At 60.5% G+C, this 461373-nt stretch carries 418 protein-coding genes, 4 tRNA genes and 3 pseudogenes (1 of these 425 only partly in view); 174 read left to right on the forward strand and 251 right to left on the reverse strand.

Annotation, left to right across the window (positions count from 1 at the left end; genetic code table 11):
* A pseudogene (locus OIM99_RS00005) lies at positions 1 to 291 on the reverse strand (histidine kinase); the annotation flags it as partial.
* 201 nt (positions 292 to 492) lie between these two features.
* Here OIM99_RS00005 and OIM99_RS00010 point away from each other — a divergent pair.
* The 3 genes from OIM99_RS00010 to OIM99_RS00020 all read left to right on the forward strand — a co-directional run bounded on the left by OIM99_RS00010 (position 493) and on the right by OIM99_RS00020 (position 6508).
* A complete protein-coding gene (locus tag OIM99_RS00010; RefSeq protein WP_311848232.1) occupies positions 493 to 1815 on the forward strand; it encodes a carbohydrate porin in 1323 nt (440 codons plus the stop codon).
* Positions 1816 to 2090: 275 nt separating this feature from the next.
* A complete protein-coding gene (locus OIM99_RS00015; protein ID WP_311848233.1) occupies positions 2091 to 3284 on the forward strand; it encodes an efflux RND transporter periplasmic adaptor subunit in 1194 nt (397 codons plus the stop codon).
* A gap of 38 nt (positions 3285 to 3322) precedes the next feature.
* Positions 3323 to 6508, forward strand: coding sequence for a CusA/CzcA family heavy metal efflux RND transporter (locus tag OIM99_RS00020; RefSeq protein ID WP_311848234.1), 3186 nt, complete (start codon positions 3323 to 3325; stop codon positions 6506 to 6508).
* A 21-nt stretch (positions 6509 to 6529) separates the two neighbouring features.
* Here the strand turns inward: OIM99_RS00020 and OIM99_RS00025 are convergent, their stop codons facing one another.
* From OIM99_RS00025 to OIM99_RS00040, 4 genes are read right to left on the reverse strand one after another with little or no spacing between them, the layout of a single operon-like run.
* Positions 6530 to 7195, reverse strand: coding sequence for a TetR/AcrR family transcriptional regulator (locus OIM99_RS00025; protein ID WP_311848235.1), 666 nt, complete (start codon positions 7193 to 7195; stop codon positions 6530 to 6532).
* Between the two features lie 24 nt (positions 7196 to 7219).
* Positions 7220 to 8671, reverse strand: a complete 1452-nt coding sequence (locus OIM99_RS00030; protein WP_311848236.1) for an efflux transporter outer membrane subunit — start codon at positions 8669 to 8671, stop codon at positions 7220 to 7222.
* A 1-nt stretch (position 8672) separates the two neighbouring features.
* Positions 8673 to 11825, reverse strand: coding sequence for an efflux RND transporter permease subunit (locus OIM99_RS00035; RefSeq protein WP_311848237.1), 3153 nt, complete (start codon positions 11823 to 11825; stop codon positions 8673 to 8675).
* Positions 11826 to 11849: 24 nt separating this feature from the next.
* On the reverse strand, positions 11850 to 13049 hold the full coding sequence (locus OIM99_RS00040) for an efflux RND transporter periplasmic adaptor subunit (protein WP_311848238.1): 1200 nt from the start codon (positions 13047 to 13049) through the stop codon (positions 11850 to 11852).
* A 302-nt stretch (positions 13050 to 13351) separates the two neighbouring features.
* On the opposite strand from OIM99_RS00040, the gene OIM99_RS00045 reads away from it, so the two are divergent.
* From OIM99_RS00045 to lpxK, 5 genes are all read left to right on the forward strand, one after another.
* The gene (locus OIM99_RS00045) at positions 13352 to 14197 is read left to right on the forward strand and encodes a 3'(2'),5'-bisphosphate nucleotidase CysQ (protein ID WP_311848239.1); all 846 of its coding nucleotides are present in this window, start codon (positions 13352 to 13354) and stop codon (positions 14195 to 14197) included.
* A 106-nt stretch (positions 14198 to 14303) separates the two neighbouring features.
* Positions 14304 to 14546: a DUF4170 domain-containing protein gene (locus tag OIM99_RS00050; RefSeq protein WP_311848240.1), complete on the forward strand. Its 243-nt coding sequence runs from the start codon at positions 14304 to 14306 to the stop codon at positions 14544 to 14546.
* 30 nt (positions 14547 to 14576) lie between these two features.
* Positions 14577 to 15338 (forward strand): lysophospholipid acyltransferase family protein, encoded by a 762-nt coding sequence (locus OIM99_RS00055; protein ID WP_311848241.1) that lies wholly within the window; start codon positions 14577 to 14579, stop codon positions 15336 to 15338.
* Positions 15335 to 16627: a 3-deoxy-D-manno-octulosonic acid transferase gene (locus OIM99_RS00060; RefSeq protein ID WP_311848242.1), complete on the forward strand. Its 1293-nt coding sequence runs from the start codon at positions 15335 to 15337 to the stop codon at positions 16625 to 16627. The genes OIM99_RS00055 and OIM99_RS00060 overlap by 4 nt, the downstream gene beginning before the upstream one ends.
* A 103-nt stretch (positions 16628 to 16730) precedes the next feature.
* Positions 16731 to 17729, forward strand: a complete 999-nt coding sequence (lpxK, locus tag OIM99_RS00065) for a tetraacyldisaccharide 4'-kinase (RefSeq protein WP_311848243.1) — start codon at positions 16731 to 16733, stop codon at positions 17727 to 17729.
* A gap of 11 nt (positions 17730 to 17740) precedes the next feature.
* Here lpxK and OIM99_RS00070 read toward each other — a convergent pair whose 3' ends face one another.
* Together OIM99_RS00070 and OIM99_RS00075 are read right to left on the reverse strand one after the other, a co-directional pair.
* The gene (locus tag OIM99_RS00070) at positions 17741 to 17962 is read right to left on the reverse strand and encodes a DUF2093 domain-containing protein (protein ID WP_311848244.1); all 222 of its coding nucleotides are present in this window, start codon (positions 17960 to 17962) and stop codon (positions 17741 to 17743) included.
* Positions 17963 to 18039: 77 nt separating this feature from the next.
* Positions 18040 to 19134 carry a glycosyltransferase family 2 protein gene (locus OIM99_RS00075; RefSeq protein WP_311848245.1) on the reverse strand — a complete coding sequence of 365 codons (1095 nt, stop codon included), beginning with the start codon at positions 19132 to 19134 and terminating at the stop codon, positions 18040 to 18042.
* Between the two features lie 122 nt (positions 19135 to 19256).
* Here OIM99_RS00075 and OIM99_RS00080 point away from each other — a divergent pair, with 122 nt between their 5' ends.
* On the forward strand, positions 19257 to 20807 hold the full coding sequence (locus OIM99_RS00080) for a glycosyltransferase family 39 protein (RefSeq protein WP_311848246.1): 1551 nt from the start codon (positions 19257 to 19259) through the stop codon (positions 20805 to 20807).
* Between the two features lie 203 nt (positions 20808 to 21010).
* Here OIM99_RS00080 and OIM99_RS00085 read toward each other — a convergent pair whose 3' ends face one another.
* From OIM99_RS00085 to OIM99_RS00115, 7 genes are all read right to left on the reverse strand, one after another.
* Entirely contained in the window at positions 21011 to 22417 is a 1407-nt protein-coding gene (locus tag OIM99_RS00085) for a bifunctional serine/threonine-protein kinase/universal stress protein (protein WP_311848247.1), read from the reverse strand.
* A gap of 15 nt (positions 22418 to 22432) precedes the next feature.
* On the reverse strand, positions 22433 to 23176 hold the full coding sequence (locus tag OIM99_RS00090; protein ID WP_311848248.1) for a metallophosphoesterase family protein: 744 nt from the start codon (positions 23174 to 23176) through the stop codon (positions 22433 to 22435).
* A gap of 158 nt (positions 23177 to 23334) precedes the next feature.
* Positions 23335 to 23823: an ATP F0F1 synthase subunit B gene (locus OIM99_RS00095; RefSeq protein WP_311848249.1), complete on the reverse strand. Its 489-nt coding sequence runs from the start codon at positions 23821 to 23823 to the stop codon at positions 23335 to 23337.
* Between the two features lie 10 nt (positions 23824 to 23833).
* Positions 23834 to 24376 carry a F0F1 ATP synthase subunit B gene (locus OIM99_RS00100; RefSeq protein ID WP_311848250.1) on the reverse strand — a complete coding sequence of 181 codons (543 nt, stop codon included), beginning with the start codon at positions 24374 to 24376 and terminating at the stop codon, positions 23834 to 23836.
* A 78-nt stretch (positions 24377 to 24454) separates the two neighbouring features.
* Complete coding sequence (locus OIM99_RS00105; protein WP_311848251.1) at positions 24455 to 24682, reverse strand: F0F1 ATP synthase subunit C; 228 nt, start codon at positions 24680 to 24682, stop codon at positions 24455 to 24457.
* 51 nt (positions 24683 to 24733) lie between these two features.
* Positions 24734 to 25495 (reverse strand): F0F1 ATP synthase subunit A, encoded by a 762-nt coding sequence (locus tag OIM99_RS00110; protein WP_311848252.1) that lies wholly within the window; start codon positions 25493 to 25495, stop codon positions 24734 to 24736.
* A 33-nt stretch (positions 25496 to 25528) separates the two neighbouring features.
* A complete protein-coding gene (locus OIM99_RS00115) occupies positions 25529 to 25900 on the reverse strand; it encodes an AtpZ/AtpI family protein (RefSeq protein ID WP_311848253.1) in 372 nt (123 codons plus the stop codon).
* 286 nt (positions 25901 to 26186) lie between these two features.
* Here OIM99_RS00115 and OIM99_RS00120 point away from each other — a divergent pair, with 286 nt between their 5' ends.
* The 4 genes from OIM99_RS00120 to OIM99_RS00135 all read left to right on the forward strand — a co-directional run bounded on the left by OIM99_RS00120 (position 26187) and on the right by OIM99_RS00135 (position 29685).
* A complete protein-coding gene (locus OIM99_RS00120) occupies positions 26187 to 26651 on the forward strand; it encodes a MarR family transcriptional regulator (protein ID WP_311848254.1) in 465 nt (154 codons plus the stop codon).
* A gap of 76 nt (positions 26652 to 26727) precedes the next feature.
* Positions 26728 to 28065, forward strand: coding sequence for an MFS transporter (locus OIM99_RS00125; RefSeq protein ID WP_311848255.1), 1338 nt, complete (start codon positions 26728 to 26730; stop codon positions 28063 to 28065).
* Positions 28062 to 29159, forward strand: coding sequence for an LLM class flavin-dependent oxidoreductase (locus OIM99_RS00130; protein WP_311848256.1), 1098 nt, complete (start codon positions 28062 to 28064; stop codon positions 29157 to 29159). The genes OIM99_RS00125 and OIM99_RS00130 overlap by 4 nt, the downstream gene beginning before the upstream one ends.
* Positions 29160 to 29181: 22 nt before the next feature.
* A complete protein-coding gene (locus OIM99_RS00135) occupies positions 29182 to 29685 on the forward strand; it encodes a hypothetical protein (RefSeq protein ID WP_311848257.1) in 504 nt (167 codons plus the stop codon).
* A 78-nt stretch (positions 29686 to 29763) separates the two neighbouring features.
* Here OIM99_RS00135 and smc read toward each other — a convergent pair whose 3' ends face one another.
* The 3 genes from smc to OIM99_RS00150 all read right to left on the reverse strand — a co-directional run bounded on the left by smc (position 29764) and on the right by OIM99_RS00150 (position 34740).
* Positions 29764 to 33222: a chromosome segregation protein SMC gene (gene smc, locus OIM99_RS00140; protein WP_311848258.1), complete on the reverse strand. Its 3459-nt coding sequence runs from the start codon at positions 33220 to 33222 to the stop codon at positions 29764 to 29766.
* 241 nt (positions 33223 to 33463) lie between these two features.
* Complete coding sequence (locus tag OIM99_RS00145; protein WP_311848259.1) at positions 33464 to 34123, reverse strand: DsbA family protein; 660 nt, start codon at positions 34121 to 34123, stop codon at positions 33464 to 33466.
* A 101-nt stretch (positions 34124 to 34224) separates the two neighbouring features.
* Positions 34225 to 34740, reverse strand: a complete 516-nt coding sequence (locus OIM99_RS00150; protein WP_311848260.1) for a DciA family protein — start codon at positions 34738 to 34740, stop codon at positions 34225 to 34227.
* 159 nt (positions 34741 to 34899) lie between these two features.
* Between OIM99_RS00150 and OIM99_RS00155 the strand changes: the two genes are divergently transcribed.
* Genes OIM99_RS00155 through OIM99_RS00170 form a run of 4 tightly spaced genes read left to right on the forward strand, consistent with a single transcriptional unit; the run spans position 34900 to position 37529 of the window.
* Positions 34900 to 35844: a metallophosphoesterase gene (locus OIM99_RS00155; protein WP_311848261.1), complete on the forward strand. Its 945-nt coding sequence runs from the start codon at positions 34900 to 34902 to the stop codon at positions 35842 to 35844.
* Between the two features lie 25 nt (positions 35845 to 35869).
* The gene (locus OIM99_RS00160; protein ID WP_311848262.1) at positions 35870 to 36199 is read left to right on the forward strand and encodes a cupredoxin family copper-binding protein; all 330 of its coding nucleotides are present in this window, start codon (positions 35870 to 35872) and stop codon (positions 36197 to 36199) included.
* Positions 36196 to 36756 carry a sigma-70 family RNA polymerase sigma factor gene (locus OIM99_RS00165; RefSeq protein ID WP_311848263.1) on the forward strand — a complete coding sequence of 187 codons (561 nt, stop codon included), beginning with the start codon at positions 36196 to 36198 and terminating at the stop codon, positions 36754 to 36756. The genes OIM99_RS00160 and OIM99_RS00165 overlap by 4 nt, the downstream gene beginning before the upstream one ends.
* Complete coding sequence (locus OIM99_RS00170; protein WP_311848264.1) at positions 36753 to 37529, forward strand: twin-arginine translocation signal domain-containing protein; 777 nt, start codon at positions 36753 to 36755, stop codon at positions 37527 to 37529. Before OIM99_RS00165 ends, OIM99_RS00170 begins: the two co-directional genes overlap by 4 nt.
* Before the next feature lie 98 nt (positions 37530 to 37627).
* On the opposite strand, the gene OIM99_RS00175 is transcribed toward OIM99_RS00170, so the two are convergent.
* A complete protein-coding gene (locus OIM99_RS00175) occupies positions 37628 to 38083 on the reverse strand; it encodes a VOC family protein (RefSeq protein ID WP_311848265.1) in 456 nt (151 codons plus the stop codon).
* A gap of 31 nt (positions 38084 to 38114) precedes the next feature.
* Complete coding sequence (locus OIM99_RS00180; protein ID WP_311848266.1) at positions 38115 to 38822, reverse strand: isochorismatase family cysteine hydrolase; 708 nt, start codon at positions 38820 to 38822, stop codon at positions 38115 to 38117.
* Positions 38823 to 38895: 73 nt separating this feature from the next.
* Here OIM99_RS00180 and mutY point away from each other — a divergent pair, with 73 nt between their 5' ends.
* Positions 38896 to 39972, forward strand: coding sequence for an A/G-specific adenine glycosylase (gene mutY / locus OIM99_RS00185; RefSeq protein WP_311848267.1), 1077 nt, complete (start codon positions 38896 to 38898; stop codon positions 39970 to 39972).
* Between the two features lies 1 nt (position 39973).
* Here mutY and OIM99_RS00190 read toward each other — a convergent pair whose 3' ends face one another.
* The 3 genes from OIM99_RS00190 to OIM99_RS00200 form a co-directional block, all read right to left on the reverse strand.
* The gene (locus OIM99_RS00190; RefSeq protein WP_311848268.1) at positions 39974 to 41008 is read right to left on the reverse strand and encodes a tripartite tricarboxylate transporter substrate-binding protein; all 1035 of its coding nucleotides are present in this window, start codon (positions 41006 to 41008) and stop codon (positions 39974 to 39976) included.
* Positions 41009 to 41043: 35 nt separating this feature from the next.
* On the reverse strand, positions 41044 to 42915 hold the full coding sequence (locus OIM99_RS00195) for a thiamine pyrophosphate-binding protein (RefSeq protein ID WP_311848269.1): 1872 nt from the start codon (positions 42913 to 42915) through the stop codon (positions 41044 to 41046).
* Positions 42916 to 43081: 166 nt separating this feature from the next.
* On the reverse strand, positions 43082 to 43651 hold the full coding sequence (locus OIM99_RS00200; protein ID WP_311848270.1) for a glutathione peroxidase: 570 nt from the start codon (positions 43649 to 43651) through the stop codon (positions 43082 to 43084).
* Positions 43652 to 43775: 124 nt separating this feature from the next.
* On the opposite strand from OIM99_RS00200, the gene OIM99_RS00205 reads away from it, so the two are divergent.
* From OIM99_RS00205 to OIM99_RS00230, 6 genes are all read left to right on the forward strand, one after another.
* Positions 43776 to 44807, forward strand: a complete 1032-nt coding sequence (locus OIM99_RS00205; protein ID WP_311848271.1) for a hypothetical protein — start codon at positions 43776 to 43778, stop codon at positions 44805 to 44807.
* Positions 44808 to 45101: 294 nt separating this feature from the next.
* Positions 45102 to 46835, forward strand: a complete 1734-nt coding sequence (gene rpsA, locus OIM99_RS00210; RefSeq protein WP_311848272.1) for a 30S ribosomal protein S1 — start codon at positions 45102 to 45104, stop codon at positions 46833 to 46835.
* 202 nt (positions 46836 to 47037) lie between these two features.
* Positions 47038 to 48009 carry a signal peptide peptidase SppA gene (sppA, locus tag OIM99_RS00215; protein ID WP_311848273.1) on the forward strand — a complete coding sequence of 324 codons (972 nt, stop codon included), beginning with the start codon at positions 47038 to 47040 and terminating at the stop codon, positions 48007 to 48009.
* A gap of 64 nt (positions 48010 to 48073) precedes the next feature.
* Positions 48074 to 48361 (forward strand): integration host factor subunit beta, encoded by a 288-nt coding sequence (locus OIM99_RS00220; RefSeq protein ID WP_311848274.1) that lies wholly within the window; start codon positions 48074 to 48076, stop codon positions 48359 to 48361.
* Positions 48362 to 48387: 26 nt separating this feature from the next.
* Positions 48388 to 48723, forward strand: coding sequence for a LapA family protein (locus OIM99_RS00225; RefSeq protein WP_311848275.1), 336 nt, complete (start codon positions 48388 to 48390; stop codon positions 48721 to 48723).
* An 84-nt stretch (positions 48724 to 48807) separates the two neighbouring features.
* A complete protein-coding gene (locus OIM99_RS00230; RefSeq protein WP_311848276.1) occupies positions 48808 to 49644 on the forward strand; it encodes a methyltransferase in 837 nt (278 codons plus the stop codon).
* A gap of 10 nt (positions 49645 to 49654) precedes the next feature.
* Here OIM99_RS00230 and rnk read toward each other — a convergent pair whose 3' ends face one another.
* Together rnk and OIM99_RS00240 are read right to left on the reverse strand one after the other, a co-directional pair.
* The gene (gene rnk, locus OIM99_RS00235) at positions 49655 to 50056 is read right to left on the reverse strand and encodes a nucleoside diphosphate kinase regulator (RefSeq protein WP_311848277.1); all 402 of its coding nucleotides are present in this window, start codon (positions 50054 to 50056) and stop codon (positions 49655 to 49657) included.
* A gap of 325 nt (positions 50057 to 50381) precedes the next feature.
* Positions 50382 to 53930: a NahK/ErcS family hybrid sensor histidine kinase/response regulator gene (locus OIM99_RS00240; RefSeq protein WP_311848278.1), complete on the reverse strand. Its 3549-nt coding sequence runs from the start codon at positions 53928 to 53930 to the stop codon at positions 50382 to 50384.
* A 238-nt stretch (positions 53931 to 54168) separates the two neighbouring features.
* Between OIM99_RS00240 and mscL the strand changes: the two genes are divergently transcribed.
* On the forward strand, positions 54169 to 54582 hold the full coding sequence (gene mscL / locus OIM99_RS00245) for a large conductance mechanosensitive channel protein MscL (protein WP_311850320.1): 414 nt from the start codon (positions 54169 to 54171) through the stop codon (positions 54580 to 54582).
* Positions 54583 to 54654: 72 nt separating this feature from the next.
* On the opposite strand, the gene hemA is transcribed toward mscL, so the two are convergent.
* From hemA to OIM99_RS00280, 7 genes are all read right to left on the reverse strand, one after another.
* Entirely contained in the window at positions 54655 to 55929 is a 1275-nt protein-coding gene (hemA, locus tag OIM99_RS00250; protein ID WP_311848279.1) for a 5-aminolevulinate synthase, read from the reverse strand.
* 230 nt (positions 55930 to 56159) lie between these two features.
* Positions 56160 to 57698, reverse strand: coding sequence for an ABC transporter substrate-binding protein (locus OIM99_RS00255; protein WP_311848280.1), 1539 nt, complete (start codon positions 57696 to 57698; stop codon positions 56160 to 56162).
* A 128-nt stretch (positions 57699 to 57826) separates the two neighbouring features.
* Positions 57827 to 58147, reverse strand: a complete 321-nt coding sequence (locus OIM99_RS00260) for an HPr family phosphocarrier protein (protein ID WP_311848281.1) — start codon at positions 58145 to 58147, stop codon at positions 57827 to 57829.
* Entirely contained in the window at positions 58144 to 58545 is a 402-nt protein-coding gene (locus OIM99_RS00265; protein WP_311850321.1) for a PTS sugar transporter subunit IIA, read from the reverse strand. Before OIM99_RS00265 ends, OIM99_RS00260 begins: the two co-directional genes overlap by 4 nt.
* Positions 58546 to 58665: 120 nt before the next feature.
* Positions 58666 to 59145, reverse strand: a complete 480-nt coding sequence (locus tag OIM99_RS00270; RefSeq protein WP_311848282.1) for an aldolase — start codon at positions 59143 to 59145, stop codon at positions 58666 to 58668.
* The gene (locus OIM99_RS00275; protein WP_311848283.1) at positions 59142 to 60941 is read right to left on the reverse strand and encodes a sensor histidine kinase; all 1800 of its coding nucleotides are present in this window, start codon (positions 60939 to 60941) and stop codon (positions 59142 to 59144) included. The genes OIM99_RS00270 and OIM99_RS00275 overlap by 4 nt, the downstream gene beginning before the upstream one ends.
* An 89-nt stretch (positions 60942 to 61030) precedes the next feature.
* Complete coding sequence (locus tag OIM99_RS00280) at positions 61031 to 61729, reverse strand: response regulator transcription factor (RefSeq protein ID WP_090703980.1); 699 nt, start codon at positions 61727 to 61729, stop codon at positions 61031 to 61033.
* Between the two features lie 527 nt (positions 61730 to 62256).
* On the opposite strand from OIM99_RS00280, the gene OIM99_RS00285 reads away from it, so the two are divergent.
* From OIM99_RS00285 to OIM99_RS00295, 3 genes are all read left to right on the forward strand, one after another.
* On the forward strand, positions 62257 to 63045 hold the full coding sequence (locus OIM99_RS00285; RefSeq protein WP_311848284.1) for a DUF2470 domain-containing protein: 789 nt from the start codon (positions 62257 to 62259) through the stop codon (positions 63043 to 63045).
* A gap of 206 nt (positions 63046 to 63251) precedes the next feature.
* Positions 63252 to 64865, forward strand: coding sequence for a phosphoenolpyruvate carboxykinase (locus tag OIM99_RS00290; RefSeq protein ID WP_311848285.1), 1614 nt, complete (start codon positions 63252 to 63254; stop codon positions 64863 to 64865).
* Positions 64866 to 65003: 138 nt separating this feature from the next.
* The gene (locus OIM99_RS00295; protein ID WP_311848286.1) at positions 65004 to 66692 is read left to right on the forward strand and encodes a restriction endonuclease; all 1689 of its coding nucleotides are present in this window, start codon (positions 65004 to 65006) and stop codon (positions 66690 to 66692) included.
* 79 nt (positions 66693 to 66771) lie between these two features.
* Here the strand turns inward: OIM99_RS00295 and OIM99_RS00300 are convergent, their stop codons facing one another.
* Positions 66772 to 67995 (reverse strand): acyl-CoA dehydrogenase, encoded by a 1224-nt coding sequence (locus tag OIM99_RS00300; RefSeq protein WP_311848287.1) that lies wholly within the window; start codon positions 67993 to 67995, stop codon positions 66772 to 66774.
* A gap of 391 nt (positions 67996 to 68386) precedes the next feature.
* Here OIM99_RS00300 and OIM99_RS00305 point away from each other — a divergent pair, with 391 nt between their 5' ends.
* Positions 68387 to 69025: a hypothetical protein gene (locus OIM99_RS00305; protein ID WP_311848288.1), complete on the forward strand. Its 639-nt coding sequence runs from the start codon at positions 68387 to 68389 to the stop codon at positions 69023 to 69025.
* A gap of 38 nt (positions 69026 to 69063) precedes the next feature.
* Positions 69064 to 70149, forward strand: coding sequence for a heat-inducible transcriptional repressor HrcA (gene hrcA / locus OIM99_RS00310; RefSeq protein ID WP_311848289.1), 1086 nt, complete (start codon positions 69064 to 69066; stop codon positions 70147 to 70149).
* Position 70150: 1 nt separating this feature from the next.
* On the opposite strand, the gene pgi is transcribed toward hrcA, so the two are convergent.
* Positions 70151 to 71794 carry a glucose-6-phosphate isomerase gene (pgi, locus tag OIM99_RS00315; RefSeq protein ID WP_311848290.1) on the reverse strand — a complete coding sequence of 548 codons (1644 nt, stop codon included), beginning with the start codon at positions 71792 to 71794 and terminating at the stop codon, positions 70151 to 70153.
* Between the two features lie 180 nt (positions 71795 to 71974).
* Between pgi and OIM99_RS00320 the strand changes: the two genes are divergently transcribed.
* On the forward strand, positions 71975 to 73786 hold the full coding sequence (locus OIM99_RS00320) for an ATP-binding cassette domain-containing protein (protein WP_311848291.1): 1812 nt from the start codon (positions 71975 to 71977) through the stop codon (positions 73784 to 73786).
* A gap of 101 nt (positions 73787 to 73887) precedes the next feature.
* Here OIM99_RS00320 and OIM99_RS00325 read toward each other — a convergent pair whose 3' ends face one another.
* Positions 73888 to 74973 (reverse strand): alpha/beta hydrolase, encoded by a 1086-nt coding sequence (locus tag OIM99_RS00325; RefSeq protein ID WP_311848292.1) that lies wholly within the window; start codon positions 74971 to 74973, stop codon positions 73888 to 73890.
* Between the two features lie 136 nt (positions 74974 to 75109).
* Here OIM99_RS00325 and OIM99_RS00330 point away from each other — a divergent pair, with 136 nt between their 5' ends.
* A complete protein-coding gene (locus OIM99_RS00330; protein WP_311848293.1) occupies positions 75110 to 76942 on the forward strand; it encodes an ABC transporter ATP-binding protein in 1833 nt (610 codons plus the stop codon).
* A gap of 22 nt (positions 76943 to 76964) precedes the next feature.
* Here OIM99_RS00330 and OIM99_RS00335 read toward each other — a convergent pair whose 3' ends face one another.
* The 3 genes from OIM99_RS00335 to OIM99_RS00345 form a co-directional block, all read right to left on the reverse strand.
* Positions 76965 to 78209, reverse strand: coding sequence for a hypothetical protein (locus OIM99_RS00335; RefSeq protein ID WP_311848294.1), 1245 nt, complete (start codon positions 78207 to 78209; stop codon positions 76965 to 76967).
* 148 nt (positions 78210 to 78357) lie between these two features.
* On the reverse strand, positions 78358 to 78780 hold the full coding sequence (gene arfB / locus OIM99_RS00340; RefSeq protein WP_311848295.1) for an alternative ribosome rescue aminoacyl-tRNA hydrolase ArfB: 423 nt from the start codon (positions 78778 to 78780) through the stop codon (positions 78358 to 78360).
* 22 nt (positions 78781 to 78802) lie between these two features.
* Positions 78803 to 79120 (reverse strand): non-heme iron oxygenase ferredoxin subunit, encoded by a 318-nt coding sequence (locus OIM99_RS00345; RefSeq protein WP_311848296.1) that lies wholly within the window; start codon positions 79118 to 79120, stop codon positions 78803 to 78805.
* 223 nt (positions 79121 to 79343) lie between these two features.
* On the opposite strand from OIM99_RS00345, the gene OIM99_RS00350 reads away from it, so the two are divergent.
* The 4 genes from OIM99_RS00350 to OIM99_RS00365 all read left to right on the forward strand — a co-directional run bounded on the left by OIM99_RS00350 (position 79344) and on the right by OIM99_RS00365 (position 83455).
* Positions 79344 to 80426: a HoxN/HupN/NixA family nickel/cobalt transporter gene (locus OIM99_RS00350; RefSeq protein WP_311848297.1), complete on the forward strand. Its 1083-nt coding sequence runs from the start codon at positions 79344 to 79346 to the stop codon at positions 80424 to 80426.
* Positions 80427 to 80592: 166 nt separating this feature from the next.
* The gene (locus OIM99_RS00355) at positions 80593 to 81465 is read left to right on the forward strand and encodes an SDR family NAD(P)-dependent oxidoreductase (protein ID WP_311848298.1); all 873 of its coding nucleotides are present in this window, start codon (positions 80593 to 80595) and stop codon (positions 81463 to 81465) included.
* Between the two features lie 31 nt (positions 81466 to 81496).
* Positions 81497 to 82621, forward strand: coding sequence for an LLM class flavin-dependent oxidoreductase (locus OIM99_RS00360; protein WP_311848299.1), 1125 nt, complete (start codon positions 81497 to 81499; stop codon positions 82619 to 82621).
* 45 nt (positions 82622 to 82666) lie between these two features.
* On the forward strand, positions 82667 to 83455 hold the full coding sequence (locus tag OIM99_RS00365) for an alpha/beta fold hydrolase (RefSeq protein WP_311848300.1): 789 nt from the start codon (positions 82667 to 82669) through the stop codon (positions 83453 to 83455).
* A gap of 15 nt (positions 83456 to 83470) precedes the next feature.
* Here OIM99_RS00365 and OIM99_RS00370 read toward each other — a convergent pair whose 3' ends face one another.
* Positions 83471 to 84340, reverse strand: coding sequence for a fumarylacetoacetate hydrolase family protein (locus OIM99_RS00370; RefSeq protein ID WP_311848301.1), 870 nt, complete (start codon positions 84338 to 84340; stop codon positions 83471 to 83473).
* A 404-nt stretch (positions 84341 to 84744) separates the two neighbouring features.
* Between OIM99_RS00370 and lepA the strand changes: the two genes are divergently transcribed.
* The gene (gene lepA / locus OIM99_RS00375; protein WP_311848302.1) at positions 84745 to 86550 is read left to right on the forward strand and encodes a translation elongation factor 4; all 1806 of its coding nucleotides are present in this window, start codon (positions 84745 to 84747) and stop codon (positions 86548 to 86550) included.
* Between the two features lie 61 nt (positions 86551 to 86611).
* Positions 86612 to 87019 (forward strand): cupin domain-containing protein, encoded by a 408-nt coding sequence (locus OIM99_RS00380; RefSeq protein ID WP_311848303.1) that lies wholly within the window; start codon positions 86612 to 86614, stop codon positions 87017 to 87019.
* Here the strand turns inward: OIM99_RS00380 and OIM99_RS00385 are convergent.
* The gene (locus tag OIM99_RS00385; protein WP_311848304.1) at positions 87016 to 87867 is read right to left on the reverse strand and encodes an NAD(P)-dependent oxidoreductase; all 852 of its coding nucleotides are present in this window, start codon (positions 87865 to 87867) and stop codon (positions 87016 to 87018) included. The genes OIM99_RS00380 and OIM99_RS00385 overlap by 4 nt on opposite strands.
* A gap of 201 nt (positions 87868 to 88068) precedes the next feature.
* Between OIM99_RS00385 and OIM99_RS00390 the strand changes: the two genes are divergently transcribed.
* The 8 genes from OIM99_RS00390 (at position 88069) to OIM99_RS00425 (ending at position 95503) form a co-directional block, all read left to right on the forward strand.
* Positions 88069 to 88890: an SDR family NAD(P)-dependent oxidoreductase gene (locus tag OIM99_RS00390; protein ID WP_311848305.1), complete on the forward strand. Its 822-nt coding sequence runs from the start codon at positions 88069 to 88071 to the stop codon at positions 88888 to 88890.
* A gap of 19 nt (positions 88891 to 88909) precedes the next feature.
* On the forward strand, positions 88910 to 90097 hold the full coding sequence (locus tag OIM99_RS00395; protein WP_311848306.1) for a mandelate racemase/muconate lactonizing enzyme family protein: 1188 nt from the start codon (positions 88910 to 88912) through the stop codon (positions 90095 to 90097).
* 75 nt (positions 90098 to 90172) lie between these two features.
* Positions 90173 to 91273 carry an amidohydrolase family protein gene (locus tag OIM99_RS00400; RefSeq protein ID WP_311848307.1) on the forward strand — a complete coding sequence of 367 codons (1101 nt, stop codon included), beginning with the start codon at positions 90173 to 90175 and terminating at the stop codon, positions 91271 to 91273.
* A 27-nt stretch (positions 91274 to 91300) separates the two neighbouring features.
* Positions 91301 to 92362, forward strand: a complete 1062-nt coding sequence (locus OIM99_RS00405) for an amidohydrolase family protein (RefSeq protein ID WP_409371455.1) — start codon at positions 91301 to 91303, stop codon at positions 92360 to 92362.
* A 2-nt stretch (positions 92363 to 92364) separates the two neighbouring features.
* Positions 92365 to 92784, forward strand: a complete 420-nt coding sequence (locus tag OIM99_RS00410) for a Rieske (2Fe-2S) protein (protein WP_311848309.1) — start codon at positions 92365 to 92367, stop codon at positions 92782 to 92784.
* Positions 92785 to 93024: 240 nt separating this feature from the next.
* Positions 93025 to 93987, forward strand: a complete 963-nt coding sequence (locus tag OIM99_RS00415; RefSeq protein WP_311848310.1) for a tripartite tricarboxylate transporter substrate-binding protein — start codon at positions 93025 to 93027, stop codon at positions 93985 to 93987.
* A gap of 46 nt (positions 93988 to 94033) precedes the next feature.
* Positions 94034 to 94315, forward strand: coding sequence for a YciI family protein (locus tag OIM99_RS00420; protein WP_311848311.1), 282 nt, complete (start codon positions 94034 to 94036; stop codon positions 94313 to 94315).
* Positions 94316 to 94531: 216 nt separating this feature from the next.
* Positions 94532 to 95503: an AraC family transcriptional regulator gene (locus OIM99_RS00425; protein WP_311848312.1), complete on the forward strand. Its 972-nt coding sequence runs from the start codon at positions 94532 to 94534 to the stop codon at positions 95501 to 95503.
* A 66-nt stretch (positions 95504 to 95569) separates the two neighbouring features.
* Here the strand turns inward: OIM99_RS00425 and OIM99_RS00430 are convergent, their stop codons facing one another.
* On the reverse strand, positions 95570 to 95956 hold the full coding sequence (locus OIM99_RS00430) for a RidA family protein (protein ID WP_311848313.1): 387 nt from the start codon (positions 95954 to 95956) through the stop codon (positions 95570 to 95572).
* Between the two features lie 47 nt (positions 95957 to 96003).
* Complete coding sequence (locus tag OIM99_RS00435; protein WP_311848314.1) at positions 96004 to 97233, reverse strand: flavin-dependent oxidoreductase; 1230 nt, start codon at positions 97231 to 97233, stop codon at positions 96004 to 96006.
* Positions 97234 to 97527: 294 nt separating this feature from the next.
* Here OIM99_RS00435 and OIM99_RS00440 point away from each other — a divergent pair, with 294 nt between their 5' ends.
* Positions 97528 to 97986: a cupin domain-containing protein gene (locus OIM99_RS00440; protein WP_311850323.1), complete on the forward strand. Its 459-nt coding sequence runs from the start codon at positions 97528 to 97530 to the stop codon at positions 97984 to 97986.
* A gap of 56 nt (positions 97987 to 98042) precedes the next feature.
* On the opposite strand, the gene OIM99_RS00445 is transcribed toward OIM99_RS00440, so the two are convergent.
* Positions 98043 to 99158, reverse strand: coding sequence for a DNA recombination protein RmuC (locus OIM99_RS00445; RefSeq protein ID WP_311848315.1), 1116 nt, complete (start codon positions 99156 to 99158; stop codon positions 98043 to 98045).
* Between the two features lie 254 nt (positions 99159 to 99412).
* Here OIM99_RS00445 and OIM99_RS00450 point away from each other — a divergent pair, with 254 nt between their 5' ends.
* From OIM99_RS00450 to truA, 4 genes are all read left to right on the forward strand, one after another.
* Complete coding sequence (locus OIM99_RS00450; RefSeq protein ID WP_311848316.1) at positions 99413 to 99853, forward strand: hypothetical protein; 441 nt, start codon at positions 99413 to 99415, stop codon at positions 99851 to 99853.
* A 94-nt stretch (positions 99854 to 99947) separates the two neighbouring features.
* Positions 99948 to 100499: a peptide deformylase gene (gene def, locus OIM99_RS00455; protein ID WP_311848317.1), complete on the forward strand. Its 552-nt coding sequence runs from the start codon at positions 99948 to 99950 to the stop codon at positions 100497 to 100499.
* Positions 100500 to 100536: 37 nt separating this feature from the next.
* The gene (gene fmt / locus OIM99_RS00460; protein WP_311848318.1) at positions 100537 to 101466 is read left to right on the forward strand and encodes a methionyl-tRNA formyltransferase; all 930 of its coding nucleotides are present in this window, start codon (positions 100537 to 100539) and stop codon (positions 101464 to 101466) included.
* Positions 101466 to 102203 carry a tRNA pseudouridine(38-40) synthase TruA gene (gene truA, locus OIM99_RS00465; protein WP_311848319.1) on the forward strand — a complete coding sequence of 246 codons (738 nt, stop codon included), beginning with the start codon at positions 101466 to 101468 and terminating at the stop codon, positions 102201 to 102203. The genes fmt and truA overlap by 1 nt, the downstream gene beginning before the upstream one ends.
* Here truA and dapE read toward each other — a convergent pair whose 3' ends face one another.
* From dapE to rpmH, 10 genes are all read right to left on the reverse strand, one after another.
* Positions 102204 to 103355, reverse strand: coding sequence for a succinyl-diaminopimelate desuccinylase (dapE, locus tag OIM99_RS00470; protein WP_311848320.1), 1152 nt, complete (start codon positions 103353 to 103355; stop codon positions 102204 to 102206).
* Positions 103352 to 103816, reverse strand: coding sequence for a DUF805 domain-containing protein (locus tag OIM99_RS00475; RefSeq protein ID WP_311848321.1), 465 nt, complete (start codon positions 103814 to 103816; stop codon positions 103352 to 103354). Before OIM99_RS00475 ends, dapE begins: the two co-directional genes overlap by 4 nt.
* Positions 103813 to 104292, reverse strand: a complete 480-nt coding sequence (locus OIM99_RS00480; protein WP_311848322.1) for a hypothetical protein — start codon at positions 104290 to 104292, stop codon at positions 103813 to 103815. Before OIM99_RS00480 ends, OIM99_RS00475 begins: the two co-directional genes overlap by 4 nt.
* On the reverse strand, positions 104292 to 105149 hold the full coding sequence (gene dapD, locus OIM99_RS00485) for a 2,3,4,5-tetrahydropyridine-2,6-dicarboxylate N-succinyltransferase (protein ID WP_311848323.1): 858 nt from the start codon (positions 105147 to 105149) through the stop codon (positions 104292 to 104294). The genes OIM99_RS00480 and dapD overlap by 1 nt, the downstream gene beginning before the upstream one ends.
* 59 nt (positions 105150 to 105208) lie before the next feature.
* Positions 105209 to 105946, reverse strand: coding sequence for a pyrimidine 5'-nucleotidase (locus OIM99_RS00490; protein ID WP_311848324.1), 738 nt, complete (start codon positions 105944 to 105946; stop codon positions 105209 to 105211).
* Positions 105946 to 106836, reverse strand: coding sequence for an acetylglutamate kinase (argB, locus tag OIM99_RS00495; RefSeq protein ID WP_311848325.1), 891 nt, complete (start codon positions 106834 to 106836; stop codon positions 105946 to 105948). Before argB ends, OIM99_RS00490 begins: the two co-directional genes overlap by 1 nt.
* A gap of 72 nt (positions 106837 to 106908) precedes the next feature.
* The gene (yihA, locus tag OIM99_RS00500; RefSeq protein WP_311848326.1) at positions 106909 to 107574 is read right to left on the reverse strand and encodes a ribosome biogenesis GTP-binding protein YihA/YsxC; all 666 of its coding nucleotides are present in this window, start codon (positions 107572 to 107574) and stop codon (positions 106909 to 106911) included.
* Positions 107575 to 107600: 26 nt separating this feature from the next.
* Positions 107601 to 109439 (reverse strand): membrane protein insertase YidC, encoded by a 1839-nt coding sequence (yidC, locus tag OIM99_RS00505; protein ID WP_311848327.1) that lies wholly within the window; start codon positions 109437 to 109439, stop codon positions 107601 to 107603.
* Between the two features lie 94 nt (positions 109440 to 109533).
* Entirely contained in the window at positions 109534 to 109959 is a 426-nt protein-coding gene (rnpA, locus tag OIM99_RS00510; protein WP_311848328.1) for a ribonuclease P protein component, read from the reverse strand.
* Positions 109960 to 110002: 43 nt separating this feature from the next.
* On the reverse strand, positions 110003 to 110137 hold the full coding sequence (gene rpmH, locus OIM99_RS00515; protein WP_311848329.1) for a 50S ribosomal protein L34: 135 nt from the start codon (positions 110135 to 110137) through the stop codon (positions 110003 to 110005).
* A 266-nt stretch (positions 110138 to 110403) separates the two neighbouring features.
* Between rpmH and OIM99_RS00520 the strand changes: the two genes are divergently transcribed.
* The 6 genes from OIM99_RS00520 to OIM99_RS00545 all read left to right on the forward strand — a co-directional run bounded on the left by OIM99_RS00520 (position 110404) and on the right by OIM99_RS00545 (position 118525).
* Complete coding sequence (locus OIM99_RS00520) at positions 110404 to 111207, forward strand: VTT domain-containing protein (RefSeq protein WP_311848330.1); 804 nt, start codon at positions 110404 to 110406, stop codon at positions 111205 to 111207.
* On the forward strand, positions 111204 to 112625 hold the full coding sequence (locus tag OIM99_RS00525) for an FAD-dependent oxidoreductase (protein ID WP_311848331.1): 1422 nt from the start codon (positions 111204 to 111206) through the stop codon (positions 112623 to 112625). The genes OIM99_RS00520 and OIM99_RS00525 overlap by 4 nt, the downstream gene beginning before the upstream one ends.
* Before the next feature lie 47 nt (positions 112626 to 112672).
* Positions 112673 to 114148: a HAMP domain-containing sensor histidine kinase gene (locus OIM99_RS00530; RefSeq protein ID WP_311848332.1), complete on the forward strand. Its 1476-nt coding sequence runs from the start codon at positions 112673 to 112675 to the stop codon at positions 114146 to 114148.
* 98 nt (positions 114149 to 114246) lie between these two features.
* A complete protein-coding gene (locus OIM99_RS00535; RefSeq protein ID WP_311848333.1) occupies positions 114247 to 116364 on the forward strand; it encodes an acetate--CoA ligase family protein in 2118 nt (705 codons plus the stop codon).
* Positions 116365 to 116558: 194 nt separating this feature from the next.
* Complete coding sequence (locus OIM99_RS00540) at positions 116559 to 117539, forward strand: tripartite tricarboxylate transporter substrate binding protein (protein WP_311848334.1); 981 nt, start codon at positions 116559 to 116561, stop codon at positions 117537 to 117539.
* Positions 117540 to 117553: 14 nt separating this feature from the next.
* The gene (locus OIM99_RS00545; RefSeq protein WP_311848335.1) at positions 117554 to 118525 is read left to right on the forward strand and encodes a zinc-binding dehydrogenase; all 972 of its coding nucleotides are present in this window, start codon (positions 117554 to 117556) and stop codon (positions 118523 to 118525) included.
* A gap of 39 nt (positions 118526 to 118564) precedes the next feature.
* Here the strand turns inward: OIM99_RS00545 and OIM99_RS00550 are convergent, their stop codons facing one another.
* The 4 genes from OIM99_RS00550 to OIM99_RS00565 form a co-directional block, all read right to left on the reverse strand.
* Positions 118565 to 119707 (reverse strand): slipin family protein, encoded by a 1143-nt coding sequence (locus OIM99_RS00550; protein WP_311848336.1) that lies wholly within the window; start codon positions 119705 to 119707, stop codon positions 118565 to 118567.
* A gap of 375 nt (positions 119708 to 120082) precedes the next feature.
* Positions 120083 to 120154, reverse strand: a tRNA-Gln gene (locus OIM99_RS00555).
* Between the two features lie 359 nt (positions 120155 to 120513).
* The gene (locus tag OIM99_RS00560; protein WP_311848337.1) at positions 120514 to 122025 is read right to left on the reverse strand and encodes a malonyl-CoA synthase; all 1512 of its coding nucleotides are present in this window, start codon (positions 122023 to 122025) and stop codon (positions 120514 to 120516) included.
* A gap of 29 nt (positions 122026 to 122054) precedes the next feature.
* Entirely contained in the window at positions 122055 to 123422 is a 1368-nt protein-coding gene (locus OIM99_RS00565) for a malonyl-CoA decarboxylase (protein ID WP_311848338.1), read from the reverse strand.
* Between the two features lie 221 nt (positions 123423 to 123643).
* Here OIM99_RS00565 and OIM99_RS00570 point away from each other — a divergent pair, with 221 nt between their 5' ends.
* On the forward strand, positions 123644 to 124318 hold the full coding sequence (locus OIM99_RS00570) for a sulfate transporter family protein (protein ID WP_311848339.1): 675 nt from the start codon (positions 123644 to 123646) through the stop codon (positions 124316 to 124318).
* Here the strand turns inward: OIM99_RS00570 and OIM99_RS00575 are convergent.
* Positions 124308 to 125315, reverse strand: coding sequence for a complex I NDUFA9 subunit family protein (locus tag OIM99_RS00575; RefSeq protein ID WP_311848340.1), 1008 nt, complete (start codon positions 125313 to 125315; stop codon positions 124308 to 124310). The genes OIM99_RS00570 and OIM99_RS00575 overlap by 11 nt on opposite strands.
* Before the next feature lie 209 nt (positions 125316 to 125524).
* Between OIM99_RS00575 and OIM99_RS00580 the strand changes: the two genes are divergently transcribed.
* The 3 genes from OIM99_RS00580 to OIM99_RS00590 all read left to right on the forward strand — a co-directional run bounded on the left by OIM99_RS00580 (position 125525) and on the right by OIM99_RS00590 (position 129101).
* Positions 125525 to 126397: a dienelactone hydrolase family protein gene (locus OIM99_RS00580; protein WP_311848341.1), complete on the forward strand. Its 873-nt coding sequence runs from the start codon at positions 125525 to 125527 to the stop codon at positions 126395 to 126397.
* A 95-nt stretch (positions 126398 to 126492) separates the two neighbouring features.
* Complete coding sequence (locus tag OIM99_RS00585) at positions 126493 to 127185, forward strand: glutathione S-transferase family protein (protein WP_311848342.1); 693 nt, start codon at positions 126493 to 126495, stop codon at positions 127183 to 127185.
* A gap of 242 nt (positions 127186 to 127427) precedes the next feature.
* The gene (locus OIM99_RS00590) at positions 127428 to 129101 is read left to right on the forward strand and encodes a formate--tetrahydrofolate ligase (protein WP_311848343.1); all 1674 of its coding nucleotides are present in this window, start codon (positions 127428 to 127430) and stop codon (positions 129099 to 129101) included.
* Here OIM99_RS00590 and OIM99_RS00595 read toward each other — a convergent pair whose 3' ends face one another.
* The 6 genes from OIM99_RS00595 to OIM99_RS00620 form a co-directional block, all read right to left on the reverse strand.
* Positions 129102 to 129629, reverse strand: coding sequence for a DedA family protein (locus OIM99_RS00595; RefSeq protein WP_311848344.1), 528 nt, complete (start codon positions 129627 to 129629; stop codon positions 129102 to 129104).
* Positions 129630 to 129660: 31 nt separating this feature from the next.
* Positions 129661 to 130758 carry an AAA family ATPase gene (locus tag OIM99_RS00600; protein WP_311848345.1) on the reverse strand — a complete coding sequence of 366 codons (1098 nt, stop codon included), beginning with the start codon at positions 130756 to 130758 and terminating at the stop codon, positions 129661 to 129663.
* Between the two features lie 85 nt (positions 130759 to 130843).
* The gene (locus OIM99_RS00605; protein WP_311848346.1) at positions 130844 to 131239 is read right to left on the reverse strand and encodes a hypothetical protein; all 396 of its coding nucleotides are present in this window, start codon (positions 131237 to 131239) and stop codon (positions 130844 to 130846) included.
* Positions 131240 to 131397: 158 nt separating this feature from the next.
* Positions 131398 to 131474 (reverse strand) — tRNA-His (locus OIM99_RS00610).
* Between the two features lie 263 nt (positions 131475 to 131737).
* Positions 131738 to 132313: a phasin gene (locus OIM99_RS00615; protein ID WP_311848347.1), complete on the reverse strand. Its 576-nt coding sequence runs from the start codon at positions 132311 to 132313 to the stop codon at positions 131738 to 131740.
* Between the two features lie 104 nt (positions 132314 to 132417).
* Positions 132418 to 132777, reverse strand: a complete 360-nt coding sequence (locus tag OIM99_RS00620; protein WP_311848348.1) for a phasin family protein — start codon at positions 132775 to 132777, stop codon at positions 132418 to 132420.
* A gap of 299 nt (positions 132778 to 133076) precedes the next feature.
* Here OIM99_RS00620 and OIM99_RS00625 point away from each other — a divergent pair, with 299 nt between their 5' ends.
* On the forward strand, positions 133077 to 136478 hold the full coding sequence (locus OIM99_RS00625) for an ATP-binding protein (protein WP_311848349.1): 3402 nt from the start codon (positions 133077 to 133079) through the stop codon (positions 136476 to 136478).
* On the opposite strand, the gene OIM99_RS00630 is transcribed toward OIM99_RS00625, so the two are convergent.
* Complete coding sequence (locus OIM99_RS00630) at positions 136444 to 137742, reverse strand: L,D-transpeptidase family protein (protein ID WP_311848350.1); 1299 nt, start codon at positions 137740 to 137742, stop codon at positions 136444 to 136446. The two genes, OIM99_RS00625 and OIM99_RS00630, sit on opposite strands and share 35 nt — an antisense overlap.
* 301 nt (positions 137743 to 138043) lie before the next feature.
* Here OIM99_RS00630 and OIM99_RS00635 point away from each other — a divergent pair, with 301 nt between their 5' ends.
* Both OIM99_RS00635 and purD read left to right on the forward strand, forming a co-directional pair.
* Positions 138044 to 139285 carry an MFS transporter gene (locus tag OIM99_RS00635; RefSeq protein WP_311848351.1) on the forward strand — a complete coding sequence of 414 codons (1242 nt, stop codon included), beginning with the start codon at positions 138044 to 138046 and terminating at the stop codon, positions 139283 to 139285.
* Positions 139286 to 139359: 74 nt separating this feature from the next.
* Positions 139360 to 140631 (forward strand): phosphoribosylamine--glycine ligase, encoded by a 1272-nt coding sequence (gene purD, locus OIM99_RS00640; RefSeq protein ID WP_311848352.1) that lies wholly within the window; start codon positions 139360 to 139362, stop codon positions 140629 to 140631.
* Between the two features lie 4 nt (positions 140632 to 140635).
* Here the strand turns inward: purD and OIM99_RS00645 are convergent, their stop codons facing one another.
* The 3 genes from OIM99_RS00645 to OIM99_RS00655 all read right to left on the reverse strand — a co-directional run bounded on the left by OIM99_RS00645 (position 140636) and on the right by OIM99_RS00655 (position 142567).
* Positions 140636 to 141301, reverse strand: coding sequence for a TadE/TadG family type IV pilus assembly protein (locus tag OIM99_RS00645; RefSeq protein ID WP_311848353.1), 666 nt, complete (start codon positions 141299 to 141301; stop codon positions 140636 to 140638).
* 7 nt (positions 141302 to 141308) lie between these two features.
* The gene (locus tag OIM99_RS00650; RefSeq protein WP_311848354.1) at positions 141309 to 141950 is read right to left on the reverse strand and encodes a pilus assembly protein; all 642 of its coding nucleotides are present in this window, start codon (positions 141948 to 141950) and stop codon (positions 141309 to 141311) included.
* A gap of 128 nt (positions 141951 to 142078) precedes the next feature.
* Positions 142079 to 142567: a pilus assembly protein N-terminal domain-containing protein gene (locus OIM99_RS00655; protein WP_311848355.1), complete on the reverse strand. Its 489-nt coding sequence runs from the start codon at positions 142565 to 142567 to the stop codon at positions 142079 to 142081.
* 330 nt (positions 142568 to 142897) lie between these two features.
* On the opposite strand from OIM99_RS00655, the gene OIM99_RS00660 reads away from it, so the two are divergent.
* From OIM99_RS00660 to OIM99_RS00695, 8 genes are all read left to right on the forward strand, one after another.
* Positions 142898 to 143404, forward strand: coding sequence for a prepilin peptidase (locus OIM99_RS00660; protein WP_311848356.1), 507 nt, complete (start codon positions 142898 to 142900; stop codon positions 143402 to 143404).
* Positions 143405 to 143520: 116 nt separating this feature from the next.
* Positions 143521 to 144306 carry a Flp pilus assembly protein CpaB gene (gene cpaB / locus OIM99_RS00665; protein ID WP_311848357.1) on the forward strand — a complete coding sequence of 262 codons (786 nt, stop codon included), beginning with the start codon at positions 143521 to 143523 and terminating at the stop codon, positions 144304 to 144306.
* A gap of 41 nt (positions 144307 to 144347) precedes the next feature.
* Positions 144348 to 145817, forward strand: a complete 1470-nt coding sequence (locus OIM99_RS00670; protein ID WP_311848358.1) for a type II and III secretion system protein family protein — start codon at positions 144348 to 144350, stop codon at positions 145815 to 145817.
* 35 nt (positions 145818 to 145852) lie between these two features.
* Positions 145853 to 146593, forward strand: coding sequence for a CpaD family pilus assembly protein (locus OIM99_RS00675; RefSeq protein WP_311848359.1), 741 nt, complete (start codon positions 145853 to 145855; stop codon positions 146591 to 146593).
* Entirely contained in the window at positions 146593 to 147861 is a 1269-nt protein-coding gene (locus OIM99_RS00680; protein WP_311848360.1) for a CpaE family protein, read from the forward strand. The genes OIM99_RS00675 and OIM99_RS00680 overlap by 1 nt, the downstream gene beginning before the upstream one ends.
* 41 nt (positions 147862 to 147902) lie before the next feature.
* Positions 147903 to 149348 (forward strand): CpaF family protein, encoded by a 1446-nt coding sequence (locus OIM99_RS00685; protein WP_311848361.1) that lies wholly within the window; start codon positions 147903 to 147905, stop codon positions 149346 to 149348.
* Entirely contained in the window at positions 149348 to 150328 is a 981-nt protein-coding gene (locus OIM99_RS00690) for a type II secretion system F family protein (RefSeq protein WP_311848362.1), read from the forward strand. Before OIM99_RS00685 ends, OIM99_RS00690 begins: the two co-directional genes overlap by 1 nt.
* Before the next feature lie 11 nt (positions 150329 to 150339).
* Positions 150340 to 151314, forward strand: a complete 975-nt coding sequence (locus OIM99_RS00695) for a type II secretion system F family protein (RefSeq protein WP_311848363.1) — start codon at positions 150340 to 150342, stop codon at positions 151312 to 151314.
* Positions 151315 to 151380: 66 nt separating this feature from the next.
* Here OIM99_RS00695 and OIM99_RS00700 read toward each other — a convergent pair whose 3' ends face one another.
* Positions 151381 to 152310 carry a tetratricopeptide repeat protein gene (locus tag OIM99_RS00700; RefSeq protein WP_311848365.1) on the reverse strand — a complete coding sequence of 310 codons (930 nt, stop codon included), beginning with the start codon at positions 152308 to 152310 and terminating at the stop codon, positions 151381 to 151383.
* A 110-nt stretch (positions 152311 to 152420) separates the two neighbouring features.
* Between OIM99_RS00700 and OIM99_RS00705 the strand changes: the two genes are divergently transcribed.
* The 3 genes from OIM99_RS00705 (at position 152421) to OIM99_RS00715 (ending at position 155160) form a co-directional block, all read left to right on the forward strand.
* Positions 152421 to 153830, forward strand: coding sequence for a leucyl aminopeptidase family protein (locus tag OIM99_RS00705; RefSeq protein WP_311848366.1), 1410 nt, complete (start codon positions 152421 to 152423; stop codon positions 153828 to 153830).
* Positions 153831 to 153922: 92 nt separating this feature from the next.
* Positions 153923 to 154282 (forward strand): MarR family transcriptional regulator, encoded by a 360-nt coding sequence (locus OIM99_RS00710; RefSeq protein ID WP_311848367.1) that lies wholly within the window; start codon positions 153923 to 153925, stop codon positions 154280 to 154282.
* Complete coding sequence (locus OIM99_RS00715; RefSeq protein ID WP_311848368.1) at positions 154279 to 155160, forward strand: NlpC/P60 family protein; 882 nt, start codon at positions 154279 to 154281, stop codon at positions 155158 to 155160. The genes OIM99_RS00710 and OIM99_RS00715 overlap by 4 nt, the downstream gene beginning before the upstream one ends.
* On the opposite strand, the gene OIM99_RS00720 is transcribed toward OIM99_RS00715, so the two are convergent.
* A complete protein-coding gene (locus OIM99_RS00720) occupies positions 155147 to 155896 on the reverse strand; it encodes a purine-nucleoside phosphorylase (RefSeq protein WP_311848369.1) in 750 nt (249 codons plus the stop codon). The genes OIM99_RS00715 and OIM99_RS00720 overlap by 14 nt on opposite strands.
* Positions 155897 to 156167: 271 nt before the next feature.
* On the opposite strand from OIM99_RS00720, the gene OIM99_RS00725 reads away from it, so the two are divergent.
* Together OIM99_RS00725 and ggt are read left to right on the forward strand one after the other, a co-directional pair.
* Positions 156168 to 157022, forward strand: a complete 855-nt coding sequence (locus OIM99_RS00725; RefSeq protein WP_311848370.1) for a DUF1194 domain-containing protein — start codon at positions 156168 to 156170, stop codon at positions 157020 to 157022.
* A 4-nt stretch (positions 157023 to 157026) separates the two neighbouring features.
* The gene (gene ggt / locus OIM99_RS00730; protein WP_311848371.1) at positions 157027 to 158802 is read left to right on the forward strand and encodes a gamma-glutamyltransferase; all 1776 of its coding nucleotides are present in this window, start codon (positions 157027 to 157029) and stop codon (positions 158800 to 158802) included.
* Positions 158803 to 158842: 40 nt separating this feature from the next.
* Here the strand turns inward: ggt and OIM99_RS00735 are convergent, their stop codons facing one another.
* Complete coding sequence (locus OIM99_RS00735; protein WP_311848372.1) at positions 158843 to 159877, reverse strand: aldo/keto reductase; 1035 nt, start codon at positions 159875 to 159877, stop codon at positions 158843 to 158845.
* 241 nt (positions 159878 to 160118) lie between these two features.
* Here OIM99_RS00735 and OIM99_RS00740 point away from each other — a divergent pair, with 241 nt between their 5' ends.
* From OIM99_RS00740 to OIM99_RS00750, 3 genes are read left to right on the forward strand one after another with little or no spacing between them, the layout of a single operon-like run.
* Positions 160119 to 161156 (forward strand): aromatic ring-hydroxylating dioxygenase subunit alpha, encoded by a 1038-nt coding sequence (locus OIM99_RS00740; protein WP_311848373.1) that lies wholly within the window; start codon positions 160119 to 160121, stop codon positions 161154 to 161156.
* 1 nt (position 161157) lies between these two features.
* Entirely contained in the window at positions 161158 to 161721 is a 564-nt protein-coding gene (locus tag OIM99_RS00745; protein ID WP_311848374.1) for a MarR family winged helix-turn-helix transcriptional regulator, read from the forward strand.
* Between the two features lie 43 nt (positions 161722 to 161764).
* On the forward strand, positions 161765 to 162937 hold the full coding sequence (locus tag OIM99_RS00750; protein ID WP_311848375.1) for an ABC transporter substrate-binding protein: 1173 nt from the start codon (positions 161765 to 161767) through the stop codon (positions 162935 to 162937).
* A gap of 51 nt (positions 162938 to 162988) precedes the next feature.
* Here OIM99_RS00750 and OIM99_RS00755 read toward each other — a convergent pair whose 3' ends face one another.
* The 6 genes from OIM99_RS00755 to OIM99_RS00780 form a co-directional block, all read right to left on the reverse strand.
* Positions 162989 to 164206 (reverse strand): phosphopentomutase, encoded by a 1218-nt coding sequence (locus tag OIM99_RS00755; RefSeq protein ID WP_311848376.1) that lies wholly within the window; start codon positions 164204 to 164206, stop codon positions 162989 to 162991.
* Between the two features lie 22 nt (positions 164207 to 164228).
* Positions 164229 to 165857, reverse strand: coding sequence for an ABC transporter ATP-binding protein (locus OIM99_RS00760; RefSeq protein ID WP_311848377.1), 1629 nt, complete (start codon positions 165855 to 165857; stop codon positions 164229 to 164231).
* Between the two features lie 10 nt (positions 165858 to 165867).
* Positions 165868 to 167052, reverse strand: coding sequence for an ABC transporter permease (locus OIM99_RS00765; RefSeq protein WP_311848378.1), 1185 nt, complete (start codon positions 167050 to 167052; stop codon positions 165868 to 165870).
* Between the two features lies 1 nt (position 167053).
* On the reverse strand, positions 167054 to 168142 hold the full coding sequence (locus tag OIM99_RS00770; RefSeq protein ID WP_311848379.1) for a microcin C ABC transporter permease YejB: 1089 nt from the start codon (positions 168140 to 168142) through the stop codon (positions 167054 to 167056).
* A gap of 41 nt (positions 168143 to 168183) precedes the next feature.
* A complete protein-coding gene (locus tag OIM99_RS00775) occupies positions 168184 to 170058 on the reverse strand; it encodes an extracellular solute-binding protein (RefSeq protein WP_311848380.1) in 1875 nt (624 codons plus the stop codon).
* A 179-nt stretch (positions 170059 to 170237) separates the two neighbouring features.
* Positions 170238 to 170801: a cytochrome c family protein gene (locus OIM99_RS00780; protein WP_311848381.1), complete on the reverse strand. Its 564-nt coding sequence runs from the start codon at positions 170799 to 170801 to the stop codon at positions 170238 to 170240.
* 174 nt (positions 170802 to 170975) lie between these two features.
* Between OIM99_RS00780 and OIM99_RS00785 the strand changes: the two genes are divergently transcribed.
* Positions 170976 to 171704: a 3-deoxy-manno-octulosonate cytidylyltransferase gene (locus OIM99_RS00785; protein ID WP_311848382.1), complete on the forward strand. Its 729-nt coding sequence runs from the start codon at positions 170976 to 170978 to the stop codon at positions 171702 to 171704.
* Here the strand turns inward: OIM99_RS00785 and maiA are convergent, their stop codons facing one another.
* Entirely contained in the window at positions 171705 to 172337 is a 633-nt protein-coding gene (maiA, locus tag OIM99_RS00790; RefSeq protein WP_311848383.1) for a maleylacetoacetate isomerase, read from the reverse strand. It abuts the gene before it with no gap.
* 130 nt (positions 172338 to 172467) lie between these two features.
* On the opposite strand from maiA, the gene OIM99_RS00795 reads away from it, so the two are divergent.
* Entirely contained in the window at positions 172468 to 173028 is a 561-nt protein-coding gene (locus OIM99_RS00795; RefSeq protein WP_311848384.1) for a methylated-DNA--[protein]-cysteine S-methyltransferase, read from the forward strand.
* Positions 173029 to 173034: 6 nt separating this feature from the next.
* Here OIM99_RS00795 and OIM99_RS00800 read toward each other — a convergent pair whose 3' ends face one another.
* From OIM99_RS00800 to OIM99_RS00820, 5 genes are all read right to left on the reverse strand, one after another.
* On the reverse strand, positions 173035 to 173370 hold the full coding sequence (locus tag OIM99_RS00800) for a YnfA family protein (RefSeq protein ID WP_311848385.1): 336 nt from the start codon (positions 173368 to 173370) through the stop codon (positions 173035 to 173037).
* Positions 173371 to 173376: 6 nt separating this feature from the next.
* Positions 173377 to 175059: an electron transfer flavoprotein-ubiquinone oxidoreductase gene (locus OIM99_RS00805; RefSeq protein WP_311848386.1), complete on the reverse strand. Its 1683-nt coding sequence runs from the start codon at positions 175057 to 175059 to the stop codon at positions 173377 to 173379.
* 209 nt (positions 175060 to 175268) lie between these two features.
* Complete coding sequence (gene ppdK, locus OIM99_RS00810; RefSeq protein WP_311848387.1) at positions 175269 to 177947, reverse strand: pyruvate, phosphate dikinase; 2679 nt, start codon at positions 177945 to 177947, stop codon at positions 175269 to 175271.
* 172 nt (positions 177948 to 178119) lie between these two features.
* Positions 178120 to 178731, reverse strand: coding sequence for a DUF308 domain-containing protein (locus tag OIM99_RS00815; RefSeq protein WP_311848388.1), 612 nt, complete (start codon positions 178729 to 178731; stop codon positions 178120 to 178122).
* A 177-nt stretch (positions 178732 to 178908) separates the two neighbouring features.
* Entirely contained in the window at positions 178909 to 179868 is a 960-nt protein-coding gene (locus OIM99_RS00820; protein ID WP_311848389.1) for a DUF535 family protein, read from the reverse strand.
* Positions 179869 to 180320: 452 nt separating this feature from the next.
* Between OIM99_RS00820 and dxs the strand changes: the two genes are divergently transcribed.
* The 3 genes from dxs to OIM99_RS00835 all read left to right on the forward strand — a co-directional run bounded on the left by dxs (position 180321) and on the right by OIM99_RS00835 (position 184042).
* On the forward strand, positions 180321 to 182243 hold the full coding sequence (gene dxs, locus OIM99_RS00825; RefSeq protein ID WP_311848390.1) for a 1-deoxy-D-xylulose-5-phosphate synthase: 1923 nt from the start codon (positions 180321 to 180323) through the stop codon (positions 182241 to 182243).
* Positions 182240 to 183166, forward strand: a complete 927-nt coding sequence (locus OIM99_RS00830) for a DMT family transporter (protein WP_311848391.1) — start codon at positions 182240 to 182242, stop codon at positions 183164 to 183166. The genes dxs and OIM99_RS00830 overlap by 4 nt, the downstream gene beginning before the upstream one ends.
* 114 nt (positions 183167 to 183280) lie before the next feature.
* Positions 183281 to 184042, forward strand: a complete 762-nt coding sequence (locus OIM99_RS00835) for an SDR family NAD(P)-dependent oxidoreductase (RefSeq protein ID WP_311848392.1) — start codon at positions 183281 to 183283, stop codon at positions 184040 to 184042.
* Between the two features lie 27 nt (positions 184043 to 184069).
* On the opposite strand, the gene OIM99_RS00840 is transcribed toward OIM99_RS00835, so the two are convergent.
* The 3 genes from OIM99_RS00840 to OIM99_RS00850 all read right to left on the reverse strand — a co-directional run bounded on the left by OIM99_RS00840 (position 184070) and on the right by OIM99_RS00850 (position 185478).
* The gene (locus tag OIM99_RS00840; RefSeq protein ID WP_311848393.1) at positions 184070 to 184501 is read right to left on the reverse strand and encodes a GNAT family N-acetyltransferase; all 432 of its coding nucleotides are present in this window, start codon (positions 184499 to 184501) and stop codon (positions 184070 to 184072) included.
* 160 nt (positions 184502 to 184661) lie between these two features.
* On the reverse strand, positions 184662 to 184952 hold the full coding sequence (locus OIM99_RS00845) for a DUF1330 domain-containing protein (RefSeq protein ID WP_409371456.1): 291 nt from the start codon (positions 184950 to 184952) through the stop codon (positions 184662 to 184664).
* A gap of 235 nt (positions 184953 to 185187) precedes the next feature.
* Positions 185188 to 185478 carry a DUF1330 domain-containing protein gene (locus OIM99_RS00850; RefSeq protein ID WP_311848396.1) on the reverse strand — a complete coding sequence of 97 codons (291 nt, stop codon included), beginning with the start codon at positions 185476 to 185478 and terminating at the stop codon, positions 185188 to 185190.
* A 260-nt stretch (positions 185479 to 185738) separates the two neighbouring features.
* On the opposite strand from OIM99_RS00850, the gene OIM99_RS00855 reads away from it, so the two are divergent.
* From OIM99_RS00855 to OIM99_RS00875, 5 genes are all read left to right on the forward strand, one after another.
* Complete coding sequence (locus OIM99_RS00855; protein WP_311848397.1) at positions 185739 to 186503, forward strand: ABC transporter ATP-binding protein; 765 nt, start codon at positions 185739 to 185741, stop codon at positions 186501 to 186503.
* A gap of 4 nt (positions 186504 to 186507) precedes the next feature.
* Positions 186508 to 187242 carry an ABC transporter permease subunit gene (locus OIM99_RS00860; RefSeq protein ID WP_311848398.1) on the forward strand — a complete coding sequence of 245 codons (735 nt, stop codon included), beginning with the start codon at positions 186508 to 186510 and terminating at the stop codon, positions 187240 to 187242.
* Between the two features lie 4 nt (positions 187243 to 187246).
* On the forward strand, positions 187247 to 189109 hold the full coding sequence (locus tag OIM99_RS00865) for a GldG family protein (RefSeq protein WP_311848399.1): 1863 nt from the start codon (positions 187247 to 187249) through the stop codon (positions 189107 to 189109).
* A gap of 10 nt (positions 189110 to 189119) precedes the next feature.
* Entirely contained in the window at positions 189120 to 190187 is a 1068-nt protein-coding gene (locus OIM99_RS00870) for a DUF4340 domain-containing protein (RefSeq protein WP_311848400.1), read from the forward strand.
* A gap of 146 nt (positions 190188 to 190333) precedes the next feature.
* Positions 190334 to 191398, forward strand: a complete 1065-nt coding sequence (locus OIM99_RS00875; protein WP_311848401.1) for an NAD(P)-dependent oxidoreductase — start codon at positions 190334 to 190336, stop codon at positions 191396 to 191398.
* Positions 191399 to 191456: 58 nt separating this feature from the next.
* Here OIM99_RS00875 and OIM99_RS00880 read toward each other — a convergent pair whose 3' ends face one another.
* A complete protein-coding gene (locus OIM99_RS00880; RefSeq protein ID WP_311848402.1) occupies positions 191457 to 192431 on the reverse strand; it encodes a tripartite tricarboxylate transporter substrate binding protein in 975 nt (324 codons plus the stop codon).
* Positions 192432 to 192590: 159 nt separating this feature from the next.
* Here OIM99_RS00880 and OIM99_RS00885 point away from each other — a divergent pair, with 159 nt between their 5' ends.
* Together OIM99_RS00885 and OIM99_RS00890 are read left to right on the forward strand one after the other, a co-directional pair.
* A complete protein-coding gene (locus OIM99_RS00885) occupies positions 192591 to 194222 on the forward strand; it encodes a choline dehydrogenase (RefSeq protein WP_311848403.1) in 1632 nt (543 codons plus the stop codon).
* Positions 194223 to 194336: 114 nt separating this feature from the next.
* The gene (locus OIM99_RS00890) at positions 194337 to 197081 is read left to right on the forward strand and encodes a tetratricopeptide repeat protein (protein ID WP_311848404.1); all 2745 of its coding nucleotides are present in this window, start codon (positions 194337 to 194339) and stop codon (positions 197079 to 197081) included.
* Positions 197082 to 197092: 11 nt separating this feature from the next.
* On the opposite strand, the gene OIM99_RS00895 is transcribed toward OIM99_RS00890, so the two are convergent.
* Positions 197093 to 198241, reverse strand: coding sequence for a PQQ-dependent sugar dehydrogenase (locus OIM99_RS00895; RefSeq protein WP_311848405.1), 1149 nt, complete (start codon positions 198239 to 198241; stop codon positions 197093 to 197095).
* Between the two features lie 95 nt (positions 198242 to 198336).
* Positions 198337 to 199164, reverse strand: a complete 828-nt coding sequence (locus OIM99_RS00900; protein ID WP_311848406.1) for an IclR family transcriptional regulator — start codon at positions 199162 to 199164, stop codon at positions 198337 to 198339.
* Positions 199165 to 199362: 198 nt separating this feature from the next.
* Between OIM99_RS00900 and OIM99_RS00905 the strand changes: the two genes are divergently transcribed.
* The 3 genes from OIM99_RS00905 to OIM99_RS00915 are packed head-to-tail and all read left to right on the forward strand — an operon-like array spanning position 199363 to position 202167.
* Positions 199363 to 200334: a tripartite tricarboxylate transporter substrate binding protein gene (locus tag OIM99_RS00905; RefSeq protein WP_311848407.1), complete on the forward strand. Its 972-nt coding sequence runs from the start codon at positions 199363 to 199365 to the stop codon at positions 200332 to 200334.
* 28 nt (positions 200335 to 200362) lie between these two features.
* Positions 200363 to 201691, forward strand: a complete 1329-nt coding sequence (locus OIM99_RS00910) for an aromatic ring-hydroxylating dioxygenase subunit alpha (RefSeq protein ID WP_311848408.1) — start codon at positions 200363 to 200365, stop codon at positions 201689 to 201691.
* Positions 201688 to 202167 carry an aromatic-ring-hydroxylating dioxygenase subunit beta gene (locus OIM99_RS00915; RefSeq protein ID WP_311848409.1) on the forward strand — a complete coding sequence of 160 codons (480 nt, stop codon included), beginning with the start codon at positions 201688 to 201690 and terminating at the stop codon, positions 202165 to 202167. The genes OIM99_RS00910 and OIM99_RS00915 overlap by 4 nt, the downstream gene beginning before the upstream one ends.
* A 1-nt stretch (position 202168) precedes the next feature.
* Here the strand turns inward: OIM99_RS00915 and OIM99_RS00920 are convergent, their stop codons facing one another.
* Positions 202169 to 203266, reverse strand: a complete 1098-nt coding sequence (locus OIM99_RS00920; protein WP_311848410.1) for an aldo/keto reductase — start codon at positions 203264 to 203266, stop codon at positions 202169 to 202171.
* 117 nt (positions 203267 to 203383) lie between these two features.
* On the opposite strand from OIM99_RS00920, the gene OIM99_RS00925 reads away from it, so the two are divergent.
* Positions 203384 to 204301 (forward strand): LysR family transcriptional regulator, encoded by a 918-nt coding sequence (locus OIM99_RS00925; RefSeq protein ID WP_311848411.1) that lies wholly within the window; start codon positions 203384 to 203386, stop codon positions 204299 to 204301.
* Between the two features lie 3 nt (positions 204302 to 204304).
* Here the strand turns inward: OIM99_RS00925 and OIM99_RS00930 are convergent, their stop codons facing one another.
* On the reverse strand, positions 204305 to 205045 hold the full coding sequence (locus OIM99_RS00930) for a class I SAM-dependent methyltransferase (RefSeq protein WP_311850324.1): 741 nt from the start codon (positions 205043 to 205045) through the stop codon (positions 204305 to 204307).
* A gap of 11 nt (positions 205046 to 205056) precedes the next feature.
* Entirely contained in the window at positions 205057 to 205362 is a 306-nt protein-coding gene (locus tag OIM99_RS00935; protein ID WP_311848412.1) for a hypothetical protein, read from the reverse strand.
* Positions 205363 to 205488: 126 nt separating this feature from the next.
* Between OIM99_RS00935 and OIM99_RS00940 the strand changes: the two genes are divergently transcribed.
* Together OIM99_RS00940 and OIM99_RS00945 are read left to right on the forward strand one after the other, a co-directional pair.
* Positions 205489 to 206463, forward strand: coding sequence for a tripartite tricarboxylate transporter substrate binding protein (locus tag OIM99_RS00940; protein WP_311848413.1), 975 nt, complete (start codon positions 205489 to 205491; stop codon positions 206461 to 206463).
* 76 nt (positions 206464 to 206539) lie between these two features.
* Positions 206540 to 207244 carry a glutathione binding-like protein gene (locus tag OIM99_RS00945; RefSeq protein ID WP_311848414.1) on the forward strand — a complete coding sequence of 235 codons (705 nt, stop codon included), beginning with the start codon at positions 206540 to 206542 and terminating at the stop codon, positions 207242 to 207244.
* A 66-nt stretch (positions 207245 to 207310) separates the two neighbouring features.
* Here the strand turns inward: OIM99_RS00945 and OIM99_RS00950 are convergent, their stop codons facing one another.
* From OIM99_RS00950 to OIM99_RS00965, 4 genes are all read right to left on the reverse strand, one after another.
* Entirely contained in the window at positions 207311 to 209491 is a 2181-nt protein-coding gene (locus OIM99_RS00950) for a molybdopterin cofactor-binding domain-containing protein (RefSeq protein WP_311848415.1), read from the reverse strand.
* 4 nt (positions 209492 to 209495) lie between these two features.
* Positions 209496 to 209954, reverse strand: a complete 459-nt coding sequence (locus tag OIM99_RS00955; protein ID WP_311848416.1) for a 2Fe-2S iron-sulfur cluster-binding protein — start codon at positions 209952 to 209954, stop codon at positions 209496 to 209498.
* Positions 209955 to 210333: 379 nt separating this feature from the next.
* Positions 210334 to 211500: an LLM class flavin-dependent oxidoreductase gene (locus OIM99_RS00960; RefSeq protein ID WP_311848417.1), complete on the reverse strand. Its 1167-nt coding sequence runs from the start codon at positions 211498 to 211500 to the stop codon at positions 210334 to 210336.
* A complete protein-coding gene (locus OIM99_RS00965) occupies positions 211500 to 212279 on the reverse strand; it encodes an alpha/beta hydrolase (protein WP_311848418.1) in 780 nt (259 codons plus the stop codon). Before OIM99_RS00965 ends, OIM99_RS00960 begins: the two co-directional genes overlap by 1 nt.
* Positions 212280 to 212626: 347 nt before the next feature.
* On the opposite strand from OIM99_RS00965, the gene OIM99_RS00970 reads away from it, so the two are divergent.
* Positions 212627 to 213100, forward strand: a complete 474-nt coding sequence (locus OIM99_RS00970; protein ID WP_311848419.1) for a MarR family transcriptional regulator — start codon at positions 212627 to 212629, stop codon at positions 213098 to 213100.
* A 111-nt stretch (positions 213101 to 213211) separates the two neighbouring features.
* Positions 213212 to 214267 (forward strand): ABC transporter substrate-binding protein, encoded by a 1056-nt coding sequence (locus tag OIM99_RS00975; RefSeq protein WP_311848420.1) that lies wholly within the window; start codon positions 213212 to 213214, stop codon positions 214265 to 214267.
* Here OIM99_RS00975 and OIM99_RS00980 read toward each other — a convergent pair whose 3' ends face one another.
* From OIM99_RS00980 to OIM99_RS00995, 4 genes are read right to left on the reverse strand one after another with little or no spacing between them, the layout of a single operon-like run.
* The gene (locus OIM99_RS00980; RefSeq protein ID WP_311848421.1) at positions 214268 to 215053 is read right to left on the reverse strand and encodes a fumarylacetoacetate hydrolase family protein; all 786 of its coding nucleotides are present in this window, start codon (positions 215051 to 215053) and stop codon (positions 214268 to 214270) included.
* A 42-nt stretch (positions 215054 to 215095) separates the two neighbouring features.
* On the reverse strand, positions 215096 to 216079 hold the full coding sequence (locus OIM99_RS00985; protein ID WP_311848422.1) for a tripartite tricarboxylate transporter substrate binding protein: 984 nt from the start codon (positions 216077 to 216079) through the stop codon (positions 215096 to 215098).
* On the reverse strand, positions 216080 to 217066 hold the full coding sequence (locus OIM99_RS00990; RefSeq protein WP_311848423.1) for a tripartite tricarboxylate transporter substrate binding protein: 987 nt from the start codon (positions 217064 to 217066) through the stop codon (positions 216080 to 216082).
* Between the two features lie 11 nt (positions 217067 to 217077).
* The gene (locus OIM99_RS00995; RefSeq protein ID WP_311848424.1) at positions 217078 to 218280 is read right to left on the reverse strand and encodes a cupin domain-containing protein; all 1203 of its coding nucleotides are present in this window, start codon (positions 218278 to 218280) and stop codon (positions 217078 to 217080) included.
* Positions 218281 to 218452: 172 nt separating this feature from the next.
* On the opposite strand from OIM99_RS00995, the gene OIM99_RS01000 reads away from it, so the two are divergent.
* The 3 genes from OIM99_RS01000 to OIM99_RS01010 are packed head-to-tail and all read left to right on the forward strand — an operon-like array spanning position 218453 to position 221164.
* Positions 218453 to 219718 (forward strand): aromatic ring-hydroxylating dioxygenase subunit alpha, encoded by a 1266-nt coding sequence (locus OIM99_RS01000; protein WP_311848425.1) that lies wholly within the window; start codon positions 218453 to 218455, stop codon positions 219716 to 219718.
* 7 nt (positions 219719 to 219725) lie between these two features.
* A complete protein-coding gene (locus tag OIM99_RS01005) occupies positions 219726 to 220202 on the forward strand; it encodes an aromatic-ring-hydroxylating dioxygenase subunit beta (RefSeq protein ID WP_311848426.1) in 477 nt (158 codons plus the stop codon).
* Positions 220199 to 221164, forward strand: a complete 966-nt coding sequence (locus OIM99_RS01010) for a 4-hydroxythreonine-4-phosphate dehydrogenase PdxA (protein ID WP_311848427.1) — start codon at positions 220199 to 220201, stop codon at positions 221162 to 221164. Before OIM99_RS01005 ends, OIM99_RS01010 begins: the two co-directional genes overlap by 4 nt.
* Before the next feature lie 4 nt (positions 221165 to 221168).
* Here OIM99_RS01010 and OIM99_RS01015 read toward each other — a convergent pair whose 3' ends face one another.
* The 13 genes from OIM99_RS01015 to OIM99_RS01075 all read right to left on the reverse strand — a co-directional run bounded on the left by OIM99_RS01015 (position 221169) and on the right by OIM99_RS01075 (position 235515).
* Positions 221169 to 221954, reverse strand: coding sequence for an enoyl-CoA hydratase (locus OIM99_RS01015; protein WP_311848428.1), 786 nt, complete (start codon positions 221952 to 221954; stop codon positions 221169 to 221171).
* A 2-nt stretch (positions 221955 to 221956) separates the two neighbouring features.
* Positions 221957 to 222853 carry a 3-hydroxyisobutyrate dehydrogenase gene (gene mmsB / locus OIM99_RS01020; protein WP_311848429.1) on the reverse strand — a complete coding sequence of 299 codons (897 nt, stop codon included), beginning with the start codon at positions 222851 to 222853 and terminating at the stop codon, positions 221957 to 221959.
* Between the two features lie 16 nt (positions 222854 to 222869).
* A complete protein-coding gene (locus tag OIM99_RS01025; protein WP_311848430.1) occupies positions 222870 to 223916 on the reverse strand; it encodes an enoyl-CoA hydratase/isomerase family protein in 1047 nt (348 codons plus the stop codon).
* Positions 223913 to 225094: an acyl-CoA dehydrogenase family protein gene (locus OIM99_RS01030; protein ID WP_311848431.1), complete on the reverse strand. Its 1182-nt coding sequence runs from the start codon at positions 225092 to 225094 to the stop codon at positions 223913 to 223915. The genes OIM99_RS01025 and OIM99_RS01030 overlap by 4 nt, the downstream gene beginning before the upstream one ends.
* A gap of 16 nt (positions 225095 to 225110) precedes the next feature.
* Complete coding sequence (locus OIM99_RS01035) at positions 225111 to 226349, reverse strand: AMP-binding protein (protein ID WP_311848432.1); 1239 nt, start codon at positions 226347 to 226349, stop codon at positions 225111 to 225113.
* Between the two features lie 78 nt (positions 226350 to 226427).
* Positions 226428 to 227249, reverse strand: a complete 822-nt coding sequence (locus OIM99_RS01040) for an ABC transporter ATP-binding protein (RefSeq protein ID WP_311848433.1) — start codon at positions 227247 to 227249, stop codon at positions 226428 to 226430.
* A gap of 58 nt (positions 227250 to 227307) precedes the next feature.
* Complete coding sequence (locus OIM99_RS01045; protein WP_311848434.1) at positions 227308 to 228639, reverse strand: ABC transporter substrate-binding protein; 1332 nt, start codon at positions 228637 to 228639, stop codon at positions 227308 to 227310.
* A gap of 42 nt (positions 228640 to 228681) precedes the next feature.
* Positions 228682 to 229761: a branched-chain amino acid ABC transporter permease gene (locus OIM99_RS01050; RefSeq protein ID WP_311848435.1), complete on the reverse strand. Its 1080-nt coding sequence runs from the start codon at positions 229759 to 229761 to the stop codon at positions 228682 to 228684.
* Positions 229762 to 229769: 8 nt separating this feature from the next.
* Positions 229770 to 230726, reverse strand: coding sequence for a branched-chain amino acid ABC transporter permease (locus tag OIM99_RS01055; RefSeq protein WP_311848436.1), 957 nt, complete (start codon positions 230724 to 230726; stop codon positions 229770 to 229772).
* The gene (locus tag OIM99_RS01060) at positions 230726 to 231544 is read right to left on the reverse strand and encodes an ABC transporter ATP-binding protein (protein WP_311848437.1); all 819 of its coding nucleotides are present in this window, start codon (positions 231542 to 231544) and stop codon (positions 230726 to 230728) included. The genes OIM99_RS01055 and OIM99_RS01060 overlap by 1 nt, the downstream gene beginning before the upstream one ends.
* Positions 231541 to 233523: an AMP-binding protein gene (locus OIM99_RS01065; RefSeq protein WP_311848438.1), complete on the reverse strand. Its 1983-nt coding sequence runs from the start codon at positions 233521 to 233523 to the stop codon at positions 231541 to 231543. The genes OIM99_RS01060 and OIM99_RS01065 overlap by 4 nt, the downstream gene beginning before the upstream one ends.
* A 186-nt stretch (positions 233524 to 233709) precedes the next feature.
* Positions 233710 to 234663, reverse strand: a complete 954-nt coding sequence (locus tag OIM99_RS01070; RefSeq protein WP_311848439.1) for an NAD(P)-dependent oxidoreductase — start codon at positions 234661 to 234663, stop codon at positions 233710 to 233712.
* A 72-nt stretch (positions 234664 to 234735) separates the two neighbouring features.
* Positions 234736 to 235515 (reverse strand): helix-turn-helix domain-containing protein, encoded by a 780-nt coding sequence (locus OIM99_RS01075; protein WP_311848441.1) that lies wholly within the window; start codon positions 235513 to 235515, stop codon positions 234736 to 234738.
* A gap of 175 nt (positions 235516 to 235690) precedes the next feature.
* Between OIM99_RS01075 and OIM99_RS01080 the strand changes: the two genes are divergently transcribed.
* Together OIM99_RS01080 and OIM99_RS01085 are read left to right on the forward strand one after the other, a co-directional pair.
* Positions 235691 to 236461 (forward strand): alpha/beta hydrolase, encoded by a 771-nt coding sequence (locus OIM99_RS01080; protein ID WP_311848442.1) that lies wholly within the window; start codon positions 235691 to 235693, stop codon positions 236459 to 236461.
* 44 nt (positions 236462 to 236505) lie between these two features.
* Positions 236506 to 237792: an LLM class flavin-dependent oxidoreductase gene (locus OIM99_RS01085; RefSeq protein WP_311848443.1), complete on the forward strand. Its 1287-nt coding sequence runs from the start codon at positions 236506 to 236508 to the stop codon at positions 237790 to 237792.
* Positions 237793 to 237971: 179 nt separating this feature from the next.
* On the opposite strand, the gene OIM99_RS01090 is transcribed toward OIM99_RS01085, so the two are convergent.
* Positions 237972 to 238997 (reverse strand): amidohydrolase family protein, encoded by a 1026-nt coding sequence (locus tag OIM99_RS01090; protein ID WP_311848445.1) that lies wholly within the window; start codon positions 238995 to 238997, stop codon positions 237972 to 237974.
* Between the two features lie 426 nt (positions 238998 to 239423).
* Here OIM99_RS01090 and OIM99_RS01095 point away from each other — a divergent pair, with 426 nt between their 5' ends.
* Together OIM99_RS01095 and OIM99_RS01100 are read left to right on the forward strand one after the other, a co-directional pair.
* Positions 239424 to 239954 (forward strand): SRPBCC family protein, encoded by a 531-nt coding sequence (locus tag OIM99_RS01095; protein ID WP_311848447.1) that lies wholly within the window; start codon positions 239424 to 239426, stop codon positions 239952 to 239954.
* 640 nt (positions 239955 to 240594) lie between these two features.
* Positions 240595 to 241017 (forward strand): TadE/TadG family type IV pilus assembly protein, encoded by a 423-nt coding sequence (locus OIM99_RS01100; protein ID WP_311848448.1) that lies wholly within the window; start codon positions 240595 to 240597, stop codon positions 241015 to 241017.
* Positions 241018 to 241031: 14 nt separating this feature from the next.
* On the opposite strand, the gene OIM99_RS01105 is transcribed toward OIM99_RS01100, so the two are convergent.
* On the reverse strand, positions 241032 to 241736 hold the full coding sequence (locus OIM99_RS01105) for an FCD domain-containing protein (RefSeq protein ID WP_311848450.1): 705 nt from the start codon (positions 241734 to 241736) through the stop codon (positions 241032 to 241034).
* 150 nt (positions 241737 to 241886) lie between these two features.
* On the opposite strand from OIM99_RS01105, the gene OIM99_RS01110 reads away from it, so the two are divergent.
* From OIM99_RS01110 to OIM99_RS01150, 9 genes are all read left to right on the forward strand, one after another.
* Positions 241887 to 242747: a fumarylacetoacetate hydrolase family protein gene (locus tag OIM99_RS01110; protein WP_311848451.1), complete on the forward strand. Its 861-nt coding sequence runs from the start codon at positions 241887 to 241889 to the stop codon at positions 242745 to 242747.
* Positions 242748 to 242889: 142 nt separating this feature from the next.
* Complete coding sequence (locus tag OIM99_RS01115) at positions 242890 to 243843, forward strand: VOC family protein (protein ID WP_311848453.1); 954 nt, start codon at positions 242890 to 242892, stop codon at positions 243841 to 243843.
* Between the two features lie 27 nt (positions 243844 to 243870).
* Entirely contained in the window at positions 243871 to 244872 is a 1002-nt protein-coding gene (locus OIM99_RS01120; protein WP_311848455.1) for a TRAP transporter substrate-binding protein, read from the forward strand.
* Positions 244873 to 245231: 359 nt separating this feature from the next.
* The gene (egtB, locus tag OIM99_RS01125) at positions 245232 to 246512 is read left to right on the forward strand and encodes an ergothioneine biosynthesis protein EgtB (protein WP_311848457.1); all 1281 of its coding nucleotides are present in this window, start codon (positions 245232 to 245234) and stop codon (positions 246510 to 246512) included.
* The gene (egtD, locus tag OIM99_RS01130) at positions 246512 to 247486 is read left to right on the forward strand and encodes an L-histidine N(alpha)-methyltransferase (protein WP_311848458.1); all 975 of its coding nucleotides are present in this window, start codon (positions 246512 to 246514) and stop codon (positions 247484 to 247486) included. The genes egtB and egtD overlap by 1 nt, the downstream gene beginning before the upstream one ends.
* A 39-nt stretch (positions 247487 to 247525) precedes the next feature.
* Positions 247526 to 248332, forward strand: a complete 807-nt coding sequence (locus OIM99_RS01135; protein WP_311848459.1) for an ATP-binding cassette domain-containing protein — start codon at positions 247526 to 247528, stop codon at positions 248330 to 248332.
* Positions 248329 to 249882, forward strand: a complete 1554-nt coding sequence (locus tag OIM99_RS01140) for an ABC transporter permease/substrate-binding protein (protein ID WP_311848461.1) — start codon at positions 248329 to 248331, stop codon at positions 249880 to 249882. Before OIM99_RS01135 ends, OIM99_RS01140 begins: the two co-directional genes overlap by 4 nt.
* 23 nt (positions 249883 to 249905) lie before the next feature.
* A complete protein-coding gene (locus OIM99_RS01145) occupies positions 249906 to 250265 on the forward strand; it encodes a DUF427 domain-containing protein (RefSeq protein ID WP_409371457.1) in 360 nt (119 codons plus the stop codon).
* Positions 250266 to 250693: 428 nt separating this feature from the next.
* Complete coding sequence (locus tag OIM99_RS01150; RefSeq protein ID WP_311848464.1) at positions 250694 to 251635, forward strand: phosphatase PAP2 family protein; 942 nt, start codon at positions 250694 to 250696, stop codon at positions 251633 to 251635.
* 37 nt (positions 251636 to 251672) lie between these two features.
* Here the strand turns inward: OIM99_RS01150 and OIM99_RS01155 are convergent, their stop codons facing one another.
* The 5 genes from OIM99_RS01155 to OIM99_RS01175 are packed head-to-tail and all read right to left on the reverse strand — an operon-like array spanning position 251673 to position 256334.
* A complete protein-coding gene (locus OIM99_RS01155; protein ID WP_311848465.1) occupies positions 251673 to 252485 on the reverse strand; it encodes an ABC transporter permease in 813 nt (270 codons plus the stop codon).
* Positions 252478 to 253299 carry an ABC transporter ATP-binding protein gene (locus OIM99_RS01160; protein ID WP_311848467.1) on the reverse strand — a complete coding sequence of 274 codons (822 nt, stop codon included), beginning with the start codon at positions 253297 to 253299 and terminating at the stop codon, positions 252478 to 252480. The genes OIM99_RS01155 and OIM99_RS01160 overlap by 8 nt, the downstream gene beginning before the upstream one ends.
* A 38-nt stretch (positions 253300 to 253337) precedes the next feature.
* Positions 253338 to 254162: a TauD/TfdA family dioxygenase gene (locus OIM99_RS01165; protein WP_311848469.1), complete on the reverse strand. Its 825-nt coding sequence runs from the start codon at positions 254160 to 254162 to the stop codon at positions 253338 to 253340.
* A 13-nt stretch (positions 254163 to 254175) separates the two neighbouring features.
* A complete protein-coding gene (locus OIM99_RS01170) occupies positions 254176 to 255165 on the reverse strand; it encodes an ABC transporter substrate-binding protein (RefSeq protein WP_311848471.1) in 990 nt (329 codons plus the stop codon).
* On the reverse strand, positions 255162 to 256334 hold the full coding sequence (locus OIM99_RS01175; protein ID WP_311848473.1) for a 5-methyltetrahydropteroyltriglutamate--homocysteine S-methyltransferase: 1173 nt from the start codon (positions 256332 to 256334) through the stop codon (positions 255162 to 255164). Before OIM99_RS01175 ends, OIM99_RS01170 begins: the two co-directional genes overlap by 4 nt.
* A gap of 87 nt (positions 256335 to 256421) precedes the next feature.
* Between OIM99_RS01175 and OIM99_RS01180 the strand changes: the two genes are divergently transcribed.
* Positions 256422 to 257339, forward strand: a complete 918-nt coding sequence (locus tag OIM99_RS01180; protein WP_311848475.1) for a LysR family transcriptional regulator — start codon at positions 256422 to 256424, stop codon at positions 257337 to 257339.
* A gap of 3 nt (positions 257340 to 257342) precedes the next feature.
* Here the strand turns inward: OIM99_RS01180 and OIM99_RS01185 are convergent, their stop codons facing one another.
* From OIM99_RS01185 to OIM99_RS01215, 7 genes are all read right to left on the reverse strand, one after another.
* A complete protein-coding gene (locus OIM99_RS01185) occupies positions 257343 to 257954 on the reverse strand; it encodes a response regulator (RefSeq protein ID WP_311850325.1) in 612 nt (203 codons plus the stop codon).
* Complete coding sequence (locus OIM99_RS01190) at positions 257947 to 259020, reverse strand: ATP-binding protein (RefSeq protein WP_311848477.1); 1074 nt, start codon at positions 259018 to 259020, stop codon at positions 257947 to 257949. Before OIM99_RS01190 ends, OIM99_RS01185 begins: the two co-directional genes overlap by 8 nt.
* 28 nt (positions 259021 to 259048) lie before the next feature.
* The gene (locus OIM99_RS01195; RefSeq protein WP_311848478.1) at positions 259049 to 259777 is read right to left on the reverse strand and encodes an MgtC/SapB family protein; all 729 of its coding nucleotides are present in this window, start codon (positions 259775 to 259777) and stop codon (positions 259049 to 259051) included.
* A 2-nt stretch (positions 259778 to 259779) separates the two neighbouring features.
* Positions 259780 to 260103 carry a hypothetical protein gene (locus OIM99_RS01200; RefSeq protein ID WP_311848479.1) on the reverse strand — a complete coding sequence of 108 codons (324 nt, stop codon included), beginning with the start codon at positions 260101 to 260103 and terminating at the stop codon, positions 259780 to 259782.
* Positions 260104 to 260150: 47 nt separating this feature from the next.
* Positions 260151 to 261473, reverse strand: a complete 1323-nt coding sequence (locus OIM99_RS01205; RefSeq protein WP_311848480.1) for a nitrate/sulfonate/bicarbonate ABC transporter ATP-binding protein — start codon at positions 261471 to 261473, stop codon at positions 260151 to 260153.
* 22 nt (positions 261474 to 261495) lie between these two features.
* Positions 261496 to 263256, reverse strand: coding sequence for an ABC transporter permease subunit (locus OIM99_RS01210; RefSeq protein WP_311848482.1), 1761 nt, complete (start codon positions 263254 to 263256; stop codon positions 261496 to 261498).
* Between the two features lie 80 nt (positions 263257 to 263336).
* A complete protein-coding gene (locus OIM99_RS01215) occupies positions 263337 to 263540 on the reverse strand; it encodes a hypothetical protein (protein WP_311848483.1) in 204 nt (67 codons plus the stop codon).
* Positions 263541 to 263877: 337 nt separating this feature from the next.
* Between OIM99_RS01215 and OIM99_RS01220 the strand changes: the two genes are divergently transcribed.
* Positions 263878 to 264669 carry an APH(3')-II family aminoglycoside O-phosphotransferase gene (locus OIM99_RS01220; RefSeq protein ID WP_311848484.1) on the forward strand — a complete coding sequence of 264 codons (792 nt, stop codon included), beginning with the start codon at positions 263878 to 263880 and terminating at the stop codon, positions 264667 to 264669.
* Between the two features lie 136 nt (positions 264670 to 264805).
* On the forward strand, positions 264806 to 267604 hold the full coding sequence (locus tag OIM99_RS01225; protein ID WP_311848486.1) for an ATP-dependent Clp protease ATP-binding subunit: 2799 nt from the start codon (positions 264806 to 264808) through the stop codon (positions 267602 to 267604).
* Between the two features lie 180 nt (positions 267605 to 267784).
* Here the strand turns inward: OIM99_RS01225 and OIM99_RS01230 are convergent, their stop codons facing one another.
* The 29 genes from OIM99_RS01230 to boxC all read right to left on the reverse strand — a co-directional run bounded on the left by OIM99_RS01230 (position 267785) and on the right by boxC (position 300934).
* A complete protein-coding gene (locus tag OIM99_RS01230) occupies positions 267785 to 268261 on the reverse strand; it encodes a cupin domain-containing protein (RefSeq protein ID WP_311848488.1) in 477 nt (158 codons plus the stop codon).
* Positions 268262 to 268383: 122 nt separating this feature from the next.
* Positions 268384 to 269163, reverse strand: coding sequence for an SDR family oxidoreductase (locus OIM99_RS01235; RefSeq protein ID WP_311848490.1), 780 nt, complete (start codon positions 269161 to 269163; stop codon positions 268384 to 268386).
* Positions 269164 to 269165: 2 nt separating this feature from the next.
* Positions 269166 to 270641, reverse strand: coding sequence for an aldehyde dehydrogenase family protein (locus OIM99_RS01240; protein WP_311848491.1), 1476 nt, complete (start codon positions 270639 to 270641; stop codon positions 269166 to 269168).
* A gap of 10 nt (positions 270642 to 270651) precedes the next feature.
* Positions 270652 to 272094 carry an aldehyde dehydrogenase family protein gene (locus OIM99_RS01245; protein ID WP_311848492.1) on the reverse strand — a complete coding sequence of 481 codons (1443 nt, stop codon included), beginning with the start codon at positions 272092 to 272094 and terminating at the stop codon, positions 270652 to 270654.
* A 99-nt stretch (positions 272095 to 272193) separates the two neighbouring features.
* On the reverse strand, positions 272194 to 273159 hold the full coding sequence (locus tag OIM99_RS01250; RefSeq protein ID WP_311848493.1) for an aldo/keto reductase: 966 nt from the start codon (positions 273157 to 273159) through the stop codon (positions 272194 to 272196).
* A 284-nt stretch (positions 273160 to 273443) separates the two neighbouring features.
* Positions 273444 to 275306: a feruloyl-CoA synthase gene (locus tag OIM99_RS01255; RefSeq protein WP_311848494.1), complete on the reverse strand. Its 1863-nt coding sequence runs from the start codon at positions 275304 to 275306 to the stop codon at positions 273444 to 273446.
* 467 nt (positions 275307 to 275773) lie between these two features.
* Positions 275774 to 276529: a GntR family transcriptional regulator gene (locus OIM99_RS01260; protein ID WP_311848495.1), complete on the reverse strand. Its 756-nt coding sequence runs from the start codon at positions 276527 to 276529 to the stop codon at positions 275774 to 275776.
* A gap of 118 nt (positions 276530 to 276647) precedes the next feature.
* Positions 276648 to 277256 carry a carboxymuconolactone decarboxylase family protein gene (locus tag OIM99_RS01265; protein WP_311848496.1) on the reverse strand — a complete coding sequence of 203 codons (609 nt, stop codon included), beginning with the start codon at positions 277254 to 277256 and terminating at the stop codon, positions 276648 to 276650.
* Entirely contained in the window at positions 277253 to 278461 is a 1209-nt protein-coding gene (locus OIM99_RS01270) for a CaiB/BaiF CoA-transferase family protein (protein ID WP_311848497.1), read from the reverse strand. The genes OIM99_RS01265 and OIM99_RS01270 overlap by 4 nt, the downstream gene beginning before the upstream one ends.
* Positions 278462 to 278463: 2 nt before the next feature.
* The gene (locus OIM99_RS01275) at positions 278464 to 279126 is read right to left on the reverse strand and encodes a glutathione S-transferase family protein (protein ID WP_311848498.1); all 663 of its coding nucleotides are present in this window, start codon (positions 279124 to 279126) and stop codon (positions 278464 to 278466) included.
* A 107-nt stretch (positions 279127 to 279233) separates the two neighbouring features.
* Complete coding sequence (locus OIM99_RS01280) at positions 279234 to 280007, reverse strand: alpha/beta fold hydrolase (protein ID WP_311848499.1); 774 nt, start codon at positions 280005 to 280007, stop codon at positions 279234 to 279236.
* Positions 280007 to 280768, reverse strand: coding sequence for an enoyl-CoA hydratase-related protein (locus OIM99_RS01285; RefSeq protein ID WP_311848500.1), 762 nt, complete (start codon positions 280766 to 280768; stop codon positions 280007 to 280009). The genes OIM99_RS01280 and OIM99_RS01285 overlap by 1 nt, the downstream gene beginning before the upstream one ends.
* Positions 280768 to 282834, reverse strand: coding sequence for an FAD-dependent oxidoreductase (locus OIM99_RS01290; protein WP_311848501.1), 2067 nt, complete (start codon positions 282832 to 282834; stop codon positions 280768 to 280770). Before OIM99_RS01290 ends, OIM99_RS01285 begins: the two co-directional genes overlap by 1 nt.
* Positions 282835 to 282887: 53 nt before the next feature.
* Positions 282888 to 283592: an ABC transporter ATP-binding protein gene (locus tag OIM99_RS01295; RefSeq protein WP_311848502.1), complete on the reverse strand. Its 705-nt coding sequence runs from the start codon at positions 283590 to 283592 to the stop codon at positions 282888 to 282890.
* Positions 283592 to 284344, reverse strand: coding sequence for an ABC transporter ATP-binding protein (locus OIM99_RS01300; protein WP_311848503.1), 753 nt, complete (start codon positions 284342 to 284344; stop codon positions 283592 to 283594). The genes OIM99_RS01295 and OIM99_RS01300 overlap by 1 nt, the downstream gene beginning before the upstream one ends.
* Complete coding sequence (locus tag OIM99_RS01305) at positions 284341 to 285612, reverse strand: branched-chain amino acid ABC transporter permease (protein ID WP_311848504.1); 1272 nt, start codon at positions 285610 to 285612, stop codon at positions 284341 to 284343. Before OIM99_RS01305 ends, OIM99_RS01300 begins: the two co-directional genes overlap by 4 nt.
* A gap of 3 nt (positions 285613 to 285615) precedes the next feature.
* Positions 285616 to 286557, reverse strand: coding sequence for a branched-chain amino acid ABC transporter permease (locus OIM99_RS01310; RefSeq protein ID WP_311848505.1), 942 nt, complete (start codon positions 286555 to 286557; stop codon positions 285616 to 285618).
* 65 nt (positions 286558 to 286622) lie between these two features.
* Positions 286623 to 287876: an ABC transporter substrate-binding protein gene (locus OIM99_RS01315; protein ID WP_311848506.1), complete on the reverse strand. Its 1254-nt coding sequence runs from the start codon at positions 287874 to 287876 to the stop codon at positions 286623 to 286625.
* 254 nt (positions 287877 to 288130) lie between these two features.
* A complete protein-coding gene (gene paaZ / locus OIM99_RS01320) occupies positions 288131 to 289702 on the reverse strand; it encodes a phenylacetic acid degradation bifunctional protein PaaZ (protein WP_409371495.1) in 1572 nt (523 codons plus the stop codon).
* Positions 289702 to 291285, reverse strand: a complete 1584-nt coding sequence (locus OIM99_RS01325; RefSeq protein WP_311848508.1) for a benzoate-CoA ligase family protein — start codon at positions 291283 to 291285, stop codon at positions 289702 to 289704. The genes paaZ and OIM99_RS01325 overlap by 1 nt, the downstream gene beginning before the upstream one ends.
* A gap of 28 nt (positions 291286 to 291313) precedes the next feature.
* Positions 291314 to 292030, reverse strand: coding sequence for an ABC transporter ATP-binding protein (locus tag OIM99_RS01330; RefSeq protein WP_311848509.1), 717 nt, complete (start codon positions 292028 to 292030; stop codon positions 291314 to 291316).
* Positions 292020 to 292778: an ABC transporter ATP-binding protein gene (locus OIM99_RS01335; RefSeq protein ID WP_311848510.1), complete on the reverse strand. Its 759-nt coding sequence runs from the start codon at positions 292776 to 292778 to the stop codon at positions 292020 to 292022. The genes OIM99_RS01330 and OIM99_RS01335 overlap by 11 nt, the downstream gene beginning before the upstream one ends.
* Positions 292771 to 293829 carry a branched-chain amino acid ABC transporter permease gene (locus tag OIM99_RS01340; RefSeq protein WP_311848511.1) on the reverse strand — a complete coding sequence of 353 codons (1059 nt, stop codon included), beginning with the start codon at positions 293827 to 293829 and terminating at the stop codon, positions 292771 to 292773. Before OIM99_RS01340 ends, OIM99_RS01335 begins: the two co-directional genes overlap by 8 nt.
* Positions 293826 to 294728, reverse strand: coding sequence for a branched-chain amino acid ABC transporter permease (locus OIM99_RS01345; protein ID WP_311848512.1), 903 nt, complete (start codon positions 294726 to 294728; stop codon positions 293826 to 293828). Before OIM99_RS01345 ends, OIM99_RS01340 begins: the two co-directional genes overlap by 4 nt.
* 62 nt (positions 294729 to 294790) lie before the next feature.
* Positions 294791 to 295975, reverse strand: a complete 1185-nt coding sequence (locus tag OIM99_RS01350; protein ID WP_311848513.1) for an ABC transporter substrate-binding protein — start codon at positions 295973 to 295975, stop codon at positions 294791 to 294793.
* A gap of 37 nt (positions 295976 to 296012) precedes the next feature.
* Positions 296013 to 296477, reverse strand: coding sequence for an acyl-CoA thioesterase (locus tag OIM99_RS01355; protein ID WP_311848514.1), 465 nt, complete (start codon positions 296475 to 296477; stop codon positions 296013 to 296015).
* Positions 296461 to 297669, reverse strand: a complete 1209-nt coding sequence (boxA, locus tag OIM99_RS01360; protein ID WP_311848515.1) for a benzoyl-CoA 2,3-epoxidase subunit BoxA — start codon at positions 297667 to 297669, stop codon at positions 296461 to 296463. Before boxA ends, OIM99_RS01355 begins: the two co-directional genes overlap by 17 nt.
* A gap of 61 nt (positions 297670 to 297730) precedes the next feature.
* Complete coding sequence (gene boxB, locus OIM99_RS01365; RefSeq protein ID WP_311848516.1) at positions 297731 to 299200, reverse strand: benzoyl-CoA 2,3-epoxidase subunit BoxB; 1470 nt, start codon at positions 299198 to 299200, stop codon at positions 297731 to 297733.
* 33 nt (positions 299201 to 299233) lie between these two features.
* Positions 299234 to 300934: a 2,3-epoxybenzoyl-CoA dihydrolase gene (gene boxC / locus OIM99_RS01370; protein WP_311848517.1), complete on the reverse strand. Its 1701-nt coding sequence runs from the start codon at positions 300932 to 300934 to the stop codon at positions 299234 to 299236.
* 157 nt (positions 300935 to 301091) lie between these two features.
* On the opposite strand from boxC, the gene OIM99_RS01375 reads away from it, so the two are divergent.
* Positions 301092 to 301997 carry a shikimate kinase gene (locus OIM99_RS01375; protein ID WP_311848518.1) on the forward strand — a complete coding sequence of 302 codons (906 nt, stop codon included), beginning with the start codon at positions 301092 to 301094 and terminating at the stop codon, positions 301995 to 301997.
* Position 301998: 1 nt separating this feature from the next.
* Here OIM99_RS01375 and OIM99_RS01380 read toward each other — a convergent pair whose 3' ends face one another.
* Positions 301999 to 302805, reverse strand: a complete 807-nt coding sequence (locus OIM99_RS01380) for an enoyl-CoA hydratase-related protein (RefSeq protein ID WP_311848519.1) — start codon at positions 302803 to 302805, stop codon at positions 301999 to 302001.
* A 108-nt stretch (positions 302806 to 302913) separates the two neighbouring features.
* Between OIM99_RS01380 and OIM99_RS01385 the strand changes: the two genes are divergently transcribed.
* Both OIM99_RS01385 and OIM99_RS01390 read left to right on the forward strand, forming a co-directional pair.
* A complete protein-coding gene (locus tag OIM99_RS01385) occupies positions 302914 to 303396 on the forward strand; it encodes a DUF4863 family protein (RefSeq protein ID WP_311848520.1) in 483 nt (160 codons plus the stop codon).
* Positions 303393 to 304199, forward strand: a complete 807-nt coding sequence (locus OIM99_RS01390; protein ID WP_311848521.1) for an alpha/beta hydrolase — start codon at positions 303393 to 303395, stop codon at positions 304197 to 304199. Before OIM99_RS01385 ends, OIM99_RS01390 begins: the two co-directional genes overlap by 4 nt.
* Before the next feature lie 6 nt (positions 304200 to 304205).
* Here OIM99_RS01390 and OIM99_RS01395 read toward each other — a convergent pair whose 3' ends face one another.
* A complete protein-coding gene (locus OIM99_RS01395) occupies positions 304206 to 305150 on the reverse strand; it encodes a LysR family transcriptional regulator (RefSeq protein ID WP_311848522.1) in 945 nt (314 codons plus the stop codon).
* 113 nt (positions 305151 to 305263) lie between these two features.
* Here OIM99_RS01395 and OIM99_RS01400 point away from each other — a divergent pair, with 113 nt between their 5' ends.
* Together OIM99_RS01400 and OIM99_RS01405 are read left to right on the forward strand one after the other, a co-directional pair.
* Positions 305264 to 306688, forward strand: a complete 1425-nt coding sequence (locus OIM99_RS01400; protein WP_311848523.1) for a M20 family metallopeptidase — start codon at positions 305264 to 305266, stop codon at positions 306686 to 306688.
* A 90-nt stretch (positions 306689 to 306778) separates the two neighbouring features.
* Positions 306779 to 307756: a tripartite tricarboxylate transporter substrate binding protein gene (locus tag OIM99_RS01405; RefSeq protein WP_311848524.1), complete on the forward strand. Its 978-nt coding sequence runs from the start codon at positions 306779 to 306781 to the stop codon at positions 307754 to 307756.
* 55 nt (positions 307757 to 307811) lie between these two features.
* On the opposite strand, the gene OIM99_RS01410 is transcribed toward OIM99_RS01405, so the two are convergent.
* Both OIM99_RS01410 and OIM99_RS01415 read right to left on the reverse strand, forming a co-directional pair.
* Positions 307812 to 308585, reverse strand: coding sequence for an ABC transporter permease (locus OIM99_RS01410; protein WP_311848525.1), 774 nt, complete (start codon positions 308583 to 308585; stop codon positions 307812 to 307814).
* 20 nt (positions 308586 to 308605) lie between these two features.
* The gene (locus OIM99_RS01415) at positions 308606 to 309373 is read right to left on the reverse strand and encodes an ABC transporter ATP-binding protein (protein ID WP_311848526.1); all 768 of its coding nucleotides are present in this window, start codon (positions 309371 to 309373) and stop codon (positions 308606 to 308608) included.
* 188 nt (positions 309374 to 309561) lie between these two features.
* Between OIM99_RS01415 and OIM99_RS01420 the strand changes: the two genes are divergently transcribed.
* On the forward strand, positions 309562 to 310575 hold the full coding sequence (locus OIM99_RS01420; RefSeq protein ID WP_311848527.1) for an ABC transporter substrate-binding protein: 1014 nt from the start codon (positions 309562 to 309564) through the stop codon (positions 310573 to 310575).
* Between the two features lie 62 nt (positions 310576 to 310637).
* Here OIM99_RS01420 and OIM99_RS01425 read toward each other — a convergent pair whose 3' ends face one another.
* The 13 genes from OIM99_RS01425 to OIM99_RS01485 form a co-directional block, all read right to left on the reverse strand.
* Complete coding sequence (locus tag OIM99_RS01425; RefSeq protein WP_311848528.1) at positions 310638 to 310967, reverse strand: hypothetical protein; 330 nt, start codon at positions 310965 to 310967, stop codon at positions 310638 to 310640.
* Between the two features lie 2 nt (positions 310968 to 310969).
* The gene (locus tag OIM99_RS01430) at positions 310970 to 311953 is read right to left on the reverse strand and encodes an amidohydrolase family protein (RefSeq protein ID WP_311848529.1); all 984 of its coding nucleotides are present in this window, start codon (positions 311951 to 311953) and stop codon (positions 310970 to 310972) included.
* Complete coding sequence (locus tag OIM99_RS01435; RefSeq protein ID WP_311848530.1) at positions 311950 to 313506, reverse strand: FAD-dependent monooxygenase; 1557 nt, start codon at positions 313504 to 313506, stop codon at positions 311950 to 311952. The genes OIM99_RS01430 and OIM99_RS01435 overlap by 4 nt, the downstream gene beginning before the upstream one ends.
* Before the next feature lie 13 nt (positions 313507 to 313519).
* Positions 313520 to 314260, reverse strand: coding sequence for an SDR family NAD(P)-dependent oxidoreductase (locus tag OIM99_RS01440; protein WP_311848531.1), 741 nt, complete (start codon positions 314258 to 314260; stop codon positions 313520 to 313522).
* On the reverse strand, positions 314257 to 315165 hold the full coding sequence (locus OIM99_RS01445) for a fumarylacetoacetate hydrolase family protein (RefSeq protein WP_311848532.1): 909 nt from the start codon (positions 315163 to 315165) through the stop codon (positions 314257 to 314259). The genes OIM99_RS01440 and OIM99_RS01445 overlap by 4 nt, the downstream gene beginning before the upstream one ends.
* Positions 315166 to 315171: 6 nt before the next feature.
* On the reverse strand, positions 315172 to 315570 hold the full coding sequence (locus tag OIM99_RS01450; protein ID WP_311848533.1) for a RidA family protein: 399 nt from the start codon (positions 315568 to 315570) through the stop codon (positions 315172 to 315174).
* Between the two features lie 11 nt (positions 315571 to 315581).
* Positions 315582 to 316649 (reverse strand): Ldh family oxidoreductase, encoded by a 1068-nt coding sequence (locus tag OIM99_RS01455; RefSeq protein WP_311848534.1) that lies wholly within the window; start codon positions 316647 to 316649, stop codon positions 315582 to 315584.
* Positions 316649 to 317062, reverse strand: a complete 414-nt coding sequence (locus OIM99_RS01460; RefSeq protein ID WP_311848535.1) for a cupin domain-containing protein — start codon at positions 317060 to 317062, stop codon at positions 316649 to 316651. Before OIM99_RS01460 ends, OIM99_RS01455 begins: the two co-directional genes overlap by 1 nt.
* Before the next feature lie 185 nt (positions 317063 to 317247).
* A complete protein-coding gene (locus OIM99_RS01465) occupies positions 317248 to 318033 on the reverse strand; it encodes a GntR family transcriptional regulator (protein ID WP_311848536.1) in 786 nt (261 codons plus the stop codon).
* A gap of 147 nt (positions 318034 to 318180) precedes the next feature.
* Entirely contained in the window at positions 318181 to 319149 is a 969-nt protein-coding gene (locus tag OIM99_RS01470) for a tripartite tricarboxylate transporter substrate binding protein (RefSeq protein WP_311848537.1), read from the reverse strand.
* Positions 319150 to 319241: 92 nt separating this feature from the next.
* Positions 319242 to 320231: a tripartite tricarboxylate transporter substrate binding protein gene (locus OIM99_RS01475; protein ID WP_311848538.1), complete on the reverse strand. Its 990-nt coding sequence runs from the start codon at positions 320229 to 320231 to the stop codon at positions 319242 to 319244.
* Positions 320232 to 320473: 242 nt separating this feature from the next.
* A complete protein-coding gene (wrbA, locus tag OIM99_RS01480; RefSeq protein ID WP_311848539.1) occupies positions 320474 to 321073 on the reverse strand; it encodes an NAD(P)H:quinone oxidoreductase in 600 nt (199 codons plus the stop codon).
* An 87-nt stretch (positions 321074 to 321160) separates the two neighbouring features.
* Positions 321161 to 321856: a pirin family protein gene (locus tag OIM99_RS01485; protein ID WP_311848540.1), complete on the reverse strand. Its 696-nt coding sequence runs from the start codon at positions 321854 to 321856 to the stop codon at positions 321161 to 321163.
* A 112-nt stretch (positions 321857 to 321968) separates the two neighbouring features.
* Between OIM99_RS01485 and OIM99_RS01490 the strand changes: the two genes are divergently transcribed.
* Complete coding sequence (locus tag OIM99_RS01490) at positions 321969 to 322919, forward strand: LysR family transcriptional regulator (protein WP_311848541.1); 951 nt, start codon at positions 321969 to 321971, stop codon at positions 322917 to 322919.
* Positions 322920 to 322922: 3 nt separating this feature from the next.
* Here OIM99_RS01490 and OIM99_RS01495 read toward each other — a convergent pair whose 3' ends face one another.
* From OIM99_RS01495 to OIM99_RS01505, 3 genes are all read right to left on the reverse strand, one after another.
* Entirely contained in the window at positions 322923 to 323675 is a 753-nt protein-coding gene (locus tag OIM99_RS01495; protein ID WP_311848542.1) for a class II aldolase/adducin family protein, read from the reverse strand.
* Between the two features lie 80 nt (positions 323676 to 323755).
* On the reverse strand, positions 323756 to 324637 hold the full coding sequence (locus OIM99_RS01500) for a hypothetical protein (RefSeq protein WP_311848543.1): 882 nt from the start codon (positions 324635 to 324637) through the stop codon (positions 323756 to 323758).
* A 234-nt stretch (positions 324638 to 324871) separates the two neighbouring features.
* On the reverse strand, positions 324872 to 325135 hold the full coding sequence (locus tag OIM99_RS01505) for an amidohydrolase family protein (protein ID WP_311848544.1): 264 nt from the start codon (positions 325133 to 325135) through the stop codon (positions 324872 to 324874).
* A 14-nt stretch (positions 325136 to 325149) separates the two neighbouring features.
* Here OIM99_RS01505 and OIM99_RS01510 point away from each other — a divergent pair.
* Positions 325150 to 325308 (forward strand): annotated as a pseudogene (locus tag OIM99_RS01510) (glutathione S-transferase family protein); the annotation flags it as partial.
* A 48-nt stretch (positions 325309 to 325356) separates the two neighbouring features.
* On the opposite strand, the gene OIM99_RS01515 reads toward OIM99_RS01510, so the two are convergent.
* Both OIM99_RS01515 and OIM99_RS01520 read right to left on the reverse strand, forming a co-directional pair.
* Positions 325357 to 325893, reverse strand: coding sequence for a hypothetical protein (locus OIM99_RS01515; protein WP_311848545.1), 537 nt, complete (start codon positions 325891 to 325893; stop codon positions 325357 to 325359).
* A gap of 450 nt (positions 325894 to 326343) precedes the next feature.
* Positions 326344 to 326420, reverse strand: a tRNA-Arg gene (locus OIM99_RS01520).
* A 623-nt stretch (positions 326421 to 327043) separates the two neighbouring features.
* On the opposite strand from OIM99_RS01520, the gene OIM99_RS01525 reads away from it, so the two are divergent.
* Complete coding sequence (locus tag OIM99_RS01525; RefSeq protein WP_311848546.1) at positions 327044 to 327910, forward strand: crotonase/enoyl-CoA hydratase family protein; 867 nt, start codon at positions 327044 to 327046, stop codon at positions 327908 to 327910.
* A gap of 16 nt (positions 327911 to 327926) precedes the next feature.
* Here OIM99_RS01525 and OIM99_RS01530 read toward each other — a convergent pair whose 3' ends face one another.
* Both OIM99_RS01530 and OIM99_RS01535 read right to left on the reverse strand, forming a co-directional pair.
* Positions 327927 to 330359, reverse strand: a complete 2433-nt coding sequence (locus OIM99_RS01530) for an ATP-binding protein (RefSeq protein ID WP_311848547.1) — start codon at positions 330357 to 330359, stop codon at positions 327927 to 327929.
* Between the two features lie 115 nt (positions 330360 to 330474).
* On the reverse strand, positions 330475 to 332622 hold the full coding sequence (locus OIM99_RS01535) for an EAL domain-containing protein (protein WP_311848548.1): 2148 nt from the start codon (positions 332620 to 332622) through the stop codon (positions 330475 to 330477).
* A gap of 292 nt (positions 332623 to 332914) precedes the next feature.
* On the opposite strand from OIM99_RS01535, the gene OIM99_RS01540 reads away from it, so the two are divergent.
* Positions 332915 to 334735 carry a glycosyltransferase gene (locus OIM99_RS01540; RefSeq protein ID WP_311848549.1) on the forward strand — a complete coding sequence of 607 codons (1821 nt, stop codon included), beginning with the start codon at positions 332915 to 332917 and terminating at the stop codon, positions 334733 to 334735.
* A gap of 11 nt (positions 334736 to 334746) precedes the next feature.
* The gene (locus OIM99_RS01545; RefSeq protein ID WP_311848550.1) at positions 334747 to 335637 is read left to right on the forward strand and encodes a class I SAM-dependent methyltransferase; all 891 of its coding nucleotides are present in this window, start codon (positions 334747 to 334749) and stop codon (positions 335635 to 335637) included.
* Between the two features lie 283 nt (positions 335638 to 335920).
* Here the strand turns inward: OIM99_RS01545 and OIM99_RS01550 are convergent, their stop codons facing one another.
* The 4 genes from OIM99_RS01550 to OIM99_RS01565 all read right to left on the reverse strand — a co-directional run bounded on the left by OIM99_RS01550 (position 335921) and on the right by OIM99_RS01565 (position 341079).
* On the reverse strand, positions 335921 to 336766 hold the full coding sequence (locus OIM99_RS01550) for an outer membrane beta-barrel protein (RefSeq protein WP_311848551.1): 846 nt from the start codon (positions 336764 to 336766) through the stop codon (positions 335921 to 335923).
* 304 nt (positions 336767 to 337070) lie between these two features.
* Positions 337071 to 339059 carry a glycosyltransferase family 2 protein gene (locus OIM99_RS01555; protein ID WP_311848552.1) on the reverse strand — a complete coding sequence of 663 codons (1989 nt, stop codon included), beginning with the start codon at positions 339057 to 339059 and terminating at the stop codon, positions 337071 to 337073.
* Positions 339060 to 339189: 130 nt separating this feature from the next.
* On the reverse strand, positions 339190 to 340260 hold the full coding sequence (locus OIM99_RS01560) for an alginate lyase family protein (protein ID WP_311848553.1): 1071 nt from the start codon (positions 340258 to 340260) through the stop codon (positions 339190 to 339192).
* 84 nt (positions 340261 to 340344) lie between these two features.
* On the reverse strand, positions 340345 to 341079 hold the full coding sequence (locus tag OIM99_RS01565; RefSeq protein ID WP_311848554.1) for a hypothetical protein: 735 nt from the start codon (positions 341077 to 341079) through the stop codon (positions 340345 to 340347).
* A gap of 262 nt (positions 341080 to 341341) precedes the next feature.
* On the opposite strand from OIM99_RS01565, the gene OIM99_RS01570 reads away from it, so the two are divergent.
* On the forward strand, positions 341342 to 341950 hold the full coding sequence (locus OIM99_RS01570) for a class I SAM-dependent methyltransferase (RefSeq protein WP_311848555.1): 609 nt from the start codon (positions 341342 to 341344) through the stop codon (positions 341948 to 341950).
* Here the strand turns inward: OIM99_RS01570 and OIM99_RS01575 are convergent, their stop codons facing one another.
* Complete coding sequence (locus OIM99_RS01575) at positions 341951 to 342598, reverse strand: class I SAM-dependent methyltransferase (RefSeq protein ID WP_311848556.1); 648 nt, start codon at positions 342596 to 342598, stop codon at positions 341951 to 341953.
* Between the two features lie 113 nt (positions 342599 to 342711).
* Here OIM99_RS01575 and OIM99_RS01580 point away from each other — a divergent pair, with 113 nt between their 5' ends.
* Both OIM99_RS01580 and OIM99_RS01585 read left to right on the forward strand, forming a co-directional pair.
* Positions 342712 to 343860 (forward strand): glycosyltransferase family 4 protein, encoded by a 1149-nt coding sequence (locus tag OIM99_RS01580; protein ID WP_311848557.1) that lies wholly within the window; start codon positions 342712 to 342714, stop codon positions 343858 to 343860.
* 2 nt (positions 343861 to 343862) lie between these two features.
* Complete coding sequence (locus tag OIM99_RS01585) at positions 343863 to 344549, forward strand: FkbM family methyltransferase (RefSeq protein ID WP_311848558.1); 687 nt, start codon at positions 343863 to 343865, stop codon at positions 344547 to 344549.
* Positions 344550 to 344552: 3 nt separating this feature from the next.
* Here OIM99_RS01585 and OIM99_RS01590 read toward each other — a convergent pair whose 3' ends face one another.
* The 3 genes from OIM99_RS01590 to OIM99_RS01600 all read right to left on the reverse strand — a co-directional run bounded on the left by OIM99_RS01590 (position 344553) and on the right by OIM99_RS01600 (position 351657).
* Positions 344553 to 345545: a glycosyltransferase family 2 protein gene (locus tag OIM99_RS01590; protein WP_311848559.1), complete on the reverse strand. Its 993-nt coding sequence runs from the start codon at positions 345543 to 345545 to the stop codon at positions 344553 to 344555.
* A complete protein-coding gene (locus OIM99_RS01595) occupies positions 345532 to 347019 on the reverse strand; it encodes a glycosyltransferase (RefSeq protein ID WP_311848560.1) in 1488 nt (495 codons plus the stop codon). Before OIM99_RS01595 ends, OIM99_RS01590 begins: the two co-directional genes overlap by 14 nt.
* A 72-nt stretch (positions 347020 to 347091) precedes the next feature.
* Positions 347092 to 351657, reverse strand: a complete 4566-nt coding sequence (locus OIM99_RS01600) for an FkbM family methyltransferase (RefSeq protein ID WP_311848561.1) — start codon at positions 351655 to 351657, stop codon at positions 347092 to 347094.
* 426 nt (positions 351658 to 352083) lie between these two features.
* Between OIM99_RS01600 and OIM99_RS01605 the strand changes: the two genes are divergently transcribed.
* From OIM99_RS01605 to OIM99_RS01615, 3 genes are all read left to right on the forward strand, one after another.
* Positions 352084 to 353343 carry a hypothetical protein gene (locus tag OIM99_RS01605; protein ID WP_311848562.1) on the forward strand — a complete coding sequence of 420 codons (1260 nt, stop codon included), beginning with the start codon at positions 352084 to 352086 and terminating at the stop codon, positions 353341 to 353343.
* A gap of 14 nt (positions 353344 to 353357) precedes the next feature.
* A complete protein-coding gene (locus OIM99_RS01610) occupies positions 353358 to 354113 on the forward strand; it encodes a glycosyltransferase family A protein (protein WP_311848563.1) in 756 nt (251 codons plus the stop codon).
* 158 nt (positions 354114 to 354271) lie between these two features.
* A complete protein-coding gene (locus OIM99_RS01615) occupies positions 354272 to 355285 on the forward strand; it encodes a class I SAM-dependent methyltransferase (RefSeq protein ID WP_311848564.1) in 1014 nt (337 codons plus the stop codon).
* 6 nt (positions 355286 to 355291) lie between these two features.
* On the opposite strand, the gene OIM99_RS01620 is transcribed toward OIM99_RS01615, so the two are convergent.
* The 6 genes from OIM99_RS01620 to OIM99_RS01645 all read right to left on the reverse strand — a co-directional run bounded on the left by OIM99_RS01620 (position 355292) and on the right by OIM99_RS01645 (position 361438).
* Positions 355292 to 356302, reverse strand: a complete 1011-nt coding sequence (locus OIM99_RS01620) for a glycosyltransferase family 2 protein (protein WP_311848565.1) — start codon at positions 356300 to 356302, stop codon at positions 355292 to 355294.
* A 65-nt stretch (positions 356303 to 356367) separates the two neighbouring features.
* Positions 356368 to 357144 carry an ABC transporter permease gene (locus OIM99_RS01625; protein WP_311848566.1) on the reverse strand — a complete coding sequence of 259 codons (777 nt, stop codon included), beginning with the start codon at positions 357142 to 357144 and terminating at the stop codon, positions 356368 to 356370.
* A gap of 3 nt (positions 357145 to 357147) precedes the next feature.
* The gene (locus OIM99_RS01630; RefSeq protein ID WP_311848567.1) at positions 357148 to 358455 is read right to left on the reverse strand and encodes a capsule biosynthesis protein; all 1308 of its coding nucleotides are present in this window, start codon (positions 358453 to 358455) and stop codon (positions 357148 to 357150) included.
* A complete protein-coding gene (locus OIM99_RS01635; protein WP_311848568.1) occupies positions 358445 to 359509 on the reverse strand; it encodes a hypothetical protein in 1065 nt (354 codons plus the stop codon). The genes OIM99_RS01630 and OIM99_RS01635 overlap by 11 nt, the downstream gene beginning before the upstream one ends.
* A 6-nt stretch (positions 359510 to 359515) precedes the next feature.
* Complete coding sequence (locus OIM99_RS01640) at positions 359516 to 360775, reverse strand: lipopolysaccharide biosynthesis protein (protein ID WP_311848569.1); 1260 nt, start codon at positions 360773 to 360775, stop codon at positions 359516 to 359518.
* A gap of 9 nt (positions 360776 to 360784) precedes the next feature.
* Positions 360785 to 361438 carry an ABC transporter ATP-binding protein gene (locus OIM99_RS01645; RefSeq protein WP_311848570.1) on the reverse strand — a complete coding sequence of 218 codons (654 nt, stop codon included), beginning with the start codon at positions 361436 to 361438 and terminating at the stop codon, positions 360785 to 360787.
* Positions 361439 to 361809: 371 nt separating this feature from the next.
* Here OIM99_RS01645 and rfbC point away from each other — a divergent pair, with 371 nt between their 5' ends.
* The 5 genes from rfbC to OIM99_RS01670 all read left to right on the forward strand — a co-directional run bounded on the left by rfbC (position 361810) and on the right by OIM99_RS01670 (position 366600).
* Entirely contained in the window at positions 361810 to 362388 is a 579-nt protein-coding gene (rfbC, locus tag OIM99_RS01650; RefSeq protein ID WP_311848571.1) for a dTDP-4-dehydrorhamnose 3,5-epimerase, read from the forward strand.
* Positions 362388 to 363440: a dTDP-glucose 4,6-dehydratase gene (rfbB, locus tag OIM99_RS01655; protein ID WP_311848572.1), complete on the forward strand. Its 1053-nt coding sequence runs from the start codon at positions 362388 to 362390 to the stop codon at positions 363438 to 363440. Before rfbC ends, rfbB begins: the two co-directional genes overlap by 1 nt.
* Positions 363437 to 364318, forward strand: a complete 882-nt coding sequence (gene rfbD / locus OIM99_RS01660) for a dTDP-4-dehydrorhamnose reductase (RefSeq protein ID WP_311848573.1) — start codon at positions 363437 to 363439, stop codon at positions 364316 to 364318. The genes rfbB and rfbD overlap by 4 nt, the downstream gene beginning before the upstream one ends.
* A gap of 7 nt (positions 364319 to 364325) precedes the next feature.
* On the forward strand, positions 364326 to 365195 hold the full coding sequence (gene rfbA / locus OIM99_RS01665) for a glucose-1-phosphate thymidylyltransferase RfbA (protein ID WP_311848574.1): 870 nt from the start codon (positions 364326 to 364328) through the stop codon (positions 365193 to 365195).
* A gap of 94 nt (positions 365196 to 365289) precedes the next feature.
* A complete protein-coding gene (locus OIM99_RS01670) occupies positions 365290 to 366600 on the forward strand; it encodes a UDP-glucose/GDP-mannose dehydrogenase family protein (RefSeq protein ID WP_311848575.1) in 1311 nt (436 codons plus the stop codon).
* 91 nt (positions 366601 to 366691) lie between these two features.
* Here OIM99_RS01670 and OIM99_RS01675 read toward each other — a convergent pair whose 3' ends face one another.
* Together OIM99_RS01675 and OIM99_RS01680 are read right to left on the reverse strand one after the other, a co-directional pair.
* Positions 366692 to 366874 (reverse strand): hypothetical protein, encoded by a 183-nt coding sequence (locus OIM99_RS01675; RefSeq protein ID WP_311848576.1) that lies wholly within the window; start codon positions 366872 to 366874, stop codon positions 366692 to 366694.
* Between the two features lie 357 nt (positions 366875 to 367231).
* Positions 367232 to 367453 (reverse strand): helix-turn-helix transcriptional regulator, encoded by a 222-nt coding sequence (locus OIM99_RS01680; RefSeq protein WP_311848577.1) that lies wholly within the window; start codon positions 367451 to 367453, stop codon positions 367232 to 367234.
* 112 nt (positions 367454 to 367565) lie between these two features.
* Here OIM99_RS01680 and OIM99_RS01685 point away from each other — a divergent pair, with 112 nt between their 5' ends.
* Complete coding sequence (locus OIM99_RS01685) at positions 367566 to 368555, forward strand: phosphatase PAP2 family protein (RefSeq protein ID WP_311848578.1); 990 nt, start codon at positions 367566 to 367568, stop codon at positions 368553 to 368555.
* Between the two features lie 249 nt (positions 368556 to 368804).
* Here OIM99_RS01685 and OIM99_RS01690 read toward each other — a convergent pair whose 3' ends face one another.
* Positions 368805 to 369722, reverse strand: coding sequence for an RAD52 family DNA repair protein (locus OIM99_RS01690; RefSeq protein WP_311848579.1), 918 nt, complete (start codon positions 369720 to 369722; stop codon positions 368805 to 368807).
* Positions 369722 to 370171, reverse strand: coding sequence for a siphovirus Gp157 family protein (locus tag OIM99_RS01695; RefSeq protein ID WP_311848580.1), 450 nt, complete (start codon positions 370169 to 370171; stop codon positions 369722 to 369724). Before OIM99_RS01695 ends, OIM99_RS01690 begins: the two co-directional genes overlap by 1 nt.
* 142 nt (positions 370172 to 370313) lie before the next feature.
* Between OIM99_RS01695 and OIM99_RS01700 the strand changes: the two genes are divergently transcribed.
* On the forward strand, positions 370314 to 370547 hold the full coding sequence (locus tag OIM99_RS01700) for a helix-turn-helix transcriptional regulator (protein ID WP_311848581.1): 234 nt from the start codon (positions 370314 to 370316) through the stop codon (positions 370545 to 370547).
* An 8-nt stretch (positions 370548 to 370555) separates the two neighbouring features.
* Here the strand turns inward: OIM99_RS01700 and OIM99_RS01705 are convergent, their stop codons facing one another.
* From OIM99_RS01705 to wecB, 5 genes are all read right to left on the reverse strand, one after another.
* Complete coding sequence (locus OIM99_RS01705) at positions 370556 to 371956, reverse strand: DNA modification methylase (RefSeq protein ID WP_311848582.1); 1401 nt, start codon at positions 371954 to 371956, stop codon at positions 370556 to 370558.
* A 1-nt stretch (position 371957) separates the two neighbouring features.
* A complete protein-coding gene (locus OIM99_RS01710) occupies positions 371958 to 372926 on the reverse strand; it encodes a hypothetical protein (RefSeq protein ID WP_311848583.1) in 969 nt (322 codons plus the stop codon).
* Positions 372927 to 372994: 68 nt separating this feature from the next.
* Positions 372995 to 373324, reverse strand: a complete 330-nt coding sequence (locus OIM99_RS01715; RefSeq protein ID WP_311848584.1) for a DUF5681 domain-containing protein — start codon at positions 373322 to 373324, stop codon at positions 372995 to 372997.
* A gap of 187 nt (positions 373325 to 373511) precedes the next feature.
* A complete protein-coding gene (locus OIM99_RS01720) occupies positions 373512 to 374252 on the reverse strand; it encodes a hypothetical protein (protein WP_311848585.1) in 741 nt (246 codons plus the stop codon).
* 296 nt (positions 374253 to 374548) lie between these two features.
* Positions 374549 to 375670, reverse strand: coding sequence for a non-hydrolyzing UDP-N-acetylglucosamine 2-epimerase (gene wecB / locus OIM99_RS01725; protein ID WP_311848586.1), 1122 nt, complete (start codon positions 375668 to 375670; stop codon positions 374549 to 374551).
* A 248-nt stretch (positions 375671 to 375918) separates the two neighbouring features.
* Here wecB and OIM99_RS01730 point away from each other — a divergent pair, with 248 nt between their 5' ends.
* The 3 genes from OIM99_RS01730 (at position 375919) to OIM99_RS01740 (ending at position 379108) form a co-directional block, all read left to right on the forward strand.
* Positions 375919 to 376752 carry an ABC transporter ATP-binding protein gene (locus OIM99_RS01730; RefSeq protein WP_311848587.1) on the forward strand — a complete coding sequence of 278 codons (834 nt, stop codon included), beginning with the start codon at positions 375919 to 375921 and terminating at the stop codon, positions 376750 to 376752.
* Positions 376749 to 377573 (forward strand): ABC transporter permease, encoded by an 825-nt coding sequence (locus OIM99_RS01735; protein ID WP_311848588.1) that lies wholly within the window; start codon positions 376749 to 376751, stop codon positions 377571 to 377573. Before OIM99_RS01730 ends, OIM99_RS01735 begins: the two co-directional genes overlap by 4 nt.
* A gap of 116 nt (positions 377574 to 377689) precedes the next feature.
* A complete protein-coding gene (locus OIM99_RS01740) occupies positions 377690 to 379108 on the forward strand; it encodes an amidohydrolase family protein (RefSeq protein WP_311848589.1) in 1419 nt (472 codons plus the stop codon).
* A 206-nt stretch (positions 379109 to 379314) separates the two neighbouring features.
* On the opposite strand, the gene pip is transcribed toward OIM99_RS01740, so the two are convergent.
* The 3 genes from pip to OIM99_RS01755 all read right to left on the reverse strand — a co-directional run bounded on the left by pip (position 379315) and on the right by OIM99_RS01755 (position 383151).
* A complete protein-coding gene (pip, locus tag OIM99_RS01745) occupies positions 379315 to 380283 on the reverse strand; it encodes a prolyl aminopeptidase (protein WP_311848590.1) in 969 nt (322 codons plus the stop codon).
* 85 nt (positions 380284 to 380368) lie between these two features.
* Positions 380369 to 381898, reverse strand: coding sequence for an ethanolamine ammonia-lyase reactivating factor EutA (locus OIM99_RS01750; protein ID WP_311848591.1), 1530 nt, complete (start codon positions 381896 to 381898; stop codon positions 380369 to 380371).
* 14 nt (positions 381899 to 381912) lie between these two features.
* Positions 381913 to 383151, reverse strand: a complete 1239-nt coding sequence (locus tag OIM99_RS01755) for a cupin domain-containing protein (RefSeq protein ID WP_311848592.1) — start codon at positions 383149 to 383151, stop codon at positions 381913 to 381915.
* Between the two features lie 200 nt (positions 383152 to 383351).
* Between OIM99_RS01755 and OIM99_RS01760 the strand changes: the two genes are divergently transcribed.
* The 3 genes from OIM99_RS01760 (at position 383352) to OIM99_RS01770 (ending at position 387475) form a co-directional block, all read left to right on the forward strand.
* Positions 383352 to 385136, forward strand: a complete 1785-nt coding sequence (locus tag OIM99_RS01760; protein WP_311848593.1) for an ethanolamine ammonia-lyase reactivating factor EutA — start codon at positions 383352 to 383354, stop codon at positions 385134 to 385136.
* Positions 385137 to 385202: 66 nt separating this feature from the next.
* Positions 385203 to 386327 (forward strand): ABC transporter ATP-binding protein, encoded by a 1125-nt coding sequence (locus OIM99_RS01765; RefSeq protein ID WP_311848594.1) that lies wholly within the window; start codon positions 385203 to 385205, stop codon positions 386325 to 386327.
* A gap of 29 nt (positions 386328 to 386356) precedes the next feature.
* Positions 386357 to 387475 carry a cupin domain-containing protein gene (locus tag OIM99_RS01770; RefSeq protein ID WP_311848595.1) on the forward strand — a complete coding sequence of 373 codons (1119 nt, stop codon included), beginning with the start codon at positions 386357 to 386359 and terminating at the stop codon, positions 387473 to 387475.
* A gap of 37 nt (positions 387476 to 387512) precedes the next feature.
* Here the strand turns inward: OIM99_RS01770 and OIM99_RS01775 are convergent, their stop codons facing one another.
* The 5 genes from OIM99_RS01775 to OIM99_RS01795 form a co-directional block, all read right to left on the reverse strand.
* Positions 387513 to 388499, reverse strand: coding sequence for an ABC transporter substrate-binding protein (locus OIM99_RS01775; RefSeq protein ID WP_311848596.1), 987 nt, complete (start codon positions 388497 to 388499; stop codon positions 387513 to 387515).
* A 68-nt stretch (positions 388500 to 388567) separates the two neighbouring features.
* Positions 388568 to 389572, reverse strand: a complete 1005-nt coding sequence (locus OIM99_RS01780) for an FAD-binding oxidoreductase (protein ID WP_311848597.1) — start codon at positions 389570 to 389572, stop codon at positions 388568 to 388570.
* 21 nt (positions 389573 to 389593) lie between these two features.
* On the reverse strand, positions 389594 to 390427 hold the full coding sequence (locus OIM99_RS01785) for an IclR family transcriptional regulator (protein ID WP_311848598.1): 834 nt from the start codon (positions 390425 to 390427) through the stop codon (positions 389594 to 389596).
* A complete protein-coding gene (locus OIM99_RS01790) occupies positions 390420 to 391514 on the reverse strand; it encodes a GTP-binding protein (protein WP_311848599.1) in 1095 nt (364 codons plus the stop codon). Before OIM99_RS01790 ends, OIM99_RS01785 begins: the two co-directional genes overlap by 8 nt.
* 21 nt (positions 391515 to 391535) lie before the next feature.
* Positions 391536 to 391841 carry a non-heme iron oxygenase ferredoxin subunit gene (locus tag OIM99_RS01795; RefSeq protein WP_311848600.1) on the reverse strand — a complete coding sequence of 102 codons (306 nt, stop codon included), beginning with the start codon at positions 391839 to 391841 and terminating at the stop codon, positions 391536 to 391538.
* A gap of 214 nt (positions 391842 to 392055) precedes the next feature.
* Here OIM99_RS01795 and OIM99_RS01800 point away from each other — a divergent pair, with 214 nt between their 5' ends.
* The 3 genes from OIM99_RS01800 (at position 392056) to OIM99_RS01810 (ending at position 395106) form a co-directional block, all read left to right on the forward strand.
* On the forward strand, positions 392056 to 393342 hold the full coding sequence (locus OIM99_RS01800) for an aromatic ring-hydroxylating dioxygenase subunit alpha (RefSeq protein ID WP_311848601.1): 1287 nt from the start codon (positions 392056 to 392058) through the stop codon (positions 393340 to 393342).
* Between the two features lie 31 nt (positions 393343 to 393373).
* Positions 393374 to 393889, forward strand: a complete 516-nt coding sequence (locus OIM99_RS01805) for a hypothetical protein (RefSeq protein WP_311848602.1) — start codon at positions 393374 to 393376, stop codon at positions 393887 to 393889.
* 215 nt (positions 393890 to 394104) lie between these two features.
* A complete protein-coding gene (locus tag OIM99_RS01810) occupies positions 394105 to 395106 on the forward strand; it encodes a tripartite tricarboxylate transporter substrate-binding protein (protein WP_311848603.1) in 1002 nt (333 codons plus the stop codon).
* 183 nt (positions 395107 to 395289) lie between these two features.
* Here the strand turns inward: OIM99_RS01810 and hisS are convergent, their stop codons facing one another.
* Positions 395290 to 396807, reverse strand: coding sequence for a histidine--tRNA ligase (gene hisS / locus OIM99_RS01815; protein WP_311848604.1), 1518 nt, complete (start codon positions 396805 to 396807; stop codon positions 395290 to 395292).
* Between the two features lie 220 nt (positions 396808 to 397027).
* On the opposite strand from hisS, the gene OIM99_RS01820 reads away from it, so the two are divergent.
* From OIM99_RS01820 to OIM99_RS01830, 3 genes are all read left to right on the forward strand, one after another.
* Positions 397028 to 398812, forward strand: coding sequence for a tetratricopeptide repeat protein (locus OIM99_RS01820; protein ID WP_311848605.1), 1785 nt, complete (start codon positions 397028 to 397030; stop codon positions 398810 to 398812).
* Between the two features lie 37 nt (positions 398813 to 398849).
* Complete coding sequence (locus tag OIM99_RS01825) at positions 398850 to 399719, forward strand: 4-(cytidine 5'-diphospho)-2-C-methyl-D-erythritol kinase (protein WP_311848606.1); 870 nt, start codon at positions 398850 to 398852, stop codon at positions 399717 to 399719.
* 80 nt (positions 399720 to 399799) lie between these two features.
* Positions 399800 to 401956 carry a glycoside hydrolase family 3 N-terminal domain-containing protein gene (locus OIM99_RS01830; RefSeq protein WP_311848607.1) on the forward strand — a complete coding sequence of 719 codons (2157 nt, stop codon included), beginning with the start codon at positions 399800 to 399802 and terminating at the stop codon, positions 401954 to 401956.
* A 174-nt stretch (positions 401957 to 402130) separates the two neighbouring features.
* Here OIM99_RS01830 and OIM99_RS01835 read toward each other — a convergent pair whose 3' ends face one another.
* The gene (locus OIM99_RS01835; protein ID WP_311848608.1) at positions 402131 to 403138 is read right to left on the reverse strand and encodes a polyprenyl synthetase family protein; all 1008 of its coding nucleotides are present in this window, start codon (positions 403136 to 403138) and stop codon (positions 402131 to 402133) included.
* Positions 403139 to 403323: 185 nt separating this feature from the next.
* Here OIM99_RS01835 and OIM99_RS01840 point away from each other — a divergent pair, with 185 nt between their 5' ends.
* Positions 403324 to 403548, forward strand: coding sequence for a DUF2007 domain-containing protein (locus OIM99_RS01840; RefSeq protein ID WP_311850326.1), 225 nt, complete (start codon positions 403324 to 403326; stop codon positions 403546 to 403548).
* Positions 403541 to 404293, forward strand: coding sequence for a methyltransferase (locus tag OIM99_RS01845; RefSeq protein ID WP_311848609.1), 753 nt, complete (start codon positions 403541 to 403543; stop codon positions 404291 to 404293). Before OIM99_RS01840 ends, OIM99_RS01845 begins: the two co-directional genes overlap by 8 nt.
* A gap of 160 nt (positions 404294 to 404453) precedes the next feature.
* Here OIM99_RS01845 and OIM99_RS01850 read toward each other — a convergent pair whose 3' ends face one another.
* On the reverse strand, positions 404454 to 404816 hold the full coding sequence (locus OIM99_RS01850; protein ID WP_409371458.1) for a hypothetical protein: 363 nt from the start codon (positions 404814 to 404816) through the stop codon (positions 404454 to 404456).
* A gap of 242 nt (positions 404817 to 405058) precedes the next feature.
* Here OIM99_RS01850 and OIM99_RS01855 point away from each other — a divergent pair, with 242 nt between their 5' ends.
* Together OIM99_RS01855 and glyS are read left to right on the forward strand one after the other, a co-directional pair.
* Positions 405059 to 405970: a glycine--tRNA ligase subunit alpha gene (locus OIM99_RS01855; RefSeq protein ID WP_311848610.1), complete on the forward strand. Its 912-nt coding sequence runs from the start codon at positions 405059 to 405061 to the stop codon at positions 405968 to 405970.
* Between the two features lie 635 nt (positions 405971 to 406605).
* Entirely contained in the window at positions 406606 to 408789 is a 2184-nt protein-coding gene (glyS, locus tag OIM99_RS01860) for a glycine--tRNA ligase subunit beta (RefSeq protein WP_311848611.1), read from the forward strand.
* 307 nt (positions 408790 to 409096) lie between these two features.
* Here the strand turns inward: glyS and OIM99_RS01865 are convergent, their stop codons facing one another.
* Positions 409097 to 409918 (reverse strand): carbon-nitrogen hydrolase family protein, encoded by an 822-nt coding sequence (locus tag OIM99_RS01865; RefSeq protein ID WP_311848612.1) that lies wholly within the window; start codon positions 409916 to 409918, stop codon positions 409097 to 409099.
* A gap of 20 nt (positions 409919 to 409938) precedes the next feature.
* Positions 409939 to 411144 carry a 3-oxoadipyl-CoA thiolase gene (gene pcaF, locus OIM99_RS01870; protein WP_311848613.1) on the reverse strand — a complete coding sequence of 402 codons (1206 nt, stop codon included), beginning with the start codon at positions 411142 to 411144 and terminating at the stop codon, positions 409939 to 409941.
* Positions 411145 to 411422: 278 nt separating this feature from the next.
* On the opposite strand from pcaF, the gene mntR reads away from it, so the two are divergent.
* Together mntR and OIM99_RS01880 are read left to right on the forward strand one after the other, a co-directional pair.
* Complete coding sequence (gene mntR, locus OIM99_RS01875) at positions 411423 to 411887, forward strand: manganese-binding transcriptional regulator MntR (RefSeq protein ID WP_409371496.1); 465 nt, start codon at positions 411423 to 411425, stop codon at positions 411885 to 411887.
* Positions 411888 to 412001: 114 nt separating this feature from the next.
* On the forward strand, positions 412002 to 412832 hold the full coding sequence (locus OIM99_RS01880; RefSeq protein WP_311848615.1) for a universal stress protein: 831 nt from the start codon (positions 412002 to 412004) through the stop codon (positions 412830 to 412832).
* 69 nt (positions 412833 to 412901) lie between these two features.
* On the opposite strand, the gene OIM99_RS01885 is transcribed toward OIM99_RS01880, so the two are convergent.
* Positions 412902 to 414407 carry an MFS transporter gene (locus OIM99_RS01885; RefSeq protein WP_311848616.1) on the reverse strand — a complete coding sequence of 502 codons (1506 nt, stop codon included), beginning with the start codon at positions 414405 to 414407 and terminating at the stop codon, positions 412902 to 412904.
* A 185-nt stretch (positions 414408 to 414592) separates the two neighbouring features.
* On the opposite strand from OIM99_RS01885, the gene modB reads away from it, so the two are divergent.
* Together modB and modC are read left to right on the forward strand one after the other, a co-directional pair.
* Positions 414593 to 415285, forward strand: a complete 693-nt coding sequence (modB, locus tag OIM99_RS01890; RefSeq protein ID WP_311848617.1) for a molybdate ABC transporter permease subunit — start codon at positions 414593 to 414595, stop codon at positions 415283 to 415285.
* Positions 415282 to 415971, forward strand: a complete 690-nt coding sequence (gene modC, locus OIM99_RS01895; protein WP_311848618.1) for a molybdenum ABC transporter ATP-binding protein — start codon at positions 415282 to 415284, stop codon at positions 415969 to 415971. Before modB ends, modC begins: the two co-directional genes overlap by 4 nt.
* Here modC and OIM99_RS01900 read toward each other — a convergent pair.
* Both OIM99_RS01900 and tsaA read right to left on the reverse strand, forming a co-directional pair.
* Complete coding sequence (locus tag OIM99_RS01900; RefSeq protein ID WP_311848619.1) at positions 415951 to 416310, reverse strand: winged helix-turn-helix domain-containing protein; 360 nt, start codon at positions 416308 to 416310, stop codon at positions 415951 to 415953. The genes modC and OIM99_RS01900 overlap by 21 nt on opposite strands.
* Positions 416307 to 416804: a tRNA (N6-threonylcarbamoyladenosine(37)-N6)-methyltransferase TrmO gene (gene tsaA, locus OIM99_RS01905; RefSeq protein WP_311848620.1), complete on the reverse strand. Its 498-nt coding sequence runs from the start codon at positions 416802 to 416804 to the stop codon at positions 416307 to 416309. The genes OIM99_RS01900 and tsaA overlap by 4 nt, the downstream gene beginning before the upstream one ends.
* 160 nt (positions 416805 to 416964) lie before the next feature.
* Here tsaA and OIM99_RS01910 point away from each other — a divergent pair.
* Positions 416965 to 417041: transfer RNA gene (locus tag OIM99_RS01910), tRNA-Arg, on the forward strand.
* A gap of 124 nt (positions 417042 to 417165) precedes the next feature.
* On the opposite strand, the pseudogene OIM99_RS01915 reads toward OIM99_RS01910, so the two are convergent.
* From OIM99_RS01915 to OIM99_RS01975, 13 genes and pseudogenes are all read right to left on the reverse strand, one after another.
* Positions 417166 to 417831 (reverse strand): annotated as a pseudogene (locus tag OIM99_RS01915) (molybdenum storage protein subunit alpha); the annotation flags it as partial.
* A 241-nt stretch (positions 417832 to 418072) separates the two neighbouring features.
* Entirely contained in the window at positions 418073 to 419530 is a 1458-nt protein-coding gene (locus tag OIM99_RS01920) for a porin (protein WP_311848621.1), read from the reverse strand.
* A 318-nt stretch (positions 419531 to 419848) separates the two neighbouring features.
* On the reverse strand, positions 419849 to 420427 hold the full coding sequence (locus OIM99_RS01925) for a nitroreductase (RefSeq protein ID WP_311848622.1): 579 nt from the start codon (positions 420425 to 420427) through the stop codon (positions 419849 to 419851).
* On the reverse strand, positions 420427 to 420831 hold the full coding sequence (locus OIM99_RS01930) for a RidA family protein (RefSeq protein WP_311848623.1): 405 nt from the start codon (positions 420829 to 420831) through the stop codon (positions 420427 to 420429). Before OIM99_RS01930 ends, OIM99_RS01925 begins: the two co-directional genes overlap by 1 nt.
* 19 nt (positions 420832 to 420850) lie before the next feature.
* Positions 420851 to 421261, reverse strand: coding sequence for a heme-binding protein (locus tag OIM99_RS01935; RefSeq protein ID WP_311848624.1), 411 nt, complete (start codon positions 421259 to 421261; stop codon positions 420851 to 420853).
* A 15-nt stretch (positions 421262 to 421276) separates the two neighbouring features.
* Complete coding sequence (locus OIM99_RS01940) at positions 421277 to 422458, reverse strand: amidohydrolase family protein (protein ID WP_311848625.1); 1182 nt, start codon at positions 422456 to 422458, stop codon at positions 421277 to 421279.
* Between the two features lie 225 nt (positions 422459 to 422683).
* On the reverse strand, positions 422684 to 423751 hold the full coding sequence (locus OIM99_RS01945; RefSeq protein ID WP_311848626.1) for a nitrilase-related carbon-nitrogen hydrolase: 1068 nt from the start codon (positions 423749 to 423751) through the stop codon (positions 422684 to 422686).
* Between the two features lie 16 nt (positions 423752 to 423767).
* Positions 423768 to 425348, reverse strand: a complete 1581-nt coding sequence (locus tag OIM99_RS01950; RefSeq protein ID WP_311848627.1) for a gamma-glutamyltransferase — start codon at positions 425346 to 425348, stop codon at positions 423768 to 423770.
* Between the two features lie 27 nt (positions 425349 to 425375).
* Positions 425376 to 426260 (reverse strand): ABC transporter ATP-binding protein, encoded by an 885-nt coding sequence (locus tag OIM99_RS01955; RefSeq protein ID WP_311848628.1) that lies wholly within the window; start codon positions 426258 to 426260, stop codon positions 425376 to 425378.
* Positions 426257 to 427321 carry an ABC transporter substrate-binding protein gene (locus OIM99_RS01960; protein ID WP_311848629.1) on the reverse strand — a complete coding sequence of 355 codons (1065 nt, stop codon included), beginning with the start codon at positions 427319 to 427321 and terminating at the stop codon, positions 426257 to 426259. The genes OIM99_RS01955 and OIM99_RS01960 overlap by 4 nt, the downstream gene beginning before the upstream one ends.
* A complete protein-coding gene (locus OIM99_RS01965) occupies positions 427318 to 428151 on the reverse strand; it encodes a hypothetical protein (RefSeq protein ID WP_311848630.1) in 834 nt (277 codons plus the stop codon). Before OIM99_RS01965 ends, OIM99_RS01960 begins: the two co-directional genes overlap by 4 nt.
* A 38-nt stretch (positions 428152 to 428189) precedes the next feature.
* A complete protein-coding gene (locus tag OIM99_RS01970) occupies positions 428190 to 429005 on the reverse strand; it encodes an ABC transporter permease (protein ID WP_311848631.1) in 816 nt (271 codons plus the stop codon).
* A 10-nt stretch (positions 429006 to 429015) separates the two neighbouring features.
* The gene (locus OIM99_RS01975) at positions 429016 to 429330 is read right to left on the reverse strand and encodes a hypothetical protein (RefSeq protein ID WP_311848632.1); all 315 of its coding nucleotides are present in this window, start codon (positions 429328 to 429330) and stop codon (positions 429016 to 429018) included.
* A 198-nt stretch (positions 429331 to 429528) separates the two neighbouring features.
* Between OIM99_RS01975 and OIM99_RS01980 the strand changes: the two genes are divergently transcribed.
* The gene (locus OIM99_RS01980) at positions 429529 to 430446 is read left to right on the forward strand and encodes a LysR family transcriptional regulator (RefSeq protein WP_311848633.1); all 918 of its coding nucleotides are present in this window, start codon (positions 429529 to 429531) and stop codon (positions 430444 to 430446) included.
* A gap of 55 nt (positions 430447 to 430501) precedes the next feature.
* Here the strand turns inward: OIM99_RS01980 and OIM99_RS01985 are convergent, their stop codons facing one another.
* From OIM99_RS01985 to OIM99_RS02030, 10 genes are all read right to left on the reverse strand, one after another.
* Complete coding sequence (locus tag OIM99_RS01985; RefSeq protein ID WP_311848634.1) at positions 430502 to 431863, reverse strand: UbiD family decarboxylase; 1362 nt, start codon at positions 431861 to 431863, stop codon at positions 430502 to 430504.
* Positions 431864 to 431879: 16 nt separating this feature from the next.
* Positions 431880 to 433532, reverse strand: coding sequence for a urocanate hydratase (locus OIM99_RS01990; RefSeq protein ID WP_311848635.1), 1653 nt, complete (start codon positions 433530 to 433532; stop codon positions 431880 to 431882).
* A 10-nt stretch (positions 433533 to 433542) separates the two neighbouring features.
* Positions 433543 to 434631, reverse strand: coding sequence for a DUF917 family protein (locus OIM99_RS01995; protein WP_311848636.1), 1089 nt, complete (start codon positions 434629 to 434631; stop codon positions 433543 to 433545).
* 49 nt (positions 434632 to 434680) lie between these two features.
* Positions 434681 to 435940 carry a Zn-dependent hydrolase gene (locus OIM99_RS02000; RefSeq protein WP_311848637.1) on the reverse strand — a complete coding sequence of 420 codons (1260 nt, stop codon included), beginning with the start codon at positions 435938 to 435940 and terminating at the stop codon, positions 434681 to 434683.
* The gene (locus OIM99_RS02005; RefSeq protein ID WP_311848638.1) at positions 435940 to 437319 is read right to left on the reverse strand and encodes a dihydroorotase family protein; all 1380 of its coding nucleotides are present in this window, start codon (positions 437317 to 437319) and stop codon (positions 435940 to 435942) included. Before OIM99_RS02005 ends, OIM99_RS02000 begins: the two co-directional genes overlap by 1 nt.
* An 8-nt stretch (positions 437320 to 437327) precedes the next feature.
* Positions 437328 to 438038 carry an ABC transporter ATP-binding protein gene (locus tag OIM99_RS02010; RefSeq protein WP_311848639.1) on the reverse strand — a complete coding sequence of 237 codons (711 nt, stop codon included), beginning with the start codon at positions 438036 to 438038 and terminating at the stop codon, positions 437328 to 437330.
* On the reverse strand, positions 438025 to 438786 hold the full coding sequence (locus OIM99_RS02015) for an ABC transporter ATP-binding protein (protein WP_311848640.1): 762 nt from the start codon (positions 438784 to 438786) through the stop codon (positions 438025 to 438027). The genes OIM99_RS02010 and OIM99_RS02015 overlap by 14 nt, the downstream gene beginning before the upstream one ends.
* Positions 438783 to 439631: a branched-chain amino acid ABC transporter permease gene (locus OIM99_RS02020; RefSeq protein ID WP_311848641.1), complete on the reverse strand. Its 849-nt coding sequence runs from the start codon at positions 439629 to 439631 to the stop codon at positions 438783 to 438785. Before OIM99_RS02020 ends, OIM99_RS02015 begins: the two co-directional genes overlap by 4 nt.
* Entirely contained in the window at positions 439628 to 440494 is an 867-nt protein-coding gene (locus OIM99_RS02025; RefSeq protein ID WP_311848642.1) for a branched-chain amino acid ABC transporter permease, read from the reverse strand. Before OIM99_RS02025 ends, OIM99_RS02020 begins: the two co-directional genes overlap by 4 nt.
* Positions 440495 to 440562: 68 nt before the next feature.
* Positions 440563 to 441735: an ABC transporter substrate-binding protein gene (locus OIM99_RS02030; RefSeq protein WP_311848643.1), complete on the reverse strand. Its 1173-nt coding sequence runs from the start codon at positions 441733 to 441735 to the stop codon at positions 440563 to 440565.
* Positions 441736 to 441917: 182 nt separating this feature from the next.
* On the opposite strand from OIM99_RS02030, the gene OIM99_RS02035 reads away from it, so the two are divergent.
* The 3 genes from OIM99_RS02035 (at position 441918) to OIM99_RS02045 (ending at position 445430) form a co-directional block, all read left to right on the forward strand.
* Positions 441918 to 443732, forward strand: coding sequence for a LysR family transcriptional regulator (locus OIM99_RS02035; protein ID WP_311848644.1), 1815 nt, complete (start codon positions 441918 to 441920; stop codon positions 443730 to 443732).
* A 151-nt stretch (positions 443733 to 443883) separates the two neighbouring features.
* On the forward strand, positions 443884 to 444306 hold the full coding sequence (locus tag OIM99_RS02040; RefSeq protein ID WP_311848645.1) for a nuclear transport factor 2 family protein: 423 nt from the start codon (positions 443884 to 443886) through the stop codon (positions 444304 to 444306).
* Complete coding sequence (locus OIM99_RS02045) at positions 444303 to 445430, forward strand: cobalamin-independent methionine synthase II family protein (protein WP_311848646.1); 1128 nt, start codon at positions 444303 to 444305, stop codon at positions 445428 to 445430. Before OIM99_RS02040 ends, OIM99_RS02045 begins: the two co-directional genes overlap by 4 nt.
* Before the next feature lie 10 nt (positions 445431 to 445440).
* Here OIM99_RS02045 and OIM99_RS02050 read toward each other — a convergent pair whose 3' ends face one another.
* From OIM99_RS02050 to OIM99_RS02070, 5 genes are read right to left on the reverse strand one after another with little or no spacing between them, the layout of a single operon-like run.
* On the reverse strand, positions 445441 to 446610 hold the full coding sequence (locus OIM99_RS02050) for a M20 aminoacylase family protein (RefSeq protein WP_311848647.1): 1170 nt from the start codon (positions 446608 to 446610) through the stop codon (positions 445441 to 445443).
* An 8-nt stretch (positions 446611 to 446618) separates the two neighbouring features.
* Entirely contained in the window at positions 446619 to 447068 is a 450-nt protein-coding gene (locus OIM99_RS02055; RefSeq protein WP_311848648.1) for a PaaI family thioesterase, read from the reverse strand.
* Between the two features lie 16 nt (positions 447069 to 447084).
* On the reverse strand, positions 447085 to 448092 hold the full coding sequence (locus OIM99_RS02060; RefSeq protein WP_311848649.1) for a zinc-binding dehydrogenase: 1008 nt from the start codon (positions 448090 to 448092) through the stop codon (positions 447085 to 447087).
* Between the two features lie 39 nt (positions 448093 to 448131).
* On the reverse strand, positions 448132 to 449949 hold the full coding sequence (locus OIM99_RS02065) for an AMP-binding protein (RefSeq protein WP_311848650.1): 1818 nt from the start codon (positions 449947 to 449949) through the stop codon (positions 448132 to 448134).
* Entirely contained in the window at positions 449946 to 450113 is a 168-nt protein-coding gene (locus tag OIM99_RS02070; protein WP_311848651.1) for a hypothetical protein, read from the reverse strand. Before OIM99_RS02070 ends, OIM99_RS02065 begins: the two co-directional genes overlap by 4 nt.
* 53 nt (positions 450114 to 450166) lie before the next feature.
* Here OIM99_RS02070 and OIM99_RS02075 point away from each other — a divergent pair, with 53 nt between their 5' ends.
* The 6 genes from OIM99_RS02075 to OIM99_RS02100 are packed head-to-tail and all read left to right on the forward strand — an operon-like array spanning position 450167 to position 455300.
* Complete coding sequence (locus tag OIM99_RS02075; RefSeq protein WP_311848652.1) at positions 450167 to 451132, forward strand: ABC transporter substrate-binding protein; 966 nt, start codon at positions 450167 to 450169, stop codon at positions 451130 to 451132.
* Between the two features lie 7 nt (positions 451133 to 451139).
* Positions 451140 to 451919 (forward strand): ATP-binding cassette domain-containing protein, encoded by a 780-nt coding sequence (locus OIM99_RS02080; protein ID WP_311848653.1) that lies wholly within the window; start codon positions 451140 to 451142, stop codon positions 451917 to 451919.
* The gene (locus OIM99_RS02085; RefSeq protein ID WP_311848654.1) at positions 451916 to 452809 is read left to right on the forward strand and encodes an ABC transporter permease subunit; all 894 of its coding nucleotides are present in this window, start codon (positions 451916 to 451918) and stop codon (positions 452807 to 452809) included. The genes OIM99_RS02080 and OIM99_RS02085 overlap by 4 nt, the downstream gene beginning before the upstream one ends.
* A gap of 5 nt (positions 452810 to 452814) precedes the next feature.
* Complete coding sequence (locus OIM99_RS02090) at positions 452815 to 453564, forward strand: amino acid racemase (protein WP_311848655.1); 750 nt, start codon at positions 452815 to 452817, stop codon at positions 453562 to 453564.
* Positions 453548 to 454408: a VOC family protein gene (locus tag OIM99_RS02095; RefSeq protein WP_311848656.1), complete on the forward strand. Its 861-nt coding sequence runs from the start codon at positions 453548 to 453550 to the stop codon at positions 454406 to 454408. The genes OIM99_RS02090 and OIM99_RS02095 overlap by 17 nt, the downstream gene beginning before the upstream one ends.
* A gap of 1 nt (position 454409) precedes the next feature.
* Positions 454410 to 455300, forward strand: coding sequence for an IclR family transcriptional regulator (locus OIM99_RS02100; protein ID WP_311848657.1), 891 nt, complete (start codon positions 454410 to 454412; stop codon positions 455298 to 455300).
* A 40-nt stretch (positions 455301 to 455340) separates the two neighbouring features.
* Here OIM99_RS02100 and OIM99_RS02105 read toward each other — a convergent pair whose 3' ends face one another.
* From OIM99_RS02105 to OIM99_RS02125, 5 genes are all read right to left on the reverse strand, one after another.
* On the reverse strand, positions 455341 to 455895 hold the full coding sequence (locus OIM99_RS02105) for an N-acetyltransferase family protein (protein ID WP_311848658.1): 555 nt from the start codon (positions 455893 to 455895) through the stop codon (positions 455341 to 455343).
* A gap of 38 nt (positions 455896 to 455933) precedes the next feature.
* Positions 455934 to 458291, reverse strand: coding sequence for an Orn/Lys/Arg decarboxylase N-terminal domain-containing protein (locus tag OIM99_RS02110; RefSeq protein ID WP_311848659.1), 2358 nt, complete (start codon positions 458289 to 458291; stop codon positions 455934 to 455936).
* A gap of 164 nt (positions 458292 to 458455) precedes the next feature.
* Positions 458456 to 459235, reverse strand: a complete 780-nt coding sequence (locus OIM99_RS02115; RefSeq protein ID WP_311848660.1) for an ATP-binding cassette domain-containing protein — start codon at positions 459233 to 459235, stop codon at positions 458456 to 458458.
* A 47-nt stretch (positions 459236 to 459282) separates the two neighbouring features.
* The gene (locus tag OIM99_RS02120; RefSeq protein WP_311848661.1) at positions 459283 to 460137 is read right to left on the reverse strand and encodes a TonB family protein; all 855 of its coding nucleotides are present in this window, start codon (positions 460135 to 460137) and stop codon (positions 459283 to 459285) included.
* Positions 460134 to 461373 carry the 3' portion of a cyclic peptide export ABC transporter gene (locus tag OIM99_RS02125; RefSeq protein ID WP_311848662.1) on the reverse strand. 449 nt of this gene lie beyond the right edge of the window, so the window shows 1240 of its 1689 coding nt (coding positions 450-1689); its start codon lies off the right edge, out of view; its stop codon occupies positions 460134 to 460136. The genes OIM99_RS02120 and OIM99_RS02125 overlap by 4 nt, the downstream gene beginning before the upstream one ends.

Consider the following 461373-nt stretch of genomic DNA (forward strand, 5'->3'; position numbering starts at 1 on the left):
TTCCAGATCGGGATTGTTGGCGATGCCGGCCTCGATGAGGCTGTTGAGCTGAGGCGAGCCGAAATGGCGCCACCACTGCGCCGAGACATCGGCACCCCAGACCACACCCGCGGCCGCGCCGGCGCGACCGTCACGGGCCGGGCGTTCATCGGGCAGATAGCGGCTGACATCCGGCGACGGCGGCGTCACGAAGTCCGGTCCCACCGTGCAGGCCGCCAATAGGCCCGACGTGGTCAGTGCCGTCACGACCAGCATGGAGCGGCGCAGACGGTTGTCTCTCCCAAAACGCATGAACATCCCGACGCTTTGTTGCAATTGCTTGTGAATCTGCCACCAACCCGGGGTCAACTTGCCCGCCGGGGAGGCGGAGTCAAGTAACTGATGCGTCAAGAGGAACTACCGGCGCGCAATTGCCGCAATCGTTACGCGATTGACACACGAAGGCCTTATCCCAGCGACCTGACGTGCATCTGACTAAGTAAAGAGTTCACCGTGACTTGCCTCAGGATTCGTGCGCTGCTGAAGGTCTGCCTCACAGCCGGCGCATTTCTCTCCGCCGCCGCGGCTCACGCGGAAGATTGGCGCAAGAGTCTCGAGGACAAGGGCATTACCCTCGGGCTGAGCGAACAGGCCGAAATCTGGACCAACTTTGCCGGCGGCGTGCGGCGCGGCGTCAGGTTCAACGGACTGCTGACCGGCTCCGTCGAACTCGACCTCGCGAAATTGGCAAACATTCCGAACACCCGTTTCTACGCCAGCATGTTTCAAATTCACGGGCGGCAGCCGTCGCTCGACATGGTCGGCACCTTGCAGCCGGTCAGCAATATCGAGGCGACCGGTGCTACGCGTCTCTATGCGGCCTGGTTCGAGACCTTGCTGTTCAACGAGCGTCTGTCACTACGCATTGGCCAACAGGGCGCCAATGAAGAGTTCATGACCTCCAAATACAGCGGCTTCTTCCTCAATTCGAGTTTCGGTTATCCGGCGCTGGCAGCACTCAATCTGCCATCGGGCGGTGCTAACTATCCGCTCTCGACGCCGATGGCGCGCGCCAATCTGAAAGTGACGGACAACATTTCGCTGGTCGGCGCCGTTTTCAACGGCGATCCGGCCGGCCGCGGCGACGGCGACCCGCAGCGCCGCAACCGCACCGGCACATCCTTCCGCGTGCGCGACAACCCGCTCTACTTCCTCGAACTGTGGATCGACCGCAATCAAGGGCTGGCGGATACGGGGTTGCCCGGCACGCTCAAGCTCGGCGTCTGGCATCACACTGGCATTTTCACTGGCCAGCGTTTCGATGCGCAAGGCGGACTATTGGCCGTGACGGGCGGCACGCCGCATATCCATCACGGCAATACAGCCTTCTACGCGCTCTTCGATCAGATGATCTGGAAACGACCGGGCACGTCGGATCAGGGACTGGGCATCTATGCCCTGATCATGCGCGCGCCCAGCGACCGCAACCTGTCGGATCTCTATGCCGAATGGGGCGCTAGCATCAAAGGCCCGTTTGAAAGCCGGCCCGACGACCAATTCGGTCTGGGCTTCAGCTTCTTGAAAACCGGCAAGGGCCTGCGCGCGTTCTATAATGACGGTTTCGTCGCCGGGATGGGACAGATCCCGATCAAGCCTTATGAACTATCCGTGGAGTTGTCTTACCGCTATGTCTATTCGGATATGCTGACCGTCCAACCGTCCTTGCAATACACGGTCAATCCAGGGGCCGGCCTGCCGCTGCCGGCGACGTACAATCAACAACGTAATCTGCGTGACGCCTGGACCTTCGGTCTACGAACGACCCTGACATTTTGATCGGCTTTGTCAGATTAACGTAAGTGCCCAGTCAGCCGGGAGTCAGCGCTTCGTCAGCTATATGTAAGCTCAGTGTAAGCTGCGGCTTCTAAAAGACTGATAGCGCCCCCGGAATGAGACGGTCCTTTATCTGTTGATACCCGTTGGCGGACCGCCATACGGCCGCCGCCCGCAGAAAAGCTGCGGTGTGGCTGGAGGGGAATTCAGTTATGAACGGTTCAGGAAACCCTGTGGACGGCTCATCGACGGCCCGACGCCCCTTGCCTAGGGGCATCGTGGCGGCAGTGGCCGTCGTGGGCATCATTGGGGTCGCGGGATGGTATTGGCGTCCGCTCGCCAATTCAGCGCCTCCGGTCGGTGCCGCCCGGCCGCCGGCGGTCAAATCTGGCCTGCAACTGTCCGCGGAACAATTGGCCACGATCACCATCGAAACGGTCGGCGAGGCGCATTTCGCCGCCGAGACCGTCACCGAAGGCAAGATCAGCACCGATGAAGAGCGGGTCACGCCGGTCTTTTCGCAATTCGCCGGACGGGTGACTAAAATTTTCGCCCGACCGGGCCAACAGGTGAAGCAGGGCGAACCGCTCTTCACTCTGGAAGCCGTCGACGTCATCCAGAGCGAAAACGATTTGATGAGCGCTGTGAGCACGCTCAACAAGTCGCGCTCATCCCTGCGCCTGGCGCAGACGGCGGAGAAACGCCTGCGCGATCTCGTCGCCGCCAATGCGGTGGCGCAACGCGAGTTCCAACAAGCGCAGAATGACCTCAACTCCGCGCAGAATGATGTGCGAGCCGCCGAAATCGCGCTGGAAGCGGTGCGCAATCGCCTGCGCATCATGGGCAAGAGCGATGCCGAAATCACCAATTTCGAGCAGACCGGCAAGATCAGCACCGAAACCGTCGTCACCTCCCCGCTCGACGGCATCATCATTCAGCGCAAGATTGGCCCCGGCCAATTCCTTTCTACATCGTCGTCCGATCCAGCTTTCGTCCTGGGCGATCTGTCGAAGGTGTGGCTCATCGCCAGCGTGCGCGAATCCGATGTGGCGCAAGTCTTCGTCGGTCAGAAGCTGGAATTCCGCGTCGTCGCTTATCCCGATCGCGTGTTCCGCGGCGAGATCGCCTTGATCGGCTCGTCCATCGACCCGACGAGCCGACGCATTCCCGTGCGCGCCAATATCGACAACGCCGCCGGCCTGCTGCGCCCGGAAATGTTCACCAGCGTACGGCTGATCGGACACAACGAAGGCGCCTCGCCCAGCGTGCCGCGCGAAGCGCTCATCTATGAGGGCGACAAGACCCGCGTCTGGGTGGTCGGCCAGAACGACAAACTCGAACTGCGGCAAATCCAGCCGGGGCTGATCGCGGGCAAACGCATCCAGGTCGTCGATGGCCTCAAACCCGGCGAGCGGATCGTAACACGCGGCGCCCTTTTCATCGACAGAGCCGCAACACTGGCTGGGAGCTAGACCTTCGTATGCGCGATTCGCGGACGGCTTGAACGAATATGAACAACGTCGTTTCCTTCGCGCTGCGCCAGCGCACCATCATCCTCTTGATGTTCATCACGATGATGATTGGTGGCTTGCTGGCCTTTCGGCAGCTCAACATCGAAGCCTATCCCGATCCGACACCGCCATCGGTGGAAGTCGTGACGCAGGTCGCGGGCCTTTCCGCCGAGGAAGTCGAGCGCTACATCACCATCCCAATCGAGGTGGCGACGTCCGGTCTGCCCAATCTCAAGACCGTGCGCAGCATTTCGCTCTACGGCCTGTCGTCGGTGAAGCTGCAATTCACTTTCGACTTCACCTATCGCGAAGCCGAACAGCAGGTGCTCAATCGCCTGGCGCAATTGCAGTCGCTGCCCAATGGCGCCCAGCCCGGCATTTCGCCGGTGAGCCCGATCGGCGAAATCTATCGCTATCGCCTCGTCGGTCCGCCCGGCTACAGCGTGATGGATCTCAAGACCCTGAACGATTGGGTGTTGAAGCGCCGTTTCCGCGCCGTGCCCGGCGTCATCGACGTGACGAGCTGGGGCGGCAAGACCAAGACCTATGAGATCAAGGTCGACCTGGATCGCCTGGTCGCCTACGGCCTTACCCTGCCGCAGGTGGTGCAGAGCCTCAACAATTCCAACCTCAACGTCGGCGGCAACACGGTCAATATCGGCAGCCAGTCGGCTGTGGTGCGCGGCGTCGGCCTGATCCGCAGCGCCGGCGATATCGAATCGACCATGCTGACGCAGGTCAACGGCTCGCCGGTGCTGGTGCGTGACGTCGCCACCGTCGAGATCGGCCACCAGCCGCGCCTCGGCATCGCCGGCCTTCTCGACGATGACGACGTGGTGCAAGGCATCGTGCTGATGCGGCGCGGCGAACGTAGTATGCCCGTGCTCAATGCGGTCCATGACGAAGTGCAGCGGATCGAGCGGGAGAATGTCCTGCCGCCCGGCGTACACATCGAACGCATCTATGACCGGGAAGAACTGATCAATACGACCACCCATACGGTGCTGCACAATATGGTGGTCGGCATTCTGCTGATCGTGTTGATCCAGTGGCTCTTCCTCGGCGACCTGCGCAGCGCGCTCATCATCGCCACGACAATTCCCTTCGCGCTTTTCTTCGCCATAGGATTGATGGTGGCGCGTGGAGAATCGGCCAATCTGCTCTCTGTCGGCGCCATCGATTTCGGATTGATCGTCGATGCCACGGTCATCATGGTGGAGGCGATCTACCGACGTCTCGCCCATGGCGGCGAGGAAGGCGACGACCCTGCCGATACGATGGCCTATACGGGGCTCACCGGCCGCTTGAAGGAAATTGCCGCCGCCGCAGCCGGCGTCAACCGCTCGATCTTCTTTGCGGCCTGTATCATCGTTGCCGCCTTCATTCCGCTGTTCACCATGAGCGGCGTCGAGGGCCATATCTTCGGACCGATGGCCAAGACTTATGCTTACGCGTTGGCCGGCGGCCTGCTCGCCACCTTCACGGTGACGCCGGCGCTCAGCGCCCTCATCCTGCCCCGGCAGGTGAAGGAGACGGAAACGCCGCTCGTCCGCTTCCTGAGCCGCGTCTACGAACCGATCCTCGCGCGCATTCTGCTTTGGCGTGGCGCTGTCATCGCGGCGGCGCTCGTCATCGTCGCCACCACCTTCATCGTCGTGCGCATGCTGGGCCTGGAATTCCTGCCCAAGCTCGAAGAAGGCAACATGTGGATCCGCGCCACGTTGCCGGCGACGATCTCGCTTGAGGAAGGCAATCAATACGTCAACAAAATGCGCCAGACGATCTCCGAACTGCCGGAGTTCCAGACCGTGCTGTCGCAACACGGCCGTCCCGACGACGGCACCGACGCCACCGGCTTCTTCAATGCGGAATTTTTCGCGCCGCTGCGGCCGGTTTCGCAATGGCGGCCAGGTGTCACCAAGGACTCCTTGACCGACGAAGTGCTGGCCAAACTGCAAGCCAAATTCCCCGGCGTCGAATTCAACTTCTCGCAATATCTGCAAGACAATGTCGCGGAAGCGGTGTCGGGCGTGAAGGGTGAGAATTCGATCAAGATCTACGGCAGCGATCTCAACACGCTGGCCGACCTCGCCCAGAAGATCAAAGCCACGCTGAGCAAGGTGCAGGGCGTCGAGGATCTCGCGGTCTTCGTCTCGCTCGGCCAGCCGACCGTGCAGATCGAAGTCGATCGCGCCAAGGCGGCACGCTATGGACTGGCACCGGGCGACATCAACACCACGGTGCAGATCGCCGTGGGTGGCCAATCGGCCGGCGATCTCTTCGAATCCGGCGGCGACCGGCATTTCCCGATCGTCGTGCGTCTGGCACCGCAGTTCCGCCAAAGCATCGAGGCGATCAACAATCTGCGCATCGGCGTCAGCACGCCGTCGGGCTCGGTCACGCAGATTCCGCTGAGCGAAGTGGCGAAAGTGTCGCTGATGTCGGGCGCCGCCTATATCTATCGCGAACAGCAGACCCGCTACCTGCCGGTGAAATTCAGCGTCCGCGACCGCGACCTCGGCAGCACCATCCTCGAAGCGCAGCAGCGCATCGCCAAGGAAGTGGTGTTGCCGCCAGGCTATCGGCTCGAATGGGTGGGCGAGTTCGGCAATCTGCAAGACGCGATCGCGCGTCTCGCGGTCGTCGTGCCGTTGAGCCTGCTGCTGATGGCCGCCCTGCTCTATTTCAACTTCGGTTCGCTGACCGACACGCTGCTGGCGCTCACCGTCATTCCCCTGGCGCTGGTCGGCGGTGTCGCGGCCCTGGCGGTCACCGGAACGGCGTTCAGCGTTTCGGCGGCGATTGGTTTCATCGCGCTGTTCGGCATCGCGGTGATGGATGGCATTCTCGTCATCACCCATTTCAACCATCTCATCGCGCAGGGCCACGAACGGTTCACGGCGATCCGCGAGACCTGCCACACGCAGATGCGTCCCGTCGTGATGACGTGCGTCGTCGCCGGCGTCGGCCTGCTCCCCGCCGCCTGGTCGACCGGCGTCGGCTCGCAAGTGCAAAAGCCGCTGGCGCTCGTCGTCGTCGGCGGCATGGCCTTGGCGCCGTTGCTGATCCTCTTCATCCTGCCGGTGCTGATCTACACCTTCTCGCAGCGTGGCCGCGCCCGCAGGACCGGCAGCGAACCGGCGAGCCCGCACAGCCCGTTGAGCGCGCCGACGCCTGGGGAGTAATTTAGGAGAGGCGCGGCGCCGTCAGGCCGCCGCGCCCTTGAGGAAGATCGCCACGGCGCGGGCAATGCGCTGGCGGATCTCGTCCGCCGACAGATGTTCTTCGCGCCCCAGCAGCAGCTTCTTGAAATGAATGGTGCCGACCGTCATGCCAAACAGCATGTCGGCCGCCTGATCCGGGTCAGCCACGGCGATGCGTCCGCCGGCGATCTGGCGGGCCATCCAGCGCGATAGAATGCCACGGCCCCGCTTCTCGGCTTCGTTGAAGAGATTTTGCGAGCGTTCCGGATCACGCATGTGTTCGGCGAAGACCACCCGCTGGAGCGCGATCTGCTTGGGCGCCATGATGTGCTGCGTCAGCTTGGTGAGGTAGTCGATCAGCTCTTCGTCAGGTGCATCGGTATCGTCGAGGCTGGTCGGCAGACCGGCGCGGCGCAGATCGAGCAGTTCGTCGAACAGCGCCTGCTTGTTGCCGAAGAGTTCGTAGACGGTGCGCTTCGACATGCCGGCACGCCGCGCGATATCGTCCATATTGGCGGCGGCGAAGCCCACTTCGAGAAAGATGCTCTCGGCGGCCTCGATGATCATCTCGCGGCGCTCGTCGCTGGGCACGCTCACCGGGCGGCCGCGTTTGCGACGCTCCGTCTCTCTCGCCGTTTCACTCGCTTCCGTCGTCGGCCGATGCTCCATGGCGAGCTGTTGTTTCCCCCTCGTTCATAGACCGGCTACCTTGCTCCCTGTAGAGCCCGGCATCCAGCCGCCACCGAGCACTTTATACAAAGTGGCGGCATTGGTCATGCGCGACAGACGCAGAGTAATGAGATTTTGCTGGGCGGCGTAAAGCGACTGCTGCGATTGCAGAACCGACAGATAATTGTCGATGCCTTCGCGAAACCGCGTCATGGAAAGATCGTAGCTGCGCTGATAGGCGTCAACCAAAGCGGTTTGCGAAGACACCCTTGGCCCGATGGTGCCACGCGTGGCCAGCGCGTCCACAACCTCTCGGAAGGCCGATTGGACGGCCTTCTCGTATTGCGCGACATATATTTCGCGATCGGTCTCCGCGCCGCGCAGATTGGCGAGGTTCATGCCGCCATCAAAAATCGGCAGATTGACGTTGGGTGAAAACACCCAGGCACCACTGCCGGCTTTGAACAAACGGCTCAACGCCTGGCTGGTTCCCGTATTGGCGGTCAGGGTGATGCTGGGGAAGAAGGCCGCGCGGGCGGCGCCGATATTGGCGTTGGCGCCTTTCAGCTTATGTTCCGCCTCCAGAATATCCGGCCGGCGTAGCAGCACGTCCGACGGCAGGCCGACGGGAACCGGACGCGGCGCGGCGATGGCCGACAGCGAGCTTGGCATGAGTTCCGGCGGCACCGAAGCGCCCAAATAGAGCGCCAGTGCATTGACGTCCTGCGCCACCTGGGCGGTGTAGGTGGAAACATCCCCCCGCGCGCTCTCGACGCTGGTCTGGGCTTGCGCCACGGCCAGATCGGTGGACGTGCCGGCGTTCAGGCTGCGTCGCGTCAGATCGAGCGAGGTCTGCTGGCTTTTCAAGGTGTTCTCGGCCAGGCGCAGGCGATCCTTGTCGGCGGCCAAAGTCGCATAGGCATTGGCGACATCGGAGACCAGCGTCAGATAGGTGGTGCGCTGCGCCTCGTCGGAAGCGAGGTAGTTTTCGAGCTGCTGCTGCGACAGGCTCTGCAGGCGGCCGAAGAAATCGATCTCGAACGAACTCGTGCCGACGCCGAAACTGCCGGAGCGCGAGATCACGTTCTGCGTTCCGCCGCTGGTGCCCGGCTGGCGCTGGGCAGTCATCGAGCCGGAGAGATCGACGTGCGGCAGCAATTGCGCATTCTGCGCCTGATAGGTGGCGCGCGCCTTGGCGATATTGAGGGCGGAGACGCGCAGATCGCGATTGTTGTCGATCGCGAGGGCGATGAGTTTCTTCAGTTTCGCGTCGGTGAAAAACTCCGCCCAGCCGATGTCGGATGCGGTGGTCGCGGACGCAACCTTGGCGTTGGCGAAGGCAGGTCCTTGCGGCCAGGCCGAGGGTGCGGCCATGGCGGGCTGCACATAGTCGGGCGCCAAGGTCTGGCAGCCGCCAAGCGACACAGCCGTGAGCAGCGCGGCGAGCGAAGCCGCGGTGGTGGATTTGGTCAACATGTCAGTGGGCCTCTGAAGGAGCCGAATTGGGAGTTGCGGAAGACGCATCGCGGCGGGGTTTCATCTTGAAGACCCGGCGCACGAGCACGAAGAACAGCGGCACGAAGAAAATGCCGAGCACGGTGGCCGAGATCATGCCGCCCATGACGCCGATGCCGATGGCATTCTGCGCGCCCGAGCCCGCGCCATTGCTGATCGCCAGCGGCAAGACGCCGAGAATGAAGGCAAGCGACGTCATCAGGATCGGCCGCAGGCGCTGCCGGGCGGCGATCAAGGTCGCTTCCATCAGCTCGATCCCCTGCTCCTGCAATTCCTTGGCGAATTCGACGATGAGAATCGCGTTTTTCGCGGCAAGGCCGATCGTGGTGAGCAGGCCGACCTGGAAATAGACGTCGTTGGAAAGCTTGGCCCAGCCCGCCGCTGCGAGCGCACCGATAATGCCCAGCGGCACCACCAGCATGACCGAGAACGGGATCGACCAGCTCTCATAGAGCGCCGCCAGACAGAGAAAGATGACCAGCATGGAGAGCGCGTAGAGCGCCGGCGCCTGCGAGCCTGATTGGCGTTCCTGATAGGAAAGACCGCTCCACTCATAGCCGATGCCCGGCGGCAGTTTGGCGGCGATCTCCGCCACTGCATTCATCGCTTCACCCGAGGACAAACCAGGGCGCGGCTGGCCGAGAATCTGCACCGACGGCAGGCCGTTATAGCGCTCAAGACGCGGCGAGCCGTAGGTCCAATGGGCCTGGGAGAAGGAGGAGAACGGCACCATCTCGCCGCTGGCATTGCGGACATACCAACGATAGAGGTCTTCCGGCTGCATGCGCGTCTCGGCATCGGCCTGCATATAGACCTTCTTGACGCGGCCGCGGTCGATGAAATCGTCGACATAGGATGAACCCCAAGCCGTCGACAGGGTGCTGTTGATGTCGGCGAGCGTCAGGCCGAGTGCGCCGGCGCGGCCGCGATCGACATCGATCTGGAATTGCGGCGCATCTTCCTGGCCGTTGGGACGAACGGCGATGAGGCGCGGGTCCTGCGCCGCCATGCCGAGGAACTGATTGCGCGCGGCCATCAGCTTGTCATGACCAAGACCGCCGCGATCCTGCAATTGCACTTCAAAGCCCGTGGCATTGCCGAGTTCGACGACGGCCGGTGGCGCGAAGGCGAAGACCATGGCGTCGCGGATGCGCGAGAAGGCACCCATCGCCCGCCCGGCAATGGCCTTCACCTTGAGCGCTTCGCTCTTGCGTTCGTTCCAATCCTTCAGTTTGACGAAGGCGAGGCCCATGTTCTGGCCGGAGCCGGCGAAGCTGAAACCGGCGACGGTCAAAACGGACTCGACCGCATCCTTCTCATTCTTGAGGTAGTGGTTCTCGACTTCCTTCAGAATGTTGAGCGTACGTTCCTGGGTGGCGCCTGTCGGTGCCACGACCTGCGTGAACAGAACGCCCTGATCTTCATCCGGCAGAAAACCGCCCGGCAGGCGCAGGAACAGAACCGCCATGCCGCCAACGAGCAGCAGATAGATGGCGCCGAAGCGCAGCCCGCGCTTGAGAATGCCCTGGACGGAAGATTCATAGCCATGGCTGGCGCGATCGAAATTGCGATTGAACCAGCCAAAGAAACCCCGGCGTGGCGCATGGCCGTGCGCGGCAGGTTTCAACAGAGTGGCGCACAGCGCGGGCGTGAGCACCACCGCCACCAGCACCGACAGCACCATGGCGGAGACGATGGTGATCGAGAATTGCCGATAGATGATGCCGGTGGAACCACCGAAGAAGGCCATCGGCACGAACACCGCCGACAGCACCATGGCGATGCCGATCAAGGCGCCGGTGATCTGGTCCATCGATTTGCGCGTTGCTTCGACCGGCCCGAGCTTTTCCTCGCTCATCACCCGTTCGACGTTCTCGACCACGACGATGGCATCGTCGACCAGTAGGCCGATCGCCAGCACCATGGCGAACATGGTCAAGGTGTTGATGGAATAGCCGAAGGCGGCCAGCACGCCGAATGTGCCGAGCAGAACCACGGGGACCGCGATGGTTGGAATGAGCGTGGCGCGGAAATTCTGCAGGAAGACATACATCACCACGAAGACGAGAACGATGGCTTCGAGCAGCGTCTTGATCACCTCTTCGATGGAAATACGAACGAAGGGCGTGGTGTCATAGGGATAAACGGTCTTCAAGCCGCGCGGATAAAACTGTTCCAACTCGGCGATGCGGGCGCGCACCGCATCGGCGGTGTTCAAAGCATTGGCGCCGGTGGCCAATTTGACGGCGAAAGCCGCCGAAGGTTGCCCGTTGTAGCGGGAGACGGCGGTGTAGCTTTCGCCGCCGAGTTCGACGCGGGCGACATCGCGCAGATGGACCATCGAGCCGTCGCTATTGGTGCGCAGGATGACGTTCTCGAATTCCGCCGGCGTCTTCAGGCGGCTTTGCGCGAGCACCGTGGCGTTGAGCTGCTGGCCATCGACGGCGGGCGTGCCGCCGAGCTGGCCGGCCGAGATCTGAGCGTTCTGCGCGGTGATGGCTGCCGACACGTCAGCCGGCGTCATCGCATAGTTGTTGAGTTTGCTCGGATCGAGCCAGATGCGCATGGCATATTGGGCACCGAAGAGCTGGGTATCGCCGACACCGGCGACGCGGCTCAACGGGTCCTGAATGTTCGAGGCCACATAGTCGGCGATGTCATAGGCATCCATGCTGCCGTCTTGCGAAACGAAACCGAGGATCACCAAAAAGTTCGCCGAGGATTTCGCGACGCGAATGCCTTGCTGCTGCACGACCTGTGGCAGCAGCGGCGTCGCCAGTTGCAGCTTGTTCTGCACCTGCACCTGGGCGATGTCGGGATTGGTGCCGTTGGCGAAGGTGAGCGTGAGCGTCAGGCTGCCGGTCGAATCGCTCGTCGAGGACATGTAGAGCAGATTGTCGATGCCCTGCATCTTCTGCTCGATGACCTGCGTCACCGTATCCTGCAACGTCTGCGCCGAGGCACCCGGATAGACCGCGGTGATCGCAACTGCGGGCGGTGCAATCGCCGGATATTGTGCGATCGGCAGGCTGCGGATGGCGAGCGCGCCAGCCACCATGATGATGATCGCTATGACCCATGCGAAAATGGGCCTGTCGATGAAGAAACGAGCCATGATTGATCTCGATGAAGGGCGCGATTATCGGGCGACGACAGGAGTGTCGGATGCGGAGGCTTGCTTGCCTGCCCCTTCAAGCGCGACCGTTTGCACGGTGGCGCCAGGGCGAATGCGCTGCACGCCGTCGAGGATCAGGCGGTCGCCGGCTTCGAGCCCCTTCGATATCCACCAATTGTTGCCGATGGCGCGATGGATGCCGACGGGACGCACCTCAACCTTGTTGTCGCTGTTGACGACGAAGACCGTGGCATTGCCCTGCTGATCACGGCTCACGCCTTGCTGCGGCACGAGAATGCCTTTCTCGTCGATGCCTTCCTCGACCACGGCGCGCACATACATGCCGGGCAGAAGCTGTTCATGGGGATTGGGGAACACGGCCCGCAAGGTGACGGCGCCGGTGGTGGTCGAGACCGTCACGTCGGAAAATTCCAACCGGCCTTCGAGCGGATAGACCGTGCCATCGGGCAAGAGCAGTTTCACCTTGGTGCCGGCGGTGCCGGGATTCTGTAACGTTCCATCGGCGAATTGACGCTTGAGCCGCAGCAGTTCGGTGCTCGATTGCGTCACGTCGACATAGATCGGATCGAGCTGCTGCACGGTGGCCAGGCTGTTGGTCTGGCTCGCCGTCACCAGGGCGCCGGCAGTGACGGACGATTTGCCGATGCGGCCGGAGATCGGTGACGTCAGCTTGGTATAGGTCAGATTGATCTGCGCGCTTTCGAGCGCCGCCTTGGCCGAGGCGACGTCGGCGATATTTTGCTTCAAGGTCGCGGCGGCGTCGTCGGCATCCTGCTGGCTGACGGCCTTCTGCTTGGCGAGATCGCCGTAGCGTTTCGCCTTGAGCTGCGAGCTCATCACATTGGCTTCCGCTTTTTCCAGCGCCGCCTTGGCGCTGTCATAGGAGGCCTGATAGATCGCCGGGTCGATCTGGTAGAGCAGGTCGCCGGTCTTGACCTCGGCTCCTTCCTTGAAGACGCGGCTCTTGATGAGCCCGCCAACCTGCGGCCGCACCTCGGCGATCAGGTAAGCATTCGTGCGACCCGGCAGTTCGTTGGAGATGGCGATCCGCTCCCGCTTGACCGTCATGACGCCAACTTGCGGCGCGCCGCCCGGCTGCGGCCCGGCCCCACCCGCATTTTTGTCGTTGCAGCCGGCCAGCACCGTCGCCGCAGCCAAGACCAAGCCAATGCCGGAATTTCGGATCATTCGTTGAGAACGCATTCTGGGAACCTGTCGATAGCGGGCAGCGGTGCCGATCGGGCGACGCACCAAGGGAAGCCGAATTACCAAACTATTGAGTTTTGTAAATGTCAAGAATCTTGCTGCGATGCACAAGATTTCGTGAACGGCGGCACTTTGCGCGGTTTTTCACCCGGGTCGTTGGCGAAACAGGCCTGACAAGGTGAAGGTGAAGTTATGGTCGCAATGACCGCCCGACAGGAGTTGCACCGAATGCTGGGCATGTCTTAAGGGAACGGGACAGTGGCTGCCGCGCCCGAGCCAGCAGCCGATCAGGAGCCCCGTTGGCCGATTTTTCCCAAGCCCATCGCCTGCTTGCCCACCCCCTCCTTGCCGCGATGAGCGACATCGCGCGCGATGCGGGGGCGATCGCCATGACCTATTTCGCCGCAGGTTCCGAAACCTCGGCGCGCGTCGATTACAAGAACGGCGGTTCGCCGGTGAGCGAGGCCGATTTCGCCGTCGACAGGCTGTTGCGCGAACGGTTGCGCGCTCTGGTGCCGGACGCCGCCTGGCTGTCGGAAGAAACCGCCGACAATGCCGACCGCCTGAACAACAGCAAGCTTTTCATCGTCGATCCGATCGACGGCACGCGCGCCTTCATCCGGGGCGACGAGCGCTGGTCGATTTCCATCGCTCTGGTGGAAAACCAGCGGCCCGTGCTGGCCATCCTGCATCTGCCGGCCATCGGCGACACCTTCGCCGCGGCCAAGGGCCAAGGCGCATTCCGCTGCCGCGCCGGCGCCAGCGCCCGGCTCACGACCTCGGGCCGCGAGACCCTGATCGGCAGCACCGTCGGCGGCCCCCTCGGCTTCCTCGATGCTTTGGCCAAAAATCATATCGACCTGGTGCGCGAACCGCGCGTGCCCTCCCTCGCCTATCGCATGGCGCGGGTGGCGAGCGGGGATGTCGATGCCGGCATGGCCTCGGCCGATTCCTGGGATTGGGACGTCGCCGCCGCCGATCTCATCGTCAGCGAGGCCGGCGGGCTTTTCACGAGCCTCGACGGGCAGGTGCCGCTTTACAATCGCGAGCGGCCCCGGCATGGCATTCTCGCCGCCGGTCCCCCGGTGTTGCAGCGCCAACTTCTCGAAGCCATGCGTGCCGCCCTACCGCAAAAACCAAGTTAGCCAGTCATATCGTTGCCGCCAGGGCAGCATAGTCCTTGGCAGCATAGTTTTTGCACGCCAAACAATCGCCGATTTGCTATCCACCTTCCAATCAGAGATGGGACCCATGACCGACAAACCTTCCAGCGCCCGCGAATCCCAGCAATTGCTGCATCTCGTCTTCGGCGGCGAGCTTGAAAGCCTCAACAGCACCAATTTCAAGGACGTCAACGCGCTCGATATCGTCGGCATCTATCCGAACTATGCCAGCGCCGAGAAGGCTTGGCGCGCCAAGGCGCAGCAGACCGTCGATAATGCGCATATGCGCTATTACATCGTGCATATGCACCGCTTCCTCGATCCGTCCTGATCCAGAACGCCCAAAAGCAACGGGCCGATCATGTCGCTGATTAAAAAGCTCGGTCGCTCAGGCCCGGTACAGAGCGCCGCCGCATGGCTCGCGGCGCGCTATCTGCGGCTGGTGTACGCGACGACCCGCTACCAGATCGATCCGCCCGATCTCGTGCAGCGCGCCCTCGCCGACCAGCCGGTGATCGGCACGATCTGGCACGGCCAGCACATGATGGCGCATTTCGCCTGGCCACCGGGCCTGCGCGTGGCCGCCCTCATCTCGCGCAATGCCGATGCGGAGATCAACGCCAAGCTGCTCGAACATCTCGGCGTCATTCCCATTCGTGGTTCCGGTGGCAAGGGTGCCGAAAAAGTGCGCAAGCGCGGCGGGGCGCTGGCGCTGCGCGAAATGCTGCGCCTGCTCGAAGAGAATGTCTCGCTGGTGCTGACGGCCGACGTGCCAAAAGTGTCGCGCATCACCGGCAAGGGCGTGGTGACGCTGGCACGCCTGTCCGGCCGGCCGATCTATCCCTTCGCCGTGGTCAACCGGCGCAAAATCGATTTCTCGTCCTGGGACCGGGCGAGCCTTGGCCTGCCCTTCACCCGAGGCGCCATCGTCGTGGCGCCGGCGATCTGGGTTCCCCCCGATGCCTCAGAAGAGGACATGGAGCGCATCCGCCAGCAGGTGGAAGCCGAACTCGACCGCGTTCACACCCAGGCTTATGCCATGGTGGGCGGACGCGATCCCGGTGCAAAATCCCTCGCCAACGTCACGTCTTCGCCGCAACCGGCAGGCAGAGAACCGCGATGAGTTTTGCGTCCCTCTCCCTGCTTGGCCTCTATCGCGGCGCGACGACCGCCCTGCTGCCCCTGGCCCCCGCCCTGCTCGCCTGGCGCCAGCGCCAAGGCAAGGAGGAGGCCGGACGCGTCGGCGAGCGCAGCGGTATCGCGCGGATGGCGCGGCCGCCGGGACGGCTCGCCTGGCTGCATGGCGCCAGCGTCGGCGAAGCGATCGCTTTGCTGCCACTGGTCGCCAAACTGCGCCAGCAAGGCCTGCAGGTGCTGGTGACGACAGGCACGGTCACCTCTGCCCGCATTCTCGACGAACGGCTGCCGGCTGGCGCCATTCATCAATATATCCCGCTCGACGTCTGCCGTTTCGTCCGCCGCTTTCTCGATCATTGGCGGCCCGATCTCGTTCTCTTCGCGGAATCGGAATTGTGGCCCAATGCGCTGGGCGAAGCGCATGCCCGGCGCATCCCCGTCATCCTGGTCAATGCGCGTCTGTCGCAGCGCTCGTTTGAACGCTGGAAGCGATTGCCGCATACGGCGATGCAGCTCTTGTCGCACATTGATCTGTGCTTGGCGCAATCGAATGCCGATGCGGCGCGGTTTTCCGATCTCGGCGCGCCGCGCGTGCTCGTCGGCGGCAATCTCAAATATGACGTCGCCGCTTTGCCCGCCGATCCCGCCGAAGTGGCGCGGATGCAGGCGATGATCGGCTCGCGGCCGCTGTGGCTCGCCGCTTCGACCCATGAGGGCGAAGAGCGGATCGCGCTCGCCGTGCACCACGAACTCAGCCAGCGCATGCATGATCTCGTCACCATTATCGCGCCGCGCCATGCGGAGCGTGGCGGACAGATCGCCAATCTGGCCTTGCAGGAAGGTCTGACGCCCTATCAACGCTCGCGTGGCGACGACATTCCGCCAGGCGCACAAGTCTATGTCGCCGACACGATGGGCGAACTCGGCCTGCTCTACCGGCTCGCCAGCATCGTCTTCGTCGGCAAGTCGCTCGCCGCGACCGGCGGACAGAATCCGATCGAGCCCGCGAAGCTCGGCGGCGCAATCCTGCACGGTCCCCATGTCGGCAATTTCGTCGAGGTCTATGACGAACTCGATCGCTCCGGCGGCGCGCTGGAAGTGGGCGATCGCGACACGCTGGCCCGCACGCTCCTGGCGCTGATGGCCGACGGCCAGCGCCTGCGCACCATGGTGCGGCGTGCCGGCGAGACGGTGGCCCAGCTCGGCGGTGCGTCGGACCGAATCATGGTGGCGCTCGAGCCCTATCTTCTGCAATTGCGGGTCGGCCGGCGCTAAGGCATGATTTGCAGATGGCGACTCGGCTGCGGACTGTTTCCCACCCCGATTTGACGACCGACCCAGTTCCGCATCGGATCTCGCAGAGTCGGATAGCGGACTGATGCGTGCCCCGGAATTCTGGTGGCTGGAGCGCCCCAGTGCGCTGGCCCGTGCTCTTTCCCCTCTCGGCCAAGCCTTCGGCGCCATCACCCGGCGGCGCATGCAGCGGCCTGGCACGCGCCTCAGCGTGCCGGTGATTTGCATCGGCAATTTCGTGGCCGGCGGTGCCGGCAAGACGCCGACCGCCATCGCCGTTGCCCGGCAGCTCGACGAGCGCGGCGAAGCGCCCTTTTTCCTGTCGCGCGGCTATGGCGCGACGGCGCGGCCGCAAGGCGGCCCGATTCGCGTCGATCCGGCCAAGCACAGCGCCCGCGAAGTCGGCGACGAACCGCTGCTGCTCGCCCGCCATGCCCCCACCATCGTCGCGGCCGACCGCGTGGCGGCGGCACGCACCGCGATCAAGGCAGGCGCCAGCGTGCTGGTGATGGACGATGGTTTGCAGAATCCGGCTTTGCATAAGGACCTGTCGATCGCCGTCGTCGACAGCGATATGGGCATCGGCAATGGCCTGTGCATTCCGGCTGGACCGCTGCGCGCGCCCCTCGCCGATCAGTTCATCGGCGTCGATGCCCTGGTGACGATCGGAGACGGCGCCCGGGCCAAGGAACCGAGCCTGATGGCGCGTGAACGGGCTCTGCCTGTGATTGAGGCTGTGCTGGAGCCTGATGCTGCCGGCCGCGCGCGGTTGGCGCGCCAAAAGGTCGTGGCTTTCGCCGGCATCGGCCGGCCGGAGAAATTTTTCCGCACCTTGCGGGAGCTTGGCGCCAACGTGGCGCAGGCGCTGCCGTTTCCCGATCACCACCCTTACGGCAGCGCCGACATTTCGATGCTGAAATCCGCCGCGCGTCAGGCCGGGGCCATGCTGGTGACGACGGAAAAGGATTTTGTGCGCTTGCAGCATCTCAAGGATCTGCCGCCCATCGATACGTTGGCGGTGACCTTGGAAACCCGGCAGCGCGAGGCTTTCGAGCCGCTGCTCGACGATCTGCTTAAAGCTTGACTTTGAGCTGCTTAAAGCTTGACCTTGAGACCCATGCGCTCAAGCTTGGCCTGAGGCGTGGCATAGGCTTCTTGAAGATCGACGTCCCAGTAGCGCAGTTCTTCGATGGGAATCGGTTCGCCCGTCACTTTGCAGCGCACGAACGTGCCGGGGCGCAGCACGCGAAAATCACCGTCGAGATAGCGGACTTCCGCTTCGACACCGGGCTGCGGGAAACGTTCCATTCGGTTCATCGGCATGGCTTCGGTTTGACTGCGTCTACACTACATAATCGCTTGGCCGGGAAACACCAAGCAACCCCAGATGGAGATCACTTCTTGCGCCAGACGATGCTTGAGCTCAGCGCGTAATTCCAGATCGCTCCCACCGCCGCACCGGCAATGCCGGCCAGCCACCAGGTCGGCTCTCGCATGAACAGCCAATTGGCCATGCCGACATTGGCCACCGCGCCAACACCGCACACCACGTAGAACAGCAACAGGCCGGAGATGAAGGCGCCGCCGCGCAGCCGGCTGTCGCGATAGGTGATCAGATTGTTGATGTAAAAATTCCACGTCATGGCGATCAAGGTCGCCAGTGATTGCGCCACCGCGAACGACAGGCCCATGGTGATCAATGCCAACCGCAGCACGATCAGATGCACGATCACGCCGCTGGCGCCAACCGTGGCGAAGAACACGAAACGCACCGGCAGCAGACCGCGTGACAATTTGTTGAGCAGCAGACCAGCGAAATCGAGCACCACACGCGAATCCAATTTTGACTCGCCGGCGTGACGAGGACGGAAATCGAAGCCGATTTCTTCCGTGCGCAGGCTGTCGCCGGCGGTGATGAGAATGTCGGCGAGAATCTTGAAGCCCGACTGTTCAAGCTCCGGCGCCAGCCGATCGAAGGCGTCGCGGCGCATCATGAAGAAGCCGCTCAATACGTCGTTGACGCCGCGCGGAAAGAAGCGCGCCACGATGGCCGCGACAATGCGGCTTGAAGCTTCACGCTTGGCCGACAGGCCGCCGCCAGCGCTGCCATCGCTCGAAAGGCGCGAACCGACGATCAGATCGAGATTACCCGCTTCCAATCGCTCCAGCATGCGCGGCAGAACAGTTTCGTCATGCTGCAGATCCGCATCCATCACGGCTACGTAAGGCGCCGATGACGACAGCATGCCCTCGATACAGGCCCCCGAAAGACCGCGCCGATGCACCCGGCGCAGGCAGCGCACGCGCGGATCGCTCTGGGCCAACTGCTTGACGAGTTCCGCCGTGGCATCGGGACTGTTGTCGTCGACGAACACCATCTCCCAGCCGCCGGCCGGGCCGAAAGCTGCGTCAACCCGACGCACGAGTTCGGCGATGTTGCCGCGCTCATTGAACGTCGGCACGACGATGGTCAGGCGGGGGGAGGACATGGGGGATCGATTAGCGGTTGCGTCCCGGCGGGGCAACCGGCAAATCGCCCGGCTTTTGCGCCGTTGACTTCGCCGCGTGCAGCGTGTGGGGATCAGCGCGCGATTTATTCCAAGGACGCCCCGTGTCGGACTCCCAGCCCCTCAACCGCCAAACGACTGATTTTGCCCGGCTCGTTCTGGTTGTCCTCGCCGTTGCGGCGGTCTTCCGGCTGATCCTGGCCGCCAATCTGGGGCTCGGCATCGACGAGACCTATACGGTGGTCACTGCCCGCCATCTGGAGTGGAGCTATTTCGACCACCCGCCGCTGGCCTGGTGGATTGCCGGCCTGACGGAGCGGCTGGCGGGCACCGAGTGGGCGCCGGTGGTGCGGCTGCCCTTCATCCTGCTCGGCTGCCTCACGGGCTGGATGCTGTTCCTGCTCACGCGCCTGCTGTTTGATGCTCGAGCCGGCTTTCTGGCCGTCCTGGCCTATGTCTGCGCGCCGGTGACCGGCGTCACCGCCGGCACGTTCGTCGTGCCGGATGCACCGCTGATGCTGGCCATGGTGGCAGGCGCCTACGCGCTGGCGCGGGCGCTGTTTGGGCCCACCGGCGAAGCCGGCCGCTGGTGGATCGCGGCGGGCATCTGCGGCGGCCTGGCGCTGCTGTCGAAATATCACGGCATTTTCCTGTTTGCCGGCGCCGGCCTGTTCCTTTTGACCAGTGCCAGCCAACGGCGTTGGTTTCTATCGCCCTGGCCCTATCTCGGCTTTTTGATCGCCGTGGCGATCTTCCTCCCGGTCCTCGTCTGGAACGCGGAACATGGCTGGGTGTCCTTCCTGTTCCAGGGCGGGCGCGGCGGCGAAGCTCGCTTGCGGCCGCTTGCGCCGCTCACCGTGCTGGGCGGCCAGGCCTTGTTCCTCCTGCCGTGGATCTGGTTCGGTCTGGTGGCGACCGGCATCGGTGCGCTGCGACGCGGGCCGGCCGATGGTCGTTCCTGGCTGCTGCTGTGTTTGGGCGTCGGCCCCATTCTCGTCTTCACCCTCGTGGCCGCCTGGTCTTCGACGCGCGTGTTTCCGCATTGGGCGGCGTCTGGCTATCTGATGCTGTTCCCGCTGCTCGGCGCGGCGGTGTCGGCACGCTGGGACAAAGCGGGTTCGCATATGCGGGGATGGGCGAAGGCAACCGCCATCGTCACAGGCGCGGCGATCATTCTGGCGTCCGTCTTCGCGCGCATCGGCTGGCCGCCGGTGGCCATCGCCGCTTTGGAGAAGATGCGCGATCCACTGATCGAAACGACCGACTGGCATGACCTGTCGGCGGCGCTGGCGCAGCGTGGCCTGCTCGGCAAGCCCAACACATTCGTCACCGGCCTGCGCTGGCTGCATGCGGCGAAGATCGACTACGGCCTGCGCGGCCAGATGCCGGTGCTTTGTCTGTGCGACGATCCGCGCGGCTATGGCATGCTGGCGCCGGCCGAACCGTTTGTCGGCCAGGATGCGGTGATCGTGCGGCCGTTGCCCGATATTCAGAGCGTCGAGTCACTGATCGGCAAAAACTTCGAGCGGATCGAACCGCTCGGTACCGTCGACATCACACGCGCCGGCAAACCTTCGTTGCAGGCCGAACTTTATCTCGGTCATCGGTTGAAGCCAGGCTGGCAGCCGCCGTGGAAGCAAACTGGCCAGCGTTGACGCCGCGCAGATGTGAGGACAATGAAGCGTCGCCGAAGCCTTCGTGTCATACCCGACATGCGCAGCATGATCGGGTATCCAGGGGCAAACGGTAGAGCCTTCAGCGCGCCTTCAGCGTCGATGCTCAAGCAGCTTTCGTCACACGACCCTGGATTCCCGCTCGACCGCTTCGCGGTCGTCGGGAATGACACCAAGGCTTCGCTCTAACTCGATGTCGCAGTCGGTTCCGGTGCGCGTACCACCGTCACCGTGCAATGGGCGCGGGCAACCACTTCCGATGATACGGAGCCAAGATAACGACGCAGATTGGAACGGCCACGGGCGCAGATGAGAATCTGATCGGCGTGGCTGGTGCGGGCGAAGTCCAACAAAGACTCGGCGATGTCCATCGCTTCCAGCACGTGGAATGACAGCTTGCCCTGATCAAGACCGAGCGGGCGCGCCCATTCCTTCAATTCGACCAAGCGTTGCACGTGTTTGTTGCGCCCTTCGGAATCGAAGGCTTCGTGCATGAAGACCGCTGACAGTTTCATCACGTTGATGCAGGCGAGCCGCGCATCGGCCACCGATCCCACCACCCGTTGCGTCTCGGTGAACAGCGCTTCGGCGAGATATTCGAAGCCTTCGGAAAGATCGACGCAGACGACGATGATCGGGTCCGATGTCGCCGAATAGGGCTGCGGTTCGGCCGGCGGCAGAGCGCGGGCCTTGAGCCAGGCGCGCAACTGCAGAAACAGGTTCGAGCGCTTCAGCCGTTCGGCGCGCTCGGTCAGTTTCACCGCATCGGGATGTTGCAGATTGAAGGCGAGGCGCGCCGCCGTCTGATAGCGCTTGGCCGGATTGGGTTCGACGCAGCGCAGGATGATTTCCTGCAACCACGGCGGAATGTCGGGCCTGATCTTGCGTGGAGGCACGGGATCGCGCCACAGCCGCGTGCGCAAAGCTTGGCGCGACTGCGGCAGACCGAACGGCCGTTCGCCGGTCGCTAGATGATAGAGCAATACGCCAAGCGAGAAGATGTCGGAGCGCGGATCGCCGCGGTTCTGCCGCACCTGCTCGGGCGAAATATAAGGCGCCGTGCCCATCGGCAGGCGGAACTCCGCCTCCAGCAGATCCGGCATTTCGAGATGGCGCGACAGGCCGAAATCGATGAAGACCGCTTCGCCAGTCTTCCGTATCATGATGTTCGACGGCTTGATGTCGTGATGGATGACCTTCTGCCGGTGCAGATCGACGAGCGCGGTCGCCACCTTCTCACCGATGGCCGCGACCTGTTCCGGCGGGATCGGCGATTTTTCGAACAGCGGATAGAGCGTCTCGCCGTCGATATATTCCATCGCGATATAGGGGCGCCGTGCGTAGTCACCGACCGCATAAACTTTCGGGACGTGGATGCCCGACAGGCGCGGCAGGATCATCATCTCCATCTCGAAACCGACGATCACCGTGGCGTCGTCGGCATCGACGATCTTCGGCACTTTGAAGATGACGCGGCCTTCGATGTCGGGATGGCTGGCGCGATAGATGATCGCCATGCCGCCGACATGGATCTTTTCCTCGATCGTGAAGCCGTCGATGACCTCGCCGATGCGGACGTTGATCTGGCTCATCGTTCAACCCGCGGCTTATTTACCAATGAACAAGCGCGCGGCCAGAATTCTCGGCAGTTCGGCGGCATGGATCTTTCGGGCTGCCTCCTCGACGTCGTAGGGCACGCGCCAATATGTCAGTTCATTCTTGGTCGTGTCGAGAATGCTATAGGCGGCCGAGGGATTTTTATCGCGCGGCTGGCCGACGGAGCCTTGCACCGCCAGCCATTGGCGCTGACCGACCAGGGGGATGGGCGCGCCCGGTTTTGGCGCGAAGAACTTCGCCGGCTTAGTCGGCGTCATGTGATAGAGCTGCGGAATGTGGATGTGACCGCAAAAGGTGATCCGCTGACGGGTGGCCTGCAGGCTGCGCTCGGCGCTTTCCTCATCGCCGACATAGAGCCAGCGGGTGGGCGCCGATGCGTCGGAGTGGACGTAGAGGCGATCCTCGTCCTCGACCTTCATCAGCAGGCTTTCGAGAAAGGAGCGCCGGGCTTGATCGAGCTGGTTATAGGTCCATTCGATGGCGGCCTTGGCATAGTCGTTCATGCCATCGGTGAGGCCCTTGGCGGCGGCATAGTCGTGATTGCCCATCAGGGCGACGGCGCCATCGGCGCAGAGATCAGCCACGCGCTCGACGATATAGGCGGGGTCGGCGCCATAGCCGACGAGGTCCCCAAGGAAGACGAATTGATCGATGTTCTGGCGCACCGCATGGGCAAAGCAGGCATCGAAGGCCTCGCGATTGCCATGGATATCGGAAAAGAAAGCGATACGCATTACGGCCTTGCCCTCGACAACCTTCACTCCCGCCGGCGGCGGTTTTGGTCAAGCGCCGACCTGTAACTGAGCGCACATACCTTGACCGCGGCCAATTGCAAAGAAAAAACCCCGGAGCGTTCCCCGGGGTTTCATCAGAAGCTTGTGTTTGGGTGGGTTCAGTGAACCAGACGGCTCTTCAGCTCGCCGATGCCCTTGGTGATGAGATCGGCCGCGGCCTGGCCCTTGGTTTCGGCCTTCAAAACCGTCTCAGCGGCCTTGGCGGCGACGTCGGCGACGATGGCACGCACGTCATTGGCGGCCTGGGCTTCGGCCATGGCGATCTTCGCCTCGGCCTGTTTGGTGCGCCGGGCGACGAAGTCCTGCATGCGCTCGGCGGTTTCCTTGGCCATGGCTTCGGCTTCGGTCTTGGCCTGCGCCACGATTGCTTGCGCCTCGGCCTCGGCTTCGACCGCCTTCTTCTTGAAAGAGGCGAGCACGGCTTCCGCTTCCTCCCGCAGGCGACGGGCCTGATCGAGTTCGTCGGCGATCATTTTGCTGCGGCCGTCGAGGGCGCTCAGGATCGTGCGGTGCACGCCGAGATAGCCGAGTAGCAGCACGAAGAGAACGAAACCAACGGCGACGAAAAATTCGGCATCGAAATGCATGGACGAACTCCTAGCCGATCTTCTCGGCGGCGACCGCGCGGGCGATAGCCGCCGCGTCGGCACCCTTGCCGGTGATGTGCTTGATGATCTCGCCGGCCGTGTCGGTGGCGATGCCCGCAACCGAGCCCATGGCCTGCGCCTTGGTGGACGCGATCTGCGCTTCGGCCGCCGCGAGCTTGTCGTTCAGGCCGGCTTCGAGCGTCTTGCGATCGCTCTCGATCTGAGCGTTCAGCTTGTCGCGCATCTGCTGCACGGTGGTCTGTGCATTGCCCTTGGCGTCGGAGAGCGCTTTCTCATAGGCGACAGCGGCGTCATCGGCCTGCTTCTGCATGTCGGAAGCGGACTTGAGGTCGCCGGCAATACGGTCTTCGCGGGTCTTGAGGATTTCCGCGACGCGCGGCAGCGCCACCCGCGACATCAGCCAATAGAGCAGACCGAAAGTGATCGCGAGCCAGATGAGTTGCGAGGCGAACCATGTCGGATCGAACGGCGGAAATACGCCTTTGGCGGCACCGGCCGCTGGCGTGGCTGCATAGGCGCTGGAGATGAGCATGCTGCTATCCCGAAAACTTTGTTGAGCGAAACGAGTGAAAATGCCGCGCACGCCCCTGCGCGCGCGGCATCAAATTTATTAGACCACGAACAGCAGGATAATCGCGACGAGGAACGCGAAAATGCCGAGACCTTCCGCGAGCGCGGCGCCGATGAAGGCGCGGCCGAACTGACCGTCGGCAGCCGACGGGTTGCGCAGAGCGCCGGAGAGGAAATTACCAAAAATGGTGCCGACGCCGACGGCGGCGACGCCCATGCCAATCGCCGCGAGACCTGCGCCGATCCATTTTGCTGCTACGGGATCCATATCGAACTCCTGTTCGTGTGTAAGGGCGACTATCTGTTGTTCAAATATTTATCAGTGGCCCGGGTGAATTGCGTCGTTCAGATAGACGCAAGTGAGGATGGCGAAAACATACGCCTGAAGGACAGCGACCAAGAGCTCGAACGCCGTCAGGCCAACGATGGCGAGAAGCGGCAGCGGCGCCAGAATGGAAGCGGCACCTGCACCCAGCAGCATGGTCACGAAGCCGGCAAACACCTTCAGGGTGATGTGACCGGCGAGCATGTTGGCGAAAAGACGAACCGACAGCGAGATCGGCCGCGAAACGAAGGAGATCACTTCGATCATGACGATGACCGGCAACAGCACCATCGGAACGCCGGACGGAACGAACAGACGCAAGAAATGCGTGCCGTGCTTGTAGAAGCCGTAGATGAGGACCGTAAGGATGACGAGCGCGGCGAGCGCGAAGGTCACGATGATCTGGCTGGTCACCGTATAGGTGTAGGGGATGAGGCCGAGCACGTTCGAGAAGACGACGAACATGAACAGCGAGAAGACCAGCGGGAAGAACTTCATGCCGTGATCGCCGGTGGTGGAGCGCACCGTCGAGGCGACGAATTCATAGGCCATTTCGGCGGCGGCTTGCAGGCGGCCCGGCACTAGGGCCCTGCCGCTCGTGCCCCAGATCATCAGGAGCGAGATGCAGGCCAGGATGATGACCATGAACAAAGAGGAATTGGTGAAGGAGGCATCGATGTTGCCGAGGCCGATCTTCACGATCGGCTGAATCTCGAACTGATGGATCGGATCGATCGCGTTTGCTTCAGCCGCCACTTCGTCACCCTTCTCATCCGCGCAAGACGCGCATCAGGCCTTGTCTTTCGGTTTTGCCGGTCCCATCGGACGCGCGGCAATGCGATAGACGTTATAGAAACCCGCCGCTGTCCCTAGCCCCAGAAAGAGGATGAGAAACAACGGCGTCGTAGAAAGCCACACATCGAGCTGCCAGCCGATCAGAAAACCGACCACAACCCCCGCCACAAACTCAGACAGGACGCGAAAGCCTAAACTCAGCGCCCGCCCGGTTTCAGCCCCCGGGATATCCGTATTCGCCCCGGCCTTGCGCTCGCGCGCATCGAGATTCTGTTCCTTCAACGCCCCCGACAAACGGTCGAGACGCGCCCGAAGTTCAAGATCCTCGCGGCTCCGACGATCCTCGTCACTTTCGTGCCCGGACATCTGCGGTCTCATGCGGCGCGGCCTGCGCTCGCGCAAGTGCGACGCCAGAAAAAATGAAGGAATCCCTTGCGAGCCGGGCGCAACATATTGACGCGGGTATGGACTGTCAATGCGTCAACGCCTCCGCTGGAAAACAAAAAATCCAAATATTTTCATATACTTGAAACCCACAAAAAGAGCTTTTCCCCGGCCCTCGTTTCTGTTCGGATGAAAAGACGCGACCGATAGCTTAAGGCAGCCAAACGAACGCGTTGCCCAGCCCAGGCGCGTGAGGGGATGAAACAGCTTGGAATCGAAGACGATGCGACCGCTCTATGACTTGCCCGGCCATCTGGTTCGGCGGCTGGTTCAGCTCACGCAAGGAATTTACGAGAGCGAGGCCAAATCCTTTGGCGTCACCCATGCACAATTCGCCATCCTGCAAACCGTGCATCTGGCGCCGGGGCTCGAACAGCGGGAAATCGCGGAGGCGGCCGGCTACGATTCGGTGACCGCCAGCCATATGATCCGCAAGCTCGAGGCCATGAACCTGCTGCGCCGCGACAAAGGCAGCCGTTCGCGACGCGGAAACTCGCTGCACCTCACGACGGCCGGTGCCGAGAAGCTCAAGGAGATGGAACCGGCCATCGCCCGCGTCCAGGAACGCTTGGTGGAACGTCTGTCGCCGGAGAAGCGCACGCTGTTTTTGCAGCTCCTGTCGGAAATAACCGGGGTCGAAAACGCCTATCGGAACGTCGACCTACAAAAATAAGCATACTAATTATTGACAGGTCGGTGCGGAGCCGGCACAGTCCGCCTCCATAACGACCAAGTCCGGGGAGGACAGGATGGACCTTGAAGCAGGGCGCATCGCCGCACGCCCAACTGCGCCCGCTTCATCGTTTCGTCTTTGGTACATGGCGGGGATCCTCTGCCTGACCAATGCGGTCTCTTTCGTCGATCGCCAGTCGCTGCCGTTGCTGATCAACCAGATCAAAGGCGATTTTCAGATCAACGACACGCAGGTGAGCCTGCTCGTCGGCTTCGCTTTCATTCTTACCTATGCGGGCCTGTCGATTCCCGCCGGCATACTGGTCGACCGGTTCAGCCGCCGCGCCGTGCTGTCAGCCGGCATCGGCTTCTGGTCGGCCTCCACGATGTTCTGCGCCTTCGCCACGAATTACTGGATGATGTTCGTCGGCCGCCTCGGCATCGGCGCGGGCGAATCCGTGGTCGGGCCCGGTGCGGCCTCGATCATTCGCGATGCCTTCGCGCCCGATCAACGCGGCCGCGCCGTCGCCATCTGGGCGATGGGCGCCAATATCGGCGCCGCCGCCGCTCTCTTGCTTGGCGGCCTCATCCTGCGTGCCGTCGGCGACGCGCCCTCCACGACCGTGCCGCTGTTTGGCACCGTGCGCTCCTGGCAGGTGGTGCTGTTCGGATGCGCGTTGATCACTCTGCCTGTCGCGCTGCTGGTGCTGACGTTCCGCGAGCCAGCACGCACCGGCACACGGGCGCCCGAGCACAGTGGCATGAAGTCGGCGCTCGCTTTCATGGCGCGGCGCTGGAAGGTCTTCGCTCTGGTCTTCCTGGTCAACGGGCTCACCATCATCATGACCGTGCCGCATGGCATATGGGCGCCGGCCATGTTCGAGCGCGTTTGGAAACTGTCGCGACCGGAGATCGCTTTCACGCTGGGTATCATGACCTTGGTGTTCGGGGCGTCGAGCCAATTCATCGCCGGCACCGTGCTCGATCGGTTGGAGCGTGCCGGTATTGCCAATCCTGTGCCGCTCTTTGGTATCATCGTCTGCGTGCTGGCCTTTCTGCCTGGCGTTTACATGCCGCTTGCGCCTAATGTGACGGTCGCCTGGGTGCTGCAAGCGCTCTACATGCTGATCGCCACGTCGCTCTTCACGATCGGCACAGCCTTCGTCACGCGCCTCGCCCCGCCGGAAATGGCCGGCAAGATCACTTCGCTGCATTTCCTTTGGATGGGCCTGATCGGCACGCTCGTCGGCACGACGCTTTATGCGGTGGTGGCCGACACGGTTTACGGCCACGCCGGGCCGCTCGCCATTGCCTATTCCCTCTCGACCGTCGTCGGCATTCTCACCGTCTTGTCGATCATCGTCTACGCCCTTCTCATGCTCATCACACGTCAAGAAAGCACGAAAAGCCCATGAAAGCTGCCCTCTTCTCCACCTGCAAATATAACGGGCCGGCGCTCGACAAAGGCTGGCCCGTATCCGGCGCCGTCTATTCGCGCCAAGCCGCGCAAGATTCGATGCAGCAAAGCCTCGACCAGTTTCAGTTGGCCGATGAACTCGGCTTCGACTGGGTGACGGTGGCCGAGCATCACTATGCGCCGTTCTCGCTGACGCCCAATCCAATGGTGATGGCCGGCGCGCTGACGCAAGTCATCAAGCGCGCCAAGATCGCGTTGCTCGGCGCCGACATTCCGATCCTCAATCCGGTGCGCGTGGCGGAAGAATTCGCCATGCTCGATACGATGACGGGCGGCCGCGTCGTCGCCGGCATGCTGCGCGGCACGCCGAACGAATATGTCACCTACAATATCAATCCGGCGGAATCGCGCGCGCGCTTCGAAGAAGCGCTGCATCTGATCAAGATGGCCTGGACGCAGACCGAACCGTTCGGCTGGCAAGGCCGCTATTACGAATACCGCACCGTTTCGATCTGGCCGCGTTGCGTGCAGGAGCCGCATCCGAAAATCTATATGTCCGGATCGAGCCCGGAAGCCGGCGAATTCGCCGCCAAGAACAAAGTCGGCCTCGGCTTCGCCGTCACCACCGTGCCGCTGGCTGCAAAGGCCGCCGCACATTACCGCACTCAGGCTGATCGCTTCGGCTGGGAGCCGGAACCGGAGGATGTGATCTATCGCGTCGCCGTGCATGTCGGCGAAAACGACGATCAGGCCCTGGAAGATTTCGTCGAAGCGACGAAGACCGGCGCACGCACGGGCCTCACCATGGCCAATCGGGGCCTCGAAAGCGCCATCGCCGAAACCGGCTACTATGGCCGCGATGCCGACATGCAACGCCAACGCCTGATGCCGCGCAGCCTGCAGGAGCGTATCGATCAAGGCCAGATCCTGCTCGGCGGCCCCGACACCGTGTTGAAGCAGATCGAGAACATCAAGCGCGAACTCGGCGCCGGCGTCATCGATTTCACCGTCGCGCATCAGATGGGCGACAAGACCGTCCGCAGCATCGAACTGCTCGGCGAAAAAGTGCTGCCGCGCATCCGGCATTGGTGAGAAATTGGGCAAGGAACTGACGATGAACACCACCGTGAACGCGACTTCATCCACCGCGCCGCTGCTCTGCTTCGGCTTTGCCGACGCCGATGCTTCCCCCGCCTTGAAACTGATCGCCGCCGGACGCGCCGTCGTTTCGGGCGCCGATCAGGCGGCGACTTCGGCGATCATCGCCAAGGGTGCGGCCTGCGGCGAGGCCCTGTCCTTCGCCGCGCAATATGCCGGTATCGTCGAATCGCTCATCCTGATCGCGCCCGATGAAGCCACGGCGAAACGCGCCGGAGAAATCGGCGCCGAATGCCAGGCACAGGTTCTGGCCCTGGCGGGCACGCTCGACGCGAAGAGTGGCGCGGCCGCCACCGCGATCAAGCAGGCCCTGCCCTCCTGCCATCTCGTCTATGTTTTCGACACGAGCAAAGACATGGATATCGAACGGCCGGAAGCGCTGGCGAAAGTGGCGCGGGATTTTCTCGCCCGCCGCGACAAATTCCTGGTCAGCAATGCGGACGGCCGTATCACACCGTAGACGCCGCAAGATAGACAACGAAAAAAGCCGTCGCCCAAAAGCGACGGCTTTATTTTTATCTGTGTCGGACGGCGTTGATTATTCCGCCGCCACCATCACTTCGGCCTGCGCCAGGTCGACGCTGACGAGCTGCGACACGCCGCGCTCGGCCATCGTCACACCGAACAGCCGATCCATGCGGGCCATGGTGATCGGGTTGTGGGTGATGGTGATGAAGCGCGTGTCGGTCTTGCCGCGCATTTCGGCGAGCAGGTTGCAGAAGCGTTCGACGTTGGAATCGTCGAGCGGCGCATCCACTTCGTCGAGCACGCAGATCGGCGACGGGTTGGTCAAGAACACCGCGAAGATCAGCGACATCGCCGTCAGCGCCTGCTCACCGCCCGACAGCAGGGTCATGGTCGAGGGCTTCTTGCCCGGCGGACGGGCCATGATTTCGAGGCCAGCTTCCAGTGGATCGTCGGATTCGATCAACTGCAATTCGGCTGAACCACCGCCGAACAGGCTAGTGAACAGCTCCTTGAAGTGATTGTTGACCACATCGAAGGCGGCGACCAGACGCTCACGGCCTTCCTTGTTCAAGCTCTGGATGGCGGTGCGCAGTTTGCGGATCGCTTCCGTCAGATCGTCGCGCTCGGTGGTCAGCGCATCGCGACGGCCTTCGATGTCGCCCAATTCGTCGTCGGCGCGCAGATTGACGGCGCCGAGACGTTCGCGATCCTGCTTGAGCTCTTCGAGCCTGCGCTCAACATCGGCCCCCTCGGGCAGTTCATCGTCGGGTTCGACGCCGGCCAGAGCCGCCACCGCGTGGGGTTCGCATTCGAGGTCGGTGGCGATGCTGTGGATGATGTCCTGGTTGCGCTGGCGCAGAGCTTCGACGCGCGCTTCCGAACGCGCCCGTTCTTCACGCACCGCCGACATGGCATCGAGCGTCATGCGCGCGACGCGATCGCTTTCGGCGAGGCGCGTCTCGGCTTCCGTCCGCTTGTCGGAGGCGAGCTTGCGGGCCTCTTCCGCCTTGTCGACTTCGCCGATCAGGGCGCGACGGCGTTCGAGGAACAATTCCGGCGCTTCCGCCAAACGCTCCAGCTCCTCGCGCGCTTCGGCGATACGCTCTTCGTAATCGGCGATCTGGCCGGTGGCGCGGCCGCGCCGCTCGTCCCAGGATTGGCGCTCATTGTTGATCGCCATCAGGCGCTGCTGGCGCACCTGAGCTTCGCGGCCAAGCGACTGCACGGCGGCGCGGGCTTCCGACGTCTCGGCGCGGGCGTGGGCGGCCGAAGCGCGGGCACGATCGAGCTTGCCGGTAAGCTGCGCGGTCGGTGCCAGGGTTTCGAGCGCGTTCTGCGCTTCGCCATGTTTGGCGCGGGCTTCGTCGCGGTTCTGGGTCAGCCGGTTGGAGGCTTCTTCCAGCGCCGATACGCGGGCGCCCGACTGGGCGCGCTTGCGTTCGGCCGCATTCAAAGCCTCGCGCGCTTCGCCAAGCAACCGCTGGGCGTTACGGGCGTCATTGCGGGTCTGCGTCTCGGCCATGGCCGCGACACGCACCCGTTCGACCATCTGCTCGGCCTGCACCTTCAACGCGTCGGCGACGCGGCGGGCTTCCTCGGCCTCACGGGTGAGATCGCCCAGGCGATTGCGCTCGGCCAGACGTCGGGCGGCCGGTGTCGGCGCTTCGGCGGCGGCAACGAAACCGTCCCAACGCCACAGGTCGCCTTCCTTCGAAACCAGGCGCTGGCCGGGCTTCAACAGCTTCTGCAGATGCGCGCCTTCGGTGCGCACGACGACGCCGATCTGATTGAGGCGGCGGGCCAGCTGCTGCGGCGCGGTGACCAGTTTCGCCAGCGGCTCGACACCCGGCGGCAGCGGCGCGTCTTCGGCATGATCGCCAAGCAGCGACCAATGGGCGGGCGCCGAGGCATTGACGGAGGCGTCGAGATCGTCGCCGAGCGCGGCGCCAAGCGCGGCCTCATAGCCCTTCTCGACATTGATTTCATCGACCACCGGCGGCCACAGATCGCTCTCGGCGGTGGCCAGCAGTTTCGACAGGGTGCGCACTTCGGTCTCGAGCCGGTGCGCCTTGCGATCGGCATCGGCGAGCGGCGTGCGCGCTTCGCTTTCAGCGGCGCGCGCTTCACCATGCGCGCCTTCAGCTTCGAGCGCGGCCTCTTCAGCGGCCGACAGGGCTTCCTGCGCGGCTTCGAGCGCTTCCGCCAGCGCGGCGAATTCATCCTCGGCGACGCCAGCGGCGCGCAGATTTTCGAGTTCGGCGGCGACCTGCGTCAGTTCGTTCTCGAAGCGCTGCAAGCGCTGCGTCTCGTCGTTCAAAGCCTGCTGCAAGGCATTGCGGCGGGCGTTGATGTCGGACAGCGCCGCCTGGGCTTCGGCCAGCGTCGCTTCCGTCTCGGCCAGACGGCCTTCGGCGTCGGCGAGCTTTTCCTTCGCCTCGTATTCGAGATCACCGGCGGCTTCCGTCGCCTGATCGAGATCGGCGACTTCCGCATCGAGACGATTCAGCACGCTGGCGGCATCGTCGATCAATGCCTTCTCGCGCGCCATGTCCTTTTCGAGCTGGGCCTGACGGCGCTCGAGTTCGACGACGCGCTGCTTGGCGCGCTCTTCCTCGCCCTCGAGCTGTTCGCGTGCCAGGATGAGGCGCTGCAAAGCCGCGCCGGCCTTGGCTTCCTCGTCACGCAGCGGCGGCAGTTCGTAAGCGGCGATGGCCTGCAAGCGCGCCGATTCCGCCTGCTGACGGGTGCGCTCTTCGACTTCGCGGGTATCGGTGTCGAGCTTGCTTTCGGCTTCAGCCATCTGCCGGGTGACGTCGCGATAGGCGATGTGCAGGAGCAGCGCCTCGGCCTTGCGGATTTCAGCGGCCAGCCCCTTGTAACGGGTCGCCTGACGCGCCTGGCGCTTGAGGCTGTCGACCTGCGAGTCGAGCTGCTTCATCACGTCTTCAAGGCGATTGAGATTGTCCTCGGCGCCCTTCAGGCGCAGTTCCGCCTCGTGGCGGCGGGAATGCAGACCGGCGACACCGGCGGCATCTTCGAGAATGCGGCGGCGCTGCTGCGGCTTGGCGGAAATGATTTCGCCGATCATGCCCTGGCGCACCATGGCGGGCGAACGGGCACCGGTGGCGGCATCGGCGAACAGCAGTTGCACGTCGCGGGCGCGCACTTCCTTGCCGTTGAAGCGGTAGGTCGAACCGGCTTCGCGCTCGATACGGCGCGAGATTTCAAGGAGATCGGCGTCGTTGAAGGCGGCGGGCGCCGAGCGGTCGGCGTTGTCGAGCACCAGCATGACTTCGGCCGCATTGCGCGACGGTCGGTTGCCGGAGCCCGAGAAAATGACGTCGTCCATGCCCGAGGCGCGCATGGATTTGTAGGAGTTTTCACCCATCACCCAGCGCAGGGCTTCGACAAGGTTGGACTTGCCGCAACCGTTCGGTCCGACCACGCCGGTCAGACCTGGCTCGATGATGAAATCCGTCGGCTCACAAAAGCTCTTGAAGCCTGTGAGCCGCAGCCGATTGAACTTCATACGCCTCGTTCCTTACGCAAATCCGGGTCTTCCTCCCGGTTCGGCCACCCTCCGCGAGGGCGGCATCACCAGGGTCGGATCACCCCCTGCCTGTCCGTTGAACGATTCGGCCGCAGGGCGCATCCCTGCCTCTAAGCCGTCATAAAGGCTCGTAACAGGCAAGACGCAGCCTCTGATTCTGGCCAATTTTCCTGTGAGAAAAGGCCGTTTGGAGGCTGCGGTGCAGGAACTTATGCGATTCTCAGCTCTTCAGGGAGGGCAGAATGAGCTTTTCCATCTCCTCCAGGGAGACCGCGCCGACTAGGCGAGTGCCGTTGATGAAGAAGGTCGGCGTCGAATTGACGGAGAATTTCTCCGCGCCCTGATCGCGCACCTTGCCGATATTGTCATAGAGCGCTTGGTCCTTCAGGCAGCTCTCGAACGTCTCCTGCGACATGCCGGTCTGGCGCATCAAGGTCATCAGGCCCTGCAACGGCTTGTCCGACATCGCCCAGTTCTTCTGCTGCGCCAGCAGCAGACCGACGACCGCATCGCGCTTATCGTCGCCCGAGCAGCGCGCCAGCATGAAACCCGCCTGGGCCAGCGGATCGAACGGGAATTCGCGCATGGTGAAACGCACCTTGCCCGTGTCGATATATTTGGTTTTCAACTCTTTATATGTCGTCTCATGGAAATGCGCGCAATGCGAGCAGGTCGCCGACGCATATTCGATAATGGTGACCGGGGCCTTTTCGTCGCCTTGCCAGATGTCGGGCAGCGCGCCGGGCTTCATCAGCTCAGCCGACGGCACATTTTGCGCGAAGGCCGCCGAGGGGAGCAGGCTCGCGGCGAGGAGCGCGGCCGAACCAACAGCGGCGCCCTCAAGAACCTGACGGCGGGTTTTGCGAAGTGTGACAGACATGAACTGAACCATTCCTGTGAGAAAGGAGGAGCCGAGATGGGCTAAGTGCCGAATGTGGCAAGCTGGCGACGGGCCAGCAAGGCAAACTTATAGACTTTTTCTCACGTTTTCGCGCGTTGCGGTTGAAAAACCCGGGCGCCAAGCCGATTCAGCGCCCCGCGCAGATCATCGTCATCAATGCCTTGCGTTACCGCGGCCGCCCGCTGCTGTTCCACTGGCCCAGGCGGGAGGACCTTGCGACGCCCGGCGCCTTCCCGCCGGACAGGCCCCTGTTTCAGCACCACCCGGCCGACGCAGCGCCAACCGAGGCGGGCATTGACCCGTTCGACCAGAAGCGGGCCGACGTGCTGGAATTCGAGGGCGAAAGCCCCCTCCACCCGCAGAATCAGGCTGGCCGGCTCAGGCGGAGCATCGGGCGAGCGCCCAGGCGGGCGGACCGGCCATTGCAGCCGCAGCGGCTCGCTCACCGCCGCCAGGCGCGCGCCAGCGATCTCAGGCCAATGCAACAAGATGTCCGCCTCGCCAAACCCCTGTTTGGCGACGACCGGATTGATCGCCTGCGGCACGAACTCGCCGAGCGATCGGGGAAAATTGCGTTTGCGAGGGGCGGAAACCATGGCCCTATCCTAACATGCCGGCCACGCAAAGTCGTGGGCCGAGCCACCGTCCCATCGCCGTCATTCCCGCTGTTCATCAAAAAATTCGAGAGAGCGCGGGAATAAACTTACCCTCCCGCGAGTCTCCTTCACGTCGCCCCTGATGTGAAGGAGATCACCATGGCGCAGGATAACAGTTCCATCGATCGGCGCCGCACGCTCGAATGCATGGTGTGGGCGGGCAGCGGCGTGTTGTGGACCCTGGTCGGCGGCGTGCCGCAGACCTCCGCCGTGCTGGGAATGGAAACCGCCCAGGCGCAGGCGGCGACCGGCTTCAGCTTCCTGCAAATCTCCGACAGCCATATCGGTTTCAAACAGGCGGCCAATCCCAATCCGCTCGCGACCTTACAGGAGGCCATCGGCAAGGTCGGCGGCATGGCGACGAAACCCGCCTTCATGATCCACACCGGCGACATTTCCCATCTGTCGAAACCGGAAGAATTCGACGACGCCGAAAAGATCATCGCTGGCGCACGGCTCGATGTTCATTACGTGCCCGGCGAGCACGATATCGTCGATGAAGGACGCGGCGCAGACTATATGAACCGCTTCGGCCGAAGGCAGAAAGCGCAAGGCAGCGGCTGGTATGCCTTCGATCACGACGGCGTGCATTTCGTCGGCCTCGTCAATGTCGCCGATCTCAAGGCGGGCGGCATGGGCTCGCTTGGCGCGGCCCAGATCGCCTGGCTGACGGAGGATTTGAAGGACAGAAGCGCTTCCACGCCGCTGGTGATCTTCGCGCATATTCCACTGTGGACCGTCTATGCGGATTGGGGTTGGGGCACCGATGACGCGGCGCAGGTTCTCGCCCTCGTCAAACGCTTCGGTTCGGTGACCGTGCTCAACGGCCATATTCACCAGATCATGCAGAAGGTCGAAGGCGCGGTGACGTTCCATACCGCGCGCTCCACCGCCTTTCCGCAACCCGCACCCGGAACGGCGCCCTCGCCCGGCCCGATGAAAGTGGCGGATGAGCGGCTGGGCAGCGTGCTCGGCACCACGGCGATCACGGTCAAACGCGGCAGCGAGCCGCTCGCCATCATCGACAGCGCGCTGAAAGCCTGATCGATCCGGATATTGGAGACATCTCATGACCATCGATTTGGATCGCCGCCGCTTGTGCGCGGCCGCCGTTCTTTTGCCCTTGCTGACGCAACGCGTTCGGGCCGATGAGGCCACCGTGAAGATCGAAAACTTTTCCTTCACGCCGGACACGCTCAACGTCAAAGCCGGCACCGTGGTGATCTGGAGCAATGACGACGACATTCCCCATTCGGTGGTGACCACCGATGGCAAGGTGCATTCCCGCGCCCTCGACACCACGGACACGTTCCGTTTCACCTTCGCAACGCCTGGCACCTACGATTACTTTTGCGGGTTGCATCCCCATATGAAGGGGAGGATCATCGTGACACCGTGAGAGGTTCGCATGCCTCCTGTGCGCGCTTGACCGACGAGACCCGCAGCCGCTTGTTCCGCGAGGTGGTGATGCCCCATCTCGACGATGCCTTCGTGTTCGCGCGTTGGTTGACCGGCAATCCGACGGATGCCGAGGATGTGGTGCAAGACGCTTGTCTGCGCGCCTTGAACGGCATCGAGCACTATAGCGGCGGCAATGCACGCGCCTGGCTATTCTCGATCGTGCGCAACACGACATTCACTTGGCTGGCGCGCAATCGCCCAAAAACTTTGGTGCTCACCGATGATCTGGAAAGCGCCGCGCGTGACGCATCCACAGTGATGGAAACCCTGACACCGGAGGCCCAGATGATCGCCCAAGCCGATGCAGCGCTTCTCCAGGCCTCCATTGACGCCCTGCCCGCGCCCTTTCGAGAGGCGCTGGTCATGCGCGAATTCAACGGCCTCAGCTATCGCGAAATCGCCAGCATCGTCGACATTCCCGTCGGCACGGTGATGTCGCGTTTGGCCCGCGCCCGCGCTCTGTTGATCGAGCGGATCGGGAAGGAGATGTCATGAACGACAGGCCTCTTGATCCGCACCTGACGTTGCAGGCCGCTCTCGACGGCGAGCTCGATGCGGCCAGCCAAGCCGCCTTCGAACACCAGCTTGCGGGGGACCCCGCGCTCGCCGCGACCTATGAACGTCACCTCGCGCTGCGCCGCGCACTGCAAACGCGGATGCCCCGCACATCGGCGCCGCCCGCGCTGCGTGCCCGATTGCAGGCGGCCACAGGCGCAGCGATCGCGACACCCGCGCGGGCGCAGCGACGCGATTTTATGAAGATGGCGGCGGCCTTGGCCATCGGCATTGGCCTCGGTGGCAGCGCTACTTATCTCATCCTTCAGCGCCGCGCGCCGGGCGTCGATGAAGCCCTCATCGCCAACCATCGGCGTGCCCTTCTCGCCGGAACGCCCGTCGACGTCGCCTCGAACGACCGGCACAACGTCCGCCCCTGGTTCGATACGCGGATCGCCATTTCGCCACCGACGCCGGACCTTGCGACCCAAGGCTTCCCTCTTCTCGGTGCCCGCATCGACGTGGTGAATAGCGCCCCGGCGCCCGTCCTGGTCTATCGCGTCGGCGCCCATGTGGTGAGCGTGACCGCCCTTCCCGGCGACGTTACTTCACGCCAGGCGGATGATGATGCCGGCTTTCACGTTCTGCCCTGGCGCCATGCGGCCTTTACGTTCTTGATGGTCACCGACGCCGAGCGACAAGAACTCACCCGCTTCGCCGACGCTTTCAAGGCCGCACTTGCCAATGATGCGGCCGCCCCGCCCGCCCCCTAAGGTCTTTCACCGTTTCCCTGAAACGGTGAAAGACTTCGGACTCTTGTTTTGATGCGTTTTCTTCACCCGAACCGGTGCCCACTTCGCTTGAAAACGCTCTAGTCGGACCTGCCGGCGCGGCGATACATATCGTCGACGGTGAGGTTTTCAATGCGGCTGGCGATGATCCAGCGATGACCGAAAGGATCCTGTAATCGGGCAACCCGATCGCCATAGAATTCGTTGGCCACCGGCCGCAGCAGCGTCATGCCGGCGGCCACCGCGCGCTCGGCCACCTGATCGACATCGGGCACGTAAATGTGCAGCGAAACGGGCGAGCCGCCGAGCGTTTTCGGGCTGACCACGCCGTATTCGGGAAATTCGTCGGAGACCGAGAAACGGGCCTTGCCGATCAGAAGTTCGGCATGGCCGAGACGGCCGTCCGGCTCGTCGAAGCGCATGGTCACATCAGCGCCAAATGCCTGCTTGTAAACTTCGACGGCCTGCGCGCCTCTATCGACGCACAGACCGGGCACGCCCCCCGCATAGTCCTCGGGCACCGGATTGACCGCCATTGCCGCCTCCCATGCGTTGTCGCACCGCCTCTTATTCGGCGGCGGTGCGGATGTTGCTGCGTTGTTTCAACAGATCGACCAACATGGCCGTATCCATCACGTCGCCAAAGGTCAGATAGATCGATCGCAAAGTGGCATTGTGTTCGTCATCGTTGTCGGCGGCATTGCCGTCGGACACCATGACGACCTTGTAGTTCATCATCATCGCGTCGCGCGCACTCGACTCGCAGCAGACATTCGTCACCGTTCCGGTGATCAACACCGTATCGACGCCCTGTTCGCGCAAAATCGCATCGAGATCGGACGAATTGTGGATGAAGGCGCTGAAACGATGCTTCTCGACATAAAGATCTTCGGGCTTGGCGTCCATTTCCGGCCACAGCGCATAGCCTTCCGAGCCGCGCTCGAGAGCCGAAAAGCGCATCAGGGCGCGCTCGTGCGTCACCATCTTGTGCGCATTGGACCAGGTGATCTTGTCGCCGGCCGTGCAGGCGGTCTGAATCCACACGACGATACCGCCGGTTTCGCGCACGGCTTGCGCCAGCTTGTTGATGGCGGGAACGATTTTCGGCGCCATCTGGCAGGGCGCATGGGCCACCGGCAGCGGCATGAAGGCGTTCTGCATGTCGATGACGATGAGTGCCGTCTTCGACGGGATCAGATCGTCGTGAATATGTTCCTTCCCCCGCCGCTTGATCACACGGTCGATCACGGATTGTGGGATGTCGATCTTGTGCATGATTTTTCTTTCTCCGCTGGATTGCGCGTATGGTCGACTAGCCACTGTGCCTGGAAATGCTCTAAACAATGGCATGGTTCCTCCAGCAAGCCCATCGAAAAAAGGCAGCGCCAGCATCGCGGCTGATCTGCTCACTTGGTATGACGTGCATCGTCGGCGCTTGCCTTGGCGCGCACTGCCCGGCCAAAAGCCTGATCCCTATGCGGTCTGGCTGTCGGAAATCATGCTGCAACAGACCACCGTGACGGCAGTTAAGCCCTATTACGAGCGCTTTTTAGGCCTTTGGCCTACGGTCAAGGCACTCGCGGCCGCACCCATCGAAGAGGTGATGAAAGCCTGGGCAGGCCTGGGCTATTACAGTCGCGCGCGCAATCTGCACGCCTGCGCGATCGCCGTGGCCGAACGGCATGCGGGCGTCTTTCCCGACAGCGAAGAAGCGCTGCGCGCCCTGCCCGGTATCGGCCCTTATACGGCAGCCGCCATTGCCGCGATCGCCTTCGGCCAACGCGCTGTTGTCGTCGACGGCAATGTCGAACGCGTGGTGACGCGGCTCTTCACCATCGACACGCCGATGCCTTCAGCCAAACCGCTCATTCGCGCCAGAGCCGACACGATCACGCCCGATGCGCGGGCCGGCGACTTTGCGCAGGCGATGATGGATCTTGGCGCGACGATCTGTACGCCGAAGACGCCGGCCTGCGTGCTCTGTCCATTAGCTATTCACTGCATCGCCCGTGCCGAGGGGACGCAACAGCGCTTTCCCGTGAAAGCGCCGAAGGTGGAACGGCCGCATCGTACCGGCGCGATTTTTTATGTGCGGCGGGCTGACGGCAAAGTGCTGGTGCGCCGCCGTCCACCGAAAGGTCTGCTCGGCGGCATGCTGGAATTTCCCGGCAGCGAATGGCGTACCGACTTCGCACAGAGTGAGGCGCTGGCCCATGCGCCGATCGAGACAAAATGGCGCCGCAAGATCGGCAGCGCCGACCATGTGTTCACTCATTTCTCCCTGGCGCTGACGGTTTACACCGGCGAAGTGCCGCGCCAGACGGCAGCGCCGGACGGCGCGCAATGGATGGACGAAGGCGAACTCGCCGGCGAAGCGCTCCCGAGCGTCATGCACAAGGTGATGCAGCACGCGCTCGGTATGTAAGCTAATAATATTTATCCGCGATGACGTACTTCACTTCCTTCTGGCGCTCGGGCGTGAGGCCGACAAGACTGCGGCGCATCAATTCGGAGATTTCCTCGGGCTCGCCGAAAAACGCCGGCTGCTGCTGTTTCTCGAATTCCTTCAGCGCTTCCGGATCGGTCAGAACTTCCTTCGTGACCTTGCGCAGAAACGCGAGCTTTTCCTGATCCATGCCCGGCGGCACGATCAGGATGCGGCCGATCTTGCGAATGTCTTCGCGGAAATCGAGCCACCATTGCGCCTCCTGATCGAGCTTGGCGGCTTCGTAGATGGTCGGCACATCGGGCATCAGCCGCGAGCGCTCACGCGCGGTCACCAAGACGCCGCGCAATTGCCCGCCTTGGGCATAACGGGCAGACGAATCCTCCACCAGCACCGTGCCGTCGACTTCGCCCCGCACGGCGGCGAGCGCAAAATCGGCCGATGACTTGTAGCCGATCGTGATCTTGCATTGCAGCTTCAACGCATGGCACATCACCGCCGACGTGTCGGAAGCCGCATCCGTTTTGCCATTGGCGCCGATCTCCAAAGGTTTCGACTGCTTCAACAGATCGTCGACGGTGTAATAGCTGGACTTGGGATAGACGATCAGCACACGCGGCGCCGTGTTCACCCGCGCCAGCAGCCCGTATTTCATCAGATCGAAGCGCAAGGCCACGTCGTCGATGAGCTTGCCGAGAACGGCGCCTTCGCCCGGCGCCAGCATGATCGTCAGCCCGTCGGGCGGCTGGATCCACACGTGGTTCATCGCGATCATCATGCCGGCACCAGGTCGTGAATCGACGAGGACTTTTGCCCCAAGCTTCTGCTCGAGATAGGGCGCCAGCATGCGCGAATAGAGATCGTAGCCGGACCCCGCCGCACCGCCGTTGACCAGACGAACCGTCTTGCCCTTGTAAAATTCCAGCATCGCATCGGCCTTGGCTGGGATCGACACCCAGACACAGAGCGCGCACGCCATCACGATCCTGCGCGAAATTCCGCGAGCAACTTTCATCTCCCCTCCCACTGTTTGATGAATTCGCTTGGCTCCTAATCCTTGCGTCCGCTCGTGTGGCCGCGATTACCCTCGCCCGGCGCGCCGACGTCGACACGCGCGTCAATGACGTAGAGGCCGCCCGCGTTCACGATCGCCTCGCCACGTTTAAGCGCTTCGCGGAAGGCGGCAGCCGATTCCACTGGCCCTTCACCCTGAAGCCCCTGTGCCTTGGCCAAGCCGACGAGATCGATGGCCGGATGCACCATCTCCTGGCCGACGAATTTGTTCTCGACTGGACGGTCACGGACCACCGCCATCCGTTCCTGATGCGCCACGTCGTTGTAGTAGACGCGGTTGTTGGCGATCACCACGAGCAGCGGAATGCCCATATGCGCCGCCGTCCAGAAGGCGTTGCAGCCCATGGCGAAGTCGCCATCGCCCATGACGGCCATGGGAAAACGTCCGGAATTCTTGATCGCCAACGCCGTGCCGATCGCATTGGAAGGACCAGCGCCGACACCCCCGCCACCATCGATCCCCATGTAATCGAGCGGATGACGGAAGTTGACCGTATCCGCCGGCCATCCCAGCGAATAGCCGGCCATCGTCACCTCGCGGGTATCGCAGAATTCGCGCACCACCAGCGCCAGGTCGCGCAGGCTCATCATGCCCTCAGTGCGCGGCGCCGACAGCGGCTTGGCCTGCCGCACCGGCCATTTCGGTTCGGTCTTGGCGCTGTTTCCGCGCAGTCTGCGCACCGCCTCGGTGAGCGGCCGGATCATCTGATCCGGTGTCGACAGGATTTTCAGGTCCACCGGCGGCAGGCCGAAGTGATCCATGCTCCAGCCGTTGTGCAGATAGTCGTCGACACTGCAATGGATGACCTTCGCTTCCACCGGCGCGTCCTTGCCGAGGGTGAGAACGAAATAACCGCGCAGGTCGATCCAGTCGAGCGACAGGATGACGTCAGCCTCTTTGACGTAGCGTGCGCTCTCGGGCGAGGGCCGGTGCCGCGGCTCCATGACGTGCAACGGATGTTCGGTCGGAAAGGCCGCTGACGTCTTCATGTCGGTGAGCACGACGCCGCCGATGGCCTCGGCAAGATCGATGCGGGCCTGCCAATCGTCGAGGGTGCGCGACACGCGCCCCATCAGGATGAGGGGGCGCTTGGCTTCGGCGAGCAGTTTAGCGGCGCGTTCGATCGCCTCAGCCGAAGGTGCGGGCGGCTCGCCGGGCGCGAAGCGTTCGAGATCGGGAAATTGCATCTCCTTCTCGAGCTTCGATTCCTGAAGGCCAACGTCGAGGCAGACATAGGTCGGGCCATACGGCGGCGTCGCGGCGATTTGCCAGGCGCGCGTCAGCGATTCCACGCTGGCAACAGCCGAGCGCGGCTCGTCGTCCCATTTCGTATAGTGCCGGATCAGCGCGCCCTGATCCTTCGCCGTATGAATCCAATCGATCCACGGCCGCCGCTCGTCGGCGTCGCCCGGTCCCGTCGCGCCGAGAATGACGATCGGATTGCGCGCGCACCAGGCGTTGAAGATCGCCATGGTCGCGTGCATCAGGCCGACATTGGAGTGGACCGCGACCGCCATCGGCTTCTCGGTGACCTTGGCATAGCCCTGAGCGATGCCGACCGCATGTTCCTCATGCAGGCACACGAGCATTTGCGGATCGCGATTGCCGAGATAGTTGACGAGACTGTCGTGCAAACCGCGATAGGAAGCGCCCGGCGTCAATGCAATATAACGCAGGTCGAGACGCCGCAGCATCTCGGCCATCGCATCCGAGGCCCAGCCCATCTGCGCATTTGAAGGGCGCACCAATGTGTCTTTATCGTCGAAGCGCGCCGTCGCAAGGGCAACGCCGCTCTTATGCGATCCCGCCTTGGCGACGTCCTTCAGTGCCGGTCCCTTCTGGGCCATGCGTTAACCTCCCATCATTTTTGCTTTGCAGTTATCTGCTCCGGAATTAGCTACATCAGCCTCTCCCAGCGGCGCAAGCGGTGTGCGCATGTGTTATTGTTCAGGCCGCCTGCCATGTGCGCTCAACTCAATCATGTTCTCAGTCAGAACGCCGCTCGGAGCGCGCCTAATTCGAGGCGGGCTCCGCCAGCTCGCGTTCGATGGCGGCGATGATCTGCGGATCATCGGGCGCGACGTTGCTGGCAAAGGCCGCCACGATATGTCCGTCGCGGCCGATAAGGAATTTGTGGAAATTCCAGGCTGGCGTTTCCTTCGGCCGTTCGCTCGCCGCCCATCTGTAGAAGCGATGCGCCGATGGCCCTTTGACGACGGACTTTTCCGTCATCGGGAACTGCACCTTGAAGCTTTCCACCGTGGCGGTGATCTCCGGCGCGCCACCTGGTTCCTGCCCGCCGAAGTCATTGGACGGCACGCCGATCACCGTGAGGCCGCGATCGCGATAGCGTTCGTAGAGCGCCTCCAGCGCCGTGTATTGGTTGGTGTAGCCACAGAAGCTCGCCGTATTCACCACCAGCACTGGTTTGCCCGCATAGTCTACGAGCCGCACTTCGCCGCCGTTGAGACCGGCAAAGGAAAAGGCATAGGCGGTCATGCGGCTGAACTCCTGCGCCAGCGCCTGTGCCGGCAGTAGGCCGAGAGCGAGCAGACCGAGTAGTCCTCTGCGATCGACGGTCATGGCGAACCTCCTATCCAGCAAGCTTAGCCGATTTGGCCGCGTCTGTGCAGAGCTGGGGTTATGGGCTTGGCGCGCGCCGCCCGGCGTGCACAATCGCGGCACTATAACAAAACAGGAGGAAACCATGGGCTCGAGGGGGCGCACGTGTGCCATTGCCGCTGTTACGATCGGTTGGGGCCTCGCCGCCCTGCCCGCCGCGGCGCAAAGCGACGGCTATTTCAAAGGCAAGACCTTCACCATCAATGTCGGCGGCACGGCGGGCGGTGGCATCGATCTGGGCGCGCGGATGGTCTCGCGCTACATCGCGCAATATCTGCCGGGGCATCCGAGCGTACTGGTCCAGCTCGTGCCGGGCGCCGGCGGCGTACGGCTGGTCGAGCAATTGTTCTCGGTCGCCCCCCGAGATGGCACGACGATCGGCGCTTTCGCCACCGGGCCGTTGATCGAGCCGCTGATCTCCACCCGCAAGGTCGCCTATAAAATGAGCGACTTCACCGCCGTCGGCGCGCTGGAACACGACGTCAATTTCTGCGCCACCTTCCACACGTCGCAGACGAAAACGCTGGAGGACGCCAAGAAGCGCGAGACGACCATGGCCGGCACAGGTGCGGCCTCTTCGACCGACATCTATCCGCTGGCGCTGAATGCCACGCTCGGCACGAAATTCCGGGTCATCACCGGTTATGTCGGCACCCAGGAAACCATCATGGCGATCGAACGCGGCGAAACCGACGGGCGCTGCGGCTGGGGCTATTCGAGCCTGAAATCCTCCAAACCGGACTGGCTGCGCGAGAAAAAGATCAATTTCCTGGTGCAACTGTCCCTGCAAAAGCACCCCGACGCCCAGGATGTGCCGCTGGCGCTCGATCTGATGCGCACCGACGAGGATCGCCAGATGATGCGCATCCTGGTGACGCCGCAAGAGGTCACCCGGCCCTATCTCGCCCCGCCGGGCCTACCACCGGAGCGGGCACGGGAGGTGCGGGCCGCCTTCTGGTCTGTCATGCAGGACAAGGATTACCAGGCCGAATACACCAAGATCATGGGCGAGGCGCCGACCCCGACCAAGGGCGAGGACATGCAGAAGCTGCTGGAGAGCATCTATGCCACCCCGGAACCGGTGGTCGACAGGCTGCGGACGATTTTGAAGCCTTGAGGGCCATTTTGGCCCGAAATCAGGTCATTTTTGCCGCAGGCTTCCTTGCGAAAGCCTGGGCGAACTGTTAGATAAGCCACGTTTTCGAGGTTGGGCTCTTTTGAGGCTTGGCCCCGGAAACGGAACCGCTCTTTTGCGCTGGCACCTCGCCGGCCCGCCTGACAGGCGGAGGTTCACCCGGAAACGGGCGATCTCCGGCGCAAGACAGCAAACCGCAACACAAACCCAAGCCGGCGAATTCGGTCCGCTCATCCGCCAAAATCAAGACGCGATCCGGACCTCCCAGGAGAAACAATGGCAAATACGTCGTCTAGCTTTGCGCCGTCGCGCGAAGATTTCGCCGCCATGCTCGACTCGAGCTTTGGCGAGAGCGATGCCCTTGAAGGTTCGGTCATCAAGGGAATCGTGGTCGCCCTCGAAAAGGATGTGGCGGTCATCGATATCGGCCTCAAGACTGAAGGCCGTGTGGCTATCAAGGAATTCACCGGCCCCGGCCGCGACCAGGAACTGAAGGTCGGCGACGAGGTCGAAGTCTATCTCGAGCGTATCGAAAACGCGCTCGGCGAAGCGGTCATCTCGCGCGACAAGGCGCGCCGCGAAGAGAGCTGGGTCAAGCTCGAAAAGGCTTTCGAGGCCAAGGAAAAGGTCGAAGGCATCATCTTCAACCAGGTCAAGGGCGGCTTCACCGTCGACCTCGACGGCGCCGTGGCCTTCCTGCCGCGCTCGCAGGTGGACATCCGTCCGATCCGCGACGTCTCGCCCCTCATGGGCCAGCCGCAGCCGTTCGAAATCCTCAAGATGGATCGTCGCCGCGGCAACATCGTCGTGTCGCGCCGCACGGTCCTCGAAGAGAGCCGCGCCGAACAGCGCCACGAAATCGTCGGCAAGCTCGAGGAAGGCCAGATCATCGAAGGCACCGTCAAGAACATCACCGATTACGGTGCGTTCGTTGACCTCGGTGGCATCGACGGTCTGCTGCATGTCACCGACATTGCCTGGCGCCGCGTCAACCATCCGAGCGAAGTGCTCAACATCGGCCAGACGGTTCGCGTACGTATCGTGAAGATCAATCACGAAACGCACCGCATCTCGCTGGGCATGAAGCAGCTCCTCGACGATCCGTGGCAGGGCATCGAAGCGAAATACCCGCTCAACGCCCGCTTCCACGGCCGCGTCACCAACATCACCGACTACGGTGCGTTCGTCGAACTGGAGCCGGGCATCGAAGGCCTCATCCACGTCTCCGAAATGTCGTGGACGAAGAAGAACGTGCATCCAGGCAAGATCGTCGCGTCGAGCCAGGAAGTCGATGTGCAGGTGCTCGAAGTCGATCCGGTCAAGCGCCGTATCTCGCTCGGCCTCAAGCAGACCCTGCAGAACCCGTGGGAAGCCTTCGCTGAGAAGTTCCCGAAGGGCTCGATCGTCGAAGGCGAAGTCAAGAACAAGACCGAGTTCGGTCTGTTCGTCGGCCTCGAAGGCGATGTGGACGGCATGGTCCACCTCTCCGACCTCGACTGGAAGCGCCCGGGCGAGCAGGTCATCGAAGAGTACAAGAAGGGCGATGTGGTCAAAGCCCAGGTGCTCGACGTCGACATCGAGAAGGAACGCATCTCGCTCGGCATCAAGCAGCTCGGCACCGACCCGTTCGTCGCCGCCACCAGCGCCTCGGAAGAGGGTGGTGAACTGCGCAAGAACGCCGTCGTCACCTGTGAAGTGCTGGAAGTGAAGGAAGGCGGTCTGGAAGTGCAGATCGTCGGTACTGATCTGCAGACCTTCATCAAGCGCAACGAACTCGCCCGCGATCGCGGCGATCAGCGTCCGGACCGCTTCACGGTCGGCCAGAAGTTCGATGCCCGCGTGACCGTGTTCGACCGCAAGGCGCGCAAGGTGACCGTCTCGATCAAGGCCCTGGAAATGGCCGAAGAGAAGGAAGCCATCGCCCAGTTCGGTTCGGCCGACTCGGGTGCGACGCTTGGCGACATCTTGGGCACCGCGCTCAAGGCTCGCGAGAACGCGCAGAAGAAATAATCGGGTTATCCCGGTAATCGAGGCCCGCGCGGAAACATCCGCGCGGGCCTTTTATTTGGTCTGAACCCGCCAGGATCTCCTGTGCGGGCTTTTTGTTTGTCCGGCTTCGTCCTACGATTTGCCGTATTTTACCGCCAGTCGAGGAGCATCTTAGGGGCTCCATTGAGACGCCTCATCTGGCGCGCGCCGCACGGAGAGTTGCATGGCTACCGAATATCCCGCCGACTATCTGATCGACCGCAGCCGGCTGCGCCGCAAGCTGTCCTTCTGGCGCATCGCCACCGTCGCCCTGTTCCTGGTCGCCGCCGCTGTCGGCGCCTACCGCTGGAGCAACGGCCTGCCGACCACCGGCAGCAGCCATATCGCGCGGCTGACCCTGGGCGGCGTGCTGACCGGCAATCAAGACACACTGAAGCTCATCGACGACATCGGCAAATCCAACGCCGCCGGCGTCATCGTCTCGATCGAAAGCCCCGGCGGCACGACGACCGGCGCCGAACGCATCTATGACGAGCTGCGCCGTCTGTCGCAGAAGAAGCCGACCGTCGCCGTCGTCGGCACGATGGCCGCCTCGGGCGGCTATATCGCCGCTTTAGGCACAGACCGTATTTTTGCGCGGGGAACTTCCCTGGTGGGCTCGATCGGCGTGCTCTTCCAATTCCCGAACGTCGCCAAAGTGCTCGACACGGTCGGCGTCAAAATGGAGACGATCAAATCCTCGCCGCTCAAGGCCTCGCCCGACGGGTTTGAACCGACGAGCCCGGAAGCGCGCGCCGCCATCGCCTCCATCGTCAGTGATTCGTACGATTGGTTCAAAGGACTGGTGAAAGATCGCCGCCATCTGAGCGATCAGGAACTCACGACCGTGGCCGATGGGCGCGTGTTCACCGCGCGTCAGGGCCTGCCGCTGAAACTGGTCGACGAGATCGGCGGCGAGCGTGAAGCGATCGCCTGGATGGAGCGTGAACGCCATGTCGCCAAGGACTTGCCGGTGCGTGACTGGCGCCGCTCCTCGGCCACGAACTATCTCGGCCTGTTCGGATCGGCCGCCGATATGGCCGAAGCGCTCGGCTTTGGCGGCATCGCTCAGGCCATGCGTTCGGTCGGCAATACGGCCGAAGTGCGTATGCTTGACGGTTTGGTGGCCGTCTGGCATTCTTCGGACCTGTATTGACGATTGAAATGATTGCAATTATTGCCAATTTGCAAGCTCAAGCTAGACCGAGGGAAAGGCGCCCATGATCAAGTCCGAACTGGTCCAACGAATTGCCGATAAGAACCCGCATCTCTATCACCGGGACGTGGAGAATATCGTCAATGCGATCCTCGGCGAGATCACCAATGCGCTGTCGCGCGGTGATCGTGTCGAACTGCGTGGCTTCGGAGCCTTCTCGGTGAAGCGTCGCGACGCCCGCGTCGGCCGCAATCCGCGCACTGGTGAACACGTGTCCGTCGAACAGAAGTCGGTGCCCTTCTTCAAGACGGGCAAGGAAATGCGCGAGCGTCTCAACACTGACGGACACTAGAGCTTGCTGCGCACGGAGTACGGGTCATGAAGCGCGCGCTGCGATGGCTCGTTTTTCTTCCTGTTGCCGCCATCGCCGTCGTCTTCGCGGTGGCCAATCGGCACAGTGTCCCCTTCGTCCTTGATCCAACCGGTCTGCTCGGCGACTGGGCTATGCAGATCCAAGCACCCTTGTTCCTGATCGTCTTCGTCTCGGTCATGATCGGCGTGGTGCTTGGCGGCTGCGCCACATGGTTTGGCCAGGGCAAGCATCGCCGCGCGGCCAAGAAAGCGCGCAGTGACGCGCGCCATGCACGGGACGAAGCGGCACAGGTGCGGGCACAGTTCGCTGCTTTGCCGCTGATGTCGCCGCCCAAACACTGACGTCACCTGCCTCCAGCTTTGCAATTTTTCCGCGCACGGGCTTCACTGAGCTCAACACACGCCGCGATCAAGCTGGAGGATGCCATGCAAGCCCAGACACTCCGTAAGAAATCAAACGGCTGGCTGGCTGGCCTCGTCGTTTGCCTGCTGGCCTTGCTCGCCTCGCCCGCGGCCATGGCGCAATCCACCGACCGTTTGGCTGAACTCATCGCCGGGCCGCAGCGCAGCCCCGCCAATACGGCGCGCGACCCATATCGCAAGCCCTATGAAGTGCTGAAGTTCTTCGGGCTGCGGCCAGACAGTATCGTGGTGGAAGTCTTGCCCGGCAGCGCCGGCTATTGGACCGAGATCATCGCGCCTTACGTGCGCGACAAGGGCCTCTACGTCACGGCCGGTCGCGACGAGAGCGCGCCGCCCGGCTATCAGCAAGATCATGCCCGCATGCTGAAGAAATATGCCGACGATCCCGCGACGTTCGGCAAAGTGCAGGTGACGAAGTTCTTTTCCGATCGCTACGACATCGCGCCGCCTCAGAGCGCCGATCTCGTCCTCACCTTCCGCAATCTGCACAACTGGCTCGACCGCAACGAGATCGATGGCGCGTTGAAGGCTTTCCATAAGGCTTTGAAGCCCGGCGGCATCCTTGGCGTTGCCGACCATCGCGGCCGCACCGACCTGTCGCAGGAGGCGCAGATGCGCACCGGCTATGTGCGCCAGGATTTCGCCATCGCCTTGATCGAGAAGGCGGGCTTCAAACTGATCGGCACATCGGAAGTAAAGGCCAATCCGAAGGACACCAAGGACTATCCGGAAGGTGTCTGGTCGCTCCCACCCACCTATCGCGAAGGCGACAAGAATCGCGACAAATATGCCGCCATCGGCGAAAGCGACCGCTTCGTGTTGATGTTCGTCAAACAGTAGCCGGACGACGTCAAACCGGCTTCGGCTCGCGCACGTCGATGACCGTCAGCCGTTTGAGATCGCCGGCGCGCGTTTCCCAGGTGATCGAGTGTCCCGCGCGCATGCCGATCAAGGCGGCACCAATCGGCGTGAGCACCGAGATCTTGCCCTGCGAAATATCGGCCTCGCCGGGATAGACCAATGTCACCGTCTGTACCTTGTCGGTCGTGTCGTCCCGAAACTCCACTTCGCATCCCATGAAAACCGTGTGCTCGGGATGACGCCCTTTGGCGAGAACATGGGCGCGATCCAGCTCGCTGGTGAGAACCGCGGCAGCATCCTGCACCGTACCATTCGCCGTGCGGGCTAAAATCGACAGGCGTTCATGGTCCTGCGCCGTCAACACGATACGGGGTTTACGTTCACTCGTCATAATGATGTCCTCTTCGCATAAAGCGACGCGTCAGCGCGCTGCGGGCCGTTCAGCGGCCAGCGGCGGCAAAGAATGAAAATGTTGGAAACGCGTCGTGTCAGAGGCCCAGAAGGCTGAAATTCATGAAGTCGATTTCAGCAGCTTGGCGCGTGTCAAACCCCGAGCTCGGAGCGACGACGCACACCCGAACCCGAGGCTAGAAACCTGCGATGAGATTGCCGGAGCGCAGAAGACCTGCGCGAAGAGCTGCGAACTTCAACATGATGTCTGAAGACTTGGATATTCACGGCGGAAAGTCAAATGCGACATTTCGCCGATCCGCCCCCTATTCCGCCGCCTGCTGGAGAACGCGCCATTGGCTGAGAAGGGCCCGCAACGCCGCCGGGCGCACGGGCTTGTTGAGCAGACGCACGTTTTGCTCGGTGCAGAGATCGCGCACCTCCGGCGAGCGATCGGCGGTGATCAAGACTGCAGGCACATATTTGCCGAGGCGCTTGCGGACCGCCGCGACGCAGGCCAGGCCATCGCCTTCATCGAGGTGATAATCGGCCAGCACCACATCCGGCGCCTCGCCGTATGCCAAAGCCTGCATGGCTTCCTTGGCATCGGCGGCCGTCATCACCGTGCAGCCCCAGCCCGACAGCAGGATTTGCAGACCGTCGAGAATGCGCGGCTCGTTGTCGATCGCCAGCACTTTCATGCCATGTAGAGGCAGATGCGGGCTTGGCGCTTGCGATGACGGCTCGGCGCGATGCAGAACCGGCGCACCCACGGCAACGGGCACCGGCACACGAAACACCGATCCTATGCCCGGCCGCGAGGCCAAGGAGATGGGATGATCGAGAACGCGGCTGATGCGCTCAACGATGGAAAGCCCGAGGCCCAAGCCGCGCGCCGTGCGGGCGGCGGCATCCAACCGCTCGAATTCGCGGAAAATATCGCCCTGCTTGCTTTCAGGGATGCCGATGCCCGTGTCCCAAACCTCGATCCGCAATTCGCCGCCGCGCCGGCGGCAGCCGACGATCACCCTGCCCTTCGGCGTATATTTGATCGCATTGGAGATCAGGTTTTGCAGCAGGCGGCGCAACAAGCGGCGATCGGAGAGAACGCTGAGCGCGCACGGCATGAAGGTCAGCTTCAAACCTTTTTCCGCCGCCAGCGGTGCGAATTCGACACGCAGTTGCGACAGCAGCTCCTCGATCGAAAAGACCGACCGTTCCGCTTTCATCGCGCCCGCATCGAGGCGTGAAATGTCGAGCAGCGCCGTCAGAATTTCCTCGACCGCCTCCAGCGACAGATCGAGATTGGAGGCCAAAGCCGCCGCGCCATTCTCGCCCGCCACTTCGACACCGCGTGTGCGCTCCAGCAGCGAAGTCGCATAGAGACGCGCCGCATTCAGCGGCTGCAAAATATCGTGGCTGGCGGCGGCGAGAAAGCGTGTCTTCGACAGATTGGCTTCGTCGGCCAGGAGTTTCGCGCGTTCCAACTCACGGTTCAACCGCACCAGTTCTTCCGTCCGCTGGCGGACGCGCTGTTCGAGCGTTTCATTGGTGCGCTCCAACGCCTCTTCCGCCGCCACCGCCTGGGTGACATCGGTGTAGGTCGTGACAATGCCGCCGTCGGGCATTCGGGCGGAACGGACCTCGATCGTGTCGCCGGAATGATACAAACGCAGGCGCACGGGATCGGCTTCGTTGACGAGCAGTTCGATGCGCGTGGCGACATGGCTATCGATGGGGCCTTCGCCATAAATGCCGCGCTCGGCATTGAAACGGACGACTTCTTCCAGACCCATTCCGGTGCGCATCCGTTCAGGCGGGATGTCGAAGATGTCGCGGAATTCACGATTCCAGCAGATCAGCCTGAGATCGCGGTCGAACACCGTAATGCCCTGGCGCGCGAAATCGAGCGCATGCTGCAACAGATCGCGATTGTATTGCAGCGTGGCGGACGCTTCGTCGATCAGTTTGAGCGCGGCATCACGCGACAGATTGCGCCGGCGCAACAGCAATGACAAAACGAGACGCGACGAGGATGCACCGATTGCCGACGCCAGCAGATGTTCCGCATAGCGCAAGAGATGGATGTCGGCTTCCTGCGTCGGCGTGAGGGTCGCGCCGCGCCCCACCATGAACTCTTCGAACGAGCGGCGGGTCTGCGGGCCACCGAGATAGCGGGCGACCGCGTCTTCCAACTCGCTGACCGTGACATTGGCGCCCCAGAGCCGCAAGGTTTGCGACATCGGCGCGGCCGGCGAAGCACCGACAAAGATATTGGCCTGCAATCGTTCGATCGTCGTCGTATGCCGCGACAGGGAAAAGAAGACGAAGGCCACGATATTGGCGGCCAAACTCCACACCACGCCATGTACGAGCTGCGGTAGTTCGACGCCAAAGAGCGCCGTCGGCTTCAGCGGCACGAGGCCGAGCGGGCCGTTGGCGACGATGCTGGCAAGCCACGAGGTTTCGGTGGCGAGCGATGGCAGAAGCAGCGTGTAGGCCCAGATGAAAATGCCGGTCAGCAGGCCCGCGAGCGCGCCACGCGCCGTCGCCCGCGTCCAAAACAGACCACCGAAAAAGGCCGGTGCTATCTGGCTGATCGCAGCGAAGGAGAGCAGACCGATCGATGCCAATGCCGATGGCGCCGAATAGATGAAATAGATATAGGCCAGCAGCGTGATGACGACGATGGCGCTGCGCCTTATCACCAGAATGAGCGACACCGGATCGCCCGCCTCGATGCGTTCGCGCGTCGAGCGACCGCGCAACAGGAGCGGCATCACCAGATCGTTGGAGATCATGATCGACAGGGCGATGGAGGCGACGATCACCATCGCGGTGGCGGCCGACAGGCCCCCCACCATGGTGATGACGGCGATGGTGCTGGCGCCAGAATGCAGCGGCAAAGCCAGAACCGTCATGTCGCGGTCGATCGAACCGTCGGCAAAGATCAATCGGCCGGCGATGGCGAGCGGAATGACGAAAAGATTGATCAGAACGAGATAGAGCGGAAAAAGCCAGGCCGCTGTCTTAACGTCTTTCTCGTCGCGGTTCTCGACCACGGTGACATGAAACTGGCGCGGCAGCAGAATGATCACGCAGGCCGACAGCAAAGTGGTGATGATCCACACCGGCGCATCGGGCTGTTTGCCGAGATCGGTTTTGATGGCGACATTCTCCGCCGCCCTCATGCTGAGATCGGCCAGACCGTCGAACATCCACCAGGTCACATAAATGCCGACCAGAAGGAAGGCGATCAGCTTGACCAGGGATTCCATGGCGATGGCGAGCACCAGACCGTCCTGGTGCTCGGTCGCATCGATGTTGCGCGTGCCGAAGGCCATGGCGAAACAGGCGAGCAAGAGCGCGACGATCAAAGCCAGCGGACCGGCGGTTGCGCCCGACGCCATTACATGTCCGGCATCGAGCGAGTCGAGCACCATGACGACGGAGCTGGAGATGGCTTTCAATTGCAGGGCGATATAAGGCACCGCGCCGATGACGCAGATGATCGTCACCACCCGGGCCACCTGATCGGACTTGCCGTAGCGGGAGGCGACGAAGTCGGCGACCGAGGTGATGTTCTGGGCCTTGGCCAGACGGACGATGCGCAGCACCAGGGGCGACAGCAGGCCGATGACGATGAACGGGCCGATGTAGATGGGCAGGAATTCCAGCCCGCTTTGCGACGCCAGACCGACGGAGCCGAAGAAGGTCCAGGAGGTGCAATAGACCGCTAATGTCAGCGCATAAATGATTGGACGGGCGCGAGAGGAAATGAAATGGCGCCCGGAGGTGTCGCCATAGTGAGCCACGGCAAAGAGGCCGCAAAGATAAAGCAGCCCCGTCAGAATGGCTGCGCCGCCCGCGCTCATGGTTCCCTTTGTGCTCCCACCCCAAGCCCAGCCGGAAATCTAGAGCAAATCGGGTTTGGTTAGAAACGTGATTTTGCCGAGAACCTCTTACAGGGACGGCTTTTCTCGGCGTTTGAGCCCAAGTTTAACACAGGCAGCGGCGGCGCATGGGTTTGCGAGGGTGACGACCGGTGGTAGCCTGCAACCTTCGCTGCCGGGACAGGCTGCGAATCCGTATGGGCAGAGACGGGGATTTCAGATGTTTGAGGAATTCAAAAAATTCATTATGCGCGGCAATGTCATCGACTTGGCGGTCGGTGTCATCATTGGCGCGGCTTTCAGCAAAATCGTCGACTCGCTGGTCGCCGACATTTTCATGCCGATTATCGCCGTGCTGACGGGCGGCGGGGTCGATTTTTCGAACCTGTTCGTCCCCTTGTCCAAGGCCGTGACGGCCACGGCCCTCGAGGAAGCGCGCAAACAGGGGCCGGTCCTCGCCGTCGGCAATTTCATCACCATCGGCATCAACTTCATCCTGCTCGCCTTCGTAATCTTCCTCTTCATCAAGCTGGTGAACAAACTGAAGGGCCCGGAGCCGGAAGCCGCGCCCGCGGGCCCGCCCCGCTCGGAAGTTCTGCTTGAAGAAATCCGCGATGCGCTGACCAAGAAATAAGCAAAATAAAAGGGCTCCCTCGGGAGCCCTTTTTCATTCCGCTTTCAGCCTCTGATCACTCGCAACTGCCGATCACTCGGCCGCCACGACATTGCCGAAGCCGGTGGCCGAAACGTTGTGCGGCACCTTGCGCGGCAGGCCGAGGCGCTGCCAGACGTCGCGCAGGGCTTCGACCAGGTGTTCGATATGCGCTTCCGTGTGCAGCGGCGTTGGCGTGATGCGCAGACGCTCGGTGCCGCGCGCCACAGTCGGGTAGTTGATCGGCTGGATATAGATGTTGTGGCGCTCCAGCAGCATGTCGCTCGCCGTCTTGCACAGTTCGGCGTCGCCGACGAACAGCGGCACGATGTGCGACGTGTTCTCCATCAGCGGCAGATTGGCAGCGCGCAGCGCCGCTTTGGTGAGACCGACCTGGCGCTGCTGGCGATGACGCTCGTCGCTGGACGCCTTCAGATGACGCACGGCGGCATGGGCGCCCGCAGCCACCGCCGGCGGCAGCGCGGTGGTGAAGATGAAGGACGGCGCATAGCTGCGCACGGCGTCGATGATGATGCTGTCGGAAGCGATATAACCGCCAAGCGTGCCAAAGCCCTTGGCCAGCGTGCCCTCGATCACGTCGATCTGGTTCATCACGCCTTCGCGCTCGCAGATGCCGCCGCCGTGGTCGCCGTACATGCCGACCGCATGGACTTCGTCCACATAGGTCATGGCGCCATATTTCTTCGCCAGTTCGGCAATGCGGCCGACCGGGGCGATGTCGCCATCCATCGAGTAGAGGCTCTCGAAGATGATCAGCTTGGGCCGATCGGGACCTGCTTCGTCAAGAAGCTCTTCCAGATGCACGAGATCGTTGTGGCGGAAAATCTGCTTCTCGCAGCCCGAACGCTTGATGCCCTCAATCATCGAATTGTGGTTCAGCGCGTCGGAAATGATCAGGCAGTTCGGCAGCAGCGGCGCGATGGTGCCGATGGCAGCCAGATTGGAAATCCAACCGGAGGTGAAGGCGAGCGCCGCCTGCTTGCCGTGCAGGCCAGCGAGCTCCGCTTCAAGCCGCACCAGCGGATGATTGTTGCCGGAAATGTTGCGGGTGCCGCCGGCGCCAGCGCCATGTTGCAACACCGCTTCGGTGGTGGCGGCGACCACGACCGGGTGTTGGCCCATGCCGAGATAGTCGTTGGAGCACCAGATGACGATATCGCGGGCGGTACCGCTCAGATCGCCAACATTGGGATACCAGGTTGCGTGGGGAAAACGGCTCGCGTCACGCTCCAAATCGGCAAAAACGCGATAGCGGGCCTCGTCTCTCAATCTGCCGATCGCGGCCCCGAAAAAACGCCTGTAATCCATTTCAGAACAGTCCTCGCCCGTCCACGACTTGCGGCGTCCGGCCCGGTCTCGGTCGCACCAACCGAGGCCTGCAGTTTAGAACGTCTATTATTTGATCACATATATGTTTTGCCGTCGAGGCGCGAGGGACAGATGGTCTCACCTCGCGCCGTTTTGACCAGAATCGGTCCCTTTTTCCCGTGCCAAAGTGGCGCAAGCTCAACCGTTTACCGGCGGTCTCCGTCTTAAGTCTATTTCCAGCGCATCAGCGACAGTTCGCTGCCGAAGACGTTGAGGGAGCCGGTGGCAATCTCCAGATCCTGGCTGTGGACAAAGACATCCGGCTTGGTCGAAATCGGCAGGACATAGGCTTGGGTGTTGGCCCGGTCGAAAATCTGGGCATAGAGGCTGCGGCGGGTCGTTTCATCCAGGGTCGACAACGCCGCTTTGGCCCATTTGACGATCTCCGGATCGCGCCAATAGTCCCGGTCGCCATTGTTGAAATAGAAATCGGCGGTGCCCGAAACGTCCGGAAAGCCGCCGTTGGTCCACTGGCCGACGAGGATTTGCTGTTTGCCGTCGCGCTGGCGCTGGCGATAGGCGCCGAAGGTCAGCCGGGCGACCGTGGCGCGCACGCCGATGCGCCGCAGCTCGCCGGCAATGGCTTCGCCCAAATCATGCGAGCCCGGCGTGGCGTTGATCTCGACCTCGAAACCATTGGGATAGCCGGCGCCAGCGAGCAGCTTTTTCGCCGCCTCAAGATCGTAAGCGTAGGGCTTGTTGGTGAAGCCGCAGCCGCGCTGGATGGGAAAGCAGAAAGAGTCGACCGGCTTCACCGCCTCGCCGCCCGGCACGACGCTGGCGGCAATCCGGGCGCGATCGAGCGCCTGGATCAGCGCTTTGCGGACCTCGAACTTCTGCAAAGCGGCATTGCCCGCGCGCCCCACCGCATCCATCGCCATGTAATGGAAGGTGATCGCTTGATTGGCGGTGACGGCGAAGGCTGGATTGCTGGCCAGCATCTCCGCCTGATCGCGGGTGGTGATGCGAATGAGATCGACGCCACCGGTCATCAATTGCGCGATCTGAGTTTGCGCATCGGGGATCGGCATCAACTGCACACGCTCGATCGTCGGCTTTGGCGTGCAGGCGCCACCCTGCGGATAGTCGGGATTGCGCACCAACATGATGCCGCGGGTGGAATCGATATATTCGACGCGATAGCCGCCAGTGCCGATCGGCGACTTGCGACCGAAATCACCACTCTCGCCAAAGCCGCTGTGCCTGTCCGACGGCAGCATGGGCGCGCCGGAGGAGAGCCGCAGCATGGCCAAGGGGCTGGGGAATTTCTCGATGATGCGAATGGTGAAGCGGTCGATTTTCTCGGCCTTTTCCAGCCAGTCGAAATTGCTGCCGAAACGGATGTTGTTGCGCGGATCGACGAGCCAGTTGAGCGTGTAGACGGCGTCATCGGCGTCGAAAGGCGAGCCGTCATGAAACTTCACGTCTTCACGCAGTTTCATTTCGATGGTGCGGTCGTCGATCTGTTTCCACGATGACGCCAGCATCGGCTTCAATTCGCCATTGGTCCGATCGAAGCAGATCAGCGTGTCGAACACCGCCACCGAGGTGAGACCCGTTTCGGGCTTGGGATCGTCGTGAAGCAGCGCCGAACTGATCGGATCGGTGAAAGCGATACGCAGCGTGCCCTTCGCCTTTTGGGCCAACGCCGGCGACACCGACATGAGCGCTGCAAGACCGGCGGCTCCCAGCCAAAGCCGTGTCGACATGAGTATTTCCTCCAGAATGGGTCCTGCTCGTGCAGGCCCCTTATTGATTGGCGCGCAGACTAATCATGCGCGTGGCCAAGTCAAACCGGGAAGAAGTCAAACTGGGGAACTGATTTATAGGTGCGAGCTTATTCGTCTTCGCCGAAGCGATTGGCCACCAGTTCGGACAAAGCATCGATGGCTTCGCGAGCTTCATGGCCCTGGGCGGCGACGGTGATCGTGGTGCCTATACCCGCACCCAGCGTCAGAATGCCCATGATCGATGTGCCGCCGACCGTCTCGCCGCAGCGATAGACCGAGACGGTCGCATCGAACTGCTCGACACATTGGACGAACTTGGCCGTGGCGCGGGCGTGCAGGCCCTTGCGATTGATGATGGGCATTTCCCGAACGATGCAGCCGGGGAAATCTGGGGTCGGCGGACAATCTTCCAGGATGTCGTCTGTCATTTCCCGTTCAATATCCGGCTGGCGACGGAGATATATTTGCGTCCTGCATCCTGCGCCTGAATCACCGCATCCTCAAGCCGGGCATCGTCACGAACGGACGCGAGCTTGATCAGCATCGGCAGGTTGATGCCCGCCACGACGTCGACCTTGGCGCCGTCCATGATCGAAATCGCCAGATTGGAGGGCGTGCCACCGAACATATCGGTCAGAACCACGACACCGTCACCGGTGTTCACGCCTTCGACGGCGGACACGATGTCCTTGCGCCGACGCTCCATGTCGTCGTCGGGACCAATGGTAATCGTTTCGAGCTGCTTTTGCGGACCGACCACGTGCTCAAGTGCAGCACGGAACTCCGTCGCAAGGTGACCATGCGTCACCAGGACCATTCCGATCATTGGGACTGACCGTCCATAAAAATTCCCGCCAATCCTGGCACAAACCAGCCAGACCTGAGGGCCGGCCGGCGGAAAGCGGGCAATAATGTGCATTGCAGCGATTTTATCAAGTGGCAAATTCTAGCCATTCTTGTTCGCCCCCCTGACATTTTGCCGCTGGACGAAGGATATCACTTGCGAGGCCGTTTCGGGCCCAAAACTGTGGCTTAACAGGGCCAAACGGGGCACCCGCACCCCACAGATGTCGGTAACCAGTTCTGTCTCCGATGGAATCCGGGCCGGTTTTGCTGTGCACAAATCAACCACGGCCGTTACCACGGCGGCCGGTTCCGCGGCCACGGCGTGAAGCCCTTCGCCGCGCTGCTCGACCAATCCGGCGATCGCCGGATGACCGCGCACGACCAATCGCCCGCCGGCCGCAGCCAGAGCGACCCGATCATCGCCAACGAGACGCACGAAAAGACCGGCCAGCGCGCCCTGATCCAACAGCATATGGGCGAGAGTCGATTTGCCTGAGCCGGACTCGCCACGGATCACCACGGCGCGCTCGCCGACGATCACCGCGGTGGCATGATGATAGGCCGGCGCCGCGCCGCTCATTTGCCGACCGGCACCCAGACGACGAACCGGGCGCCGCGCACCTCGCCGTCGCTGGAGGCGGTGCGATTGAGCGCGCGGATATGGCCGCCATGCGCTTCAACGATCTGACGCGAGATCGACAGGCCGAGACCGGAGTTCTGACCGAAGCCCTGGTTCGGACGGTCGGTATAGAAGCGCTCGAAAATGCGTTCGAACGCATGGGCGGGAATGCCAGGTCCGTCATCATCGACGATGATTTCGACACCGTCTTCCAGCGCCTTGGCGCGACCCATGTCGCGGACGCGACGCAAGGCGATGCGCACGTTGCCGCCGGGCGGCGAGAAGGAACGCGCATTGTCGATGAGATTGGTGACCACCTGCCCCAGGCGCGAGTCATGGCCGAGGATGTGATAGGCATTCGCCTCGTCGCTTGGCGCCACGTCGATAGTGAACTTCACTTTGTCGGCACGATTGACTTCGTTGGCGACGCTAACGACCGCACGCACGAGCTGGACAAGATCGACATCCGCCATGTCGGCGCGTGCCAGTTCGGCATCCAGACGCGAGGCATCGGAAATATCGCTGATCAGCCGGTCGAGCCGCCGCACGTCGTGCTTGATGACGTCGAGCAGGCGCGCACGCGATTCATCGGTCTTGGCGATCGGCAAGGTCTCGACGGCGCTGCGCAGCGAGGTCAATGGATTCTTCAATTCATGCGCCACGTCGGCGGCAAAGCTCTCGATCGCATCGAGGCGGGCGTAGAGCGCCGTGGTCATATCGCGCAGCGAACCCGACAAATGGCCGATTTCGTCGGCGCGTTCGGTGAAGTCGGGAATTTCCTGTCGAGATTTGATGCCGCGCCGGACGCGCTGAGCCGCTTCGGCCAGCCGCCGCATGGGCTCGGCAATCTGTCGCGCGAGAAACAACGACAGCACCAGCATGACGGCGAAGAAGACGATGAACAGACGGATCATCGTCCAGCGTTCCGCCGTGATCACCTTGTCGATGTCACCGCCTTGGGTGGAGAGCAGCAGAGCGCCGCGCACCACGCGGAAACGCTGCACGGGAATAGCCACCGAGACGATGGTCTCGCCCGCCGAATTGACGCGCACGATCGAACGGCTCGACCCACGCAACGCCGATTGCACCTCGGGATAGGCGCGACCGTTGTTGAGGCCGATGTCTTCATAGAGCGGCAGGCTCGGCTCGCCGAACCATCCCAGCACCGTCGCCCAGGCGCGTTTGAGGAAACTGACCGTCGCCTCTTCCTTGCCGCCATCGGGCAGATCGAAGCGCAGGATCGTCGAGCGATCGGTCATCGAACGGGAGTCGAGCAGCAGATAGCCGTCGCGGTCGTAGATGCGGGCGCGGGTGCGGGTTGGCCCGACGAGACGGCGCAACACCGGACCGACGCTGTCGGGATTGATGGAGAATTCCAGCGCGTCGCTGTCCTCGCCCGGGCCCGTGCTCTGGCCGGGCGCCAATTGCAGCAGCTTTTCCGGGTCGACGGTGATGCTGTCGGTCTCGACCGTGGCCGAAGCCGAGATCGCCGCGGCGATGATCTCGCCCTGGGTCTTCAGGGTTTCGATGCGGGCATCGATCAAGCCTTCGCGGAATTGATTGAGATAGAGAAAGCCGATCAGCAGGGCGACGAGGCCGCCCAGATTGAGGGCGACGATACGGCGGGTAAGCGACGAGGCGAAAGGCGCAGCCAAGGTCCGGCGCAGCAGCCGGGTACGCCCCGCCAGGCTGCGTCGGCGCGGGGCCGGCTCAGAGGCCGTTGCCGGAATCTGGCCATCCTGTGCTTCGACGCTCATCGCATCTTGTCCGGCAGTCCTTGTCCGCAGCGCGCTGACAGGATCAGATCAAATCAGATCGATCCTGAACCAGCGATCTGACTGCGTCCTTACGCTTCCTTGAAGCGGTAGCCAACGCCGTAAAGCGTTTCGATCATCTCAAAGTTGTCGTCCACAACCTTGAACTTCTTGCGCAGGCGCTTGATGTGGCTGTCGATCGTCCGGTCGTCCACATAGACCTGATCGTCATAGGCCGCGTCCATCAGGGCATTGCGGCTCTTCACCACACCCGGGCGCTGAGCCAGCGCCTGCAGGATGAGGAATTCGGTCACCGTCAGCGTCACCTGCTCGTTGTTCCAGGTGCAGGTGTGGCGTTCCGGATCCATCTTGAGCTGGCCGCGCTCGAGAATACGGGCTTCGGTCTCCTTGGCGGTCGCGGCTTCCTTCGGATTGAAGCGGCGCAGGATCGCCTTGACGCGCTCGACCAGCAGGCGCTGGGAAAACGGCTTACGGATGAAATCGTCGGCGCCCATCTTCAGGCCAAACAGCTCGTCGATCTCCTCGTCCTTCGAGGTGAGGAAGATTACCGGCAGATCGGACTTCTGGCGCAGGCGGCGCAGCAGCTCCATCCCGTCCATGCGTGGCATCTTGATATCGAAGATGGCCAGATCAGGCGGGTTGGTGCGCAGGCCGTCGAGCGCGCTGGCGCCGTCGTTGTAGGTCTGGACCCGGTAGCCTTCGCCTTCCAGGGCGATGGACACGGAGGTCAGAATGTTGCGATCGTCGTCTACAAGCGCGATGGTCGGCATAGAATCCTCTGGTGGTGGCGCCGTACCAACGGCGAAAGGCCGTACGGCAGTGCATCTTCTTGACGCGGCGGCAAACTCCGCACGATTGCGGGCAGAATTGTGACGTTACCTTCAGTGCTGCCCGCAGTAGGGGGCAGACGGCCCGCGCGGAAACTCATCGCCACAATATAGGCCATTATTGGCAAAAATCACCCATCCAACTGGCATTACAGCGGGAAAGCCTGTGCAGACAGGCGACAATCGCGCGGTTTGCCGCTAATTTTCCGCCAAAATGAGCGGTTTTCGGACCATTTCCCGAGGGTGGATAAGCGAACGCCGATGACATTAATGATTCGTCATGCGGCCGTCGCGGCGGTCTTGCCCGGCCGGATCGCCGCCGTTTCGGCGCAATCGCCAGCAGCGGATTCTCTCGAAAAGCCCGTGCACGCGTCCGCGGACCTTATGCCGCGCTTACAAGAGACAGACGGTTTCGTAGGCACCGACACAGCAGCGGAAACGTTTTTGAAAGCCAACGGAGGACCGAAGCCTTGACGCCTGTCGATCCACTTACCGATCCACTTGCCAATCCGGTCGCCGAACCGCGCCCGAACGTGCCGGAAGTCTACGATGCCATCGCCGTGTCGAAGGGGCTTCTGCGCAGCATCCGTGCCGGCGCCCTGGCGACGCTGGGTCAGGACGGCGCTCCGTTCTCGACGCTCGTCAATGTCGCGACCGATCATGACGGTACGCCGATCCTGCTGCTCTCGGGGCTGGCGCTTCACACGCGCAATCTCGCCGCCGACGCGCGCGCCTCGCTTCTCCTCGCCGAGACCGGCAAGGGCGATCCGCTCGCCTACCCGCGCCTCACCGTCAGCGGCCAGGTGCGCAAATGTGCGGACAGCGAGCGCGACCGATTGAAGCAGCGCTTCCTGAGCCGTCATCCGAAGTCGGCGCTCTATGCCGATTTCGGCGATTTCGGTTTCTACCGGCTCGACATGGTTAAGATCCATCTCAACGGCGGTTTCGCACGGGCCGCCGATTTCGACGGCGCGGCCCTGCGCACGCCGCTCGACGGCGCCGAATCGATGATCGCTGCCGAGGCCTCGGCCATCGCGCATATGAACAGCGATCACGCCGAGGCGGTGCGACTCTACGCCACAAAGCTTTGCCGTGCCGCCGATGGCCCCTGGCGGATCACCGGCATCGATCCCGAAGGCGTCGATCTTGCTTGGGGCGAAAGCACAGAACGAGTGACGTTTCAAAGCCCTGTCCTGACCGCGGACGCCCTTCACCATACCTTGGTTGCGCTCGCCGTTGCGGCGCGGAGCCAGAATTGATGCGCCGCACAATGGGTTATTGCGTGCGTCTTCTGCCAAAAATCGTTAATCCCAACGTCATATGAGGTCACGCTGAACCTTGCTCAGGGAGGCTGGGGCGACTAAAGGTGCGGCCCTCAATTTTCGGCAGAGCCCGCGATACGGGCATCGGAAACGCCGGCACGGCAAGTGCCGGGTGAATTTGTCGGATCAGTTCGGAGACAGCAATGAAACAGGTGGGCGCGTTCAACACCTCCTACGGGGTTGATAAATTTGGCCTCAAAAATCTCGGCACGGTTTTCTACAATCTGCACGCGCCGATGCTGTACGAAGAGTCGATCCGCCGCGATGAAGCGGTGATCATGCCGGGTGGGCCGATCAATGCCGAAACCGGCATTCACACGGGCCGCTCGCCGAAAGACAAACACACGGTCCGCGATGCCCTCACCGAGAACAAGGTATGGTGGGGCAACAATAATTCGATCACGCCCGATCAGTTCGACGTTCTCCTCAAAGATTTCCTCAAACATGCCGAAGGCAAGGACCTGTTCGTCCAGGACCTCTACGGCGGCGCCGATCCCTCCTTCCGGGTCAAATCGCGCGTCATCACCGAATTCGCCTGGCACTCGCTGTTCATCCGCAATCTGCTGATCCGCCCCGACAAGACCGAACTCGCCGCTTACGTCCCTGATCTGACGATCATCGACCTGCCGACCTTCAAAGCTGATCCGAAGCGTCACGGCTGCAAGAGCGAAACCGTCATCGCCCTCGACTTCACCCGCAAGATCGTCCTCATCGGCGGCACCAACTATGCCGGCGAGATGAAGAAGTCGGTTTTCACCTGGCTGAACTGGACCCTACCCGCTCAGAACGTCATGCCGATGCACGCCTCCGCCAATGTCGGCGACGATGGCGACGTAGCGATCTTCTTTGGCCTGTCGGGCACCGGCAAGACCACCCTGTCGCAGGACCCGGACCGCATCCTCATCGGCGACGACGAGCACGGCTGGGGCAAGGACGGCGTCTTCAACTTCGAAGGTGGCTGCTACGCCAAGGCGATCCGCCTGTCGCGCGAGGCCGAGCCTGAAATCTACGCCACGACCGAGCGTTTCGGCACGGTGCTGGAAAACGTCGTCTTCGACCCGCTGACCCGCGAGCCCGATTTCGACAGCGAAGCCAAGACCGAAAACACCCGCGTCGCCTATCCGCTCGACTTCATCTCGAATGCGTCGCGCACCGGCCGCGCCGGTCAGCCCAAGAACATCATCATGCTGACCTGCGACGCCTTCGGCGTGCTGCCGCCGATCGCCAAGCTCGATCCGGCCCAGGCCATGTATCACTTCCTCTCGGGCTACACCGCGAAAGTGGCCGGCACCGAAAAGGGCGTGACCGGTCCGGAAGCGACCTTCTCCACCTGCTTCGGCCATCCGTTCTTGCCGCTGCACCCCTCCGTCTACGGCAACATGCTGCGTGACCTGATCGCCAAGCACTCGGTCGACTGCTGGTTGGTCAACACCGGCTGGACCGGCGGCAAGGAAGGCGTCGGCCGTCGCATGCCGATCCGCGTCACCCGCCGTCTGCTGACCGCCGCCCTCGACGGTTCGCTGAGCAAGGCGACCTTCCGCACCGATCCCTATTTCGGCCTCGCCGTGCCGACTTCGGTGCCTGGCGTCGAGCCGCATATCCTCGAGCCGGTGAAGACCTGGTCGAACAAGGCCGAGTTCGCCTCGACCGCGAAGCACCTTGTCGAAATGTTCCGCAAGAACTTCGTCACCTTCGAAAGCCACGTCGACGCCAAGGTGCGCGAAGCCGCGCCCTTCTCGCGCATCGCCGCCGAATAAGCGACGCGATCCATTCAAAGCAGAAGGCCCGGAGCATCGCTCCGGGCCTTTTCGTATTACGTCCCCATCCAAGAGAAGGATTTTGCTTGCAGGTCCCCTGGCATTTCGGGTGAATTAGCTGGCGGGGGCAAATGACCGATGGACATTGAAATCAAGAGCAAAAACCTTTCTCAAATAGAGATTGGCAAGCTACTGGCGAAGTACAGTGTCAAAGGCGACCGGATCATCCGGTACCATATCGATTTTTGGCACAAAGAATTGGGGCTTCATAAGGAACTCGGGGCGCCAGAACTCTATCTCCTGCAAGATAAAGTCGACGCTCTCATGTTGGCTTGGGACAAGAGGCTCGCAGAGCACCAGCGAAACTTAACCATGGAAAGCGGCCGGGAACTTGCCGAGCGCTTGACAGCGCAAGCCAGAGCGAAAATGGACGCTCTCGCAAACATTCTAAGCACAGCTTTAGAGCGGCGCGGCCAGTTTGATTGGAATTCTCTGAAAGATTTTTCAAAGTTCGAAGCGGTCGAGGCAGCTCTGCTTGCAAGGAAACCAAGGCCCCCGGCAAAAGCTCCACAATACATAGAGCCAGAGATTTCAATCTGGGCAGCCCTTTTTGGGCAGCGAAGGAAAAAGCAACAACAAGCCCAGCATTTTTTTATGCAACAGCTTGGCGAATGGGAACAAGTTGACGCCGACTATAAGATAAAAGCCGACACTTGGCAGAAGGAGATTGACGACAAGCGCTCCCTATTTGAAGCGGAGAAAGCCACCAAGAATGCGCGTGCCGAGGAATTCATGGCTGGTGTTCAAAGCGGCGACTCTCAAGCGGTCATCGAACATATCACCCTTGTCTTAGAGCGGTCCGATTACAGCGAGATTTTCTATCCGTCATTTATCGTCGACTACAAGGCGGAAGATAAACTGGCGATGATCAAATATGAACTCCCTGCCCCAGACGGCATGCCAAAGTTAAAATCGGCGCGGTTCATAAATGCCTCTCAAGAAATCAAAGAGACGTATTTTTCCGAACGCGATCAAAAGGCGACCTTTGATTCAGCATGCTATCAAATCTGCCTTCGAACGATCCACGAAGTTTTCAACGCCGATGAGTTTGGCAACGTCGAGAACATTCTTTTCAATGGATTTGTTACGTCGATTGACCGCTCTACTGGCCACTATGTCACGTCGTGCATAATGTCCATCCTGGCCAATCGTCCCGACTTTGCAGCGATCAATCTGAGAATGGTTGACCCAAAAATCTGCTTCAAAAATCTAAAAGGGGTTTCTGCATCAACCCTGTCCGTGCTCGCTCCAATTCCCCCCATCATGGAAATGGACAGAGAAGACAGTCGCTTTATCGATGCACGGAACATAGTTGATCAATTGAACGAGGGAACGAACCTTGCCGCCATGGATTGGCAAGATTTCGAGCATTTGGTTCGCGAACTATTCGAAAAGGAATTCGCCGCTCGAGGCGGCGAGGTGAAAGTCACTCAATCAAGCGGCGATGGCGGTGTCGATGCAGTTGCATTCGACCCAGACCCGATTACCGGCGGAAAGATAGTCATCCAAGCGAAACGTTATACTCGCACAGTTGGTGTTTCCGCCGTTCGAGATTTATTTGGCACCATGCAGCATGAAAGTGCTTCAAAGGGGATACTGGTTACGACGACCGACTATGGTCCCGATGCTCACAAATTTGCATCCGGCAAACCGATCACGCTTTTAACGGGACAAAACCTCCTGCACCTGCTGGAAAAGCACGGCACAAAGGCAAAAATTGATCTTCAGGCAGCACGGGACGAGATGCATTTTCAGAACCGGCGGTGACGTAGTCGCTGAAGACAGCTAACGCAGCCTCAACTCCAGTCGCAATAAATGCGACTGGAGCTTTCCACACCAGAGATGCTCAGAAAAACGCCTGCAAACCCGTCTGCGCGCGGCCAAGGATCAGCGCGTGCACGTCATGCGCGCCTTCATAGGTGTTGACCGTCTCCAGATTCTGGAGATGGCGCATGACGTGGAATTCGCCATGGATGCCGTTACCGCCGTGCATGTCGCGCGCGACGCGGGCGATGTCCAAAGCCTTGCCGGCGTTGTTGCGCTTGATGATCGAGATGGCTTCCGGCGCAGCACGGCCTTCGTCGAAGAGACGACCGACGCGCAGGCAGGCCTGCAGGCCGAGCGCGATTTCCGTCTGCATGTCGGCGAGCTTCTTCTGCACGAGCTGGGTGGCGGCGAGCGGACGGCCGAACTGCTTGCGGTCGAGCGTGTATTGGCGCGCGCGCAGCCAGCAATCTTCCGCAGCGCCCATGGCGCCCCAGGCAATGCCGTAACGGGCGCGGTTGAGGCAGCCGAACGGACCGCTCAGGCCGGAGACATTCGGCAGCAGGTTTTCTTCCGGAATGACGACGCCGTCCATGACGACTTCACCGGTGACCGAGGTGCGTAGCGACAGCTTGCCGTCGATCTTCGGGGCTGAGAGGCCCTTGGTGCCCTTCTCGATCAGGAAGCCCTTGATCTGGCCCTTATGCGCGTCCGACTTCGCCCAGACGACGAACAGATCGGCGACCGGCGCGTTGGAAATCCACATCTTCGTGCCGGTGAGGCGATAGCCGTCGGAGACCTTTTCGGCGCGCGTCTTCATGCCGCCCGGATCAGAACCGGCGTCGGGCTCGGTCAGGCCGAAACAGCCGATCATTTTGCCGCTGGCGAGCTTGGGCAGGTATTTCTGCTTCTGCTGCGCATCGCCATAGGCATAGATCGGGTGCATGACGAGCGAGGACTGGACGCTCAAGGTCGAACGGTAGCCGGAGTCGACCCGCTCGATTTCGCGCGCCACGAGACCGTAGGAGACGTAGTTGGCGCCAGCCGCGCCATATTCTTCCGGGATCGTCACGCCGAGCAGGCCGAGTTCGCCCATTTCGGGGATCAGGTCGTGGTCGATCTTCTCTTTCGCATAGGCTTCCACCACGCGCGGCAGCAGTTTTTCCTGGGCATAGGCGCGGGCCGTGTCGCGGATCATCCGCTCCTCTTCCTGCAATTGGTCTTCGAGCAGGAACGGATCTTCCCAGGCGAACGCGGCACGATGGGTGTGCGAGGTCGCGGCGGCGGCGGATGCGGTTGAGGACACGACAGTCTCCAGTTCAGTTTCCCATACAGTCCCTGTATGGCCGTTTGGGCGGATAAGTGCGTTGGGCGGCGCACCATGTATTATATTACATGGTCTGGCAATATGCCGGGCGGGCCCGTTTGATCAATTCATCCCTATGCTGCGTTTCTTTTGCCACTCTCGCACGGCCTTTGCCAATGCAACGCCGGGAGGCAGAAAGATGCAATATATTACATGATCAGGTAGTCATTCCGATGGGTTAGCGCCTTGGGCCCGGCTTCCCACGGTCAGACCCCAGGATCTTTTCGATCATAATCTTCACAGCCCCTTCACGTCACCCTGAAAGCTTGTGATGTGCATGCGAGGGCCATCGGGCATAGGCTCCTGAAAACAGAGTTTTGGGAGGCAGGCCATGACCACGAGCACCGCAACCTTCTCAAACCCGCCGCTTCCCGGCGCCGCCACGCTGGGGCGGCTTTTTACCGGCGGCCTGGCCGGTCTCATCGTCTGGGAAATCTGGGCCAAGGTGCTCACCCCGCCGGTCGCTGGTTTTCCGCTCGAGCCCCCCGCCCTCGTCGCCACGCTCATTGCCCGCTGGACCGGCATAGAAGTGTCGTCCACCACGGCCACCGCGCTCCATTATGCGGTCGGCATCATCGGCTATCCGATCGCCTATTGGGTGATCTCGCGCGGGTTTCGCGCCTGGGCCGCCACCTTCGATATCTTCGTCTGGGTGCTCTTCACCCTGGCGGTGGCCTGGCTCGCCGCTTCCAGCAAGGCAACCTTGTTCATCGGGCTGTTCTGGCTGCTGGTGACGGTTCTGTCGGCCACCCGCCTGTTCAATCCCCATGCCCTGAGCGCCAACGCATTGAGCTGGGGCTCGTTCACCTGGTTCAATGCGCTGGGCATCATGGCGCCGCTCGCCGGCCAGCCCTTCCTGCTTTTGACCGATTATCCGGCACTCTCCTTCATGAGCTGGGCCGGCCACGTGATCTACGGAGCGATCGCCGTTTACGTCTTCGAACGATTGCAGAGCCGCGCACGCGGCTGACACTTGAACCCAGAGCCCCGCTTGGTCATTTTAGGGCTATGGCATCTTTTGACCGCCCGTCCGCCGACAACGCCTCGCTCGCGAAGCTGAATGCCCGTTCGCGCGAGATTTTCCGGCATATCGTCGACAGCTACCTGGAAACCGGCGACCCGGTGGGATCGCGTCATCTATCGCGTATCCTGCCGATCACCCTGTCGCCGGCCTCCGTCCGCAACGTCATGCAGGACCTGGAGGACGCGGGCCTCGTCTATTCGCCGCACACCAGCGCCGGCCGGCTGCCGACCGAACTCGGTCTGCGCTTCTTCGTCGACGCCATGCTCGAAGTCGGCGATCTCTCGAACGAGGATCGCAGCAGTATCGAGGCGCAGGTGCGGGCGGCCTCCACCGGCCAGACGCTTGAGGGCGTGCTGACGGAGGCCTCCTCGCTGCTCTCCGGCCTGTCGCGCGGCGCCGCCGTCGTGCTGACGTCCAAGGACAATGCGCGGCTGCGCCAGATCGAATTCGTCCGCCTCGATCCGGACCGGGCGCTGGCGGTGCTCGTCGCCGAGGACGGATCGGTGGAAAACCGCATCCTGCCGATCCCACGCGACCTGCCGAACTCTGCTCTTGTCGAAGCCGGCAATTATCTCAATGCGCGCCTGCGCGGGCGCACGCTCGCCGACCTGCGGGCGGAAATCGACGCATCGCGGCAGGCAGCGGAAGCCGAGCTCGATCAACTCACCGCGCGCCTGATCGACGCGGGCCTTGCGAGCTGGACCGGCCCCGGCGGCACGAACCAGCAATTGATCGTGCGCGGCCAGGCCAATCTGCTCGAAGATCTGAAAGCGGTGGAAGACCTGGAGCGCATCCGTCTTCTGTTCTCCGATCTCGAGACCAAGAAGGACGTGATCGACCTTCTGGCGCGGGCCGAAACCGGCGAAGGCGTGCGCATTTTCATCGGCTCGGAGAACAAGCTGTTCTCGCTCTCGGGCTCCTCGATGATCGCCGCCCCCTTCCGCGACGGATCGCAGAAGATCGTCGGCGTGGTCGGCGTCATCGGCCCGACGCGGCTCAATTATGCGCGCATCGTGCCGATGGTCGATTACACCGCGAAAGTCGTGTCGCGGATGATGGAACGGCGCTGATCTATCCCTTGGCCAGCGCGCGGCGATAACCGATCAAGCCCTCCGTCGAAGCATCGAGGCCATCAGTCGATTTCGACGGATCGGCGACGATGGGCGCTAGGCGATTGCACAATTCCTTGCCGAGCTCGACGCCCCATTGGTCGAAGGCGTTGATGTCCCACACCACCGATTGCACGAAGATCTTGTGCTCGTAGAGCGCGATCAGACGGCCCAAAGTGCGCGGATCAAGACGCTTGTACATGATGGTCGTGGTCGGACGATTGCCGGCGAAGACCTTGTGCGGTGCCAGTTTCGCGATATGAGCCGCATCGAGCCCCTGTTTCTGCAAAATGGCTTCGACCTCGGCACGCGAGCGCCCGCGCATCATCGCCTCGCTCTGCGCCAGACAATTGGCGACCAGCAGATCGTGATGATGCGCATCGGCATCGATGGGTTCGGCCGCGACCATGAAATCGACGGGAATGATGTCGGTGCCCTGATGCAGCATCTGGAAGAAGGCATGCTGGCCATTGGTGCCGGGCTCGCCCCAGATGACTGGCGCCGTCGGATGCGCCACCGGCGCCCCGGAGCGCGTCACCGACTTGCCGTTCGATTCCATATCGAGCTGTTGCAGATAAGCGGAAAAACGCCCCAGGCGCTGATCGTAGGGAATGACCGCCTGCGAGCCATAGCCCCACAGATCGCGATACCAGATGCCGATGAGCGCCATCAGCACGGGAATGTTGCGCTCCAGCGGCGTCTCGACGAAATGCGTATCGACGTCATGGGCGCCACGCAGGAAAGCTTCAAAGTGATCGCGGCCGATGGCGATGGCCAGCGACAGGCCGATGGCCGCCCAGATCGAATAGCGGCCGCCGACCCAATCCCAGAAACCGAACACGCGCTCCGGCTTGATGCCGAATTTGGCGACGAGATCGAGCTTTGTGGACACGGCGGCGAAGTGATCGCCGACGGCGGCTTCACCGAGCGACTGCGCGATGACGGCACGCGCCGAAGCGGCATTGGTCATCGTCTCCTGGGTGGTGAAGGTTTTTGAAGAGACGATGAAGAGCGTGCGCGCGGGATCGAGCGTCTTCAACGTATCGGCAAGATCGGCGCCGTCGACGTTGGAAACGAAATGCGTGCGCGGGCCTTGGCCGCGAAAGGGCGACAAAGCGCGCGCCGCCATAGCGGGACCAAGATCGGAACCGCCAATGCCGATGTTCACCACATCGGTGAACGGTTTCCCGTTGGCGGCACGGATCGCGCCGCTGCGGATCTGTTCGGCGAAATTGAGAAGTTTCTCGCGTTCGGCGACCACGTCGCCCATGACATCGCGGCCATCGATCATCACCGGTCGGCCCGAGACGTTGCGCAGCGCCATATGCATGGCGGCACGGTCCTCGGTGAGATTGACATGCTCACCGGCAAAGAGCGCCTTGCGACGTCCCTCCACATCGGCGGCGCGCGCCAGAGCGAACAGCTTTTCCATGGTCTCGCCCGAGACCCGGTGCTTGGAATAATCGAACAGCAGGTCGTCGAGCCGCGCGTGGAAATTCTGGAAGCGCCCCGCGTCCTTGAACAGGTCGGCGATATGGACGTTCTCCATCCCACTTTTATGCGCCTTGAGGGCGGCGAAAGCGGCGGCGGTTGACTGCTCGGCCATAAACTCTTCTCCAGACACGCTTCTGCGGCGAATCGCGGCAGAGTAGAGACTACCGCCGCAACAATTGATGAACGAGGAACCGGCCAGAGGGCGCCAGGGTTCCCAAAGATAATGGAAGGGTTTCATCCCAGGCGAAAGCGCGCTACGGACTGCGCGGAATTCAATCCAGCAGATGAAATTATGGCCGCGCCCCCGCTTCTCCTCCTGCAAGACATCCGCCTGACGATCAGCGGCAAACCGCTGATCGAGGGGGCCGAACTGTCGGTGGCGCCGGGCGAGCGGCTGGCCCTGGTGGGGCGTAACGGCTCGGGCAAATCGACTTTGCTCCGCATCGCCGCCGGCGAATTGGAGCCCGATGGCGGCAACAGGTTCTTCCAGCCGGACGCCACGGTGCGCTATTTGCCGCAGGAGCCGGACCTGTCGGCCTTCGACACGGTGCTGGCCTATGCGGAAGCGGGCCTTGGCCCGGCCGACGATCCCTACCGCGCCCGCTATCTTCTCAACGAGCTGGGCCTGACGGGTGACGAAAACCCGGCACATCTCTCCGGCGGCGAAGCCCGCCGCGCCGCCCTGGCGCGGGTGATCGCCGCCGAACCAGACATTCTGCTGCTCGACGAGCCGACCAACCATCTCGACCTTCCGGCGATCGAATGGCTGGAAAAGACCCTGCGCACCTCCCGCTCCGCGCTCGTGCTCATCAGCCATGATCGCCGCTTTCTCGAAACCCTGACGCGCGCCACCGTCTGGCTCGATCGCGGGCGCACGCGCCGGCTCGAAAAAGGGTTCGGCGCTTTCGAAGCCTGGCGCGACGAAATGCTCGAACAGGAAGAGCTCGAACTGCACAAACTCGACCGACGCATCGAGAACGAAGAACATTGGGTGCGCCACGGCGTATCGGCGCGGCGCAAGCGCAACGTACGCCGCATGGGCCGCCTGCAAGATCTGCGGCAGGAACGGCGCGACGCCCGCAAGGTCGTCGGCACGGTGAAGATGGAAGTCACCCAGGCGCAGCTTTCCGGCAAGCTCGTCATCGAGGCTGAGCGCATCGGCAAGAGTTTTGGCGAACGCGCCATCGTGCGCGACTTTTCCACGCGCATCATGCGCGGCGACCGGCTCGGCGTCGTCGGTGCCAATGGTGCGGGCAAGACGACGCTGATCAAAATGCTGATCGGCGAACTGCCTCCCGACGAAGGCAAAGTGACACTCGGCGCTAATCTCGAAATCGCCACGCTCGACCAGCGCCGCGTCATGCTGCAACCGGACTGGACGGTGAAGGATGCGTTGACGGGCGGTGGCGGCGATTGGGTCGACGTCAACGGCCAGCGCAAGCATTTCGCCGGCTATATGAAGGACTTTCTGTTCCAGCCGGAACAGGCGCGCACGCCCGTGACGCGTCTGTCCGGCGGCGAACGCGGCCGCCTGATGCTGGCACGCGCCTTGTCGCTGCCCTCAAACCTGCTGGTGTTAGACGAACCGACCAACGATCTCGATCTCGAAACACTCGACCTGCTGGAAGAGCTGGTTGCCGATTATCCCGGCACGGTCATCGTCGTCAGCCACGATCGCGATTTTCTCGATCGTGTCGCCACGTCGGTGGTGGTGAGCGAAGGCGACGGCCGTTGGCTCGAATATGCGGGCGGCTATTCCGACATGATCGCGCAACGCGGCTATGGCGTTGGCGGCGAAGCGCCGGTGGCGAAGGAAGCCAAGCCGAAAGCCGAAGTTGCGGCAGCCGCTGCGCCATCGGCTTCGAAGAAGCGCCTTTCCTTCAAGCAAAAACATGCGCTGGACACTTTGCCCAAACGCATGGACGAAAACCGTGCTTTGCAAGCGAAGCTGCAAAAGGAACTCGACGATCCCTCGCTCTATGCGCGCGATCCGAAACGCTTCGACCAGGCGTCACAGGCCTTCGCCAAAGCGGGCGAAGAACTGGCGGCGATGGAAGACGAATGGTTGGAGCTGGAAATGCTGCGCGAGGAGATCGAGGGCTAGAGCAAATCACGTTTCGATAGAAACGTGATTTTGCCTAGATTCTCTTATATTTGGACGCGTCTTCATGGCGCTCGACTAAGTCGAGCTGTGAAACGCTATTGTCAGCTTTTTTCCAGCCACTCCGCCACCACGCCGGCAATCTCATCGGAATTCTTCTCGATCATGAACATGTGGCCGTTGCCCTTGATGCCACGGTCGGCAAGGTAAATGTGATCGAGCTTCACGCCGGCCTGGCGCAGAAAGATCGTCGTGCAGTGATCGTAAGGCGCGTGATAGGACGCCTCCGCCGTCAGCATGAGGATTTTCACTTTCGCCAGATGAGGCAATTGCCGCGCCGGTTCCTGCTGGCTCCAGCAGCGCACGCAATCGGGCCGTGACGGCGCGGCCTCCTGCACATAGTCCAATCGCTCGTCGTCGCCCAACGGCGGCTCCCAGGTGAGTTGCACGTCGCCAAGCCCGGAAATCTTGTAACGCCCTTCATCGGCGAACCAATGGGGCGCACCGAGATTGGCGACGTCGCGCAGCGGCGGGCCGTTCGGCTCGAGCGCCACCAACGCGGCGACGAGATCAGGCCGGCGGTCGGCAACCACCCAGCCGAAGGCGCCGGACTGGGAATGCACCATGAGGACGGCCGGGCCGATGCGCTCGAACAGAGCGATCAGCGCGGCGCTGTTGAGACGCTGCTGCTCGGCATAGTCGGCAAGCGAGGGCGTCTGCGTGGCGATGAAGGCGTCATAATGCGTCTCGCCCGCCGCCGCCTCGCCCGGCCACTGGCTGTGCAGACGCGCCTGCGGCCAATGTTCGAATCGACTGGGTGCGGCAAAACGCCGGTCGGCGAATTCCCTGTCGAGAGGCGCCAACGGCCCCTGCACATCGGGGTGCCAGGGCGAACGTCCCCGCGCCACCTGATCGACCACGTAAACCGCATGGCCCCGGCGCAGGAAATACTGCGCCCAGCCCTCGCGGCCATCGGGCGTGCCGGTCCAATTGGTGCCGTTCTGCTGGCCACCATGCACCATCACAATCGGATGAGGCGCCTTAAGCTCTTGAGGAATCTGGTATTCGACATACATCTGGCCGACGAAAGGGGCGCCGGCAGAGCCATCACGATAGGCGCCGCCGGCATAAAAATAGCCTTGTTTGGCGATCACAAGCGGCTCTCTGTCCACCGTTTTCGGCCCTGCCATGGTTTCCTCCAATATGATTTGTGCGACATCCTACCCGGCCTGTTCCCGACGGGAAGCACTTGCCAAAACACTTGCTCCCTCAACCCCCAGCCGGTAACCCACGCCCATGTCTTCGACCGGCCCGACGAAATCCGCCGTGGATCCCTGGCTCCATTCCGACACCACGAGCATGCTGACGCGGCTGTTCCGCGATCACGGACGCCAGCATATCGGCTCCTATCTGCTAGCGGCGGTCCTGCTGTCGGTCGGCGCCGGTGCCACCGCGCTCTCCGCCTATCTGTTGAAGCCGGTGCTGAATGGCATCGTCGATGGCGAGAAATTCCATGAGCTGCGGCTGCTCGCCTGGGCGGTGTTCGGCCTGTTCGCCGCGCGCGGCCTCGCCACCTATCTCTCGCTCATCGTTCTGTCACGCACCGGCAATCGCATCATCGCCGAAGTGCAGGCGCGCCTGTTCAACCACCTGCTGTTGCAAGACATGCGCTTCTTCCATGACCGGCATTCGTCGGATTTCATGACGCGCATCGCACAGGCGCCGAATTCCGTGCGCGACACGCTGCAAGCGCTGATCACCGCTTTTGGCCGCGAGCTTCTGACTTTGATCGGCCTGATCTGCGTGATGTTCGTGCAGGATCCGATGCTGGCCGCGTTGTCGCTTTTGACCTTGCCGGCCGCGGCGTTGCTGCTCGGGCGGATGATCGGCAAGGTGCGCAAATTCGCCCGCCGCTCCTTCATGGGCAATTCGCAAATTCTCGAGACGATGCAGGAGACCGTGCAAGGCAGCCGCATCGTCAAATCGTTCAATCTCGAAGACACGATGCGCGGCCGCATGGCAAAATCGATCCGCGAGGTCGAGCGCTCGATGAACCGCGTCGCCGCCGGCATGGCCGCATCGAGCCCGATCGCCGATGCGCTGGCGGGCTTTGCCATCGGCGCGGTGATTTTCTACGGCAGTTGGAAAGTGACCGTGCAAGGCGCCGATGCCGGCTCCTTCTTTTCCTTCGTCGCCGCTCTTCTGATGGCCTATGAGCCGGCGAAACGGCTGGCGCGCCTGAAGCTCGAAATTCAGAACGGCCTGGTCGGTGCCAAGCTCGTTTATGAAGTGCTCGACCGGCCGGCGAACGAAGCGCCGCAACCGGGCCTGCCGAAACTGCAGGTCGGTGCCGGACGCATCGAAAGCGAGGACGTGCGCTTCAGCTATCGCGAAGACGAGGACGTGCTGAGCGGCCTCACTTTGACCGTCGAACCCAATGCCACCACGGCACTGGTTGGTCCGTCCGGCGGCGGCAAGTCGACGATCATTGCCTTGCTGCAACGGTTCTACACGCCGAATTCAGGCCGCATCCTCATCGACGGCCAGGACATCGACAAGGTCGATCTCGCGTCGCTGCGCGCGCAGATCGCTTTCGTCTCGCAGGATGTCTTCCTGTTCCGCGGCACGATCCACGAGAATATCGCGCTGGGCCGCATCGGCGCGACCGAAGACGAGATCATCGCGGCCGCCAGGAAAGCCCATGCGCATGATTTCATCATGGGCTTCAGCAGCGGCTATCAAACCAATGTCGGCGAGCATGGCGCGCAATTGTCGGGCGGCCAAAAGCAACGCATCGCCATCGCGCGGGCCATTCTCAAGAACGCGCCGATCATCCTGCTCGACGAGCCGACGGCGGCACTCGACTCCGAGTCGGAACGCGAAGTGCAAAAGGCGCTGGAGGAAATGCGCATAGGCCGCACCACCTTGGTGGTGGCGCATCGCCTGCAAACGATCATCAATGCCGACCGCATCTATGTGATCGAAAAGGGCCAGGCGGTGGAGTCGGGCACCCACAGCCAGCTCATCAACGCCAATGGCACCTATCGCGCCTTCTTCGCCTCGCAGTTCGGTGAAGGTGTCGAAAGCTTCAAGGCGTTTTCCAGCGAAGCGGGTGCCGTCTCGCGTGACGACGCCACGTCCAAACAACGATCCAGATAAAACTGTCTGTCTAATCGAAGGCTTAAACGCGCGGCCGCCCCGGTGCGTCCGGCATCACGCGCGCCGCCGGCCGCGCCAAACGCGGATGGGCATTGATCACGCAGGTGAAGCTGATCGTCGAAATGCAGATCAGGGTGATCCACCAGATCTGCATGGTCGCCAGGCCTGAGAAGGCGACGACCAGAATGCAGACGATGCCCGCCAGCATGAAGGACGCGGCCGGCACCGGCAAACGGCCGGCAGCCAAGAGGCCGAGCGAGACGAACAGCGCCGTGGCGACCGCGCCGACGATGCCGAGGTCGTACCAGACTTCGAACAGCAGGCTGCGCGGCGTGAACACCGGCAGATAGCCCGACGCCAGGCCACGCACCGTCATGTCGAAGCCATGACCGGTTAGCACCCGCCAGCCTTCCATGCGGATCAGCTCCGCCCACAGGAAATAGGGCTGCGCCCAGATGGCAACGGCCGGCGGCAGGCGGCCGGCCAGGAAATGCTGGGCGAACAGCGCCAAAGCCGGCGCCAATAGGATCAGGCCGGCGCAGATGACGACGAGAATTTTCGAGACGCGGCGCGGATTGGACGAGCCGATCGAGAAAACCAGCGCCGACACCACCATGGCGGTTAGGGCCGCCGGCACCCATACGACCGTGGCCGCGCCCGCGGTGGCCACAGCGAGCGCACCGGCCGAGGCCCAGCGCTCACGCACCGCCAGGGCGCCCAGCGCCGGCCAGACCAGGACGACCAGGCCGAGCGCCGCCCGCTCGATGGACGTGCCTTCCGGATCGGGCAGTTCCCGCAGCTCCGGCGGCAGCGCGATGGCGACGGCGATGGTCGCCAGCGCGGCGATACCAACGCCGATCGGCATCAGATTGAGGTTGGAGGTGCGGGTGCGGCCCGGCAGCATGAAAATGGCCGCCACGGCGAGCGCCACCGTCGCCGCCGTCTTGCCATAGCGTTCGAGCGCCAGGGCTTGGAACGGCGTCCAGAGCAGCGAAAGGGCGGCCCAGGCCAGCAGCAGCACCAGCGCCTGGACCACGGGGGAGAACATCACCTGCCGGGACGGCAGGAGGGCATGGCGGCCGGGCGCCAGCAGCGCGCCGAGCAGAATCATCGCGACGCCGACCGGCACCAGCGTGAACAGCAGACGACGCGAATAGATGGCCCCCGTCGGCACGACGATGAGAATGATCGCCAACCCAAGCCTCAGCATCAATTGCGCGGCTTCGGCGGCAAAATCGGCCTGCTGGGGGCGGGCTGTGGCGGGCATGACGTCGACTGTCGGACCGTGTTCGGAATAAACTGCAGTTTCGCGACGCCGAAACGTCACATGGATGACTTTACACAGCTTGGTGGCCGGGCACTGTGCGATTGCGGCAACAGTCGTGGCAAAAGCGCAACGTGATCCGTGACTTCTGTCAATCGTCCTTAACTGGCGTGCGGCGCAGCGATTTTCGCCGCGAATCCAGTTTTTTGCCGTCAAGCCGGCGGCGCTTGGACGCCAAAGTAGGACGGGTCGGCCGCCGCGGGATGGGCGCGATGGAGGCTTCCCTGATCAGAGCGCATAGCCGCTCCAACGCATCGGCACGATTGAGTTCCTGGGTGCGGAACCGATCGGCACTGAGCACCAGCACGCCATCACGGGTGATCCGGCGCCCGCCGAGGGTCACAAGGCGTTCCCTAACGTCGTCGCTCAGGCTTGGCGACTGGGCGACATTGAAGCGCAATTGGACGGCGCTCGCCACCTTGTTGACGTTCTGCCCACCCGGGCCGGAGGCACGGACGAAATTCAGCTCGATCTCGCTGTCTTCGAGAACGATGGAGCGGGTGACGCGGATCATGCCAGGCCCACTCCTCTGCTGATCAGGCCAAAACGGCGAACACCTCATCGCCGACGATCTTCACTTCATAGGTCTTCAGCGCGACGCTGCAAGGGGCCTGCCGGGGTTCGCCGGTGGGAATGTGGAACGTACCGAAATGCATGGCGCATTCGATCTCATCATCGACGATCTCGCCCTCCGAAAGGCTGGAGAGGCCATGGGTGCAGCGATCCGAGGTCGCGTAAAACTGCCCATTGAGGTTGTAGACGCAGATATCGCCGTCTTCGCCGGCCACCTGCTTCTTTTCGCCCGGCGCCAATTCATCCTGCCGGCACAGCAACACCAAATTCGGTTCAGACACTGTTTCCTCCGGTTATTGTGGGTTCCGCCCCGCTTAATGAGCGCCGCTGCCGCTGGCAAGCCTGCCTAGCCTCTGGCCTCGATGCTTCTTGCTTGCATGGTTCCTGCATGAACTTTCATGCAGATTGACGGGGCCAAATGTCCTCCCTATAGCCCTGTTACGCAGTTTTTGGCCGTTCCTCATAACATCGGGCGGCCCGGTCCTGGGATGGAGACCACGGAAGATGACGTTGGCGACGAGCCCGACCAAAGGGATAGCCAGCCGGCTGGCAAGCGAGCCCAAGCACGGGCTGCGCCAGCGCCTCATTCTTCTCTACAGCGTACTCCTGACCGCCAATGTCGCCGCCTGGCTCTGGGCCTTCGCGGTTTTCCGCGATCAGCCTGTCATGCTCGGCACGGCCTTCCTGGCCTATGTGCTGGGCCTGCGCCACGCAGTGGACCCCGACCACATCGCCGCCATCGACAATGTCACCCGCAAACTGCTGCAAGAGGGCGGGCGGCCGGCCACCGTCGGCTTCTGGTTCGCGCTCGGCCATTCGACCGTCGTCATCCTCGCCTGTCTCGTCATCGCCTTCCTGGCATCGGGCGCCAACGGGCTGATGGACGAATTCCGCGACATCGGCTCGCTGATCGGCACCACGGTCTCGTCGCTGTTCCTGCTCGTCATCGGCATCGCCAATCTTGCCATTTTCATCGGCGTGTGGCGGACCTTCCGCAATGCCAAGCGGACGGGTCGATACCGCGAAGAGGATCTCGACGCCATCGTTGGCCGGCACGGTTTCCTGTCGCGTCTGCTGCGGCCGCTGTTCTCGCGCATTTCCAAAAGCTGGCACATGTACCCGCTCGGCTTTCTGTTTGGCCTGGGCTTCGATACGGCGACCGAAATAGGCCTGTTCTCCTTGGCCGCGGCCAATGCCGCCAATGGCGTATCGCTCTCGACGGTGATGGTGTTTCCGGTGCTGTTCGCGGTGGGCATGGCGCTGGCCGATGCCACCGATGGCGCGCTGATGCTCGGCGCCTATGAATGGGCTTACGTCAATCCGATCCGCAAACTGTTCTACAATCTGGTGATCACCGGCCTCTCAGTCTTCATCGCTCTGGTGATCGGCCTGGTGCAGGGCGTCGGACTGATCGCCGAAAAGCTGGAATTGAGCGGCGCCTTCTGGAGCGATCTGGCGGCCCTGCGCGATCACTTCGACATTCTGGGCTTCATCATCGTCGGCCTCTTCATCGCCATCTGGGCGATTTCAGCGCTCGTCTACAAGCTCGGCGGCTACGACTCGATCGAGCTTGAAAAGGAAGCCTGAGCGGCTGCAATTTCGAACATCTTTCAGATCAGAGTGGGCGCCTGCCCCGTTCATCTGCGATGTCCTCATGCGCGCTATGGTCCAGCGGCATGGACAAGCGCCGCCCGATTGACCATAAGTCCGTCAATATCAGCCAGACTGAAAAAGGCTGGCGGCGGGAGGACGTATGCAGAATTTCCAGGGCAAGACGGCTTTCATCACGGGTGCGGGATCAGGCATCGGCCTTGGCATGGCGCGCGCCTTTGCCCGCAACGGCATGAACATCGTTTTGTGCGACATCCGCCGTGATGCGCTCGACGATGCCTTGGCGCAAGTAAACAAGCTTGGGGCGCAAGCCATCGCCATCGAAGTCGATACCTCCGTGCGTGCCTCCGTCGATGCCGCCACGCAACAAGCCATCGACGCGTTCGGCAAGGTGCATATCCTGTGCAACAACGCCGGCATTTCCATGCATGGCGTGCCAATCGAAAAACTCCCCGTTCGCGACTGGGAATGGGTGATGGGCGTCAACATCAATGGCGTCATCCACGGCTTCCAGAATTTCATCCCGCACATGCGCGACCATGGCGAGGAGTGCCATATCGTCAACACCGCCTCGATCGGCGGCTTCCGCATCCAGCCGGGCTGGGACACAGGCCCCTATTCGATGACGAAATATGCGGTCGTGGCTTTGTCGGAGGCGCTGGAGCAGGATCTCGACGGCAGCAATATCGGCGTCTCCGTGCTTTGCCCCGCCGCGGTCAAGACCGGCATCTTTCTCTCCGGCCGCGCCCGCCCCGACCGCATGGGCGGCTCATTCAAGCGGCAGGAGAGCGAACAGTTCTCGCATCTCCTCAACGAAGGTTTCGAGCCCGACGTGGTTGGCCGGCGCGTGTTGCGCGCCATCCGCAAGGGCGAATTCTTCATCTTCACCCATCTGTGGCCGCGCGAACTGATCCAAGCGCGCCACGATCGGGTGCTACGGGCTTTCGACGATACGCAAGCGTGGATGGACGAAGAAGGCATCGTCAACGAAGAACAAGCCCCGAAACAGAGCTGAAACCCGCACTCTTTCAACAACGGACCCGACGATGCATTTCTCCTTCTTTCATCTCATGCCCTGGACCGAACTCGACGAAGCGCCGACACAATGGCCGGCACGCAATGCGCCGTTCCGTCCGGAGCGGGGCACTGAGCTCTACGACACCTATCTCGGCACCATGGCGCATGCGGAAGCCTGCGGCTTCGACTGGGTCGGCGCCAACGAGCATCATTTCTCGCCCTACAGCCTGATGGCGAACTGCAATCTCGTCGGCGCGGCGATGACCCAGCGCACCAAGTCGATCAAGCTCGCCATGCTGGGCAATCTCCTGCCTTTGCTCAATCCGGTCCGCGTCGCCGAAGAGTATGCGATGCTCGACGTGATGAGCGGCGGCCGTCTGGTGGCTGGCTTCGTGCGCGGCATTCCGCATGAATATATCGCCTACAATGTCGCGCCCGATGAATCACGCGGCCGCATGCGCGAAGCGCTCAACATCATTCTGCGCGCCTGGACGGAACCCGAGCCTTTCGGTTGGGAGGGCGAGTTCTATCAGTATCGCGCCATTTCCATCTGGCCTAAGCCACGGCAGACGCCACATCCCCGCATTCTGATGTCGGCGAGCAATCTCGAATCGGCGCAATTCGTCGGCGAGTTCCCTTCCATGGTGGGCCTCACGCTGGTCAGCGATCTCGATGTCGCCCGTTCCATCATCGACGGCTTTCTTGAAAGCGCCCGCGCCCATGGCCGCACACCTAGCCCAGAAGATATTCTCGTCGGCCAGCAGACCTGCATCGCCGAAACGGACGAAGAAGCCGAAGAGATCATGGCGAAAGCGCTCGCCTATTTCCATGGCGTGCTGATGCGCCCGCAGCAGGATGCGCAGCGCATCGTCATTCAGAAAACCCGCTTCTTCGGCCAGGAAGGCGCCGGCGACTATTTCATGAAGCGTCTGCAGACCTTGAAAGGCCGCACCATCAAGGAGCAGATTGAGGCGGGTTCGATTCTCTGCGGCAGCCCGCAAACCGTCGTGAAACAGATCAAACGCCTGCGGCAGCATCTCGGCGCCGCGCACATCAATATGAACATGAAGCTCGGCAACATGCCCGACACGGCCGTCATCAAGGGCATGGAACTCTTCCGTGACAAAGTTTTGCCGGAAGTCCGTGCACTCTGAACCCATGATTTTGACAGTAAACAGAATTTGGAACAGGATTTCGAAGTGACCGATATTTCCTTCACCGAACGCGATGTCGCCCTTTCGAGCGGCTCGCTGCACGTGCGCACCGCCGGCAAAGGCCGTCCGCTCGTTCATTTGCACAGCGCGGCCGGGCCGCGCGTATCAGGCGTGATCGAAGCGCTTGCCGATCATCATCTGGTTCATGCGCCCACCCTGCCGGGCTTTGACGGCACGGCGAAACATGATTCGGTGACGACGATCGCCGACCTCGCCAATCTCGTCGCCGAGTTCATCGAAAAAGAATGCGATGGCGAAGCCGATATTGTCGGCGAAGGCCTCGGCGGTTGGGTCGGGCTGTGGGTCGCGGTGCGCCACCCTGGCCTCATCGGCCAATTGGTGCTCGAAGCTCCGGCCGGACTACGCCGCACCGATCTGATCGCTCTCCCGGCCAATATCGACGAGCGATTGAAGCTCCTTCATGCCGTCACCGCCAATATTCCAGCGGAGACGCGCGCACCGCAGATGCTGCAGGACAATCGCAAGGTGCTGCAGGATTATATCCAGGGCGTCGATTTCGACGAGGCCTTGGTGCAGCGGCTCGGCGAGATCAAATCCCGCGCGCTCATTCTGATGGGCGCCCTCGACAAGATTATCCCGCGCGAAACCGGCCATATCCTCAAGGCTGGGCTGCCGCAGTCACATCTGACTTATATCTGGGGCGCAGCACATGCGATCGAATTCGATCAGCCGCAGCGCACCAGCGCGATCGTTCTCGACTTCCTCGATCGCGGCGAAAGCTTTTTGGTTCGTCAGGCGGCACCCGCCGCCTGACACCAACAAAGCGAGTTACTTAACAGCGACGTTCATCTCGCCGATCTTCTCGATCCAGCAATGCATGACGTTGCCAGACTTGACCTCGCTCACGCCTTCGGGCGTGCCGGTCATGATGATGTCGCCGGGATAGAGCGAGTAGATGGCCGAGGCTCGGACGATCAGATCGCGGACGTCGACGACCAGGTCCTTGGTATTGGCGCGCTGGCGCACTTCGCCATCCACCTCGATGCCAAACTCCAGCGCATCGGGATCGGGAATTTCATCTGATGTCACGAGCCAGGGGCCGAGCACCGAATAGGTGTCTGCGGACTTACGCCAACTGCGGTCTTCCGTGCCGCGCACCACCATGTCGAGGCCAATGGCATAGCCAGCAACATGATCGAGCGCCTTGTCGCGCGAAATGTTCTTGCCGCCCTTGCCGATGATCAAGGTCAGTTCGATCTCGTGGTCGTTGCGCCGATCAGGCCAATGCAATTCGACCTTTTGGCCAGCACCGATGAGGCCGGTTTGCGACTTGAGGAAGAGGCCCATTTTATCGATTGGCGTGGCAAAGCCTTCAAAGGTCGGCATGTGGACGCCGTGATGGATCGCCGGGTCGTGCGCTTCCTTCGCATGCAGCAGATAGTTGACTGGCGCGGCAATGACACGCGGCGGATTGGCCACGGGCGCGTCAAGCTTGATGGATTTCAGCGGGATCGACTTCGCCGTCTTCGCCGCTTCGCGCATGGCGGGCAGCAGCTTGTCGAGATTGGCGATGAACTGATCGCCGATCGGAACCGGCCAGCGCAGCGGCGGCAAAGCCTCCAGCACGCTCGTCACGTCACGAACGGTGTCGCCCTCGACGACACCCAGGCGGCCATTGTCAAAACGGCAGATTTTCATGGTTTCGCTCTTTCCCGAATAGGCGCGTCACGGCCTGCAAGACCCGGCGCCGATGTGCTGCCGGTAGCGAATCGGTTCGACTTTTGCAAGGCAGGCACACACGAGAACGGCCTGCGGCACAGACGTCGGTGCAAAATGGGGAGGGTATTTTCATCTGCCGTGTATACACGATGCCGCGATCGGGAAATGATCGCCGTGGGTCACGCGCGGCATCCATACCCTGCCTGTCCAAATCGCGATTGTCGCAGCGGCGGAAAAAATTTCGCCCTTATGCGCGATTCAGCCCAAAAAATCGGCTCTTAAAGTAAAGGTCAAGTCTCGATTCGCACGGAATTCGCGCTCCCGCGCCAACTGCACGCCGCAGCCTCTTTCCCGGCTGGTTAACGGGTGGTATCCCCCGCCCCATGACCACCCATAGAATCGAAAATATCCGCAACTTCTCGATTGTCGCGCACATCGACCATGGCAAATCGACCCTCGCCGACCGGCTGATTCAGACCACCGGGACGATGGCCGAGCGCGACATGGTCGAACAGGTGCTCGATTCCATGGATATCGAGCGCGAACGCGGCATCACCATCAAGGCGCAGACCGTGCGGCTCGAATATCGGGCCAAGGACGGCAAGGATTACGTCCTCAATCTGATGGACACGCCGGGCCACGTCGACTTCGCCTACGAAGTGTCACGTTCGCTCGCCGCCTGCGAGGGATCTCTGCTAGTGGTCGACGCCTCCCAGGGCGTCGAGGCGCAGACGCTTGCCAATGTCTATCACGCGCTTGATGCCGGCCATGAAATCGTGCCGGTGCTCAACAAGGTCGATCTGCCGGCGGCGGAACCCGATCGGATCAAGGAGCAGATCGAGGATGTCATCGGCCTCGATGCGTCCGACGCGGTGCCTATTTCAGCCAAGACCGGCCTCAACATCGATCTGGTGCTGGAAGCCATTGTCACCCGCCTGCCGCCGCCCAAAGGCGACGACAAGGCGCCGCTGAAAGCTTTGCTCGTCGACAGCTGGTATGACCCCTATCTCGGCGTCGTCGTGCTGGTTCGCATCATCGATGGCGTGATGAAGCGCCATCAGAAGATCAAGATGATGGGCACCGACGCCCATTACGAAGTCGAGAAGATCGGCGTCTTCAGGCCGAAGATGCAGGACGTGGCCCAGCTCGGCCCGGGTGAGATCGGCTTCATCACGGCGCAGATCAAACAGGTCGCCGACACGCGTGTCGGCGACACGATCACCGAAGAACGGCGCGAGACGGCGGAAGCCCTGCCCGGCTTCAAGCCGGCGCAACCGGTGGTGTTCTGCGGTCTGTTCCCGGTCGATGCGGCCGACTTCGAAGATCTGCGTGCCGCCATGGGCCGCCTGCGGCTCAACGACGCCAGCTTCTCCTTCGAAATGGAATCCTCCGCCGCGCTCGGCTTCGGCTTTCGCTGCGGCTTCCTGGGCCTCTTGCATCTGGAGATCATCCAGGAGCGGCTGCACCGCGAGTTCAATCTCGATCTGATCGCGACGGCGCCAAGCGTCATCTACAAGATCCATATGAACGACGGTGAAGTGATCGAACTGCACAACCCCGTCGACATGCCCGACGTGGTGAAGATCGACACCATCCATGAGCCGTGGATCAAGGCGACGATCCTGACGCCCGATGATTATCTCGGCTCCGTGCTGAAACTGTGCCAGGAGCGGCGCGGCGTGCAGGTCGACCTGTCTTATGTCGGCAAGCGCGCCATGGTCGTCTATGAGCTGCCGCTCAACGAAGTGGTGTTCGACTTCTACGATCGGCTGAAATCGATCTCGAAGGGCTATGCCAGCTTCGACTACCAGATCACCGACTATCGCGAGGGCGACCTCGTGAAAATGTCGATCCTGGTCAATGCCGAACCGGTCGATGCGCTCTCGATGCTGGTGCACCGCAGCCGCGCCGAAATGCGCGGACGCGTGATGGTGGAGAAGCTGAAGGAGCTGATCCCGCCGCACATGTTCCAGATTCCGATCCAGGCGGCCATCGGCGGCAAGATCATCGCCCGCGAAACCGTGCGCGCGCTGCGCAAGGACGTGACGGCGAAGTGTTACGGCGGCGACGTCACCCGCAAGCGCAAGCTGCTCGAAAAGCAGAAAGAGGGCAAGAAGCGCATGCGCCAGTTCGGCAAAGTGGAGATTCCGCAGGAAGCCTTCATCGCCGCCTTGAAGATGGATAGCTGATCGGCCTGTCATCCTTGGCGATGATCGTGTTAGCGTGTCCCTAACAGAAGGACACCACCCCATGATCATCCGCCCGCTCGGTTCCATCCCCTCCGTCCGCGCCCCGGCTTCCTATTTCACCGGCACGGTGTGGCAGGATCCGATCATCGAGGCACCGGAGCCGGCGGCGCAGCGGGCCGTGCGCGTCGGCTTCGAGCCAGGCGCGCGCACCGCCTGGCACACCCATCCGCTTGGCCAGACCTTGTTCATCACCTCAGGCTTCGGCCTGGTGCAGGTGTGGGGCGGCGTGGTGCGCGAAGTGCGCGCCGGCGATGTCATCTATTTCGCGCCGGAAGAGAAACATTGGCACGGCGCTTCGCCCACGATCCGCATGGAACATATCGCCATGCAGGAAGCCAAGAACGGCAAGCATGTCGACTGGCTCGAACATGTCACCGACGAGCAATATGCGGTGAAGCCCAGCGTTTAGTTACCGTTGGCGCTTTTCTTCTCCTCGAACGGGAAATGCTCCTCGCGTTCGATCTTGATGCCCTTGATCACTTCCTTGGCCGTGCCGGTGAGCGGCAGGCTGACGCGCAGCCGATCGGCCTCGGCCAAGGCAATCATCATGTCGCGTTCGGCCGAGGGCATGCCGTAGCGCTGCGCCTGCGTCTCCAGCGCCCAATTCGAGGCGCTGCTGTCGAGCAGCATCTCGCGCATGATCACACCATCGACGCCATACTGGTCGCCCAGTTTGAAGCCTTCGTGATTGGCGGAGACGCAGCTCCACAGGATGAGATTGTTGACCATCTTGCCGACCTGACCGGCGCCGACGTCACCCAGGCGGTAGATCGAACTGGCGAAGGTGGAGAAGGCTTTCCGGCAGGCGTCGAAGACGGCTTTTTCGCCGCCGCCGGTGATCAGCAGTTTGCCGGCCTCGGCCGGACGCTCACCACGGCAGATGGGGATATCGATGGGGATCAATCCGCTGTCGCGCAACCGCACGGCGAAGTGGATCATGCTCACGGGAGACGTGGTCGTGGCGATACCGACGATCGTTTCGGGTTTCGCCCGCGCGACTACGCCATCGGGTCCGAACAGAACCCTTTCGACATCGCTCTCTTCCGCGACCAGAACGATGACGAGATCGGCCTCGACGACAGCCTGTCCGGGTGTGGGCGCGATGGCGATCCCTTTGCAGGCTGCCGACTTGCAGGCCTTGGGATCCACATCGAAGCCAGAGACGACGAATCCGCCATTGAGCAAGTGGCGTGAAATTGGATTGCCCATCTTGCCCAGGCCGATCACCGCGACATTTTTGATGTTGCGTGGCGCCATGCGTATCGTTTCCACCCATTTGGCCAGTGCCCAATGCGCTGGCTTTCTTTGTTGGGCAATACTGTCGCCACGCCGCCGTGACCTTGTCAATGGATGGCAGCCCCGACAAATGGTTGATGCTGAGGCCAAACCGGCGATTGGCGGGCGCTTGCTTTACGGCGAGGCCGCCGCCATCCTGCCGCCGAATTCATGGGAGGCGAGATGGCCAGAGTTGAAAATCTCTTTGCGGTAGAGGGCAAATCCATCGTTGTGACGGGCGCGGCCAGCGGTATTGGGCTGGCGATCGCCGAAGCCATGGCGACGAACGGCGCCAAGGTGACGATGGCCGACCGCGACGAGGCGGCGGTGAACCGGGAAGCCATGCGCCTGCGCGATGCCGGATATGCGACGAGCGCCATGACCGCCGACATCACCCAAGACGCCGATGTTCGCCGCCTGTTCGACAGCGTGATCGCCCGCGAAGGGCGGCTCGACGTGGTTTTCGCCAATGCCGGCATCAGCGGTGGTCCGGGTTTCCTACGCACCGACAATTCGCGCAATCCCGACACGGCTTTCGAGGCGATCGCCGATGAGCTGTGGGACCGGGTGATCGATACCAATGTTCACGGCGTCATCCGCACCCTGCGGGCGGCCATCCCGCAGATGAAGAAACAGGGCGGCGGCAAGATCGTCGTGACGAGTTCCATCTCCTCGATGAAGATCGAGCAATATGTCGGCTCGAGCTACGTGGTGTCGAAAGCGGCCGTCGGGCAGATCGTGCGCCAGGTCGCAATCGAACTGGCAGGCTATAACATCAACGTCAACGCGATAGCGCCAGGCCCGGCCATCACCAATATCGGCGGCGGCCGGTTGAAAGACGCGGCGGCGCGTGCGCCGTTCGAAAAGGTCAATCCGATGCATCGGGTGGCGACGCCGGAGGACATGCAGGGCGCCGCGCTGTTCCTCGCCTCGCGCGCCTCCGATTACATTACCGGCATTCATATCGTCATCGACGGCGGCCTGCTGCTGGGACAAGCTGATTAAAACAACATCGGGGGGAAACGTGAAGATCGTCAAACTGGAGCAGTTCCACGCCGACATGGGATGGCGGCCGGCTTCCTTTCTCAAGATCACCACCGACGAAGGCCTCGTCGGCTGGGCCGAATATGCGGAGAATTTCGGAGCCGGCGGCGTCAGCGATCTGCTGCGACGCTTCGAGCCGATCATCCAGGGTCTTGATCCAAGAGAAGTGGGCAAGATCACCGCTTCGCTGCAGGCGATCACGCGACTGGCGGCCGGTGGCCTGAACAATCAGGCCATCGCCGCCATCGAGAATGCCTGTCTCGACATCAAGGCGAAGGCGCTTGGCGTGCCTGTCTATGCGCTGTTCGGCGGACCGTTCCGCACGCGCCTGCCGGTCTATTGGTCTCATTGCGGCAGTTTTCGCGTCCGCTTCGCGGACCTCTTCGAAAAATGGGGCAAGCCACGGGTCGAAACCCTGGACGATCTCAAGACGCTTGGGCAAGAAGCGGTGGCGCGCGGCTTCAGCGCCATCAAGACCAATCCGCTGTTTGTCGAAAACGGCCGCCTGAAAATGTTCGAAGGCGGCTTCCGTCTCTATCCGAAACTGCTGGAACGCAACATCGACGGCGCTTTCATCGGTGCGATCACTGACATGCTCGCGGCCTTCCGCGAAGGCCTTGGCCCACAAACCGGACTGATGCTCGACATCAATTTCAGCCAGCGTACGGAGGGTTTCCTGCGCATCGCGCGCGCACTCGAACCGTTCGATCTCACCTGGTTCGAGATCGACATGCACGATCCGCAGGCGCTGGCGCATGTGCGCCGTTCGAGCCGGGTGCCCATCGCCTCGCTGGAATCGATCCATGGCTTAAGGGGATATCGACCCTATTTCGAAGAAGGCGCGGCGGATGTCGCCGTGGTCGACGTGCCATGGAATGGCTTGTGGGAATCCGTGCGCATCGCCACTTTGGCCGATGCCTATGAAGTGAACTGCGCGCCGCATAATTTTTATGGCACGCTCGCCAGCATCATGAGCGCGCATTTCTGCGCCGCCATCCCGAATTTCCGCATCATGGAACTTGAAGTGGACGACGTGCCGTGGCGGGATGAATTCGTCACCGTACCGCCCACGCTGGAAAAGGGCGAGTTCGTCCTGCCCACCGGGCCCGGCTGGGGCACGGAGGTGAACGAGGAGGCGCTGCGCGCCCGGCCCTGGCCGAAACGTTAGCGGGATGCAATTCGAGCGCGAACGCGCTAAAAGTATAAAAAAGCAGGTGCCGCGTCGCGCCCGGAGGAATGCGCCATGAATGTGAATGCGCCGAAAGCGCAGTTCAGGCCCAACAACAAGCTTGCACTGGTCGATTGCGACATCCATCCGCGCCTGCGCAAGCCGGAGGACCTGAAGCCCTATCTGTCGTCGCGCTGGTGGGACACGTGGCAGACCTATGGCCTGCGCAAGCGGCACGGTTTCGTCAAAGGCCACCCCTATCCAAAATCGCAACCGGGCGATGGCGCACGGCGCGATGCCTGGCCCACCAATGGCGATCCGGCCGGCAGCTCGCTGCCGCTGATGCAGGAGCAGCATCTCGATTATCACGGCGTCGACATCGGCATCATGAACCCGCTCTGGCCCGGGTCCGGCGACCAGAATCTCGATCTGTCCGCCGCGCTGGCCTCAGCGCACAACGATTGGCAGCTCGATCTGTGGCATGCCAAGGAGCCGCGCCTGCGCCCCTCCATCGTCGTGCCCTACGAACATATCGAGGCCTCGGTGGCGGAGATTCATAAGCGCGCAGCCAACAAGGCTTTCTGCCAGGTATTCCTCTTGAGCCGCACCAACGAGGCTCTGGGGCGCCGCAAATACTGGCCGATCTATGAAGCGGCCGTCGAACATAATCTGCCGATTGGCATTCACGTGTTCGGCTATTCCGGCATTCCGATTTCCAACTCTGGCTGGCCATCCTTCTATATCGAGGAAATGGCCGAGCATGGCACCGCCTGTTCGGCACTGATTTCCTCGATGATCATGGAAGGGCTGTTCGAGCGTTTCCCGACGTTGAAAGTGGTGATGATCGAAGCCGGTTTCGGCTGGGTGCCATCGCTTGGCTGGCGGCTCGACAAGCATTGGCAGAAGATGAGAGGCGAGGTCCCGCATCTGAAGCGGCCGCCGTCCGAATATCTGAAGCAGAACGTCTATGTGACGACGCAACCGATCGAAGAACCCGAGAAGCCGGAATATCTCGTCGATCTGATCGATTGGATCGGCTGGGACCGGGTGATGTTCGCCAGCGACTACGCCCATTGGGACTTCGACGATCCGGTTTTCGCCGTACCGCCGAACTGGAGCGAAGAACGCCGCCGCAAGCTGCGCTCGGAAAACGCCATGAGCGTGTTTCGCCTCTGACTTATTGCCCTTCCGGAGCCCATTCAGGTGAACCTGTCCGATATCCGCGCCATTGATTGCGACGTGCATCCCACCGTGCCGAGCATGCAGACACTGCTGCCTTATCTCAACGACCATTGGCGCGAAACGGTGATCGAACGCGAGATCACCACGCTCGATACGATCAGCTATCCACCCCTGGCGCCCCTCACGGCACGGGCCGACTTTCGCGATGAAAGGGGACGCGCCGGGCTCGATGCCGGTGAGGTCGGCCAGCAGGCGCTCGACAAATGGCAGGCGGATATCGCCATTCTGAACTGCCTTTATGGCGTGCAGCTCGTCTTCAACGAGGACATGGCGCAGGCGTTCGCGCGCGCGGTGAACGACTGGGTGGTGAAGGAATGGCTCGATCGCGATCCGCGCCTGCGTGCCTCCATCGTCGTGCCGCTGCAGAATGTCGAACATGCGGTCGATGAGATCGAGCGCTGCGCCGCCGACAAACGTTTCGTGCAAATCCTCGTGCTGTGCATGGGCGAGACGCCGCTGGGCCGCCGGCAATTCTGGCCGATCTATGCGGCGGCCGAGCGCCACAACCTGCCGCTCGGCATCCATGCCGGCAGCGCCTATCGCTATCCGGTGACGTCGCTCGGCTGGCCGACCTATTACGTCGAGGATTATGCGGCGCAGTCGCTCGGCTTTCAGTCGCAGCTCGCCAGCCTTGTCTGTGAAGGCGTCTTCGTCAAATTTCCGAAACTGAAAGCCGTGCTGATCGAATCCGGCGTCACCTGGCTGCCGGGTTTCGTCTGGCGATTGTCGAAATTCTGGCGCGGCGTGCGCGCCGAAATTCCGTGGATCGACCGCTCGCCCAATGAGATCGTGCGCGATCACTTCCGCCTGACGATCCAACCGCTCGATACACCCGACAACCCCGACATCGTGGCACGCGCGATCGAACATTTTCAGTCCGACGACATGCTGCTCTATTCGTCCGACTATCCGCATTGGCAATTCGACGGCGATGAGATCATGCCGCCTGGCATTCCCGCTAGCCTGCATCGGCGCATTCTCGTCGACAATCCGCTGGCCACCTACCCGCGGTTGGGGCTCTGACCATGGCCAAACATATCGTCGCCGCCGTGAAGGACCTGCCGCCGGGCAGCCGCAAACTGGTCGAGGTCAACAATCGCCAGATCGCCGTGTTCAACGTCAACGGCGAATTCCATGCGCTCGGCAATCGCTGCCCGCATGAGGGTGGCCATCTCATCGACGGCAAGCTTGTCGGTCTGGTGCAGTCGAAAATGCCCGGCGAATATTGCTATTCGCGCAAGGATGAACTGGTGAAATGCCCGTGGCATGGCTGGGAATTCGATCTACGCACGGGCCGCGCGCAATGCGACCCCAGCCGCGTGCGCGTCCGCCACTATGAAACGGCGGTCGTGCAAGGCGGCGAGATCGACCTCGATGCTCCACCGAAAGCGGCCGAGGTCTTCTCGGTGCGCGTCGAAGACGATTATGTCGTCGTGGAAGTCTGAGAGACGGCAGGCGTGAGGCGGCTTCATTGCCGCTGGCCCCGGAACAGGGCCAGCGTGGGACCTCGCGTTCAACTTCAACTTGGCAAATAAGAGATCAGACCGGCACGCCCCGGATTTAAGACGCCATATGTTTCGCCGCATCAAACGGATGCGGGGCGCGCTCAGCGGATTGCCGGCCGGCGGATCGCATCTACACTTCAATCCCAACTGAACCGCAGCTTCTGGGCGAAGGACGGATTGATGCGAAGTGTATTGTTGGCAGCCACTCTGCTCGCTGTAGTTTCAACGCCTTCTTTCGCGCAACCGTATCCAGCCAAGCCGGTACGCATCATCGTGGGATATGCGCCTGGCGGTGGAAACGACGTCATTGCCCGTCTCATCGCCAAGAAATTCCAGGAAGAAACCGGACAGCCGTTCGTGGTTGAGAATAAGGTCGGCGCGGATACGATTGTCGCAACCAGTTATGTCGCGAAATCGGAAGCCGATGGCCACACTCTTCTCGTCACCGGCATGGGCGGTTTTACCATCACGCCGACCATATACGGCGATCGTGTCACATATGATCCCCTGAAGGATTTCATCGCGGTTGGCACGGTGGCGAGATTTGCTTATGTGCTCGCCGTTAATACGTCGATCAAGGCAAAAACCACGGCGGATTTGATCGCCTATGCCAAAGCCAATCCCGATAAAATCAACTACGGGGACGCCGCACCCCCCACCCGTTTGGCAACGGAAATTTTTGCGAAGCAATCAGGCATCGTAGTTCATCGGGTACCCTACAAAGGAAGCGCCGCCAGTGCGCAGGCTCTTCTGGCGAATGACGTCCAGATGGTCATATCGGACGCAACCGCCTTGATCGCGCATCAAGGCGGTGGAGCGATCGATATTCTGGCCGTCACGAGCCGCGATCGATTGAAAATGATGCCCAATATTCCCGCCCTGGCCGAAACCCCATCGCTTGCCAATTTCGACTTTGACGCCTGGGTCGGCTTGTTCGCGCCGGCGGGAACAAACCCCGCCATCGTCACGCGATTGAACGAGATGATCAAGAAGATCGTTGGCCAGAGCGACGCCCGGGATCTCCTCACCAAGATTGGAGCCGAAGCGCTGACCGACACACCCGAACAGGCCTTCGAGCGCGTTAAACGTGACACCACGCAGAATTCGCTCGCCGCCAAAGCGCTCAATCTGTCGGCAAATTAGCAGGAACGATATTCCGTTGACTTATCATTGATAGGGAGAAGACGCCGTGTACGTGGTTGAGTTTCATAATCTGAAACCGAATGAAGAGGTCGACGAGAACCTCGATGAACACCGTGCATTCTTGGCCAAGCATGCCGCAGCGGGCGTGATCATCGCAGCCGGTCCCAAAATCCCCCGCACCGGTGGCATGATGATCATAGACAACATTTCGCGCGCACAGTTGGATGAGCTTCTCAGCCAAGACCCCTTTCTCAAAAGAGGCTCCGCGCGTTGTGAGGTGATCGAGTTCAAATCGAACTTTCGATGCCCTGGTCTTGATCATTCCTGATCATCCAAGCCAAGCGATGCTCCCTCCGGCCGAAACTGTTTTGGTCAAGCTAGAGAGGTCGTGCGGCGGCCCGCGTCTAAACAATTCGGTTGTAACCGTTCGGCTTCATCATATTCTCAGCATTGGCGAAGGCAGTTACATCCGTATATGGCCTGCTTTTTGCTAAGCCTTTGTTCGGGTCGTTGCCACCGGAGATGACTTGGAGAGGAAGCTGACGTGACAGCCGTGCCGCTAGCCCGACATCTTTTGTTCGCTTCGCAAGAGCTGGAGGAGACGCGGGAGCGCGTTGCGCGGATCTTCTGTGACCACAAACTCAGTTACGCTGGGCGAGGTCGCAAACTTTCCGCACGTCAGAATTTAGCCAAGTTGGGGCGTTTGGCGCTCAGTTATATCACCTATGGCGAACGTATTGATATCGATGCCGGCGAGCCGGGATCGTGCTTTCTCATTCATCGCGTTCAAACCGGGCGCTCCCGCATTCAGGTTGGAAGCCGATCCCTCGAAAATAACCGCGATATGGGATCCATCAGCTCCCCCTCTCGAACGCTACGGATGCAGTGGAGTGAGAATTGCGCGCATCTGGTGCTGAAAGTGGATCGCGCCATGCTCGAGCGGCACCTGACCGAGCTCTTGGGCGAAAGCATCACGCAGCCAATCGAGTTTCAGCCGGAAGTCGCGATGGAGAGCGGCTATGGCGCGAGCTATTGCCGCTTTCTCGATTTTATGGCGACGGAGCTTGATCGAGACGATTCCTTAGTCACCTCGCGCTTGGGCATCGGCCATATCGAGCAAATGCTCATGACGACACTCCTGACCCAGCAGCCCAACAACTACAGCGCCGCACTCTCCACACCGGAAAGCCCGGCGGCGCCGCGCCATGTTATTCGGGCGGAAGACTATATTCGGGCCCATGCCGACCAGGCCATTACCATTGGCGACTTGGCCGAAGCGGCAGGCGTGAAAGCGCGAACCTTGTTCGAAGGATTTCAACGCTTCCGGGGAACGACTCCTTTCGCCATGCTGAAAGCCGTTCGCCTCGAGAAAATACACGCCGAACTGAAAGCAGCGAGCCCCGGGACGAATGTCACGGACATTGCTGGCAAATGGGGTGTCGTTCACCTGGGAAGGTTTGCCCGGTCCTATCGCAACCGCTTCGGCGAACTGCCTTCTGAAACATTGCGAAACTAAGATCGTCTGATTTGAATTCGGGAGCCGACTCTAACCGGCTCCCATTCTTGCCCAGCTGTGCGACGCTCATTGATTTCCGATATAAGCGACCGCTTCGATTTCGACCAAGGCATCCCGCGGCAGGCGAGCCACCTCAACCGTTGATCGGGCGGGCGCACCATCTTTGAACGACGTCGCATAGACCTCGTTCATTCTGGCAAAGTCCTCCATATTTTTCAGGAACACCGTTGTCTTGACGACGGATGACAACGAGCCCCCACTCGCCCGCAGAATGGCTGCAAGGTTATCAAGGGATTGTTGGGTTTGCGCTTCCACACCATCGGGGAAAGCACCCGTCCCCGGATTGATGGGCAGTTGGCCCGATACGAAAACAAACCCGGCTACGCGTTTGGCTTGGACATACGGACCAATCGCCGGAGGCGCGTCAGCGGTCTCGATAACATCATTCTGCATCGCTTTTCCTACGTGTTCGCATTTGAGATAAGGAGAAAAGAACGGCTCTATGATTGAGGAACGGCAAAACCTGCCTTCGCCGCATAGCCTCGGACGATCGCTTGCCGCGCCTCGAAATCGAGAACGGTGTCGATATCGGAAAATCCCTGCGGAGCTAGTTCCTCCACGACATCGATCACCCCTTCGGGACCGCCACGGCGGTTCGAGGCGACGATATCGGCGGTCAACTGCAAGCGCTGCCGTTCATAGTCGGCCAGGGCCTGGCACGGATGCTCTGCCTGGACGAGACAGTCAGCGAGCGCGCGTGCATCCAGGATCGCCTGCGATGCGCCATTGGAGCCGACAGGATACATCGGATGCGCCGCATCACCGAGCAAAGTGACACGCCCACTCGACCAATAGGGGAGCGGATCGCGATCGCAGCATGGATATTCCCAGAACTCCAGCGTGGCCGCGATCAAAGCGGCGAAGTCGACCTGCGGGATATCAAAGCCCGCCACATAGGGTGCCAACTCATCACGCCGCCCGATGCGCGACCAATCTTCGCGTCGCGGCGGCGGTTTGGACCCATCGCCAACGCGCGCCAAGATCGCCCAATTGGTGAGCTGTTGTCCGCCTTCACCCGGCGCGATCGGATAGATGACCGCCTTCGCCCTCAACCCACCCGCGATAATCATCGACCGGCCGGTCAGAAACGCCGGCCAATCGGTGGCGCCGCGCCAAAGCATCAATCCGTTCCATTGCGGCGGACCTTCAGCCGGGAAAAAAGTTTGGCGCACCTTGGAATGAATGCCGTCGGCGCCGATCAGGATATCGCCACGGGCGCTGGCCACATGAGCCCCCGAGCGATCGAAGAAGTAAGCCCGGACGCCGCCTTCATCCTGATGGAAGGCACCCAGGCGGCAACCGGTCTGCACCGCGTCCGCCCCAAGCCGGTCGATCACAGCATGATGGATAACGCTCTGCAATCGACCGCGATGAATGGAGAATTGCGGCACGTCGTGACCGGCGCTCAGACCGCGCTTCTCGTACCAGACCTGCTGACCGTGCTGGGTGAGATAAAATAATTCCTCGGTCCTGATCGCGACGGCATCCAATTGTTCAAGCAATCCCAAGCCCGCCAATTCCTTGATGGCGTGCGGCAAGGTGTTGATACCGACCCCGAGCTCCTGGATTTTTTCGGACTGCTCGTAGACCTCACAAGCGATGCCGCGTGCATGCAGCATCAACGCCGTGGACAGACCTCCTATTCCGCCGCCAACGATGATGGCTTTCACGAGCTTCTCCTCTCTCAAATCTTATTCACACCGCGCCCGGCCGCGATGCCTCGCGCGATCCCTGCTCGATCAACGCAGCTCGACAATTCCATTGAAATCCACTTCAGGGCCGATCTCTATCCACCTAACGCGGATAGAATCCTGATGCCGCACGAAAATGGGCATTCGCGAAAGAAGGGACTGGGCAGCCGTTTTCGGGTTGATAAAGGAGATTCCGACGGCGATGTTTTGCTGATCCATCGGCATCCTCGGCTTCACATCAATAAGGTCTTCAACGCCTCGCAGCAGGGAGATATGATTGTGACGTTTCCAATCGAAACCGCGGATATCACGCGCGCCAATGAAGGTCTCCAAAACATCAACTGGCATATTCTCGGCCAGACTTATGTTCCAAAGTCCTACACGCAGGATTCCTTCTCCTGGCATGCGACGTTTCCCGACGGCACTTTCGTGCCACCGCACATTCATCCCGATCAAGACGAGTATCTTTATATTCTCGAAGGACGGCTTGATTTCATGCTGGACGGTCGCGATGAATCCGCCACGCCAGGCGACACCGTTCGCCTGCCCAGAGGCAAACCGCACGGCATTTTCAACAAGTCAGGGCAGACCGTTAAAACGCTCTTTTGGGTTTCGCCCGCGCAGCGGCTCTATGATCTGTTCTGGGCTCTTCACAACATGAAGGAGCAAAAGCCAGAAGAGGTTATTGCCTTGTCAGCTCAGTACAATATTCATTTTCTACCGCCACCGTGAGCCACGATGGTGATCAAGGCCGTCTCGATATCACCGCATGAAGGACACAGCGGAACCTATTCGGCCGCATTGCGCAGCGATGGTGCAGCCGAGGGCGTGGACTGGGGCGCGGACTGGGGATCCAGTTCGAGCTGATCGATGCGGGAACCGCGGCGCACCAGTTTCTCGGTCGAGGTGGTGATCTGCGCCACGTCTTCCTGGGCTTGACGGAAATGGGCGTCGAGCTTGGCAACACGGTCGCCAAGGCGGCGCAGATCGTCGAGCAGGCTGCGCACTTCGCGCTGGATGAGATGGGTCTGTTCCTGCATGCGCCGGTCGCGCACCAGGCTCTGCATCACCTGGATCGCCATCATCAGCAGCGACGGCGAGACGATGATGACGCGGGCGCGGTGAGCGCGCTGGATCACATCGTCAAAGTGGCTGTTCAGATCGGCATAGATCGATTCCGAGGGCACAAACAGCAACGCAAGATCCTGCGTCTCGCCGGACAGCAGGTATTTGTCGGCGATATCCTTGATGTGCTTGGCTAGATCGGTGCGGACACGACGGCCGGCATGTTCCCGCTCCATATCGTTGGTCGCGTCCTTCAGCGCCGTGAAGGCTTCCAGCGGAAACTTGGCGTCAACGGCCATGGCGCGCTCGTCGCCCGGCAGGCGGATGAGGCAGTCCGGCCGGCTGCCATTGGAAAGCGTCGCCTGAAACTCATAGGCCGAGGCGTGCAGACCGTCGCGGACGATGGCCTCCATGCGGCCCTGGCCGAAGGCGCCGCGCGACTGCTTGTTGGCGAGAATGTCTTTCAGGCTGACCACTTCCTGGGTCATGCCGGTCAGCTTCTCCTGGGCCTTGTCGATGACGGCGAGGCGTTCGGACAGTTTGGTCAATTGATCGGCGGTGAAGCGGCCGCTCGACTCGAGCCCCTGCCCGACCCGATGGCCGACAGCATCCAACCGATCGGTCAGCAGCCGCGCCAGTTCCCCCTGGCGGCTGGTCAGCGCATCGCCCATGCCGCGCAAGCGGCCGGAGAGCTCGGCATTGATCTGGCTTAGCGCCGCCATCTTGTCATCGATCTCACGCTGACGCTCGGCCGCGAGCTCGGCTTCTAGCCGGCGGGCGCCGCCGGCGCGGATCAGGCCAATGGCCATGATGAAGAGAACGAGGGCACAAAAAGCCACGCCGCCTGCGGCAATTTCGAGCAGGCCGATCGGGTATCCGAACAATAGAAAAAGCGGGTGCGTCATCCTATATGCATACCGCGATTCGTCCCCGGTTCCGAACAGAATAAGAACAACAGGGCGATTGGCCCTCGAAACCCGGCATTCTTGCCTTTTGAATTGGAATAGTGTGCGTTGCACAAAAACATCTTGCTGCGCTGCACATTCCCTGTATACTGAGTCGTATAGATATGAACCAGAATGAGGCTGCCCCCATGAAGCGCGCCCCTGCGAAGAAGAAAATCGTCGATCCGAAGACGCTCCCGCCGATCCGGATCAAGAAGTGCCTGCCGACCATCGAAGAGGCCATCCTGGCTGCCCAGGGCCTCACCGACGACCTCGACCATCAGGCCGAAATCGCTGCCGGCTTCATGGACGTTTCCGTCGACGATGTGCGCCCCCTCGTGGCCAAGGCTGCGGCTGAGGCCGCCTCGAAGGAGACCCGCGTGGTCGCCAGCCGCAATGGCGCCGAGCGTGCCGTGGTCGTCGAACGCGCCCGTACCCGCACCGTCATCCCGACCGGCACCGCCCGCCCGGCCATCAAGCTTGAGCCGCGCAGCCGCCCCACGGGCGCCGTGGTCGTCGAGCGGACCCGCCCGCGCATCCAGCTCGCCCCGCGCGTGCGCACTTTCGATCTGACCCGCCAGCCGGCCTGAGAATTTCACAGCCGCTGACGCCTTAAAATTGACCTCGCCCGCCGGGATGCATATCTCAGGCGGGCGTTTTCATATTCAAATGGTGCCTGTTTCCATGTCGCTGAAGCCCATCATCATTCTGCCCGATACGCGGTTGCGCGCGGTTTCCGCCCCCGTGACGGCTGTGGACGATGGCGTGCGCACCCTGCTCGACGACATGCTGGAGACCATGTACGACGCGCCCGGCATCGGCCTGGCCGCCATTCAGATCGCCGTGCCGAAGCGCGTCATCGTGGTCGACGTGGCCAAACGCGAGGAAGAAGGCGAGGAAAACCCGGAGAAGAAGAACCCGATCTTCCTGATCAATCCGGAGATCGTGCTCGCCTCCGAAGAGACCTCGATCTACGAGGAAGGCTGCCTGTCGATCCCAGAATTCTATGCCGAGGTGGAACGGCCGGCGCGGGTGCGGGTGCGTTATCTCGACCGCATGGGCATCGCCCAAGAGCTTGACGCCGACGGCCTGCTCGCCACCTGCCTGCAGCACGAGATCGACCATCTCAACGGCGTGCTGTTCATCGACCATATCTCGCGGCTGAAGCGCGACCGGGTGGTGAAGAAATTCGCCAAGGATGCCAAGCGCCGCGTCGACGAGACCGGCACCGAATAAACTCCTATCCGGCTTGCCGGCATTTCAGGTTGAGCGCATGCGTGTCGTCTTCATGGGAACGCCCGATTTCTCGGTGCCGGTTCTCACCGAAATCATCGGCCAGGGCCATGAAGTCGTCGCCTGCTATACGCGCGCGCCGAAGCCCGCCGGCCGGCGCGGTTTGGAGCTGACACGTTCGCCGGTTCATGAGACGGCCGATCGCTTCGGCATTCCGGTGCTGACGCCGAAGTCTCTGCGCAGCGAGGCCGAGACACAAGCCTTTGCCGCCTTCGATGCCGATGTCGCCGTCGTCGTCGCTTACGGGCTCATCCTGCCGGCGCCGATCTTGGAAACGCCTGTCGAAGGCTGCCTCAACCTGCATGCGTCGCTCCTGCCGCGCTGGCGCGGCGCCGCACCGATCCAGCGTTCCATCATGGCCGGCGATCACGAGACCGGCGTCATGGTGATGCGCATGGACGAAGGGCTCGACACCGGCCCCGTCGCCATGGCGGAGCGCGTCGCCATCGGCGAGAACACCACGGCCGGCGAATTGCACGATGCGCTGATGGGCGTCGGCGCCGATCTGATGGTGCGCGCGCTCGCGGCTCTGTCGCGCGGTTCGTTGCAGTTTCATCCGCAGGCCGACGATGGCGCCGTCTATGCCAATAAGATAGAAAAGGCCGAGTGCCGGATCGATTGGGCGAAACCCACACAGGCCGTTCACAATCATATCCGCGGTCTCTCACCCTTCCCCGGCGCTTTCTTCGAAGCCGATTTCGGCAAGGGACCGGAACGGGTGAAAGTGCTGCGCAGCATTTTGGCGACCGGAAAAGGCGAGGCCGGCACGGTTGTTGGCGATGACCTGACGATCGCTTGCGGCGATGGCGCCGTGCGTCTGATCGAAGTGCAGCGCGCCGGCAAATCGCCGATGAGCGCCAAGGACTTTTTGCGCGGCGCGGCTTTGCCATCCGGCACGCGGCTCACCTGATGCCGCGCTACAAGCTCACCATCGAATATGACGGCACGCCTTTCGCGGGCTGGCAGCGGCAGGCCAATGCGCCTTCGGTGCAGCAGGCGCTGGAAGAAGCGGTCTTCGCCATGAGCAGCGAAACCATCGTCGTGCATGGCGCCGGGCGGACCGATGCGGGGGTTCATGCCATCGCACAAGTGGCGCATATTGATCTGTCGCGCGAATGGCGGACCGACAAGATCCGCGATGCGATGAATGCGCATCTGAAGCCGCAGCCGGTCGCCGTGCTGAAAGCGGAAGCCGTGGATGACACGTTCGAAGCGCGCTTTTCCGCCACGTCCCGGCACTATGTCTATCGCATCTTGAATCGCCGCGCGCCGCCGACGGTGATGCGCGATGGCGTGTGGCACGTGATGCGGCGCGTGGATGCCGAGGCCATGCACGACGCGGCGCAGGTACTGATCGGCAAACACGATTTTAGCACGTTCCGCGCCGCCGAATGCCAGGCCAATTCACCGCTGCGCACGCTCGACAAACTCGACGTCGTGCGCAACGGCGATATGATCGAAATCTTCGCCTCGGCGCGTTCGTTCCTGCATCACCAGGTGCGCTCGATCACCGGCTCGCTCGAACATGTCGGCTCGGGCAAATGGACCAAGCAGGATTTGAAGGACGCGCTAGAGGCGAAGGATCGTGCCCGCTGCGGCATGGTTGCGCCGCCGAACGGGCTCTATCTGCTGCGCGTCGATTATTGATCAGGCGAAATAGCTCGCCAGCACGCGCGCATAGATCGCCTGCAGCTTCTCGACATCGGCGACCGACGTGCGCTCATCGATGGCATGCATGGTCTGGCCAACGAGGCCGAATTCGACCACCTGCGCATAATTGCAGATGAAACGCGCATCGGACGTGCCGCCGGTGGTCGACAGGACCGGCCGCCGGCCGGTCTCTTCCTCGATCGCCTTCGACACCGCTTCGACGAACGGTCCAGGCTGGGTGACGAAAGCCAGCGCATTCGTCGGCTTGAAATCGAGCGTGACGCGCGCGCCTTGCGCCGCGCCTTCGACACGGCGGCGGACTTCGGCGGCCAGGGTGTCGGGCTGCCAGAGATCGTTGAAGCGGATGTTGAAGGCGGCGCGCGCTTCATCGGGGATTACATTGACCGCCGGATTGCCGGTGTCGATCGAAGTGATTTCCAAATTGGAGGCATCGAAATGCGGCGTGCCCTTGTCGAGCGGCTCGGCCCGCAGTGCCGCGCCGATGCGCAGAATGTGATGCACGGGATTGTCGGCCAGATGCGGATAGCCGACATGGCCCTGGCGTCCATGCACCACCAAAGTACCGGAGAGCGACCCGCGCCGGCCGATCTTGATCATGTCACCCAACGCATCGGGATTGGTTGGCTCGCCCAGGATACAGTGGTCGAACCGCTCGCCGCGCTCATGCGCCCATTGCAGCAGTTTTACCGTGCCGTTGACGGCGGGGCCTTCCTCGTCGCCGGTGATGAGAAAGGCGATCGATCCCTTCGGCACGCCGTGGGTTGCGATATGATTGAGCGTTGCGGCGATCGAGGCGGCGATGCCACCCTTCATGTCGACCGCGCCCCTGCCCCAGATCATGCCGTCGGCCACTTCGGCGGAGAACGGATCAAAGCGCCACTTGGCGGCATCGCCCGTCGGCACCACATCGGTGTGCCCGGCAAACACCAAGGACGGCGTGCCGCTGCCGATGCGGGCATAGAGATTGTCGGTGTCGGGATAGCCCGGCTCACTGAAGACGACGCGATGCGTTTCGAAGCCCGCCCCCTTCAAAGCGCGTTCGATGAGGCCCAACGCGCCCGCGTCCTCCGGCGTCACCGACGGACAGCGGATCAGATCGCGCAATAAAGTGACGGCGGAAACGGTCATGAACTGGTCACCAAGGGATCAGGGCCGAAGCGGTTCGGCCCGCGCGTGCCACGCCGCAAACCAAGTTCGATCACGAGCGCGAAGAGGAGAATGATCAGCGGGATCATGAGAACCCATCCGAGCGGCGTGAAACCGCTGTCGGTTTCGATAGGCGACACCACATTGACGCATTCAGCGACGATGTCGAGCACAATGAAGACGAAGGCGGCGGTGCCGGGGTGGTCGCGATCATAAAGCCGCTTCAGCATGATCGCATAGGTTGGATAGGCGAACACTACGGTGACGACGAGTTCGAGCACGCGATAATACAACGGCGCTGGATCGGTGGCCGGATCCCAGCGGAAAAACCCGGCGGGCACCAGGATCAACAGGGTGGCGGCCAACACCGCCAGCGAAGCAAGCCAAAACGGCAGTCGAGGCAGGCGACCTTCAAGAGTGAAGAAGATCGCCTTCCAGTTCACGGCGCCTCGCTCGCTCGAACACCGAGCAGATAGACCTGCCAAAGAATAACGCCAAGCGCCAACAGATCGATGACGACCAGCAGCGCGTAGGGAAACACTTCGGCGACGCGCGGCTGCAGCCAATGCGCCGCGAGAGCCAGGAAGATCGCCAGCGGCGCCGCGCCCGCCAACCCCGGCAGCACGCCGCCATCGCGCAGGCGCTTCGCCGACAGATTGACGTAGCACACCGCGATCAGCAGCACCGCAAAGGCATACACCATGAGATAGGTGTAGCTGACCAAGGTCATCGTATCGAGGAGCTTGCGCTCATCGAGCGTGCGATGGGCATAGGGCGACAGAGCCAGCCAGCCCAAAGCCAGAACGATGACGATGCTGACGAGCAGGATCGTGCCGAGCCACCACACCTGCCGGCCGATCCGCCCCTCGTCGGTGCGAAACAGGAATCTGAATCCTTGCGCCGACAGAACGGAAGCCATCAATCCCTCAGCAGTTCGTTGATGCCGGTCTTCGAGCGCGTCTGCGCATCGACCGTCTTGACGATCACGGCGCAGTAGAGCGACGGACCGGGCTCGTTGCCAATCATCGTCTTGCTGGGCAGCGAGCCCGGCACGACGACGGAATACGGCGGCACGTAACCGATGTGAATCTTGCCGGTCTGGCGATCGACGATCTTGGTCGACGAGCTGATGAACACGCCCATGGCGAGCACCGAGCCCTCGCCGACCACCACGCCCTCGACCACTTCGGAGCGGGCGCCGATGAAGCAATTGTCCTCGATGATGGTCGGGCCGGCCTGCAACGGCTCAAGCACGCCACCGATGCCGACGCCACCTGACAGATGGACGTTCTTGCCGATCTGGGCGCAGGAGCCGACCGTGGCCCAGGTGTCGACCATGGTGCCGCTATCGACATAAGCGCCGAGATTGACGAAGGACGGCATCAGCACCACGCCCGGCGCGATATAAGCGGAGCGGCGGACGACGCAGTTCGGCACCGAGCGGAAACCGGCGGCCGCATGTTCCTTGGCCGTCCAGCCGTCGAACTTGGAAGGCACCTTATCCCACCAGGACGAGCCGCCAGGGCCGCCGGAAATGGTCGTCATGTCGTTGAGGCGGAAGGACAGCAGCACCGCCTTTTTCAGCCACTGATTGACCTTCCAGCTCTGCGGGCCGCTCTCACCGGCGATTTTCTCGGCGACGCGGGCCTTGCCGCCGTCGAGCAGGGCCAGGGCTTCGTTGACGGCGTCACGCACCTCGCCCTTGGTGCTCGCATTGACCGACGCGGCGTCGGCGAAGGCGGCATCGATGATCTTTTCAAGCTGGGCGTGCGACATGACGGCTCCCGGTACGATAAGAGATTTGGCCGGAGGTTTCGACGCTCCCCCCAGCGATGTCAAGACCGGTCCGGCAGGCCCGTGGACAGCGCCGGCGCCCCGACGATATCGGTCAGGAAGCCGCTGAGATCATGGGTGAGAAAATCCACATGGACCGGCCGCTCCCGCTCGACCTCCCAGCCGTCGCGGAAATCGTGCGCGCCGGGCTTGGGCACCACCAGAACCGTCGTCATCTGCCGCTCCTTGGGCACGACGAGATTGCGGGCGATGTCCTCGAACATGGCGGTGCGCTCCGGCGCGATGCCGTGGCGGTCGAAAAAGCGGTCATAGGCGCGTGGATCGGGCTTGGGCACCAGATCGGCGGCGACGATGTCGAAGACGTCGTCGAAATAGTCGCCAATGCCGAGCCGCTCGCAGGTGCGCAGCGCATGGTCGCGCGAGCCATTGGTGAAAATGAGCTTGCGGCCAGGCAGCGCCGCAATGCCGGCGGCGAGCGCCACGTCGGGCTCGACCGAAGTCCGGTCGATATCATGGACGAAGCGCAGGAACTCGGCCGGGTCGATGCCGTACTCGTCGATCAGCCCGCGCAAGGTGGTGCCGTGCTGGCGGTAATAGAATTTCTGTAACGCGCGCGTCGACATGCCATCGAGGCCGAGCATGTCGGCCATAAAGGCCGTCATGCGATCGTCGATGCGCGGCCACAGATCGCAGTGCGGCGGATAGAGCGTGTTGTCGAGGTCGAACACCCATGTATCGACATGGGTGAAACGCTCGGACAGGCCTTCCGCCGCCGCCATCAGCGCTTGATCAGCGTGCCGGCGCCGTGATCGGTCAACAGTTCGACCAGCACCGCATGCGGCGTCTTGCCGTCGAGAATGACGACGCCTTCGACGCCCATTTCAATGGCGTAAATGCAGGTTTCCACCTTGGGGATCATGCCGCCGGTGATCGTACCGTCAGCAATGAGATCGTGGATCTGCGCCACCGTCAGCTCCTTGATGAGCTGCTTGTTCTTGTCGAGCACACCGGGCACGTCGGTCAGGAACAGAAGACGCTTGGCCTTCAACGCACCGGCGATGGCACCAGCGAAGGTGTCGGCGTTGACGTTATAGGTCTCGCCATCCGCCCCCTGCGCCACGGGTGCCAGCACGGGAATCAATTCGCGTCCCAGCACCTGGTCGAGAACGGTGGTGTCGACCTTCTTCGGTTCGCCGACGAACCCGAGATCGACGATCTTCTCGATATTGGAATCGGGATCGACCACCGTGCGCGTCATTTTCTCGGCGAGGACCATATTGCCGTCCTTGCCGCACAGGCCAATGGCGCGACCGCCCTCGCTGTTGATGAAGCCGACGATCTGCTTGTTGATCGAGCCGGCGAGCACCATTTCGACGATCTCGACGGTGGCCTTGTCGGTGATGCGCAAGCCGGCGGCGAACTCCGACTTGATGCCCAGCTTCGACAGCATGGCGCCGATCTGCGGGCCGCCGCCGTGCACGACCACGGGGTTCACACCCGACTGCTCGAGCAACACCATGTCGCGGGCGAATTCGCGCGCCACCTTCTCGTCGCCCATGGCATGGCCGCCGTATTTCACAACGACGATCGCCTCGTCATAGCGCAGCATGTGCGGCAGCGCCTGCATCAGGATTTCGGCTTGTTCTTGCGGGCTGGCTTTATCGGTCATCGATGGTCGTTCCGGCTCTGTCTTAAGCGGAGTTCTAGAGCAAATTACGCTTCAATAGAAACGCAATTTTGCTCACGCGCCGCGTTCGGCGAGCAGGCGGGCAATGCCGGCGCGCAGATCGGGAATTCCATCGCCGGTTTGCGACGAGGTGAAGACAACCTCCGGATGGGCGGCGGGATGGCGCGCAAGGGCCTGGCGCGTCGCCTCGATCCGGCTTTCGATCTCGGACTTCTTCACTTCGTCGCGCTTGGTCAGCACGATCTGGTAGGAAACCGCCGACGTGTCGAGCAGTTTCAGCATCGCGTCGTCGGTGTCTTTCAACCCATGGCGGCCGTCGACCAGGACGAAGACACGGATCAGGGGGGCGCGACCCCGCAGATAGCCGTGCATCAGTTTGGTCCAGCCGTCGATCTTTTGCTTCGACACCGCGGCATAGCCATATCCGGGCATATCGACGAGGCGCAGGGTCTCGGAACCCGGCTCGCCGCCCAAAGCGAAGAAATTGAGCTGCTGCGTGCGACCGGGCGTGTTCGACGTGCGCGCCAGGGTCTTGCGGTTGGTCAATGCGTTGAGCAGCGAGGACTTGCCGACGTTGGAACGGCCAGCGAAAGCGATCTCCGGTGCCCCCATCGGCGGCAGATCGTCGATCGCCGCCGACGCGAAGAAGAAGTCGCACGGGCCAGCAAACAGCTTGCGGCCCTTTTCTACGAATTCCTCGTCGCGTTCACTCTCGGTCATTGCTTCTCTGACGTCGCGGCAGCGCGTCAGCTCGCCTTCTTACCAAAGATGCCGAGCAGGTTATCCCAAAGCTCGATCTTCACGCCCTGCTTCTTCATGATGAAATACTGCTGGGCAACGGACAGCGCGTTGTTCCAGGTCCAGTAGATCACCAGACCGGCCGGGAACGAACCGAGCATGAAGGTGAAGATCACCGGCATCCAGGCGAACATCTGCTTCTGGATCGGATCGGTCGGTTCCGGATTCATCTTCATCTGGACGAACATGCTGACGCCCATGATGAGCGGCCAGATGCCGATCCACAGGAAGTGGCCGATGCCGGGAAGCTGCGTCGGGTCGAAGGGAATCAAGCCGAACAGATTGAACAGATTGGTCGGATCGGGCGCCGACAGGTCCTTGATCCAGCCGAAGAACGGCGCGTGCCGCATTTCGATGGTGATGAAGATGACCTTATAGAGCGCGAAGAACACCGGGATCTGGATGATGACCGGCAAACAGCCGGCGACCGGATTGATCTTCTCGCGCTTGTAAAGCTCCATCAGCTCCTGCTGCTGCTTCTGCTTGTCGTTGGCGAAGCGCTCCTGCAGCTCCTTCATCTGCGGCTGTACCGCCTTCATCTTCGCCATCGACTCGTAGGAGCGGTTGGCGAGCGGGAAGAACAGCAGCTTGATGAGAACCGTGGTGATGAGAATGGCGACGCCGAAGTTGCCGACGTAGCGGTAGATGAAGTCGATCAGCCAGAACAGCGGCTTGGTGATAAAATAGAACCAGCCCCAGTCGATCATCAGATCGAAGTTCTTGATGCCGAGGCTCGCCTGATAGCCGTCGATGACCTGGGTTTCCTTGGCGCCGGCGAAGAAGCGATGATCGGCTTCGGCGCTGGCGCCGGGTGCGACGACCTTTTCGGCGCCCAGATAATCGGACTGATAGATCTTGGTGGTGGTGCCGGTCGAGGAGAAACGGCCTTCGATGGCCAGGTTCTGATCGGGAATGACAGCGGCCGCCCAATATTTGTCGGTCATGCCGAGCCAGCCGCCGGTGCCCTTCAAGAGCTTGGTGGCCTTCGGTTCCTTCTCAATCGAATCGTAGGTGTATTCCTGAACGCGGGAATCGCCGACGACGCCGACAAAGCCCTCGTGCAGCACCGCATAGCCATCGGTCTTGGGCTTACCGACGCGGGTCAGCAGGCCATAGGGATAGACCGTCACCGGCGCGGCCGATTTGTTCTCCACCGAATCCTTGATGGTGAACATGAAATTGTCGTCGACGCTGAGCACGCGGCGGAACACCAGGCCTTGGCCGTTGTCATAGGTCAGCGTCAGAGGCTTGGAGGACGTCAGCACATCGCTGTCGGCGGTCCACAGAGTGTCGGGCTTGGGCAGCGCGACATTGCTGTTGGCAGCCGCGACGAAGCCGGTCTCGGCATAATAGGGATGAGCGGAACCCGACGGCGAGAGCAGTTCGATGGTCGGGCTCTTCGGGTCCGTCGTCTCGTGATACTTCTTCAGATGGATGTCATCGATGCGCGCACCGCGCAGCGCGATCGAGCCCGACAGGCTCGGCGTGTCGATCTTGACGCGCGGCGAAGCAGCGAGCGCGGCATTGCGATCAAGCGTGACGGCGACAGCGGGAGCCTGCGGCGCATTCGGCGCGGTGCTGGCGCCCGGCACGGGCGCTGCGCCCTGCTGTTGCTGCGGCGCGGGCTGAGCGCTCGGCGGCTGCGCGGCGCCGCTGTTGTTCTGCACCTGCGTATTGGTCTGGCGCGTCGCGTCCAGCTGTGGCTTGGCGTAGAAATAGTTCCAGCCGAGGATAACCACGAGCGACAGGGCCATGGCCAACAGGAGGTTTTTCTGGTCTTCGCGCATTCTTCGCCTGCTGATCCTTCACCAAGCTGCTTCTTGGCCGGCCTGTGTTCGCATTCCAACGGGTTTGCGAACGGGGGTTTGCGATCGGGTTGAGCTAGTCCGGTTTTTTATCCGGCGTTTTGCGCCGCGACTTACCGCCAACCGCGGATATGGCTGTCTGCATGTCGCGGATCAATTCCGGGAAAGGCAGATACAGCGCCTCGCGGCGCGCAACCAGCACATAATCATGTCCTGGCTTTGACGGAATGTCGCTGCTGGTCACAAGGGCCGCCCGCAAACGCCGGCGGATACGGTTACGCTCGACGGCGGTGCCGACCTTGCGGGTGATCGTCAATCCGAAGCGAGCGGTGGTTTCGGTGTCGTCGCGCGGCGCGCATTGCACCGTAAAGCCGGACACATGGTAGCGGCGCCCTTTGGCAACCCGCTGAAATTCCGGCCGCTTACGCAAACGCCCGATCGGAGAACCGGCCGGGCGCGATCCGTCGTGGTTTCCCGCGCCGTCGGTGAGGGAAACGCTCATGGTGACTACCTTTGATTGCCTTGCGAGGCGAGAAGCGTCCGGATCAGGCCGAAAGCTTCTTGCGGCCCTGCGCGCGGCGAGCGGCAAGAACCTTGCGTCCACCCACGGTCGCCATACGGGCGCGGAAGCCGTGACGGCGCTTGCGCACGATCTTGCTGGGTTGATAGGTCCGTTTCACCGTCGAACTCCAAATTCTGCGGGGGCTGCCATGGCCTTGACCATAGCCCCTCAAAGGTTGTGAATGCCGCTGCCGGCGGCCGGCATGCCGACGCACGCCTGCACGCGAAGTCGGCGCGGCCGAAATCGAGTGCGGCCTTATAGGTGGAAGCCTCTGGCCGAGTCAATCAGTATTGACTGATCCGTAAGCCCACAAGGCGCTCTTTCAGGCGGCAAATTTGTCCCCCGACCAGTGATTTGCCGCTCCTGATCCGCTATCGGAAAACGATGGCGAGGGATCAGGACACGACATTCAACCCGACGGGCGGCCCTGGCCGCCGGTTGCGGCGTTTTCTGCCGCTGCTTCTGCCCATTGTCGCCGTCGGCTTGCTGTTTGCCACGGGATTCAGCCGGTTTTTGTCCCTCGACATGCTGGTGGAGCATCGTGACATGCTAGCCGACTTCGTCGGGCGCCATTATTTCGCATCTATCATTCTGTTTTTTCTAGTTTTTGTCGCAACAGCCGCGGTTGGCATTCCCGGCGGCCCAATTCTCACCATGAGCGGCGGCTTCCTGTTCGGCGGGTTGATCGGCGCGGCTATCTCGGCCTGCGCCGTCACTTTAGGCGGAACGATATTCTTCCTCTTCGCCCGCTCTTCCTTTGGATATGGCTACGCCCACCGCCCCTGGCCGCTGGTACGCAGGCTGCGCGATGGCTTCCACGAAAACGCCGTATCTTACCTGTTGTTTCTGCGACTCACGCCCGCCTTTCCCTTTTTCGTCGTCAACTTGGCCATGGCTCTGACGAACCTCAGACCATTCACCTTCATGTGGGTCACCTTTCTGGGGGTGCTGCCCGCGACCTTGACCTATGGCCTCGCCGGGGACGGCATCGATGCGGTGCTGGCGCAGCAGAAGCAGGCCTTCGCCGCCTGCCTTGCCGCCGGTCAGACCGATTGTCGCATGCACGTGGAACTGCACCAGCTCGTGACCCCGCAGATGGTGACCGCCCTCATCTGTCTCGGCCTTTTGGCGCTCGCCCCGGTTGTCCTGCGGCGGTTGCGGCCTTTCCGTGAGATCGCCGGCCCATGAGCGAAACTCTGACGCCCGACATCTGCATCATCGGGGCTGGCGCCGGCGGGCTCGCGCTCGCCATGGGCGCCGCCGCCTTCGGCGTGCCTACCGTCGTCATCGAAAAGAGCGAGATGGGCGGCACACACCTCCATCACGGCAGCGTCGCCACGCGCAGCCTGGCGGAAGTGGCGCAAGCCGCGCATGACATGCGCAACGCCGGTCAACTCGGGTTGGCCGCAAGCGAACCGCGCGTCGATTATGGTGCCGTGCGGGCGCATATCCAGACAGCGATCACCGCCATCGCCCCTTCGCTAAGCGAAGCGCGGCTGCAGGCGATGAACCTGCGCGTGCTGCGCGGCAATGCCCATTTCGTCTCCGCGAAAAGCATTCAGATCGGCGATGTAAAAGTGGAAGCGCGACGCTTCGTGATCGCCACCGGCGCCGCGCCCGCACTGCCGCCGATTCCCGGCCTCGAATATGTTCGCGCCCTCACCAGCGAAACGATTTTCGAGCTGATGGAACTGCCGACGCATCTGCTCGTCATCGGTGCTTCAGTGCATGGACTTGAACTGGCACAGGCCTATCAGCGCCTGGGCAGCCGCGTCACGGTGATCGCGGACAGCGCATTGCTGCCCGAGATCGACGATGAATTGCGGCAGCCGTTGTTCGATACGCTCGCGCGCGAAGGCGTCGTTCTGCAAGCGCCTGTCGAAGCCATCCGCATCGATCCCGATAGCGCTGGTCTGCGCGCCTCTTACCGGCATCAAGGACGGGACGAAACCTGCGTCGCAAGCCATGTGCTGATCGCCGGACATCGCGCGCCAAACGTTCACGGCATTGGTCTGGAACAGGCCGGCATCGCCTTCGACCACGACGGCATCAAGGTGAAACGCAACTTCCGCAGCAGCAATTGGCGCGTCCATGCAATCGGCGATGTCATCGGCGCCGGATCGGCTCAGGCCGCGCAAGTGCAAGCCAGCCTGTTGTTGCGTCACCTTCTGTTCCGCCAGCCGGTTGCCTTCACGCCGGCCAGCGCGGCACGCGTCATCCAGACCGATCCTGCCATCGCCACCGCCGGCCTGAGCGAAACGGAAGCCCGCGCGAAGGATGCGGCCCTGCGCATCTATCGCCTTCCCCTGAGCGAGGCCGATGCCGCCCATACCGGCCTGCCCGCGCATGGCCTGGTCAAGGCCATGGTTGGCCGCGACGGCACGGTGCTTGGCGCCTCGATCGTCGGGCCCCAGGCCCAGGAACTGATCGCACCGTGGCAACTCGCCGCCATGAAAAGGCTGCGGATCGAGGATATGGCGGCGATGCCGATTCCCGCCATGAGTCTGGCGGACGCCTCGCGGCGGACAGCACTGCAACATTTTTCGGCAAAGTTTCGCAGTCCCTCGGTTCAGAGCCTGATTGGACTATTGCGCAAGCTCGGATAGAGGCGGCGCGGAATACAAACCGCCGCGGATGCGATAAAAGGGGTGGTATGGACGCCAAAGTCGGACCTGGCGCTGCGACAGAAACCCTGCCGCTGGAGGCTCCCCTCGCCCGGGAGCGCCGGCGCACCGTGCGGGTTGGTCTGATTTCGCGCGTCCTTCTGGGCACTTTGGCCTTCATCCTGCTGGTGCAGGTCGTGGTGTTCGTGCCGTGGATGGCGACCTTCCGCAATTATCGGCTGCGCGATCAATTGAGCGCCGCTTACATCGCCGCTCTCGTGCTCGACGCCGCGCCCGATGAAATGGTGCCGGAGCCGCTGAAGAACGATCTGCTCACCAGCGTCGGCGCCCAATCCATCGCGCTGAAATTGCCGTCGTCACGCCGGCTGCTGGCTTCCACCGATATGCCGCCTAGCGTCGACGAACGCTATGATCTGCGCACGGCCACGCCGATCGAATCGATGATGTCGGCGTTGCGTACTCTGTTCGGCCATCAGGGGCGCACGATCAGCGTTGTCGGCGACGCGCCGATGGGCGCCGAGTATATCGACATCACCATCGACGAAACGGCGCTGCGCAATGCCATGTGGACGCGTTCGATCAACGTGCTCCTGGTGTCGCTGACCTTGTCGGTTCTGCTCGCGGCGCTCGCCGTCGCGACCTTGCATATCTTCGTGCTGCGACCGGTGCGCCGGCTCACCGACAATCTGAAGCGCTTCGGCGAAGACCCGGAAGATCCCACGCGCATCATCGAACCCTCGGGCCGCCTGCATGAGATCGGCGATGCGGAAACGGCGCTGGCCAGCATGCAGACGACGCTCGTCGACGAATTGCGGCAGAAGAAACATCTGGCGGCACTCGGCCTCGCCGTCGCCAAGATCAATCACGACTTGCGCAACATGCTGTCGACGGCGCAGCTCCTGTCGGACAGACTGGCGACGTCCTCCGATCCGCTTGTGCGTTCCATCGGCCCGAAACTGATCGCCACGCTCGACCGCGCCATCAGCTATTGCCAATCGACCCTGACCTATGGCCGCGCCGTGGAAAGCGCGCCGCAGTTTGGCCAGCTCGGCCTGCGCGCTCTGGTCGACGAGGCTTTCGAAACTGTCGCACCACACAGTCATCAGCGTGTCGCGCTTGAGAATAGTGTCGACGGCAATGCCAAAATCGTCGCCGACGGCGAACAGATGTTGCGCGTTCTCCTCAACATGTGCCGCAATTCGATCGAAGCGCTGGAAGCGGCGGGCGCCTTTAACGGCGAGGACCCCCGCGTCACCGTCACCTCGCGGCGCGAGGACAATAAAATCATCATTGAAATCACCGACAATGGTCCTGGCGTACCAGCCCGGGCACGGGCAGCAATGTTCGAGGCCTTTCGCGGCTCGGCGCGTTCGGGCGGCACGGGCCTCGGCCTCGCCATCGCCGCCGAGATCGTTCATGCGCATGGCGGCGATATCATTTTGCTGCCGCAAGACGACGGCCCCGGCGCGACATTCCGCATCATGCTGCCGCCACGCGGCATTTGACGACGGCTCTTGATCAGCATTCCTGAGATTGTCTAGGGTGCATGGACGGAGGAAGACCGTGCCCATCCGCGCGGTCGCACATAACAAGAGCCGTTTCCATGAGCGCCGAAACCACTTCGCAGCATGCCATCCAACGACTGTTGCGACCGCGATCGATCGCCATCGTCGGCGCTTCGCCGACGCCAGGTGCGCTCGGCAACAGCGTTTTGGGCAACCTCGATCGCTTCGGCTATCAAGGCGCTATTCATCTCATCAATCCGAACCGGACCGAAATCAACGGGCGGCCTTGTCTGAAATCGACACGCGATCTGCCCGAAGGCGTCGATTGCGCCGTGCTCGCGGTGCCGCAAGCCGCCGCGATGGATGCGGTGCAAGGCTGTATCGAACGCGGCGTCGGCGGCGTGGTGATTTTCGGTGCCGGCTTCGCCGAGCTCAATGCCGAAGGCCGGCAGGCGCAGGAACATCTGGCGCGGATCGCGCGCGACGCCGGCATGGCGATCGAAGGCCCCAATTGCCTGGGCTATATCAACTATGTCGATGGCGTGCCGATGACCTTCGCGCCGACCGACAATGTGCCGCTGGCAGGCCGCCGAGCGGTCGGCATCGTCTCGCAATCGGGCGCGATGGCGACGGTGCTGCGCACGGCGCTGCACGCACATGACATCGCCGTATCGCTCTTCGTCTCGACCGGCAACGAAGCGTTGAACGGGCTTGAGGATTTTCTCGATCTGATGATCGAGGACGAGACGACCCATGTGCTGGCCCTCGTTGCCGAACAATTCCGCGACCCACCTCGTTTCCGGGCGCTGATGCGCCGGGCGCGCGAGCTGCACAAGCCGGTCGTGCTGCTGCATCCCGGCCGCAGCGCAGCGGCACGTGAATCGGCGCAGACCCACACCGGTGCCATGAGCGGCGATTGGGATGTGATGCGCGCCTTGACCGAACGTGAAGGCGTCGCCGTGGTCGAAACACTGGAACAGCTCATCGACGTCGCCGAACTGTTCATCCGTTTTCCCGAGCCCATCATCGGCGGTCCGGCTATCATTACCGACTCCGGCGCCTATAAAGGCATGTCGCTCGACTATTGCCAGCAGATCGGCCTCGATCTGCCGCAACCCTCGCCAGCAGCGCACGCTATTCTCGACGGACTGGCGCCAGGTCTCATTCACGGCACCAATCCGCTCGACCTCACCGCCCAGGCGCTGGTCGATCCCCTGCTCTATCGCAAGGCGCTGGATCCGCTGCTCGTCGACGATGCGTTCGGCAGCGTCATTTACGCCAGTATCGTCTCTTCGGGCGCGATGGCGCCGCGCAAATTCAAGCCCGTGGTCGATGCCGCCAAGGAAGCACGGTTCGAAAAGCCAGTCATGATCGCCATGCTGGGCGACGACGGCGACATGCCGCGTGAAACGCTGAGCGAACTGCGCGCCTTGAACATCCCGTTCTTCCGTTCGCCCGAGCGCTGCCTGCGCGCGCTAGCCTTTCTGCAACGCTACTATCGACGCAAACAGGCGCCGATCGCTCCCGTGGCGCGCAAACCCTACAAGCACAAGCTGCTCGCCGGCATCATTCCTGAACATGTCGCCAAGAAGATTCTCGAAGCCGAAGGCATTCCGGTGCCCCCGGCGGAATTCGTGACGACGATCGAGGATGCCCAAGCCGCCGCGCGGCGCATGGGCTATCCCGTGGCGCTCAAAGCCCAGGCGAGCGAACTGGCGCACAAGAGCGATGTCGGCGGCGTCATCCTGGGGTTGAACAGCGACAAGGACCTCGCCGACGGCTGGTCGCGGCTTTATTCCAACGTCGCGCTGGGCAAACCCGATCTGGTGCTCGATGGCGTGCTCGTCGAGAAAATGGCGCCACGTGGCGTCGAGCTGATTTTCGGCGCCCGCAACGACAAGGACTGGGGGCCAGTGCTGGTGGTCGGCCTCGGCGGCGTGTTCACCGAAGCGCTGCATGACGTGGTGACTTTGGCGCCTGACCTTGGCGCGGAGGCAATCGCAACGGAGTTACGCCGCCTCAAAGGAGCGGCGTTGCTCGGCGCCTTTCGCGGATCGCCGGCGCGCGATGTCGATGCGGCGGCGGCGATCGCGGCGAAGCTCGGCGCCTTCATCATGGCCCATCCGGAAGTGGCGGAAGTCGACGTCAATCCGGTGATCGTCCACGGCGAAGGAGAAGGCGCATTGGCCCTCGATGCCCTCATCGTGGTGCGCTAGAGCAAATTGCGTTTCGACAGAAACGCAATTTTGCCTAGGATCTTTGTTTTGACGCGTCTTTGTGGCGTTTGACTAAGTCAAACTGCAAAACGCTATAGCGCTGGAAACGCGCTGTGTAGACGAATGACAGGTTTACTGCCTATCATCCGGCCAAGACGGCGCACAGCCGTCAACAAGACCGGAGGGAGGAAACTATGGGCCGTCTGCGCGCAATGCTGCAACTTGGGCTGGTGGGCTTGACGCTGACAGGCTTGGTGCTTGCGGCGACACCCGTCTTCGCCGCTTATCCCGAACGACCCATCCGCATCATTCTCGGCTTTCCCGCCGGCAGCGGCGCCGACATCATGTGCCGCTGGTTCAGCCAGAAGCTTTCGGAAGTGTCCGGCGCCACCGTCGTCATCGAGAACAAGCCGGGGGCGGCCGGCAATATCGCTTCGGAAGCCATCGCCACGGCCAAACCGGACGGCTATTCCATTCTCTTCGGCGGCGCGGCCGGGCTGGCCGCGAGCCCCGCCATCTATAAAAACCTGCGCTTCGACACGCTCAAGGATATCGAGCCAGTGACGGCAGTCGCCGAACTCGTCTTCGCGCTCAGCGTCCATCCGCAATTGCCGGTCAAAAGTGTCGCCGACCTCACCGCCTATCTGCGTAACAAAGGGCCGAAGGCGACCTATGGCTGGGCGGTGACGTCAGCCATCGCCTCGACGGTGCTTTATCTCAAGGAAGCCAATCTCGACGTCACGCAAGTCACCTATAAGGCGACAGGCCAGGCAATTTCCGACGTGGCGGCGCAGCAGGTCGACTTCGCCTTCGGCGATGTGATGTATGTCTTGGGCCAGCAGCACGCAGGCAAGGTCAGGATTCTCGCTACAACAGGAACGCGCCGTCCGTCGGCCGCGCCCGATATTCCGACCATGCAGGAATCTGGCTACCAAAGCGTGGTCGTCGCCCCATGGTGGGCCGTCTTCGTGCCAACAGGCGTGCCGCGCGAAATCAACGACCAACTGGCGGCATGGTTCGACAAGATCACCGCCATGCCTGAAACCAAAGAATTCCTGAAATCGCAGGGCGGCGATCCTCTGATCGGCGATCGCGAATATGTGCGCAAGCGCCTCGTCAGCGACATGGACTATTGGCGCAACATCACCAAACTCGCCAATCTCACCCCGCAATAATCGGAAAGGTTTGCATGAAAGCCGCTCTCAACGTGAAGGGCCTGAATGGCGCTTCACTCGCCATCCATGACGTGCCCGAACCCAAAGCCGGCGACAACGATCTGCTGATCGCCGTGAAAGCCATCGGCCTCAACCGCGCCGATCTCAGCCGGCCGGTTGGCAATCCCGACGTACCGCAAGCCAATATCGCCGGCATGGAAGTCGCAGGCGAAGTGATCGGCATCGGCGCGGCGGTGAAAGGTTTCGCGCTTGGCGATCGCGTGATGTCGATGACGACGAAGGCCTATGCCGAACTGGCCGTGGCCGACTGGCGCATCGCCTTTCGCGTGCCGGCGCATCTGAGTTTTACCGAGGCCGCCGCAATCCCTGTGTTTCTGTCCACCGGCCATGACGCTTTGGTCAGCAATGGCGAATTGAAGCGCGGCGACAATGTTCTCATCACCGGCGTCACTGCCGGTGTCGGCACCGCCATGATCCAGATTGCGCGGGCGCTCGGTGCCAGCGTGGTCGCAGGCACTTCGCGCGACGCCGACAAATTGGCACGCCTGAAGGCCGTCGGTCTCGATCTCGGCATCCTTGCCGGTCGCGACAATCTCGCCGAGGCCTGCATGGGCGCGACGGGCAAGAAAGGCATTGATGTGGCGGCCGACAATGTCGGTGCCGGCATGTTGGGCGACTTGATGGACGCCGCCGCCATCAAGGGACGCATCGTCAGCATCGGCCGCCTGGGTGGCAAGATCGATCAGATCGATCTCGACAAGATCGCGCTCAAGCGGCTGAAGCTCATCGGCGTCACCTTCCGCACGCGCTCGGCAGAGGAAAAAATCGAGATTTCGCGGCGCGCCTGGGCCGACCTTGGCCCCGCCATCGAAAGCGGCGCGATGAAGCCGATCGTCGACAGGACCTTTCCGCTCGATGAAGCGCTGGCGGCGCAGGACTACATGCGCGCCAACAGCCACATCGGCAAGATCGTTTTGACGATTTAGAAAAAAGCGCCGCCCGGTGCCGGGCGGCGCTCTATTTTGTCAGTCGCGCAGCTTGACGAGATCGTTCATCAACCCGCCCGTCCCGTTGTGGATGGTCAGACGCTCCACCTTGCCAGCAATGGCTTCAAGAGCCTCGAGCTCCTTCAGCCGCAGCATGACCGGGTTTTCGGCCATGACCTTCGCCGTGTTGAGCAGCGAACGGGTCGCGTTCGTCTCCTCGCGGCGGCGAATGACATTGGCTTCGGCCTGCTTTTCCGCCGTCACGACCTGGTTGAGAATCTCGCGCATCTCACCCGGCAGGATCACGTCCTTGAGTTCGATGTTCGCGATCTCGATCCCGATCGCCGCCATGTTCTCGCGAACCTTGCCGGCAGCCTCTTCGTTGATCGTCACCTTGCTCTCAAGGATCTGATCGAGCGTCAGGTTGCCAAGCGTACGACGGAAGACGACCTGCAGTGCGCGGTAGAGCGCGTCGGTGAAGTCCTTCACCTCATTCACCGCCTTGACCGGGTCAGCGACACGGTATTCGGCCGCGATGTTGATGCGGATCGTCACACGGTCACGCGTCAGGAGTTCCTGTCCCGTGACATCAAGCGCCTGCCACTTCTGGTCGACCACCTTCACCTGCACGGTCTTGCCGACGTTCCAGAAGCCATGCATGCCGGCATTGAGCGGGCCAACCTGCTTCCCGTCGATGAAGAGCAGACCAACCTGCCCATCATTGACGAAATGCATGGCGACCGCCTCTGCCTTCCGGACCTGAACGAGACGACGCATCAGTGCGAGATCAACCGCGAGGTTGTCCGACACATCGACCCGCGTTTCCGTCCACGGTCCTGCATCCTTCCAGACAATGAGCTTCTCGTTCGGCTTCATCACCGAGAAGATAGCCCCGTCACGCTCGACCACCGCGACTTCGGCCGCCGCCGTTCGGAAGACCGTCAGATGCTGGTTTGCGACATCCGAGAGTTTTTCGAAAAGGGCGTGCTCATAGACCGAAACGAACGTAGGGTTGGTCAAGTCATATCGCACGAACTCCAGGCTTTTCTGGCGGTTCGGGAGGCGATGAATGCCGGGACCATAAATGCCGAGCAGCTCGCCCTTATGCAGAGCGGTGATCCGTTCGTTTTCTTTCACCAGGACACGCTTGCGTCCCAGGATCATATCAAGAAGCTTTGCCATTTTCGTTACTCCATCGGTGCGCTAAGTCATCGACCGAATGTTCCTTTCGTTGTTTACGTTCATGCGTTCCGGCAGTGATCCGGGAGCCGGTGGCAGAGAACGTTCGCGGACCCACGGGAGCGGACGTTGCAGCATGCAAGCGGGCATTCGGAGCGAGCTCCTCCTGCCGACCAGCATGCGGCTTGATCGTCACCGCGTTTCAAGCTTGCGCCTCAGGCTTCAGAACAGCCGGAGACCCTTCGGCCTCAGTCCGCTCTTCGGCATGCCGGCTCCCGAACCGTCAAGATCGAACACCGTGAAAGGGTGCCTGGGAGAAGGATTCGAACCTTCGACTTCAGATCCGTAGTCTGATGCTCTACCCACTGAGCTATCCAATGGTGCAAATCATGGGACTCGAACCCATGCCTCCGGCTCAACGCCGGCGCTCTACCCCTGAGCTAGATCCGCATTCCGACCTTCGACGCAGCGTCCGCATACAGAACGGTAGAACCGACTGCACGGGAGGAGGTTTTGAACTCCATCCGTTGACATCCACATCGAGTTGACGACCGGGAGGGCGCGTTTAATCGCCTTCATGCGCAATCACAAGCGCAAATCTTTATCCAGCGCGAAACTGCAAGGCGATGTTGCGCAATAGCAACAGATGACTTCATCCGCCGACTGCTTGGCAGCCGACGAGTGAGAGTGCTGATATGTATGGATTGGGCATTTCTGCGTTGCTTGAAGCACGGCGAATGGCCTGCTCAAATTTGCAACGCCTTGAGAGAAAGGACAGCGGTGCAGGCCTTCGCTGTCCTTTCACCCAACTATTTATAGAGATCGTTGTAGGTCTGGCGCAGCGCCGCCTTCTGCACCTTGCCCATGGTGTTGCGCGGCAATTCGTCGACGAAAAGCACGCGCTTGGGCAGTTTGAACTTCGCCAGGCGCTGCTCCAGCGCGGAGATGATCTCTTTCTCGTCGAGCTCGGCGCCCTTTTGCGGCACAACGACCGCGGTGACGCCCTCGCCGAAATCGGCATGGGGCAAACCGACGACGGCGCTTTCGACGACACCCGGCATGCCGTCGATCTCGGTCTCGACTTCGATCGGATAGACGTTGAAACCGCCGGTGATGACGAGATCCTTGCCGCGACCGACGATGTGGACATAGCCCTTATCGTCGATCTTGCCGAGATCGCCGGTGATGAAGAAGCCGTCCTCGCGGAATTCCGCCTTGGTCTTCTCGGGCATCTGCCAATAGCCCTTGAACACATTGGGGCCCTTGACCTCGATCATGCCGATCTCGCCGCGCGGCAATGGCTTGCCAGTGTCGGGATCGGTGACGCGGGCGCTGACGCCCGGCAGCGGGAAGCCGACCGTGCCGGCGACACGATCGCCGGCATACGGGTTCGACGTGTTCATATTGGTCTCGGTCATGCCGTAACGTTCGAGAATGGCGTGGCCGGTGCGGTCGCGCCATTCGCGATGGGTTTCGGCCAACAGCGGTGCCGAGCCCGAGACGAACAGGCGCATGTGTTTCGTCGCCTCCTTCGTAAGGCCGGCATGCTGCAACAAGCGAACGTAGAAGGTCGGCACGCCCATCATCGAGGTGGCGCGCGGCATCAGCTTCATGATCAGCTCGGCATCGAGCTTGGGCAGGAAGAACATCGAACCGCCGGCGAGGAGTAGCGTGTTCATCGCCACGAACAGGCCGTGGGTGTGATAGATCGGCAATGCATGGATGAGCACGTCATCCTTGCTGAAGCGCCAATAATCGACCAGCGTCAGCGCGTTCGAAGCCAGATTGTCGTGGCTGAGCATGGCGCCCTTGGAGCGGCCCGTCGTGCCCGACGTGTAGAGAATGGCGGCCAGATCATCCTTGCCGCGTTCGACATCGGCGAAGGTCGCCGCCTGCTGGCGCGCCAAATCGAGCAGCGAACCGTCTTCCTTGACGCCTAAGGTCTCGATACGCGCGCCGGCCTTTTCGGCGACGGCCGCCAGCTTGTCGCGGCTCGCGGGATCACAGACGAAGACGCGCGGCTTGGCGTCGCCCAGAAAATAGTCGATCTCGGCTGGCGTATAGGCGGTATTGAGCGGCAGGAAGACGGCGCCCGCCCGCAGGCAGGCGAGATAGAGCAAAATGGCTTCCGGCGATTTCTCGACCTGCACGGCAACGCGGTCGCCCGCCACCACGCCAAGTTTGGCGAGCGCCTGGGCGAAGCGCGCGGACCCCGCGGCGAGATCGCCATAGGTCAGTTTGCGGCCTTCCGGCGTTTCGAGAAAAACCTTGTCAGCCGATGGCGCGCGGCGCGCGATCAGATCGTAAAGATAGGACGCCATATGTCTTCCCGGTTCGTTTCCGCTGGCTTTCAGCCTTTTGCAGAGGTGACGTTCGCCAGCCAGCGCCGGGACGATGAGGATTTCAGTAATTTCCGCACCGCCGAGGAAGCCGCGATTTCACCCTGATTGGCATAAGCCTCATGATTTTTCTCGATATCGTCGAGATCATAGAGGTAATTCACCATCAGGCCGGCGGATTCAAGCATTCCTTTGGTCGAGCGGTCGCCCAACCAGTTGATCCGCTCGAGCCGGGCGCCATTGCCCAGGTGAAACCGGGCGACCGGATCGAGGGGACGGTTGTTGGCCGCCTTTTCCTCCAGGAAATACTGCGCCGCAAGCTGCTCAAGCACGGCCTTGGCCCTGGTATTGAAGGGGCCATGCTGCGGCCAGTCGAGATCGTGCAGGGTGTCGACGATGAGCCGATCATCCTCCGACAAATGCTCCTTCCCCTTGCTCGTCAGCCAGCTCATGAAGCCCGGCACCGGCGACAGGGTGACGAAATTCTCGATCTTCGCCAGTTCGCGGCGCAATTCCTCGACCACCTGTTTGATGAGGAAATTGCCGAAGGAAATGCCGGCCAGGCCCTGCTGGCAGTTGGAGATCGAATAAAAGACCGCCGTGCGCGCCTTTTTCAGAGGCACGATATCGCGCTTCTCCGCCAGCAGCGGCTGCACCGCGCCGGGAATGTCGGCCGTCAGCGCGACTTCGACGAAAATCAGCGGTTCATCGATCATCGCCGGATGGAAGAAGGCGTAGCAGCGCCGATCGATCGGATCGATGCGGCGGCGCAGGTCGTTCCAATCATGGATCGCATGCACGGCTTCGTAGCGGATGATCTTGTCCAGCACATTAGCCGGCGTCGATGACCAGTCGATCCGCCGCAGCACCAGGAAGCCGCGATTGAACCAGGAGCCGAGCAGGTGAACGAGATCCTTGTCGATCACCTTCATCTCGGGATTGCGGCGCAACGCCAGGAGATGTTCGCGCATGACGACCAACGCGGCGGTGCCGCCCGGCGCACGGTTGAGCCGGCGCAGCAGCTCCTGCCGGCGCGGTTCGGAGGCATAGTGCAAATCCGTCGCCGCTGCATCGCTTTGCTCTTTTTCCCATTTTTCGACGGCGGGCGTCAGCCGCGCCGGATCAGGACCAAAATCACGGGCGAGATGCAGGAAGAAGGTTTCGCGACCGGCATCGTCGAGCCGCGCGTAGCGATCGAGCACTTCGCGCGCCAGCGCCGTGCCGGACGCTTCGCCGCGACCGGACAGAAGCTGCTCGCACAGACCGACCAGATCGAGAGCCTGCGCCTGCGGATCGATGGGAGCACTTTCCAGCCGCAACAAGGTGCGGCCGCGGTCGGCAATCGTGGTCATGAGGTCGGAGAAAAACGCGTTGCTCATCATTCATCCCGATCGTCGGACAGCTCAATATCCTGCCCGGTGTCTTGCCAGCATAGCCGGCCTCTCCGCCAAACAATATGGGCGCAAAGTCGGATTTATGGCGATCGCCGCACATGGTTGTGAAACCGTCATCACGGCTTCATTCCACCGACCTCGACCTTGCGTCCCACCGGCCGGCGCCCCATTTTGAGGCGCCGGAGATTTGCCCCAGGGATTTGCCCATGTTCGAAGCCGCCGCATTGGCGCTACCGCAGATTTTTTCGCCGCCCTATCGCCGGGTGTTGGCCAAGGTGCTGGCCCTGACCCTGGTTCTGCTGGCGCTGGTCTGGTACGGGCTCGACCATCTCATCGTCGGCTATATCGCCGTGCCCTGGCCGTGGGTGGCGACCGTGCTTTCGGTGCTCACCGGCATCGGCCTGTTCGTCGGCATGGCGTTTCTGGTGGCGCCGGTCTCGTCGCTGGTCGCCGGCTTCTTTCTCGACGAATTGGCCGAACGGGCGGAACGGGAGAGCGATCCCAAGGGACCGCCCGGCATTGCCCTGCCCGCCGGCCAGTCGATCTGGCTGGCGTCGAAATTTGCTCTCGTCTCGCTGGTGGTCAACCTGTGCGCGCTGTTGCTGCTGCTCGTGCCGGGCGTCAATGTGATCGCGTTTTTTGTCGCCAATTCCTATCTGGCGGGGCGGGAATATTTCGAGCTGGCGGCGCTGCGCTATCACCCGCTGGAAGAGGTGCGCGCGCTGCGCAGCCGCCACGCGGTCTACCTCTTCATCTGCGGCTTCCCGATCGCCATGTTCCTGGCGGTGCCGATCGTCAACCTGCTGACGCCGCTGTTCGGCACGGCCTATATGGTGCGCGTGCACAAACGGCTGATGCGCAGCTACGAAATCAAGCCGTGATCTTGCTTTCGAACTGGCCGGTGCGGCGGAAGCGATAGAGATAGCTCGGCACGATGGTCTCGATCGTGTCAGGCGCGATGCCCATCGCCTCGATCGTCGTACCCGCTGATTTGGCCGCTTCGGAGACAACATTGTCGGTTTTGAGCAGTTTCACCTGATCGCGCGTCAGCAGCAGCGTCTTGGGATAAAGACCGAGGCTGAGCGAATTGACGAGTTCGATGCCGAAAGCCTTGAGATTGGCGAGCGCGAAAGGCACGGGCACGAGCAGACGCTTGCGACCGATCGTCGTGCAGACCGTCTGCATGAGTTCGCGATAGGTCTTCACTTCCGGGCCGCCGAGTTCCCAGGTGCGCCCATCCGGCACTTCACTGTCGAGCAGACGGGCGAAAGCCTGCGCCACGTCGCCGACATAAACCGGCTGAAACTTGGTGTCGCCACCGCCGATGAGCGGCAGCACCGGCGACATGCGCGCCAGGGCGGCGAAGCGATTGAAGAAATCATCCTCCGGCCCAAAAATCACCGACGGGCGCAGGATCGACGCATTGGGAACCAGTTCGCGCACATGGGCTTCGCCCTGCGCTTTCGAACGGGCGTAGGCTGATTCCGAGTCCGCATCGGCGCCCAGCGCCGACATATGGACGAATTGCTTGATGCCGGCGTTCTTCACGGCCTGCGCCACGACACCCGCGCCGAAAGCATTGACCGAATCGAACTGCTGACGGCCGCTCTGGTGCATGATGCCCACCAGATTGACCGCCGCCTCGGCGCCATGGAGCGCTGCTGTCACGGAAGCCGGATAACGAAGATTGGCCTGAACGGCGTTGATCTGACCGACGCGGCCGAGCGGCTGCAGATGGAAGGCGAGATCCGGCCGCCGGCAGGCAACCCGCACGCGCCAGCCGCGCTCGGCCAGCGCACGCACGACATGGCGCCCAACGAAGCCCGAACCGCCAAAAACGGTGACCAGCCGGGTCGTCCTATCGAGGGGATTTGTCATGTCATTTCCGTCCTGTGCAGCCCGCGCAGGGGCGTCGGCGGGATGATTAGTCGAGCACGCCGCCGCTGTACAGATCGGCCAGCCGTCCTAGCGTCATCCGCTCACAAAATTGTGTTGTTCCTGCAACGAAAGCCGCCGATATGTCATTGGAATACTGGCCCATTCACATAATCTGGCCGGGTTGATTTTGCCGCAGCAGGGAGACCCCCATGGACGACGCCCATAAGCTTTCGCTCACCGCGCCGACACCGCTCGATGTTCACCGGCGCGGCTTTGTCTTCATGACGAGCTGTGTCGCCGGCTTCACCCTGGCGACGGGCCCGCTCAATGCCCAGACGATCACCACCCTGGCCGACGGCCTGACCGCAGGCGAAGTGAAAGTGCCGTCCGGCGGTGTCGAAATCCCGGCCTATCGCGCCTTTCCGGCCTCCGGCGGCCCCTTCCCGACCGTTCTGGTGATCCAGGAAATCTTCGGCGTCCACGAACATATCAAGGACGTCTGCCGGCGCCTCGCCAAGGCGGGCTATTACGCCATCGCGCCCGAGCTTTATGCCCGTCAGGGCAATCCGGCGACCTATACGGAAGTGCCGAAGCTCATCGCCGAAATCGTCTCGAAAGTGCCGGATGCCCAGGTGAAGGGCGATCTCGACGCCTGCGTCACCTTCGCCAAGGCCAGCGGCAGCGCCAACACCGACCGCTTGGCGGTGATCGGCTTCTGCTGGGGCGGCCGCCAGACCTGGCTCTATGCCAAGAACAATCCGAGCGTGAAGGCAGCGGCGGCTTTCTACGGCCCGCTGACCAATCCGAAAAACGACCTGCAACCGCAGCAGGTGCTGGATTTCGCCGGCGACCTCAAAGTGCCCGTCATTGGCGCCTATGGCGGCAAGGACCCTGGCATTCCGCTCGAACAGGTCGAAACCGTGCAGGAAGAATTGAAGAAAGCCGGCAGCAAGTCGGTCATCTACGTCTATCCCGACGCGCCGCACGGCTTCCATGCCGATTATCGCCCCAGCTATCGCAAGGCCGATGCCGAACTGGCGTTCAAACGGGCGCTCGACTTCTTCAAGGCGAACGGCGCCTGACCTGCCGTCCACATTTTGAATAGCTGACCTCCCACGATCCGGACTGTTCCTTGGTCCGGATCGTTTGCTATGAAACGTGCAACTTGGAGGGATGAATGGCACGCGAATTATTCGATCTGGCCGCCGGGGACGATACCGTTCGCTTCTCGCCCTATTGCTGGCGCATCCGCATGGCGCTCGCGCATAAGGGGCTCGATGTGAACATGGTGCCGGTGCGCTTCACTGAAAAAGACAAGATCGCCTTTTCCGGCCAGAAGCTGGTGCCGGTGCTGCGCGACGGCGATACGGTGGTGCACGATAGCTGGGATATCGCGCTTTATCTCGACCGCGCCTATCCGGACCGTCCGCGCCTGATCGATATTCCGGGAATGGGCGTGACCAATTTTGTGCGCTCCTGGGCGCAGACGAGTCTGACCATTCCGGTGTTCAAGATCATTATCCTCGATCTGTTCAACGGCCTTGCGGAAAAGGACAAGGATTATTTCCGTACCTCGCGCGAACAGCGCTTCGGCATGCCGCTGGAAAAATTCGCCGTCCCGGTGGAAGAAGGCCGCGCGGCGCTGAAACCCGTGCTGACGCCGGCACGGGACGTTCTGAAACAACAGCCGTTCTTCTGCGGCTCGCAGCCGGCTTTCGCCGATTACATCGTCTTCGGCGTGTTCATGTGGGCGCGCAGCGCCTCCCCCATCGAACTGCTCGACAGCGACGATCCGACCTACGCCTGGCGTGAGCGCATGCTCGATCTGCACGGCGGCCTCGCCCGTCAGGCACCGCGCAACAAAGGCTAAAAAAAACCCTTCGGCCGGGGAGACCGAAGGGTCTTAGGTTTCGGAGGTCTGTCGACGAGCCGGACACTCTCGGCGGGATCAGGGGGGCCAATCCCATTCGCCGACCCTCATGTTCTAACCAGCGCCTGCCCACCGCGATGTGCGCCAACGCACATCGTGGACAATGGGCAAGACGGTGGGCGTTCCGCATTGACGGTGGCGGCGATTTCGTTTTCGTTGCTGATCGTGATGGGAGCTGAGCGATGAAGCCTGACATCGAGATCGCGCGCGATGCCCGGCTTGCGCCCATCGCCGACATCGCGGCCAAACTGGGTATCGACGAAGCCGATCTTCATCCTTACGGCAAATATATCGCCAAGATCGATCTCGATTATCTCGGCAAGACGGAAACGCGGCCGCTCGGCAAACTCGTGCTCGTCACCGCGATTTCGCCGACGCCGGCCGGCGAAGGCAAGACGACCACCACCGTCGGCCTCGGCGACGGCTTGTCGCGCCTCGGCAAGAAGGCCGCCATCTGTCTGCGCGAGCCCTCGCTCGGCCCTTGCTTCGGCATGAAGGGCGGCGCCGCCGGCGGCGGCTTCGCGCAAGTGGTGCCTATGGAAAGCATCAATCTGCATTTCACTGGCGATTTCCACGCCATCGGCGCCGCGCATAACCTGCTCGCGGCGCTGCTCGACAATCACATCTATTGGGGCAACGGCCTGGGCATCGACCAGCGTCGCGTCGTGCTGCGCCGGGTGATGGACATGAACGACCGCGCCTTGCGGCAGATCGTGTCGTCGCTCGGCGGCGTCGCCAACGGATTTCCGCGCGAGGACGGTTTCGACATCACCGTCGCCTCGGAAGTGATGGCGATCTTCTGCCTCGCCAAGAATATTCACGATCTGGAAGCGCGGCTGGCGCGGATGATCGTTGCCTATACGCGCGAGCGCACGCCGATCACCTCCTCCGCGCTCAAGGCCGCAGGCGCGATGGCCGTGCTGCTCAAGGATGCCTTGGCGCCCAATCTGGTGCAGTCGCTCGAGGGCACGCCGGCCTTCGTGCATGGCGGCCCTTTCGCCAATATCGCCCATGGCTGCAATTCGGTGATGGCGACGACGACGGCGCTGCGCCATGCCGACTATGTGGTGACGGAAGCTGGATTTGGCGCCGATCTCGGCGCGGAGAAATTTTTCGACATCAAATGCCGCTCGGCCGGATTGAAACCGGCCGCCGCCGTCGTCGTTGCCACGGTGCGGGCGCTGAAAATGCACGGCGGCGTGGCGCGCGCCGATCTCGCCCATGAGAATATCGGCGCCATCGATCGTGGCTTTGCCAATCTCGCCCGCCACATCACCAATCTCAGAGCCTTCGGCGTGCCGCCCGTCGTCTCGATCAATCGCTTCGCCACCGACACCGACGCCGAACTGCAATTCCTCGTCGCCGCATGCCGGGAGCGATTGGCTGTGGATGCGGAGATCGCCACCCATTTCGCCGATGGTTCGCGCGGCAGCGAGGCGGTAGCACGCGCGGTGGTGGCCCTGTGCGACAGCGGCGCCGCCGATTTCCATCCGCTCTATCCCGACAATATGCCGCTCGTCGAAAAGATCCGCACCATCGCGCGCAAGATCTATGGTGCCGCCGACATCGTGATCGATGCCAAAGTGGCGGACGATTTGAAAGCCTATGAAATGATGGGCTTCGGCAGCCTGCCCGTCTGCATCGCCAAGACGCAATATTCCTTCTCGACCGATCCCACTCTGCGCGGCGCGCCGAGCAGCCATATGGTGCCGGTGCGCGAAGTGCGCCTCTCAGCCGGTGCCGGTTTCGTCGTGGCGATCTGCGGCGACATCATGACCATGCCCGGCCTGCCGCGCGAACCGGCGGCCGAGCATATCAACCTCGACGCGCACGGGCTGGTGCAAGGTCTCTTCTGATCATTTGCCGAAATACTTGCCCAGCCATTCCATGCCGACCATGCCGGGCGTGAGGGTCAGCGTCGCCCAGACGACCGCCGACGACCAGTTGGCGAGTTGGAATTGCAGGCGCGGCATCCGCACGGCACCGGCGATCAAAGGCACGATGGCGCGCAAGGGCCCGAAAAAGCGGCCGATGAAGACACCCGCAACGCCCCATTTCTCGAACAGCTCGTGTGTGCGCTTCACCAGATCGGGATGGCGCGACAAGGGCCAGAGTTTGACGATGCGATCGTGAAAGTGAAAACCGAGCCAATAGGACAGCCAGTCGCCGAGAGCCGCACCGATGGCGGCGGCAAACCAGATCGGCCAGAACGATAAACCGGCCAGGCCGACAAGGCCGCCAATGCCCCACAGCAGCACCGTCGCCGGCGCGATCAACGAAACGAAGGCCAGGGATTCGGCGAAGGCCAGGGCAAAGACGATCGGCGCCGCCCATTGCTGATTGTGCCGCACGAAGTCGAGAACCGCCTGCACCCATTCCGGCATTCACTGTTCCTTCTTGAAAGGGACGAGACGTTTACACTACGACGGTCAGACGTTGCGCAGCACGGGTGATGGCGGTGTAGAGCCAGCGGCTGCGATGTTCACGAAAGGCGTAGGACTCGTCAAACAGCACCACATCGTCCCATTGCGAGCCCTGCGCCTTGTGAACGGTGAGCGCATAGCCGAAATCGAATTCGTCGCTGCCCTTGCGAATGGCGAAGGGCACTTCATCTTCGTTCAGGAAGAATTCCGGCGCGACGCCAATGCGCTGCGGCTTGCGCACGCTATCGTCTTCCGGCGTCACGGTCATGCGCAGCTTCTTGCGGCTGATGCCAGCCGATGTTTTCACCCGCCAGATACCGCCGTTGAGCAGGCCCTTGGTGCGATCGTTACGCAAACAGACAAGCTTGTCGCCGGGTTCGGGCATAGTGCTGGTGTGGCCAAACAGCTCGCGGATGCGCTTGTTGTAAAGCCGGCGCGTGCGGTTGAGGCCGACGAGCACCTGATCGGCCTTGGTGACAGCCATGGCATCGATGGCATCGCGGCGGATGACGCGCGTATCGCCATAGTCACCCGGCGACAGACGCTCGCCTTCGCGCACCTGCATGGACAGGCGGATGATCGGATTGTCGGCGGCCTGGCGATGCACCTCGGTAAGCATGATGTCAGGCTCAGCCTCGGTGAAATAGCCGCCGCCCTTCACCGGCGGCAACTGCGCCGGATCGCCCAGCACCAGAACCGGACGGTTGAACGACAGGAGATCGCGGCCAAGCTCTTCGTCGACCATCGAACATTCGTCGACGATGATCAGTTTGGCTTCGGCGGCGTCGCTGTCTTCGTTGATAACGAAGGACGGTTCCTCGCTGTCGACGTCCTTCGGCCGGTAGATTAGCGAGTGAATGGTGCGCGCATCGGTGCAGCCGCGGGCCCGCATGACGAGCGCCGCCTTGCCGGTGAAAGCGGCGAAGACCACGTTGCCATCGACGCCTTCGGCGAGATGCCGGGCCAATGTCGTCTTGCCGGTGCCTGCGAAGCCGAACAGGCGAAAGACCTGGCGGCCATCACGGCCCTGGAGCCAGCGTCCGACATCCTTCAAGGCCTGGTCCTGTTGCGGCGACCAGCGACTGCTCACGTGACAAATCCCTTCACGAATCCTCGCCCGCTCAATGCGGCGCACGGGTATAGCAGGGCGAGCGGCGGGAAGGGAAAATCAAGAATCAGGCGGCGACGAGGCGCGCATGGGCGAGGCCGGAGGCGGCATCGACCAGGGTAAGGCTGTAATCGCAGGCGACCGTGGGCGAGCGGTTGAAGCGCGCCATCACCACCTGCATCAGCTCGACCAGGACCAGCCGGTCGGCATCGTCGAGATCGCTTTCAGCGCAGCCGGCCAGTCGGGCGAGATTGACAAGCTCACGGCGCAGACTTGCCGCCTCGTCGGCGTGACCGTCGAGCAGAAATTTCCACATGCGATAGTGATATTGCGCCAACGGGCGCGCCACGTCCGGATGCGCCCGGAGCAGCGTGAAATAGTGCTCGTTGATCCGATCGATAATAATGGGGGCGCCCCACTCGAGGAGGTCGCGGCTGGCATGACCGACTTCGGCCGACTGCATGGATGATGTCCCCGAATCGCTGCTGATTTTACGCGCGAATCACTGGACAAGAATCATCTCACACCGCGACACAACGGCAAGGTCAAAACCGCCTGCGGAGTCAATGTGACAGCAATTTTTTCGAAAGCTGGACTTCAGGGCCGGCGGGGGCATTTGAATGGTACCACCACCCCGGCTCGAACGGGGGACCTCCGGATCCACAATCCGGCGCTCTAACCAACTGAGCTATGGTGGCCCTGAAGCAGATCACCTTTCGATAGAAACGTGATTTTGCTTGGATTCCCTTACTTTGACGCGTCTTCATGGCGCTCGGCTCAGCCGAACTGTGAAACGCTCTAAAGCGCGCGGAACCTAGACTCGGCCCGCCGGGATTGCAAGCCACAGAAAGCGGGCAAAGTGTCCCCGCGCACAAGTGATCCTGCCTGTCTCTGGGGCTTCACAAGCAAACGGGCCACCCAAGGCGGCCCGTTGCAACCTTAACGACCAAAATCGCTGCCCTCAGGCGGCGAGATCGGGCTTGGAACCGAAGGTCCGCACGGCGGCGGCATTGAGCGGTGCGGCGGTGTCCGTCGCGACCTTTTGCACCAGGCCGGACATTTCCTTGGCTTGCGCGCTCAGGGTCTCGAACTGCGAGCGAGCGAACTGCGTCTGCAGCACCACCACTTCCGACAGGCTCTTCGCTTCGGTGAGCGACTTGGCCAGATCGAAGAAGGAATTGGCATTGAGACGCCACAGGTCGATCGCCTTGTTGCTGATCGCGGTCTGTCCATCGGAAGCCACCTTGAAGGCGCTCTCGAGGGTTTCCGTCGTTTCTTCGGCGGAGCTGCGCAGGCGCTCGTAAGCAAGCTTCGAACGCTCGACGCTGCTTTCGGCGGCGAGGCGCAACATCTCCTGCAGATTGGCGACGGGAGCCGCCGCCGCATGCAGGATGTCGGACGCTGCTTCGGGCGGCGTCTCAGGCTTGGACGACTTGGTAGCGGACGATGGGACAGCGACCGTTTCTGGTGCGGGCTTCGCTGCCACAGGCTTAACTTCCACTTTGGCTTCAGGCTTAGGTTCAGGCTTGGCTTCCATGGACTTTACCTCCACAGGCTTTGCCCCCACAGGCTTGGACGCAACGGAAGCGGGTTTAGCGGGCTTGCGCGAAACGGCCATGACAACGTCCCCTTCGTTCGAGGTTATTTCTTCAGCCCAGTGGCCTTTTGGAACGTCTCGCCCAATTCGCGGGTCTGCTCTTGCAGAGCTGCCATTTGGTTCTTCAAATACTCGCCTTGCAGCGTCAGCACTTCCTTCGGATCCTTGGCCTTCAGGAGTTGCTCGGCCAGATCGAAAGCCGCCGACACATTCTTCTCGGCGTAGCCGAGCGCCTTGTCGGTCACGTCCTTGACGCTGGCGGTCGCATTGGCTGCTGCATCGTCAGCCGAACCGTGGGTCTTATGCACGGCGCCCATGAAACCTTCGAATGCTTTGCGGGCCTGCGCAACGCTGCGCTCCGCGAAGTCTTTCATCTCGGTGGGAATTTCATACGGATTTGCCACTTTGAACCTCCGAAAAATGTGCGCAGTCGCGGAGATCGTCTCACAAAGCGATCTTACACGCGTGCCCCTGCGAAATTTGGGCTAACACAAATTTTGCTGCATCGCAACATATTCCCGTCACATATTTTGCAATGCAAAAATCAAAATTAAGCTTGTTTTGAATCTCCGGTGGGCGACGCACCCCTTTGCATGGACCCCCCTGATGCCCCAAGTTAATGCTCACTTAACTGCGCTTCTGGGGCAAAGGTTCAGAATGGAACATGCTCGGGAAGCCGGCGACGGAAGGATTTTGACCGCGCATGCCGCTCATACCCGAGCAAAATCCGATTGATGCGGAAACCTTGGCTCATGTTCTGGCCGAGCCGCCGCTGGCTGGCCTGCAAGCCGGCAACGCCCCCTATTTCATCGTCGCCGGGTCGCGAATCATCCATGCGAGCGATACCGCGCTGGCACTTTTCCGGGCCGCCGATCTCGCCGGGCTCGAAAAGCGCCTGTTCGCCGGCCAGGAGCCAGGCAGCCGCCGGCTCGCCGATCTTTCCCGTAGCCTCGTTCCAGGCACGGCGACGCGGCTGGAACGCCTGCGCTTCTTCTTCGGTCGCGCCACACATACCGTGACCTTCGCCTGCCGGCGGCTGGCCGGTGCGACGCCATTTTTCGTCGCCGGCGCTCTCGATGCGCCAGCGGCCCTGCTGACCCCGATGCCGATCAAGAGCGACGGCACCAAGGTTGAAGCCACAGCCCCCGCCGAGCCGGCCGCACCAACGCCCGTCACCGTCGAGCTGCCGAAGCAGGTGGCGATCGAAGAACCGACTGCTACGAGCGCGGCGGACACCTCACCGGAGCAGCCGGAAATCGAGACGGCGACCGCCGAAGAAGCCGCTCCTGTCGAACCCGTCGCAGCCACAACTCCAGTAGCGCCTGCGACCCGTCCGCCATCGACCAGCCCGGTGCGTTTCCTCTGGCAGACCGATGGCGAGCGCCGCTTCGTCAAGCTCACCGGCGCGCTGTGCGAAACCATGGGTTGCCAGACGGCGGATCTCATCGGCCAGGATTTCATCGCCGTGGCGGAGCGCTTTGGCGTCGACCGGATGGACGATCTCCGCACCGCCTTTGCCCGTCACGAGACTTGGAGCGGCCTGCGTGTGCTGTGGCCGATCAACGGCACGCAAGAGGCGGCCCCCGTCACGCTGGGCGGCCTGCCGACGTTCGACGAAGACCATGCCTTCAGCGGCTTCAGCGGATTCGGCGTCATCAATCTCGACAAGATCGTCGCGCGCCCAACACCTGTTGAGCCCATACAGCCGATCGTCAAGACGGAAGCCGAGCGCCAAGAGGCAAAGACCGAAGAGACAGAGAGCAGCGAAAGCCAGGGCACAGAAACCCAGGGCACAGAAACACAAGTCTCGGAAGACCGGGGCGTCGCTGCCTCATCAAGCGACGATGATGAGCATGACGCGCTCGACGATGCGCGTGAAAAAATGTTCGCGCCGCCGCTGCCGGAACCGGATTATCAGAATTACGCGCCGAACGTCGTGCCGTTGCGCGACTGGCGAGATCGCCAAGCGGCGAACACGGACGCAACCAACGGCGCATCGGAACCACCGGCTGAAGCATCGCCCGTGGAAACGACTGGTGGCGAGACACCCGCGCCGCCTGCCTCCGATGCGCCGCTGGTTGCGGCCGAGACACCGCCGAGCGACGCTCCGGAAGCGCAGAATTCTGCAGAAGACGAGCCTGCACAAGACAAGCCGGAACCCGACAACGACAACCTGATTGCCTTGTCGGCCAGCGAACGCCAGGCCTTTCGCGACATCGCGCGCAGCATCGTCGCTGACATCGAGCGCGGCGAAAAGCCAAGGCCTGTCTCACTGTCAGCGGCATCGGACAACGAGACACCGCAGGATCACGCCGACGGGAAGCGCCCGAGTGAGGCTGCCCCCGCGACTTCGCACGACGTTCCGGTGCCGATCGCACCGACCGCGAGCGAACCTGAGACGATCCAACACGAGACTGTCGCGCAGCAGATCGTCGCGCACGACAATTCCGCATCGCCCCATGACGATGTCCCGGCCACGCCCGTGCAGGCTTCCGCCGAACAGATGCGCGAGATCGCCGCTGCGCTGGGCGTCGCCGGACCGGTCGCCGTCCCGGCTGCCGAGGCAGCGAAGCCGCTCGAAGACACGATGCCGGCCAATGCGGCGGCGATCCTCGATCGGCTCAACATGGGCATTCTGGTGATGCACGGCGGCGTGCCGGCCTTCATCAATCGTCATCTCCTCGACACGCTCGGCTTCGCCGACATCGACGCCTTCCACGATTGGGGCGGCCCCGAACGGATGATCCACGGGCAAGCGCTGAACGAGCAAGGCAGCGACGGCACGCCGTTGCAAGTCGAGACCCGTTCGGGCGAGTTGGTGAAACTCGACGGCCGCATGCAGAAGACCGAATGGAACGGCCAGCCGGCAACGCTGATGACCTTCCGCCCGGTCGAGACACCGGAGCCTGTCGAGAGCAAGCCCGCTGAGGTCAAGCCCGTTGTCGCTGGCGAGCAGATCGCCAAACTGGAAAGCGACGCGCGGGCGCAGGACGCGGAAATCCGCGAACTGCATGCCATTCTCGATACGGCAACCGACGGTGTCGCCATTCTCGACGGCTCCGGTGCCATCCTCTCGATCAACCGCTCGGCGGAAGCGCTCTTCGGCTACGAGCGCGGCGAGATCACCGGCCAGTCGCTCACCACTTTATTCGTCAAGGACAGCCAGAAGGCGGCGCTCGATTATCTCGAAGGCCTCAAGAGCCATGGCGTGCGCAGCGTGCTCAACGACGGTCGCGAAGTCATCGGCCGTGCGCGCATGGGCGGCCAGATTCCGATCTTCATGACCATCGGACGTATCGGCTCCGAGACAGCGGAAAAATTCTGCGCCGTCATGCGCGACATGAGCGATTGGAAGAACGCCGAACGCGAGTTGAAGGACGCCCGCCGCGAGGCCGAACAGGCCAGCGCGCTGAAATCGGACTTCCTGGCCAAGATCAGCCATGAAATCCGCACGCCGCTCAACGCCATTCTCGGCTTCGCCGAAGTGATCATCGACGAGCGCTTCGGCCCGGTCGGCAACGATCGCTACAAGGAATATCTGCGCGACATCCACGCGTCCGGCACGCATGTGATGAGCCTGGTCAACGATCTGCTCGACCTGTCGAAAATCGAGGCCGGTAAGCTGGACCTCAATTTCGGCGCCGTGGACGCCAACAAGATCGTCAACGAATGCGTGTCGATCATGCAGCCGCAATCGGTGCGGGAGCGGGTGATCATGCGGCTGGCCTTGGCGCCGCATCTGCCCAATATCGTCGCCGATGAACGCTCGTTGCGTCAGATCGTGCTCAACATTCTGTCGAATGCGGTGAAGTTCAATCAGCCGGGCGGCCAAGTGATCGTCTCGACGGCGCTCACCGACAGCGGTCAGGCGGTGGTGCGCGTGCGCGACACCGGCATCGGCATGAGCGAGAAGGACCTGGAAGTGGCGCTGGAACCGTTCCGCCAGATCCAGACCGCGCGGCAAACGAGCGGCACGGGCCTCGGCCTGCCGCTCACCAAGGCGCTCGTCGAAGCCAATCGCGCCGCCTTCTCGATCAAGAGCAAGCCGGGCGAAGGCACGCTGGTGGAAGTTACCTTCCCGTCGACGCGGGTGCTGGCGGAATAAGCTCGTTGGCCGAGGCGTAAGTCATCTTGTCGAGGCCATAGACGTCGTCGCGGAAATGCACGATGCCGTCGGCGCTGGCCCAGCCGGTCATGTAGATCCACACGACCGGCACCGGCTGCGGCGGGCGCAGATCGACACGCTCGCCGGACTTCTGGTTTTCGAGCAACATATCCTTGGTGACGCGGCTGTTGCTGCCATCGAGAATCCAGGCTGCCAGATCATACACGCCTTCGACCCGCACGCAGCCGTGCGAGAGAAAGCGATAGTCGCGCGCGAAGGAATGTTTCGTCGGCGTGTCATGCATATAGACCGCATGGGCATTGGGCATGTTGATGCGGATCGCGCCCAAAGCGTTGTGCGCGCCTGAATCCTGGCGCAGGGTGAACCCTGCCGCGCGCTCGGTGTTCCAGTCGATCGTCGCCGGATCGATTTCCTGGCCGGCGCTGTCGAGAATCCTGATCTTGGCGCGCGACAGATAGCCCGGATCCTTGCGCATCTTCGGAATGATTTCCTTCTTGATGATCGAGGTCGGTACGGTCCAGGTGGGATTGAGATTGACGGCGACAACGCGTGTCGTCACTTCCGGCGACGGGTTCTTCACGTCACCGACAACCGCCACATAGCGGCGCACCACGCGATCATCCTCGACCGCCTCAACCGAGGCGGAAGGAATGTTGACGACGATATATTTCGGTCCGAAGGCGAAAGTAGAGGCCGCGATCCGCTCGGCACTCGAGGCGAGCTGGCGATGGCGCGTGGCGGCAGGCACGTTCAAGGCCTTCAAAGTGGCGCCACCGACGATGCCGCTTTGGCGCAGACCGAGCCGGGCCTGATAGGATTTGACGGCTGCCGTGAGCGCGTCGTCCCATTGTTCGCCGCTCTCCTGCCCCGCCGGCAGATCGCCTTCGATGGCAAGGCGCTGGCGCAAGAGCGTCACGGCCCGGCCGTTCGCGCCCGGCGCAACCGCCGTGACATTGGGCCAACCACCATTTTCGGCGATGACGCGATAGCGTTCGGCGGCCTTAGCCGTGGTGTAGAAGGTCTCGGGCTGGAGCGAGGGGCGTGGATCGCGCGACAAGGCGGTTTCACGCGGCGGCGCCGGTTTGGGCTTCGGCTTCGCCGCCACGGGCGCGGGTGCGGCGGACGAGGCGCCGGCCTGGGGCGCGGCACGCGGATCGACCAGAGGCGCCGGCCCCAGGGTCGTCGCCAACGGCGGATTGGTGGAAAAACCCGACGACGGGCCGGCTGACGGCGCCGATGTCACAGGCGCCGGCGCAGCGGGCGCCTGTGACGTCTGGGCCTGTGGCGTGTCAGCCAGGCAGACAAACGCGAAGCCCGCGAAAAGGGTCTGACGCCATGGAGAAGCAAAGAGAATCATGTCGGTTCACGCAGATACGCAGTGCAATGACTGTCCCCCAACATGGTGACCAGGGTCCTAACAGTCTGTGGCAAGAGCATGCCAGCAATGAGACACCGCGATCAGCCTGGTGTCAGCTTGACCGGATCAAACAAAAGGAAGAGTTTGCGGCAAAATTGTCGCAGCAAAAATACGGAGGAAGCGCTTCATGTCAGCGGTTGTCAGCCCCTCGGAAGCTCCCGCCGCGCGCTCGATGAGCGAAGTTTGGGTCATCACCATCGGGCACGCTTTAACTCATTGGTATCCGGCCACTTTTTACGTTCTTTTGCCGCTCATCGGCAATGAAATGGGGCTCAGCTACGGCCAGATCGGCATGATCCTGACGGCGCAATATCTGGCCGGCGCCATTTCCAATCTACCCGGCGGCATGTTCGTCGATTCGGTCGGCCGCAAGGGCCTCTTGATGGCGACCTCGCTGTTCTGGATCGGCGTGCCCTATCTGATCATGGGTTTTTCGAATGCCTATTGGGTGATGGTGACGTGTTCGGCGCTGATCGGCATCGGCAACAATCTTTGGCACCCCACCGCCATTCCCTGGCTCGGCCAGCGCTATCCCGAACGTAAGGGTCTCGTCATGGCCTGGCACGGCATGGGCGGCAATGTCGGCGATGCCCTGGCGCCGATCGCCGCCGGCGCGCTCGTCACCTATCTCACCTTCTCCTGGCGGCACGTGATGATCGTCAACATCCTGCCCGGCGTGGTGATGGCCATCATGATCCTCTGGTATCTGGGCAAAACAACTGCCGCCCCGAAGAAAGACCCGGTCGCGCCACAGCTTTCGGCCAAGGAAGTGCTGAAAGCCCTGCCCTCGCTGTTCCGCAATCGCACCTTGGTGTTCCTGTCCACCAGCTCGGCTTTCCGCTCGATGACGCAGAACGGCATCATGACCTTTCTGCCGCTCTATCTGGCCAAGGAAATGGGCTATTCGCCCTGGCTTGTGGGCCTGAGCATGTTCTCGCTGCAGGCCGCCGGTTTCATCGCCGCGCCGATCGCCGGCCATATGTCGGACAAGGTCGGCCGCCGCAATGTCATCATGAGTTCAATGATCATGACCGGCGCGGTCCTGGCCTTCATGGTCTTCGCTGGCCGTTCGCCGATGTTCGTCGGCTTCATCGCCCTGCTCGGCTTCTTCCTCTTCGCCATCCGCCCGGTGCTGCAGGCCTGGTTACTCGATGCCACGCCGAAGAATCTCGGCGGCAGTGCCATCGGCGCCATGTTCGGCATTCAGGCCCTGGGATCGGCGGTCGGCCCGCTGATTTGTGGCGCCATCGCCGATTCCTACGGCCTGCTGTCGACTTTCTGGTTCCTGGCCGTGACCATCATCCTGGCCAATCTGCTGGTCTTCGTCATGCCGACGACGCCGCAGGAGGCAGCGACGCAAAAGGCTTAAATTCCGGCCGGCAACAATTTCCCTCCGGGCGCGTGACGCGTTAAACAGGCGCCAAACGTGACCCGGAGTATTCCTTGAATATCCTTCTGATCGGCTCGGGCGGCCGCGAGCACGCCCTCGCCCTCGCCCTTTCAAAGTCGCCCCTGCTCAGCCAGCTTTTCGTGGCCCCGGGTAATCCTGGCACGGAAGCCATCGCCCGCAACGTGGCAATCGATGTGACCGACCACGGCGCGGTGATCGACTTCTGCAAGCTGATGCACATCGACTTCGTCGTCGTCGGGCCCGAGGCACCTCTCGTCGCCGGTCTCGTCGATGAGCTGGCGAAAGCCGGCATCCTGGCTTTCGGTCCGACGAAAGCCGCCGCGCAATTGGAAGGCTCGAAGGGCTTCACCAAGGATCTGTGCCGCGACTTCAACATTCCCACTGCCGCCTATGAGCGCTTCACCGATGCGGCGGCCGCCAAAGCCTATATCCAGGCCCGAGGCGCCCCGATCGTGGTGAAAGCCGACGGTCTGGCCGCCGGCAAAGGCGTCATCGTCGCCACCACGCTTGATGAAGCCATCGCTGCCATCGACATGATTTTCGGCGGCGCTTTTGGCGCGGCCGGCGCGGAAGTCGTCGTGGAAGAGTTTTTGGACGGCGAGGAAGCGTCGTTCTTTGCCTTGTGCGATGGCGAGCGCGCGCTCGCTTTCGGATCGGCCCAAGATCACAAGCGCGTGGGCGACCGCGATACCGGGCCGAACACCGGCGGCATGGGCGCCTATTCGCCTGCGCCGATCATGACCGACGCCATGAACGCTGAAGTGATGGACGCCTTCATCAAGCCGACGCTCGCCGGCATGAAAGCGCGTGGTGCGCCCTATCGCGGCGTGCTGTTTGCCGGCCTGATGATTGGCAAGAACGGGCCGAAGCTCATCGAGTTCAACGCGCGTTTCGGCGACCCTGAGACCCAGGTCATCCTGCCACGGCTCGACGAGGATCTGCTGCCGCTACTGCTGGAATGCGCGAAAGGAACGTTACGCGACAAGCCTGTGGCCCTGTCGCCGCGCGCGGCGCTCACCGTCGTCTTTGCGGCGCAAGGCTATCCGGACGCGCCGCAACGCGGCAGTGAAATCCGCAACGTCGAGAAAGCCGCCAGCCTTCCCGATGTCACGGTCTATCACGCGGGCACGAAGCGTGAAGGCGACAAACTGCTGGCCAATGGCGGGCGCGTGCTGAATGTGACGGCCCTCGGCCAGGATGTCGCCGAAGCCCAGCGCAAAGCCTATGCGGCGATCGCCGAGATCGACTGGCCGCAAGGCTTCCACCGCAACGACATTGGCTGGCGCGCGATCGCCGGGAAGTAATAATTCAATATGCGGCGCAGACCGTGCCGCCGGTCACAGCGGTCGGCATGGCGATGAGCGTCTGATTGCGCGGACGCATATAAGTCGTCTGCCGCATGTTGATCGCGGCATCCGTGGTGCTCCATTGCAGCACCGCTGTGCCGAACGGCGGCTGGTAGGCATAAGAAACATCGGCGACGATGATCGAACCGGCGCCATACATACCATTGGGCATGTTGTTGCTCGCCGGCGCGGCCGTATTGGCCACCGGGGTGAGAACGGCACATTGCCGTGCCGTGCCGCCATTGCGCGTAATCGTCCAGCGTGGCTTGGCGTCATAGCCATTGGTCCTCGCGCTGTTGGCGACGAATTCGACACTGGTTATCGTCATCTTCAAAGTGGTGGTGGGAAACGGCGACATGATCGCCGTCGCCGCATTGAAAACGTTCGTGGTCTCGGTGTCGGTCATGTTGGAGCCAGCGGCCAACTGGGCGACAAGGTCGGACAGCGCGCGCGCCACCAAAGTCGATTTGCGACTGGCCATAAGGCCCTGTGTCAATTCGGCCGTGCCAAGGTAAAGCAGCAGCATGAACGGCAGGATGAGGGCGAATTCGACCGCTGCGACACCCCGCTTGTCGCGATGCAAGCGCCGCAGAAAACCGCCAGAGAGCGTGCGAGAGCGGAGGGTCATGCGGCGCTCAGCACGAAGGCGCTGTGGAAGCGCCGAACGGTTCGTTCCGAAAAACCTGAGTGGCGAGCAACATATGTTTCCAACCGCCGCCATAGTTGGTCTGGCCGGTTCGATTGACGCCGGTCGGCGAGATGCCATCGGCCGTGGTCAGAAAGTTCAGAAAGACCGGCATAGGGTAGACGACGCGCAAAACGACGACGCAATTGGCGCCGCCGGTCTGGAAGACCGTATTGCCCGTATAGAAGCTGCCACTCAGGTTCACCCCGGCGAAGCCCGACTGGTTACGCGCGTCGATAATCAGCTTGGTGCAATCTATGAAGCTGGGCAGGCTCCTCAGGGTGCACATCACCTGCGTGCGAAAGGCATCGGAACTCGACAGCGTCGTTCCATTGATTGGCATGCCCGATACGCGTTGCCCCGTCATGATCACGCGCGCCGCTTCCGCCGTCGCCGCCTCGAGACCTTGCTGGGTGAAGAACGTCAGCGCCGATTCGAAGATCACGAGCAGGAGCGAAAAGAAGGGAACGGCGATAAAGGCGAATTCGACCGCGGTGACACCGTCAGTGTCCTTTCGGAATCGCTTCAGAATCCTTCTCAATCGCCGGCTGAGAAGCCTGTGACTGATCCGTGCGGCTGTCTGGCGAAGCATGAAGAACTCCGGCGTGCGAAAACATTCAGCACGTAATTCAAATGTCCTGGGAAATGTTCATAATCGCAGCCGCTTTCCCAAACCCTTCATGTGCACGGGAAAGCCGGCGGTGGACTTTAACGTTTTGTTTACTTCTTGCCGCCCGGCGATGCGGTGGAGAGACGTTGCTGTGCTTGGCCCGAGGCTTCGGCCATGAACTTCGAATCATCGCCAAGGGTGACCGTAGGATTGCAGATCGGCGAACAATTGTAAGTTTCCCGTTGCAGACCGCGCTGCACCACGAGGCCGCCGCCCCCAGCCGGATTGATCACCACCACCGTCGACTCGCCGACCGACTTTCCGTCCACATCAAGCGCGATCAGATTGGTCCTGCCGAAGCTTTTACCAGTCAAAATCATTTGGTTATTGCGCTTCAACATCGACACGTCGGCGATGGCAGGATTGCCAAGAATGATCGTCGATGTATTGGGCGGCAGCAGCAGGACTTTCGCCTCATCAAGGACGACCGTGATCTGCTCGGCGGCTTTGGCCGGGGCAGCCGCGCAAACGGCAAGAACCGCGGCGATCGTCAGGCATCTCAGTCCCGACGGCAGGACGGCTCTTATCGAAACAGGCATTGTCCGCTCTCGTGGAAGGGGAATATTTCCAAGACATTACAAATGAAAATGGTGAAGGAACGATAAAGACCTGGAGCAAATCACGTTTCGGTAGAAACGTGATTTTGCTTAGATTCTCTTATTTTGGACGCGTCTTCATGGCGCTCGACTAGATCGAGCTGTGAAACGCCATGGGAGCTTGGTGCGACCTCGGATCGCTCTCATTGAGAGAATTGCCCGCTGATTTCCCTCGCCCCGGGCTTGGATCACATGTGTGCCGCCATCACCGGCAGGTTAAGCTCTCGTCAATCCTGTCGATTTACCTTGCCGCTTTAACCGACGGGTTCCTCCATGATCGATATTGCCGCACTGCTCATATTTCCCCTGGCGATGACCTATGCGGCTTTCTCCGATCTGTTCACGATGACCATCTCGAACTGGATCTCGCTGCTGCTGGTGGTCGCTTATCTCATTCTCGCCTTTGCGCTTGGCCTCTCCTGGCAGGACATGGCCTGGGCCTTCGCCTGCGGCGCACTGGTTCTCATCATCACTTTCGGCATGTTCTGTGCCGGCTGGATGGGTGGCGGCGACGCAAAACTCGCGGCCGCATCGGCGATCTGGCTTGGATGGGCGCATATTATGAACTACGGCCTCGTCGCCTCCGTGTTCGGCGCCGTGCTGACGCTGGCCATCATCGCGATCCGTCGCTGGCCACTGCCGGCTTTCCTCACCCGCTACGATTGGGTCCTGCGCCTGCACGACCAGCGGGAAGGCATCCCTTACGGCATCGCACTCGCCCTGGCTGGCCTGTACATCTATCCGCAATCGCAGATCTGGCTCGCGACGAGCAATATGTAACCGTTCGGGACAGCCGATCAGTACATATGGATACAACCAGTTAACCTTAATTTGACGTTTCCTTGTTTGTATTCAGTCGGTCCCGGACTCGGTGGGGCCGTACGGATCAGACAATCATGAACGTTGCTCGTCTCGCAGTTCTCGGCGTCGCGCTCGCGGCCGGTGGCGTGGCCGCCATGTTGATGGGCGGGCAAAAGAGCGTGCCCACCATCATCCAGGCACCGCCGCCTCCGCCGCAGATCGAAACCGACGAGGTCCTTGTCAGCAGCAAGGAAATGCCGATGGGCACGGTTATCGCCGAAGGTGATCTCACCTGGGCGGTGTGGCCGAAGTCGTCCATCAGCGAAGGCGCTATCCGCAAGTCGGCCGATCCGAACAGCATCACCGACCTGAAAGGTGCCGTCGCCCGATCCAGTTTCCTGCAAGGCGAGCCGATCCGTCGCGAGAAGGTCGTCAAAGCTGCGAATGCCGGTTTTCTGTCCGCCATTCTCTCGACCGGCCAACGCGCCGTCGCAATCAACATCGACGCGACGGGTGCCACTTCCGCCGGTGGCTTCATCCTGCCCAATGATCGGGTCGATATCGTGCGTATTGTCCGCGATGAACAGGGCGGCGATGCCTATACCAGCGAAACGATCTTGAAGAACATGCGCGTTCTGGCCATTGGCCAGAACATCCAGGAGAAGAACGGCGAAAAGGTCGTCGTCGGCTCCAACGCAACCTTGGAAGTTTCGCAAGCCCAGGCGGAAAAGCTCATCCTGGCCCAGCGGGTCGGGCAGCTCTCGCTGGTGCTGCGCTCGATGTTTGACGCCAGCAAAACCGAAGACGAATCCGACAATCGGGACGACGGCGGCCTGACGATCGTCCGCTTCGGCATCCCCAGCACTGTGAGCAAAAAATGAAGCCGATTGTCTCTGAAGCCGTGGGCATGCGGAGTAGGTTCATGACATTCGGTCTTTCCAAGCACGGGTCACGCGCGGCCCTTCTCGGCGCGGCGCTGCTCGGCACTTGTGGGCTATTGCCGCAGGGCACGATGGCCCAGACCATTCAATCGCAAGCCATCGAGAACGAAGGTGTGGTGGCGCGCCGCCTCAATCTTGGTGTCGGCAAATCGATCATTCTCGACCTGCCGCGGGATGCGTCGGAAATCTTCGTCGCCAACCCGAAAGTGGCCAATGCGATCGTTCGCTCGGCGCGCAAACTCTATATCATCGCCGCGGAAGGCGGCCAGACGTCGATCTTCGCCATGGACGCGCAAGGCCGGCAAATCGCGGTCATCGAAATTTCGGTGGGGCGCGATGTCGGCGAGCTGCAGCGCATTCTGCGCACCGCCATCCCCACGGCCAATATCACCGCACGCACGGTCGATGAGACCATCATTCTGACCGGCGAAGTCGATTCCGCCGGTGACGCGCAGAAGGCCATGGATATCGCCAACGGCTTTCTGGGCAGCGGTCAGGCGGTGGCGAATGCCGCCACTGCGGCATCCGGTGTCGGCGGTGGCGGCAAGCTCATCAACTCTCTGGCAATCCGCGGGCGCGACCAAGTGATGCTGAAAGTCAGCGTCGCCGAAATCCAGCGCCAGGTGATGAAGCAATTGGGCGTCAGCACGGCAACAGCCAACGGAAGCTGGGGCAATTTTTCGATGACCAATCCCTTCGGCCTGCAAAGCTTCAACCAAAACGGAGTGACGCTCGGCAAATTGGCCACCAGCAATGCGATTGGGGCGCAGTTGCAAGCCTATGAACGCTACGGCGTCGCCCGCGTGCTTGCCGAACCCACGGTGACGGCCATCTCTGGCGAAACGGCGAAATTCACGGCCGGCGGCGAAATACCCGTTCCGCAGAGCCAGACTTGTACGCCCACCACCACGGGCACGACGCTGTGTACGACCGGCATCTCCTTCAAAAATTACGGCGTAACGCTCAACTTCACGCCGGTCGTGCTGGCGGAGGGACGCATTCTGCTGCGTGTCGCCACGGAAGTGACCGAAGTCGATCCGACCCAATCCTATGCCTTTAACGGCATCAGCGTTCCGGGCTTCCGCACGCGCAAGAATGAAACCAGCGTCGAACTGCCCTCCGGCGGTTCGATCGCTTCGGCGGGTCTGCTGCAATCCACCAGCATGCAGATCATCAACGGCCTGCCTGGGCTCATGAACCTGCCGGTGCTTGGCAGCCTGTTTCGCTCGCGCGACTACCAGCGGCGCGAGACCGAGCTGATGATCATCGTCACGCCCTATATCGCCAAGGTCAGCAATCCGAACGATCTGAAGCGGCCAGACGAAGGCTATGCCGACGCGAGCGATCCGCAAAGCTGGTTCCTGGGCCGCGTCAATCGGCTGTATTCGACCACGTCCAACCCGCAGGCCATCAAAGGTTTCAGAGGCAGTTTCGGCTTCATCGCGGACTGAGTGCTCACCGCTTTTCTTGTATGGGACAGAGATTCATGTTGCCTACCTTCCCTCCGGGCCAGCTTGTATCGCGATCCGTCGCCGGCTGTCTCCTCGTTGCCACCATGGCGGCATCCCTGGCGGGATGCGCCACACCCGATCGACTTGCGACGGCGACCGCCTATCCCGAAGATTTCCGCGCCCGCTATCCGATCGTGCTGACGGAATCGCCGACCGCGCTCGACATTTTTCCGTCGGCGCGTGGGCTCGATAAAAGCAACGTGCAACGTATCCGCTCCTTCGCCGCCGATTACCTCGTCAACGGCCAAGGCCCGATCGTCATTCAAATGCCGAACAACGGGGGCGGCGGCTATTCTATCGGACGCTCGGCCGTCGATCAGATCCGCCAGCAACTGCACGCCTCCGGCGTCAAGGGATATGTGCAGGTCGGCACCTATCTCCCCAACGATCCCGTGCAAGCTTCCCCCATTCGCCTGAGCTACGTCGGCCTCAATGCCCGCACCGCACGACCCTGCGGCGAGTGGCCCCGTGATCTGGCTTCGGGTAGCAGCATGGAAGGCTGGGAAAACAAGGCCTACTGGAACTTCGGTTGCGCAACGCAGTCCAATTTTGCCAAGCAGGTGGCTGATCCGCGCGATCTCGCAGCACCGCGCGGCGAAACGCCGGGTGACGTTTCCATGCGGACACGCGCCATCGGCAGGGTGCGAATGGGCGACGATCCTTCCGTCAAATGGCAGGTGCGCAACAGTTCCATCGGTTCGGCAGGAGGCAATTAATGGACGCCGACGGTACGCTCGACGCTTTCGGCGATCAGACGGAGGCCACGCAGGGGCAGATCGCCCCTGTGCCACGCGTCTCGATCCAGGCGTTTTGCGAAATGCCCGACACCGCCGATACGATCACCGCGTCGATGAACGATCGACGCATGTTGAAGGCGCATGTGAAGATCCACATGGGCGGGGCGGCCGCCGCCATCGAAGCCTATCGCACCGCGCCGACCCCCAACGTCATCGTCATCGAATGCAATCAGCCGCGCCATGTGCTGCTGTCGCATCTCGATGAGCTCGCCGACTATTGCGATGCCGGAACGCGCGTCGTCGTCATCGGCCGTTCCAACGATATCAGTCTCTATCGCGAACTGATGGGACGCGGGGTCAGCGAATATATCGTCTCGCCTTTCGAGGTGCTGTCGTTCGTTCGCATCATTTCCGATCTTTATTCGTCGGTGGGCGCCACGCCCGTTGGCCGGCTTCTGGCTGTTACGGGCGTCAAAGGCGGTGTCGGCGCCTCCAGCATCGCCCATAACGTGGCCTGGGCCATTTCGCGCGAATTCGATTCATCGACGGTTCTCGTCGACATGGATCTGGGCTTCGGAACGGCCGGCCTCGATTTCAATCAGGATCCGCCACAAGGCATTGCCGAAATCGTCTTCGCGCCGGAGCGCCTGGACGCCAATTTCGTCGATCGCTTGCTGTCGAAATGCACCGAAAACCTCAGCCTGCTGGCGGCGCCCGCGACCCTGGAGCGCAACTACGATCTTCAGGAGCATGCCTTCGACGGCCTGATCGACATATTGCGTTCGACGATTCCCAATATCGTCCTCGACGTCCCGCACATCTGGACGGCCTGGAGCCGGCGCATTCTGGTTTCCGCCGACGAAATCCTCGTCGTCGCCTCGCCCGATCTCGCCAGCCTGCGCAATACGAAAAGCCTGCTCGATACTTTGCGGGCCGCCCGTCCGAACGATACGCCCCCTAAACTGGTGATGAATTTCGTCGGCGTGCCGAAACGGCCGGAAATTTCCGTGGCCGACTTCGCCAAGGCCATCGACCTCGAGCCACTGAGCAGCATTGCGTTCGATCCGAAATTGTTCGGGACCGCCGCCAATAACGGCCAGATGATCGCCGAGATCGATTCCTCCCATAATGTGACCGGCACAATCGAGGAAATCGCACGGATTCTGACCGGAAGGGCAGAAATGAAGCTGACGAAGAAACGATTCTCTAACCCGCTCAGTGCCCTTCTGGCACGCAAGCGGTCCTAACGGCGGCCTCTCCGCCCGCGTTGAAGAGCAAGGCGTAAACGATGTTCGGCAAGCGATCATCCACTGGAACGGCAGCGCCGGTGCGCGCGATCCCCGAGGCCAAGCCCGCGGCGGCAGCGCCGCGCCCCTCGCGCACGCCCATGCCCGCCGCCATGCCGAGCGTCGAAACCGCGCCGGTGCAGACCGAGGTTCGCCGGTCGGAGGAGTATTATCTTACCAAAAGCATGATCTTCGGCGCACTGATCGAAGCCATCGATCTGTCGCAGCTTTCCAAACTCGATGCCGAGAGCGCGCGCGAAGAAATTCGCGACATCGTCAACGAGATCATCTCCATCAAGAACATCGTCATGTCGATTTCCGAGCAGGAAGATCTGCTCGACGACATTTGTAACGACGTTCTTGGCTATGGCCCCCTTGAGCCGCTGCTCGGCCGCGACGACATCGCCGACATCATGGTGAACGGAGCCACCAGCACCTATATCGAAGTGGGCGGCAAGATTCAGCTCACCAGCATTCGCTTCCGCGACAATGCGCAATTAATGAATATCTGCCAGCGTATCGTCAGCCAGGTGGGCCGGCGTGTCGATGAAGCCTCGCCCATCTGCGACGCTCGTCTGCCTGACGGCTCCCGCGTCAACGTCATCGCTCCGCCTCTGGCCCTGGACGGCCCGGCCCTGACGATCCGCAAATTCCGCAAGGACAAACTCACCCTCGACCAGCTCACGCGCTACGGCTCGATCTCGCCGGAAGGCGCCGAAATCCTCAAGATCATCGGCCGCGTCCGCTGCAACGTGCTGATCTCCGGCGGTACGGGCTCCGGCAAGACGACGCTTCTCAACTGCCTGACCAATTACATCGATGCCGACGAGCGCGTGGTCACCTGCGAGGACGCGGCGGAACTGCAACTGCAGCAGCCCCATGTGGTGCGGCTGGAAACCCGCCCGCCCAATCTCGAAGGCAATGGCGCCGTTCATATGCGCGATCTGGTGCGCAACTGTCTGCGTATGCGCCCTGAACGCATCATCGTCGGCGAAGTCCGCGGACCCGAAGCCTTCGACCTGTTGCAGGCGATGAACACCGGTCACGATGGCTCGATGGGCACGTTGCACGCTAACTCTCCGCGCGAAGCGCTCGGACGTCTCGAATCGATGATCACCATGGGCGGCTTTTCCCTGCCGGCGCGGACGATCCGCGACATGATCGTGTCTTCGGTCGACGTGATCATCCAGGCAGCCCGCCTGCGCGACGGTTCACGCCGCATCACCCACATCACCGAAGTGCTCGGCATGGAAGGCGAAGTGATCATCACCCAGGACCTCTTTGTCTACGACATCGTCGGCGAGGATGCCGCCGGACGTCTCCTGGGACGGCATCGCTCGACCGGCATCGGCCGACCGCGCTTCTGGGATCGCGCCCGCTATTTCGGCGAAGAACAACGCCTCGCCGCCGCCCTCGACGCATCCGATACCGGCGAGGCCACCGCGTGATGGATCAGACAACGCTCATAGTTCCGGGCCTGGTGCTGTTGGCCGCCGGCTGTGTCTTCTACGCACTGGTCTATCCCTATCTGTCCGGCAGCATCAAAGCCGAGCGGCGCCAGCGCAGTTTGACGACCAAGGGTCGTGGTGGCCAAGCGAGTAACGAGCGCAACACGGATATCGCGGCTCGGCGGCAAAAAATCGCCGAAAGCCTTAAGGAACTGGAAGAAAAGTCCACCCGCAAAAAGGCGGCACTGGAAGACCGCATCGCCCAGGCCGGCTTGGATTGGTCAAAAAGCAAATTCTACATGATCTCGGCCATCATTGGCATCATCTTTGGCGCCGGGTCGTTCCTTCTGACGGGCAATCCCTTCTATGGCCTCGCCTGCCTGATCATCGGCGGGCTCGGCTTGCCAAACTGGTTTATCAACTACAAGCGCAAGCGGCGCATCAACAAATTCATCGACGAATTTCCCAATGCCATCGATGTCATCATTCGCGGCGTCAAGGCAGGCTTGCCGCTTGCCGATTGTCTGCGCGTGATCGCATCGGAAGCCGCCGAGCCGGTGCGCGGCGAATTCCGCTATATTGTCGAAACGCAAAGCGTCGGCATGCCCCTCGGTGAAGCGATTGAGAAACTTGCCGTGCGCGTGCCTGTGCCCGAAGCCAATTTCTTCGCGCTTGTGATCGGCATTCAGCAAAAGTCAGGCGGTAATCTTTCTGAAGCGCTCGGAAATCTGTCCCGCGTCTTGCGCGATCGGAAAAAGATGAAAGCGAAGATCAAGGCCGTTTCCGCCGAAGCCAAGGCGTCCGCCAGCATTATCGCCTCTTTGCCCTTCGCCGTCGGCGGCCTCGTTTATGCGACCGCGCCTGGTTACATCTCTCTGCTGTGGACCAATCCCACTGGGCGCATCGTCATGGGTGTTTGTGCGCTTTGGATGCTCGTCGGCGTGCTGTCGATGCGCAAAATGATCAACTTCGATATGTAGGTGCGGCGAGGATGATCGGCACCATCGTGGAGAGACTCAATGATCCGCAGGTCTTGTTGACCTTGGTGATCGCGGTCGCCTGCGCCGCTGCCGTCATCACGATCGGCTTGCCGCTACTTGAAACCGATACGCTCAATCGCCGCATGAAAGCCGTCGGTACCGAACGCGAGCGCATTCGCGCGCGCGAGCGCGAGCGCATGAAGAACAGCCAAAAGGTCACTCTTCGGCAGCAGCCGAAGGCCTACATGAAGCAGATTGTCGACCAGTTCAATCTGTCGAAATGGCTGGGCACCGACAGCGCCAAAGAGCAGATGGCCATGGCAGGCTTTCGCGGCCCGCAAGCGGAAACCGCCTTCCTGTTCTTCCGTCTCGTCGCGCCGCTCCTGACCTTCTTTCTCACGCTGATCTACGTGTTCTTGATCATCAATTGGGAAGCGCCGCCGATCATCAAGCTCGGCGCAGCCCTTGCCATGGCCTATATCGGCATCAAGGGACCCGAACTTTACATCAGGAACACGATTCAGAAGCGCCAGCAGTCGATGCGCCGCGCGTTCCCCGACGCGCTCGATTTGCTGCTGATCTGCGTCGAATCAGGATCGTCGATCGAACAAGCCTTTCGGCGCGTATCGCAGGAAATCGGTGTGCAGAGCGTGCCGCTGGCCGAGGAATTCACTCTGGCGACCGCGGAACTTTCCTATCTGCAAGACAGGCGTGTCGCTTTTGACAATCTCGGCAAGCGCACCGGCCTTGAATCGATCCAGCAGATCGTCACCGTGCTCATTCAATCGGAAAAGTATGGCACGCCGCTCGGACAAGCCCTGCGGGTCGTCTCACAGGAAAGCCGTGAGAGCCGCATGACGGAAGCGGAAAAGAAAGCCGCCGCCCTGCCGCCGAAACTGACCGTGCCGATGATCCTGTTCTTTCTGCCGGTTCTGTTCGCCGTCATCATGACGCCGGCGATCATTCAGATCATGGCGATCCAATAAGCCGAACCTGAAGCAAATCACGTTTCGGTATAGCCCGAGATGATCGCGCTTGCGGCTTCGCCGCCGTCAACGCGACGGCAGGTCGAGCGCTGAAAGCTGCGGATCGGGGCTGACAGGGGAACGCTGCGGCTGGCGCGAACGCACCGTGGGCTTGCCCTGGGGCTTGCGATCATAGTTTTGAATATCGCGCCAGGTATTGGACTGGGCGATCATCTGGCGGATCTGCGCAATATTGGTCGCAGCTTCCTGCGGTGACAGCACCTGCCGCTCGACCTCTTCGGCTTCGGTGAACTTGCCCTGCAGGGCCAGGATGAGCGCGAGATTCTGGCGCACGCGGCCGTCGGCGCGCGGGTTGGCCGACGCCCGCCGCAGCGTATCCTCGGCCAACGGGAGCTGGCGGGTAAGCGCATAGGACAAGCCGAGATTGGACATGACCGAGGGCTCTTCCGGCGCGATCTGCAAGGCAGCCCGATAATAGTTCTGCGCGGCCTGATGCTCGCCGAGCTTATCGGCGACAGAGCCCTGCGCCGAATAGATCGACCAGTTCGGCCGCTCCGGCGTATGCGCCTTTTCGAGGATGCTGGCGGCTTCCTGCAGACGCCCGACATCGGACAGGGATTTGCCGTAGGCGCCCAGGACATCCAGGTCGTTGGGCATGGCGGCGGCCGCCCGCTGCAGAACGGCGGTGGCTTGTTCCGCCTGGCCCGTGGCACGAAGCGCGCGGGCATAGCGCAGCGCCGTGCCCTTGTCGTTGGGCGCAGCATCGTAACGGCGCCCGAGATCTTCCGCATAACGGCGCATGGCCATGGGATCGTTGGGTGTCGGTTCGCTGCTGCGGGTGATCGATCCGGTGACGTCTGATATTTTCTGGCAACCGGCCAACAGGGTTCCGGCCGCCAGCACCGTCGCGATCGTCAGGACATGGGCCGAGACTTGGGCGCTGACGGTCTGTTTCAAGGCGCGGATCATAACCGCGGTTTGGACGGGAACATTCATACCAAACTCGCCATCTGGGGTTGCTTCGGGCCGTCAAAGAGGCATCAATAAAGCGTTAACCCTAATGAGGTGTTAACGTCCCAGACCTCTCCACCGCATGGGAATCAAGAATGCCCACTCTGTTTGCTGCCGCCTCGCCGAAATCGATTCCCGTCTGGTTCGTGACGACCGAGACCTGGAAAGGCCTGCAAGGAGATTTGCCCAAGGAGGCGGTCGCCTTTGCCGCCGCCAGCGGTTTCTCGCCGACGCCAGGCCGTCATCTGGTCTGCCCCGGCCCCTCGGGTGCGATCGGCTGCGTGCTGTTTGGCGTCGAAGCCTTCGACAAGCCGGGCCGCGACGGACTGGCGCCCGGTCGCCTGGCGAGCCTGCTGCCGCCCGGCGACTATCATTTTGCCAATGCGCCCGGAGCCACGGCGCAGAGCAGCGAACAGGCAGCCTTGTCCTGGGGTCTTTCGTCCTATCGTTTCGGCCGCTACGGTAAAAACGGCCAGCCCTTCGCGCGGCTGGTGCCGCCGGCCCAGTCGGACGCCTCAGGCCTTGCCCGCACGGTAGCGGCGATCCACGCAGCCCGCGATCTGATCAATACGCCGACCAACGACATGGGGCCGAGCGCGCTCGAGGCGGCGGCACGGCAGGTTGCTACCCGCCACAAGGCGAAAGTGCGGGTCATCAAGGGTGACGCCTTGCTACGGCAGAATTTTCCGCTGATCCATGCGGTCGGTCGCGCCTCCGATGATCCACCGCGTCTGGTCGACATCACTTGGGGACCGGCCCGCGCGCCGAAAATCACGCTCGTCGGCAAAGGCGTTTGCTTCGATACCGGCGGCCTCGACATCAAACCGTCGAGCGCCATGCTCTTGATGAAGAAGGACATGGCGGGCGCGGCCACGGCGCTGGCGCTCGGGGAGATGATCATGGGCGCCAAGCTCGACGTGCGCCTGCGTGTGCTGCTGCCGATCGTCGAGAATTCCATCTCCGGCAATGCCTTCCGCCCGGGTGACGTCTACAAGAGCCGCAAGGGACTGACGGTCGAGATCGGCAATACGGATGCCGAAGGGCGTTTGATCCTGTGCGATGCACTGGCGCTCGCCTGCGAGGAAAAACCGCAAGTGCTGTTCGACTTCGCCACGTTGACGGGCGCCGCCCGAGTGGCGCTCGGCCCCGATCTGCCGCCGTTCTACTGCAATGATGACGCGCTGGCCGACGCGATCACCACGACGGCTTTCGCGGAACAAGATCCGGTGTGGCGTCTGCCGCTGTGGGACGCTTACGATACGATGCTCGACAGCAAGATCGCCTCGCTCAACAATGTGTCGAGCGGCCCATTCGCCGGTTCCATCACCGCCGCGCTTTATCTGCGCCGCTTCATCGAAACCGGCATCTCCTGGGCGCATTTCGATATTTATGGCTGGACACCTTCGACCAAGCCTGGCCGGCCGGAAGGTGGCGAGCCGCAGACGGCACGTATGCTGTTCGCCTTGCTCAAGGCACGCTACGGCAATCCGCGCCGAAAAAACTGACCGGCGCAGCACCCCTCACCCAGGGACTGCTTCGGTCTTGACTTGCTTTCGCTCCGGTCTGATATGATCCGGAGCCGAAACGGTTATTGGTGATGTCATCTGCCTTGAAAGCTTCTCAATCGTTGCAGCTTCTGCACGACGTTTCGCTCGGCTTCGCGCTCGAATGCCGGCCGGACGGCGCGCCTGACTTCACGTTGCGTCAATTGACCGTGCTGCTGACCGTCTATCTCGAGCCGCCGCCGCATACGGTGCGCGGCCTCGCCGCCAAGCTCGATGTGACCAAACCGGTAATCACGCGCGCACTCGACAGTCTCGGCAAGATCGGGCTTGTCAGTCGCCGCCGTGATCCGGCCGATGGGCGCAACGTCATCGTACAGCGCACCGTCAAGGGTGCGCTTTATGTGGAATCGATCGGCGATCTCGTCATCCGCAAAATGCAGGCTCTGCGATGAGTGACGCGCGTTGGACCTTGCCCGCGGGATTCGATCGACGCACGACGCCGGCGCGCGCCGATCTTGCGGCACAGAGCCTGCGTGATCGCATCAGCAGCGCCCGTTATACGCAGGGACGGCCGATGCGTGTCGGTGTCGAAGCCGAAGCATTACGGGCATCGCCTTCATCCGAGACAGCCTTGGACACGCAAGCGCTCTTCGGCGAAGAGGTCACGGTCTACGACGAAAGCCAGGGCTGGGCCTGGGTGCAACTCAAAGCCGACCACTATGTCGGCTATCTGCCAGCCACGGCTCTGCTCTCTCCCGTTCAAGCCACCCACCGGGTCAGCGTGCCGCGCACGCTGGTTTATCCCATGGCCGACATCAAACGGCCGATCGTGATGGCATTGCCCATGCAGGCCCGCATCGCCGTTGCGCGTGGGACGGAGAAGTTCGTCGAGGTGGCAGGCTTGGGCTATATCTGGCGCGATCATGTCGCGACGCTGACCGACACGGAAACGGATTTCATCGCCGTCGCCCGCCGCTTTCTACAGGCGCCCTATCTGTGGGGCGGCAAAACATCTGACGGCATCGATTGCTCAGGTCTTGTGCAGGTTTCCCTGCAGGCCTGCGGCTTTTCCTGCCCGCGCGACAGCGACATGATTGCCCGCGATCTCGGCACGGCGGCCACGACCCAGGCAGACGGTGCCGATTGCCAGCGCGGCGATGTCATCTGCTGGAAAGGGCATGTCGGCTTCGTCAGCGATCAAGGGCACCTGTTGCACGCCAATGGTCATCACATGCAAGTGATCGAAGAGCCCTTGGGCGGCGCCGTCGCCCGCATCCGCGCCAGCGGCGGCGGCGAAATCACCGCCGTGCGGCGGCTCAAGCTTCCTTGACGCGCAGGAAGGCCCGCCACAGACGGCGCATGGAAATCACGCCTTGCAAACAGCCGGCGCGAAAACTGGCATGGGTGGGGTTGCCGTTCTGAAACCCGGCGCTGAAGCCGGCCACGGCGCCAAGCGCCAGAACGCGCAGGCCGATGCGACGCGCCACGATCAATTCGGGAATGAACGAATGGCCGATCACGTCCGCGCCGAGGCTGCGGGCGACGCGGGCTTCCGCCGGCGTGGCGAATACGGGGCCTGGAAACCACATTTGCACCGCATCCTGAAACGTCACGCCCGCGCTCACGGTGGCGCGCCGTAGGCGCCGCTGCAGGCGCCCGTCATAGGCCTCGGCCAGCGACATATAGCCTCCGGCGCTGGCAGCGCCGATCAGCGGATTGAGCCCGCTGAGATTGATGTGATCGACGATATTGACGAGATGCCCGGTCAGGAAATCCGCCTTCACCGACGTCACGCCATTGGCCATGATCAGGACCGTGCAGCCAAGCAAGGTGAGGGTTTCGAAGGGAAAGGCCATGGCGTTGAGATCGCCCGTATCGGCATAGGTGCCATAACCGGACAAGCAGGCAATGCGCGCGCCTTCCAGCGTGCCGATCGTCAACGTGCCGTCGTTGCTGGCATCATCCGCGGCAGCAGGAAAGCCGGGCAAATCGCGGAAATGGAGCGTCACGGCATCCTGAATGCCTTCGAGCAGGCCTTCCATGCCACGGTCGAGCAATATTGCCATCGTCAGCGGCTCCGACCCGCCGATGTCCCTAATCCGATCGGCTGCCGCCTCTAGCTTGCCGTCCACGCCCCGCCCCCAAAGTGCAAATAGTCGGAAAATGGTGCTCGCAGGCTCGGATGCCCGCCGCGAAGCGACTCGTGGCAATCGACTTGGGAGCACCATCCGAATACAGCGAAATACCACAATCGCCAATTAGGAATGCAAATAGGAATGATTGTTGCCTTGCCCCAGGCGGCAGACCTGTCAAACTGTGGCAACTGGAGGCGATCGCATGACGACGCGAGTGAGTCGGGGCTTTGCCCGGATAGCAGCCACCAAACTGTCAGCGCTGGTTCTTGCCGGCACTGTCTTCCTCGGGCTGCCGGCCCAGGCGAAAGACGGCGCCACCGCCGTCGATGTCGAACTCGTCCTTGCTGTCGATGTTTCCTATTCGATGGATCCGGAGGAACAGCGCATCCAGCGTGACGGCTATGTGCAGGCACTGACCTCGCCGCAATTCCTCAACGCTCTGAAGTCGGGCACCCACCAGCGCATCGCGGTCATCTATGTGCAATGGGCCTCGGCCCTCGACCAGGACGTGCTCGTGCCGTGGACGATGATCGACAGCGCAGGGGCGGCGCAGGCCTTCGCCGACAAGCTGACGGAAGCGCCCTATCGGCGGGCGCAACGCACCTCGATTTCCGGTGCCATCGATTTCGCCGCCCAGCAATTCGCCAACAACGGTTATAACGGCGAGCGGCAGGTGATCGACGTCTCGGGCGATGGCACCAACAACAACGGCCGGCCGGTGACCCAGGCGCGGGACGACGCCCTCCAGCAGGGCATCGTGATCAACGGTCTACCGTTATTGATCCGCCCGTCCAACTATGGCTATTTCAACGATATCGCCAATCTTGATGAATATTATGAGGATTGCGTGATCGGCGGCCCCGGCGCCTTTTCCATTCCGATCAAGGACCGGGCCAATTTCATCGAAGCGACGCGCACCAAGCTGGTAATGGAAATCGCCTCAATCCTGCCCCAACCGCTGTTCAAGAACGGCGCCATCATTGCGGCGCAGGCCCGCGAACCGCGCGTCAATTGCCTGGTCGGCGAATCCATGTGGCGTAACCGTTGGGGCAATTGAAGGCATGAAAAGAACGACGGGTTGGGTGTTTGTCGCGGCGCTCCTGATCGCGACGACGCAAGCGCCAGCGCAAGTCAGAACCCTCGATCCGAAGCCTGCTGATCCGGCGGCCGCCCCTGCGCCACCGCCGATCATCGCCAATGATGCCCGCATTCTGCCGGCTCTCTCCACCCATGGCATGGTGGCGAGCCAGGAGGTGAAAGCCTCGCGCATCGGCGTCGAGGTAATGCGGCGTGGCGGCAATGCGGTCGATGCGGCCGTGGCTGTCGGCTTTGCATTGGCCGTGACCTTGCCCCGCGCCGGCAATCTCGGCGGCGGTGGTTTCATGATGGTCTATCTCGCCAAAGAGAAGAAGACGATCGCCATCGACTATCGCGAGACCGCGCCGGCGGACACGCCAACCGACGTGTTTCTCGACAAGAGCGGCGAATTCGTGCCGGAGCGATCGCAATCCTCCGGGCTCGGTGTCGGTGTTCCCGGCACCGTTGCCGGCCTGGCGCTGGCGCATCGCAAATATGGCTCCGGCAAGCTGACGCTGGCGCAACTGATCGCGCCGGCCATCGCGCTGGCGCGCCAGGGCCTCGTCGTCGACGACGATCTGGCGGATTCCCTGCCGCAGGCCGTTCGCCGGCTCAACCGCTATCCGTCGAGCCGCGCCATCTTCCTGCATCCCAACGGCACGGCGCTTGGCCGTGGCGATCGGCTGGTGCAGAGCGACCTGGCGCGCACGCTGGAGCGCATCGCGCGGCGCGGCGAAGCCGGCTTCTATCAGGGCGAGACGGCACGGAAGTTGGTCGCCAGCGTTCAGGGCCATGGCGGGCGCATGACGCTCGACGATCTGAAATCCTATCGCGTCGTCGAACGCGAACCGGTGCGCGGCACCTATCGCGGCCGCGAGATCGTCTCGATGCCGCCGCCCTCCTCAGGCGGTGTGCATCTGATCGAACTTCTGAACATTCTCGAAGGCTGGCCGATCGGCGACTACGGTCACAACTCGGCGCAAACGCTGCATCTCATGGCCGAAGCCATGAAGCATGTGTACGCCGACCGCACACAATTCATGGGCGATCCCGATTTCGTCAAAATGCCGGTGAAGGGCCTCGTGTCCAAGGCCTATGCCAAGAAGATACGCGACCAGATCTCGCCTGATAAGGCGAAGCCCTCGATCGAGATCAAGGCCGCCGACCCGCTCCCTTATGAGAGCGATCAGACCACCCATTATTCCGTCGTCGACAAGGACGGCAATGCGGTTTCCAACACCTATACGCTCAACTTCTCCTACGGCCTCGGGCTCGTCGCTGAAGGCACAGGCGTACTGCTGAACAACGAACTCGACGATTTTGCCGCCAAGGCCGGCGCGATGAATGCGTATGGGCTGCTCGGCGGTGCCGCGAATGCGCCGGCGCCCAACAAACGGCCACTGTCATCAATGACGCCGACCTTCGTGTTCAAGGATGGTCAGTTGGAAATCGTCACCGGCTCGCCCGGAGGCTCGCGCATCATCACCATCGTCTTGCAGATCATCATGAACCTCATCGACCATCGCATGAATGCGGCGGAAGCGACGGAAGCCGTGCGCGTACATCATCAATGGCAGCCGGACGAACTGCGCGTCGAACGCGGCCTCTCCATCGATACGATCAAACTGCTCGAAGCCAAGGGACACAATGTGCGCATCGGTTCGGTCTTCGGCTCGGCCCAGACGATCTACCGGGCCGACGGGGTGTTGATGGGCGCCAGCGATACGCGCCAGCGCGGCGCGGGCGCGGTTGGATATTAAGAGCAAATCGCGGTTCGTTAGAAACGCGATTTTGCTCCGTCTACGTCATCGGCGGATTAAGGCGCGCAAAGCCCTCCTGCCGGCGATAGGGAAAATGCGGATAGGGCGCGGTGACAGCACTGGCCTTATCCAGCTTCTGCACCTGTTCGGCGGTGAGGTTCCAACCGACGGCGCCGAGGTTTTGCCGCAACTGCGGCTCATTGCGGGCGCCGATGATGACCGAAGAGACGGTCGGACGTTGCAGCAGCCAGTTCAACGCGATCTGCGGCACGGTCTTGCCCGTCTCCCGAGCGATCTCGTCCAAGGCATCGACGACGCGAAACAGATAGTCGTCGGCGATGGGCGGCCCGAAATCGGCTGTGTCGTGCAAACGGCTGCCTTCCGGTAGCGGCGTGCCGCGCCTGATCTTGCCGGTGAGCCGGCCCCAGCCGAGCGGGCTCCAGACCAAGGCGCCAAGCCCTTGATCGGCCCCGAGCGGCATCAGATCCCATTCGTAATCGCGCCCGACGAGCGAGTAATAAACCTGGTGGGCGACATAGCGCGGCCAGCCATAGCGATCGGCTATTGCGAGCGATTTCATCACCTGCCAGCCGGAGAAATTGGACACGCCGACGTAACGCAATTTGCCTGAGCGCACCAAGGCATCGAGCGTGGAGAGCACTTCTTCCACCGGCGTCCCCGCGTCGAAGGCATGCAATTGCAGAAGATCGATATAGTCGGTGCCGAGCCGGCGCAGCGCATCATCGACAGCGCGGATCAGGCGGTAGCGCGAGGAGCCCGCCTCATTGGCACCCTCGCCCATCGGCAGGCTGGTCTTGGTGGACAGCAGAACCGCATCGCGGCGGCCCTTGATTGCCGCGCCGAGAATCTCCTCGGAGGCGCCGTTGGAATAGACATCGGCCGTATCGAAGAGATTGACGCCGGCCTCCAGGCAGATGTCGATCAGGCGGCGGGCTTCCGCCGCATCGGTCGTACCCCAGGCGCTGAAGAGCGGTCCCGTCCCTCCGAACGTGCCTGCCCCAAAACTCAGGACCGGGACTTTCAATCCCGACCGACCCAACGCCCGATAGTCCATGACAACCCCTTAAATCGCGAATGACGATGCGATTGCGAGATATGCCCTCAACGGGCAACGGCCAGTCGACGGTCGGGAATAGCATTTGTGACGTGAAGTCATAGCTCCGAGCCCTGCCTCTCCCCCACGCCTGGACGCCCAGAAAGCTTACGCTTGACCATTAGTTGCTATAGCAACCTTTTCTGTTGCTATAGCAACTAATTTGAATTACAAATTTGCCAAGCACTGAGGGAGAGCGCCGATGTTTCTGCGCAATGTTTGGTATGTCGCCGGCTTTTCGAACGATCTGCAGCCCGGCCAGCATATCGGCCGCAAGTTTCTGAACGAATCCATCGTCCTGTTTCGCGGCGCATCCGGAAAGGTCGGCGCCCTTGAGGATCGCTGCTGCCATCGCGCCATGCCGTTGAGCGAAGGCCATGTCGACAACGACATCCTGCGCTGCTGCTATCACGGCCTCGAATTCGATGCCTCCGGCGCCTGCACCAAAGTGCCGGGCCAGGATCGCGTGCCTTCAGGCGCCATCATCCGCTCCTATCCGCTCGTCGAGCGCGATGCGGTGATGTGGATCTGGATGGGCGACCCGGCAAAGGCCGATGAAGCGAAAATTCCCGCACATCCCTATCACGTCGACCCGAAATGGGGCTGGAAGAGCGCGCATTTCGACGTGAACGGCAATTGGGAGCTGCTGGTCGAGAATCTGATGGATCTCTCGCATCTTGGCTATGTCCATGCGCGCACCATCGGCGGCAATGCCAACATGCATTTCCGCACTAAGACGGAAGCCAAGCGGATCGATAACAAGGTCACCGTGACGCGTCACATGCCGAACTCCGTTGCGCCGCCAACCTATGTCGATGCGGCCGGCTTCAAGGGCCCGATCGATCGCTGGCAGGAAATCGAATTCGAGCCGATGGTCATTCGCATTCACACGGGTGCCTGCGACGCCGGGACCGGCGCTTACGAAGGCAAACGCGAGCATGGTTTCTCGATGATGGGCTTCCACGGCATTACGCCGGAAACGGACACCACAACCCATTATTTCTGGTCGATCGCCACCAATGTCGGCCTTGATCGTGGCGTGCCGGAGGTCGTGTTTGAACAGACCGCCTTCACCTTCAAGGAAGACCAGGTCGTTCTGGAAGCCCAGCAGAAGCGCATCAACGAGACGCCGAACGGCAAGTTCGTCAATATCGCTTCGGACGCCGGCAGCAATCTAACCAAGCGCCTGCTCAAATCGCTGCACGAAGAAGAAACTTCGGATACGGTCGCGGCCGCCTGAGATGGCCAAGGCCGCGACCGCAAAGGACGATCAGCACGAGGCTTTCCCTCTCGGGGAGGCGCGTGAAATGGGAACGACTGCGCTCGACCTCAATATCTACGTTCCGCATCACCTCACGGTGATCGCGAACCGATGGTCGCGCGGCTCCTCCAGAATCTATCTGAAGCGGTTCGGCATCGGCGTGAACGAATGGCGGATCATTTCCATGGTCGCGGTCGAGCCTGGTGTATCGGCGCAGCGGGCGGGCTTTCTCACCTCCGTCGACAAGGGCATCGTCAGCCGCGCCGTCAAGGAGATGGAATCGCAAGGCTTGATCAGCGCGACACAGGATAAGGACGACGCCCGCAAGACATCGCTGACGCTGACCAAGAAGGGCTATGCCCTGCACGATCGCGTGGTCTCTGTCGCGCTCGAACGACAGAAGCGTCTGCTGGATGGGCTTTCCCAGGAGGAGGTATTGCTGCTCGCGCGTCTTCTCGGGCGCATCCGCGAGAATCTACCCGCCGTCAATGCGCGCGAGCTCGAACGCGACGAGCAAGCCCCGAAGGGAAAGCGGGGCAAATAACACAATCCGTTTTCGTAGCAGTCCATAGTAGAGGAGAGGGTATATGGGTTCGAAGACAAGACGCACCGTGGTGGGTGCGGGCATCGGCATGGCTCTGTTCAGCTTCGTGCCGGCGCAAGCGCAAGAGCCGTTCAAGATCGGCGTCATTCTACCGATGAGCGGCCCGTTTGCCTCCACCGGCCGCCAGATCGATGCAGCGATCAAGCTCTATATCGCCCAGAAGGGCAGCACGGTCGCCGGCCGCAAGATCGAAGTGATCCTCAAGGACGACGCGGGCTCGGCCGATGGCGCCAAGCGCATCGCCCAGGAGATGATCGTCAACGACAAAGTGAGTGCGCTCGTCGGCATGGGCCTGACGCCGATCGCTTTCGCCGTGGCGCCGATCGCCAGCAAGGCGCAGGTGCCGCTGGTCGTGATGGCCGCGGCCACGTCGGCGATCATCAAGTCCTCGCCGCTGGTTCTGCGCACCAGCTATACGACGCCGCAAGTGACCACGCCGATCGCCGCCTGGGCAGCGAAGGAAGGCGTCAAGCGACCGATGACCATCGTCACCGACTATGGTCCGGGCGTCGATGCGGAGAACGCCTTCAAGGCGAGTTTTGAGCAAAGCGGCGGCAAGGTGCTCTCGGCGCTGCGCGTCCCGCTGATGAACCCCGACTTTTCGCCGTTCCTGCAACGGGTGGCGGATGAAGGCGCCGACGCCGTCTATGCCTTCATGCCGTCGGGCGCTGGCGCCGTGTTCATGAAGCAGTTCTCAGAGCGCGGTCTCGACAAGAAAGGCATCCGGATGATCGTCGAAGGTGGCGTCACCGACGACGATATCTTGAACCAGATGGGCGATGCAGCGCTCGGCGCGATCAGCGGTTATCACTATTCGGCCGCGCATGACTCAGGCATCAACAAGACGTTCGTCGAAGCCTTCAAGAAGGCCAATCCGGGCATGCGGCCAAACTTCATGGCCGTCGGCGGTTGGGATGGCATGGACGTGCTCTACCGCGCACTCGCCAAGACCGAAGGCAAAGGTGCCGGCGCGCAATTGGTCGAAGCCGCCAAGGGCCTTTCGTTTGAGAGCCCGCGCGGCCCGATCTCGATTGACCCGCAAACCCGCGAGATCGTGCAGAACGTCTATATGCGCAAGGTCGAACGCCAGGCCGACGGTGAACTCTACAATGTGGAATTCACCACCATCCCGAACGCGAAGGATCCGTCGAACTAAGCTTCCCGTGAGGCAGCATTCGTCAGGAGGGCCCTCATCGGCCCTCCTTTTTTATAGCCAGGAGATGCCGCTGGCGGTCGGCGTCAAACCGAGATGCCGGGCAACGCTCGCGCCGATGTCGGCAAAGGTTTCGCGGCGGCCGATCGGGCGCGGTGCGATATCCGGGCCGAAGGCCAGGATCGGCACGTGCTCGCGCGTATGGTCTGTGCCCGGCCAAGTCGGATCATTGCCGTGATCGGCCGTGACGATGCAGAGATCGCCGGGACGCAGGCGCCCGCTGATCTCGCCGAGCCGGCGGTCGAAAATCTCAAGCCCGTGCGCATAGCCGGCGACATTGCGGCGATGGCCGAAATCCGTGTCGAGATCGACGTAATTGGCGAAGACCAGCCCGCCGTCGGGCAAAGTGTTGATTGTCGTCAGCGTCGCATCGAGAAGCGCCTGGTCGTCAGCGCCCTTGATCATCTCGCCGCTGTTGCGATGGGCGAAGATGTCGCCGATCTTGCCGATGGAGACGATCCCGCGCTCGGCCTCTGCCGCACGATCGAGAATATTGCCATGCGGCGGTTGAATGGAATAATCGCGCCGATAAGGCGTGCGATGGAAGTGGCCAGGCGTACCGACGAAGGGGCGCGCGATGACGCGGGCAATGTGCAGCGGATCGACCAGTTCGCGCACCAGTACGCAGAGATCGTAAAGCCGCTCACGCCCAAACGTTTCTTCATGCGCTGCGATCTGCAACACGGAATCGACCGACGTGTAGAGGATCGGCTTGCCGCTGCGCTGATGCTCCTCGCCTAATTCGTCGATGATGGCGATGCCCGAGGCATGGGTGTCGCCGAGAATGCCGGGCAGCTTGCCGCGCTTGACGATGTCGGCGACGAGCTCAGGCGGAAAGGCCGGATCGGTCGGCGGGAAATAGCCGAAGGCGAAGGCGGCCGGCGCGCCGGCGATCTCCCAATGGCCCGAGGGCGTATCCTTGCCCTTGGAGGTTTCGACGCCATAGCCCCAGGCACCTTCCGGGCGCAGAGCCACATCGAGCCCCGGCGGACACTGGCCGGTCGACGCTTGCGCGATATGGCCGAGACCCAGCGCATTCATCATCGGCAGGCGCAAAGGCCCTTGCCGCAATCCCTTCAAGTCCGCGCGACCTTCGGCGCAGGCGCGCGCGATATGCCCCAGCGTATCGGCGCCAGCGTCGCCGAACGCCGCCGCATCGGCCGCGCCACCGCAACCGAAGGAATCGAGCACGAGAATGAAGGCACGGGCCATAAGAGCCTCGGAAACACGGGCCTCAAGACGACGCGGCGGCGCCTGTCGTGTGAAGAAAAGCGGCAGCGAAGAGCGTGCGCGTATAGTCGCTCTGCGGCGCAGCGAACACATCCGCCGCCGGCCCCTGCTCCACTACCTTGCCATGGCGCATGACGATGATGTCGGAAGCCAGCGCCCGCACCACCTTCAAGTCATGGCTGATGAACATATAGGCGAGCTTGCGGCGCGATTGCAGCTCGCGCAGCAGTTCAACGATCTGCGCCTGCACGGACATGTCAAGCGCGGAAGTCGGCTCGTCGAGCACGACGAATTGCGGTTCCAGTGCCATGGCGCGGGCAATGGCAATGCGCTGGCGCTGACCGCCGGAGAATTCATGCGGATAGCGGTCCATGGTCACAGGATCGAGGCCTGTATCGGCAAGCGCCCGGGCAACGATGGCACGCCGCTGAGCCGCTTTCATCTGCGGATGCTGGATGGTCAGGCCCTCGGCGACGATATCGCCAACAGACATGCGCGGCGACAGCGAGCCATAGGGATCTTGGAAGACCACCTGCATGTTCCGCCGCAACGGCCGCATTTCGGCATTGCCCAGACCATCGATGCGCTGCCCCAAGAAAACGATCGGGCCTTCTGAGCGGATGAGACGCAGCAGGGCGAGCCCCAGCGTCGTCTTGCCGGAGCCGGATTCGCCGACGACGCCGAGCGTCTGGCCCTCGCGCACTTCCAGCGAAATGCCATCCACCGCCTTAACATGGCCGACAGTACGGCGCAGGAAACCCTGCTTGATCGGAAACCACACCTTGATGTCATCGCCCTTGACCACCACCGGCGCATCGGTCGAGCGCGCTGGCGGCGCGCCTTTCGGCTCGGCGGCCAGTAGCATCTTGGTATAGGCGTGCTGCGGCCGCTCGAAAACATCAGTGACGGAACCGCTCTCGACCACCTTGCCCTTCTGCATGACACAGACATCGTCGGCAATCCGGCGAACGATGCCGAGATCATGGGTGATAAACAGCATCGCCATGCCGTGGCGGGTTTGCAGCTCCTTTAGCAATTTGAGTATCTGCGCCTGCACGGTGACATCGAGCGCCGTCGTCGGCTCGTCGGCGATGAGCAGGGACGGACGGTTGGCCAACGCCATGGCGATCATCACGCGCTGACGCTGGCCGCCGGACAATTGGTGCGGATAGGCGCCGAGCCGCGAAGCCGGCTCGGGAATGCCGACCTCGGTCAAGAGTTCGACGATGCGGGCGCGGATTTTCTCCTTGCCGCGCGCGCCGTGCATTTGCAGGATCTCGCTGATCTGCATCTCGATCGTATGCAGTGGATTGAGCGAGGTCATCGGCTCCTGAAACACCATGGTGATTTCAGCACCACGGATTTTCCGGAGCTGGTCTTCGTCGGCTTTCAAGAGATCCTTGCCACGGAATAGAATCTCGCCGCCGGGAAAGGTCGCCGACGTGGCGCCAAGCAGGCGCACGATCGACATGGCGGTGACCGATTTGCCGGAACCGGATTCACCGACAATGGCGAGCGTCTTGCCTTCGGCCAAGGTGAACGACACGCCGTCGACGGCATGCATCACATTGCCGCCCTGGTGAAAGTCGACGCGGAGGCCGCGGACGTCAAGCAAGGGTGCTGGAGCGTTCATCGCGCGGGCCTCATGCGAAAGTCTTTCTCGGATCGAAGGCATCACGCACCGCTTCGCCGATGAAGATCAACAGCGACAGCATCAGCGCGATCACGGCAAAGCCGGTGAGGCCGAGCCAGGGCGCCTGCAAATGCGACTTGCCCTGCAACAGCACTTCACCCAGCGACGGCGAACCGGGCGGCAGGCCGAAGCCGAGGAAGTCAAGAGAGGTAAGCGTAGTGATGGACGAGTTGAGCACGAACGGCAGGAAGGTCAGCGTCGCCACCATGGCATTGGGCAGAACGTGCCGATACATGATCTTGACGTTGGACAGCCCCAGCGCCCGCGCCGCATTGACATACTCGAAATTGCGGGCGCGCAGGAATTCCGCGCGCACGACGTGGACGAGCGACACCCAGGAAAACAGCAGGAGAATGCCCAACAGAATCCAGAAGCTCGGCACGATGAACGACGAGACGATGATCAGGAGATAGAGATGCGGCAGGGATGACCAGATTTCGATGAAGCGCTGGAAGATCAGATCGACCCAGCCGCCGAAATAGCCCTGCACCGCGCCCGCCGCGATGCCGATCACCGACGACACGACTGCCAGCGCCAGGCCGAACAGAACCGAAATGCGGAAGCCGTAAATCAATCGCGACAGCACATCGCGGCCCTGATCGTCCGTGCCGAACCAATTCCATTCGAGATCGCGACAGCCCTTGATGCCGCGCTCGGCGCCATTGCGAACCGTGCGGCAATCCTCATCGCTGAGCAGCCAGGTGGGCGCGGCCGGGGCGCCGAGTTTCTTGTCCGGCGTGCCTTGCGGCAGATCGAGATTGCGGGTGTTGTAGGAGAAACGCACCGGCGGCCAGATCATCCAGCCGTTCTTGTTGATCTCATCGGCGATTGCCGGGTCGCGATAGTCGGTCTGCGCCAGGAAGCCGCCGAACTTCTCTTCCGGATAATCGACGAAGACCGGCGTCAGCAGCTCACCCTTGTAGGAGGCGAGGATCGGCCGGTCATTAGCGATGAATTCGGCAAAGAGCGACAGGACGAACAGAACGAGGAAAATCCAGAATGACCAATAGCCGCGACGATTGGCGCGGAAATTGTCGAGGCGGCGCCGATTGATCGGCGTCAGCGACCAGCGACGCGTGCCGGCTGTCTCGGTCTGGCGCGGTAGAGTGGCGAGAGCTGGCGAGGCCTGGTTCATCTCAGACCTGCCGCGTTTCGAAATCGATACGCGGATCGATCCATGTGTAGATCAAATCCGAGATAAGATTCACCACGAGGCCGAGCAGCGAGAAGATGAACAGATTGGCAAAGACCACCGGATAGTCGCGGTTCACGATCGACTCGAAGGACAGAAGCCCCAAGCCATCAAGGGTGAAGATATTTTCGATCAGCAGCGAGCCGGTGAAGAAGGCGCTGACGAAGGCGGCCGGAAAACCGGCGATAACGATCAGCATGGCGTTGCGGAACACATGGCCGTAGAGCACTTGGTTCTCGCTCAAGCCTTTCATGCGCGCCGTCTGCACATATTGCTTGCGGATCTCATCCAGGAACGAGTTCTTGGTGAGAAAGGTCGATGTGGCGAAAGCGCCGATGGCCATCGCGGTGACAGGCAGCACCAGATGCCAGAAATAATCGGCGACCTTGCCCAGCATCGAAAGCTGATCGAAATTTTCCGACGTCAGTCCGCGCAGCGGGAAGATTTGCCAGAACGAGCCGCCGGCAAAGAGCACGACCAGGAGAACGGCGAAGAGAAAGCTCGGAATGGCGTAGCCGACGATCACCACCGCCGATGTCCAGATATCGAACCGACTGCCGTCGCGAACCGCCTTGCGGATGCCGAGCGGAATGGAGATGGCATAGGAGAGCAGCGTCATCCAGATGCCAAGCGACATGGAGACCGGCAGCTTTTCCTTGATCAGTTGCAGCACCGGCGTATCGCGGAAGAAACTCCTGCCGAAATCGAACAGCATGAAGTCCTTCACCATTTTGAAGAAGCGCTCATAGGCCGGCTTGTCGAAGCCAAACTGCCGATTGAGGTCCTCGATCAATTTGGCATCGAGCCCCTGGGCGCCACGATAGCCCGTGTCGGAGGCCTGCATTTGCGACGCCATATCACCGCCACCACCGCTGAAACGGCCGGTGGCTCCCGAATCGAGCCCCTGCAACTGCGCCATGATGCGCTCGACGGGACCGCCGGGCGCGAATTGCACGATGACGAAGGAAATAAGCAGGATGCCGAACAGGGTCGGGATCATCAGAAGAAGACGGCGAGCGATGTAAGCCAGCATGGAGGCTCCTTAACCGCTGCTGCGTTCTGAACGTCGCGCCATCAACCCGTCACCCCGATCTTCTTGGCTTTTTCATCATCCCACCACCACAGGCCCGGCGCGCCGGTGCCGTATTTGGGCGTGTTCTCCGGTCGGCCGAAGACATCCCAATGGGCGATGAGCGAGTTTTCCTTGTACCACTGCGGAATCCAGTAACGGCCGGCGCGCAGCAATCGATCGAGCGCGCGCGCGGCGATGTTCAGCTCGTCGCGCGAGTGGGCGCGCGCGATACGATCGACCATGGCGTCGATGGCAGGGCTCGAAATGCCGGCCATGTTGCGCGAGCCCGGCGTCTGCGCGGCCTTGGACGAATAGACATTGTAGAGCCCGTCGCCCGGCGTGAACGAGCCGCCGAGCGCGATGATCATCACATCGAAATCGAAATCATCGAGCCGGCGCTTGTATTGCGCTGCATCGACCTGACGGAAACTGGTCTCAATGCCAAGGCGACGCAGATTGGCTTGGAAGGGCTCGGTGTGCGGCTTCAGGGCGCCGGACGAGTCGAGAAACTCGAACTCGAGCGGCTCGCCGTTCGGCAATCGCAAACGGCTGCCGTCGCGCTTGCAGCCGGCGGCCAGCAGCAAATCATTGGCCTGGCGCAGCAGAGCGCGATCGGAGCCCGAGCCATCGGACTTCGGCGGCACCCACGGCTCGCCGAAGACTTCCTCGGGCACGGAGCCGCGGAACGGTTCCAGCAATTTCAACTCTTCCGGCCCCGGCTTGCCGGTGGCTTTCATGTCGGAGTTTTCGAAGAAGGAGGTCAGCCGCGTATAGGCCTCGTACATGATGGTGCGGTTGGTCCATTCGAAATCGAAGGCGAGGCCGATGGCTTCGCGGATACGCGGATCGGCGAACTTCGGGCGGCGCGTGTTGAAGTACCAGCCCTGCGTGCCCACGGGTGCGCCGCTCGGCAGTTCGATGCGCTTGATGCGCCCGTCCTTTACGGCGGGAAAATCATAGGCCGTGGCCCAGAAGCGCGCTGTGAATTCCTCGTTGTAATTGGTCTCGCCGGTCTTGAAGCCTTCGAAACCGATCTGGCGCTCGCGATAATATTCGTAGCGGATGCGATCGAAATTATTGGTGCCGATGTTCACCGGCAGATTGGCGCCCCAATAATCCTTCACCCGATCGAATTCGATGAAGCGGCCCTGTTCGAAACGCGCCACTTTATAGGCGCCGGACCCAAGCGGCGCTTCCAGGGTCGTACCCTCGAAGTCGCGGCCCTTCCACCAGGCCTCGGAAAAGATCGGCAGGCCGCCGATGAGCAGATGCAGATCGCGACTGCGCTGCGGCGTGAATTTCACCACCACCGTCGCATCGTCCTCGGCGGTGGCGCCGACGAACTCGCGCAAGAGCGTGCGATAAAGCGGATGGCCTTTCTCTTTCAGGATATTGAAGGAGAAGGCGACGTCTTTCGCCGTCAGCCGCGAACCATCGTGGAAACGCGCTTCCGGCCGCAGCAGGAATTTATAGGTGAGCTTGTCATCGGCGATGCGCACGCGCTGGGCGACGAGGCCATAGAGCGTGCTCGGCTCGTCCGCCGTGCCAGACATGAGCGTATCGAACGTGCCATCCATGCCGGCGGCGCCCGCACCACGCAGGACAAAGATGTTCAGCGTGTCGAAGGTCTCGAAATTCTGGTTGCCGCTGGCGCTGCGAATTTGCAGGCGCAGAATGCCGCCTTTCGGGGCTTTCGGATTGACGTAGGAAAAATAGGGAAAGTCCGCCGGCTGCGCGAGTTCGCCAAAGGACGACAGACCGTGGGTCTCGGTCCAGCCGTCGGCGGCAAAAGCCTTGCCTGTGAAGGTTGCCGGCACGGTGGCGGCGGCGAGAGAAGCGGCGCCCAATTCAAGCGTTCTACGGCGCGTCAATTTCATGCAGATTCAACCCTGTGAGAAACGCGGGGAGAAGCGATGATTCGCGCCGATTATGTCGGTTTTTCGAGGCAGGGCTAGCTTTCTCTCGCCGCAAAGCCGCCATCAAAGAAAAAGGCCGGACAAAGGCCGGCCTTTTCAGAACAGTTTGATGAAAGAGCTGATGCTCTTGCTTGAAACGCTTACTTCTCACCCGGCTTCGGCAGATCAACCGGGCTGTCGGTGAGCGTGTGCAGATAGTCGATCAGGTCGGCGCGCTGCGTGTCGCTCTTCAGGCCGCCGAAGGTCATCTTCGTGCCATTGGCGAAGCCGCGCGGATTGAAGATGAAGTGGTTCAGATCCTCGAAGGACCATTTCCCCTCAGCCTTGGCCTTGTCGAGAATGGCGTTGGAATAGGCGAAGCCCGGCGCGGCGGCCATCGGACGATGGACGATGCCATAGAGGCTCGGCCCCTGCTTCACCGGACCGCCCTTCTCGAAGGAGTGGCAGACGCCGCACTGGGCCTTGGCCACTTGTTCGCCCTTGACCGGATCGGCCTTGGCCAGGAGGTCGGCGATCGCCGGCAGCTGGGCCGCGGCCGGGGCACCACCGGCGGGGGCGGCCGGTTCATCGGCCGGCAGGTCGTAACCTGCCGTCTTGGGCGCCGGAGCGTGATAAATGGCGTTGGAAACGATGCCCAAACCCATCAGGAACAGCAAAGTGCCCAGGACAGCACCGGCGATCTTGTTGAGCTCGAAGGAATCCATGGGCTGAAGGCTCCGCCAGGGTCGCAATTGAATAAGGTCCGCCGCCGGGGAACCGGCGCGGTTGCTGCGCTGGATAGCCGCTTTGCCGTCGGTTTGGCAACTCGTATAAGCGCACTTCCTTGCTACTTTTTGCCGCCCGACTCGCGGCCAAGCTCAAGAAAAGCGCGACAGCCGATGCCCTCCCCCGTCGTTCTCATTCCCGCCCGCATGTCTTCCACCCGCCTGCCCGGCAAGCCTTTGGCCGATATTGGCGGCGTGCCGATGATCGTTCAGGTCTGGCGGCGGGCCATGGAGGCCGAGGTGGGGCCGGTTATCGTGGCCGCCGACGCCCCGGAAATCGTCTCGGCGGTCGAATCAGCCGGCGGAAAGGCGGTTTTGACCAATCCTGACCACCCGTCCGGGTCGGACCGGATTTTCGAGGCGATCAATGCCGGCGATCCGGACGGGCGCCACGACATCATCGTCAATGTGCAGGGCGACCTGCCGACGATCGAGCCCGCACTGATCCGTGCCGCCCTGGAACCGCTCGCCGATTCAGCGGTGGATATCTCGACCTTGGCGGCCGAAATCCGCCGCGAGGAAGAACGCACCGATTCCAACGTGGTGAAGCTGATCGGCACGGCGATCGGCCCCAGGCGCCAACGGGCGCTGTATTTCAGCCGCGCCACCGCCCCCTGGGGCGAGGGCCCGCTGTTCCATCACATCGGGCTCTATGCCTATCGCCGCCGGGCGCTCGGTCGTTTCGTCGGCCTGCCGCCCTCGCCGCTGGAACAGCGCGAGCGGCTGGAGCAATTGCGGGCGCTGGAAGCCGGCATGCGTATCGACGCGATGATCGTAGATACGGTGCCGCTCGGCGTCGACACGCCGCACGATTTGGAGCGCGCGCGGCAGATGCTGAAATAACTATTCCGCGTCGGGCTGCTTTTCCGGCACGGCGGCGGCGAAGGCCGGATGTTTCAGGCTGGCGGCCTCGGCTTCAAGGATGCGCTTGAAGGCGGAAATGTCGGCACCGAAGCGACGCGCGTTGACGAGCTGCGGCACGAGGCAGATGTCCGCCATCGTCGGCTGATCGCCGAAGCAGAACGGTCCCTTCTCCTTGGCGATCAGCGCCTCGCAGGCCTTCAAGCCCTCATAGTTCACTTCCTTGGCCCAGCGCGTCACTTCCGCCTGTTCGACACCGAAGGCGGCAAGTTTATTGAGCGGCCCCAAATTCTGCACCGGATGAACGTCGCAGGCGATGGCCTCGGCGAAGGCGCGCACTTTGGCGCGGGCGATTGGGTCCTTCGGCAGCAGCGGCGGCTGCGGCACGGTTTCCTCGAGCCATTCCATGATGGCGAGAGACTGGGTGAGCACGGTACCGTCATCGAGCACCAGCGCCGGCACGAGGCCCTGCGGATTGATCTTGAGATAGTCCTCGGCCTTCTGCTCGCCCTTGCGCAGGTGACGGAACTCATGTTCCACCTGAATGCCTTTGAGGTTGAGCGCGATGCGCACGCGATAGGACGCGCCGCTTCTGAAATAGCCGATGAGTTTCATAGAACCTCCCGCAATACGGAACGGATTGCCCCGCTTGGGCGGGATTGCGGCGCAAGATACAGCCGAAGGCGATGAGGTCAATTGCCGTCCTATCAATTGGAGAACGGCGCCTTGCAGGCTATCATGGGGCATGCCTGGAAGTGCCGAGAATCAAGGTTTCGCGCAATTCGACACACCGGTTGGCGTGTGCCTGATCGTTTGGACGCCAAACGGCATCGCGGCCTTGCGTTTGCCGGAGGCAAGCCCAGAGGTGGCGCGGACGCATATCCGCAAAAGCTTTCCCGATATCGAGGAAAAGGAGCCGTCGCCGGAGGCCGCGGCGGCCATCGCCGCCGTGCAGAAACTGCTGCGCGGCGAGAAAGTCGATCTTTCGACGATCCGCCTCGATCTCACCGGCGTGCCGGAGCTCAATCGCGCCGTCTACGACATCGCGCGCGCCATCCCGCCCGGCGAAACGCGGTCCTATGGCGACATCGCCAAACAGATCGGCGGCGATCCTCTCTTGGCCCAGGCGGTGGGCCAAGCGCTGGGGCGCAATCCGGTGACGATCATCGTGCCATGCCATCGCGTGCTGGCGGCGGGCGGCAAGGTTGGCGGTTTCTCGGCTTTCGGCAGCATTCACACCAAGCGCAAGCTGCTGGCGATCGAGAGCGTGTTCAAGAGCGAGCCGGATCTCTTCAATCGGCTGTAATGCCCTTCAACTGCGCGGCGCGAGCAGAATGATCGACGCGCCGACAAGACAGATGACGCCGCCGGTCATATCCCAGCGATCGGGGCGCTGACCTTCGACGAGCCAGATCCAGGCGATGGAGGCGGCAATATAGACGCCGCCATAGGCGGCATAAGCGCGGCCCGCCGTATCGCTTTCAATGCGCGTCAGCAGATAAGCAAAGGCGGCGAGCGCCACCAAGGCGGGTAGCAGCCAGATGACGGAAGCCGCACGGCGCAACCACATCCAGAAGGCGAAACAGCCAGCGATCTCGGCCAAAGCCGCCGCCAGATAGATCGCGAGCGAAAAACCGATCTGCGTCATCACGCGTTACATGTTTGGATAATTGGGGCCACCGCCGCCTTCCGGCACAACCCAATTGATGTTCTGAGCCGGATCCTTGATATCGCAGGTTTTGCAGTGGACGCAGTTCTGCGCGTTGATGACGAAACGCGGATCGGTCTTCTTCACATCGTCCGCATAGAGCACTTCATAGACGCCGGCCGGGCAATAGAGCCGCGCCGGCTCGCCATATTCGGGCAGGTTTTCGCGAATGGGAATCGACGGATCGGCGAGCTTGAGATGGACCGGCTGGTCCTCCTCATGATTGGTGCTCGACAGGAACACCGACGACAGTTTGTCGAACGACACCTTGCCGTCCGGTCGCGGATAGACGATGGGCTTGACCTGCGACAGCGGCTTCAACGTCGCGAAATCAGGCTTGCCATGCTTCAGCGTGCCGAACGGCGAGAAGCCGAACAGTTCGTTCATCCACATATCGATGCCGCCAAGGCCGATGCCGATCATCGTGCCGAGCTTCGACCACAACGGCTTTACGTTGCGCACCTTGTAGAGATCGCGGCCGATATCGGAGCTGCGCCATGCCTCTTCATAGCCCAACAGCTCGTCATGGCTGCGGCCGGCTTCCAGCGCCTTCGCCACATGTTCGGCGGCGAGCATGCCGGAGAGAATGGCGTTGTGCGAGCCCTTGATGCGCGGCACGTTGACGAAGCCTGCGGCACAGCCAATGAGCGCGCCGCCGGGAAAACACAGTTTCGGCACGCTCTGATAACCGCCCTCGGTGATGGCGCGCGCGCCATAGGCAATGCGCTTGCCGCCCTCGAAGGTCGGCGCGATCATCGGATGGGTCTTGAAGCGCTGGAATTCATCGAACGGCGACAGCGTTGGGTTCGAGTAATTCAGATGCACGACGAAACCGACGGACACCAGGCCATCCTCGAAATGATAGAGGAAGGAGCCACCGCCCGTATCGTTCGAAAGAGGCCAGCCGAAGGAATGCTGCACGAGGCCCGGCTGATGTTTCGCCGGATCGATCTGCCACAGCTCCTTCAAGCCGATGCCAAACTTTTGCGGCTCACGATCGGCCGCCAGCTCGAAACGGGCGATGGCCTGTTTGCTCAGCGAACCGCGCGCGCCTTCCGCCAGCAACGTATATTTGCCGCGCAGCTCCATGCCGCGGGTAAAACCGTCCTTGGGCTTGCCCTCGCGGTCGACGCCCATGTCGCCGGTGGCGATGCCGCGCACCGCACCATTGTCGTCGTAAAGCAGTTCGGCAGCGGCAAAGCCGGGATAGATTTCAACGCCCAGCGCCTCGGCACGCGTGGCGAGATAGCGCGTCACATTGGCGAGCGAGCCGACGAAATTGCCGTGATTGTTCATCAGGCGCGGCATCAGGATATTGGGCAGACGCACGCCGCCTGAATGACCGAGCAGGTAGAAGCGATCGGCTTGGACCTCAGTGGTCAGCGGGCGCGCTTCATCCTCGCGCCAATCGGGCAACAGCCGGTCGAGGCCGATCGGATCGATCACCGCGCCGGACAGGATGTGGGCGCCGACCTCGGAGCCCTTCTCCACGACCACGACGCTGGCATCGGGCGCTATCTGTTTGAGATGAATGGCGGCGGCGAGACCCGCCGGACCACCGCCGACCACGACAACGTCGTAATCCATGCCCTCGCGTTCGGGCAGTTCGGCAGCATCGGTCTCAGCCATGGTTCCTCGATCCCATCTTCCCCTGATGGTTTATATGTAAACCATCTATTTCACATTAGAAAGGATTTATCTGTTCGACGCGCCAGAGCAAATTGGGTTTCGACCAAAACGGCATTTTGTCTGGGGTTTTTAGTGAACGCCCGCTCAAAATGACGCGGCCTCTCCCTGCGATCGCAGGAAGAGGCCGGAAAAGTCGCGTGCCTGCGTTCTCAGGCCGTGCTGGCCGCTGCCTTGCCGAGCGCCGCTTGCGCCGCCGCAAGACGGGCGATCGGCACGCGATAGGGCGAGCAGGAAACGTAATCGAGACCGACCTTCTCGCAGAACTGGATCGAAGCCGGATCGCCGCCATGCTCGCCGCAGATACCCAGCTTGATGCCCGGGCGGGTCTTGTTGCCGCGTTCAGCCGCGATCTGCACCAGTTCGCCGACACCTTCCTGATCGATGGTGACGAAAGGATCGGCTGCCAGAATGCCCTTGGTTGTATAGGGGCCGAGGAAGGACGCTGCGTCGTCACGGGAAATGCCGAGCGCCGTCTGCGTCAGGTCGTTGGTGCCGAAGGAGAAGAATTCGGCGCTTTCAGCAATCTCGCCGGCGCGCAGAGCGGCGCGCGGCAGTTCGATCATAGTGCCGACGATATAAGGCACTTTGACGCCGGTTTCCTTTTCAACCGCTTCCGCCATGGCATCGATACGCGCCTTGGTGAGATCGAGCTCGGCCTTGGTCATCACCAGCGGCACCATGACTTCGGCGGTCACCGGCTGGCCGGTCTTCTTGCTCGCTTCCACCGCGCCCTCGAAAATGGCGCGCGCCTGCATTTCAGCGATTTCCGGATAAGCGATGGCAATACGCACGCCGCGGAAGCCGAGCATCGGGTTGAACTCGTGCAGCTCGACGGCGCGGCGCTTGAGCTTTTCAGCGCTGGTGTTCATCGCCTTGGCCACTTCGTCGATCTCTTCCTCCGTATGAGGCAGGAATTCGTGCAGCGGCGGATCGAGCAGACGGATCGTCACCGGCAGGCCCGACATGATTTCGAACAGTTCGGCGAAGTCCTGGCGCTGCATCGGCAGAAGCTTGGCGAGCGCGGCGCGACGGCCCTTTTCGTCGTCGGCGAGAATCATTTCGCGCACGGCGACGATACGATCGCCTTCGAAGAACATGTGTTCGGTACGGCACAGGCCAATGCCATCGGCGCCGAAGTTGCGCGCCACGCGCGCATCGGCCGGCGTCTCCGCATTGGTGCGCACCTTCATGCGGCGGACCTTGTCGGCCCAGCCCATCAAAGTGGCGAATTCGCCTGACAGTTCCGGCTCCAGCATCGGCACGGCGCCGTTGAGCACCTGACCGGTCGAGCCATCGATGGTGATGATGTCGCCCTTGCGCAGAACCTTGCCGGCGGCGACCAGTTCGCCCTTGTTATAGTCGACACGGATCGAGCCCGCGCCGGACACGCAGGGCTTGCCCATGCCGCGCGCCACGACGGCGGCGTGCGAGGTCATCCCACCACGGGTGGTGAGAATGCCTTGGGACGCATGCATGCCGTGAATGTCTTCCGGCGAGGTCTCGACGCGCACGAGAATGACCTTATGGCCCGCCGCCTTGAGCGTTTCGGCTTCATCGGAATTGAAGACGATCTCGCCGGACGCCGCGCCAGGCGAAGCCGGCAGGCCGGTGGCGAGAATGTCGCGCTTGGCCTTCGGATCGATGGTCGGATGCAGCAATTGATCGAGCGCCGCGGGCTCGACCTTGCCGACCGCTTCATCGCGGGTGATCAGACCTTCGTTGGCCATGTCGACGGCGATGCGCAGGGCCGCCTTGGCGGTGCGCTTGCCGTTGCGCGTCTGCAGCATCCACAGCTTGCCGCGCTCGACGGTGAATTCCATGTCCTGCATGTCGCGATAATGCTTTTCCAGCAATTGCGTGACGCGGACGAATTCGTTGTAGCACTCCGGCAGTGCCGTCTCCATCGACGGCTTGTCGGAGCCGGCCGCCTTGCGCGCCACTTCGGTGATGTTCTGCGGCGTGCGGATGCCAGCGACCACATCCTCGCCCTGGGCGTTGATCAGGAACTCGCCGTAGAGTTCGTTCTCGCCGGTCGACGGGTTACGAGTGAATGCAACGCCGGTGGCCGATGTATCGCCCATATTGCCGAAGACCATGGCCTGCACGTTGACCGCAGTGCCCCAGCTTTCGGGAATCGAATTGAGACGGCGATAAGTGATGGCGCGCTGGTTCATCCACGAGGAGAAGACGGCGCCGATAGCGCCCCACAATTGTTCGCGCGGATCCTGCGGGAAAGGGTTGCCGCTTTCGCGGGCGACGACCTCTTTATATTGACCAACGAGCACGCGCCAATCCGCTTCGCCCAGATCGGTATCGAGGGTGAAGCCCTTGCGGTCTTTATATTCGTCGAGCAGGTCTTCGAAATTGTGGTGATCGATATCGAGCACCACGTTCGAATACATCTGAATGAAGCGGCGATAGGAATCCCAGGCAAAACGCGTGTCGCCGGCATTCTTGGCAATGGCATCGACGGTGACATCGTTGAGGCCGAGATTGAGCACCGTGTCCATCATGCCGGGCATGGACGCACGCGCGCCCGAACGCACCGACACGAGCAGCGGGTTGGTGTTGTCGCCGAACGTGCGGCCGGCGATCTTGCCGATATGGGCCAGCGCGTCCTCGACCGCCGGCTTCAGTTCCGCCGGATAGGTTTTGCCGTTGGCGTAAAACCAGGTGCAGAGTTCGGTGGTAATGGTGAAACCGGGAGGGACCGGAAGGCCCAGGTTAGCCATTTCAGCGAGGTTCGCGCCCTTGCCACCCAGCAGATTGCGCATCTCGCCGGTGCCTTCAGCCTTACCGTCGCCGAATGTATAGACCCATTTGCTCATAGATTCTGGCCTCTTAAGAGCTCACCACGGCCTCGCGTCCCAATCCAGCGGCGCGGCCTACGCGGGGCCGATGTTTGACGCAAAGCAGCAAAATGCGCAATCGACCGCATGGCGGCTGTGCCCACAATCGTCAATTTGAGTAAAAGGCCAATGAATCTAGCCAGTTACGATATTATTGACGGACAACGCGGTTCAAAGCGCGGCGCAAGGTCACGCCAAAGCCAACCCAAGCCCAACCGCGTACGATCATCTCGACGCCGAACAGAAGGCCGATCAGCACCAGATTCTCGCCCGGCCAACGGGTGACGATCAGCACCCCGATCAACGCGGTGACGACGGCCGAGATCGGCATGATGGCACTGCGATGGACGAGCGGCAAAGCAAAGTCGCAGCGCAAGCGGACGATGCCGGCGGCCAGGATACACATGCCCGCCAGTCCCGACAGCCAAGCGATCGACAGGAACGGAGCGGCGATGACGAACAGGCCGGCAAACATGTTCAATACGGCGGCCCGCGCCCAGGGCGTGGTGCGGGCATCGTCGCCGCGCGCGCTATGGCCAATGCCGAGCTCAAAAAAGCTCGCCAGTGTCATCAATATGCCCGCGGGTATCAAGGAAACCACACGCGATTGAGTGACGACGGCGACCAAGGCCACACCCAACAGGACGATGATGACCCCAGTGATAATGAGCGCGCGGGCACGTGGCACGAGACGGGCCACGGCCGTCACGAGATAGGCACGGAAGGCGTCGCGTTCAGCTGCATCGGCGGACTTATCGCTCACGCCTGCAACTCCGCAATTCTAGCCGTGTATTTTTCCCGTAACGTATTTTGCATGATCCTCCCGGTCGTCGAACCATGCGCGAAGGCTCCGTCGACGACCACGTTCCCATAGGCGTTCGACGGGCCGCTGTCCACGACCGGGGCGCTTTCTGAAACTCGAAAAGACCGAGAGGCAGGTTCAGCAGACCGCGAGGCTTGGTTTGCGTTGGCACGCGACAAGATCCGGCGACAATTCGGCCGGAAGTCGCTTGTTTCTCAGATGAGCAACGAAATAGGCGGAGGCCCCCTGCACGAGCTGCGCCTTGATCACATCGCGGCCGGTGGTTGGCTCGGTGACAGCCATTTGCGCCGGCATGACGAAACCAAAGGGGCCACCTGGGGTGGCGCCACGTTCCAGCCAATAGGCATCATAGTTGCTGCTGCGGCGGTCGATCACGTGCTGGGCATTGCTGATCGCATGAATGGTTTCGATGCCGAAGGCGGTAGCGAGGCTGCGCACGGCCAACAGCAAAGCGTCCTTCGGACGCAGGCCATACATATCCCGCGTCGCTGTCACGACGGCCTGCTTGCCATCCTTGTTGCCTTGCAGGCCGCCGATGGCGATCACGGGCTTGCCGTCCATTTCCCCGAAAAGGAGCGCGATCTTGGCGAGCAGCAAACCGTCGTCCCGCTCCAGCATCAGACCGAGTTCGCCCTCCCGCGTCATGGCAAGGCGGGTGGTGTTGCAAATGATCAGGCGATAGCCGGCCCGTTTGCCGCGCAGAGCCGTCACAACCTGCGGCTGAAAGGCACAGGCGGCGCCGACCAGGCGATCGTCGGCCAGTTCGGCCAGGAGCCGGTAATGGGCCAGCATGAGCTTGACCCTGCGGCGCGGCGTCAGGCCATTGCGCCCGTAATTGCGCAGCGGCTTGTTGAGCACCCGGGTCGGCGGCAAACCGCCGGCATAGCGGCGGAAATAGCGGCAGATGAACGCGCTCCACAGCAGAGCCGAATGCGGCGCCAGGGGCGCGCGCACCAGCCACATCCTCTCCGCCTTGGTAAACCGCCCCCCGAGCAAAGCGCGGAAATGGGTGGCAATGTCAGCCACGGTCAGATTCTGCCCTAACGATTGACTGGACAACACGACGAAACCCTTCATGCCCCTCCCCGACCCATGGCGCAGCGCGCCGCCATCACAAAAACGTGATCGACTGACAACTACCTGACAGGTCCGGGAGAATCGCCATCATGGCGATGCTATGCATTACTTAACCTAGACCAAGAGACGGACAATCATCATCCGGCTCAGCCGGCCGAAGCGCCGCCCGGATCGGCGGCACGACGGCCTGCCCAAAGAAAATGCATGCGTCGCATTACATGAACCTTACAGAACCGTAATGTTTTGATCGGGTACGGCGAATACAGGCGGCCGAGGCCTGTTCGTCCACGCGTTGGAGCGACGGCTAACCGGCTCAAACCCGACGCAAAACCGCCCCGCCCTGGTCATGCGACCTTAGACAACATGGCGGATGGCATGGGGGCTCGAACTGGTGTAAGTCGGCGGTACACGACGCCACCTTGGCCTTATTCGGCGCGACATTCGGGTCCGCAGTGACAAATACTTCGAAAACGCCGCTTCTCGACCGGGTTCCGACCCCTGACAAGTTGCGGGAACTTCCTTCCAGCGATCTGCCGCAACTGGCGGACGAGCTGCGCCAGGAGACAATCGACGCGGTTTCGGTGACCGGCGGCCATCTCGGCGCCGGCCTGGGCGTCGTCGAACTCACGGTCGCCCTGCATTATGTTTTCAACACACCGCAGGATCGGCTGATCTGGGACGTCGGCCACCAGGCCTATCCGCACAAAATCCTCACCGGCCGGCGGGACCGCATCCGCACGCTGCGTCAGGCGGGCGGCCTTTCCGGTTTCACCCGTCGGGCCGAAAGCGAATACGACCCGTTCGGTGCCGCCCATTCCTCGACATCGATTTCCGCCGGCCTCGGCATGGCCGTGGCGCGCGATCTGTCCGAAGGCGACAACAAAGTCATCTGCGTAATCGGCGACGGCGCCATGTCGGCTGGCATGGCCTATGAGGCGATGAACAACGCCGGCCATCTGCATTCGCGCCTGGTCGTCATCCTCAACGACAACGACATGTCGATCGCACCGCCGACCGGTGCCATGTCGGCTTATCTGGCGCGGCTCGTCTCGGGCGGCGCCTATCGCAGCATTCGCGAAGCCGCCAAGCAGCTCGCCACCCACCTGCCGAATTTCATCTACAAGAAGGCCAAGAAGGCAGAAGCGTTCTCGCGCGGCTATTGGATGGGCGGCACGCTATTCGAGGAACTCGGCTTCTATTATGTCGGCCCGATCGACGGACATAACCTCGATCATCTGCTGCCGGTACTCAAGAACGTGCGCGACAATGCCCACGGCCCGGTGCTGGTGCATGTGGTGACGAAGAAGGGCAAAGGCTATCCGCCCGCCGAAGCGTCCGACGACAAATATCATGGCGTCAACACGTTCGATGTCGTCACCGGCGCGCAATCGAAGCCCAAGGCCAACGCGCCGTCCTATACCAAGGTCTTCGCCGAAAGCCTGATCACCGAGGCACAGCACGACGACAAGATCGTCGCCATCACCGCCGCCATGCCTTCCGGCACCGGGCTCGATCTGTTCGGCCAGGCCTTCCCGACGCGCACCTTCGATGTCGGCATTGCCGAACAACATGCGGTGACTTTCGCCGCCGGTCTTGCCACCGAGGGTTACAAACCGTTCTGCGCCATCTATTCCACCTTCCTGCAGCGCGGCTACGATCAGGTGGTGCATGACGTGGCGATCCAGAATCTGCCCGTGCGCTTCGCGCTTGATCGCGCCGGTCTGGTCGGCGCCGATGGCCCGACCCATGCGGGCGCCTTCGACGTCGCTTATCTCGCCTGCCTGCCCAATATGGTGGTGATGGCGGCGGCCGATGAAGCCGAACTCGTCCATATGGTGGCGACCGCCGCTGCGCATAATTCCGGTCCGATCGCGCTGCGCTATCCGCGCGGCGAAGGCGTCGGTGTCGACATGCCGGCGCGCGGCCAAGTGTTGGAAATTGGCAAGGGCCGCATCCTGCGCCAAGGCACGCAGATCGCGCTCCTGTCGCTTGGCACGCGGCTCAAGGAAGCGCTGAAAGCGGCCGAGGATCTCGCCGCCCACGGGCTTTCGACCACCGTCGCCGATGCGCGCTTCGCCAAGCCGCTCGACATGGACCTGCTGCGCCAGCTCGCCACCCAGCACGATGTGCTGATCACCATCGAAGAGGGTTCGGTCGGCGGTTTCGGCTCGCATGTGCTGCAAGCCTTGAGCGACGACGGCCTGCTCGACAGCGGCCAGCTCAAAGTCCGCGCCATGGTGCTGCCCGACGCCTATCTGGAGCAGGACAAGCCCGACCGCATGTATGCGCGTGCCGGGCTCGATGCCCAGGCCATCGTCACCAAGGTTCTCGACGTACTCGGCCGCGCCGATGAAGCACGCGGCATGATTGCATGAACACGCCAAGTGACGAGAAGGCGGAGCCGCCGCAAGGCGGCTCGGACGCCTCGTCGCGGACGATGGCGCTGTGGTTCGCCTCCATGCCAGCGCTGTTCGTCGTCTTCTGGTCGACGGGCTTCATCGCCGGCAAGCTCGGTCTTGCTTCGGCGGCACCGTTCACCATCCTGCTCTTCCGCTTCGTCATCGTGGTGGTGCTTTTGACCATCGTCGCGCTGGTGATGCGCGCGCCCTGGCCGCGCCGACAGGATCTGCTGACGATCGCCATCGGCGGCATTTTCGTTCATGCCGGCTATCTCGGCGCGACGTTCGCCGCCATTTCTGTCGGCGTGGAAGCCGGCGTCTCATCGCTGATGGCTGGCCTGCAACCGCTGCTTACCGCCGTGCTGGCGGCGCCCCTGCTTGGCGAGCGCACGACCGGTCGGCAATGGGCCGGACTTTTGATCGGTCTCGCCGGCACCGGCCTCGTGGTGTGGAACAAGCTGGGGCTCGGCCTCGGTACGCCGCTCGGCATGTTCTTCGCCTTCATGTCGGCGGTGTTCATCACCGGCGGCACGCTGTGGCAGAAGAAATTCGGCGGCCAAATGGACTTACGCACGGGATCGGTGGTGCAATTCGCAGCTTCCGCGCTCGTCACGCTGCCTTTGGCGGCGATGGAAGATTTCCGCCACACCTGGACGCCGGAACTGATCATTTCCTTGGCGTGGCTTTGCGTCATGCTGTCGGTGGGCACCGTCACCTTGCTGTTCATCCTGATCCGGCGCGGTGCGGCGGCGACCGTGGCAAGCCTGTTCTTCCTGGTCCCGCCAACAACGGCGCTGATGGCCTATTTTCTCTTCCACGAGACGCTCGGCCCGCCGGCTTTCGTCGGCATGGCCCTGGTCGTCATTGCCGTGGCCATGGTGACTTGGAAGTCCAAATAAAAATCCCCCATACGGCAATCTAAGGCTCACTGATACTCTTGACGCCCTGCCCCTCGCTGGGTTGAATGCCGCCGGAGCCGCCGCCCCTTTGTGCGGCGCGTGAGGAGAGCAGGAATGAATCCGAAAGGTCTGGTTGCCGTCGTCACCGGCGGTGCGTCGGGGCTTGGCGAAGCCACCGCCCGGCGGCTCGCCGCCAGCGGCGCCAAGGTCGCCATCGTCGATCGCGATCTGGATCGCGGCAACAAGGTCGCGGGAGAAATCGGCGGCAAAGCGTTCCGCGTCGACGTGTCGAGCGCCAGCGAGGCCGAGGCTTTTTTCGCGGCTCTGCCGAAGGAGCTCGGCGACCCTCGCATCCTCGTCAATTGCGCCGGCATCGCCGTCGCCAAACGCATGGTCGGTCGCGACGGTCCGCATCCGCTCGACGAATTCGCCAAGGTGATTTCGGTCAATCTCAACGGTTCCTACAACATGATGCGCCTGGCGGGCGCGGCCATGTGCAAGCTTGAGCCGCTCGACACCAGCGAACGCGGCGTGATGATCTCGACCGCTTCGGTGGCGGCTTTCGACGGCCAGATCGGCCAGACCGCCTATGCGGCCTCGAAGGGCGGCATCGTGGCGCTGACTTTGCCGATCGCGCGCGAGATGGCGCAATTCGGCGTGCGCGCGTTGGCGATCGCACCGGGCCTGTTCCGCACGCCGCTGTTGGCGCAACTGCCGCAGGAAGCGCAGGACTCGCTTGCCTCCGCCATTCCCTTCCCGCATCGCCTGGGCTGGCCGGAAGAATATTCCTCGCTCGCCCTGCAGATGGTGGAAAACCCCTATCTCAACGGCGAAGTGGTGCGCCTCGACGGCTCGCTGCGCATGGCGCCGCGATAACAAGACCAGGCGTCGCGAAAGCGACGCCTATTTAATTTCTTGGGTGAAACGCAGCGCCGTCGCGAACATGCCCTGCCGATAATAGAAGCGGTGGCCCAGGAAATTCGACATCGGCGTATCGAGCAACAGTTTGCCGCAGCCCTGCTTGCGGCATTCCTCGCGCAGATAATCCATCAGCTTGCCGCCGAACCCGCTGGAACGCTCGCTTTCGGCCGTCACCAGATCGTCCACATAGATATGCTTGCCGTGGACGATGTTGTGATTGATGCGGAAGCCGGCGAGCGCACGCACCTCGCCATAGTCGGACAAAGCCACGAGCCGATACCCGGTGGCTGACAGCTCTTGCCACAACTGGACGAATTTCTCGGCATTCTCCAACTGCGGCCGCAGCGCATACATGACCGGATAGCAGGCTTCGACCTCTTCCGGCGTGGTGATCTCGCGGATCTCAATCGACATAAGCTGGCTCTCTCCCGGATTTCTTTAGGCGAACAAATGAGAACATCGCGCCAACAGCGATTCGTGCCGGTTCTGTACCGCGTTTGGCGCGCCATTCCCATTCTGGGCGTCCATGAGCGTCATCTGAAGCAAGAGATCGTCAACCATAGCGCGTCACGGCCTAGAGGCCTTCGACGATCCGCAGATCGCGCACGCAGGCGCCAGCGAGGATTTCGAGTGCCGCCTGATAGGCTGGGCTGTCGTAAGTCGCCTGCGCATCGGCGAGCGAATTGAATTCGACGATCACGACATTCTGCCTGATGCCGGCCTCATAGACTTTGGCAGGCATGTTGCCGGCCAGGACGTGGCCGCCGCCTGCCTTGATCACGGGCACCGCGAGCCGGGCATAGGCCGCGACTTTGCCGGCGTCGGACACCGAATGATACAGGCTGACCCAATAAGCCTTCGCCACGATCATCCTCCCCAGAGGCAGGCCCGGCATTCGCCAGACAGGCCAGCATCGCAAGGGCAGCGGGGAAGGACAAGCCGATAAAATGAAAAGCGGGACCTTGCGAAAGCGTTTCGGCGTTTGATGGAACATCAAACGCGACGAAGACGCGTCCTGATATGAGATTCAAAGCAAAATCGCGTTTCTTTCGAAACGCGATTTGCCTTAGGCCCCGCTCAAAAAACCGTCGAAATCCGGATCAGACGCCTTCGACAATCCGCATGTCGCGGATGCAACCGCCGTCGAGCGCCGCCAGCGCCGCCTTATAGCCGGGGCTGTCATGGGTCTTTTCGGCAGCCGCCACGCTGTCGAATTCGATCAGCACGGTGCGCTGAAGCAGGCCCGCCTCATAGGCTTTCGCGGCCTGACCGCGCGCCAGGAAACGGCCGCCGCCGGCCTCGATCGCGGGACCCGCGAGCTTCGCATAGGCGGCGAGCTTCTCGGCGTCGGTGACCGAATGATAGGCAGCGATCCAATAGGCCTTGGCCATTCTTTATCTCCCAGAGAGTGTATTGTCGCAAAAGGCCATCGCCTTTGTCGGCAAAATGGCAGGGTGGGCGCAACAGGGCAAGGGGACTGCCCGTGGTGCAGCCATGCGACGCTGAGACAGCCCTATCCGTAACATTCTGCCCTTGAATCCCCGTAATCTTGCGGCCATCTTGCCGCGCGGCGGCAGGATGGCTATCCGTGTCCCGCTGTCGGATGTCCTGCATCCGGTCCCACAACAGGCCAGTCCAAGGGGGAAATCATATGTCGCTCGTCGAGGCCCGCGGTCTCGTGAAACGCTTTGGTTCGTTCACTGCGGTGAACGACGTGTCGTTTTCGGTGCAGCGCGGCGAAGTCGTCGGCTTTCTCGGTCCCAATGGTGCCGGCAAATCCACAACCATGAAAATCATCGCCGGCTTCCTGGAGCCCAATGCGGGTGAAGCCTTTCTCGATGGCCACAATACCCGTACCGACCCGATGGCGGCGCGCAAAATCCTCGGCTATCTGCCGGAAGGTGCCCCCGCCTATCCGGACATGACGGTTGGCGCCTTCCTCGAATTCGTCGCCGGCATGCGCGGCCTCGATGCGGCAACGGCGCGCCAGCGCCTCGGCTTCCTGGTCGATCGGATCGATCTCTCGGAAGTGTGGAACAGGCGCATCGAAGCGCTGTCGAAAGGCTTCAAACGGCGCGTCGGCATCGCGCAAGCGCTGGTGCATGACCCCGCCATTCTCATTCTCGACGAGCCGACCGACGGCCTCGACCCGAACCAGAAGCATGAGATGCGCGAGCTGATCCGCGAACTGGCGCCAGAAAAGGCGATCGTCGTTTCGACCCACATTCTCGAAGAAGTCGAAGCGATCTGCACGCGCGCCCTGATCATCGCGCGCGGCAGCATTCTCGCCGACGGCACGCCGGCCGATCTGCTTGCCAAGGCCCCCGCCGCCGATCCCAGCCGATCGCAACTCGTCAAGACGACGAAGCTCGAAGACGCGTTCCGCGCCATCACCCTGGAACAGGCCGGAGCCTGACTTCATGAAAACAATCCTGCTCGTTTTCCGTCGCGAATTCGCCGGCTATTTCGCTACACCCATCGCGGGTGTGTTCCTGGTGGTCTTTCTCGGCATGGCGACCGGCCTCACCTTCTTCGTCGCCAGCTTCTTCGATCGCGGCCAGGCCGACCTTTCGGCCTTCTTCCTGTGGCATCCCTGGCTTTATCTGATCCTAATGCCGGCCATCGGCATGCGCCTGTGGGCGGAAGAACGCCGGGCCGGCACCATCGAACTCTTGATGACCTTGCCGGTGCAGCCGTGGCAGATCGTCGTCGGCAAATGGCTCGCCGCCTGGGTTTTCGCCGGCCTCGCGCTGGTGCTGACCATGCCGCTGTGGATCACCGTCAATTATCTCGGCACGCCCGACAATGGCGTGATCCTCGCCTCCTATATCGGCTCCTGGCTGATGGCTGGCGCATTCCTCGCGATTTCCGCCGCCGTCTCGGCGCTGACCAAGAACCAGGTGCTGGCCTTCATCGGCGCGGTGGTCGTCGGCTTCCTGTTCGTCATGGCCGGCTTCGATCTGGTGCTGGCGGCCGTCAAGCCGTGGGCGCCGCAGGTGATCGTGCAGGCGATTTCGTCGATGTCCTTCATCGGCCATTTCCAGCGCATCACCGATGGCGTGTTGGAAATCCCGGCCCTCATCTTCTTCGTCACTCTCATCGTGTTTGCGCTGTGGCTCAACGTGCGCATCCTCGAAGTCAAGAAAGCCGCGTGAGACCATGACCGGCAACAAATCCTTCGGCACCGGCCGCCTCGTCCTCATCGCCGCCATTCTGGGCGCGATCATCTTCGGTTGCATCAATATCGTTTCGGGCCAGCTCTTCCGCAGCACCCGCATCGATCTGACCGACCAACATCTGTTCTCCCTGTCGCAAGGCACGCGCAACCTGATCGGCGATCTCAACGAGCCGGTCCGCTTCCGCTTCTTCATGTCGTCGGGACTGACCAAGGAAGCGCCGCAGCTCGCCGCCTTCGCCAGCCGCGTGCGCTCGATGCTCGACGCCTATGTGGCCGGCTCGAAGGGCCGCATCAGCCTGGAGACGATCGACGCCAAGCCCTATTCGGAAGATGAAGATCGTGCCGTTGCCTTCGGCATCAGCCCGATCCGCTCGTCGACCGGCGACCGGCTGTTCTTCGGCCTCGCCGCCACCAATTCCACCGACGGCAAATCGGTCATCGCCTCCTTCTCGCCGGAGCGCGAGGCGTTTCTCGAATATGATCTGACGCGCCTCGTCGCTGAACTCGGCAAGCGCGGCAAGCCGGTCGTCGCTCTGTTCGACGGACTTGGCCTCTCCGCCAATCCGCAAATGGGCCTGCGCGAAGCGCAGGTGCTGACGCAGATGAAACAGTTCTTCGACGTCAAGCCGGTGGAAGGCGACGTCGAGGAACTGCCCAATAACACCCGCGTCGTCATGGTCGTTCATCCGCAGAACCTGAGCGACAAGACACAATACACGCTTGACCAATGGGCGATGAACGGCGGCGCCATGCTGATCTTCGTCGACCCCAATGCGGAAAATCAGATCGGCCCGCGCGGCGCGCCGCCGCCCGACGCCTCCTCCGACCTGCCGAAACTGTTCAAGGCCTGGGGCGTCGGCTACGACGTCAAGAAGACGGTCGCCGATCCGAGCCTGGCGCTGCAGACCGAGCGCAATATCGACGGTCGTCCGACGCCGATGCTGAACCTGCCGTGGCTCGCCTTGCGCAACGAATCCCTGCGCAAGGATGAAGCCATTCTGGCGCAGCTTTCCGCCATCGTCGTCACCACGGCCGGCGCGTTTGACACCACCAAAGAGGGTGTGACGCTGCGGCCGCTGATGACCGCCTCCGCGGAGGGTGGCCTGCTGCCGGTGGCCGAGACCAAGGAACGCACCGCCGACATGCGCAAGCTCGCCGGCGAGATCGAGAAGGGCAAGACGCCGCCGGTGATCGCCGGCCGCTTGACCGGCACGCTCGAAAGTGCCTTCACCGCCAAGCCCGAAGGCTCGACCCGCAAGGAAGAGCATGTCGCCAAGGCGACCAAGCCGGCCAATATCATCCTGGTCGGCGATGCCGACATGGTGATGGACCGCAACTGGGTGCAGCGGCGCAATCTGCTTGGCACTGAAGTGGCACAGGCCTTCGCCAACAATGGCGACTTCGTCATCAACGCCATCGAGCAGATGTCGGGCGGCGTGGCCCTGGCGGATCTGCGCGGACGCGGCGTCTCCTGGCGGCCGTTCGAACGCATCCAGCAGATGGAAGCCGAAGCGAGCCGGCGCTACAGCGCCAAGGAACAGCAGTTGCAGGCGCGCCTGAAAGAGGCCGAAACCAAACTGCAGGAACTCGGGCGCGGCGGCCAGCAAGGCAATGAAGTACTGACGCCGCAACAGATCGAGACGATCGAGAAGTTCAAGACGGAAGTGCTGGCGACGCGCGAGGAATTGCGCTCGACCCAGTTCGCCCTGCGCAGCGACGTCGATCGTCTCAAGTCGTCGCTGACGGCGCTGAACGTGGCCGGCGTGCCGATCATTGCCGGTCTGATCGCGCTGTTCTTCGCCCTGCGCCGCACGCGGCGCGAGCCCCCGAAACCCTCGGCTTGAGGACGCACAGATGAATTTAAAATCCGTCACCCTTCTGGGCGTGGTCGCGGCGCTGTGCGTCGCCGGCACCTGGGCAGCCCTGCGGACGGCGCCGCAAGGTATCGCCGCCGACCGGCGCGGCGAGCCGGTGTTTCCGCAACTGATCAACCAAGCCAACACTGTCGCGGCGATCACCATCCGCGACAATGACAAGCCGTTCACGGTGGAGCGGCGAGACAACGGCTTCTTCGACAAAGCGTCGGGCTATCCGGCGAAGCCGGAGGCCTTCCGCGACATCGTCGCCGGCATGATCAGCTTGGCCTACGAGGAGAGCAAAACCTCCGACCCGCAACGCTATGCCGACCTCGGCCTTGCCGATGCCGGCCAGGCCGAGAAAACCGGTCGCCAGGTGACCCTGACCGACAGCAAGGGCGCGACACTGGCCGACATCATCGTCGGCAATCGCGACATGACCGTGGGTGGCGCGCGCGGCGGCACCTTCGTGCGCTTCCCGAAGGAGCCGCAGACCTGGCTGGTGCGCGGCGAAGTGCGCGTGCCGGTGCCCAACACCGCCTGGTTCGAGATCAATCTGCTCAACCTCAACAAGGATGCGCTGGCGAAGCTGGAATTGCGCGGCGGCGGCCTCGACGACGTCACGCTGGTGTCGGCGACCAAAGGCGCCGACCTGACGCTGCAAGCGCCCCCGGCCGGCCGCGAAGCGGAAGCCGGCAAGCTGATGCGCCTCTCCTTCATGGTCGACCCGATCAGCTTCCAGGACGTGCGCAAACCGGCGGGTGAGGTGAAAGCCGGCGGCCGCACGCTGACGGCTTACGGCCACAACGGATTGAAGCTCACCGTCACCAGTGTCGGCGACCTCGCCGATGGCTGGGTGCGCATCGCGGCCGAAGGCACGAACGAGGAGTCGAACAAGCAGGCGGAAACTTTGAAGCCGAAAATCGACGGTTTCGAATTCAAACTGTCGAAGAACGATTCCGACATGCTCGCCTGGGGCTTGAAAGACTTCACCCAGGAAACCAAGCCAGAAGCCAAGACGGATCCGGCACCGCAGCCCAACAGTGAGGCCAAGCCGAACCAATAGGTCTTCGGATATCCAGAATCCTTTCAACACAGGGCGCGGTCTCCGCGCCTTGTTCTTTTTTGGCTTTGGCTTGACCTCTTCGGACGCCTCGCCCACAGTTGCCGGCAAATCAAAACAGAAACGTAAAAAATAGAAACGGAGGAACGATGTCCAAGCCGAAGGTCTTCATTCATGCGCCGCGCGAGGAGCCCGCGGATTTTCTCGAGCGTCTGACGGGCGCCGGCTACGACGTGGCGTTCGGCGACAAAGCCTGGCAACTGCCGCGTGGCGACCATGAACAGGATCTGATGGATGCGGCCCGCGATGCCGTGGCGCTCATGGGCACGTCGATCCGCCACACGCCCATTTCCCGACGCGTGATGGAAGGCTCGCAGCGGCTACGCATCGTCGCGAAATACACTGTGGGTGTCGATGACGTCGATACGGACGCTGCCACGGATCTTGGCATTCTCGTCTGTCATGCGCCGACGGAAGCCAATTGCTTCGGCGTCGCCGAAACGACCGTGATGATGATCCTGGCCAGCCTGAAGAAGGCGATGGAGCGCGACGCGGCCGTCCGAGCCGGCCTGTGGCGCGAGCCGCATCTCGGTACGACTTTTCTTGGCGCGCGCGCCGATGGCTATGCTGGCATCACCATTGGCCTTGTCGGCTTGGGGCGCATCGCCACGCGCGTGGCGCAATTGCTGGCGCCCTGGCGCGTGCGGCTGATCGCCTACGATCCTTATATTCCGCCGGCCAATTTCCTGCTCGCCAATGCGCAGAGTGTCAGCTACGAAACCCTGCTGAAAGAAGCCGATGTCGTCTCCTTCCATGTGGTGCTGACCAAGGAAACGCGCTTCATGCTGCGCGACGAACAAATCGCGCTGATGAAACCCAATGCCATCGTGGTCAATACGGCCCGCGGCAAGGTTATCGAGGAAGCCGCCGTGGCACGCGCCATCGCCGAGGGACGCCTGCAGGGCGCGGCGATCGATGCCTTCGAGGAAGAGCCGCTTCCGGTGGAATCGCCGCTGCGCCAGCTCGGCACCAAAGTGCTGCTGTCGCCCCACTCAGCCTCTTTCAACGAAGGTGGCGAACTGCGCCCCGGCATGCAATGGGCTTTGCGCTCCGTCCTGACCGCGCTGTCCGGCGGCATTCCCGACAATGTCTACAACAAGGAAGTCATACCCCGCTGGAAAGAACGCTTCGGCGGCGCCAGCGTCACGAGCTGATCTCAAGAAAAAGGCCCGGCTTTAACCGGGCCTTCCTTTTTGTGGATCTCTGCGTGCCCTATTGCGGCTCGATCTTCGCCGCCTTCACCACCACGCCCCAGCGCACCATTTCGTCGCGTATATATTGGCCGAGTTCCTTCGGCGTGGACGTCCGCACCTCGATCATCTGGGCGGCCAGTTTGCCGACCACATCCGGCTCGTTCATGGCAGCGGCGGCCTGCTTGTAGATTTCGTCGAGCATGGCCGGCGGCGTGCCCGGCGGCGCGATCAAGGCATTCCAGGCGCTGGCCTCCACCCCATCGATACCGGCTTCAGCGAAGGTCGGCACGTTGGGCAGGAATTTCGAACGCTTCGGCTCGGTCACGGCGAGGATTTTCATCTTCCCGTCCGTGGCGAGCGGCACCACCGAGACAGCCGGCAGTACGGTCATCTGCACGTCGTTCTGCATCACGGCTTGGGCCGCCTGGGGCGAACCGCCGAACACCACGTGAACGACCTCGGTGCCGCTCTTGGCCGCGATCAGCTCCATCGACAGATGGGACAGGGAGCCACGACCGATCGAGGCGTAATTATATTTGCCGGGATTCTTTTTCAGCAGCGCGATCAACTCGCCAACAGTGTTCACACCCAACGCATTGGACACGGCCAACACGCTTGGCTGCGAGGTGAGCATGGTCACCGGCGCGATATCCTTGAACGGATCGTAAGTCATGTTCTTCATCAGCACCGTGTTCATGCCCATGGGGCCGAACAGGCTGATGCCGATGGTCAGGCCGTCGCCCGGTGCCTTGGCCACCGCGTCGGTGCCGGTGTTGCCGCTGGCGCCGGGGCGATTTTCAATGATGAAGGGCTTGCCGGTGCGCTGCTGTAGCTTTTCGCCGAGAATGCGGGCGATGATGTCAGGCGAGGCGCCAGCGGCGAAAGGCACGATGAATTTCACCGTGCCGGTGGGCCAGCTTTCCGTCTGAGCGGACAGGCTCGACGGCGCGACAAGCGCAAGTAGAGCCGCGAAAGTAACGGCAATCGATCGCATCAGGTTCCTCTCCCAGCGAGTTTCATCCCAGATTTCACGTCTTGCTACGCCTATCACAGCCCCCGTCAATGCGCCAAAGGGCTGAGTTCTGGACGCGCGGCGCCACACGCGGTAGGGCTTAAGCAGAACAGTCGACAAAAAACAGACCTAGGGACGGAAATGGCCGCGAGCAATATTTACGATTACATCATCGTTGGTGCGGGATCCGCCGGCTGCGTGCTGGCCAACAGGCTGACGGCCGATCCGGCCGTCTCGGTCTTGCTGCTGGAAGCCGGACCAGCCGATCGACATCCGCTGATCCACATTCCGCTCGGCATGGGCAAGATGCATGAGTATGAAATGTTCGATTGGGGCTATCACACCGAGCCCGAGCCGCAGTTGAACGGCCGTCGCATCGAAGCCATGCGCGGCAAGGTTTTGGGTGGATCATCCTCCATCAATGTCATGGCCTATACGCGCGGTCATCGCGGCGACTATGACCGCTGGGCGCGCCATGGCGCGACCGGCTGGTCTTATGCCGAATGCCTGCCCTATTTCAAACGCAGCGAAACCTGGAACGGCGGCGCCGATCCGTGGCGCGGTGGCGAAGGTCCGCTCGGAACCGAATTCGCGCGCACGAAAGATCCTCTGTTCGAAGCCTGGATCGAGGCGGCCAAGCAGCGCGGCCTGCCGTTCACCGAGGATTACAACGGTGCCCAAGGCGAAGGCATCGGCCGCAGCCAATATACCATTCGCAATGGCCGGCGTTCTTCAACCGCCAACGCCTATCTCAAGCCGGCGCGCGGTCGCCGCAATCTGCGCGTGGAGACCCATGCGCTGACGACGCGCATCATCATGGACGGCACGCGGGCGCGCGGCATCGAATATGTCAACAACGGTATAACGGTGCGGGCGCAAGCCGGCCGCGAGGTCATTCTCAGCGCCGGCACATTCAACACGCCACAGCTTCTGATGCTTTCCGGCATCGGGCCGGCGACACATCTGACCGAACTTGGCATCAAGCCGGTGGTTGATCTGCCTGTCGGTCGCAACCTGCAAGACCATCTGGCGGTGATGATCAGTTTCACCCGGCCGCAGAACGCCTCGCCGTTCCGCGACACGATGCGTTTCGACCGTATCGCCGTCGCCATGGTGCAAGCCTATCTCACCGGCACGGGCGCCGGCACCGTGGTGCCGGGCGGACTGCATGCCTTCTTCAAGACAAAGCGCGAGCTCGACGTGCCCGATATCGAATTCATGTTCCGCGGTCTGCCTGGGGATGCCGGCATCTGGTTTCCGGGCATCAAGAAGCCCTATCTCGACGGCTATGGCGTACGCCCCTGCCTGCTGCATCCCGAGAGCCGTGGCGAAGTGACGTTACGCAGCACCGACCCGACACAATCACCCCGGATTTTCTACAATTTCTTCTCCGCGCCGAACGATCTGCCGCGTCTGCGCGAGGGTTTCAAACTGGCGCGCGATGTCGCCTCCCAGCCGGCGCTGGCCCCCTATCGCGGTGCGGAGGATTCGCCCGGCCCCAAGGTGCAAAGCGACGACGAGATCGATGCCTTCATCCGACGCGCGGCCTTGACCGCCCATCACCCGGCCGGCACCTGCAAAATGGGAACGAGCAGCGATTGCGTGCTCGACCCGCAATTGCACGTGCGCGGCATCGAGAACCTGCGCGTGGTCGATGCGTCGGCCATGCCGGATATGGTGGGCGCCCATATCAACGCCTGCGTCATCATGATGGCCGATAAGGCGGCGGACATGATCAAAGGCGCCGAGCCGTTGCCGCCCTCGAACGCTTAAGCTTCTGCACGCAACATTTGACGGCGTGCGAAATCGCACATTTGATGAAAGCGAGGTTCCTTACGATCGCCAGCGGCCGGCTTCCTGACCGGGCGCCAGAAAGGTGAGCTGTTGATGAGTCCTCCCTCGCTTCGCCAACCGCTTCGCAAACATCTCAGCCTCACCTCAGCACTCGCGCTGCTCCTGGCGGCGAGCCTGCCCGGCGTTTCACGGGCGCAAGCGACGAGTGATCCGGACAAGATCGCCGCCGCTGAAGCCTGCGACAAGGGCGCGACTTCGCCGCTCGACCCGCAAGGCAGAGCACCGCCGGTGCCGCTCGGCGACATCAATCCGACGTTCCAAACCGACGTCACCGAACGCCTCGTCGCAGCCTGTCGGACGGCGGCCGTGGCCTTTCCTGACGAACAGCGCTTCGCCATTCAGCTCGCCCGCGCGATGTTCATGGAGGCCAAGCCGCAGGACGAAGTAATCCTGCCGACCGTGCGGCGTTTCGCCGACAACGGTCACATCGAAGCGCAATATCTGATGTGGCGGATGCATTCGACCAAGATCGATCCCCTGCGCAATCCCCTCGAAGCCAATCGCATGCTGAATTATCTACGCAATGCGGCCGAGGCGGGTCATGCCGAAGCGGTCTTTGAGATGTATTCTCTGCGCCGCTTTGGCGGCGTCTTGAAACGCGATCTCACGGAAGCCGTGCGCTGGGCCGATCGCATGGCCAATCTGCCGGTTCAGGGGCCGGCCGGCGATTGGAAAGAGAAGCCAGAACTCGAAGCGGTCGGGCGCATTCAGGGCGCGGCTTTGCGCCTGCGCCTGCCGGATCTATCCGCGGCCGACAAAGCCAAGGCTTTCGCGCTGCTCAAGCAAAGCCACGAAGCCGGCGACGACATGGCGCTCATGCCCTACGCGAACGCCTTGCGGCTTGGGGCCGGCACCGACAAACAGCCGGCGGCGGCACGGGCCCTTCTTGAGAAGGCCCCGGCCAATGACGGCAATGCAAAAATGGCGCTGGCAGACATGCTTCTCGCCGGCGAAGGCGGCCCACGCGACGTCAAGCGGGCGCTGGCCATGCTCGATGAGAAGAATCTGCAATATTTTAGCGAACGCGCCCGCCTTCTCGCTGATACCTATCTGAAAGGCGAGCTGATCGGACGCGATCCGCGCCGCGCCATGGCGGCATTGCAGAACGGTTTTGGCGATCTCAACAATGCAATCACGCTCGCTGGTCTGCTGCGCGACTATCAAATGAAGGTCGACAAGGAACGCCTGTTGAAACTGCTGTCGCTTGCCGCCGTCGTTGGCGAGCCGGGCGCCGGCCTGGCGCTCGCCAAACTGAAACTTTCGCAAAACCCCGACTTCCGCGACGAAGCGGGGGCGCGCGAAATTCTGGCGCTCATGACGCGCGACGGCGATCCAACCATGCAAGTGCTGCTCGCCCGCGCCCATTTCACCAATCTGGATTCGACCAGCTCTACTTTCGTGGCCAAAAGCCCGCTGGACGAAGCGCAGCTTCGCAAAGTGATCGCCGATGGCGTGGCCAGCGGACAGGCCGATGCGCTGCTGCTGCAAGGGCAGTTGACGCGCAAGGGCGTGTTCTATCCGCAGGATGACCAGGCGGCCACCAAGCTGATCGTCAAAGCCGCCGAACTCGGCAACGTGGATGCGATGCTGGCTGCGGGCAAAGCCTATGACGATGGCCTTGGCGTGCCAAAGAATCCGCGCGAGCGGCTGCGTTTCTGGCGCATGGCGGCGGATACGGGATCGATCGAGGCGAAGGAAACATTGTCATCCGCCTTCACCTTCGATTTTGGCTCGCGGCTGATGAATCTCAACGAAGGCATTGCTTATGCGGTGGCACTTTACGGCGACGGTGCCGGACGGCGCTACGGCGATCAGACCAATCTCGGCGGCTTCTCCATCGCCAACACGCGGATGTCCAGCCTGTTCTCCGGCGGACGGATCAGCGACTTCCCCCGCAAAGCCATCGCGGCGGCTATCATCGACGGCCTGCAAATGGCGCCAGCCGGCGCCACCGAAGACAAGCTGGTCGTCCTCGGCAAGGCCATGCCGCAGGACGTGCGCGCCGAAATCGAAAAAGTGCTCAAGGCCGAAGGCAAATTCTCCGGCGATGCCAATGGCTATTTCGGCCCCGAGGCGCGCGCCGGCCTGCGCGCCCTCGTCGAAGCACGCGGCCCCTGGCGGCAAGCGGCGCTTCAGCCCACTAAGCCTGTCGAGTCTCCTCAACCGGGCGCTGCGGCACAGCCACAGATCGCCCGCAGCGTCGTCGACAGCGTGCGCGAGAAAGCACTGCAACGCTCGCAGTCGATCAAAACCGACGCCGATCGTCTCGCGGCGTTGCGCATGTTCAACGCACTCGCACGTCTCGGCGATCTCCATTCCCGCTGGCTGATGATGAGCAATTATCATCAATCGAGCCTGGTGCGGCAGGTGGTCTCGCCAGCGGAATTGACCCGCTACAGTCTCGACATCCTGGTGGTGAAGCCGGATCAGGCGCCGAAAGCCAGTTTCGAATTCATTTTCGATCTGACGGCCATGTATAAGCAGGATCGCGGCAGGGCTTTTGGCGCAGCCTTCCTCACCACCGTGCGGGACGATCCGCGCTTGCAGGATTTGTCGATGCTCACGGAGATCGGCCAACATATGATGTTCGCGCCCGGTGCCTGCGATGCTGTGCTCGCCGCCGCGAAGCAGGAGAAAGTAGCCGGCCTTGACGGCGAAGGCTGCTCAGAGCAGTCGTTCGATGCCATCATCGCTTATGCCAAGAAGGCCGGGCCCGCCAATGTGGACAGCAAGGCGCGGGCGCAGGCCGGCGCCGATGTGACCAAACTGGCGCAGTAACCCGCGCCGCCTCACTTGCTATAGGAAATGCGATAGATGGCGCCGTTGAGATCGTCTGAGACGAGCAGCGCGCCATCAGGCATCGGCAGAATGCCGACCAGGCGCGCGAGGTGTTCGTCGCGCCGCTCATCGAGCAGCCCCGTCATGAAGGGACGCACGGTCGCCTTGCCGGCGCTGTCGAACTGAACCACGGCGAGATCGGAGCCGAACTTGCGCGAACGGTTCCATGAGCCGTGGCGGGCAATGAAGGCGGCATTGCGATATTCCGGTGGGAACATCGAGCCCGTGTACCATTTGATGCCCAGCGAAGCCGAATGCGGCCCCGTCGTTGCAACCGGCAGGATCACATCGGCGCAGGGATCGGGCTTGCGGAATTGCGGATCGGCGATGCCGTTGGCGTGACAATAGGGAAAACCGAAATTGGCGCCCTCCTTGCCGCGCGGCAGCCGATTGAACTCGTCTTCGGGGATATCGTCACCCAGATTGTCGCGGCCATTGTCGGTGAACCAGAACTCCCCGGTGACCGGGTGCCAGTCAAAGCCGACGGAATTGCGCACGCCGCGCGCGACCACTTCCATGCGGCCACTGGCGAGATCATAGCGGCGGATATTGCCGTAGACGTTCGGATCGACCTCGCAGACATTGCAGGGCGCGCCGACGGCGATGTAGAGCTTGCCGTCGGGACCGAAGGCGGTGTAGCGCCAGCCGTGATGACGATCGGACGGCAGATTGAACTGCTGGGAAATATCGACCCGCTGCGCGCCATCGAGCCGATTCTCGATGTCATCGAAGCGATAGACGCGATTGATTGCGGCCACATAGAGTGCCCCATCCTTCATGGCGAGGCCATTGGGACTGGTGAGCGCCTGCGCGATGGTGCGTACCTGATGTTCGCCGTTCTGGCTGGTGACCGCATAGACACGGCCCGCGCCCGTCGTGCCGACGAAGACCGTGCCCTTGGGACCGAGCAGCAGCGTTCGCGCGCCGGGCAGACCCGCCTGCCAGACCTCGACTTTGAAACCCGGCGGCACTTGCAGGCGATCGATCGGCGGCCGCGATTGCGCCGATGCGCCATTCACTGAGATGGCCGCCATGCAGAGGGCGGAAACAAAAGTCAGCGACATAAATCGACCGACGACAGCAAATTTTCCAGCGGACATGGCGAGCCTCGATCTTGCGTGGCAACGACTTTAACGCCCGAAAGCGACGCGACAACCACGGGCGATCAAATTCCCGCTAGAAAAGGTACCGCAATTCAGGGGGAACGATGGGAAGATTTGCTTCGTTGTTTCTTCTCCTCTTCGCGCGCCCCTTGCAGATCTTCGAAATGGCCCAGGGAACTCGATAATTCTCGCGCGCTCTCGGTGACCGCACGTATGGCCTGCTTTTCCCAGGCCTGATCCAAGCGCGCGGACGGCCCGAACACGCCAATGGAACCGATCACGCGATGGTTGTGATCGAAATAGGGTGCCGCGATCGCGATGGCGCCGGCAAAGACCTCGCCACGACTGATCGCATAGCCCTGTTGGCGAATGAGATCGAGGCTCGCGAGCAGGCTTTTGCGCGCGGCAGTCTTCGACGTGCCTTTTAGAAGCTCCTCGAGATTGTCCGGGTTGGTGAACGCGAGAATGGCCTTGCCGCTCGCTCCGCTCGTGACGGGTTGAGCCTCGCCGATGCCCCAGGAAATTCGAAGAATATGGGGCGCCGCCATTTCAAGCACGCAGAGACGCTGTTCACCGCGCAGCATGAACAGTGCCGCCGTCTCATTCGTTTTGGCGCGCAGATTCTCGACGATGGATCGGCCGATGACGATGGGATCGATGCCGGCCGTCCAATTATAAGCCAACCGGCCAACACCATAGTCGAGCGAGAAGCGCTGCGGCTCGCCGAATGCGCGGACCATGCCTTTCTGCGCAAGCGTATGCAGCAAGCGATAAAGCGTCGGACGGCTGAGCGGCACACGCTGCTGAATTTCCAGCACGCTCATCATCGGTTTGTCCGGCGTGAAACATTGCAGAATCTCGATAGCGCGATCGACGGCGCGCACGCCCTGCATGTTTGCATCACCCTCGCCACGCGCCACGTGTCTCTCCCGTTTCCGTTCGGTCAATCGAAATGAGCTTATGTCCATAGTACGGACAAGTCGACCGAAATTTGACGGCCTGCTTCCAGCTCGCTAGCTTAGAATGGATATTATGTCCGTTAGATGGACATATATCGACGCCGGGCCAGCACGCTGCCCGGTGCGCACCGACAAAGACATCAACGATGGGAGGGGATGATGTTGATCGATCGACGTAAGGTTCTTACGACTCTCACTTGCACGGCCGCTGCGGCGCTGTCTCATCCGGCCTGGGCTCAGGACAGCCGCGACATCATTAATTTCGTCAGCGCGTTTCCGCCCGGCAGCGGTGCGGACGTGCTGGTGCGCTTCTGGTCGCAGAAACTCACGCCCATCGTTCCCGGCCCGATCGTGGTGGCCAACAAGCCCGGCGCCATGGGCTTTTTGGCGGCCGAATATACCGCGCGCTCCAAGCCCGATGGCCGCACCATTTTCGTGCATGCCGGCACCAGCATCGCCGGCAACATGCATGTGTTCAAGAATCCGCCATTCGACGTCACCAAGGATCTCAAGGTCGCGGCAACCCTGAGCCGCCACTCCTATATTCTGGTTGTCGGCAAGGATGCGCCCTACAAGAACCTGCAAGAGCTGACGGCTGCGCTGCGCACCAAAGGCGACAAAGCGACCTATGGCACATCAAACACATCGTCCTTCTTGATTGGCGAACTCTACAAGCAGAAGGCCAATCTCAAGGTCGTCAACGTGAACTACCGGACGTCGGCCGATTGGATCAACGATCTCAACAGCGGCGCGCTCGATTTCGCCATCACCGATTCCATCGCCGGCCTCGGTGTCGCGCGGCAAGGCACCTGGCGGCTCATCGCCATCGGTTCCGGCACGCGGATGGCGTCAACGCCCGATCTACCGACATTCGCCGAGAGCGGCTATTCTGGCATCGACGTCGTTTCCTGGTGGGGAGCGCTGGTGCCGAGCACGACGCCGCAGCCCATCGTCGAGACGATCAGAGGCTGGTTCGACAAAGCGATCCAATCGCCCGATACGGCGGAGTTTTTGAAAGCGTCAGGCAATGACGTCTATTCAGCCTCGCCGGAAGAGGCCGCCGGCCTTCTCGCCGCCACGGCCGCGCAATGGAAGACATTCGTCGAGATTGCCAAAATCGAAAAAATCTAGCGGCGAAAAGTTCTGGCAGGAGGAGTTGATGGAAGCGATAATGGCGGAAAACAAGGGCAGGACCAAGGGCGAGACAATGCGCAACAGCTCCGAGTGGGTTCTCGAAGATCGCGGTGCCGATCAGTTTCTTGTCAACCGCCAGGTGTTCATCTCCGACGACATTCTGCAGAAGGAGTGGGATGTCATCTTCCGCACCTGCTGGATCTACATCGGCCATGGATCGGAAATCCGCAATCCCGGCGATTTTCGCACGCGCAAGGTGGCCGGCCGGCAGATGATCTTCTGTCGCGACAAGGATGGTGCGGTGCGCGCCATGCTCAATGTCTGTCCGCATCGCGGCGCGCTGGTGTGCCGCGAACGGGAGGGCAATGCGCGCGGCTTCTTCTGCATGTATCACGGCTGGACCTTCCAGACCGACGGCAGCCTACGTTCAGGACCGGGCCTTGATGCCTATGGACCGAAGTTCGACAAGGCGTCGCACGGCCTCGTGCAGGCGCCGCGGCTCGAACACTATCGGGATTTCTATTTCATCAATTTCGATCCGAACGCCGTCTCCCTCAGCGATTATCTTGCCGGTGCCAAAGAATATATCGACATCGTCGTCGACCAATCGCCGAGCGGCCAGATGGAGATCGTCTCGGGCACGCAGGAATATGACATCAAGGCCAATTGGAAGCTTCTGGTCGAGAATTCGGTCGACGATTATCACATTATCACCACCCACTCGACCTGGATCAATTACATGAGCAATTCCGGCGTCGACATGCGCCGGCCGAAAGGCTCGCTTCTGCCTTCGCTGGGTGCCGGCAAGAATCTCGGCAATGGTCATCTGACGACCGACAATCCGAACTATCGCGGCCGGCCGGTGGCGCGCTGGATTTCCGTTTATGGCGAGGAGGCCAAGGAAGACATCGACAATATCCGCGCCGAACTGGTGGCGCGGCTTGGCGAAGCCCGGGCGGCGCGCGTCGCCGACACCAACCGCAATCTGGTCATCTTCCCCAATCTCGTCATCAACGACGGCTCGTCGGTGACCGTCCGCAATTTCACGCCGGTCTCGCCCGGGCTGATGAAGGTAACGTCCTGGGCGTTGGGGCCGGTGGAAGAAACGGAGGCGCAGCGCGCCCGCCGCCTGCATGCCTTTCTCACCTTCTACGGCCCCGGCGGCTTCGCCACACCCGATGACGTGGCAGCGCTCGAAGCTGCGCAGGAAGGCTATGCCGCCTGGCGCGAGGCGCCATGGAACGATCTGTCGCGTGGCATGTACAAGAGCGAGGACGATCAGCTTGATACGGACGAAGGCCATATCCGCACGTTTTGGCGGCGCTGGAAGGACTTGATGGAGACGGCGGCATGAGTGCGCTGCGCATGGAAGTGGAAGATTTTTTGTTTCATGAAGCCGATCTGCTCGACCGCTGGCAGCTCGACGATTGGCTTGCTCTGCTCACCGACGATGCCGCCTATTTCGTACCGCCTAACGACAAGCCCGATGGCAATCACAACACCACTTTGTTCATCGTCGCCGACGATAGCGTGCGCCTTCGCGAACGCATCATCCGCCTGAAGGACCCGAGCTGCCATGCGGAATGGCCGCCGTCCCGCACGCGGCGGATCATCGGCAATGTGAAGGCCAGCGAAGCGGATGGCGAGATTACGGTGCGTGCCAATTTCACCCTCAACCGCCACCGGCGCGGCGGCGACCTTCGCACCTTCAGCGGCGAATATCGCTATCGGCTGCGTCGCGAGAACGGCGCGCTCAAGATTGCCGAGCGGCGCGCCATTCTCGATGCCGAGGAACTCGGCCATATGGGATCGGTGAGTTTCTTGCTGTAAATCACACGCCCGCGAAGGAACCGCGCATCAGCAAATCCGGCCGATAGGTCGACGGCTTGTCGCCGATTGTCTCGCCGCCGGTGATGCCGCCCTGAATTTCCGACCCAAAGAAGGAATAGGGAAATGGCACAAGCGGCGCGCTCACCGCGTCGAGACGCGTACGCAGTTCGGCCGGGATTTCGAAATCAAGCGCTCCCAAATTATCGACGAGTTGCTCGCGCTTGGTGGCGCCGACGATCACCGAAGCGATGCCGGGTTGTGTCATCGTCCAATTCACCGCCACCTGCGCCATGCTGCGGCCAAGTGCCTGAGCGACCTGTTCCAGTTCGGCGACGATTTTCCAGTTCCGTTCAGTGAACTTCTGAAAGCCGGGGTTGGCGCTGTCGCGGAGATTGTCGAGACGCCCCGCTCCGGTGGCACTCGGCTGGTATTTGCCGCTCAACAGTCCGCTCGCCAGCGGGCTCCACACCATGATGCCCGCGCCATGGCGCGTGCCGAAGGGCACGAATTCGTGTTCGATGTTGCGCTCGACCAGGGAATATTCGAGCTGCAAGGCCGAGACAGGTTCATAGCCGCGCCCTTCGGCAATGGTCTGCGCCCGGCTCGCATACCAGGCCGGCACGTCGGAGAGACCGACATGACGGACTTTGCCGCTGCGCACCAGATCGTCCATCGTGCGCATCACTTCTTCGGGCTGGGTCAGCCGATCCCAGCAATGCAGGATGTAGAGATCGATATAGTCGGTGCCGAGGCGTTTCAGTGAGCCTTCGACGGCGCGCAGAATGTTCTTGCGGCCATTGCCGCCGGCATTGGGATTGCCCGGCGTGAAATTCATCGTGAACTTGGTCGAGATCACCGCTTTATCACGCAGGCCACGTTCGGCGATGAACTCGCCGAGCCAGGTTTCCGACGTACCGCCCGTATAGGCATCGGCGGTGTCGAAGAAATTGCCGCCAGCTTCGACATAGGTATCGACCAGACCGCGTGCCGTCTCCTTGTCGGCGCCCCAGCCCCATTCGGTGCCGAAGGTCATCGTGCCCAGCGCCAATTGGCTCACCCGCAGGCCGCTGTTGCCCAGCGTGTAATAGGTCATGGTCATTTCAAGGCTCCATTGCGTTGGTTCCGCCACTCGGCGTTCACGGCTTGGACAATGGCCCTGTTTCGGCTCATCGATTAGATTGTATTATTTCTACTCACTATGTAGTAATATTCATGAATGGATCGCGACCTCATCAGTCACTTGCCGGTGATCATCGCCGTCGCCCGGCGCCGCAGTTTCGCCGCCGCGGCTAGCGAACTGGGTCTCACCCCTTCGGCAGTGAGCCATGCCATTCGCTTCGTCGAGGAGCGCATCGGCCAGCCCCTGTTCGCGCGCACCACCCGCAGCGTCTCGCTGACTGAAGCCGGCGAAGCGCTCGTCGCCACCGCAGGACCCGCGTTGCAAGACATCGGTGACCGGCTGGAGCGCATCCGCGCCGCCAAAGGCCGGCCGAGCGGCCTGCTACGTATCAATGCGCCACGCTTGGCGCTGCCGCTGGCCCTCACCCCGATCCTGGCAGCCATGGCGCCACGCTATCCTGACGTGAGCGTCGAGATTTTCTCGGACGAGCGCATGACCGACATTGTCGGCGAAGGCTTCGATGCCGGCGTCCGTCTCGGCGAAATGATCGCGCAGGACATGGTGACGGTGCGCCTCACGCCGCCGTTCCGGGCCATCATCGTCGCCTCGCCCGACTATATCGGCCGGCACGGACGGCCGCGCACCCCGGCCGATCTCGCCAGCCATAATTGCATCGGCTATCGCCTGATCCGCTCCCAGGGGTTCTATCGCTGGGATCTGATGGAAAACGGCAAGGACATCTCGATCGAAACGCGCGGCAGCGCCATCGTCACCGAATCCCACTCAGCCTTGGAGCTGGCGCGGGCCGGCGTCGGCCTGGCCTATCTGTTCGAACCGTTGGCGCGCGAGGACATCGCCGCCGGGCGGCTGGTGCAGGTGCTGGCCCACCATGCCGTCGAGGAGCCTGGGCTGTTTCTCTATTTTCCGCGCCGTGCCGCCCTGGCGCCTAAACTGCGCGCTTTCATCGATACGGCGCAAGAGCTGACGCGAACCGCCTCGCGCAAGCGCAGGTGAATTTCAGCGCTTCGCGGAAACCAGTAGAAACATCGGCCGGTCAAGTTCTTCCTGCAAAGCGGGCTGCGCTTCGATCTGCGCCGGTGTCGGCGCGAATTCCTCGACGCGATCGATGGTGAAGGCGGCGCCGATCAGAAGGTTGAGCGTGGTGGCGAGGGTGCGATGATATTTCAACACCCCCTTGGCCAGCCAATCGGTGACGCGCGGGCCTTCCATGGCATAGCGATCGAGGGGCCAGATGCGCCGTCCTTCCGCATCCTGCGTCCAGCCCTGCCGGCTGGGCGCCATGAAGACCGGATGCTCCGTCGAGAACACGAACCGCCCACCAGGAACGAGCGCCTGATGCACGGTGGCAAACAGGCGGCCGGCATCTTTAAGATAATGCAGGGCCAGAGAAGAATAGACGAGATCGAAAGCGGCCGCTGACAGAGCCAGTTGTTCGAGATCGGCGCGCTCATAGACAATGGTCTCGCCAATGGCATCGTCCCGCGACATCTCCCGCGCCCGCGCCAGCATTTTCTCGGACAGGTCGAGACCCAACACGTGGGCTGCGCCCTGCTCTTGCGCCCAACGGCAGAACCAGCCGTAGCCGCAGCCGAGATCGACGACGCGCAGGCCTTTCATCGGTGGCAGCATGGCGCGCAGAACCGGCCATTCGGGTGCCGCGTCCAGTCCGCCGGTCGAGCGGGCGAGCCGGCTATAGCCCTCGAAAAACTGCGGTTGATCGTAGATGTTTTGCGCCATGGGAACTGCGTTCAAGGTTTGCTGTCGGGCATGATCCGATCGCTGCCCGTCGAAGAGGTTTCGGAATGCGGCGTGTCGGCACTGCGTTTGTCATCGCCAGGCAATTTGCAGTCGCCGGCGATCGGACAGGCATAGGGCAAGGGTTGCGGCACCTGCGCCTCGGTCAGCGGCACCGGGTCTGGGTTCAGATAACTGAATTGCCAGACGGTGATGGCGACGGCGCCCAGGCCGATCGCCAGGGCGATCGGTACCCGCAGCCAAAGCGAGCCCAGGATATTCCCGGACGGTTCCGACTTCCGATCAGACTCTTGCGTCATCGTACTACCTGCTGCTCTGCGCTGGTATCACCTTGTCGCCGGATCATGTCAAAAGTCGAATTTCGCATGCATTGGTCTCCACTCTATGCTTTGCTCGGACTGGGAGAGCGCGGGGGAGGGCGTTTCATGCTTCGGAGTGTGCAAAAATTTGTTTGGGCCGGGTTGGCGATGGGCCTCGCCGTTTCCATGGCCCACGCTCAATCCTGGCCGAGCCGGCAAATCACCTTCATCGTTCCCTTCGCGCCTGGCGGCGGCACCGACGCTTTCGCGCGCCCGCTCGCGACCCAGCTCGACACGCAACTGGGACAGCGCGTGATCATCGAGAATCGCGCGGGCGCCGGCGGCACGGTTGGCGCTTCGGCGGCGGCGAAGGCGCCGCCTGATGGCTACACCTTCTTCATCGGCGCGGCGCATCACGCCATCGCCCCGGCCCTTTATCCGAAACTCGATTACGACATCGAGAAAGACCTGATCCCCGTTGGTCTGGTGTCACAGCCGCCGCAAGTGGTCGTGGTGCATCCAGGCCGGGTTTCAGCCAAGACCCTGCAAGAGCTGATCGACTATGCGCGCGCCAATCCCGACAAGATGAATTATGCCTCGGCGGGCGGCGGCACCACCCATCATCTGGCGGGCGAGCTGTTCAAGGCGCTGACCAAGACGCGCATCACCCATGTGCCCTATCGCGGCGCGGGCCCGGCCATGCAGGATCTCGTGGCCGGTCATATCGAACTGGAGTTCGACGGGCTTGGCTCATCGGCACCGCATATCGCATCGGGCGCGCTGCGCGCCCTGGCGGTGGCCGCGCCGCAACGCTCGCCGGCCTTTCCTGATGTTCCGACGGCAGCCGAAGCCGGCGTGCCCGGCTATGAGGTCTCGACCTGGTACGGCATGTTCGCCCCAAAAGGCACGCCGCCGGATGTGATCACGCATATGACCAAGGAACTACGCACCGCTTTCGCGACGCCGATGATCAAGGACGCCTGGGGGCGCAACGGCTCCGAAATCCCCAATCTCTACGGCGCCGAATTCGGCACGTTCGTCAGCGCCGAGGTGAAGCGCTGGGGCAAAGTGGTGCAGGACGCCGGCATCAAGCTCGACTGAACCTCACGCACAATTTGCTTGCCGCGCTCAAGCCGCGCAAGGAAGATCGGTTCATCTTCCTTGCGAGAGGTGCCGCATGATCGAACTGCATTATTGGCCAACGCCCAACGGCCACAAGATCACGATCTTTCTCGAAGAGACCGGCCTGCCCTATAAGATCACGCCGGTGAACATCGGCACGGGCGAACAATTCAAGGCTGAATTCCTGGCGATTTCGCCCAACAACCGCATGCCGGCGATGGTCGATCACGATCCCAAGGGCGGTGGCGCACCGATCAGCGTGTTCGAATCCGGCGCCATTCTCGTCTATCTCGCCGAAAAGACCGGCCAATTCATCGGCACGGATCTGCGCTCGCGCACCAAAGCGTTGGAATGGCTGTTCTGGCAGATGGGCGGCCTTGGTCCGATGGCCGGGCAGAACGGCCATTTCAACAATTACGCGCCGGAAAAGATTCCCTATGCGCAAGAGCGCTATACCAAGGAGACCAATCGTCTCTATGGCGTGCTCGACAAGCAACTCTCCGGGAATGAATGGGTGGCCGGCAGCGCCTATTCCATCGCCGACATGGCGAGCTATCCGTGGATCGTGCCCTATGAGCGGCACCACCAGAAGATCGAAGATTTTCCGCATCTGAAGCGTTGGTTCGACGTCATGGCGAAACGCCCGGCTGTCGTTGCCGCTTATGCCAAAGGACCACTCTATCGCTCAGACAATACGATGACGGAAGAGGCCAAGAAGATTCTCTTCGGCCAGACGGCAGCAAGCGTTCAGGCGCGCTAGGCGCCAGGAAAAACCAAAAGAGAAACCGGCGGCCTTTCGACCGCCGGTTTCTTTTTGTCTGGAACTTTACGCCAAGCCCGCCTTGACGCGATCCGGCGTGAACGGCGCATGGCGCAGTCTCTTGCCAGTGAGCGTGAAGATGGCATTGGAGATCGCCGGGATTGTGCCGGAGATCGACAATTCGCCGACCGGCAGCGGAATGTCGCCGCTGCGGATGATCTCCACATGCATCTGCGGCACGTCCGACATGCGGATCAGTTCGTAGTCGTGGAAATTGCTCTGTTCCACGGCGCCATCCTTGATCGACACGCGCTCCTTGACCGCGCTGCCCAGCGCATAGAGCAACGAGCCCTCAATCTGCGCCACGACGTTTTGCGGCTGCACCGGCAGGCCGACGTCAACAGCGCACCACAGTTGATGCACCTTCACTTTGCCGCTCGCCGCATCGACGGAGACTTCGGCCACGGTGCCGGCCACCGAAAAGCCGATCGGCGGCAAGCCCAGCTTGGCGAAGGCGATGCCGAGCGCCCGTCCCTCGCGCTTGCGCTTCCACTCGGCCATTTCGGCAACGCGTTCGATGACCTTCTTGGCGCGCGGGTCTTTCAACACCGCCAGGCGATATTCGACCGGATCCTTACCGGCCAACTGAGCCAGTTCGTCGATTACGGCTTCGATGGCAAAGTTGTTGTGCCCCGAACCGATGCCGCGCCAGGCGGCCGTGCGAATGCCACGCTCTTCATAGATATGCTCGGCGGTCATCGCCGGGATATCGTAATGCGGCATTTCCGAACCGGCCATGACGATATGGTCGACGCCTTTCTGCGCCTCCATACGGGCCTGACCGTAGAGATAAGGCACCACCGTGTCGGCGGCGATGCGATGACGCCAGCCGGTGATCTTGCCCGTCCCATCAAGGGCAACATCGATCTTCTGCGCTGTCATCGGCCGCAGACGACCGGAAGCAATGTCGTCCTCGCGGCTCAACAGCATTTTCACCGGCTTGCCGACGGCTTTCGACAGCAGCACGGCATCGACAGCATATTCGACGAAGGCGCGCCGGCCGAAACCGCCGCCCATGGTCATGAGGTGGAATTTCACCTTGTCGGGCGCCACGCCCGCCGCCTTCGCCGCATCGTCGCGCGCCCGGGTCGGCCATTGCGTGCCGCACCAGATTTCGACGCCCTCCGCCGTCACCGAAGCGGTGCTGGTGTGGGGCTCCATCTGCGCATGATAGACATAGTCGGTCATATATTCGCTGGAATGCACTTTGGCGGCGCCCGCGAAAGCCGCGTTGGCATCGCCGACCGAACGTCCGATCACGCCTTGCGTCTTGGCATCGCGCACGTGCTCCAACGCCGTCCGCATGGCAGCGGCCGAATCCGTCTTCGAGCCCGGCGCGTCGCGCCACTGCGCTTTCAGCTTGTTGCGTGCGACGAAGACCGCTTCCACCGTCGAGCCGACGATGCCGACACCATGGTCGAGCGCGATGGCATCGACGATCCCCGTCACCGCTTTCAATTCATCGCGATTGAACGATGTGGGACCGGAGCCGCGCACCGGCGCACGCGCAATCGTGCCGTAGAGCAGGCCTGGCACGCGCACGTCGATGGCATAGGTCATCCGGCCGGTCGACTTCGCTTCCACGTCGCGGCGCGGCACGTCCTTGCCGATGAGACGGAAATTGGCGACGGGCTTGAGCTGTTCCGGCTTGATTTCCGGCAGCTTCTCCGGCGCTTTGGCGCTGGCGGCAATCTCGCCATAGGAGAGTTTGCGCCCGCTACCCGCATGGACGACGGTATTGGGCTCGGTGGTGAGCTCGCTTGCCGGCACATTGAGGCGTGCCGCGGCCGCGTCGATCAACACCTGACGTGCCTGCGCGCCCGCCGTGCGCGCCGCCATCCAATAGCCGCGCAGAGTGGTGCTGCCGACGACCATCTGGGTGCGCAGGATCGGATGATTGTAGACCTCCGCCACCGGCGCGGTCTCGATTACCACTTTCGACCAATCGGCGTCGAGTTCTTCAGCTAGTATCAGCGGCAAAGCGGTGCTGACGCCCTGCCCCATTTCGATCGCTGGCGAAACGATGGTGACCGTGCCGTCGGCGGCGATGCGCACGAAGGCGTTGAGCGCGGCGGGGCCGGCCTGTGCGGCCGCCTCTTGCGGCGCGAGCTTGAAGGCAAAGCCGAAGGACAGGCCAGCGGCACCGGCCAGAACGCCGCGACGAGAGAGATTGAGATTATCGTGCATTGGTTCAGCCCTCCCGCGATGCGCGTTCGACGGCGCTGATGATGCGCGAATAGGTGCCGCAGCGGCAGATATTGCCGTCCATATGTTCGACGATCTGATCGCGCGTCGGTTTCGGCGTCTTGGCGAGCAAAGCGGCCGCCTGCATGATCTGACCGGACTGACAGTAGCCGCATTGCGGCGTCTGTTCGGCAATCCAGGCCTTCTGCATGGGATGAAGACCGTTGGCCGAAAGCCCTTCGATGGTCGTCACTTTCTTGCCGGCAAGTTGCGACACTTGCGTCTGGCAGGAGCGCACGGCTTCGCCATCGACATGCACGGTGCAGGCGCCGCACAGTCCCGCGCCGCAGCCGAATTTCGTACCCGTCAGCCCGACATGTTCGCGCACCACCCACAGCAATGGTGTGTCTGGCTGCACGTCGACCGTTGTCGACTGTCCGTTGATGGAAAGTTGGTAGGTTGCCATCGTATCCCCTCCGAGAATGGCTCTTCTTTCATTAGAACTATTCCCGTTAGCACTGACAAGACGATTTGTGCAGTGGGATCATTACGATGATTTGGTCTCTCATGATGTGAGTGGGCGATGCAAAAAGTTGCGGCCACGCAACCGCAACTTCGCTTTCTGTAGTGATCAGGCGGCGGCGGACACCGACACGGCATCGACGATGCCATCGCAAGATCGCCGCCGGGACCGGTCGGTTGTACGTTGTTACCAGGTAACAAAACCGAGACTTACTCACGCCATGGGCGAGCTTCGCCTTGGCGGGCTGCGCAGCCGCTACTGGCGCCCGCCTTCATCGATTTCACGGTCGCGAACGTGAAGCTCGCGACCATTTGAGAGCGGATTATTTCGCCGCGGCCAGGGCCGGCTGCGCCTTGCGGATCGGCTCCATCACCTCATTGGCATAGATCGTCATGTTCTTGACGGCCAGCTCATGCGGCAAGGTGGCGAACTGCAACATGGTGAGCAATTTGCCGAAGCCGATCTCCTTCTGGAAATGCAGGATCTTGTCGCGCACCGTGGCCGCACTGCCGCACAGGAACATGCCGCTTTCCATCACCGCTTCCAGGGATTTTTCACCTGACTGCATTTGCGCCTTGGCACGCAAGACCCCCTGCATGGACTGCAGCGACAGATAGCCCGGCGGCAGCAGCATTTCCGGCGGCATGCGCAGGAATTTTTGATAGAAGGCTTCCGCATGCGGGCGGGCTTCGCGCATGGCGATCTCGTCGGTTTCGGCGACATAGCACGGCACCGACCAACCGAGATGATCGGAGGTCGCCTGCCAGCCCTGGCGTTCGGCGGAGTCGCGATATTGCTGCATATATTTGGCGAGCGCGGCGACGGGGGAGAACGTCTGTAGATAGGTGTAGCGCCGGCTCGGATGTGCTGCCCATTCGATCGTCTCGGTGGAGCCCTGCGAAGGAATCCAAACCGGCGGGTGCGGGTTCTGGAACGGCCTTGGCCACAGATTCACATAGTTGAAGTTGTAGTGCTTGCCTTCGAAGGCGAAGGGACCGGTCTTGGTCCAGGCCTGGATGATCAGATCATGCGCCTCGTGGAAGCGTTCGTGCGAGAAGGCCGGATTGACGTTCCAGGAGAAATATTCGGCGCCGATGCCGCGCACGAAGCCGGCGATGAAACGACCACCGGTGATGTTGTCGAGGATCGCGAACTCTTCGGCGATGGTCACCGGATTGTTGACCAGCGGCAAGGCACGGCCGAGCAGCGCGATCTTCACCTTCTTGGTGCGCCGCGATAAAGCGCCGGCCAGAACGCCCGGCTGCGGCATCAGGCCATAGGCATTGGAATGATGCTCGTTGACGCAGATACCGTCGAAGCCGAGCGGTTCGGCCATTTCGAGCTCGTCGAGATAGCGGTTGTACAGCTCGTGACCCTTGCGCGGATCATAGTAGCTGTTGGGCAAGGTCACCCAGGCCGATTTGTATTTGTCCGAGGCCGCTAGATCGAGGTCGGCATAGGGCATGAGATGGAAGAGAAAGAATTGCATCATGCCTCTCCTGCGAACTGGCGGATTGCGGCAACAAACTCAGGCGACTTTTCCGAATGCGGCAGGTGTCCGCAGTCTTCAAAAATCTGCACCTTGGCGCCCTTGATCGCCTCGCGGAAGCGTTCGGCATAGGCGACGGGAAGAAGAGCATCCTGCCGCCCCCACAACACCAGGGTCGGCAGATCGAGACGATGAATCCATTTTTCGAGATCGGGATTGTAGAGACGCGGATTCCAAGCGAGCCGCGCGGTCGTCACCCGGTTGCGCACGGCGATGTCGCTGTCCTCAGGGCTCACCGGCATGGCGAGCAGGCGCTCGGCCAGCGCCTTATCGTGGAACAGATTGCGGGTGAGTTCTTCCTGCGACCACAGGAACAGATCGGCCGGCGGCACGCCCTTGAGGCGCAGGCCGGCGGAGGCGACGAGGACGAGCTTGCGCAGCCGGCTCTGATCGCGCACGGCGATCTCCGAAGCGATCCAGCCGCCCATCGAGGTGCCGACGAGGGTGACGTCCTTCAGATCGAACTGCTTCATGAAGCTCAGATAGAAATTGGCCATGTCGCCGACATTGTCGAGCCAGTCGGGCATGTCGGAGCGGCCGAAACCTGGATGTTCGGGCACGATCACGTCGAAGGACTTCGCCAGTTCGGCCATGAACGGCGCCCAGCGGCTGGCGCCATTGGCGCCATGGAGAAACAACAGCGGCGCGCCGGAGCCAGCCCGCATGATGCTGGTCTTGCAGCCCTCCACCGTCTCGAAATAGATCTTCGGTTCACTCATGACATTTCCCTCATCCTACGCAGGGATTTCGGCGAAAAGGGCCTTCCCACACATCGCCGACCGGACGATCGGCTCTTTCCGAAAGCCGCCTAAGCGGCTTTCCCGCTTTTGAAATCCGATGTTCGGGGGAAGACCCTGGCATGCGTTCTCTCCCCGACCGTTGCTTTTTAAGTTGCATTTTTATTTCCATATGGAAAATATAAGTCAAGCTGATTTTCCATTTTATGGGCTGTATCGGCATATATTGCGGCGTCTTCCTGATATTTATTTCCAATATGGAATTAAATTTGCCCTTCAATCCCGTGCCCGGACGGCAGCCAGGCCCGACGACCGGAAAGGACGTTGCGTTGAACTCCCCAAAACAGGAACCGCCCGTCGAGTTCGACGTCCGTCTGAACGTGCCCTATCTCCTTGGCCGTGCCGCCAATGGATTGCTGGGCCGCCTCACCGAAGTCCTCAAGCAGCAGGATCTATCGCTCGGCATGTGGCGCATTCTGGCTTTGCTTTATGCGCAATCGCCGCTGCGTTTCAGCGCGCTGTTCACGCTCAGCTCCATGGAGCCTTCGACCGCCTCTCGCTTCATCAACGAACTGCTGCAACGCGGCCTTATCGCGAAAAAAAAGTCCAAGACCGACGCGCGCGGCGTTCTGCTCTCCATCACACGGGCCGGGCAACAGACGGTACGATCCCTTTTGCCTCAAGTCGCGGTGATGGAGAAAGATACTCTGGCCGGCTTCTCCGAAGATGAGGTCTATATGGCGCGACGGCTGCTGCAACGTATGTGCGACAACGTATCTCCACTGATCGAATATCCGGAGTAACCCGAGGCGCACGGTGGCTTGCCATCTAGAAAAGCCGCCGACCGGCATCCCCTTCGCGCCAAAAATGCTTTAAGCTGCCTCCCAACGGACAAAACGATGGGAGGGAATTCAATGGCGTGGATACGCACGACCGGCCGCCTGATGGCTGGCATTCTTGCACTTCTGGCGGCGCAGACTGGCTTGGTACAGACCGCCCTGGCGCAGAACAAGGTCAATCTTGGCTACACGCGGCTTGCCACCGACATCGGCCTCTATGTCGCCGACAAACGCGGCTATTTCAAAGCCGAAGGGCTCGACGTCAATTTCGTGCTGTTTGATTCCGCCGCGCGAATGATCACGCCGGCGGCGACCGGCGATCTCGATGTGGTGGCGGGCGCGACCTCCGCCGGTTTCTACAATGCGGTGGCGCGCGGCATCGATCTGCGCGTCGTCGCCGACAAGGTTTCAACCCCGCCCGGCCGGACCAGCCAGACCCTGATCGTGCGCAAGGCGCTGGTCGATTCCGGGCGCTTCAAGACCCTGGCCGACATCAAGGGGCTGAAGGTCGCCAATTCCGCGCCGGGCACTGCGGCGATGGCCTCGCTCTATAAAATGGTCGAGCGGGCGGGACTGAAAATCAGCGACGTCGAACTCGTCAGCCTCGGCTTTCCACAGCAGGTGCTGGCACTGTCCAGCGGCGCCATCGATCTGGCGCTGCCGGCCGAGCCGATGACGACCGAAGCCGTCACCAAAGGCTATGGCGTGAAGGTGATCACCGACGACGAGGCCTATCCCTATCATCAGATCGCCGTGCTGTTTTACAGCGGCAAATTCGCCAAGGAACGGCCGGAGGTTGCCCGCAAATTTCTCAAGGCCTTCCTGCACGGCGTGCGCGACCACAATGACGCGCTGGACGCGAAGGGCAATTTCACCGGGCCGAAGGGGGAAGCGATCATCGCCATTCTCAATGAATATACGACGATCAAGGACCCCGCCTTCTATCGCTCTTTCCCCCTCGCTTTCTGCAACCCGGACGGCACGATCCATCTCGACAGCCTGAAAAACGACTTTCAAGTTTATAAGGAAGCGGGCCTGCTCGAAGGCACCGTCGATCCACTGAAACCGATCGACACATCTTTCCTAGATGACGTGCTTAAAGAGATCGGCCCCTACAAGAAGGCCAATTGATCAAACGCGCTCGGCGACGAATGGATTGACGAGATGGCCGATGCCGGTGATCTCGATATCCACCTCGTCGCCGGCCTTGAGATTGGGTGAGGTGCCGTCGGTGCCCATCCAAATTACGTCACCAGGATAGAGAGTGATGTAACGGGTGATGGTGCTGATATAGCGTGCGACGCCAAACAGCATGGCATTGGTGCGAAAGCGCGTCGTTTCCTGGCCGTTGACCTTGACGATGGTTTCAAGCGCGTCGAGGTCGACGTCGGTCTCGATCCAAGGCCCCATCGGCTTCCAGGTGTCCGGCCCCTTGGCCCGCCAGAGCGTGCGATCCGATTTCTGCCAGCTCCGTTCGCTCACGTCATTGCCGACGGTGTAGCCAAGGACGCAGGACAGCGCCTCCGCCTCCGACAGATGCTTGGCCTGTTTGCCGATGACGACGACCAGTTCGCCTTCGTATTGGACCGCATCGGTCGCATCATGGGGAATGACCACGGCTTCGCCATGGGCGATCAGACCATTGTTGGTTCTTTGGCCGACATCAGGCTGCGTCGGCAGAGTCGGTGACTGGCCGGTGCGCGCTGCGACTTTCAGAATGTGTTCGGTGTAATTGAAGCCGACGGCGTAGAAGGTGGGCGGGATCACCGGTACTTCGATCTTCACCGTGGACAGATCGTGCCGGCGCGTGGTTTTCTGATGATCGCCAAAAGGCGTTCCGTCGATCTCGACGAGCCGGTCGCCTTCCAGGATGCCATAGAATGTTTTGCCGTCACGCGACGCTCTGATCCACCGCACGCCATTCTCCTTTCAAGGGGCCAGCTTTCAAAGGTCCGGCTTTCATGGATCGGGCTTGGCGGCCGAAGCACGCACGACATCGGCCCATTTGGTCACTTCGGTGGCGACGAAAGCTGGCATCGCTTCGGGCGGCCGCCAATGGGTGATCACGGCGTTGCGCTTGAACGTCTCCTGCACCGATGGCGCCGACAGAGCTTTCTCGATGCTGCCTGCCAGCCGTGTGATCCGCTCTGACGGCGTACGCGCCGGCGCGAAATAGGCGAACCAGGCGTCCGCATCCACGTCCGCGACGCCGGCTTCCGCCAAAGTCGGTACATCAGGCAGTTGCGGCATGCGCGTGGAGGAGGCAATGGCGATCGCCCGCACAAGACCGCCATCGATCTGGCCCAAGATATTGGCGACGGCGACAAAGCCGAAATCGACGATGCCATTGACGAGGTCCTGCACCAGCGGCGCACCGCCACGATAGGGCACATGCGCGGCCTGCGTACCCGTCTTCAGCTTGAACAATTCAGCGGCCAGATGAGAAGACGACCCATTGCCCGTCGAACCGTAATTCAATTTGCCAGGCTCAGCGCGCAGCAGATCGACCAGCTCCTTCGCCGTCTGCGCCTTCAGCCCACGCTTGACGACGAGCGCGTGCGGCACGGTGCAGATGCCACAGATCGGCGCGAAGCTTTCGATGGTCTTGTAAGCCAGATTGGGGATCAGCGCGTCGTTGGTGCCGTGGGTCTGCTGGGTGCCCAGCACGATGCGATAGCCATCGGGATCGGCCTGGGCGACGGCCAAAGCGCCGATCGCCCCACCGCCACCGCCCCGGTTTTCGATGACGATCGATTGGCCCAGGTACTGAGTCATCTGCTCGCCCAGCGCACGGGCGACGAGATCGACCGAACCGCCGCCCGGATAAGGTACGATCACCGTAATCGGACGATCGGGGAACCGTTCCTGCGCCATGGCGGGCGCCAGAGCCACAGCGGACGTTCCGACCAGAAAAGCCCGCCGGCTCATAGACAATACCGTCACTCAATCCCCCAATTTGACGCCGGCCTGTTTGATGACGCCGGCCCAAAGTTTGACCTCGCTGGCAATGAAAGCCGCCGCCTCTTGCGGCGTATTGCCGATGGGTTGCGCCGCCTGATCGAGGAATTTTTTGCGAATTTCAGGCGAGCGGATCACTGCTACCGCATCTTTATTGATCTTGTCGATGATCGCATCAGGCGTTGCTGGCGGTGCCATCATGGCGAACCAGGCGATGGCAGAAAAGCCTTTCAAGCCGGATTCCGAAACCGTCGGCACATCAGGCAGTTCCGGCGTACGCTCGAGGGAACAGACGCCGATAATCTTCAGACTGCCGCCGCGATGCTGCGGCAGCGATTGCGAAATATTGTCGAAGAAAACGTCGACATGACCGGCGACCAGATCGTTCAGCGCCGGGGCCGTGCCGCGATAGGGAATATGATTGAATTTGACGCCGGCCATACTCTCGAACAGGGCCGCCGTTAGGTGCGACGTGCTGCCATTGCCTTGATTGGCGCAATTGATCTTGCCTGGATTGGCTTTCGCCTTGGCGATCAGTTCGGCGATGGTGGAAACACCGAGCTTGTTGCTGACGTCAACCACATTGGTGGCGGAACCGATGATGGTGATCGGCTTGAACTTGCTCGCGTCATAAGCAAGCTTTGGATAGAGGCTCTGATTGATGGCGATCGGCGGCGGCGGCGCGGCGAGCAGCGTGTAGCCATCGGGTTCGGCAAAGGCCACGGCTTCGGCACCGACATTGCCGGCAGCACCCGTGCGGTTCTCAATCAAGACAGGCTGTTTCCAGACATTGGTCAGCACTTCCGCCAGCAAGCGCGGCAGTGCGTCGGCCGTGCCGCCAGCCGGAAACGGCACGATGATGCGCACGCTCTGGGCTGGCCAGTTACCGGCGCCTTGCGCTCGCACTGAAGCCGGCAATAGAGCGGCGGTGCTTGAAGCCAACAACGCCCTGTTGAATTGGCGACGATCCATATTTCCCTCCCTCACGCGACGATTTGTATCGTCTCATTCTTCTCGTTCTTGCCCTGGGCGCGATATTGCCCGATCTTCTGGATCAAGGGCGCATCCGACATGGTGTAGAGCACCGCGTCGGAGCTACCGGCGTTGACATGACGGCGCCACAGGAAGTTCGGCACAACGAAAATGTCGTTTTCTTCCCAGTCATAGATGGTGCCGGCAATTTCCGTCTGGCCCCGCCCCTGCATGACCACGTAAACCGTGCTGGCCGTTTCGCGCTTGAAGCGCGTTTCCTCGCCGGCACGCAGCAATTGCGCGCCATAGCCGACCGTCGGAAACAAGGAAGCGCCGTTCACCGGATTGACGATGTCGAGATAGACGCCTTCATAGGGATCGCCCGCTTCGCCGCGCAGCGCCGTCAATGCGGCCACAATATCCTTGCCACGATACTGAATATGCGGACTGGTTTCATGGCCGATGCCGCGTGCGGTGGTGGCGAAACGCGGCACCAGGCCGCCTTGGCCATAGAGGCGCTGCGAATGGCCGGCCGGCAGGCTCTGCTTCTGCACCCGCGCATTGGCTGGCGCGTCCGGCATATCCTCGTCAAGCCAGATAAGATCGAGAAATTCGAGGACGGGCCAATCGAGCGTGTCGATCCAGGTGACCGGTTCGTTCGAATCGTTGCCGTGATCATGCCATGTGCCGTTGGGCGTGAGAATGATGTCGCCGCGCTCGGCCTCGCAACGCTCGCCTTCCACGGTGGTATAACCACCCCTGCGGGACAGGATCGTGCGGCTGGCATTGGGCGAATGCATATGCGCCGGCGCCAGATCGCCGGAATTGTAGATGGAAACAGCGCAGCGCAATGTCGCCGTCACCTGCAACCGGCCGGCAAGACCCGGATTGGTGAGGAGGAACTGTTGCCGGTCGGCGAATTCGATCGGCGAAATATTGGCCGTGCGGGCGACGTCGGCGATGCGGTCGAGATAGGGCGAAATTTCGCGCCACCTCCACAGATGCGGCAAGGCTTTCATCTGTGCGGCGGCAACACGGCCCTGCGCCAGCTTGCCCGAGGGAACCAATTCCGTCTCCTTAAACCAAGGTCGCTGCGCCGGTGCATTGGCCTGGGTGCGCAGCCAGATATTCAGCTTGCCGGCCTCGGCGTTGAGCGCTTCCATGGCGGCGCGCGCGTCGGTGGGAACGGCACGCGAGGGCTGTGGCTGGGTCATCACGCATCCTCCCGATTGTTTCCGGTCGTTTTACAGGCCGGCTTCCGCCAAGACATGAAGTCAGGGTTTCCACCTTGTCAACATGACCTTGAGGCCGCCGGCCAACATTGACTTGGCAGCATGGCAAAGGCTTATATGCGGTGGGGCGGCAACGCCAAGGCAAGGAAAAACAATGAGCCAACAAGCCGAGCTCGAACGCACCGTGGAGGGAATGCCCAATTGGCCGGGAGACGGGCTCACCCGCGTTCCCTATTGGGTTTTCCAGCGCGATGATGTTTACGCGCGCGAACAGGAAGCGATTTTCCAAGGTCCTGTGTGGCACTATCTCTGCCTGGAAGCGGACATTGCCGAAGGCGGCGACTTTGTCACCACTTTCGTCGGCGATGCGCCTGTGGTCGTCACGCGCGACAGCGAGGGCGCAATCCATGCCTTCGAGAACCGCTGCGCCCATCGCGGCGCATTGATCTGCCTCGACGCCAAGGGCAAAGGCAAAAAGGATTTCGCCTGCGTCTACCATGCCTGGACCTATGACCTCACCGGCAAGCTCACCGGCGTTGCCTTCCAGAAGGGCGTGAAGGGCAAAGGCGGCATGCCACCGGAGTTCAAAATCTCCGAGCACGGGCCGCGCCGCCTGAAGATCACGGCTCTGCACGGGCTCGTCTTCGGTTCATTCAGCGCCGATGCGCCCGATTTCAAGAGCTGGCTCGGGCCCGAGATCGAACCGAAGATTGGCCGCGTGCTCGCCGGCCGCAAGCCGGTCGTGCTGGGGCGCTATACCCAGGTGCTGCCCAACAACTGGAAGCTCTATGTGGAGAACGTCAAGGACTCCTACCACGCCAGCATCCTGCATCTGTTCTTCACCACATTCGAACTGAACCGCCTGTCGCAGAAAGGCGCCATCGTCGTCGACGAAACCGGCGGCCACCACATCAGCTATTCGGCCATCGACCGGAAGACGAACACCGCCAGCGCGGACTATGCGCAGCAGAAAATTCGCTCCGACAGCAAATATCGCCTCGCCGATCCCTCCCTGTTGCAGGGCTTCGACGAATTCAACGACGATGTGACCTTGCAGATCCTGTCGGTCTTCCCGACCTTCGTCCTGCAGCAGATCCAGAACAGCATCGCCATCCGTCAGGTGGTGCCGCGCGGACCCGATCGCACGGATCTACACTGGACCTTGCTCGGCTTCGAGACCGATACGCCGGAACAGCGGCTGACGCGGCTGAAACAGGCCAATCTGATCGGGCCGGCCGGCTTCATCTCGATGGAAGACGGTTGCGTCGGCGGCTTCGTGCAGCGTGGCGTGCGTGCGGCCTCGCGCGAACAGGCCATCTTGCAAATGGGCGGTTCGACCGCCGAAAGCAGCGAAAGCCGCGTCACCGAAGCCTCGATCCGCGGCTTCTGGAAAGCCTGGCGCGCCCATACTGGAATCTGAATTTCACATGCCCAGCATCAACGATCATTTCTTCGCCATCGCGCGCGCCCAATCGGACTATGCGCGCTGCATCGATGACGACCGGCTCGAAGAATGGCCGTCGTTCTTCGAGGAAGCCTGCCTGTATCGCATCACCTCGGCCGCCAGCCATCGCGATGGCTATGAAGCCTCCGTCGTCTTCGCCAATTCGCGCGGCATGTTGACGGACCGGATTTCGGCGCTGCGCGAAGCCAATATCTATGAACGGCAGGCTTATCGGCATCTGCTGGGCATGCCGGCTCTTTTGGGACAGGCCGCGAATGGGCTGCGCACGGAAACGTCGTTCATGGTGGCGCGCATCATGCAGGACGGCACGACCGATCTTTATGCGACGGGCCGCTATCTCGACATCTGGAACACCAAGGGCGAGACACCGAAAATCGTCGAGCGCATCGTCGTCTGCGACAGTTCCCGTTTCGATACCCTGCTGGCGATCCCGCTATGAATGCCCAGTTGCCCATAGCCGTCACCCTCGGCGATCCCAACGGCATCGGCCCTGAAATCGCCGTCAAAGCCGCCGCTCACGCGCTTGAGACCAACGGTACGCCCGTCGTTCTGGTCGGCGACCGTTACGTGGTCGAACATTACGGCAAACTCGTCGCGCCGACGCTGTCGATCGTGGATGCGTCGTCGAACAAGGCCGGCATTCGCCTGCTCGCTGTCGAAGCGCTGCCGCCCAAGCATTTTGCGCCAGGACGCGTCGATCCCGAGGCCGGTCGCGCGACCGTTGCCTATCTCCGCGCCGCGATGGACGCGGTCAGCGCGGGACAAGCACGCGGCATCATCGGCTGTCCGCACAATGAAACCGCCATCAATGCCGCCGGCATCACCTTTTCCGGCTATCCCGGCCTCATCGCCGAACTCTCAGGCCTGACTGAGGACGAGGTGTTCCTGATGCTGATCGGCGGCGGCTTGCGCATCGTCCATGTGACCTTGCACGAACAGCTCTCCAAATCCTTAGGCCGCCTGACACCCGATCTCGTCGTGGCCGCTGCCAAAACTGCCGATGCGGCCTTACGTCAACTCGGCATCGCCAAGCCGCGCATCGGCGTTTTCGGCATCAATCCCCATGCGGGCGAAGATGGATTGTTCGGTGATGACGACGAGCGCATCACCAAACCAGCCGTCGCGCGTCTTCAGGCCGAGGGACTTCAAGCGGAAGGACCGGTTGGCGCCGACCTGATGCTCGGGCGCAAGGACATCGACTGTTTCGTCGCCATGTATCACGACCAAGGCCATGTGCCGGTGAAGCTGGTCGCCGGGCGCCATGCCTCCGCTTTATCGATCGGCGGCAAGGCGCTCTTTTCCAGCACGGGCCACGGCAGTGCCTTCGACATCGCCGGCCAAGGCGTCGCCGATCCCGAAGGCCTGCTGCGGGCCATCAACCTGATCAGCGGCGTCGCCTGATGGCTCAGGCGTTCTTGAAATTCGGCTTCCGCTTCTCGACGAAGGCGGTCATGCCCTCCTTCTGATCGGCCAATGAGAAGGTCGAGTGGAAGACGCGCTTCTCGAAGCGCAGACCATCCGCCAAGGGCACTTCTTGAGCGATGTTGACGCATTCCTTGACCATCATCGCCACCGGCATGGACATGGAGGCGATGGTTTGGGCCGTGGCGATGGCTTCATCGAGCAATTTGTCGGCCGGGATGATCCGCGCCACGAGGCCGGACCGCTCGGCTTCGGCCGCATCCATCATGCGGCCGGTGAGGCACATGTCCATCGCCTTGGCTTTGCCGACCGCGCGGGTGAAGCGCTGCGTGCCGCCCATGCCGGGAACGACGCCGAGCTTGATTTCCGGCTGGCCGAATTTCGCCGTGTCGGCTGCGAGAATGAAATCGCACATCATCGCCAGTTCGCAACCGCCGCCGAGCGCGAAACCGGCCACCGCGGCGATGACGGGCTTGCGCGCCCGCACCAGAATGTCCCATGGACCGAACTTATCGGTCTTGAAGACATCCATGTAGTCGAGCACCTGCATTTCCTTGATGTCGGCGCCAGCCGCAAAAGCCTTGGCCGAACCGGTGATGACCATCGCGCCAATGCCATCGTCAGCCTCGAAAATGCTGACCGCATCGGTGACATCGAGCATGATCTGGCGGTTCAAGGCATTCAGCGCATCGGGCCGGTTGAGCGTGATCAGGCCGACGCGATCGCGGCGCTCGACGAGAATGGTTTCATAGGTTTTCGAGGCGGACATATTCATTCTCCGGAACGGGCACGAATGGCGTTGATGATAGCCGAAAAATCTTGGTCAGCATGACCTTCGGCTTTAAACGTGTCGTAAATATCTCTGGCATGGGCGCCAAGGGCGCAGTCAGCGTGAGCCGTGTGTGCCGCTTCCATAGCCAGGGACAGGTCCTTGAGCATCAGTTCGGCGGCGAAGCCCGGCTTATAGTCGTTATTGGCGGGGCTCGTCGGCACGGGGCCCGGCACCGGGCAATAGCTGTTCATCGACCAGCACTGGCCGGATGCCGTCGAGACCACATCGAACAGAGCCTGATGCGAAAGACCGAGCTTTTCGCCAAGGACGAAAGCCTCGCCGACGGCGATCATCGATATGCCGAGCACCATATTGTTACAGATTTTCGCTGCCTGCCCGGCGCCATCGCCGCCGCAGTGAACGATCTTCTTGCCCATATGCGCCAGCACGGGCTGACCGACGCCGAAAGCCTTGTCCGATCCGCCGACCATGAAGGTCAGCGTGCCAGCCGTCGCGCCACCGACACCGCCCGACACGGGTGCATCGAGCGACAGCATGCCGGCTTTCTGCGCGCTCGCATGCGCCGTGCGCGAACTCGCCACGTCGATCGTCGAGCAATCGACGAAGAGCGTGCCGGCTTTGGCCCTGGCGAGCGGCCCTTGCGGATCGTTGTAGACGGAGAGCACGTGCTTGCCGGCCGGCAACATGGTGATGATGACATCCGCACCCGCTGCCACATCGCCGGCGCTCTTGACGATCTGGCCGCCTGCGTTGGCCCCCGCCTTCTGCGCCTGTTCCGATAGGTCGAAAGCCGACACCCTATGCCCGGCCTTGACCAGATTGGCGAGCATGGGGGCGCCCATATTTCCCAAGCCGATGAAACCGATCGTCGCCATTCGCCCCTCCGGACCTTTAAGAACTGAAAACGAGATCGCCCGCCACGGGCGGTGCGAAAAAGGCCGCCACGTCGGCATCGCTGACGTCGGCCAACGTGCCCGGCTGCCACTGCGGCTTTTGATCCTTGTCGACGACGACAGCGCGAATGCCTTCGATCATATCGTGCCGGCGAATGCAGGCGGTGGCGACGCGAAATTCCATGCGCAGGCTTGCTTTGAGATCATTGGCGGCCCGCGCTTCGCGCAGCGCACGCAAGGTCACCTTCAGCGAGGTCGGCGAATGGCGGCGCATGCGAACGGCAGCTTCCGTCAGGAAAGCATCGTTCGCTTTGTCGAGCGCCGCGAGGATTTCCTCGACAGTATTTTTGGAAAAGCAGGCATCGATGGCGCCGCGATGAACCGCCAAAGCGCTATCCGGCGGCTGAATAGACACGGCACGAATGGCGCTTTCAACGTCAGCCCTCGTCGTTGCCTGCGCCAAGGCCTCGATCAGACCCGGCAGCGCGGCGCTCGGACAATAATAATCGGCCATGCCGCAGACGATCGCATCGGCGCCCGACATGGGAATGGCAGTGAGACCGGCCCAGGTGCCAAGTTCGCCCGGCGCACGAGCCAGCAGATAGCTGCCGCCGACATCGGGCGAAAAGCCAATCGCCACTTCCGGCATGGCCAGCCGCGTGCGCTCGGTGACGAAACGATGAGAGCCGTGGGCGGAAATGCCGACCCCGCCGCCCATGACGATGCCATCCATTAAAGCGATGTAGGGCTTCGGATAGGTGCTGATGGCGGCGTTGACGATATATTCCTCGCGCCAGAAGTCGTCGGCCACATAGCGGCCGGCTTTCGCCTCGTCATAGATCGAGCGGATATCGCCGCCGGCGCAAAGGCCGCGTTCGCCCGCTCCATCAACCAGGACGGCGGTGATGGCCGGATCATGCGCCCAAATATCGAGCGCCTTGCCCATCTCCCGCACCATGTCACCGTTGAGCGCGTTGAGCGCCTTCGGTCGATTCAACGTTAGGCGGCCGATATGCCCCTGCCGCGCCACCACGATATCGTTCATTGCCCACGCCCGAGCAGCGCGCGCGACACGATCAGCCGCATGATCTCGTTCGTTCCTTCCAGAATTTGATGCACACGCAGATCTCGCACGATTTTCTCGATGCCGTAATCGGCCAGATAGCCATAGCCGCCATGCAATTGCAGGGCATCGTTGGCGACATTGAAGCCGGTATCGGTGGCAAATTTCTTGGCGCTGGCACAAAGCCGCGTCGCCTGTGGATCGTGCGCATCGAGCGCAGCCGCCGCCCGCCACAGCAAGGTGCGCGCCGCCTCGAGATCGATTTCCATATCGGCGAGGCGAAACTGCAGCGCCTGAAACTCCTCCAGGCGCTTGCCGAAGGCCTGGCGTTCCTTGACATAGGCGCAGGCCTTGTCGAGCGCGCTCTGGGCACCGCCCAGGGAACAGGCACCGATATTGAGACGGCCGCCGTCGAGCCCCGTCATGGCGATGCGAAAGCCCATGCCTTCCTGACCCAGCATCTGGGCGGCGGGCACCCGTACATCCTCCATGATCACTTGTCGGGTCGGCTGGGTATGCCAGCCCATTTTCTTTTCATTGGCGCCGAAGGACAGTCCCTTCGTACCCTTCTCGATAATGAAGCAGGAAATGCCGCTCGGGCCGGACGCGCCAGTGCGCGCCATGACGAGATAAAGATCGGTCGCGCCGGCGCCAGAGATAAATTGCTTGACGCCGTTGAGAATGTAATCGCCGCCATCCTTGCGGGCGCTGCTGCGCAAAGCCGCCGCATCCGACCCGCAGGACGGCTCCGTCAGGCAATAGCTCGACAGCAGGCTGGCCTCGATCAGCGGCGGCAGCCACTGCTTTCGCTGCGCGTCGCTGCCGAAACGATCGATCATGCCGGCGACCATATTGTGGATCGACAGATAGGCAGCGCTCGACGGACACCCCGTGGCCAAAGCCTCGAAGATCAGCGCGGCATCGAGACGAGACAGGCCGCTGCCGCCATGGTCGGCACGCACATAAATGGAGGCCATGCCGAGGCCGGCGGCGGCGCGAAAGACTTCGACGGGGAAATGCTTTTCTTCATCCCAGCGCGCCGCATGCGGCGCGATCTCGTCGCGGGCGAAGGCGAGCGCCATATCGCGAATGGCCGTCTGCTGCTCATCGAGCGCGAATTGCGCTGTCGGCGCTTCGCCAGTCTGTGACGTACCGTCCATGGCGATGCCTTTCCGATCAGGGCGCCGGCCGCTCGTCGGCGATGACTTTCCCGTCATTCGGCAACTGGCCGCGTTTCACCAGTTTGACCGTGCCGCGCAATTTGGTCACTTCCGCCAGCACCGAGGCAATGCCGTCGGCCGTCTCTTCGCCATCGGCCTCCACATGCAATTGCATGCTGTCCTGCTCATTGTTGCGCTGGACCACCAGGCGCAAACGGCCAAGCTGCGGAAAACGCCGGCCGATCTCGGCAATCTGCCCGGGGTGGACGAACATGCCTTTGATCTTCGTCGTCTGATCGGCCCGGCCGAGCCAGCCGCGAATACGCGTATTGGTGCGTCCGCAAGGCGATTTGCCCGGCAACACGGCCGAGAGATCCCCGGTGGCGAAGCGCAACAGCGGATAGTCGCCACACAGGCGCGTCACCACCACTTCGCCAACCTCTCCCTCGGCCACCGGCTCGCCGGTGCCCGGCTTGACGATTTCGACGATGACGTTTTCGTTGACCATCATGCCTTCGACGATGCGGCCCTTGCCGGCGCTGGTCTCGAAGGCCACGACGCCCAGATCGGCGGTAGCATAGCACTGGCGCACATTGATGCCGCGCTTGACCAATTCCTCACGCAGGGAGGGCGGCAAGGCGGCGCCGGACACCAGACCGCGCTGGACCGACGCCGTGTCGCGTTTCAGCTCGGCGCCTTTATCGAGCAGAATTTTCAGATAGTCCGGCGTGCCGCAATAAACCCGGGGCCGATAATGCGCGATGGCAGCGACCACGGCTTCCGTATTGCCCGGCCCCGCCGGAATGACCGCGCAGCCCAGCGCACGCGCCGCGCTCTCCATCATGTGTCCGCCAGGCGTCAGATGATAGGAAAAGCAATTGAGGACGATATCGCCCTTCTTGGCGCCTGCGGCAAAGAGTGCCCGCGCGCCACCCCACCAATCCTTGCCATTGCCTTGCGGTTCGAAAATCGGTCCGGGTGAGGCAAACAGCCGTTCGAACCCCGCCGCCTTCGTCACCGCCAATCCACCGAACGGCGGGTCATCGCCCTGAAGCTCGATGAGGTTTGATTTGCGCATCACCGGAATGGTGGCGAGATCGGCAGGCGTCTTGATCCTTTCGATCACGACGCCCTTGAGCTGTGCCCGCAAACCAGGCGCGCGTGCCCGAGCGTGGGTCATGATCGCGCGGAGATCGCGCATCAACGCCCGTTCGCGCACATCGGGCGCTCTTATTTCGAAACGATCAAAATTCATTATCCCAACCCATCAACTCAATACGCGGCCATTAAGACCAAAGTAAAAAGACTAGCAAGTCTTCCACCGCGTGCTGTATCATGCAAGCCAGCGTTTGCGACGTTTGTAATGCTTGACGTCCCGGAAGCTCTTGCGCTCGGCGCCTGAGATTCCGAGGTAGAATTCTTTTACGTCTTCGTTGTCACGCAATTGTTGCGCATCACCGTCAAGAACAACACGGCCATTTTCAAGGATGTAGCCCCAACTCGCGTAACGCAGCGCGATGCTGGTGTTTTGTTCCGCCAAGAGAAACGACACGCCCTCTTTCGCATTGAGACTTTTTACAATCTCAAAAATCTCCTCGACGATCTGCGGCGCCAGTCCCATGGACGGCTCGTCGAGCAGGATCATTTTCGGCCGCGACATCATCGCGCGGCCAATCGCGCACATTTGTTGTTCCCCACCCGACGTATAGCCGGCCATGGAACCTCGGCGCTGTTTGAGACGCGGAAAATAGTCGTAAATGGCTTCGAGATCGCGGGCGATGGCCGCTCGCCCATCCCTCCGGGTAAAAGCACCGGTGAGCAAATTCTCCTCGATGGACAAATGGCCGAAACAATGACGGCCTTCCATCACCTGGATGCAGCCGCGGCGCACCAGTTCGTTCGCCGACAGGCGATCGACACGTGTGCCTTCGAATTCGATCGAGCCTTTCGTCACCTCGCCGCGTTCGGCACGCAGCAGATTGGAAATGGCTTTCAGCGTCGTGGTCTTTCCGGCGCCATTGGCGCCCAGCAGCGCGACGATGCCGCCGCGCGGCACGACCAGGGACACCCCTTTGAGCACGAGGATCACATGGTCATAAATGACCTCGATATTGTTGACCGCCAGAATGGCGTCTCTCTGGGTGTCGCCCGTCACAGTTCCTACCTCGCCGGATAAAACCCTCCCGACTTTCGCCGAGAGGGTCGATGATCGATCAGCTCGGGCTATCGCAAGCTTCCGTGCGTTTCGGCCAACCCGTATTGCCCGAGGCATATTCCTTCGCGGCGCTCTCGATCAGCGGGCGCACCTTATCCTTGATCGGTGATATCCAGTCCGACGCCTTCACATATTTGGTGCCATCCCATTCGGCCACAAAAGCCTTGTTATGGCCGTTGTGATCGGCGCAGGTGACGCGCACCGGCGCGGCAAAGCCCTCCATGCCCAGCTCTTTCAGGCGAGCTTCGGTAATGTTGAGGCTTTCCAGGCCGCGGCGCACATCGTTGCCATCCACCACTTTCTTGCCCGTGATTTGCTGAGCCGTACGGATGGCTTCGGCTATGAGCACGGAGTTATAGACACCACGATTGTAAAGAGCTTCGCCGATACGATTGCGGTTCTCCACCTTCGACAGTTTCTTGTCGAAGACATGTTTGATGATGTCCTGCATGATCGGATAGTCGGTGCCGGTCTGGTTGAAGCTCAGGGCCTTATAGCCCTTGGCTTCGGCGGCACCGCCACGGGCATCGTCGTCACCGCCGGCCCACCACACGCCGACCATCTTGCCGATGGGATAGTTGTTGCGAATCGCCTCCTTCACCGCCGTCGGGTTCATGGCACCGAAGCCCTGATTATAGATAAAATCAGGCCTGTCGCGGCGGATCGCCAACCAGGTGCCCCCTTGGTTCTGCATGTCGGCGGCGGCAATGGGATAGAGCTTCAGCTCGAAGCCATACTCCTTGGCAAGGTTTTCGAGCAGCGGGATCGGTTCCTTGCCGAACGGCGCGTCGAGGTGAATGAGGCCGAGCTTCTTGCCCCTCAGCTTGTCGAAGCCACCCAATTGCTGCGCCATATAAGTCACCATGACCGAGGCGCCGTCCCAATAGGTCGCCGGCGGATTGAAGATCCACGGAAAGACCGACCCATCAGCGGAGGCGGACAGACCATAGGCCATGGACAGCATGGGGATATTATCGACCGAAGCGCGCGGGATAAGCTGCAGGGTGATGCCCGTTGAATACGGGTTCGTCATCACCGGCTTCTTGTCCTTCACCGCCTCGTAGCATTCGACACCTTTCTTGGTGTCGTAACCGGTTTCGCATTCCTCGATGACGATCTTCACACCGCCGATGCCGCCATCGCGCTGGTTGAGCATCTCCAGATAGTCGCGCATGCCGTCGGCGATCGGAATACCGGAACCGGCAAAGGGGCCGGTACGGTAAGTAAAAAGCGGCACATAGACCGATTCTTGCGCCGATGCCTCGTGAAATGCCGGCATCCCAACCAGGGCGCCGACCACGAGACCCAATGCCAATGCTGATTTTTTCATTGCATTCCCTCCTCGCTACACCCTTTGCATCCGGCCGCGCCGTCAATAAGGAAACGGCCAGACGCGCAGTTTCTGTTTTCCGATCTGCCACAACCGCGCCAATCCGTGCGGCTCGACGATCAGGAAGAAAAGGATCAAGACACCCAGAATGATATAGTTGAGATGCTCCGCGACAGGCCCGCTCAAGGCGATGCCCATCGCCGGCAGGCCGAATTTCAGCGCCGTCGGCAGGATCGAGATGAAAGCCGCGCCGAAGTATGAGCCGATGATGCTGCCCAGGCCGCCGATGATCACCATGAACAGGATGGTGAAACTCTGGTTGATGTTGAAGGCGTCATTGGCTTCGCCGCCGCCATACCACAGGAACATCATGCAGGCGCCGGCGACGCCGCAATAGAAAGACGACACGGCGAAGGACAGAAGTTTTGCCGGCAGCAGACGGATACCCATCAGTTCAGCGGCAATGTCCATGTCACGCACCGCCATCCAACTGCGACCGATCCGGCCATGAACGAGATTGGAGGCAATCCAGGTGAGAAGAATGACAATGGACAGCAACACCAGATAGCGCGTCACCGGCGTGGCATTGGCGCCTGTCACCGTGATGCCGGCGAGCATACGTTGCGGCACCTCGATGGCGCCCGAGGCATTGTAGTTATAGAGCCAGGGGATCCGCACGAAGCTCCATTGCAGGAAAAACTGAGCGGCCAAGGTCGCGACCGTCAGATAGAAGCCCTTGATGCGCAGCGACGGCAGACCGAAGACGACGCCGATGGCCGCTGCGAAGAAACCTGAGAAGAGAATCCAGACGATGATGTTCACGCCCGGGAAAATCGTCGTCAATTTGTAGCAGGCATAGGCGCCCACGCCCATGAAGGCGCCGGAACCGAGTGAAATAAGCCCCGTATAGCCGGTGAGGATGTTCAGCCCGATGGCGGCGAGCGAAAACACCAGGAAGGGGATCATCACCGTCTGGATGAGAAAATTGCTACCGAAGAGCGGAATGGCGATGAACGCAATGGCGAGAACGACGGCGAGGCCGATCCGATCCTGCAGGATCGGAAAGATCGCCATATCGGCGGCATAACTGGTCTTGAACTGTCCTGCTTCCCGATAGAACACCAGATACCTCAAATACGTTCGATAATGCGCTCGCCAAACAGGCCCTGTGGTCGGAACATGAGAAAGACGAGGGCAATGCAGTAGGCGAGCCAGCTTTCCGTGGCACCGCCGACCAAAGGCCCCCAATAGAATTCGCCAATTTTCTCGCCAATACCGATGATCAGACCGCCGACAATGGCGCCAGGCACCGACGTGAAACCGCCGAGGATCAACACGGGTAGCGCCTTGAGCGCCACGACCTGCAAAGCAAAGGACACGTCGGAGCGCGCGCCCCACATAATGCCGGTGATCAGAGCCACGACGCCGGCGATGAACCAGACGATGACCCAGATCTGGTTCAAAGATATGCCGACGGACAGCGCCGCCTTGTGGCTGTCGGCGACGGCGCGCAGCGCGCGGCCGATGCGGGTATATTGGAAGAAGAGCGACAGAGCCGCGATCATGGCAATAGCGATGATCGCGGCGGCGATGTCGATCTTCTGCAAGGTGACGACGCCGCCCAGAATCTTCAGATCGATCGCGCCCTTCGGCAGATAGAGCTGTTCGGCGATCATAACCTTGGGATTGCCGCCGAAAATCGCCTCGCCCAGACCGATCAGCAGATAAGTCAGGCCGAAAGTCGCCATGAAGAGAATGATGTCGGGCTGGTTGACCAGGGGACGCAAGACGGCACGTTCGATCGCATAGGCGAGTACGAACATGACGCCGATGGTGAGCGCCAGCGCCAGAAAAGCCGGCACGCCTTTTTCATAGAGGCCGACGAGGGTGAGGGCGGCGAAAACCACCATGATGCCTTGAGCGAAATTGAAGACGCCCGAAGCCTTGAAGATGAGCACGAAGCCGAGCGCGATCAGCGCATAGAGAATGCCGCCAACGAATCCTTCCCAAAGCGTCTGGGCAAGCAGATCGGGCGCGCTGCCCATCTGCACGAACGGATCGACGAAGATGCTGTAGAGAATGTCCATCAGTGCAACACGCCAAGATAAGCATCGATCACGCGCTGATCCGCCTTGACTTCGTCCGGCGACCCATCAGCGATTTTATGGCCATATTCGAGAACGACGACGCGATCGGAAATATCCATGACCACGCCCATGTCATGTTCGATCAAAGCGATCGTCGTGCCGAAATGGCGGTTCACGTCGAGAATGAAGCGGCACATATCCTCTTTCTCCTCGAGGTTCATGCCGGCCATCGGTTCGTCGAGCAGGAGAAGGTCGGGTTGCATGGCCAGCGCTCGCCCCAACTCAACCCGCTTCTGCAAACCGTAAGGCAGCCGCCCGACCGGCGTCTTGCGGATATGTTCGATCTCGAGGAAGTCGATGATCTCCTCGCAATATTTGCGGTGCTCGATCTCCTCGTTCATCGCCGGTCCGTGGCGGAAGAGATGCCAGAAGAAGCTGCGCTGCATCTTCAGGGTGCGGCCGGTGAGAATGTTGTCCAGCGTCGTCATCCCTTTGAACAGAGCGACGTTCTGGAACGTGCGGGCGATGCCCTGCCGAGCCGCATCATAGGGACGCATGCGTTGGCGCGTCTTGCCCTTGAAGGTGATGCGGCCGGCCTGCGGGTGATAGAAGCCGTTGATGCAGTTGAGCATCGAGGTCTTGCCGGCGCCGTTGGGACCGATGATGGCACGGATTTCACCTTTGCGGATGTCAAACGACACATCGCTCAACGCCCGGACACCACCAAAGGAGAGCGTCACATTCTCGACGGTCAGCAGTTTTTCCGGCGCCGAGGCCGACGCGACAACCGGCTGGAGCTGCTCCATCGTTTCGTTCATGCGGCCCGTCGTTCGGTTGGAGGCGCGACGACGGCATCGCGAATGGCGACGCGCGCCGAAATCATGCCCTTGCGCCCATCTTCAAAAGTCACTTCGGTGGAAATGTCTGCTTCCTGCGAGCCATCGTAGAGCGCCGTCACCAGAGGGCCGTAGCGCTCGGCGATGAAGCCGCGCCGCACCTTCTGCGTCCGCGTCAGCTCGCCATCATCCGCGTCTAATTCCTTGTGCAGGATCAGGAAGCGGCGGATCTGCGCACCGGCCATGATCGGCTCTTTCGCCAGCGCTTCGTTCACGCTGGCGACGTGACCGGCGATGATGTCGGAGACCTGCTTATGGCCGGCAAGCTCCTGATAGGAGCCATAGGAAATGTTGTTGCGCTCGGCCCAATTGCCGACCGCCGTCAGATCGATGTTGAGCATGACGGCGACGTGATCGCGGCCATCGCCGAACGCCACCGCTTCCTTGATGTTGGGAAAGAATTTCAGCTTGTTCTCGATATATTTCGGCGCGAACAATGAACCATCGACAAGCTTGCCGACATCCGCGGCCCGATCGATGATGCGCAGGTGGCCGTCGGGATCGAAAATGCCGGCGTCGCCGGTTTTCACATAGCCATCGTCCGTCATCGCCTCGGCTGTCTTGGCCGCTTCCTTGTAATAAGCAACGAACATGCCCGGCGAGCGGAACTGTACTTCACCATTTTCGGCGATGCGAATATCGACATTGGGCGCCGGCGGCCCGACGCTGTCGGCGCGAATGTCGCCGTCCTTCTGGCAAGTCACGTAAAGGAAGGCTTCCGTCTGGCCATAGAGCTGTTTCAGATTGAGGCCCAGCGAGCGATAGAAGGAAAACAGGTCCGAGCCGATGGCCTCGCCCGCCGTATAGGCGACGCGGATGCGCGAGAAACCGAGCACGTTCTTCAACGGCCCATAGATCAGGATCTCGCCGAGCCCGTAATGCAGGCGTGCCCAAAGCGGCACTTTTTCGCCGTTGAGGATCTTCTCGCCCCAGCGGCGTGCGACGCCGATGAAATGGTGGAACAGCCCCCGTTTCAGAGCGCCGGCATCCTCCATGCGGATCATCACGCGCGTCAGAAGCGATTCAAAGACGCGTGGCGGCGCGAAATAGAAAGTTGGGCCTATCTCGCGGGAATCCTGCTGCGCCGTTTCGCTGTTCTCCGGGCAGGCCATGCAGAAGCCGGCGACAAAGGACTGGGCGTAGTTGAGATAGTGATCACCGACCCAAGCGAGCGGCAGATAAGCGAGGGTTTCGTCACGATCGGTCAGATTGTCGAAAGCCGCCGTGTCGCTGGCCGCGTCGATCGAGCCTTTGCCCGTCAGCATCACGCCTTTGGAGCGGCCCGTCGTGCCTGACGTATAGAGCATGATGGAAATGTCGGCACCGGCGCCGGCATCCACCTCGCTTTCGATCGCGGCGCGGACTGTCGCATCCCGATCGAACTCTTGCCGTGCCACCTCCAGCAGCGCGGCCAGCGCATGTAAGCGACCGTGATCATAATCGCGCAGGCCACGCTCTTCGTCGTAGATGACGTGGCGCAGTTTCGGCAGGCGCGCGCGCTGTTCGATCAGTTTATCGACTTGTTCCTGGTCCTGCACGACGGCGACGACGACATCGGCATTGTCGATAACATGCGCCAGTTCGGTCGCCACCGCATCGGCATAGACGGGCACAGGCACCGCGCCGAGGGTCTGCGCCGCACAGATCGCCCAGTAGAGACGCGGCCTGTTAGCGCCGACAATGGCGATCTTATCGCCGCGATTGACGCCAAGCTTTTTCAGCCCATGGGCCAGCAACAGCACGTTGTCGTAAACGGCGGCCCAATCCCAGGTCTGCCAGATGCCGCGATCCTTGAACCGCATGGCCGGCCGTGCGCCGCGCAGCCGCGCATTGCGGCGCAGGAGTTTTGGAAACGTATCAGCCTCAGGTGCGGATCGCGCACCGGCGGTCGACGCGGTCACTCTGTCCCCTCCACGAGCAAACCCGGCGTGTCGCAACTATACACGATCCGCTCTCTTCAGGCTGCTTTGTTCACCCTAAAGAAAAGACGCCCGGTGCACCCTCCTGCACCGGGCGTCTCAATGGATTAACGCCTTGAAACGGGCAACAAGCCAGTTGTCTAAAAGTCGTAGACGCCGGCCGTTTCCTCAATCGAACGGATAGGTTCCAGGCTCCCAGATCCGGGCTTCCTCAAGCCCCCTGATGCCGGAGCGCAGCATGGCTTCCCAGGAATCCCGGGTGGTGGCGCCAATATGCGGGGAAGCGAAGAAATTCGGCACGTCCAGCAACGGGTTGCCGTTGGCCGGTTCGATGGCGAAAACGTCGAAGGCGGCGCCGGAAATCTGGCCGTTTTCCAGCCGCTCCTTCAAGGCCACTTCGTCGACCATGCCGCCACGTGCGCAATTGATGAGCACGGCGCCCTTCTTCATCTTGTCGAGCACGGCGGCCGAATACATGCCGATGGTTTGCGCATTGCGCGACAGATGGATCGTCACCACGTCGGAACGGGCCCAAAGTTCATCGGCGCTGACATTCTCGACATTCCACTCCTTGCAGAAGTCGGAGATGTCGACCCGGTCGGACGCCAGGATCTTGACGCCATAGGGCTGCAGCAGTTTCACCACTTCCTTGCCGATGAAGCCGCAGCCGTGCACGCCGACGGTGTGACCGCGCAAGTCGGCACCAAAACCGATCGGTCCCTTCCATTCGCCGCGCCGCAGGATCGACGAGAAGTAATGGATGCGCCGGAGCGTCAGCACCATGTAGCTGACGGCCAATTCCGACACGGAGATGCGGTTGATGCCCGGCGCCCACCACATCCTCTTGCCGTACTTCTTCAAGATCACCGGATCGATGTGATCAGCGCCCGCCGACATCAGCGAGATCACCTTCAGGTCCGGCAAGGCGGCGCAGACTTTATCGGTGAAGCGGTCGAGGCCGATGATCGCCGCGTCATAGCCCTGCAGATACTCGATCAACGCGCTTTCGCTGAGCACCTTGCGATCGGAACGGAATTTCACGTCCGGATATTTCTGTTTCATCTCCTCGACGAGATGCGGGTAGAAATCGAAATAGGGCGTGGTGACTGCAACGCGGGTCATTAGGCGCAACCTCTCCATTTTTTTGCGGCCGTCACCGTATCAGCCTGCCTGTCGGACGCAACGGGGATCAGCCTAGCTTGCCCGGATAGCAACGCGAATGTGCTGCGCGGCAGCCCGCAGATGCGCCGATATGTCCGGCAGATGACGCTCCAGCCGGTCAGTGGGACCGGGAATGCCCAACGCGAGCGGCCGATGGCCGGGGGGTGTGTCGATGAGAATGGAAGCCATGGCTCCGTCCCAATGGGCCGTGGGCGCTACCAAGTCCCGCGCCCGGGAGAGCGTGATTTCGAGATGACGATGACTTTCGAGCTGCTGCAAGAAACGCTCGACGGGAAACGAAGCGCGATCCAACGCACCGGCGGCGATGGTCTGCCGATAGACATCGAGCGCTTCAGCCTGGGGACGCAGACTGAGAAACTGCCAGCCCATGCCCGTCTGGATCAGCACGCGTCGCGTGCCGGTCGGGATGGAAAACTGCACCCCCTCGCTGACGCCGCGCAGGGAGCGGACATATTCCAGATGAATGCCGACGGGTGTGCCCAACACCACGCCTTCGTGCGATTGCGCCCAAAGCTGCTGCATCGCTTCAGCGACGACGCCTTCCTCGAAATCATCGTAGGAGATCCAATTGACCAGGCGCGGCAGGCGGGCTGTCGGCATATAGGCGCGCGATTTCGGATCGAAGGCGAGATAGCCCTGCTGGGTCATGGTTTTCAGCAGAGCGGCGGCGCTGGAGACAGGATGGCCGAGCCCGGCCGCCACATCCTTCAGCCGCAACGGCGCCCGCACACGCGCGAACAGCTCGATCACAGCGAAGGCGCGCGACGCCGATTTGACCAGGCGCTCTCCCACCCTGTTCCTCCCGTTTCCAGCAAATTACACATATGTGTAAATCGAATCCAGGCGGCAGATTTCGATTGGAAACGCCTGAAACCACGTCGATCCTGCGCCCATTCGCGCCTCAGGCAGCGACCCGCCACGATCCCTGGGGAGGGAGCACAGGCGGAAGGACAGTGGGAGGATCAACGTGCAGCGCTCCGTCATGACGCTCGGAACGGTCGAGGTCGAGGTTCACGAGCAGGGTTCCGGAAAACCCATTCTGTTTCTGCATGGGGCGAGCGGCTTCAATCCCGCCGAGCCGCATGTGCCGCTGATCGCCGAAAGCCGGCGCCTGCTCTGCCCGTCCCATCCGGGCTTCGGCCGCTCGGCCCTGCCCGACTGGATCGACAATGTCGATGACGTCGCCCATCTCTATCTCGATCTGATGGATCGCTGCGGCTTCGCCACCGTCGACATCATCGGCTGTTCGATGGGTGGCTGGATCGCCGCCGAAATGCTGACCAAGGCGCCGGAGCGGTTCGGCAAGGCCGTGCTCGTCGGCCCCGTCGGCATCAAGATCGGACCGGAGGACAAGCTCGACATCCCCGACATCTATGTGATGCCGCCCAGCGATGTGCCGAAGCTCATCTATCACGATCCGTCGCGCTTTCCTTTCGATCCGGCGGCGCTCTCCGACGAAGAACTGTCGATCCTCATGCGTAATAGGGAGAGCACGGCGCTCTATGTTTGGGAGCCCTATATGCACAATCCCAAACTGACGCATCGGCTCTATCGCGTCAGCAGCCCCACTCTGTTCGTCCGCGGCGCCAGCGATGGTCTCGTCAGCGCCGATTACGTCGACGGCTATGCCAAGCTGATCAAAGGCGCGAAGGTCATCACCATTCCCGATGCCGGGCATGTGCCGCATGTGGAACAACCGGCGGCTTTCGCCAAAACCGTTCTCGCATTCCTGTCCTAACTTGCGCCCGGCATCGCCGGCCCTCCGATCTCGGGAGCTCATCCATGCAAGCCTGGCATTTCACCGAAACCGCTTATCCCTATCTGCCGCCGCCCGACAGCTATCCGTCGATCCGCGTCACCTTGCCCAACAAGCACTATGATCCGCACAAAGGCGCGGCACTCTACGACCGCTTCCTCATGGAATGGCAGATCGCCGAGGAGGAAGGTCTGAACCTCATGCTCAACGAGCATCATCAGACCGCCACCTGCGTCGATCCTGCGGCCCCACTGATGCTCGCCGCCTTGGCGCGACTGACATCCAAAGCGCGCCTGCTGATCCTTGGCAATCCGGCGGCCAACCGGCGCCAGCCGGTACGCATCGCCGAGGAGATGGCGATGATCGACATTCTCTCGAAAGGCCGGCTGGAAGTCGGCTTCGTGCGCGGCGTGCCTTATGAAATCTCTCCGGCCAACAGCAATCCGGTGCGCATGAACGAGCGCTTCTGGGAGGCAATCAATCTGGTCGTCAAGGCGTGGACCAACCATGACGGTCCCGTCAGCCACGAGGGCCGCTTCTTCCATCATCGCAACATCAATATCTGGCCGCGCGTCTATCAGACACCGCATCCGCCGATGTGGATCAGCACGACCAGTGCGAGCGGTGCGCGGCAAGTGGGCGAGAAAGGCTATGTGCAGGCGACCTTCCTCACCGGCTTTGGCGAAACCCGCAAGATCTACGAAGCCTATCGCGCTGGCTGGCGCGCCGCCGGCCGTGGCCAGGACGTGCCCATCGATCGCCTGGCCTATTGCGCCATCGTCTATGTCGGCAAGACCGAGGAGGAAGCCTATCGCGGCGCCGAGAAACTGCTCTGGTATGTCACTGCCAACAAGGTCGCGCCGCAATTCGTCAATCCGCCCGGCTATGTGCCAGTAGCCGCCAATGTGGCGATGCTGCGCGGCGCCACTCACCCTTTAAGCGAATTCGCCAAGAGCGCCAGCGTCGAAGCGGCTATTAAGGCCGGCTTTCTGATGGCTGGCACGCCGGAACAGGTCTACCAGCAGATCAAGCGTCACTATCAATATGTCGGCGGCTATGGACATCTGCTGATCATGGGCCAGGCCGGCTTCCTCGATCACGACGATACGGTGGAAGGCATCCGCAACTTCGCCCGCGAGGTCTATCCGCGTTTGCAGGCTGAATTCCCCGATACGACGATCTCGGGTCAATTCGGTGATGTGCCACCGGAGCCGCCAAAGGACTTTTTGATCGAACGGCCGGCGTCTTCGGAAGCGCCGGCCACTCTGGACGAACGACCGATGACGCCGCTGGGCGTGGCGCGCGGCGCCTGATGAAAAAGCCGCGCCGTCGATGACGGCGCGCGCCCGTCATTGCGAGCGAAGCGAAGCAATCCAGGATTCAAGGTGCAGATCTGGACGCGAATGTGCCTGCGTCACAGGCGTTTCTTGAGACTTTACCACACGCCCCTGGATTGCTTCGTCGCTACGCTTCTCGCAATGACGGTTGCAACCTATTCGGCGGCGGCCAGTTTCTTGTCCGCCACCGGGTCTTTGAGGCCCAGGATGCGACGGGCGTTGTCGTAGAACAGCTTCTGTTTGTCTTCCGCCGACAGATTGAGCTCTTCCAACAGTGCCAGGCAGGTGGCCGGATCCCAGCACGGATAGTCCGTGCCGTACATGACATTGTCGATGCCATAATATTCGATCGCGAATTTCATGCCCGCCGAATGGGGCGACACCGTATCGGTGTACATGCGGTGCAGATATTCGCTGGCCGGGCGCGGCAGCTTGGCGGCCTTGGTGTTCTTGTCCATACGGCCGGACTGGTAGGGCAGCGCGCCGCCCGTGTGCGACATCACCACTTTGAGGCCGGGATGACGCTCCATCAGGCCGGACAGAACGAGACGCGACGCCGCCACGCTGACCTCGATCACCCGGCCGAGGCTCAGATGCAGAGCGCCGTTATAGCCGTCGAGCATATCGGCGAAGATGGCGTCGGTCGGATGCAGGAACATCGGCAAGCCGAGTTCGGCGACCCGCGCGTAGAAGGGCTCGAGCCGTTCTGCATCGATGCGTGCATCGCTGCCGATACTGCCGGGAATATTGACGCCCATCAGGCCGAGCTTGCCGACCGCATGTTCCAGAACGTCGAGCGCGATCTTCGTATCGACCAGCGGAATAGCGGCGCTGGCCCAGACACGGCCGGGATAGCGGCGCTGCGCGCCGGCCATTTCCTCGTTCCAGTGCATGGCGAGGTCGCGGCCTTCTTCGGCTGGAAGCTGCGAGAAGAAAACCGACATCGGACCGATGGAGCAGACGACGTCGACCTGATGGCCGAGCCCATCCATATGGGCGAGCTGATCGTCGAGATCGTGCCATTCCTTCCAGCTCGGCAGCGGATGCGCCTCGTCGGCATGGCGGCGCACGGTGTAGCCGCCGCGTTCGTTCACATGAGCGGAAGGGAAGCCTGTGCGCTTGCACAGCTTCTCGAAGACGGAGCGCGGCCACCAATGAAAATGGGAATCGATAATGTGCATGACAGTGACCCTGATGTTTCCGTCCAAGAACCAGCCCCTGTTATCCGGGGCCTTTGCCGTCATCTAACGCCAAACGGGAGGTCCGTCCACGGACAGAGCCATCAGATCAGCGTGATCTTGGCATTTTAACACAAAGGCATGGTGGAAGGAACAACCGGCACAAGATCGGCACTTCGACTTGCATTCATTGGCTGCGGTGTGCATCCGGCGACTCCGCGCTCCGCACTGCCCAAGGCCGGCCCGAGCTGACTGCCGCCTCACCACTTCCAGCCGTTCGTCGGATGGGCGAGGCATCCGATGGAAAAATCCATTATGATCCTGCGCCACAGAGCTTAAACTGTAGCACAATCGATCGAGAGGAAGCCCAAGGCGTCATTGCTCAAGGCTCCGCTTCCCACATAGATCCTGCGCGATCAGGAGACGACAATGAGCCTTTCAGCGATCATCCTGCTCATCCTGGTGGTGTTCGTCGCGATCCTCGCCTACGCCTGGACCCGTCCCGATACGTTCGCGGTGCAGCGTTCGCTGACCATCGCCGCTTCGCCGGAAAAACTGTTTCCCTTCATCAATGACTTCAATAAATGGCCGGATTGGTCGCCCTATGAGCACCGCGATCCCAATATGAAGCGGACGATCGGCGGCGCGCCCTATGGCAAGGGCGCCACTTATGCCTGGGAAGGCAATAAGAACGTCGGCAAGGGGCGCATGGAGATACTCGACTCGCAATCGCCCTCCGCCATCACGATCAAGCTTGATTTCGAGCAACCGTTCGAGGCGCATAACGTGGCCGAGTTCACGCTGCAGCCGGTTGCCGGCGGCACGAACGTCACCTGGGCCATGCGTGGCCCCGCGTCATTCATGACCAAGCTGATCGGTAGCTTCATCAATATGGACAGGATGGTCGGCAAAGACTTCGAAGCGGGCCTAGCCAAGCTGAAGGACGTGGTGAAAAGCTGATCGGAGCCGCGTTATCAGTGCTCCGGACATAGCGTATTTCTACCGATACGTTTCAGACGCATGCCTGCCAACACAAGAAGGTGATAACGTGCGTATGCATCCTTATGCTAACTTGCCTGCACGATCTCTTCACGTAAAAATAACAGTCAGCGTCATATAGTTACCCGTCAGATCGGAAGCCCGGAGGCTTTCAAGATGCGACTGGCAACGCATTCTCTACACGCGACTTGGATGAACGCTTTCATCGCTTGCGACTCGTGCGGATGGAAAAATAATCTTCCCGCCGATCCCAGCCACATGATCATCATGGGCCGACCGTGGCGCATCAAAATGATGTGCAGCAACTGCGGCGTGACACACAACTACCTGCCCGACAAAGTCGCGCGGCCTTGTCCGAGCCGATCCAGAAGCAAAGTCTAACGGACGGAACAACCACGGCGCCTTCGCAGGTGGGCTGGAGGCTCGCACGGCTACGGCTGTTGGTTGACGGACGTTAACCTCTTCCTGCAGGTCGGTCACACCCAGACTTAACCGCTGCGCCGCTCTTCCGGATTCGATTAGCGACTTGTTAGTCACGCCGTGGCTCAATGGGATACTGCTGAGTCCATAGGTGTTCCGTTTTCAATCGCAGAGAATCGCCATGCGCAAAGATCTCTGGTCGAACCAATCGGGAGTTACGGCCGTCGAATTTGCTCTCGTCGCGCCGATTTTCTTCATGATCCTCCTGGGCATTGTCTGCCTAGGCTATATCTTCGGCGTCCATCACGAATTGCGGCAGATCGCCTCCGAGGCGGCCCGCGCCTCAGTCGCCGGTCTTTCCAATGCCGAGCGCCAATCTCTGGCCTCCAGCTATGTGAACCGGGCGATGCCCAATTATGGGCTGCTCAGTTCGCAGCGCATGACGATGACGACCCAGGTCAGCCTGGCGCCCTCGCCAGCTTTTCACGTGATCTTGAACTACGATCTGAGCGGCACTTTCCCGTATCAGCTCGGGGCCCTGTTTCCGATGATGCCGTCGCCCACAATCCAAAAGCGCGCCGTCGTCGGGCTTGGGGGATATTGAAAGCTGGCGGTCGGTTAGCCCGCCAGAGGCAATTTGCCTTTGCTTTCTTCCTCGACCAGCGCACGCACTCGGCTGGCGGTCGCGTCCAAGTGCGCCGTAAGCAGCGCCACTGCGTTTTCCTCGGCGCGATCGAGCGTGGCTTCCATCAAGGCCCGGTGCTCCGCCGGGAGATCGCGCTCCTGACGCGGTGCTAGAACCGACAGGCGACGATAGCGTTCGGTCTGATCGAAGAGAAAGTCGCGCAGGCGCATCCGCCAGGGGCTTTCGCAAGCGGCGATCAAGGCCCCATGGAAGTCCTTGTGCGCGGCCGCCCAATCCTCGCTGACCCGTTCAAGATCATCGGCGATCCGCTCCGGCGTGCGTGAAAGCCGGTGATGGGCGGCGACGACCTGCGCCTCCCAATCGACGCCACCAGCCCGAATGGCGCGGCGCAGACACGCCGTTTCCAATTCGATCCGCGTGCTGGTGAGATCGAGCAGATCCGCTTCCGACACGCCCGCGACGCGAAAACCACGATTGGTTTCCGCCGTCACCAAACCATCCGAGGTGAGCCGGGACAAAGCCTCGCGCACAGCTCCCAGGCTGACGCCGAGCTGCGCTGACAGCGCCGCGATATTGAGCTTTTCATTGGGCCGCAGACGACAGGCCAAAAGGTCGGCCCGCAAGGTGGCATAGGCCCCCTTGGTCAGATTGGTCTCGTTTCCGGTCGGTCCGCTCAAGCAATTCTCCAAGTAGCTTCCTTGGCAAGGTCTTGTTCGTAGCCGAACTCTCCTTCCATTCAAAATAGATGACATAATGGATAATATATTATTTTTGACAAGCTTGCTCGCCCGTGGGATAGGACTCGCAGAAAAAGAAAGGGAGAGCCCATGCGCTTTACGGCCTATCAGGACGGCACCACCGAAGGATTAGCAACGCTGCGCGCGGATGGCGCCTGGATTGGGCGCAAGGCCGGCGACCCGCTTTATCCCGGCCCTCTCGACGACCTGATCGCCAAAGGCCCGAGCGCTCTGCGCGCCGCGCATGAGGCCCTGCTCGGCGGCGCACCCGTCGATCTGACCAAGGTGGCCATCAAGCCGCCTCTGCTGCGCTCCGGCAAAATCATCTGCGTCGGCCTCAACTATGCCGATCACTCGGCCGAGAGCGGTTTCAAGCAGCCCGATTATCCGACGCTCTTTTCGCGTTTCGCCACGGGCTTCATCGGCCACAACGAAGCGATGGTGCGACCGAAGGTTTCAACCCAGCTCGACTATGAAGGCGAGCTCGTCGCCGTCATCGGCAAGGGCGGCCGGCACATCGCCAAAGCCGCGGCGCTCGATCATGTCATCGGCTATTCGATCTTCAACGACGGTTCGATCCGCGACTATCAGATGAAGACGCCGCAATGGACCGTGGGCAAGAACTTCGACGGCACCGGCGCTTTCGGACCCTGGTTCGTCACCGCCGACGAACTGCCGCCCGGATGCAAAGGTTTGCGCCTCCAAACGCGCCTCAACCGCACCGTGGTACAGAGTGCCATGATCGACGAAATGGTGTTTGATGTCGCGACTTTGATTGCGACGATCAGCGAAGCGATGACGCTGGAAGCCGGCGACCTGATCGTCACCGGCACACCCTCTGGCGTCGGCATGGCGCGCAAGCCGCCGCTCTATATGAAGGCTGGCGACGTCGTCGAAATCGAAATCGACAAGATCGGTGTTCTCAGCAACCCGGTTGTCGACGAAGTCTGAGGGGACTTAGGGCGAATTGCGTTTCGACAGGAACGCAATTTGCCCAGCACTTTTGTTGTGACGCGTCTTTGTGGCGTTTGGCCAAGCCAAACTGCAAAACGCTATAGGGGCAGCATAACGAACACACGAAGGAGGACGTGAAATGACTGCCAACCATGGTTTCATCCAACCGTCGCGCCGGCCGGGAGAACTCGGCATTCATTCGCTCGACCGCTGTCACATCGTGGTGCCCGATCTGAAAACCGCGCAGGATTTTTACAGCGGCTTTGGCCTCGACGTGCGCGAAGAGGGCAACAGTCTCGGCCTCTATACCTATGGCTCGCCGCACAAATGGGTGAGCATTGGCGAGGGACCGCGCAAGAAATTCGGCTATTTCTCCTTCGGCCTGTTCGAAGAGGATTTCGCCCCCTTCGCCAAACGGTTGCAAGACCAGGGCGTGGCGCGCATCGATCCGCCGAAGGATCTGGAATCGAACGGCATCTGGTTTCGCGACCCCGACGGCAATCTCTTGGAAGCGAAGATCGCCGAGAAATCTTCGCCCGCCGCCAAGTCGGAATTCACCGCGGTTTCCGTGCCTGGCGGCCAGCGCGGCGCACCCTATCGCCGCGACGCCGGCCGCGTGCATCCGCGCCGCCTGTCGCATACCTTGCTGTTCACACCCGACGTGTCGCGCGCCATCGATTTCTACAGCCGCGTGATGGGGCTGCGCCTCTCCGACCGATCCGGCGAAGGCATCGCCTTCATGCATGGCATTCACGGCAGCGACCATCATCTTGTCGCCTTCGCCAAATCGAACGCCCCCGGCCATCACCATTTTAGCTGGGATGTCGGCTCGATCATGGATGTGGGCCTCGGCGCGATGCTGATGCTGGAAAAGGGTTACGACCGTGGCTGGGGCCTAGGCCGCCACGTGCTCGGCTCCAATTATTTCCACTACATCCGCGATCCCTGGGGCAGCTACAGCGAATATTCCGCCGACATAGACTTCGTGCCGGTCGACCATGATTGGCAGGCTGGCGACCATCCGCCGGAAGATTCGCTCTACGTCTGGGGCCCCAATCTGCCGGAGGATTTCATCCACAATTACGAAGCTTGATCGCATAGCCGCTAAGGGAGGGAACGCATGAAAACATGGCTGAGGGGGCTTTTGGGGGGGCTCGCGGTCTGCGTTATGGCGCAGACCGCGCAAGCGCAACAGTTCACAATGAAACTGTCGTCGCCGACCATCAATGACGTGACGCATGAATGGATGAAGGCCTTCAAAGCCGGCGTAGAGGAACGCTCGAAGGGCAAAATCAAGGTCGAAATCTATCCGGCCAACCAACTCGGCCAGATCCCTGCGACCGTCGAAGGCGTCGCCATGGGAACGATCGAGATGACCTTCCCGGCGATCGGCTTCTATATAGGTCTCGAACCGCGCTTCCAGACGCTCGATGCCAACGGCCTGTTCGACAGCACCGAACATGGCCAGAAGGTTCTCGCCGATCCCGAGATTCGCAAGAGGCTGGCGAGCTTCGGCGAGGCGCAGGGCGTCGAACCGCTGGTCACCTTTCTCAGCGGCCAGATCGTTCTCGCGACGCATAAGCCGATCCGGACGATTGATGACTTCAAGGGCCTGAAGCTGCGCACCACCGGCGGCTCGCCCATGTATAACGAGCCTTTCCTGAAGCTCGGCGCCTCGCCTCTCTCGCTGCCTTTGGGCGAGGTTCTGCCCAATCTGCAAAACAAAGCCATCGACGGTGCCATGGCCAATATGGCTGTGATCGCCGCCTTCAAATATTTCGACATCACGAAATATGCCACTTACCTGCCCGGCTCGTTCACCATCGTGTCGGGCCTCACCAATCGGCGTTTCTTGAAATCGCTGGGGCCAGAGCTGGAAGCGATCGTGCGCGATGAAGCGCGCAAGCACGAAACCTTGTTCACCAGCATGGCGCCGAAATTCCAGACTGAGCTCGAAGCCGCCTGGAAGAAAGGTGGCGGCGAGCTGATCACCTTCTCGCCGGACGAGACGAAGCGCTATCTCGATCAGGTGACATCGGTCATTCCCAAGATCGTCGGTGCTTCACCGAAGACCAAGGAAGACTATGACGCCTTCCTGGCGGCGGCGAAAAAATATCGCTGATCTCTATCGACAGGGTTCTTGACGCCGCGGCCCACGACCGCGGCGTTTTTCTTTGAGGCGGGCGACGAAATCATCGAAGCCTTCGCGAATGCGACAGGCTTGTGTACGAAATTTGGCATCTCGCCCCATTTTCTGCTTAAGTCTGCTCATGCCAGTCTCCTGACATTTCCTGTCAGGAGCGCTGGCCGACAAACATTGTGCCGGCGCTGCCCGGCCCCTATCTGACCGCAGACCGAAACTGGCCCGATTATCGGGCTCAGTGCCGTCATTTAGTGCATTTTCAGGCAACTAATCGTCCGAGTCTCCGTTAATCACACTGGACCGAACGATGAGCGACTGAAGTCGGAGGAAGCGAACTCATGAACTTTCATCGCCCGCCCGATACCCCTCTTTCGCCGCCAACTGGACTGGATGCCCGGATATTCGCGACACGACAGCAATCGGTGGCTCTCGCCGATCCGCTCTCGGCGGAGGATCAATGCGTCCAGGCCATGGATGATGCGAGCCCGACGAAATGGCATCTCGCCCACACCACCTGGTTCTTCGAAACCTTCGTGCTGAAGCCGCATCTCGACGGATACCGGCTGTTTGATGAGCGCTTCCCCTATTGCTTCAATTCCTATTACGAGGCTGAAGGCGAACGGCATCCGCGCGCGCGTCGCGGTATGCTGACGCGCCCCACGCACGACGAAGTGATGGACTATCGCGCCTATGTCGACGAGAGCCTGACAAGGCTCTACGCCAGCGGCAAGGCGCAAGAGAAGCCGATCGCCACTCTTCTGGAGATCGGTCTCAATCACGAGCAACAACATCAGGAATTGTTGTTGACCGATATTCTGGCGCTGTTCGCCCAGAGCCCCTTACGTCCAGCCTATCGCACGCTCGCCGATCCGAAGCTGGCCGATGCGTCTCCCACCACGCAATGGATGGCTTTTGACGGTGGCATCGCCGAAATAGGCCATGCTGGCGGGTCCTTCTCCTTCGACAATGAATTGCCACGCCATCGCGCCTTGATCCATCCGTTCAAAATGGCCGATCGCCTGGTGACGAACGGCGAATGGTTGGATTTCATGCAGGCCGACGGCTATCGCACGGCCAATCTCTGGCTGGCCGATGGCTGGGCCATGGCGCAGCGCGAAGGCTGGCGTGCGCCGCTCTACTACGTGGAGCAGGATGGCCAATGGCTGCAAATGGGACTGGGTGGCCTGCAAGCGATCGATCGCGAAGCGCCGGTCAGCCATGTCTCATACTATGAAGCGGACGCCTATGCCCGCTTCGCCGGCAAACGCCTGCCGACGGAATTCGAATGGGAAGTCGCCTCGGCGCAAGCGGCGCGCGACTGCAACGATCTCGGCAGCGATCTATTGCGACCCACGCCGGCACGCCAACAGCAGGGCCTGCGGCAAATGTTCGGCGATTGCTGGGAATGGACGCAGAGCGCCTATCTGCAATATCCGGGCTATGTGCCGCCGGCCGGCGCCATCGGTGAATACAATGGCAAGTTCATGGTGAGCCAGATGGTTCTGCGCGGCGCCTCTTGCGCGACGCCGCGCGATCATTCGCGCTCCACCTATCGCAATTTCTTTTATCCCTGGCAGCGCTGGCAATTCATGGGCCTGCGCCTCGTGGAAGATGCATGATGACCTCCTCTCTCAAACACCGCTCCGCCATCGCGACCTCTCCGGACAAGATGGAATTCGCCGCCGACGTCATTCACGGCCTCTCGCAACCGAGCAAGAGCCTGTCATGCCGCTGGTTCTATGACGCCAAGGGCAGCGATCTGTTCGAACAGATCACCGAACTGCCAGAATATTATCCGACCCGCACCGAAACGCGCATTCTGCAGGACTGCGTGCCGGCAATCGTCGCGCGGACCGAGGCAGGCTCGGTGCTGGTCGAATATGGCTCGGGCTCCAGCCGCAAGACCGAGATTTTACTCTCGGCCTTGAATAAACTTGCAGCCTATGTGCCCATCGACGTATCGGAAGCGGCACTTGAAGACGCTCGCGCACGCCTCTCCGCCAAAATACCAGGGCTGCGCATCTTCCCCGTCATCGGCGACTTCCTCGCCGAGATCGATCTGCCAGCATCATTGCGACAGAAACCGCGCCTCGGCTTCTTCCCCGGTTCCACCATCGGCAATTTGACGCGCGATGCGGCGCAAGGTCTGCTGCGCACCATGGGCGAACGGCTCGGCCCGCACTCGCGGTTGATCGTCGGCGTCGATCTCATCAAGGATCCAGCCGTTCTCGTGCCGGCTTATGACGATGCCGCCGGCGTCACCGCCGAGTTCAATCTCAACGTCCTCGAGCGCATCAATCGCGAGCTGTCTGGCACGTTCGACGTCGACGCTTTCGAGCATCGTGCGATCTGGAACGCGGCGCAATCCCGCATCGAGATGCATCTGGAGAGCCGCCGCCAACAGACAGTGCAGGTGCTCGACCGGACATTCGATTTTGCCGCCGGCGAGCGGATTCATACCGAGAATTCACATAAATATTCACTCGATGGCTTCAGTGAACTGGCACGAAAAGCCGGTTTTGAGACGCTCGAGTGCTGGACGGATGCGAACTCGCTCTTCAGCGTGCATGACCTGCGCTTCAATCCGCGTTAGTCTGCGGCGATGCACGGCCAAAGACAAAGCGGGCATTGAATGCGGCAGGAGGACGGTACGTCCAAGCCTCTGATTGAGCTGACCGACATCAGCATTTCCTTCGATGGCGGGCAGTCGCTCGCCGTCAACGATGTTTCTTTGAACATTGACGCTGGAACCTTCGTCTCCCTGGTCGGCGCATCCGGCTCAGGCAAAACTTCCCTGCTCAAAACGATCAACGGTCTGAACACGCCGGATCGTGGTTCGGTCACGATCGACGGCCATATCCTGTCAAAAGACAATGCGATCGGTCTGCGCCGTAACATCGGCTATGTCATTCAGAATGTCGGCCTGTTTCCGCATATGAACGTGGCCGAAAACATTGCTGTCACGCCACGCCTGCTGCATTGGCCTGAGCCACGCATCGCTTCACGTCTCGTCGAACTGATGGAACTGGTCGATCTGCCGACCGACTATCTCGATCGTTCCGTCAACATGCTCTCGGGCGGACAGAAGCAACGGGTGGGGATCGCTCGGGCGCTCGCCGCCGAGCCCGATATCGTTTTAATGGACGAACCGTTCGGCGCGCTCGATCCCCTGACCCGCGACGCCCTTGCGCGAGGTTATCGCGATCTCCACGACAAATTCGGCCTCACCACTGTCATGGTCACCCATGACATGCAGGAAGCGGCTTTGTTGAGCGATCGCATCGTCGTCATGCATGGCGGGCAGATCGTCTGCGACGGCACGCCAGGCGACCTGTTGAACGATACCAGCAACCCAATGGTCTTCGACCTGTTGAATCTGCCGCGGCGACAGGCGGAGCGCATTCAAGCCATGGTCGGCAATACGGGCTCGGCGCGATGAACAGCCGTATCGCCGAAGCCTTTGCCCTTCTGCCGCAATATCTGTCGCAGCATATTCTGCTGTCCCTCGCCGCGCTGGTCTTGGGTGGACTGATCAGCATTCCGCTGGCCGCCGCCGCTTTGCACTTTCCGCGCCTGCGCGGTGGGCTCTTGGCTGTTGCCAGCGTGATCCAGACCATCCCGGGCCTGGCGATGCTGGCCCTCTTCTATCCAGTGTTGCTCGCCGTTTCGGAATTGACGCAGGACAGTTTCGGCTTTTCCGTTCCAGCTCTGGGTTTTCTGCCTTCGGTCGCGGCGCTGACGCTCTATGCCATTCTGCCGATCCTGCGGAATACGGTGACCGGCCTCACCGGCATCGACCCGACGATCTCGGAAGCCGCGCAAGGCGTCGGCATGACGCGGCGTCAGCAATTGCTGCAGGTCGATTTGCCGCTCGCCGCCCCCGTGATCATGGCTGGCGTGCGGATGGCCGCCGTTTGGACGATCGGCGCGGCGACATTGGCGACGCCTGTAGGACAGACGAGCCTCGGCAATTATATCTTCTCCGGCTTGCAGACCGAGAACTGGGTGTTCGTTCTGTTTGGCTGTGCGGCCGCCGCGATCCTCGCCATTCTCGTCGATCTGTTGCTGGCCTTGGTCGAGAAGGCGACGGCGCTGCGCGACAAGCGACGCCTGTTTGCGGGTATCGCAGGCCTGGTGGCGCTGATCGGCATCTCCCTCGTGCCCCTGGCCCGCAGCCAAACCAGCACCTATGTGATCGGCGCCAAAAATTTTAGCGAGCAGTTCATTCTCGCCGAATTGATCGCTGCCCGCTTGCGTCAGGCCGGCGCCACCGTGACGATCAAGGAAGGCCTGGGTTCGGCCGTCGCTTTCCGGGCTTTGGCCAACAGCGAACTCGATGCCTATGTCGATTATACAGGGACGTTGTGGACCAATGCGATGGGCCGCAGCGACATGCCGCCACGCGACCAGATGCTCAAAGAGCTCACGGGGTGGACGAAAGCCGAGTACGGCGTCACGCTTCTGGGGCGGCTCGGCTTCGAGAATGCCTATGTGCTGGCCATGCGCAAGCCACGCGCCAGCGAATTGGGCATCACCCGGATCGACGATCTGGCGCGGCGCGCTGGCGAGCTGTCGCTGGGATCGGACATCGAATTTCTCGACCGGCCGGAATGGGCGGCACTCAAGCAAAGCTATGGGCTGCAATTCAGGCAGCAGTTTTCCTATAATCCGACCTTCATGTATCGCGCGCTGGCGGATGGGACTGTCGACGTCATCTCCGCTTATTCCAGCGACGGACGTATAGCGGCGGACGATCTGACGGTTTTGGCAGATCCGCATCATGCCGTGCCCAATTATGACGCCGTCGTGCTGATTGCCCCGAAACGGGCCGACGATCCGGTCTTACGCCGCGCCTTGCAACCGCTGATCGGCGCCCTATCTGTCGAGAACATGCGGGCCGCCAATTACGAGGTCGATAAGGAAGTCGGCAAAATGAGCCCGGCTCAGGCGGCGGCCGGGCTGGCAAAAAGCATCGGACTATCCCCCTGAAGCGATAAAACCGGAGCCTCATGATGAAAGTACCTGGACCTGATCATCCCATTACCATCACCGCCAATCCCAAGCGGATCGTCGTCACGGTAGGCGGCAAGGTGGTTGCCGACAGCACGCGCACGCTCACGCTGGTGGAAGCCAGCATTCCGCCCGTCCACTATATTCCACGCAGCGATGTCGACATGAACGCCCTGCGACGCACGGATCATACGACCTATTGCCCCTATAAGGGCGATTGCTCCTATTTCAGCATCAGCGAAAGCGGTCCGGCTGGTGCCAATGCGGTCTGGAGTTACGAAGCGCCCTATCCGGCCGTCGACAAGATCAAGGATCACCTGGCCTTTTATCCGAGCAAGGTCGATTCCATCGTCGAAGGTTGAATATTCTCGACTAGCGTAGGCAACGCATTTTGGAGGGCATTCTTTAAGATCGAGATTGGCGACGGCTGCGGCCGCCGGCGGTGCGCCGTCAACCGTTATTCAACGTCATCTGCGCCATTCGAAGATGGAGACAACGGCCGGATACATCAGGACAGGAAGGATGTTTAGCCAGAACGCTACGAGATTTGCCAAGCTAACAGCTAGCCTACGAACTCTCAGGAACGCAATTAAGCGAACGACATGCCCAATGTCGAGGCATTCTTGAGGGTCAGCTCGCTACCGATGAAATTTACAACGCATTTGGGCCGTTGAGGCTACCAATTTATTGTCATCTTTATGAAGAATTATTGAAGAAGCGAATTATATCGCCTTCCGAATTTGTTAAGGTGAAGTACGATACATTTTGGTGTGTGGCCTTGGGGGCGGGCATGCCAGAGCTGATTTCAACGAAAGTGGCGTTGCGAGTCGCATATAGCGCGCTCCTGTTATTATTGGTGCTGTTGCTACCAATTAGTTCGATCCGGCTCGATTTGGATGATGTCATCCCGATGACGTGGCTGATCTCCGTATTTGCATTTTTAGCGATATACGGTTGGTATCGAAACATACCCAAATTGGAGATGTTCTGCGAATGCGCGGCTGTGGTTATCGCTGGAATATTTCTGCTTATGATTCTCAGCTATATCGCAGCCTCGTTTAATCAGCCCCTGATCGACGATGTACTATGGAGCCTGGACAAGGCCCTTGGATTTGACTGGCCGTGGTTTGTTCGCCTGCTTGACAGCTCCGCGCTCACGATGAAGGTGCTGACGCATGCTTACGGCAGCATGATTTTCCAATTGCTGTTGATCCCTGCGCTTTTGATCACCATCAAGCAAGCGCCGCGCGCCTACGTAATGCTGGCATCGTTTCTTACGTTAGCAATGGTTTCCTGCATCGTGTTTATCTGGACGCCGGCTATGGGCGCTTTTCCGACTTCAGGTCTGCGTATTGCCGATTTTGCGAACGCAAGGATGAACACAGCTAACTTTATGCCCGACCTGATGGAAGTGCGAAAGGCGATCGTGTACCCACTTCTGTTAGAAAAGATGTCAGGTTTAATCAGCATGCCGTCGGTCCACGCGGGGGCCGCGCTAATCTGCGCGTGGGCGACTTGGCGTGTTCCTGTGCTCAAATATGTAGTGAGCACATTAAATATTGTGATGTCGATTGCAGCAATCATCCTTGGTGGCCACTATCTGGTCGACATTTTCGCAGGTTGGGCTGTGGCAGCTCTTGTAATTTACGCGGTGCTGAGCTTCTGCAGATGGTACGAAAAGACCCGTATTGCGAGAAGCCAGACGACTACTGCAATGCAGGCACCGGCCTGAACCATGGGTCGGAAGAAGTTTCAGACAATGTCCTAGACTAACTGCGCTGAGACGCATGCCAGGACACCATCATCCGCTCGATCAGACCGACGGCGGAAAACAAGCAGCTTGCCACGACCGCGAGAATGATCACGACGGCAAACATGATCGTCGTGTCGAGCGTGCCGCTCGCCTGCACCAGAAGATAACCCCAGCCGCTGTCGGAAGCGACGAATTCGCCGATGATCCCGCCGATAACCGCAAGACTGGTGCCGACTTTGATACCGGCAAAGATCGACGGCAGCGCGTGCGGCAGGCGCATGCGTAAGAACACCTGAAACTTGTGCGCGCGCAGTACACGCGCCAGGCGCAGCAGATCGGGCTCGATTCCGACGAGGCCGGAAATGGTCGACACCAGGATGGGAAAGAAGGCGATCGAACTGGTGATCAAGACGCGCGGCAGAAAGCCATAGCCAAACCAGACGACGAAGAGCGGCGCCAAGGCAACCTTCGGGATCGCATTGAATGCGACGACGATCGGATAAAGCAATTTCTCGGCCGTGGGAACCGCGACAATGGCGATGCCCAGCGGGATCGCGATGACGATGCTGATGAGTAAGCCCGCCAGAATCTCAGCCATCGTCACCAGACCATGACTGGCGAGCAGAGAACGATCGGTCCAGATGCGGGCCAGGACATCCCACGGCGCCGGGAGAATGTAAGGCGCTGGCTTGGCCAGGATGACGACCAGCGCCCAGATCCCCAACGCCAAAGCTGCGGAAGCCAGAGGCCAGAGCAGCCCTTTGAAGCGCGCCGCGCCGCCGAATGAACGCTCGGAGCGATGCGAAAGCATGATGCCTGCATCAGCCATGGATCACCCCCAGGCTAGCGAAAAGGCCATGGATCTTGGTGATATAACGCGCGAAGGCTTCGGTCTCGCGCGTCTTCATATTGCGGGGTCGCGGCAGATCGATGTCGATGATCTGCTGAATGCGGCTTGGCCGCGCCGTCATCACCGCGACTTTATCGGCCATGAAAACGGCTTCGCTGATCTCATGGGTGACGAGAATGGTCGTGCGCGGCTTGTCGAGAGACAGACGCTGCATATCGAGCTGCATCTGCTCGCGCGTGAACGCGTCGAGGGCGGCGAAAGGCTCATCGAGCAGAAAGATATCAGGATCGCCAATCAAGGCCCGGCAGATCGCCACGCGCTGACGCATGCCGCCGGACAATTCGTAAGGCCGCTTGTTTTCGAACCCGGCCAGGCCGACGCGCTCGAGAAGCAGCCGCGCGCGCTGTTCATGCCGTCTCGGATCTTGTCCGATAAGCGCAAAGGGCAAGAGGACATTGTCGAGAACCGTTCGCCAATCGAGCAGCAGATCGCGCTGAAAGACGAAGCCCAGCTCCGGGATCGGTCCGCTCAACGGAGCGCCATTGACGACGATGCGGCCACAGCTCGGCTCGAGCAGACCGGCGATCATCATCAACAGCGTGCTCTTGCCGCAACCGCTTGGCCCCAAGAGCGCCAGGGTTTCGCCACGCGCCAAATCCAGACTGACGGCCTCGACCGCCACCACCGGACCGCTGCGGGTGTCGTAGGTTTTCCCGGCGTCCTTCAGAGAGATCAACGTGTCGCGCCGATCGAGGCCGGACGTCGCGTCGGGAACAACCAAAGCTACAGACACGTTGCTTCTCCGCTAGCTCGCTCTATCCGTTCGGAACCTCAGTAGACCGTCACCCGATGCATCAGGCGCGGATAGGGATGATAATCATTGACAGCATAGTGCTGAACCGCACGATTGTCCCACACCGCGACCGAGCCCGGCTGCCAACGGAAACGCACCTGCCATTCCGGCACCGACGACAAGCCGGACAGAAAGTTCGTCAGAGCGCTGCTTTCGGCGCGGGTCACGCCGACGATCCGGGTCGTGTAGAGCGTGTTCACATAGATCAGCCGCCGCCCGCTTTCCGGATGGACCTTGACGACCGGCTGCTCGATGGGAGGAAAGCGCTTGCGCATGTCGTTGTAGCGCTGTTGCGCATCGGGCGATGCGCGCACGCCGGCCATGAGTTCGGGCCCTTCCCAATCGTGAATGGCCGTCATATCGTCGATATAGGCGCGGAATTTTTCATCCAGCGCATCATAGGCGGCGGTCATGCTCGCCCACATCGTATCGCCGCCGGCGGGAGGAACGTTGACGGCATAAAGGCAGGCGCCGATGGGCGGATCCTTTTGCCAGGTCAGGTCGGCGTGCCACACGTCCGTACCCGTTCGCGTGCCCTTGCTCTGCAAAATTTCCAGATGCGGATTGTCGGGATGAGAGGGAAAGGTCGACGAGACCGGCCGGACATCGCCGAACAGGCGCGAAAAAGCCACTTGCGCATGGGGATCGAGCTTCTGATCGCGAAAGAAAATGACCTGACGCTCGACAAAGACGCGGCGCAGCTCTTCGCCATAACGATCGATCGCCGCTTTATCCGCCAGATCGATGCCGTGGATGACAGACCCGATCGCCGGCGTCAGATGTTCGATATCGAGATTAGCCATGGCGCACCTGGAGCTATTTGCTTTGCGCTTCGATGAAGCGGTTGGTGACGAATTTCGAGACGTCGGCACCGGGCTCCATCAGCCCTGAGGCCATCAGGACATCAGCGCCCGCGGTAGCATCGGCCAAGGAAACCGTGCCGACCGGCTTACCCTTGGTGTTCTCCGAGTAGAGAAGCTGTAGCAAAAGCTGCGTTTCGCCCGCCGCACCCTGCCGGTCATAGCTCGGATACATGCGGCTAAAGGACTCCGCCGCCGCCTGCGGATTTTCCGCTGCCGCCTGGAGCGATTTCTGCGCGGCACTGACGAAGCGCTGCACCAAATCCGGCTTACTGTTCAGAAGCGTGTTTGAGACGATCATATACATGCCCGGCGTCACCACGCCGAAATCCGCATACATCAGCGAGTGAACTTTCAGGCCCTTCGCTTCGAGCGTCGCCTTCAAGGCATAATTGGTCGCCACGCCTTCGACGCGACCCGTCAGAAGGCTGGTCAGTTTTGGCCCGGGCTGCATGTTGATCTGCGTCACCTTGCCGGCATCGATGTTATTGCGCTTCAGCAAAGCCGGCAGAAGCGCCGACGGCCCGTCGCCTGCCGTAATCGAAATCCGAGCCCCGATCAGATCGGCCGGCGTCTTGAGGGGCTTATCGGCGGCGGAAAAGATCACCAGCGGGCTTTTGGCGGCATTGACGAGGACGGCCGTTGCCGGCAGTCCTTTGGCGGCAAGATTGAGAAAGGTGCCGCCATCGATATCGACGCCGAAATCGTCGGTTCCAGCCGCTACGGTTTGCGCCGTGATAGCCGAGCCCTTGCCCTCGCGCAGCTCCAGCTCGATGCCATTGTCGCGGAAGAAGCCTTTCTCGATGCCATAGGTCCAGGGCGAATCGATACCCGTCGCGACGAAACCGAAGCGAAGAGACACTTTGTCAGCGGCGGACGCCGATAAGGGCTGCGCCAGCAAAGCGAGAAGGCCGACGCCAGCCGTGAGCCAGGCCGAATGTTTCATGACACCCCTCCCGCATCGGCGCCGATCTTGCCCCAGACGGATTCCGCGATCTGGACCACCAATTCGAGCTTGCGCCGCTGGTCGTCGATTGTCACCGGATTACCGAGATAGTTACTGGCGAAGCCGCACTGCGGGCTCAGGCAAAGCTGATCGAGATCGGCATAGCGCGATGCTTCATCGATGCGGCGGCGCACCGCATCCGGCTCCTCAAGCACGTTGGTCTTGGATGTGATCAGACCCAGCACGACAGACTTGTCGCGCGGCAGATGGCGCAGCGGCTCGAAAGAGCCGGCGCGCGGTGAGTCATATTCGAGAAAGAAGCCGTCCACTGCCGTTTCGTTGAACAGTCTGTCGGAGATCGCCTCATAGCCGCCCTGCGCACCAAAAGCGCCGCTAAAATTGCCACGGCAGATGTGCATGGTCACCACCATGTCGGCGGGCCGATCGGCCACGGCGATATTCACGGAGCGGATGTAATCCGCCAGGAGACGATCGGGATCATAGCCCCAGGAGGCAACCTCTTGCCGGCGCTCGGCGTCGCAGAGGAAAGCCAGGGTGATGTCGTCGAGCTGCAGATAGCGGCAGCCGCTGGTATGGAGCGCGGCGACCTCCTGCCGATAGGCTTGCGCCAGATCGCTCCAGAACAGGGATGGGTCGCGATAATCAGGCACGGCCTTGGCGATCTCGCCGCCGAGAAAATAAAGCAAGTTGGTCGGAGCCGGCACGGTGAGTTTCGGCGTCACGCGCGTGTGCTCGGCGACGAAGCGAAACTGATCGGAGAAGATATCGCCGGCCCAGCGGATGGGCCCGGTCAGCTCGATGCTTGAATTGGAGCGCACCTGGCCCTGGCTGTCACGGAATTCGAGTTTGGATTTCTGCGCGCTTTGCGCGATCCCCTCGAAGCCGAGCATGAAATCCGTCCACCAACTGCGGCGGCGAAACTCGCCGTCCGTTGCAGAAAGGAGGCCGCAGTCTTCCTGTAGGCGGATCACCTCGATGATGGCCTGATCCTCGATCGCCTTTAGCTCGGCATTGTCATGACGGCCAAGATTGCTGTTGGGCGTATGGGCGCCGAGAAGCCGTTCGCGCTGTTGCTGCAAATGCGCAGGGCGCTTGAGACTGCCGACATGATCGGCCCTGAACGGCGGCTTTCTGCGATCTTGAACCATGACGGCACCTTCCACTTGAAGAGACCCCAAGCGTCCGGCGACCCCGAACAGTTGTCAAACTGATATTTTGAATGTTTAATTATCGATATGATGGATATTCTAAAGCGGCTCGATCTCAATCTGCTGATCGCTTTCGACATCCTGCTCGATGAAAGAAGCGTGACGCGCGCCGCCGCGCGCCTGTCACTCAGCCAGCCGGCGACCAGCGCCGCTCTGGCGCGATTGCGCGCCAGTTTCAACGATCAATTGCTCATTCGCAGCCGTGGCGAAATGTTTTTGACCGAGCGCGCCAGTGCGTTGCGTCAACCGATCAAGGATGCGCTGCGCGCCGTGGCGCAGGCGCTTGAAGCCCAGGACAGTTTTAGGCCGGAGGCGTTCGACGGCCGCTTTCGTCTGGCGATGACCGATATCGCCAGCTTCACCCTCGGCTCCGACATCGTCCAGGACCTGCGCCATAAAGCGCCGTCCGCCGCGGCGGAATTCATCGCGCTGGATCGCTCACGTCTCTATGACTGGTTCCGCAACGATATGATCGATGCCGCCGTTGTCGTCTATAGCGCCGATGAAGGGCTCTACGAATCCGAACATCTGTTCGACGATGAACTGATCTTCGTTGCGTCCAAGACGCATCCCTTGCGCCGCAAGCGCGCGCAAGCTTTCTCGCGCCTGACGGCCTATCCGTTGATCGAAGTGTCGATCGCGACCACCATCATGCGACCTTTTTTTGAGGAACAGGAAGCGCTCGGGCATAAATGGTCGCCGATGGTCAGCGTGCCGCAATTCCTGATCGTGCCGTCGATGTTGCAGGACAACGACTGTATCGGCGTGATGGGGCGTCTCGCGGCCCGCAAGTTCGAGGACATGGGCGCGGCCGTTATTCTCGAAATATCGGAGCCGACGCCGGTCGTTCATTATCGCCTGATCTGGCACAAGCGCCGCACGCACGATCCCGCGCACCGCTGGATGCGCGATATGATCGGCACTATCGCCGCCAAAAAAAGATGACGCTTACTTCGCCGACAACCCGAGACGATCCGACATCCGGATCAGATCGGCTAATGTAGCCGCCTGCATCTTGCGCATCACTTGGCCGCGATGGACCTTGACGGTCACTTCGCTCAGGCCGAGTTCTCCGGCGATCTGCTTGTTGAGCAGCCCGGTGGAGACGAGCGCCATCACTTCGCGTTCTCGCGCCGTCAGCGTGTTTAAACGCTGATGAAGCTCGCTGTCGACAGTCTCGTTCTGACGACGAGCCCTATCACGCTCGATCGCCAGGCGGATCGCATCAAGCAGATCCTGCTCGCGGAATGGCTTGAGCAGAAACTCGACCGCGCCGGCCCGCATTGCCCGCACCGACATCGGCACATCGCCATGGCCAGTCAGAAAGATGATCGGTATGGCGTCATCGGCGTTGGCCAGCTCGACCTGGAAATCGAGACCGCTGGCGCCCGGCATGCGCACGTCCAGCACGAGACAACTTGGCATATCGGCGCGACGATGAAGCTGAAACTCGCGCGGCGAAGCGAAGCAGTGGGTCGCATAGCCAGCCGAGCGTAGAAGGCTGTCGAGCCCTTCACGCACGGACGGATCGTCATCGACGATATAGACGGTCTCATTCAACACGCGGTTTATCCCCCGCCCCAGACTTGATCGGCAAGGTAAAGCCGAACGCGGCGCCATGGGGATAGTTCGGCGCGACATAAATGGCGCCGCCATGAGCCTCGATGATCGATCGGCTGATGGCAAGCCCCATGCCGATGCCTGTCGATTTGGTTGTGTAGAAAGCCTCGAAGACTTGGTCGGCCACATCGGAGGGCACACCGATGCCAGTATCGCGCACGCTCACCGTGATCTTGCTTTCATCCGCCGCTGCGCTGACGAGGACTTCCTTCTCCTCGCTTTTATGGGTCGCCTCCATGGCGTTGACCACGAAATTCAGGATGACCTGCTGGAGCTGAACGCGGTCGCCGACGACAGCCGGGAGATGATCGGCCAGATCAGTGCGTAGAACAATACCGTTGCGAACCATCTCGCCACGGGTGAGCGCCAAGGTCTCCTCGATCACGTCGATCATGTCGACCTCGACCTTGGAGGGCGGAACGCGGGCAACAAGCTGGCGTACGCGGCCGATCACTTCGCCGGCGCGTGCCGCATCGGCCACCACGCGATTGAGAGCTTGCTTGGCTTCATCCTGGCTCGGCGGTTCGGCCGCCAGCCAGCGCATGGCCGCATTGGCATTGGCAACGATGGCGGTCAGAGGCTGGCTCACTTCATGGGCAATCGAGGTCGCCAGTTCGCCGATCGAGGTGATGCGTGCCATGCGGGCGAGATCGGCCTGGGTCTCGCGGGTCGACGCTTCCGCCGTCTCGCTCTTGTAGGCAAGATAGGTCGTCGTGACGATGGCGAGCAGGCTCAAGGCGCCATTTGTCAATCCGGACTCCGGATTGCCGTAGCGCGTCAGAGCATAACTCAGGCCGGTCAAAAGTCCGCAAGAGATACCGACAGCAATGATCGCGCGAGGCCGGCCGGCGCGCGCCGACAGCAGAATGACCGCAACGTAAAGCACCGCGAAGGCGATCTCGAAATTCGTCAGAGTATCCGCGACGAAAATGAGCGCCGACGAAAGCACAATCCCCAGCCACAGCAGGGGCATGTCAACGGAATATCGGGCCAGCCAGCGCCTCATGCGTCCCTACTTACGCCCGATCGCTCGATCAGCCAACCGCTTCAGCGTTGGCCATATCCATATCGACAGCTTCAGCGCGCCAACGCGCGGCGGTGACGCTGGGCTCCAGGCTCAATCGGCCGACGATATGTTCGAGAGCAGTATCTTCCCGGCGGTCGGCGGTGACGATCGCGGTGACTTCCACCCGATCGGAATCCTCGATATCGCTGCTCCGGAGTTGATGCAGATGCAGCTTGGCGGAAGTGAAGCCTTGCAGCATGAGCGCGCGGATATTCGCCTCTCCATCATTGCGGCAGATCGCCGTGATGGTGTAGCGCACCGACAGCTCCGTCATTTCCATCGTATGACGTGAGAGAAACCAGGTCAGCGGCCGCAAGGCCAAGTTGACCATGATGACGAAAGCCGTCGCCAACAAGGCATGCAAGGGATAACCGGCGCCGGCGACGAGACCGACCGCAGCGGAACACCACAAGGTCGCGGCCGTGTTGAGCCCGCGAACATTGAGCCCTTCCTTGAAGATGACGCCGGCCCCCAGAAAGCCGATGCCGGATACCACCTGCGCGGCGACACGGGTCGGACTGCCCTCGCCCGGAATCAGGCTGGCGAACATGACAAAGGTCGCGGCACCCAGCGATACCAACGTATTGGTGCGCAAGCCCGCAAGGCGCTGACGCCATTGGCGCTCGAAACCGATCAACGCGCCTAAGGCAAAGGCCACAGCAAGATTTAGCGTTGCTTGTTCAAGTCCCATCAACATCTTTAACGTCCGGAATGAGAGCGGTTCTGCCGGCGGCGTGGCGAAATCGCCAGACCTGCCTCGGTGAAACGTCCCGCAATGCGCATCAACCGATAGGCCTGCGGTTTGGACAGAACGCCGAGAAAAAACAGTTTCGCCGTCACGCGCAGCAATTGGTCCCCCGTTCGCACGAACGTCCGCATCGCAAGCCATGACGCACGTGCCTCCTGAGGAGGCAGGTCGGTCAAAAGCCGTGCTGCAGCTTTTCGATCCGCGCGTTCGTCCTTCGTCCCACGCAAAGGCACGAACATGACAGGATCACGACAAGGGATTTCTTTATCTTTCAACATGGCAGCCTCTCTTGCGGTTGTGCCGCCGAGCAGGTCGCGATCGTTCAGCTCGGATTTTCGAGCGTGAAAAGATCGGCGTTCTCGTCATAGGCGAAATATTCGGCATAACGCGCCCAGGTGATCACCGCCTTCAGCGTGGTGTCGGCATAGTCTTCGGACATGTGATCCTCCAGCTCGTCGCGAAAGCGACGCGCCGGCGCCTGGTGACTGGGCCGCTCGTCGAGCACGCGCCGGATATGGGCGGCGAGCGGTACGTAGATCGCCAGATGCTGGGCGAAGAGCCGCTTGCGCTCATCGACGTCGCCGCCGGCGAAGCGCAGGCCCGGCGCCGTCAGCTTGATGTCGCCACCTTCAAGCTCGGCGAAGCGCAGGAGCTGCAAGGTTTCCGCCACGGGGAAGAGATCGTCGATCTCCAGATGCAGTTCGGCCGCCAGCGGCGGCAGGTCGGCCTTGCCGCGATACGGCTCGGCCGCCACCGCTTCGATCAGACCGGCAAGCAGGTTGGTGGAAATATCCGGCAGCGAAATGCCGATGCCCGTGCCGGGGAAATGACCATCGCGCGTCGGCGCGCCGGTTCTTGCCGTCATCCGCGCATAAATATCTTCCACCAGAGTGCGGAACGCCGGATCGAGGCGATTTCGCGGCTGCGGCATGTCGACCCGAATTTCCGCGATGATGCGGCCCGGATTGGAACCGAAGATCAGAATGCGATCGCACATCAACACTGCTTCCTCGATGTTGTGCGTCACCATGAGAATGGACTCGATCGGCATCCGCCCTTCGGTCCACAGATCGATGAGATCGGTGCGCAGGGTTTCGGCGGTCAGCACATCGAGCGCTGAAAATGGCTCGTCCATCAACAGGACGCGCGGATGAACCACGAGGGCTCGCGCGAGACCGACACGCTGGCGCATGCCGCCGGACAGTTCCTTCGGATAGGCGCTTTCGAAACCGTCGAGACCGATCAAGTCGATCGCGGCCAAAGCGCTTTTGCGCCGCTCGGCCGGCAGAACGCCCTGCGCCTCAAGCCCCAATTCGACGTTCTGCAAAACAGTGAGCCAGGGGAACAGAGCGAAGCTCTGAAACACCACGGCAATGCCGGCGGTGGGGCCGACGAGCGGCGTGCCGGCGAAAGAAATCGTGCCTTTGCTGGGGCGGACGAGGCCGGCGATAGCGCGCAGTAGAGTGGATTTGCCCGAGCCCGAGCGGCCGAGCAGCCCGACGATTTCGCCGGCGCGCAGGTCGAGATCGACATTTTCCAGAACAGCCAGGGAGCCGGCCGCGCCCTTGTCGTAGATCTGCGAGACCTGCGCGACAGAGACAAGCGGCGTGGCCGTATCAGGCTTGCGGGTGACGACGGTGCTCATGTTCAATTCTCCAGCAAGACGGTCAATCAAGACGCAGGCGACGCTCGGCAAAGACATAGAGCGGCCGCCACAAGGTGCGATTAAACAGAGTGACGAAGAGCGACATCACGGCGATGCCGAGAACAACACGGGGAAAGTCGCCGCCTTCCGTCGCCTTGGCGATGTAGGAGCCAAGACCGAAGGCTTCGAGCTTGGTATCGCCCCAGCTCGCGACTTCAGCGACGATGCTGGCATTCCACGAACCACCCGAGGCGGTGAGCGCGCCGGTGACGTAATAAGGGAAAATCCCCGGCAGAATGGCGCGGCGCCACCATGTCCACGAGCGCAGCCGATAGACCGATGCGGCTTCGCGCAGATCCGTCGGAAAAGCGCTGGCGCCGGCAATGACATTGAACAGAATGTACCATTGTGTCCCTAAGATCATCAGCGGCGACAGCCAGACATTCGGGCTGGCGCCCGTAGCGACAATGGCCACCACGGCGAAGGGAAACAGGACATTGGCCGGAAAGGCGGCCAGGAACTGCGCCAGCGGCTGCACCCGCTCGGCCAGCGCCGGACGCAGACCGATCCACACGCCGAGCGGCACCCAGATCAGACTTGCCAGCGCGATCAACACCACGACGCGGAACAAGGTCGCGAAACCGCCGGCAACCGCTTCGCCGACATCGCCCCAAGACAGGGTCTGCCCGAGATAGCCGATCACGCTCCACACGCCCCAGGCGCCGACGGCAGCAATAAAGGCCAGCCAAAGATAATCGATAAACGTGCTCGCCGTCTTGTTTTCGCGCCGTTTGCTCAAGGCGAGCAGCGGCTTGTTCGAAAGGCGCAGCAACATCAGCCGGCCCCACAGGTAAGCGACGGGCTTCAGCACGCGGCGCAGGGCATGGGCGCGCGTGAGCAGCGCATAGACCCAGGACTCCGGCTTTTCCTGGCTCGCCGTCTGTTCGAAGCGGAATTTATCGGCCCAGGCGACGATGGGGCGGAACAGCAGTTGGTCGTACAAAGCAATCACGATGCCCATGGCGAGAACCGCCCAGCCCACCGCCGCGAAATCTTGTTTCTCGATGGCCAGAGACAACCAGGAACCGAGCCCCGGCAGACGCACAGTGGTATCGCCGACGGTGATCGCTTCCGAGGCGACGACGAAGAACCAGCCGCCTGACATGGACATCATCGTGTTCCAGATCAGCCCCGGCGTGGCGAAAGGCGCCTCGAGCCGCCAGAACCGCTGCCAGGCGGACAAGCCAAAGGAACGGCTCACTTCATCGAGATCGCGCGGCACCGTGCGCAGCGATTGATAGAAGGAGAATGCCATGTTCCAGGCCTGGCTGGTGAAAATGGCGAAGATCGCGGCGCATTCCGCGCCGAGCTGGTTGCCCTGGAAGAGCCCCATGAAAAAAGTCACCGTGAAGGTGAGGAAGCCCAGCACCGGCACCGATTGCAGAATGTCGAGCGCCGGAATGATCACCATTTCAGCGCGGCGGCTCTTGGCGGCGAGCGTCGCGACAACGAAGGTGAAGAGCAGCGAAGCGATGATCGCCGCGAACATGCGCAAGGTCGAACGCAGGGCATATTCGGGCAGCAGCCAGGGATCGAGCGTCACCGGCTGAACATCGAGAACGGCCAGCGGCGCACGCATCGCCTGCATGCCATGGGCGGCGAGCACCGCCAGTGCCAGGATCAGCGCGAAGGCGATGAGGTCATAACCATTGGGGAGAATACGAGCGCGCGCCAGCGCAATGACAGCGCTCGGGCGGCGACGATCATCGGACAGCAGAGCCATGGACCGACCTCAGGCCAGAAACAGAAAGAAGCAGAGGGAAATCTGACCGCGCGGACGCGCGGCCAGATATCAGTATGGATTTAAGCCGCGTGACGATCCGACGTGCCATGGCGAAGCCCTTCGCCATGGCCGGGCGCATGATCAGCGACCCAATGGCATTCCAGCCGACCGTTGACCGGATTGCGATGCCAGACGGCGACCAGCATCGGCCGCGCGGTCTCTTTGGGGCCAAGGGTGTGCACGGGGGCCGCAACCTTGCGGGGGAAGAAAATGATGTTGTTCATGGCTCACCTCCTTGACCGCGTCTCACGGGCCCGGATGTGAGCCGGCAGGACTAGGCCTGACCGAGGCTCAACCGGCGGGCGGCGCCAGCAGCAGTCGGAATGGGTTTTTGAGTCCGACCTGGGCCTGAAGGCGCGGCCGGACGACTACTCGGGTCGTTGTCCATTTGCCTTTCCAGTCGATTGCCTCGATAAATCGAGGCCTTAACGCCGTCATGACATAATCCTTGTGAACGCCAGGACAAGGACCGTCAATGGCACCAGGGTGTAGCGAACCTATACGTTGGTATGGTTTTGCGGCTGCGGCAGCAGACCGATTTCGTGAATGTGATTGCAGACCATGGATTCCGCGCCCGCCCCGCCTGACATGCCGCCCCATTGGCGCAGCGACCTTGCCGGCTATCGCTGGACAGCGCAAACCATCGGTCGCTCCACGGCCGCTGTTTATCGGCTTGAGGCCGAAGGGAAGCCGACACTTTTCGTCAAAACCGAGCTGACAGATGCATTCAGCGAACTGCCTGACGAGGCGATGCGCCTGCGCTGGCTGACAACCAGCGGCATCGCCTGCCCGGCTGTCCTGAGGGAAAGCCATGACGACACCCGCAATTGGTTGCTGATGCAGGCCCTCCCCGGCCGGGACCTCGCATCATCGCCGCAGTTGACCGCACAACAGATTGTCACAATCGCTGCCGACGCCTTGCGCGGTCTGCATCGTCTTGATCGCTCAACCTGTCCGTTCGATCAGCGGCTCGAAAGCCGTATCGCGGACGCCGAAGCGCGGATGAAAGCCGGTGCGGTCGACGAGAGCGATTTCGATGACGAGCGTTCGGGCTGGCCAGTCTCGAAAGTGTTCGACGAGCTTGTGCGGCGCCGTCCCGCCCGCGAGGATCTGGTGGTGACCCACGGCGATGCTTGCTTGCCTAATCTGATGGCTACCGCCGGTCACTTCAGCGGCTTCATCGATTGCGCGCGCCTGGGCGTGGCGGACCGCCATCAGGATTTGGCGCTGACGAGCTGGAGCATTCACTATAATCTGGGTGAGAATTGGGTTGCGCCCTTCCTGCACCGATACGGCATGCAGGTAGATCCCGATTTGTTGAGTTTCTATCGGCTCTTGGACGAATTTTTCTGATTGGCGCTGTCACGCGCGCGACCATGCGGACAGTATTCGCCTTGACAATGAAACACGCCTTCGGGGAACATCCAGGCTAGACTTTTCGTTATTCAGTCGCCGGCAGGCGAAAGTTGGAGTCGAAAGGGAGGCGAGTATGGCGCAGCGCATGTGTGACATATGCGGGGTTCGCCCCGCCGCCATTCGGGTCGCGGTCCTTCAAAACAATCAAGAACGCGAGCTCGATATCTGTGACTATCACTATGCGCAATTGATGCGCCATCAGCGGACTTTGTCGCCGCTGGAATCCCTGTTTCAGGGCGGCCTGCTCGACGGCTTCATGCAAGGCGGGGGAAGCAACGCGCCGCGCATGGGCGGGCGGCGGGGCACTCCCGGCACGGATTCAGTCAATCTCCAGGATCATTTCAGCGAACAAGCGAAAGAGATTTTGCAACGCGCCGCCGAGCGCGCCGTGCAATCGGGTCGACAACTCGTCGACACGGAAGACCTGCTCTACGAACTGCCGGAAAGCGACGTGGTGCAGACGCTGCTCAAACAGTTTAAGATTTCGGTCGACGAACTGCGCCATCAAATCGAGACCCATGCGCCCAAGAGCGAGGCTCCGGCACAGCCGCGCGAAGGCGGCATCGGCGTTTCACCGCGCGTCAAGAGCGCGCTCGATCGCGCCTTCATCGCGTCGCGCGAGCTGGGTCATTCCTATGTGGGGCCGGAGCATATTCTGCTGGGCCTCGCCGAAATCCCCGACAGTTTCGCCGGCAACCTGTTGCAACGCTATGGCCTGACGCCCCAGGCTCTGCGGCAGCAGACGGTGAAAGTGGTCGGCAAAGGCGCCGAGAAGGGCCATGTCGACACGCCCACCAACACGCCGCAGCTCGACAAATATAGCCGCGACCTGACCAAAATGGCGCGCGAGGGCAAGCTCGATCCGGTGATTGGCCGCTCCAAGGAGGTCGAGACGACGATCGAAATTCTGGCGCGCCGCAAGAAGAACAATCCCGTTCTCATCGGCGAGCCAGGCGTCGGCAAAACCGCCATCGTCGAAGGCCTGGCGCAGCGCATCGTCAATGGCGATATTCCCGAAGTTTTGCGCGACAAGCGGCTCGTCGAGCTCAACGTGAACTCGCTCGTCGCGGGCTCGAAATATCGCGGCGAGTTCGAGGAGCGCGTCAAGCAGGTGATGGATGAGATCGCAGGCAAACGCGACGAATTGCTGCTTTTTATCGACGAGGTCCACACCATCGTCGGCGCCGGTCAAGGCGGTGGCGAGGGCGGGCTCGACATCGCCAATGTGTTCAAGCCGGCGATGGCGCGCGGCGAAATGAATCTGATCGGTGCGACGACGCTCAGCGAATATCAAAAATATATCGAGAAGGATGCGGCGCTGGAACGACGCTTCCAGCCTGTGCTTGTCGCCGAGCCGACGGTGGAACAGACCATCGCCATCCTGCGCGGCCTGCGCGACCGCCTGGAAGCGCATCACAAGGTGACGATCCAGGATGAGGCTTTTGTCGCGGCAGCGGAACTGTCCGACCGCTATATCACCGGACGCTTCCTGCCGGACAAAGCCATCGACCTGATTGATCAGGCGGCGGCGCGCGTGCGCCTCTCGACCACATCGCGGCCGGCTGACATTCATGAGCTTGAAGCCGAGATCGCGCAATTGAAGCGCGAACATGATTACGCGGCCTCGCGCAAGCAATTCGATCGGGTGAAGGACTTTGATGCCCAGCTTGCGACCAAGGAAAAGGCGCTGACCGAGGCGACAGATGCGTGGACGCGAAAAGTCGGCTCCAGCACGGCGGGCGTCACGCCTGAACAAGTGGCGGAAATCGTCTCGAAACTGACCGGCATTCCCGTCACCGAACTCACGGAAGAAGAAAAGGCCAAACTGCTGCGCATGGAAGAGCGGCTGCACCAACGCGTGATCGGCCAGGAAGAGGCGATCCGCGCGGTGAGCGATGCGGTCCGCCTGTCGCGCGCCGGCTTGCAACAAGGACATCGCCCGATTGCCACCTTCCTGTTCCTCGGCCCCACCGGCGTCGGCAAGACGGAACTGGCCAAGGCTTTGGCCGAGGTGGTCTTCGGCGACGAGGATGCCGTCGTGCGCATCGACATGAGCGAGTATATGGAGCGCCATGCGGTGGCCCGCCTGATCGGCGCGCCTCCGGGCTATGTCGGCTATGACGAAGGCGGCCAGCTCACCGAGCGTGTGCGCCGCCGGCCCTATTGCGTCATCCTGCTCGATGAGATCGAGAAGGCGCATGCGGACGTCTATAACGTGCTTCTGCAGGTCTTCGATGATGGCCGCTTGACAGACGGCAAAGGCCGGGTCGTCGATTTTTCCAACACGCTGATCATTGCGACCAGCAATCTCGCTTCCGACGTGGTGATGGGCCGCCGTGGACAGCTTGGTTTTCATCCGCCGTCCTCGTCAAGTTCCATACGCGACGACGTGATGAGTGTCCTGCGCTCGCATTTCCGGCCGGAATTCATCAACCGGATCGACGAGATCATCATCTTCCAGTCGCTCGATCAGGAGCAGATCAAGCAGATCGTCCGGCTGCAATTGCAGCGGGTGCAGAAGGTCGCGCAAGGACAGGACATCGAACTGGTGTTCGACGAAAGCCTGGTCGACCACTTCGCCAAGGAAGGCTATCAGCCCGAATTCGGTGCGCGCGAGCTGCGCCGGCAGATCCGCCAACAGCTCGAGACCGAATTGGCGAAATCCATGCTGAAAGGCGACGTCAAGGAAGGCAATCGCGTCGTCTGCACCTTCGACGCGAAGACCGACAAAGTGGCCTTCACGATCGAACAGGCGGCCCCCGCCCTCAAAAACGGCGACGCAACCATCAAACCGACGCCGCCGGCGAAGCGCCCAAAGGCGCCTAAGACGGCCAGCAGCGACGGCAAGTCAAATCAGCAGGCCGCGCAATAACAGTTCTGGTCATCCCGGACGCCGCAGGCGATCCGGGAACCAGGGCGTCCGATAGAACTTAAAAAAGCGCCTGCAACACAGGGATAAGATGCAACGCGAGCGACCGTCGCTCGCCCCTGGATCCCGGATCGCGCCTTTGGCGCGTCCGGGATGACACCGGGGTCTCAGCCCTACACGCCATCACCCCTGGGCAGTCAAGGCCTTGCCGTCGACGGTTACGGGCTTGGCGTCAATGAGGACGAAGGCGATCACGCAGGGTTCGGTGCCGCGATTGAACCAATTGTGAATGGTGCCGCGCTGCACCAGCACATCGCCGGCACGCAGAAGCACTTCTTCACCGTCGAGGTCCATGATGATCTCCCCGGAGATGACCACGGCGTAATCGATGGAATCGGTGCGATGGTTACGCGGATGAACGCCGGGCGCGAAGCTGATGACGCGGAACACCGTGCCATTGGGATGCGCCGTCGCGGTCTTGCGCTTGGATTCGTCGGCATCGCCGTCGTTGCTGACCGGAAAGCCTTCGGAGGTCCAGATCACCGTCGGGTTGGCGCCCGGCCGACTTTCCGCTGAGCTCGTCACCACCTCGTCAATCATGACGGTGGCTTTGCCTTCCTTGGTGTGGCCTGTCACGACGCGGCGGACGGTGATCGACATGCGGGCTTTCCTCTCCAAATGAACGAATGCCCTTTGGTAAGTCCTCCCGCGGCAGCGCGCAACAGCCCGCTGGCCGCTGGCCTATGCCGACGACCAGCGAAAGCTCAAATTTCGTTCGAAAATCAGACGGTGCGGCCGCCATCGACGTTGAGCGTCGCGCCCGTCACCAGACGCGCGAGATCGGAGGCGAGATAAAGCGCGGCGCCGGCGATATCGTCAGGACGGATGATCTCGCCCATCGGAATCTGGCTTGCGAAAGAACCGACCACCTCTTGCACTTCTTTGCCGCCCGTAAAGCCGCTCAACATCGGTGTTTCAGTGGCGCCGGGATTGATGCCGTTGACGCGAATGCCATCTTTCGCCAGTTCCAGCGCCAGGGATTGCGTGGTCGCGACGGCGGCGGCCTTGGACGCCCCATAAGCAGCAAGACCGGGCTTCGCCCGCACGGCGATCACCGAACAGATGTTGACGATCGACGCATGACCGCTGGCGCGCAGCAGCGGCAAAAAATGTTTGGCCATCAGGAACAGCGAACGGGCGTTGACATTCATGATGCGATCCCACGCCTCGACCGTCATGGTCTCGATCGGCGTGTAGGATTGCGGCACGCCGGCGCAATTCACCAGAATATCGAGCGTGCTCTGCCCTGCCCCAATGCGCGAGGCCAAGCGCGCGACGCTGTTCTCGTCGGCGACATCCGCATGCCACAGCGGGCCGAATTCGCCTTCAACCGCCTGATCGCTATCCTTTGCGCCGATGTCGGCGACGATGATTTTGGCGCCGCTCGCCTGAAACAGCGCGGCGGTGGCGCGGCCGATGCCCGAGGCACCGCCCGTCACCAGAGCGGTCTTGCCGCGCAACAGGCCAGGGGTTTCGTCGGTGGGAAATGCGGGAAGCGCCATGGTCACACCTTATGGAAGTTCATCGCGTGAATTTCAGTGAATTCGGCGAGACCAAGCTCCGAATTCTCGGTGCCGATGCCGCTCTGCTTGATGCCGCCGAAGGGCATGTGGCGACGACCGAGACGCGATTGCGCGTTCTTATTGATATAGGTCATGCCCGCTTCGAGACGACGGGCCAGGGCGACGCCGCGCTCGAAATCGCTGGTCCAGATGCTGGAGCCCAAACCATATTCGGTGCCATTGGCCAGAGCGACGACTTCGTCCTCGCTCTTGTAGCTCATCACCGGCAGGACGGGACCAAACTGTTCGCAGGTGACGATATCGAAATCACCGGCCGGCTTTTTGACCAGAACGGGCAACATGTAATTGCCCTCGTCCCAGCTCTCCGGATCGACCTTGTGGCCCAGCTCAATCAATTCACCGCCGGCCGCACGGGTCTTTTCGACCAGGCTTTTGAGAAAAGCGAGCTGCCCCGGGTTGTTGATCGGGCCGAAGGTCGTGCGAGGGTCAAGAGGATGGCCGACACGGAAGGCATCAATCTGAGCCGCCAGCTTTTCGAAGAAGGCGTCGTAGATTCTCTCATGCACATAGAGCCGCTTGATGGCGAAGCAGAACTGTCCCGAGCGATGGAAAGCGCCGGCGATCAGGGTCGGGATCGTCTTGTCCATATCGACATCGTCGAGCACAATGGCCGCATCATTGCCGCCGAGTTCAAACTGCACGTTCTTCAACGTATCGGCCGCCGTCTTCATGATCTGCTTGGCCGCGGCACCACCGCCGGTGAAGGAAATCAGGCGGACTTTCGGATGCGCGGAGAGCGCGGCACCCGTCTCGGCGCCGCCATGCACCACGTTGATGACGCCTTGCGGGAAGAGGCCGGCCAGCTTTTCCATCAGAATGGCGACACCAACAGGAGCCGTCGGCGGCGTCTTGATCACCAAGGTGTCGCCGGCCACCAGTGCCGGGGCGAATTTGCGGATGAGAAGGACGATCGGCGCATTCCACGGCACGATGGCGGCGACGACGCCGATCGGGCGATGTTCGATGCGCACGATGCTCGTCTTGTCTTCGACGATCACCGGTTCGAGCGCCACTTTGGCGGCTTCGACATTATCGCGGGCCGCATAGGCCGCGCCACGCAGCTCCATGATGATCTCGACCGGCAGCATGCCGGTTTCGCGCACGACGACGCCGGCCAGGCCCTCGATGCCCTTTTCCGCCTCTTCTTCAATCAAATCAGCGGCGCGCAAGACGGCCGCGGCACGATCGTCGATCGATATGGCGCCCCAGGGCTTCAGTGCCTTATGAGCGGCTTCAACCGCCCGGTCGACCTGCGCTTGATCGGCAACGGCGACGCGCGCGATGACGTCATCGCGCCGGCCAGGATCTCTGACGTCGAAACGTTCGGTTGATCCGACCCAGGCGCCATCGATGAAATTGTCGACCGTCAGTGTGGCCGGCGTAACGAGAATGGTCATGACGGATGCCTCACTTATGGAAATTGATCGCGTGATATTCGACATATTCACGCAGGCCGATGGGCGAGCTTTCGCGGCCGATGCCGCTCTGCTTCACGCCGCCGAAGGGAATGTTCTTCTGGCCGAGCCGTGACGTGCCGGAATTGTTGATGAAGGTCATGCCGACTTCGAGCCGCTGCGCGAGCTTCAGCGCCTTGTCGAAATCGCGCGTCCAGATGCTGGAGCCAAGGCCCAGTTCCGAATCGTTGATGCTGTCGACCACCTGATCGAGGTCGTCGTAACGCACGACCGGCAGCAGCGGGCCGAACTGTTCGACCTGAACGAGCTCGGCTTCGAGATCGATGTCGGAAACAACGACCGGGCGCATGTAATAGCCCTGCTCCCAGGTTTCCGGCGCGACGACGCTGCCGAGCTCCTTGACCGTGTAGCCATCTTTGTGGGTGCGCTCGAGCAGGCCTTTCAGAAAATCGAACTGGCCCTTGTTGTTGATCGGACCGAAGTTGACGCCCTTGGTCAGCGGATGGCCGACCTTGAACTTATCGACTTCGGCCTCGATACGCTTGACGACCTCTTCATAGATCGACGCCGGCACATAGACGCGCTTGACCGCGAAACAGAATTGGCCGGAGCGCCGGAAGGCGCCGCCAAGCAGTTTCGGCAGGGCATCGTCGAGATCGGCATCTTCCAGCAGGATCGCCGGATCGTTGCCGCCGAGTTCGAACTGCACGCCTTTGATGCCGTCGGCCGCATCCTTCATGATCATGCGGGCCACGGCGCCACCGCCGGTGAAGGAGACCTTGCCGACCAGCGGATGGACGGTCAATGCATGGCCGACATCGCCGCCGCCATGCACGATGTTGATGACACCGGGCGGAAACAGCGCCGCCATTTTCTTGAGCAAGATCGACAAACCCAAAGGCGCCGTCGGCGCCGGTTTGACGACGATCGTGTTGCCGCACACCAAAGCCGGCGAGACTTTGCGCATGGCCAGGATGATTGGCGCATTCCAGGGAATGATCGCGGCGATCACGCCGATCGGTCGCTTCTCGACGCTGACCCAGCTCTCGTTGTCCTCAACCTGTTTGGCATTGAGGAACGTCTCGGCCGCCTCGGCATTGTCGCGCACAATATTGGCGGCCATGCCGATCTCGGCCTTGTTGGTGGGCACCAGCATGCCGGATTCGCGCGCCATGAGTTCGACCACGGAATCCGCCTCGGCATCCAACAGGTCGGCCGCTTTGCGCAGCAGTTCGGCGCGCTCGGCATAAGTGGTTTTCTTCCAGCTCTGAAAGGCGCGATGGGCGGACTTGACCGCCGCATCGACTTCAGCAGCACCGCCGCGCGCAACGCGCGCCACGACATCATCGAGACGACCGGGATCACGGAGATCATCGCGCGCGGGCGAAGCGACGTCCTGATTGTCGATGAGATGATCGAGTTCAAGGGCTGCCATGGTCGTTATTTTCCTTCGAACTTGTTTTGAACTTGAATTTGGAGATGAATTTTGACGTGCGTGCGCAACGGCAGGCGGCGGGAAAACGCCGTCTTGCTGTCAGTCGATGGTGCGCTCGATCTCGTAGTCTGACCTGGGCGCCAGCGCGGCAATGCGCGCGCGCAGCTCCGGCGTCATGTCGAAGGCAACGGCATCGACGTAATTGTCGATCTGCTCAACCGTTTCGGCGCCGATGATCGGCGTCGTCACCGCCGGATGCGAGGCCGCCCAGGCGACCGCCAGCATGGCCGGATCGACAGCGATCTCGGCGGCGATCTGGCAGAATGCGGCGGCGATCTCGAAATTGCGCTGATCCTCATAGCGCTTCAGATAGCGTGCTTCGGCGAGGCGGCCGGTGCGCGGCCCGTTCACATCCGCATTGGCCTTGGTCAACAGGCCGCTCGCCAAAGGCGAGAAGACCATGACGGCAAGGCCCATCTCCTGCGCCAGCGGAAACAGCTCATCTTCGGCCTGGCGTTTGACCAAATTGTACATGGGCTGCACGACATCGAAGCGGGCGAGCCCTTCCCGCTGCGAGATGCCAAGCGCCTGCGCGATCCGCCAGGCCGCCCAGTTCGAAACGCCGGCATAAAGGATCTTGCCCTGGCGCCGCAGGTCGTCGAAAGCGCGCAAGGTTTCTTCGGGCGGCGTGAACGGGTCGTAGTGATGGGCGAAGTAGACGTCGATATAGTCGGTCTTCAACCGCCGCAGGCTATTCTCGACCTCCTGCATGATATGGCGGCGTGACAGACCCGAGCCGTTGGGATCTTTCGACATCGGCCGGCAGACTTTTGTGGTGATCACCACGTCTTGGCGATCGGCCGCCATGCATTCGCCGAGAATGGCTTCGGCCTTGCCGCCGCCGGCATAGGAATTAGCGCAGTCGAAGAAGTTGATGCCCTTGTCGCGACAGGCATCATACATGGCGCGCGCCGTCTTCGCGTCGCTGTAGGAGCCGAAGGACATCGTGCCGAAGCAGATGTTGGAAACCCGGGTTCCTGTCCGTCCAAGCTGTACGAATTTCAAAACTCGACTCCGAGAGGCCGTTTCGACCCACGCAGCAAGTGTCGATGGGGCCCGACCACTCGCGTCACCTACCCAGAGTCTTTCACCGTTTCTTTGAAACGGTGAAAGACTTCAGGCTTCTGTTTTGACGCGTTTTCTTCACGCGAACCGGAATCCACTTCGCTCGAAAACGCTCTATGGCGCGGTGATCGCATGCACCCTTCTAAAAGTCAATAATATACCTTTTTGCTTAATTCCAAAGAAGCAATAGCCGGAAGCATTTGAAAGCACTCGCAATCCGGTCGCTACCGTTCCGGGCATTCGATCCGCTCCGGATAGTCATCATCATAGAGCTTCGCCAGCGCTTGCGCGCGCCGCGCGAGCACCGCCCGCTGATTGATATAGCCCTTGTCGGTGATCTCGCCCTGATCGACCGAGGGCGGTTCGGACAGCAGCACGGCATAGCGCGCGAAGGTCGATGACCCGCCACCGCGCGCTTTGAGCGCCGCCAGTCCTTGCGCAATCCGATCACGGATCGCCGGTGATTTCAGAATGTCTTCGGCGGGAACATCGGCAGCGAATGCGCCGATGGCGCGGCAGGCGGCAAGATTGGGGAAGACGAGGAAGCCAATGTCCTTCCTGTCATGCCCGGTGACGACGATATCCTGCGCGATGGGCGCAAGCGCCGCGACGCCATCGATGCGCAGCCGTCCTACGCTGACCCACGTGCCCGACAAAAGCTTGAAGTCTTCGGAGACGCGGCCATTGAAGAACAGGCCCTTCTCGGGCTCCGTCGGACTGGCGAACGCCACCGCATCGCCGATCATATAGAAGCCCTCGTCATCGAAGGACTTCCGTGTCTGCTCGGGCGACTTCCAATAGCCGGGCGTGACGTTGGGACCGCGAACCCTCACTTCAAGTTTATCACCGGCGGGAACCAGTTTCAGCTCCGTGCCTGGGACGGGCACGCCGATATTGCCTGAACGCGGCGATTGGAAATGACAGTCGGTCGCCATCGGCGCGGTCTCGGTGGAGCCCCAAGCGGACACCAGCGGCACGACATAGCCGACCGTGTCGCGCGACATGGTTTCAAGCGCTTCCCAAATGTTCTGCGGCAACGCAGCGCCGGCATAGAAAATGAGCCGGGTTTTCTCGAAAAAGCGTTGTCGCAGTGCCGAATCCCGAGAAAGCGCCTGCACCAGCATTTCAAAGCCGAGAGGGACGTTGAAGTAAATAGTGGGGCTGACATCGCGCAGATTGGCCAGCGAGAGTTCGAACAGCGCCGGCACAGGCTTGCCGCCATCAATGTAAAGCGTGCCGCGATTGCGCAGCACGCAATTGAAATTGTGATTGGCGCCGAACGTGTGGCTCCACGGCAGCCAATCCAGGATGACGAGATCGTCCGTCTCTTCCAGAAACGGCCAGACTTGCGCCTTCGCCGCCTGATTGGACGTCATCATACGTTGCGTGTTGATCACCGCCTTGGGCGAGCCCGTCGAGCCGGACGTAAACAGCAATTTCGCAATCGTATCCGGCGTCACGCTTCGAAAGGCCCGTTCGACAGCATCGCGACTGTTCGAACTGAGCGACGAAAACGGCTGTTGATTTGGCCCCGCCGGAACGCTGGCCAGCACCGGCGCGCGATGCAAGTCCTCGATGGCTGCGAGCGCCGGCTGATAAGCGCTGCCGTTCGAAACGAAAATCACGCCCGGGTCGAGCAGCGCGATCATGTCCTTCAGCTTGTCGCAGCTTTTCGAAATCAGCGCATAGGCCGGCGAGATGGAGGCGACGGGAATGCCGACATGCATGGCGGCCAGCATCAGCACCGCATGATCGACGGAATTCTCAGAGAGGATCGCGACAGGCCGCGTGGCGTCGAGGCCATTATCCAAAAGCCAGCCGCCGACCGTGCGCACCTGACTAAGGGCATCGCCATAGGTCAATTGCCGCCAGGGCGCATCTGCGCGCGCTCTTTCCGCCAGAAAGATGCGGTCCGGCACACGTGCCGCCGCTTGCTCAAGCCAGTCGCCGGCGCAACGCGCGTAATCCTTCAAGGGTTCGGCAGAGGCCAATATGATGCTGCCATCGACAGTCTGGCGAGTGGTGATGCGCGGCCGAGCGAAGAGATGTCGAACTGGGCTGTCGCCTGCTTCCACGGACAGAGTCATCGCCGGCGGCCCTCCCTCGGCCTTCGGAAACGCCACTCACGCCAATTCTGCATAATAGTGCAGAATAATTGCTATGATTAGGCTGTCTTCTATGAAAAATAATACACGTCCTTGGACGAGCGTCAATGCGGATGGAGGTGCCGATAATAAGAACAAATCAAGAACAAAATTCCGCCGCCCTCCCTTCGTATTTTGCGCATGGTTTCACCGTGGCGAGCGTCGCGGGTCATGCTGGGGAGAGGGTGTTGGATCGCGCAACACGGACATCGAAGGGGGCAATCGCGGTCGACAGCGCGGCGTTGCACGGACGTCGCCGCGCCCATGATCGAGCCCGGAAAGGGGGATGTCGCGAGATTCTGAGGAACAACCCCATGCAAGGGCATTTTCAGGGATGTTGTCCCAGCCAGTGGCTGGGCTTGGTCAGCGCCTCAAAGACACGTCAAGGCAGAGCTTCCAAAGCCAGTCGCTCAGCGCAACTTCAGATCGACGCGCACCTTGTCGCCACGATAGATGCCATCGGCGACGATCACCAACTCGCCCTCGCCATCGACGGCGCAGCGCTCCACCTTGGCGATCGGATGGCTCAAGGGAATGTTGAGGAGATCGGAGGTCATCAGATCGGCGCTGCCGATGGTCAATGTCTGGGTGGCATCAGTGATCTCGATACCGGGAATGTCCGCCACGAGGCGCATCGCGGTCTTGGAGGTATAGGCCTCTTCCGGAATCAGCGGGCAGACCCGCTCGGAGACATAGACATCGGCGAGGAGAAAAGCTTCGCCATCGCGGGTGTGGCGGCGGCGCAGATGGCGATAGGCCTCGGCCGGGCGGCCAAGCTGGCGGTGGCCCGGCGGCAATTTCACATTGCGCTCGTCGGAGAGCACTTCGATGCGCGCATTGTCGCGCGCGATCAGCATGCCGCTCCAATCGGTCTGAACCTGGCACCACAGATCCTGCGCCGGCCGCTCGCGCACGAACGTGCCCTTGGCGCGGTAGCGCTCGATGAGACCGTCGTTCTCCAAAATGTCCAGCGCCTGGCGAATCGTCATGGTGGCGACGCCGCACTCCTGGGCGAGCTCCTCGACGGTCGGCATTTTCGAGCCGACACTCCATTCGCCGGTCTCAATCCGGCGGCGAAACAGGGTGGCGAGCTGAATATAGCGGGCAACCGCGCTTTTTTTCAGCGCTTCGACGGTCGAGGCGGATCGAATTGCGGTGCTGGACAAACGTTCCTCCTTGATGGCCCGCACCTATCCGATACTCAAAACGGCGGCCATGGCTAAACAGCAATTGTATAGCATATGCTGTTTTTGCATTCAAAAAGTCGGAGTGAACGTGCAGCACTCACTCCGCTAAGGGTGGTAAAACCGTAAAGCCCGCGGGAAAACGGCCTGACGGCAGCAATTCCGCGTTCACGCCTGCCGGCAAGGGAATGCGATGGACGTTCAACGTCATCGCCACCATGCAATAGTAGCCAACGAGTGCGGTGAGTTCCATGACGCCGCCCTCGCCCCAGCGCGCGACGACGGCGCCATAAGCCGCGTCTTCCACATAGGCGCGCGTCAAAAGCTCGCTGACAAAGCGATAGACTTCCCGATCCGCCTCGTCCTTGAAGGGCGGAACACGGCCATCGCGCAGCGCGTCGATGATCTCGACCTCAAGCCCGTGGCCTTCGGCGGCGCGGCGATGCACGCCCCATTCGAGATCGCTGTTCCAGGCGCGCGCCGTCATCAGCACGGCGAGTTCACTCAAGCGCGGCGGAATGCGCGTCTGAAAGCGCAGGCTCTCGCCGAGCTTGCTCCAGCGCTCCGCCAATTCCGGATTATGCAGCGCGGCGCGCAGCGGCCCCACAAGTTCGCCGCGCTTGCCGTTGACGATGCCATCGAACACCCGACGTTGTGCTTCGTTCATGCCGTCGGTGTCGGGCAGGGAAATGCGTGCTCCGGTTTTCATGCGCGGCCTACTTCATCCATCTTTGTCGCGAGACCGAGCTCTTTCAGAATCTCAGCGGTATGCTGCCCCAGCAGCGGCGGTGCTTTTTCAAATTCAAGCGGTGCATTGGTGAAACGCATCGGGCTCACCACCTGCGGCACGGTGCCGGCAAGCGGATGCGGCAGATGACGCAGCATCTCGCGATGTTTCACCTGCGGCTCCTCGAACACCATCGGAATGGTGTTGATCGGACCGCACGGCACTTTCGCGGCACCCAGATGCTCCAGCCAATATGACAACGGCTGGGTGGCGAAACGCTCGCAGATCATCGGATGCAGAATATCGAGATGGGTGACGCGCGCCGCATTGGTGGAGAATCTAGGATCGTCGGCCCATTCGGGCCGGCCCTGCACTTCGGCGAAGCGACGGAATTGTTCGTCATTGCCGACGGCAAGAACGATATGGCCATCGGCCACCGGGAAAACATCCTGCGGCTGGATGTTGGGATGTTTGTTGCCACGCCGGATCGGCGTCTCACCCGACACCTGATAGTTCATCGCCTGATTGGCGAGCATCGCCACCGAAACATCGAGCATGGCGATGTCGACGAAATCGCCAACGCCGCTCTGGCTGCGACGCGCCAAAGCGGCGAGCACCGCTATGGTCGCATACATGCCGGTCATAATGTCGACGATCGGCACGCCGACCTTCTGCGGACCACCGCCGGGAACGCCATCGCGCTCTCCGGTGACGCTCATCAGGCCGCCCATGGCCTGGATCATGAAATCATAAGCGACATCGGCCTGTTTCGGCCCCGTCGTGCCAAAGCCAGTGATCGAACAATAGATGAGGCCTGGATTGAGCGCCTTCAAATCCTCATAGCCGAGGCCATAGCGCGCCAAAGTGCCGGACTTGAAATTTTCGAGCAGAATATCGGAGGTCTTCGCCAGGGCGCGAATGACCTCCTGGCCCGCTGGTGTCGAGATATCGACCTCGACCGAGCGCTTGCCGCGGTTGACCGAAAGATAATAGCCGGACTCTTTCGTCGGGTTGCCATCGGCACCCTTGAGATACGGCGGCCCCCAGCGGCGAGTGTCGTCGCCTTCACCGGTGCGTTCCACCTTGATGACATCAGCGCCAAGGTCCGCCAGAATCTGGCCCGACCATGGCCCCGCCATGATACGGCTCAGATCGAGCACCCTGACGTGCGAAAGCGGTCCCGCCAAAATCAGTCCTCCCCAAAATTCAAATGCATGTCGGGGCCGGCATCGGCCTCTTGGTCATTGACAATAGGCAAAGCCTGAAGCGACGGCCGCTTGGCGACGCTGGCTTCCCATTGCGCCAGCGCCGGATGCGCTCGACGCCAGCCACACTGCGCGAAGCGGAAATCGAGCTGGCCCAAGGCGCAGAGAATAGCGATCTGGCCAAGTCCGAAAGACTCACGCAGGCGCGGCGCTTCGGCCTCAAGCGCTCGCATCGCGGCATAGACTTTGGCCCGATAGGACAAGATGGTTTCAAGATCGCCGCCCGACGCGCTCTGCCGCTCGATCCGCCACAGCAACAGATTGTCGGTGAGGCCATCGCCCAAAGCCTGCCAACGCAATTGCGCATAGCGTTCCGGCCCCGCCTCAGGCAGAAGGCGCACGCCTTCGCGCACGAGACCCACAATATATTCGGAGATGACAGCGGAATCGAACAGCGGCGGCAAGCCATCGACGAACAGGACCGGAATCTTGCCCAGCGGATTCTCGGCGAGAATGACCGGATTGGGTGTCCCACGCGGCGTCGCCACGGTGCGCACCAGCGTGACCTGGTCCGCCAAGCCCAGCTCATGAAGCACGATCATGACCTTCCGAACGAAGGGCGATTTGGGGGACCAATAAAGTTTCAAACCGACGAATCCGAACTGGTTGGGCGTACCGCCTGGTGAACCTGGGCACTGTAGAAACAGCGCCGCCAAATAGTCAATAAGTTATGTTTATGATTTTTAAGCTGCGATCAGCTAACTTTCAGAAATGACAGAAGAATCTCGTTGAACAGATCTGGACGCTCATAATTGGGGAGATGACCAGCATCGGCGATCTCCTGGATGTTGGCGCCAGGGATCGCCGCCGCCATCGCCCGCATGGTCGCCGGCATGGCGCCGTCTTCCTGGCCCACCAGCAGCAGGGTCGGCACGGCCACACGCGCGAGCACCGCCACTTCGTCATAGTTCTGCAAAGCTGTGGCGCAGGCGATGAAACCCTTGAGCGGCGTCGCGGCGATCATCGCATGCAGACGCTCGCCGAGCAGCAGAGCGACCCGCTCCGGCCGCAGCCAACGCCGCACCGTCTGATCGGCCATCGCCACCATGCCATTGGCCGTGCCGAAGGCGATGCGTTCTTCCCAAGCCGCCTTGCTAGCAGCGGAACTGCTCGCCTGCCCGTCGACCAGAATAAGACGCTCGAACCGCGCCGGCGCCTTGCGATAAGCAGCTAGGCCCGTCGGCACGCCCATGGAGAGGCCGACATAGGTACAGGCGGCGATCTTGCAGTGATCCAGCAGAGCGATCAGATCATCCGACAATTGCTCGATCGTCTGCACTTCGTCCGGCACGGCTGAAGCGCCATGCCCGCGCTGATCGTAACGCAGAATATTGAAGCGACCCGCAAGGGCCGCGACTTGCGCGTCCCAAAGGCTCAGATCGGTCATCAACGAATTGCCGAAGACGATCCAGGGCGCGGTATCACCGCCGTGTTCGGGCGCGGCGCGTTCGATGCGATGATTAAGCATCAGCGTCCCACCCACACCGGCGCGCGCTTTTCCACGACGGCGCGTGTCGCCTCGCGCGCATCTTCCGTCGCCATCAGCTTGGTCGAATAGCTTTGTTCGAGTTCATAGCCTTCTTCGGTCTGCATGAACTCGACCTTATTCAGCGCATCCTTCGCCATGCGCAGGCCGATCGGCGCCTTCGAGCCGATGAGCGCGGCCAGTTCCTGCGCGGTGCGCGCGAGATCATCGAACGGCACGACATCCTGGACGAAACCGACGCGCCAGGCTTCGCGCGCATCGATCGGCCGGCCGGTGAAATACATTTTGCGCAGCAAGCCTTGCGGCAGATGGCGGGCCATGTGAGCCGCGCCGCCGCAGCGGCCGACATTGATCTCGGGCATGCCGAAGGTGGCATTCTCCGAGGCGATGCGCACATCGCAGACCGATGCCAGCACGCAGCCCGCGCCCAGCGCCGGTCCATTGATGGCGCCGATCACCGGCACGGCGGCGTGCCGCACGGCGCTGAAACAGCGGCGAATGATTTTGGCCCGCGCCGGATCATCTTCCACCTTCGCAGCCAGAAACTCGTTGAGATCAAGCCCGGCGCAGAATGCCTTGCTGCCGGCAGCGGTAAAGACGATGCAATTGATGTCCTGCCAATTGGCGGATGCTTCGAACGTCTCGGCGATTTCTTCATAGATCGCCAAGGTGATGGCATTCACCGGCGGCCGGTCGATCGTCACCGTTGCCACCTTGTCCTTCTTGTCGACGATCAAAGCCATCACACGGTCTCCTTAACGCGACCGGCGCTCGTCGGCGCCAGGTCCTTGAGCGCGGACGCGATGTCGCCCGCACGAAATGTCGCCCCTTCGGCTTTGACCGTCTTCGCCAAAGCATCCGCCAAGACGTCTTGCGGCACATGCGCGGCCCACCATAGTGGCCCACCCGTCCAGCGCGGAAAACCATAGCCATGTACGAGCGTCACATCGATATCGGACGCACGTTGCGCCACGCCTTCCGCCAACAGCAGCGCCGCTTCATTGACCATGGCGCCCAGGCAGCGGGCGCGAATCTCGTCGTCATCGATGGCACGCGGCGTCACGCCGGCTTCTTTCCGTGATGTCGCGATGATTTCCGCCACGACCGGATCGCTCATCGGTTTGCCATCGACATAGGTGTAATAGCCGGCCCCGCTCTTGCGGCCGATGCGCCCCGATTCACACAGGCGATCGGCGATATCGACATACCGCGCCTTGGGATCGCGTGAAGCGACGGTGGCCTTGCGCATCCGATAGGCGATATCGAGGCCGGAAAGATCGGTGACGGCGAACGGGCCCATCGCCATGCCAAATGCCGTCATGGCGAGATCGACAGCCTCGGGCGTCGCGCCGTCCTGGATCAAGAATTCTGAATGTCGGCGATAGGCATTGTAGATGCGGTTGCCGATGAAGCCATAGGCGTTTCCGGCAACCACAGCCTGTTTGCCGAGCCGTTTGGCCAGCGCCAAACCGGTGGCCAAAGTGACGTCGCTGGTGGCTTTACCGCGCACCACTTCCAGCAGTTTCATGATGTGCGCCGGACTGAAGAAGTGCAGGCCCAGGAAACGCTCGGGATGCGGCAGGACCGCAGCCAGTTCGTCGATATCGAGATAGGACGTATTGGTGGCGACGATCGCATCGGATTTGACGATCTCGCCGAGGCGGCCGATCAATTGCTTCTTGACGGCCATGTCCTCGTAAACGGCCTCGATGACCAGATCGGCCGTCGCCACCGCCGTTAGATCGTCGGAGAACGTCAAGTGAGCACGCAATTGTTCCGCCCGCTCGGTCGTCAGGCGCTTGCGCTCGAGATCGCCGTCCAGCAATCCATTCAACCGCTCCTTACCGGCGGCAAGAGCGTCCTGCCCCTGCTCGACCACGGTGACGGCAAGCCCCGCATTCAATAGGGCGTAAGCAATGCCGGCACCCATCGTGCCGGCCCCGATAACGGCGCAACGTTCAAGCATCAGCTTGCTGTCGGTTACATGATCGATCTTGCTGGCTTTACGCTCGGCAAAGAACAGATGCCGGATCGCGAAGGCTTCCGGCGACACGCGAATCTCCTGGAAAGCCGCGCGCTCGATCGCCAGTGCTTCGCCGAAAGGCTTTTGCGACGCCATGAGAACGAGGTCGGCGGCCTGCACGGCGGCGGGGCGGCCTTTGGCCTTGGCGATGGCCTTTCTGGCGACTTCCTTGACCTGCGCGTCATCAAAGGACGGCACCGGTTCGTCGCCCAGACGCCGCTTGCGATTGAACTTGCGCAGTTCGGCGATCGTGTCCTGCGACAAGTCACCGTCGCTGATCGCGTCGATCATGCCGATTTTCAAGGCTTCTTGCGCCGGCACGCGACGGGAATCGCAGATGACCTCGATCGCCTTGGCGACGCCGGTGAGGCGCGGCAAGCGCTGCGTGCCGCCGGCGCCTGGAAACATGCCGAGGCTGACTTCCGGCAGGCCGACGACGGCTTTGCGGTTGGCGACGCGCAGATCACATCCCAAGGTCAGTTCATAACCGCCGCCAAGCGCCGCGCCATGAATAGCGGCAGCAACGGGAAGCGGTAGAGCCTCAATGGCGGCAATCACTGCCGGCAGTTGCGGCTCGCTGAGCGGCGCGCCGAATTCCTTGATGTCGGAGCCGGCAATAAAAGTCTTGCCCGCGCCGATGAGGACAACGCCTACAAGTCCCTGTGTCGCAGCGATCTCGGTGAGCGCCCGCAACAAACCCTGGCGCACCGCATGGGAACCGGCGTTCACCGGCGGATTGTCGATGGTGACGACGGCGATGTCTTCCGTCCGAGCCCAGGTGATCACGATTTGCCCTTCGAATGTATAACGAAAACGGTTCGACGAATCTCCGCCGGGTTTCAGCTTACTTCCAGCCAGGTGCTTCGCACGACATCATTCGCTTGGAACTCGCTAACGGAACCGGAGAAGACGATTTCGCCCCGGCCCATGACGAAAACCTTGTCGGTCAATCGCATGACCATGGAGAGTTTCTGTTCGAGCAGAAGAATCGCCAGGCCGCGCCGTTTCATCTCCAGAATGGCTTCCGCCAGCGCGTCGATCACTTTCGGCGCCAGACCTTCGGTCGGCTCGTCGATCAGCATGACATCGGGATTGCCGAGCAGGGAGCGGAAAAGGGTCAGCATCTGCTGTTCGCCGCCGGACAGGAAACCGGCCTTGATGTTGCGCCGTTCGCGCAGGCGCGGAAACACATCGTAAAGTTCATCCCGCGTCCAAGCCGGACGCGGCGATACACCGGCCTTCACGCCGATGGTCATATTCTCATCGACCGTGAGATTGCGGAAAATCTGCCGATCCTCGGGCACATAGCCGATGCCGGCATGAGCAATCTCGTGGGCCGGCATGCCGGCAAGTTCGCGGCCGCTGAGTTTCACCGTGCCGCGTGACGGCGGCAAGAGCCCCATCACCGCCTTACAGGTGGAGGAGCGGCCGGAGCCGTTGCGCCCCAGAATGGTGGCGATCGAACCGCCCGGCACCTGGAAGGTGACGCCGTTCAGCACTTTGATATGGCCATAGGCGGCGTGCAGATTGGCAATATCGAGCATCAGTGCGCCCCCTCGCCCAGATAGGCTTCCCTGACGCGCGCATCGGCGCGAATTTCGGCGGGCGTTCCCGTCATCAGAATGCGGCCGTTCACCAGAACCGACACGCGATCGGCGAGATTGAAGACCACGTCCATATCGTGCTCGACCATCACCAAAGTGCGGCCTTCGGTCATGCGGCGGATGAAGGTGATGACATGTTCGGTTTCCTCGCGCGACATGCCGGCGGTCGGCTCGTCGAGAAGAATGAGATCGGCACCCGTGCCGACGGTCATGCAGATTTCGACCGCGCGCTGTTCCGAATAGGCGAGATCGCCGGCGCGCTTATGGGCGCGCGCTGTGAGATTGGCGCCTTCGAGGATGGCGTCGGTTTCGCGGCCGATATCGGTCCAGACCGGACCACGGCGCAGCAGGCTCCAGCGTTTGCCGAAACGCCCCATCACGCTCAGCATGATGTTCTCGCGCACCGTCAGCTTGTCGAACACATGGGTGATCTGAAACGAACGGCCGAGACCCGCCCGATTGATCTTGTGGGGCACCAGACCGCCGATGGTCGATCCGTTCAAGGTGATCGTGCCCGATGTCGGCGCGAAGGCTCCCGAAATCAAGTTGAACAGGGTCGACTTGCCGGCACCATTGGGGCCGATCAGGGCGTGGCGCTCGCCACGCGCGATCTCTAGATCGATCGCCTCCAGAACACGGACGATGCCGAAGCTCTTGGCGACGGAGGCGAGGCTCAGGGTGACGTCGGTCATTTCGTCTCTCCCGTGCCGACAGGGTGGGCAAGTTCGGCGCGACGTAGGAACGACGGCCATTTCGCCAGCCCCTGTTTCAGCAGCACCCATGTGCCAAGCAGCAAGCCACCGACACCGGCGATCCACGTCAGCGGCGAAAACGGATTGAACGAGAGCCCCATCAGTCTCACCGCCGGCCAGACGCCTTGGCCCGATGCCACGGCCGCACGATAAGACTCGGAACAGATCGTGCCGGTGACTTCGACGAGAATGATCAGACCGACGATGGCGAGGATCAAAGCCGCCAGATTGACGACATCGGAAAGATCGAGCGGCGCACGTTCGCCCGCGCGCACCTGGCGCACCCGCTCGACAATGGCGCCACCGATGCCTTCCGGCGCGAACAGCACCGTGGCGACGAAGGCGACGCCGAGATAGAACATCCAGAAATGCGAGAGGTTGGCGCCGAAATAGCCAAAGCAGGTCGTCAGCGCCGCGCCGATCACCGGACCGAAGAAGACATTGGCACCGCCGATGACCGTGTTGAGAACGACGAAGGCCGAACCGGCGCCCTGGAACAGAACCATGTTGGCGGATTCATCGGAGATGGCGAGCAGCGCGCCGGCGAGGCCCGACACGGCGGCCGAGACGGCGAAGACCAATGTCTTCACCTTGCGGGCATCGTAACCCAAAAACTTCACGCGCAGCTCACGCTCGCGAATGCCGCGAACGATGAGACCGAAGGGGCTGCCTTGCAACCAATAGAGAAACAACATCACCAAAATCGCCCACACCAAGGTCAGGTAATAGACTGACGTGGTGGTCTGAAAGGCGAAAGGCCCCCAATCGGAGCGGATCGAGCGCAGGCCCGACTCACCACCGAACACGCTTTCCCATTTCACCGCGATGGCACTGACGAGCTCAGCCAGTGCCACTGTGATCATGGCGAAATAGACGCCGGTGCGAATGGTGGCGAACCAGCCGGCGATGAGGCCGAAAGCAAATCCCGCCGCGGCGCCAACAAGCGGCAGCAAGGGCGTCGGCAGAAACCCACCCTTGTCGATGGCTTCCATCGCATAGATCGTCGCGAAGGTGCCGATGCCATAGTAAGCGGCGTGGCCGAAGGACGGCAGACCCGCCTGCCCCCACAGAAGATTGAAGCCGAGCGCGAAGATCGCCGCGATCATCACCTTGATCGCCAGATTCTGGCTGGCGAGATCGCCGACATAGGGCAATACGATCAGAAAACCGGCCAAGGCGGCTATGAGGATATAGAAGATGCTCTTCATGACTTAAGCTCTATCGTCGCCCGCAATGCCTTGCGGACGGAACATCAACACCAACAGCATGAGCAGGAAGGGCAGAACGCCGGCCGTGCTGGACAGTGGCACGGCGAGGAGATCGCTGGCGGTCTTTTGCGAGACGAGCCCGATCGTCGCCAGGATCTGGCCGAAGGTGATGTCCAAATAGACGACGGCGTTGACCAAGATGCCGATCAGCAATGAGGCGATGAGTGCCCCGCCGACGGAACCCAGGCCGCCAACCACCACCACGACGAAGACGATGACGCCGAGTTCCGTCGCCATATTCGGGCTCGTGGTGTAGTAGGCGCCGCCCATGGCGCCCGCAAGACCGGCAAGGCCGGCACCAACGGCGAACATGGCCGAGAAAATGGCGGAGACATTATAACCGAGCGCCCGCACCATATCCGGATTGAGAACCGCCGCGCGCACAACGAGGCCGATGCGCGTGAAACGCAGCAGACAGAAGATCGCCGCGAACATCACGATCGCCGTGGCGCCGATGAGCACACGGAAGAACGGATAGGAGGCATCGCCAATGGTGAAAGCGGCAAAACGCAGGCTTTCCGGCACCGAATAGGCGACCGCATAGGGTCCGTAGAACAGTTTCACCAGCTCTTCGAAAGCGAAGAACAGGCCGAAAGTGAGCAGCAATTCCTGCACGTGGCCGAAGGAGCGCACATGGCGCAGCAGATAGCGCTCGCAGACAAAGCCGATCAGCGCCACGCCGAGCGTGCCGATCAGAATGCCGCCCCAAAAACCGAAAATCGTCACTGCCGTGAAGGCGAGATAGGCACCCAACATATAGAACGACGCATGGGCGAAGTTCAAAATGCCCATCATGCCAAAGATCAGCGTGAGACCGGAGCTGATCATGAAGAGCAAGAGCCCGTAGATCACCCCGTTCAGCAACGCGACAACAACAGTTTCCATATTTTCAAGCTCCGGGAGCGCTCAGGCTGGGCATCGCCAAGGATGCCCAGCCGCTGTCGCTTCGGTCAGGGGCGAACCATTTTGCATTCGGCGCTGACGGGCACCGAGGTTTCCTCGGCGCTCAGCAGTTTCACCGGTTGGAAGCCCATGTCGGTGCCGTCGAGCTTGTGTTTGGCATCCTTCGACACGATGGAGACGACCAGCGGCAACTGCAGCTGATGGTCCTGCGCGCGCATCGACAACGTGCCCATCGGCCATTCCACCTTGTTGTTTTCCAGCGCGGTGATGAGCTGCTTGATGTTGATCTTGCTTCCCGCCGGCAGCGACTTCACGGCGCTGGTCAGCATGGTCATGGTGATCAGGCCGTTGCTCATGAAGGCCACCGGATCGCGACCGGTCGCCGTGTTGAACGCGGCGCGATAGGCGTCGCCCGCTTCGCCGCCCGCTTCGGCATTGAAGATCTGCGCGCTGTAGCCGCCAAGAGCGGCGGCGCCGGCGCTCGCCAGATTGCCCGGCTCGTCAAGGAACATGCCGGCGAATTTGGTCTTGAGGCCGGAGGCCGCGGCTGCTTGCAGGATCAACAGAAGATCGCTGCCGCTGCTGGCTGTGAACACCGTGTCGGGCTTGGCGCCGCGGGCCTTTTCGATGAAGGGCGAGAAATCGCGGATCTTGAAGACGTCGTGACGCGCCTTGCCGACCACTTCATAACCGTAGGTCTTGGCGTTTTCATCGGAAGCCGCTTCCATCTCGCGGCCCATCGTATAATCGGGCTGCAAAGAATAGATACGCTCGCCGAGCATGCCCTTGTCCTTCATCACCTTCGCCAGTGCGTTCTGGCGGATGTAGGGCGTCGTGGTGAAGCGGAAGGAATAGTAGTTGCAGTCCTTGCCGGTGAAGTTGAGGCCTTCGGCACCGACGATGAGCAGCACGGCCGGATCATCGGGATTGCGCTGGTTCCAGCGCTGAATGTCGGCGAGGTTCTGCGAGGCCAAGGGCGACGTGCCGGCGCCGATGAAAATGCGGGCGCCATCGGCAATGGCCTGTTTGAAGCGATCGGCCGCGCCCTGGGTGGTGCCGGCATCGTCATAGATGGTCACTTGCAGCGGATTACCGTTCCAGCCGCCGGCGGCATTGAACGGTTTGGCGACGAAATCCACGGTCGGCTCGTACATCGCGCCGATGAACGCCAGCGGTCCGGTCTTCGGGGTCAGATAGGCGACCTTCACCGGATCGGCCTTGGCCGTGCCCGCTCCCAAAGCCAGGGCAGACATCGCTAAGCCCGAAACGGCAGCCAAAGCGAATAGGCGTATGGATTTCATAGACATCCCTCCACTGGTTAGACCGGGGGCGAGTCCAATCCCCTTCGGAAAGCCAACCAGCGGTCCGGACCTTCAAGTCCGGCCAGGCTTTTCTCGAACCCCGGCAAAAACGCCGGCAAACTAGGAAGCGAGGGCCTTTATGTCAATAATATACTTTTTACATTTTTGGAAAATCTAAACTGCGGTTTTGTGGACTAAAAGCCAAGCCAGCGGCGGCAAAACCGGCTGGCTTGGCCTGATCTCGGGAGGTTCGCTTACGAAGTCGCGCCGACCAAGTTTTCTCCGGTGATCGATGCGATGCGCGCCGTCGATCCCTGCAAAGCCGTACGCTGCAAATAATGCATCATGCCGCGCAGGCCTCCGAGTTCTTCGCCGCCGCCGGCGCGGCCCGGGCCGCCATGCAAGAGATGCGGCATCGGCGATCCATGCCCAGTCTGCTCAGCGCCGCAGTCACGATCGATGAACAAGAGACGACCATGGAAGGAAGCGATGTCCTGCACGATGCGCGCGGCCGTCGCTCCGTCATACGTGTAGACGGAAGCGACGAGGCTGCCTTGGCCACGATTAACGAGGTCCATCGCCTGATCGAGATCGTCATAAGGCATGAGCGTCGAAACGGGGCCGAAGGCTTCCACGTCGTGAACGTATTTGGCGGACATGGGCGACGCGCAGCTCAGCAGAAGCGGCGGCAGGAAAGCGCCGGTCTGCGCATTGGCGCCGAGGACTTCGAAGGCTTGCGGATCGCCGAAAGCGAGTTCGCATTCTTGCCTGAGCTTGCCGACGAGATCGAGCACCTGCCCGCGCTGGGAAAGGCCCACCAATGGCCCCATGCGGACATTCTCAAGCGCGGGATCGCCAACCGCCACTTTGGCGAGGCGTGCCCGCAGGGCCTCCGTCGCCGCCGCCAGGGCACCGCGCGGCACGAAAGCACGGCGGATGGCCGTGCATTTCTGGCCGGCTTTCACCGTCATCTCGCGCGCCACTTCCTTGACGAAAAGATCGAACTCCGGTGTGCCGGGCACAGCATCAGGCGCCAGCAGTGCGGCATTGACGGAATCGCGCTCGGCGATAAAGCGCACGGCTTCACGCGCGATGACCGGATGGCGTTGCAGGATCTGCGCCGTCTCGGCCGAGCCCGTGAAGGAGACCACATCCTGACCGGTGAGATGATCGAAGAGATCGCCCGTCGATCCGATCACCGTCTGCAAGGCGCCGGCGGGCAATACACCGGAGGCCTCGATGAGACGCACAAGCCGTTCGGCCACATAGGCTGTGACCGTCGCCGGCTTGGTGATGACAGGAACGCCAGCGAGAAAGGCCGGCGCGAATTTTTCCAGCAGACCCCAACATGGAAAGTTGAAAGCGTTGATATGAACCGCGGCGCCTTGCAATGGCGTGCGCACATGGCGGCCGATGAAATTGCCGCTTTTCGTCAAGGGCTCGATATCGCCGTCGAGTAACAGGTTCGACGCCGGCAATTCCCGGCGCCCTTTCGACGCATAGACGAACAGCACGCCGATGCCGCCATCGACATCGAGCATGGCGTCCATCTTGGTGGCGCCGGCATGGCGCGAAAGCTCGTAGAGCTGCTCCTTGTGGGCATTCAGATATTCGGCAAGCTTCTTGAGCTGTTCCGCCCGTTCGCGAAACGTCGCCTTGCGTAAGGCCGGGCCACCAACCTTGCGCGCATAGGCCAGCACGTCCGCCATGGCCGCCGGCCCTGACGCCACCCGCGCGACGGGCTCACCCGTGACGGCGCTATGGATCTCCGCACCACCTGATGCCGGCGACAGCCAACGTCCCAACACATGACTGGAAAGCTCGATCATGATTCCTCACGCAATTTAAAACGCTGAATTTTGCCCGTCGCCGTCTTGGGCAGGTCGTCCCGCACTTCCATCCAGCGCGGATATTTCCAGGCGCCGGCATTGTTCTTGACGTGCGCCTTGAGATCTTCGAACAACGTCTCGCTGTTGGCTGCGCCGGGCTTCAAGACGACGAAAGCCTTCGGCTTGACGAGCCCGTCCGTGTCTTCCTTGCCTACAACTGCCGCTTCGAGAACGGACGCGTGGGTCAGCAGGACGCTCTCGATCTCGAAGGGCGAGACCCAGATGCCAGAGACTTTGAACATGTCGTCGGTGCGGCCACAGTAATAATAGAAGCCGTCCTCGCCGATCCGATATTTGTCGCCGGTATAGGTCCATTCGCCACAGAAGGTGCGGCGGGTTTTGGCGCGTTGCAGCCAATAGCCCTCGGCCGACGACGGCCCCTTGATGATGAGTTCGCCGATCTCGCCCTGCGGCACGAGATTGCCGGCATCGTCGATGAGCTTCGCCTCATAGCCGGGAACGGGCGTGCCCGATGAACCGTAACGCACCATGCCGGGACGATTGGAGACGAAGATGTGCAACATCTCCGTCGAGCCGATGCCGTCGATCACTTCGGTGCCGACCTTCTCCTGCCAGCGCAGACCGATTTCCTCCGGCAAGGCTTCGCCAGCCGACGTCGTCAGGCGCAGACGATCGGAACCGGCGCCCTTGCCGACGTCCTTGTTCGCCAGCATGGAGGCAAACAGGGTCGGTACGCCGCAGAAGATCGTCGGCTGATGATCGCGCATCACTTTCATGACGCTGTCGGGGGTCGGACGATCCGGCAGCAGGATCGCGGTCGCGCCCACCGACATGGGAAAAGACATGCTGTTGCCCAACCCATAGGCGAAGAACAGTTTCGCCGCCGAGAACACCACATCCTCGGACGAAAATTTCAAGACGTTCTGGGCAAAGAGCCGTGCTGTGTACATGGGGCTCGCATGTAAATGACGCGTGCCCTTCGGCGCTCCAGTGGAGCCCGACGAATAGAGCCAGAAGGCCACCTCATCGGCGCGGGTCGGCGCCGCCAAAGCTTCATCGGAACCTTCGCCCAGGAATGTTTCCAGACTGACCGCGCCGGGAAAGTCCCCCTTACCGCTAACGATCACATGCAGTGGCCGCTGTCGGCGGATCGCCTCGAGTACCGGGCCGACGCGATCGAGCAATTCGGCGGAGACGACAACGGCGCTCGCACGGGAATCCTCGATCATGTAGGTCCAGAATTCCGGCGTCAGCAGCGTGTTGATCGGGATCGGTACGATGCCGGCCTTGATCGCGCCCCAGAAGATCACCGGCATGTCCACCGTATCCAACGTGATCAGCGCAATGCGCTCTTCGCGGCGGATGCCGAGGCGGTGCAAACCGTTGGCGAATCGATTGCAGCGCTGTTGCAGCTCGCGATAGGTGATCTGCCGCGTCGGATCGATGAAGGCGGCTTTGTTGGCGAAGCCCGCCGCCACGGTGCGATCGACCAGATCGCTTGCCGCGTTATATTCGCCCGCCGGGGGCGCCCAAGTCAGATCCATCGTCATCGCATTCATCTGCAAGTCCTCCCTCTGGCCTCGCCTCTCACACGCCCAGATACTGGTGCATGAGATCCGGATCGGCCTTCAACACATCCGGCGTCGCATTGAACGCCACCTCGCCTTTCACCAGGATGGCGATACGGTCGGACACCGCCGCCACTTCCGAAACCGTCTTGTCGACGATCAAACTCGAAAGGCCGGCGCCCTTCACCAGGCGAATGATCTTCCAGATTTCCTCGCGAATCAGCGGTGCCAAACCTTCCGTCGCCTCGTCGAGAATGAGCACGCGTGGATTGGTCAGCAGCGCGCGGGCGATCGCCACCATTTGTTGCTCGCCACCAGACAATTGATCGCCGCGATGGCCGAGCCGTTCGCGCAGGCGCGGGAAGAGATCGAGCACGCGCTGCAATGTCCAATCCCGGCTGCCATCGACGCCAGTTCGTTCGGCGATCTGCAAATGCTCCAAAACGCTGAGCGTCGCAAAGATGCCGCGCCCTTCGGGCACATAAGCGAGGCCCTGTTGGGCGATGCGGAAGCTCGCTTCGCCTGTGACGTCTCGGCCGGCCACGCTGACGCGGCCCGAGCGCGGATTCACCAGCCCCATGATCGTGCGCAACAAGGTCGTCTTGCCCATGCCGTTGCGGCCCATGAGGCCCAGGGTTTCACCTTCGCGGAGTTCCAGCGTGACGTCGCGCAGGATATGGCTCGCGTCGTAAAATGTGTTCAAGCCGTGCACGGCGATAAGCGGCTTAGTGGACATCACTGTCCCCCAGATAAGCGGCTTGCACCGCCGCATTGCGCCGGATTTCCTCAGGCGTTCCGGTCGCGAGGATTTTGCCCTCGACCAAAACCGTCATGCGATCAGCAACCTGAAAGACGAAATCCATGTCATGTTCGATCAAAAGAACCGCATGGTCTGTCGCCAGACCGCCCATCAGCGCCGCCATGCGCTCGCTCTCGTCCTGCCCCATGCCGGCCAAGGGTTCGTCGAGCAGGATAACCTGGGGTTCGATGGCCAACGTCATGGCGATCTCGAGTTGGCGTTGCGCGCCGTGGCTCAAAATGCCGGCGATCGTCTGACGCTGATCGGCCAGGCCGACGCGCTCGATCGCCCGATCGGCGACATCGTTCAAATGCGCCGTGCGACGCACGGTCGAAAACATGTCCTTGCCGAAGACCCGTGTCGCCTGAGCCGCGAGGCGGACGTTCTCGTGAACGGTGAAGGATTTGAAAATATTGGTGCGTTGAAACGACCGCGTCACGCCCAAATGCGGAAACCGCCAGGCCGGCAGGCCCGAGACATCCTGCCCGCGCAGCAGAATGCGCCCGGCCGAGGGCTGCACCTGACCGGAGAGCAGATTGACGAAGGTCGACTTGCCGGCGCCGTTCGGCCCGATCACCGCATGCAGGCCGCGCGCGGCGAGCGCGAAGGTGACGTTGCGAACGGCGAACAGACCGCCGAAGCGGCGCGAGACGTCTTCCGTTTGCAGGATCGGCTGATCAATCATTTTGACGCGCCTCCTGCACGGGCTTGCGGACGCTCAGGTTCGGCCACTTACCCGGTGATCTGAGGGCTTGCAGCCATCGGCGGGGATCGCGCAGGCGAATGCCGGCGATGCCATGGCGCAGGACGATCACCGCCAGCAGAACGACCAGGCCTTGCACCAACAGTTTGCGATCGGTGAGACTCAGCGCCGCCTCGCCCAGAGCGGTGAAGGCGAAAGCGCCGATGATGGCGCCGGCGAGCGAATTGATGCCGCCGAGCAAAATCATCAGCAAGGCTTCGGCCGACTTGTGCCAGGCCAGCAGTTCCGGATTAACGAAGCCCGACTGCAAGCTCCACATGTGGCCGGCCGCGCCCGCGAACACGCCGGCGATAACGAAGGCGCCGAGCTTGTAGAAGCCGGTATTATAACCCAGCGCCTCCATGCGATGTTCGTTCAACTTGATGCCATGCAACACGCGGCCGAACAGCGAGCGCAACAGGAAAGCCAGCACCAGATAGGTCACGACGAGCTGGCCGAACGCCACATAATAGGCCGGAAAAGAGCGCTGGCTGCGCGGCAGCGACATCGGATCGAACGTGTAACCGAACAGCGAGAGAATCGGCTTGGCGAGATAGGCGCCGTCGGTGCCGCCGCCGAGCTTGGTGTCATGCAGGACGGTGAACAGCATCTGGCCGAAAGCCAAGGTCACCATCAGAAAGAAGAAGCCTTTTGTGCGGATCGACAGCGCACCGACGACTAAAGCGCAGAGGCCGGAAACGAGCATAGCGACCGGCAAGGTGAGCCATGCCGGCTGGGGCGAGCCCTCCGGTGAGAGAAAGAAGACCGTATAGGCACCGACGCCATAGAAAGCGCCATGGCACAGGCTGACCATGCCGGCGCCGCCCACCAACAGATGCACGCTCAGCGCCAGCATGGCGGCGATCATCGCAACGGTGGTCAGGCCGACGTAATAGGACGGTACATAAAACGGCAGAATAGCGAGCACGAGCGCGCCCACGGCGAGCGCGCACCAGCCGATCCAGGACTGCGGCAACATATGCGATGAGCTCATGCCCGCCTCCCGAACAGCCCCGTGGGCCGGAACAGAAGAATGGCGACCATCACAATATAGACCGACATGGAGGCGAGCGCCGCAAGAACCTGACCAAGGGGCAGGCTGACGAGGGACGAGCCATAAGCTTTGCCTAATGTGTCGATGAGGCCGATGAGCAAAGCCGCCCAGAAGGCCCCGCTGACGGACCCCAGACCGCCGACCACGACGACGACGAAGGAGATGATGAGCAGGCCCGAGCCCATGTTGGGATAAACCGAGGTGAGCGGCGCGGCCAGGCCGCCGGCCATCACTGCCAAGGCGGCGCCGACCGCGAAAACGACGAGATGGACGCGGCGTGCATCGATGCCGAGGATGTCGACGATTTCCGGCTTTTCCGCTGCCGCCCGGATGATCGCGCCCATTTTGGTGCGCTCGATCCAGTAGAAAAGGACGGCAGCCACGGCGAGGCACACGGCGATGACGAAGAGCCTATAGGCCGCATAGCTGAACGTGCCGGTGATCGGCACGGAGAAATCGAGAATGGCCGGCACAGGCACGGAATGAAAATCGTTGCCGACGAGCAGCGAGCGCACTTCCTCGAAGATCAGGATCAGCGCGAAGGTGAGCAGCACCTGATCGAGATGTTCGCGATCATAGAAATGACGGAACAGGAATCGTTCCAGAAGTGCGCCAAGCGCCAGACCGCAGATCACCGCCACCGGAATGGCGATCCACAATGAGCCGACCTTGCTGACGACGAAGAAGACGATATAGGCCCCGATCATGAACAGGCTGCCGTGCGCGAGATTGATGATCCCCAGCACGCCAAAAACCAGCGTCAGACCGCTGGCGATCAAAAAGAGCAACAGCCCATATTGCAGGCCGTTCAAAAGCTGCGAGAGCAAAGCGGCGCTCATGACAGTCCTTCATTCGAGCGAGGACAAGACCGGCTGCGGTGACCCGCAGCCGGTCGTTTCATTCACATTTTGCAGCCGGTACCGGGATCGGCGAGCGCTTCGACGGCGACACCGACAACTTTGTTCAGTCCGTTCTCGACGCGGCGCAGATAGATGTTCTGGATGACGTTCTGCGAATCCGAGAAGGAAATCGGCCCGCGTGGGCTCTCAAGCTTCGCGCCGCGCATCGCTTTATAAAGACCAGCCTCGTTATCAAGGTCGCCTTTCACGGCATCGAGACCGACGGCGAGCAGTTGCGCGGCATCATAGCCCTGCACCGCATACACGTCAGCATCGCGGCCCGCCTTGGCACGGAAGGCCTTCATGAAGGCCTCGTTCTTGGCGCCGGTGAGGCTGTCACCATAATGCAGCGCCGTCTCGATTCCCTCGGCCGCCTTGCCTTGCGCCGGCAGCGTACCTTCGGTGAGGAAGCCCGCGCCGCACAGAGCCGGCTTGAGCTGCGCCGCCGCATATTCCTTGACGAACTGCACCGCGCCGCCGCCGGCAAAGAAAGCACCGACCGCATCGACATCGAGGCCCGGAACCTGCGCCAGCAGCGGCTGGAAATTGGTTTCAGGGAAGTTCAGGGTCAACATGCGCACGAAGGTGCCGCCGCCCTTTTCAAAACCTTCCTTGAAGGCTGCGCCAGATTCCTGACCGGCGGCATAATCCCAGGTGATGAAGGCGGCGCGCTTGGCTCCCTTCTTCGCCAGCGCCACGCCCATGCCATAGGCTGGCTGCCAGTTGGTGAAGGACGTGCGGAAGACGTTGCGGGCGCACAGGCTGCGCGTTACGTCATTATTGCCGGCATTGGGAATGATCGTCAGCGTGCCGCTTTCGCGCACCACTTTGTGGATGCCCATCTGCACGCCGGAATGGACCGTGCCGATCAACACATCGACATTGTCCTTCTTGACCAGGCGCTCGGCATTCTGCGGCCCGGCTTCGGGCTTTGATTCATCGTCGAGGCGCACAAACTGAACGGGACGGCCGCCCAAAGTGCCGCCCTTTTCGGCAATCAGCATTTCCACCGCATGGGTGATATTTTCGCCAAGCTGCGCGAACGTGCCCGAATAGGGCAGCATCAGGCCGACTTTGACGGGCTTCGCCTGCGCGATGGCCCAGGTCGTCGGAATCGTGGCCGCGACAAGTGAACCGCCACCGACGCGAAGCAGGCGGCGACGATTGATAGACCCGTGATTGAGCATGCTTTCCCCTCCTCGATTGATCGTTACATGGTCCGTTTCAGGTAGCCCTCAGTTCCGCCTCGGCAGCCGATCGAATGCGCGCATCGAGCGCGATCGGTTGCACCTCGACATCCTCCTCCAGTGAACTCACGCATACGCAGATGAAACGCCCTTCGAAATGCAACAGACCACGTTGGGCACCATGGCCTTGCACCGCGAACGTGATCGACGTCTTGCCGACGCGTTCGACGGAAACCGAAATATTGAGATTTTCACCCGGCCGCGCCGGCGCACGCAGATCGCATTCCGTATGGACGAAAGGCGTGCCGATGCCCCATGTGGTGTTCATCACATAGAAGCCGGCGCCAATGCGATCGATCATCCAGGCATCGATCGCACGGAGCGCATAATCGGTGAAGCGCGCCGTATAGACGATGCCAGCGGGATCAGCGTCAGCCCAATAAGGCGCGATGGCGTGGACGAAGGGGCGCGGCGGCGCGTCTTGCTCAATAGGTTTCAACATGGAACCTGCCTTGCGCGCGCATATCGGGTTTCAATGCGGTCCAATCGAGCCTGTGCTTGCGGCAGACATCGGCCAAAGCCTCGTCAACGCCGGCTTCCATGCCTTTCAGGCCGCAGATGAAAATATGGGTCTTCGGCGATTGCAGAAGCGTGCCCATGTCCACCGCTTCCCGGCGGATGCGGTCCTGCACATATTCCTTGTCGCTGCCCGGCACGCGGGAAAAGACAAGGTGCTTTTCCAAGAGCGAATCCGGCACCTTTTGCAGAGGACCGAAGTAAGGCAACTCCTGCGGCGTGCGCGCGCCAAAGAACAGGACGAATTTGCCGGTCACATTCTGGCCGGTGCGGCGGCGTTGTTCGGTGAAGGCGCGGAACGGCGCAGATCCCGTGCCCGTGCAGATCATGATGACATTGGCATCATGGGCATTGGGCATCAGGAAGGTGGCCCCGAACGGTCCAGTCACCTGCACTTTGTCGCCGATCTTCAGATCGCAGACGTAATTGGAACCGACGCCGCCAGGAACGCGCTTCACCGTGAGTGCGAGATTGTTGGCGCTGCGCTTTTCGCCGTCGCGGGCCGAAGCAATGGAATAGAGACGCACGTCGTGCGGCTTGCCATCGGCGCGGGTGCCCGGTGGCACGATGCCGATCGACTGGCCTTCGAGCACGGGAAACGGCGTATCGCCAAAGCCGAGCACGATGTGGCGGACGTCGCTTTCGGTGTCCGCCGCCGTGATGCGATAATTGCCCTGCACCACCGCGATGGCGGGTTTGGCACGCCGGAACAGATTGACCGCAGGCTTTGCCGCCGATGCCGGCGGGCCGACCTTGCCGCCAGCGCCGGCATGGGCGGTGGCAAGCAGCGCCTCGATCTCGTCCTCGACCGCATCACCGCTCAGCTGGCTGGTATCGCCGGCAATGTTTTCTTGCGCCGGCAGTTCATTCCAGCCCAACTGGTCCTCGATCGACCAGGCCGCGCGCACCACGCGCCAATTGTCGATGGAGCCGGTCGGACAGGGCGCTATGCAATCGAGGCAGAAATTGCACTTCTCCGCATCGACGACATAGTTGTTGTCGTCATGAGTGACGGCGCCCACCGGGCACGTGGCCTCGCAGGTGTTGCACCTGATGCAGATTTCAGGATCGATGAGGTGCTGCTTGCGCAGCTCCGACGAAACCACATCCTCTGGCATGCACGTTCCTCCTCCACGTGATCGGCCGCGGGTTTAACCCACGGCCTTGGCGGAGCCCTGTTCAGCCGCGATGGATCGCGACGTATTCGAAATCCCCTGGCTTGCCGTCGACACCGACCTTCGGCGCAGAAATCCAGGAGGCGTATTGACCCTTTTCCCAGCACGGCTTCATCAGCGTGTTGATGAAGGCACCGTCATCGGACGACGGCAGCCATTTGCCGCGGTTCTTCACCCATTCCTCCTCGCTCAAAATCTGAGCTTCCGGCGAGGTGTGAATGTTGCGGAATTCGCCGATGTGCCGGTTGAAGGCGACGGACGGCAAGGTCAGCTTGAAATCGATGCCGTATTTCTCGATGACCTTGTTCCAGCGATTGACGCCGCCCTGGCAATCCTTGGCGTAGTCGTCGCGCAGACGCATGTTGAGCGCGGTCAGTGCCGGCTCATCGACATAGCGGATCTGGCCATCGACATATTTCAGGACCGAATAAGTCGCATTGGTCAGAACGTGATCGTCGTCGATCTTGGTTTCCATGAACCGGCCCTTCAAGCCCGCATTGTAGAAATTGGCGGCGTTGGTCGAAATTTCCGAGCCGAACAGATCGAGCGACAGCGAGAAGTGCAGATTGGCCTTCTTCTGAATGGTCGGCAGATCGATGACGCCGAGCGCACGCACCCGGTCGACGTCATAGGGATCATCGATTCCCGCCGCCTTCATGGCTTCGCAGGTACGCTCGATCACGCGACCGACGCCGGTCTCGCCGACGAACATGTGATGGGCTTCTTCCGTCAGCATGAAGCGGCAAGTGCGCGACAACGGATCGAAGCCCGATTGCGCCAGGCTTTCAAGCTGCATCTTGCCGTCACGATCGGTGAAGAAAGTGAACATGAAGAAGGACAGCCAGTCGGGCGTTGCCTCATTGAAGGCGCCGAGCATGCGCGGCTTGTCAGGATCGCCGGAGCGGCGCTGCAGCAGACCCTCGGCCTCCTCGCGACCATCGCGGCCGAAATATTTCTGCAGCAGATAGACCATCGCCCACAGATGACGGCCCTCTTCCACGTTGACCTGGAACAGGTTGCGCATGTCATAGAGCGATGGCGCGGTCACGCCGAGATGGCGCTGCTGTTCGACGGAGGCCGGTTCGGTGTCGCCCTGGATCACGACGAGACGGCGCAGGCTGGCGCGATGTTCACCGGGGATATCCTGCCAGGCTTTCTCCCCCTTGTTGGAGCCGAAGTTGACGAGCCGGTTCTCTTCCTGTGGTGCCAGCAGAATACCCCAGCGATAGTCCGGCATTTTGACATAGCCGAACTGCGCCCAGCCCTTCGGGTCGATCGATACGGCGGTGCGCAGATAGACGTCGGAGGTCTGGAAGCCCTCCGGCCCCATGTTCATCCACCAGTCGATGTAGCTTGGATACCATTGCTCCATCGCCTTGAGGACGCGCGCGTCGTTGACGAGGCCGACATTGTTCGGAATCCGGGTCGAATAATCCACCGCGCCTTCGACAAATGCTGCTGAGGAACTCGACATGATATGCTCCCTGAATATGAGGCCGTTAACGCGTCAGACGCGTTTGATGTCGTATTCGGCTTTGAGGCCCGTGCCGTAGCGTTTCAGCGCACCATCGGCGCCGACGGCATTGGGACGCTGGAAGATCCAGTTCTGCCAGGCGGTGAGACGACCAAAGATTTTCGTTTCCATGGTCTCGGGGCCGGCGAAGCGCAGATTGGCTTCGAGGCCGACAAGGCCATCGGGCGAAAAGCTGGTGCGCTCTTCGAGGAAGATGCGGACTTCGTCGTCCCAATCGACCTCGTCGAAGGATTCGGTGACGAGACCGAGGAGTTCGGCATCGGACGAGTCGAGGGATTCGCCGATCTTCTCCTTGACCTTCTGCACCGTTTCCGGCTCACCGAGGAAACGGGTTTCGAGACGGGTCAAACCATTGGACATCGGATATTGTCCGAAGTTCAAAGGCGTCAGCGTCATATGCGCCATGGATTGATTGCCGCCGGTGACCGTGCCCGCAAACATATAAGAGCGATCGCAGGCGAAGGCGATTTCGGCGAGCGAGCCAGCAAAGCACGATCCGCTTTCGATCAGCGCCACCAGCGAACGCGAGGTGACGTCGATGCGCTTGAGCACCCGCTTCCAGAAATGCAGGGTCTCGCGGATGAACCAATCCTTGCTGTTCTGCTCCAGGAAGCGGTCATAGGCGCAGACCAGATCGGCGTCGCCTTCGGTGCGAAACACCCAGGTGCCGATCTCCGGTTCGTTGAGCCGCAGATGGACGATCGCATCGTCGAGTTCGCGTGCGACGCGCAGGCTGTAGAACTGCGCGCCCAGCGCCTTGGCATCGGCGACCGATGCGGGCGCTGGATCTTGCGGGCCCAACACTTTGATGGTGGCGCGGCGCGCGGCACGATCGAGATCGACCGTAACGAGGGAATAAGCGATGCGGTCAGCGCTGATGTCGCGCGAAAGCGGCGTCAGTGTGATGCCTTTCTCGCCGGCTGGACGGTCGGATTTGGCAGCCAAGGCCGCCGCCGCCGATTGCACCGCAGCCTCAAACTTGGAATTCGGCACCACTTCATCGACGAGGCGCCATTCGACGGCACGTTTGCCCTTGATGCCCTCTTCCACCGTGCAGAAAATGTCGGCGCGGTCGCGACGCACCTTGCGCTTGTCGGTGACGCGGGTGAGACCGCCGGTGCCCGGCAGAACGGCCAGCAGCGGCACTTCCGGCAGAGACACGGAGGACGAGCCGTCGTCGGACAGAATGATGTGGTCGCAGGAGAGCGCCAGCTCATATCCACCGCCGGCGGCGGTGCCGCGAATGGCGCAAAGGAATTTGAGCCCCGTATTCTCAGAGGAATCCTCCATGCTGTTGCGGGTCTCATTTGTGAACTTACAGAAGTTCACCTTATGCACGTGAGAGGCCGCCGCGAGCATGCGGATGTTGGCGCCGGCGCAGAACACTTTGTCCTTGCCCGACTTGAGCAGCACCACTTTCACGCCGGGATGTTCGAAACGCAGACGCTGCAACGCGTCCGACAGTTCGATATCGACACCCAGGTCATAGGAATTGAGCTTGAGCTGATAGCCCTGCATCAAGGGCGCGTTCTCGTTCACGTCCATGACGAGTTCCGCGATGTCGCCGTTCACCTTGAGCTTCCAGTGCCGATAGCGATCGGGCGACGTGAGGAAGTCGATCGTCGTCTCGGAAGGCTGGGCGGCGGCCGTCGGCCGATCTGCGCGATAGTTCATGAATTGACCCTCCCACCGACCTAAAACAGGTGGTATAATGCATATTATCTACGCACCGGAGATCGTGAGAGTCAATAAACATTGTTATTTTTCTCGTTCCAGCTCTCTGCTGGCTCTTGCTAAGTCTTATTTTCTGAACTATCGTTCATGAATGTCGATGAAATCTGCGGAAACTTTCGATTCGGAAGACTTGGCTGTTCGCGTCGGGCGGAAGGTGCGGGCGCTGCGCGATCTGCGCGGGCTCTCCCGTCGCGAGGTGGTGGAGGCCGCCGGAATCTCCGAACGCTATCTCATCCAGCTCGAGGCGGCGGAATCGAACGTCAGCCTGCTGGTCCTGTCGCGCATCGCGACCGCGCTCGATGTCGAGCTGACGCAATTGCTGACTGACGGCGGCGACACCACCCTCCTCGCCCGCCCAACCGATTCCGCGATCGATGAAAATCTCGGCGCCTTGATCCGCAGCATGTCGCGCGCCGAGCAGCAGAGCTGCATTCCCACGCTGCAAACCTGGCTCGCCGAACGGCGGCGTGGCCAGCGCGGTGTGGCGCTGCTCGGTCTACGCGGCGCCGGCAAATCGACTCTCGGCCGTCAGCTTGCGGCGCGCCACAACGTGCCTTTCGTCAGCGTCACGCGCGAGATCGAACGGCGCACCGGCATTTCCCTCGACGATCTGTTCAATCTCGGTGGCCCGGACGCCTATCGCGCCATGGAGAACGAAGCGATCAACGCCCTTCTCAATCGCAGCGACTTCATCGTCGTCGAAACCGCCGGCGGCATCGTCGCCAACAAAGAAGCGATGGGAACGATCATTTCATCATTCCGCACCATCTGGTTGAAAGCGTCACCGGAAGCGCATCTCCAGCGCGTGATCAATCAAGGCGACATGCGCCCGATCAAGGCTGCGCCACGCGCCCTTGAACACGTGCGCAATCTGCTGATCTCGCGCGAGGACGAATATGCGCGCGCGGAATTCGTCGTCGACACCACGGATCTCTCACCGGACGCTTGCCTGAACGAGATCGACCGCATTCTGGATCTGCCGGCGACATTGATGCGGGCCTGAATCAAGCAAAACCACGCCATTTGGGCGTACGCTTTTCAAGGAATGCCAGCACGCCTTCGGGATAATCGGGATCGAAACCGGCCGCGCCCTGGCACTTCGCTTCGGTATCGAGATAGCTTTCCCAACCTGATACGCCCGACGCCGCCTCCACCGCTCGCTTCAATCCGGCCAACGCCGTCGCCGGACCGGCCGCAAGCGCCTGGACCATCGTTTCGACATGCGCATCGAAGGCGTCGTCGGCAACGCATTCACTGACGAGGCCTGAATGCGTGGCGTCGCGCGCCGTCAGTTCGCCGCCCAGCATCAACAACAGACTCGCTTTGGCCGGCCCTAACGCCTTAACCAGGCTCCAGCCCAATCCGGCATCGACGGACAGCCCGACTTTGACGAAGGAGAAAACCAGGCGGGCGCTCTCGCGCGTGACAACAATGTCGCCGGCGAGCGCCAACGCCACGCCAGCGCCCGCAGCAAGACCGTTCACCGCCGTGACGATGGGCTTGGGTGTCGAGCGCATGAGCCGCAGAATGGGATGATAGCTGCGACGCTGGATCGCCTCGAGATCGAAAGGTTCGCTGCGCTGGCGCGGATCGCGTTCAGACAAATCCTGACCGGCGCAGAACGCGCGGCCCGCCCCTGTCAGCACGATGGCACGAATGCTTGCATCGGCATCGAGATCGCGCAACGCCTCGTGCAAGGCGTCCAGCATGTCGGCGGTCAGAGCGTTCAGACGTTGCGGACGAGACAGGATTATCCGTCCGACAGGCCCGTCCTTTTGAAGGCGAATGCTGGGCTCCTGTTGTTCCGCCATTGATCGCTCCTGATGCAACCCGAGATGTCATATAATGCATTTCTTCTTGACTTTGAGAAATTCCAACACAAGAAATGTGCATTATTTTGCATAGATCGGAGGAGCGCCATGCCATCCACCGGAGAAGATCAATTCCGCCGAGCCGTTAGCCAGATCGCTGAAGCCATCGGCACGCGGCCGCTCAACGCCGATCTCGAAGCCTTTCTGCAGAGCACCTTTCCGCCCGGCGACGCGCCGTTCGATGATCTGGAAAAACTTGCCTTCACGGGCGTCAAGGACGGCTGGCTCTGCGCGCGCACGGCTGGCGGCATCGCTTATGGCCGCGCCGTCAAACCGGGACAGGACACCGGCACGTTCAGCGTCGACGTGGTTGTGATGGAAGACATCGCCGGGCCGCACCATGTGCACACCACCGGCGAAATCGGCATGATCATGCCGATCGCCGGGAAGCCCTTGTTCGATGGCAAGCCGCGCGGCTGGTATGTCTATCCGCCGGGCTCGTCGCATTTCCCCACCGTGACAGGCGGTAAAGCCTGTATTCTTTATCTGCTGCCTGAAGGCGCAATCGAATTCACGGGCCAGAAAGCGTGACCCATTCAACGACGATGACGAGCGCCGGGTTCGTTCAAGCCGGTGGCCATTCTCTCGAATATGCGTTCGAGCCGCCGCCCTCCGCCGACGCGCCTGTCATTCTTCTGCTGCATGAAGGGCTTGGCTGCGCGCAGCTTTGGGGTGGTTTCAAAGCTGCTCTGGCCGAGGCCACCGGCGCCGGCGTCTTCGCTTATTCGCGCGAAGGCTATGGCGCCTCCAGTCCCATTCAACTGCCGCGTCCGCTCGACTATATGCGTCAACACACACGCGACGTTCTGCCCGAAGTCATCGCTCAGATCGATACAGCGCGTATTCTTCTCGTCGGCCATTCCGATGGCGCAACCATCGCCGCGCTCTATGCAACGGCAGCGCCCGATCCCAGAGTGTGTGGCGCGGTGCTGATCGCGCCGCACTTCTTCGTCGAAGACTTTTCAATTCGCGAGATCGCCCAAACCAAAGTCGCTTACGAGACGACAGACCTACGTGCGAAACTCGCGCGCTGGCACAAGGACGTCGACGGCGCCTTTCGCGGCTGGAACGACGTCTGGCTCAATCCCGATTTTGGCGCGGCGCTGGAGATGCGCGAAGAGCTGGAGGGCTTTCGCGTGCCGATTCTGGGCATGCAGGGCGATGCCGACCAATATGGCACGCTGGCCCAAATTGACGTGCTGGAATCGGCCGTCGGCACGGGCGGTGGCCATTTCGAGCGGGTCATTCTGCCGGGCATTCATCATTCGCCGCATCGGGAAGCTCCGCGCGAGACGATCTCGGCCATCAAGGATTTTCTCGATCGCCTGCCCTGAATGCGCTTAACGCGAGGACCGTCCCGAGCGCTTCGGGCGATCCACCTTGAGATTGTCGAGGACATAGTCCTTCACGATCTCAGCCGCCGGCAACAGATTGGTCTTCGACCAGATCAAGCCAATGGGCGTGCTGACGTCGATCGGCGGCAAAGGCAGAACGTGCATCGACAAACGTTCCGCCCAATGCTGTGCAACGGATTGCGGCGCGATCGAAACGAAGGAACCCGCACTCAAAAGCGATTGAATAAGGGATATCGACTTCGTGTCGATCCTGTTGGCTGGCAGATCGAACCCTTGCCGCGACAGATGGTCGGCGAGCGCTTCGCGCGTCGGCGTGCCTGTTGGCGGCAAGATCCAACCCTCCTCCACCACATCGGCCCAGGTGAGCTTGCGCTTTTTGCTCAACGGATGATGGGGGCTCGCCACAACCAGCGCCGACTCGTTGGCAATGCCGACACTGTCGAAGTCCCGATCCAAAGCCACCTGCCCGATCCGGCCGAAGACGAGATCGACCGTGCCGTTGCGGAGATCGTCGATCAGATCAGGCAGCACGCCTTCGATGACGCGAACGAATATGCCGGGATAATCGCGTTTGGCCTTCGCAAGGGTCTCGGCGATGAACAATTGGCCGGTGATGACGTGCAGACCGATGACCACCGTGCCCTGTACGCCGCTGCGCAAATCGCGCATGACACCATCGAAGGCATCGAATTCGGCAGTGACGCGCCGCGCGAAAGCGATCAGGCGAACGCCGGGTTCGGTCGGCACCCAGCGGGTCCGCTCGCGCCGAAAGACAGGCACGCCGACGATCGCCGTCACTTCCGCCAGGGATTTGGAGACGGCGGCCTCGCTGATGTGAAGGCGGTCGGCCGCCAGATTGAGACGGCCAAGCTCCGATACGGCGAGCACATGCCGCAAATGCCTGAGCGTCAACCGGTCGCGAATGCTCATGATCCTGACTTAACTAATTGGTTGATTTAAGCTCAGCATAATTCACTTGTCTGCAAGTTCAACTGCCGCCTCAATATCCAGTCATCGGAATGACGAATGGCGTGGCGCGAACGATGAGCAATATTCCCGAAATCTGGACCCTAGTGGACGAGAAGCAAGAGCGCCTGACCGCGCTCTCCGATCAGATCTGGGACACGCCGGAATTGTGTTTCGCCGAGGTCCAATCGGCGGCCGCGCATGTGGCGGAGCTGGAAGCGCAGGGCTTTCGCGTGACCGCGAGCTGCGCCGGAATGCCCACCGCCTTGATGGGCGAAGCCGGATCAGGCGGCCCGATCATCGCCTTTCTCGGCGAATTCGATGCTTTGCCCGATCTCAGCCAGCAGGCCGGTGTCGCCAAGCCGATCCCGCTTGCCGATGGTGGCAAAGGCCATGGCTGCGGCCACAATCTGCTCGGCGCCGGCGCCATGCTGGCAGCGACTGCGGTGAAAGACTGGCTCGCCACCAACGGCCTGCCTGGCACGGTGCGTTATTACGGCTGCCCGGCCGAGGAAGGCGGCGCCGCGAAAGTCTTCATGGTGAAGGCCGGTCTCTTCGACGATGTCGATATTGCCCTCTCCTGGCATCCGGGTTGCTTCGCCGATGTCATGACGCGCAGTTGGCTCGCCAATGCGAGGTTCGACTTCACCTTCCATGGCAAGGCCTCGCATGCCGGCGCCTCGCCGCATCTTGGCCGCAGCGCGCTTGACGCGGTGGAATTGATGAATGTCGGCGTCAACTATATGCGCGAACATATGCCAAGCGACGCACGCATTCACTACGCGATGATCGACGGTGGCGGCATCGCGCCCAATGTGGTGCAGCGGCGCGCCAAAGTGCGCTATGTCATTCGCGCCAGTTCGCTGGCCGATCTGCTGCCCTTGATCGCACGCGTCAAAGCCGTGGCACAGGGCGCAGCCTTGATGACGGAAACGCAGGTCAGCATTGAGGCTTTGAGCGGCGTCGCCAATCTGGTTCACACCGCCAGCCTCAATGAGGTGATGCGCCGCAATCTCGATGAAATCGGGCCGCCGCAGTTCGACGAGGCCGACCTGACTTTCGCGCGCGAGATTCAGGCGACACTCGAAGACACGGATATCGCCAATACCTGCGCGCAATATGGGCTCGAGCCGGAAGCCAATCGGCCGCTCGGCGATATCCTGATCCCCAAGGGCCTTGCACCGGCTTCACCCCTCACCGTCTCCGGCGATATTTCCGACGTGAGTTGGGTTGTGCCGACGGCACAGCTCTTCGGCGCCACCTTTGCAGTGGGCACGCAATTCCACACCTGGCAGATGGTCGCGCAGGGGAAGAGCCCGGCCGCGCATAAGGGCATGGTCCATGCCGCCAAAGTGATGGCGGCCACCGCCATCGATCTGTTCAAGGATCGCAGTCTCATCGAACAGGCCAAGGCCGACCATGCCAAGCGCGCCGGCAAGGCCCGCTACCGCAGCCCGATGCCCGACGACATCAAGCCGCCGGTCGAGATGTCCGCGTCATAACGATTTGAAGCTTTCCAAAATCGTCTCAGGAGAGGACCCGAGAGGCAATAACTAGCGCGGCTTCGCACCGCGCATAGATGGAGACATGCGATGAAGCGTATCTTGGGGGCCTCGGCTTTTGCTTTGGCGGCGCTGACACAGCTCAGCACCGTCCATGCCAGCGACACCTATCCCGACCGGCCGATCCGTTGGGTCGTGCCTTATCCTGCCGGAGCGCCCACCGATACGGTGGCGCGCAAGCTCGCCGACGTGATGTCCAAGAAAACCGGCTGGAAGATTTACATCGAGAACAAGACCGGCGCGGCCGGCACGATCGGCGCCGCCGATGTCGCCCGTTCTCCGGGCGACGGCTATTCCTTTCTCGTCTCCACCGGCGATGCTCTGGTCTCCAATGCGGTTTCGATGAAATCGGTGACCTACGATCCGAAAAAGGATTTCGCCTTGGTCAGCCAGATCGGCTCTGCCGGCTATGTGATGCTGGTCGGCCCGCAACTCGGCGTGAATACGTTGAGCGAGCTGATCGCCAAGGTGCGCTCGACACCCGCCGGCTGGAATGTCGGCGTCACTGGCCCGGCTTCGCCGCAAAATCTGATCACCCGCGCGCTGGCGAAGAAGACCGGCATTTCGTTGAACACCGTGCCCTATCAGGGCTCGGCACCGGCGGTGCAGGATGTTTTGAGCGGCAATGTGGAGATCACCTATACGGGTGCCATTCTGGCCGCGCCGTTCGTCGAGACCAAGAAGCTCGTCGCCATCGCCACCAATGGGCCCAATCGTTCGGCGCTGCTGCCCGACGTGCCGACCTTCGCCGAGCTTGGATATGCCGATCCGGTGTTCCTGGCGCCGACTTGGCTGGGTATGGCCGCGCCTGCCAAGACACCGCAAAACATCATCGAGCAGACAGCGCGCAGCGTCAGGGAAGCAATGGCCGATCCGGAACTCAACGCCTTCGTCAAAGGACAAGGCTTCGACGTGATCGCCAATACGCCGGAGGAATTCCGCGCCGCTTTCGAACGGGAATTCGAAACCATCCCGCTTCTCATCAAGGATGCGCTGGGCACAAACTGAAATAGAAAGGCCGGCTGCTAAGCCGGCCTTTTGACTTGTTGGAGGGGAACGCTTCTCAGTGTCCCGTCGCGCGCGGCGGCAGCCAGCGGGCGATGGCGATTTCGACAAGCTCCACGACCGCATAAACGCCAAGGCCCAGGAACGAGAGCGCGAAAAGCGCGGCAAAGGCGAGCGGCGTGTTGAGCTGCGACGTGGCGCTCAACAGCAGATAGCCAAGACCGCTGCTCGAACCCATGAACTCGCCGATCACCGCGCCGATGACCGCCAGCGTGATCGCCACCTTGGCGCCGGTGAGCACGAAGGGCAGCGCCGCCGGGAATTGCACTTTGTAGAAAATCTGCCAGGGCGACGCTTTCAGGCTGTGCGCCAATTGAATGAGTTCGCGCGGTGTCGAACGCAGGCCCGCCGCCGTGTCGATGATAATAGGAAAGAAGGCCACCAGCCAGACGATGGCGAGTTTCGACTCCAGGCCCGTGCCGAGCCAGACGAGAACGATCGGCGCCAGAGCGACTTTCGGCACCGATTGCAGCGCCACCAGCAGCGGATAGAACATCAGATTCAGCGGCCGCGAATTGGCGATCGCCACGGCAAGCGGCAGGCCGACCGCCATGGCGAGCGCAAAGCCCAGCACCGTTTCCACCAGTGTGACCCAGCCTTCACGCATTAAAACGCCGAAACTGTCGACGAAAGCGATGGCGACTTGGCCCGGCGATGGCAGAACCACTTCGGGAACATTGAACAGCCAGCAGTAAGCGCCCCAGATGGCGATTAGAATGGCCACGCCAATCAGGGGATAAGCGATCTGGGTGGTCGTCGTATTGCTATTCATTCTCGTTGCTCTCAATGCTCTCAGTGCGCGCCGACCAGAAGGCCGAGGGCTTCGCTGGCGCGCTTTTCCGCCTCGATGAATTCGGGCGTAAAGCGGCAGGCCTGCGTGCGTGGAGCGGGAATGTTGATCTGGAATTCGGCGCTGACCCGCGCCGGGCGACGGGTAAAGACGACGACCTTGTCGGACAGATAGACCGCTTCCGAGATGGAATGGGTGACGAACAAGACAGAAGCACCGGTCTCGGCTTTGATCTTCAGCAGAAGGTCGTTCATGTCGAGGCGCGTGAATTCGTCGAGGGCGCCGAACGGTTCATCCATCAAGAGAAGTTTCGGCTTGTGGATCAAAGCACGACAAAGCGAAACGCGCTGCTGCATGCCGCCGGAAAGTTCGTGCGGGCGCGCATTGGCGAACGCATGCAGGCCGGTCATTTCGAGAAGCTGTTCGGCGCGCGCTTTTGCCTGCGCATCGTTGCGGCCAAGGATTTCCATGGGAAAGAGAACGTTCTGCAGCACCGAGCGCCACGGCATCAGGCTCGGCTGCTGGAAGACGAAGCCGTAGTCGGGATAAGGGCCGGTCACTTCCTTGCCGCCGACTTTCACCGATCCCGATGTTTTTGACGCCAGGCCAGCGACAATCGTCAGAAGTGTCGTTTTTCCGCAGCCGCTTGGCCCGATCAGGGCGACGAATTCCCCTTCATTGAACGTCAGGTTCGCCTCATCGAGGGCGACGACCTCTTTTCCCTTGCCCCCGAAAACCTTGCGGACGTTCGTGATCTCGACGAAGCCCATCCCATTCCTTTCTACACGCCCATTTGTCCGCTGGTTCCTGCTCGCCACGACAACCTGCGGACGGCACGATGTTTTCGCACAACGCGATCAGCTTGAATGTCTACTGAAATATCTTATGATGTCTCTGTGGTCAATGAAAACCCGTAAGCCGCGCGGCACAAGCCCGGCAAACACCAGAGGAGTTCTCGATGTTGAAAAGAATGGCCGGCGTCATCACCACGCTCTCGTGCCTGGCTGCAGTGCCCACCGGCGCGGCTGCGGCCGATACCAATGTCAAATTCATGCTCGATTTCATCAGCCTCGGCCGCCATGCGCCCTGGTATGTCGCGCTGGAGAAGGGCTTCTTCAAAGAGGAAGGATTGAACGTCGAGATCATGCCGTCGAAAGGCACGGCCGATGCCATTCGCGGCGTCGTCACCGGCATCGCGCAGATGGGTTTCATCGACGTGCCGAGCCTGGTCGCCTCAGGCAAGGCCGGCAGCGAGGTCAAGATCGTCGCCTCCTCCTATGTGGAAGCGCCCTATTGCGTCTATTCGCTTAATCCCGGCGCCAATGTCACCAAGCCGGCGCAATTGGAAGGCCTGAAGTTCGGTTCGAGCTCGGCCTCCTTCGTGCCACAGATCTGGCGCGCCTTCATGAAGATGAATGGCCTCGACGGTTCGAAGCTTGAAATCGTCAATGTGGATGCGGCTGCCCGCGTGCCCATGCTCGCCGCCGGCCAGGTGGGAGGCGTCGACCAGTTTCTGATGGCCGCCCCCGCCATTCGGCGCGCCGCGCCCGGCAAGGAGCCGGTATGCTTGTTCGCCGCCGACTATGGCCTCGATCTCTATGCCAATTCGATCGGCGTGAAGAAGAGCTTCCTCGACCAGAACCCGGAGGCGGTGCGTGGCTTCGTGCGCGCGGCGCTGCGCGGCTGGCAATATACTTTGGCCAATCGCGACGAAGCGACCGCGATCATCGTCAAGAGCGTGCCTGCGCTCGATCGCGGTATCGTGCGGGAGGAAATCGACCTGCTTGAGCGCATCGGCGTCAACGCCGACGTGAAAGCCAATGGGTTCGGCCATATCATTCCTGCCAAAATGGCGAAGACATTCGACTTCATCAATTCGAATGTCGAAGTCGCCGGAGGCAAGCTGGAAGCGGACCAGACCTATGTGCCGGGCTTCCTGCCGAAGACACCGATTCTGCCGACACAGAAGTAATTCAGCTTTCCGCAGCAGGCCGCGTAAAATAATCCCCGGAGCCTGCTCCGGGGATTTTCCTTTCAGGCTTTCACAACCTGTTTGAATTCGATCAGTATGTTGGAATAGATACCCTTGCTGGCGTTCTCCAGTTCATGGGGAATGCCAGGCTCGCGCCACATCACCTCGCCTGGTGTTTCCTTGGTCTCGCGCACGCGACCATCGGAAAAACGCATGATGTTTTCACCTAGTGTCAGCGGCACGATCAAATAATGCATGTCGTGCTTGTGCCAGGGCTGGATACCGCCCGGCGGCAGGCTGAGCCGCCACACGCGGATGGTCTCATTCTCGAAAATGACCTCGTCGCCAATGGCGCCAAGAACGGTGCCTTCCGGCATGCGAACTTCGCTCATGCTCATACCTCTTTGCAGTTGAAGCGCGCCCGCAGGCGCGCCGGGTTATCGGTCAGATATCGTTGACGCCGCTCCGCCGAGAAATCCGCCAGTTGCTGCTGCGGCTCGATCACGCCCATCGGAAACGGCCAGTCGGATCCAAAGACCACATTGTCGCGGCCAAACGTCTGATCGGCCAGTTCGGCCGCCGCATCGCTGTGGCAGATGCAATCGACGAGGATACGCTTCATCAGCTTCGACGGCAGGGCCAATGTGGTATCGATATCGGGCCGCGCCGTGCCATGGCCGCGATCCCAGCGGGGGGCGACCATCGGCATCAGGCCGCCGCTATGGGCGAAGCATGGCGTGATGTTGGGATGGCGCTCCAGCACGCCTGAAAAGATCAGATGGGCCAGCGCCACCGTGCTCTCGTAAGGATTACCGAGAAGATTGGTGAGATAGTAGGACTGCAAGCGGCCATCGGCGCATTCGCCAGGATGAAAGAAGATGAAGGCCCCGGCCTGATCGAGCGCTTGCCATAAAGGCGCGAATTCCGCATCACCGAGCGTGCGATCGTCGCCCGTCCCCGTCGGCATGGCGAAGAGCACATGACCACGGCCGATCCACTCTCGCGCAATCTCGGTGGCCACCGCCGGGTCTTCGATCGGCAGATGCATGAGCGCCGAGAATTGCCCCTCGGACGCAACCGCCAGATCGCGCAGGCCCTCGTTGACATAGGTTGCCCATGCCCGCGCCTGCTCTCCCCGCAATTGCTGGCGATAGAGCGGCGGCGGCGCGGAAATCCAGGCATGCGCGACACCTTGATCGTTCATCCATTGGCGTAGGGCCGGCGGATTGAAGAGCGGCTTCATGCCGACGACATGGCCGTCGATCACCATCACGCCCTTGCCGGCGTCCCAGGAGACACCTTCAAGCGCCGCAAGCTTCTCCGGCGCCACGGGCGCCAGATGGGCGTGAACGTCGAGCGGAATAAGTTGTTTGCTCATTGAGCCTTTCCTCTGATCCGCTGATAGATGTCGGCGATCATGCGCGAGCCGATCGGCAGAATGGCGGCCACGTGATCGTCCGGCCGCAACAGCACCACCGTATCCTCGGCACAGCCAAGCCGCGTGCGCAGTCTGTTGCCGATATCCAGCAGAGCGCGATCGCGCAGGCCGGAATCGAGCGGTGCGTCCCAACGCGAAACGACAAAGCTCTTCAAGCCCGGTTGATCGTCCGGCGGCAGAGCCGGGCGGCGGCGCACGTCTGTGAAGTAAAGTGCGACAAAACTGTCGTCGCACAGATCATGCAGATGCACCTGGCTGCCCTGCCCGTTGAACAGCGGCATATCGGGCACGCGGTCGCCGACGCGAAGGGCCTCGCGCTCGGTCTTGACGATCGACCAGAGGCCGGAGCCATCGACATCGAGACGCACGCCCAGCATGGAACGCGTCATCGCATTGGCCCAATCGGAGCCGGACATGGCGCGGGCGCCTTCTTTTTCGCCACCCATCAGTTTGCGCGCCGCTTCCGCCATTTCGCCTGATCCATGCGCCGCCAAGGGCCGCTGCTCCCGCTCATAGCCATCGAGCAGGCTGTCTTCAGCCCAGCCACGCAAGACCCAGGCCAGACGCCAAGGCAGATTGATGGCATCGAGCACGCCGGTGTTCAACCCAAGCGCCCACATCGGCGTGATGAGATGCGCCGCATCGCCGGCCAGGAACACGCGGTCCTTGCGCCATTGCGAAGCGATACGGTGATGCACCCGGTAGGTCACCGTGTTGATGACTTCGAGCGACGTGACATCGCCGATGAAATGACGGACCTTGCTTTCGAGTTCCGCCGGGGTCGCCGCATCGGCGCCCGGCGCCAGCGGAAACAGGAAGCGCCAGCAATGGGGCTGACGCACGAGGATCATCCACTCGGTCGGATCGGCGAAATAAGCCAGATAGGGATAATCGCGCGGATTGGATTTATCGAGATCGACCAGGATGTCGACCAGCATGTATCGCACGTCGAACGACGTGCCTTCGACCTCTATGCCAAGCTGTCCGCGCACCGTGCTGCGGCCGCCATCGCAGGCGATGAGATAGGATCCCTCGACGTCGCGCGGACCGTCCGGCGTCTCGAAGCGCGCGACGACGCCATCCTCGGTTTGCGAAAACGACAGCAATTTATGGCGCAGATTGACCACGCCCGGTGGCAAATCGGACAGATTGTCGGCCAGGATCGGCTCTAGATGATGCTGCGGCATGTTGATGACGAAGGGGAAACGCGTCTCCTCGATCAGTGTTTCCGTCAACACCGAGGCACGGCGCGCATTGGTGGCGCGCTCGATCTCGCCAATCTCATCGAGCCGCAGCGCCTTCGACAGCACGGCGCGATCGACACCGTAGCGGCGAAAGGCCTCGATGGTGCGGGTCAGGATCGTCCCGGCCTTGGTGTCGCTCGAAAATTCGCGATCTTCCTCGAAGATGCGGAAATCCACGCCATAAAATTTGAGGGCGAGAGCCGTCATCAGCCCCACCGGGCCGGCTCCTACCACAAGAACCGGTTTCATCCGCTCTCGTCTCCTAGTCTTCGTCTCGCGTGTAAGCCATGTCGCGGCTGAGCAGCGATGCCGTCATGGTCGCTGCGTCCGACAAGAGGAACATCAGCGGGCCGATCACATCCTCCGGACTGCCGACGCCTGTCGATGTTTTCCAGCTCGCGTGATCGGCGCCGGCATTGGCGGCGCGATATTGCGGCGTGTCGATGACACCGGGTGCGATCAGATTGACGCGCACGCGATGTTCGGCAACTTCCTTGGCGGCGCTCTTGGCCCAGGCGATCAGCGCGCCTTTGGTCGCCGCATAGGCCGAAGCCTTCGGCCAGCCCTGATGGGCCAGCCCCGACGAAAAGGCGATGATCGACCCCTTCCGGCGCGCGATCATCGAACCGATGACCGCCTGATAGCACCACATGACGCCATTGAGATTGATGCCAATGACGCGCTGCCATTCGGCCGGGTCCATCTCGTGGATCAAAGTACGCGGTTGGATCGCTGCCGCGCAGACCAGACCGTCGATTGGGCCGATCGACTGGGCGATCCCCGCAAAGCAGGTCACGACCGCCGCGCGATCGCTGACGTCGAGGCGACGCACCGCTATCGATGGCGCCTCGGTGTGCAGGCTGGCCAGCGCCTCTTCGTTCACATCGCAGACCACGACCCGCGCGCCAGCCTTGGCGCAAGCCAAAGCAAGTGCGCGCCCGATTCCATTGGCGCCGCCAGTGATGGCGATCACATCGCCGGTGGCATCGAAACTCGCCTTCATAGAGCCTCGCTCATGGATGGAATGTCGGTCGTGCCATGCAGGTTCGCCGACACGACGCGGTTGCGCAACTCGCCAAGGCCGGTGGCCGAAACGACCATTTCGTCACCGGCCCTGAGAAAGACCTGCGGCTCCCTTGCATTGCCGATGCCAGACGGCGTGCCCGTGATCAGCACGTCGCCCGGTTCAAGGGTCATGCCGAAGGACAATTCCGCGATCAGTTCGGCGATCGGGAAAGCCATTTGCTTCACAAAAGCGCTCTGCATGACCTGACCGTTCAGCCGCAATTCGAGCTGTGCTTCCGGCAGATCAAGTTCGTCCGGCGTGACGATCCAAGGGCCGATGGGCATGGTGCGATCGATGCTCTTGCCCTTCAGCCACTGGCCGCCGTGACGGCGTTGCAGATCGCGCTGCGAGACATCGTTGGCGAGGAAATAGCCGAAGACGCAATCGGGCGCTTCCGCCTGCGACACGCTGCGGCAGCGCTTGCCGATCACCAGAGCAACTTCCGCCTCATAGTCCCATTTGGCCGAGATATGACCGTCGAGACCGATGTCATCATAGGGGCCGACGATGGTGCTTGGGCTTTTGGTGAAGAAGGTCGGCGCTTTCGGCCGATCGACATCCTGGCCCTCGCGCTTGCCGCGGCTTTCCTCGAAGTGATCCCAATAGTTCCAGCCCGTACACAACACGTCGCGGCCAAAACGCTGGATCGGCGCCATCAGATCGGCTTGCACCAGGGGCACGGCTTCGAGATCGCCGCGCGCGGCGAGGCGATCGATCGCGACACGCCCCTGCGCGATCAGAGCAACCATGTCGCCGGCCTCGGCCGGCAACAGGCTGATACGGTCGGCCTCAATGAGGCCGACACGCGGCGTACCGGATACTTTGACCGTACACAGACGCATGATCGATCAGCCGTTCGGCAGGACGGCGATGGCGCTGATTTCGATCAGATAGTCGGGCGACACCATTTTGGCGACTTCGACCATGGTGGAGGCCGGCACGGGCGCCTTGAAATATTCCTGGCGGACTTTGTGAATGGCAGCGAAATGTTCGATGTTGCGCACATAAACGTCAACGCGCACGATATCATCGAGAGAACCGCCGGCCGCTTCCGCCGCCGCCTTAAGGTTCTCGCAAACCTGGCGCGTCTGCGCATCGATGTCGCCAACGCCAGCGATCGAGCCATCGGCGCGGCGGGCCGTCATGCCGGAGATGAAAACCAGCTTGCCCTTCGCTTCCACGGTGGTGGCCTGCGAGAAATGGCCGTTCGGCTTGGCGAGCTTATCGCTGGTGATCTGCTGTTTCATTTTTTTGACTTTCAGTTGGAGAGAAGAAAGCTGATATCGACGCCAAGGCCACGCGCCGTCTCAATGAGGCTCGACAGAGCGGCCGGCGACACCTTGCAGCGGCCATCGGCGGCCGTGCGTGCCGCAAAGGCCAGTTCGCCAGGAGCGTAGATGCGCTCGATCCCCGGCGCACGACGCGACGCGGCGACGCGGGCAAGCTCGGCTTGCGTCCGGGCCTTAAACGTATCGGCCGGCACGAAATGGCCGACGTCGATCGCCAGGAAGAAACTGGCGCTGCCATAGGGTTTCTCAGGCGGACCATAGAGCGGCGCGACTTGCGCACCGATGCCGCCACCGGAGAGGCCACCGCAGAGCAGATCGATGAGGAAGGCCAGACCAAAACCCTTGGGGCCTGCGGCCGGCAACAACATGCCCTCGATCGCCGCCTTGGGATCGGTCGTCACCGCGCCGCTTTTGTCGGCGGCCCAGCCTTCGGGGATCGGCTGGCCGGCGGCCGCCGCATTGCGGATCTTGCCCATCGCCACGGCGCTGAGCGCCATGTCGATCTCAGGCGAGAACGGCGCATTGCTGGGCGCAACGATCGCCAAAGGATTATTGCCGGTCAGAGGTTCGGCGCCACCGGGAGCCGGCATCAGCGGGCGCGTATTGGCCATCACCATGCCAACGCAGCCTTGATCGGCCATCATGCGGGCATAGCGGCCGGCGGAGCCGAAGTGGAAGGCATTGCGCACGGTGACAGCCGCGAGGCCATAACGTTTGGCCCGCTCTACGGCGAGCGAGACGGCCTGGCGCGCGGTCAACTGTCCCAGCACGTTCTGCGCATCGATCACCACCGCCGCCTCGCGATCGGAGACGATCTTGCCCGCCGATGCGGTCGAGACCGAACCGGCGCGCAAGCGATCGACATACATCGGAATCAGCATCACGCCATGGGATGCGACGCCCTCGACATCGGCAGCAACAAGATCTTCAGCGGCCATTGCCGCATCGGCAGGCAAAACGCCTGTAGCGATAAAGATCTTGGCGACAGCTTCCGTCAGGGCTGCAGCGGAAATTCCGCCGTCAACGCCCTTGGACATCAGCGCGCGTCCTCATCATTGGTGTACCATGACGGGCGCTCGGGATAATGCGGCCCGTCGTACATTTCGACGACGATCGTATCCTCATGCGCCAGCGTCGGGCCATGCACATTGCCCTTCGGATTGCAGTAGAAGGAGCCGGCCCGCAGGGTCACACCCGTGTTGGTGTATTCGTAGTGGCCTTCCAGGCAGAACATGAACTGATTGGACGCATGCAGATGCGGCGTCGGAATGCTCGTGCCCTTGTCGAAGCGGATCAGAGCGATGGTGGCACCCGTTTCCTCATCGCGCCACAGCATCTTTTCGTGCACGCCTTTCAGCGATTTTTCACGCCAGGGCACATCGGCTGTCTGGATCAGAATTTCACTCAAGGAGGGCATGCCCGGCGGAGTCGGCGGCACTTTGCTGGTCATCTTGTCATCCAAATATCACTAAACAGATTAGATGATATTTCAGGTGATTTAAAAAGCAAGTGCTTTATCCCTAGGCACTCACAGAAACGCCTTAGGCGCAACGGTGTGACGCACGAGGGAAACGCCGCGCCATCAGCCACATGGCCTTGGCGGCACACTTTCTGCGAAAGCCCTGGAAAACCGCGTCAGATGGAGGGCGGCTGACGGAAAGCGTTGGGCGACATGCGCTGCAGTTTTTCAAGACGGGAGCGCAGCGCCGCGATGTGATCGAGCATGCGCTGCGCTGCCAGTTCGCCATCGCCGGCGATCACCGCCGCGGCGATTTCGGCATGCTGGCGATTGGTCAGCGGCACGTCGATCGTCTGCCACAGATTGAGATACCAGAAGCGGGTCGAGCGCTCATGCAGAAGGCGGGCGAAATCGCTCATGATCGCATTGCCCGACATTTGCGCGACTTCGCGATGGAACCAGCGATCGTTGGCCGTGAAGGCCGCAATATCCGGCGGGTCTTCATCGGCGGTCGCCGTGGCGATTTCCATCACGCGCTTCAATTGATCGGCCGTGATCTCACCGGCGGCGACCCGGCGCGCGGCGGAGCGTGCCAGCTCCGGCTCCACGGTCACCCGGGAATCCAGGATCTTCATGATTTCAGCGAGACTATCAGGCTGAACGATGATGCCCTTGCGCGGCAAGACATCGACGAGCCCTTCCATCTGCAACCGCTGCAAGGCTTGATGGACCGGCGTGCGGCCCAATTTAAGCTGCGCGCAGATCGCTGCTTCGTTCAAATACTGACCGGGCAGAAAGTGCAGATTGATGATCCGCTCTTTGATGCTTTCATAAGCCTGCTGAACGAGCGACTTCGCTTCCGATTTGGTTTCCAGCGGAGCCTCGACCTTCCGCTCCGTCGCCGGAGCGGATCGTCGTTTCGGCGCAGAGGCCGCTTTTTTCGGCTTCGGGGTCGCGGCCATCGGCCCAGCTCCTCATCAGCGACGGGAATCGTCCGCCGGGAAATAGCCCGATGACTATTCCTTACGCAGCGTGAGCGCAAGACTTAGTCATCACTAAAAATAACTGATGAAATATCTGCCGAAGCGCCTGCCCGACGCTGTTTTCAATCATTCAATACTGATCTTGGCGCGTTGAATGACCTCGCGCCACACACGCGTTTCCCCATCGATGCGCTGAACCATGGCCGCGGAACCGTCGCCCAAAGCGGTGATGCCGACCTGCGCCAGCTTGCCGCGCAGTTCCGCATCGCCCAGCGCCTGCACGATGGCCTTTTCCAAATCGGCGCGCAGCGGCTCGGGCGTTCCCTTAGCGACGAGAACAGCGAACCAGGCGCTGGTTTCAAAACCGGCGACACCGGCTTCAGCCATCGTCGGCACATCGGGCAGCGTCTCGGCGCGTTGCGCCGTCGTCACCGCCAGCGCACGCAATTGACCGGCACGAATCTGCTCAAGCACCGACGGCAGATTGTCGAACATCACCTGCACATGGCCGCTGATGAGATCGGCCACCGCCGGCGCGCTGCCTTTATACGGTACGTGGACCATGTCGGCGCCTGTCAATTGGCGAAACATTTCGCCATTGAGATGGCCGTTCGAGCCATTGCCTTGCGAGGCATAATTGAGGCTGCCGGGCTTGGCTTTCGTCAAAGCCACCAATTCGCCGATCGTCTTGGCTGGAACTGAGGGATGAACGACGACCACATTGGGCACGGAGCCGGTGCGCGTCACCGGCGCCAGATCGCGGCTGACGTCATAGCCCAGCGAACGATAGAGCAATGGGTTGAGCGTCAAAGCGCTGGAAGCGACCGCGAGCAGCGTATGGCCATCCGCCGGCCCGCGCGCCACCGCCAGAACGCCGACACTGCCATTGGCGCCCGGGCGATTTTCGACGATGACCGACTGCTTCCAGAGATCGCCGAGCTTCTGCGCCAGCAGACGCGAGATGATATCGCTCGTCCCGCCGGCTTGATAGGGCGAGACGATGGTGACGCTGCGCGACGGGAAGGTCTGCGCCTGCGCCATGCTTGCGCCGACGATACCCAGCGCAACGAATGCCAGCCCGCGCAGCGCCCGCATCGTCCCGTTTCGCTGCTGCCTCGCATGCAATCGCTTTATCATCATTGTGCTCCGGTCCCTGAATGTTCGTGAGAGGCAGATACGGTTCAGCATCATGGTGCTTCAATCCGGGCCCGTTCGATGACGGATTTCCACCGCGCACCGTCGCCCGCGAGAAAAGCCGCAAAATCCTTGCCGGTTTTCAGATCGGCAGTGACGCCGAGGTCGGCGAGGCGCTTCACTTGCGAAGCGTCCGTGAGCCCGCTGTGCAGCGCCTGGGCAACACGCGTTGATATGTCCGCCGGCAGCCCAGCCGGGCCGAGCAGGCCGTACCAGGTACCGACACCGATGTTGCGCAAACCCGCTTCCTCGAGCGTCGGCACATCGGGTGCGGAGGGCAGCCGCGACGGCGCCGTCAAGGCCAGCGCGCGCAAGGTTCCTCCCGTCACCTGCGGCAGGAGTTGCGGCACATTCTCGAACAGAAAATCGACATGGCCGCTGATGAGATCGCTCACGGCCGGCGCGCCGCCGCGATAAGGCACATGCGTCGCTTCAAAGCCCGCTTCCAGGCGAAACAGCTCGGCGAGGAGATGAACGGATGTGCCGACGCCGGGCGAAGCGAAGTTCAATTTCTTCGGCTGCGCTTTGCCTGTGGCGACAAGATCGGCAACGGTCTTCGCCGGATTGTTCGGATTGACGACGAGGAAGCTCGGCACTTCCGTCACCAAAGCCAGCGGCGTGAAATCGACTTCCGTACGGTATTGCGCGTTCTTGGTCAGATGCGGGCCGATGGTAAGGGGACCGCCAGCGGTGAACAGCAAGGTGTAGCCATCTGGCGCGGCCTTGGCGACGGCGTTGCAACCGATCATGCCGGAGGCTCCAGGCTTGTTCTCGACGACGAAGCTTCTGCCAAGTTTTTCGCCAAGCACTTCGGCGGCAATGCGCGCCAGAATGTCGGCTGTACCGCCTGCGGCATAGGGCACGATCAAAGTGACGGTGCGCGTTGGATAGTCGGCGGCGCGCAGAGAGTTGCTCGCAAGGCCAGCCAGAGCAAGCGACATGGCGGTGCGCCGGGTGATGCCATTGCGAGAGCTGGACCGCACGAAAGCCCCTTTAGTGATGGCGTGCGCGAGTCCAGCGGCGGGCAAGCCTACCTGCCCGCACCTTCGGCCTCAGGCAGCGAATGCCGCGGCGGCCATCTGCTCCCGCACGTGATATTTCATAAAAAATCTTACATACTTGCGCAACGGTGTAAATGGTCTGAGGACGAATTTTCCAGACAAACAAAAATGAAGCCCGGCGGGACCAGCCAGCCGGGCTTCTCGAAATGCGCGGTGAACGAAAATCAGCCGAACAGCTTCTTGGCCACTTCGGCGACCTGGCGGCCTTGATAACGGGCGCCTTCCAGTTCGACGTCGGAGGGCTGACGCGAACCGTCGCCGCCGGTGATCGTGGTGGCACCGTAAGGCGCGCCGCCGACGACTTCGTCGAGCTTCATCTGGCCGGCATAGCCGTAGTTGAGACCGACGATCACCAGACCGAAGTGCAGAAGATTGGTGATGATGGAAAACAGCGTCGTCTCCTGGCCGCCATGCTGCGTGGCGGTCGAGGTGAAGGCCGCACCAACCTTGCCGTTCAGCGCGCCCTTGGCCCACAGGCCACCGGCCTGATCGAGGAAGTTCGCCATCTGCGAGGCCATGCGGCCGAAGCGCGTGCCCGTGCCGACGATGATCGCATCGTAATTGGCGAGATCGTCGATGGTGGCGATCGGCGCTTTCTGATCGAGCTTGTAATAGGATTTCTTGGCGATCTCTTCCGGCACCAGTTCCGGTACGCGCTTGATGTCGACGGTCGCGCCGGCTGCACGCGCGCCTTCAGCGACGGCTTCCGCCATCTTCTCGATATGGCCATAAGCCGAATAATAAAGCACCAGAACTTTCGCCATGACAGGCTCCTTTTGACATTCAGAGGGTGAGAGGTAAGCAGACAAGCATCATGCGCGGGCATAACCCGCGCATGACCAGACCTTGTGTTAGGCAGCGTCGACGAGGACCAGTTCAGCATCCTCGAGCGCGGTGACGCGCACGACGTTCTCGTTGGCGATCGCCGCACCATCGCGGGTGCCGAGCTTGACGCCGTTGACTTCAACCGCGCCGCTGGCGGGCACGAGATAGCCGTTGCGACCGCGCAGATCGTATTCGGTGCTTTCGCCCTTCTTCAGCGTCGCGCCGAGGACGCGGGCATCGGCCCGGATCGGCAGTGCTTCGGCGTCACCAGCGATGCCGCTCGCCAGAGTGACGAACTTGCCGGCATTGTCGCCCTTCGGGAACCGCTTCGATCCCCAGGAAGGCTCGCCGCCTTCGCGCGTCGGGATGATCCAGATCTGGAAGATCTTCGTCGTCTCCGGCTCGAGATTATATTCGGCGTGGCGAATGCCCGTGCCGGCGCTCATCACCTGAACGTCACCGGCTTGGGTGCGGCCCTTATTGCCCAGATTGTCCTGGTGCGTGATGGCGCCCTCGCGAACATAAGTGATGATTTCCATATTGGCGTGGGGATGCGGCGGGAAGCCCGAATTCGGCGCAATCTCGTCGTCATTCCAAACCCGCAGCGCGCCATGGTGGACGCGATCAGGGTCGTAATGATCCCCAAAAGAAAAGTGATGTCTTGCCTTGAGCCAACCGTGGTCGGCGCTCATCAGGCGGTCGAACGGACGGGTCTCGATCATTTTGGCTTTCCTTCGGGCCCCGAAATGGCGCCCTCGTTGAGCAAAGACTTAAGCCAGAATGTGTGGTATAAAAATAGAAACTCATGAAACTCATCGTTTCCGGAATTGACCCATGCGCCTCCCCGATCTTGAAGCCCTGGCCATCTTTGCCCTGGTCGTCCGGAGCCGCTCCTTCGCCGGTGCCGCTGCCGAACTGGGGGCCTCGAAAGCGACGGTATCAAAAGCCGTCAGCCGGCTGGAACAGAAGCTCGGCACCCGCCTGCTCAACCGCACCTCGCGGCGCCTGTCCCTTACCGACGCCGGGCGGCGGCTGGCGGAACGGGCCGAGCATATCCTCGTGTCCGGCGAGGCGGCGGAAAGCGACGCCCAGGCGGAATCCTCCTCGCCGCGCGGCCTGGTGCGGCTGGCCGCGCCGATGTCGTTTGGCATGCGCACCATCGCGCCGCTGCTGCCGAAATTCTTCGAAACCTATCCGCATGTCGCGGTGGATCTACAACTCAGCGATACGATGGTCGATCTGATCGGCGAGGGTTTCGACCTCGCTTTGCGCATCGCCGTGCTGCCGGATTCATCGCTGGTCGCACGCCGCCTCGCCGACGTGCATCGCTATATCGTCGCGGCCCCGAGCTATCTCGAAAAGTATGGCCGGCCGACGCATCCGCTGCAATTGGCCGAGCATCAGTGTTTCGTCTACACGAACATCCCCAACCCGCGCACTTGGCGCTTCGAGAATACGCGTGGCGAGGAAGCCAGCGTGCGCATCAACGGCCCGCTCGTCAGTAATAGCGGAGAGGCGATGTTGGAGGCCGCGATCGCCGGCTGCGGCATCGCCGCCCTGCCGGATTTTTTGTTGTATGAGGCCATCGACCAGAAGAAGCTCGAAGTGCTGCTGCCCGATTGGCCCTCGCCACCGGCCGGCCTGCATCTGGTGATGCCGCCGGGCGGCCCGCGCCCGGCGCGGGTTGAGGCTTTGATTGCGTTTCTGGTTGAATCCGCGCCGCTCTTTCCCGTCTGCCCGCGCGAGGATCAGCGTACGGCCCGCCCCTCGCGCCAGCGACAGTAACCATCACGCAGCGAGCAGGTTCCAGCCCTTGTCCACCGAGCCCGCCGCGAGCCCCTTGCGGATGTAGTAGTTCCACAATTTCGCGACGTGATGCGGGCGATCTTCCAGAGCGAGGATCTTGTCGATCTCCGCATCGCTCAGTGGCTCGGGAGCAGCGCCGGCCTGCATCACATCCATCTGCGCCTGGGCGTTCTCCTGGAAATGCACCGCATCGCTGAACAGCGCCGGCAGCGATTCCGCCACGAGCAACAGACCATGTGCCCGCATCAAGGCGACATGATGAGGCCCGAGTGTCGCCGCCAGTTCGCGGCCCTGCTGCGGATATTTGATGTGGCTCGGATCGGGGTGGGTCGGGATGCCGCTTTTCCAGCGCGTGGCGCGGGCGCGCATCGGCAACAATTGCACGCCCTTCATCATGGTGAAGGCGATGGCGAGGTCCATATGGCTGTGCAGCGACGCATTGATGTCCGGACGCGCCCGGAAGGCTTCGATATGGATGGAGGTTTCGGAAGGTGGCTTGCCGTCGCCTTGAATCACCTTGCCATCGAAATCGACGAGCAACATGCGATCGGGCGTCAGTTCGGCGCGGCTATCGGTGCGCCGCTGAATCATCAGGGCATCACGATCCGGCACGCGTACGGCGATATGGCCGCTGTAACTCAGGATATTCATGGTCTCAAGCATGCGCGAAACGGCGGCAAGTTCCGCCGCCAGGCGTGGCAAGCTTTTGGATTGCAATTCAACCGGCTTGGGCATCGATCCTCCAGATTGATCTTTTCTCTGACGAGCTGCGTCGTCTTTCGTGGTGAGGCCCTCAAGCGGCGATCGGATCGCATCTATTTGCGATCCATCTCGGCGGAGGCTTCGGGGCCCAACATAACATCCCGCAGCGTCCTGACGAGGCCTTTCGGTGCATGGGAGATGCGCCGAATGCTGTCTTGAATACGCGCGCCATCGACGAAGGAGATTTCAAGCTGCTGCGCCTGGGCCATCGCGAGAAAATCGGGGTCTTTCGACACCGCCATAAAGGCTTCGCGCAGCGCCGCGACCCGCTCTTGCGGCACGTCCGGCGGTGCCGCGAAGGGGCGCGCCATGGTCTGACTGGTGAGCACGAGATCGAGGATCTGCTTCTGCTCGGGCGTCTTGGCGAGATCGCCGACCAAGGGGACGTCCTGCAACTCCGGATGCTTTTCCTCGGCGAATTGCAGGATGATGTTGATCTTCTTGTCGCGCACCCAAGCCGGGCGTGTCGCGACGATCGACGACCAGGACCAATTGCAACGGCCCTGCACCTCGCCCCGCTCCAACGCGAGGACGACGTCGTTGCCGCCCTGATAGCCCAGGACCTGCTTCAATTTCGCGCCGAACAACGCATTGAGGAGATTGGCGTGATAGACCGCCGATGAGCCGAGCACGACCTCACGCGTCATGAATTTTTCCAGCGTGTTGATCCCGGTCGTATGCCAGGTGACACAGGTGCTGGTGTCGACATTGGCGCTGCCGATCCACGCCAGATCGGCGGCGACGAAACGTGCGGCCGGATTGCCCCAGATCGAATGAAGAGCCGCGTTACGGTCGAACGTGCCGAGCGCCGTTCCGTCCTTTGGCAGGGATTTCGCCAATTGATTGGCGACCACCAGACCATTGGCGCCGGGAACATTAGCGACGACGATGCTGGGCTTGCCCGGCAGGTGATTGCCGAGGAACTGGCCGATCACGCGACCGTAAGTGTCGGTTCCTCCGCCTAGTGAAGAACCAACATAAATCGTAATCCGCTTGCCTTTATAAAAGTCTTCAACGGACTCCGCTCGCGGGGCATTTCCCCATGCGAACACGACCAACACTCCGGCCAGAAAGACCCTATACATCCGCTCCTCCCCAGGGTGATGTTATTGTCGTCGAACGTTGATCTTCTCATCCTCCGTGCTCGATTCCACCGGACTTGCTTTTCACTACGCGGAAAATCCATGCAGCCGCGCTGGATTGTCGACCAGGATTTTTTGAATGAGGCCGGCATCGTGATCGACATAGCGATACATCAATGCGACCAGTTCGGCGTCATTCGGCATCCGGCTCTTGCGCCAGCGCACATGCGGCCAATCCGATCCCCAAATCATGCTATCCGGCGCCGCCTCGACAAAGGCCTGCCCGAACGGCACGGCATCGTTCCAATCGTCCGTCATCCGCGACAGCCTGGCGCCATTGGAGAGCATCATCCACCAGCCGTGATGACGTAATGGCGAGCGTGCTGCTCAGGCTGAAAGGATCAGGCCTCCTGGAGGAACATCCCAACCTTTCAGCCTATCTTGCCTGTGCCGAGGCGCGACCCACCTTTCAACGTGCCTTCGCCGCTCAATTGGCGGTCTTCAAGGCCTCGTCGAACGACTGACAAGACCAGCTTCCGGTCAAATCAGATTTTTGGTCTCGTTCTCGCTCATCAATTGGGCACGGGCTCACGGTGCAGCTTCATCGCCATTGCAACGGCGGTATAATATCCCAGGAATGCCAGCAGTTCGGCCAAACCGTTGCGGCCGAGATGTTTGACCGCGTGGTCGAACACCTCGTCGGTCGCAACTTCCTTACGATCGAACGCCTTAAAGATCGCGTAGATCGCCTTCTCTCGTTCCGTTTCCAGATGCGGAACCTGGCGTGCCTTCAATTCTTCGACGATCGGCGCCGGCATTCCCGCTTTCGATACGAAACGCAGATGAGCATCAATGACGAACGGCGATTCCCAGTGCTGCGCGATCAGCACGATGGCAAGTTCGAATTCCCGTTCCGAGAGGCTGGACTGGGTGTTGAGCATCGTGCCCAGATGCTCGATCGCATCCGATAGCTTTTCGCTGTGCAGCCAAACCTTGAAAGGTGTCGGAACACGACCTCTTCCCGCGACAGCACGCTTCAAAACATCCTGCAGCAAAGGCGAATGGGTGTTCGGATCAATCTCGGCATATCGAGCGGGACCGTCAGTCACGTTGAGCTCCTCCAACATTCAGTCACTGATTCAGTGGAATCGGTATATCACCTGGGTGCGTCGTCGCACCATGGGACCACTCAGCATCTATTGGAGGGTTCAGGATAGCGACAGCAAGGTCGCCGCTCTAATGACCGATGGTGAAGAATGCATTCGGGCAAGCGCGCGACCTTGTGGAAGAACATACACATGGCAACGTCGCAAATTCAGCCGCGGTCGCGATTCCGCAGGTTCCGTTCTCCGACCCGTGGCGATTTCAGCGCTGCCGCGAACGACAGCTCGACTCAAGCCCACTCGTTCAAGGCTTCCGAACTGAGCAAACAACTTGCAATCACTGCGCGTATTGCAGCGCGCAATTGGCATCGGCTTCGCCGCCTGCCGCATATGCCGGCCAAAACCGTTTCAAATTGGAGATTGAAACGGTGCGATATCGCTAAGTTTTGAAAAGAATGGCGCGCCCGAAAGGATTCGAACCTCTGACCCCCAGATTCGTAGTCTGGTGCTCTATCCAGCTGAGCTACGGGCGCCTGCGTTCGGCGGGCTCAAGCTTGAACTTGTACCAGACGCCGTGTGCGAGGCTCGTTTAGCGAGTTCCTCGGGGTAATGCAACGCCCCAGTGACATCCGGACAGAGGATTTTCAACGCATTATTTGCGGAGGCGGCCATTGGCGCTGAAAAAAGCTTTCGGGTGGGACCGATCTCTTAAAATTCGCCCCTTCGTCGCCGCTCACGGTAGACGCGCCCGTCCTTTTTTGTCCCAACCGGCCGCCCCAGCGCGGCCGTTCGCCTACTCCAGCTTAACAAAATGGGGACATGGTCAAGCTATTGGCAGACAAGACAATTCTCGGTGCCAAATTGACTACGGGATCGTAGCCGGCCGATGCATCGGATGGCGTACGAATCATCATTAACCACTTCTTAACAAACCAAAAACAGGCATAAAATTTGTGTTAAAGTTTCCTTAATCCGCTTGGTGGGCGGCAGCGCGGCACTGACTTCACTTGCCGCAGAGGACATGGCCATGGCGCGGCAGGCCGGTGAGTTGGGAACAGATTTAGGAACGGCACAAACCAGCCTTCCAGACGGCGGCGGCTCCCCGGGGAGCAGCCAAGATTCAGCTCGCATCCATACGCTCAAGCCGACTGCACCTTTGCCCGTCAGCCTGCGGTTCGCGGCGCAGACGTTCGAGGAAACGCAGGTCGATTATGATCCGCTGCTGCGCGCGCTGTGGTGCCGCATGCGGCTGAAACGATCGCCGAGCTTCACGCCGCAACTGCTGCAGGATCTGCACGCGGTGCATAACCTGATCAATGAAGCCAATGCGGCGGCGCCTGAGCCCGCCGCGCAGCCCATCCGTTTCTATGTCGGTGGTTCGGTCTATCCAGGCACGTTCAATGCCGGCGGCGACCTGCCGCTGTTTCTCGATGCCATCCGCCATCGCGACCGCACGCTGTTGCGCGAATATGCCTATTCCTGCGTCGAGGCCATGTACAATAATGCCTGCGGCTTCAAGGCGCCCGTCATCTCCCTCGTCTGCCTGGAAGGCGATGCCTTGGGCGGCGGGCTTGAATGCGCCTTGAGCTTCGATGTCATCATCGCCGAAAAGGGCGTCAAACTCGGCTTGCCGGAAATCATGTTCGGCTCTTTCCCGGGCATGGGCGCGTTCAATTTCCTGGCGCGGCGGATCGGTCCGCGCCTCGCCGAACGCATGATGCTGAGCGGCCGCATCTATCGCGCCGAAGAAGGCTATGAAATGGGTCTCGTCGACATTCTTGTCGACAAAGGTACGGCGATCGAAGCCGCGCGCACCTTCATGAAAGAGAACCAACGCAAGCACGCCGCGCGTTACACGATCTCCAGCATCAACAAGAAGATGTTCCCGATGTCGCTGAGCGATCTGAAGGACATTACCGATCTTTGGATCGAACATACGCTGTCGCTCGATGCGATCGATCTGCGGCGCATGGAATATCTGGCCAATGCGCAGAATGCCCGGCGGCAGTCGGAAGCCAGCTAGAGCGTTGTAAAAGACTTTAGGCGGCTTTGAGCGCCGCCAGTTCGATCACGACGCGGTTCAGCTCGTTTTCCAATTCCCGCACATGGCGTTCGCCATCGACCGCCAGCTCGTGCGCGTCGATCTCCCGCCAATCCAGACAGAGTTTGCGCATGCGTTGCGCACCGACATTGGCCGCGCAACTGCGCAGTGCATGAGCCTGATCGCGGAACGTCGCTTCGTCGCCCTTAGCCACGGCATCGCTGAGGCTGCGCAGGATGGCCACCGAGTCCGAGACGAACTGATCGACGATTTCGTTGACGAAGTCCTGGCCGCCGAGATTTCTCAGATCGTCGATGGCTTCATGATCGATGGGCGCGGCTGCGGAGACGACTTCTGAAACCGGCATGTCTTCGTCCACCGGCATATCTTCCGACGGTTCTTTCCTTCGTGCCTGTTCCGAAGCCGGTTTTAGTTTGACCAGGCGCCGAATGGCCGCCAGCATTTGCTCGACCGCGACAGGCTTGGGCAAGCAATCGTCCATGCCGGCTTCAAGACATTTTTCGCGGATTTCGTCGCGCACGTCGGCCGTCAGAGCGACGATCGGGACATAGGGTTCCAGACCGGCGAAGCGGTAGAGCTTCGTCGCCTCGATGCCGTTCATTACCGGCATGTTGATGTCCATGAAGGCCAGATCGAAAGGCGCGGTCGAGAGCTTGTTGATGGCGGCTTCGCCATCGTCGGCGAATTCGACGATGATGCCGGAGCGTTCCAGCAGGCGCCCGATCACCTTCTGATTGGTCCGATTGTCCTCGGCGACCAGAATACGGACACCGGAGAATGTCGTCTCCTCGGCCTTTTCCTCACCGGCCCCAAGCCGGTGACGGCCAGGTCCCGTCGAATGCGCGATGCGCATGATCTGCTGCAAATGCGCCAGCTTCACAGGCTCGCTTAGAACCGCCACGCAAGTACCCGCGAGCGCCTCGCTGTCCTTATCGCCTTGTTCGCGACGCAGCAGAAACACCGGCATACGCCGCTCGGCAAGCTGCATCGACAAAGCGACCAGAGCCTCCGGTGTTTCGAGATCCATCATCATCGAATCGATCAGGACCGCGCCGGCGAGCGCATCCTTCATGTCGTCGGCAAAAATGTTTTGCGCCGTCGCGATACTGCCAGCCGGATGCAATTTAAACCCGGCTTCGACGCAGGCCCCTCTCAGATCAAGATCGGGGGACAGGAGAAGCAGGTCGCACTTATCGGCGCTGGCAGCGGTGGCGGCAATTTCCGTCGGGAACTGGAAGCTAAACGTGCTGCCCTGCCCCGGCTCGCTTTCAACGGCGATGCGGCCGCCCAACGCCTCGACAAGCTGTTTGGTGATCGCCAGACCGAGGCCTGTGCCGCCGAAGCGATCGATGATCGTCTCATCCGCCTGGGTAAAGCTTTCGAAGATGCGCGCCTGCGCCTCCTTCGCGATGCCGATGCCGGTATCCGTCACCGCAATCCTGAGCGTCGGGCGGCTGTCGCTGCGGTTCACCTCTTCCACCGCAATCGTCACCGAGCCGGACGAGGTGAATTTGACGGCGTTGGCCATCAGGTTGGTCAAAATATCGCCAATCGCCCGTTCGCTCGATACGATCACCTGCGGCGCGGCGAGATCGATCCGCAGCCGCACGGGGACATCCTTGGCCGCCGCCTGGATCGACACCATATGCGCGACGCGCGCGATCAGCGCGAACAGATCGAAGGCCTCGCGGTTCATCGGCGTCTTGCCGGCCTCAAGACGGGAGAACTGCAGAATTGAATTGATCTGATCGAGCAAGGTGCTGCCCGACTCGCCGATCGACACCGTCATGTCCATCTGTTCGGCATCGAGCTTGGTGCTGGCCAGCAGCTTGCTGAAGCCGATGACCGCATTCAGCGGCGTGCGCAATTCATGGCTGACGCTGGCCATGAACAGGCTCTTGGCCTTGTTGGCCTCTTCCGCCTGGATGCGCGCCGCCGACAAGCGGCGGATCAGAACGGAGACGTAAGCCGGCAGAGCGATCAAACCGATGAGCAGACTGATGCCGAAGGATGGATAGGAGATCCAGAACGGCGTGGTGAAGAGCACCGCGGTGAAGCCGACGACGGAAGCCGCCGTCGTGCCGAACAGATAAGACAGGCCAAAGCGAAAGCCGTTGCCGAAGATGATCCAGAGATAGACCGGATAGACCAGAGCCGTCGATGCGCCGCCGACATGGGCAAGCAAGGTCAAACTGCCGATGTCGAACAGGATGGCAAAGCTGCGCCGGACATGCGAGACGCCGGGAAAGGCCAGGATGTGAACGAAGATCAGCGTCGTGATGATGGGATAAGCGATGAGGGCCGGCTGCCACGATTCCAGAATTTCCCGCGCGCCGACGTAACCGGCGCTGTCACCGGCGAACAGAGCGGCGATCAGCACGAGATGCACCGCATAGCGGTTGTAACTCATCTCATGTTCGGTATCGGGCCGATCGGCCAGCCGCTGGCGAATCCAGGCGCATAAACGCCGGATTGGGCCGGGACTTACTTTCCGAGCAAACGACTGACGCGCACTCACACTTTACTCACGCACTGGAAGCAATGGCTGTTTCACCGACGAGATAGGCCAAGAATTCATGTTCCGGCATCGGCTTGGCGAAATAGAACCCCTGGACGTGATCGCATCCTTCGGCCCGCAGACGCTGCAACTGCTCCTCGGTCTCCACACCTTCGGCGAGCACCTGCATGTTGAGGCTCTTGCCCAAGGTCGTGATCGCCCGAACGATCGCCGCATCGTTGGGATCGGTCGCGACGGTGCGCACGAAGCTCTGATCGATTTTCAGGCGATCGAGCGGCAGTTGTTTCACATAGCCGAGCGAGGAATAACCGGTGCCGAAGTCGTCGATGGAAATGTGGACGCCCATATCCATCAACTGGCGCAGATCATCGGCCACCGCATCGATGTTTTGCATCACGATGCTTTCGGTGAGCTCCAGCTCGAGGCGACGCGGATCGAGCCCGGTTTCGCCCAGCGCACGCGTCACCAGTAAGGGAATGGTGCGCTTGCGGAACTGGATCGGCGACAGATTGATGGCGACCCGCAGATATTGATGGCCCTTTTCCTGCCAGCGCCGCGCCGCGCGGCAGGCCTCGAACAACACCCATTCGTTGATCGGCAGGATCATGCCGTTTTCTTCCGCCCGCGGCAGGAAGACACCCGGCGAAACGATGCCCTGGCCGGGGCGATCCCAACGCAGCAGCGCTTCGGCGCCGTCGACCTGCCCGGTCGCAAGATTGATCTGCGGCTGATAGTAGAGTTGGAATTCGCCGCGCTCGAGCGCCAATTGCAATTCATTGTCGAGCTGTGCGGCGACGCGCGCCCGCGTCTGCATGTCGGAGGCAAAATAGGCAAAGCTGTTGCCGTTGTCCGATTTGGCGCGATACATCGCCAGGCTGGCATTGATCAGCAATTGGTCGGCATCCGTCGCATCGGACGGATAAAGCGCCACGCCGATCGACGCCTTCATCGGTGCCAGATTATGCCCCGGCATTTCGAAGCCGGAGATCGTGTCGAGAATGCGATTGGCGTAATCGGCGGCTTCCGTCGTCGAAAGCATGTCCGATTGCAGCAAAGCGAATTCGTCACCACCGAGGCGGGCAAGGACGTCGCCTTCGCGAATCTCTTTGCTGACATGTTCCGCCAGCGCCTTCAGATAACGATCGCCCGCCGCATGGCCGAGGAGATCGTTGATCTTCTTGAAACCGTCGAGGTCGACCACATAGAGGCCGAACATGTGATCGCCGCGCCGCGAACGGGTGATCATCTTGCGCATGCTCTCGATGAGCGAAATGCGATTGGGCAGATCCGTCAATGCGTCGTGGTGGGCCACATGGCGCAGATAGGCTTCCGAGCGCTTGCGCGCGGTAATGTCGAGCGAACTGGTGAGAACCGCCGTCACCTGCCGCTCATCGTTGGTGAGCGGCGATTTGGTGGTGACGAAATGCCGGGTGGTGCCGGTCAGATCGGTCATTTCCTCTTCGTAAGCCGGCACGGCCTTGCCCGTCTGCAACACCAGGCGATCGAGCGCGAGATTGCGCGCCGACTGTTCGGGGCCATAGAGGGAGTTCATCGGCTTGCCGACGAACTTCGCCAGATCCTTGCCGGAAAAAGCCGCCTGATAGGCATTGGCGAAAATCAACGTGCCGTCCGATGCGGTGGCATTGATCATGACCGGCAACGTGTCGATCACCTGCGCCAGCCGCTCCGAAGAATCCCGCAGTGCCTGTTCGCGCGAGCGTTCGCTGCGCTCCAATTCACGCTCGAGCGTGGTGGCGCGATCGGCGAGCAGCTTTTGATGCTTGTGCAGCTTCAAGAGATTGCGGGCGCGGGTGACGAACTCATGGTGATCGACAGGCGAATGCAGGAAGTCGGTCGCGCCGGCCTCCAGTGCCCGCAGCCGGAAACTGCGTTCCTCATAAATCGTCAGAACGATGATCGGGATTTCAGCGGCGCCGGGAAACTGCCGATAGCGCCGGATGAACTCGGCGCCGTCGATCGTCGGCATTTTGAAATCGGTGATGATCAGATCAGGCTGTTGATCGACGAGCCAATCCAAGGCCTGCAGCGGATCGCCGAAGGTCTCGACCTGAACATTGGGTTCGATAGACGCCGCCAATTTCGCAAAGATATTGCGATTGGTGATCCGGTCGTCGACGATCACGATCAGCGACATACAAAAATCCTAAGTCTGGATTTCGCGATCGGCCAGTCACGCTCACGCTTGCGCGCGGACGCAGCCCAGCCCATCGACCCGAGATTGTCCCTGAATTGGATTAACTAATTGCTATTATGGGCTTAATGGTCACGGTCTTGAGATTCGACATAGCGCGTCCACCTGACAAATGACCGGAGTATTCGCGCACCCGCCGTTTGCAGATTTCTTAGATAAATTGCCCATTTGTCAGTTCTTCTGCTATCAGAGAATGATCGATTCCTGGGCTTTGATCCCCAAAAGGCCAGATTCTATGAATTCCCTCGTATCAAGAAGCAAATACAAAGCTCTTCTTGAAATAACAACCAAATTTAGACTGTTCTTTTTCAAAAAAATACTTAGATCAAAGCGACATTTACCATCATCCGGATCGATGGTCTTTCTGGAGCATATTTTTAGCTTGGCAGCTCAGGAGGAGAGGCAAACACCTCTGGACAGATCATTTTCTAAACCTGCGCTCTCCTTTGTCGTGCCGGTGTACAACACGCCACCCGACTATCTGGAAGCCCTTCTGCGCTCCCTGCGGATGCAAATTCCCGAAGCCTGGGAACTCGTGCTTTCCGATGACGGCTCGACCCATCGCGCGACGATCGCCTGGCTGGACAAACACCGCACCGCGCCAGGCCTCACCGTTCTACGGAACAAGGACAATCGCGGCATTGCTGCGGCGACCAATGCCGGCATTGCCGCGGCGCATGCACCTTGGGTCGGGTTCATTGATCACGATGATGCCCTTGCGCCTTATGCCGTCGATCGCATTCTGCGTGCGCTTGCAGCCAGACCGGAATGCGAGTTCCTCTATACGGACGAAATCATCGCCGATGGCGATCTCAACCCGGTCGATGTGTTCCTGAAGCCGTCTTTTGATCCGGTGTTGCTCTCGGGTGTGAACTACATCAACCACCTCTCTCTTTATCGTCGCGAGCGGCTTCTCGGCATCGGCGGTTTGCGTCTCGGATTTGATGGCTCGCAGGATTACGATCTGCTGCTGCGCTATACGAAGGATCTGAAGCCGCATCAGTGTCTGCACCTGGCCTATCCCGCCTATCTCTGGCGGCGCGATGGCGGCAGTTACAGCGCTAAATTTATGGAACAGGCGACCGCCAATGCACGGCGCGCCTTGGCCGAAGCCTACGCCCCCGCAGACCAGTCCATCGAGGTGAGCGAAGCGATCGATGGCAATTTGCATCGCGTCAGATTCGATCTGACCGATCGAAAGCAGCCGCTGGTTTCAATCATCATCCCGAGCCGCGATCAATATGAGATGATCAAGGCGCTCTTCGATGAACTGCGCGACAAGGTTCATTACCGCAATTTCGAAATCATCGTCATCGACAATGGATCGATCGATCCAAACGTCCTGGACCTGTATGAACGGATGCGCCATTCCGGGCTCAAGTTCAGAGCCGAGATCCAGCCTGAGGCTTTCAATTTCTCCCGCGCGATCAACAAAGGCATGGGACTGGCGCAAGGCGATCTCTTCTTGTTGCTCAACAACGACATCGAGCCGCTTGATCCCTATTGGCTCGACGAGATGGTCAGTTGCTTTGCCTATGATGGCGTCGGCATCGTTGGCGCGAAACTGCTTTATCCCGATCGCACGCTGCAACATGCCGGCGTCATCGTCGGCTTTGGCGGGCTGGCGGGCCATTGGTATATCCAGGAGCCAGCTAATTTTCCGGGCCCTTTGGGGCGGCTTTGGGTGCGCCAATCGATGTCCTGCGTCACCGGCGCCTGCATGCTGGTATCTCGCAAGCTGATGGAGCAAGTCGGCCCTCTCAATGAAGAACTTTTTGCCGTTGCCTATAATGACGTCGATCTGTGTATCCGCGCCGTTGCGGCGAACAATCGTATCATCTGGACCCCCTTCGCCCAGTTGATCCACCACGAATCCCTCTCGCGTGGCAGCGATGAAAAGCCTGAGAATGTCGCGCGTTTCGAACGCGAGAAGAATAATCTCAGGACAACACATGCCACGGATCGTTATCGCGATCGGGCGATCAATCCGTGGTACTCAACCGACAGATCTCATCCCGTCCCTGTCCTGCTGCCTGAACTTCCTCGCCCGAGATAATGAGCATGCCCATGAAGAAAAAAATCGCGAACTGGCTGAGGAATATGGCGAGTGCCTTCGAACGCAATGAGCATGCGCCTTTAGACCAGCTTGACGCAGAAAAGAAATCTGCGGCGAATTTGCTCGATGAATATGTCAGCGGCATGCCTCATGCGCAGCATGCGATCGACGCCCTTGCAGGTTGGAATACGGCGCTGCCGCCCAATATCGGTGTCGTTGCTGGAAACGTCGCTCTCTATAACGACCCCCGCATTCTCTGGGGCATCGAGCAGATGGGCTCCCTGGAAGGCAAGCGCGTGTTGGAGCTCGGGCCACTAGAGGCCTCTCACACTTACATGCTGGAGCAGCGAAAGCCCGCTGTGCTGCATGCGATCGAGGCCAACCGATTGTCGTTTCTGCGCTGCCTCGTCGTCAAAGAACTGCTGGGCCTTCACATCGCAAAGTTCTTCCTCGGCGACTTCATGACCTGGCTTGAAGAGCGACCTGAGACTTATGATTTCATCGTTGCCTCAGGCGTTCTCTATCACATGGAAGATCCCGCCAGCCTGTTGGAGGTCATGGCGAAGAGAACGAAATCCGTTCTCATCTGGACGCATTATGTGAGCGATGCAGCTATGCCCAAGGGCGATCCGCGCCGCGAGGTCTTTGTCGGCGAGCCGGAAATCATCGAGCGCAACGGCATGAAATTGCGACAGTATCGCCGCAGCTATTGGGGCGCCTGGAAAGATAAGTCTTTTTGCGGCGGCATGCATGACCTCCACCGCTGGCTCGAGAGGGACGATATCATCGCTTATCTCAAACATCTTGGCTTCGACGATGTTAGGATCACGATGGACGAGCCCAACCACCAGAACGGCCCGTCGTTCCTCGTGTTCGCGAGACAGACAACCGCACCGGCTTAAAGAGTGCGTCTATCGCTTCTGTTGGACCAACTTGGCGCGGCGATCACGACGCGCGAGCCACTTGCGGAACACGTCGTCCTTCAAATGTTCGAGCCATTTTTGATCCGATATCTGGCCAGAAAGCCAACAAGCTAAAAGAAGTTCATAGGTGTTCATCGAAAGCCCCCACTCCCAGCCCGAGGGGAGGCTTATCTAAAGCCGATGCCTGACGCAGACCTGACCGGCGATGGCCAACAAAAAGGCCCGGCAATGCCGGGCCTTAAAAGCTTCGACTTACGATCGATCAGTAACGGGCAAACACCGGGCCTGCTGCACCACCGAACTTATAGTTGAGACCGACGCGCACGATGTTGTCGGTATTGGTATTGCGCAGGCGATAGTTCAATGCACCACCGCCGAAGGCATAGATCGAGGTGGTCTTGCCGAGGTCGACGTGCAGATATTCCGCCTTGACCGTCAGGTTGTTGTTGATGGCGTATTCAACACCACCACCCAACACCCAGCCGGCGCGCCAGCCGCGGCCACCGCCGACGTTGCCGAAGGGAACCGGCGGGAAGCCACCAGCACCATTGACGACAACAGCGCCGCCGCCATTGACTTCACCGTAAGCCAAACCACCGGTGGCGTAGATGAGCGCGCGATCGAAGGTGACACCGGCGCGGGCGCGCAGGGTGCCGTACCAGCGGCCGCGATCAAAGCCGCTCAGCGTATAGCTCGGGTAAGCCGCGCCGTAGCCGATCGGATTGGTCGGATAGGTTCCGTTCAGACGGTTGCCGCCGGCGCGGTAGTTGAGGTCCGTTTCGAGACCGTAGACGAACTGATTGACCTGCCAGTTGTAACCAGCCTGGATGCCGCCGGTGAAAGCCGCATTGCCGCCGCCCTTGCCCGGAACCAGATTGCTGTTCGGCGTCGGGAAGAGACCACCAGCAGTAAACACCGGGGAATTGTTGCCGCCGAAAGCCACGCCAAGGGTGCCACCGACATAGAAGCCAGTCCACGTGAAGATCGGGGCGGCAATGATCGGGGCCGGAGGCGGAGCCGCCGTACGGCGCGGCAAATCGGCCGCCATAGCGACTGTCGGCGCAGCAAGTGTCAGAAAAATCGCTGCATTTCGGGCAATGCGAATCATTGTAATACTCCTAACCCCTCAAGTTTAAAAATATTCGTACCCAGATATTATTGCCAAAATAATAACGCGACAATCCCAAAGTAGTTCCAAGCTACTGAACTCAACCGACTGTGTCTTGAAAAACACGGGTTCCATTTGGAAAGCCCAGAGTTCCATTGCGCTTCATCGAGTAATATTTACCTGAATGCTCCTCAAAACTGGCGTGTTCAATGCATGGAATGGTGGGTCGGAGAAGATCCGTGGGGCGATCAGATAGAATAGCAGTCAGACCTATACCTGCTCCGTCTGCCGGCTGTGCAGCACATTATCCAAGAGCGGCTTCAGTCGTCTCAATCGAAAGTGCTGGATGCAGATAGGGATCGTTGCGGATGACGGAAAACCAGCGCTGCTTAAAATAGGCTGTCTCGTCTTTATAACGAATCTCCGAGGGAACGATATTGCCACGAGAGGCCGACTCAAGATGAACTAGTCGTGCCCTAGGCTCGATCAGGTTACGAAGGCCGCGCTCCTGCAGTTTTAAACACAGGTCAATATCGCCGTACTCAACGGGCAAGTTAACCTCATCAAAGCCCCCCACAAGATCGAACTTGCTTCTTTCAATCACAAGACAGGCGCCAGTGACCGCGGAGAGTTCATGCGGGACTTCGAGCCTACCAAAATATCCGACGCTATCGGGAGGGCTCCCAGCCTCAAAATGCGCGGCAGTTCCGTGCAATCCGAGCGCAACACCAGCATGCTGAACCTTATCATTAGGGAAAAGCAATTTGGCCCCAACAGCACCAATATCAGGACGACATGCCCACGCTGTAAGCTTTTGCAGCCAATCCGGACTCAAAACTTTGGTGTCATTGTTGAGGAACACCAACATATCAAACCGAGCTGCTTTGGCGCCAGCATTGCATAAAGCGGAAAAATTAAAGGTGCCTGGTGAATGGAGAATCCGAATACGTGCTTCACGCGAAATATCCGATAAGTACTTCGCCGTTTCAGCCTCAGTGCTGTCGTTATCGACGATGATGATTTCGAAAGTCACATCGCTATCGTTCGATAAAATGCTATCTAAGCATTGTTGTAACAATTCATGCTGATCTCGAATTGGAATAATAATGGAACAAGTCTGCGAGTTGACCAACGGCAGTGTGATTTCTGTTCGCCTTGTGGGTAGAGCACTACAAGATATCAGCAATCGCTTAATATGTACGACTGTGTCATCAAAGGATAAGAATACGCTCTTCAACGCTTCGCAGGAACGTCCTGAGAGGTGATCTCGAACCCAATTGACTCGATAAAAACAAGCCGTACCTAGAACGTCGATGCTCTGCGCGAGCACAGGGCTCCAATCGGGCTTAAAGCGCGGCGAGCCTTTGGCCAAATCAAGCTCGTCAGCATAGAAGATATCAGCTGGAAAGCGAGCGGCCGCCTCTGCGAGAATCGATGGGGCTTCAGGGGCTATCTGATCTCCCGCATTCAAAACAATTATGAAGTCTTTGGGCTGCAACCCTTCGATCAATTGACTTATCTTCGCATTAGATGAAGCACGCAACGTGGACCATTCTAATCGCGGCTGACTACCAAGAACGGCGGCCATCTTGCGCTCTTGCTCACTATCAGCATCAAGTAGAATTATTCGAAGGTGGGAAGCGGCTAGCACACGAGGGGCATCAAGCCCAACCCAATCCGGAATTCTCGTTCGACTTTTTAACCAATGATGATGGGCGCGCAGTGGGATAGTGCCTAACGCACGTTGAATGCGACGTCGCGCTTTGTGGCGATATCCCGCTAACCAAACCAATATAGACCAACTGGCACTGAAAGGATGGTATCGAACTGCCTGCAGAAGCTTCCGCCACTTTCCGATAGGATGACATTTCAAAATCCTAAATCCAAATAAGCCGGATACATCGACTGGGGAAATTAGAATCTGCCTTATCCCTTCTGAGATATAGCCAATCCAAACGCCTTTGCCTCCTATGGGAGCCGGGAGCACCATGTCTTCGATACGTTCTTCCTCAAGAACTAGGCGAATAATTGGTCGAGCTAAAACATCAAGTAAACTAGCCTCATAGGTTAGCTCTATCGAACGTCCCGCGACATCTTCCAAATTGATGTTTAGCTGGAGCCATGGCTGAGAAGATTTTGAAAGCCAAGTATTTGCCCTAGAGGGGCATCGTTCAACACCAATTAAAGGAAGAAGATCCGGCGTGGCTGCAGCATGATGCCCCAACGACTGCCAGACTTTCTCGCTTCCGGCTCTATATATCGGTTTGCCGTGTTGAACATCTTGTTGAAGCAAATACTTTCACCCCAATTCAATAAAAAAGCCCACGTTTATTTATTACTTCGGCAAAATGTAGGTCAACGACTATTTTATATCTATAGAACGATAATTATCTCATCGACGGAATTTGAGCATCCAAATCGCGTTATCTTCTGCTTTGTGTACCAAGTTGGATAATCGCTTGATGCATCTTCCGCATATCGCCTCCACCTGTCGCGTCTATAAAGGCAAACCCTGATAGTCGTCTCCCACAGCGCTGCCAATCCGCATTCAGGAGATCAGAGCCAAAAGTTTCACTTGCTCTGAAAGCGTAATCTCCATCCATAGGTTCAATACGATCAACACCAACCTTAGTTGCCAATTCATCGGGGAAACACATGGAATGACCGACATAGTCCGCCAAAGCTTTGATCTTCGCGTGATCGACAGCTTTTTCAGGAATGCCTAACGCTCGTCGCTGAGCTCGCAGAATCATAAGCATAGACAGAGCTCGGTTATGATAGACAAGTGCGCGCTTTCCTCGCGCCAGCTCTGAAGCTAGCGAGCCATCCGGATTAATCTGTTGAAGAAAATAAGCCCAGACCTCACCTTGAAACTTGAAAGCGTTTTCGTCTTGTGTGAGCAGCGCCAAACCTGCAGCTGTCGCTCCATCTTCATAAAGTAAGTTGCCTCCCCGTTGTCCATGAGCGATGTACGCGCGGTCAACTTGAATGCGTTCCTCAACTCGCTTTTTCAACCAAGGAATCACGTGAGGACCGAGCTTCGCTCCCGCAGTCTGTAATTTAATCGCAATATTTACAAAGCCTCGCGTGTAGCCCGCCCTATCAATCGCGCCCTGTGAGCTGAAGCTCCCATGGTCATCGACTGTTGTAGCCATCGCGTCGTCTTTAGCCCATTCTTCAAGTAAAGAATTAGCGCACTGGAGCGATAAGCCTGTAAACTTATTCCAAGGTGGCGGGCCATCAATCGAAAACGAGAGATATGACAGAAAATCATTAACTGGCTTTCCGCTCGCTGTACGTTTCGCGAGCGCTTGGGCATCAACAATGGACCCTCTATTGTCAGAATAGATCGCTGGCGCAGCAACATTGGAAACCGGCTGAAAATAAGGACAAGATTCCGGAACTTGCGCAACAGCCGCGTATGCGAAACCAATGACGCTAACAGAAAGCAGCAGCCTAAGTTTTGATGATCCAACACCTGGGAAACTGAACATTGATGAATATCTCCGATAGTTTCACAATTGGTCCGCTAAGGCGTTAGCTCAAATGGTGTTGTATATACAGCGCCCGACATCTTGTTATTCAATTTTAACGTCTAAATTATCCAATAGATCGCGTAGTATTCCGTTAGGATCTCGACCCTCACTTGCTCCGTGCAACACATAATGTCGGCCAGCATCCATCCCCGCGTCAGCAACATCTTTATGGTACGCTAGATATTTTTGCGGATTGATAACGCCCGATCTTATCAGCAACGTCGCCTGTTCTTGAGTGGTTATGCCTTTCCATCGAATGCCTTTCTGCGAAGTTAGAAGCGCCTTTACCGCACGACCGATTTCTCCTGCTGCAGTCTCGTGCATACTTATTAAACGTCGTTTGAGATTTTCCCCCATAGTTTCAGCCGTTAGCTTGTCTCGTTCTAACCTAGCTAAGCTCTTGCGGCTCAAATCTAGTTCGGCACTCATTTGATCAATCTGATCTCGCAAGGAGGCATTTTCAGCTTCCAGGCGCTTTAGATGGATATCGAGGGATCGCGCTTCCACCCGCAACTTTCTTATTTCATCTGTCGCCTTGATCAGCTCACTATTCTTGTCGTCAAGCTGTACCCGCCAAGCCGCAATCTCGCGTTGCAGAGATACTATTTCATGGTCAGTTCTATTAAGCTGACTTTCACGCTGTGCATTCAGTGCATTTACGAGCTTTCTCGTATCTTCGATGCGTTCGTGTGTATGATTGATCTTCTGCGTCAGCAATTTTTGCAGACGTTCAAAGCTGCCCTGTGAACTAGGGTTTATGTTGTTGAATGTTGCCATCTGCAATTCCTTAACCCAAGCTGGGCTGCCAATTTCGCATTATCCCAATCTTACCATTTCCAAGAGGAAGTGTGTTAATAGATTGAGACTTCTACAATAGGACCAATCACACCAATGCTATTAGCTAGGACTTCACTTCTATACGTCGTTCGCATTGAAAGGGATAGGCAACGAAATCTGTTAACGCACTCAACTTGCCATATTCCTTTGATTAGTGAATAAAAACTACACTAACCGCGAAAGATAAAAAGGAATAGGTTGCATGACCCCTGACGATCGGCGAGCTATGAAGAGACGCGCGCCACACGTGAGTCTTTCCATTGAAAATCTCAAAGGCGGAAGCTTGTTACCGGATCGTCTTGCTCTTCTAGACGTGTTGCCGAAAAATGCAGTTGTTGCAGAAGTCGGCGTCGCATTCGGCGATTTTACCCGTGAAATCGTTCGGCGTGCTCAACCATCATCACTTCATCTAATCGACGCCTGGAGTTCAGACAGATACAAGTCAGGGCTTGCGGCGATTGAGGAAGAGCACGCGGAGGCTATTCAGGCTAAACGCGTCCAGATTCATCATGGTCTATCCATCGAAGTTCTACCTACTTTGCCCGACCAGAGCTTAGATTGGATATACATTGATACGGATCATAGCTACGAGACCACCTGGGCTGAACTAGTCATTGCTGAGCAGAAAGTCAGACTAGACGGCTATATCTGCGGTCATGATTTCTGTGTGGGAAACGTTATCACGCCGTGGCCCTACGGCGTGATTGAAGCATGTAATAAATTTTGCGTCGAGTATGGCTGGCGTTACAGTTACCTGACCGTAGAATCCAACGGCCATAACTCTTTCGGTCTCCAACGCCTCGGCTATTAGTTATAGTGCCCGAGCCGCTTTGAAAACTTTAGCACTGTCATAAGGTATCAACGAAATTTGCTGCTGAAGCCTGCTATCTGCAGTAAACCCGAGCTTAGCCAGTTCTTCGTTGTATTGGGCCAGTGGCCGCGAAACCACGTGCGGGACCGGGGATATCCTTTCCGGCGGGAAATAGTCAGCGAACAGCAAGCACCCATCCCGCTTAACTCGCTGACACGCAGCAGCTAAAAACTTCCTCCAGTCCTCATCTTCGGTAAAATGGACCAGCACATATAAAATCAAAACCACATCAAACTTCTTCGCAATATTTAATTCTCGCAAATCACCCTGCAAAAATACACCTTTAGGATGGTTCTTTTTCGCTGTCTTAATCGCCTCATCGGAAATATCGATTCCGGTATAAGAAAATCCTTTCGATATAAGAGACCCAGCTACGCGCCCATACCCACATCCCAAGTCAAGAACAGAAGAATATTTTCGTTGGCGCAAGAAACCTGCCAATTCGGAAACGGCTCCCTGAAGATCACGCTCCCCTTCATAATTGTGCTCGATCGATGCAGCTGCATTACCGACTGAACGAGGATCATTACGAAAATCGCGATGGCGCTTCTTCCAATACGCGCCCTGATCGAATTTTTCAGTTTCCAATTCTGATCCTTTCCGACAATTGCCAATAGGACGCCAACAAATTTATTGCTTTCAAACCCGGAATTCAACTATGGCACCAAGATTTGAGCCATCTAACGTATGAGAATTATTGTATGGTGCACCATATGGCAAATTTATGTGTAGGATATCAACGCGATGATTATCCGGAACGGCGTAATATTACTAACTTGGCTTTTCCAGGGATCAAACATCAACTTGCGCCGGATTCCAATGCGGATGTCCCATCGGAATTTTTGGATTTTGTGAATTCTAAGGGCTGGGCAAGCAGATATGTTGCGTCGCCTGCGCCAAATCATAACATCGATTTATATCACTATTTTAACAGTATACCGGTTTCGGACGTCAAATTTATTTCAACCTTCGAATCCTCCCTTCCAAGATGGTGGGGTGCTTCGCAGCAAATTTGGCAGCGCGGATTTGATATCTTGGCTGGCCCTAATTGTCGGGCATTAATAGCCATGTCGCAAAACGCCGCCCTTATCCAAGAAGAATTGTACAAAATGTTTCCAGACATCTCTGATAAACAAGCAATTCAAAAGAAAATTTATATTGTACATCCTCCTCAAGAAATTGATTATAAAAGGCACAAGTTCGCCAAATTTGAACATCCTAAGGTTCAAATAACATTTATTGGAAGAGATTTTCTGCGAAAAGGCGGATACGAGTTCATCAAGTCCGTCGACAAACTAAACAAGAAAAATATCAAATTCGACGCCACTATAGTCTCTCCGCTGATAACATTTAATAATGATTCGCGCTGGAATGATAAAGCCGAAGAAAAACTCAACGAAACAAAGGTTCTAATAAATTCTTTAGATATAGAATATTTTCCCTCCTTAAATAATGAAGCAGTCCTTGACCTCCTGTCGCGATCTCATGCTTATGTGCTGCCCTCTTTTCATGACACATATGGATTTTCTGTGATCGAAGCTCAAAGTGTAGGATGCCCTGTAGTCTGTACAGATCAGCGGTCTTTTCCGGAGCTCAATTCAAACGACATCGGCTGGATACTGCCTACAGAAAAAGATTCATGCGGTCAGATAAATAGTAAAGATGAGGCTGCTTTTTTGCGAAATAGCGACATGTTGGTGCAGTCGCTAACAGAGAAAATTGCTGAAATTGTCCAACATCCCGAAATAGTGAAGCTCAAAGCTATTCAATCCATAGAGCGAATAAAAAAAGAACATGATCCTTATCAATATTCACTTAAAATAGCGGAACTATATCGGAAAGGTAGCTGAGCATGAAAACGTTAATAGGCGAAGTAGTAAAGTTTGAATATCGTTCTGAGGAAGTTTGCTTTTTTATTCAAAATAAAAACGATATCATCCAAAAACGTCATGCATCAGGAGTATTCTATGAAATAGAAGAGCTATCTATCATCGAAAAATACTTTGAGGGTGGTGTATTTTTAGATGTCGGCACCAACGTCGGAAATCATGCAATATTTGCAGCAAAATATTTGCATCCCGATGAGATTATCCTGATAGAACCCAACCAGGAAGCTATAGACATACTTGATATAAATTTAAGGCTGAATGAATTAAAGTCGAAAATTAGAACCGATCTGCTTGGGATTGGACTTTCTGAAAAAGCAGGAAAATCGAAGGTTGTAAGCCAAACAGATAATCTTGGCGGGGCTCGATTAGTTGCTGATGAACAAGGCGGAATACAATTGGCCCGGGGCGATGATCTTCTCTCTGGCCAAAGAATTGACTTCATAAAATTGGATGTAGAAGGCTTAGAAATCGCAGCGCTAAATGGTTTAATTATGACCATTAAAAGATATGCACCAAAGATGTTTGTGGAGGTCGATCATCGAAACCGCGACCTATTTCTAAATTTTATATCTGAACTAGATTACTCGGTCGAAGAAACCTTTAAAAGATATCAGTATAATGAGAATTATATGGTAGTGAAAAATAAATAACAATCATAAGCGGTTTATGAGACCCTTATCGATCAATATATCCGCATTCTTAAAAACTGCACTATCTTGATTTCGTAAAGACAGATTCGGTGCATCGGTAAGTATTTTATGATAACATTTGTATTCAATGCTATCGCCCCAGTAATTCTTTTCCGATATAGCAGCTTCAATCCGATGTATTACATCGGGAAGGAACTTGAAATGTAAAATACCAAAATAGCAGTCTGATTTAAAATTATCTTGATATGGCCAAATGTGGTGCGGATTAGCGAATACATCGTGCCCTTCAAGGCGAAACATTGGATATTTAGTCATTTCTGGTCGAAAATTTTGATCCGCCTTGGAAAATGCGCGTTGACGCGGTCCGCCTTTTCGCGAAATTATTTCTTTATACTTTTCTTCTTTATAGCCTACACTGTCAAATAAAGAATAGGCTTCTATAAGTCTTTCGCCTCGCTTATAATCGGACTTAAGTAAAGGGCCATCAGCATACATATCGAGCAAAAAACCTCTAACGCGCCGGATCTTTTTGCCGTCCATGATGCGGGAAATATCTGCAAATGTACGTCCATTCTCGATCCCATCAAAAACTAAATGCTCGTCTCCGTCTGCATAAATGAACCAGCGGTTACGACCATACATGGTGACAAGTAAATTGATCCAACCATGTTTTTTCATCCAATTGAAAGGCCTGGGGCAGCGATACAAATCTACATCCGGCTGCGCAGCAAGATATTCTGGTGTTCCATCTTTTGATCCGTTGTCAAGAAACACAAATTTTTCAATGCCTGCTTGACGATAGTGCTGCAGAAAATCCGGCAGGCGCTCATTCTCGTTACGCACGACCGAAATTACGATCGGGTTGTCCGTACCTGAATGTCCACTAGAAACCTTCAAGGTTTCGAATGTGACGGTCATATACTCCTGCATAACGGTCACAACATAATCCGGCGCGTTAGCAGACGAAAATAGACGCAACGGATCAAATTCGGGCATGTGACACCTTTAGAGCAGACTTACTACTTGCCGCGGCTGGCTGCAGAATAATCAGCATTCCGCTATCGTTAGTAACTTTATCCAAAAGCGGCGCAGAGGAAACGTGAACATTGGGAAGAAGCTCGGCAATCCTGGCATCCAGATGCATAGCACGGACACGTTTTATCGGCTCGTAAATCAATAAAGCGCTATGTTCATGTAAAGCAGGAACGAGCTGCTCCAAAATATCAGCTAGATCGATGTTCGCTGCTGCTTCAAGAACATTCATAGCCAAAACAATATCGTGTTTGTGGCCGTGAGCTTCCTTTGCGAGGCCAGCAAGATAAACTTTGCGTAGGGATGCAAAACTCTTGGCCGCCGCCATCGGCAGCCCTTCTCCCACGCACAAGCAGCTCAATCTGTGCTTTTGCTTCCATTTTTCATCGAGAAAACTATAGAGCATGCGGTGCCGTTCCAACGAGCCGCAGCGGAAACATTGCGGCAATTTACCGTGAAAAAGCCTCCCGCCAGGTCCCCTAACAAAACTGTGGCTGCCGCAAATAACGCAAACCGGCGCCCGTTCGCGGGCTATCTCCGGAATTTTTTCCGTCGGACAGGCATCGGTCGTATAACGCAAGAGATCCTGCAGATAGCCAGACAAATGCGCAACTTGCGTTGCCGCTCTCAACCCCGAAAATAAGATAGCATCATCGACTCCAGCTGCTTGAAGCGTATCCAAATGTTTGGCAAATACATTTATCACTTCACTTTCTAGCTGTTTGATAGCTGGCGGTTGATAGTCAGGTTGTGCGAGAGCCCAATACATGTTTGCCATGCCGTACTCTTGAAATTGTGCATAAAGAGCAGCTAGGCTAGTTCGATGAGCATGGTAGACAATCGCCTGCGGTACGAATCGAATGGTAAATTTTGTCGTATCGAGCATTCGCCAAGCAATAGCGGCATCGCCCCCACAATTAATATTTGGATCAAACAATCCAACTCTATTGAAGACCGTCTTTCGGTAAATAGCATTACCTATCTGCGCATAAGGTTTGAAATGCCAGCCTGATAAAGGACCCCTTTGACGCAAGAGTGCGATCTCTTCGGAAAAACGTTCAACAACGGTCTCGTGCGATAAAGTTAGAATTTCACCGGCTAGACAGCCCACCGCTTCATCTCCGCTGGCAGTGTCAAGTGCCTTTAACCAATTCCGGTCAACAATACAGTCGGAATCAATGAAAGCGATGAACTCGCCTTTTGCGGTCTGAATGCCCAAATTGAGAGCTGCGTAGAGACTCTGAAACTGAGTCTCATTCAGATAGGAAATTCCGTCGGAAATCTTAGCGTCAACAACTACTTCTGTTGAATTGTAGCTTACTATAATTATCTCAAAATGTTGCCGTGGATAATCGAGTGCCTTCAGGCTCTCGATGCAATTCTTAAGACCTACGCCACTGTTACGAACCGAAACGATAATAGAGAAACGAAGACTCATGAAGCGACCCTGAGTTCTATATTTGAGTATTCTCTAACTTAATCGTTACATATGCAATCAAAGTGATGCCCGTTACTGATAATCGTCGAGCTTCCATCTATATGTAGCCATGATATCTTCGCGCTTTTTGGCTTTCTGGAAATCAGACGTTCCGATATCGCTATCCACCATGCTTTGAATGGCAAGATTTGGATAGATAACAAAACAGCGATCAGGGAAGGCGCGCGTCGCTGCGCTCAGTGCGCCGATATCATAAGGCATGTCAAAACGCCGGACATGATCCAGTAAATAAGGAATAATATCGAAGCGCATACCAACCGCGTGAGACCCAACAGCTGAGCCATTCGTCCGATAAAGCATTGGTGAGTGCCAATCGGCCCAAGGCGGAGACCAATTATATTGTAATGTCCCAAGTTGAAGTATCAGCCAATCATCCGGTAGCTCTTTCATAGCTTGGGCAAATAGCGTCTTGATCTCCCTATGTAGAAGGACATCGTCATCTAAAACGAGTAAGCTCTCCGTGTTGGCAGCCAAAGCTTCCTCTAATACAGCCTCATAGGACTTGAGATAGCCCCAAGCACCACGCGAAGCTATGGCCTTTTTTCCTTGTCGTTCTAGGTAGGAAACGCGCGCCGCTTGGCTAGCATAGTTCATATAGAGATCACGCTGATAACGGATCTCTGGAACATTTGCAGATATCTTCGTACGCGGTTGCTCTAGGTACCGTTGATACTCCGTCGCTACTTTTTCCTCGCTACCGTCCACCGCACTAAAACGCTGTGCTTCTATATCGGCCATGGTAAGGCTCTTCGTCACGCGCTCCCAGCGGTCCGGCCGTCTATCTAAATTAAGTACCTTAACTTGCTTAAATATCTTATTAATCGTCACTTCTGAGCTCTTTGCCGTTGAAAGAGCGGTTTTATTAATCTTGAAAGCGCAGTGTTTATTCAACATGTAATCGAAATCAGATGAGCTCGGCTCACCTAGGCTAAGCTTTTCAACAAACCGCAGCATTCCATCTGGAATGCCATCGCCCGGCGCAACAACCACCCCAACAATGTGTCCCTGATCCGTCTTGAGTTTAGTCAAAGTTACTTCCCCCCTAGTCTCTGGGACACATGAGGCAACTGAACGGCGACTATCGGATACTAACGCACTGCCATCGAGACCCAACACAGCACCAAGATTGAGACGAACGATGAGATCCGCCGCCTGTTTCAAACCTCCCGGATCGGAACCTGTATCTAGGAGATGCGTCTCTCGTTGAATTGTAACTTCAGAGACCGCATTCTCCTGCAAAGGTTGCCCGCGGTCGTATGCTAACATGATCACCCATTCCGCTTCGTTACCCGCATGTTCGACAGCACTCTCGATGGAGCTTGTTAGATTATCGGTCGACCCAACATTCACTAGCAAACCGTATTTGGACTTTTTGCCAACATGCACAGTAAGGGGCCAATTATGTTTAAGGGCGGCATCCTGAACTAACGAACTATCGAATCGCGTTCGCGTGCGATTTACGGAGTGTTTGTAGATAGTCTCATCTGGAACGGTATGATGGTTTTCTCGAACCCAATTCCTAGGGCGGGCCGGCGTTAACACTTCCAGACCGTTTTCTTGGGCATGCAACGCGAGCCAAATATCTGCAGAATTGCAATATTTGAAATCAGCCCAGCGCATCGAAATCGCTTCACTATGCAAACAAAGAGCATTGGTAGCGCCAATATGAACGCTTCGGTCACTATCCAGTCCATGTCCAAAGTGGAACGTCGCAGCGCGCGATCTACGATCGTAATAATTTGTAATCGGTTGGCGGATCAAAACGCCGTGGGTCGCATAAATTGCCTTCTTTCCTTTCGCCGCAACCTTGGCGCACATCACTTCAGCGAAGTCAGGCGGGAAGATTAAATCATCATCAACAATTAAACGAAATCCTGGCGTTTTATCTTGTTCCAACCAAAAAACTTTGCCAGCATCCCCACGATCATCCCAGTCTTGCGAACGCCGAACCTCAACGCGTGGATGCATCAAGAATTCTGGTACGTCCGGATAATTGTTGAGAAAAACACGAACCTGATCACATTGAACTAGCAAGCTATGGACGCAATCAGCTAGCATCTCACGACGTGATGGGATGGAAGCCATTGATGCAAGAACTGGCTCGCCCAAGTGCCGACGTATCATCCGCTGATGCGCATCAGCGTCAACTCGCTTCACAACTAAACGCTGGATAGCAAAACTGTCGCCACTTTTACAATTGTGAGCCAAAATATAAAATTTGATACGACGAGTACGGTTAGAGGCGAATGCTTTCACTTTCTTTACGCCAATAGAAAGAGGCATGTCGTAACCCACACCGTCATTGTCATCAGCTATAATTCGTAGAAAGGGATGTATGTTATTCTCATTGACCGCCTTGATTACGACTTCAATTTCCACCAAACCACCGCCGGGTAGATCGATTTGCCGGCTAACCATTCCTGCATCGCCAGGTATAGTCGCACGAACGACACCGCCTTGTTCAAGTGCTGCTTTGCCTTGCGCCCAACCTTTCCCCTGCCAGCCACTGACGAATTCCTCGATGGCAATTATTTGATCGCCAGGGGCAGTAACAATCGTGGAAACATCACCGGACTGTGCAGCAGGCTGTGGTTTCGCGAAGTTCGAATCTCGTGGCGATATGTATATTTCCTTCTTGTTCTCATTTGGCCTAACTACACGCCAGACATCTCTCGGACCGCCAACCAAAGCTACCTTTGCAGGAGATGTCTCAGTATTCTTAGTGTTGCGGCTTGCATTTTTTTCTAAATGTTCACTCGCTACCTTTTCCCGAAGAGCTATGATCGAAGATTGCATGTCAGCATCTACAGGACTTTTGTTTTTGCCTTCGTAAAGCGAATGCCATTGTATCTGTAATAATGCAGCGTCTTGATCCGCCGCTGCTTGGGCTAGATCACTTGCAGCAACCCAATCTGCAGCAAGCTCCAGCAAGCGATTGAAATTGACTTGCCAATCACTAACAGCATTACTAACCATTTTTGACAAATTACGATTTTCGGCACTTAGTTCAGATAAAGTCCCTCCTGCTTGGTTCAGTGTATATACGACAGATGACAATTCGGCTGTCATGCTAGCTAGCCGGCTTTCAAAAATGCTAAACTGATTTTGAAAATTTTCTCCGCGCTCTGTTTCTTTCTGTGCTTGTTCGTCCATTCTTTTGGCTAAAATGGCAAAGTTGCGTGAGGTAGCTGTTAGTAGTTCCATGCCACCCGCGAGCGCTCCTGCAACCAATGCTGGAATGCCCTCAATTTGGCTCTGATTTTCGCGGATGGATTTTGATACCTCGCTAACGGAGGCATAGTTGGCGCTGAGCTCAACTTTCAGATCAACCACGGCTTCAGCTATAGTGTCGACCTTACGATCAAACTCCAAAATACGAGCCTGCAATTGGTCGGGCATAACGCGCGCCGCATCGCGTATCCTTTCATCAATATTTTTTAGTTGCTCTCCGACTCCGCTCTGAAGTGTGTGCGACAGATCATTGATTGAGGAAGCAATTTGTCGATCGAGATTTGCAACCTTTGTTTCTAGCTGTTGATATTGGCTTTGTAGGAACGCCAATTGCTTGCCAACTTGGGATTGACCGCTTTCAAAAACGCGCTTGAGATTTTCATCTCCCAACTTTTCTTCTACTTCTGACAACAACTTCGCAGCGTGTTTCAATTCGACATGAACTGGTGAAATCGCTTCCGCTAAGTCAACCAGCCATTTTTGATTTGTCCCTGAACCTACTTCTTTCAACTCATGCGCAAACTTCGCGAAGCCAGATGAGAACTCATTAGGAAGTATACTTAGCTTGCGACGAAGGTCCGAAATCTGATCGCGTAAAATCGCTCTATCGATATAGTCCAAAGCCATCTGCTTTTGGATTACGCTCCACATCTGAAAAGATGCTAATTCATCAGCGTGAATGAAAATATGCGTTGGTGTATAATTGAGCGATCCAAATGGCAGGTATCCATGCCGCTCTAAAACCTCGAATATGCGCGAAAAGTCCGATCGAGTGGCTGCTTCAGTTGTTATGATCGGCTTGTCGCGCGCGATGAGATTTTCCGCTCCCAGCAAGACATCGAGATCCATTCCTTCAACATCTATCTTGATAAGCCGGATTTTGGCATCGCTAATCAAATCTGACAGCTTGGCAATCCGGAGACTTTTTTCGTTCCCTTCTATGTCTTTGACTATCTTTGTAGCACCCAGATTGTGATCTGCATTCGCCGCAAGTTTTCCATAACCGTTAGCCGCTCCAACTGCCACGCGGCGGATCCTTACTCGGCGTGTAAGATGATTTGCTTTGATATTCTGTTCTAGTAAGTGAGCAGCAACCGGATTCGGCTCAAATGAAAACACATTGCATTTGCATACGCCTGCAAAGAATACTGTATGGGTACCAATATTAGCACCCACATCTACAACATTATCTCCCTCACGCAGGAACTTACGAACTGCGCTTAAAAATTCTTGCTCATAAAACTCTCCGGTGTTTTTCAATATTTGAAATATATGATCGTTACCATCTGCATGGCGAAAAACAAATGGCTGCCCAGCATAATGCACGGAAACTTCGACTGGCCCCATATTTATACTTCGCTCCGCCCAATTCATATTGCAAAAACCTATTTATACGTGCATTTCCCCAATTAATGCAAACACTTACTTCATTATTGTCAAGACAGGACAACAGGAAACAGGCACGAAAATAGGATAATCAGCCCAGATCATCTTCGCAACGCAATAAATGCCCTCGCTTTAATTTTAGCATCTATACGGTTCGCCCCGAGCGGAAATCTATTCAGCAACTAGTCTTCTCAAAAACTATTTCCAAATGGGGGAACTATTGACCTTTTAGCAATGAAATTCCTTCGGTTCGAACTGCTGAGGGAGAAGGCTTCGTGAGCGAAGCCAGGTATTCTGTTGTCTGCCGAGGCAATTCGATATACGAACTCAGCATTGCGCTCGTACGGGATAAGAAATTCAGTGTTTCTGTTCAAGCTGCGAAGTAATATGAAAACTGCAGCCACTGGCTGCTTGGCTTTAGAGCGTTCGAAGATCGCCATCGAGCGCCTTTCGCGCTTCCGATTATTCTCCGACATCAGTTATGCAGAGATGCACCCCGATATAGTGGGTAAGGTGGATCCTGTGATCCATTTCATTGGGCACGGTGCGACTGAAGGTCGTCGCGCAGCAAGACGCACCCACATTGCGCGCATACTAGGGAGCCTTTCGCGCGATATTTTGCCTCACCGCGATCCGAAAGAATTCAAATCGGAGCTGCTCGATCAACCACTCAATATTGGCGTTTTTGTCAGCAGTCTTGGCAACGCATTTATGACCGAGATAGCCGCAGCGATCGAGGAGCTCTTAAGAGCGGCTGGGCACAATGTAATTAAGGGCGATGAGAACTCTGATATAAAAGAAAGACCAGAGCATTGTCTTTTTATTGCTCCCCACGAGTTTTTTTTTCTTGGTCAGGGCACTCGGTGGGTCCGTGATGACGTGTTAGCCACTGCTTGTATGTACTGTACGGAACAGATTCAGACAAAATGGTTTTGGCAATCACTTCCTATTGTTCTTATGGCGAAGTCCGTCGTCGATGTTTCAGCAGTTACAGCTGCAGCCTACTCCGAAGTAATGCCCTCGGCCTGCATTTCTCCCGCGGTAGGCAGGAAAACAACGCCCATCGACCCGAAAGCCTTAACCCACCCGCTGTTACACGGTCAGCGTTGGTGGACCGAAGGCCAATACAATGGCGACTGGGTCAATCGGCCACTTGACCTTTGCTTTCTTGGCACAGTCAGCCCTTATCGAGCGCGGTTCTTTTCTCGTCACGCCGAAAAGTTGAGCCATTATGAAAGCTTCATCTACTTGCGATCGGGAAATGCCAGAGTACCTATGAACGCAGCAAGCGACGAGACATTATTGCCCGAGGTTGCTCAATTAGTGGCTCGGAATTCTCGAATATTGCTTAATATCCATCGTGACGAATTTCCATACTTTGAATGGCATCGTCTTGCCTATCAGGGAATGGCGAATGGCTGCGTTGTCGTTTCTGAACCTTGTTTCAACGATCCTGAATTCCAATCAGGCATCCATTATCTGACAGAAGAATCTCATAGGCTCCCTGAGCTGATAGATTGGCTCCTCAATGATCCGGATGGCAAGGATAAGGCATCAGCAGTTGTTACAACAACTACCCAAGCACTTCAGGATACTCGGACTGAAGCTTTAAAAGCTCAAACTTTTTTCAAAATTCTTACGGTATAACAGTGCACAAGCAAATGAAAAATGCCAGACAAGTAGTTCTGGAATGGGGAAATATCGATGCTGATACGGGTGTGTCTGTAGCAATAAGTCTATATAATTATGCACGGCATATCGAAGAATGCCTCTCTTCGGTTGCTCAGCAAGATTATCCAAATATCCAATTAATCGTTGTCGATGACTGCTCTCAACGAGACAATTCGACTGCCGTAGCCGAGGCCTGGATGCGCGCGCATTGCGTTCACTTCGCAAGCGGCATTTTACTTCGCCACGAAATTAATTACGGGCTCGCCGAAGCACGCAATACGGCCTTTGAAGTCGCAACCTGTAACTCAGTGTTTGTGATGGATGCCGACAACGTCATCTTTCCCGCTTGCATCCGTAAACTAAAGCGAGCCATGACAGCAGCAAATGCTGATGCGGCCTATTCTCAGCTCGTAATGTTTGGCGATGTCAGCGATGTAGGCCTTGCAGATTATTGGTCCCAAACATTGCTATCTAATGGACCGTATATTGATGCAATGGCAATGGTTCATCGACGCATGTGGCGCCAAGTTGGAGGTTATACTCATCTCGACGGAGGATGGGAGGATTATGATTTTTGGTGCAAACTAGTCGAACAAGATGCACAGGTCTGCTATGTACCGGAACTTCTATGCAAGTATCGAGTTCATGAATCTTCCATGCTTCGCACTGATACAGTAGGCAATTATGATCGGTTGTTTAATTTAATATCATTACGGCATCCTTGGACGCGGTTAGGCGAGCCGTAGTCAACAACACTGCGGCACGAGAGTGTTTCAATATGGCAAATCGCTTTTGCATGCAGCTTCTACGGAGCATTTTTCCACGAACAATGGAGTCAAATATATCTAATTGGCAGGGTCCTTTTTTTTCTGCCCAAATGTCATTAGCCCAGAATCTTCGTTGGATGGTAGATGATTTTCACCTTTCCGATGGGCAGATCGCTGTCGATGGCTGGTTCTTGTCGCCTTTCCACCCAGTGGCCAGTGCTAGATTTCTGGTCAATAGCCGCCATTTTCTTGCTCCCAATTCATATCATCCAGCTTTCGGTGATGTGCGTGCTATTGTCCCAGATCTTCCGCCCTCGGCCTATCGCTTTTCTGTACGTTTCGCTTACACCGATGACACACCGTTCGTGTCGCTTGAGTTCTTGCCGTCAGGCTATTTCGACGATGATAGGATTACGAATAACGGTTGGTGGTTGCTCGCCTCGTCTCAAGAGGACGACCCTTTACCGAAAGGCGATAACATTTATCGAGTGATCGGCAATCGCAATGCACTTCACTATCGACTGGGAGGCGCCACTGTTGCGAACCGTATCAATAGTTATCTCCTGCGGACCTATGGCAAGTCAGTAGCAGAATTAGGACCAGTCTTAGACTGGGGATGTGGTTGCGCAAGAGTGAGCCGCTATTTACGAAAGCTAGGCTGCGAGGGATCACTTCATGGCGTCGATGTCGATCCAGCTAACGTAGATTGGTGTCGCCAAAACTTACCATGGTTCCCCATACGCCTAAGCCCGCTAAATCCTCCATTACCTTTTCCGGATCAATCGTTCGGCCTTATCATCGGCATTTCGGTATTCACTCACCTTCGTGAAGATGTGCAATTCGCCTGGCTCACAGAGCTTGCACGACTTCTTCGCCCGGGAGGCCTTGCGATGGTATCAGTGATGGGCGCACCGCAGATTGCGCTTCAAGGAGGTAGCTCAGAAGCTATACGGAAAATCGAGCACGAAAAGTTCATTCTAGAAGATAATAATGATCAGTTATACTTAGGTGACGGTTCCGAAAATTATTATGTGAATGTCTATCATTCATCTCAATACATCTACGAGCACTGGCAAAATGAGATGGAAATCGTCGACATCGTACCTTTCTTGGCAGCCCATCAAAATATCGTCGTGCTTAGAAAAAAATGATGGTTGTCAATCTTTGAAAATTGGCGAGATAATATTGTGCGCTGTTAAAGAACTCGGACCCTCATAAACTGCAGTAATATTCTCGCATAATGGAATGTTACCGTCTCTCACGAGCAATTCTTTGTAGCAACGATATTCAAAACTATTTTTCCAGTATCCTCCCTCTATAATTGCCGTTTCGGTTTTTGACATAAAATTAGGAAGAAATTTAAAATGTAGTATTCCTAAAAAGCAGTCGCTTTTAAAGTTTGGCTCGTAAGGCCAGAGATAGTGCGGGTTGGTGAAAAGCTCCCGGTCGTCCAGACGAAACATTGGATATTTGGTGAGCTGGGGCCGAAACTCTGCGGAGATATCTCTAAAAATGCGCTGACGAATCCCACCTTCGCGAGAGATAAATTGCAGTAGCTGATATTCGTTATATCCACTCTTATCAAAGAATGGGCAAACTTCCGTCAGCGCACGTGGCTCGCCGCTCGCTTCAGGAATTAAAAATGACCCATACATGTCGACCAAACAACCACGAACGCGCCTTACACCAAGCCTGTCCATAAACCGCGCAAGGTCAGGTAATTTATATTCAAAGCGCAGATCATCAAATACGATATGCTCGTCAGCATCGACGTAAATAATCCAATTTTCGGCATAAGTCTTAATTAAGAGATTGATCCAAGCTTGCTTTCTGAGCGTAGAAAATGGTTTTATTACTTTATATAAATCCACATCGTCTTGACTTGATAAAAACTCTACAGTTCCATCTTCGGACCCATTATCAATAAAGGCAAATTTTTCTACACCTAATTCTCTATAGTGACTGAGAAATTCGGCTATAATATTTAGCTCGTTCTTAATTACAGAAATAACGACAGGTGCCTGAGGCCGCGTCATTTTTGACAATGACAATATCTCAAATTCAACAGATTTATATTCTTCTAAAATAAGAGTGACTTGATCTTCGCGAATAGTTCTTGCTGCTGAAAATAATTTCGGCGATATCATTTTGCCTAGCGTAGCTCCCACGCTTGTCTTTAAATCTATATGTTATAGTTTGGAAACTAATTAAGGTTATCAAGCGGCTATTTTTATTAAATTATTTTGCCTCTAAACACGCGCTCAGCGACGAGTCCTAACATTAATGCACAGGTTCCAAAAATGATAGGATACCATTTATCTAGAATATCTGAGTTGTAGCCGTCATAGTAGCCAGATCTTACCCATTCGATTGTGTGTAGCACAGGATGAAAATAGAGCACTGTCTGCACCTGTTGAGGCAAATGGCTCGGAACAAACATGATTCCCGATGCAGCCCACAAAAGAATTACGAGCAAAGTATAGCCTGTAACCCAGGCCGGCACAAAAGCGGCTATAACACCGTTAAGCACGCCTACACCGAGACCCAAAAGCGCAGAAACGAGAACAGCTGTAACTACAGTACTCAATTCCATAGGATAAACATCTACTCCGACAGTAATTAAAATCAGTATGACAAACATAATTACGGTTGAAGAACTAAGTATCTCGACAATAGCACGGGCGAATAAAATATCTGTAACAGAAATTACTGGAAAATATAATAATGGCTTATTCTGGACTACGCTGAGCATCATAAAACGCGACATATAAGAAAAAACCATAAAAGGAACGGTACCTGTTGCAACCCAGAGCGGAGTGCTACTGCCATACGGAGCCATATGTCCCAAGAGACTATGAATCGCGACCAGGATAAGAATGTGTGAAAGCGGCCAGACAATAACTATAATAAACCCCAGGGATGAGCCAAACATGCGTGTTCGAATATCCCGTAACATTAAGGCGTTTAGAACATTTGCCTGTGCAGTCAGAAGCGATGATAATGTGGCCATAGCTTAAACCATGTGATCTCTTATAGCTGCGGATATCAAGCTGAGTATTCCCCATACAATGGCCAATACTGCAAATATCAATAGCGTCATGTTAATGCGTTCAGGAAACAAAGCTAGCTGCGCAAGAGCGGGCGGCACAAAAACCGACAAGTATATATTTTGCCACTCAGCCTTCTGTTTCGCACGCTGTAACGCGTCCTGTGACATTGTGTAGAGTCGCTCTGCAAACTGCCGCCTCAGTTCCAACTCCTCGAATTTACCAATCGCAGCAGAAATAGTGCGTCGTTCCGCTGGTCCCGTCATTCTCGCTTTAAGCTGCTCTATCTGCTGATCCAATGCGTCCAGCCGGGATTTCAAAACGAGAGCGCTCGGAGCACTGACCGACATGGCACGCGTAGCGACGAAATAATCGCTTTGTAGCTGAATTCGGTCATTCATCGCACGCGTTAACAACGTCGACGTCGACGTCGCCTCACTACTGGGATCGATGAATTGCTGGCTATCGCGATAGTCTTGCATATCCCGAAGAGCACTCTGGACCAATTGTTCGTTTCGACGAACCTCCTGCTCGGCGCGGCCAACAGCATCATTGCGAGCACGCTCCGATAGACGATTTACTAAGATTTCGCTTGCGTGAATAATTCCAAGGGCGACCTCATATGAATCTTCAGGTCTAAACGCTTTAACAAAGACTGTAACAACGCCAGACAAATTATTGACCCTGACATCCACCATGGAAAGCCAGTAGCGCAAAAGTTCCTCGCGTGTAGCATTGGATTTTAAACGCGCCCAGAAATCAGCTTCTGGCCGAGAGAATATAGCTCGCAAGTCGAGGCTCTTCGGGAAGTCATCGAAAATAGCAGCACTTCGAATATAGGCAGCAACGACGTACGCTTCCTGACCCGCAAGAGACGGTACTCGGACCGGGCTACCTCCGCTCGCTACCCCAGGTTTAATGTTTCCACTAGGGTCACCTTCGAATTGGGCCGTTCTAACAGCAAATCGTGCTTCGGTTGCAAATTGATCTGATGCAATAAAAGCAAAATACAAACTAACAACCAGTGCCGGAATAACAACACAACAAATAAAACTAGCTTTAAATATTGATATCCTCCGCAGAAGAAGCATGAAGCTTCTAATCACTTTTCCATCAGTTGATGGAGTGAGCAACTTACGCTGAACCGGACCAATTGGAACTCGTGTCGTTAGAAAAAAATTTCTAACGCGGCCGAACCTTAATCGATTTGGTGACACCCTCGATGGCTCGGCAATATCAGGCTTCAAAGACGGCGATAAATCTTCATCCTTCATCGTCAAACTTTCCGAGCCCCAGTTCTACAGCTTTGGCTGCTTCCGAAGCATTCTGATAAAGCTCAATGTCCTTTTCTAGAAATGCCCGTACTGCAGCCATGTCTTTTAACATAGCGCCTAGTTTGCGAATGGACGGTATTTGTTCCGGAATACTAATCTCCGCAGCATCAATGTTCCATGTCTCTGCAATTGCTTCGCTTAGTCTGTTGGGTTCGTGGCGAAAGCCAACCAACTGGCAGGACGAGAGCATGTCTAAAGCACTAGCAACCGAAAATCGCTGGGGCATTTCGTCGGGAGTTGAAACGGTTAGCTGGCGGACGATTGGATTAGAGAGCGTCGCAATAACCTCTTTTGGCATATTAATAATACAGCGCTTTAGTGCCGCGGTATCCGCCAAAGATAAATTTGCTAAATAAGCTATCACTGGATTAAAAAGCATCCGCTCACGTTCATTCAGTAATTTCTTCTCATTTTGACTTAAAGCTTTCAAAACAAGAATGCGTTCCGCGAGTTCCTCATAAGGATCTTGCATCACAAGAAATACCGAGAATTGTCCATCAATATAATGCTGATAACCTCTATACATAATCCGACCAGACAAAAAAACAGAATCTACTCCATTGAGAAGGAACATCTGATCAACAGTTTCCTTGCCATACTGCTCCACCCTACAGGCACTATATTGAAAAAAGGGAGCAACGGATAAATCTAATTTTCTCAAAGGAAATAAATGTGTCTCTAAACGCAATATTTTTTTTCGGAGGCGCGTTGGTTGGGGCCTTCTGTACACAAGTACATTATTTGCAACATCTACTATTTCGAGATCTGGTATTGTTTCAAGGCCAGGAAGAAGATTGTTGTCCAGTAAAAAACCACATCTACCGGTTTCATGGCGTCCCGCTGTGACAAGTGCAGGTCGAAAATCAACGGTAGAAATTTCTAAAAGGACCCGCCCATTTGCTCTGATTCTGAGTTTTGCTTCACCGGAATAGCCATCAGGAACTACATAGCCAATTATGTGGGTGCCACCGTCATGTTCGATGTTAAACAACATCCTGAATCAAGCCATGTGATTTCGCGCTAACGCGACTAGACCAACCAAAATGCCCCAAACTCCCGTGACCACCAAAACGATAAGCACGAACATAAGAGCGCGCTTAGGATAAAGTGGATATTCCGGCTCAACGGGCCACACAAATGTGTTCAGATACATCGCTTTTCGCTCAGCTGCTATGCGAGCTATCTCCAAGGCTGCTGCAGAACCAGCGTATAAACGCTCGGCAATCTGTCTCTCAAGATCGAGAGCAGCGAACTTGGTCATCGAACTCGATAACGCTACTTGCGCGTTGTTTGTGGTTTTCGTAGTTGTGAGTTTTGCTTCAAGTTCCTGTATCTGAGATCTTGTAGCGTCGATACGACTGGATAACACACGCATCTGTGGTGAAGTTTCCTGAACATATTTGAGTTGAGTAGCTCGCTCCTGCTGTAAAGAAAGAAGTGAAGCTTTAGCCTCGGTGATTAGTTTATTGAGTAGATTGGCAGCCCCGGTTGCGTCCAAAATACCTTCATCGTTTCTGGCTTGCTCCAAATTGATCCGGGCTTTAGCAAGTCGCTCCGACGCACGCTCTAATTCAATCTGGGTGCTTTTCACCATATCGGCGGTCGTTCGGGCGTTTAGATCGTTCACCAGCTTTTCACTAATGCCGATGATTGCCTTTCCTATCCGTGCGGCCGATTCTGGCGTGAAAGCTTTGACCTCGACTTCAACAATGCCCGATGGCATGGAGATCGAACTCGATACCATTTTCTTCCAATAACGTACCACTTTCTCAATCGGTTGACCCGGACGTAGCCGAGCAAACCAATCTATTGAAGGACTCTCGTAAGCAGCGCGAAGATTCGCAGCTTTTTCCAGTTCCTCAACCATGGCTCGGCTCGTTATATAGTTTGCAACGATCTGCGTGTCTTGAATAATGGCCAGCAACGGGATTCCTGCAGCTGCACCAAATCCATCTTTCGTTGCTTGAACTTCGCCGCCCATCACTGTGAACTGGGCTTCAACAGCATATTGATCAGAAGCTAAGATGCCATAATAGATAGCTGAACAGCTTATCGGAATAGCAACGAGGAGGAGGAAGGAAACAATCACGAAAATACGCATAGCGCGTTGGCCGCGACGAGCCTGAAATCCTCCTCCACTCAAAGATGTCTTATACCTAGCCAGACGAACACGGCGAGCAGCGTCAGCAAGAGCTTGAGACATCGCCCTAGCGCGTTCCGCGGGAGATAAGTTTGTTCCTTTGTCGTGATCGATATCCATTCGAAGCCCTCACCGATTAAGACGAATATAGGCTTCAATGGCCTTATCGACCGTATCAAACATCAACATACGGCCGTCTACGAGAACAGCTCCTTGGTCACAATAGGTTTTGACGATTTCCATAGAATGAGAAATCACGATCACATCAGCGTTAGCCCGCCTTTGCTCAAATATCGCCTTACAACGTGCTTGAAAACGCGCATCTCCAACAGCTGTAATCTCATCAATTAAATAGCACTCAAATTCAATCGCCATAGACAACCCAAATGCGAGCCTTGCCATCATCCCCGACGAATAAGTCTTAACCGGAACATCAATGTAATCACCAAGCTCTGCGAAATCTTCGACAAATTCCAGTATTCGCCTAACATTTTCTCCATATGCACGGGCAACAAATTTCACATTTTCTTTCCCGGTCATGGAGGAGTGAAATCCTCCCGAGAACCCTAATGGCCACGACACACGGACAGACCTTCTTATCTTTCCAGAATTGGGAAGTTCCGTTCCTGCAATAAGACGCATAGTGGTGGATTTACCTGCGCCGTTAACGCCGAGAAGGGCATAAGATCGGCCGCTCAAGAATGTTGCTGAAACATGGTCGAGCACAATTTTTGTGTAGCCACTGTTTCTATAGAATTTAAATATGTTATCGAGTTGGATCATTTGGTCCCATACGAGCGCACTAAACTGAGGGAGTATGCGAAACGATCACCACTTTGACGAGTCAATATGAATCTATATTGGCAAATATTAAAATCAAAGAAGTTCGTCTAGAGTGACAAAAGCTGCTTTTCGAGCATTGCAACATTGATAATACTTCCTCCTGCGCCGCTTCGAATTTCGACTTAACTATCATAATATCGTAAGAACTTCCGAAAACGCCCCAAGTACTTGCTTTATATTGATATTTAAATTTGTAAAGCAAATGCACCTCTATTGAGCGGGGTTGACATTTTTTACTTATAAGTCTTGAGTTATCTGGGTGCTTCGTTTCACAGAACCATATTATTCCATTCGACGGCTGGACGTTCAGTATGGACAAGTTCCGTTTTGAACCCTTTGATTTAAAAGGTCCATTACTCATCAAGACACATCGTTTTGGAGACCCACGAGGCTATTTTGTAGAGACTTACAACGCCCTCGCTTTCATTGCGGCCGGGATAGACGCGGTTTTCCTACAGGACAACCAATCTCTGTCAGAACAGCGTGGAATTGTACGAGGTTTACATTACCAGCATCCACCTTTGGCGCAGGCCAAACTTGTCCGCGTTTTAAAAGGGGCAATCTACGATGTTGCAGTCGATATCAGAGTAGGTTCCCCGTCGTATGGCTGCTGGTGTGCAGCAACATTAACCGCAGACAACGGAGAACAGCTTTTTGTGCCTCGGGGGTTTGCGCATGGGTTTTGCACTTTAGAAGCGGGAACGGAGGTCGCCTACAAGGTCGACAATCCGTATTCTGCAGAAAACGAAGGCGGAATCTTCTGGGCGGATCCGCACCTTAGAATTGATTGGCCCGTTACAACATCTGAAGCAATCGTTTCATCAAAGGATGCTACGCTCCCACAGTTAGCCCATGTTGTCAGTCCGTTCTTTACTGAGGAAGTATTTTGATGCGTGTTATTGTAACTGGCGGAGCGGGTTTTATAGGTTCAGCCGTCGTCCGCGAGCTCATCCTCAATCAGAAAGCTGAAGTCCTTGTTATCGACGCACTCACGTACGCGGGCAATCTCGAGAACTTGGCACCAGTCGCGAGCAACACACACTACCACTTTCTCGAAGCGAACATCGCTCATGAGGTAGCGATCCAGCGAGCATTCGCAAAATTTCAACCTCATGTCGTGATGCATCTTGCTGCGGAAAGTCATGTTGATCGTTCCATTGACGGACCCGGCACCTTTGTTCAAACCAACGTGGTTGGTACCTTCACGTTGCTGCAAGCATCCTTAGATTATTGGCGAAAGCTAAATGTTTCCAGACAAGCTCATTTCCGGTTTCATCACATTTCTACGGACGAAGTATTCGGATCTTTAGAATCGGAAGGGTTGTTCAATGAGACGACCCCCTATGATCCGCGCTCCCCCTACTCGGCATCAAAAGCTGCCTCTGATCATCTTGTTCGCGCATGGGGACACACCTATGGCTTGCCAACGCTAATAACGAACTGCTCAAACAATTACGGCCCTTATCAATTCCCCGAAAAGCTAATCCCGCTAATGATTTTGAGCGCCCTGGAGGGACGTGAATTACCCGTCTATGGCGATGGAGGAAATGTTCGCGATTGGCTACACGTAGAGGATCATGCGCGAGCTCTTGTAGCAGTTATACAAAGAGGACGTCCTGGCGAGACTTATGCGATCGGCGGCAAAGCTGAACGCACAAATTTAGAAGTGGTGAAAACGGTTTGTTCGCTTATTGACGAGCTTGCTTATGATCCGGTCAGAGGGCCTGCTGAACGGCTTATCCGCTTCGTCGAGGATAGACCAGGACATGATCGCCGATACGCCATTGACACTGCTAAAATCGAAGCTGAACTCAGCTGGCAACCACAAGAGAGCTTCGAGAGTGGCCTTGCCAAAACTGTGCGTTGGTATCTCGACAATCAAGAATGGTGGCAACAGATACGTGGCGGCTATTATCGCGGTGAACGGCTGGGCGTGATGTGAATTCACGCATTCTACTGCTCGGTGCCGAAGGACAGGTGGGGCGAGAAATCCGAGCACTCGCTGCCTCACGTGGTGCCTGGCTCAAAGGGCTAGGACATTCTTCGTGTAATATTATAGACCGAGAAACGATAGATGCTGCTGTTGCCGCATATCGCCCCACTCTTATTGTCAACGCCGCAGCTTTTACTGCTGTAGATCGGGCCGAATCCGAGCCGGAATTAGCTCACGCGGTCAACACAATGGGGGCGGGCTTCATTGCTGAAGTCGCGGCTAAAAGAAATATCCCTCTACTTCACTTCTCAACTGATTATGTTTTCGATGGAACAAAATACGGAGCATATAACGAAGGCGATCAAGTTGCGCCACTTGGAGTCTATGGCCGGAGCAAAGAGGAAGGAGAGAGACGGATACGTGAAGTTTGTGCGCACCACATTATTCTACGCACAGCCTGGATCTTCGGCATTCATGGTAACAATTTTTTGAAGACTATGCTGCGCTTGGCGGAGGGGCATCCTTCCCTGCGGGTTGTCACTGATCAACGTGGCTCTCCAACCGCGACGATTGATCTTGCGCAAGCAACCATGGCAGTTCGTGATGAGATCTGCAAAGGAAGAATACAATGGGGCACTTACCATTTTGCTGGGCAAGGCGAGGCAACTTGGTACGAATTTGCGCAAGTGATCATGGCAGAACGTGCTTCTATTTTAGGATCTGCGCCCCAAGTGGTGCCCATCACAACAAGCGAGTATCCCACTCTTGCAAGTCGCCCTGTAAACTCGGTGCTTGATTCAGACCGCTTCGCAGAGGTGTTTGGCCTGCGATCCAAGCCATGGCAAAAGCGCGTTCGCGAAACAGTGGCAGCTTTAGTTAAACGGTGAGGATGTGATGAAAGGTATTATCCTGGCTGGGGGCACGGGTACGCGATTGCACCCGATTACGACGGTCGTTAGCAAGCAATTGCTGCCTGTTTACGATAAGCCTATGATCTTTTATCCCTTATCAACTCTGATGCTTGCCGATATCCGCGACATCTTAGTGATTACGACGGCGGAGGATAGCAAAGCTTTTCAGAATTTACTCGGTGACGGCTCTCAGTTGGGGCTTCAATTCTCTTACGCAATCCAAGCGAAACCACGCGGTTTGGCTGATGCTTTCATTGTTGGCCGCAACTTTGTCGGGACCGACAGGGTCGCGTTAGTTCTTGGCGATAATATCTTCTACGGTCACGGTTTGGCTGGTGAGCTGGCAAAAGCAACCACAAGATCGATAGGTGCTACCGTATTTGGTTATGTTGTAAACGATCCCTCACGATACGGGGTTGTTGAACTAGACGCTAATGGCGCAGTCGTTTCGATCGAAGAAAAGCCTCAGAAACCTAAATCGAATCTCGCCGTAACAGGACTTTATTTCTACGATAATTCAGTTCTTGATATTGCTGCTAATGTAAGGCCATCGCCGCGCGGCGAAATAGAAATCACTGACGTCAACCGCGCTTATCTTGAGCGTGGTAATTTACATGTCCAGGTCATGGGACGTGGCTTTGCATGGCTTGATACTGGCACTCACGATAGCTTGTTAGAAGCCGCGCAATTCATCGAGGTACTGGAAAAACGACAGGGCCTAAAGATTGCCTGTCCCGAAGAGATCGCTTGGCGCAAAGGTCTGATCGATAGCGAACAACTCGCGAGAATTGCTACTCGATTTGGTAATTCGGGGTATGGCCGTTACTTGGCAAAGTTATTGACGGAGCATTGACGTACTTTCTCACTCACTATGTCCGAAAAACAGTGGCGCCCAGAGTACTTGCCCGCTGTCACCTGTCTTTCGGCCGCAATATGGAGCTCAAAGCGTGCGGATAGCGATGGTTGGTGCTGGCTATGTCGGCTTGGTATCGGGTGCTTGCTTTGCGGACTTTGGCCATGACGTCGTTTGCGTCGATAAGGATTCGAAAAAAATTGAGGCTCTAGAAGCTGGCGATATTCCGATCTTCGAACCCGGACTTAAGGAAATTGTGGCCGCCAATGCTGCCGTAGGTCGTCTCTCCTTTTCAACCGATCTAGCAACAGCGGTATCTGGAGCAGATGCTATCTTTATCGCAGTTGGCACACCTTCACGTCGTGGTGACGGCTTCGCCGACCTTTCGTATGTCTATGCTGCAGCCCGTGAAATTGCAGCCGCAATAGACGGTTATACCGTTGTCATAACAAAATCGACGGTCCCGGTCGGAACAGGTGACGAAGTTGAGCGCATCATGCGAGAATTGCGCCCCGAGGCGGAGTTCTCCGTCGTCTCCAATCCTGAGTTTCTACGTGAAGGCGCTGCAATCGAAGACTTCAAGCGGCCAGATAGAATTGTCATCGGCGCCGACGATGAGCGTGGTGCTCACATCGTTGCCGAGCTCTATCGGCCACTCTATCTCAATGCAGCACCCGTTTTGACAACGAAGCGGCGAACGGCCGAGCTGACCAAATATGCTGCCAATGCATTCCTCGCAATGAAGATCACTTTCATCAATGAAATGGCAGATCTGTGCGAGCATGTCGGAGCTGACGTTCAGGATATCGCACTGGGAATCGGGCTCGACAACAGGATCGGCCGAAAGTTTTTACATCCTGGGCCCGGCTACGGCGGTTCATGTTTTCCGAAAGATACAGTCGCGCTCGCCAAGACAGCACAGAACAACGGATCGCCGCTCCGCCTTGTTGAAACCGTCGTCGCTGTCAACGATCAACGTCGCGTAGTTATGGCCCGCAAGATTGTCGCGGCCTGCGGCGGCTCCGTGCGTGGCAAGCTGATCGCAATCCTTGGCCTGACGTTCAAGCCCAATACAGACGATATGCGCGAGGCACCAGCGATTGCCATCATTAGAGCCCTGCAAGACAACGGCGCTCGCATCTGCGCTTTTGACCCTGAAGGCATGGCCAATGCGAGAGCCGTTCTGGATGACGTCGAATATGCCTCGGATGTCTACGCATGCGCGCAGAGCGCGGATGCACTGGTTCTCATGACGGAATGGAATTCCTTCCGCGCACTCGATCTGCATCGCATCAAAACCGCGATGGCTGGCAATGTCATTGTCGATCTACGCAATGTCTATCGCCCTGAAGAAATGATTCCCCATGGCTTTTCGTACATGAGTGTCGGACGACATATCGCCTAGCCTGTCCGGCCCAATGCGTCGATGCTTTCCAAGAAAAGAGCCCGCCATCAGGCGGGCTTTTTTGAAAATTTAAACAAGGTGCAATTGTCAGCTAAGAGGCTTTTCTCGACGGGTCGAAGGGCTTATTTTTTTCGCCCGTGGATTGATCTCTTGTAAAGTAGCCGCGCTTTCCAAGCCACTTCTTGAAGACATCATCTTTCAGATGCTCGTTCCAAGAACTATCCGATATCTGGCCCGAAAGACGACAGGCCAGCAGAGCTGCATAGTCGCTCATATCCATATCCTCTTACTTGGCCAGCTTCTTTGTATGTAGGTATAGTTTACCTACAATCAAGGCGGCGCGAGTTTGGGGCAGGAATAACAATGTTATCGATCTACTGCCCTGCCCTCACGTCTATCGCCTTTTACCCCGGTATTTGGAGCATGGTTTCACCGTCGAGCGAGGCGGCGAGACTCGCTAGTATACGGAGAGAAATCTTCTGCTACCGGCTGCGCGATTAATAAACAACGCGGCCTAATCATTGTTCGCGTGCCAGCGGATCTAATCTTATCGGCACCAGTAAATTGAGCAGGATTATTTCGGAAATTTGTTTTTCATAATAAAGGCGGTTTGCTCGCCATGCCGTGTCCCTTAGTCTGTGTTCCCATCAGATCTCAGCAGATCTACGGGACTGACGCCTAACGCACGGGCGAGTTCGTATAGCGTAATCACTGTTGGATTGCGTTGGCCCCGCTCAAGCCCACTTAGATACTGCTGACTTATTCCCGAGCGCTCCGCGACCGCTTCCTGCGTCAGGCCCTTCTTCTGACGCAGCCGGGCGAAATTTCTGCCAACCAATTTGCGCATATCCATGCACAAAGGCTTCGCAGTTTACACATTTTAAGTTTATCAACTATAGTATGTATTCCATCCAGACTGTGGGCGGCGTTCCGCTATGGCTCGTTTTGAAGGATGGAGAAATGCAGTGCAGCTGAGCAGTTATAATTATGCTCGAGTGCGCATGCCGGATTTGGCTTCGGCACGTAGTGTTTTGCGCGCCCTATTCGGCCTGATGATCTTCTTGCTCATGGCGGGCACACCGATCAGTTCGGTTAAAACTGATATGTCCCATCTCTCAGCAATAGGGTTCATTCTCGTCATTTTTCTGCTCGCCATGATGTATGGCCGCGTACGTAGAATGCTCCCCCTAGAATTGATCTGCGAATGCTGGGTGATCGGCATAGCGGCGTCTATTATGGCTATCATGCTGAGTTATGTTGTCGCCTCGTTCAATCAGCCTATGGCGGATGATTTGCTGAAGGTTCTTGACCGTGCCTTGGGATTTGATTGGGTAAGTTATGCAAAAGCGGTTGATACTTCGCCGTTCTTGGTAAAATGGTTTTTCCATGCGTATGCTTCTATGGCAAAGCAGCTTCTATTCATCCCGGTTTTGCTAATAGTTATCAGGCAGGCGCCGAGAGCCTATGTCATGCTGGCATCCTTCCTTTTGATGGTGCTGATTTCATGCTTTATCTTCATTTGGATGCCAGCCAGCGGCGCGTTCGATTCTTCAGGAATGCAGCCTAGTGAGCTTACAAGCATCCGAGCCGCTGACGTTTACAGTTGGGTTCCAAAGCTTTTGGCCGTTCGGGCGGCGGAAACTTTTGAGTTCGACCTTGCTCGCGCAGGCGGCATTATCAGTATGCCATCGGTCCATGCGGGCACCGCGCTGATCTGCGCTTGGGCTGGCTGGCGAGTGCCGGTGATTAAATATTTTTTGGTGGCTTGGAACCTATTTATGTCCGCTTCGACCATCTTTGTTGGTAGCCACTACTTGGTCGATATTCTGGCGGGATGGGTGGTTGGAGCGTTGGCGATTTATGGTGTGCTTCTCGCGTGTCGGTGGCATGAAAGCCAGCGCGACCGGACTACCAATATTGAACCTGGCGCCACAAACTTCGAAGTTAACGCCTAATTTAAGAGCCTGCAGCGGTGTCGTACGCGCAGGTGTACCGAATGCGGCTTTTCGGGGCGATGCCGATTGAGCTCTCGATACTCCAAAGACTTAGCTCAAACGGCACCGACTACAAATAGGAAGTCACCCTCACCAAGGAACGCAGTTCAGAAATTAACGGTGCTACGACGTAGGAAGAGATGGCATCGTTATCGATATAGGATCAATAAGGCAGAACATGAAACTCGGCATAACAACGCAGGCCGATAATTATGCATTGTTCCGCTCCATCTGAGGCGACGTGCTTTCGATCTGTGCGCTTTCCGTCTCGACGCTCCGATTCAAATTTTCCTGCCCCCTACTTTCAGTCCATAACTCAGCAGCATGGCTCAAAGGGTCGATCTTGTGACGCTCCCACCAGCCCTCTTCATGTCCTGCCATATGCAGTTCGCTATGGTGGATGGAGCAAAGCGGCACGGTAAATTCATCACTGACTTTCCGCCCCAGCGCACGTGGCTGCGAGAAACGGATATGATGTGCCTGGGACGGGGCTCTCCCGCAGATTAGACAAGCATGCCCTGCGACGAACCGGAGATGGTCCTTGTTGCGAATGCGCTTAGGCTCACCAAGGGTGAGTTCGCTCTTATCGATACGACCCGGCACATGCACCGGCAGATAGGCGACCGTTCGGCCAGGCGCTGGCGGCACCGACGAGGCCTCAACCTCTACCGGTACATCTTTGGCCTTGCGCCCGCGCGGTGGTACTTCGCGTTTCTCGCCGTAAAGCGAAAGCCCAAAAGAATTCCCAAAGGTGCAAAGCGCTCTCTTGGTGGCGTCCGTCTCTGCAGCTTTGGATGCCTTTTCATGCGCCTGCCCCACTGTAGAGGCTATACCTTCCGCCATACCAAGTCCCTCCCGGACGATTGTACGGCCCCCGGCCCGCACCGTGACCCGCACCTTCGCGGAATAAACCGCCAGGAAACGCTGATCGCCGGCTTTTTGCAGAACGCAGTGGCTCGAGACCGTCTCGCGATCCCAGCCGTCAAAACCAAAGATCCGGTTGGCTTCCGCGACGACGTGCCAGCCTTCCAGATAATTCAGGGTCTTGCCGTCTACATCCCGCTGTTTGATGTCTTTGGCTTTGACGGCAGTCTTGAGAGCCTTGACCTGGGCATCAGTGAAACTCATCAGGCGCTCCTCAAAGCAAGAGTGGTCCGCGCTGGCGCCAAACGGGCACCGGGAACGTCTTGACCATTGCTGATCGCCGCAAGGATCGCCCGCTTATCCGGTTTTGGCGCCTGCTCCACCAGGAACACGCTCGGAAGCGCGGTCTCATTGTCGATTTCAACGCTGGGCGGCGCTTTGCGCAAAGACGCGGTAAAATCCGGCTGCATGATCTTGGGCAAAGCGCAGCTTTGCATCACGTCCAAAACCATCTGGCGCTTGCTCACGACCCGCTCTTCAAACCGGGTGTAGCGCTGGCGCATGGCGTCGATGCGCTCTTTCAGCGCTTTCGCCATGGCTTCGTCCTCCAAAATGGAGCGGGCGACGACCACCAGGATCTCGTTGAGATCGGTTGCACCCTCTAACGTGTCGGCTAGCGTGTTTTCATCGATGTCGGGATAGAGATCGAGCAAACGCCGCTTGATTTCGACGTGCTTTGCCTGCTCATACTCAAGCTGCACTAGCATTTACGCTACTCCTCACCTTGCTGTATGATATTTTTTATATCATACAGCAGTAGAAGTCGATATCGATTCCCACCGAAAGGGCCTGAAAATGACGACCGAGCAGATCAAGGCTGCGCGTATGTTACTGGGTTGGGATCAAGTTGAATTAGCCAAAAGGGCCGGTCTGGGCGTAGCAACCTTACGCCGGCTGGAGGCCATCCCGGGGCCTGCGCAAGGCACACAAGTGTCCCTTGATAAGATCGCAAAGGCGTTGACCGATGCCGGGGTTCGGTTCTTGCCCCAAACCAAAGTGGCCGGCATCGGTGTGCGCCTAACCGCATGATTTGCTCGTTATGACCAGTTGCCAGGCGCCTGGGGCGGCGTAGCGGGCACTACGATAGGAGCGGGTTCACTCACCTTTTTGATCGCTTTGCCTCCTGTCTCTGTTTCCCAGCGCCGAATAACAACGTCGATGTAACGGGGATCGAGATCGAGGCCGACGCAGCGACGTCCTGTTTGCTCCGCGGCCATCAATGTCGATCCAGAGCCGAGGAAGGCATCAAATATCCAATCGCTTTGATGGGTTACGTCGATGATAAATTCCTTCAACATGGCGACTGGCTTCACCGTCGGATGATCTTTCAAGCCTTTGCGGGCATCTGAGCCAATGCTTGATGCGCCTGGATGCGTCCAGAGATTGGAACGTGATCTTCCGTTTTTACCTAGCCGTATATTGTTGATATGGGGCTTGCTGCCGTTCCTATAGAGCTGCAGAAACTCGTGCTGCGAGCGATAGAAGCTTCCCAAACCCGGCGCCGTTTTGCCCCATACGATCGTATTCAGGTGAGCAAATTCATTATGTAAAGCGGCGCGTGTGATTTGATGGGATGTGCGCCAATCACAAAACACAGCAGCGAGGGCTCCGTCCGCCATAAAATTGCGCGACAACCAGAGCCACTTTTGAACGAAGACCAAGAACTCATCGCTCGACATCTCCCCCGATCCTTGGAGAAAATCTCTTGTATGGGTCGTCGATATTTCGCTTGCCGGAAGATTATAGGGTGGATCGTGAAGTGCGAGTTGCAGATCTTTCCCGCTCAACAGGAGAGATACAAATTGCTCATCCGTTGCATTTCCACATCCGATCAGATGATCTCCCAATTGGAAGATATCCCCTAATTGAGCGATTGCTGGCTGCTCCGGTGATGGTTCTATGGGACCTGTCTCGATCCCATCAACCTCATCCTCCAACATAATCTGGTCTACTTCGATCTCAGAAAACCCAGCCACCTCGATCGGCGCGCCAAGGCTGATGAGCTCTTCGAATTCCACCTTGAGTTCCTCAATCGACCATTCCGCTTCTTGAGGTAGTTTATTCGCAGCGAGGCGCAAAAGGCGCAGCTCTTCGGCGGTTGCATCGTAAACAACGACACAATGCATGTGTTTGATCCCGAGACGTTTGGCTGCGTGCCATCTCGATACGCCATCAATAATATTACCTGCTGGATCGATGAGAATCGGCACACGGAAGCCCATCGTCCGTATCAGTTCACATAGCCGATCGATCTGATGCTTCTGATTTTTGCGAAGGGTTCGCGTTGGCGGCGAGAGGTCCGCTATAGCACGTGTCTCTGGCAGACACTGCGGCATGATATCATTTCGAGGAGGTAATCCCTTGGCTCGCATATGCGCCATATTGCGGCGTCTCGTCTGCTTGTCCGCGTGCGATTTCTTAAGATCAGAAGGTAACATTTCAAATCTCCGCTGATGGATATTTTTCAAAGTAGTCGTGGATGACTTCATAGATCTTTGGAGACTGTGGCCGCATTTGAAAGACGAATTCCAACGTCTGAGCGATCGTTAGGTTACGCAGGACTTGAGCCGGTAATTCGGGAAGGTATGGATCGGGCTTGCCTAACGGCATCTGCAAATATCGACTGATAAACTCGACACTCCCGACCTGGCGCAGGATGTCGATTTGGTCGCTGAAGGGACAGAGCTCTTCGCAGAGAATATGATATTCAGGGCAATCCCAGGTTTTTCTGGGCATCGAATACGTGATGGGGCGGGTCGTTACGGATTGCCAGACGAGCTGGAGGCTCTCTTCGTAACGCATGGGGCCTTTATGAACCTGCACGGACGAATGCTCGACACCGAAAGCTACCGCGATATCGTTCATGCTCATCAGCGAGTTTATAAGCAGAATCTGCTTTTTGCGACGAGTTGAAAGCAAATTCTGTCGCACATACTGCTGCGCGGCTGCGGCTTTCCAATCAACTCGCGCATTGTCCGGCTTCTGGGGTTCGTCCAGAATAATCGTATCAACGTCTTCGGCATTAAACGGGCTTCCAAAGACGTGAAAATCCAGCGTACCGCCTTCAAGGAACAGGAAGCGGCGAGATTTTCTTTGATAGGACAGACGCGGAAAAATAAAGCGCATCCGCCGCAGTGATAGCAATCGTTCGGTCAAATCAATGAGCGCCGATACAGCTTCGCGGTCCGCTACCAAATAGGCAATCCGCCGCCCCGCGTAACGCCCTGCGAGGTGCAGTGCCATCGTAAGTGCCAGGGTGGTCCGAAAATGACCGGGCGGAAGATGAAGCAGAAGATTCTGCTGCACCTGCCCGTCGGCCCACGAATCCAGATAGTGCCAAATGAAATCGAAACATTCATTGTCCTCGAGATGAATGTAGCGATCACCCACCAGCTCACGCATCAGCATGCGAGAGAATCCCGAATACTTGCTTCGATAGATCCATTTGGCAGTGGTTGTTTCGAGCGCCGACCTCTTCATGACCGCAACCGCCGAAAGAGTGCCATGATCTCTTCTTTATCGCCCTGCTTCAGTTCGAAGCTCGGGTTAGAGGCGATAAAGGTGAGAAGAGAGAGAGTGCGATGATCCAGCTTCTTCGCGCGGATACATTCGTCGAAATGAATGCGGAGCAAGGCTTCGCGCCTTGTTACGTAGAAAATCTTGTTCCCTATTTTGATCGGGACCTTCTCATTGAGAATCATGGTCAGCAGAGGCTCTAATTCCGTCGGGCGCGCGGGCCGTCCTTTCGCGTTTCCGGAATGGCCTTTCACAAATCGTCCTTGAGGGGATCGCTGGCTTGTTTGCATGGGTAACTCCTTGATAGATACTGGCGTCGCTATAATTTGATACAGCTTCGCCTTGTTGAAATGCCAGCGCCCCTCTCTATAGCCCATTTCTACAGGTCAGTAAATACGCCAGTATTTTATTTTAGCACATCTAGTCGCAGCGGCATCTATCCTCCTACCATAGCTTGATTTTCTAAGACCGGAACGATTATTTTGGCGGTCGACCCGGCCGCTTTTCCCTCTGCAAAGGGAGCAGTTCCGCAACTCTGACTGCCAGATGGCTCAACTCAAGGACGCCGATGGCTTGCAGACGCTCGTTGGACAAGGCTAGCAGCCGCTTCATCGCATACCTCTCGCCCTGCACCACTTCCAAGCTAGGGATCCGCTCGCCGTCTCTAAACATGCCTCCAGATTTTTCTGCGGTACCAGGCGGCATGATTACGCCCGTCATCAAAAGGAACCAACGCAAATCGGCGGCTTCTTCCCCGTTTTGAAAAGTGAAACCCTTCATCCAAGCGGCAGTTTCTAGGAAATCGATGGAACGATCAAAAGCTTCATGCAAACCAGCGTCAACGATGCCTACTGCTTCAACCGCCTCCCTTTGATCGAAACCAAACCTCAAGAGTTCGCAGGCAATGACCAAGTTAAAAGCCTTGTGTGGCGTAAAGCGAACCGGATGCCCTTTCCCTTCGGGCACTTCATCAAAGAAAGCCATCGGATGTTCGGAGAGCTTGGAGCCGATCTTGATCCCATGCTGGCGATCAATCTGAAGCATGCGGCGAACACGATGAAAAAACTTCGGATCTAAATTCGCATCCAAGTTCGCATCTAAGTTCGCATCTAAAATAACTTTGTCCGCAGCATCTCGATAAGGTCCTTCAAAGAGAGCTCTGATGACCGCTTCGACTTGTGTTAAGCGATAGGTCGCGTTTTTGGATTGATCGGTCATTGCCGACGTCTACCCACAAATTGTAATTTCGTCGACGGCACTTGCGGCGCCGGCCCCATCGTCCACCGGAATGGAAATCCGCAAAAATCCGCCCCCTGCAACAGCAAGAAATGCCGCCTGTTATCGCTTTAACCGCCCCTGATAATGCAGGAAATCACCCTGTTATTTGGTAGTTCCGGGCTGTTCCGAAAGAGCGGAAATCCCATATATATTCATTAATATCAGCAGCTTAATCCATTTAGAGGCCTTGATCAACGGCAACAAAGGCAGCTAACAGGCCTCAATATGCTTGGCCCTCACCCCACCAAATCCGCCAATATCCGCCCTGCCGCCTTCCCATCGCCATAGAGCCCCTGCCCGATCAGGCGGAGCTTGGCCTGGTCGCCGGTGTTCGCCATGGCGCGCTCGACGGCCGTGCAGATCTTCTCGACATCCGTGCCCACCAGCTCGGCCAAGCCAGCTTCCACGCCTTCGGGGCGTTCGGTGACTTCGCGCATGATGACGACGCGTTTGCCGAGAGCTGCGGCTTCTTCCTGCACGCCGCCGGAATCGGTGAGGATGCCTTCGGCGCGGTCGAGCAGATACATGAAGGAGAGATAGTCGACGGGCGCGATGAGGTGGATGTTCTTGAGGCCGCTCAGACGTTCGCGCACCACCGTGTCGACATTCGGATTGAGGTGCACCGGATAGACGATTTCGAGATCGCCGCGGGCGCCAAGTTTCGCCAGCGCTTCGCAGATACGCTCGAAGCCGCCGCCAAAACTTTCGCGGCGGTGGCCGGTGACCAAGAGCAGGCGGCGCGAGCGGTCGACGAAGTCGAAGGTCTTGTCGAGCCTGGCGCGCAGAGCCGTGTCGTTATGGATGCGGTCGATCGTCTGCAGCAGCGCATCGATCACCGTATTGCCGGTGACGACGATGCGGTCGGATGTGAGATGCTCCTGCAGCAGGTTGCGGCGCGAGGATTGCGTCGGCGCATAGAGATGTTTGGCGACGAGATCGATGGCGCGGCGGTTCATCTCTTCGGGATAAGGCCGCTGCATGTCATAGGTGCGCAGGCCCGCTTCGACATGGCCCACCGCAATGCCTTTGTGAAAGGCCGCGAGCGCCGCCGCCATGGCCGTGGTGGTGTCGCCATGGACCAGCACCACATCGGGCGCCACCTTGTCGTAGAGGCCGTCGATCTTTTCGAAGATCAGGGCCGAGAGCGAATTCAGCGTATGGCCGGGGCGCATCAGCTCCAGATCGTAGTCGGGCTTGATGGCGAAAATCTCGAGCACCTGGTCGAGCATCTGGCGGTGCTGGCCGGTGGCGCAGACCACGCCCTCCACGGCGGGCGAGGCCGCCAGGGTCTGGATGACGGGGGCCATTTTGATGGCCTCGGGCCTGGTACCGATGATCGAGAGAATACGGATTGTCATGGTCGCGCTCATTCCGGGTGGCTTGCCGGGTGGATGGCAGCCCGTAACCCATTGTGATGGCAAAACAGTTAAAGGAACCGCTGAAACACCGCCGTGATCCTGCGGCGCCACAACTTGGCCGACAAGAGCCCCTAGGCCTGCTTAAGTCCATTATCCGGCTTGATTTCTTGAGGCTGGCGGGTGATGGACAGACAGAAACATACGCTCCAGATCAACAGGAGCCGCTTCCCAGGGAGGATGCAGGACCTATGTCCATGGCCATGGCGACAGCCCAGCCAACCACCGCTGACCCGGTGAAAATTCGGCTGCGCAATCTCACCAAGACGTTCGATACCAAGCGCGGGCCCTTTCTGGCCCTCGACAATCTGACCCTCGATATCCCCACCGGCTGTTTCTTCATGATCGTCGGCCCGTCGGGATGCGGCAAAACCACTTTGCTGCGCATTCTCGCCGGGCTCGAGACCCATTCGACCGGGACGGTGGAGATTTCCCAGCCGGCGGACGACCGGCCCTCGAATTCGATGATTTTCCAGGGCGACTCGCTGTTTCCCTGGATGACGGTCTGGGACAATGCCGCCTATGGCTTGACGATCCGGCGGCTGCCGAAGGCTGAGATCAAGGACCGGGTCGGCCATTATCTCAACCGCACCGGCCTCTCGCGTTTCGCCGATCTTTATCCGCATCAGCTCTCCGGTGGCATGCGCCAGCGCGTGTCGATTTCACGCGCCTTCGCCAATGACCCTGACATTCTGCTGATGGACGAACCCTTCTCGGCGCTCGACGAGCAGAACAAACTGCTGTTGCAGGAAGAACTGCTGCGCATCTGGGAGGAGACCCGCAAAACCGTTCTCTTCATCACCCATAGCGTCGACGAGGCGGTGACCTTGGGCGACCGCATCATGGTGATGACCGCGCATCCCGGCCGCGACAAGGCAACCCTCGACGTGCCGTTCGAGCGCCCGCGCAAGGTGCTGGAGCTGCGCGCCCGGCCCGAGTATGGCGAATTCGTCTATAATATCTGGAGCTACCTGCGCGAAGAAGTGCATCGCGCCCGCGCGCAGGACGAAGGGAGCAGCTCATGACCGACGTCATTCAAAAGCCCGCGGCCAAGGCCGCCGGCGGCAGCGGTTTTTCCTTCTCGATCGGCGCCGGCAATGTCGATCGCCTCATGAACATCGCCTCGCCCGTCTTCCTGCTGCTGCTTTGGGAGGTCGCGGCGCGCATGGGCTGGATCGACGTGCGCTTTTTCCCGGCGCCGTCGAAAATCTTCCAGACCATGTTCACCTTGATCGAGAACGGCCAGCTCTGGATCCACCTCAAGGCCAGCATGTATCGCCTGTTCTGGGGCTTCCTGCTGGGCGGCATTCCGGCCCTCGTGCTCGGCATCAGCATGGGCCTGTCACGCACCTTGCGCGCCATCTGCGATCCGCTGGTCGCCGCCACCTATCCGATCCCGAAAAGCGCCATCCTGCCGCTGATCCTGTTGATCTTCGGCCTGGGTGAAGCCTCGAAGATCGTCATGGTCGGCATCGGCCTGTTCTATCCGATCCTGATCAACACCGTGGCCGGCGTGCTGGAAATTCCGAAAATTCATTTCGACGTGTCGAAGAATTTCGGCGCCAGCAAATTGCAGGTGTTCCGCACTGTCGCTTTGCCCGGCGCACTGCCTTTGATCATGACCGGCGTGAAACTGGGCGTCGGCATGGGCCTCATCCTGATCTCGCTGTCGGAAATGGTCGGCGCCAAATCCGGCCTCGGCTATATGATGTGGAACGCCTGGGAAATTCTCTCGGTCGAAACCATGTATGTCGGCTTGATCGTGATCGCGGCGCTCGGCGTCTTGTTCTCGCTCATCCTCAATGAGGTCGAGCGTTACCTCGTGCCCTGGAAAGCCGCCCGCTGATTCCCGCGCACCCGTTGACGAAACGGGTGTCGCCCTGATTGATTATCTGACGCGGACCGACGGCTTCTGCCCGGTCCGCGTTTTGATTCTTACACGACCTTCTTGGGGAGGGGCTCATGTGCCAGGTCTGTAATCTTCGCCGCCGCGACTTCATGAAGGCGGCTTTGGCCGCCGGCGCTCTGGCCCCGGCCGCGGCCCGCGCGCAGACCTCTCCTCCCGCTTCGCCGGCGACCGACCTGCGCGAATACATCATCCGTAGCGGCCATGTGCTGACCATGGACGGCGCGGGCCGCGACCTGGAAACCGGCGATGTCCATGTCCGCGATGGCGTGATCGTCGCCGTCGGCGAGGCGATCGCCGCGCCCGGTGTGGCGGTCATCGATGCGCGGGACATGATCGTTCTGCCCGGCTTCGTCGACACCCATTGGCATTTGTGGAGCACGGCGCTGCGCGGCGTCATCCGCGCCGACGATCCGAAGTTCGGTTATTTCCCGACCACTTTGCGCGTCGGCCCGCATTGCAGCGCCAAGGATGCCTATGCCTCGGTGCGTCTCGGCGTGGCGGAAGCTTTGCTCTCCGGCATCACCACGGTTCACAACTGGTCGCACAACACCCGCACGCCGGAACATGCCGACGCTGAAATCCAGGCGATGAAAGACACTGGCGTGCGCGGCCGCTTTTCCTATGGCTGGGGCCAGGAGCTGCCGCTGACATCGCCGATGAATGTCGAGGATCTCGGCCGCGTGCAGCGCCAATGGGGACAGGATCGCAAATCGCTGACCATTGGCGCCGCCTTGCGATCACCCACGCCTGGTGCGCGCGGCGCGATCCCGCTCGACGTGCTGAAGCAAGAAATCACTGGAATCCGCAAGCTCGGCCTGCCGATGACCATGCATGGCGGCGCCAAGGGGCTCGTCGATGCGGTCGCCAGCGTCGATGGACTGGGGCCCGACATGCTGCTCGTCCATCCGCAAGGTTTGTCGGAACAGGAGCGGCAGCAGGTCGTCAATTCGAAGTCGCCCTATAGCACCTCGCCGGTGATCGAAATGTCCTATTCGGCGGTGCGCAGCGGCTACATCCAATATGAAGAACTCAAACAGTTGAACGTGCCCATGGGCCTGTCGATCGACAGTTCCGGCGCTTCGGCCAATGCCGATTATTTCAACGTCATGCGGGCGCTGCTGTGGTCGGACTGGCAGCGCAGCGGCGCGCCCCTGCGCCTGAAGCCGCGCCGGGCTGTCGAACTGGCGACGATCGAGGGTGCCAAGGTCTTGGGCTTCGGCGATGTCACGGGATCGCTGGAAGCAGGCAAACGTGCCGATATTCTTCTGGTGCGCAAGACCGACATCAACATGGCGCCGGTATTCGATGCCTATTATGCGCTGGTCTTTTCGGCACAGCCTTCCAACATCGACACGGTGATCGCCGACGGGCGCATCGTCAGCCGCGGCGGCAAGGCTGTCGGCTTCGATGTCGACAAGATCGTGCGGGAGGCGACGACATCGGCGCTGGAGATTCGCGGCCGCGTCACCTGATGCGCGATTGGCAGGATGTTGAGAAGCCTCTGTGTCATCCCGGATCACTTGCGCAGCAAGTGATCCGGGATCCAGGGGCGCGTGATGAATCTCGGTGGTTCTGAACGCTGCTTCACCGCCATGACTGCAGGCTCTACCACTTGCCCCGGGATCCCCGCTCAGCCGCTACGCGGCTGTCGGGGATGACACTAAGGTTGCGGCACTCGCTAAAGACTACGGAACGAATCCGTCGCTTCGACCAGCGCGGCCAGAATGCCTGGCTCGCTCGTCGCATGGCCGGCATCGGGCACGATGTGCAACAGCGACTTCGGCCAGGCCTTATGCAGCTCGAGCGCCGTGCGCGGCGGCGTCACCACATCGTAGCGCCCCTGCACGATGACGCCGGGAATATCGGCGATCTTGCCCATATTGGCGATCAATTGGCCTTCGCTCAGAAAAGCCTTGTGGACGAAATAATGCGCTTCGATGCGCGACAAGGCGATCTCGCCGCGTGTCGCCGGGCCGGTGCGCGGCGTGCGCGGCTTCAAGGTCAGCAATTCGCCTTCCCAGGAACACCAGGTGCGGGCGGCTTCGAGACGCACGACCGTATCGTCGCCGACGAGCCGGCGATGATAGGCGGTGATGAGATCGTCGCGCTCCGCTTCCGGAATGGGCGCGATGAAACGCTCCCAGCCTTCGGGAAACATGGAGGAGGCGCCATGCTTGTAAAGCCAATCGAATTCGAGCTGGCGCGCTGTGAAGGCACCGCGCAACACCAAGGCCCTGACGTGCTCACGATGCTGCTGCGCATAGGCCAGCGCCAAGGCAACGCCCCAGGAGCCACCGAGGATCAGCCAATTGTCGACCTTGAGGAGGAGACGCAGGCGCTCGATATCGTCGACGAGATGCTGGGTGGTATTGGCCTCGATGGCCGCATGGGGCGTCGAGCGGCCGCAACCCCGTTGATCGAACAGGACGATCTTGTAGGTCAGCGGATCGAACAGACGCCGGTAGTCCGGATGGCAGCCGCCGCCAGGACCGCCGTGCAGGAACAGAGCCGGCTTACCGTCGGGATTGCCGCAGACTTCCCAATACACGCTATGGCCGTCGCCCACGTCGAGCATGCCGCTGTCATAGGGCTGGATCGACGGGTAAAAACTGGCCGTGCGATGGCCTATGTGTTCGTCAACGCTCATCTGGACTTTCTGGGGCGCTTCGTCTCGCCGTCAGATTACGGCCTGAACCCCGGCATTGCCAAGAATATTGCTGAGAGATGAGGCGTCACACGGCACATTCAAGGGCGCTGGCGCGGCCCAAGGCGGTTGATGTCGGAAAAACCAAGGACTTGATGACGACAGGCACGGCGCCCGAGGTTTCCAGCATGGCGCCGATGTCAATGAAATCGAATTCCTTGAGCTGGATACCATCAATGGACACCACCGGATTGGCGAGCTTGCGTTCCTCGCGCAGGTGAATGCCGACGAGGCCGCCGATGTCCCCTTCCCCGACCAGAATCACCGGATGCTTGTGGCCGATCACCGCGCCGAGACCGTCGATGACCGCCAGACAGAAATCATCGAGCCGGCGGAAGGTTGCCGATCCCTGCCAGCGATAGCACAACGCCACCGCCCGTTCGCCGTCGTGCAGATCGAGCCGGCGCAGCGCGGTCTTGATGGCAGCGGCAATCGCCGCACGATCGAGCTCCTCGTCATCCAGCGGCAGATCGGGCGCGATGACGGGCAGATTGCGCAAAGGCAGTGTCTCCATCGGCGCCACGAAGATCGTCGCGCCGCTAACCTGGATCGTATATTGCGAGGCGCCGACGACGGTGGCGCGAATGCCCTGCTCCGGCCGCTCGACGGGAATGCCCAAAGCCTCAACACGCCGCAGGATCGCCTGCGCCAGCAGCGGCCCGAGATCGCCGAAGGCGGAGGCCTGCGCGCCATAGACATATTCCGACACGCCGCCGGAGAAGGTGATGCAAGCAGGCGCGACATCGTTGCGCAGCGGGTCCAACCGTAGCAGCGCTGCGGTTTCCGGCGACAGAGCCGCCTTCGTCATGGCTTCGAACAGACGCCCGGCCATGGCTTCGACCATGGCGGCGCGTTGTGCTTCCGGCAGAACGGTGCCGATGTCCAAGTCAAAGCCGGCCTCAGTCGCGAACCGCCGTCCGGCCTCTTCGAGGCGAACCACTTTGCCCTGCGCGTCGAAAGAGACGATCCGCGCGCCCACGTCGATCGCGGTCATATCGACCACTTCGCCGGCGCTGCATACGGCGATCTTCGACGTGCCGCCACCGATATCGACATTCATCACCCGGCGGCTTTCGCGGATCGAACGAGCCGCCGCGCCGGAGCCGAAGGCGGCCAGCGTCGTCTCCAGCGCGTCGCCGGCGCTGACGGAGACGAACTTGCCGGCTTGTGCCGCAAACAATTCTCCGATGGCGCGGGCATTCGACCGACGCACGGCCACGCCCGTCAGAATCAACGCGCCCGTATCGATGGCGGCCGGATCGATCCCCGCCGCCTCATATTGACGATCGATGAAAGCGCCTAGCTTGGTGGCATCGATCGTCATGTCGTCGGCATAAGGCGTCAGCAGAACATCGGATTCGTGGAACACTTCGCGCTTGGAGACGAGATAGCGATTGTCGAGCCGCTCCAGCACCAAACGCGAAAAGACCAGATGAGAGGTCGAGGAGCCGATATCGACACCGACACTGACGAGACGGATCTCGTCCTCTTCCTCCAGGGATCGGCGGACGCTGGAAAAGAAAACCCGACCGCCCTGGGCCTCGTCGCTCTCGCTCATGTGTTCTGGCTCACTTACACGACGGTGTCGCGCTTCTCGGCGTCGCTCTTTGCGTTGTTCGGCGCCACATACCATTTGGCATCCATGCGGCTCGGCACGCCATTGCTGGCAAGCGTCGCCTCATATTCCTGACGCAGATACGGATCTTCCTGCCAGTAGGGAATGGCCGTGCCGCCCTTGTCGAGATCGATGGCCGTGTAATCGGTGTGTTTCTCGCCGGGCGCGCCGGGATCGCGGCCCGGATTGTGCGGGCCGAACCAGGCGGTGAGGCGGAAGTCATCCTTCGACACGCTGAAGTGCTGATGGAACCAGCGCGCGCCGCCAGGTGCCGCCGTCACCATGCCGATCGGCTCGTAATCGAGGCGACGCACTTCCTCCGCATGACCATCCTTCCAGGGCGTGGGGCCGCAACGTTCCGGCCAGGAATAGGTGTAGCCCTTGCCCTTCAGGCAAATCAGGATGGCGGCCGACGTATGCGCATGCGCCTTGGAATAGCGGCCGTTCTCATGCTGGCCGATCCAGAAGTAGAACTGGTTGTTGGTCATGAAGGGTTCGACGCGGCGATAGCCGACCGAGCGGCGGTTATCGAGCGGCAGATCGCAATTGATGACGTCGGGAATGAAATTGGTGCGGCGCATGGCGAGGCCGCGCACCGGATCGGGCTCGATATCGTCCTTGGCCTTGAAGAAGTCGTCGGCGCCGTTGAAGCGATCGCGGAACACGTAAGGATTGTTGAACACCGCGTCGGCATTGTTGAGCATGTTCATGACGTTTGGCGCCGTCGTGCCGCCCAGCAGCAGCGCGCCGCCGGAGGTGGCGTTGACGACGCGATACCAGGCGTTCATCGGGATCGAGAACATCGAGCCCTTCTGCCATTCGAAGACATGTTTCTTCGTATCGCCTTCCTGCCAGACTTCCGTGGTGCCGCGCCCTTCGACGACGAGGAAGATTTCCTCATACATGTGCTTTTCGGGATTGAGCGCGCCGCCCGGCGGCACTTCCACCACATAGCAGCCCCATTTGGTCTCGGTGCCGTAAAGCTGGATGAAATGGCCTTTGCCGCCGCGCCGCTTCCACGGCATCAGCGGCAGGTTCTGCACTTTCGAAATGCCGATATCGCGGAAGACAGGAATTCCTTCCGCTTCCATCCAGGCATCATAGGGGGTCGGTTGTTTCTTGAACTCGCCGAAACCCGCCTTCTTCACGCCAGAGGGTTCGTGCCAATGAACGCCGTCTTTGGAATCGTGGGGCATGGGTTCCTCCTGTGAAGTGGCTTCGGCTCGTTCGGTCGGCCGGTCTCTGCGCGCTAGATCGACCATGAGGCGGGTCCTGTCAACACACCGTGATCCGCCAGCAGGCAGTTGACGAAAACATGATAGCGCGCGAGGAAGGCGGTAAGATGAAGCGTGCACAGCAAGCTGAATTATAATGCTTGTGCCGAGCGAGGAACGATATGGGAGAGAGCGACAAGAAGCCTGCGCCGCATAGCCTCGCCGAACATGCCATGGGTCAATATTATAATCATGAGCACGACGGCGATGCCGATCACGAACACGACGATTTTGAGTTCGACGGACCCCTGGAAGAAAATCCACTCTGGATTCAGGACAATGTCCATCTCACCAGCGTCGGCGTCGATATCGGCTCCTCCGGCACGCAGGTGATCTTCTCGCGCATCCATCTGCGCCGCCTCGCCGAGGATCTGACCAGCCGCTATTATGTCGTCTCACGCGAAACGCTCTATCTCTCGCCGGTGGCGCTGACGCCTTATGCCAGCGAAACGCGGATCGACGACGACAAGCTGCGCGAGATCATCACGCAGGCCTATGAGCAGGCCGGCATTGCCGCCGCCGAGGTGGATACAGGCGCGGTGATCCTAACGGGCGAGGCTCTGCGACGCGAGAATGCGCAAGCCATCTCAGCCCTGCTGTCACAGCAGGGCGGCGAATTCGTCTGCGCCACCGCCGGCCATCATATGGAATCCATGCTGGCGGCCTATGGCTCCGGCGCCGCGCAAGCCTCCCTCGATCTCGGCAAGCGGGTGCTCAACATCGACATCGGCGGCGGCACGACCAAGATCGGCGTGCTCGAAGGCGGTAAGGTGATCTCGACCGCCGCCGTCCATATCGGCGGCCGTCTGCAAGTCACCGAAGGCGGCCGCATCGTTCGGCTTGATCCGGCCGGGCGCACCCATGCGCGCCGCGCCGGCTTCGACTGGTCGCTCGGCCACGCCGCCAGCGAGGCGGACCTCGATCAGGTGGCCGACGGGATGGCCGAAACCCTGCTCCAGGCCCTGGCGACGCGGCCGATCCCGCATGATGTCGAACATCTCTATCTCACCGACCCGATCGTCGATTTCGGCGATGTGGCCGGCATGATGTTTTCGGGCGGCGTCGGTGAATATGTCTATGACCGCGAACAGCAAGATTTTAACGACATGGGCCGCCGGCTCGGCGCCGCCATCCGCAAGCGGATCGAGGCCGGGCGCTTCCCATGGCCGCTGCTGCCGGCGCATGAATGCATTCGTGCCACGGCGCTCGGCGCCTCCGAATACAGCGTCCAGCTCTCCGGCAACACCAGCTATATTTCGAATCCCGGCGTGCTGCTGCCTCGGCGCAACCTGCAAGTGGTGCAGCCGCCGTTCGAACTGAGCGAAGAGGTCGATTCCGCCGGGCTCGCCAAGGCGATCACCGCGCATCTCAAGGCCTTCGATCTCGAGGACATCGAGCAGGACGTGGCGCTGGCGCTGCGCTGGACGGGCGCGCCGGCCTATGAACGCATTCTCGGCTTCGCCAAGGGCGTTGCTTTGGCTTTGACTGAGCGGATCGCCGCCGGCAAGCCGCTCTATCTCATGCTCGACGGCGACGTGGCGCAGACGCTGGGCGCGGTTCTGCGCGAGGATTGCGGCATCGCCAGCGAGATTCTGGTCATCGACGGCGTGATGCTGGCCGACTTCGACTATATCGACCTCGGCAAGCTGCGCATCCCCTCCTACACCGTGCCCGTGACCATCAAATCCCTGGTGTTCAGCGAGGATCCGCGCGGCCCGCGCGCGCGGGAGATCATCCATCACCGCGAGCACGAGGCTGGGCATCACCATCATCATCATGGACATGCACACAGCCACTCGCATGGGCATTCTCATGACCATGGCCACGCACACGACCATGATCACCATCACCACCACGATCATCACCATCATGATCACAGTCACGACCATCCTCACCGCAAGGGCTGACCGCCGCCGGCAGCCAGCTTGCACGAACCACCTGTCAGGCGCATAAAATCAGACGAGGAGGAAACGGTGCTCAGCGTCAGACGGCTCAATACGGAGTATAAGACCCCGCAGGGGCCTGCCGTGCGCGCGGCGCAGGACATTTCCTTCGAAGTGCCGAAAGGCAAGTTCTTCACGCTCCTTGGCCCTTCCGGCTGCGGCAAGACGACGACCTTGCGCTCCATCGCCGGCCTGGAGCGGCCGACCTCCGGCGAGATCGAGGTCAACGGCAAACTGGTCTACGCTTCGCAGGGCCAGATTTTCATTCCGCCCAACAAACGCAATTTCGGCATGGTGTTTCAGTCCTATGCCATCTGGCCGCATATGAGCGTCTTCGCCAATGCCGCCTTTCCGCTGGAGGTGCGCTCCAACCGCCCGTCGAAACAGAAGATCCGCGACAAGGTAATGGGCGTTTTGCATGCGGTGGCGCTCGATCATCTGGCGGACCGCGATGCCACCAAACTCTCCGGCGGCCAGCAGCAGCGCCTGGCGCTGGCGCGCGCCCTGGTCATGGAACCGGAATTGCTGCTGCTCGACGAGCCGCTGTCCAACCTCGACGCCAAGCTGCGCGACCGCATGCGCTTCGAACTGAAGCGCATCCAGCGCGACAATGGCCTGACCACCATCTATGTCACCCATGACCAGGGCGAAGCGTTGGCGCTGTCGCACGAGATCGCTGTGATGAATGAGGGGCGGATCGTCCAGATCGGTTCGCCGCACGACATCTACAACCGTCCGCGCACGAAATTCGTCGCCGATTTCATCGGCACGACCAATTTTCTCGAAGGGCGCGTCAAGGGTCTCGATCAGACGAGCCAGCGCTGGCTGGTCGAAACGCCGGCCGGCGACATTCTGGTGAAGAGCGAAACGGGTCTGGAAGCCGGTTCCAAGGCCTCGGTCTCGATCCGCCCGGAAGATATCGAACTGTCGGAGCAGCCATTCGCCGCGGCGGATGGAAACAGGCTTGCCGGCACTGCCGATGCCACGGTGTTTCTCGGCGATTTCCTTGACGTGCAAGTGCGTGTCGGCACCGCCCTGCTGCAATCGCGCTCGCACCCCTCGCTGCGTGCGCCCGACGGCGCGCCGCTTTATCTGCGCATCGATCCGGAGAAATGCATCGCTATCGCTGATGACCCCAGCAGACATGCCGTTTAACGGCACAACCAAGAAGGATGGAGTAGGAAATGGCCAAGGACGCAGTCGTATCTGACGATCTCGCGAAGAAATTCGCCACCGAGAAGGACACGCCGTATCTGCGCTGGGTGCGCGACGAGGGGCTCGACATCATCGGCGCCCACTACGTGCGCAATCTGCGCACGGTGGAACTCAAGCCCTGGGCGCGGCGCGGCGGCAAAGGCATTTTCATCAACCATGAGGCCTCGCGCACCTCGAACGACTGCTATGTCTGCGAGATCGCGCCGGGCAAGAAGCTTGAGCCGCAGCGGCAATTGTTCGAAGAGATGATCCTGGTGCTCGACGGGCGCGGCTCGACCAGCGTGTGGAACGATGCCGGCCAAAAGATCACCTTCGAATGGAAGGCCGGCGCGCTGTTCGCCATTCCGCTCAATGCCTGGCATCAGCATTTCAACGGCTCCGGCCAAGAGCCGGCGCGGTTCGTCTCGGTCACCAATGCGCCGCCGGTAATCAACCTCTATGAGGACATCGACTTCGTCTTCAACACCAAGCACGATTTCAAGAGCCGCTTCGCCGGCGAGCCCGACTATTTCAGTGCCAAAGGCGAACAGAAGGGCCTGTTGCTCGAAACCAATTTCGTGCCCGATGCGGTGAACCTGCCGCTGATTTCCGCCAAGGAGCGCGGCGCCGGCGGCGGCCATATCCGCTTCAACATGGCCAAGGGATCGATGAACAGCCATATCTCGCAGTTCCCGATCGGCACCTATAAGAAGGGCCACTGCCATGGCCCGGGTGCCCATGTGATCATCCTGTCGGGCGAAGGCTATTCGCTGATGTGGCCGGAGGGCGAAGAGCCGCGCCGCTACGATTGGGAAGTCGGCACGATGATCGTGCCGCCGAACCTGTGGTTCCACCAGCATTTCAACACCGGCACGACGCCGGCGCGCTATCTCGCCTTCAAACATGAGGTGGTGTCGATCCGCAACGGCCAGGGCGTGCCGAAAGCCTGGATCAGCCGGCGCATCGGTGGCGACCAGATCGATTACGCCGACGAGCAACCAATCGTGCGTGATATGTTTGCTGAGGAGCTGTCGAAGAACGGTCTGACGCCGAAGATGGACGAAGCCTACAAGACCGAACTGGAAACGCTGCCGCCCAAGGCTGCTTGATAGGAAAAGGCCCGGTTCTGAGAACCGGGCCTTATTTTTAAATCTTAAACGCTTCGAGCGTTTCCGGCGCGAACAACTCTTCCGGCTTCAACAGACGCGGCGACAGCCCGCATTCGTGGTGATAGCGCAGGAAGGTTTCGAGCACCTTGTAGTTGTTGTCGAAGCCATAGGGCCAGTAGTCCTCGCCCATTTCGCGGCGCGCTTCCTCGATATCGTGCGACAGCCACGGCACCATGGCTTTCAGAGCCGCCGTCTCCTGCAAGTCGTGATAGGTGCGCCGCTGTGACTCGACGAACGCCTTGAACAGCGACTGGGCGATCCAGCGATTGGCCTCATAGACCTCGCGACGGATGGCGACCGTGTGCATGATCGGGAAAATGCGGGTCTTGCGGAAATAATCGAGTTCGACTGGCCGATAGTCCTCGAACAAGCGCTTGACGTTGACGCCGTCATAGGTCGAGGGCTTGCGCGCCGTGTGGAAGGCATCGATCTCGCCGTCGCGCAGCATCTGCGCCAAGGTCTTGTCCTCGGGGATCGGCGTGACCTTGATGTTTTTCGGCAGGTCGAGCTTGATCTTCTCGATGCGGCCCGGCTCTTCCTCGCCACCGGTGTGATAGGTGACGCTGTCCATCGGCACGCCGTAATGGTCGGCGAGAATGCCGCGGATCCAGACCGGCGCCGTCATCTGAAATTCCGGCACGCCGATGCGCTTGCCGACCAGATCCTTCGGCTCGCGAATGCCGGACTTGGCGTTGATGTAGATCGACGAGTGGCGGAAGAAACGCGACGGAAACACCGGAATGGCGATGAAGGGTTTTGGATCACGGTGGCAGGAGACCGTGTAGGAGGACAGCGACATTTCCGAGACATCGAACTCGCGATAGCGCGCCATCCGGAAGAAGGTTTCCTCCACTGGCATGTCGAGGAAATTGATGTCGATGCCATCGGGCTGCACCGATCCGTCTTGCAGGCCGCGGGTGCGGTCGTAGTTCCAGCAGCCCAGGGTCAGTTTTAGTTTCGACATGGTGTTCTCCCTGCGCCACGGCCCGCAGCCCTGGCGTCTGATTGCTTATTGCGGTGTTGGGACGACGATCAATAGAACTGATCGAAATGGAGCTGACCGACAGGCACTTTCGCCGTGATGAGCATTTTCATCACCGCCTGCGACATGGCCGGCGGCCCGGCGAAATAAACTTCGAAATTGGGCAGATTGGCGCCAAAGAGCATTTCGGCAATGTCATGCACGAAACCGGTATGGCCGGTCCAACCTTCCGCACCTTCCGGCATCGAGATCGCCGGATGGTAATGAATGCGCGAGCCATAGCCCTCAAGCGTGCTGAGGATGCCCTCGCCGCAAATATCCTTCGGGCTGCGGCCGCCATAAATGAATTCGATGTTGCGGCCCTGCAGGGCCGGGCTGGCAGCAGCGCCGCGTGCGATGGAAATCATCGGCGACAGGCCGGAACCGCCCGCCAGGCAGAGAATGTCGCGTGGCGCATCTTCACGCAGATAGGCCATGCCATAGGGACCGTCGATGGTGATCGTGTCGCCGAGCTTGATCTTGTCGAACAGACTGGTCGTCGCTTCGCCGCCCGGCACGCGCTTGATCTGGAAATGCCATTCGTCGCCCAGGTTAGTCACGTTGCTCATCGAATAGGCGCGTGCGCCTTCGACACCCGGCAGCGAGAGCAAAGCATATTGGCCCGGCAGGAACAGGTTCGACTTCTTCAGGTTGAAGCGAAATTCCTTGATGTCGTGGGTGAGATCGTCGATCCCCGCAAGTTCCGCCTCGGTCTTGCGCGGCAGATGCTGGCTTTTGTAATGATCGCGCAGATTGACCTTGATGGTGCAATCGCCTTTCGGTTGCGCCTGGCAACCGAGATAGCGGTTGCGGGCAATATCGCGCTCGTTCAGGCCCGGCGGATTGGCGCGCAGATGGACCACTTCGCCCGACTGCAATTCAAACCGGCAATTGCCGCAGGAGCCGACATTGCACTCATAGGGGAAACCCAGCCCTTCACGCAGCGCGGCACGCGCCAGCGTGTCGTCCTCGCAGATATATTCGAGATTGGCATTGCTGATCGTAATCTTGGGCATGTACCCCCCGTATCCATATTTTTAATAAGCCGCCGGGGCCTTGTATCCCAGACGCGACGAGATCGTGTGCGCCGTATCTAGCAGAAGCGGCAGAAAGCGCGCCAGCACTTCGTCGTCCATGCGTTGACGCGGACCGGCGATTCCCACCGCCGCCACGACACGGCTCTCAGCGTCCCTGACGGGCGCGGCCAGAGAGCGCATGCCCGGCTCGCATTGTTCATCCTCGACCGCATAGCCGATCCGCCGGATCTCCGCCAGCGCGGCACTGAGATGATCCGGATCTACATCGGTTTGTGGCGTGCGCTGCACGAGCCCGGCGGCGATGATGGCTTCGACCTTGTTTTCCGGCGCGAAAGCCAGCATGGCGCGCCCTTCCGAGGCGCAGAAGGCCGGTTTGCGCTCGCCCAGATTGGCGCGCATGCGGATCGCCTGGCTGCTTTCCAAATCGTAGACATAGATAACTTCTGACCCATCGAGCAGGGCCAGATGGACGGTTTCGTTGGTGGCTTCACGCAAGGCGAAGATGTGCTGACGCGCCTCGGTCGAGACATTCATGCGCTGGCGCACCAGCGCGCCGAGGCCGAAAAGCGCTATCCCCAAGCGATATTTTTCATTCTCGCTGTTTTGTTCCAGCATGCCTTCGGCAACGAGGGTGGAGGCCAGCCGATAAACCGTGCTCTTGGCGACGCCGAGCTTGCGCGACAGAGCGGTGACGCCGATTTCGGATTCGCCTTCCGAAAAAGCCTTCAACAGCCGCATCGACATAGCGACGGAGGACAATCTTTGCGGTTCGCGGCGACCGCCTTTCGCCGACGGTTCCGATTGCGACATTTCGGCAATGCGATCGTCAGCCATGGGCATGCGCTCCAATCGTATTTTTGCCAATCGTATTTTCGCTCACTGTCGCGGTCAGACCGAGATGGTTGAGAAAATCGGCGGCGATGGCGCTGGCCGAGACGCCTTGTGCAATAAAAGTCATACCCACCGGGCGCTCCTCATTGCGTGCCGCCAAGGACAATCGCGCCAAGGGCAGACGCGCCAGAGCTTCGCCCGGCATGGCCTGGATGATTTCGATGGCGCCGTCAGCGGCGCTGCGCGCTGTGCCTTTGACGCGCAGGAGCGCCGCTTCATGGCGGATAAGAACCGCATCCAGGGCTTCGGCCAAAGCCTCATAGGCGATCGGTGCAACCAAGGGCGCGAAGGCGCTCGTCACATCGCTCGAATGATGGGCGTGATCGTGATGATCGTGGGTGTGATCATGATCGTGGTGGTGATGCCCGTCGTGGCAGGCGGGCGTGCAGACATGCGCTTCGGGCACGGCCTCTTGCAAGGCTGCGACGATATCCGCCGCCGGCAAAGCAGCCGCCGCAGACGTCATGACCGAAGCCTGCGGCCGCACCGAGCGGATCGCGGCGCGAGCATGATCCATCTCCTGCGCCGTCGCAAGATCGGCCTTGGTGAGAACGATGGCGCTGGCATGGGCGAGCTGGCTCTCGCATTCGGGATGGCGCAACAACTGCGACGGACCCCGGCGCGCATCGAACGTGGTGATCACGCCGGCCACTTCGTAGCGCTCATGGATCAGCGCATGACCTTGCAGCGACGCAATGATGGGCTGCGGATCGGCGATGCCGGTGGTTTCGATCAGCACCCAGGAGAACGGCGGAATGGTGCGATGCAGACGCTGCCAGAACAGGCGTTCAAGCGTCGCGTTGAGGTCTTCGCTCGCCGCGCAGCAGGCGCAGCCGTTCTCCAGCAGCAAAGGCGCTTCGCTCGATGTCTCGACCAGCCGATCGTCGAGCCCGACTTCGCCGAGTTCGTTGACGATCACCATAGCGCCTGCAAATTCCGGCGCCCGCAACCATTGCGCCAGCAGGCTGGTTTTGCCGCTGCCAAGGAAGCCGGTGAGAATGAGGATGGGAACCTTGATACGCTGTGCCATCGCTGCTCCAGCTTTCGAGGTTCAGACTTCGATATAGATCGTGTCGCCGTCCACAGCAGTCGGATAGGTCTTGATCGGGATCATGCAGGGCGGCTCGACCACTTCGCCGGTCTTGATGTTAAAGACGCCGTTGTGAAAATCGCATTCGACCGTATCGCCGACGATCGGTCCTTCGGAGAGCGAGCCCGGCCCGTGGGTGCAGGTATCGTCCGTCACGTAGAAAGCGCCGTTGAGATTGAACACGGCCACCAGCAAATCACCGGTCTCGATCCGGATCGCCGAACCCTCGTCGACCTCGGAGGTTTTGCACAAATCGACTCTCGCCATTGCTCCCGACTTTCCTCTCTCGTTATTGACCTTATCGACCCAGCGGGGTATTGGTCTTTATGAAAATGGAACATTGTTCCGCATAAGGGAACATTATTTTTCTAACAGGGCTCGGCATCCCGGTCAACCGACAAATTGGTTAGAATGACGGGAGGCCGGGCGCGCAGGCGGATCGCCGGCGATAACCAGAAGAAACAGTTCGGAGGAAGCTAACGTGCTGAAAAAAGAACAAAACGACTATCTCTGCCAGACCGGCCCCGGCACGCCCATGGGCAATTTCTTCCGGTGCTACTGGCAGCCGGCCCTGTTGAGCGAGGAGCTCCCGGAGCCCGATTGCCCGCCCGTGCGGGTCAAGCTTCTGGGCGAGCGTCTGCTCGCCTTCCGCGACAGCGAGGGCAAGCTCGGCCTGATCGACGAGTTCTGCGCCCATCGCGGCGTCTCGCTGTGGTTCGGCCGCAACGAGGATTGCGGCCTGCGCTGCCCTTACCATGGCTGGAAATACGACGTGACCGGCCAATGCACCGAGGTGCCGTCCGAGCCGACAGAATCCGGCTATGCCAAGAAGATCAAGCTGAAGTCCTATCCGCTGATCGAACAGGGCGGCGTGTTGTGGACCTATATGGGCCCGCCGGAACAGCAGCCGCCCCTGCCACAGTACGAATTTTCCACCGTGCCGCTGAACCAGACGTTCATGACCAAGCGCATCCAGGAGTGCAACTGGCTGCAGGCGATGGAAGGCGGCATCGATTCCAGCCACGTCTCCTTCCTGCATCGCGGCGACCTGCACAACGATCCGCTGTTCAAGGGCGCCGGCGGCAACAAATACAACATGCAGGATCTGTCGCCGGTCTTCGAAGTGGTGGAGAGCGACGGCGGGCTCCTTATCGGCGCGCGCCGCAATGCCGAAGACGACCAGTATTACTGGCGCATCACGCCTTGGGTGATGCCCAACTACACCGGCGTGCCGCCGCGCGGCGACCACCCGATGCACGGCCATTTCTGGGTGCCGATCGACGACGAGAACTGCTGGGCCTGGTCTTACGACTATCACCCGACGCGCGCGCTCACCGACGGCGAAGTGGCGGCGATGAAGGATGGCAAGGGCGTGCACGTCAAATATGTGCCCGGCACCTATCGTCCGCTCGCCAACAAGGACAACGACTATCTGATGGATCGCGCCGGCCAGAAGGCCGGCCGCACCTTCAGCGGTGTCGAGGGCATCGGCATTCAGGATGCATCCTTGCAGGAAAGCATGGGGCCGATCTGCGATCGCACCAAGGAAAACCTTGTTGGCACCGACAACGGCATCATCATGGCCCGCCACCGCCTGCTGCGCGCCGCCCGCGCCTTCAACGACAAGGGTGTTCAGCCGCCAGGCGTCAATCCGGAGCATCACACGGTGCGCCAGGCCGCGCTGCTGCTGAAGCGCGACGTTCAATACAAGGACGGCGCCAAGGAAGCTCTGAAGGCCAAGAAGGGCGTGCGCCAGACTTCGGTCTGACTACTTCGGTCTGAGTGTTGTGGAGAGTGCCATGCAAAGCGAATCGGCCAAGATGACCACTGCACACGAAGCCGGTTTTCGCGTGCAATATCCCAACTCGAAACAGAGGGCGGCGAAAGTCATCGCCCTCGATCCGGCGAGCGCTGCCATCGTCGAAGAGATTTCGCAGAAATCCTGGAACGGTGCGGCTTTCTTCACCTCGCTGGCGTTCACGGGTGAGGGCAATCCGGGTGCCGTCGGCGGCGATCTGAAGGCCTGGCTCAAGGACCTCGCCGGCCGCACGATGGATCTCGTGGCGGAAGTCGAGCACAGCGATTTCGTCGTGGTGATCACCACGACGGGTGCCGATGCACGCGCCGTCTCGGTGATCGCCGATGCCTGCGCCTTGTTCAACAAATCGCTGGTCGGCCTCATCGTGCCGGGCAAAGACGACAGCGATGCGGCGACGACGGAATCGATGAAATATCTGCGGCCCTACACCCGCATGCTCGTCATCGCCAGCGGCACCGATTACATCGAGGCGATGCTGACGGCACTGCGGGCATAAAGCTTTTCGCTAAACGCCTACCGTCATTGCGAGGAGCGCAGCGACAAAGCAATCCAGGAGCGAGCGGTAGAACGTCAAGAAATGCCGGCATGCGGGCATTTGGCGTTTATGATTCTATCCTTAGCCCCTGGATTGCTTCGCTGCGCTCGCAATGACGTCCCGCGAAACACGATCAAGGCTCTGTTTCGCAAAGCCCAGATATGTATAGATGGCGCATGACCCGCGCGCGCCCTCTCGCTTTCCTCGCCTGTCTATTTTCCAGCCTCCTCACGCCCGCCCTGGCGCAGGACGGGGCCGAGGCCTTTCGCGGCAAGACCCTCACCTACATCGTCGCCACGGGCCCCGGCGGTGGTTACGATGCTCACGGTCGCCTGGTCGCACGCCTGATGCAGAAATTTCTGCCCGGCGCGACCGTCGCGGTGAAGAATGTGCCCGGCGGCGGCCATCTCATCGGCGCCAATATGCTTTATGCCGCGCGGCCGGACGGGCTCACCATCGGCACGTTCAACATCGGCCTGATCTATGACCAGGTCGTCGGCCGCGCGGATGCGAAATTCGATCTCCTGCGCTTTTCCTGGATCGGCAATGCCCTGTCCGATCCCCGCGTCGTGGTGCTCTCGGCGCAATCGAAGGTGATGGATTGGAAGGCGCTGACCTCGCAGGCGCAGCCCCTCGCCTTCGGCACCGCCCATGTCGGCAGCGCGTCCTATGTGGAAACCAATTTGCTGGCGAGCGCGCTCAATCTGCCGATCCGCTTGCAATCCGGCCTCACGGGCACTGAAGATCAACAGGCGATGCGACGCGGCGACATCGCCGGCGCGGTCGCAGCGCGCGCCGCTTACGGGCCCTTCGTGCGTGATGGGCTCGCCCGCATCGTCGCGCAAATCGGCGGCAGCGAAAAAGATGCGCCGCAGCTCGCCACGCTCGTCAGCGAGGCGCGCGGACGCCACATCGTCGCGCTCGTTCAAGCCCAGGCCGATCTGGCGCGGATCACCGCCGCGCCGCCCGGCGTCGCCGCGCCTCTGTTGGACGCGTTACGCACCGCTTATCGCCGGGCGCTCGACGATGCCGACTTTCGCGGCGAAGCCGGCAAACTCGGCCGCGCCGTCGATCCGCTGATCGGCGATGACGTGTTGAAGAGCCTGCGTCCGGCGCTCGATCAAACGCCGGAAACATTGGCGCTGATCAAGGACGCATTGGACGGGCGCAAGCGTTAGCGGGACATTCAGAAACTCTGCGTGTCATTCCCGACGCGCGAAGCGCGAGCGGGAATCCAGAGCGACCGGTAAATCGCGGATTGCTGCGCATCACCGTTCTACAGCATTCTACCACTTGCTCTGGATCCCCGCTCAGCCGCTGCGCGGCTGTCGGGGATGACACCAAAGGCTTTTCACCGACTACTAAGCATGCCGCGCCAGGGTCTCGCGCACGGCGCGCACGAGGTCGGCTTCCGCCACCGTCGTCTGCTGCCGCTCCTTCAGCGCCAGATATTCGGCCCGGTCCATATCCTTGGCGGCATTGGCGACCTGCGCACCAAGAACCAGATCCTTGACGATGAGCTCGCCCTTCTCGCGCTCGTTCGAGCCTTGAATGATGGCGCAGACACTGCGGCGGCGGTCGGCATATTTGAGCTGCGCATTCATGCCGGCGGAGCCAAGATAAAGTTCGGCGCGGATGCCCTCGGCACGCAGCGCTGAAACGAAGCCCTGATAGCGCGCCACCTGATCCTTATCGAGCACCAGCACGACGACGGGGCCGCGCTGCGCTTCGCCGGCGACAATAGGCGAATGGATCGCCGTCAGCGCTGCGAGCAGGCGCGACACGCCGACGGAAAAGCCTGTCGCCGGCACCGGCTCGCCCCGGAAACGCGCAACCAGGCCGTCATAGCGGCCACCGCCGCCGACCGAGCCGAAGCGCATCGGCCGGCCGTTCTCATCCTTCACCTCGAAGGTCAGCTCCGCCTCGTAGACGGGGCCCGTGTAATATTCGAGGCCGCGCACGACGGCCGGATCGATCACCACACGGCCATCGCCATAGCCGGCGGTGCCGAACAGATCGGCCATGGTGGCGAGTTCCGCGATGCCTTCGAGACCCCGGGCGGAATCGCCGACGGTCTTGCGCAGCCGTTCCAAGGTGCCGGCATTGTCGCTGGCGCGCGCGGCGGTGAAATCGAGGATACGCTGGATCGCCGCAGGGGCGAGTTCCGCGCCCTTGGTGAAGTCGCCCGACTCATCCTTGCGGCCGGCGCCGAGCAGCAGACGCACACCCTCGGGGCCGAGACGATCGAGCTTGTCGATGGCGCGCAGCACGATCAATTTTTGGGCATTCTGGCTTTTATCATCAGAACTTGCACCCAGACCCGCAGCCTCGAGCACGCCGTCCAACACCTTGCGATTATTGACCTTGATCACGTAATCGCCGCGCGTGATGCCGAGCTTTTCGATCGTATCGGCAGCCATCATGCAGATTTCCGCATCGGCCGCGACGGAGGCGGAGCCCACCGTATCGGCGTCGAACTGCATGAACTGGCGGAAACGGCCCGGACCCGGCTTCTCGTTGCGGAACACGAAGCCGGCGCGATAGCTGCGATAGGGCTTCGGCAGCCGGTCGAAATGTTCAGCGACATAGCGCGCCAGCGGCGCGGTCAGGTCATAACGCAGGCTCAGCCACTGATCGTCATCGTCCTGAAACGAGAAAACACCTTCGTTGGGCCGGTCGAGATCGGGCAAAAACTTGCCCAGCGCCTCGGTATATTCGATGAACGGCGTCTCGACGGCCTCGAACCCGTACAATTCATAGATTTCGCGAATCGCTGCCATCATGCGGTTGGTGGCGGCGATATCCGTCGGCGCCCGGTCGGCGAGGCCGCGCGGCAGGCGTGCTTTGACCGTGGCGGGTTTGGTTTCTGGGTCGTTCATTTTGGAAATGGGGCCTGAAATAGGAAGATGACCGGCTTTTAGAGCGGTTTCCGACGAAGGGAAATCGCTTTTCCGACGCCTCTCCGATTTCCGCCCCACGCATTCCCCCGCCCTTGCCGCCTTTGCCTAAAAAGGCCATGTTCGCGGAAGATTCTCCGGGAATTGCTCGGCTTTCGATCCTTGCCGGCAATCATCGCCCCTGACCAAGCAAGAGACGCGCGTGCCCCTTACAGCTCTGTCCGCTCACCGCCGCCCCCTTCGCCGCGCCGCCATGGCCGGTTTGGCCCTCCTCTGCTTCGCCTCGGCCGGTTCGGCCAATGTGCGGCCCTCGCGGGCAGTGGCGACCCCCTTTGAAGTCGGCGCGAGTCCGGCCGGCAATTATCTGGCCGCCCTGTCCGCCGCCTCGCAGAAGGACACGCTGGCGGCGGCGACCTATTTCCGCGAAGTGCTGCGCTTTGATCCGCGCAATCCGGCGCTGATCGAGCGCGCCTTCATCGCCTCGATCGCCAATGGCGACATGCCGCAAGCGATGACTTTGGCCGAACGGCTGGTGCGCATCGATCCCAAGAACGGCCTCGCCAATCTGGCGCTCGGCGTGCGCGCCATTAAAACCCGGCAGTTCGCCTCGGCGCGCACTTATCTCGCCAAGGGCGGCGGCTTCCGCCAGGGCGAGATCACCTCGATCCTCCTGTCGGCCTGGGCCTTCGCGGGCGCCGGCGAATATGGCCGTGCGCTCGAGACCACCGACAAGCTCACCGATCGCCGCCTGTCGCTGTTTCGCGACTATCACGCCGGTCTGATCGCCGATGTCGGCAAGCGGCCGCAGGAAGCGGCGCGCCGGATGAAAGCGGCCTATGACGTCGAGAACGGCACCTTGCGTCTGGTCGATGCCTATGCGCGCATCGAATCCAAACAGGGCCGCAAGGACGAGGCGCTGCGCGCCTATCGCGCCTTCGACGAACAACTGCCGCGCCATCCGGTGATCGCCCAGGCGATGCAACAGATCAATGCCGGCAAGACGCTCGACTCCGTCGTTTCCAACGCCACCGAGGGCGCCGCCGAAGTGCTCTACGGACTGGCCTCGGCCGGTGGCGGCCAGGGCGGCGACGAACTCGCCGCCATCATCTATCTGCGCCTGGCGCTATGGCTCGAACCGAACCATGCGCTCGCCATCATCAGCCTGGGCGATGCCTATGAGCGCATCAAGCAGGACGCGCGCGCCATCGACGTGTTCGAGAGCATGCCGGCCAATTCGCCGCTGCGCTCCAGCGCCGACCTGCAGATCGCCTTCGTGCTCGAAAAGCTCGACCGCAAGGACGAAGCGCTCGAACATCTCAACGCCATCGTCAAGGATCAGCCGAATGATCCCGACGCGTTGATCGCGCTGGCCAATCTGCAACGCTCGCGCAAGCTCTATACGGAAGCGGCGCAATCCTACACCCGCGCGCTCGATACGTCGGCCGAGCGCGGCAAGAGCGACTGGACGATCTACTACTATCGCGCCGTGAGCTATGAACGTTCCAAGCAATGGCCGCAGGCGGAAGCCGATTTCCGGCGCGCGCTGGAAGCCGTGCCGGAAAATCCGGTGGTGCTGAACTATCTCGGCTATTCCTGGGTCGACCAGGGCACCAATCTCGACGAAGCCTTCCGCATGCTCAAGCGCGCCGTCGAGTTGCGGCCGCGCGACGGCTACATCGTCGACAGCCTCGGCTGGGCCTACTACCGCCTCGGCAAGTATGACGATGCGGTGCGCGAACTCGAACGCGCCATCGAGCTGAAGCCGTCCGATCCGGTGATCAACGACCATCTGGGCGATGCCTATTGGAAGGTCGGCCGCCGGCTCGAAGCGCAATTCCAATGGAATCATGCGCGCGATCTAGGCCCGGAGCCGGAAGAGATGCCGAAGATCCTGCGCAAGATCGAAAAGGGCATGGACGAGGACAATGCCGCCCCGACGGTCACGCCAGCGGTCGGTTCCGACAAGCCGAAGACGGATGGCGGCTAGGTCTAGCCGCCACGCAGCAGCTATTTGATAGAGGCCTATGACCGCGCTCGTCGAAAAGGCTGCGGCCAAGATCAATCTGACGCTGCATGTGCGCGGACGGCGCGCCGACGGTTGGCACGATCTGGAAAGCCTTGTCGTCTTCTCCGGCACCGGCGACAGGCTGTCGCTTGAACCGGGCGGCGGCCTGTCGCTGACGACAAGCGGCACCACCGCTGGCGCCGCCGGCCCCGATGACGACAATCTGGTGCTGCGCGCTGCGAAGAACGCTGCGGCAGCTTTTCCAAATCTGCGCGCCGGCGCTTTTCATCTCATCAAGACGCTACCCGTGGCGGCGGGCCTGGGCGGCGGCTCGTCCGATGCGGCGGCGGCGCTGCGCCTGCTGGCGCGCTTGAACGACATTCCGCTGAGCGATCCGCGCTGGCATGAGATCGCCGCCGCGACGGGCTCGGACGTACCCGTCTGTCTGGCGCAGCACGCGCGCATGATGCGCGGACGTGGCGACGAACTCGGGCCGGAACTGGTGCTGCCCCGTCTGTTCGCCGTTCTGGTCAATCCCGGCGTTCCTGTCGCCACGCCGGCGGTGTTCTCGGAACTGGGGTTGAAGCCCGGCGAGTCCTTCGGCTATGGCGCGCATCCGGTCCTCGATACGTCTTCGCCCGCGACGCTCCTCGGCCAGTTGCGTAAGGCGCGCAATGATCTCGAAGATCCCGCCTGCGTGGTGGCGCCACAGATCAGTCATGTGCTGGCTGTACTGGCGGCGGGACGCGGCTGCCGGCTGGCGCGCATGTCGGGTTCCGGCGCCACCTGTTTCGGTTTGTTCGAGAATTGCCATGCGGCGGCGCGGGCGGCGGCGGTGATCCGCCGCGATCATCCCGGCTGGCGGGTCAAATCGACGGTGTTGCGCTGACCCCTAGCCGCTGATCCGGAGCCTCTTGCCTCCGACGCCGATCCATTTCAAGACACGCGCGGAAACGAAGGACGGGGACCATGACGACAGAGATCGCGCGACGGATCGAAAGCCTCATCGCGCAGATGACTCTCAGCGAAAAGCTTGGCCAGCTCACCATGCTGGCGGCGTCGCTGGTCGAAACCGGGCCGCCCGGCCCGCACAATCCCGCGACCATGGTGCGCGAAGGCCGCGCCGGCAGCATTCTCAACACCTGGGGGGCCAAGGAAATCCGCGAGGCGCAGCGGGTGGCGATGGAAGAGACGCGGCTCAAGATTCCGCTGTTCTTCGCCGTCGACGTGCTGCACGGCCACCGCACCATCTATCCGATCCCACTGGCGGAAGCCTGCGCCTTCGACCGCGCGCTGTGGCAGCGCACGGCGCAAGAGGCCGCCGAGGAAGCAACGCGCGACGGCATTCAGATGACCTTCGCGCCGATGCTCGATGTCAGCCGCGATCCGCGCTGGGGCCGCATCTGCGAATGTGCCGGCGAAGACGGGTTCATCAATGCCGAATATGCCAAGGCGAAAGTCATCGGCTTTCAGAATGCGCCGGCGCAACCCGAGCGCCGGCTCGCCGCCGTCGCCAAACATTTCGTCGCCTATGGCGCGGTGAATGCCGGGCGCGACTATGCGGAGGTCGATGTCTCGCAGCGCGCGCTTGAAGAAATCTACCTGCCACCGTTCCAGGCGGCGGTGGAAGCGGGCGTGCTCGGCATCATGCCTTCGTTCACCGATGTGGCCGGCGTGGCGATGACAGCGCACAAGCCGCTGCTCGACGATCTACTGCGCCAACAATGGGGCTTCGAGGGCGTCATCATCAGCGATTATAATGCCATCGCCGAACTGATCCCGCATGGCGTCGCCGCCGATCTCACGGAAGCCGCAACCTTGGCGCTGAAGGCCGGCGTCGACATCGACATGATGGCCGGCGCCTATGAGCAAGGCCTGCCCGTCGCGCTCGAACGCGGCGCCGTCAGCATGGACGAGATCGACCGTGCCGTGCGGCGTGTGCTCAAACTGAAATTCGCGCTTGGCCTGTTCGACAATCCGCTGCGCGGCCTCGAGGACATTTCTCCAACACCCGACAGCGATCCTTCGCGCCGCGCCTCGGCGCGCGATGCGGCACGACGATCGATCGTGCTTCTCGAAAACCGCGATCAGTTTCTGCCCTGGACGAAAGCGCCGCAGAACATCGCCGTCGTCGGCCCGCTGGCGGATGCGCCGAGCGAACTGATGGGCGCCTGGTGCATGGCGGGCGAGATCGACGAAACCGTCGGCATTCTCTCAGGGATGCGCACGGCTTTCACTGGCAGCACCATCACCCATGCGGCGGGTGGCGATATCGAAACCGGCGACGCGCAAGCCATCGCCGAGGCCGTGCACGTGACGCAAGCCGCCGATGCGGTGGTGTTGTGCATTGGCGAATCCCGCCACATCTCCGGTGAAGCGGCGAGCCGCACAAAGCCCGCGCCGCCCGACAGCCAGCTCGAACTGGCGCGCGCCATCGTCGCCACCGGCAAGCCGCTGTTGCTCATATTGGTCGGCGGCCGGCCCTTCGTTCTGCCGCAATGGCTGATCGACGGATCGCAGGCCATCATCGCCGCCTGGTTTCCGGGCACGGAAGCCGGCAATGCCATCGCCGACATCATCAAGGGCGCATGGAATCCCTCTGCGCGATTAGCCATCTCCTGGCCGGTCGAAGTCGGCCAGATTCCGATCTACTACAGCCTGCGCACCACCGGCCGTCCCAACGATCCCAAGAACGGGTTCTCGACCTGCTTCCTCGACGCGCCGATCACGCCGCGCTGGAGCTTTGGCGAGGGGTTGAGCTACACGCGCTATGATCTGAGCGACGCGCAGGTGAGCGCCACGACGATCGAGCGGGATGGTGCACTCGATGTGTCCATCGACATCACCAATGCCGGCAAGATGGATGGCGAGACCACGATCTTTCTGTTCATCCGCGATCCGGTGGCGCAGGTGACGCGGCCGGCCCTGGAGCTGAAGGACTTTCAGAACGTGGCGCTCGCCGCAGGCGCGCGCCAGCGCGTCGCCTTCAAACTGCATGCCTCTCAACTTGCTTATCCAGGGATGGATTTGGCGCCACGTCTCGATAGCGGCCGCATCGAAATCCATGTCGGCACGAGCTCGCGGCCGTGTGACCTCAAGCGGGTAGATATCGAAGTGCGGGTTTAACGCTCGGTGTCATCCCCGACAGCCGCGCAGCGGCTGAGCGGGGATCCAGGGGCGAGTGGTAGAATGCTGATCGAAACTGTGGCCGGCGGAATCACGCAAGGCTGTACCGCTGGCGCTGGATCCCCGCTCGCAGCTTCGCTGCGTCGGGGATGACACCGAGGATTCGCAGTGCCGTCAGTGCGCGCGGCTGACGCAGAAGTCGACCACGTCGAACAAAGCCCGCTTCCATTGCGAGGCCGGGAAGAGTTCGAGCGCGTCGCGCGCCATGGCGCCGTAATGGCGGGCGCGTTCGACCGTATCTTCCAGCGCGCGATGCTTCTTCATGGTCGCCAGTGCCGTTTCAAGATCGCCATCGGCGATTTCGCCGCGCTCCAGGGTGCGGCGCCAGAAATCGCGCTCGGCTTCCGTGCCACGGCGGAACGACAGCACCACCGGCAAAGTGATCTTGCCTTCGCGGAAATCGTCGCCGACGTTCTTGCCGAGCTTGGCGGCGGAGCCGCCGTAGTCGAGCGCATCGTCGATGAGCTGGAAGGCGATGCCGAGATTGGCGCCATATCCACGGCAGGCCTCGACATCGGCCTTGGCGCGTCCAGCGAGAATGGGACCCACTTCGCAGGCAGCGGCGAACAGTGCCGCCGTCTTGGCGCGGATCACTTCGAGATAGGCGTCTTCCGAGGTCTGGGTATCCTTGGCAGCGGAGAGCTGCATCACCTCGCCCTCGGCGATGACGGCGGCGGCGCTCGACAGCACGTCGAGGCATTGCAGCGAGCCGACCTCGACCATCATTTTGAACGCCTGGCCGAGCAGGAAGTCGCCGACCAGAACCGAGGCTTCGTTGCCCCACAGCATGCGGGCGGCGAGCTTGCCCCGACGCATGTCGCTCTCGTCGACCACGTCGTCGTGCAGCAGCGTCGCCGTGTGCATGAATTCGACGGAAGCGGCGAGCTTGATATGGCCTTCGCCGGTGTAGCCGCACAGCCCCGCCGTGGCGAGGGTCAGCATCGGGCGCAGGCGCTTGCCGCCGGAGGAAATCAGATGATTGGCGACCTCGGGAATCATCGCCACGTCGGAGCCGGTGCGCGCCAGAATGGTCTTGTTGACCCCGGCCATGGCCTCGGCCACCAGGCCATTGAGACGCTCGATACCGGTGGACTTTTCTTCCAGGGGAACGACGACACCCACAGCATTCACTCCGATCAACCCGCAGACCAAATTCATTGGCCAAATCCACCAGGGAAGCGCTTGCGGCGCCACAACCCACGTGCGAGGCTCGCGCACTTTTCGCACGGGCCAAGGGTCGTGTGCAACGCGCCAAATGCGCCCAAACGGAGCGGAACCGCCGAAGCGGCGGTCCGGGTGACAAAGACGTGATCGAGCTTATGCGCACCAACGACATGGTGCTGATTTCAGCCATCGAAGCGCTTTTGAACGCCGCTGATATCAATCACTTCGTTGCGGACGGCCATATGAGCGTGCTGGAAGGGTCGATCGGCTTCCTGCCACGCCGGATTCTTGTATCCCGCGACGAGGCCGAACGGGCCCGCCGCCTCCTGACCGAGGCCGGATATGGCGGAGAGCTCAAACATGGCTGAAACGGAAGATGCGCTGCTCGGCGGACGCCTGCGGTTGCAGCAGCCCGCCACCGGGCATCGGGCGGGAACCGACGCCATTCTGCTGGCCGCCGCCTGTGAGCCCGTCGGCCGGAAGCTTGGCGATCTGGGCTCCGGCATCGGCACGGCCGGCCTCGCCGCCGCGCTGCGCCTGCATCCCGAAGCGCTCGTGCTGGTGGAGCAGGATGCCGAGATCGCCGCACTGGCGACGCGGAACGCCGCCGCGAATGTGACGGTGCCCACGCAGGTGGTGGTTTGCGATCTTTTGAGCGCCCGCGCCCGGCATGCCGCCGGCCTCGCTGACAACAGCCTCGATGACGTGATCTGCAATCCGCCCTGGTATGACGGGCGCAGCCATCGCGTCTCTCCCCACGCGAAGAAGGCGGCGGCTCACGCTGTGGAAACGGACGGCGACATCATTACGCCTTGGCTGCGCGCGGCGAGCGCCGTGCTGCGGCCAGACGGCTCGTTCACGATGATCCATCGCGTCGAGCGTCTCGGCGATATTTTATCGGCCAGCGAAGGACGCTTCGGCGCGGTGACGATCATGCCGGTACACGCGCGGCCGGATGCACCGGCGATCCGCATTCTGATGCGCGGCATCAAAGGCAGCCGCGCGCCTATGCGCCTGGCGCCGCCGCTCATTCTGCATGAGGCCGACGGCACGTTCACGGCGCGCGCGCAGGCCATCCATCGCGGCGAAGCTGCCATCGGATGGCCGGGCTAACCGTCATTGCGAGCGAAGCGAAGCAATCCAGGAGTCAAGGTGTGGCGCTATAGACGCAATCAGCCTGTGCCACAGGCATTTTCTGACGCCCTACCACACGCCCCTGGATTGCTTCGTCGCTGCGCTTCTCGCAATGACGGTATAGCATTCGGCGCAACGCTCAGTAGCAGACGCGACGGTTCACCCAGCGCCAGCCCCAAGGGGTCGGTGCCCAGCGCCGGCGGATGACGCAGCCGCCGTAATAGGCCGGATAGCCGAAGCCGTAGAAGGCCGGATAAGGGCGATAGAAGCGCGGGCCGCCATAGAAGCCCGGGCGAAAGCCACCGCCTCGGAAACCGCCGAAGCCACCGCCATGGAAACCACCGCCATGAAAGCCGCCACCATGGAAGCCGCCGCCGTGGAAGCCACCTCCGCCGTGGCCACCACCCATCCTGGCGGCAGCCGGTTCCGAGAAGGCCAATGCGCCCAAGGCGACCACCGCAGCGATCGCGCCAGCGCGCGCAACACGATTGATTGATGACATGACACACCTCCACCCGGAGTGTTCACAGGGCCTCAGACGCCCATGCAACAAACCTGAGCCATCGCACCTGAATAACTACTTATGTAGTTGTTCATATGGCATTCATGTGGCCGGCTCGGAAGCCTGTTTGACCCTGCGGGCATCGCCGACTAGTTTGCGCGCGATTTCACGCTCCGTCTGGACGCATTTTCTTCACGCGAACCGGTGTCCACTTCGCTTGAAAATGCATTTATAGGAAACTCATGTCCGCCTCTCTCGATCCGTCCAAGTCCTTCCAAGGGCTCATTTTGACCTTGCAGACCTTCTGGGCGGAACAGGGCTGCGTCATCCTGCAACCCTATGACATGGAAGTGGGCGCCGGCACGTTCCATCCGGCCACGACCTTGCGGTCGCTCGGCCCGAAATCCTGGAAAGCCGCCTATGTGCAGCCCTCGCGCCGGCCGAAGGACGGCCGCTATGGCGAGAACCCCAACCGGCTGCAGCACTACTATCAATTTCAGGTGATCCTGAAGCCGTCGCCGCCGGATTTGCAGGATCTGTATCTGCGCTCGCTCGCCGCCATCGGCGTCGATGCCAAAGTGCATGACATCCGCTTCGTCGAGGACGACTGGGAAAGCCCGACCCTGGGCGCCTGGGGCCTGGGCTGGGAATGCTGGTGCGACGGCATGGAAGTGAGCCAGTTCACTTACTTCCAGCAGGTGGCCGGCTTCGAATGCGCGCCGGTCTCCGGCGAGTTGACCTATGGCCTCGAACGGCTCGCCATGTATGTGCAGGGCGTCGAGAACGTCTACGATCTCAACTTCAATGGCGGCGAAGGCGACGCGAAAGTCACCTATGGCGACGTTTTCCTGCAAGCCGAGCAGGAATATTCGCGGCACAATTTCGAATATGCCGACACAGCGCTGCTGTTTCAGCATTTCCGCGACGCCGAGACCGAGTGCAAGGCGCTTTTGGAAAAGGGCGACAAGGGCAATCGGCACGAACTGGTGCTGCCGGCCTATGACCAGTGCATCAAGGCCTCGCACCGCTTCAACCTGCTCGACGCACGCGGCGTGATCTCGGTGACGGAACGGCAGAGCTACATCCTGCGCGTGCGCGAACTGGCCAAGGCCTGCGGCGCGGCCTGGCTGAAGACCGAAGGCGGCGGCGCTTAGGGGGCGGCTGAAACAGCCTCAACACCTAGCGGCAAACGCCGAAGCCTTTGTGTCATGCCCGACGCGCTGAAAGCGCGAGCGGGCATCCAGAGCAACCGTTTCAATGCCCGTCGCAGCACCCTACCACGCGCTCTGGATTCCCGCTCAGCCGCTGCGCGGCTGTCGGGAATGACACGGTAGATTCTCAGCATAAAGAACAAATCAAGAACATAATTCCGCCGCCGACGCATCTTATTTTACGCGGCAGGCATGGCGACACATTGGGAGAACAGCTTTTGGACAAGTGGCACAACCGTCATTGCGAGCGCAGCGAAGCAATCCAGGGGTCACGGACGGGTTCTGTGGGCACAAATGCGCATGCGTCACAGCACTTTGTTACCGTGCATCCACACGCCCCTGGATGGCTTCGTCGCATGGCTCCTCGCCATGACGGTGCGGCGTTCGGCGCTTCGGGAGGGGGTGTCGCGCGATTCTGAGGAACAACCCCATGCAAGGGCATTTTCCTCCCCTTTTTCGACAGGCCGCGCACGCACTTGACCCGGCGGCGCGCGTTTGCGAACAGCAACGCAACATCTGGTCGGCGTGGTCCGGCCGTTATTTCGTGAAAGGGGCGGTCTCGCGGTCCGCCGCGTCCAATGCCCGATCTGCTTCTTGAACTGTTCAGCGAAGAAATTCCGGCCCGCATGCAAAAGCAGGCGTCGGACGACCTCAAGCGCCTCGTCACCAATGCGCTGGTCGAACGCGGCCTGACCTATGAGGGCGCCATCGCCTTCGCCACGCCGCGCCGTCTCGCTCTGCATATCGCCGGCCTGCCGGCGCGCCAGCCCGACACCCACGAGGAAAAGAAGGGGCCGCGCGTCGGCGCGCCCGACGCCGCCGTCCAGGGCTTCCTCAAAAGCGCCGGGCTCACTTCGCTCGATCAGGCGAAGATCGAGAAGGACCCGAAGGGCAAGGGCGAATTCTACGTGGCGGTGATCGAGCGTAGCGGCGGCGCCACCATCGACGTGCTCGCCGACATCCTGCCCGGCATCATCAAGACTTTCCCCTGGCCGAAATCGATGCGCTGGGGCGCGGCCTCCGTGCGCAGCGACGCGCTGCGCTGGGTGCGGCCCTTGCATTCGATCCTCGCGACGTTCGGCCTTGAGACCGAGGAACCGGAAATCGTTCCCTTCGAAGTCGACGGCATCCGCGCCGGTAATGTGACGAAGGGCCATCGCTTCCTGGCACCTGGCGACATCAAGGTGCGGCGCTTCGACGATTACGTGCCGGCGCTGGAAAAGGCCAAGGTCGTTCTCGATGCGGAGCGGCGCAAGCAGATCATCCTCAACGACGCCAAGGAACTGGCTTTCGCGCAGGGGCTCGAACTCGTCGAGGACGAAGGCCTGCTTGAGGAAGTCGCCGGCCTCGTCGAATGGCCTGTGGTGCTGATGGGCACGTTCGAGGAAGCTTTCCTCGACATTCCCGGCGAAGTGATCCGCGCGACGATCCGCGCGAATCAGAAATGTTTCGTGCTGCGCAAGCCGGACGGCAAGCTCGCCAATAAATTCCTTTTAACCTCGAACATCGAAGCGACCGACGGTGGCACCAAGATCGCCGCCGGCAATGGCCGCGTGGTGCGGGCACGTCTGTCCGACGCACTCTATTTCTGGGAGACGGATCGTAAGCCCCTGCCCGACGCGAAGGATTATACCAGCGACGCGCAGCCCCTGGGCCTCGATCTCGACAAGCCGCTCGACCAGCGCATGGGCAAGCTCGCCCATCTCAACGTGGTGTTCCACGAGAAGCTCGGCACGCAGGGCGCGCGTGTGGAACGCATCAAGGCGCTGTCCGGCGAACTGGCGCCACGCGTCGGCGCCGATGTCGCGCGTGTCCAGCGCGCAGCCGCGTTGTGCAAAGCCGATTTGATGACCGAAGTGGTCGGCGAGTTTCCCGAAACGCAGGGCCTGATGGGCCGCCGCTATGCCGAACTGCAAGGCGAAGCGGCCGATGTTGGTGCCGCCCTTGAAGAACACTACAAGCCGCAAGGCCCCACCGATCGCGTGCCGAACAGCCCGACCAGTATCGCCGTCGCGCTCGCCGACAAGATCGATACGCTCGTCGGCTTCTGGGCCATCGACGAAAAGCCGACTGGCAGCAAGGATCCATTCGCGTTGCGCCGCGCGGCGCTGGGCGTGATCCGGCTCGTGCTTGAAAACAACGTGCGCCTGAAACTGCTGTCGGCTTTCGCCGATGCGGCTTCGCATCTTTCCGTCGGCAATGCCGGAGCGGAGAAGACCCATGCCGATCTCCTCGCCTTCTTCCACGATCGCCTGAAAGTCTATCTGCGCGACAAGGGCGCGCGGCACGATCTCATCGACGCTGTGTTGGCGATGGGCGACGGCTCGGCCAATGACGATCTACTGACGATCGTGCGCCGTGTGGAAGCACTCGGCTCGTTCCTCGACACGGAAGACGGCAAGAACCTGCTCGCCGGCTACAAGCGCGCCGCCAACATCATCCGCGCGGAAGAGAAGAAGGAAAAGGACGCAAGCGCCTTCGAAGGCGCCTATGCTGCCGATGCTTCAGCGAGCGCGCCGGAAGCGGCGCTGGCCGCCGGCATCGATGCGGCCGCCAAGGATGCGACGCAAGCGATCGCGCAGGAAAATTATGCTGGCGCCATGGGCGCGCTGTCGAAACTGCGCGCACCGGTCGATGCGTTCTTCACCGACGTGACCGTGAACGATCCCGATCCCGCCAAGCGCCTCAACCGCCTGCGCCTGCTCAATGCGCTGCGGCGCGCCGTGCATGGCGTGGCGGATTTCTCGAAGATTGCGGGATGAGGCTGCGGCGCAAGCCTTGCCTCATCGCATTGCTATAAGAGCCGAAGCCTTTGTGTCATACCGGACGCCGAAGGCGATCCGGTATCCAGGGGCAACCGCTTCAATCTACCACTCGCCCCTGGTTCCCGGATCGCGCTTTCAGCGCGTCCGGGATGACACGAAGGCTGCGGTCTCTGTGTCATGCCCGACGCGCGAAGCGCGAGCGGGCATCCAGAGCAAACGCTTCAAGGTCAGCCACGCAGCAATCCACCACACGCTCTGGATTCCCGCTCGGCCGCTGCGCGGCCGTCGGGAATGACAGTGAGGCTCAGCTTAATGTGCGCCGATGCTGCGCCACCGGAATCATCGCGCGCACTTTCTTCACGCGCTCCACATCGATGCGCGTCACCACATAGCCGACACCATCGGACGCCTTGGCGACCACGTGGCCCCACGGATCGGCGACGAGCGAATGGCCGTAGGTCATGCGTGGTTCGTTGCCCTGCATATGCGTGCCGGTCTGGCCCGCCGCGCAGAAATAGGTTTCCGTCTCGATAGCGCGCGCCCGGCACAGCACGTCCCAATGATCCTTGCCGGTCTGCAAGGTGAAAGCCGCCGGCAGCGCGATCACTTCAGCGCCCTTCTCGGCCAAGGCCTGGAAGAGATAGGGAAAGCGCAGATCGTAGCAGATGGCGCAACCGATCGTGACGCCTTCGCACTCATAGGTGACGACCGCATCGCCCGGACGGAAAGCCGCGCTCTCGTTATATTGCTGGCCGTCCGGCGCGGTGATGTCGAACATATGGATCTTGCGATAGCGCGCCAGCTCGCGCCCCTCGCGATCGAAAGCCACCGTCGTATTGCCGATGCGCTCTTCATCGTCGATCGCTTCGAGGATCGAGCCGCCGTGGATGAACACGCCATGGGTTTTGGCCATGGTCTGCAACATCGTATAGGCGGGACCGCCAGGCAGCTTTTCCGCTGCCTCGCGTTTCTGCGCCCGCGAACCGCCCATGAAGTCGAAGACTTCAGGCAGGCAGATCCAATCCGGCTTCTCCTCGGCGACGGCCTGCGCGATGAGCTTCTGCGCCTGCGCCAGATTGGCCGCCTTGTCGGAGCCGGAGTTCATCTGGATGAGAGCGACCTTCATGGAGCGATCCTTAGTTCAAATCAGTTGACGCTTTCCAGGCCCAGCGAAATGCCCTGGCCGACGCCGATGCACATGGTGGCGAGCGCGCGCTTGGCCTTGCGATCGTTCATCTCGATGGCGGCCGACAGCGCGATGCGCACGCCCGACATCCCCAGCGGATGACCGATGGCGATGGCGCCGCCGTTCGGATTGATGTGTTCGGCGTCGTCAGGCAGGCCGAGATCGCGGGTGACGGCGAGCGCCTGCGCCGCGAAGGCTTCGTTGAGTTCGATGACGTCGAAATCGGAAATCTTCAGGCCAAGCCGTTCCATCAGCTTGCGCGTCGCCGGCGCGGGACCGATGCCCATGATGCGCGGCGGCACGCCGGCGGTGGCGAGGCCGGTGATCTTGGCCAGCGGCTGCAGGCCATATTTCTGCACAGCCTTGCCCGACGCGATGAGCACGGCGGCGGCGCCATCGTTGACACCCGAGGCATTGCCGGCGGTCACCGAACCGTCCTTGCGGAAGATTGCCTTCAACGCCGCCAGTTTCTCGATCGTGGTCGCACGCGGATGTTCATCGCGATCGACGACGGTGACGTTGCCCTTGCGATCCTTGATCTCGACGGCGACGATCTCGCGGGCGAGACGACCGTTCTCGATCGCCTTGGCGGCACGGTTCTGGCTGCGCAAAGCGAAAACATCCTGGTCTTCACGGGAAATCTGCCGTTCGGCGGCGAGATTTTCCGCCGTCTCGCCCATGGCGTCGACGCCGTATTGCGCGCGCATCTGCGGATTGATGAAACGCCAGCCGATGGTCGTATCCTCGACCGAGGCCTGCCGCGAGAAGGCTTCCGTCGCCTTGCCCATCACGAAGGGCGCGCGCGACATGCTCTCGACGCCGCTGGCGATGGCGATTTCCATTTCGCCCGCGCGGATGGCTCGCGCCGCCGAGCCCACCGCATCGAGACCCGAACCGCACAGCCGGTTCAAGGTGACGCCCGGCACATCGAGCGGAATGCCGGCGAGCAAGAGACCCATGCGGGCGACGTTGCGGTTATCCTCGCCCGCCTGATTGGCGCAGCCGGCGAAAACTTCCTCGATGGCCGTGACCGGCACCTGCGGCACCTTGGCCACCAGGGTCTTGAGCACATGCGCCAGCAGATCGTCCGGACGGACGGGCGAGAGCGAGCCGCCATAGCGACCGACAGGCGTGCGGACACCAGCGCACAGGAAAACGTCATTCATCGACCCGCTCCATTTGTGTCGGCCACGGTTCACATCGCCCGGGCCACGGACATTCTGGGTGCCTTTTACGGGGCCGCCCCGCCGATGGCCAGTCCTTTGCCTTGAGGGTGGCCTGAGCAAAGGTTCGGGCAAACTGACAGATTCAGAATATTTCCAATGTCAGCCAGACTGAACGACATCCCGCCCGCGATCCGCTAAAGTTGACGCCGCTGCGGATTTGGCCATTGTTGCCCCGACGGCGGCCGGATCGGCCGGAGATGGATATGGCTTTGAAGGGTATGGTATTGAAAGGAAAGCCGCAGCCTGCGGCGGCGCCGGTTGCCATGCCCGCCGAGACAACCCAGGCGAGTCGATTCGGCAAAACGCGGACGGCGCAGTCGACCGCGCTGATGGAAGATTATGTCGAGCTGATCGCCGATCTGCTCGCCAACCAGGGCGAGGCGCGGCCAACCGACGTGGCGCGCCGGCTTGGCGTCTCCCATGCGACCGCGATCAAATCGATCTCACGCTTGAAGCGCGAAGGGCTGGCGACATCCAAGCCGTATCGTGGCGTCTTCCTGACCGATGCCGGCCATCAGCTCGCCGACCGCGTGCGCGCGCGCCATCGTCTGGTGGTCGATGTGCTTCTCGCCATCGGCGTTCCCCTCGAGGCGGCGGAAGCTGACGCCGAAGGGATCGAACATCACGTCTCCGACGTATCGCTCGCCGCTTTTTCTAAATTTTTAAAAGAGCACGGCAACTAATCGGGTCTCCCCGACGTTGTGAACACACCCTTTTGCCAAACGCGCGGCGGGTGTAATTTACATGTGCTGTCCCGGTGAAGGGGCCGACGGCAGCGGACACTGGAAGGGGATACAATGAAAAACATTCTGGTGCCTATCGAGATGCACTCGACGGTCGATTCTGTTCTACAGACCGCTCTGGTGCTGGCGCGCAAATTCGGCAGCTATATCGAAGGCACGCCATTGGGGCCCGATCTTCCCGACCTCGTGGCCTTCGACATGCCCGTGAGCTGGACGATCAACGATCAGAACTCGTGGAAGGAGCTGGCCGAGGAAGCGCATCGCAAATTCGACACGACCATGTCGGCCGCCGGCATCGGCGGCAAGTCGCCCGATGGCAGCGGCCCCTCCCAGGCCTGGTCCGGCGATCATTCTCTTGGCGACAGCCAGGTGGCGAGCCTTGCGCGCGTTTTCGACATCACCGTCTTGGGCCGTCCTGGCTCTGAGCGCGGCGACCCGCGCATGGCCACCGCCGAAGCGGCGCTTTTCGAAAGCGGCCGGCCGATCATGCTGGCGCCGCCGAAGACGCCGGCGAGCTTCGGTGACACCATCGTCATCTCCTGGAACCAGAGCACGGAAACGGCGCGCGCCACCGCTTTCGCCATGCCTTTGCTGAAGAAGGCCAAGAAAGTGATCGTGCTGACGGTCGAGAATTTCGTCGTCGATGGCCCCACTGGCGCGCAGCTCGCCGAAATGCTGGCCCGTCATGGCGTCGCCGTCGAAGCGGTGAGCCATCCCGGCGGCAAGAGTTCCGGCGAAGACATTCTCGATCAGACGGAAAAGCTCGGCGGCGATCTCTTGATCAAGGGCGCCTATACGCAAAGCCGGTTGCGGCAGATGATTTTTGGCGGCGCGACCGCGCATATTCTGGCGAAAGCGAAAATGCCGGTGTTCATGGCCAACTAGGCCGGCCCGCAAACGCTCTTTCAAATATCAAGCCCGGTTCTGATCGCCAGAGCCGGGCTTTTCATATTCCTAAACGCGCCGCGAAGGATTGAGCCAGGCGAGCACCGCGCCGCAGCCGCTGAGAATGGCCAGCAGCAAATAAGCATTGCGGAAAGCGGCGGCGATCTCGCCCATGACGATCTCGCGCCGGTCGCCCGCCAATGTCTGCAAGGCCTCAGGACCACGATTGAGAATGCCGGCGAACATCTGCGCCGCATCCGCATCGGACAAGGCCAAGGACGCAAAGAGCACGGTGGCAAACAAAGTGGTGCCAAGCGCCGCACCGACCGTGCGCGCCAGCTGGATCGACCCCGAGGCCGCGCCAAGCCGGCGCCGACCGGCGAGCGTCTGGATCGTCACCTGCACGACGCTCATCACCGTGCCCATGCCAAGCGCGGCGATGCAGACGGCGACCGCCACGCCCAGAAACGACATATGCGCGGCGTTGAAAGCGAAATTGATCATGCTGAGGCAAGCGACGATGAGCCCCACCGACGGGGCGATCATGGTCATGCCCGTGCGCGTGATGAAGCGGCCGGTCAACATCGAGGCCGTGGCGATCGAGGCCGTCGAAGTGAGCAGAATCCAACCGACCTGCTGCAGCGGCGCGATGTTCATAATGTGCAGGTAGAGCGGCATGAAGGCGATGAACGCGGTCAATGTCGCGCCGTGGGCAACGGCGACGAGTTGCGTCATCCACACACCGCGCTGGCGCATGAGATCGATCGGCAACAGTGGCGAGGGCGTGCTCCTCTCCTGCCGCAGCAGGAAAAACAGCGCCGCAGCCGCGAAAGCGAACAGGCCGAAGATCAGCGGCAGTGCCGAAACCTCGAACGTGCGAGCATTCTGCAAGGCGAGCAAGGTCGGGATGACGACACAGGTAAACAATATCAGGCCGAGGAAATCGAAATTCCAATCGCCCTTGTTACCGGAACGCGCCCGCAACCGCATGGTCAGCACGATGGCGATGAGAGCCGCCGGAATGTTCATGAAGAACACCGAGCGCCAGCCGAACGTCAGCGTGAGATAAGCGCCGAGCAGCGGGCCGATGGCCGTGGCGCTGACGGAAATGGCGGCGAGATAGCCCTGATATTTGCCACGCTGGCGCGGCGGCACCACTTCGCCGATCAGTGCCTGCGACATACTCATCAAGCCGCCGCCGCCCAGGCCCTGCACGAAACGGGTGATCGCCAGGATCATAACGGACGGCGCCAGCGAATTGAGAACGGCACCGAGCATGTAGATGCCCAGCGCCACGAACATCAGCTTACGACGGCCGAAGCGGTCGCCGAGATAGCCATAAAGCGGCGCAGCAATGGTCGAAGCGATCAGATAGCTGACGATGATCCAGGAAATATGCTCGATATCGCCGAGCGAGGCGGCGATCGCCGGCAAAGCGGTCGCGACGATCGTCTGGTCGGCGATCGCCAGAAACATCGGCAGCATGATGGACGGAAAGACACGCAGAAACATGCCGCGCGTGTCGGCTGGAAAAGCCCCTGACGTTTCCTCTGGCGGTAGCGTTGTTGAAGTCAAAATCTCGTCCCGACGCCGCGTCGGCGGCGCATCACCTTTCGTACCGGCCTGATAGACTGTTCCGCCGCGCCCGCCAACGCCATAAAAGCGTCAAGCTTGCGCTGAGCCCCTGCGCGCAACTGTCTCTTGCTCCGCTATATCCTTTGATATACAGCGCAGTAGATCGGAGATAGAAGCTTTTCCCTGTGTTTCAGCTTTCGGACGTCGAAACCACCGCTATCTGGCTCAGCTTGAAGGTCGCTCTCGTGGCGACCCTGGCGAGTTTGCCGCTGGCCATCGTGGTCGCTTGGCTGCTCGCCCGCTGCCGTTTTCCCGGCAAAGGGCTTTTGAACATCCTGGTGCATCTGCCGCTGGTGATGCCGCCCGTCGTCACCGGCTATCTGCTGCTCATCACCTTCGGTCGACGCGCACCGGCGGGCGAATTCCTCGAATCCTGGCTTGGCCTGGTCCTCGCCTTTCGCTGGACCGGCGCGGCGCTGGCCGCCGCCGTCATGTCCTTTCCGCTGACGGTGCGGGCCATCCGCCTGTCCCTGGAAGCCATCGATTCAAAACTCGAGGACGCGGCCGGCACACTCGGTGCCGCCCCTCTGCTCGTGTTCCTGACGGTGACCCTGCCGCTAGCCCTGCCCGGCGTCCTCGCCGGCACGGTGCTCGGCTTCGCCAAAGCACTCGGCGAGTTCGGCGCGACAATCACCTTCGTTTCCAACATTCCCGGCGAAACGCAGACGATCGCTTCGGCCATCTACACGACGACGCAGACACCGGGCGCCGAAGCAGCAACCCTGCGACTGACCGTCATCGCCATCATCATTGCCGCCGCGGCGCTTGGCCTGTCGGAATATTTGGCGCGCCGCAGCCAGAGCGAAGGCCGCCGATGAGCCGTATTGCTTTCGATATCGATCACCGGCAAGGCGAGTTCTCATTGGCTGCCAAGGGCGAGCTGCATGGTCCGGTGAGCGTGCTCTCGGGCGTCTCCGGATCGGGCAAGACCACCCTGCTCAACATCATCGCGGGGCTCGTGCGGCCGCAATCCGGCCGCTTGAGCTTCGACGGCACGGTCTGGTTCGACGCCGCCCAGAAAATCTTCGTGCCACCGCATCGCCGCCGCATCGGCTATGTGTTCCAGGAAGGACGGCTGCTTCCGCATTTGTCGGTGCGTCACAACCTCACCTTCAGCCATTGGTTTCGCAAACCCAACGGCCGATCGCCGGCGCTCACCGACGTCACCGATCTGCTGGGGATCACGCCGCTGCTCGATCGCGGTCCGCGCAATCTGTCGGGCGGCGAGCGGCAGCGGGTGGCGCTGGCCCGCGCCCTGCTCGCCTCGCCGGATCTGCTTTTGATGGACGAACCGCTGGCTTCGCTCGACGAAGCGCGGCGCGCCGAAGTGCTGCCCTATATCGAGAACGTGCGCGACCGCTACAAAATGCCGATCGTCTATGTCACCCATTCCGCCGACGAAGCGGAACGGCTCGGCGACGAAATCGTCAAATTGCGCGACGGCAAGATTCAGGAGATCGAGCGGCGTCGCGATCCGCAGACATCAGTCGCTTTCGACGGGTAGCGGGCGCAGCTTCGCGGTGAGATCGGAGATCTCATCGCTAAACCGCCGGCTGGTATCGCGCTCCATCTCGCGATAGAGGGCGACGAGCTTGTGGCCGAACTCGGTCAGCTTCGCATTGCCGCCGCCCTTGCCGCCAAGCTGCGTCTCCAGAACCGACATTTCGAACATGCTGTTGACCTCGTCCATCAACAGCCACGCGCGCCGATAGGACATGCCCAGCGCGCGCGCCGCCGACGAGATCGACCCGTGCGTGTCGATCATTTCAAGCAGTTTGACCTTGCCGTGACCGAGCTGCCGCTGCGGGCTGAAATCGATCCTGATGGTCACACGCGGCGTCACGTTTCCTCCGCCTTTTTCTGATCCTGCCCAGCTTCTTGACCGAGCCAATGCGGACATGTGTCCGGCTTGATATCGATGAGCGGCGTGCCATCGATACAATCGAGGCCACGCACGGTGAGCACGTTGCCCTCGACTTTCTCCAGCACGACCAGCGAAGACGCGATGGGATTGGGGCGGTTGGGCGAACGCAGCGCGAAAGTGCCCGTCGCCTGACCGTTCGACCGGGGCGATTGCTGCAAGAGATCGCGGCGCGCCTCGTGCATCCAATAAAGAATCTGCAGATATTCGTGGCCGGCGATGTCGGCCAAAGCGTCCTGCCAGCGCGGATCGACCTCGATCCGGCAGGGGGGTCCGTCCAGATCGCCCTTACGCGGACAATCCCGACGGCTCGGCCACGGTGTTCTGATCGTGCCGATGAAAAACAGGGTTTCATCGCCCCTGTCCGGCAATTGCCCCAGGCGCTCGCCGGCGCGTATTTCCGTCGTCGTCGGCACTGAACCGGCTTCTCCTTGTTTGGAAGGGATTTAGCCTATTTCGGCCGCTGTGCCCACCGACGCTCCGTCTGTCGCCAGGGAGAACCTGATTTACCCCCAAATTGGCTTGACGATGACCAACGAACGGTCCATTCCTGGCCCGACGCGGGCTCCCGCGCCTGCACCCGTAGCTCAGCTGGATAGAGCGCTGCCCTCCGAAGGCAGAGGCCAGGGGTTCGAATCCCTTCGGGTGCGCCAGTTCTCCATTGATATCAATGATTTATATTGAGCCGAATTCTTCGGCCAAGCTCCGCAGCATAGCTGATTTGGAGCCGGCTCCCGCAAAACGTCGCCTGATAACGAACTGACTTTGCCGTCTTCCTTAAACCGAGCGGGCGCCTGTGTGAATCATCGACCCAACATGCTGGCCGCGCAGCGCTGCGGTGAGGCGGCCCGGGATGAGGCCATTCACCACCTGTACGCGCCCGATGTGGCGGGCATTCGCCATCACTTCGAGAAGCGCAGAGTCAAACGGCAGCGTGCCTTTCAATTTCGCAAGTTCTGCAAAACTCGTTTCCCGCGGCAACTGCGCCTGCTTCCCATCTGGCCCGTTGGGATCGGCGGTGTACACGCCATCCACATCCTCGACGATCGTCAGGCCGGCTGCGCCGAGCGCGTCGGCCAGCAGAAATGCGCCGATATCGGCACGGTGTATCGGAATGCGCGAGGTCGGAAACTCGTGATGGTGATAAGGCGGAAACGCACTTCCGACGACGGCTCGCGCAGCGGAAAGATGAATGGCGAGCTGGCTCGCGATCGTCGGATGCTCAACATAGGAGACGCCGTCCGAGGCGAACAGACAGGCGAGGATATGACCGTTTTGGCCAGCCTCGCTCGCCGCCAACGGAGCCAGCGATCCGACCGGCAGCCCAAGATCGAGGCCGACACTATAGAGATGGCGGGCGCGGATGCCGGCGCCCGTCAGGATCAACAGGCGGTGCTCAGGCAACAGCGCGCGAAACTCGGCCACGAGTGGCAGGATGGCTTCATAGGAAAAGCACTTTCCCCAGCCGGCAGCCGAGAGTGTAACAAAGCGAGGAGGATGACCGACAACCTGCTCACTTATGGGCTTGAGATAGTGACTCCTGAAACTCCCGCGAAAGCGCATTATTCAGGCGAATCTATCCCACGCAATCGCTGGTAAAAAACAGAGCTGTGTTGATCTGGCCCGACAACGCGAGCGATGCGAGGCCCCACCCGATCCTGCCGTGCGGAGCCTCATTGATGGATTAGAACGTGCGCTCGACGCGCACACGGCTCGTCCAATTGCTCGGATTGACCGAAGCCAATGTGCCGAGCCCGACCGGCACCGAGAGCGGCAGGCTCTGGTTCAGTTTCGAGTAGGACATCTCGATACCGATGTCGAAGTTGCGCACCGGCGACCAGATCAAGCTGCCCATGAGAGTCCATGTGGTGGCGTTCGACAAGCCGCCGTTCGCCCAAGCCGTGTTGCGGGTTACCGACCCCGGCATCACCCGCGCGTAGGATCCAATCACATGAGAGCGCAACGACGGGGTCCAATAGTGAGTAAAGATCGCTGCGGCTGACCATGCCTTGGTCTGCTCTACGCCCCCGATCGAACAGGCGGCATTAACGCAGTAAAGCGTCAGATCGCGATCGACGCGCAAGAACCCGCCGACCCAATTGCTGCTGACCGCTGGATTGGCATTGATGCCGGAATTGACCACATAGCTGAGAGCGCCGGAGCTGTATGCGACCCAGGCCTGGATGCTGTCGCCTTGCGCAAGCATCGGCAGGTTGATGCGCAGACCGCCGCTGACGGCCCAGCCCGTGCGGCGTATCTGTGGACCGGCATTGCCGACGACCGCGAGCGGCGCATTGCCGAATGTCACGCTGTTTTCAAGCACCGCGGCCGACAGCATCGCGGCGCCCCACGGCTGATCGATACGGATGTTACCGACGAGAGAGGGCAGGCGCTGCGGCACCGGGCCAGCGGTCGCAGCCGTTGCGGTGAACGGATTGGGCCCAAGCGTATTGACGGCCGTCGAATTGGTCAGTTCAGCCCGGTTTTCCAAGGCGATGGTCGCCGAGAAGCCACCCCCGAAGGTTGCCGTGTAAGCAAGCTGACGAATGCCGTTCGGGAAGCCCGCGGTGGCGAGCGAATGATATTGGAGAGGCGGCAGAAAGCTGAAGTTCGAGGCCGCCTGGCCAACCGTAAATCCGGCGAAGCGGATATAGGCCGCTTCGATCGTCGCCGTAGAGGCATTGCCGGCCGCAAATACACCACTGGCATAACCCGGCGGGGTGTTGGCGAGGCCGGACGCCGACATCAGACGTAGAGAGAAAATCGTCTGCACCGTTCCCCAAGCGGATTGGGTGCGCGCATCCATGTTGATAAGCCCGCGGGCATACCAGCCGTTCTGGTCAACGCCATTGGCGCTGATGAACGTTCCCGTGCCGCCACCGCTCGAGCGGTGCGAAACCGCGTTTTTCGCTGGCGTGTACCACATGTCAACACGAACGCGGCCGCCGACTTTTAAGCAGGTATCGGTGCCGGGAATCCAGTAGAAGCCTGCGCCGTAAACGTCGCAGACACGGACATATTCAACGGGCGCTGCCTTGCGCGACGGCAGATCGGCCGCGTGGACGCTGCCCCCGACGACCAATGTCGCGGCGGATGCAAGCAGAATATGTCGTGCGAATGCCACCGATGTCTTCGTACTCATTCTAACCCCCGTTTTGTTTGGTTTAAGCGGCTTCATATTGAAGAGAGTGCGCGCGGCCCCGCGGGCGCGCTCTCCGCAATGCAGTTGCGTCAAATCAAACGCGAATTCGGGTCTCGTGATCACGCTCCGATCAGACGGCGGACGTGATCACTGCCAAATACGAAAGCCTTGGGGTCGACCGATACATCTGTATAAGAACAGCGCATAAATCGGTCTCTAATGAAAAGGAACGGTCGTATCAATTCCGAGCTTGGTGCGGCGCGCCAATCCCGGAGCGCGTGCGTGTATTGCTGACCGCTCTTCAACATGGCAATGGCCTCATGTCATTGCCCCGTTCCAATGCTGTAGGAATTCGCTCGCCGGCGAGCGTGGACGTGGCGAAGCCGCGGAAGCCGGCGTTCCTACGTAGATGAAGCCGACGATGGCATCGCTGTCGCCGAGCCCCAACGCGGCCTTGACACCGACATCATACGCAGGCTCTCCCGTCTTCCAGGAGGCGGCGTAACCCTGCGCATATAAAGCCAGTGAAAGGTTCTGGATCGCCGCACCCACTGCGAGAATCTGTTCAACTTCAGGCACGCCCGGCCGGGACACGATTTTCGCGCCCACAGCGATCACGAGAGGCGCACGCAAGGGCTTGGCCGCTTCGCGTTCAAGTTCGGCCTCCGTTGCTTCCGGCTTTCGGCGCTTCAAGGCCTGCGCCAGAATCGCACCGAAATTTTGCCTCATACTGTTTTCGATCAGAATGAAGCGCCAGGGCCGCAGACGGCCGTGATCGGGTGCCGCGACCGCAGCCTCCAGCGCCATATTGAGTGCCTTGCTGTCGGGGGCAGGCGCAACAAGTTCCTTCGGCGTCGTGCGCGCCAGCATTACGTCGAGAAGTGTCATCTGTGCCATCATCGGCTTCCATCTTCATGTTCCTCCGGAACGAACGCGATGACTTCCATCTCGACCAGCATGTCCGGTCCCTTGAGATCGACAATCGCCGATGTTCGTGCCGGCAATGGCTCGGGAACGAGCTTCACATATTCCTCGTTGAAGCCCTTCCAGTCTTCGGCGTTCCGCAGGAAGACGGTCACTTTGACCAAATGCGCAAGGGATGATCCGGCTGCTTCGAGGATCGCTCCGATATTGCCAATGCAGCGGCGCGCTTGATCGTGAATATCACCCATCTTGCCGGTTTCGCGATTGCGACCAGCCTGACCGCTGGTGAAGACGAAGCCGCCAACACGGATCGCCTGATTGAACGGCCCGGTGGGTGTCGGCGCCTTATCGGTACGGATCGCGATTTTCTTCGTCATATCTCGATCCTGTCTCTCGTCATCGCTGCGAAGCTCCAAGGGCTTCCACGGTCAAGCGCGCGACTTCATCGTCCAAAGCAGGAGAGCCGCCGCCCACGCCGATTGCCCCGATACAGGCGCCATTCTCAAAAATCGGATATCCGCCGGGATTAAGCGTCACGCCGCCGGGAATGATCTCGGTCAGGCTCATGGCGTAGAGTGGTCGATCCGTCCATTGTTCGATCAAAGCTATCGTCGGCTTGCGAAACGCTGCTGCGAGGCGCGCCTTGCCCGCGGCCATATAGGGCCCGTGCCAGGCTTCAGCTTTCCCGCGCGCGACGATCACAGGATGGCCGGCGGCATCGACGACGGCGACGCTGACTTCGACACCTTTCGAAATCCCTATGGCTTTCGCCCGATCAAGAAATTTGCGGCCGGTGTCGAAGTCCACGTCGCCTCCGGTCGTCTAATGACGGATATAATCGTCGGCATTGGTTCCCAGGAGCTTGCGCAACGCGCTTTCTCCGAGCACCCCCTTCCACTTGATCACGTTGTCGACCGAGTGCGGCCAATCGCATTCAGGATGCGGGAAGTCGGAGGCATACATCAGGCAATTGTCGCCAAGCACGTCGTTGACCGCCTTGGTCATCTCGGGGCCTTCATGCGCCTCGATGCAAACCTTGATCCGGCCTTGCTGGGCATATTCGCTCGGCAAATATTTCAGCTTCGGGACCACGCCCTTGACATAGGTGACCTGGCTGTCGAGGCGCTTCAGCCAATAGGGCAGCCAGCCGTGACCCGTCTCCGAGTAACCCACTTTGATGTTCGGATAGCGATCGAGAATGCCGCCGGCGATAATGTAAGCGAGCGAACGCTGCGCGCCCCAGGGGTGAGCGGCGGTGCGGGCGATGGCGGCATTGCCCCAGATGTCGCGATAGCCCGGGAAATACGGCGGTTCATAGAAGAAGCTGTGATGCATGATCGGCAGATGCAGATCGTTCATCACCTCCCATAACGGATCGAGATCGGGATCGTCGATCGGCAGCCCTTCGGGCAAGGATGGCCAGACGGCGCACAACCAATCTTCCTTGCCGATGCGTTTGATTTCCTTCACCGCCCATTCGATATTCGCGCCCGGCGCCAGAAACAGGCCTTTCAGCCGCTTCGTATCGGCCGAGCAGAAATCGCGCATGTAATTGTGATAGGCATCATAGAGATTCGTCGTCAGAAACGGCTCCAAAGCGCTCGATCCGGGCGCCCAGGTGCCTGGAATCAAAACATTCACATCGACGCCTTCTTTTGTCATGTCGTCGAGGCGACCGTGCGGGTTATCGTGCTGAATGCGCTCATGGCAGATTTCCGACGAGACGTTCTCGACACGGCCCTCGGTGGCGCCGGCCCCGCCCTTCTCGACCTTTTCGACATCCGGCTTCTGGCCCGCGATCCGGTTGTAGGGGATCGGCTTGATCCGCAAGGAATGCCACGGTGTCGTCGGATGGCCGCGACCGGGAGGCGAATTCATCTTTCGCGCGTAAGGCGTCAGCTCTTCCCAGCGATCCTTCAAAGGCTGAGCCGCATAACGATGGAGCACTTCCATCGATGGGGTCACGTGGCTATCGACATCGAGAACCCGATATCCGTCGCGCATGCTTATTCTCCCGTTCCTTGACAACTACGGCTGCTTCACATGAAGCCTGCGCCGCTTTCCCTGCCGATGAAGCTAGAAAGCTCTCTCGCTCAAGGCAAAAAGCTTTTTCAGATAGTCGTATCAGCGCGGGATATATGACTGCCGCCAGCATGGGCGCGCGCCGCCGGCGCCGCTTCCGCGACGCCGACGCAAACTCGGAATATCTGTAACGTGACGAATAAATGCTCAGTCTTGCACAAACTCGCGAGGCGCCCGGTCGATACCCAGTTGCCGGCGCCGCTGCACCAATTCATGGAATTTGGCACGCGTGTCCTGAATGCTCATGATTGGCGTCTCGGCGAAGCCATCATTCGCCCAACCCGGCCAGCTTTCATATTCCTTGGCATAGAGTTCGGCGCGGATAACGGTCGGATGAAAGGGTTTTGAGCGGGCGTGGCGCAGATCGTTGAGATTGATCGGCCCTTTGATCGTCGCCTCCCCCGGTCCATTGAGCGTATTGGTGATCGAGCCGTCGAAATAATGAATGGCGGAATCACCGTGGCTGTCATGCATGCCGCGCAGCGTGCCTTCGAATATGCCGACATTGGCTGCGGCGAGGTAACATTTGTTCTCATAAGCACGGGCGGTCCGCAGGCTTTTCCAGTTGCGGACGTCGCCGTGACTCATGTTGTTGGGCTCGGATGTCAGATGCAGCAGAATTTCGGCGCCGTTCATCATCGTGCATCGCGCATTTTCGGGAAACCCCAGCTCGCCGCATGTGACGAGGCCGATATTGCCGATGTCCGTCTTGGCAACCTGGAACAAGGCTTCGCGGCCATATTTCGCAACGAACTGACTGTAGACGTCAGGCGGCGTCGTATAAGGAAAGACCCAGCAATTATTGTTGATCTTCCAATGCTTGATCAGAATTCGGCCGTCCGGTCCCACCAGAAATGAACAATTGAAGAAGCGTCCGGGAAAGTCGTTATGAATTTCCAGCATATTGGCAGCGATATAGACTTTTCGCTGCTTGGCTTTCTCGGCGAGAATGTCCGTATAAGGCCCGGGAACCGTGGTACAGATCTTGATCCACTGATCGACATTCTTATTCGACCAATGGCCGTTGATGGCATATTCCGGCGTCACGATCAGCTTCACTTCGGAATTTCCGAAGGACGTAACGTAATCGACCAATTGGCAGATACGTTCGATATTGGCGCGGATATCGAGATCTCGTTGCTTCTCGTCTTCGAGCGAAACCTGACGCACCCGCGGCTGAATACAGGCGACTTCGAAGTTCAAAATATCCGGCATGACTTAGTCCCTCGCATTAGTTCAAAGCGGCTGTCGTCGCGGATCTTCGGTGATCCGCAAGACCGACGCAGCCATCGTCTTCGGCTTTGACAAGCTTGATTGAGCCAAAGCTGATCCAGCCTGACGGCATGGTACGGATGTTTGGCAGCCGACCCCGGAGCTTCACCAGTTCATCTTCGTCCAGTGTGTCTTCGATCACCGGTTGGCCTTGAAAATCAACTGACCAGCGCGGCCGGTCGGCCGCAACCTTCAAATCCTGGCCACAAGCCAATGTGCGGGCGAGAAATTGCGCCAATACGCACGTCTGTCCTACGGTTCCTGGCGTACCGATCGTCATCGTCAACTTGCCGCTCTTGGTGATCAGGCAAGGCGCCAGGGTATGTGCGGGACGCTTGCCGGGCGCGATGCAGTTTGCACTTCCAGGATTGTTGACGAAACCAGCGAGCCGGTTGTTGAGGAGAATGCCGGTAGCAGGCAGAACGACGCCGGCACCGCATGGCGCCGATATGCTTTGGATCAGGGAGACGGCCAATCCGTCGCGATCGACGACAACGACATTGGTGGTGCAACGATCGCGCGATTCCGGCGGCATCGGCATGGCCGCATCAGCCTGGACGAAGCCCGTTCGAGCCCGCTCCAGCAAGGCCCGGAGCGGCGCTTCCAGCAATGCCGGATCGCCGATCAATTGGCCGGCAACCTTGTAAGCGGCGCGGCGTGCCTCAAAGCCGCGCAGGATGAAATCCACACTGTCCGGATCGACGTTCGCAATACCGCCCGCTTCCAGAGCCAAAAGCTGCAGCAATAACGTCGCGCCATAGGAATTTGGCGGCATGGTCCAGACGTCATGACCGTGGAAAGGGGCCGAGATCGGCTTTTGTTCAAGCGACTTGTGCTGAGCGAGATCATCGCGACCGATGAGCCAACCGATTCGCTCGCCGGCCGCCAGCATGCGGTTCGCGACTTCCCCTCGGTAAAAACTTTCCGGACCTTCCGCCTCGATGATCGCCAGCATGTTCGCGAGATCGGGTTGCCGAAAGGTAGTGCCTTCCTGCAACGGCACGCCGTTCGGCAGGAATAGATCGGCAGCGGCGGGATCGCGAGCCAGCAAGGCGGCGCGATCTCGGACATTGCGCGCGAAATAGGAAGAAACAGCAAAACCCTCGGTCGCAAGCGCCCGTGCAGGCGCCATCAAGCTTGCAAATGGACGGGTGCCGAAGCGCTGCAATGTATCATGAAGGCCGGCGAGAAAGCCGGGCACCGTCACCGATAGAGCGCCATCGCGAGGTATGCCCACCGAAAATTGCTCTAAGGTCGCGGCTTGCGGCGAACGCCCCGTTCCATTCAGACCGGTAACCGCTCTTGTCTTTGGATCGTGGATGAGAAAATAGACGTCCCCGGCCAGAGTGCAGGCATAAGGACATACGACGGCGAGGACGAGCGCCCCGGCAACTGCGGCATCGACAGCATTTCCGCCGCTCCGCAGAACTTGCGTGGCCGCCTCAGTCGCAAGGGTATGCCCGGACGCGACGACACCGTTCAGGCCATGCGCCACCTGAATTTCTCGCGACAGCTGTCGAGTTTCTCCGGCAACGCTCATGAGATTCTCGTTCGTGACCTCGTTCGATCAGTCCGCGGAAGCGCTTGGGCTCGCCGCGCGATCGCGCTGATAGAATTCGGATTGCGGGTCGTTCAGCACCATGGTCTTAATGCCCTCCCAGAGGTGTCGGCGCAGCGCGACGAATTCAGGGGTTGCCCGGGCATCGTATTCCCACCTCGGTTGCGGCAGGTTGACGTCGACGATCTCCGAGATCTGCCCCGGTCGCGGCCGCATCATCACCACCTGGTCGGAGAGAAGCACCGCTTCATCCACGCTATGGGTCACGAAGATGACGACGCTTTTCAGCGTCTGCCGGATCTTCATCACTTCAATCTGCATAAACTCACGGGTTTGCGCGTCGAGCGCCGCAAAAGGCTCGTCCATCAAGAGAAAGGCCGGTTTGGCGATGAGTGCGCGCGCCAGAGCTGCGCGCTGCTGCATGCCACCCGACAATTCCCGTGGGTAGGAATCAGCGAACCGACGCAGACCCATCATATTGAGATAGTAGTCGGCGCGCTCTTCGCATTCCTTGGTGGATGCCGCGTGAAGTTCCAGCGGAAAATAGACATTGGCCTTGATCGTGCGCCAAGGCATCAGCCGGAACGATTGAAACACGATGCCCATATGTGGTCCCGGCACGGGCGGCGTATCGCCAACGAGAATTTCTCCCGAATCCTGCCGGATCAAACCATTCAGCATGCGCAGCAACGTGGTCTTGCCGCACCCCGACGGGCCGACCAGGCTGACAAAGCTATTCGGCTTTATGTTGAGAGAGATGTTGTTAAGAGCGTGTACGCCCTCGTCAGCCTTCGAGCGGCGGAACCATTTTGACACATTGCGCACGGTGATGGCGGGCGCCGCATCATACGGCGCGATCGATGTCGGATCCGAGGTCATCAGCGACGTACTCATCGGCCCACCGGATCAATTTTCGGCTCGACGCCGCTATCGGCCAGAACGGCATCGATGAAGCGCGGGTCGACCCAGTCCTTCGGCTCGACTTTCTTCAATTCCTTCCATTCTGGATCCTGGTAAAGCGTATCCGTGGTATAGGCGAGGTCGGTCATGTTGAACCCACCATTCACCGACCAGTTTTGTCGGTAGTTTTCGGCCAGAGCCTCTAGCTCTTCCCGCTTCAAATCGGAGCGAGCTTTCGCCATGGCATCCACCCAAAGCTTGGGATCGGCTGCGAAAGCCCGCGAGGCCATCATGATGCCGCGCACCACGGCCTGGATTTCCTTGGCTTTCGCCTTCCAGACGGCTTCTGTCACCACATTCAGCTTGGTGACGAAGGGCGCCGCTTTATAGAAACTCGCCTGATCGACAACCATGGAAAACGCCGACTTATCGGCAAGGCTGGTCCAAACACCGATTGAAATGGCGGTCGCGTCGATACGGCCGGCGATCAAGGATTGTGCCCGCACGGGCGGCTGGCCAACGGCGAGATACTGCAGCTTGTCGGTGCTGGCGCCCAGTTTGGTCAGCACCGCACGGCTGAGAATGTAGTCAACGCTTCCCAGACGGGCCACGCCGAAAACCTTGCCTTCAAGCTGCTTTGGCGTCGAATAGTCCTTCTTGGCGACGATCACGAAGGGAAGCGCTTTGTCGGGCGAGATGATGCCCTTCAATTGAACTTGGTTGCGTGCCACGAGCTGAAGGGCGGTATCGAGCCCAATATTGGCCATGTCGCCTTGTCCCGAGCGCAAGGCAGCAACGGCCGAAGGTGTCTGCTGGACACGGACCAATTCAACGTCGACACCAGCCTTTTTATAGAAGCCGAGCTGGTGGGCGAGATCGATCACCGAATTGGGTACCAGGGGCGTTTCCGTTTCCGTGATGATGATGCGAAACGGCGCGGCCGCGGCCACCGTGCTCAACAGGCCCAGCGCTATGACGACGAGTATGCCGGCCCATTGGACGGACCGGGGAAACACGCTCGTGATTGAAGCGTTGGTCGATGCGATCGTCTTCATGCAAATCTCCAGAAGGCAACCGGGCATGTCCCGACCCCACGCACGGGTTGATGAGCAATAAAGGTTGGAGGCGTAGTTTCGACCACGCCGAGCATCGTGACGTAGTTGAGGAATTCCGCCGTCGAATTGCCTTCCTGGATCAGACGCGGAACCGTGAGCGTGTTGAGAATGTCGTCACGGGCGCCCAGGCGCATGCGCTCCAGCAACCAATCGGCGAATTGCGGCTGATATTTGCCTGCTTTTGGTCCGCCAACCTCGATATTGAGATTGAACGAGCCGAGGATGGCGACGCGCTCCGATCCAGGCCAATCGCGGATCGCCCGGCCGAGGAATTGACCCAGCTCGTACCAACGGCGATTGGCCGCCAATGGATAGCCGAAGGCATTGGTCATGATCGGCACCAGGCTCAGATCCTGCTCCGGCCTCAGATAGGACAGAGGTAGCGTGAAAGCATGATCGATCCGAAAGTCGTGAACCTGCGAGAATTGGATGCCCTGCTCGACGCCGCTGCGCAGAATGTGCTGCGCAAGATCGAGCGGCACCAGTGCGCGATATTTTGGCAGAAACATGATCTCGGATTCATACCAGAATGGCCCTTCCGCTACTGGGCCGGTGGCCACCGCGAAGGTCGGCATATTGTCGAAGAAGAAATTATCGAGATGGTCGTTAGCCACCGCCACGATCACGTCCGGCCGCGTTTCCGCCAGCATGGCCCGCATGTGATCAAAGGTGGCGTTCAATCCTGCCAAATCTTCCTGATTGGCCTGCTCCCGGTTCCAAAAGATCCTCGGGTTATGGGTCGAGGCGATGACAGACACGATCTCGGCCATGACTTCCTTTCACCGTTCACGCCACACAGGCTTCTTGGTCAGTCGCGCGACCGCCCGCGCATGACGCGCCGTTCAAAGAATTTTAGTGATTGCATCGTGACGACACCGATCACCGCGAGCACGAAGACAACGACGAAATAAGGCGCCATACGAAACGTATTGCCGTAGATCGACAGCAAACCGCCGAGCCCCTGGACCGCCGTGTAAAGCTCCGCCACCACCGTGTTGATCAGCGCAAGTGCCGCGCCCACGCGCATGCCGGCAATGATGTAAGGCATCGCGCCCGGCAGCATGATCTTGCGAAAGATTTGGGCGTCTGTCGCACCGGCCGAGCGCGCCATTTCGATCAGATCGCCATCACTGTTCAGCACGCCTGCATAAGTATTGATCAAAATGGGCATGATCGCGCCGAGAAATACGACGCAGATTTTGGCTTCGTAACCGAGCCCAAGGAAGATGATGATCAGTGGGATGAAGGAGACCCGGGGCATGGCGCTCAACGCGTCGACATAGGGCTCCAAAGCAGCGCCGAAGACGCGAAAGCCACCCATCAGCAAGCCAAGCGGCACGGCGAAGACGATCGCCAGAAGGTAGCCGACCGCAAAAACATAAAGACTGCTGAGCGCGGCCGCGGGCACGGTTCCATCGGAAAAGAGCTGCACCGCAGCCACCGCCGTCTGCGACGGCGTTGGAATAAAGTTCTGCCCGACCAGTTGCGCGACCGCTGTCCAGATCGCGATCAATAGAATGCCGACCAGCAGCCGCCAAAAGCCGATGTGAACCTGGCTGAGACGCGGGCCGATGCGTGGTCTGCGCCTGGCAACAGCAGCTTGTCGTTGCTCAATCGCCACCATAGGGGCTCCTCTATGCAGAATTGGTGCCAGCCCCGGTGGACGAATAGTAGTCGTACCAGTGATTTGGCACGCCCTGAATTTTGGGCACGACCTCCTGCAGGTACCATTCGCGCGGGTTGAGGACGGCGGAGAGATGGAAAAGCAGCACGGGATGAACGTGCAACGCCCATAGCTTAGGAAAGTCTTTGTGCGTCAACGCAGCATGCTCTTCGGCGGTCAGATCGAACGTATCGAGCATGGCGTAATCGCCGGCGCGAAAGGCCATCGTGCGATCACGATCTATATAGACGTGATGAATGGCGCGGTTCAGCTCGTGCACAGACATCTGCATGCGCTCCTGCGCGACCGGTTGGTCCACTCGACGCCAGCCACCCACCCGACTGAGGATCGGTGGCTGAATATTTGCCCGTGAAATCAGGCTAGTTGCGTCTCGAAATTGAATCTAGGACTATTTTAAAATAGCCCGATAGGCTCATCCTATAGACCGTGTCCCGCGGCTGAACGCCGTTCAGAAGAGGTATATATGAACGATCGGCAGCTCCGTTACGCCCATGCGGTCTGGAAAGAGCGCAGCTTCAGCCGCGCCGCCGAGAAACTTCACGTGTCTCAGCCATCGTTGAGCGATCAAGTTCGCCAGCTTGAAGAAGAGATCGGCTTCACGCTCTTTTACCGTAATGCTCGTGGTGTCGAACCCAGCATCAACGGCTTGACCTTTCTCGAAGCCGCGGAAGCGATTGTGCTGGGCATCGCCTCGCTCGGAGACTTGGCAGGCGAGCTTCGCGGAAAGCCGGGCCTGAGAATCCGCATCGGCTTGAACTCGGGGCTCGCGCAATCGACAATCCCGCGCATTTCCCACGCGCTTTCGCAAGGCAATACAAAAATCCGATTTGAGATCGTCACCGCGACAAGCCGACGTATTCAGCGCCTCCTTCATCAGCAACGTCTCGACGTTGCCTTTCTATTTGAAGGCGAAGTCAAAGGCTCAGCCTACAAACTGGCCTGGCGCCGTGTCGCGCAAAGCGACATCATCGCCCTGGTTCCGAAGGACCATCCTTTTGCCATGCGGCAGGACGGCATCGATCTACGGGATTTGAACAACAGCCCTCTCATCATCAATGAGCCTCGTGTTGGTTACGGGGAAGCTCTCTTGGCGATCTTCGCGGCCAACGATTTACATCCTGAAATCATCGCCGATTGCGATGACATCGAGTCCTTGAAGTATATGGTGCTATCGGGAACGGGATTTGCGATTGTGCCGCGTATCGTAGCTCAGCACGAATTGGAACATGGCCTGATGGTCGCCATTCCAATCCTGCCGAAACAGACCGTCGGCATCCATTTCGTGCGGCGGCCCGATGCCTTCCCGGTGCGGCTGGAGCGCTGCCTAGCGCAACTTGCGCGGGAGTTTTCCGCCGAGGAACTTGAGAACGGCTTCAGCTAAACACCAGCGCCTATCTTCGCGGGGCCTCTAGCCGCTGCCGTCAAGCGGGAAGCGCCTAATAATCGGCGAGATTTTTACGCACCTCGTCCAGAAGCGAGAGAGGCGCGCGCGCCCATTCAGAACGGCTATCGGTGTTCCCATCTCCCGGACGTGTCGTAGCCACCATGCCGATCTTCGTCACGGTGAGATTCTCATGCACCGGATCGCAGCGGTCTGCCTTGACATGCGGAACGACGATCAGATCTTCGCCGCCGCGAAAACGCGCGGCAAGCGACCATTCGACCTCGCGCGCATTTTCCGGATCGACATCGTCCTCGACGACGATCACCAGCTTCAGAAGATTGACTTGGCCCATGGCGAGCATGACCGCACGAGCGCCCTCGCCCAAACGCGCCTGATGCATGGAAATCACCGCGTGCAGGCGGCCCATGCCGCCTTCGGTGATGACAACGCGGCGCACGGCGGGAATCATGCGCTGCAAAGCCTGACAGAGAGTTGCGCCAATGGCGACCCCGCCGAGAAGGCAATGTTCGCTGGCATAGCCGGGCAGAATGGCCTGATAAATCGCGTCGCGCCGGTGGGTGACACAGCGGATAGTACCGCCGATGCCTGGTCCATAGTTGACATAGAATCCGTGAAATTCGGAGACGGGGCCTTCGTCGATCAAATCGTTCGGATCAAGCTCACCTTCAAGCACGATTTCGGCGTGGGCCGGCACTTCCAAATCGGCCGTCTTGCAGCGGACAAGCTGCAGCGCTTCGCCGAGCAGGCCGCCGATCGGTTCGTATTCGTCGTCACCGAGACCAAGATAGAGCTGCGATCCCAGCAGAACGGCCGTGTGATTGCCGATGGCGACAGCGATTTCGAGCTTGCGGCCAAGCGCTTTCGCCTTGTCGGCGAGAATATAGAGATGATGGTTCTTGGCGATGCCGGCCATGATCTTAGCCCCGCCATCGAGGCGCAGACGGGCGATCGAGACATTGCGGCGACCGGTTTCCGGGTCCTTGGCGATGATAACTCCAGCGGTGACATAGGGCGCCGCCTCACGCTCGAACCAGGTCGGCACCGGCAGCAGTCGCGCGAGATCGATCTTCTCCTGATGCACGATCTCTTGAACTGGCCCCTCGCCGACCATGACCGGCGCGATCGGATGGGCGAGCGCTTTCTGCAAGATCGCGTCCAGTGCGCTTGGCTCGACACCGAGTGCGTCAGCAAAGCGGGCGCGCGTCGACAGCAGATTGCCGACGACGGGCATGGAATGACCTTTGACCTTTTCAAACAGCAGGCCAGGGCCACGATCTTTTAGCGCCAGCACCGCGCCAAGCTCGAAACGCGGATCGACGGGCCGCTTCACGCGATGCAGTTCGTCCGTCTGTTCGAGAACGCCCATAAAGCCGCGCATGCTTTGATCGGTCATCGGTCCTTGCCTGTGTTTATTGCGGCGGCAGCTGGAAGTGCCGGATGTTCTTCTGGCGTGCTTCGTCCAAGGCCTCTTCATAGCCGGCGTCGGCATAGCGCATCACGCCCGTGGTCGTGTCGTTGGTCAGGGACAGCGACAGTCGTTCGTCGGCGGCCTCAGATCCATCCGCCACCAAAGTGACGCCCGCGCTGGTCATATAGCCGGAATAGCCGCCGCCACCGGAATGAATGGCCACCAGATCGGCTTGGGAAGCGCAATGCACCATGGCGTTGAGCAACGGCCAGTCGGCGATCGCGTCGGAGCCATCACGCATGTTTTCCGTCATGATATTAGGATGAGCCATGGCACCCGCATCAAGATGATCGCGGGTGAAGGCGATGGGTCCCGCCAGCTTGCCCTCCCGCACCATCTGGTTGACGGCAAGCCCCAGTTCGGTACGCTCGCCATGGCCGAGCCAGGCAATGCGGGCCGGCAGGCCTTCGAACGGCACGTGCTGGCGCGCCAACTTGATCCAGTTCGAGACGATCTGATTGTCGCCGAACTTTTCCAGTACCAGATCGTCGATCTTTCGGATGTCGTCAGGATCGTTCGACAGCGCCACCCAGCGGAATGGGCCAATGGCCCGCGCAAACAGCGGACGCAGGAATGCTTCGGTGAAGATCGGGATATCGAAGGCATTTTCGACGCCGCCATTCTTGGCGTGGGTCCGGATCAGATTGCCATTGTCGAAGACAACCGCGCCCTTTTTCTGAAAATCCAGCATCGCGGAGACATGGCGGACGATCGATTGGATCGATTCATCCATCAGAATCTTCGGATCGCCCTTGCGCAGCTCGCGCACCTCGTCGAGTGTCCGGCCAGCCGGCACATAGCCATAGACGAGATCGTGTGCGGCGGTCTGATCGGTTACCACGTCGGGCACGATGCCTCGACGCGCAATCTCCGGATAGACGTCGGCCGCGTTGGCGCACAAACCAACCGAGAGCGGCTTATTCTCGGCCTGGGCCTTGCGGATCATATCGAGCGCTTCATCTAATGACTTAGTCTTGACGTCGACAAAGCCGATCGTCATGCGTTTGTCGATGCGCGCTTCATCGACGTCGACGCAGAGGATCGCCGCCTTCGCCATCTTGCCGGCCAGCGGTTGCGCGCCGCCCATGCCGCCCATGCCGGCGGTCAGCACGAACCGTCCGGCGAGATCGCCACCGAAATGTTTGGCGGCGATGCGCATGAAGATTTCGTAGGTGCCCTGAATGACGCCCTGGGAGCCGATATATTGCCAATCGCCGGCAGTGAGGCCGCCCCAGCAGATCAGGTTTTTCTTGGCCAACTCGTAGAAATTCTCGGCCTTGGCCCATTGGCCGACCATGTTGCAGTTGGCCATGATGATGACCGGCGCCTTGGCGTGGGTCTTGATGACGCCGATCGGCTTGCCCGATTGCACCAGCAAGGTCTCGCCATCTTCAATCGTCTTCAATGTCTCGACGATCTTATCATGCGAAGGCCAGTCGCGCGCCGCGCGACCGAGCGCGGCATAGACGACCAGATTGTTCGGATCCTCGCCGACGGCGAGCACATTCTCCAGGAGGCGCAGCAACGCTTCCTGGCGCCAGCCCTTGCACCGCAGTTTGCCACCGGACGTTACGGAAAATACACGCTGCGCCATCTGGAAACCCTCAGCTCAGAGCATAGTCGGTGAGATTGAGACCAAGCGCCTTTTCGACGATCGGATAGACAGAGGGATCTGTGACACTCGAGGACAGCGGAATGACGTTCTTGGCGATGCGCAGCACCAGCAGTTCGTCGCCTTCCCTGATCTCGCCGACGCTGGCTGGCACACCGTTCTTATCGAGCGTGGTGATGACATCTGGGAAAGTGGCGAGGCGGGTGCCCTGCGCATCCTCTACCGCCATGTATTCGTTCATCACATGCAGGGTGATCGCTTTGGCGCCTTCGTTGATGGTGATGGTGCCAATGTCGAAGGCTTCATTCGTATAGGTCACCGCCTTCTTCATCACCTTGCCCTGGCCGATGATCTCGCCCTTGGTTTCGCGGCAGATGGCATCGATAACAGCCGCACCGCCTTTCGGCTCCGCCTGCAAAATAGCTTCGCCCAGTGCCAGAGCGATGGAAATGCCGCCGAGCGCCGCATGCTTCTTCACATAGGAGGCCGGCACGGGATTGCGGCACGAGGCGATGAAACCGCCCGACATGTCCGAAGCCGTACGCAGGATCGGCGAAATCTTCGCCGTCGCGCCGCGCACCACCAGTTCGATATAGGCATTCTTGCTGCGATTACCGCCGACGGCCGACTGGATCATCGGGATTGGCGAATTGGCGAGGCCGATCGATCCCATGTCGCCTGTCGGATGGGCGCGGATATCGCCGACCGCATCGATCACTTTGGTGCCGAGAATAGCCGACGGCAACCACGCGTTCATCGTGCTGGACTTGCCGTTCTGGCCGATGATCAGACCATGGATCGGCGCGCCCAGCTCCTTCTGCACAAGCTGCACAGCCTTGACATAGTCGACGCCAAGCATCTGCCATTGCGTGGTGCTGGCGGGTGCGCCAATGGCCGCGGCGGTGGCAATCCAGGCATCATCGGGCACTTCGTCCATGGAGACCAGTTCCGGCTGGCCGGCGTTGACCGCGGCCGTACCAAGCATGCGGCCATGATCGGCCCAACCGCCGCCGCCCGCCGCAAACACCGCACCGCCCTTGCCTGCGCAATCCACATCGCGCGCCGTCAGAATGCGTCCCATATCCGGCTCCGTTCTTATATTCGGCTAATCGCGTTCGATAGAAACGCGATTAGCTGTTGTGTCCGTCAAGAAGCCGCACGGCTTCGAAAATAGCGGCGGCACCCGCCGCGATCTGTTCCGGCTCGGTCCATTCTTCCGGCGCGTGGCTTTTGCCATCGCGGCAGGGAATGAACAGCATGGCGCTCGGTGCGATTTTCGCGACAAAAGCCGCGTCATGTCCGGCGCCCGAGGCTAATGTCATCGCCGAGAAGCCATGGCGCTCGGCACCGCGTCCCAGAAGATCGCGCAGATGCGCATCGCAGGCGGTCGGCTGAGTGTCAGAGAGAATGGCATATCGCGCCAATTCGACCCTCTCACGCTGCGCAATCGCACGGCTTTCGCGCTCCAACGCCGCCTTGAAGTTTGCAACCAGGGCATAATCTTCCGCGCGGATATCGAATACAAGACGCGCTTGGCCCGGCACGACGTTGGAAGCGTTGGGATGAATATCGATGATGCCGGTGGTGGCGACGAAGTAGCCTTTTCCTTGCCCGGCCAGTTCCCTGGCGGTGCGATTGACGAAGAGGATGAGTTGCGCCGCCGCCAGACTGGCGTCATGCCGATAGTCCATCGGCGTCGCGCCCGCATGATCGGCTTCACCCTTGAAGATCACTTCGATCCGCGTAATACCGACGATCGCCGTCACCAGCCCGAGGTCGATCTTGTTGTTCTGCAGCACCAGACCTTGTTCGATATGCAGCTCCAGAAAACCGGCAATATCGGTCCGGCGCGCCTCGACGAGCCTCTCCGGATCGCCGCCAACACGGCGGATGGCGTCGGCCAGCTTTTCGCCGGCCGCGTTGGTATAGGCGAGCATTTTGTCGTCGAGCGCACCAGCCATGGCGCGGCTGCCGACGCAGGAGATGCCGTATTCGCTCGGTTCCTCGGCGAGGAAATCGATGACTTCGATGGGATGGCGCGGGCGATAGCCGGCGTCCTTCATGGCGCGGACGATTTCGAGCGCGACGATGACGCCGGCAATGCCGTCAAACCGTCCGCCCGAGGGCACCGTGTCGGAATGCGATCCCAACATGATCGGTGGGGCGCCTGCTTCCGTGCCCTCCACACGGCCGATCAGATTGGCGGCTTGATCGAGGCGCACGCTCAAGCCGGCTTCCTCGAAACGCCGGCGCAACCAATCGCGCCCTTCCAGGAAGCGCTGCGAGAAAGAGCGGCGCGTATAGGGCCGATCCGGATCGGTGATGGCGGCGAGCACCATCACATCATTCCACATCCGGTCCTGATCGACCGGCAACCGGGGCGCGCTCATCAGGCCGCGACCTCCACCTGGTTCGCCAGAACCGGATGGATGAAGGCGCCGCTTCCCGGTTCCGCCGTCACATGGGTGCCGTCGAAAATCGCCTTGCCGCGCAGGAAGGTCGCCACCGGGCGATAGGGCAGTTCGATGCCTTGATAAGGGCTCCAGCCGACGAAGTTGTGACCGCTCGCTGCTGCATCGTAACGGCCCGGGCGATGGGCCATCACGGTGATGTCGGCATCGCGGCCCGCTTCGAGCGCGCCCTTGCGATGGCCGATGCGGAACAGGCGCGCCGGATTGGCCGCCAACAAGCGGGCTGCCCAGGTGACATCAAGGCGCCGTTCGATCAGCCCCTTGAGCAGCAGCGCATAGAGAACTTCGAGGCTCGGCACGCCAGACGCGTTCTTCAACATGTCCGGATTGGTCTTGCGGTCCTCCGACCAGCTAACGTGATCGGTGGACACCACCGTCACATTGCCGGCGGCGAGATGACGCCAGAGCGCTTCCACTTCACGGCGCGGACGAAGCGGCGGATTGATCTTCGCCTTGCCACCGAGCCGCGCCACATCGTTTTCTTCATCCAGCGTCAGATAATGAATACAGGCTTCGATGGTGTGATCGAACCCTTGCGCGCGGTAGCCGGCGCATAGATCGTAACCGCGCCCGAGCGAACAATGAACGATATGGCCGGAGCAGCCTGCATCGGCGGCGAGTTCGTAGACTTCTGCCATGGCCAGGGTTTCCGTCGCCGGCGGCCGCGACATGGCATGCGCGCGATAGTCACGAATCCCTGAGGCTTCCACCGCCCGAATGGCGGCGCGCACCATTTCGTCATTCTCGTTGTGAACACCAGCGATCAATCCATGACGGCCGATGGCCTGGAAACAGGCGTGCAAGGTCTGCGGCGGGATGCGCGGAAACCGCTTCGGATCGGTGCCGAAGGTCGAGAATTTGAACGAGGCGGCACCGGCGGCAACCATTTCGTCGATCCGTTTGGCGCCCTCTTCGGGATCGATCGTCGCGTAAAGGGCAAAGTCGACACGGGCCTGCGCCCCCGCCTCGGCCGCCTTGCGGCGGACATTCTCGGCCGAACACACCAGGAACCCTTCATCGTAGGGCATGTCGACGATGGTGGTGACACCGCCGGCCGCTGCCGAACGCGTCGACCAGATGAAATCTTCCTGGTTCTTCTGCGAGCGGGAATGAACCTGCGAGTCGATAGCGCCCGGCAACACATAGGCATCGCCGAAATCGAAACGCTCGCGGGCTTGCGGCGGTGCGCCCGATCCTACCCGCTCGACAACGCCGGCGCGAACCGCCACATAGCCATGGTCAATCACGTGATCGGTGAGAACCACGCGGCCCGTAACGACAAGATCGAAATCACTCATGGCACTGCTCACTCATGGGCCGCGCTGATGAAAACGTCGAAGAGGTTTTCATCAGCCTTGGCCTGTTTGGAAGTTCCAGAAAACGCCAGCGAACCCGACGTCATCACGCAGACATTCTCGGCAAAATCGAGGGCGCGGGCCGTGTTCTGCTCGACCAGGAGAATCGTCACGCCCTCCTGTTTCAAGGCGGCGAGCGCGTCGAAACACAAATCGACCATTTTCGGCATCAAGCCGAGCGAGAGCTCATCGATCAGCAAGAGCTTCGGCTCGGTCATTAAAGCGCGGCCCATCGCCAGCATCTGCTGCTCGCCGCCCGACATGGAGCCGGCGGTTTGCTTGCGGCGATCGGACAGACGCGGAAACAGGTCGTAGACGCGCTGCCGATTGATCTTGTCGCGTTGCACGGACAGGCGATAACCACCGACGGTGAGATTTTCCTCCACCGTCAGATCGGTGAACAAGCGCCGCCCTTCGGGCACCAGCGCGATGCCGAGATCGACACGCTTGACCGGCGGCAGCCGCGTGATGTCCTGATCGTTAAACAGAATGCGGCCGCCATGGATCGTGGTGTGGCCCATGATCGCCATGATGGTCGAGGTCTTGCCCGCACCGTTCGGTCCGAGCAGCGCCAGGGAGGAGTGTGCGGGCAAGTCGAAGCTCACATCCTCGACCGCAACGACGGGTCCGTACCCGCAGCTCAGATTTTCAAGCCGCAGCATGATCGTCGGCCTTTCCTACATAAGCTTCGCGAACGGCCGGATCGGACATCACCTGTGCCGGTTCGCCATCGGCAATCATTTTGCCGCCGTCGAGCACCAGCAGGCGCTTGGAAACCCGGACGAGTTCGCGCAGATTGTGTTCGATGAGAACGATGGTCAGCCCTTCCGCGTTGAGCGCAGCAAGGGTATCGGCCTGCCTTTCCGCTTCGCGGTGATTGAGGCCAGCCAGGGGCTCGTCGAGGATGATGATGGACGGATCGAGCGCCAGGGCGCGCGCCACTTCAAGACGCTTCAGATTGCCAAGCGGCAACGCACTCACATCACGATCTTCGAGACCGGCAAGGCCGACCTTAGCCAGCATTTCGGCGGCGCGCGCCGACTGCTGCGCCCGTCGCCAATGAAAGGCTGCCGTCAGAGGGTTGGACGTGATCTTGTAACCGGCGGCCAACGCTGTGTTGTCCAACGTGGTCATGGAGCGAAACGGGCGCACGATCTGGTGAGTGATCGCGAGGCCTTTGCGTACACGCTTGGCGGTGGGCAGGCGCGTCACATCCTCGCCCTCCAGCACGACGCGACCGGTATCCGGCGTCAGAATGCCGGCGATGATCTTGAGCAGAGTCGTTTTGCCTGCCCCATTCGGGCCGATCAGGCCGACGAACTCACCCTTCTGGACGGAGAAGTTGACATCCGTCAGCGCCCGAACGCCGCCAAAGCGGATGGACACGGATTCGACGTGGAGCGTGGTCATGCCTTGCGCAGCCTCCGCGTGAGAGATGTTGCAATCCCGGCGAGCCCACCCGGCGCGAAACGCATGACGAGCATCAGCACGCCACCGTAGATGAGCAGACGGTAGTCGTTGATGAAGCGGAATGCCTCCGGCAACAGCGTCAGAATGATCGCCGCGATCACCACACCCCAGGTCGAGCCGAGGCCGCCAATGACCACCATGGCCATCAAGGTCACCGACAGAATGAAAGTGAAGGAATCGGGCACGATGAACTGGGTGAAATAAGTGTAGAGGCCACCCGCCAAACCAGCGATCGCCGTGCCGATGGTGAAGGCCAGCAGTTTGTAGGTGGAAACTGGAATGGCGATGGTGCGCGCCGCCTGTTCATCGTCACCCACCGCGCGGAAGGCAAAGCCGAGCCAACTGCGGTTGAGATAAAGACAGAGCGCGATGGTGGCAGCGGCAAACAGAAGGATCATCAGGGCATTGCCCTCCGGGCCGAGGCCGCTGGCCGGTATCTTGCTGATCCCCATTTCGGCGCCGAGCCATTTCTGTTTGCGGACGAAGCCGACGAACAGGAAGCTGACACCGATGGTGGTAACCACGAGGAAATCCTCGCGCAGCCGCACCGAGGCAAAGCCGACGATAAAGCCAAGGGCACCGCCGACCAGCGCACCGACCAGCAGGGCCACCGGCACCGGATAGCCGGCGACCGCGCACAGCGCCGCCGCATAAGCGCCGGCGCCATAGAAAGCGCCATGCCCGAGACTGAACTGACCGCAGAAACCGCTGATCAGATTGAGGCTCGTCGCCAACATGATGTTGATGCCGAGAATGGACAGGAGACTGTAGACATAGAGGGTCATGCGTGCGCCCCGGTCAGGCCCTGCGGACGCACCATCAGGACAATAATAAGGAACAAGAAGGCCAGAGCATCACGATCGAGGTAGGAACCGACCCAGATCGTGCCGAAGGATTCGACCAGTCCCAGCGCCAGCGCGGCGATCAACGTGCCGCGCATGCTACCAAGGCCGCCCAGAACGATGATGGCCAGCGCCTTGTAGCTGACGACGAAACCCATTGTCGGCTCGACGAAATTGTTGAGCAGCGCGATCAGCCCGCCGGCCAGAGCGGCAAGAGCCGAGCCGATCATGAAATTCAGATACCGCACCTTGATGGCGTCGACGCCGAAGCTGGTCGCGATCGTCGGATTGGATACCGTGGCGCGCCAGGCAATGCCCATGCGGGTCCGCGTCGTGAACAAGGCCAAAGCCACCAGACAGATCGTCGACAGAACGATCATGGCGATCTGCACGGTGTTGATGGTGACGCCGAACAGATCGTGGATCTGCGTCGGATAGGGATTGCGTGTGAACGTCAAACCTTGCTCGCCAAAGATGATACGGAACGCATCTTCCATGAAGATGAGCAGGCCGATCGAGGCGATCATCGCCACATAGGGCGGATAGCGCAGCATCGGTTGGTAGAGCACGCGATAGACGCCCATGCCGAAAATGGCCGAGACGACGACGGCAACCAGCATGCCAAGGGCAATGCTCCCCGTCGCATTGGCGACGATGACGGTGATAAAAGCGCCCAAGGCGTAAACGGCGGCATGCGAAATATGCAGAATTCGCAGGAGGCCGTAGACCAGGGTCAGGCCGATGGCCATCAGCGCATACATGCTGCCGAAGATCAGGCCATTCAAAAGAAGGTCGACGTAATACACGATGTGATCCGGGTGTGAGGCGGCGCATCGAGACTTTCATCCCGATGCGCCTTAAAGGTCAGGTCGCGTTATTCGGTCGGCGGCGCAAGCAGCTTCAGATCGTCGATCCAGGCGAAGTGGCGAAACTGCCCGTCCTTCACGATATTGACGTTCATCGGCATGTTGATTTCACGCAGCGGATTGAAGCTGACCAGCTTACCGGCCAGATGCGGGAAATCCTTCGTATTCGCCAAAGCGTCGCGCACCTTGGCCGGATCGAGCGTACCAGCGCGGTTGATGGCATCGGCCATCAGGACAATAGCCGAATAGACCGTTGCGCCGACATTCTCGCCGGGATAGCCGGCGCGCTTCTGGAAATCGGCCAGATAGGTCTTGAGTTCCTCGTTCGAAGGATCCCGATTGAGGCCGCCGACGATATAGACGCCTTCCACGGCGGGGCCGGCGATTTCGATGAGCTTCTGCGCATCAAAAGCCTGCGAACCGATGATCGGAACGGTAATGCCGGCAGCGCGCAATTGCGTCACTAGCGGACCGCCAGTGAAGAAGTAGCCGGTGATATAGACCGCTTCCGGATTATCGCGCTTGACGCTGGCGACGATCGAACCGAACTGGCGGTCGCGCAGCGGATAGGAATACTCGCCGAGGATCTTTACGCCGAACTGGTCGACCGCGCTCTTGAACCCTTCGAGCGTCGCCTGACCATAGTCATTGTCCATGGAGATGACGGAAATACGCTTCTTGCCGAGGTTGTCGCCAATGAACTTGGCGGCGGCGCGGCCCTGCGGCTGACCCAGGTGAACCGTGCGGAAGGCATAATCGCCCGTGCGGGTGATGTCGGGATGCACGCCATAGGCCGAGATGAAGGGCACTTTGGCATTCTGGAAGATCGGCGCAGCAGCGCGGCCTGAGGCGGAATAGCTGCCCGAGACGGCGAACTTCACACCATCCTGGCCAACGAGCTTGTTGGCGGTGAACACCGCATCTTCGGTTTTGGCCTGGTCATCGTAAGTGACGAGTTCGGCCTTCTGGCCGAGGATACCGCCCTTGGCATTGATACGCTCGATCGCCAATTCCGAGGCGACTTTCGCTGAAACACCGTCGGTGGCCGCCGGGCCGGTCAACGGCGCCTGAAAACCGATTTTGACTTGAGCGACCGCTGGCGAAATCGCCAGGGCCCCGATTGCCAGAACCGCCGCGCCCATCAAAGCGGAGGCGGAAACACACGGAAAATGAGCTTTCATCGTCTTACCCTTCTTCTAGGACGGAGCCATTTTTCAGTCTTTTGGTCGGATCCACCCGCCATCAACAAAAGCGGCAAATCTGCGGCAGAGTAAGCAGCGCCGTGCGCGCCGACCAATATGGATTGAGAATGACATGCATCAGATTTTTCTATACCATTATCTAACTTTAAGGATTGAAATTCATGGATTTTCGGCAGCTGCAATATTTCATCGCGGCCGTTGAACAACGCAGCATGAGTGCCGCGGCCGTGGCCTGCCAGGTCACGCAGCCGACTTTGAGCACGCAAATCCGTTTGCTTGAGACCGAACTGAGCGATGTGCTTTTCGGGCGCACGCCCGTAGGCCTGCGTCCGACGAAATCGGCGCAGCGTCTTTATCGGCGGATATCACCGCTGCTGGACGCCGCCTCCCACGGCACTGGCTATATTCGCGCTGCCGAAACGGCTTCCCTTAAGCCGCTGCTCGTCGAGTTGCCTTATTCGGCGGCGAGCCTGCTGACGCGCGCCTGCCGGCAAGCCGGCCGGGTGCTTGCGACCAAAACCCCGCAGATCAAGATCACTTATTTTCCTTCGGAAATGGGACCCGCGCCGCACGGCAGTCTGGTGCAAATCCATCATGACATCGATCTCGCGGCGAATGGGACGGCGATCTCCGATCAATGGCTCCTGATCGGCATCGCGGGGCCGATGCAAGATCGCCGGGCGAAGCCACGCGTCGAACCCCTGACGGGCGACATCAATCTTCCTGTCCTGCCGTCACGTATCCGCGAAGCGTTGAAGACCTGGCCGATCGGCGGCGAACATGTTCTGCATCATCAGACCGGCGATGCGGACGAACTGATCGCCGATCTCTTGGTACAGAACAGCGGACGTATCCTTGCGCCGCGATTGGCGATCAATCCACGGAACCTGCGGCACCCCCGGCTATTCGTACGAGATGTCACGAAGGCCCTACCGCCGCTTCGGATCACCATGGCCTGCGATCTCCAGGAAGCGGAGCAGCGCGCCTTTTGCACCGCCTTGAAAGCTCAGATCGTCAGAGCCAAGCGAAACCCCGAACAGGAGCTTGAAGCGCCAGCTCTCCCCGAAATGCGTCAGCTTCGTTACTTTCTGGGCGCCTTTGAGGAAGGATCGATCACGCGTGTCGCGGCAAAGCTGAACGTCGTTCAGCCGGCCGTCAGCATGCAGATCCGAGCGCTGGAACACAGCCTGGGCGGAGCACTTTTCGATCGCACGGCACAGGGCATTCATCCGACAGCTTTAGCTCGGCGGGCTCGCGACATATATGCTCCCGTCCTTGAGGCGCTGCGCCAGGAAGGCCGCAATCCCACCGCCAAGCCGATACGCACCCGCACGACCCTGCGCGTGGGCGTTCTACCGGGACTCGACGAAGATAGTCTTCTCATCCGCGCCATGACCGCGACGATTCAACAGTGGCAGAAAGATTTCGCCAACGTAGAACTCAAGGTCGTCGAATCACACAGCAGCGTCCTGCTGGACTGGTTGGCTGAGAACATCGTCGATATCGCCATCGTCGAAGACCTGCACACCCGCACCTGGCTCAAGGAAACGGCTCTGTTTGTCGAACCGCTCTCTATTCTTACAGCCGCCGGACAATCCGACTGTCCGCCGGGACCCATCAAGATGGCCGATATCGGCAAGCTCAATCTCGTTCTCCCCTCACAACGCCACGGCTTGCGGGCCCTCCTCGACCGGAAATTCGCCGATGCCGGTCTGCCATTGGTGCCCAAACTGGAACTCGACTCGATGGCGGCCGCCATCCGACTGGTGAAATCGGGTGGATGGGCCACGGCCATGCCGGCCTCTGCGGTGCGTCGGAGCCTCGACACGCATGCGCTCGAAGCCCATGCCATCATACGGCCTTCGATTCTGCGTGAACTCCGGGCGGTCCAGCTTTCGCGTCACCAGAACCGTCCGTGGGAGGGCAAATTCGGCGGCCTGCTGCGCGCGCAGCTGGCTTCGCTCACCAATGCTTAGCTACGGATATGGGGAGGCGCCCAACCGGCCTGCGCTTGTCGATTAGAAATCCCGTCTGTAGTGTGGGCGGTGTTTCGCAGAACGCGAGTTGCGGGAGGGATTTCGCCGATCGAAATGCCGAGCGGTTCGCGCCCACAAAGACATGAGTCTCATGACACCGATCGACCGCCTTATCGCCGAACAGGACATCACCCGCCTCATCACGCAATTTGGCCTGCTCAACGATTCCGCCGACTGGGCCGGCGTCAGCGCCATGTTTACCGATGACGCACGCTTCGTTCGCCCCGCCGGCGGCGATCCCGTGGTTGGGCGTGACGCGATCCGCGCCTCGTTCGAGAGTCGTCCGCCGCGCAAATCCTGTCACCTCATCACCAATATCGTCGTCGACGTCACGGCGGCGAACGAGGCGTCCGCCCGCTCGACGCTCGTACTTTACGCCGCACCCACCGGCGCGTCCGAGGCTGGATCTCCGGCGCTCATCGGGGGCTTCCGCGACCGGCTCGTGCGTACGTCCGAAGGTTGGAAATTCGCGGAACGTGCAGGCTTTCTCGATCTCAAGGTTTCCTTTGCATGACGTTCATCGACACCACACACGTCGGTAGCCTGCCGCGTTCCGCCGAACTGACGGCGGCCCTCCTCAAACGCGACCATGGCGATGCCGTCGACGAAGCCGCCTTCGATGCTCTGGTCACGAAAGAGATTGAAGGGGCCGTGCGTGCGCAGGTCGAGGCCGGCGTGACCATCGTCAGCGACGGCGAACTCGGCAAAGTCGGTTATTCGACCTATATCACGCGGCGCCTCTCCGGCTTCGGTGGCCATGTCGATCGAGTACCCGCTAAGGATCTCGCCGATCTCCCCGATCTGCGTCAGAAACTCGCGGCCATCATGGGCACGCAGGCCTTTACGCGCGCGGCCTGCATCGGCCCCGTGCGGCTGGTCGATTTTAAGCCGGCGGAAGACGACATCCGCCGCTTTAAGACCGCTATAAGCAAAAGTTCGAATGTCCGCGGCTTTCTGAACGCCGCTTCACCTGGCCTGATCACCGCCTTTCAGCCCAACAAGTTCTATCCGACGCACGAAGCCTATCTCGTCGACCTCGTCGAGGCGATGCGGCCGGAATATGAAGCGATCATCGCTGCCGGGCTTGATCTGCAGCTCGACGCGCCCGATCTTGCGATGGCCGCCCATACGGGTTTTCAAAATCTGAGCGAGAAGGAATTTCTCGAACGCGCTGAACAAAATGTCGAAGCGCTCAACGCGGCGACGGCGAATATACCGGCCGAGCGCATGCGCCTGCACATTTGCTGGGGCAATTACGAGGGCCCGCATGATTTCGACATTCCGCTCGAAAAGATCATGTCGATCGTGTTGAAAGCGCGTCCGGCGCAGCTTCTCTTCGAAGCGGCCAATCCGCGTCACGAGCACGAATGGATCGTCTGGCGCGACGCGAAACTGTCGGCGGACAAGGTTTTGGTTCCGGGGCTCATCGACACGTGTTCGAACTACATCGAGCACCCTGAATTGATCGCGCAGCGGATCGAACGCTTCGTCAAGCTCGTTGGCCCTGAGCGCGTGATCGCGGGCACCGACTGCGGCTTTGGTACGTTCGCTGGCTACGGCAAGATCGATCCCGCCGTGACGTGGAAAAAACTGCGGGCGCTCCGTGAAGGTGCCGACATCGCGGCGGCAAGGCTGTAAGCTGCTCGCGTTAATCCGCTTTGAGAGCACTTTCGGCGAGCTTCACGAACAGGCTCGCGCCGGTGGCGATGATGGCATCGTTAAAATCATACTCGGGATGATGCACCATGGGGCTATCCGGCCCCTTACCCTGCCCCACCAGAATATAAGCGCCGGGTCGTTTTTGCAGCATGAAGGCGAAATCCTCGGCCGCCATCAGGGGCGGAAAAGTCTTCGCCAAACCGTCCGATCCAAGGACATCGGCGATCGCCAGCGTGGCGCGATCGACCGCCTCGCCGTCGTTCACCAAAACGGGAAATTCGCGCGCATATTCGATGCGTACCGAGGCCCCATAAGCTTCCGCGACATGGGTGACAATGCGATGGAAACCGGTTTCGATACGCGCTCGCGCCGCTTCGTTCAGAGCCCGCACGGTGCCGGCGATACGGCCTTCCGAAGCGATCACGTTATGGGTCGTGCCGACATGCATTTCGGTGACGCTGAGAACCGCCGATTCCATCGGATCGGTTTCACGGGAAATCAAAGCCTGTAGGGCGAGCACCATTTGCGACATGACGATTGCCGGGTCGATCGTCTTGTGCGGCATGGCTGCATGACCGCCACGCCCCGTGATCGTCACGTCGAAACGATCGAAAGAGGCGAGCGCTGCACCGATGCGCACTGCTGCCTGCCCTACCGGCAGCAAGGGCATGTTATGCAGCGCATAGATTTCATCGCAGGGAAAGCGATCGAAGAGACCTTCCTCGACCATCACCCGGCCACCGCCCAGCCCTTCCTCCGCCGGCTGGAAGATGAGCACGACCGTGCCAGCAAAAGCGCGCGTGTGCGCCAGATATTCGGCAGCGGCCAGCAGCATCACCGTATGACCATCGTGGCCACAGCCATGGAAGCGGCCCGGATTTTTCGACTTCCATGCCGGGTTGCCCAGTTCCTCCATCGGCAGCGCATCCATATCGGCGCGCAAGCCAATCCGCCTGTTCCCCGGACGTCCTTCTATGATGCCGATAACGCCGGTGCGGGCCATGCCGGTATGCGCCTCGATCCCCATGGCTTGCAGGCGGTCGACGACGAAAGCCGCCGTCTTTTCCTCCTCGAAGCCAAGTTCCGGCATGGTGTGCAGCATGCGGCGCCATTCGGCGAGAATGGGTTGGCGACTGGCGATTTCCGCAATAACCGGCATGGCGGCTCCTATCGTTTGGCGTGTTCGCCGCCGCCCTCGATGGCCTTGAAGACAGCGGACATGCTGAACGTGCCACGGCCGACGGCATAGACCTCGCCTTTATCGTCGGTGATCTCGACGTCGGCGACCGAAACCGATTTGCCTGCGCGCACCACTTTACCCGTCGCCAACAGGTCGATCTTGGCCGGCGACTTCAGAAAGTCGACACGAAAATTCGCCGTCGGCGTCGGCCGCCCCACCTGCAAGCCGCAGGCAACCGCACCGGCCACGTCGATCAACGAAGCAATGACGCCGCCATGATAGACGCCGGCCTCGGGGAAAATGCTCAGGCGGGGATTATAGGGCTGCCGCAATACGGCAATGCCAGCTTCCACATCGGCGCGTTCCAGTTTCAGACCGATCAACTGATGAAAGGCCGCCGTTTCGACGATGCGCTTGAAGGCTTCGACATCGAGCATGATTGATCCTTAATCCTTATGGCGCGACGATGATTTTGCCGAAAAAGTCGCGCTTTTCGAACGCCGCGCAGGCATCAATGGCGCCAGGCAGGGGCACGACCCGATCGATGACTGGCTTGAGACGACCACTGGCCACCAGATCAATGCAGGCTTTCTGATCCTCCATCGTCCAGCCCGTGGAGCCGATGATGCTCATTTCCGACATGAAGAGATAGGGAATGTCAGTCACGGCTTGATAGCCTCCCGTGCCACCGCAACAGAGCAGCTTGCCGAAGCGCTTGACGCAGCGCATGGACGGCATCCACGTATCACCAGCCGTGAAGTTCACAACGACGTCCATTCCACCGCCGCGCAACAACGAACCGGTCTTCTTCTTGACCCAACCGTCAATGGCTGTCGTCGAATAGTTGATGGCTTCATCGGCCCCCAAAGCAAGGAGACGCTCGCACTTTGCATCGTCACCGGCTGCGGCGACCACGTGAAGACCGGCAGCTTTTGCCAATTGCACACAGGCATTGCCCACGCCACCCGACGCGCCGAGGATCAGGATGGACTGGCCGGCTTGAATCTGGCCGCGCGTGTGCAGCATGCGATAGGCCGTGCCATAGGCGCAAGGAAGACAAGCCGCGTCCTCATATGACACGTTGTCGGGCAGTTTGATGAGTTGGCTGGCGCGCACGACACAATATTCCGCCATCGCACCGTTGCGATTCTCGCCCAACATATCGAACTTACCATTGTCCCAATCGACATGATGCGAAATGGGCAGCACGCGATCGCCAACCTTCCAGCCGGTCACGCCAGCTCCCAAGGCATCGATATCGCCGGCGCAATCCATGCCGGTGATGCCGGGCAATTCGACCTTGATCCCCGGCATCCCCCGTCTGGCGAAGAGATCGGCATGGTTGAAGCTCGTCGCGCGAACACGAATGCGCGCCCATCCGTCTGCCACTTCGGGCATCGGCCGGTCGCCATAGCGAAGCACCGAAAGATCGCCGTGTTCCTCGAAATAGACAGCTTTCATCAAACGTTCCTCGCTTTGAAACCGATCGTCTGGCATGGTTCACCTTTGAGTTATTGACGTGACGTTTGAGCGGAAGGCGAAAGCCGATAACCGCTCTCGCACCACAACTACGGCCGTGGCTGGCACTTCCGCATGGACTTCGAGCCCATGCAACGCATGCGGCTGCACCACGATGCGGGCATCCGAAGGCGCAACGATCTCGGCGATGACAGCTTGTGCCACCCGCTGGGTGATATCCAGTTTGAGCATCTGCTTGTGGACTTTGCCGATCGCGGTCACCGGCAGTTTCTCAAGAACGATGATTTCTTTTGGTATGGCGGCCCGTTCTGGAATGCGCGTCCGCACGAAGTCGAGCAGAGCCTCGGCGGTGACCTCAATGCCCGGCTGAAGCTGGATATAAGCCATGGGCAATTCGCCAGCATAGGCATCCGGCTTGCCGATCGCCGCAGCCAGCGCCACGCCAGGATGGGCGTTCAACGCATCCTCGATCATCGATGGATCGATGCCGTGGCCACCACGCTTGATCAATTCCTTCGCGCGACCCGTCACCCAAACGAAACCATCGTCATCAACGCGGCCGAGATCGCCGGTGTCGAGCCAGCCATCGTCGAAAAAAGGCTGCTGGTCGCGCGCGCGATTGAGATAGCCGTCGAAGACCATCGGTCCTTGAATGGCCAGAACCCCGATCTCATCGATCGCGCAATCGCCGATGCGGCGGCCCGAGGCATCGACGCGCACAGCTTTGACGGCGCAATAAGGCAACGGCAGACCGACGGAACCCTGTCGATGGATACCATCGCGCGGCCCCGAGGTGACAGCCAATGTGGATTCGGTCAGCCCCCAAGGCTCAACAACTCTCACGCCGGTCGCGCTGCTCAAACGTTCACCTACAACACGCGGCAAAGCCGCGGCGCCATTGACAAACAGGCGCAGATGCCTGGCGCGCTGCCGGTCCGGCGGCCGCGCGGCCAATTGCGCCATAATGGTCGGCGGGCCAACGACGACGGTGAGATCGAGTTTCTCGATGGTCGAGGGCAGCGCGTCGACCACGCCCTTGCCGCGATAGCCGAGGGCGCCAAGGACGACGACTTCGCTGCCGCTGATCAGGGGAATGAACGAACAGGCAAAGAGACCGCCGACATGAAACATCGGCATGGCACAGAGCACGCGATCATCCGCGGCATAGCCGTAGCCGAAACGTGAGATGGTCGCCGTGGCCGCCAGATGGCGTGCGGTCAGCGGCACGAATTTTGGCAAGCCGGTCGTGCCGCCCGTGTGAAACAGCGCGACGACATCCGACAGATCGCGAGAAGGCGGATCGTCGTGGGAGCCAGCCGGCAATGTCTCCGTATCGACGACGATCACCTTCGGGCCATCCGCCTTGGTGGCCACTGCATTCAAAACATCGGCAAGAACGGGAGGCGCTTCTTTCGGCACTAGAACCGCTTTGGCTTCGCATTCGTGCAGGAGTTTCTCGATCTGACCCGGTTCGAGAAAGAGATTGATCGGCGCCAGACGCGCCACCGCCATCACGGCGAGAGACGCAGCCAATGTGCCGGGGCCATTCGGTAGCAACACGGCCACCGTGTCAGCTGGCCCCAGCCCCTGTTCGACGAGTTGCGCCGCGAGGACGGCCACGCCATCGATCAACTGCCGTCTTGAGAATACGGCGCCCTCTTCGTCGGCAATCCCCCGAGGCAAATAACGGATGGCGGGCGCATCGCCATCCAGACGGGCCTGGGCTTTCAACATGGCGAGCAGATCGGCCCCGGCCAGGCGCGCTTCCAACGGCGTCGCGGCGAAAGCGGCGATATCGCTCGCATCGGCAAAGCGGGGCGTGCGGTAGTCTGATGTCATGGCTTCACGACATTGCTGGCGATGCCCAATTGGCTGATCGCGTGGGCGCAATCCGCATCGGCAGCACCTACAAGCTCGACTGTAACGCTGGGCGTGCCGCGGCAGGATTCGCGGAAGAAGACTGCCCTCATGCTGTCCTCAATGCTCAAATTATCGTCTTGCATATTCTGCATATCCTTGCAGAATGTGCAATAGCACATAATTAAAGGAGGGCACGATGTTGAAGGGAATTGCTTTCGCTGTCGCATTCGCACTGGCCGCAACGTCAGCGGCATCGGCGCAAACGAAACGCATCGCCATTGCCGGCTGGGGACCGCATCCGACGCTCGATGAAGCCATCGCCGGATTCAAGAAAGGCCTGGCGGACGAGGGTTTCACCGCAGACAAAGTGACCTTCGACGAAAGCAATGTGAACTTCGACGCGGCCCTCATCCCGCAGATGCTGACGCGTCTCGCCGGTGCGCAGCCCGATCTGATGGCGACCATCGCCACGCCCGTTTCCGTGGCCGCGCGCAATCAGTTGCGCACCCGTACCTTCCCGCTGGTCTTCCTGCCGATCGCCGATCCGATCCATACCGGCCTCGTGCCGTCGTGGGACAAAGGCGACCGGCTGATCACCGGTTCTTCCGTGGCGCTCGACTATCCGGCCGTGCTCGATTTCTTCAAGAAGCTGCTGCCGAACATGAAGCGCGTTGGCCTGCTCTATGATACCGGCGACGATAGTTCGAAGGCGGCGGTCGATGGCATGGAAGCCGATGCCGCCAAGAGCGGTCTCAGCTTCGTGCGCATCGGCGTCGACAATCCCAACGAACTGGCGCAGCGAGTGCAATCCGCCGTCGGCCGTGTCGATGCGCTCTTCACCGTCGCTTCGGGCCGCATCCAGCAAGGCATGGCGGCCGTTTCCGCCACCGCCGATCGCGCCAAACTGCCTGTGATCACCTCGGTTCCGCAGGCGGTGCAGCAGAATTATGCGCTGGCGGCCTTTGCCGTTTCCTTCGGCCAGTCGGGCGAAGCGGCCGGGCGGATCGCCGGACGCATTCTCAAAGGCGAGGATCCGGCCAAAATTCCACCCTACCGAGCCAATGCCGCCGAACATAAGCCGATGATCAATGGCGCCAAGCTCAAAGCCCTCGGCCTGACCGTCCCGCCAGCTCTGGCCGACTGCAAATGCGTGAGCGATTGAACCACCGATGATCGTTGCGACTGGTCTTCATAAAGTATTCAACGCAGGCACCGCTTCCGAGAAGATTGCCATCGCCGGCCTCGACCTGAAGGTCGATACGGGCCAATTCGTCGCTATCATCGGCGGCAATGGCGCGGGCAAAAGCACGCTGCTCAATCTGCTCGGCGGCGCCTTCCTACCCGATCGCGGCCGCATCGACATCGATGCCGTCGACGTGACGCAGATGCGTGAACATGCGCGCGCCGCTCTGGTGGCGCGCGTCTTCCAGGATCCGATGGTCGGCACCGCACCGACCCTCACCGTTCAGGAAAACATGACGCTCGCCTTGATGCGATCGGAAGGGCGGCGGCTACGCCCGGCCCTCACGGCTGTCAGACGGGAGCGGTTCAAGCAGGCCCTCTCCGTGTTGCGCCTCGGTCTTGAGAACCGGCTCGATGCTCGCGCCGGCGAATTGTCCGGCGGCCAGCGGCAAGCTTTGTCGCTGGCCATGGCGACGCTCTGCCCACCGAAACTGCTGCTGCTCGACGAACATACGGCGGCGCTCGATCCGCGCACGTCCGAATATGTGATGGAGGCAACCGTGTCGATGGTCGAGAACGGCAAACTGACCACGATGATGGTTACCCACAACATGCAGCATGCGCTGTCCTATGCCTCGCGCATCATCATGATGGATGCCGGCCGAATCGTCGCCGACATCGGTTCCGATGAGATCCGTGGATTGACCGTCGGCGATCTCGTCGCCCGCTTCCGCATCAAAGACGACAGAATGGTGCTCAGCACATGATCCAGGCCTTCATCAATCTTATCCCGATCACGCTGGCCCAGAGCCTGATCTATTCCTTCGTAGCCTTGGCAATCATGGTGCCGTTTCGTACCCTGTCGCTGCCTGATCTCACCACGGAGGGAAGTTTTCCGCTCGGCGGTTGTCTGGCGGCCGCCGTTCTCACCGCCGGTCTCGATCCATGGAGCAGCATGGCGCTTGCCATCGCCGGCGGCTTCCTTGCCGGCATTTCCACGGCGCTCATCCACCAATATTTCAAGATCAATTCGCTGCTGGCCGGCATTCTGGTGGCGACGATGATCTGGAGCGTCAATCTGCGTGTCATGGGCATGCCGAACAAATCAGTGCGTCCGGAACTGACCGCATTCGATGCCATCTCGCCGGAAATCCTGCTCGGTATCTGGCCACAGATCGCCTTGCTCGCGGCACTCGTCGGCCTGGTCGTGCTCGGCCTTATCGCGTTCTACAAAAGCGAAGTCGGACTGGCGCTGCGCTGCGTCGGCGCGAATGCACGCCTGTCTCCGGCCATCGGCATCAATGCCAGGCTTTATACCACCGTCGGTTTTGGCCTTGCCAATGGGCTAGCGGCGCTCGGCGGAGCCATCGTCGTGCAGCAACAGGGCTATGCGGACGTGACGATGGGCTTCGGCATTCTCGTCAATGGCCTTGCGGCACTCATCATCGGCGAAGCCATCATAGGCCGCTCGACCATCCAGCGTCAGGTCATCGCGCCCATCATCGGCTCGATCGTCTATTACCAGCTTATTTCCCTTGGCCTCTCCACGGGCCTGCATCCCTCCGATCTGAAACTGCTGACCGGAGCGTTCGTGCTGATCACGCTGGGCCTGCCGCTTTTGACCAAAGGGCGATCGGCCGTTTCGGCCGGCGCGTGATGTCCATGCCTGATCCCCTCGATCGACAACACCGCCGGGTCGGCCTGATCGGCGGCATGAGCTGGCATTCGACAGCGCTCTATTACGAGCGGTTGAACAAGGCCATGGAAGCCGCCCTCGGCGCCCACCACAGTTTCGAAGGCATGGTGTGGAACCTGAATTATGCGGATTTGCTGTCGCATGCTTCGACGGGCGACATGGCGGCGGTGGAGCGCATTCTTGTCGAAGCCGCACGCGGCCTCGAAGCCAGCGGCTGCGATGTCATCGTTCTGACGGCCGTCACGGCCCATCACTGGCATGAAGCTGTTCACACCACGGTCAATGCTGACGTTCCGCATGTTCTGGCTGGAGTCGCGCAGGAGCTCGACAAAGGAGCGATCGGAAACGTCGGCGTGCTCGGCACGAGCCTAACCTGCGAATCCGATTTTCTTCCGAATCGCCTCGCACGTTCGTCCTCAAATGGCTCGCCCCGCCGGTTGACCTTGCTCGATGGCGGCGACCAACGGGAGATCGATGCGCTGATCCAAGACATCCTCACCACTGGGCGTCCTATCGCAGAAGGCCGTGCCGTTCTGCAGCGGGCGGTGATGAAACTCCATGCGCAGGGCGCGCAGGCGATTGCCCTGGCCTGCACCGAGCTGCCCTTGCTGCTGCCTCTACCGGGCGCGCCCGTGCCTCTTCTCGACAGCGTCCAGCTTCACGTCAACGCCATCTGCCAACTTCTTTTGAGCGAAAACCATGTCCAAACCGATTGAACTCATCGACCATCTTCTGACCTATGTTCACGATCTCAATGCCGCCGCCTCGCTGTTCCGCCGTATGGGCTTCACCTTGTCGCCGATCAGCAATATCGAGGCGATGGGCATTTCCAACCATCTCGTGTTGATGCCTTCGATCAAGCCGGGTTTCGCCAACTATATCGAACTGATGGCCGCCCGCGACCGCGCCCTGCTGCCGCCGCCGATGGCGCGCATCTTGACCGAGCATGAGGGCATCAAGTCGATGGTTCTGGGCGCATCCGATGCCCACGCGGCTCATGCCGCCATGGTGGCGCAAGGTTTTGCCGCACCGCCGCCAGTACATGTAAAGCGCGAATGGGTGGTCGCGCCCGGGCAATCCGTGTTTCCGGAATTCGACGTCATCCTGCCCTTCCCCGCCCCCCTGACGTTCAACGGCTGCCGCTATTTCAACGTCGACCTCTATCTGCGACCGGACTGGACCGAACATGCCAACAGCGCCTGGCGCATTTCGAGCGTGTTTGCCGTCACCGACACGCCGGATGCGCTGGCGGGCACGTTTTCCCGGCTTTTCGAGCAACCCAAAAGGACCGCAGAGCAATCGGCTGCCGTGAAAGCCGGCATGGATCTGATCGCCCTCACGCCGGCCGCCGCAAAAGCGCAATACGGCGTGGAAGAAACGACGCCGCTCGATGGCGCCGCCTATCTGGGCTATAGCATCGATGTTGATTCCCTGGACAGGCTGAAAGCCACCCTGCGCGACGGGGGCATCGAGCATCGCATCGAAGGCGAAGCGGTTTACGTCGACCCCGCTGTGGCGCTCGGTAATCTGATCGTGTTCAGACAAGTCACGAGGCCCTGACATGGCGAAAGCCAAGACCGCCCGCGAGACGCGGTCCCGACAAGATAAAAGCGACGTTGCGGTCGCCAGCGAGCTGCAAGGCATCCAGTCGGTCGAGACGGGGTTTGCCGTTCTCGACGCGCTCGCCAATGGCGAGGGGCCGCTGAGCCTGGGCGAAGTGGCACGCAACAGCGACCTGTCGCCAAGCCAGGCGCGGCGCTACCTCGTCAGCCTCGTGCGTTGCGGCCTCGCCACGCAGGACACGGCCACCGGCCGTTACGATCTCGGATCGCGTTCGCTGCGCATCGGCCTTGCCGCTCTGGCGCGGGTCGATGCGATCGATCTGGCCAGTTCGGCGCTCAAAGACATGGTCGCCAAAATTCATGAGGCCGGCACGCTGTCGGTGTGGGGCGACGAAGGTCCGACTGTTATCCGCTGGCTGCGCGGTGGCGGCATCGGCGTGACTTCGCTTGGGCTCGGCACAATCTTTCCGCTCCTTTCGTCGGCGACAGGCCATGTTTTTCTGGCGCATCTGCCAAGCGACATGACGCGCGACAAACTGCGTCGTGAAGTCAGCGGCCCCGCCCTTTCATCCGTCGAACTGCGCGAGCGGCTGGAAGCGATCAAAAACGGCGTTCTGCAATCGGGCTATGGCTGGCTGAAGGGTCATTTCGTCGACAATATTCGCGGCGCCGGCGCGCCCATTTTCGATTCCCAGGGCGAACTGGTGGCAGTTCTCGCCATCGCAGGACCGGATCGACGCGACGCCAAGGGCCATGACTCCTCCGTCGAGGCGCTGGTTCACGCCGCCGCCCAAGTCTCGGAACAGTTGTGCTATCGCCCAGCAACGCAACCGCAATTCTTGACCGCCAATGGCAAATCCGGTGGCAAGAAAAACGGGCGCTCCGCATAAATACAGTTGGACGGGGCTCAGTGGCTCGGAGCCAACCCCTTCATCGTGCGGGGCGTGGTATCGGCGGAGCCGTTGAACCGGCGCCGAGCGAGCGCTGCACCATCACGCTGTCGGCCCAGCGGCCATATCGGAAAGCGATGCCGCGCAGCAGACCGACCCTGTCAAAGCCGAACCGCTCGTGCAGGCCCAGCGAAGCCGTGTTGTCGGCGTCGATATAACCGATCATCTGGTGGAAGCCGGCAGCGGCGCAGGCATCGATGAGTTCCTGCATCAAAAGCCGTCCGATGCCGCGGCCCTGATGCTCGTGATGCACATAGATCGAGTGTTTGGCCGCATAGCGATAGGCCGGACGCTTGCGGAACGGCACGACATAGGCGTAGCCCACCACCTCGCCACCGAGCGTTGCCACCAGATGCGGCAGGCGGTGGCTGCGCAGGTTCTTGCGCCGGTCCTTGAGATCGTCCGGCTCCGGCAGCCCGCTTTCCTCGACACCCTCCTCGACGCCCCGACGGATGTGGCGACGGTAAATCGCCAGCATCGGCTCGACATCGCCATCGCGGGAAGGACGGATGATAATCGACGAATCGTTTTCCATGAGCGCTATCGGCCTAGCGTGATGTCCTGCCGATTGCTTTATTCGGAGACGACGTAGGTATGCAAGCGGATGCGGCCGGACGCCTCGACCTCGCGATAGACGCCCTGGATTTCCACTTCGAAGCCGGGGAAAGCGTTGAAACTGGCCTCGAACATCTTCAGATAGTCGATCATCGGCTGCGCCCGCTCGGTGAGCCGCTCGCCCGGCACGATCGTGGCGATACCGGGGGGATAAACCACGAAGGGCGTCGTCGCGACACGGCCGGCAATGGCGTCGATGGGCAGGTAGTCGACGTCATTGCGAACGAGGCAGCGCGCCGCGTCGCGGGGCGACAGAACGATTTCAGGCAGATGCTCGGCAGAAAATTGCTTCGCCTGAAGGGCGCTGACACCGGCCGCGCGGAAAAAGCGATGCATCTCCCCGCACAGATCGCGCAACCGCACGCCCGCGTAACGCTTCGACCTGCGCCTGTAGAATTCGGGGATGGCTTCTTCCAGGAGCGCATTGTCGTCGTGCAGCTTTTTGAAGGCGACCAGTCCGCTCACCAGGGTTCCCGCCTTGCTGGCCTCGATGCCCGGCGTCAGCAGGAAGAGCAAAGAATTGAGGTCGTTCTTCTCAGCAACGATGCGGTTTTCGCGCAAATATTGGGCGACGACGGGGGCTGGGATACCGTGTTCGGCGTAGCTGCCGGTCGCGCGGTCGAAGCCTGGTGTCAGCAGTGTCAGCTTGTTCGGATCCGTCATCGCGAAACCCGCCGCCATATCGGGGAAGCCGTGCCAGGCCTCGCCGGGCGCAAGCTGCCAATAAGCAGGATTGCTCGCCAGTTGATCGGTGCTGATCGTTTCCCAGGCGACATTGTGGCTGCCGCCCTCGCGCGACACGTCCGGAATGGCAACGCGATCAGGCACGAAGGGCTCGAAGAACCAGCGGCGTTCCGGCCGCGCCTCCTTCTCTTCGAACTCGCGACGCACCGCGCGAATCTTTTTGCGCAGTTCGATGCCCAGCCGGATCGTGTCGTCCCACAGCACTTCGCCGGAACGGCCCTTCATCATCTGCGCACCGACATCGAGTGACGCGAAGAGCGGATAGAAGGGCGACGTCGAGGCATATTGCATGAAGCTCTCGTTGAAGCGCCGGTGCTCGACCCGCCGCTTCTGGCCGTGGATATGGCGGTCTTTCAAATGGATCTGCGACGCCTGCGAGAAGCTCGCGAGTTGTTTATGGGTCGATTGCGTGGCGATGATGCCCGGCGCATCGGGCCCCAGATTGGTGAGCCCCATGGCGAACCGCCCCGCATAGAGCGGATGGAATTTCATGAAGCCGGCCCAGGCCTCGTCGAACAGGATATATTCGCAGAGGTGCCCGATGCGCTCCAGGATCATCTGCGCATTGTGGATCGTGCCGTCGTAAGTGCATTGTTCGACGACCGCGACGCGGAAGGGACGCGGCTTGCGCCACGCCTCCGGGTCCTTGACCAGAGGATGATTGCGGATGCGCTGACGCAAAGCGTCTTCATCAAAGGCATCCCATGCCATGGGACCGATCAGCCCCCAGGCATTGCGAACCGTCGGCACATAGACCGGGATGCCACCGCTGATCATCAGCGCGCCATGATGGGCCGCCTTGTGGTTGTTGCGGTCGAACAGCACAAGATCGCCATCAGTCACCAGCGCCGCGAGCGCGACCTTGTTCGAGGTCGAGGTGCCATTGAGGACGAAGTAGGTCTTTTCAGCTCCAAAAATCTTCGCCGCTTCTTTCTGTGCCTGAAGCGCCGGACCCTCATGGGTCAACAAATCGCCAAGATCGAGCACGGAATTGTCGAGATCGTCGCGAAAGACGGCTTCTCCAAGATGTTCCATGAACACCCGGCCGATCGGGCTGCGGCTATAGAACACGCCGCCATTGTGGCCGGGACAGGTCCAGAGCTGGTTACCCTCTTCCGCATAGTCGACGAGCGTGCCGAAGAACGGTGTTTTCAGCGTCTCGGCATATTGCTTCAGGCGGCTGATGAGGTTCTTGGCGATGAAGGGCGGCGTCTCCTCCGAAAGGAAGACATAGCCGTCGATGAAATCAAGCACTTCGACGGGCACGTCCTCGAACCGCTTGCGGCGAATCAGCAATATGATCGGAAAGTCGAGACCGCGACGACGCATCAGGTTGATCAGCGCCGCGGTCTTGCCCTCCAGGCCTTTCTTGCCCCAGTCGACCACCATGCAGCCGATGGCGGCATCGGTCTGCACCGCGATTTCGGCATCCTCGAGTTTGCGCGCCTTGACGACCTCGAAACCGGAACGTTCGATTTCACTGACAATCTGATTGACGCGGACGCCCTCGAGATCGTCCGCTTCAAAAATAGGCGTCGAGAAGAGGAACGTGAAACGTCTGAAATAGTCCATATCTGCCCCGATCGAATGAATATCGATCTGTCGCCGCCTTAGATGACAGTATGGTGACTATAGGATATCGCTGCGACAAGCCCTAGCACTGCCTGCCGGGGCTTGTCAGAGGAGGGTCAGCCCCGACAGTCGCTCTCCCCGACACCCTTCTGGGGCATCGCGCCCTATCTGACGTAGCTGATGGGCAGGCCCGAGACGGGATGGGGCATGATGTCCATGGCGACACCGTAAATCGACTGCAAAGCGGCCGGTGTCATGATCTCGGAAGGCGCACCGCGCACGATCAACTTGCCGCTGTGCAGCGCGATGATCTCGTCGCAGAAACGCGCCGCCATGTTGACGTCGTGCAAGACGACGACGACACCGAGACCGCGTTCGCGCGCCAGACGTTGGACAAGCGACAGCACATCGATCTGATGGGCGACGTCAAGCGCCGAGATCGGTTCATCGAGCAACAGGCATTCGGCATCCTGTGCCACCAGCATGGCGAGCCACACGCGCTGGCGCTCACCCCCCGAAAGCGTATCAACCAGACGATCGGCGAAAGGCTCGACGTCGGTCAGTTTCATCGCTTCCGCCACTTTATCGCGATCGCTCTGGCCGAAGCGGCCCAGCGCCCCATGCCAGGGATAGCGGCCCAGCGCCACAAGCTCCTTGACCAGCATGCCCGAGGCTGGCGGCGTCTGTTGCGGCAGATAGGCGACCTTGCGGGCAAACGGCCTGTCGCCCCAGTCCTTCAACGTTTTGCCCTCGAAACGAACCGTACCGCTCGTGACCGGCTGTTGACGCGCCAGCAGTTTGAGCAAAGTCGACTTGCCCGAACCATTATGACCGATGAGCCCGACAACGCGCCGCGCCGGCAAGGTCATGGTCAACGGTTCGAGCAGCCGCCGCTCGGGGATGGCGAACGTGACATCGTCGAGCTGGAAGAGCGGTTCGCTCATGGTGTTCCCAGCGGCGGTTGTCGCGCGGTCGAGTAAGCTAAGATCTGTCATCTGTTGAACCTGATGGGCACGGCGAGGGTAATGGCGCCACCGCCCATATTGGCGGGAGGGGCGGGAACAGGGCTGGCACGGCGCGGCAACGACACGGCCTCGGCATCAAGCGCGGAATCGCCAGAGCCTGCGACGAGACGCGCGCCGACGACAGCGCCCGAACGATTGATGGTGAAAGCGATGGTGACCGTACCGGCGCCGGCCGCGCCAGCCGGAAAGCGCTTGTAGCGATTGAGATGGGCGACCAGGCTGCTGCGCCAAGTCGCCGGAGAAACGGACGACGCGCCCGAGGCGCCGGCCGCCGGAGCGGCGGCGGTCTGCGCGCGTTGCGCCTGACTCGCCGGCGGTGCCGTCGTCTGGCGCACCCGTGGTCGCTCGGGATGAATCGGCCGGCGACGTTCCACCTCTTGCACTTTTGGCGGCGGCTTGCGAGGCCGTGGTTTGGGTTTTGGCGGCGGCGCGGCGATCAGCGCTTCCGCCTCATCATTCTTGGGCAGATCGGGCGGTTTGATCTCCGCAACCGGCGCCGGCGGCGTGATCTCTTCCTGCTTCTCTTCTTCCGGTTCTGGCGTTTCCGGCTCCACGGGCTCGGGCTGAGCTTCGGTCATCTGCGGCCCTGGCGCGATGTCCTGCGGCTCTTCCTCCGGCGCAACGGCAACGGGCGCCAGTTCGACCATGATCGCGGGGGGCGGCTCGGCGGAGGCTGAAGATTCCGGTTGCGCCGCCAGCGCCAGCCACACGGCGCCACCATGGACGGCCATCGCCGCAGCGGCGGCGAGGCCCCACCGCACGAGCATTTGTCCCGGCCGATCGTCATCAGGCCGCATGAGTTCGCGCAGGCCCTTGCTCACGCCTGCTCTCCCAGGGCGACGCGCGCCACAGGCTCATCGGTGACGACCTGACCCGCCCGCAGGCGTACGATGCGATCGGCGATGCCGAAGTAGCGATCGTCATGCGAGATGACGATCAACGTCTTCCCCTGCCGTTTGAGATCAGGCAGCAGTTCCTCATAAAAGACGCGGCGGAAGGTCGGATCCTGATCGGCCGCCCATTCGTCGAAGACGATGACAGGGCGCTCCTCCAGCCAGACATGGATCAGGGCCAGACGTTTGCGTTGCCCGGTCGACAGATCGGTGGTGGCAAAGCGATCGCCCGCGACCGAGACCTTGTCGGAGAGTTCGAGTTTTTCCAGATAGCTCAGGATCTCGGCCTGAACGAGACGCGATGGTGTCTGCACCGTTTCGAACAGATGGAAATCCGAGAGAACAATAGAAAACATCTGGCGATAGTCGTCGCGGGTGGCGGCCGTAACGGCTTTGCCATTGACGACGATCGCTCCCTCCTGTGGCGCATAAAGACCCAGCAGCAGTTTGATCAGCGTGGTCTTGCCCGAACCGTTGTCGCCAACGATGAAGGTGATCTTGCCGGGCTGGAAGGTCAGATCGATCGGCCCCAAGGCGAAAGATTTCGCGCCTTCCGGTGCCGGGAAGGCATAGGTGACACGATCCAGCTCGATGCGCACCGAAGCATCGCGATCAGATGCGCGGCTTGCAGCATCGACATCATCGTCCCAGACATCCGGTTCGGACGTGGCGAGATAGGTCGACAGATCCGCAACCCGCCGCAAGGCGATCTGCGCCTTGCCGATAGTCGGCAGCATGTTCATGAGCTGATCGACCGGCCCCTTGAGAAAGAGCAGGACCAGGACGAAACCGGAGAGAACCTGCAGTTCCATCGGTTGCAAGCCGTGCCAGATCAAGGCTAGCGCAATGACCAGGAAGAACAGCGCCGAACCGAAGGCATTGGCGACGACGAAAATATTGATGGCCCGGGCGTTGATGGCGCGGATCGCGGCGATAGGCGCGGCTATTTCGTCTTGCAAGACCTTACGCCGGCGCGAGCGGCTGACCTTCAGCTCTTTCGCGCCTTCCGAGATCGTGCGGTAGGCGCGATGCAAATCATCCTCGCAACCACGCGCCGCCTCGAAGCCCTTGATGCCGATCAGCCGGGCGTGAAATTGAATCCACATGCCCACGCCGAGAACCACGAGCACGATCAGGAACAGCGGCCAAGACAGCCAGGCGAGA

The organism is Methylocella sp. CPCC 101449, assembly GCF_031921685.1.
GTDB lineage: Bacteria > Pseudomonadota > Alphaproteobacteria > Rhizobiales > Beijerinckiaceae > Terripilifer.

Coding starts and splice junctions, on each gene's coding strand:
- OIM99_RS00020 (WP_311848234.1), top strand. CDS start 3,323: ATGAACAACGTCGTTTCCTTCGCGCTGCGCCAGCGCACCATCATCCTC.
- OIM99_RS00025 (WP_311848235.1), bottom strand. CDS start 7,195: ATGGAGCATCGGCCGACGACGGAAGCGAGTGAAACGGCGAGAGAGACG.
- OIM99_RS00030 (WP_311848236.1), bottom strand. CDS start 8,671: ATGTTGACCAAATCCACCACCGCGGCTTCGCTCGCCGCGCTGCTCACG.
- OIM99_RS00035 (WP_311848237.1), bottom strand. CDS start 11,825: ATGGCTCGTTTCTTCATCGACAGGCCCATTTTCGCATGGGTCATAGCG.
- OIM99_RS00040 (WP_311848238.1), bottom strand. CDS start 13,049: ATGCGTTCTCAACGAATGATCCGAAATTCCGGCATTGGCTTGGTCTTG.
- OIM99_RS00050 (WP_311848240.1), top strand. CDS start 14,304: ATGACCGACAAACCTTCCAGCGCCCGCGAATCCCAGCAATTGCTGCAT.
- OIM99_RS00055 (WP_311848241.1), top strand. CDS start 14,577: ATGTCGCTGATTAAAAAGCTCGGTCGCTCAGGCCCGGTACAGAGCGCC.
- OIM99_RS00060 (WP_311848242.1), top strand. CDS start 15,335: ATGAGTTTTGCGTCCCTCTCCCTGCTTGGCCTCTATCGCGGCGCGACG.
- lpxK (WP_311848243.1), top strand. CDS start 16,731: ATGCGTGCCCCGGAATTCTGGTGGCTGGAGCGCCCCAGTGCGCTGGCC.
- OIM99_RS00070 (WP_311848244.1), bottom strand. CDS start 17,962: ATGAACCGAATGGAACGTTTCCCGCAGCCCGGTGTCGAAGCGGAAGTC.
- OIM99_RS00075 (WP_311848245.1), bottom strand. CDS start 19,134: ATGTCCTCCCCCCGCCTGACCATCGTCGTGCCGACGTTCAATGAGCGC.
- OIM99_RS00085 (WP_311848247.1), bottom strand. CDS start 22,417: ATGAGCCAGATCAACGTCCGCATCGGCGAGGTCATCGACGGCTTCACG.
- OIM99_RS00090 (WP_311848248.1), bottom strand. CDS start 23,176: ATGCGTATCGCTTTCTTTTCCGATATCCATGGCAATCGCGAGGCCTTC.
- OIM99_RS00095 (WP_311848249.1), bottom strand. CDS start 23,823: ATGCATTTCGATGCCGAATTTTTCGTCGCCGTTGGTTTCGTTCTCTTC.
- OIM99_RS00100 (WP_311848250.1), bottom strand. CDS start 24,376: ATGCTCATCTCCAGCGCCTATGCAGCCACGCCAGCGGCCGGTGCCGCC.
- OIM99_RS00105 (WP_311848251.1), bottom strand. CDS start 24,682: ATGGATCCCGTAGCAGCAAAATGGATCGGCGCAGGTCTCGCGGCGATT.
- OIM99_RS00115 (WP_311848253.1), bottom strand. CDS start 25,900: ATGTCCGGGCACGAAAGTGACGAGGATCGTCGGAGCCGCGAGGATCTT.
- OIM99_RS00125 (WP_311848255.1), top strand. CDS start 26,728: ATGGACCTTGAAGCAGGGCGCATCGCCGCACGCCCAACTGCGCCCGCT.
- OIM99_RS00130 (WP_311848256.1), top strand. CDS start 28,062: ATGAAAGCTGCCCTCTTCTCCACCTGCAAATATAACGGGCCGGCGCTC.
- OIM99_RS00135 (WP_311848257.1), top strand. CDS start 29,182: ATGAACACCACCGTGAACGCGACTTCATCCACCGCGCCGCTGCTCTGC.
- smc (WP_311848258.1), bottom strand. CDS start 33,222: ATGAAGTTCAATCGGCTGCGGCTCACAGGCTTCAAGAGCTTTTGTGAG.
- OIM99_RS00145 (WP_311848259.1), bottom strand. CDS start 34,123: ATGTCTGTCACACTTCGCAAAACCCGCCGTCAGGTTCTTGAGGGCGCC.
- OIM99_RS00150 (WP_311848260.1), bottom strand. CDS start 34,740: ATGGTTTCCGCCCCTCGCAAACGCAATTTTCCCCGATCGCTCGGCGAG.
- OIM99_RS00155 (WP_311848261.1), top strand. CDS start 34,900: ATGGCGCAGGATAACAGTTCCATCGATCGGCGCCGCACGCTCGAATGC.
- OIM99_RS00160 (WP_311848262.1), top strand. CDS start 35,870: ATGACCATCGATTTGGATCGCCGCCGCTTGTGCGCGGCCGCCGTTCTT.
- OIM99_RS00170 (WP_311848264.1), top strand. CDS start 36,753: ATGAACGACAGGCCTCTTGATCCGCACCTGACGTTGCAGGCCGCTCTC.
- OIM99_RS00175 (WP_311848265.1), bottom strand. CDS start 38,083: ATGGCGGTCAATCCGGTGCCCGAGGACTATGCGGGGGGCGTGCCCGGT.
- OIM99_RS00180 (WP_311848266.1), bottom strand. CDS start 38,822: ATGCACAAGATCGACATCCCACAATCCGTGATCGACCGTGTGATCAAG.
- mutY (WP_311848267.1), top strand. CDS start 38,896: ATGGTTCCTCCAGCAAGCCCATCGAAAAAAGGCAGCGCCAGCATCGCG.
- OIM99_RS00190 (WP_311848268.1), bottom strand. CDS start 41,008: ATGAAAGTTGCTCGCGGAATTTCGCGCAGGATCGTGATGGCGTGCGCG.
- OIM99_RS00195 (WP_311848269.1), bottom strand. CDS start 42,915: ATGGCCCAGAAGGGACCGGCACTGAAGGACGTCGCCAAGGCGGGATCG.
- OIM99_RS00200 (WP_311848270.1), bottom strand. CDS start 43,651: ATGACCGTCGATCGCAGAGGACTACTCGGTCTGCTCGCTCTCGGCCTA.
- OIM99_RS00205 (WP_311848271.1), top strand. CDS start 43,776: ATGGGCTCGAGGGGGCGCACGTGTGCCATTGCCGCTGTTACGATCGGT.
- rpsA (WP_311848272.1), top strand. CDS start 45,102: ATGGCAAATACGTCGTCTAGCTTTGCGCCGTCGCGCGAAGATTTCGCC.
- sppA (WP_311848273.1), top strand. CDS start 47,038: ATGGCTACCGAATATCCCGCCGACTATCTGATCGACCGCAGCCGGCTG.
- OIM99_RS00220 (WP_311848274.1), top strand. CDS start 48,074: ATGATCAAGTCCGAACTGGTCCAACGAATTGCCGATAAGAACCCGCAT.
- OIM99_RS00225 (WP_311848275.1), top strand. CDS start 48,388: ATGAAGCGCGCGCTGCGATGGCTCGTTTTTCTTCCTGTTGCCGCCATC.
- OIM99_RS00230 (WP_311848276.1), top strand. CDS start 48,808: ATGCAAGCCCAGACACTCCGTAAGAAATCAAACGGCTGGCTGGCTGGC.
- rnk (WP_311848277.1), bottom strand. CDS start 50,056: ATGACGAGTGAACGTAAACCCCGTATCGTGTTGACGGCGCAGGACCAT.
- OIM99_RS00240 (WP_311848278.1), bottom strand. CDS start 53,930: ATGAGCGCGGGCGGCGCAGCCATTCTGACGGGGCTGCTTTATCTTTGC.
- mscL (WP_311850320.1), top strand. CDS start 54,169: ATGTTTGAGGAATTCAAAAAATTCATTATGCGCGGCAATGTCATCGAC.
- hemA (WP_311848279.1), bottom strand. CDS start 55,929: ATGGATTACAGGCGTTTTTTCGGGGCCGCGATCGGCAGATTGAGAGAC.
- OIM99_RS00255 (WP_311848280.1), bottom strand. CDS start 57,698: ATGTCGACACGGCTTTGGCTGGGAGCCGCCGGTCTTGCAGCGCTCATG.
- OIM99_RS00260 (WP_311848281.1), bottom strand. CDS start 58,147: ATGACAGACGACATCCTGGAAGATTGTCCGCCGACCCCAGATTTCCCC.
- OIM99_RS00265 (WP_311850321.1), bottom strand. CDS start 58,545: ATGATCGGAATGGTCCTGGTGACGCATGGTCACCTTGCGACGGAGTTC.
- OIM99_RS00270 (WP_311848282.1), bottom strand. CDS start 59,145: ATGAGCGGCGCGGCGCCGGCCTATCATCATGCCACCGCGGTGATCGTC.
- OIM99_RS00275 (WP_311848283.1), bottom strand. CDS start 60,941: ATGAGCGTCGAAGCACAGGATGGCCAGATTCCGGCAACGGCCTCTGAG.
- OIM99_RS00280 (WP_090703980.1), bottom strand. CDS start 61,729: ATGCCGACCATCGCGCTTGTAGACGACGATCGCAACATTCTGACCTCC.
- OIM99_RS00290 (WP_311848285.1), top strand. CDS start 63,252: ATGAAACAGGTGGGCGCGTTCAACACCTCCTACGGGGTTGATAAATTT.
- OIM99_RS00295 (WP_311848286.1), top strand. CDS start 65,004: ATGGACATTGAAATCAAGAGCAAAAACCTTTCTCAAATAGAGATTGGC.
- OIM99_RS00305 (WP_311848288.1), top strand. CDS start 68,387: ATGACCACGAGCACCGCAACCTTCTCAAACCCGCCGCTTCCCGGCGCC.
- hrcA (WP_311848289.1), top strand. CDS start 69,064: ATGGCATCTTTTGACCGCCCGTCCGCCGACAACGCCTCGCTCGCGAAG.
- pgi (WP_311848290.1), bottom strand. CDS start 71,794: ATGGCCGAGCAGTCAACCGCCGCCGCTTTCGCCGCCCTCAAGGCGCAT.
- OIM99_RS00320 (WP_311848291.1), top strand. CDS start 71,975: ATGGCCGCGCCCCCGCTTCTCCTCCTGCAAGACATCCGCCTGACGATC.
- OIM99_RS00325 (WP_311848292.1), bottom strand. CDS start 74,973: ATGGCAGGGCCGAAAACGGTGGACAGAGAGCCGCTTGTGATCGCCAAA.
- OIM99_RS00335 (WP_311848294.1), bottom strand. CDS start 78,209: ATGCCCGCCACAGCCCGCCCCCAGCAGGCCGATTTTGCCGCCGAAGCC.
- arfB (WP_311848295.1), bottom strand. CDS start 78,780: ATGATCCGCGTCACCCGCTCCATCGTTCTCGAAGACAGCGAGATCGAG.
- OIM99_RS00350 (WP_311848297.1), top strand. CDS start 79,344: ATGACGTTGGCGACGAGCCCGACCAAAGGGATAGCCAGCCGGCTGGCA.
- OIM99_RS00355 (WP_311848298.1), top strand. CDS start 80,593: ATGCAGAATTTCCAGGGCAAGACGGCTTTCATCACGGGTGCGGGATCA.
- OIM99_RS00360 (WP_311848299.1), top strand. CDS start 81,497: ATGCATTTCTCCTTCTTTCATCTCATGCCCTGGACCGAACTCGACGAA.
- OIM99_RS00370 (WP_311848301.1), bottom strand. CDS start 84,340: ATGAAAATCTGCCGTTTTGACAATGGCCGCCTGGGTGTCGTCGAGGGC.
- lepA (WP_311848302.1), top strand. CDS start 84,745: ATGACCACCCATAGAATCGAAAATATCCGCAACTTCTCGATTGTCGCG.
- OIM99_RS00380 (WP_311848303.1), top strand. CDS start 86,612: ATGATCATCCGCCCGCTCGGTTCCATCCCCTCCGTCCGCGCCCCGGCT.
- OIM99_RS00385 (WP_311848304.1), bottom strand. CDS start 87,867: ATGGCGCCACGCAACATCAAAAATGTCGCGGTGATCGGCCTGGGCAAG.
- OIM99_RS00390 (WP_311848305.1), top strand. CDS start 88,069: ATGGCCAGAGTTGAAAATCTCTTTGCGGTAGAGGGCAAATCCATCGTT.
- OIM99_RS00400 (WP_311848307.1), top strand. CDS start 90,173: ATGAATGTGAATGCGCCGAAAGCGCAGTTCAGGCCCAACAACAAGCTT.
- OIM99_RS00410 (WP_311848309.1), top strand. CDS start 92,365: ATGGCCAAACATATCGTCGCCGCCGTGAAGGACCTGCCGCCGGGCAGC.
- OIM99_RS00415 (WP_311848310.1), top strand. CDS start 93,025: ATGCGAAGTGTATTGTTGGCAGCCACTCTGCTCGCTGTAGTTTCAACG.
- OIM99_RS00430 (WP_311848313.1), bottom strand. CDS start 95,956: ATGCAGAATGATGTTATCGAGACCGCTGACGCGCCTCCGGCGATTGGT.
- OIM99_RS00440 (WP_311850323.1), top strand. CDS start 97,528: ATGATTGTGACGTTTCCAATCGAAACCGCGGATATCACGCGCGCCAAT.
- OIM99_RS00450 (WP_311848316.1), top strand. CDS start 99,413: ATGAAGCGCGCCCCTGCGAAGAAGAAAATCGTCGATCCGAAGACGCTC.
- def (WP_311848317.1), top strand. CDS start 99,948: ATGTCGCTGAAGCCCATCATCATTCTGCCCGATACGCGGTTGCGCGCG.
- fmt (WP_311848318.1), top strand. CDS start 100,537: ATGCGTGTCGTCTTCATGGGAACGCCCGATTTCTCGGTGCCGGTTCTC.
- truA (WP_311848319.1), top strand. CDS start 101,466: ATGCCGCGCTACAAGCTCACCATCGAATATGACGGCACGCCTTTCGCG.
- dapE (WP_311848320.1), bottom strand. CDS start 103,355: ATGACCGTTTCCGCCGTCACTTTATTGCGCGATCTGATCCGCTGTCCG.
- OIM99_RS00480 (WP_311848322.1), bottom strand. CDS start 104,292: ATGGCTTCCGTTCTGTCGGCGCAAGGATTCAGATTCCTGTTTCGCACC.
- dapD (WP_311848323.1), bottom strand. CDS start 105,149: ATGTCGCACGCCCAGCTTGAAAAGATCATCGATGCCGCCTTCGCCGAC.
- OIM99_RS00490 (WP_311848324.1), bottom strand. CDS start 105,946: ATGGCGGCGGCGGAAGGCCTGTCCGAGCGTTTCACCCATGTCGATACA.
- argB (WP_311848325.1), bottom strand. CDS start 106,836: ATGACCGATAAAGCCAGCCCGCAAGAACAAGCCGAAATCCTGATGCAG.
- yihA (WP_311848326.1), bottom strand. CDS start 107,574: ATGACCGAGAGTGAACGCGACGAGGAATTCGTAGAAAAGGGCCGCAAG.
- yidC (WP_311848327.1), bottom strand. CDS start 109,439: ATGCGCGAAGACCAGAAAAACCTCCTGTTGGCCATGGCCCTGTCGCTC.
- rnpA (WP_311848328.1), bottom strand. CDS start 109,959: ATGAGCGTTTCCCTCACCGACGGCGCGGGAAACCACGACGGATCGCGC.
- OIM99_RS00520 (WP_311848330.1), top strand. CDS start 110,404: ATGGCGAGGGATCAGGACACGACATTCAACCCGACGGGCGGCCCTGGC.
- OIM99_RS00525 (WP_311848331.1), top strand. CDS start 111,204: ATGAGCGAAACTCTGACGCCCGACATCTGCATCATCGGGGCTGGCGCC.
- OIM99_RS00530 (WP_311848332.1), top strand. CDS start 112,673: ATGGACGCCAAAGTCGGACCTGGCGCTGCGACAGAAACCCTGCCGCTG.
- OIM99_RS00535 (WP_311848333.1), top strand. CDS start 114,247: ATGAGCGCCGAAACCACTTCGCAGCATGCCATCCAACGACTGTTGCGA.
- OIM99_RS00540 (WP_311848334.1), top strand. CDS start 116,559: ATGGGCCGTCTGCGCGCAATGCTGCAACTTGGGCTGGTGGGCTTGACG.
- OIM99_RS00545 (WP_311848335.1), top strand. CDS start 117,554: ATGAAAGCCGCTCTCAACGTGAAGGGCCTGAATGGCGCTTCACTCGCC.
- OIM99_RS00550 (WP_311848336.1), bottom strand. CDS start 119,707: ATGGCAAAGCTTCTTGATATGATCCTGGGACGCAAGCGTGTCCTGGTG.
- OIM99_RS00560 (WP_311848337.1), bottom strand. CDS start 122,025: ATGGCGTCCTATCTTTACGATCTGATCGCGCGCCGCGCGCCATCGGCT.
- OIM99_RS00565 (WP_311848338.1), bottom strand. CDS start 123,422: ATGAGCAACGCGTTTTTCTCCGACCTCATGACCACGATTGCCGACCGC.
- OIM99_RS00570 (WP_311848339.1), top strand. CDS start 123,644: ATGTTCGAAGCCGCCGCATTGGCGCTACCGCAGATTTTTTCGCCGCCC.
- OIM99_RS00575 (WP_311848340.1), bottom strand. CDS start 125,315: ATGACAAATCCCCTCGATAGGACGACCCGGCTGGTCACCGTTTTTGGC.
- OIM99_RS00580 (WP_311848341.1), top strand. CDS start 125,525: ATGGACGACGCCCATAAGCTTTCGCTCACCGCGCCGACACCGCTCGAT.
- OIM99_RS00585 (WP_311848342.1), top strand. CDS start 126,493: ATGGCACGCGAATTATTCGATCTGGCCGCCGGGGACGATACCGTTCGC.
- OIM99_RS00590 (WP_311848343.1), top strand. CDS start 127,428: ATGAAGCCTGACATCGAGATCGCGCGCGATGCCCGGCTTGCGCCCATC.
- OIM99_RS00595 (WP_311848344.1), bottom strand. CDS start 129,629: ATGCCGGAATGGGTGCAGGCGGTTCTCGACTTCGTGCGGCACAATCAG.
- OIM99_RS00605 (WP_311848346.1), bottom strand. CDS start 131,239: ATGCAGTCGGCCGAAGTCGGTCATGCCAGCCGCGACCTCCTCGAGTGG.
- OIM99_RS00615 (WP_311848347.1), bottom strand. CDS start 132,313: ATGGAAGCCAAGCCTGAACCTAAGCCTGAAGCCAAAGTGGAAGTTAAG.
- OIM99_RS00625 (WP_311848349.1), top strand. CDS start 133,077: ATGCCGCTCATACCCGAGCAAAATCCGATTGATGCGGAAACCTTGGCT.
- OIM99_RS00635 (WP_311848351.1), top strand. CDS start 138,044: ATGTCAGCGGTTGTCAGCCCCTCGGAAGCTCCCGCCGCGCGCTCGATG.
- OIM99_RS00645 (WP_311848353.1), bottom strand. CDS start 141,301: ATGACCCTCCGCTCTCGCACGCTCTCTGGCGGTTTTCTGCGGCGCTTG.
- OIM99_RS00650 (WP_311848354.1), bottom strand. CDS start 141,950: ATGCTTCGCCAGACAGCCGCACGGATCAGTCACAGGCTTCTCAGCCGG.
- OIM99_RS00655 (WP_311848355.1), bottom strand. CDS start 142,567: ATGCCTGTTTCGATAAGAGCCGTCCTGCCGTCGGGACTGAGATGCCTG.
- OIM99_RS00660 (WP_311848356.1), top strand. CDS start 142,898: ATGATCGATATTGCCGCACTGCTCATATTTCCCCTGGCGATGACCTAT.
- cpaB (WP_311848357.1), top strand. CDS start 143,521: ATGAACGTTGCTCGTCTCGCAGTTCTCGGCGTCGCGCTCGCGGCCGGT.
- OIM99_RS00670 (WP_311848358.1), top strand. CDS start 144,348: ATGACATTCGGTCTTTCCAAGCACGGGTCACGCGCGGCCCTTCTCGGC.
- OIM99_RS00675 (WP_311848359.1), top strand. CDS start 145,853: ATGTTGCCTACCTTCCCTCCGGGCCAGCTTGTATCGCGATCCGTCGCC.
- OIM99_RS00680 (WP_311848360.1), top strand. CDS start 146,593: ATGGACGCCGACGGTACGCTCGACGCTTTCGGCGATCAGACGGAGGCC.
- OIM99_RS00685 (WP_311848361.1), top strand. CDS start 147,903: ATGTTCGGCAAGCGATCATCCACTGGAACGGCAGCGCCGGTGCGCGCG.
- OIM99_RS00690 (WP_311848362.1), top strand. CDS start 149,348: ATGGATCAGACAACGCTCATAGTTCCGGGCCTGGTGCTGTTGGCCGCC.
- OIM99_RS00695 (WP_311848363.1), top strand. CDS start 150,340: ATGATCGGCACCATCGTGGAGAGACTCAATGATCCGCAGGTCTTGTTG.
- OIM99_RS00700 (WP_311848365.1), bottom strand. CDS start 152,310: ATGAATGTTCCCGTCCAAACCGCGGTTATGATCCGCGCCTTGAAACAG.
- OIM99_RS00705 (WP_311848366.1), top strand. CDS start 152,421: ATGCCCACTCTGTTTGCTGCCGCCTCGCCGAAATCGATTCCCGTCTGG.
- OIM99_RS00710 (WP_311848367.1), top strand. CDS start 153,923: ATGTCATCTGCCTTGAAAGCTTCTCAATCGTTGCAGCTTCTGCACGAC.
- OIM99_RS00715 (WP_311848368.1), top strand. CDS start 154,279: ATGAGTGACGCGCGTTGGACCTTGCCCGCGGGATTCGATCGACGCACG.
- OIM99_RS00720 (WP_311848369.1), bottom strand. CDS start 155,896: ATGGCAATATTGCTCGACCGTGGCATGGAAGGCCTGCTCGAAGGCATT.
- OIM99_RS00725 (WP_311848370.1), top strand. CDS start 156,168: ATGACGACGCGAGTGAGTCGGGGCTTTGCCCGGATAGCAGCCACCAAA.
- ggt (WP_311848371.1), top strand. CDS start 157,027: ATGAAAAGAACGACGGGTTGGGTGTTTGTCGCGGCGCTCCTGATCGCG.
- OIM99_RS00735 (WP_311848372.1), bottom strand. CDS start 159,877: ATGGACTATCGGGCGTTGGGTCGGTCGGGATTGAAAGTCCCGGTCCTG.
- OIM99_RS00740 (WP_311848373.1), top strand. CDS start 160,119: ATGTTTCTGCGCAATGTTTGGTATGTCGCCGGCTTTTCGAACGATCTG.
- OIM99_RS00745 (WP_311848374.1), top strand. CDS start 161,158: ATGGCCAAGGCCGCGACCGCAAAGGACGATCAGCACGAGGCTTTCCCT.
- OIM99_RS00750 (WP_311848375.1), top strand. CDS start 161,765: ATGGGTTCGAAGACAAGACGCACCGTGGTGGGTGCGGGCATCGGCATG.
- OIM99_RS00755 (WP_311848376.1), bottom strand. CDS start 164,206: ATGGCCCGTGCCTTCATTCTCGTGCTCGATTCCTTCGGTTGCGGTGGC.
- OIM99_RS00760 (WP_311848377.1), bottom strand. CDS start 165,857: ATGAACGCTCCAGCACCCTTGCTTGACGTCCGCGGCCTCCGCGTCGAC.
- OIM99_RS00765 (WP_311848378.1), bottom strand. CDS start 167,052: ATGAACCAGGCCTCGCCAGCTCTCGCCACTCTACCGCGCCAGACCGAG.
- OIM99_RS00770 (WP_311848379.1), bottom strand. CDS start 168,142: ATGCTGGCTTACATCGCTCGCCGTCTTCTTCTGATGATCCCGACCCTG.
- OIM99_RS00775 (WP_311848380.1), bottom strand. CDS start 170,058: ATGAAATTGACGCGCCGTAGAACGCTTGAATTGGGCGCCGCTTCTCTC.
- OIM99_RS00780 (WP_311848381.1), bottom strand. CDS start 170,801: ATGGATTCCTTCGAGCTCAACAAGATCGCCGGTGCTGTCCTGGGCACT.
- OIM99_RS00785 (WP_311848382.1), top strand. CDS start 170,976: ATGCCCTCCCCCGTCGTTCTCATTCCCGCCCGCATGTCTTCCACCCGC.
- maiA (WP_311848383.1), bottom strand. CDS start 172,337: ATGAAACTCATCGGCTATTTCAGAAGCGGCGCGTCCTATCGCGTGCGC.
- OIM99_RS00795 (WP_311848384.1), top strand. CDS start 172,468: ATGCCTGGAAGTGCCGAGAATCAAGGTTTCGCGCAATTCGACACACCG.
- OIM99_RS00800 (WP_311848385.1), bottom strand. CDS start 173,370: ATGACGCAGATCGGTTTTTCGCTCGCGATCTATCTGGCGGCGGCTTTG.
- OIM99_RS00805 (WP_311848386.1), bottom strand. CDS start 175,059: ATGGCTGAGACCGATGCTGCCGAACTGCCCGAACGCGAGGGCATGGAT.
- ppdK (WP_311848387.1), bottom strand. CDS start 177,947: ATGAGCAAATGGGTCTATACATTCGGCGACGGTAAGGCTGAAGGCACC.
- OIM99_RS00820 (WP_311848389.1), bottom strand. CDS start 179,868: ATGAAGGGTTTCGTCGTGTTGTCCAGTCAATCGTTAGGGCAGAATCTG.
- OIM99_RS00830 (WP_311848391.1), top strand. CDS start 182,240: ATGAACACGCCAAGTGACGAGAAGGCGGAGCCGCCGCAAGGCGGCTCG.
- OIM99_RS00835 (WP_311848392.1), top strand. CDS start 183,281: ATGAATCCGAAAGGTCTGGTTGCCGTCGTCACCGGCGGTGCGTCGGGG.
- OIM99_RS00840 (WP_311848393.1), bottom strand. CDS start 184,501: ATGTCGATTGAGATCCGCGAGATCACCACGCCGGAAGAGGTCGAAGCC.
- OIM99_RS00850 (WP_311848396.1), bottom strand. CDS start 185,478: ATGGCCAAGGCCTATTGGATCGCTGCCTATCATTCGGTCACCGACGCC.
- OIM99_RS00855 (WP_311848397.1), top strand. CDS start 185,739: ATGTCGCTCGTCGAGGCCCGCGGTCTCGTGAAACGCTTTGGTTCGTTC.
- OIM99_RS00860 (WP_311848398.1), top strand. CDS start 186,508: ATGAAAACAATCCTGCTCGTTTTCCGTCGCGAATTCGCCGGCTATTTC.
- OIM99_RS00865 (WP_311848399.1), top strand. CDS start 187,247: ATGACCGGCAACAAATCCTTCGGCACCGGCCGCCTCGTCCTCATCGCC.
- OIM99_RS00870 (WP_311848400.1), top strand. CDS start 189,120: ATGAATTTAAAATCCGTCACCCTTCTGGGCGTGGTCGCGGCGCTGTGC.
- OIM99_RS00875 (WP_311848401.1), top strand. CDS start 190,334: ATGTCCAAGCCGAAGGTCTTCATTCATGCGCCGCGCGAGGAGCCCGCG.
- OIM99_RS00880 (WP_311848402.1), bottom strand. CDS start 192,431: ATGCGATCGATTGCCGTTACTTTCGCGGCTCTACTTGCGCTTGTCGCG.
- OIM99_RS00885 (WP_311848403.1), top strand. CDS start 192,591: ATGGCCGCGAGCAATATTTACGATTACATCATCGTTGGTGCGGGATCC.
- OIM99_RS00890 (WP_311848404.1), top strand. CDS start 194,337: ATGAGTCCTCCCTCGCTTCGCCAACCGCTTCGCAAACATCTCAGCCTC.
- OIM99_RS00895 (WP_311848405.1), bottom strand. CDS start 198,241: ATGTCCGCTGGAAAATTTGCTGTCGTCGGTCGATTTATGTCGCTGACT.
- OIM99_RS00905 (WP_311848407.1), top strand. CDS start 199,363: ATGTTGATCGATCGACGTAAGGTTCTTACGACTCTCACTTGCACGGCC.
- OIM99_RS00910 (WP_311848408.1), top strand. CDS start 200,363: ATGGAAGCGATAATGGCGGAAAACAAGGGCAGGACCAAGGGCGAGACA.
- OIM99_RS00915 (WP_311848409.1), top strand. CDS start 201,688: ATGAGTGCGCTGCGCATGGAAGTGGAAGATTTTTTGTTTCATGAAGCC.
- OIM99_RS00920 (WP_311848410.1), bottom strand. CDS start 203,266: ATGACCATGACCTATTACACGCTGGGCAACAGCGGCCTGCGGGTGAGC.
- OIM99_RS00925 (WP_311848411.1), top strand. CDS start 203,384: ATGGATCGCGACCTCATCAGTCACTTGCCGGTGATCATCGCCGTCGCC.
- OIM99_RS00930 (WP_311850324.1), bottom strand. CDS start 205,045: ATGGCGCAAAACATCTACGATCAACCGCAGTTTTTCGAGGGCTATAGC.
- OIM99_RS00935 (WP_311848412.1), bottom strand. CDS start 205,362: ATGACGCAAGAGTCTGATCGGAAGTCGGAACCGTCCGGGAATATCCTG.
- OIM99_RS00940 (WP_311848413.1), top strand. CDS start 205,489: ATGCTTCGGAGTGTGCAAAAATTTGTTTGGGCCGGGTTGGCGATGGGC.
- OIM99_RS00945 (WP_311848414.1), top strand. CDS start 206,540: ATGATCGAACTGCATTATTGGCCAACGCCCAACGGCCACAAGATCACG.
- OIM99_RS00950 (WP_311848415.1), bottom strand. CDS start 209,491: ATGCACGATAATCTCAATCTCTCTCGTCGCGGCGTTCTGGCCGGTGCC.
- OIM99_RS00955 (WP_311848416.1), bottom strand. CDS start 209,954: ATGGCAACCTACCAACTTTCCATCAACGGACAGTCGACAACGGTCGAC.
- OIM99_RS00960 (WP_311848417.1), bottom strand. CDS start 211,500: ATGCAATTCTTTCTCTTCCATCTCATGCCCTATGCCGACCTCGATCTA.
- OIM99_RS00965 (WP_311848418.1), bottom strand. CDS start 212,279: ATGAGTGAACCGAAGATCTATTTCGAGACGGTGGAGGGCTGCAAGACC.
- OIM99_RS00975 (WP_311848420.1), top strand. CDS start 213,212: ATGGCGTGGATACGCACGACCGGCCGCCTGATGGCTGGCATTCTTGCA.
- OIM99_RS00990 (WP_311848423.1), bottom strand. CDS start 217,066: ATGGATCGTCGCCAATTCAACAGGGCGTTGTTGGCTTCAAGCACCGCC.
- OIM99_RS00995 (WP_311848424.1), bottom strand. CDS start 218,280: ATGACCCAGCCACAGCCCTCGCGTGCCGTTCCCACCGACGCGCGCGCC.
- OIM99_RS01000 (WP_311848425.1), top strand. CDS start 218,453: ATGAGCCAACAAGCCGAGCTCGAACGCACCGTGGAGGGAATGCCCAAT.
- OIM99_RS01005 (WP_311848426.1), top strand. CDS start 219,726: ATGCCCAGCATCAACGATCATTTCTTCGCCATCGCGCGCGCCCAATCG.
- OIM99_RS01010 (WP_311848427.1), top strand. CDS start 220,199: ATGAATGCCCAGTTGCCCATAGCCGTCACCCTCGGCGATCCCAACGGC.
- OIM99_RS01015 (WP_311848428.1), bottom strand. CDS start 221,954: ATGTCCGCCTCGAAAACCTATGAAACCATTCTCGTCGAGCGCCGCGAT.
- mmsB (WP_311848429.1), bottom strand. CDS start 222,853: ATGGCGACGATCGGTTTCATCGGCTTGGGAAATATGGGCGCCCCCATG.
- OIM99_RS01025 (WP_311848430.1), bottom strand. CDS start 223,916: ATGAACGATATCGTGGTGGCGCGGCAGGGGCATATCGGCCGCCTAACG.
- OIM99_RS01030 (WP_311848431.1), bottom strand. CDS start 225,094: ATGGACGGTACGTCACAGACTGGCGAAGCGCCGACAGCGCAATTCGCG.
- OIM99_RS01035 (WP_311848432.1), bottom strand. CDS start 226,349: ATGAATTTTGATCGTTTCGAAATAAGAGCGCCCGATGTGCGCGAACGG.
- OIM99_RS01045 (WP_311848434.1), bottom strand. CDS start 228,639: ATGAAAAAATCAGCATTGGCATTGGGTCTCGTGGTCGGCGCCCTGGTT.
- OIM99_RS01055 (WP_311848436.1), bottom strand. CDS start 230,726: ATGGACATTCTCTACAGCATCTTCGTCGATCCGTTCGTGCAGATGGGC.
- OIM99_RS01060 (WP_311848437.1), bottom strand. CDS start 231,544: ATGAACGAAACGATGGAGCAGCTCCAGCCGGTTGTCGCGTCGGCCTCG.
- OIM99_RS01070 (WP_311848439.1), bottom strand. CDS start 234,663: ATGACCCGCGTTGCAGTCACCACGCCCTATTTCGATTTCTACCCGCAT.
- OIM99_RS01085 (WP_311848443.1), top strand. CDS start 236,506: ATGCAAGCCTGGCATTTCACCGAAACCGCTTATCCCTATCTGCCGCCG.
- OIM99_RS01090 (WP_311848445.1), bottom strand. CDS start 238,997: ATGCACATTATCGATTCCCATTTTCATTGGTGGCCGCGCTCCGTCTTC.
- OIM99_RS01095 (WP_311848447.1), top strand. CDS start 239,424: ATGAGCCTTTCAGCGATCATCCTGCTCATCCTGGTGGTGTTCGTCGCG.
- OIM99_RS01100 (WP_311848448.1), top strand. CDS start 240,595: ATGCGCAAAGATCTCTGGTCGAACCAATCGGGAGTTACGGCCGTCGAA.
- OIM99_RS01110 (WP_311848451.1), top strand. CDS start 241,887: ATGCGCTTTACGGCCTATCAGGACGGCACCACCGAAGGATTAGCAACG.
- OIM99_RS01115 (WP_311848453.1), top strand. CDS start 242,890: ATGACTGCCAACCATGGTTTCATCCAACCGTCGCGCCGGCCGGGAGAA.
- OIM99_RS01120 (WP_311848455.1), top strand. CDS start 243,871: ATGAAAACATGGCTGAGGGGGCTTTTGGGGGGGCTCGCGGTCTGCGTT.
- egtB (WP_311848457.1), top strand. CDS start 245,232: ATGAACTTTCATCGCCCGCCCGATACCCCTCTTTCGCCGCCAACTGGA.
- egtD (WP_311848458.1), top strand. CDS start 246,512: ATGACCTCCTCTCTCAAACACCGCTCCGCCATCGCGACCTCTCCGGAC.
- OIM99_RS01135 (WP_311848459.1), top strand. CDS start 247,526: ATGCGGCAGGAGGACGGTACGTCCAAGCCTCTGATTGAGCTGACCGAC.
- OIM99_RS01140 (WP_311848461.1), top strand. CDS start 248,329: ATGAACAGCCGTATCGCCGAAGCCTTTGCCCTTCTGCCGCAATATCTG.
- OIM99_RS01145 (WP_409371457.1), top strand. CDS start 249,906: ATGAAAGTACCTGGACCTGATCATCCCATTACCATCACCGCCAATCCC.
- OIM99_RS01150 (WP_311848464.1), top strand. CDS start 250,694: ATGCCAGAGCTGATTTCAACGAAAGTGGCGTTGCGAGTCGCATATAGC.
- OIM99_RS01155 (WP_311848465.1), bottom strand. CDS start 252,485: ATGGCTGATGCAGGCATCATGCTTTCGCATCGCTCCGAGCGTTCATTC.
- OIM99_RS01165 (WP_311848469.1), bottom strand. CDS start 254,162: ATGGCTAATCTCGATATCGAACATCTGACGCCGGCGATCGGGTCTGTC.
- OIM99_RS01170 (WP_311848471.1), bottom strand. CDS start 255,165: ATGAAACATTCGGCCTGGCTCACGGCTGGCGTCGGCCTTCTCGCTTTG.
- OIM99_RS01175 (WP_311848473.1), bottom strand. CDS start 256,334: ATGGTTCAAGATCGCAGAAAGCCGCCGTTCAGGGCCGATCATGTCGGC.
- OIM99_RS01180 (WP_311848475.1), top strand. CDS start 256,422: ATGATGGATATTCTAAAGCGGCTCGATCTCAATCTGCTGATCGCTTTC.
- OIM99_RS01190 (WP_311848477.1), bottom strand. CDS start 259,020: ATGAGGCGCTGGCTGGCCCGATATTCCGTTGACATGCCCCTGCTGTGG.
- OIM99_RS01195 (WP_311848478.1), bottom strand. CDS start 259,777: ATGTTGATGGGACTTGAACAAGCAACGCTAAATCTTGCTGTGGCCTTT.
- OIM99_RS01205 (WP_311848480.1), bottom strand. CDS start 261,473: ATGAGCACCGTCGTCACCCGCAAGCCTGATACGGCCACGCCGCTTGTC.
- OIM99_RS01210 (WP_311848482.1), bottom strand. CDS start 263,256: ATGGCTCTGCTGTCCGATGATCGTCGCCGCCCGAGCGCTGTCATTGCG.
- OIM99_RS01215 (WP_311848483.1), bottom strand. CDS start 263,540: ATGAACAACATCATTTTCTTCCCCCGCAAGGTTGCGGCCCCCGTGCAC.
- OIM99_RS01220 (WP_311848484.1), top strand. CDS start 263,878: ATGGATTCCGCGCCCGCCCCGCCTGACATGCCGCCCCATTGGCGCAGC.
- OIM99_RS01225 (WP_311848486.1), top strand. CDS start 264,806: ATGGCGCAGCGCATGTGTGACATATGCGGGGTTCGCCCCGCCGCCATT.
- OIM99_RS01230 (WP_311848488.1), bottom strand. CDS start 268,261: ATGTCGATCACCGTCCGCCGCGTCGTGACAGGCCACACCAAGGAAGGC.
- OIM99_RS01235 (WP_311848490.1), bottom strand. CDS start 269,163: ATGGCGCTTCCCGCATTTCCCACCGACGAAACCCCTGGCCTGTTGCGC.
- OIM99_RS01240 (WP_311848491.1), bottom strand. CDS start 270,641: ATGACCATTCTCGTTACGCCGGCCACACTGACGGTCGACAATTTCATC.
- OIM99_RS01245 (WP_311848492.1), bottom strand. CDS start 272,094: ATGGCAGCCCTTGAACTCGATCATCTCATCGACAATCAGGACGTCGCT.
- OIM99_RS01255 (WP_311848494.1), bottom strand. CDS start 275,306: ATGACTCTGTCCGTGGAAGCAGGCGACAGCCCAGTTCGACATCTCTTC.
- OIM99_RS01265 (WP_311848496.1), bottom strand. CDS start 277,256: ATGAAAACCGGAGCACGCATTTCCCTGCCCGACACCGACGGCATGAAC.
- OIM99_RS01280 (WP_311848499.1), bottom strand. CDS start 280,007: ATGCTTAATCATCGCATCGAACGCGCCGCGCCCGAACACGGCGGTGAT.
- OIM99_RS01285 (WP_311848500.1), bottom strand. CDS start 280,768: ATGGCTTTGATCGTCGACAAGAAGGACAAGGTGGCAACGGTGACGATC.
- OIM99_RS01295 (WP_311848502.1), bottom strand. CDS start 283,592: ATGCTCGATATTGCCAATCTGCACGCCGCCTATGGCCATATCAAAGTG.
- OIM99_RS01300 (WP_311848503.1), bottom strand. CDS start 284,344: ATGACCGACGTCACCCTGAGCCTCGCCTCCGTCGCCAAGAGCTTCGGC.
- OIM99_RS01305 (WP_311848504.1), bottom strand. CDS start 285,612: ATGAAGAGCATCTTCTATATCCTCATAGCCGCCTTGGCCGGTTTTCTG.
- OIM99_RS01310 (WP_311848505.1), bottom strand. CDS start 286,557: ATGGAAACTGTTGTTGTCGCGTTGCTGAACGGGGTGATCTACGGGCTC.
- OIM99_RS01315 (WP_311848506.1), bottom strand. CDS start 287,876: ATGAAATCCATACGCCTATTCGCTTTGGCTGCCGTTTCGGGCTTAGCG.
- OIM99_RS01325 (WP_311848508.1), bottom strand. CDS start 291,285: ATGAATGCGATGACGATGGATCTGACTTGGGCGCCCCCGGCGGGCGAA.
- OIM99_RS01330 (WP_311848509.1), bottom strand. CDS start 292,030: ATGTCCACTAAGCCGCTTATCGCCGTGCACGGCTTGAACACATTTTAC.
- OIM99_RS01335 (WP_311848510.1), bottom strand. CDS start 292,778: ATGATTGATCAGCCGATCCTGCAAACGGAAGACGTCTCGCGCCGCTTC.
- OIM99_RS01340 (WP_311848511.1), bottom strand. CDS start 293,829: ATGAGCTCATCGCATATGTTGCCGCAGTCCTGGATCGGCTGGTGCGCG.
- OIM99_RS01345 (WP_311848512.1), bottom strand. CDS start 294,728: ATGAGCGCCGCTTTGCTCTCGCAGCTTTTGAACGGCCTGCAATATGGG.
- OIM99_RS01350 (WP_311848513.1), bottom strand. CDS start 295,975: ATGCTCAATCACGGGTCTATCAATCGTCGCCGCCTGCTTCGCGTCGGT.
- OIM99_RS01355 (WP_311848514.1), bottom strand. CDS start 296,477: ATGTTGAAACCTATTGAGCAAGACGCGCCGCCGCGCCCCTTCGTCCAC.
- boxA (WP_311848515.1), bottom strand. CDS start 297,669: ATGCCAGAGGATGTGGTTTCGTCGGAGCTGCGCAAGCAGCACCTCATC.
- boxB (WP_311848516.1), bottom strand. CDS start 299,200: ATGTCGAGTTCCTCAGCAGCATTTGTCGAAGGCGCGGTGGATTATTCG.
- boxC (WP_311848517.1), bottom strand. CDS start 300,934: ATGAACTATCGCGCAGATCGGCCGACGGCCGCCGCCCAGCCTTCCGAG.
- OIM99_RS01375 (WP_311848518.1), top strand. CDS start 301,092: ATGAAATCTGCGGAAACTTTCGATTCGGAAGACTTGGCTGTTCGCGTC.
- OIM99_RS01380 (WP_311848519.1), bottom strand. CDS start 302,805: ATGGCGGAACAACAGGAGCCCAGCATTCGCCTTCAAAAGGACGGGCCT.
- OIM99_RS01385 (WP_311848520.1), top strand. CDS start 302,914: ATGCCATCCACCGGAGAAGATCAATTCCGCCGAGCCGTTAGCCAGATC.
- OIM99_RS01395 (WP_311848522.1), bottom strand. CDS start 305,150: ATGAGCATTCGCGACCGGTTGACGCTCAGGCATTTGCGGCATGTGCTC.
- OIM99_RS01400 (WP_311848523.1), top strand. CDS start 305,264: ATGAGCAATATTCCCGAAATCTGGACCCTAGTGGACGAGAAGCAAGAG.
- OIM99_RS01405 (WP_311848524.1), top strand. CDS start 306,779: ATGAAGCGTATCTTGGGGGCCTCGGCTTTTGCTTTGGCGGCGCTGACA.
- OIM99_RS01410 (WP_311848525.1), bottom strand. CDS start 308,585: ATGAATAGCAATACGACGACCACCCAGATCGCTTATCCCCTGATTGGC.
- OIM99_RS01415 (WP_311848526.1), bottom strand. CDS start 309,373: ATGGGCTTCGTCGAGATCACGAACGTCCGCAAGGTTTTCGGGGGCAAG.
- OIM99_RS01420 (WP_311848527.1), top strand. CDS start 309,562: ATGTTGAAAAGAATGGCCGGCGTCATCACCACGCTCTCGTGCCTGGCT.
- OIM99_RS01425 (WP_311848528.1), bottom strand. CDS start 310,967: ATGAGCGAAGTTCGCATGCCGGAAGGCACCGTTCTTGGCGCCATTGGC.
- OIM99_RS01430 (WP_311848529.1), bottom strand. CDS start 311,953: ATGAGCAAACAACTTATTCCGCTCGACGTTCACGCCCATCTGGCGCCC.
- OIM99_RS01435 (WP_311848530.1), bottom strand. CDS start 313,506: ATGAAACCGGTTCTTGTGGTAGGAGCCGGCCCGGTGGGGCTGATGACG.
- OIM99_RS01440 (WP_311848531.1), bottom strand. CDS start 314,260: ATGAAGGCGAGTTTCGATGCCACCGGCGATGTGATCGCCATCACTGGC.
- OIM99_RS01445 (WP_311848532.1), bottom strand. CDS start 315,165: ATGCGTCTGTGTACGGTCAAAGTATCCGGTACGCCGCGTGTCGGCCTC.
- OIM99_RS01450 (WP_311848533.1), bottom strand. CDS start 315,570: ATGAAACAGCAGATCACCAGCGATAAGCTCGCCAAGCCGAACGGCCAT.
- OIM99_RS01455 (WP_311848534.1), bottom strand. CDS start 316,649: ATGTCCAAGGGCGTTGACGGCGGAATTTCCGCTGCAGCCCTGACGGAA.
- OIM99_RS01460 (WP_311848535.1), bottom strand. CDS start 317,062: ATGACCAGCAAAGTGCCGCCGACTCCGCCGGGCATGCCCTCCTTGAGT.
- OIM99_RS01465 (WP_311848536.1), bottom strand. CDS start 318,033: ATGGCCGCGACCCCGAAGCCGAAAAAAGCGGCCTCTGCGCCGAAACGA.
- OIM99_RS01470 (WP_311848537.1), bottom strand. CDS start 319,149: ATGCGGGCGCTGCGCGGGCTGGCATTCGTTGCGCTGGGTATCGTCGGC.
- wrbA (WP_311848539.1), bottom strand. CDS start 321,073: ATGGCGAAAGTTCTGGTGCTTTATTATTCGGCTTATGGCCATATCGAG.
- OIM99_RS01485 (WP_311848540.1), bottom strand. CDS start 321,856: ATGATCGAGACCCGTCCGTTCGACCGCCTGATGAGCGCCGACCACGGT.
- OIM99_RS01490 (WP_311848541.1), top strand. CDS start 321,969: ATGCGCCTCCCCGATCTTGAAGCCCTGGCCATCTTTGCCCTGGTCGTC.
- OIM99_RS01495 (WP_311848542.1), bottom strand. CDS start 323,675: ATGCCCAAGCCGGTTGAATTGCAATCCAAAAGCTTGCCACGCCTGGCG.
- OIM99_RS01505 (WP_311848544.1), bottom strand. CDS start 325,135: ATGATGCTCTCCAATGGCGCCAGGCTGTCGCGGATGACGGACGATTGG.
- OIM99_RS01530 (WP_311848547.1), bottom strand. CDS start 330,359: ATGAGTTACAACCGCTATGCGGTGCATCTCGTGCTGATCGCCGCTCTG.
- OIM99_RS01535 (WP_311848548.1), bottom strand. CDS start 332,622: ATGTCGCTGATCGTGATCGTCGACGACCGGATCACCAATCGCAATATC.
- OIM99_RS01540 (WP_311848549.1), top strand. CDS start 332,915: ATGAATTCCCTCGTATCAAGAAGCAAATACAAAGCTCTTCTTGAAATA.
- OIM99_RS01545 (WP_311848550.1), top strand. CDS start 334,747: ATGAAGAAAAAAATCGCGAACTGGCTGAGGAATATGGCGAGTGCCTTC.
- OIM99_RS01550 (WP_311848551.1), bottom strand. CDS start 336,766: ATGATTCGCATTGCCCGAAATGCAGCGATTTTTCTGACACTTGCTGCG.
- OIM99_RS01560 (WP_311848553.1), bottom strand. CDS start 340,260: ATGTTCAGTTTCCCAGGTGTTGGATCATCAAAACTTAGGCTGCTGCTT.
- OIM99_RS01565 (WP_311848554.1), bottom strand. CDS start 341,079: ATGGCAACATTCAACAACATAAACCCTAGTTCACAGGGCAGCTTTGAA.
- OIM99_RS01570 (WP_311848555.1), top strand. CDS start 341,342: ATGACCCCTGACGATCGGCGAGCTATGAAGAGACGCGCGCCACACGTG.
- OIM99_RS01580 (WP_311848557.1), top strand. CDS start 342,712: ATGGTGCACCATATGGCAAATTTATGTGTAGGATATCAACGCGATGAT.
- OIM99_RS01585 (WP_311848558.1), top strand. CDS start 343,863: ATGAAAACGTTAATAGGCGAAGTAGTAAAGTTTGAATATCGTTCTGAG.
- OIM99_RS01590 (WP_311848559.1), bottom strand. CDS start 345,545: ATGCCCGAATTTGATCCGTTGCGTCTATTTTCGTCTGCTAACGCGCCG.
- OIM99_RS01595 (WP_311848560.1), bottom strand. CDS start 347,019: ATGAGTCTTCGTTTCTCTATTATCGTTTCGGTTCGTAACAGTGGCGTA.
- OIM99_RS01600 (WP_311848561.1), bottom strand. CDS start 351,657: ATGGGGCCAGTCGAAGTTTCCGTGCATTATGCTGGGCAGCCATTTGTT.
- OIM99_RS01605 (WP_311848562.1), top strand. CDS start 352,084: ATGAAAACTGCAGCCACTGGCTGCTTGGCTTTAGAGCGTTCGAAGATC.
- OIM99_RS01610 (WP_311848563.1), top strand. CDS start 353,358: ATGAAAAATGCCAGACAAGTAGTTCTGGAATGGGGAAATATCGATGCT.
- OIM99_RS01615 (WP_311848564.1), top strand. CDS start 354,272: ATGGTAGATGATTTTCACCTTTCCGATGGGCAGATCGCTGTCGATGGC.
- OIM99_RS01625 (WP_311848566.1), bottom strand. CDS start 357,144: ATGGCCACATTATCATCGCTTCTGACTGCACAGGCAAATGTTCTAAAC.
- OIM99_RS01630 (WP_311848567.1), bottom strand. CDS start 358,455: ATGAAGGATGAAGATTTATCGCCGTCTTTGAAGCCTGATATTGCCGAG.
- OIM99_RS01635 (WP_311848568.1), bottom strand. CDS start 359,509: ATGTTGTTTAACATCGAACATGACGGTGGCACCCACATAATTGGCTAT.
- OIM99_RS01640 (WP_311848569.1), bottom strand. CDS start 360,775: ATGGATATCGATCACGACAAAGGAACAAACTTATCTCCCGCGGAACGC.
- OIM99_RS01645 (WP_311848570.1), bottom strand. CDS start 361,438: ATGATCCAACTCGATAACATATTTAAATTCTATAGAAACAGTGGCTAC.
- rfbC (WP_311848571.1), top strand. CDS start 361,810: ATGGACAAGTTCCGTTTTGAACCCTTTGATTTAAAAGGTCCATTACTC.
- rfbB (WP_311848572.1), top strand. CDS start 362,388: ATGCGTGTTATTGTAACTGGCGGAGCGGGTTTTATAGGTTCAGCCGTC.
- rfbA (WP_311848574.1), top strand. CDS start 364,326: ATGAAAGGTATTATCCTGGCTGGGGGCACGGGTACGCGATTGCACCCG.
- OIM99_RS01675 (WP_311848576.1), bottom strand. CDS start 366,874: ATGAGCGACTATGCAGCTCTGCTGGCCTGTCGTCTTTCGGGCCAGATA.
- OIM99_RS01680 (WP_311848577.1), bottom strand. CDS start 367,453: ATGGATATGCGCAAATTGGTTGGCAGAAATTTCGCCCGGCTGCGTCAG.
- OIM99_RS01690 (WP_311848579.1), bottom strand. CDS start 369,722: ATGAGTTTCACTGATGCCCAGGTCAAGGCTCTCAAGACTGCCGTCAAA.
- OIM99_RS01700 (WP_311848581.1), top strand. CDS start 370,314: ATGACGACCGAGCAGATCAAGGCTGCGCGTATGTTACTGGGTTGGGAT.
- OIM99_RS01705 (WP_311848582.1), bottom strand. CDS start 371,956: ATGTTACCTTCTGATCTTAAGAAATCGCACGCGGACAAGCAGACGAGA.
- OIM99_RS01710 (WP_311848583.1), bottom strand. CDS start 372,926: ATGCTGATGCGTGAGCTGGTGGGTGATCGCTACATTCATCTCGAGGAC.
- OIM99_RS01715 (WP_311848584.1), bottom strand. CDS start 373,324: ATGCAAACAAGCCAGCGATCCCCTCAAGGACGATTTGTGAAAGGCCAT.
- OIM99_RS01720 (WP_311848585.1), bottom strand. CDS start 374,252: ATGACCGATCAATCCAAAAACGCGACCTATCGCTTAACACAAGTCGAA.
- wecB (WP_311848586.1), bottom strand. CDS start 375,670: ATGACAATCCGTATTCTCTCGATCATCGGTACCAGGCCCGAGGCCATC.
- OIM99_RS01730 (WP_311848587.1), top strand. CDS start 375,919: ATGTCCATGGCCATGGCGACAGCCCAGCCAACCACCGCTGACCCGGTG.
- OIM99_RS01735 (WP_311848588.1), top strand. CDS start 376,749: ATGACCGACGTCATTCAAAAGCCCGCGGCCAAGGCCGCCGGCGGCAGC.
- OIM99_RS01740 (WP_311848589.1), top strand. CDS start 377,690: ATGTGCCAGGTCTGTAATCTTCGCCGCCGCGACTTCATGAAGGCGGCT.
- pip (WP_311848590.1), bottom strand. CDS start 380,283: ATGAGCGTTGACGAACACATAGGCCATCGCACGGCCAGTTTTTACCCG.
- OIM99_RS01750 (WP_311848591.1), bottom strand. CDS start 381,898: ATGAGCGAGAGCGACGAGGCCCAGGGCGGTCGGGTTTTCTTTTCCAGC.
- OIM99_RS01755 (WP_311848592.1), bottom strand. CDS start 383,151: ATGCCCCACGATTCCAAAGACGGCGTTCATTGGCACGAACCCTCTGGC.
- OIM99_RS01760 (WP_311848593.1), top strand. CDS start 383,352: ATGGGAGAGAGCGACAAGAAGCCTGCGCCGCATAGCCTCGCCGAACAT.
- OIM99_RS01770 (WP_311848595.1), top strand. CDS start 386,357: ATGGCCAAGGACGCAGTCGTATCTGACGATCTCGCGAAGAAATTCGCC.
- OIM99_RS01775 (WP_311848596.1), bottom strand. CDS start 388,499: ATGTCGAAACTAAAACTGACCCTGGGCTGCTGGAACTACGACCGCACC.
- OIM99_RS01780 (WP_311848597.1), bottom strand. CDS start 389,572: ATGCCCAAGATTACGATCAGCAATGCCAATCTCGAATATATCTGCGAG.
- OIM99_RS01785 (WP_311848598.1), bottom strand. CDS start 390,427: ATGGCTGACGATCGCATTGCCGAAATGTCGCAATCGGAACCGTCGGCG.
- OIM99_RS01790 (WP_311848599.1), bottom strand. CDS start 391,514: ATGGCACAGCGTATCAAGGTTCCCATCCTCATTCTCACCGGCTTCCTT.
- OIM99_RS01795 (WP_311848600.1), bottom strand. CDS start 391,841: ATGGCGAGAGTCGATTTGTGCAAAACCTCCGAGGTCGACGAGGGTTCG.
- OIM99_RS01805 (WP_311848602.1), top strand. CDS start 393,374: ATGCAAAGCGAATCGGCCAAGATGACCACTGCACACGAAGCCGGTTTT.
- OIM99_RS01810 (WP_311848603.1), top strand. CDS start 394,105: ATGACCCGCGCGCGCCCTCTCGCTTTCCTCGCCTGTCTATTTTCCAGC.
- hisS (WP_311848604.1), bottom strand. CDS start 396,807: ATGAACGACCCAGAAACCAAACCCGCCACGGTCAAAGCACGCCTGCCG.
- OIM99_RS01825 (WP_311848606.1), top strand. CDS start 398,850: ATGACCGCGCTCGTCGAAAAGGCTGCGGCCAAGATCAATCTGACGCTG.
- OIM99_RS01830 (WP_311848607.1), top strand. CDS start 399,800: ATGACGACAGAGATCGCGCGACGGATCGAAAGCCTCATCGCGCAGATG.
- OIM99_RS01845 (WP_311848609.1), top strand. CDS start 403,541: ATGGCTGAAACGGAAGATGCGCTGCTCGGCGGACGCCTGCGGTTGCAG.
- OIM99_RS01850 (WP_409371458.1), bottom strand. CDS start 404,816: ATGTCATCAATCAATCGTGTTGCGCGCGCTGGCGCGATCGCTGCGGTG.
- OIM99_RS01855 (WP_311848610.1), top strand. CDS start 405,059: ATGTCCGCCTCTCTCGATCCGTCCAAGTCCTTCCAAGGGCTCATTTTG.
- glyS (WP_311848611.1), top strand. CDS start 406,606: ATGCCCGATCTGCTTCTTGAACTGTTCAGCGAAGAAATTCCGGCCCGC.
- OIM99_RS01865 (WP_311848612.1), bottom strand. CDS start 409,918: ATGAAGGTCGCTCTCATCCAGATGAACTCCGGCTCCGACAAGGCGGCC.
- pcaF (WP_311848613.1), bottom strand. CDS start 411,144: ATGAATGACGTTTTCCTGTGCGCTGGTGTCCGCACGCCTGTCGGTCGC.
- mntR (WP_409371496.1), top strand. CDS start 411,423: ATGGTATTGAAAGGAAAGCCGCAGCCTGCGGCGGCGCCGGTTGCCATG.
- OIM99_RS01880 (WP_311848615.1), top strand. CDS start 412,002: ATGAAAAACATTCTGGTGCCTATCGAGATGCACTCGACGGTCGATTCT.
- modC (WP_311848618.1), top strand. CDS start 415,282: ATGAGCCGTATTGCTTTCGATATCGATCACCGGCAAGGCGAGTTCTCA.
- OIM99_RS01920 (WP_311848621.1), bottom strand. CDS start 419,530: ATGAGTACGAAGACATCGGTGGCATTCGCACGACATATTCTGCTTGCA.
- OIM99_RS01925 (WP_311848622.1), bottom strand. CDS start 420,427: ATGGCACAGATGACACTTCTCGACGTAATGCTGGCGCGCACGACGCCG.
- OIM99_RS01930 (WP_311848623.1), bottom strand. CDS start 420,831: ATGACGAAGAAAATCGCGATCCGTACCGATAAGGCGCCGACACCCACC.
- OIM99_RS01940 (WP_311848625.1), bottom strand. CDS start 422,458: ATGCGCGACGGATATCGGGTTCTCGATGTCGATAGCCACGTGACCCCA.
- OIM99_RS01945 (WP_311848626.1), bottom strand. CDS start 423,751: ATGCCGGATATTTTGAACTTCGAAGTCGCCTGTATTCAGCCGCGGGTG.
- OIM99_RS01950 (WP_311848627.1), bottom strand. CDS start 425,348: ATGAGCGTTGCCGGAGAAACTCGACAGCTGTCGCGAGAAATTCAGGTG.
- OIM99_RS01955 (WP_311848628.1), bottom strand. CDS start 426,260: ATGAGTACGTCGCTGATGACCTCGGATCCGACATCGATCGCGCCGTAT.
- OIM99_RS01960 (WP_311848629.1), bottom strand. CDS start 427,321: ATGAAGACGATCGCATCGACCAACGCTTCAATCACGAGCGTGTTTCCC.
- OIM99_RS01965 (WP_311848630.1), bottom strand. CDS start 428,151: ATGGCCGAGATCGTGTCTGTCATCGCCTCGACCCATAACCCGAGGATC.
- OIM99_RS01970 (WP_311848631.1), bottom strand. CDS start 429,005: ATGGTGGCGATTGAGCAACGACAAGCTGCTGTTGCCAGGCGCAGACCA.
- OIM99_RS01975 (WP_311848632.1), bottom strand. CDS start 429,330: ATGTCTGTGCACGAGCTGAACCGCGCCATTCATCACGTCTATATAGAT.
- OIM99_RS01980 (WP_311848633.1), top strand. CDS start 429,529: ATGAACGATCGGCAGCTCCGTTACGCCCATGCGGTCTGGAAAGAGCGC.
- OIM99_RS01985 (WP_311848634.1), bottom strand. CDS start 431,863: ATGACCGATCAAAGCATGCGCGGCTTTATGGGCGTTCTCGAACAGACG.
- OIM99_RS01990 (WP_311848635.1), bottom strand. CDS start 433,532: ATGGCGCAGCGTGTATTTTCCGTAACGTCCGGTGGCAAACTGCGGTGC.
- OIM99_RS01995 (WP_311848636.1), bottom strand. CDS start 434,631: ATGGGACGCATTCTGACGGCGCGCGATGTGGATTGCGCAGGCAAGGGC.
- OIM99_RS02000 (WP_311848637.1), bottom strand. CDS start 435,940: ATGAGCGCGCCCCGGTTGCCGGTCGATCAGGACCGGATGTGGAATGAT.
- OIM99_RS02005 (WP_311848638.1), bottom strand. CDS start 437,319: ATGAGTGATTTCGATCTTGTCGTTACGGGCCGCGTGGTTCTCACCGAT.
- OIM99_RS02010 (WP_311848639.1), bottom strand. CDS start 438,038: ATGCTGCGGCTTGAAAATCTGAGCTGCGGGTACGGACCCGTCGTTGCG.
- OIM99_RS02015 (WP_311848640.1), bottom strand. CDS start 438,786: ATGACCACGCTCCACGTCGAATCCGTGTCCATCCGCTTTGGCGGCGTT.
- OIM99_RS02020 (WP_311848641.1), bottom strand. CDS start 439,631: ATGACCCTCTATGTCTACAGTCTCCTGTCCATTCTCGGCATCAACATC.
- OIM99_RS02030 (WP_311848643.1), bottom strand. CDS start 441,735: ATGAAAGCTCATTTTCCGTGTGTTTCCGCCTCCGCTTTGATGGGCGCG.
- OIM99_RS02035 (WP_311848644.1), top strand. CDS start 441,918: ATGGATTTTCGGCAGCTGCAATATTTCATCGCGGCCGTTGAACAACGC.
- OIM99_RS02040 (WP_311848645.1), top strand. CDS start 443,884: ATGACACCGATCGACCGCCTTATCGCCGAACAGGACATCACCCGCCTC.
- OIM99_RS02045 (WP_311848646.1), top strand. CDS start 444,303: ATGACGTTCATCGACACCACACACGTCGGTAGCCTGCCGCGTTCCGCC.
- OIM99_RS02050 (WP_311848647.1), bottom strand. CDS start 446,610: ATGCCGGTTATTGCGGAAATCGCCAGTCGCCAACCCATTCTCGCCGAA.
- OIM99_RS02055 (WP_311848648.1), bottom strand. CDS start 447,068: ATGCTCGATGTCGAAGCCTTCAAGCGCATCGTCGAAACGGCGGCCTTT.
- OIM99_RS02060 (WP_311848649.1), bottom strand. CDS start 448,092: ATGAAAGCTGTCTATTTCGAGGAACACGGCGATCTTTCGGTGCTTCGC.
- OIM99_RS02065 (WP_311848650.1), bottom strand. CDS start 449,949: ATGACATCAGACTACCGCACGCCCCGCTTTGCCGATGCGAGCGATATC.
- OIM99_RS02070 (WP_311848651.1), bottom strand. CDS start 450,113: ATGCAAGACGATAATTTGAGCATTGAGGACAGCATGAGGGCAGTCTTC.
- OIM99_RS02075 (WP_311848652.1), top strand. CDS start 450,167: ATGTTGAAGGGAATTGCTTTCGCTGTCGCATTCGCACTGGCCGCAACG.
- OIM99_RS02080 (WP_311848653.1), top strand. CDS start 451,140: ATGATCGTTGCGACTGGTCTTCATAAAGTATTCAACGCAGGCACCGCT.
- OIM99_RS02085 (WP_311848654.1), top strand. CDS start 451,916: ATGATCCAGGCCTTCATCAATCTTATCCCGATCACGCTGGCCCAGAGC.
- OIM99_RS02090 (WP_311848655.1), top strand. CDS start 452,815: ATGCCTGATCCCCTCGATCGACAACACCGCCGGGTCGGCCTGATCGGC.
- OIM99_RS02095 (WP_311848656.1), top strand. CDS start 453,548: ATGTCCAAACCGATTGAACTCATCGACCATCTTCTGACCTATGTTCAC.
- OIM99_RS02100 (WP_311848657.1), top strand. CDS start 454,410: ATGGCGAAAGCCAAGACCGCCCGCGAGACGCGGTCCCGACAAGATAAA.
- OIM99_RS02105 (WP_311848658.1), bottom strand. CDS start 455,895: ATGGAAAACGATTCGTCGATTATCATCCGTCCTTCCCGCGATGGCGAT.
- OIM99_RS02110 (WP_311848659.1), bottom strand. CDS start 458,291: ATGGACTATTTCAGACGTTTCACGTTCCTCTTCTCGACGCCTATTTTT.
- OIM99_RS02115 (WP_311848660.1), bottom strand. CDS start 459,235: ATGAGCGAACCGCTCTTCCAGCTCGACGATGTCACGTTCGCCATCCCC.